Origin of the sequence: Streptomyces sp. CB02058 (genome assembly GCF_001905505.1) — a bacterium.
Lineage (GTDB): Bacteria > Actinomycetota > Actinomycetes > Streptomycetales > Streptomycetaceae > Streptomyces.
This window is the reverse complement of the sequence record NZ_LIPG01000002.1, coordinates 1-461,373: the sequence shown is the minus strand read 5'-3', so window position 1 is coordinate 461,373 and position 461,373 is coordinate 1. Positions and strand designations below refer to the sequence as shown.

The window sequence follows — 461,373 nt, the reverse complement described above, 5'->3', positions numbered from 1 at the left end:
GGCATCACACCGACTGGAGTGAAGGGCTCGAATGAAGCTCGCAGTAGTTGGTGGCGGGTCCACCTACACACCCGAACTGATCGACGGTTTCGCGCGGTTGAGGGACACCCTGCCCGTCGAGGAGCTGGTGCTCATCGACCCGGCGGCCGACCGGCTCGACCTCGTCGGCGGCCTGGCCAGGCGGATCTTCGCCAAGCAGGGCCACCCGGGGAGGATCGTCACCACCTCCGACCTGGACGCTGGGGTGGAGGGCGCGGACGCGGTGCTGCTCCAGCTCCGCGTCGGCGGGCAGGCCGCGCGCAACCAGGACGAGACCTGGCCGCTGGAGTGCGGCTGCGTCGGCCAGGAGACCACCGGGGCCGGCGGCCTCGCCAAGGCGCTGCGCACCGTGCCCGTCGTCCTGGACATCGCCGAGCGGGTCCGGCGCACCAACCCGGACGCCTGGATCATCGACTTCACCAACCCGGTCGGCATCGTGACCAGGGCCCTCCTGAAAGCCGGGCACAAGGCCGTCGGGCTGTGCAACGTCGCGATCGGGTTCCAGCGGAAGTTCGCCCGGCTCCTGGACGTCGCTCCGGGCGAGGTGCACCTGGACCACGTCGGGCTGAACCATCTGTCGTGGGAGCTCGGGGTGCGCCTCGGCGGCCCGGAGGGCGAGAACGTCCTGCCCGCGCTGCTCGCGGAGCACGGCGACACGATCGCGGGCGACCTGCGCATGCCCCGGCAGATCGTCGACCGGCTCGGCGTCGTCCCCTCCTACTACCTGCGGTACTTCTACGCGCACGACGAGGTCGTCCGGGAGCTCGGCACCAAGCCGTCCCGGGCGGCGGAGGTCGCGGCGATGGAGAAGGAACTGCTGGCGATGTACGGCGATCCCGCGCTGGACGAGAAGCCGGAGCTGCTCTCCAAGCGGGGCGGCGCCTTCTACTCGGAGGCGGCCGTCGACCTGGCCTCGGCCCTGCTCGGCGGGGGCGGTTCCCCGGTGCAGGTGGTCAACACGTACAACGACGGCACCCTGCCCTTCCTGCCGGACGACGCGGTGATCGAAGTGCAGGCCCGGGTGGACGGCACGGGCGCCACCCCGCTCGCGGTGCCGTCGCTGGACCCGATGTACTCGGGGCTGATCTCGCACGTGACGGCGTACGAGGACCTCGCCCTGGACGCGGCGCTGCGCGGCGGCAGGGACCGGGTGTTCAAGGCGCTGCTCGCGCACCCGCTGATCGGTCAGTTCGAGTACGCCGAGTCGCTCACGGACCGGCTCGTCGCACACAACAGGGAGCACCTGCCGTGGGCGTGAACGCTTCGGTCCTCGCCATCGACGCGGGCAACAGCAAGACGGACGTGGCGCTGGTGGGCGAGGACGGCACGGTCCTGTCCACCGCGCGCGGCGGGGGCTTCCAGCCGCCGTCGGTCGGGGTGGAGGCGGCCGTGGACGTCCTGGCCTCCGCGGTCGGTGAGGCGCTGGCGGGCTGTGCCGAGCCGGTCGGGAGCGTGGCGCACGTGTCGGCCTGTCTGGCCAACGCCGATCTCCCGGTGGAGGAGGCCGAGTTGGCCGAGGCCCTGGCCGCCCGGGGCTGGGGCGGCACGGTGGAGGTGCGCAACGACACCTTCGCGATCCTGCGGGCCGGGGTGGACGAGCCGCGCGGCGTGGCCGTGGTCTGCGGCGCGGGGATCAACTGCGTCGGGATGGTTCCGGACGGCCGGACCGCCCGCTTCCCCGCGATCGGCCGCATCTCCGGTGACTGGGGCGGCGGTTCGGGACTCTCCGAGGAGGCCCTGTGGTTCGCCGCGCGGGCCGAGGACGGCCGCGGGGAGCCGACCGAGCTGATGCGCACGCTGCCGGGGCACTTCGGGCTCGGTTCGATGTACGAGCTCATCGAGGCGCTGCACCGGGGACACATCCCCGACGGGCGGCGGCACGAGCTGACCCCGGTGCTGTTCGCGACGAGCGCGGCCGGGGACCCGGTGGCGGGCGCCCTGGTCGACCGGCTGGCCGACGAGGTGGTCGCCATGGCGTCGGTGGCCCTGGACCGGCTGGGGCTGCTGGCCGAGGAGGTGCCCGTACTGCTGGGCGGCAGCGTGCTGGCCGCGCGCCACGCCCGGCTGGACGGCAGGATCGCCCGGCTCCTGGGCGAACGCGCCCCGAGGGCGGTGATCCAGGTGGTCGCTCAGCCTCCGGTCCTGGGAGCGGCGTTGCTCGGCCTCGACCGTACGGGTGCGGCCCCCGGGGCACACCGTAGGCTGCGTGCCTGTTACAGCTGACAGACTGGCGGCGGACGTGGGGGCGTCGGGCCACGGGAGACGCCCCCCGGCTCCGCGCGGGAACCGATCGGATGCCTCGAACGTGTTCATGAGGGGGAGATCCATCCGACGCGGGATACGGGTATTCCTGGTGAATGCCGTTCTGTCCGGCCATACTTCTGGCCGGGCACCAGTCCTCCCATCGGCCGGGGGGCCGTGCCGCCGTCAGTGACCGAGGGGGAGGTCGAGTGACATACCCGCCGAGCGAGGCCGTGCTGCGGGAGCCCGAGCCGGATCAGTCGGCCGCGCCCGCGACCGTACCCGCGCAGCGCCGTCCCGTCCCGTCCGAGGCCGTCCGGCGGCTGCGCGCCGCCGCGACGACCGAGCCGGGCCGGCTCCAGATCATCGGCGCCGCACTGGCCCTGCTGGTCGTGGTGTTCGGAGCGGTCACCTTCCTGGAGATCTCCGCGCGGGCCTCGGCCGCGCACGACGTGGTGGAGCGCAGCCAGCCGCTGAGCGCGGACGCGGCGGACATCTACCGCTCGCTCGCCGACGCGGACACGATGGCGGCGAGCGGCTTCCTGGCGGGGGCCGAGGAGCCCGAGGACGTGCACGAGCGGTACGAGCGGGACATCAAGGAGGCCTCCCGGCTCCTGGTGCAGGCCGCGGCGAGCACCGACGCCTCGACCTCCTCGCACCGGGAGATCACCACCCTGGGCGAGCTGCTCCCCGAGTACACCGGTCTGATCGAGCGGGCCAGGGCCAACAACCGGCAGGGGCTTCCGCTGGGCGGCGCCTATCTGCGGTACGCCAACCAGAAGATGACGAACGAACTCCTCCCGGCGGCCGAGCGGCTGTACACGGCGGAGACCGGCCGGCTCGGCACCGACTCGGCCGACGCGCGGCGGTGGCCCTTCCTCTCGCTGGGTGCCGGGGTGGTGGCGCTGGCCGCGCTGGTGTGGATGCAACGGCGCAACTACCGCAGGACGAACCGCGTCTTCAACCACGGGCTCCTCGCTGCGACGGCCGCCGCCACGGTGGTCCTGCTCTGGCTGGCCGTGGGGCACACGGTCGCCAGGGCCGAGCTGCGTGCGGCGATGACTCAGGGGCAGGAGTCGCTCGATGTCCTCAACAAGGCCCGGATCAACTCCCTCAAGGCGCGCGCGAACGAGAACCTCACGCTGGTGGCCCGTGGTGCCGTGCTCACCCCGGACGGCACCCGGGACAAGTACGAGACCGACTACAGCACAGGCATGAAGGAGCTCGGCGCGCAGCTGAGGACCGCGGAGAAGCTCGCGGGCGGCGACTCGGCGGGGAGCGAGCCGGTGGGGGACGCCATGGCGGATGTGTCCGAGTGGCAGAAGCGTCACAAGGAGGCCCGGGCGACGGACGACCGGGGTGAGTACGACGCCGCGCTGAAGCAGATCATCGGCCCGAAGGACACCACGGGCGAGTCCTTCGAACAGGTCGACGAGGCGCTGCGGAAGGCGCTCGCCCATGAGCAGGACGAGTTCGACGCGGCGGCACAGGACGGGCGCGGGGCGCTGGGCGGGCTGCCCGTCGGGGCCGCCGTGCTCGCCGTGCTCGGGGCGGTCGCCGCGATCGTCGGGGTCAACCGCAGGCTCTCGGAGTACCGGTGAGGGGACGACCGATGACCAGGGCGAAGCGCCGGACCGTACGCGGCGGACTGCGCGGCTGGGGCGGGGTGACGGGCATGGCGGTCGCCTGCGCCGTCACGGCCTCGCTCACCCTGCTGCCGCTGGCGCACGGTGACGGGACGTTCGGCGGACAGAGCGCGGGCAGCGGTGCGGCGTCGGCGGTGCCCGCCAGGGCCGACGACTGCAAGGACCCTGAGGCGAGCGTCCCCGCGTCGAGCGCCGACGGACCGACCATCAAGAAGATCCAGGAGCGCGGGAAGCTGATCGCGGGCGTCGACCAGAACAGCTTCCAGTGGGGATACCGGAATCCGGAGAGCCGCACCCTCGAAGGCTTCGACATCGACCTGGTGCACGCCATCGCGGAGAACATCCTCGGCGACCGGGACGCGGTGATCTTCCGCGCCATACCCACCAACCAGCGGATCGCCGCCCTGGAGAACGACAAGGTCGACGTCGTCGTGCGCACGATGACGATCAACTGCAAGCGGATCGGCCAGGTCGCCTTCTCCACGGCGTACTTCCAGGCGGGCCAGCAGGTCCTGGCTCCCAAGGCGTCCACGATCGACGGCTACAACGAGTCGCTGAAGGGCAAGCGGGTCTGCACGGCGGAGGGCTCCACGGCCTTCGAGGCGCTGAACGAGAAGTCCTTCGGCGCGGTGTTCGAGGACGAGCACGAGGACACCGAGGAGGACCGGGACCAGCTGACCGTCCCCAACCAGCTGGACTGCCTGGTGCGGCTGCAGCTCGGCGAGGTCGACGCGGTGGTCACGGACAACGCCCTGGCGGCGGGCCAGGCGGCCCAGGACCCGGCGGTGGAGCTGAAGGGCGACGGGCCGTTCACCACGGAGTACTACGGCGTCGCGGCGAAGCTGGGCTCCGACGACCTGGTGGCCCGGATCAACCATGTGCTGGACGAGTACCGCCAGGGCGGCAAGGACAGCCCCTGGATGACGTCCTACCGCACCTGGCTGGCGACGGGGCTGCCCGGGATCACGGGGCCCCCGGCCCCCAAGTACCGGAGCAACTGAGACGGTCCGGGCCCCCCGGGCCCGGCGGCACGAGCGGAGAGGTGATCGATGGGCGTGGCGGGTTCCTTCCCCGGCTTCGCGGGGAGGCCCCCCGGCCCGGTCATGGACCGGGACGAGGCGGACCGTGCGCTGGCCCGGCTCGGTGCGGAGCACGAGGCGATCGAGACCTCGCTCCTCGCCCTGCAGGACCACGCCGGCCGCCGGCTCCTGGAGGGCGCCGACCTGACCGGCGTCACCAAGGAACGCTGGGCCGCGACCGAGCAGTCGATCACCCTGCTGTGGGGGTACTTCGACGCCTACGCGGGCGCGCTCTCCACGGCGCGCGGTATCCGCGCCGGGCGCCGTCATCCCAGCAGGGACGATCTGGCGGCCCTGACGGAGCTGCTGCGCGGCGCCAGCGTGACCGTCGCGAACCCGGGCGCGGTCGTCCCCGCGCCCTCGGCCGGCGGCGGCGGCGGGGCCAGGCTCTCCGAGCGGTTCACGCTGGAGGGGCTCGTCGCCCGGATGAACGACCTGTACGCCCGGTCGCTGGACATGGTCGTCGCCGCGGACTCCGTGTGGTCGGCGATGCCCGCCCGCATAGACCTGCTGGCCGCGGAGCTGCGCCGCACCCGTTCGCTGGCGCACTCGGTCGGGGTGCGGCCGGGGGAGCATCCCGCCGGGGACGACCTGGAGTCGATCACCCAGGAGCTGACCACGCTGCGGGTGCAGGTGATCTCCGATCCGCTGGCGTTCTGGCTGCCGGGCCCCGGCAGCGCCGCACCCGGCGGCGGGCGCCCCGACACCACGCGCTACGACCGTGCGGCCCGCGCCCTGGAGGACGTACGCCGGGAGGTCGAGGCGGTGCTCGCGGTCCGGCAGGACGCCGAACAGCGCCTGGTGCAGCTGCGGGACGTGCTCTCGCGCGCCGACCGCACCCTCGCCGAGGCGCGCTCCGCGCGGGGTGAGGTGCTGGCGAAGATCGCCGCCTCCGAGGTGCCCGCGGTCAGCGGCCCGCCGACCGCGCTCCAGGAGCGGCTGGCCGCCGCGTCGGAGTACCGCAGGCACGCCCAGTGGAACCGGCTGTCGCCGCTGCTGGACTCGCTGGAGCGGGAGGCCGAGGACGAACTGCTGCGCGCCCGGGAGTCGCTGACGTCCGTCACGGCTCCGCTCGCGGTCCGTGCGGAGCTGCGCGGAAGGCTGGACGCCTACAAGGCGAAGGTGGCCCGGCACGGGCTGGCGGAGGACCCGTTCCTGATCGAGCGGTACGACGCGGCCCGCCGGATGCTGTGGAGCGCGCCGTGCGATCTGCGCGTGGCCGAACAGGCGGTGCTGCGCTATCAGCGGGCCGCGACGGACCTGCTGACACCGCGTCGTCGGGGCGAGCACGACGGACAGGGGGAGACATCATGAGTACGCAGTGCCAGCGCCCCACGTGCGAGGGCGACTACGAGGACATGGGCGGCGGCGAGCTGTACTGCGACACCTGCGGCCTCGCGCCGGTCGTGTCGCCGACGGGCATGGTGAGCTCGCCGCCCACCGGCATCGCGGGCGGCGGCAGGGCGTCCGGCGGCCGGGGAAGCAGCAGCACCTCGCAGCGGACCGGTTCACAGGCGTCCTCGCGCTCCTCGTCCCGCTCGTCGACCTCCCGGCGTTCGGTCTCGGGGCGGCTCTCCCGGTCCCTGTCGGGCGGGTCCACGTCCCGCTCGGTGTCGGTGCGTTCCTCCGGATCGTCGACGGGCTCCACGTCCCGGCGCGGCAGGCTGGGCGCGGGCCTGGTGCTCGTGCCCGACGTGCCCCGCCCCGACCCGCACACGGCGGTGATGGAGAACCCCGAGGTTCCCGAGCGGAAGCGATTCTGCTCGCGCTCCGACTGCGGCGCCCCGGTGGGCCGTGCGCGCGGCGAGCGGCCCGGCCGCACCGAGGGCTTCTGCACCAAGTGCGGCCACCCGTACTCCTTCGTGCCCAAGCTGCGTGGCGGCGACATCGTGCACGGGCAGTACGAGGTCGCGGGCTGCCTGGCGCACGGCGGGCTCGGCTGGGTCTATCTCGCGGTGGACCGCGCGGTCTCCGACCGCTGGGTGGTCCTCAAGGGCCTGCTGGACACCGGGGACCAGGACGCCATGGCCGCGGCCATCTCCGAGCGGCGCTTCCTCGCGGAGATCGAGCACTCCAACATCGTCCGCATCTACAACTTCGTGGAGCACCTGGACCAGCGCACCGGTTCGCTCGACGGCTACATCGTGATGGAGTACGTCGGCGGGAAGGCGCTCAAGGAGATCGCCAACGAGCGCCGCACCCCGGCCGGGAAGCGGGACCCGCTGCCGGTCGAGCAGGCCTGCGCGTACGGGATCGAGGCGCTGGAGGCGCTCGGCCATCTGCACAGCCGCAACCTGCTGTACTGCGACTTCAAGGTCGACAACGCGATCCAGACCGAGGACCAGCTCAAGCTCATCGACATGGGCGCGGTGCGCAGGATGGACGACGACGAGTCGGCCATCTACGGCACCGTCGGCTACCAGGCCCCCGAGGTGGCCGAGGCCGGCCCGTCGGTCGCCTCGGACCTCTACACGGTCGCGCGGACGCTCGCGGTGCTCACCTTCGACTTCCAGGGCTACACGAACGTCTTCGTGGACTCACTGCCCGACCCGGACAACATCGAGGTGTTCCGGAGATACGAGTCCTTCTACCGGCTGCTGGTGCGGGCCACGGACCCCGACCCGGCACGCCGGTTCGCCTCGGCCGCGGAGATGGCGGAGCAGCTGACGGGGGTGCTGCGGGAGGTGGTCGCCCTCCAGACGGGACGCCCGCGACCGGCGCTCTCGACGCTGTTCGGCACGGAACTCCGCGTGACGGACACGGAGTTGTTCGCCGTGCTGACGGACGAGGTGTCGCGGCTCGGCGTCCGCACGGACCCGTCCGGCGGCCGGGGGCGTTTCGGCCGCCGTCGCGGTCCGGCCCCCGCCCTGCCCGCCTCCGCCCCCACGGCCGTCATCGCTCCGGCCCCCGCCGGGCCGGCACCGCTCGCCGTGCCGGCGGGCGCCGCCCCGGTGTACGCGCCGGACACCCACGTCCGGGGCGGCGCGGCAGGGGGCCCGGCCGGCTCCCCGCCCGCGTACGCGCAGGCCCAGGTGGCGGTCCCCGCCCCGCGTGCGGCGGTCCCGGAGCCGCTCCGGCTCCCGGTGGCCGGCCCCCGGCTCGCCGTCTTCGACGCGCGGGCGACCTCGCTGGCCCTGCCGGTCCCCCGCGTCGACCCGAACGACCCCAACGCCGGCTTCCTCGCCGGGGTGATGGCGTCGGCGCCCGCCGAGCTGATCTCCGCCCTGCACTCGGTGCCCGCCGCCTCGCTGGAGACCCGGCTGCGGGAGCTGCGCGCCCGGCTGGAGCTGAGCGAACTCGACTCCGCCGTAAGGGCGCTGACCTCGGTGGAGAGCCGGCACCCCGACGACTGGCGGGTCGTCTGGTACCGCGGGATCACCTCGCTGGTGACCGGCGACAAGGAGAACGCCGCGCTGTCCTTCGACGCGGTGTACGACGCCTTCCCCGGCGAACCCGCGCCGAAGCTGGCGCTGGGCATCTGCGCGGAGGTGCTGGGCCAGCTGGACAACGCCGCCGAGTACTACCGGCTGGTGTGGACGACCGACCCGAGCTTCGTCAGCGCCGCGTTCGGCCTGGCCCGCGTGCAGATCGCGGCGGGCGACCGGGCGGCGGCGGTGCGCACCCTGGAGTCCGTACCGGAGTCGTCGATCCACTACACGGCCGCCCGGGTGGCCGCGGTGCGGGCCCGTCTGCGCGGGCGGGCCCCGCAGGAGCCGCTGATCGACGACCTCTCGGCCGCCGCCGACCAGGTGACGGCGCTCAAGGGCTACGGCCTGGACGCGGTCCGACGTGAACAGTTGTCGACCGAGGTGCTGGGTACGGCACTTGACTGGGTACTCTCCGGTAGTCCCACGGCTCCGCCACCCGGTCCGCCCTCCCCCGCAGCCGCGGGCCCGAGGACGGTGCTGGGCAGCGAGCTGGACGAGCGGGGCCTCAGGTTCGGCCTCGAACGCTCGTACAGGATGCTCGCCCGGCTCGCGCAGCGGGGCGACGAGAGGATCGAACTGGTGGAGCGGGCCAACCGTTTCCGCCCCCGGACCTGGGTGTGAAGATGTCACAGAGCCACCAGCAGGCCTCCTTGCCGGGGTGCCCCGGCTGCGAGGAACCGCCGGCGCCGGGCGACCTGTTCTGCGGCGCGTGCGGATACGACCTCTCGGCCGTGCCCACGCCACCGGACCGTCCGACGGTCGCCATCACGGTGCCCCCGCAGAGCGTCGGCGTGCCCGCCGCCGGTGCGGTGGAGTGGCCGCGCGCCTCGGAGACCGACAGCTCCGATCTGCCGGCTCCCACGCACCGGCCCGCCGATCTCCCGGGCGTGGACTCGGGCGGCAGGCCCCTGCCCACGGCGGCCCCCTCCGCGGTCCGCCTCGACGAGCCGGGCGGCGGGGCCGCGACAGGCGGTCCGGCGGACGGCTCGGGCGACTTCGAGCTGGCCGCGCCCGACCCCCGTACGGTGGAACACGCCCCCGCGGGTGCCTCGGCGACGGGCGCCAAGGTGTGCGTCGCCTGCCGCTCGGGCCATGTGGACCCCGACGGCTACTGCGAGAACTGCGGCCACGCCCAGCCCCGCGAGCGCGACCACATGGAGCAGGAGCTCGGCTCCGTGGCGGCGGTCAGCGACCGCGGCCTGCGCCACCACCGCAACGAGGACGCGTTCGCGGTGTCCTCCACCGCCCTGCCCGACGGTTCGCCCGCCGTCGTCGCGATCGTCTGCGACGGCGTCTCCTCCGCGAGCCGCCCCGACGAGGCGTCGGCCGCCGCCGCGAGCGCCGCCAACGAGTCGCTGCTGGAGTCGCTGCCGCGCGGCACGCACCCCCAGCAGGCGATGCACGAGGCGATCCTGGCCGCGTCCGAGGCCGTCAACTCCCTTGCTCTGGAACCCGGTCAGGCGATGGAGCACGATCAGCACCGCCACCAGAACGCCCCTGCCTGCACCCTGGTCGGCGCGATCATGGCGGGCGGTCTGCTGGTCGTGGGCTGGGTGGGCGACAGCCGGGTCTACTGGGTGCCCGAGGACCGCGCCAACCCGCCGGCCCGGCTCACGGAGGACGACTCCTGGGCCGCGCAGATGGTGGCGACGGGCCTGATGAACGAGGCGGAGGCGTACGCCGACGAGCGCGCCCACGCCATCACGGGCTGGCTCGGCGCCGACGCGTACGAACTGGAGCCGCACACCGCGTCCTTCAAGCCGGACCGGCCGGGCCTCGTCGTGGTGTGCACCGACGGACTGTGGAACTACGCGGAGGCGGCGGCGGAGATGGCCGCCGCGGTGCCGCCGGACGCGTACGAACGGCCGTTGCACGGCGCCCAGGTGCTGGTCGGCCACGCGCTCGACGGCGGGGGCCACGACAACGTAACAGTGGCGCTGCTGCCGTTCGCCGTGGCGGCCCGGGGGGCAGGATCGGCCTGAGCCCGGCTCGGCCCCGTCCTTCCCCTCTCCGCTCGTCCGCTCCCGCGTTCCGCTCGTCCACCCTCCTGAACTCTGTCCGCACAGCTGTCTTCACCTGCACCTACGTGGAGCCTCAAGGAGCCGATCAGATGGCCAACTTCTCCAAGTCGAACGTGCCGCAATTCTCCGTCGAGGTGTACCAGAACGCCTATCTGCCCGAGGGCGGACGCGAGGTCAACGCGATCGTCACCGTCACCTCCACCGGCGGGGGGACGACCGGCGGTGTGCCGCTGTCCGACGCGGCCCCGGCGCCCGTGCGCGCCCCGGGGCAGGCGCCGGACGCCGCCGTGGTGCTCATGGTCGACTGCTCGGGTTCGATGGACTACCCGCCGACGAAGATGCGCAACGCCCGCGACGCGACGGCCGCGGCGATCGACACCCTGCGCGACGGCACCCGTTTCGCCGTCGTCGCGGGGACGCACGTGGCCAAGGACGTGTTCCCGGGCAACGGAGGGCTGGCGACCGCGGACCCGGCGTCCAGGGCGCAGGCGAAGGAGGCCCTGCGCCGGCTGAGCGCGGGCGGCGGCACGGCGATCGGGACCTGGCTGCAACTGGCGGACCGGCTGCTCGGGGCCGCCGACGTGGACATCCGGCACGGCATCCTGCTCACCGACGGGCGCAACGAGCACGAGTCCCCGGAGGATCTGCGGGCCGCCCTGGACGCCTGCGCGGGCCGGTTCACCTGTGACGCGCGGGGCGTCGGGACGGACTGGGAGGTGAAAGAGGTCACAGCCATCGCCTCCGCCCTGCTCGGCACGGCGGACATCGTCGCCGATCCGGCGGGCCTCGCCGCGGACTTCACGCAGATGATGGAGAACGCGATGGGCAAGGAGGTCGCGGACGTGGCACTGCGCCTCTGGACCCCCGTGGGCGTGGAGATCGTGTTCGTCAAGCAGGTGGCGCCCACGGTCGCCGACCTGACCGGCCGCCGCACGGAGGCGCCCCCGCGCGCCGGGGACTATCCGACGGGTTCCTGGGGCGACGAGTCCCGGGACTACCACGTGTGCGTCAGGGTTCCGGAGGCCGGGATCGGCCAGGAGATGCTGGCCGCCCGGGTGTCCCTGATCCTGCCCGCGCCCTCGGACGGCACCCCTCCGCAGACGCTCTCACAGGGTCTCGTACGGGCGGTGTGGACGGACGACATGGTGGCTTCCACCTCGATCAACCCCCAGGTCGCGCACTACACGGGACAGGCGGAACTGGCCCAAGTCATCCAGCAGGGGCTCGATGCGCGCAAATCGGGAGACTTCGACGGCGCGACGGCGAAACTCGGCCGTGCGGTGCAGCTCGCGTCGGCTTCCGGAAACGCGGATACTGCGAAACTGCTTTCGAAGGTGGTCGACGTCGTCGACGCGGCGACCGGTACTGTGCGACTCAAAGCGAGGGTGGCGGAAGCGGACGAGATGACACTCGAAACGCGCTCGACCAAGACCGTTCGCGTAAAGAAATAGTCGTACGAAAGACAACGACGCAAGCGTGCGGAAAGCCCTCCCGGCCGACCGGACGGTGCACCGACAAGCATGGCGGCCTCCGGGCCGGACGAGGAGAGGGGGAAGCGCCGACATGCCGACCTGCCCGAACGGACACCAGTCGGGTTCCGAGGACTGGTGCGAGGTCTGCGGACATCGCATGGCCGGGGCGGGCGCGCCCGCGGGCGCGGTCCCGCCGCCGCCTCCCCCGCCGCCCGCGCCCGGTTACGGCTACCCGCAGGGTTCCGGGGAGCCGACCGCACAGGCCGAGCTCTGCCCGCAGTGCCGCACCCCGCGTGAGGCGATGGCGCCGTACTGCGAGGAGTGCCGCTGGAACTTCCTCACGAACACGGCGACGTCCTACACCCCGCTCGCCCCGCAGGGCGGCGTGGGCTCCGGGGTGCCGGGGCTGAATCTTCCCCCGGGCTTCCAGGCCCAGCAGGGTCCGCCGCCGCAGCAGCAGCGGGACCCGTTCGAGTACCAGGGCTCCCGTCCCTCCCAGGTGAACCGGCCGGCCGAGCCGCTCTCGCCGGAGCAGGGCTCCCGGCCGGGTCCGCCGGAGCAGGACGGCCGGCAGGGCCCGCCGCCCCCGCCGGCCTTCCAGCAGGGTGGCCCGCCGCCGTCGTTCAGGCAGGGGCCGCCGCCTCCGCCGGCCTTCCAGCAGCAGTCGCCCTCGCCCTTCGAGCAGCAGGAGCAGGGGCGGCAGACGCCGCCCGGCCCGCCCTCGCCCTTCGCTCCCCAGGGACCCCAGCCGGGCCAGCAGCCGGGCCAGCAGGGACCGCAGGGCGGCCCGCAGGCTCCGCCCTCGCCCTTCGACCCGCAGCGTCAGGGTCCGCCGCCCCCGCCGTCGTTCCAGCAGCAGTCCGCGCCGCCCGCGCCCGCACAGCCGCAGGCGCCGCAGCCCGGCGGGGACGACGACTGGATGCTGCCGCCGCCGTCGCGCCAGCAGCCGCCGCAGCAGCAGGGTTTCCAGCAGGGTCCGCAGACGCCTCAGCAGCAGCCCCCGCAGGCGCCGCAGCAGCAGTTCCCCGGCCAGGGTCCCGCCCAGGGCGGCCAGAACCAGGGGCCTGCGAGCTGGACCGCCGTGATCGCCCCGGACCGTGACTACTTCCTGGCGATGATGCAGCGCAGCGGCCCCGAGGCGACGGGGCTCAACCTGCCCGCGTACTCCCCGGAGCAGCGCCTCGCGCTCACCGGCAACCAGATCACCATCGGCCGCCGCAGGCACAGCACGGGCGAGTCCCCCGACATCGATCTGGCCAGGCCGCCGGAGGACCCGGGCGTCTCGCACCAGCACGCCGTGCTGGTGCAGCAGCCGGACGGCAGTTGGGCCGTCGTCGACCAGAACTCCACCAACGGCACCACGCTCAACGGTGCCGAGGACCCGATCCAGCCCTATGTCCCCGTCCCGCTCCAGGACGGCGACCAGGTGCATGTCGGCGCGTGGACGACCATCACGGTCCGCCGCGACTGATCCGGCGGGAACGGGAAGCGTGCGGCCGGGGGCCGGGGTCCTAGGACCCCGGCCCTCCGCCGTGCGTCTGCGACGATGGACGGGTGACAGAGATTCCGCGCGACACGCTTCAGGAGCAGACCTTCTACGAGCAGGTCGGCGGCGAGGAGACGTTCCGGCGCCTGGTCCACCGCTTCTACCAGGGCGTCGCCGACGACCCGCTGCTGCGCCCCATGTATCCGGAGGCGGATCTGGGCCCGGCCGAGGAGCGGTTCGCGCTGTTCCTCATGCAGTACTGGGGAGGTCCGCGCACCTACAGCGACCAGCGGGGACATCCCCGGCTGCGGATGCGGCACGCCCCCTTCCAGGTGGACAGGGCGGCGCACGACGCCTGGCTCGGCCACATGCGGGTGGCGGTCGACGAGCTCGGCCTTCCCGCCGAGCAGGAGCGGCAGTTGTGGGACTACCTCGTCTATGCCGCCGCATCGATGATCAACACCGCCGGCTGACACGGTGCGCGGATTCCGGTGATCCGCCGCCGCATAACGGTCACGATCCCATCAAGGTGCGCTCACAAGCGGTTTCCAGAAGCCGTGCGCTCTGAAAGCATCCGGAGAGACGTCGGGGGCGTACGGGGCGTACGGGGCTTGAGTTTCGGGGGATCAGGTGACGGGGTTCGTCCTTCTGCGGGTTCGCGCGCACCGGCTCCTGCTGACCGCCGCCCTGCTGGCCGTCCTGCTCACCACCTGTGTCCTCGCCGCGCTCACCGCCTTCTCGGGTGCCATGGGCGACGCCGCCCTGCGGCACACCCTCACCCACCGCTCCGCCGAGGGGGCCTCCCTCCTGGTCTCCGCCGATGTGGACGGCGAGCGGCGGGAGGAGGCCGACGCCACGGTCCGCCGGGCGGCCCGTGACACCTTCGACGGACTGCCGGTGACCGTACGGAAGCTGGAGAGCTCCGGGCCGTACGCCCTGCCCCGCGCTCTCCAGAGCCCCGCCGAGCAGCGTGGCGAGCCGGATCTGACGCATCTGGCCTCCCTCGACCGCAGCCGTGTCCGCCTCGTCGAGGGGCGCATGCCGGACGCCGGGGCCGGCGCCGCCGGGGACCCCGTGCAGGTGGCGCTGCCGCGTCAGGCCGCCGAGGCCCTGAAGCTGCGGCCGGGCGCGCGGATCACGCTCACGGAGCGGCTGGAGGAGACCCCGCTCCGCATCGAGGTCACCGGCCTGTACGAGGCGTCCGACCTGGCCGATCCCTACTGGAAGCTGGACCCGCTCGCAGGGCGCGGTGTCCGCGAGGTCGTCTTCACCACCTACGGCCCGCTGCTCGCCGACCCGGCCGTGCTCGGCTCCGGCAGGCTCACCGCGGGGCCGGTCTCCTGGCTGGCCGCCGCCGACTTCCGTACGGTGACGACGGGCCGGACCGAGGCGCTGCGCCGGACGGCGACGGACGGCCCGAAGGCGCTGGCGGCCTCCCCGGTGTTCGGGGACGGGGCCACGGTGCGGACGTCGCTGCCGACCGTCATCGGCCAGATCGAGCGGGCCCTGCTGGTGTCCCGCTCCACGGTCATGATCGTCGCCGTGCAGCTGGTCCTGCTCGCCGGTTACGCGCTGCTGCTCGTGGCCCGGCTGCTGAGCAGCGAGCGCGGCGGAGAGACCGAACTGCTGCGCGCGCGGGGCGGATCCAGGGGCCGGATCGCCTCGCTCGCCGCCATCGAGGCGCTGCTGCTCGCGGTGCCCGCCGCCGTGGCCGCCCCGCTGCTGGCCGGGCCGCTGACCCGGCTGCTCGCCGACCGGAGCGAGCTCTCCCGGATCGGGCTGCGGCTCGACGGCGGGGTGGACGGCACGGTCTGGCTGGTGGCCGCCGCCATCGCGCTGGCGTGCGCGCTCGCGGTGGTCGCGCCCGCGCTCGCGCAGGGTGTGGGCGAGCGCCGGGGCGCGCGGGCTTCGGCGCTTCCCACTCCGGTGCGCGCGGGCGCCGACCTGGGGCTGCTGCTGATCGCCGGGGTGGCGTACTGGCAGCTGGACCGGCAGACCGGGGCATCGGGCGGCGGCGCCCTGAGCGGCGACCGCGAGGGCGAGCTGGGCATCGACCCGCTGCTGGTGGCCGCCCCCGCGCTGGCCCTGCTCGCCGGCACCGTACTCACCCTGAGGCTGCTGCCGCCCGCGGCCCGGCTGGCGGAGCGCCGTGCGGCGGGCGGCAGGGGGCTGGCCACGGCTCTGGCGGGCTGGCAGTTCAGCAGGCGTCCGCTGCGGGGCGCGGGCCCGGTGCTGCTGCTGGTCCTCTCGGTCGCCATGGGCATGCTGGCCATCGGCCAGAGCGCGTCCTGGGACCGTTCGCAGGGCGACCAGGCGGACTTCAGGTCGGGCGCCTCGGTGCGCATGACGGGCGGGCTCGCCGGGGACCCGGCGAACGCGGCCCCGTACACGGACATCGACGGCGTACGGGACGCGGCTCCCGCGTTCCGTACGACGGCCGACCTCTCCGGAGGGCGGACGGCCGAGGTGCTGGCCCTGGACACCGCGCACGCGGACGAGGGGATGCTGATGCGCCAGGACCTGGCCGGCACGTCCTCGCGGGAGCTGTTCGGCGCGATCGCCCCGCCGAGGACCGCCCGGACCGGGGTGGTGCTGCCCGAGGACGGCACCAGGGTCCTGTTCGAGCTGCGGATACGCGACACCTCGGCGCCGGACGGGAAGTCGCCGTCGGGCTCGGCGCCGCTGGTCGGCGTGCTGCTGGAGGACCGTTACGGCATCGGCTACCGCGTGGGCGCGGGGGCCGTTCCCGTCGACGGCGCGGCGCACACCCTGTCCTTCCCTGTGTCCGCGTCGGGGCGGCTGGCCGTGACCGGCTTCGAGGTGGACGGCGAGACCCCCGTGGGCAGCCCGGAGGAGCGGCTGGTGTCCGTATCGGGGCTGCGGGTGCTCACCCCGGGCGGGAGCGAGCGGCCGGTACCGGCCTCGGAGGCGGTGCGCTGGAAGGCCGCGGCGACGATGACCGAGGCGGGTGAGACACGCCCCGGCGAGCAGGTGCGGGAGGTGACCGGCGCGGGTGCCGCGCCGTCGTTCCGCCACGCCACCGGAGCGGTCCCGCCGGACACCTCGTTCTTCGGGACCGAGCGTGTCAGCACGCTCCGGATCACCGCGGCCCGCCCGGCGGCTCCGGCGCTGAAGGCCGTGGCCACCGACGCGTATCTGACGTATTCGGGGGCGAAGCCCGGCCAGGAGGTCGACCTCACGCTGGCGGGCAGCACGGTCCGGGTGCGACTGGTGAAGGCGGTGCGTCAGCTGCCGACCACGGGCCCCGGGGCGGCCGTCACGGGTTCCCCCGGCGCGGCGGTGCCTGCCGGGGAGTCGTCCGCGAAGCCGGGCGGCGGCCTGCTGCTGGACCTCAGGGCGGTGTCGGAGGTGCTCGCCCACCGGGAGGGCGCCACCCTCGCGCCGACCGAGTGGTGGCTGAGCACCGCGCCCGGCGACGGTCCCGAGGTGGCGGCCCGGCTGCGCGCGCTGCCGGGGACCGATCCCGCGCAGGTGCGGGTCCGGGACGAGGTGGCGCGGGAGCTGGCGGACGACCCCCTGGGGGCGGGGCCGCAGTCCGCGCTGCTGGCGGTCGCCGTTGTCGCCGCCGCGCTGGCCGCGGTCGGGTTCGCCGTGGGCCTCGTGGGGTCGCAGCGCGAACGGGCCTCCGAGTTGGCCGTGTTGAGGGCGCTGGGCGCGCCCCGTCGGCGGCTGGCCCGGATGCTGGCAGCCGAGCAGGGCGTGCTGATCACTCTGGCCCTGCTGATCGGGCTCGCCCTCGGGGCGGTGCTGACCAGGGCCGTGGTGCCTCTCGTCGTGCTCACCGGGCAGGCGGCACGGCCCGTGCCCGATGTGCTGGTGCTGCTCCCGGCCTGGCAGGTCGCCGTGCTGCTGGCCTCCGTCGCCGCGCTGCCGCTGCTGATCGTCGCCGCGATGACACTGCGCCGGGCCGATCCCGCGGTGTCGCTGCGCCACCAGGGGGACAGCTGACATGAACGCCGCCAAGATTCCGGCCGCCTGCGCCCCATGGGTGCGTACGAGGCTGCGTACCGCCCCCGGGATCTCCGCCGCGCTGGCGCTCCTGGTGTTCCTGACCGCCTTCCTCGCGTCCGTGTTCCCGCGTGCGGTGGACGCGTACGAGACGAAGGCGCTGCGCCACGACGTGACGTCCTCGCCGCCGGGCCAGAGCGTGCTGGAGGTGACGACACCGCCGCCCGCCCTGGGGCAGGCGCCCTCGCTCCGTGAGCGGGCGATGCGGGACGAGGCGCTCGCGGACGCCGATGCCGCGCTGGTGGAGGCGCTCGCCGCCCCGCTGCGCGCCGACGCGGCGAACTCCTCGTACGGGGTGCACACGACGCGGCCCCTCGTCGCGACGGAGCCCTGGCTGCCCCGGCCGAACGCCCTTCCCCCGCAGCTCACCTATGCCGCCCCGGCGGCGCTCCCCGAGCACAGCACGCTGAAGGCGGGTCGCTGGCCGCGGGTGCGGGGCGAGGTGACCCTCGCCACCCGTGAGGTGGAGGCGGCCGTCACCCAGGAGACCGCGGCCGAGCTGAGGATGAAGCCGGGCTCGGAGATCGCGGTGCCCACCCAGAACGGGGAGACGCTGACCGTACGGATCACCGGCGTCGTCGCACCGCTGCGTCCCGCCGGGGGCTACTGGGCGGTGGAGCCGCTGTACCGCGCGCCGTCCCTGGTCAGGGACCCGCAGTCGCCGGTGCCCACCTTCTACTGGGCGGCGGCCCTGCTGCTCCCCCCCGACGCCGCTCCCGCGCTGCTGGCCACCAGCGGCGAACCGGAGCTGTACTGGCGTCTCGCGCCGGACGCCACGGATCTCACCGCCTCCGACGCGCCCCGGCTCGGCCGTGCCGTCGCCGCGATGGAGAACGGCCCCGAGCTCCTGACCCTGCGCGACATCGCCGGGCCCAACACCACGCTGACGACGGACCTGGACGCGATCCTCGGCGGGTACGCCTCGATGCGCGCCGCGATCGGCCCCGTCGTGACCGTCGCCGCCGTGGGCATCGGCGCGGTCGCCGCGGTCGTCCTCCTGATGACCGGCGGCCTGATCGGCGCGCGCCGCCACCACGAGCTCGCCCTGCTGCGTTCGCGCGGCGGCTCGCTCCGGGGCATCGGCGGCCGGCTGCTCGCGGAGACGGCGGTCGCCGTGCTGCCCGCCGCCGCGCTCGGGCTGCTGGCGGCCGTGCTGCTCGTCCGCGAGGCACGGCTGCTGCCCGCGGTGGGGGCCGCGGTGGCCGTGGCCGCGCTGGTCTGCGTGGTGCTGCCGCTGCGCACGGCGCTGCTCCACCGCAGGCCGCTGCTGCACGGCGCCCGCGGCGACGTGATGGACGCCAGGCCGAGCCGGCGGCGTACGGTCGCCGAGCTGACCGTGCTCGTCCTGGCGATCGGCGCGGTCGCCGCGCTGCGCCGCCGGGGCACATCGACGGGCTCGGGGGCGGATCTGCTGGTCAGCGCCGCTCCCGTCCTGGTGGGGCTGATCGCGGCGCTCGTCCTCGTACGCCTGTATCCGCTGCCTCTGCGCCTGGCGTCCCGGCCGGTGGCGAGGCTGCGCGGGGCGGTCGGCTTCCTGTCGCTGGCCCGCGCGGGCCGGGCCTCGGCCGGGGGCACGCTGCCGCTGCTGGCCCTGCTGATCGCGCTGACCACGGCGGCGTTCGGCGGCTCGGTGATCGCGGGAGTCGCGGACGCGCGGGACGAGGCGGCGCTGCGGGCGGTCGGCGCGGACGCCCGGATCAGCGGGGAGGGTGCGCTCGACCCGCTCTCCGACGGCGCGGTCCGGCAGGTGCGGGCGGTGGACGGCGTCGAGGACGTCGCTCCCGTACGCATCGAGTACGGGACGCCGCTGGCGGCGTCCCAGGACGTCAGGTCGGACACGGAGCGGGCGACCCTGATGGGGGTCGACCCCGGTTCGTACGCCCGCCTGGCACGCGCCACCGGCCTGCCCGCCTTCCCCGTGGACGCGCTGACGGAGGCGAGCGGGCAGGACGGGGTGCTCGCGGCCGTCGCCTCACCGGCGCTCGCTGAGCGGCTCGGCGAGCGCCCGCTCACCGTCCGGTCGCAGAAGGGGGACATCGAGGTACGGGTCGCCGCCGTCCTGCCGCGCACCTCCGCGGTGGGCGACTCCGACTTCCTGATCGTGGACGCGGAGCGACTCGCCCCGCACGCGCCCACGACCCTGCTGGTCACCGGAGCCTCGCTGGACGCCGGGCAGTTGAAGGCCGCGGCGCGTGAGGCGGGCCCGGACTTCGGGGTGCGGCTGCGGTCGGACGAGCGCGGGAAGCTCGTCGACACCCCGATGCAGTCGGGCGCCGAGCGGATCTACGGGGCGGCTGTCGCGGCGGGCGCGGGATACGCGCTGCTCGCCGTGCTGCTGTCCCTGCTGCAGACCGCGCCCGAGCGCACCACGCTGCTGGCGCGGCTGCGCACCATGGGGCTCACCACCCGCCAGGGCAGGCGGCTGCTCGCCTTCGAGGCGATGCCGCAGGCACTGCTGGCCTCGGCCGGCGGGCTCCTCGTCGGCTGGGCGACCATCGCCCTGCTGGCACCCGGCATCGACCTGGGGGCGCTGGCGCTGGCGGGCGCGGACCCCTCGGCCGCGCACACGGCCGTGCTGCGGAGCGACCCGTGGTCGCTGGCGCTCCCGGCACTCGGCGTCGTCGTGCTGGCCGCCGCCGTGGCGGGTGTCCAGGCGTGGTGGGCGGGCCGCCGCGGATCGATCAAGGAACTCAGGGCAGGAGACACCCGGTGACGTCATCGACAGAGACCACCCTGGCGGAGCTCGAACAGCGGGCCGCCGCGCGTCGCGACCGTCCTTCGTACGGGCACGACGCTCTGATCGCCTGCGACCGTCTGGTGCGCATCTTCTCCGCGGACGGGGTGGAGGTGCAGGCGCTCCAGGGGCTCGATCTGCTGGTCACCGAGGGCGAGTTGATGGCGCTGGTCGGCGCGTCGGGCAGCGGGAAGTCGACGCTGATGAACATCCTGGCGGGTCTGGACGTGCCCACGGCCGGGTCGGCGAAGGTGGCGGGCTGCGACCTCCTGGCAATGGGGCAGAAGGAGCGACTGCGCTACCGCCGCGATGTCGTCGGCTTCGTCTGGCAGCAGACCTCCCGGAATCTACTCTCGTATCTGACCGCCGTCCAGAACGTCACGCTGCCGATGCAGCTGCGCGGTCGTGGCCGCAACCGTGAACGGGCCGCGCGTGCCGAGTCGTTGCTGCGGATGCTGGAGGTCGAGGACTGCCGCGACCGCCGTCCCGCGCAGATGTCGGGCGGCCAGCAGCAGCGGGTGGCGATCGCGGTGGCCCTGGCCAACAACCCCTCGGTGCTGCTCGCCGACGAGCCGACGGGCGAGCTGGACTCCGCGACGGGCGAGCAGGTGTTCGCGGCGTTCCGCCGGGCCAACGAGGAGCTCGGTACGACGATCGTGATCGTCACCCACGACCAGGCGGTGGCGAGCGAGGTACGCCGCACGGTCGCGATCCGCGACGGCCGTACGTCCTCCGAGGTGCTGCGGCGCACCGAGGTGGACGCGGCGACAGGGCAGGAGTCCCAGGTGGCCCGGGAGTACGCGATGCTCGACCGGGCGGGCCGGCTCCAGCTGCCGGCCGACTACACGGAGGCGCTGGGGATGGAGCACCGGGTGCTGCTGGAGCTCGAACAGGACCACATCGGGGTGTGGCCGGACGCGCCCAGGGAGCCGGACGCGCCGAAGGAGTAGAGCGGGCCGCGGAAGGAGGCGCCCGCTCCGCCTCAGACCGACCCGACCGTCACGGCGAGCGTGCCGAGGCCGCCGCCCGCGCCCCGCAGGGCGATCGAGCCGAACGGGGTACGCAGCCGGAGCCAGGCACCGGACGTCAGCAGCGCGACGGGGAAGCCGGGCGCGGGGCGCAGGAAGCCGAGCGACTGGGCCGCGTGCACGGCGCGCAGCGGCAGCTCCGTGTTCCCGACCGTCCGGGACCAGATGTCGCGGCCGATCAGATCGCGTTCCGCCCGGGTGCGCCGCTCCTCGGGCAGCGCCGCGTCACGGGCCCTGAACTCGGCCACGGCACCCGCGAGCGCGCTGCCCAGGTCGAGGGGGCCCGGCAGCCCGGGGCGCTCCTGCCAGCCGCCGCGCGGGGGCAGCATCCCGGCCCAGGGCGGGCCGGTGACAGGCGCGGGCAGTTCGCCCACGCCCGCGGTCTCGTCGGTGCCCTCGGTGTCCAGTGCTTCGAGGAGTTCACCGGCGGAGACGGTGACGTCGAACTCGTGGACACCGGAAAGCCGGACCGTACGGATCGCGAGGACCTCGAAGGACGGCGGGCGGCCGAAGACCGCCAGCGCGCCGCCGCCCGCCTGGAGGCGGACGGCGGCGGCCCGGTCGTAGTGCAGCAGCCGTCCGAGGAAGGCGGCGAGATCCGCCGCCTCCCTCGCGTCGGCGAACCGCAGCGACCGTACGGGCACTGTCATACGACGGCGGGCTCCTGGTCGAGGTACTCCTGGAGGAAGAGCTTCTCCTCGGCGGTGATCCGCCGGGGCCGCTCCTCGGCCAGGTTGTAGGGCACGACGACCGTCGACGCGCGGACGTAGACCTGCTCGGGGTCCTTGACCTCGTAGGCGATCGTCAGCGAGGCGGCGGTTATCTTCGTGACCCACGACTCGATGGTCACCGGCGCGTGCCGGTGGACGAGCGGGCGCACGTAGTCGATCTCGTGACGGGCCACGACGGAGCCGCCCGAGAAGGACGGCGAGCCGTCCCCCGGCGCCAGCCGGAACATGAAGTCGATGCGCGCCTCCTCCAGGTAGCGGAGGAAGACCACGTTGTTCACGTGGCCGAAGGCATCCATGTCCGACCAGCGCAGCGGGCAGCTGTAGATGTGACGGGCCAAGTCGATCAGCCTCGCGTGAGCTTCTTGTACGTGGCACGGTGCGGGCGGGCCGCGTCCGCGCCGAGGCGCTCGACCTTGTTCTTCTCGTACGACTCGAAGTTGCCCTCGAACCAGTACCACTTGGAGTCGCCCTCGTACGCCAGGATGTGCGTGGCGACGCGGTCCAGGAACCAGCGGTCGTGGGAGATGACCACCGCTGCCCCGGGGAACTCCAGCAGCGCGTTCTCGAGCGAGGACAGGGTCTCGACGTCGAGGTCGTTGGTGGGCTCGTCGAGGAGCAGCAGGTTGCCGCCCTCCTTGAGCGTCAGCGCCAGGTTGAGGCGGTTGCGCTCACCACCGGAGAGGACACCGGCCGGCTTCTGCTGGTCCGGGCCCTTGAAGCCGAACGCGGAGACGTACGCCCGCGAGGGCATCTCGACCTGGCCGACGTTGATGTAGTCCAGCTCGTCCGAGACGACGGCCCAGAGGGTCTTCTTCGGGTCGATGTTGGCGCGGGACTGGTCGACGTAGGAGATCTTGACCGTGTCGCCGACCTTGATGGAGCCGGAGTCCGGCGTCTCCAGGCCCTGGATCATCTTGAACAGCGTGGTCTTGCCCGCGCCGTTCGGACCGATGACGCCGACGATGCCGTTGCGCGGCAGCGTGAACGACAGGTCGTCGATGAGGACCTTGTCACCGAAGGCCTTGGAGAGGTTCTCCACCTCGACGACGATGGAACCGAGCCGCGGGCCCGGCGGGATCTGGATCTCCTCGAAGTCCAGCTTCCGCATCTTGTCCGCCTCGGCCGCCATCTCCTCGTACCGGGCGAGACGTGCCTTGGACTTGGTCTGACGGCCCTTGGCGTTGGAGCGGACCCACTCCAGCTCCTCCTTGAGCCGCTTGGCGCGCTTCTCGTCCTTGCGGCCCTCGACCTTGAGGCGGGCGGCCTTCTTGTCGAGGTACGTGGAGTAGTTGCCCTCGTAGGGCAGGGCGCGGCCGCGGTCGAGCTCGAGGATCCACTCGGCGACGTTGTTCAGGAAGTACCGGTCGTGCGTGACGGCGACGACGGCGCCCGCGTACTTCGAGAGGTGCTGCTCCAGCCAGTTCACCGACTCGGCGTCGAGGTGGTTGGTGGGCTCGTCGAGGAGGAGCAGGTCCGGGGCCTCGATGAGCAGCTTGCAGAGCGCCACACGGCGCTTCTCGCCACCGGAGAGGTTGTTGACGGGCCAGTCGCCGGGCGGGCAGCCCAGGGCGTCCATGGCCTGCTCCAGCTGGGCGTCGAGGTCCCACGCGTTGGCGTGGTCCAGGTCCTCCTGGAGCTTGCCCATCTCGTCCATGAGCGCGTCGGAGTAGTCCGTCGCCATGAGCTCGGCGACCTCGTTGAAGCGCTTGAGCTTGCCCATGGTCTCGGCGGCGCCGTCCTGGACGTTCTCGAGGACGGTCTTGTTCTCGTCGAGCTCCGGCTCCTGCATGAGGATACCGACGCTGAATCCGGGCGAGATGAACGCGTCACCGTTGGACGGCTGCTCCAGGCCCGCCATGATCTTCAGCACCGTGGACTTACCGGCGCCGTTGGGGCCCACGACACCGATCTTCGCGCCGGGCAGGAAGTTCAGATTGACGTCATCGAGAATCACCTTGTCGCCGTGCGCTTTGCGCGTCTTGCGCATGGTGTAGATGTACTCAGCCAAGAGAAACCGTCCGGCAGCAATAGAGGTGTGGGCAGATACACCCATCTTGCCTGACGTCCGCACCCGGATGGAAACCCGTCCGTTCCCCGGTCGGGGTCCGCCGCCCGGAGGGAGCGACTCCGGACGGCGCCCCTGGGCCACGGCCACCGCCCGAACGGGTCCCGGGGGCCCGCGCCCGGCCGCGGCCCTGCCCCCGCCCTGCCGCCTCGAAGCACGAGGTCCGGCCGTACGCGGCCCCAGCGGCGCGCAGGGCCCGGAAGCGCGCGGGGGCCGGAAGTGCGCACGGCCCGGAAGCGCACAGGGGCCGGAAGCGCGCGGGGGTCAGAAACGCCGCGCAGGGCCGCCCGAGGGCGCACCGGCCCGGTGGACGACGGAGGGCCCGGTACGGATGTCCGCACCGGGCCCTCCACCGGCGCCCGAGTGCGGCGCCGGTTCTCAGCTGTCGTGATCACTCACCGCTGTTCTGCGGCTTCTTCCGGCGGAGGAGGAAGACCGCGCCGCCGCCGAGGACGACCAGGGCGATGGCGACACCCGCGATGACGGGGGTGGCGCTGGATCCGCCGGTCGCGGCGAGGTCGCCCTCGGCGCCGGTGGAGCTGGTGCCGGTCTGGGCGGGCACGGGCTCGGAGCCACTCTGCGTACCGACGCCGTCACCCGGGTTGGTGGTGCCCGCGGTCTCGCAGTCCAGGACGCCCTTGAAGTTCTTGCTGAAGCCGCCGGGGCCGGTGATCGTGAAGTCGTACGCCTGGTCCTCGGCGACCGGGATCGTCACCGTGCGGGTCTCGCCCGCCGCGATGGTGTGCTCCGTACCGGCCAGCTCGAAGGTGAACGCCTCGTCGCCCTTGTTGCTCGCGGTGATGTCCACGCCGCCCTTGGCGCAGTTCTTCTGCGCGGTGAGCGCGGGGACCGCGCCCTTCTCGGCCCAGGTCGCGGTCGCCGTGGCGGTGACCGTGGACTCGCTGGAGCCCGCGAGGATCATGGTCTGGCTCTTGGTCAGCCCGGCGAAGACCCGGCCCACCGGCACGGAGGTGGTGGCCTGGACGGTCAGCGCGGCGGAGCCGTCCGCCGCGTCCGCGGGGATGTCGAAGTAGAGGCCGGTGCCGTCGCCCGCCTCGGTGACGGGCTTGCCGTCCTTGTCCGTGACCTTGACGCCGCCCGCGGCCGCGTCGGCGGGCGGGGTCACCGAGACCTGGCCCGCGTCGGTGCGCACGGTGACCGGGCCGACCCGCTCACCGGCCTTGCCGGAGACCGCGGCGGGCTCCAGCGCCACGGACGCCTTGGGCTCGGCAAGGCTCTTCGCGTTCTTCTCCAGCCAGTCGGCCAGCTTCTCCGCGTGCGGGTCCTTGGCCTCGACATCGGCCTGGTCCGAGAAGCGCCAGATGGCGACCTGGGTGCCCGCGGCGGCGGTCTTCGCGGTGAGCTGCCCGGTGCCCGCCTCTCCGGCGAGCGCCGCGAGGTCGTCGACCTGCGGGTAGGAGTTCTGCAGGATCCAGCGGATCTTCCCGGCGTCCCCGTTGGCACCCAGCGAGGTCTGGGCCCAGGGGGTCTCCAGATACTTCGCCCGGTCCTGGGTGGGGTTGTGGATGTCGATGCAGTACGTCTTCAGCTGGCCGCCGCCGTCGACGTCCAGTTCGAACAGGCCGGCGGGGAGCTCCTGGGTCCTGGCCTCCTCGCCGTTCTCGCCGCTGGTACGCAGCAGGGCGCTGTCATAGGTCTTGAGCCCGTCCAGCACGGCGGTCGCGCCGCCCTGGTGCTGACCCGTCTCGTCGCCCGGCGCCGCCGTCGCGGCCGTGGCACCGACGAGGGTCCCCGCCGCGACCAGACCGGCCGCCAGAACGGCGGCCGCCGTCCTGAAGAGACCTCGGCCACGGCCGGTCCCGGCCGGCTCCTGGCCGTATCGCCCGCTCCCGCCCCGGCTCCCTATGGAGCCCTCCGTCGCCGCCGTCGACGACGAAGTGGATGCTGAAGACACAGAAAACACAGAATTCCCCTCCGGGCGAGACCTTCACGCTTGAGGCGCGTGTGGGAGGTGTCTCGCCAGCAAACTCAAGTGCCGCATGAGTACTGGGGAATCGTAAGGAGCGAGCGAAGGGCAGTCCCCCGTCATGCCGTCAGATAAGCATTCCGACTCGTAATCGTTATAGCCATCTTCGGCGCGCCCCTCTTGTTCAGGACAGCGATACCATTTCCGTGGCCGGTTTCTGACGATGCGTAGGCGCCGTCAGGGCGGGATCGGCTCTGGCCACCCGCCGGAAGGCAGCCGTCCCCCTGGTCAGGTCGTGTCCCACCGCCAGGGCCTCGACGTCCACGGAGGTCTTCCACGCTCCGTCCCGCTCCTCCTCACGCACCTTCAGACGGCCGTGCACGACGAGCGGCTCCCCCACCGCGACGGAGCCGGAGAGATTGGCGGCCAGCGTCCGCCGCGCCCATACCGTGTAGAAGCTGGTGCGCCCGTCCGACCAGATCTGCTGCTCGCGATCCCATCGCCGGGGCGTCACCGCCAAACGGAATCGCGCCGTCGGCCCGGTCGCCGCCTCCCGGAAGTCCACCGCCGTCGCGGCGTTTCCCACCAGCGTCACCAACGTCTCGTTCATTTCCCGTCCCCCGTCCGTGTCCGTCCGATCCGTTGTCCACCACTCTGGACGGAAAGCGGGATTCCTGCCGGGGCCTGTGGATTACCGGCCGGTTGTGGAAAACTCCGTCACCGCCACATACCGCTCCCGCACCTCCCGATAGCGCGCCAGTTCCGCCGCCACCGGGTCCAGGACCCTGGCCCTGCCGCAGCCGGCCGCCGCCTCACGGAGCCGCCGTTCCGCCTCCTGGCCGTACCTGCGGGCCGGGCCACGGGCCGCCGCCGCGCACGACCACTCGACGAGCGGCCCGCCGATCACACCGGCCAGCATGAGCAGGGCGGGGACGATCAGACCGGGCTCCAGCACACCCACGATCTGGCCGAGCAGCCACAGTCCGCCGAAGATCTGGAGCAGGGTCATCGAGGCCTGCGCCAGCACGGCCGCCGGCCACCACGCGGGACGCGGCGGCCTGGCACCGCGGCCGGCCGGCGCCCCCGCGACAGGAGCAACGGTTCTGCCCGTGGAGCCGGACCCGCGCACCGCGGAACCCACCGGGCCCGCGGCCGAGCCCGTCGAGCCCGAACCCGTGGAGCCCGAGCCCTGCCCGGCCGTGTCCGTCGTGCCCGACCTGCCCGTCCCCCGCCCCTGACCCGCGCCGGTCGGCGCGGCCTCCCGGCCCCGTACGCCCCCGCCCGCCTGCGCGGCGCGCGACAGCTCGTCCAGCGCCTCCGGCAGCCCCTTCGCCCCGTTCACCGCCGTCTCGCGCACGGCCTGCGCCCAGGGTGCGGGCAGCCCGTCCACCGCGTCGTCCGCGAGCTTCCGTACGGCCTGCTCGACCCGCTGCCGGGCGGTGAGCTCCTCCTCGGGCGGAGCCAGGGCCTGCGCCATCAGGTCCAGTCCGCCGAGCTGCCGGGTGGACTCGTACCAGCGCCACAGCCGCAGCCACGGCGTCCCGCAGGCCCGCCCGGCGTTCCTGCGCCACTCGCGCTCCGCCGCCTGACCGGCCGCCGCCGCGCCGACCGCCTCCGCGAGCCGGTCGGTGAACTCCTCGCGGGCCCGCTCCCCCAGCCCCGGCCGCCCCTCGGCGACGTACACCGGCCGGAGCCTGGCCGCGGCGGCGTCCACATCGGCGGAGAGCCTGCGCGCGGCGGCCGTCCGGTCCTGGACGAACGTGCCGAGCATCTCGCGCAGCTCGCCCACCCCCTCGCCCGTCAGGGCGGACAGGGACATGACGGTGGCGCCCGGCTCACCGTGCTCGCCCACCGCCATGCCGTCCTCGTCGAGCAGCCGGCGCAGATCGTCGAGCACCAGGTCGGCGGCCTCGCCGGGAAGCCGGTCGATCTGGTTGAGGACGACGAAGGAGATCTCGGCGTGTCCGGCGAGTGGTCGCAGATAGCGCTCGTGCAGGGCGGCGTCGGCGTACTTCTCGGGGTCGACGACCCAGATCACCGCGTCGACCAGGGCCAGCACCCGGTCCACCTGCTCCCGGTGCCCGGTCGCCGCCGAGTCGTGGTCGGGCAGGTCCACCAGGACGAGCCCCTGCAGGGCCTCGTCGGTGGCCGTACCGCCCTGTACCGGCCTGCGCCGCAGCCGGCCGGGGATGGCCAGCCGGTCGAGCAGCCCCGCGGCACCATCGGTCCAACTGCACGCGATCGGCGCCGATGTGGTCGGCCTGCGCAGCCCGGTGTCCGAGATCTGCACGCCCGCCAGCGCGTTGAAGAGGGTGGACTTCCCGCTGCCGGTGGCTCCCGCGACCGCGACGACCGTGTGCCGGGAAGAGAGCCGCTGACGGGCCGACGCCTCGTCCAGCACCCGCCCCGCCTCGGCGAGGGTGTCCCCGTCGAGCCGGGCGCGGGAGAGTCCGACCAGCTCACGCAGCGCGTCGAGCCTCAGCCGCAGAGGGCTGCCCGGCAGTCCGTACGCCTCGACCTCGGGTCCCGCGTCGTCCTGCGGGGGGCGCTCCGTCTCCGCGGCCTCCGTCACGGCGTCGGCGGCCCGGCGGGCGATGAGTCCGTCGTCCCAGCGGCGGCCGTCCCCCGCCTCCGCGCCCTCCGTGCTCTCGCCCTCCGGTCCCGGTCCGTGGTCCCGGCCCTGGTCAGTGACGGCAGTCATCGCTGCCACCTCTCCTTCTGCAGTACGGACAGCGCGGCAATGAGTTCGGCCTGCGGCTCCGGGGCGACTTCGAGCGCGTCCAGCGGAGCGAGCCGGCGGTCGCGCTCGCCGTGCAGGACCTGGTCGAGGCAGCTGGTGAGCAGCGCCCCGCCCTTGTCACGGAGGCGCAGCGCCCCCTGGGCGCCGATCCGTTCGGCGAGCTGCTCACCCGCGCCCCGCGCGCGGCGCCCGCCGAGCAGCGTGGCGGCCAGCAGCGCGGCCACCGTCTCGGCGTCGGGGGCGGCGTTGCGTTCGAGGAGCCGGGCCTCCTCCTCGGCCAGTTCCTCCAGGACCCGGCGCCAGCGCCGCACGGCCATGCCGATCCGGCCCTGGATGTCCTCGGCGGGCCCCCATCCGCCGGCCTCCCTGCCCGCGTCCTCGAAGCGGAAGATCCCGGCGGCGGGTTCGCGCTGCCAGGTCGCGCGGATCTGCTCGTCGGCTGCGGCCACGGCGCACTGGAGCAGGGCGGCCAGGCTCTCCACGAGCGCGTCCAGCAGCTCCGCCGCCGTGCTGTAGAGCGGATAGCCGCGCCACCGGGTGCGGGCGCCGCCCGCGAGCACCGCGCCGTTCTGGAGCCGCCGGCGCACGCGGGACAGCTCCTTCCCGTACGACTCCTCGACCACACCGGTCAGCCGCACGGCCGCCGCGTACTGGGCGGCCACCGCGGAGGCCAGCTCCGGCATGCGGACGTTCAGCGAGTCGATGACCCCGGACGCCGTGCGGCCCACCGCCTGCTGACGGGCCGCCGGGTCCTGCGCCCGGTGCGTGAGCCAGGCGCGCAGGGGCGCGACGGCGGTCGTGGGCAGCAGTCCGCTGCCGCCTCCCGCGGACTCGGGCAGCTCCGGAATCGTGAAGCGGGGCACATCGCCCAGCCCGGCCCGGGTGAGCAGGGCCGCGTACTGCCGGGACACCTCGGCGATCACCTGGTGCGGCACCCGGTCAAGGACGGTGACCAGCGACGCGTCGTACTCCTTGGCGGTACGCAGCAGATGCCACGGCACCGCGTCGGCGTACCGGGAAGCCGTGGTCACCATGATCCACACGTCGGCGGCGCAGACGAGCTCGGCGGCCAGGACCCGGTTCCCCACGACGAGCGAGTCGATGTCGGGGGCGTCCAGGAGCGCGAGCCCCCGGGGCAGCGTCGCGGCGGTCTCCACCCGCAGCACCGTTTCGTCCCGGTCGCCGTCGGCACCGAGGTGGTCGAGCCCGTCGGGGTCGGGGACCTGACCCGGGGGCAGCCACACCCGGGTCAGCTGGGGCAGCACGCGCACCCCGGCGAACCAGTGGTGGTCGTCCGGGTGGCAGACGAGCACCGGGGTCCTGGTGGTCGGCCGCAGCACCCCGGCCTCACTGACCCGGCACCCCACGAGCGAGTTGACCAGCGTCGACTTGCCCGCGCCGGTGGATCCCCCGATCACCGCGAGCAGCGGCGCCTCGGGATCCTTGAGCCGGGGTACGAGGTAGTCGTCGAGCTGGGCGAGCAGTTCGGTCCGCGTCTGCCGGGCGCGCGGGGCCCCCGGCAGGGGAAGTGGGAGACGCACGGCAGCGACACGGTCGCGCAGGGCGGAAAGTGCGTCGATGAGCTGGGGCCGTACATCCATGGTTACCACATGTGAAGAATGCCCAATTTTGACGCCTTTTTGAAGCGTATAGGCCCCCCTGCGCGGCGGATCTCTCCCGGGGGGACAGAGGGGACGAGTGGGGCGCAGGTATAACGAGTGCACAACACCCGGGGCGCGAGGCGTGAAAAGCGATGCATGAATCGCACCCACCTGCGATTATCGGTTCGCTTCACCGAACCTCCACATCGTGCCACGCAGGTGAAGCAACCGGGACGAGGCGATCTGAGCCCTATCCTTGTCCCGGCACGGTCACGGATGGCTTGAACGAGCGCCTTCCGGGGCACCAGGCCGACACCCGGCCCCCGTAGCTCAGTGGATAGAGCAGGCGCCTTCTAAGCGCTTGGCCGCAGGTTCGAGTCCTGCCGGGGGCGCGCAGTTCGCGCAGCGTGAGGCCCTCCTTCGGGAGGGCCCTTTTTGCGGGTCACCGCACCGTAACGAGGACGGCGTAGCGAGCGCGTAAGCGCCGGGCCGGCCTCGACTGGGTGTGAGGGCGGTCCGGCGCGGTCCTGCTTCCGAGTGCCGGGGGGCGGCTCGCGGTGTGATCCGTTCGCTGCCGGCGCCCCCGGGACCCCGTACTCCCCGGAACGATCAGGGACTCACTTCTGCTTCACGGGCGGGCAGGTGCCCGTGTCCTCACCGATCGAGTTGATCTCGGCGTTCGAGCGGGAGTCGTTCGCGTAGTTGATCTGGTCCGTGCACTTGGTGTCCGGGTCCTTCGGCGTACCCGACGCCTCACCGGCCTTCTGCACCGGCGGGCAGGTGCCCGTGTCCTCACCGATCGAGTTGATCTCGGCGTTCGACCGCGAGTCACCCGCGTAGTCGACCTGATCCGTGCACTTCGTACCGGACGCGGCGGGCGTATCGGGCGACTTGCCCTCCACCGCGTCGGCCTGCGGGGTGTTCGTGGTCGTCACCGACGAACTGCTCGCGGCGGAGGTGGGGGTGTCGCCGCCGTCGTTGCCGCACGCCGTGAGCGCCAGGCCGAGAGCCACCGCGGTCATGGTCAGTGCCGAGATCTTCCGAGTGCGCATGCTGGTCTTCCTCTACGTGGGGGAGCGGGCGAACGGGCTGGGCGATCGTTCGCCCGTGTGGCTTTCTGCCTCCCCAGACGGCCGGCGCGGTTGCCCGAGTTGCTTCTTGATCGTCTTCAAGACACATTCGTGACATGAGGCGCCGGGCACCGATCTGCACAATGACCGGAGCGCACGCGGGCAGTCCCGATACGTGCTGCCCCGGGGCGGCGTCGTGGACCTGCCCCAGGATCGATCCGTGGCGGTGCCGTGGACCGTCACGGCCACCTGGGGCGCAGCAGACGGACTGCGAGATCGATATCGTCGCGTTCGTCGTCGACGAGGACGAACAGGTCTCCTTCGACGAGGACTTCGTGTTCTACGGCGCTCCGGAGAACCCGGCCGGCACGGTGCGCGTACTCGGTGACGGGCCCACCGAGCAGACGGTCGATGTCCGTCTCGGCGCGCTCCCGCCCTCCACGCGTCGCGTCGTCGTCGCGGCGGCCATCGACGGCGCGCTCACCGTCGGCGACATCGGCGCGATCCAGATCACCGCCGCTCCGGGCACCAGCGCGGCGCCCCTCGCACAGTCCACTCTCGACGCCGCGACCACGGAGCGCACCATGCTGCTCGCCGAGTTCTGCCGTCGCGGGCCGCTGTCGCGGCCGCGAGCTGTGGGGCAGGGGTACGACCACGGCCTCGGCACCCTCGCCCATGGGTGCGGAGCTGACGTATCGGACTGACGGACCGCCGCGCGGGCCGCTCGCCTCCGCGGGAGACTCCCTCAGCCCCCGAGCCGCTCCAGCAGCTCCGGCAGGTCCGCGAACGAGTCCAGTACGTGGTCCGGGGTGCCGTCGGCCGACGCGTGGGTCTCCCGGGTGTACTTGCCGGTCCTGACCAGTACCCCGGTGATGCCGTGGCGCTGGGCGCCCAGCACGTCCGACTCGATGTCGTCGCCCACCATCAGCGCCTGCCCCGGGGCTGCCTCCAGACGGACCAGGGCCGCGGCGAAGAAGGCCCCGGACGGCTTGCCCGTGATGACGGCCTCGGTGCCCGCCGCCCGTTCCAGGCCGAGGAGGAACGCCCCGGTGTCGAGGTCGAGTCCGTCGGCCGTGCGCCAGTACAGGTTGCGGTGCATGGCCACCAGGTCCGCTCCCCGCCGGACCAGGCGGAAGGCGCGGTTGAGTGCCTCGTACGTGAAGGCGTCGCCCGCGCCGCCGAGGACGACGACATCGGGCACGGCGCCGTCGTCGTCCTCCCGTTCGACGAGGGTCACGCCCGACAGGTCGGCCTTGACGTCACCGGCGCCGATCAGCAGGCAGCGGGCCTCGGGGTGGTGCTTCCGCAGATGGGCGGCGGTGACGGCGGGAGCGGTGAGGATGTCGTCCGTTTCCACGGGGAAGCCCCGGCCGGCCAGCAGCTCCGCGATCCGGGCGCGTGTCACCGAGGTGGTGTTGGTGACCAGCGCCAGCGGGACGCCGGTGGCACGCAGGCGTTCCATCGCCTCCACCGCTCCGGGCAGCGGCTCCCAGGACACCGTGAGTACGCCGTCGATGTCGATCAGGACCGCGCCGATCCGCTCCATACAACCGACCGTCCCCGACTTGCCGAACCGGCGCAAATGGGATTGTTTCGAAGGTGGGGGTGCGCGTGTGTGTTCCGCTTCCCCCGTCGGATACCTCTCTGGAGGTGAACCACCGTGCTGTTCACCGACCGCACGGATGCCGGACGGCGGCTCGCCGCGGCACTGCGGCACCTGGAGCGGCGCGATCCCGTGGTCCTGGGGCTGCCGCGCGGCGGGGTCCCGGTGGCGTACGAGGTGGCGCAGGCCCTCGGCGCCCCGCTCGACGTGATCGTGGTCCGCAAACTCGGTGTGCCCTACCACCCCGAGCTGGGGTTCGGCGCCATCGGTGAGGGCGGGGTGCGCGTCATCAGCGACGAGATCGTCCGGCACGCCGGGGTCCGGGAGAAGGACCTGGCCGCCGTCGAGCGCACCGAGGAGGCCGAGCTCGTGCGGCGGGCCGGTGCGTACCGGAAGGGCAGGCCCCGGCTGCCGCTGCGGGGGCGCCCGGTGATCGTGGTGGACGACGGGATCGCCACCGGGGCGACCGCCCGGGCGGCCTGCCGGGTGGTGAAGGCGCAGGGCGCCGCCCATGTCGTACTGGCGGTGCCCGTCGCGTCACCGGATGTCGTCGCCAGGCTGCGTGAGGACGTGGACGAGGTCGTGTGCCTCTCCACGCCGAGCCTCTTCTCCGCCGTGGGCGAGTGGTACAGGGACTTCTCCCAGACCTCGGACGAGGAGGTCGTCGGCCTGCTCGCCCGGGTCCCCGGCGGCCGGGCCACGGCCGAGGACGTCGAGGTGGACGCGGGCGGGGTCCCGCTCGCCGGGGATCTCGTGATGCCCGAGGACGCCGGGGCGGTCGTGGTGTTCGCCCATGGCTCGGGCAGCAGCCGGCACAGTCCGCGCAACCGCTCGGTCGCCGCGGCGCTGAACCGGGCGGGGCTCGGCACCCTGCTCTTCGACCTGCTCACCCCCGGGGAGGAGGTCTACCGGGCGAACGTCTTCGACATCGACCTGCTGGCCGGGCGGCTCGCGGACACCACCCGCTGGGTGAGGGACCGGGTGCCGGTCCCGGCCGGCACCTTCGGGGCGAGTACGGGGGCCGCCGCAGCGCTGCGGGCCGCCGCCGCGCCCGACGCGGGTGTCGGCGCCGTGGTCTCCCGGGGCGGGCGCCCCGATCTGGCCGGGGCGGACCTGTCCGGGGTGCGGGCGCCCACCCTCCTGATCGTGGGCGGCGACGACACCACGGTGATCGATCTGAACCGGCAGGCGCAGACGGCGCTCCGGTGCCCGAACCAGCTGGAGATCGTCCCCGGCGCCACGCATCTGTTCGAGGAGCCCGGCGCGCTGGAGCAGGTCGCCGAGCTGGCCACGGCCTGGTTCACGACGCATCTGCTGCCGCCTCGGCCGGAGCCTTCCGGGAACGGCCGGTAAGTACGAACTCTCTTTCCCAAGAAGTGATTTGACAGGCCATTAGGTGTCGTAGGCTCCGGTAGGGCATTTTTGGCAGGGACGAGCAGGGGAGGCTCTCCATCAGCACCGACGGCGACATATTCAGACCCCTCGGGCCCCAGGATCCGCGCGAGACCGCCGGTTACCGGCTCCTCGCGCGGATCGGTGAGGGCGGGATGGGCACCGTGTACCTGTCGCACACGCGGGGCGGGCAGGCCGTGGCGCTGAAGCTGATCCGGCAGGAGTTCGGGGACGACCCCGAGTTCCGCCGCCGGTTCGAACAGGAGGTGCAGGCGGCCCGCCGGGTGCAGGGATACCACCTGGTGCCCGTGGTCGACCACGACACCTCGGGACCGCTCCCCTGGCTGGCCTCCGCCTATGTGCCGGGGGTGGCGCTGCACACCGCGCTGGAGGCGTACGGGCCGCTGCCGCTGCCCGCGGTGTTCCAGCTCGTCGGCTGCACCGCGCAGGCCCTGGCCGCGATCCACGCGGCCGGAGTCGTGCACCGGGATCTCAAGCCCGGCAACATCCTGCTCGGGCCGGCGGGTCCGTGCGTGATCGACTTCGGTATCGCCCGGGCGGCCGACGCGACCCAGCTCACCCGCTCCGGCGGCATCATCGGCACGCCGCAGTTCATGTCGCCGGAGCACGCGCTCGGGGACGCCGTCGGCCCCGCCACCGACGTGTTCTCGCTCGGTCTGATCGCCGCGCTCGCCGCCACCGGGCGGCACCCGTACGGAGCGGGCGGGGCCATCACCATCGCCGCGCAGATAGCCAACACCTCCCAGCGCCCGCCCCGGCTGGACGGCTACCCGGACGCGCTGCGCCCCGTGCTGGAGCGCTGCCTCGCCGCCGATCCGCGGGAGCGCGTCACCCCGGCCGAACTGGCCGAGATGTGCGAGCGGGCCGCGGGCCGTTCCCTGCGCGACTTCGGGGACTGGCTGCCGCCCGCTCTCACCGCGGAGATCGCCCGCCGGGAGACGGCCTCGCAGCAGCCGCCGCCCGCCCCGGCCCAGGGCACCACGGGGTCCGGCTGGGGGGCCACCGTGCCTCCCGGGACCGGCCCGGCGGTCCCGCCTCCCGCGACGGACACCTGGGCACCGGCCCCGCCGGACACCGCGCCCCGTCCGGGAGCCACGGCCCCGCCCGCACCCACGGGGCCCGCCGCCCCCGCCAGGCGTGTGCCGCCCTTCCTGCTCGCGGCCGGTGCGGTGGTCGCCCTCGTGCTGGCCGTCGTCGTGACCTGGACGATCGCGAGCCCCGACGACAAGGACGACGACCCGTCCGCCGGGCCGGGCGCCACGACCCGGTCGAGTGCCGCCGCGAAGGGGGACGGCCCGTCCGAGGACGCCGGGAGCGGGTCCGCCGACCCGCCGGCCGGGCCCACGTACACCGAGGTCTTCGCGGACAAGCCGCTGACGATCCGCGCCCCCGCCTACGGCACCGGCACCCATGTGGACCTCGACGCGCCGAAGCTGTTCCCGAACGGCAGGATCGGCGAGAAGGAGGACCTGGAGATGACGTACCAGGACTGGTCCAACGACGATCTGCAGTTCCTCACCCCCATGGGCAGGAGCGCGGGCACGAGTCCGCAGCAGTGCCGGGACGGCGCCGACACGGACACCCTGCCGTCGAGCATCCCCGTGGAGGACCTGAAGGCCGGAGAGATCATCGCCAAGGGCACGGTCCTCTGCACGGTGACCGCCGAGGGCGCTCTCGCGATGCTGGAGGTCACCGACGTACTCCCGAACTCGGTGAAGGGTGATCTGACCAACGAGCTGCCGGACTTCGTGACGAAGCTGACCCTCTGGAAGATCGACGAGTAGCGTCCACCGCGCGGAGGGGCCGATCCGATGGACAACCACCTGACCACGGACTTCGACGAGGCGTGCTTCCTCGTCGATCTGTCCAACGTGGTGCGCAACCGGCGGCTCGGTGAGCCAGGTGCGCGCTCCCTCAAGCGGCTGCGCCTGCTCGTGGAGGCCGCGAAGTCACTGGCGCGCGACCCGGACGTCAAGCTGTATCTGGTGGCCGACAGGAGCCTGCGGCACGGCGGGCGCCGGGAGTTCGGCGACCTGGGCGACATCCGGCAGCTCGGCAGCTGGGTCCGGCGCGGGCTCGTCGAGGAACTCGCCGACGCCGACGACCGCTTGCTGGAACTCTGCGAGCTGACCGGCATCCCCGTCATCACAGGCGACCGTTTCCGGGGAGCGCGCGGTGAACGCCCCTGGCTCCAGGGCAACACCGACGACTTCCTGGAACCGGTCCCCGGCCCGGCCGGCACGGTGCGGCTCATCCCCGTCGACATGGGCGTCGCGCACGCGTCGGCGATCTCCATGAAGCTGGAGGAGGACGCCCTCAAGAAGCAGGGGCTGCTCGATGCGCGGCGCCGGCCCCGCTTCGATCTGGTGAGCAGGAACTGGCGCTGCGAGGACCGGCGTTGCACGCTCTACGACACCACGAAGGGCTCCGCCGCCCTGCTCCCCCGGGTGCGCCGCTCCTCCCCGACCTGCGAGATGCACGGCGGCGTCCTCGTCGACGACGGGCCGCGCACGGCGACGGTGCAGCTGAAGCTGCTGCTGGACGGGGAGCTGAAGGGCAGGTTCACCCTGGAGAACGGCACGAAGGTGCCGGTCGGCCGGGCGCCGGGACCGGGCGGCATCGCGCTCCACGGGCTGATCCCTGCCGACCGGACCAACGGTCTGAGCCGGGTCCATGTGGACCTCAGGATCAGCGACGGGGTCGTGCACGTCCTGGACCGCAGCAGATACGGCACCACCCGGTGGCGTTCGGCCGCCGGGCGCGGCGGTCCCGGCCGCTGGCGCAGACTGGGCACGGCCGAGGAGCGCTTCGGCGGCGGGGACGAACTCCAGCTCGTGGACGGCGTGGTGCTGGCCAGGAGCGGGCGCCGCTTCCCGACCGAGCTGGCCCAGGAGTGGCAGCGGCGCGGCCCGCTCCCGCCGGACGCGGCGGACGTGACCCGGATGCACTGAGCGGGCGGGACCCGGGCCGCGTACGGGGACACGGACGCACCGGCCGGGCCGCGTACCGCGCCCGGACGTAGGGATCAAGGGCAGGGGGCGCGTCATGCGGGTGCTGCGGCTGGACGGAGCGGGCGTGCTCGCGCACGCCGACGGCATCCGGCGGGTGTACGCCGACGTGTTCTCGGCCCCGCCCTGGAGCGAGGACCCCTCCGAAGCCGCGCGGTACGCCGAACGGCTGGCCGCCGACGCCGGACGGCCGGGGTTCACCGCCGCGGTCGGCCTCGGCACGGGCGCGGTGGGCGAACGCGCGAACGTGGGCTCGGGCTCGGGCTCGGGCTCGGCGGACGATGACGCGGGCGCGGGCGCGGGCTCGGGTGCCGCGGCCGAACTCCCCGGCGCCGTGGCCGGATTCGCCACGGCCTGGATCACGCCGGACGTCTTCCCCGCCGACCGCAGCTACGGGGACGTCGCGCGTGCCCTCGGCCCCGGGCGGGTCGGCGCGTGGCTCTGCGGGGCCCTGGAGGTCGACGAGCTCGCCGTCGCCCCCGCCGCGCGCGGCACCGGCCTGGGCGCGGCCCTGCTCGCCGCGGTCGCCGAGTGCGCGCCCGAGGGGCGTTGCTGGCTGCTGACCTCCCTGCGGGCGGAGGCGACGCTGCGCTTCTACGGGCGCGCGGGCTGGCACCAGGTGCCCGTGGCGGTGCCCGGCAGGGCCGGGCTCGTCGTCCTCCTCGGTCCCCGCCATCCGGCGGCGGCCGGCCTCGCCCGCCGGACCTGAGCGAAACACCCGCTGCGGACTTGTGAGTCGAGCGATGCACGACCGTTATATGAATCGATTCAAGAACGGAGGAAGATAGTGGGCCGCCCGGAGGCTGTCAAGGGCACCCACCCAATCCCCGCATCCAGGTGCCACATCACCCTCCCCGCCGAACTTCCGGGAATCAACCCATTGACTGCGCCCGCAATCCCCGTTTAGCTTCCGAGCAACCTCATTGAAACCTTTCACGGCGAGTGGCGTGACCCAGCCCCACCGCTGAGGAGCTCCCATGAACCAGTCCGCCCCGGTCCTGGCCCTCAAGGGCGTGAGCAAGTCCTTCGGTGCCGTACGGGCCCTGCGGGACGTGTCCTTGCAGCTGTTCCCAGGTGAGGCCCACGCACTCGCGGGTGAGAACGGCGCAGGCAAGTCGACCCTGATCAAAGCCCTCGCCGGAGTGCACCGTCCGGACGACGGCGAGGTGCTCCTCGACGGTGAGCCCGTCGTCTTCCACGGCCCGGCCGACGCGCGTGACGCCGGAATCGCCGTCATCTACCAGGAGCCGACGCTCTTCCCGGATCTGTCCATCGCCGAGAACATCTTCATGGGCCGGCAGCCGCGGCGGTCCCTCGGCCGCATCAACCGCAAGGCCGTGCACGAGACGACCGCCGGACTGATGCGCAGGCTCGGGGTCGATCTGGCACCGGACCGCCCGGCCCGCGGGCTGTCCATCGCCGACCAGCAGATCGTCGAGATCGCCAAGGCGCTCTCCTTCGACGCCCGCGTCCTGATCATGGACGAGCCGACGGCGGCCCTCACCGGCAGCGAGACCGCCCGGCTCTTCTCCGTCGTCCGGGCGCTGCGCTCCGAGGGCGCGGCCGTGCTGTTCATCTCGCACCGCCTGGACGAGATCTTCGAGCTGTGCCAGCGCGTCACGACCCTGCGCGACGGCCGGTGGATCTCCTCAGAGCCGCTGGAGGGCCTCACCGAGGACGACCTGGTGCGCAGGATGGTCGGCCGCGACCTCGACGACCTCTACCCCAAGCAGGACGCCGAGGTCGGCGAAGTCGCCCTGTCGGTGCACCGGCTGACCCGCGAGGGCGTCTTCCGTGACGTGTCCTTCGACGTCCGGCGCGGCGAGATCGTCGCGCTCGCCGGGCTCGTCGGCGCCGGACGCACGGAGGTCGCGCAGGCGGTCTTCGGAGTCGACCGGGCCGACGCCGGTGAGGTGAAGGTGGCGGGCGCGGTACTGCGCCCCGGCTCGCCGACCGCCGCGATGGACGCCGGGCTCGCGCTCGTCCCCGAGGACCGGCGCCAGCGCGGCCTCGTCATGGATATGTCGATCGAGCGCAACATCGGTCTGACCGGGCTGTCCGAGGTCCGCAAGCGCGGGCTCGTCAGCCGGGCCCTGGAGCACGACAGGGCCGCCGACTGGGCGGTGCGGCTCCAGCTCAAGTACAACCGGCTGGCCGACACCGTGGGCGTGCTGTCCGGCGGCAACCAGCAGAAGGTCGTTCTGGCCAAGTGGCTGGCGACCGGCCCCGCCGTGCTGATCGTCGACGAGCCGACGCGCGGGATCGACGTCGGCACCAAGGCGGAGGTCCACCGGCTGCTCTCCTCGCTGGCGGCGGACGGCCTCGCGGTCCTGATGATCTCCTCCGACCTGCCGGAGGTCATCGGCATGGCCGACCGGGTGCTCGTGATGCACGAGGGCCGGCTCGTCGCCGAGATCCCCCGCGAGAGCGCCACCGAGGAGTCGGTCATGGCGGCGGCCACCGGACGCAATGAAAGGGCAGCGGCATGACCACCACCATCGAGAGCCCGCCGGACTCCGTGAAGACGCCGGAGCGCAGTGCCTCCTCGCTCGTGGACGCGGTCTTCCGGGCGCGCGAGATATCCATCGCGGGCGCGCTGGTCCTGCTGATCCTGGGGACCTATCTGGCCAACCCGCGCTTCTTGTCCGACCAGGGCGTCAAGGACCTGCTGCTCAACTCGTCGATCCTGGTGCTGCTGGCGGTCGGCCAGTCCGTCGTCGTGATCACCCGCAACATCGACCTGTCCGTCGGCTCCGTCGTCGGTCTGTCCGCCTTCGCCTGCGGCAGGTTCGTCGCGGGGAGCGACCACGGTGTGCTGACCGTGATGCTGCTCGGCACCGCCATCGGCATCGTCTGCGGCCTGGTCTCCGGCGCCCTCGTGAGCTTCGGCAGGGTCCCTGCCCTGGTGGTGACCCTGGGGATGCTCTACATCATCCAGGGCATCGACTACTGGTGGGCGCAGGGCGAGCAGATCAGCGCCTCCGACGTGCCGGAGGCCGTGCTCGGCCTCGGCAGCGGCAGCCTGCTGGGCGTCCCGTACCTTCCGCTGATCGCACTCGTCCTGCTCGCGGCGACGGCGTACTACCTGCGCGCCTACCGCTCGGGGCGTGAGCTCTACGCCATCGGGTCGAGCCCCGAGGCCGCGCGCCTCGCCGGCATACCGATCCGGCGCCGGGTGCTCGCCGCGTACGCCTTCTCCGGGGCCGTGGCCGGCTTCGCCGGGGCCCTGTGGCTGGCCCGCTTCGGCACCGTCGTCGCGGACAACGCGCACGGCTGGGAGCTGACCGTCGTCAGCGCCGTCGTCGTCGGCGGTGTCGCCATCACCGGCGGCACCGGCACCGTCTGGGGCGCCGCGCTCGGCGCCCTGCTGCTCACCACCATCGGCAGCGTCCTGGTCGTGCTGAAGGTGGACTCCTTCTGGCAGGGCGCGATCACCGGCGCTCTCCTCCTGCTGGCCATCAGCGTCGACCGGATCGTGAACCTGCGGATGACCGCCGCACTGAGGAAGAGGAACGCCCGTCATGACCACGGCGCCTGACACCAAGACGGCTCCCGCGCCGCGGGCCGTATCGAAGCCCTCCCTGGTACGCGGCCTCGCGCTGCGCTGGGACACCGCGGTCGGTGTCCTGCTCGTGGCGGTCATCGTCGTCGGACTCGGGACCACCGAGGGCTTCGGTTCGGGCGAGAACCTCGCCTTCGCCTTCAACGACATCGCCGAAGTCGCCATCATCGCCCTGCCGATGACCCTCCTGGTCGTCGCGGGACAGGTGGACCTCTCGGTCGCCTCCATGCTGGGCCTGGGCAGCGCGCTGACCGGCGCCCTGTGGGAGGCGGGCTGGGCCTTCGAGACGATCGTGCCGGTGGTGCTCCTGGTGGGCGTCGCCGGAGGTCTCCTCAACGGCTGGCTGGTCACCAAGGTGGGCCTGCCCTCCCTCGCCGTCACGATCGGCACCCTGGCGCTCTACCGGGGCCTGGCCTCGGTGGCGCTCGGCAGCGACGCGGTGACCGACTTCCCGCAGGTCTACGCGGACTGGGCGGTCGACACCACGACCGTCCCCGGCACCTTCCTGACCTACCCGGTGCTGCTCTTCATCGTCCTGGCCGCCGTCACCGCCGTGGTGCTGCACGCCACCGGTCCGGGCCGCTCGCTCTTCGCGATCGGCGCCCAGGAGGAGGCCGCCTACTTCGCCGGTATCCGGGTCAAGCGGATCAAGCTGCTGCTCTTCGTGGTGACCGGGCTGTTCTCGGCCTTCGCGGGTGTCGTCTTCACCCTCCGGTACGGAAGTGCCCGCGCGGACAACGGACTCGGCTTCGAGATGCTCGTCATCGCCTCCGTCCTCCTCGGCGGCATCGACTTCGACGGCGGGAAGGGCACGCTCTTCGGGGCGGTCGCCGGTGTCCTGCTGATCGGGGTGCTGAAGAACCTCCTCACGCTCAACGACATCGCCAACGAGGTCCAGGTCATCGTGACCGGGCTGCTGCTCGTGGCCTCCGTCCTCACCCCCCGGATCATCGCCACCGTCGCCGAGCGACGGCACAGGCGAGCCGCGAACACCCCCGCGCCCCAGTCATGACGCCCCTCCCCCGTCCCCCCGTACCTCTTCGAAAGGCACACGCCGCCATGATGCTCCGCAATGCCGCTGGGCGCCGCGCCGTCGCTACCGCAGCAACCGCCGTCTCCCTCGCCCTCGCCCTCACCGCCTGTTCGGGCACCACGAAGGACAGCAAGGACACCGGGAGTTCCGCGAAGACGGGCAGCGCGGCGAAGGCCGACCCGGACGCCCCGCTGAAGAAGGGCCTGAAGATCGCCTTCCTGCCCAAGCAGATCAACAACCCGTACGAGAAGATCGTCGACGAGGCGGGCATCGAGGCGGCGAAGGAGTACGGCGGCACGGGCAAGGAGGTCGGCCCGTCCGACGCCAACGCGTCCTCGCAGGTCTCCTACATCAACACCCTGATCCAGCAGCGCCAGGACGCGATCCTCATCGCGGCGAACGACCCGAACGCGGTGTGCGGCCCGCTCAAGCAGGCAATGAAGAAGGACATCAAGGTCGTCGCCTACGACTCCGACACGGCGAAGGACTGCCGTCAGCTCTTCATCAACCAGGCCAGCTCCGAGGAGATCGGCCGCAGCCTGGTCCAGCACCTCGGCGAGCAGATCGGCTACAAGGGCAAGATCGCGATCCTGTCGGCCACCCAGAACGCCACGAACCAGAACACCTGGATCGAGTTCATGAAGGAGGAGCTGAAGCTCCCCGAGTACAAGGAGATGGAGCTGGTCAAGGTCGCGTACGGCGACGACGCCGACCAGAAGTCCTTCCAGCAGACCCAGGGCCTCATGCAGGCCTACCCCGACCTCAAGGGCATCATCTCGCCCACCACCGTCGGCATCGCCGCCGCGGCGCGCTACCTGAGCGACTCCTCGTACAAGGGCAAGGTCGTGCTCAACGGGCTGGGCACGCCGAACCAGATGCGCAAGTACGTCAAGGACGGCACCGTCGAGCAGTTCTCGCTGTGGAACCCGGAGGAGCTCGGCTACCTCGGCTCCTACGCCGCCGCCGCGCTGGCGTCGGGCCGGATCACCGGCGCCGAGGGCGAGAAGTTCGAGGCGGGCAAGCTCGGTGAGTACACCGTCGGCAAGGACGGCGAGGTCATCCTCGGCGAGCCGACGGTGTTCGACTCCAAGAACATCGACACGTTCAACTTCTGATCGGGGGAGCCGGTTCCATGCAGCGCGTCTGCTTTCTGCTGAAGGTCCGTGAGGACCGCAAGGACGAGTACCGGGAGCGCCATGCCGCGGTGTGGCCGGACATGCTGGCCGCGCTGTCGGAGGCGGGCTGGCACAACTACTCGCTGTTCCTGCGCGAGGACGGCCTGCTGGTCGGCTATCTGGAGACGGAGGACTTCGACGCCGCCAGGGAGGCGATGGCGGCGACCGAGGTCAACGCCCGGTGGCAGCGGGACATGGCGGAGTTCTTCGAGCAGTCGGAGGCCGCCGACGAGGCGATGGTCCCGCTGACCGAGGTCTTCCACCTGGCCTGATCGCACAGGCCCGCCGCCCCGGCCGTCCACGACGACGGCCGGGGCGGGATGCGTTCAGCTGTCCTCAGACCGCCAGAGAGCCCCGCACGTCCGGGTACTCCACCTCGTCGGGGAGGTCGTACCCCAGGGCGGTCAGCCGTGCGGCGACGTCGGCGGGGCTCCGGCCGGTCAGGCCGGCGCTGCGCAGGACGTGCTCCAGGTGGACGCCGTCCCGGTACGACCGGTCGACGGTCTCCAGCAGCCGGATGTCCGCCTCGTCGGCCGTCTCCGGCAGCTCGGCCTTCTCGTGCAGTGGGTGCCCCAGTTCGGTGAGCCTTTCGGCGACCGAGGCGGGGCTCCGCCCGGTGACGAGGGAGGCACGCAGGACGTGCCGCATCGGCAGACTGGCGACGTGGCTCCCCTCCAGCCAGGGTCCCCGGCCGTCGAGTCCCTTGCTGAGCGCGACGAGGTCGTCGTCGTCCAGCGGGCCGGGCACCGCTCCGCCCGGCTTCCCGCCTCGCAGCACCGCCAGCCGGGCGACGACGTCCGCCGCGCTGCGTCCCGTCTCCCGTGCGACGGTGAGGACGTGCCCGAAAGGCGACCCCGACCAACGGCCCATGTAGTGGGGGCGGTAGGTGACATGGAGGGTGAGGAGCCGCTCGTCGCCGGGTTCCGGGGTGTAGGGCAGCCGGAGGCCGAGAGCGGTCAGCCGCACGGCGGCGGCGTGCGGGCTGCAGGCCAGGTACTCGGCCACTTCGAGGACGTGACCGGCGGACACCTCGTCGCCCCAGCCGAAGTACGTGCCGTACCCCTTGCGGTCGGCGCAGATCAGCATCACGTCGCGGGGGCCCGGAGTCTCCGGCAGCGACCCGCCGCCGCCGATCCGGAATCCGAGTGCGGTGAGCCGTCGTGCGACATCGGCAGGCGCACGCCCGGCGTGCTGGGCCGCCTGGAGAAGGTCGTACAGGGACACCGGCTCACCGGCACCGAGCCACTGCTGACGGTGGGCGTCGTGCCCCTCCCTCTTCACCAGCGAGGCGTCCTCCGCACCGATCGAGTCGGGCCAGGGTGTTTCCGGGTGCTCGACATCGGCGTACCCCAGCTCGGCCATCCGGGACGCGACGGCGGCTGGGGCCCGCCCCTGGATGGACGCGGCGTACAGCACGTGTCCGTAGGGCACCTGCTGGGCCGGGTCCAGCCAGGGGTAGTGGCCGTTGAGGTTGCAGCTGGCGAGCAGGAGGTCGTCGGGGTCCTGGGACGCGACGGGGGCGTGGGACACGCTGCGGTCCTTTCGTGTGCGCCGGCCTGGGGGCGGCGTGGATGCTTCAAGGGGATGACCGGGCTGTTCGCTCATTCGGAGACCGAGATGAACCGTTGCGGCCCGTCGTCGTCGGCGTACGTGTCGTCCGCCTCCTGCCGGGCGGTGAGGTTCACCCGCACCCCCTGCGGCTCCAGCTCCGTCCAGATCCGCAGCATCATGTCCTGGCTGAGGAAGTGGTGCGAGAGGTCCAGCTCACGCAGGTGGGCGAGCGACTGCCCGTCCAGCAGGGCCTGCGCGCCCTCATCGCCGAGGGTGCCCATGGACAGGCTCAGTGAGGTCAGCCGGCGCACGACCGGCGCGGTGGCCAGCGCTGCCGCCAACTCGTCCTGTTCCGGGCTGTTCTGCAGTCCCAGGTGGCGCAGTGCGGGTTTCCCGACACCGGCGAACAGCGGGGCGAGGTCCCCGACCGTGGTGCCGCCGCCGTACCACTCGTCGCCCAGCCACAGCTCCAGGCGCTCCAGGGACGGCAGGGAAGCGGCGGCTATCTGGGCGGCCGCCCCGGGAGGCAGCCCGCCGGACTCCACGCGCAGCACCCGCAGGTTCGCGTGTCCCGTGGTGGGGAATGCCAGGCCGTCCCCGCCCCGCACGCCCAGTTCCCGGAGCCCGGGGAACGCCTTCAGGAGTTCGGTGAGGTCGTCCAGGCCGATCGTGGAGATCATCGCCTCCTCGTCCTCCAGATCGCCGAGGAAGACCGCCTCCAGCCCGGTGAACCGGGATCGCAGGGCGATGAGTTCGTCCAGATCGCCCCCGCCGTCGCTGTCGTACCAGGGACTGCCGAGGATCAGGGCCCGTACTTCTCCGAGGTCGACCGACTCGGTGAACGTCTTCCAGTACGGTCCGGACCTCTGATCGGTCGGGTACGGCCCGCAGTGGAGCCGCCAGGCCACGGTGCCCGGCGCGGGCAGGTCCGTGGGGTCCGCGTACGGCGGAAAGGTGAAGACCGGCAGTCCGTGGAACTGCTCGACATGGTGGACGTACGACAACTCGGTTCTCCTGACGGTCCGTTCGACGGCTGTGCAAGGGTTTCTACCAGCCGCCACCGACAGGACCGGCCGCCCGGCGGGGCCCCCGCCGGGCCCGGACGGGCGTCTCAGCCGACTTCGCCCTCACCCTCGTCGCCGGGTGATCCGTCCCCGCCGCCGTTCCTGATCCGCTCGGCCTGTTCGATCATGGTGGCGAGTTTCTCCACGGCGCCGTCCTCGGTGGCGGAGGCCAGCTCCCTCGCCCGGCCGGCGAGCTCGCCGAGCGCGGGCGTCCCGGGGAGGTCGCCGCCCCTCAGGATGTCGGCGAAGTAGGCGGCCACTGCCGCCACCTGGAGCCTGGTGCCCTCACCGCCCCAGAGCCTCCCGTCGATCGAGCCGGTCTCCACGGAGCCCGTCCGCTCGTGCGCCTTGCGCGTCTTCGGGTCCTGCCAGCGCACCGTCGCCGTCGCCACGTGACCGGAGGCGCCCTCGCGGAGGCGGACGGCGTAGAGCGCGGTCACCGTGTGGCCGGGGCCGACCTCGCCACCGTCGACGCTGTCGTCGCGGAAGTCCTCGTCGGCGACCTTGCGGTTCTCGTAGCCGATGAGCCGGAACTGCTGGACCGTCTCGCGGTCGAAGGCCACCTGGGCCTTGGCGTCACGGGCACGGAGTTCCACATGGGCGGGCAGCTGGTCGACGAAGACCTTCCGAGCCTGGGTCTCGTCGGCGATGTAGGTCGTGTTGCCGTCGCCCTTGTTGGTGAGCCGCTCCATCAGCGCGTCGCCGTAGTCGCTGCCCACGCCGACGCCGAACAGCGTGATGCCGTACTCCTCGCGTGCGTCGTCGATGCGCTCCAGGATGGCGTCGGCGTCGGTCTCGCCGGTGTTGGCCAGGGCGTCGGAGAGCAGGACGACCCGGTTGGTGGCGCCCTTGCGGTGGCCCTCGACCGCCTCGTCGTAGCCCTGCTGGATGCCGGCCGCCACATTGGTGGAGTCGGTGGGCTCCATCCCTTCGATGGCGTCCCGGATCCTGGTGCGGTTGCCCTGGAGCCGGGTCATCGGCAGCCGGGTCTCGGCCTCGTCGCTGAAGGTGACCAGGGATACGGAGTCGTCGTCGCGCAGTTCGTCGGCGAGGATGCCCAGCGAGGTCTTCGCCAGGTCGAGGCGGCCGGGTTCGGCCATCGATCCGGAGATGTCGACGACGAAGGCCAGTGCGGCGGGCGGGCGTTCGCCCGTCTCCGAGGCGGGCCTGGTGGCCAGCCCGACCCGCAGGAGCGACCAGTCGGAGGCCCCGGCACCGGGCGCGGCGCCGTCCACGGACACCGAGAAGCCGTTGCCCTCGGGCGGTCGGTAGCCCTGACGGAAGCTGTTGACGAACTCCTCGGGCCGCACGGTGTCGGGCGACGGCAGCTGCCCGTCTCCGAGCGTGCGCCGCGCGTATCCGTAGCTCGCGGTGTCCACGTCGAGCGCGAAGGTCGACAGGTAGTCGGGCGCCACGCTCTCCCGCTCCGCGCCGTCCTCGGCCGCCGCCCCGTCCTCCCGCTGCCCGGGTGCGGCGGACGGAGCGCCGGGGGCGGGCTGCTTGCCCCCGGCGGGTCCGCGGCTGCCGCTGCCGCGGTCGGCCAGGGCGGACTCGTCGCCCGAGTCCGACCCTCCGCAGCCGGTGATCAGGATGCCGCCCGCCAGGAGCAGCGCCAGCGCCCCTCGATACGTCCTTGCCCTGCGTTCCATCGTTACCCCCCACGTCGTGGACATCTGTGAATGTGACGTGCGGGGCGCCCGTGCGGAGTCGTCAGAAGCGTTGCGGAACCGTCTCGAAGCGGCAACGGCGGCGGGTGGGACTGCGGAACATCAGCTTCAGGACACGATGTCCTTACGACTGAACCCCCGGAAGGCGAGGGCGAACAGGATCAGGGCATAGGTCACCGATACCGCCGCGCCCTTGGCCATCCCGCCCCATTCGAGATCGGGCTGCAGTGCGTCGGCCCAGGCGAACTGCCAGTGCGCGGGGAGGAATTCGCGCCATGATCCGAGCGCGGTCACCGCGTCCAGGACATTGCCGACGATCGTCAGGCCTACCGCGCCGCCCACCGCGCCGAGCGGGGCGTCCGTCTTGGTGGACAGCCAGAACGCCAGTCCCGCGGTGACGAGCTGGGAGACGAAGACGAAGGCGACCACGAGCGCGAGGCGCGGCACGGTGTCCGAGGTGGAGAGCGCGCCGCCGGTGGGCAGCTTCAGCGGCCCCCAGCCGTACGCCGCGGCTCCCGCGGCCAGCGCGACGACCGGAAGCAGCACCATCGCGGCCAGGCTGAAGCCGAGCGCCACGACGAGCTTGCTCCACAGCAGCCTGGCCCGGGGCACCGGCGCCGCCAGCAGATAACGCAGCGACGACCAGCTGGCCTCGGAGGCGACGGTGTCCCCGCAGAACAGGGCGACCGGCACCACGAGCAGGAAGCCGGCGGAGACGAAGAGGCAGGTCGCGGCGAAGTTCGCCGCCGACTCCGTCGCCACGTCCATGAGGTTGATCCGCGAGCCGCCCCCGCCGCCGCCCTCGCCGCCCGGCGTGCCGCCGATCGCGAAGGCGATGATCAGGATGAACGGCAGCGCCGCCAGCACCCCGCCCATGAGCAGGGTGCGGCGCCTGCGCAGCTGCCTCATGGCCTCCACGCGCAGCGGCAGGGTGCGGCGGGCGTGGTAGCCGGGGGCTTCGGCCAGTGCCTGGATCTCTGGTGCGGAGCTCATGCGGATCCTTGGGAGATGAGGGTGAGGAAGGCGTCCTCCAGGCGGCGGTGCGGCCCGACGCCCGTCACCGGCACGTCGAGGCGCACCAGTTCGGCGACGAGCTGCGCCGCGGTGGCACCGTCGAGACGGACCAGCAGCCCGCGGCCGTCGTCGGTGCGGACGGCGGAGCCGATGCCCGGGAGCGCGGCCACCTTGTCCAGGAGCGCCTCGGGGACCTCGGCGTCCGTGGTGACGAGCAGCATGTCCCCGGAGCCGGTGATCTCGGCGACCGGCCCGGCCTGGACGAGCTGTCCGCGGTCCATGACCACCAGGTGCGTGCAGGACTGTTCGACCTCGGAGAGGAGGTGGCTGGAGACGATCACGGTCCGGCCCCCGGCCGCGTACCGGATCATCACGTCCCGCATCTCGCGGATCTGGGGCGGGTCCAGCCCGTTGGTCGGTTCGTCGAGGATGAGGAGGTCCGGCATGCCGAGCATGGCCTGCGCGATCGCGAGGCGCTGCCGCATGCCCTGGGAGTAGGTGCGCACGGCGCGGGCGAGTGCGTCGCCGAGTCCGGCGATCTCCAGGGCCTCGTCGATGTGGGCGTCCTCGGCGGGCCGCCCGGTGGCCTGCCAGTACAGCTCCAGGTTGGAGCGGCCGGAGAGGTGCGGGAGGAATCCGGCGCCCTCGACGAAGGACCCGACGCGGGACAGCACGGGCGCGCCCGGCCGGATCGCGTGCCCGAAGACGCGGATCTCTCCGGCGTCGGGGGTGATCAGGCCCATCAGCATGCGCAGGGTGGTGGTCTTGCCCGCGCCGTTCGGTCCGAGGAGGCCGAGGACCTGCCCCTTCTCGACCCGGAAGCCGAGGTCGCGCACCGCGTACCGGTCGGCGGACTTGGCGTACTTCTTGGACAGGTCCGTGATCTGGAGCGGTACGCCGGTCAGCGCCGGGTCCGGGGCGGGCGTCGCCGTGCGCCGGCGCGCGGTGAGCAGGAGCGCCGCGGCGATCACGGCGGCGGCGGCCGGGAGCCCCCAGATCCACCAGGGCAGGGACGCGGCCGCGGTCTTCACGGCGGGTGCGGTGGGCACCGCCAGCGGTCCGTCGAGGGTGACGGTGTACGTCGCGGGCTCCGCGGGTGAGGCGTAGCCGAGGTCGGTCGCGGAGAGGACGAGGCGGAGCCGGTGTCCCGCGTCGACCTCGTGGTCGATGGCGGGCAGGGTGAGCTCGACCGGCTTGCCCTGCTCCTCGGGGGTGATCCGGTAGGGGGAGACGAGCTGGGAGGGCAGCACCTGCTGCGTCCCGTCCGGCGATACGTCGTACACCTTGCCGAACAGGACGGCGTCGCCCTCGTCCGCCTTCACGTTCACACGGACGGTGGGCGATCCGGTGACGTGCACGGCGCTGTCCAGCGGGGCGGACTCGAAGCGCGCGTACTGCCCGGGGAAGTCGAGCGAGAGGCCGACGCCGAGGGAGGACAGCTGGGAGAGCCCGCCGCCGATGCCGGGGACGGCTGAGATGGAGGGCGGGTTGGCTCCGGCGGGGTTGCTGAAGGTCTGCGTGAGGCCGCCGGAGGGCGCGTCCCGGCCGCCGGCCGTGAGCTCCTCGCGTCCGCCACCGGTGTCCCCGGTGTCCTGTCCGCCGGTCCCGCCGCTTCCCTGTTCGCCACCACCGGCCGCGGCACCGTCCCGGCCGTCGGCGGGCCGGTCCTGGCCGCCGCCCGCCGGGGCGTCCTGTCCCCCGCCCGTCGCGGGCGGCTGTCCGGCACCGGTCAGGGTGATCTTCCGGCTGCCGCTGGAGAGTCCGGGGTAGGTGTCGCTGCTAGCGCCGCGCTTCAGGGCCGCGCCGTCGGTGGAGTCGACCCCGCCGGTCCTGGTCACCCGGAAGCCGGGGCCGGTGTCGGCGCCCTTCTCCTCCTTCAGATACCGGTCGAACCAGTCACCGATCCGGCCCTCGACGCGGTCGCCCTCGTCGTCCCCTCCGTCGTGGCCGCCCGCGATCCAGTCGACGGAGACGGGCGCGCCGTTGGCCTCGACCGCCTTGGCCATGGCATCGGCCTGGCCGAGCGGGAAGAGCGAGTCGCTCTGGCCCTGGACGATGAGCGCGGGTACGTCGATGCGGTCGGCGACGGCGGCGGGGGAACGTTCCGTCAGGAGCGCACGCGCCGCCGCGTCGGGCTTGCCGGTGACGGCGACCCGCTCGTACATCTCGCACAGCTGCTTCTGGAACTTCTCGCAGCCGCCGCCGGAACTGACGAAGATCCCGGCCCAGAGCTTCTTGAACACCCCGTCCGGGAAGAGCGCGTCGGCGAGGTTCCAGTAACTGATCACCGGGGCGATGGCGTCGACCCGGTCGTCATGACCGGCGGCCAGCAGCGACACCGCGCCGCCGTAGGAGGCACCGGTGACACCCACGCGCGGGTCGCCCTTCGCGTCGAGCTGCACCTCGGGCCGGCCGGCCAGCCAGTCGATGAGCCCCGACACGTCCTCGACCTCGCCGTCGGGGGCGTTGAGCGTGATCTCCCCGGTGGTCCTCCCGAAGCCACGGGCCGACCAGGTCATGACGGCGTACCCGTCGGCGGCCAGTTTCTCGGCCTGGTCGCGCACATCGTCCTTGCTGCCGCCGAAGCCGTGCCCGATGAGGACGGCGGGCCTGCGCTGAGCACCCCCGGAGGTGAAGTACGAGGTGTCGACCGACACCCCGTTCATCTTCATCATCCGGTCGTGCCGCTGCACGGAAGGGACACTGTCGTCGGCGACGGCGGTCCAGGTACCCGCACCCGCGAGCACGGCGAGGGCGGCGACGACCGCGGCCCACCGGCCTCGGGTACGGGGCAGCCGGTGCCGCCACCGGGAAGTCGGTTTCTCCATGACTCGACCCTAAAGGGCTCGCACCCGGGGTCCCGGCGCCGTCAGGGTGAGGTACGCCGCCTCCCCAAGAGGTACACGATCCCCGCCCCGTACTGCGGACGCGGTACACCCACCCGGCGAAAGGCCCTTCATGGACATCCGCGCCGCGACCACGACGGCCGAGCTCCTCGGCGCCGCGCACCTCTACGACGCCCTGCCACGCCCGGAGTGGGCGGCCCGTTTCCTCGCGGCGGGGGGCCATCTGATGCTGATCGCGTACGTGGACGACGCCCCGGCCGGGTTCGTCTCGGGCATCGAGATGCTCCACCCCGACAAGGGCACGGAGATGTGCCTGTACGAACTCTCCGTCGACGAGCCGTACCGCCGCCGGGGCATCGGGCGTGCGCTGACCGGGGCCCTGGCCGCCGAGGCCCGGGAGCGCGGTTGCTACGGCATGTGGGTGGGCGTGGACCGCGACAACGAGGCGGCGCTCGCCACCTATCGCTCCGCGGGGGCGGCGGACGAGGGCGACTTCACCATGCTGGCCTGGGAGTTCACCGCCGACAGCGAGTCGGCCGGGGGTGCGCCGTGACCGGGGGCCGGTTCACGGTCCGGCCGGTGGTGGGTCCGGCCGGCACGGGCCGGGGTTCACGGCCCGGGGCTCACGATCCGGCCGGCACGGGCCGGGGCGCGTCCAGGTCCGTGAGCGGGGCCTCCACCGGGAGCAGCCGGGACGCGCCGTCCAGGTCGCCGGCCCTGACGAGCCCGTGGATCTCGTGCGCGAGCGGGGTGACATCGCGTACGGAGACGAGCCACTCGTCCGCGTACCTCCGGGCCGCCTCGCCGCTCAGCCCCAGCTGGAGGGAGCGGTGCGGGAGCGGGTTCAGCCGGAGGTCGCGTTCCGGGTCCCACTGGACGCGGGCCGGGCTGTGGCGCAGCCCGCGCTGCCAGGCGGCGCGGTCGGGGTGCACTCCCCTCACGTAGTGGGAGAGTTCGGCGTTCTCCAGGGCCCAGGCGAAGCCCTCGCGGGTGATCTCGACGGCGAGCACGGTCTCCTGGCCCTCCTTCCCGCCCCAGCCGCAGCGGTACATCATCCAGAGGAAGCTCGGCTTGATCCACGTCATGCGGTCGCGCTTCCAGGCGGACGGGAAGCGGCCGTCGCGGGCGGCCGGGAGGCCGATGGCGGGCCGGTAGGCCTGGTAGACGGTGACCGTGGTGGCCGTGTGGTGGGCGCGGATCTCGTAACGGGGCGGCTGGAGCTGGTCGTTCATACGCCCAGGGTGCGGGACCCGGGCGCAGCGCGGCACCTGGTTTTTCTGCGCGCTGCCGCGGCCGCACGCACGGGCCGGCGGCCCCTTCCCCCTGCGTGGGGGGAAGGAACCGCCGGCCGGGTGCCGGACCGCTCGCGTCAGCGGCTGCCGAGCAGGGAGCGCCAGGTCTGCGGGCCGACGACGCCGTCGACCTGGAGCTTGTGGTTCTTCTGGAAGGCCACCACTGCGGCCTTCGTCTTCGTGCCGAAGCTGCCGTCGACCACGAGGCCGTAGCCGTAGACGTTCAGCTGTGTCTGCGCGGCCTTCACCGCCTGGCCGGACGAGCCCGACTTCACCACCTTGGTCAGCTTGGACCAGGTGTTCGGGCCGATGACTCCGTCGGCGGCCAGGGACCGGGACTTCTGGAACTTGATCACGGCGGAGCGGGTGTTCGGGCCGAAGACGCCGTCGGCGGAGACCGTGTAGCCGTGCGCGGTCAGCAGTTGCTGGGCGGACCGCACGTCCGCGCCCTTGGAGCCGTTCTGGAGGACCGGCCAGGAGACGCCCGGGGACGGGACCTGCCCGCCGCCACCACTGCCGCCACCCAGCTTGACCGGGCGGAAGGGGTCGTAGTTGTCGTTGCCGATCCCGTACGTGAGCTTGCGGTGGGTCGTGCCGTACGTACCGCGCTGCTCGTACGCCCAGTAGGAGCTGTGCGCCGTGTTGGCCCACTTCTCGAAGATCACCACATGGCGGAAGTCGCCGTCCGCGGTGCTGTAGTCGATCAGCAGGTCACCCTTCTTCAGCTGACTCGTGCCGCTGAGCCGCTTGGTGACGCCGTTCCGCGAGTCGGCCAGCCCGACGGTGTTCAGGCCGGGCTTGCCCAGCCCGAGCGTCATGGAGACGAAGCCGGAGCAGTCCTGGCGGTAACCGTCCTTCCAGTTGCGCTCCATGCTGTACGGCACCGGGCCGCCGTTGTTCGCCGTGAGCCAGACGCGGGCCCGGTTGATCATCGTGTCGGGCGAGAGCGTGGCCGTGGCCATGGTCGACAGCCCGCCGGTCTGCGTGACGAGCGGGCTGTCCGCCTCGGGCTCGGGCCCGTAGTCCGCCTGCCGGGCGGCGGCCGTCGCCTGCTCCGAGGTGTCGCTGTCGGCGAGTGCCGGTACGACGATGATTGCTGCCGCGAAGCTTCCGGCGGTGACACCGAGGAGCGTGATCCGTGCGCGGCGCGAGAGTCGACTGCGAAGTGACATGGTTCCCCCGTTTGTTGTGGCACATCGGTGTGGCACGACGACCCGAGTGGGCCGACCAGGCTCAGAATGCTTGCCGTGCATCGGGGGTTGCCTGCACCCCCTGACGGGACATCACGATGGCAAACTTTGCTGCCGGAGCCCAGGGGTGTACGGAAGCCGCATCACTCAGTGACGTGACCTCGACAATGTCCGGGGTGTGTGACCGACGCCGCCGGAGCCGGTCGCACGTCCGCCGCCCCGGGGGAGGGCGGCGGACGTGTGGGGGGGCTGCTGGAGGTCAGTGGTTGCGGGGGAAGCCGAGGTCCACGCCCGCCGGGGCGTCGGCCGGGTCGGGCCAGCGGGTGGTGACGACCTTGCCCCGGGTGTAGAAGTGCACGCCGTCGTTGCCGTAGATGTGGTGGTCGCCGAAGAGGGAGTCCTTCCAGCCACCGAAGGAGTGGTAGCCGACCGGCACGGGGATCGGGACGTTGACGCCGACCATGCCGGCCTCGATCTCCAGCTGGAAGCGGCGGGCCGCGCCGCCGTCGCGGGTGAAGATCGCGGTGCCGTTGCCGAACGGCGAGGCGTTCATCAGGGCGACGCCGTCCTCGTACGTGTCGACGCGCAGGACGCAGAGGACCGGGCCGAAGATCTCGTCCCGGTAGGCGTCGGAGTCCGTGGAGACGTTGTCCAGGAGGGACAGGCCGATCCAGTGGCCGTCCTCGAAGCCCTCGACCGTGTGGCCGGTGCCGTCGAGCACGACGTCGGCGCCCTGGGCGGCGGCACCGGTGACGTAGGAGGCGACCTTGTCGCGGTGGGCCGCGGTGATCAGCGGGCCCATCTCGGAGGCGGGGTCGGTGCCGGGGCCGATCTTGATCTTCTCGGCGCGCTCCCGGATCTTCGCCACCAGTTCGTCCCCGACGGAACCCACGGCGACGACCGCCGAGATGGCCATGCAGCGCTCGCCGGCGGAGCCGTACGCGGCGGAGACGGCGGCGTCGGCCGCGGCGTCCAGGTCGGCGTCCGGGAGGACCAGCATGTGGTTCTTCGCGCCGCCCAGTGCCTGGACGCGCTTGCCGTTGGCGGAGGCCGTGGCGTGGATGTAGCGGGCGATCGGGGTGGAGCCGACGAAGGAGACGGCGGCCACGTCGGGGTGGGCGAGGAGCCCGTCCACCGCGACCTTGTCACCGTGCAGGACGTTCAGCACGCCGTCGGGCAGCCCGGCCTCCGCGGCCAGCTCGGCGAGCAGGTTGGCGGCCGACGGGTCCTTCTCGCTGGGCTTGAGGACGAAGGTGTTCCCGCACGCGACGGCCAGCGGGAACATCCACATCGGCACCATGGCCGGGAAGTTGAACGGCGTGATCCCCGCGACGACGCCGAGCGGCTGGCGGATCGAGGAGACGTCGACCCGGCTGGACACCTCGGTCGACAGCTCGCCCTTGAGCTGCGTGGTGATGCCGCAGGCCAGCTCGACGATCTCCAGGCCGCGGGCGACCTCGCCCAGCGCGTCGGAGTGCACCTTGCCGTGCTCGGCGGTGATGAGGGCGGCGATCTCGTCGCGGTGGGCGTCCAGCAGGGCACGGTAGCGGAAGAGGACGGCGGTGCGGGCGGAGAGCGAGGAGGTGCCCCAGGTCGCGTAGGCCGTCCTCGCGGCGGCCACGGCGGCGTCGACCTCCTCGGTGGAGGCGAGCGCGACCTGGGTCGTGACGGCACCGGTCGCCGGGTCGGTGACCGGACCGTAATTGCCCGACGTGCCCTCGACGGTCTTGCCACCGATCCAGTGGTTGACGGTCTTCATGACAGTGCTCCTTCACAGGTGGCGGCGTCGGGCTGCGATCTGCCGGTCGTACTCTTTCCTGGCCTCGACCGCCGACGGACGGGTCGCGGTTTCGGCTACGGGAACATCCCACCACGCCTGTGCCGGAGGAGGCCCCGACACTGTGTCTGCCGTTTCGGTCTCGACGTAGACACAAGTGGGACGGTCGGCGGCGCGCGCCTCGGCGAGGGCCCGGCGCAGCTCCCCCACCGACCCGGCGCGCAGCACCCTCATGCCGAGCGAGGCGGCGTTGGCCGCGAGGTCGACGGGCAGCGGGGCGCCGGTGAACGCCCCGTCCGGGGTGCGGTGGCGGTAGGCGGTGCCGAGGCGCTCGGCGCCGACGGACTCGGAGAGGCCGCCGATGGACGCGTAACCGTGGTTCTGCAGGATGACGAGCTTGACGGGCAGGCCCTCCTGCACGGCGGTGACGATCTCGGTCGGGTTCATCAGATACGTGCCGTCGCCCACCAGTGCCCACACGGGCCGGCCGGGCGCGGCGAGCTGCACGCCGAGGGCCGCGGGGATCTCGTATCCCATGCAGGAGTAGCCGTATTCGACGTGGTACTGACGCGGGGAGCGGGCCCGCCAGAGCTTGTGGAGGTCGCCGGGGAGGGAACCCGCCGCGTTGATCAGGATGTCGTCCTCGGTGACCAGCCCGTCCAGCAGCCCGAGGACCTGGGCCTGGGTCGGGCGGGCATCCGGGTCCTCGGTGGCGTAGGCGGCGTCGACGCGCCGCTCCCAGCGGTCCTTGGCGTCGGTGTACTCGCTCTCGTAGGCGGGGTCGACACGGTGTCCCCGGGCGTCGAGGGCCGCGCCGAGCGCTTCGAGTGCCGTGCGGGCGTCGGCGACGAGGGGCAGCGCGGCGAGCTTGTGGGCGTCGAACCCGGTGATGTTGAGGTTGAGGAAGCGGACCGCCGGGTCGGCGAAGAGGGTGCCGGACGCCGTGGTGAAGTCGGTGTAGCGGGTACCGATCCCGATCACGAGGTCCGCCTCGCGGGCGAGCGCGTCGGCGGTGGCGGTGCCGGTGTGGCCGATGCCTCCGACGTCGGCGGGGTGGTCGTGGCGCAGGGAGCCCTTGCCGGCCTGGGTGGAGGCGACGGGAATCCGGGTCGAGGCGGCGAACGCGGCGAGGGTCTCCTCGGCCGCGCTGTGGTGGACGCCGCCGCCCGCGACGATCAGCGGGCGCCGCGCGGTGCGCACGGCCCGTACGGCCTCCTCCAGTTCGTACGGATCGGGCGCCGGCCTGCGCACGTGCCAGACGCGGGGCGCGAAGAACTCGGCCGGCCAGTCGTACGCCTCGGCCTGCACGTCCTGCGGCAGGGCGAGCGTGACGGCACCCGTGGCGGCCGGGTCGGCGAGGGTGCGCGCGGCCTGAAGGGCGGCCGGGATCAGGGCCTCGGGGCGGGTGATCCGGTCGAAGTAGCGGGAGACGGGGCGCAGGCAGTCGTTGACCGACACGTCGCCCGTGTGCGGCACTTCGAGCTGCTGGAGCACCGGGTCGGCGGGGCGCGCGGCGAAGGTGTCGCCGGGCAGGAGCAGCACCGGGATGTGGTTGACGGTGGCGAGGGCGGCGCCGGTGACGAGGTTGGTGGCGCCGGGGCCGATGGACGTGGTGACGGCGTGCGCGGAGAGCCTTCCGGACTGGCGGGCGTATCCGACGGCGGCGTGCACCATGGCCTGTTCGCTGCGCCCCTGGAAGTAGGGCATGGCGGGCCCGGCCTCGACGAGCGCCTGGCCGATGCCCGCGACGTTGCCGTGGCCGAAGATGCCCCAGGTGGCACCGATGAGGCGCTGCCGCCTGCCGTCGCGCTCGGTGTACTGGCGGGCGAGGAAGGCGATCAGGGCCTGGGCGGTGGTCAGCTTGCGGGTGGTCCCCGGTGTGACGGTCACCTGGCGTCCTCCGTGTCGTGGAGCGGGAGCCGGGGGTCCACGGGCTGGTCGGGCCAGGTGTCGCGGATCCAGGTGTGGTCGGGATGGTCGCGGATCAGCCACTCGCGCTGCTCGCCCGGTCCGGCCATCACGTTCAGGTAGTACAGGGTGCGGCCGGGCGGGGCGATGGAGGGGCCGTGCCAGCCGTCGGGGATCAGGACGGCGTCGCCGGTGGCGACTTCGGCGAGGACGTCCGTCCCGCCGGGGCGGGACGGGGACACCCGGTGGTAGCCGAGGCCGTCGCCCTCGACCTCGAAGTAGTAGATCTCCTCCAGCACGGACTCCTCGCCGGGGTGGTGCTCGTCGTGCTTGTGCGGCGGATAGGAGGACCAGTTCCCGCCGGGGGTGAGGACCTCGACCGCGATGAGCCGGTCGCAGTCGAAGGTGTCGGCCGCGGCGAAGTTGTTCACCTGGCGCGAGCAGGTGCCCGCGCCGCGGAACTCGACCGGTACCTCCGGCGCGGGGCCGTAGCGAGCGGGGAGTCGTCGCTCGCACTTCGCTCCTGCCAGGGCGAAGCGGCCTCCTGCGCCGGAGGCGATCTGGGCGCGGGCGTCGCGTGGGACGTAGGCGAAGTCGGTCGCTGCGCTGAACACGTTCTTCCTGCCCAGCAGTTCAAAGATCTCACCTGCTGTCCGCACCGTACAGCCGCCGGACAACGGGAGGACGATCCATTCGCTCTCCCCGGTGACGAGGGTGTGAACACCACCGGGCCCGAGCTCCAGCACGCGCAGGCTCGAACGCTCCCAGCCGGCCCGCTCCGGGTCGATGTCGAGGGCGTAGGGGCCGCGCGCCGCGTGACCTGCACGCAGGTGGTGGCTCCGCTGCTCGTCGGTCGTCGTCATGACTCCATCCCTACCCGTCGTCCGGCTCGTTCACAGAAGTCCTACGGCCGTGTCGACCGCGCCCGCCACGTCCCCGTCGGCGGGGTAGAGCAGCGAACGCCCGACCACCAGCCCCTGCACGGTCGGCAGGCCCAGCGCGCCGCGCCATCGCTCGTACGCCTCGTCCGGATCGCCCGTCACCTCACCGCCGAGCAGGACGGCGGGGAGGGTCGAGGTCCGCATCACCCGGTCCATGTCGCGGGGGTTCTCCGTGACGGGGACCTTGAGCCAGGTGTACGCGGAGGTGCCGCCCAGCCCCGACGCGATGGCGATGGAGGTGGTGACGGCGGCGGCGCCGAGGTCGGTGCGGAGTCCCTCGGGGGTGCGGTGGCAGAGGAACGGCTCGATGAAGACGGGCAGCCGGTGGGCCGCCATCTCGTCCACGGCGCGGGCAGCGGTGTGCAGGGTGTCCAGGGAGCCGGGGTCGTCGTGGTCGATCCTCAGCAGGAGCTTGCCCGCGTCGAAGCCGTGGCGCGCGAGGTCGGCGGGGCGGTGGCCGGTGAAGCGGTCGTCCAGCTCGAAGGCGGCCCCCGCGAGCCCGCCCCGGTTCATGGAGCCGAGGACGACCCGGTCGTCGAGGGCGCCGAGGAGCAGCAGGTCCTCCAGGACGTCGGCGCCCGCGAGCACACCGTCGACACCGGGACGGGAGAGGGCGAGGCAGAGGCGCTCCAGCAGGTCGAAGCGGTCGGCCATGGCCAGGTCGTCGTCGCCCACGGCAAGGGCGCCACGCGCCGGATGGTCCGCGGCAATGATCATCAGGCGTCCGGTCGGGCCGACGAGGGGGCGTCTGCGGCGGGCCGCGGCGGCCTCGGCGACAGCCTCGGGATGCTGTGCGCGGAGCCGGACGAGATCACCGACGCCTCCCGCGGCGGGCGAGGTCACGGGGCGGCTCCCGGAGTCCTGGTGGTGGCTCGCGAGTTCGGGCCGGACGCCGGGGTCCCGCCCACACCCGGGGTCCCGGTGCCTCCTGCGGACCCGCCGGCGCCGCCCGGGGTCCCGGTGCCTCCTGCGGACCCGCCGGCGCCGCCCGGGGTCCCGCCCACGCCCGGGGTCCCGTCGGCCGCCGTGGCGGTGGCCGCGGGGGTGCCGGTGGCTCGCGGGCCGGTGGTTCCGGGGGGACCGGCCGTCCCTCCCGGAAGCTCGCCCCCGGCCTCACCGTCCGCCTCTCCCACCACGCCTTCCGAGAGGGCCCGTTCGACCTCGTGGGGGAACGGCATCGCGGACGAGCAGGCCAGCCGGGAGGCGACGATGGCCCCCGCCGCGTTGGCGTAGCGCATGACGCGTTCCGTGTCCCAGCCCGCGAGGAGCCCGTGGCAGAGGGCGCCTCCGAAGGCGTCGCCCGCGCCGAGCCCGTTGACGACGTCGACGGGCAGGGGCGGGATCTCGGCGGTGGTGCCGTCGCGGTGAGCGGCCAGGACGCCCGCCGGTCCCTGTTTGACGACGGCGAGTTCGACTCCGGCCGCGAGCAGGGCGCGGGCGGCGGCCCGCGGTTCGCGTTCCCCGGTGGCGATCTCGCACTCGTCGAGATTGCCTACGGCGACCGTGGCATGGGCGAGCGCCTCGCGGTAACGGGCGGGGGCGGCTGAACTGTGGTCCCCGCCCTCCCAGAACATGGGGCGCCAGTCGAGGTCGAAGACGGTGACGCGCGGGGGGCCTCCGGCCACGCCGGAAGCCGCCGCCTCGCTGCGGGCCCGAAGCGCGGTGAGGGTCGCGGAGAGGCTGGGTTCGGCGCAGAGGCCGGTGCCCGTCATCCAGAAGACACGGGCGTCCCGCACCGCGTCCAGGTCGAGTTCCTCCCCGTGGATCTCCAGATCGGGCGCCTTGGGCTGCCGGTAGAAATAGAGCGGGAAGTGGTCGGGCGGGAAGATCTCGCAGAAGGTGACCGGGGTGGGGTACTCCGCCACGGCGCTCACCCACCGGTCGTCCACCCCGAACTCCCCGAGCGCCTGGTGGAGGTAGTCGCCGAAAGCGTCCCGGCCCGTCCGGGTGACCACAGCCGTCCGCCGTCCCAGCCGGGCGGCGGCCACCGCGACGTTGGACGGCGAGCCGCCGAGGAACTTCCCGAAGGTCTCGACCCGGGCCAGCGGTACACCGGTCTGCAGCGGGTAGATGTCCACCCCGATCCGCCCCATGGTGATCACGTCGTACGGCTCAGGCATACGCATCCCTTCGACCCGTTGCTCCGGCACGGCGGTTCACCCCGGGAGCAGGCCACGGCCGGACGGCCGCTCCCAGGTCTAGCCCTCGCACGAAACCCTGTCAACACTTTGTCCGGACATTCGGACGAACCCTTGACACCCCTTCCGGAGGACTGGAGGGTGGGCGATATGACCTCCTCCGTACCCTCTCCGGCCCGCATCCGCATCGGTTCGGCACCCGATTCGTGGGGAGTGTGGTTCCCCGACGATCCGCAGCAGGTGCCCTGGGAGCGATTCCTCGACGAGGTCTCCGAGGCGGGCTACGAGTGGATCGAGCTCGGCCCCTACGGCTATCTGCCGACCGACCCCGCCCGGCTCGCGGAGGAGACCGCCCGCCGCGGCCTCGGCGTCTCCGCCGGCACCGTCTTCACCGGATTGCACCACGGCCCGGAGGTCTGGGACCGGACCTGGGAGCATGTCGCGGACATCGCGGCACTCACCCGGGCGATGGGCGCCGGGCATCTGGTGGTCATCCCGGCGTTCTGGCGCGACGACAAGACGGGTGAGGTGCTGGAGGACCGCACGCTCACCGCCGCGCAGTGGCGCGACCTCACCACCCAGACGGAACGGCTGGCCCGCGAGGTACGGGACCGCTACGGACTGCGGATCGTGGTGCACCCGCACGCCGACACGCACATCGACGGCGAGGAGAACGTCAACCGGTTCCTCGACGCCACGGACCCCGGCCTCGTCTCCCTCTGCCTCGACACCGGCCATTACGCGTACAGCGGCGGGGACAGCGTGAAGCTCATCAGGACCTATGGAGAACGGATCGGCTATCTGCACCTCAAGCAGGTCGACCCGGTGATCCTCGCCGATGTCGTCGCCGACGAGGTGCCGTTCGGCCCGGCCGTCGCACGCGGCGTGATGTGCGAGCCGCCGGGCGGGGTGCCCGCGCTGGAGCCCGTGCTCGACGCGGCGCGCGCCCTGGGAACCGATCTGTTCGCCATCGTCGAGCAGGACATGTATCCCTGCCCGCCCGAGAAGCCGCTCCCCATCGCCCGGCGCACCCGCGAGTTCCTCCGGATCTGCGGACCCGCCCGGCCGTCCTCCTGAGTCCCTGAGACCTCTCTCGCCACAGCAGTCACTCTCCTGTCACGTATGTCCGCGTTCCGCAGGGCTTGTGTCACGGGCTCGCGACGCACCCTGCCCGGCTCCGGGACGGCTCGTTCACCGGAACAGAGGTGCACCGAGGTACAGAGAGGTGGCATTCATGACGGACCGAACGCTCTGGTCGTACAAGGACATTGCCGCGCACATCCGGGTCCAGCCGGACACCGTCCGTTCGTACCGCAAGCACGGACTCCTTCCACCTCCCGACGATGTCCGGAACGGAAAGCCCTACTGGTACGTGGACACCGTCGTCGCCTGGGTGGCGTCCCGCCCCAGCAACCGCGACCGCTGAGGCCCCGGCTGCCGAGCCGGACGGGCCGGCAGGCGGCGGGCTGCCGGGGGCCGGCCGGTTCTCAGGCCTCCTTCGTGGGTTCGATGATCGTCACACCCGCCCCGAGCGCGGAGCCCATCGCCGCGAGCGCCGCCGGGGCGGCCTCCAGCGGGATGGTGGAGGTCACCAGCAGATCGGGCCGCAGGGTTCCGGCCAGGACCATGTCCATCATCGGCGGGTAGTCGTGGGCGGCCATGCCGTGGCTGCCGAGGATCTCCAGCTCCAGCCCGATCACCCGTGCCATGGGCACGACCGGGTCCCCGGCCGCCGGGGGCAGCAGGCCGACCTGGACATGGCGGCCCTGCCGACGCAGGCTCCGCACCGACGCGGCACAGGTGAGGGGGGAGCCCAGCGCGTCCAGCGACAGATGCGCGCCGCCACCGGTCAGTTGGCGTACGGCCTCGTCCGCACCGGAGGGATACGCAGAGGCGTCCACGCACTCCGCCGCCCCGAACGCCCGCGCCAGCTCGAGGGCGTGGGGCGAGACGTCCACCGCCACGACCCTGGCCCCGCATGCCACCGCGATCATCACGGCCGAGAGACCGACCCCGCCGCAGCCGTGCACGGCGACCCACTCCCCCGCCGCCACCCGGCCCTGGCCGACCACGGCCCGGAACGCGGTGGCGAACCTGCATCCGAGTCCGGCCGCCGTGGCGAACGACAGCCCTTCGGGCACCGCGACCAGATTCACGTCGGCCTGCTCCAGGGCCACGTACTCGGCGAAGGAACCCCAGTGGGTGAAGCCGGGCTGGGTCTGCCGCTCACAGACCTGCTGGGCACCCGACGCACAGGCGGCGCACCGGCCGCAGGCGCAGACGAAGGGCACGGTGACCCGGTCACCGGGGCGCCAGTTGTGGACGCCGGGGCCCACCTCCTCGATCACCCCGGCGAGTTCATGCCCGGGTACGTGCGGGAGGACGATGTCCGGGTCGTGCCCCATCCAGCCGTGCCAGTCGCTCCGGCACAGCCCCGTGGCCCCGACCCGCACGATCACTCCCCCGGCCGGAGGTGCGGGGTCCGGAAGGTCCCGCACCCGGGCCTCCCGCCCGAACTCCTCGAAGACCACTGCCCGCATCGGCCCCGCCTCCCTTGGTCCGGCTCTCGCCGCCCCGTCTCCAGTTCGGCGAATCTACGCTCCCGCCGTGATCTTGTCCCGGCCCCGGTCCTCCGCCCCGGGCCTCTCCTCCCCGTCCCGGTCACCCGCCGGGTCCGACTCCCCCTCGCTCAGTCCGAACCGCTGGTGGAAGGCGCGCAGCGGTGCGGGCGCCCACCATGTGACCCGGCCCATCAGCTTCATCACGGCCGGCACCAGGAGGCTGCGCACCACCATGGCGTCCATCAGCACGGCCAGCGCGATCCCGAGCCCGAGCATCTTGGTGTTGGTCACCCGGGACGTGCCGATGGCGACCATCACCACGGCCAGGATGACCGCGGCGGCCGTGATCAGCCCGCCGGTGTGCCGCAGCCCGAACGTCACCGAGTGCTCGTGGTCGCCCGTGCGGTCGTACTCCTCCTTGATCCTGGAGAGCAGGAAGACCCCGTAGTCCATGGAGAGGCCGAAGGCCACGCAGAACATCAGCACGGGCAGGGTCGTCTCTATGTCTCCCGTGCTGGTGAAGGAGAGGAGCCCGGAGAGATTCCCGTCCTGGAAGACCCAGACCACGGCTCCGAACATCGCGGTCAGGCTGAGGGCGTTGAGGACGACCGCCTGGAGCGGGATCAGGACACTGCCGGTCAGCAGGAAGACCAGCAGCAGCGTCACGACCACGATGATTGCCACCGCCCAGGGCAGCCGGTCCGCTATGGCGTCCTTGGAGTCGACCAGGACGGCCGCGGTGCCGGTCACCGAGGTGTCGAAGGGGGCGCTCTCCGCCCGGAGATCGCGGACCAGGTCCTGGGCGCCCTGGCCGACGGACTCCCCCTCGGGCAGCACGTCGTAGTACGCGAACCCGTCTCCCGTGACGGGTCCGTCGACCCGCTCGACTCCGGGCAGCTCGGCGATCCTGTCGCGGAAGTCGGCGTACTGCGCCGGGCTCGCCTTCCCTTCGGCGAGCACTTCGAGTCCGCCGCCCGGGCTCCCGGGGAAGCCGTCCCGTATGTGGTCCTGGACGATGCGGGACTGCGCCGTGGCGGGCAGCTGGCGGTCGTCCGCGGTGCCGAACTGGACCCCGAGGAACGGGAGCCCCAGGAGCACGAGCCCGACCGTGGTGAGCACGGCGAAGACGGGTGCCCTGCGCATCACGAGCACCGAGAAGCGTGCCCACCCCCGGCCCGAGCCCTCGGCCGCGCCGGACGCCTTCCCCCGGAGGGGCAGCAGTCTGCGCAGGTCCAGGGAGTTGACCCGCGGCCCGAGCAGCATCAGCGCGGCCGGCAGCAGGATCAGGGCCGCCGCCGCGGCCAGGAGCACCACGGCGATACCGGCATAGGCGAAGGAGCGCAGGAAGTACTGCGGGAAGACCAGCATCGCGGCCAGCGACACCGCCACAGTCAGCGCGGAGAAGAGCACCGTGCGCCCCGCCGTGCGCAGCGTGGTGCCGATCGCCACCCTGGTCTCCGCCCCGGCGGCCAGCTCCTCACGGAACCGGCGCACGATGAACAGGGCGTAGTCGATGGCGAGTCCGAGCCCCAGCGCCGTGGTGAGGTTCTGGGCGAAGACCGACACGTCGGTGAACTCGGTGAGGCCGCGCAGCACGGCGTTGGTACCGAGGATCGCGACGATCCCGACGCCGAGCGGCAGCAGGGCGGCGACCGCGCTGCCGAAGACGACGACCAGCAGCACCAGCGTCACCGGAAGAGCGATGAGCTCGGCCCGCAGCAGGTCTTCCTGGATGGTGGTCTGCATCTCGTGCCGCACGGCGAGGGGCCCGCCGACGGAGACCTCCACCGGGCCCTGCCGGCCCTTGTAGGCCGGGGCCATCCGGTCGAGGATCTCCCCCGCGGCCTTCTCGTCGCCCGCTATCCGGGCGGCCACGATCGCCTCGTGTCCGTCCTCGGAGCGCAGCGCGGGGGACTTCGTCCGCCAGTACGAGCCGACGCCCGCGACCCCCGGCTCGGCCGAGAGCCGCTCGGTGAGCCGGGCGGCCTCGGCGGCCACCGCCGGATCGTCCACGGAGGCGCTGCCGCTGTCGACGAGCAGGAGCAGGTTGGGCTGCGAACCGGGGAACTCACGCTCCAGCACCTGGGTCGTGTAGGTCGACTCGGCGTCGGGGGCCTCCCAGCCGCCGCTGCTCATGCGGTCGGCCACTCCACTGCCCGCGAACACGGCGAGTGCCGTGATCACCAGTGCTGCCAGCAGGGCGAGCCGTGGGCGGGCGGTGACGAAGCGGGTCCAGCCCCCTGCCTTCTCCGGGCTGTTGACTTCGGACATGGTGCGGTGTCCCCTTCACCGGGACCCGGGCAGCGCAAGGCAGCATGGGTCGGTCATTGCCACGTACACTGACAAACACGAGTCCTCGCTCGTGTTTGTTCAGAATGCGAGTGACCACTCGCGTTTGTCAACCGTGTCCTGAGAGCTGGGGAGAACCGTGTCGGAGGCCAGAGCCAGAAAAGCCGCGGACGCCGGGCCGGACCGCCCGCGCCGCCGTCAGGCACGCGGCGAAGCCCGTATCGCCCAGCTGCTCGACGCCGCCGCCAGCGTCTTCTGCACCAGCGGCTACTACGGCGCGAGCACCAACGCCATCGCCCGCGAGGCCGGCGTGTCGCCGGGCACGCTCTATCAGTTCTTCCCGAACAAGGAGGCCATCGCCGTCGAGCTCGGCGACCAGCTCCTGCACCGCTGGCGGGACACCTACGGTGCCGCGTTCGTCGTCAGCCACCTGGAGCTGCCGCTCGACGGGCTGCTGGACGCGGTCCTCGACCCGCTGATCGCCTTCAACTGCGAGAACCCGGCCTTCGCCGTCCTCACCCACGGCTCCGAGATCCCCGGTGTGATCACCCAGGAGCACGACATCCTGCACGCCACGATGCTCAGCAGGACCGAAGAGCTCCTCGGCGCCTACCTGCCCGAGGTCCCGGCCGGCCAGATCACCCGCATCGCGGAGATGTCTTTCGTCCTCTTCAAGGCCGGGCTCGACCTGATCATGTCCCACGAGGGGGCGGAACGGGACGCGTACATCGCGGAGCTGAAGACCGTGATGTACCGCTACCTCCACCCGCTCGTGTGCGACACACCCGAGGGCGTCACCCCGGAGTCACTTGATACCCCCTAGGGGTATAGTGGCCGATGCGGGCAGGCGCACCGGTCCCATCCGGGCGCGCTCCCGTGCCACATCCGCCACATACATGTGTGCCTGCGAAGAGGAGAACGACATGACCGCCGAGACGGACACGCCCCGGACCGCCGGATCCTGCTGCTCGTCCACCGGTTCCTGCCACGACGGGGCGGCCGACGTGCAGGTGGGCGCCGTCACCGAGGTGTACGAGGTGAAGGGCATGACCTGCGGCCACTGCGAAGGGGCCGTCTCCGAGGAGATCTCGGCCCTCGCGGGCGTCACCTCGGTGAAAGCGGAGGCCGCCGCCGGCCGGGTGACCGTCACCTCCTCCGCGCCGCTGACCGACGAAGCCGTACGCGCCGCCGTGGACGAGGCGGGCTACGAGCTCGTGGGCCGCGCCTGAAACCGGCCGCACCACCCACGCGGCGCCCCGGTCCGCTCCACGCGCGCACCCCGGGCCGCCCAGCACCTCCGTCGGGCCGTTCCGTCACCAGGGGAAGCAGATACTGGTGGGGAAACGGCCCGACTGCTCGACCCAGGAGTCCGCACATATGGCCAGCACCACGGCAGCCGAGGTCCCGGCGGCGGAGACCTCCGAGGCCGAGCTCACGATCGGCGGGATGACCTGCGCCTCGTGCGCGGCCCGCGTCGAGAAGAAGCTCAACCGGATGGACGGGGTCACCGCCACCGTCAACTACGCGACCGAGAAGGCCCGGGTCGTCTACGGGCCCGGTACCGCGCTCGACGACCTCGTCGCCACCGTCGTGAAGACGGGCTACACGGCCAGGCCGGTCCCCCGCCCCGCCGCGGCACCGCACCCCGCGGCGCCCACGGTCGACGCACCGCCCCCCGGCCCGGAGGAGAAGGACAGCCGAGGTCCGGATACCGGCACCGGCACTGGCACTGGCACTGGCACTGGCACACAAGCAGGAGCCGACCGCACCGCGACCACCCAGGCCACGACCGCCGGCCCCGGCACAGGCGGAAGCACGGACGCCGACGCCGAGGCGGACTCCCAGGACACCGCGGCCGACGCCGGCATCGCCGCGCTCCGGCAGCGCCTGCTGGTCACGGCGGCACTCGCCGTCCCCGTCGTCCTGATGGCCATGGTCCCCGCCCTGCAGTTCGACAACTGGCAGTGGCTCTCCCTCACCCTCGCCGCCCCCGTCGTCGTCTGGGGCGGCCTGCCCTTCCACCGCGCCGCCTGGACCAATCTGCGGCACGGCGCCGCGACGATGGACACCCTGGTGTCGATCGGCACGCTGGCGGCGTTCGGCTGGTCCTTGTGGGCCCTGTTCCTCGGCGACGCGGGCATGCCGGACATGCGGCACGGCTTCGACGTCCAGGCGTCCCGGTCCGCCCCCTCCTCCGCCATCTACCTGGAGGTCGCCGCCGGAGTCACCGGATTCATCCTGCTGGGCCGCTATCTGGAGGCGCGGTCCAAGCGGAAGGCGGGCGCCGCGCTGCGCGCGCTGCTGCGGCTGGGCGCGAAGGACGTCACGGTCCTGCGCCCGGCAGCACCACCGGAGCACGGGACCACCGAAGTACGCATTCCGGTCGGCCGGCTCCTCGTCGGCGACCGCTTCGTCGTACGGCCCGGCGAGAAGATCGCCACGGACGGCACCGTCGTCGAGGGCGCATCGGCCGTCGACACCTCCATGCTCACCGGGGAGTCCCTGCCCGTGGACACCGCCCCCGGCGACAGCGTCACCGGCGCCACCCTCAACGTGTCGGGGCGGCTGGTCGTCGAGGCCACCCGCGTCGGGGCCGACACCCGGCTGGCCCGGATCTCCCGGCTCGTGGAGGACGCCCAGAACGGCAAAGCCGCCGCCCAGCGCCTCGCCGACCGGATCTCGGCGGTCTTCGTCCCCGTGGTCCTGCTGATCGCGCTGGTGACGCTGGTCGCCCAGCTGCTGGCCACTGACGACGTCACGGGCTCGTTCACCGCCGCCGTGGCCGTCCTGATCATCGCCTGCCCCTGCGCCCTGGGCCTCGCCACACCCACCGCCCTCATGGCGGGCACCGGGCGCGGCGCCCAGCTCGGCATCCTCATCAAGGGCCCCGAGGTCCTGGAGACCGCCCGCAGGATCGACACGATCGTCCTCGACAAGACCGGGACGGTCACCACGGGCCTCATGACCCTCGGACGCGTCCGCACCGCGCCCGGCACGGCCGAGGCCGACGTACTCCGTCTCGCGGGCGCGCTGGAGAACGCCTCCGCCCACCCCGTCGCCCGGGCGGTCGCCGCCGGCGCCGCCCTGCGCACGGGGGCGGCGCTCCCCACCCCGGTGGACTTCACGGACGTCCCCGGCCTCGGGGTGCGCGGCACCGTCGAGGGCCACCGCGTGCTGGTGGGCAGGGAGCGGCTCCTCGCCGATGCGGGGATCACCCTGCCCCAGCCCCTGGCCGACGCGCTGGCGGACGCGGCGGGGCAGGGGCGCACGGCGGTCGCCGTCGCCTGGGACGGGGCCGCCAGGGCCGTCCTGGAGGTCGCCGACGCGGTGAAGGAAGGCAGCGCGGAGGCCGTCGCCGAGCTGCGCGCACTGGGCCTCAGGCCGATTCTGCTGACCGGCGACAACCGGGCTGTGGCGGACGCCGTGGCCCGCGCGGTCGGGATCGACGAGGTGTACGCGGAGGTCCTGCCGGAGGAGAAGGTGGAGGCCGTACGGCGCCTCCAGGCCGAGGGCAGGTCCGTCGCCATGGCCGGTGACGGGGTCAACGACGCGGCGGCCCTGGCCGTCGCGGATCTGGGTCTGTCGATGGGCACCGGGACGGACGCGGCGATCGAAGCGGGCGACCTCACGCTGGTTCGTGGAGATCTCAAGGTGGCCGCTGACGCCATCCGTCTGTCGAGGCGTACTCTGTCGACCATCAGAAGCAACCTCTTCTGGGCCTTCGGCTACAACGTGGCCGCACTGCCTCTGGCTGCGTTCGGGCTGCTCAGCCCCATGATCGCGGGTGCGGCGATGGCGTTCTCGTCGGTCTTCGTGGTGAGCAACAGCCTGAGGTTGCGCTCCTTCACATAATTTCTACAAAGAGACTTAGATCACACCGATTTGAGGGTAACCATCTGATGAGTTGGTGAGTCTAAGAGTGCGATGCCAAGGATGTCTTGGGGGACGTCCGATGGAGTGTCTTGGGGGACGCTCCTGGCAAGCGTTGGCCGGGGCACGTGCACCGGGGAGCTTTGAGCGGCCCTCCCGTACGTACCCCGGCAGTCGCACAGCAGGACCGAACTGAATAGGCACCACCGAAAAACAACGGGAGTTCAGGCTCCCTTCAGACGCCCGGCCGGATCCCGTGGGGGGAATCCGCTCCGGGATATGGGAAGCGCCCTGTCCGTCGACCCGTGGGGGGATCGGCGGCGGGGCGTTTCTCGCACCTGCCGAGGCGTCACGCCCCGAACCCGGCCTCAGGGCACGGCACGGCGGCTCCGCCGAAGAAGCCCCCGAGCGAGGCCCCGGGACCGCGCCACCGAACGGCCACCCGGCGAAGCCCCCGGACCGCTCCACCGAGCACAGCCCCCGAACGCCGAATCGCCCCGGACACCGCGCTCTGACAGTACGAGCGCGGTACGCGGGGCGAAGGATGCCGGCCGGAGCGGCCGGGGTGGAGCAGCGGTACTACAGGCTTCAGCGGCCCTCGACCGGGACGAAGTCGCGCAGGACCTCGCCGGTGTAGATCTGGCGCGGGCGGCCGATGCGGGATCCCGGCTCCTTGATCATCTCGTGCCACTGGGCGATCCAGCCGGGAAGGCGGCCGAGCGCGAAGAGCACGGTGAACATCTCGGTCGGGAAGCCCATGGCGCGGTAGATCAGGCCCGTGTAGAAGTCCACGTTGGGGTAGAGGTTGCGCGAGACGAAGTACTCGTCGGAGAGCGCGTGCTCCTCCAGCTTGAGCGCGATGTCCAGCAGCTCGTCGGACTTGCCGAGCGACGACAGCACGTCGTGGGCGGCGGCCTTGATGATCTTGGCGCGCGGGTCGAAGGACTTGTACACCCGGTGGCCGAAGCCCATCAGGCGGACGCCGTCCTCCTTGTTCTTGACCTTCTGGATGAAGGAGTCGACGTCGCCGCCGTTGGCCTGGATGCCTTCCAGCATCTCCAGCACCGACTGGTTGGCGCCGCCGTGCAGCGGGCCCCAGAGCGCCGAGATGCCGGCGGAGATCGAGGCGAACATGTTCGCCTGCGAGGAGCCGACCAGACGCACGGTGGAGGTCGAACAGTTCTGCTCGTGGTCCGCGTGCAGGATGAGCAGCTTCTCGAGCGCGGAGACGACGACCGGGTCCGGCACGTACTCCTGGGCCGGGACGGAGAAGGTCATGCGCAGGAAGTTCTCGACGTAGCCGAGGTCGTTGCGCGGGTAGACGAACGGGTGACCGATCGACTTCTTGTACGCGTACGCCGCGATCGTCGGGAGCTTGGCCAGCAGCCGGATCGTCGAGAGGTGGCGCTGCTCCTCGTCGAACGGGTTGTGGCTGTCCTGGTAGAACGTGGACAGGGCACTGACGACCGAGGACAGCATGGCCATCGGGTGGGCGTCGCGCGGGAAGCCGTCGAAGAAGCGCTTGACGTCCTCGTGCAGCAGCGTGTGCTGGGTGATCTCGTTCTTGAAGGCCGACAGCTCGTCGACCTTGGGAAGGTCACCGTTGATCAGCGTGTAGGCGACCTCGAGGAACGTCGAGCTCTCGGCGAGCTGCTCGATCGGGTAGCCGCGGTAGCGCAGGATGCCCTGCTCGCCGTCGAGGTAGGTGATGGCGGATTTATAGGCGGCTGTGTTGCCGTATCCGCTGTCCAGCGTGACCAGGCCCGTGTTGGCCCGGAGCTTCCCGATGTCGAAGCCCTTGTCGCCGACGGTGCTGTCGATCACCGGGTAGGTGTACTCGTCATCGCCGTACCGCAGTACTACAGCGTTGTTCGTGTGCTCGCTCACGTCATCCCTCACCGACGTAGTGCCTCTTCTTCGAGGTGCCCTGACTGTCTCCACCCTCCCCCATTTGGCGCAGGAGAGTGCACTCGGGGTCGTCCATTGGACCTACCGGCGGCACTGAGTGCCGCTAACTTGCACATCCTGCCCCCTCCCCAGCGGTTCCGGAAGAGCACAGTGATGTTTCCCACCGTTTTGATCGATCATTTTTCCGTGAAGCTTTCCGGGGGCCCGCCGCGGAGTCTGAAATCCAGTCCCGTACAGCGTCTGCCTGCGGAAACGGTACGCACCGCCTGGCCGATCGCCTTGCGCGAACCGACCAGTACGACGAGCTTCTTCGCGCGGGTCACGGCGGTGTACAGGAGGTTGCGCTGCAGCATCATCCAGGCGCTGGTCGTGACGGGGATGACGACCGCCGGATACTCGCTGCCCTGGGAGCGGTGGATGGTCATCGCGTACGCGTGGGCGAGCTCGTCCAGCTCGTCGAAGTCGTACACGATCTCCTCGTCCTCGTCGGTGAGGACCGTCAGCTTCTGCTCGTCCGTGTCGAGCGCGGTGACGACGCCGACCGTGCCGTTGAAGACGCCGTTCTCCCCCTTCTCGTAGTTGTTCCGGATCTGGGTGACCTTGTCGCCGACGCGGAAGACACGACCGCCGAAACGCTTCTCGGGCAGGTCGGGGCGGCCCGGGGTGATCGCCTGCTGGAGCAGTCCGTTGAGGTGGCCGGCGCCCGCCGGCCCCCGGTGCATCGGGGCGAGAACCTGCACGTCACGGCGGGGGTTCAGCCCGAACTTGGCCGGGATGCGCCGGGCCGCGACATCCACGGCGAGCACTCCGGCGTCCTCCGTCTCGTCCTCCACGAACAGGAAGAAGTCGCTGAGCCCCTGGGTGAGCGGCGGCACCCCGGAGTTGATGCGGTGGGCGTTGGTGACGACACCCGACTTCTGCGCCTGGCGGAAGATCGTCGTCAGCCGCACCGCCGGGACCGGGCCGCCCTCGGCGAGGAGATCCCGCAGCACCTCCCCCGCGCCGACCGAGGGCAGCTGGTCCACATCCCCGACCAGAAGGAGGTGGGCACCGGGTGCCACCGCCTTGATCAGCTTGTTGGCGAGCAGCAGATCGAGCATCGACGCCTCGTCCACGACGACGAGGTCGGCGTCCAGCGGACGGTCGCGGTCGTACGCGGCATCCCCGCCGGGCTTCAGCTCCAGCAGCCGGTGCACGGTGGAGGCCTCGGCGCCGGTCAGCTCCGAGAGCCGCTTCGCGGCACGCCCCGTGGGCGCGGCCAGCACGACCTTGGCACTCCGTGCACGGGCCAGCTCGACCACGGAACGGACCGTGAACGACTTCCCGCAGCCGGGGCCGCCGGTCAGCACGGCGACTTTCCGGGTGAGCGCGAGACGCACGGCCGCCTCCTGCTCCGGGGCGAGCGTCGCCCCCGTACGCCGCACGAGCCAGGCCAGCGCCTTGTCCCAGTCGACGTCCTGGAAGGCCGGCATCCGGTCCTCCGGTGTCCGCAGCAGACGCTGCACCTGGGAGGCCAGGGAGATCTCCGCGCGGTGGAAGGGGACGAGATACACGGCGGTGACCGGCTGCCCGTCCTCGGGCCCCGGCACCTTCTCCCGTACGACGCCCTCCGGGTCCTCGGCGAGCTCGGCCAGGCAGTCGATGACGAGCCCGGTGTCGACCTGGAGCAGCTTCACCCCGTCGGCGATCAGCCGCTCCTCCGGGAGGAAGCAGTGCCCCTGGTCGGTGGACTGCGACAGGGCGTACTGGAGACCGGCCTTGACCCGCTCGGGGCTGTCGTGCGGGATGCCGACGGCCTGGGCGATGCGGTCGGCGGTGAGGAAGCCGATGCCCCAGACGTCCGCGGCCAGCCGGTAGGGCTGGTTCTTCACGACGGAGATCGAGGCGTCCTCGTACTTCTTGTAGATGCGGACGGCGATGGAGGTGGAGACGCCCACGGTCTGGAGGAAGACCATGACCTCCTTGATCGCCTTCTGCTCCTCCCAGGCGGCGGCGATCATCTTCGTCCGCTTCGGACCGAGCCCCGGGACCTCGACCAGACGCTTCGGGTGCTGCTCGATGATGTCGAGGGTGTCGACACCGAAGTGGGTGGTGATGCGGTCGGCCATGACGGGCCCGATGCCCTTGATCAGGCCGGAGCCGAGATAGCGCCGGATGCCCTGGATCGTGGCCGGGAGGATCGTCGTGTAGTTGTCGACATGGAACTGCTTCCCGAACTGCGGGTGCGAGCCCCAGCGCCCCTCCATCCGCAGCGACTCGCCCGGCTGAGCACCGAGCAGCGACCCGACGACGGTGAGCAGATCGCCGGCTCCCCGCCCGGTGTCGACGCGGGCGACGGTGTAGCCGTTCTCCTCGTTGGCGTAGGTGATCCGCTCCAGGACGCCTTCGAGCACGGCGGAGTTGGACATGGCCCGACGGTATCGGGTGGGTACGACAGAGAGGGCCGCGCCCTCGGACGGACGCCGCACCGTGCCACCACGCCCGGGGGCTTCCGTCCGGATCAGGAGGGGTCGGTGAGCGGGGTCCGGGGCCCGCGGCTCCACTTGATCCGGACGAGAGGCCCTGGGGTGTTACGACAGCCTGTGGCCCAGGCCGCGAAGCGCGGAGGCCACCTCGCCGATGAGCAGCGCGTTCTCCCGGTCCGCGCTGTCCCCCAGTGCGAACCGGCTCCTGATGTGTGCGAAGGCCAGTCCCCGGGAAGGGCTCGCGAAGGCCATCGCGCCTGCCGCGCCCCCGTGGCCGAAGGCGTCCGGGCCGGCCTCCGCGAAACGGGCGTCGAGGACCTGAAATCCCAGGGCGAAGCGGCTCTCGACCTCGCCGACCAGGTCGGTGCCCTCCGAGTGGATCCGGGTGAACGTCTCGATCGTGTCCGGGTCGAGCAGCGCGGGGCTGTCGTCCAGGCACCCGATCACCGCCGCGTAGGCGGCGGCCACGCCCCGGGCGGAGGCCACGCCGCCCGCCGACCCCTGGCCGAGGGCCCTCGTGCGCCGGAAGTTCGGGAAGACCGACAGGTCCGGCAGGTGGGCCGTGCTGAAGGCTATGTCCAGCAGCGACGGCGGCTCCTGCCCGGGCTCCGCGGCCCCCGGCCCGGGCACCTCGGGTGCCTCGGGCACGGCGGGGGTCACCGGCAGGTAGCGGGGCTCCAGTTCCTCGGGGAGCCCCAGGTAGAAGTCGACGCCCCGCGGCCGGCGGACACGCAGCTCCCACCAGTCCTGAAGGCTCCGTCCGGTCGCCCTGCGGACGACTTCTCCCGTGAGGGCGGCGATGACGAGCCCGTGGTAGCCGAACCCCTCACCGGGCGTCCAGTAGGGGGCCTGCGCCGCGAGGCGGCCTGCCATGAGCGCGTCGTCGGCCAGCTCCTCGATCGTGAAGACCTCGTCGACACCGACCACACCCGCCTGGTGGGCCAGTAGTTGGCGCAGCGTCACCCGGTCCTTCCCGGCCTGGCCGAACTCGGGCCAGTAGGCGGCGACCGCGCGGTCCAGGTCGAGCACGCCGTCCTGGACGAGCAGGGCCACCACGACATGCGCGGCACCCTTGCTCACCGAGAAGACGCCGGTCAGCGTGTCGCCGTCCACACCGGGTCCGGCCCAGAGGTCCACGACCCGCTTCCCGCCGTGGTGGACCGCCAACTGCTGTCCGGTGGGCAGCGGCTGGTCCCGCACCACCTGCTGGAAAGCCTCGCGTACGCCTTCGAATCCGGCTAGCACATCCCCCTGCACCGTGGCCTCGCCCGTTCTGCCGGTCTCGCGGTCGCTCGTCAGCATGCCTCTCCCTGTGCTTCCCGTGCGGTCACGGCCGCGCGGTCCTCTCCCGGCGGCCACGGAGACGTACCACCGCCCCCGCCTGCGCATTCTCGGCCTCGCCGAGCGGGGACGCCAGCGGGTAACCCGCCCGAGCGGCTTCGGAGTTCGGCCCCGGACGTCCGGACCGCACGGTTCGGAGAGCCGGGCGGGCCTCTCCTCTCAGTCGACGACTGCTGTGGCCTCGACCTCGACCATGTGCTCGGGGATGTCCAGCGCGGCGACGCCCAGCAGGGTGGCCGGCGGCTTCGGGGTGATCCCCAGCCGGGCCGCCGCCCGGGAGATCCCCTCCAGGAGCAGGGGCATCTTGTCCGGGGTCCAGTCGACGACGTGCACGTTCAGCTTCGCCACGTCGTCGAAGGAGGCGCCGACGCCCGCCAGCGCGGTGGCGACGTTGAGGTAGCACTGCTCGACCTGGGCCGCCAGGTCGCCCTCGCCGACCGTGACGCCGTCGCCGTCCCAGGCGACCTGCCCGGCGACGAAGACCAGCTTCGAACCGGTCGCGACCGACACCTGCCCGTAGACACCGGTCTCCGGCAGCCCCGCGGGGTTCGTCAGGGTGATGGCCATGCTGTCCGCCTCCTCGCCGTACGGTCCCGGCAGGGACCGCACGTGCTCTCTTGTGGTTACTGGGAAACCGTAGGAGAGTCAGTGCTGACGTGGAAGAACGCACTTTTCGGTGACAGGGGAACCAGAAGGTGACCAAGCAGTTCAGCGGCTCGCCGGACGAGCAGGCCGACCTGAGGCGCGCGGACTCGCTGGCGCGGGAGATCTTCTCGGACGTCGCCAACAAGTGGGCGCTCCTGATCATCGAGGCCCTGGGCGACGGCACCCTGCGCTTCAGCGAGCTGCGGGGCGCGGTCGAGGGGATCAGCCACAAGATGCTCACCCAGAACCTGCGCATGCTGGAGCGCAACGGCCTCGTCGGGCGGACCGTGTACCCGACGGTCCCTCCGAAGGTCGAGTACACCCTGACGGAGCCGGGCCAGGGGCTGCGGAAGACGGTCGACGTGATGTGCGAGTGGACCCACCGGAACCTCGGTCACATCGAGGCGGCCCGGCGGGGCTTCGACGGTGACTGACGTCACGGTCCGGGAGCCGGCCGTCCCCGGGCACGGCCCGAGGCCCCGGTCAGCCGCGGCGGCCTATGTCGAAGCGCATGTGGAAGTTGCCGTTGTCATCCTTGGTCAACTCGCCACCGGAGATGAATTGTTCACGCTCCGGGGGAAGGCCCTTCACCGCGTTGTGCGTTTTCACCTGGTTGAGGGTCATCTTTCCGTTCACGGTGGCCATCACGCTGCGGTAGTCGTCGCTGTTCTCGGTGAAGGTCATCCTGGACCGGTCACCGAGGATGCCGCCCAGGACCTTCTTGGCCTCTGCTCCTGAGATGTTCTGCCGGTAGATCTGGTCCGGCAGCTTGTCGGGGGTCCCGGTCGCGGCGTCCTTCGGGGCCGTCAAGGACTGCTTGACCGCCTTGTTCAGCTTGTTGCCCTTGAGGCCGTCATCGTCGAGCACCGAACTCGCCGCGGTCCACTGGTTGAGGAAGACGTCGCTCGCGGTGTAGGCGGGGGCCTTGGCCTCGTCCCCGGTGTCCGGGTCCACCGTGTCCTTGCTCTGGCGGTAGTTCTCCATCATCACCGCGAAGGAGCCGGCGTCGTCCTTCCCGAAGAGGTTCTTGAACGCCCCTCCCACGAGCGGCGGCTTCCCCGAGGAGTCCGTCGGGTCGGGCTTGTAGTCCGTGGACTGTTCGCTGATCTCGATCATCCGCTCCGGGACCTTCCGCCCGAGGGCACTCAGCGCGGACGATCTCTTGGCGACTCCCGCCGAGTCGGTGCCCTTCTCCCGCGCGTCCGTCTTGCCGACCCATGCGTCGAGCCTCTTCTGCGGGTCCTTCTCGAAGGCACGTTGCACCGGGACACCGGCGCCGGCCCCGAGACTCTTCCGGAAGGCTGCATTTCCCACGGAGCTCTGCACGGCGGCGACCTGTGACGCGGTGAGCAGCTCCGGGGAGGCCGGAGACACCCCGGCGTGCGGCCGGAGGAGGCCCGGCCGCCCGGAGTTACGGGCCCTGGCGCCACGCGCGGCCCCCACGCCACGGTCGAGTCGCTCGTGTTCGGGCATGGTTCGGCTCTTCTCTCCGTCGCGGCACAGGGGTCGGTTCACCGTCACCCGCCCCCGAGCGGATTTCAAGGGCCGTCGGGGCACTCTCCGGGAACCATCGCCTGCCCTCCCGGCCTATCCCGCCCCCGCGTACGTCCGGGACGGGCACAGGAGAAATCAGAGGCCCCGGCGGTCCTGGAATCGCCCCCGCGGCGGCCCTCGGGCGGTGCGTGGACCGGCGAACGCCGCCGCGCCGGAGGGCGGGGAACCGGCCCCCGGCCGGGGCCCGCCCGCGTCCGTGGAGGCGCCCGTCGCGTCGTGCCGGGCCTGGGGCCACGAGGCGCACAGGGCTAGATTCGGGCCTGGTGAGGCGTCCGGAAGGACGGCCCTCCACTTTTCGGCGGCGATGCGCGGGGCCCCGTTCCCGGCGGGCCGCCGGTGCGGCGATCACCTGGCAGGGCGGAGATTCTCCCGTGGACACTTCAAGAACTTCCTGGCGCAACACGACCCACGACTGGGCCGGCACCGTGGACCTCGACCACCTGTCGGGCATTCGCCGGGACCCCGCAGCCTTCGCTCCCGGAGGGACGTGGCACCTGGTGCTCGAAGTCCTCGCCTACGCGGCCGACGAGGCGGAGTGCGGAGGCGGAGGGAGCTGCCTCGTCACCCTCCACGCCGACGGCTCCGTGTCCGTGGCGGACGACGGCCGGGGAACCGACACCCGGTTCGACGAGCACGGCCAGGTCGTCAGGAAGCCGGTCATGGCCACGCAGGACCTGCGGTTCTTCGACTCCCCCGGGGCGCAGACGCTGCCCGACGGTCATCCGCGCCGGGGCATGTCCGTCGTCGCCGCGCTCAGCGAGTGGCTCGTCCACACCAACCGCCGCCACAACGGCTCCTGGACCCAGCGCTACGAGCACGGCGTCCCGGTGACCGGTCTGGAGCCGATCGCCGACGACGGCACGACGGGAACGGTCGTCCACTTCCGCCCCTGCGAAGACGTACGTGGAACGGACCGGCTGCCGGGCGACGTCACCGCGGCGGCCGCGGCCTGGCCGCATCTCTCCGTGGACGTGAGGCGCTGACCCCCTGAAAAGCGGAATGGGGCCCGGCCCACAGGCCGGACCCCCCTCGCTTTCCCCCTCCGTCGGGCTTCCCGAATCCCCCCGGACCCCTCCCCGGAAGTCCCGACGCAGAGTACGACCGGGGAGGGTACGCAAAGGTTGCACGGCTTTGCGATCTCTTTACCCCGGGCCGTGAGTCCCGTTCTCAGCAGGCGTGTTCCAGGTACCGGGCGGCGACCTCGGCCACCACCTCGGCGCCGTCACGGGCCCACAGCTCCTCGTTGAAGATCTCGACCTCGATCGGCCCGTCGAAGCCGGTCGCCTCGACCTGCGCGCGCATCGCGCGGAAGTCCACGCATCCGTCGCCCAGTTGGCCACGTCCCACCAGAACTCCCGCCGGGAGCGGGGTGATCCAGTCGGCCAGCTGGAAGGAGTGGATCCGCCCGCCCGCGCCCGCCCGCGCGATCTGCGCGGGCACCTGGTCGTCCCACCAGATGTGATACGTGTCGACGACCACCCCGACCTGCTCGGCGGGGAAGCGCTCCGCGAGGTCAAGTGCCTGCGAGAGGGTCGACACGACGCAGCGGTCCGAGGCGAACATCGGGTGCAGCGGCTCGATCGCGAGGCGCACTCCGCGCTCCGCCGCGTACGGCGCCAGCTCGCCCAGGGCGTCGGCGATGCGCTCGCGGGCGCCGAACAGGTCCTTGTCGCCGTCCGGGAGCCCGCCGGAGACCAGGACCAGGGTGTCCGTGTTCACGCCCGCGGCCTCGTCGACCGCGGCCCGGTTGTCCTCCAGCGCGCGGGCCCGCTCCGCCGGGTCGGTCGCGGTGAGGAAGCCGCCGCGGCAGAGGCTGGTGACGGTGAGACCCGCGTCCCTCATCAGCTGCCCGGCGCGCTCGACGCCGTACTCCTGCACCGGGGCCCGCCAGAGGCCGACCTGTCCGATGCCCGCCTTGGCGCAGCCCTCGACGAGCTCCGGGAGGGAGAGCTGACGGACCGTCTCCTGGTTGATGGACAGGCGGGAGAGCTCGGTGCTCATCGGCTTCCTCCGTGGACGGTCAGCAGCGCGCGCATGCGGGACTCGGCCAGCTCGGGGTCGGGGAACAGGCCGAGCCGGTCGGCCAGTTCGTACGCCTTCGCCAGGTGCGGCAGCGAGCGCGCGGACTGGAGGCCGCCGACCATCGTGAAGTGGTCCTGGTGGCCCGCCAGCCAGGCGAGGAACACGACGCCCGTCTTGTAGAAGCGGGTGGGGGCCTCGAAGAGGTGGCGCGACAGCTCGACCGTGGGGTCGAGGAGGTCGCGGAACCCCTGGACGTCCCCGGTGTCCAGGACCCGCACGGCGTGGGCGGCCAGCGGACCCAGCGGGTCGAAGATGCCGAGCAGCGCGTGGCTGAAGCCCCGGTCGTCGCCCGCGATCAGCTCGGGGTAGTTGAAGTCGTCGCCGGTGTAGCAGCGCACCCCGCCGGGAAGACGGCGCCGTACGTCGATCTCGCGCTCGGCGTCCAGGAGCGAGATCTTGATGCCGTCGACCTTGTCCGGGTGTTCGGCGATGACCTTCAGGAAGGTGTCCGTGGCGGCGTCGAGGTCGGCGCTGCCCCAGTAGCCCTCCAGCGCCGGGTCGAACATGGGGCCGAGCCAGTGCAGGACGACGGGCTCCGTGGCCTGGCGCAGGAGATGGGCGTACGTCTCCAGGTAGTCCTCGGGGCCGTTCGCCGCGGCGGCCAGCGCGCGGGAGGCCATCAGGATGGCCTGCGCGCCGCTCTCCTCGACCAGGGCGAGCTGCTCCTCGTACGCGGCGCGCACCTCGGGCAGGCTCGCGGGTCCGGTGAGCTGGTCGGTGCCGACGCCGCAGGCGATCCTGCCGCCCACGGACTTCGCCTCGGCGGCGGAGCGGCGGATGAGCTCGGAGGCGCCCGCCCAGTCCAGGCCCATGCCGCGCTGCGCGGTGTCCATGGCCTCGGCGACGCCCAGGCCGTGCGACCAGAGGTGGCGGCGGAAGGCGAGGGTGGCGTCCCAGTCGACGGCGACCGGGTCGTCGGGGCTGATGTCGGCGTACGGGTCGGCGACGACGTGGGCCGCGGAGAAGACCGTGCGGGAGGCGAGCGGCGCCCCGTCCGGCGCCAGGTCGAGCGGGGTGGTCCGGGGTTCGTACGGACCCTGCGGGAGATGGATGGTCACAGGCTCAGCTCCGGTACGTCGAAGCGGCGGCCCTCGGCCGAGGACCTGAGGCCGAGCTCGGCGAGCTGGACGCCCCGGGCGCCGGCCATCAGGTCCCAGGTGTAGGGCTCGTCGAGGACGATGTGGCGCAGGAAGAGCTCCCACTGGGCCTTGAAGCCGTTGTCGAACTCGGCGTTGTCCGGGACTTCCTGCCACTGGTCGCGGAACGACTCGGTGACCGGGAGGTCGGGGTTCCAGACCGGCTTGGGGGTGGCCGAGCGGTGCTGGACGCGGCAGTTGCGCAGGCCCGCGACGGCGGAGCCGTGGGTGCCGTCGACCTGGAACTCGACGAGCTCGTCGCGGTTGACGCGGACCGCCCAGGAGGAGTTGATCTGGGCGACGGCGCCGCCGGCCAGCTGGAAGGTGCCGTACGCGGCGTCGTCGGCGGTGGCGGCATAGGGCTTGCCCTGCTCGTCCCAGCGCTGCGGGATGTGCGTCTGGACGTGCGCGGAGACGCTCGTGACCTGGCCGAACAGCTCGTGCAGGACGTACTCCCAGTGCGGGAACATGTCGACGACGATGCCGCCGCCGTCCTCCGCGCGGTAGTTCCAGGAGGGGCGCTGGGCGTCCTGCCAGTCGCCTTCGAAGACCCAGTAGCCGAACTCGCCGCGCACGGAGAGGATCTCGCCGAAGAAGCCGCCGTCGATGAGGCGCTTCAGCTTCAGCAGACCCGGCAGGAAGATCTTGTCCTGGACGACGCCGTGCTTGATGCCGGCGTCACGGGCGAGGCGGGCCAGGTCGAGTGCGCCCTCGACGTCGGTGGCGGTGGGCTTCTCGGTGTAGATGTGCTTGCCCGCGGCGATCGCCTTCTTGATCGCCTCGACGCGGGCCGAGGTCACCTGGGCGTCGAAGTAGATGTCGACCGACTCGTCGGCGAGCACCGCGTCCAGGTCGGTGGACCACTCGGTCAGGCCGTGCTGCTCGGCGAGCGCCTCCAGGGCGTGGGCGCGGCGGCCGACGAGCACGGGCTCCGGCCACAGCACGTCGCCGTCACCGAGGTCGAGGCCGCCCTGCTCGCGGATCGCGAGGATCGAGCGCACCAGGTGCTGCCGGTATCCCATGCGTCCCGTGACGCCGTTCATGGCGATGCGCACTGTCCTGCGTGTCACGAAAGTTCCTCCATACAGCCGTAGCAAGCGCTTTCTATGCGGTATGACGCTAGCCTGCCGACAGCGGCCCGGACAAGAGGGGCCGCTCCACAACTCCTCGGAGGAGAGCGATGACAGTCACCCTGGCGGACGTTGCGGCCCGCGCCCGGGTGTCCCCGGCCACCGTGTCCCGCGTGCTGAACGGCAACTACCCGGTGGCCTCGTCCACCCGGGAACGGGTCCTGCGCGCGGTGGACGAACTGGACTACGTGCTCAACGGCCCGGCCAGCTCGCTCGCCGCCGCCACGTCCGACCTCGTGGGCATCCTGGTCAACGACATCGCCGACCCGTTCTTCGGGATCATGGCCGGTGCCGCGCAGAGCGAGATCGGCGGTCCGGGCGACGGATCGGGCCGCGCGGGGGGCGAGAAGCTCGCCGTCGTCTGCAACACCGGAGGCTCCCCCGAGCGCGAGCTCACCTATCTCACCCTGCTCCAGCGCCAGCGCGCCGCGGCCGTCGTCCTCACCGGCGGTGCGCTGGAGGACCCGTCCCACCAGGCCGCGATGGCCGTGAAACTGGCGAAGCTCGCGGACGCCGGCACCCGGATCGTCTTCTGCGGACGCCCTCCGCTGCCGGACACCGACGCGGTCGCCGCCTCGCTGGCCTTCGACAACCGGGGCGGAGCCAGGCGGCTCACCGAGCATCTGATCGGTCTGGGACACCGGCGGATCGGCTACGTCGCCGGCCCGCTGGAACGCACGACGACCCGTCACCGGCTGGAGGGCCACCGCGAGGCCATGCGGGCGGCGGGGCTCCAGGGCGACGAGGAGAAGCTCACCGAGCACGGCCCGTACGACCGGAGTTCGGGCTACGACGCCACGCGCGAACTCCTGCGCCGCGCACCGGATGTGACGGCCGTCGTCGCCGCCAACGACACCGTGGCCCTGGGGGCCTGCGCGGCGGTGCGGGACCTCGGCCTCCGTATCCCCGAGGACGTCTCGGTCGCCGGATTCGACGACCTGCCGTTCTCCGTGGACTCCGTGCCCGCGCTGACGACCGTACGGCTGCCGCTGTTCGAGGCGGGCGCGCGGGCCGGGCGGCTGGCGATGGGCAAGGAGACCCCGCCGCAGGGGGGCGTGGCGACCATCGCCGCGGAGCTCATGGACCGGGGATCGACCGCCGCCCCGGCCCGCTGAACCGCGGCACCCCCACGGCCCGGGACCCCACGGGCGGAAAGATGGGGGCGACTCCCCCATGTGCCGGACCCGGCCGCCCTCCAGGATGGGCGCGGGAGGACCACTGAGGCCTCCTTCGACCGGGGAGGTGAACGCGGTGGTGGAGAAGGAAGCGATCGGGAACACGGAACGGGCGCCCGCCCCGCACGTCCCTGACGGCGCACCGCACGCCCCCGCTGCCGCACCGCGCGTCCCGGCGGACGCCGAGGGCGCCGGGCATGCCCCGGTGCCGGACACGGCTCCTCTCCTCAGCGCCCGGGACCACGGTGATCCGTGGTGGGTGCCCGGCACCGTCGGGCCCCGCGCGGACGCGGAGCCCGGCTGGGCCGGATTCGTCCGGGAGGCCGTCGCCCGGGCGCCGCGTGAGGCACGGATCGCGGACCGGGCGTACCCGGACCTGACCGGCTTCCACCTGGTCGTCGCGCCGTTCGCGGCCCTGGCCGCGGACCGGCTGGCGGGCTCGGTGCCCGGGGACGCCGCACGGCCGGGGCAGGCCGCCTGCCCCGCCGGCGTGCTGGACGGCTTCCGGCACGACGTGGCCCGGCGCCTGGCCGTGCTGGCCGCCAGGACCCTCGTCTCGGAACTGCACGAGGCGCGGACCGGCGGCAGACTGAGCGGCGAGGGACCCCGTGAGCGCTTCCGGGACTTCCTGCGGCTGACGGCGGGCCGGGCCGGTCTCTCCTCCCTCGTCACCCGCTACCCGGTCCTCGCCAGGGTCCTGGCACAGGCGGCCATGAACGCGGCCGACGCCTTCGCCGAGATGCTCGGCCGGCTCGCGGCTGACCGGGAGGTCCTGAGGTCCTCCGCGGTGCTCGGGGACCGGGGCGCGGGAGGGTCCGCCGGCTACGGGCCGCACACCCTGACCGGGGTCGAGTCCGGCTCGGGCGACAGCCATCGCGGGGGCAGGTCGGTGATGCTGCTGCGGTTCGCGGACGGCGCACGGCTGGTCTACAAGCCGCGCCCTCTCGCCGCCCACCGGCACTTCGAGGCCGTGGTGGAGTGGCTCAACTCCCATGCGGACTCCCCTGAGGACTCCTCCGCCGGCTCCGTCGCGGGTTCCGCGGGCTCTCCTGCCGGAACGCCGACCCTGCGGGCGCCGCGGGTCCTCGACCGGGGCGCGTACGGCTGGGCGGAGTTCGTCACGAGCGCCCCCTGTCTCTCGACGGCCGAGACCACGCTCTTCTACCGGCGGCTGGGCGCCCTGCTCGCGCTGCTGCACGTCCTGGACGGCACGGACCTGCACCACGAGAACCTCATCGCCTGCGGGCCGCACCCCGTCCTGGTCGACGTGGAGACGCTCTTCCACCCTCCGCTGACGCAGACCCCGCCCGCCGATCCGGCCGCGCGGGCCCTGCACGCCTCGGTCCACCGCGTCGGGCTGCTCCCGCAGTTGCTCGTCGGGGACAGCTCCGCGCTCGACATGTCCGCCGTCGGCGGCGGCCGGGCGGCCTCCTCGCCACTGGAGACGGCCTCCTGGGCCGCGGCCGGCACCGACACCATGCGTCTGGTGCGCGCCTCGGGGCGGTTCACCGCATCGGCCAACCGCCCCGAGCTCGACGGGTCCCCCGCGGATCCGTTCCGGTTCACCGACGCGCTCTGCGACGGATTCCGCTCGGCGTACACGGCCGTCAGCGAATCACGCGACGAACTGCTGGGCCCGAACGGGCTGTTGAGCCCCTTCGCGGACGACGAGATCCGCTTCGTGCCCAGGCCGACCTGGACGTACGCCACGCTGCTGCACGAGTCGACCCACCCCGACCTGATGCGGGACGCCACCGAGCGCCAGCAGGTGTTCGCGCTGCTGCGCACCGGGGCCCTGGGCACGCCCGCGCTGCCCGGCCTGGAGGACGAGGAGATCGCGGAGCTGTGGCAGGGCGACGTCCCGGTCTTCACCACGCGCCCGGCCGGCACACGGGTGCACAGCGGCAGCGGACGTGAGGTGCGGGAGCTTCCCGGACCCACCGGGCTGGCACGGGTGGAGGCCAAGATCCGCGCCCTGGACACGGTGGACCGCCAGGACCAGGAGCGGATCATCCGCACGGCCATGGTGAGCACCTCCACCCAGCCCCCGCACACTGCCGCCGGCGGCGGCAGGCCGCGGACCGAGGCGACCGCGCCGGAGCCGGAACGCCTGCTCTCCGCCGCGCGCTCGGTCGGCGACCAGCTCGTCTCGCTCGCGTACCACAGCGGCAGCCGGACCAACTGGATCGGACTGGAGCTGCTGGGCGAACGCTACTGGCGCCTCACCCCGCTGGCCGCCGATCTCGCGGGCGGCTGGACCGGGCCCGCGCTGTTCCTCGCGCAGCTGGCGTCCCTGACCGGGGCGGCCCGCTACGCCGACGCGGCCCGGGCGGCACTGGCGCCGGTACCGGGGCTCCTGGACACGCTGCACCAGCACGGCGAGGACCTCGGGCTGCTCGGGTCCGGCGCCTTCTCCGGCCTCGGTGGCATCGCGTACGCCCTGGCCGAGGTCGGAACCCTGCTGGACGACGACCGGGTACGGGACTGGGCGGGACCGGCCACACGCCTGGCCGCCGCCGCGGCCGCGGCCGAGGAGGGGCTCGGAGTGCGCGGCGGGGCGGCCGGCGGCCTGGTGTCGCTGCTCGCCGTGCACCGCGCCACCGGCCGGGCCGAGGCCTGGCGTGGCGCCGAGCTCTGCGCCGAACGGCTCCTGACGGCCGCGCCGCCCGCGTCCGGCGGTTTCGCCGAGGGGGCGGCGGGCACCGGGTGGGCGCTGCTGCGGTTCGCCGGTGCGGGCGGAGGGCCGCGCCACCGGAGCGCCGGGCTGGACGCCCTGCGGGATGCGGCGCGTGGCGCGGAACCCGGCGGGGCCTGGTGCGAGGGGGCGGCGGGGGTCGCGCTCGCGGTGGCCGACAGCCCCGACGCCCTGACCGACCCCGAGCTGTGCGCCTGGCTGGAGGAGCGGGCCGGTGACGTGGCGCGGTCCGCGCCGCCCGGGAACGACAGCCTCTGCCATGGCGAGCTGGGCGTGCTGGAACTGCTCGGCCATGCCGCGCTGCCGGAGCTGCGCCCCCACTGGCTGCGCAGGACCGGCACCCTGCTGGCGGCGGCCGACCGGGCGCAGCCGCACTGCGGGACGCCCGGACACACACCTCACCCGGGACTGCTCACCGGTCTGTCGGGCATCGGACACGGGCTGCTGCGGGCGGGTTTCCCCGACCGGATCGGCCCCGCACTGCTCATGCGCCACTCCGCGGGGGCCGACCGGTCTCCCGCACCCATGACGTTGTCGACCAACGACCAGTAGATGAGGCAGAGATGACGCAGATCAGCGAATCGGCCGGATACGCGGACACCGCCACGGCGCACGAGGGCGCGTGCGAGCACCCCGCGGGCCGGATATCGCTCGGGAACAGGGGCGGCCTCGGTCTGCGCAGCAGGCTCCTCAGCGCGTCGGACGGGGACACGACCGGCCCCGACCTGCCGTGGACCACCTTCACGGTCCCGATGTGACCCTTTCCCGCCAAGGCGCACCGTCATGAGCCGGAATGTGCCTACTGCCGCACTCTGTACGGCTCCAGTAGCCTGCGGCCATGCGTGCGAATTCGCCGGTCGTCGTCGGACGTGACGAGGAGATCGGCCTGCTGAGCAGCGCCCTGGACGCCGCGCGACGGCGTTCGGGGCGCGCGCTGTTCCTCGTCGGTGAAGCGGGGATCGGCAAGTCCCGGCTGGTGGGTGAGTGCGCCTACCGGGCGTACGGACTGGGGATGCCGGTGCTGCGCGGCCGGGCGGGCTCCACCGGCCTGGTCGTCCCCTTCCGCCCCCTGATGGAGGCCCTCTCGTCCCACTTCCGGTCGGCGGGCACCCCGTCCGATCCGGAACTGGCCCCGTACCACCCGGCGTTGGCCCGGCTGGTGCCGGAGTGGCGGACCGGGGCGTCCGCCGGCTACACGGAGACCGTCGTCGAGCTGGCCGAGGCCCTGCTGCGGCTGCTGTCGGTCCTGGGCCGGGACACCGGCTGCGTGGTACTGCTGGAGGATCTGCACGACTGCGACACGGAGACCGTGGCGGTCGTCGAGTACGTCGTCGACAACCTGGCGGACCTCCCGGTCCTGCTGCTGGGCACCCTGCGCCCCGAGCCGGGGGCCGCGCAGGACCTCGTACGCTCCGCCGAACAGCGGCACACCGCGACGGTGGTGGAGTTACGGGGGCTCGGCGACGCGGAGGTGCGGACGCTGACCGGGGCCTGTCTGGAGACACCGCCCGAGCGGATACCCGAGGCGGTCCACCAGCGGCTGATCGAGCGCGCGACGGGCAACCCGTACCTCGTCGAGGTGCTGCTCGACGACCTGCTCGACACGGGCAGACTGCGGCGCGCGGGGGACGGCTGGGAAGCGGCGGACCAGCCGGACGGCATCCTTCCGTCGCGCATCCTGCGGAGCTGGGCCCAGCGGCTCGACCGGATGGACGAGCCCGTGCGGGACCTGCTGCTGACGGCGGCGACCCTGGGCAGCCAGTTCTCCGTGACGGTGCTCCAGACCGTCACCGGGCTGGAGGACCGGGCCCTGTTCACCCACCTGAGATCCGCGGTCGAGACGGGTGCCATCGCCCCCGACGGGGCGGCCCCCGACCGTTACACCTTCCGTCACACCCTCACCGCCGAGGCCCTGGTCTCCTCCCTCGCACCGGCCGAGCGCGCCGCTCTCGCCCGCCGTGCGGCCTCGGCCGTCGAGCACTCGGGGGAGCCGCTCGACGAGGACCGGCGGCAGCTCCTGGCGTCGCTGGAGCTCGCGGCGGGCAACCGTGCCGGTGCGGCCCTCCAGCTCGCCGAGGCGGGGCGGCGGATGCTCGCCGCGGGTTCGCACGGCTCGGCCGTGGTCCTGCTGGAACGTTCCCTCTCCCTGGCGGCCGAGACCGACCTCGCCGGTGTCACCGAGTCCCTGGCGGTGGCCAGGGCCGAGGGCGGCGATCTGGACGGCGCCCTCGCGCTGGCCGACTCCCTGCCCCCGGTCCCCGCGCACTCCGAGGCGGCCGCCCGGCGGGGGGACGTCCACATCAAGATCGCCTGGGTGGCCGTCATGGCGGAGCGGGCCGCCGACACGGCCCGTCAGATCAAGGCGGCCAACGACCTGTTCGGACCGTCCCCGTCCCCGGCGCGCGCGGCGTCGCTCGCGGTCGTCGACGGTCACCTCTCGCTGCTCCCCGGTGAGGACCGGCGCGAGCCGGAGGCGGCCGAACGGGCCGCCCTCGCGGCCGCGGAGACCGCCGAGGCGGAAGGGCTTCCGGTGGTGGCCTGCCAGGCCTGGCAGTTGCTGGCGCTGCTGTCCAGGGAGCGGGGGTTCGACGCCGCCGACGCGTGCCTGGAGCGGATGCTCGCCCTGTCCACCGAGCACTCCCTGCCCCTGTGGCGGGTGGAGGCGCTCGTACGGCTGGGGGTGAACAGCTTCATGCGGACCGGCGACGCGGCGCGTCTGCACTCGGCGCGTACCGCGGCGGCGGAGCTGGGTTCGCTGCTGCTGGCGCAGACCGTCGACGGGCTGCTCGCGATGAACGCGGTGATGTCGGCCCGGTGGGACGAGGCGGAGGAGATCACCGGCCGGTCGGTGGAGGCGAGCGCCCGGATCGGCAACCACGGCGCCCACCGGTATCTGCTGCTGGCCGGGGCGGCGATGGCGGCGCACCGCGGCCGGAGACGGGAGGCGGACCGGGCCCTGGCCTCCTTCCGCCGGGCGGGGGGCGACCGGTCCGCCCTGGTGCCCCTGCGGCTGGGCTTCTGCGGGGCGATCGGGGCACTGCTCGACGAGGACCGCCCCCGCGCCCTGGCGGCGCTGGACGCCGTCCTCGCCTGGGAGCGCGACCATCCCAGCTACTACTACCTGAGCGGCCGTTACGGACTCCGCCCGCTGCTGCGGGTGCTGGCCGGCGACGCGTCGCGCGGGGAGTACGAGGACGTGGCCGGCGCGCCCGGTGCCGCCCTGGCCTGGAACCGGCAGTTCCTCGAACTGGCGGATGCGGTGCTGCTGGGCCGGGAGGGCGACCACACGGGTGCCGCACAGCGGATGGCCGCCTTCCACGCCCGGTCCGCGGCGTTCCCCGTCGCCCGCCACCTCGGACTGCGGCTGGTCGCGGACGCGGCGCTGGCCGACGGGTGGGGCGAGCCGGTCGTGTGGCTGCGTACGGCGGAGGAGTTCTTCCACGGAGCCGGGGTGCAGCCCCCGGCGGCGGCGTGCCGGGCGGCTCTGCGGCAGGCCGGGGTGAGCGTGACCCAGCACCGGGGCGGCCGGGACCGGATCCCCCCGCCGCTGCGCACCAACGGGGTGACTCCGCGCGAGTACGAGGTGTTCGTGCTGCTGGCGGAGCGGCCGGGCAACCAGCAGATCGCCCAGCGGCTGTCCATCTCGCCCCGCACGGTGGAGAAGCACCTGGCCAGCCTGCTCAGCAAGACGGGCCGGGCCAACCGCACGGCGCTGTGCGAGTTCGCCGCGGAGTGCGCGGTCGACCAGCCCTGAGGCCGCGTCGTTCCGCGCCGAGGCCGCGACGACCGGCCCGGGCTGGCCGCGACACCCGCCCGGCAGGCAGCGTCGACGGGGTGGCAGGCCGGTCCCCGCACGGCAGGCAGCGTCCCCCGGCCCGTGCGGCTGCGGGCCGGGGGCCCGGAGGGTGGGGGAACGCCCCCGCAACATGGGGGTCCCGGGCGGCAGGGGTCGGGGATGCGCCCCGGAAGATGCGGGCCGCGTACCGATGTGCGCCGTTCCGCGCCGCGGAAGGATCGGCGGCGTACGGCAGCTCGTCGCCCCTCCCCCGGCCAGGAGGCCCGCTGATGCCCCCATCCCCCGCCCGCCCCGGCTCCGCCGGCACGGTGTACTTCTCGCTGCTCGGGCCGCTCACGGCGGTGATCGACGGCAGGCCGCTGCCGCTCGGACCACGGAAGCAGCGGCTGGTCCTGGCCACCCTGCTGTCCCGCCCCAACACCCCCGTACCGGTCGATGTGCTGACCGACGTGGTGTGGCCCGAGGGGCCGCCGCGGACCGCGCGCAAGAACCTCCAGGTCTATGTCAGTGCCGCCCGCGCGCTGTTCGGGAGCGCCGACGGCGACGACCGGGACCGGGTGGTGCACGACTGCGGCGGCTACCGGCTGCGGGTGGAGGAGGGCGAGCTCGACACCCTGCGCTTCCGGACGCTGGCCCGTGCGGGCCGGGCGGCCGGGGAGCGGGGGGATCTGCGCACGGCCGCCCGGCTGCTGCGGGAGGCGCTGGACCTCTGGGGGGAGCGCCTCCCGCTGCACGACCTCCGCGACAGTGCCGGTGTGGCGGAGGAGGCCGAGCGGCTGGAGGCCCGCTGCCTCACGGTCTACGAGGACTGGGCCGAGGCCGAGATCGAGACGGGCCGGGCGGGCTCGGCCCTGGACGGCCTGCGGGACCTGGTGGAGCGTCACCCGTTCCGGGAGCGGCTCCGGGCGGCGTGGATGAACTCCCTGCACCAGACCGGGCGACAGGCTGAGGCGCTGGCGGTGTACGACGACTACCGCCAGCTGCTCGCGAGGGAGCTGGGTCTGGAGCCCAGCCCGGCCATGGCGGCCCTCTACCGGGCGATGCTCGGCGGTGGCCGGGCGGCCCGGCCCGCCGCCTCCCGCAGCGCCCTCCGCGGTGCGTCGCTGCCCGCGGACAGCAGGCACTTCACCGGCCGGGACGACGAACTGGCCCGGCTGCTCCAGGTGTCGGGCGGTACGGACGGCTCCGTGCTGGTCGTCTCCGGCCCGGCCGGGGTGGGGAAGTCGGCGCTGGCCGTCCGGGCGGCCCATCTGCTCGCGGACGGCTTCCCCGACGGGCGCGTCCATGTCCGGGCCCGGCGGGAGGACGGCTCACCGCGCGACCGGAACGACATGCTGGACGAGCTGGGGCGGCTGTGCGACGTGGGCGGACCGGGCCGGCCGGATCCGGTGCGGGCCGAGAACGCCTGGCAGGACTGGCTGTCGCGGCACCGGGCGCTGATCGTGCTGGACGACGTCGCGGACGAGGCCTCCGTGCGCGGCCTGCTGCCCCGGTCCGGGCGCTGCTCGGCCGTGCTCACCGCCCGCGGTCAGCTGGCCGGGCTGGAGTCCGTGCACCGTACGGCCCTGGCCGCCCCGGACGACGACGAGGCCCTGGAGCTGCTGGGGACCCTGATCGGCGAGGACCGGCTGCGGACGGACCGCCCGGCGGCGCTGCGCATCGTGCGGGCCTGCGGGGGCCTGCCGTTGGCGGTGGCGGTCAGCGGGATGCGGCTGGCGGTGCTGCGTCACCTCCCGCTGGCGGAGTACGCGGACCGGCTCGACGACCCGACGGCGGCCCTGGACGAGCTGGTGGCCGGAGACGTGTCCGTCCGCGCCCGCCTCGCCGCGGGCTGGCGGGACCTGAGCGCGGACAACCGCGGGGCGCTGGTCCGGCTCGCGGGGGACGCGGGGGACGGCGCCTTCACGCTGGAGCGGGCGATGGCGGCCCTGGGCCGCGACGAGCGGGGCACGATACGCGCGGTCGAGGCGCTCATCGACACGGGTGCGGTGACCTCCCCCGTGGGTGAGGTCACCGCACACGCCGCGCTGTACGAGGTGCCGCGCCTGCTCTGTCTGTACGCCCGCGAGGAGGCGGCGGGCCCGGGTGCGGCCGGAGTGCGGGGAGCGCCGCTCTCCTTCGGGAGCGGTGCTCCCCGCCTCCTCAGCCGAGGGTGAGCAGGTCCAGCAGGCCCGGGGGACGCTCCCCGTCGGCCGTGTCCCGGGTACCGGACAGGAAGTGCAGGGCGAGCAGAAGCCCCGCCGCCCCCGTGCCGAGGTCGGCGGAGAAGCGCCGCAGCGTCGCGCCCGGGACGAGCAGCCTGTCCTCGTCGGCGACGAGGTGCCAGGCGAGGTTGCGGACCGAGGCCATGACCCGGGGCCCGGTCCGGGTCACGGGGTCGAGCTGGCCCGCCGCCGCGGCGAGGCCCGCACGCCCGGTGAACAGCCCTGGTTCACGGACGAATTCCATGGCGCAGCCCTTGGCCACGGCCGGGATCAGGGCACTCAGGGCCTCGTCCTCGTACCGGGCCGTGTACGCCTGCGCGACCAGCGCGACCCCCGAGCTGCCCTGGTCGAGATAGAGCAGATGGCGCCGGCCGTCCTTCACCTGGAGCGAGCCGTCATCCATGGTGACCAGGTGTCCGGCCTCCCGCAGCAGGGCGGTGCGGGCGGCCCGGCGCAGCCAGTCCTCGCCGGTCAGCCCGTGCAGTTCCAGGAGGAGGAGAGCGGCTCCGCTCAGTCCGCGCAGCAGCCCGGCCGACTCCGGCGCCTTCATGCCGTCCACGTGTTCGCCCCGCACCAGCCGGTCCAGGTCCCGGGCGGTGCGCAGCGCGCTGTCGACGAGCAGGGGGTCGGGGGCGGCTCCGTGCACGCGGGCCATGCGGAGCGCGGCGAGCGCGGTGCCCGCGCGGCCGGTGAGCAGATCCGCCGATGGAGTCGCCTGCGCGACGGACGTCGCGCGCTCCCACACCTCCCGTCCCTGCTCGGTCCGGCCCAGGAGGGAGAGCACCAACGCGGCGCCGGGCAGCCCGTCGTAGAGTCCGCCGGCCTCGGCGGGGTCCCTGTGCAGCGCGGTCGCCGCGAGCCAGTCGGTCCATTCCCCGGGGACGGGGGCGCCCGTCCGGTGCAGGGCGTACAGGACACCGGCCGCGCCGTTCACGAGATCGGTCCCGCCGGTCCTGAAGAGGTCCGGGCCGCCCGGGAAGAGGCGGTCCGCCCGTGCGGGGGTGGCTCCGGCGTGGATGCCGGCGAGGAGCCGGGTGCGTATCCCCGCCCAGTCGACCTCCGCTCCCTCGAACAGGGCGGCCACCCCGGCCTCCCGCCGCCGTGAGGCGTCGAGGCCGCTGAGCAGTCCGGGCCTGCGGGGGCCCGCCCCGGCCGGAAGGGCGTACCGCTCGCGGGCCCAGCGCTCCAGAGTGAGGGCCTTCGCCGTTTCGAGTCCCGCCATCTCCATGACCGGCATCAGCATGGAGAGCCAGGTCGCCCAGAGCGCGTAGCCGTCGGCCTCCGCCCCGGGGGTGCCCTGGGGAGCCTGGAGGCCCTGGCCGCCGGCCAGCGGGGTGTCCTGGTCGTCGAGGGCGGTGGCGTACTCGAAGTCGACGAGGGCGATCCGGCCGTCGGGCCGGACGATGATGTTGGAGGGGTGCAGATCGCCGAAGCGCAGACCGCGCGCGTGGATCGCCTCCAGCGCGCGGGTGAGTTCACCGGTCACCGCCTCGGTCCACGCGACGTAGGGGGCGAGTTCGTCCGCCGAGTCCGCCCCGCGCACGAGGGCGAAGCGGGCGACGATCTCCTCCAGCAGGGTGTTCCCCTCGATGTGCTCCTCGATGAGGAAGTGGTGCTCCCACACGGTCCGTACCCCGTACACCTCGGGTACGCAGTCCAGTCCGGCCAGCGCGGTCAGCGCCCGGTGCTCGCGGCGCAGGCGGGTGACGGCGTCGTCGCCGACGCCGTCGAGGCCGCAGTGCGGGCGCGCCTCGCGCAGGACCACGCGCCGCCCGGTCCCCCGGTCCTCGGCGAGGTAGATCCCTCCGGCGTTGGAGAACTGCAGGGCCCCGGTGACCGTGTACGGGAAGGAGTCGTCGCGGGCGGCGGCGCGCGCCGCGAGGTGCGGGCGCAGGGCCTCGGGGACCTCGACCCACGGGGGCACCCGGAACACCACGCCGCGCTCGTCGGGGACGAGCGTCCCGGACGGGTCCCGCAGGGCGAGGACCCGGCGGCCCTCCGCGTCGTCGCACCAGCGGGGGACGTAGGCGCCGTAGCGCGTGTAGACCGGTGCGTCGCCGATCCGCAGGTCGCTGAGGATGTAGGGGCCGCTGCGTCCCGCCAGGGTCCGGGACAGTTCGTCGGCAAGGGCGAGGAACACGGTCTCGTCGGGCGGGTAGACCGCGATGAACTTGCCCGCGCCGCTGCGGTTGATGTGCTTGCCCGCCATCAGCAGCAACGCCCGCTCGCTGCGCAGGAATTTGAAGGGCACACCGTGGCGGACGCAGATCCGGGCGGTGTCCCGCAGGGTGTCCTCGGCCTCACCGGGGACGGTGGACACATGGATCTTCCAGCCCTGTTCGGCGAGCTCGGCGTGCTCGGGCACCAGCGAGGTCCACAGGCCCACGGACTCACGGCGCCAGCCCGCCGGGGGCGGATCGGTGTCGAGCCGGTACCGCGACTCCTCGTCGGGCAGCCGGGCGGGGGTGTCGAAGTACGTACGGTCGGCGAGGCAGTAGAGCTGGGTTTCCTGGATGCCTGGCACGCTCGGCTCTCTCTTCTCGAAGCCCGCGGGGGCGGCGGACGGTGGGTGTGGGCGGCTGCCCCGGCTCGCGTGTCAGTCCCCGGTGACGGCGGGTTTCGCGCCGGCCGGTGCGCGGGGGTCCGTCACGACCGCCGGTGCGCGGTCCGTAGCGGCGGCCGGTGCGCGGTCCGGGCCCGCCCCGGACCCGGCGCCGGGCCCCGGCGTGTCGGCGGGCTCCTCCGCCCGGGGCGGGGCCGGCTCCGTCCGCGCCGAGCGGGCGAAGGTGACCACGAGGGCGGAGACGGCCAGCACGCAGCCGGTGAGGGCGAAGGCCCAGCGGGCGCCGAAGGCGGTCAGCAGGGCGCCTCCGGCCAGCGGCCCGAAAGGCTGGACCATGGAGGACAGGAAGCCCGCCGCGCTCTGCACCCGGCCCACGCGTTCCTCCGGGGTCACGACCAGGAGCTTCGAGAGGAATCCGATGCTGGCGATCGTCGACAGGCACATGGTGAGCGCGCACACGAGCCCGGCCACCACCGGCCGGCTGACCAGGGCCATCACCCCGGCGGCCGCCACACACGTCCAGCAGGTGGCGACGATCAGGACCCGGGTGTGCCGGGCGGGGCTCAGCTTCGGTGCGAGCAGCGCCCCTGACAGTGCCCCGGCGGAGACACAGGTGAGGACGAAGCCGCCGCCCACGCCGGACGTGCCCCCGTCGGAGAACGCGGTCAGGGCGGTGAAGGTGAGTGCCCCGAACGCGAAGTTCATGCCCAGGCCGAACACGAGGAGGACCGTACGGAGATAGGGCAGGCCCCACAGGAAGGTCAGGCCCGCCAGGAGCTCGCGCCGGCTGAACACCGCGCCCGCCTTCGTCCTGGCCCGCGAGCGCGTGCGTACGAGGGCCACGCAGACGGTCGACAGGAGCAGGCCCAGCGCCTCGGCCGCGAACGGCAGCGCCGGGTGGATGCCGAACAGCGCTCCCCCGACCAGGGGTCCGACGAGCCGGGCGGTCTGGGTGCGTGCCTGGAGCCGCGCGGTGGCGGTGCCCATCTGGTCGGCCGGGACGACCGCGCGTATGAGGCCGAAGACAGCGGGCCCGTAGACGCTGCCGATCACCGCGCCCGCCGTGGCGGTGAGCAGGACGAGTGCCATGGGGACGTGCCCGGCCCAGACGGCCGCGGTGAGGGCGGTGACGACGATCAGGCTGCCGACGTCGCAGATCCGCATCAGCCGGCGGCGTTCGACACGGTCGGCCATCACCCCGCCGGGCAGCATCGTGAGCAGCACGGCTCCCACGGACACCGTCCCGACGGCTCCGGCCTGCACCGCCGATCCGGTCTCCTTGAGCACCAGCAGCGGAAGGGCGAGGGAACTCATCTGCCCGCCCAGGACCGCGAAGAGGCCGCTCAGCCAGAGCAGCCGGAAATCCCTGTTGCCGCGCAGCGACGTGGTCATCGTGAACTCCCGGGGACGGTCTGGGTCGTGACGAGGGGTGCGGCCCCGTCCGGGCCGCGGAAGCGACGGCGGGGCGGCTCCGTCACGACGGAACCGCCCCACATCACCGGCGGGCCGGGCGCCACGGCGGGAGAGGTCCTCCCCCGTCCCTCCGCGGCGCCGCCCCGGTGTGCCCGGTCAGTCGGCGAGGACGACGCTGATCACGCTGACGCAGCTGCCGCCCGGGGCCTCGATCTCCTTGTTGGCCGTCTCCTGGAGGTCCAGCACGGAGTGCGCCTCGACCTCGGGGGTCTCGTCGTTGTTGTCGTCGGCGACGGGCTGGGTGTTCTCGGACATGGTGGTCTCCGTCCACTCGTGACTGCACTGGCCCGGGGCCGGCGGGAATTCCCGCCATCCGGTGCGGCGGGCTGTTGCCTGCCGTTGCCGAGAAAGTTAGGAGGCCCGGCCTGGGAGACGCTTCGGCAGCGGTATGGCAGTGGTATCCGGCCAGTTCGGAGCGTGTGGGCGGCCGCGGCAGGGGTGTCCGGCAGGGTCCGGCGGGGCCGGTGAGCTGGGCCCATACCGCTCCTGAACCGGCCGTGGACCGCCTTCGAACCGGTGCGCCGGAATCTGGGTACGCGCCTGACGCGCCCCGGCCCTCTGAAGGAGGCGGCCCCGCATGGAACTCGGCGAACTCGTCGGACGGCGGCCCTTCCCGGCCGCCGGTCTGCTGCTCGGCCTCACCCGGCGCTGCCCCCTGAGCTGCGCCCACTGCTCGACGGGATCGTCCCTGAGCGTGCGGGAGGAGCCCGACGCCCGCCGGCTGGTGCGCTTCGTGAGCTCGTTCACCACCGCCGACCGACCCGACGTGGTGATGCTGACCGGCGGTGAACCGCTGCTGCTGCCCGCGCTCGTCGAGGAGCTGAGCTCCCTGGCCCGCGCAGCCGGTTCGCGCACGGCGCTGCTCAGCGGCATGTTCTTCGCCCGCTCCCGGGACGTTCCCCCGCCGGTCCTTCGCGCCATCGCGGGGGTGGACCACTTCTCCGCCAGCCTCGACGCCCACCACGAGCGGGAGATCCCCCGCGCCGACGTGTTCCGCGCCGTGCACCGGGTGCGGGAGACGGGTGTGGCGGTGAGTTTCCACCTGACGGGGACGGGGGCGGACGACCCCTACCTCGCGGACGTCACCCGCGCCGTGGACGAGGAGTTCGGCGGTCAGGTCCCCTCACTGGTCAACGAGGTGCGGCCGTTCGGCCGGGCGGCCTCCTGGGCGGCGTCCGCCCGCACCGTCCCGGAGGGGGGCGCGGTCTCCCCGTGCGCCATGGCCGCCTGGCCGGTGGTCGCCTTCGACGGGACGGTGCTCGCCTGCTGCAACCAGGACACCGTGGACCGGCGCCCGGCCCCCGCCCACCTGAGCCTCGGGCACATCGCCACCGACGACTGGGCGGCCGTACGCCGGCGGGCCCTGGAGTCTCCCGTGCTGCGCATGATCCGCACGGTCGGCCCCGCCCATCTGGCCGCGCGCTCCGGTGTCCCCTCCCGGGGCGCCTCCTACTGCGACGGCTGCCGGGCCCTGGGTTCCGACGACAGGGTCGCCGCCGAGGCCGACGCCGTGGCGGCGGGGGCCGCGGGCGCGCTGCTGGACCTGACCGCGGCCCGCCGCGGGGCGGCTCAGGGGCCGGTGGGTGTCGTACGGCATCACGGCTGCGCCGCGTACGCGCCGCTGGTCATGGCCGGTTCGACCGCCCCGGGCGGGTCCCGGTGAGCGCCGCCCGGCCGAGCTCCTCGGCACGGCTGCGGGTCACCCTGGGGCTGCTGGACGCGGAACTGCTCGACGCGATGGCGTACATGTGGCGCGAGGAGGAGCTGCTGCCGCGCTACCGGCGCTATCTGTGCGCCATGCACGCCGTGGTGCGGGCCTCCGTTCCGCTGATGGAACGCGCCCTGGAGCGGGCCGTGCTGCTGGACGTCTGCGGCGATCCGCTGGCGGGTCCCCTGGCGGCGTACCTCCGTGAGCACATCCGGGAGGAGGAGGGCCACGACGTCTGGCTGCTGGAGGACATCCGCGCAGCGGGTGCACTGCCCGCGGACGCCCTCGCCCCGATGCCCGCGCCGGTCGTCGCCGCGCTCGCCGGCTCCCAGTACTACTGGATCGAGCACCACCACCCGGTGGCCCTGCTCGGCTACATCGCGGTGCTGGAGGGGTACGCGCCCGCCGCCGGCCTGACCTCCCGCATCGCGCGCACGACCGGCCTGCCGGAGGCCGCCCTGCGGACGGTGCGGGAGCACGCGGCGCTGGACACGGGCCATCTGGACGATCTCCACGCACTGCTGGACCGGCTGCCGCTGACCCGCGGCCAGGAGTCCGACGTGACGGTCAGTGCCCTGCACTCCCTCGACGCGCTCACCAGGCTGTTCGTCCGGCTCGCGCGCCCCGCGGCGGCGCCGCTGCCGCGGGGGGCCGGACCTCTCTCACCGACGGGAGTCACCCCATGACAGGACCACCCGACAGCAGCGGTCTCCCCGGGACGCCCGGGGGCGGTGGACCGCCCGCGCTGCCCGACGCGTTGTACGAGGCCGGACTGCCGGTGGACATGCTCACCGACGAGCAGCGCCTCGTGCTCAGCCAGCTCACCGAGGAGGAACTCGCGGTGCTGCTGGACATCAAGAGCCGGCTGGACGCGGTCGAACCCGAGGTCCGGGCACACGGCGAGATCGCCGGCGGCGCCCTGTTCTGAGCCGCGTCCGCGCGGCCGGCCGGTCCCGGGGGCCGGCCCCCGTGGGGGCAGGGCCGGTACGCACCGGCCCTGCCCGCCGGGCAGCGCAGCCCCGCCCCCCGCAGAGAAGGGATCGTCATGAACTGCCCCACGTGCCGCCAGGACCTGCCGGAGGACGCCAGGTTCTGCTCGTCCTGCGGGACGCCGTGCGCCGTCGCCACCACTCCCGGGGAGGACGAACGCAAGCCGGTCACGGTGCTCTTCTGCGACCTCGTCGGCTCCACCGCCCTGTCGGGCGTACTGGACCCGGAGACCCTGCGCACGGTGACGCTGCGGTACTTCGAGGCGATGAGCGCCCAGATCGTGGCGCGGGGCGGCACCCCGGAGAAGTTCATCGGCGACGCGGTGATGGCGGTCTTCGGTGTGCCGGTGGTCCGGGAGGACGACGCCCGGCGCGCGCTGGCCGCGGCGCTCGGCATGCGGGACGCGCTGGCCGCGCTCAACGAGGAACTGGAGGCCACGCTCGGCATCACGCTGGCGACCCGGATCGGCGTCAACACCGGGCAGGTGGTGGCCGGTGGTGACGCGACGGCCCGTCAGGCCCTGGTCTCGGGAGAGACCGTCAACATCGCCGCACGCCTGGAGCAGCACGCCGGCGCCGGTGAGATCCTCATCGGCCCGGACACCCTGCTCGCCGCCGGGCCCACGGTCTCCGCCGAGCCCACCGGCCCGCTCCGGCTGAAGGGCAAGCAGGACAGCGTGGAGGCCTACCGGCTGCTGGCCCTGGGCGCGGACGATCCGGCGCTGCTGCGCCGCTTCGACGTGCCCTTCGTCGGACGCGGCGCCGAGCAGGGGGCGCTGGACGCCGCCCTGTCGGGCACCGTGCACGAGGGGCGGGCCGCCCTGCTGCGCGTCACCGGGGAGCCCGGCATCGGCAAGACCCGGCTGATCCGGGAGTGGCTGGCACGGCGCTCGGCCTCGGGACTCCTCACCTACGGTGCGGGCCGGTGCCGCGCGCACGGCGACCAGGGCACGCTCACCCCCCTCGCCGACGCCCTGCGCGGCCTGCCGGACCTCGCCGGTGCCCCGGACCCGTCGGAGGCCCGCGTTCCCCGGTCCGGCACGGCGGCCGACGACGCGACGGCCCTGCTCCGCGCGGGCGTGCTGCGCGACGGGACGCCGAACGCCCCGTTCGAGGACCTGTGCGCCGCCCTGGCCACGACGCTGGGCCGGGCCGCCCGGAGACGGCCCTTCGTGCTGGTGCTCGACGACACGCACGAGGCGGCGCCCCTGCTGATGCGCACGCTGGAACGGCTGGCGGACGGCTCGGGGCCCGCCGGTGTGCTGATGGTCTGTGTGGGCCGCCCGGACGGGACGGCCGACGCCGAGGGCTGCCTCCAGCTGACGGGGCTGCCCCGCGAGGAGAGTGTCCGGCTCGCCGGGCTCCTGGCGGGGCTGGACGGCGGCGCCGGTCCGGTGGACGAGCGGCTCCTGTCGCGTGCGGAGGGCAACCCCCTCCATCTGGAGCAGCTGCTGGTGGGCGACGGGGCGGACAGGGTCGCCGCGGGCGGAGGGGACGCCGGGCTGCCTCCCACGCTCCAGGCCCTGCTCGGCGCCCGGATCGGGGCACTGGCCCGGACGGAGCGGACCGTGGTCGATCTCGCCGCCGTGGTCGGCCGCGAGTTCACCTCGGTGGAGCTCCTCCTGCTGGAGACGTCCGCGCGGCTGGCGGAGCGGCGGGGCCCCGCGGTGGTGGAGGTCTCCCCCGCCGAACGGGCGCACCAGCTGGGGCGCATCGAGGACGTCCTGGTGGCACTGACCGGGCGGCGCCTGGTGGAGCCGGCACCGGGGACGGGTCCGTCGGGCTACCGGTTCAGCAGCGGGCTGGTGCACGAGGTGACGTACGCGTCGCTGTCCAAGCGCGCCAAGGCGGACCGCCACGCCTGGGCGGCCGAACTGCCCAGGGTGCTGCGGGCCGGGGACGGCGCCGTCGGCGGCCATCTCGAACGCGCCTGCCGCTACCGGGCCGAGCTCGGGCTGCTCGACGACCGGACCGGGCAGCTGCGCGGCCGAGCGGCAGCCGCGCTGGGCCGCGCCGGGGCCCAGGCCGCCTCCCGGTCCGACCTCACCTGGGCGGACGACCTGCTGGAGCGGGCGGTCGAGCTGGACCCGCAGGACGCGGGCTCGGTCCGCAGGCTCGGGGAGGTCCGGGTGGCTCTGGGGCGGACCGCGAGCGGGGCCGGGCTGCTGCGCCGGGTGAGCGGCATGGACGCGGTGCCGGTGGAGTCCGCGCACGCCAGGCTCGCGCTCGCGGTGCTGGATCCCTCGGGCCCCGGCCCCGGGCTCACGGCCACGGCGCGGGAGGTGCTGCCGGTCTTCGAGGCGGCCGGTGACGCGGTCGGCCGGGCCCGGTCCCATCTGAGGCTCGCCCAGCACCTCCAGCAGGCCGGCCGGCACGAGGAGGCGGAACGCGACCAGGCGTGCGCCCTGGAACAGGCGGTCCTGGCGGGGGCCGAGCCGGAACGGGCCGGCGCTCTCGGGGCCATCGGCATCTCCCTGTGGCGCGGTCCGGTGCCGGCCCCGGAGGCGGTGGCCCGCTGCCGCGCGCTGCTGGCGGCGCACGGCGAGGGCCGCCCGACGGTCAGGCTCACCCTCAACTGCCCTCTGGCGGTGCTGTACGCGCTCCAGGACCGGCCCCGCGAGGCGCGGGCCTGCCTCGCCGAGGCCCGGGATCTCGCCGGGAAGCTGCGGTTCGCCGAGGCCGAGGTGTTCCTGCCGGTGTTCGGGGCCGCGGTGGAGGCGCTGCTCGGGCGCGGCGGCACGGCGCTGGAGCTGCTGGCCGGCGCCGACGAGGCGGCCCGGCGCGCCGACGCGGCGGGACTGCGGACCGCCGTGGCGCTGGACGCGGCCCGGATCGAGCTGGACGAGGGCCGGACCGGGCGGGCGGCGGCCTGGATCGCGGGCATGGGTGAGGCGTCGGAGCTGAGCCCCGCGGACGCCGTCGACCTGGACGGGCTCCGGGGCCGGCTGGCCGCCGCGGACGGGCGTCCGGCGGAGGCGTCCGGCCACGCGGACCGGGCCGTGCGGGCGTCGCTGCTCACCGACTCCCCGCTGGTCCGGGCGACGGCCGAACTGGACCGGGCCCGGACGTTGTTCGCGCTGGGGCGGCAGGCCTCCGCGCTGGTCTCGGCACGGGCGGCGCGGGAGCACTTCGTGAGCAAGGGGCATCTGCCTGGGGCCCGCAGGGCCGCCGGCTGTGTGCCGGACGAGGCCATGGTCACCACGACGGAGAGGAGCTGACCGATGGGAACCGTCGGAACAGGCACGGTGCCGGGGCGAGGGCTCACCTGGAGCCTGCGCGGGCGCGGCCCCGATGACGTACCGGTGCCCGCGGACGAGGGGCCGCCGGGCGGTCTGCCCGCGGAGCAGGCGACGGGGCACGGCGTGCGGGTGTGCGTGGTGGATTCGGGCGTGGAGCTCGACCACCCGCTGGTGGGCCCGGTGGAGAGTTCGTGGGTGGTGGTCAAGGACCCGGAGAGCGGGACGATCACGGTCGAGCCGACGGACACCGGCGACACCTGCGGGCACGGGACGGCCTGCGCGGGGATCATCCGCCGCACCGCCCCCGACTGCGAGATCCACAGCGTCCGGGTGCTCGGCGAGCGCTTCTCCGGCACCGGTGACGTCCTGATGGCGGGACTCCGGTGGGCCGTGGAGCAGCGCTTCGACGTGGTGAACCTGAGCCTGTCGACCACCCGGTCCCGCTTCGCCCCCGAGCTGCACGGGCTGGCCGACCAGGCCTACTTCGGCCGTACGGTGATCGTCGCGTCGGCGCACAACACCCCGGTGGAGAGCTTCCCCTGGCGGTTCGCGTCGGTGATCTCCGTGGGCAGCCACCAGGAGGACGACGAGCTGCACCTGTACAACCCGGAGCCGCCGGTGGAGTTCTTCGGGCCGGGGCAGAACGTGTCCGTGCCGTGGCTGGGCGGCACGACGATCCGCACCACCGGGAACAGCTTCGCCACCCCGTACGTCGCGGGGCTCTGTGCCCGTGTCCTGTCCGGGCACCCCAGGATGACGGCCTTTCAGCTCAAGAACGCCCTTTACCTGTCCGCGGCCAACGTGCACGCGGACCCGCGTCCCTCCACTGCGGCAGGAGATACCCGTGACGACTCCGAGAACTGACGCCATGCTCCCTCCGGCGTCCTTCCCCGTACCCGGCCCGGGTGACGCAGCCCGGCACGAGCTGCTCCAGTCGGTCGTCGACGTGGCGCGCGCCATCTTCGGGGCGGCGGCGAGCTCCGTCTGCCTGCTGGACGAGGAGGCGGACGAGCTGGTCTTCCAGGCGGTCTCCGGGGAGGGCGAGGAGTTCCTGGTGGGGCGCCGGTTCCCCGCGGGACGCGGCATCGCCGGCTGGGTGGCGACCTCGGGCGAGCCGATGATCGTCGACGACCTGAGCCGGAACACGTCCTTCGACCGCTCGCTGGCGGAGTCCACGGAGTACGTTCCGGACGCCTTGATGGCCGCCCCGCTGATCAGCGACGCGCGCGTCCTCGGGGTGCTGGAGGTGCTGGACCCCTCCCCGCAGGCCCGGTCGGACGTCCGCGAGCTGGACCTGCTGGCGATGTTCGCCCGGCAGGCGGCGGCCGCGCTGCGGGTGCTCGCCCCGCAGCGGGCGGACGCGCGGGTGCTGGAGGGCGAACGGCGCGAGGACGCGTTGCAGCTGCTCGGCAGCCTGGAGCGGCTCCTGCGGGGCACGGGCTGAGGGCCCGTACGCTGGGCGTCGCGCGGGAGTGACGGCCGGGTCCGTAGGGCAGGAGCCGGAGAGTGCCGGGCGGTTCCGCGCGCCGGCCCCCTGTGGAAGGACACACGACGTGAAGCTCGCTTTCTCGACCCTCGGAGTGCCGGGGCTGCCCATGGCGGACGTGGTGCGGCTCGCGGCCGGGAACGGGTACCAGGGGGTGGAGCTGCGCGCCCACCCCGAGGAGCCGGTCCACCCCGGCCTGAGCCCGCTCGAACGGGCCGCCGTGGCGGAGGAGTTCAAGCGCGGCGGGGTCGAGATCCTGACCGTCGCCGGGTATGTGAGGGTCGCTGCCCCGGGGGATGACGAGCCGGTGCTCGCCGGGCTGGCGGAGCTGGTGGAGCTGGCCCGCGATCTCGGCGCGTCCTACGTCCGGGTGTTCCCCGGCGCCGGGGACCAGGACCCCGCCGAGGCCGACGCGGCCGCCGCCCGGCGGCTGGGGGCGGCGGCCCCGCACGCCGCCGACCTGGGCGTGCGCATCCTGCTGGAGACCCATGACTCGCACCGGGCGGGGGCCGACGTGGCGCGGGTCGTCGGGACCGTCGGGCACGCGCAGATCGGCGCGATCTGGGACGTCATGCACACCTGGCTGGCGGGCGAGGACCCGGCGGCCACCCATGCGGTGCTGGCCCCGCACCTCGGATACGTACAGGTCAAGGACATCGCCTCGGCCGAGGAGACCACGCCGCTGGCCCTCGGCGCCGGGGTGCTGCCGCTGAAGGCGTGCCTGGACACCCCGGCCTCCGACGGCTGGGTCTGCTGGGAGTACGAGAAGCGCTGGCACCCCGGTGCGGCCGAGCTGCCGGAGCTGCTGGCCGCGGGGCGGGAGCACCTGCTGCGGCTCGGCGCGCCGAAGCAGTAGGTCAGGAGCAGTAGGTCAGACCAGCGCCTCCTCGGCCTCGGGCCGCTGCTGGACGGGGGCGCGGCGGGGCCTCGCGAGCGAGGTCAACGCCACCCCGCCGACCAGCAGCGCCGCCGCGCACCAGCGCAGGGGGCTGATGGACTCGCCCAGGAAGAGGGCCGCGGAGGACATCCCGAACACGGGCACGAGCAGGGTGAACGGGGCCACGGACGACGCCGGGTGATGGCGCAGGAGGAAGCCCCATGCCCCGAAGCCGAAAACGGTGGTGATCCAGGCGACGTAGACGATGATGCCGACGCCGCTCCAGTCGAGCGACGACAGGGCCTCGGCGTCCCGGTCCCAGCCCTCGAGGAGCAGGGAGAGGCCGAGGAGCGGCAGCACGGGCACGGTCGACACCCAGACCATGAAGTTGAGGGAGTCGGGCGGGGCGGCCTTGCGGGTCAGGACGTTCGACACCCCCCAGCAGGCCGCCGCCGCGACGACCAGGACGAAGGCGAGGACGGGCCCGCCCGCCCCTTCGTCCACGGCGGCCACGCCGATGCCCGCGAGGGCCACCGCCATCCCCAGCACCCTGGTCCTGCCCGGTCGTTCACCGAGCGCGAGCGCCGCGAACAGGGCGGTGAAGACGGCCTGGACCTGGAGGACGAGGGAGGAGAGCCCGGCGGGCATCCCCCGGTCCATCCCGATGAAGAGCAGCCCGAACTTGGCGACCCCGAGGACCAGCCCCACGGCGATGATCCACTTCCAGGCGACGGTGGGCCGCCCCACGAGGAGGACGGCGGGGAGCGCGGCGACGAGGAAGCGCAGGGCGGAGAAGAGCAGGGGCGGGAAGTGGGCGAGACCCAGCTCGATGACGACGAAGTTCACACCCCAGACGGCGGCGACCAGGGCCGCCAGGGCGATGTGGAGGGGACGCATGGACCGAGCATCGGATGCCGGGACCATGTAGCACCAGCGCGGATTTCTTCATGGTTGGATTGAGCACTGCTAACGCTTCCCCTGCTCGCCCGGAGGTCCCGGTGCTCGACCTGTCCCGGCTGCGCGCCCTGCACGCCGTCTCCGTCCACGGTTCCGTCGCGGGCGCGGCGGCCGCTCTCGGCTACACGGCGTCTGCGGTCTCCCAGCAGATCACCAAGCTGGAGCGGGAGACCCGCACGACGCTGCTGGAGCGGCGGGGACGCGGAGTGGCGCTCACCGAGGAGGCCCTGCACCTCGCGGAGACCGCGCAGCAGCTGCTGGCGATCGTCGAGCGGGCCGAGACGACGCTCGAGGAACGCAGGGGCCTCCCGGCCGGCCGGCTGTCCATCGGCGCGTTCGCCTCGGCGGCGCGCGGTCTGCTGCCCGGGGTACTGGCGGAGCTGCGGCGCGAGCACCCGTCGCTGGACGCCAGGCTGACCGAGGTCGATCCGCACCTCTCGGTCGATCTGGTGGCGAAGGGCGTGATCGATCTCGCGGTGGCCCACGACTGGGACATCTCGCCGCTTCCCGCTCCGGAGGGTGTGGCGCAGGCGGTGATCGGTGACGACCGGTGCGATCTGCTGGTCGCGGAGGGGCACCCGCTCGCCGGCCGGGACGCGGTGCGCAGGGAGGAGCTGGCCGGGGAGCGCTGGATCTGCCAGCCGCCCGGCACGGTGTGCCACGACTGGCTCGTAAGGACGCTGCGGACGGCGGGGTACGAGCCCGACATCCGCCACCAGGCGGAGGAGAACCACACCCAGCTGGCCCTGGTCGCGGCCGGGCTCGGGGTGGCGATGATCCCCCGGCTGGGCCGGGGCCCGCTGCCGGCCGGGGTGGTCGCGGTGCGGCTGGACCCCGTCCCGGTGCGGAGGCTGTACGCCCTGTGGCGCACGGAGGCGGCGCGGCGGCCCGCGATCATCGCGGCGGTGTCGGTGCTGCGCGGCCGGGGTGCGGGGGCCGGACTGTCCTGAGCCGGGCGAACCCGCCCATGCCCCCGCGTGTCACACCCCTTCCCGGGCCGCCCCCCTTGACTGGTAGTTACTTTCCATATATCCGTACCTTCTTGGAAGTTTCTTTCAGCACCGGAAGGGGCTCACGTGCACAACCGCACCTCCAGACGCACCCTCCTCACCGCCACCGCAGCAACCGCCGCAGCCGCGGCGACCGGCGCCGTCGCCCTTCCCGGGACGGCACGGGCAGCCGCGTCCGGCGTCTCACCGGACAGTGGCCTCAAGCGGCTCATCGCCCGGATGAGCCTGGAGGAGAAGGTCGGCCAGCTCTTCGTGATGCGGGTGTACGGCCACTCCGCCACCGAGCCCGACCAGGCGGACATCGATGCCAACCTCGCCGAGATCGGGGTACGCGACGCCGCCGAGCTGATCTCCACGTACCACGTCGGCGGCATCATCTACTTCGCCTGGGCGCACAACACCCGCGACCCGCACCAGATCGCCGATCTCTCCAACGGCATCCAGCGGGCCGGACTCGCGGGGCCGACCCCGCTGCCGCTCCTCGTCTCCACGGACCAGGAGCACGGCATCGTGTGCCGCGTCGGCGAACCCGCGACGCTGCTGCCGGGCGCGATGGCCCTGGGCGCGGGCGGCTCCCGCTCCGACGCGCGCACGGCGGGCCGGATCGCCGGGACCGAGCTGGCGGCGCTGGGCATCAACCAGAACTACGCGCCGGACGCGGACGTCAACGTCAACCCGGCCAACCCCGTCATCGGCGTACGCTCCTTCGGTTCCGACCCCGACTCCGTGGCCGGTCTGGTCGCCGCGCAGGTGAAGGGTTATCAGAGCGCGGGGATCGCCGCCACGGCCAAGCACTTCCCCGGCCACGGCGACACCAGCACCGACAGCCACACCGGCCTGCCGGTGATCCACCACACCCGCGAGCAGTGGTCCGAGCTGGACGCCCCGCCGTTCCGGGCCGCCGTCGCCGCCGGCATCGACTCGATCATGACGGCGCACATCGTGGTGCCCGCCCTGGACCCGTCCGAGGACCCGGCCACCCTGTCCCGCCCGATCCTCACCGGCATCCTGCGCGAGGAGCTCGGCTACGACGGCGTGGTGGTCACCGACGCGCTGGGGATGGAGGGCGTCCGCACGAAGTACGGCGACGAGCGCGTCCCCGTCCTCGCGCTGCTCGCCGGGGTCGACCAGCTGCTGAACCCGCCGGACCTCAAGGTCGCCTGGACCGCCGTCCTGAACGCCGTGAAGAGCGGCGAGATCAGCGAGGCCCGCATCGAGGAATCGATCCTGCGCATCCTGCGGCTGAAGGCGAAGCTCGGGCTGTTCCGCGATCCCTACGTCACCCACCGGGGCGTCGACCGCACCGTCGGCATCCCCTCCCATCTCGCCGCCGCCGACCGGATCGCCGAGCGGACGACCACGCTGCTCGCCAACACCGGCGCGCTGCTGCCCCTCTCGCGCCGCTCCCACAAGAACCTCCTGGTGGTGGGCGCCGATCCCGCGTCCCCCTCCGGCACGACCGGCCCCCCGACGACCACCCTCGCCGGGGCCTTCGTGGAGCTGGGCTTCGCGGCGACCGCGCTGTCCACCGGCACGGCTCCGACCCAGGCGAAGATCGCCGAGGCGGTGGCCGCGGCGCAGGGCAAGGACGCCGTGGTCGTGGGCACGTACAACGTCTCGGCGACCAGCTCCCAGCGCACCCTGGTCAGCGCGCTGGCGGCGACCGGGGTCCCGGTGATCACCGTGGCGATCCGCAATCCGTACGACATCGCCCAGCTGGCGGGGACCGGCTTCACCGCCGCCCTCGCCACGTACTCCTGGACGGATGTCGAACTCCGGGCCGCCGCCCGGGTGATCGCGGGGCGGGCCGAGCCCGAGGGCAGGCTGCCGGTACCGGTGCAGCGCGCGGACGCTCCCGCGCAGGCGCTGTACCCGGTCGGCTACGGACTGTCGTACAGGAGGTACGCCACACCCACGGCCTGACCACCCCGAAGAGCTAAAAACACCCCGTGCACCTGGCGTGTGCCCGCCCCGGCGGGTCACGCTGGGTGCACGTCCTCAGGGGCGTGTACGGGGGGCAGCCATGGAGAAGCGCCGTGTCGGGGCAGTGCTGCGCGTCCTGCTGCCCGTCGCCGCCGCGCTGACCCTGACGGCCTGCCGGCACCCCGTGGGCACCCCGAGCACACCCGCGACCGGGTCGGGGGACGGCTCGGCGCCTTCGGGCTACGGGGTGGAGTTCCTGGGGCCGGCCGACTGCAGCTCGCGCGGCGAGGCGTTCCGCGAGGTGTCGTGCGGCAGCGAGAAGGCGGCGGCGCGGGTGCTCGCCCGTCACACGGGCGCCCCTTCGGCCGGACCGCCCTGCCCGCCGACGACCGACTTCGTCCTGCACATCTCGCGGGGCGGCCCCTCCCCCGGCGACCCCGGCGGGCAGCCGCGCGGATACGCCTGCATGCGCAATCTGGAGTCCCCGCATCCGGGCGATCCCGGGCAGGGCGGGGGTCCGCTGACGGTCGTCGGGGACTGTGTCCACGGCTTCCGCGAGGGCGAGGTCAGGGAGACCGCCTGCGACGGATCGGGCCGGCGGCCACCGGAGTTCGAGATCACCTCGGCGGTGGCCCGGCGCGCGCTCTGCCCGGACACGACGGACCTGTATGTGCGGCTGGGCGGGGACAGACCGGTGGGCTGCGCCCGCCGGATGTGAACAACACCCCACGCGCACAGCCCACTTCGGTCCGTCCGGAGCCGGCCCGGCCCGGACGCAGGCTCCCTAGGGACGCAGGGTGCCCTGCTCGCGCCGGAGTTCGGCGTCCCTCACGTCGAGGCGCTTGTCGAACTTCGCGAGCGGCTTCGCCTGCGTGGGATCGGCCTGGACGGCCGCGGGCGCGACCCCGGCCCAGCGCAGGATGGCCGCGGTGGCCCGGGCCTTCTCGTCGGCGACGAGACCGGCGACCTTGGAGCCGTGGTTGCCGCCCGGCACGGTGTAGACGTAGCTGTCACGTGCGCCCCTGCCGAGGCGGAAGGGCTCCGCGCCCCACGGGTCGTTCTCGCCGTAGACGTACAGCATGCGGGTGGCGTTGTGCCGGACCCAGCTGTCGACGTCGCGCATCGCGGAGGGCTGGAACTTCATCGGGATGGAGCGCGGCACGAAGTTACGCGGCGGCTGGTAGCCGTAGCGGCTGAGGCCGCCGAGCCAGGGCTGCTCGATGTCGGGCGATCCCAGCTGGGTGCCCGCCTGGTAGTAGTACGGCGTGTAGGTGTTCAGGCCCTGGTCGGCGTAGGCGGAGAAGCCCGAGATGCCGTCGACGGAGTCCCAGATCTCCTGGTCGGTGGCGTTCGGGGCGTCGGCCGGGACGGAGTCGCAGTCGGCGAGGAGGCTGTACTGCCAGTACGCCCAGACGTAGTCCATGACGACGGCCTCGTAGGCCTTGTCGAGCGTGCCGACGGTGTTGAAGGTGAGGCCGTTCTCGGCGGCGTACGCCTCGTACTTCTTCTCCAGCGGCTCCCGGCGGACGAGGGCCTCGCGCTGGACGCCGTTCAGCCGGTCGCGGCACTCCTTCGTCCCGACGTTCTCGAAGAACCGGTCGTACGCCGAGTCCTCCGTGTTGTTCACGTCGTTGGGCGCGACGTAGGCGACGACGCCGTCCATGTCCTTCGGGTAGAAGCGCTCGAAGTAGGTGGCCGTCATGCCGCCCTTCGAGCCGCCGGTGGAGAGCCAGTTCTGGGAGTAGATCTTCCTCAGCGCGGTGAAGACGCGGTGCTGGTCGCTGGCGGCCTGCCAGATGTCGAGCTTCGACCAGTCGGCGGGCGCCGGGCGGGACGGAGTGAAGAAACGGTACTCCAGGGAGACCTGGTTGCCGTCGACGATCTGCGTCGGCTCACTGCGGCTGGGGTTGGTGGAGACGTTGTAGCCGCTGGTGAAGAAGACCGTCGGCCGGCTCGTGTCCTTGTGCAGCAGGGTGACGCGCTGCTGGAACGTGCCCTTGGACGGGTGCTTGTGATCCACCGGCTGGGTGTAGTTGAGGACGAAGTAGCGGTAGCCGGGATACGGCTTCTCCTCGATCAGGCTCATTCCCGGGATGGCCAGGATGCGGTCCTTGATGTCCTCGGTGCCGCTCTCGTTGCTGCTGCTGGTCGAGCCGCTGTTCTGCTTCGCGGCCGGTTCCGCGGCGGTGGCCGCACCGGCCGAGGCCCCGGTCGCACTCACTGTGCCGATGAGCACCGCGAGCGACAGAACGCCTCTGAGCGCCTTGCGCATGCACCCTCCCCTTGATTCACGACAGTCGCCGTGAACCTAGCGGGGGCAACACCTGCCACGCCAGACCCAGTTGCACCTCAGCACAGGATCCATCCGGTGGAGGCGGAGGAGCCGCCGACGGAACCGGACGCGCGGACGCACCGGTTGAGGGCGTGCACCTTGACCGGCCCGGCCAGCTGGGTGAACCTGCCGCTGTCGACGACCGCGCTTCCCCCGCGCGGCTGGAGCGACACCCGCATCGGCCGGCGCTGGCCCGGCTTTCCGGCGACGGCGACGGCGCACGCGTAGGCGCGGGTCTCGTAGACGCGCAGCGAGCCGGTGGAGAAGGCCACCGTCTTGGCCAGCCGCCCGGAGCAGCCCGAGGCGGCCTGCGCGGAGGGCGTTCCGGCGGGCCCCAGGACCAGGCCGAGGGCTCCGAGCAGCGGGAGGACGACGAGCGCCGCTCCCGCGCGCCGTCCGCCGGCCCACAGCCGCCCCGTCCGTCTCCTGGACCTCACCGGTCCCGTCGCGCCGTCCATACCGCCCACTCCGCCCGCCTCATCGAACACACTGGCCCACTTCAGACACACGTACGCATGGGTGTACGACGCGAGAAGGGGCCCCTGAGGTTGCGGACGGGCTCAGACTCCTGCCGGGGCGCCTTCCCCTATGCCCTCGTCGAGGCCCTCCCCTATGAAGGTCCGCCACAGTCGCGCGTAGGCGCCCTCCCTGGCCAGCAGCTCGTCGTGCGTGCCGTCCTCGGCGACCCTGCCCCGGTCCATCACCACGACCCGGTCCGCGCGGGCGGCCGTCGTCAGCCGGTGGGCCACCACCAGCGTGGTGCGCCGCCCCACCAGCCGGTCGGTGGCCTGGTTGACCTGGGCCTCACTGGCGAGGTCGAGGGAGGCGGTCGCCTCGTCGAGCAGCAGGATGTCCGGGTCGACCAGCTCGGCGCGGGCGAGCGCGATCAGCTGGCGCTGGCCCGCCGAGAGGTTGCGCCCGCGCTCGGCGACCTCGTGGAGGTAGCCGTCCTCCAGCGTCGCGATCATGTCGTGCGCGCCGACCGCCCTGGCCGCCGCCTCCACCTGGGCGTCCGTGGCCTCCGGCTGTCCGTAGGCGATGGCGTCGCGGACCGTCCCCTCGAAGAGGTACGCCTCCTGGGGCACGACTCCGAGCCGGTGCCGGTACGCCGTCCTGTCGAGGCGGCGCAGGTCCGTGCCGTCCGCCGTGACCCGTCCGCTCGTCGGGTCGTAGAACCGGGCGACGAGCTTGACCAGCGTGGACTTGCCCGCCCCCGTCTCGCCGACGAAGGCGACCGTCTGACCGGCCGGAATGCGCAGATCGATGCCGGTGAGGGCCTCCTCCTCGCCCGCGTACGCGAACGACACGTCCTCGAAGGCGATCTCGCCGCGCAGCGAGGTCACGTCCAGCGGCTCGTCGTGATCGGCCGTGGAGGTCGGCTCCCGCAGGAGCTCCTGGATGCGGCCGAGGGAGACGCTGGCCTGCTGGTAGCCGTCGAAGACCTGGGAGAGCTGCTGCACGGGCGCGAAGAACAGGTCGATGTAGAGGAGGTAGGCGACCAGTGCGCCCGTGGTCAGCGTGCCGTCGTCGACGCGCCCCGCGCCGACGATCAGCACGGCGGCGGCCGCGACCGAGGCGAGCAGCTGCACGAAGGGGAAGTAGACGGAGATCAGCCACTGCCCGCGCACCCTGGCCTGGCGGTAGTGGTCGCTGCGCTCACCGAAGCGCTCGGCGCCGTCGTGCTCGCGGCGGAAGGCCTGCACGATCCGCAGTCCGGCGACGGACTCCTGGAGGTCGGCGTTGACGACGCTGATGCGCTCACGGGCGAGCTCGTACGCCTTGACGCTCTTGCGGCGGAAGAAGAACGTGCCGACGATCAGCAGCGGCAGCGTGGCGAAGACGACCAGGGCCAGCTGGACGTCGAGGACGAGCAGCACGACCGTGATGCCGAAGAAGGTGACGACGGAGACGAAGGCCGTGACCAGGCCGGTCTGGAGGAACGTCGAGAGCGCGTCGACGTCCGTCGTCATCCTGGTCATGATGCGGCCGGTCAGCTCGCGTTCGTAGTAGTCGAGGCCGAGCCGCTGGAGCTGCGCGAAGATCTTCAGGCGCAGGGAGTACAGCACGCGCTCACCGGTGCGGCCCGTCATCCGGGTCTCGCCGATCTGGGCCGCCCACTGCACGAGGACGGCGAGCAGGCCGAGGCCGGCCGCCGCCCAGACCGCGCCGAGCGCCATCTTCGTGACGCCGTCGTCGATGCCGTGCCGGATCAGCACGGGCAGCAGCAGGCCCATGCCCGCGTCGACGGCGACCAGCCCGAGGCTCACCAGCAGCGCGGCCCCGAAGCCGTGCAGCAGCCTGCGCAGCCCGTAGGACTGCTCCGGGCGCACCGCGCTCGCCTCGTCGATGGCCGGGACGTCCGTGGCGGGCGGCAGCGCGTCGACCTGGGCGAGGAGCTCGGGCGTGGCGGGCATGCCCGCGGCGGCCCTGTCGCGCGGCTGCTCCTTGCGGATCCACAGCTCGGGGGTGACACCGCGCTCGGCGTCGAACTCGGCGTCCAGCTCCTCCTGGAGCGCGCGGTCGTCCTCGGGCGCCGGGGCCGCCGCCGGCCGGTGGCCCGGGGAGGTGCCGCCCATCTCGTCCGGGTCGGTCAGCAGCCTGCGGTACAGCGCGGAGCGGCGCTCCAGCTCCGCGTGCGTGCCGATGTCGGCGAGCCGCCCCTGGTCGAGGACCGCGATGCGGTCGGCGAGGCCGAGGGTGGAGCGGCGGTGGGCTATCAGCAGGGTGGTGCGGCCCTCCATGACCTGGGCCAGGACCTCGTGGATCTCGTGCTCGACCCGGGCGTCGACGGCCGAGGTCGCGTCGTCCAGGAGCAGCAGGCGCGGGTCGGTGAGGATGGCGCGGGCCAGGGCGACGCGCTGGCGCTGGCCGCCGGAGAGGGTGAGGCCGTGTTCCCCGACCTTGGTGTCGTACCCCTCGGGCAGCTCGGAGATGAAGCCGTGCGCCTGGGCGGCGCGGGCGGCCCGCTCGATCTGCTCCTGGCCGGCGCCGGGGCATCCGTACGCGATGTTGGCGCCGACCGACTCGGAGAAGAGGAAGCTGTCCTCCGGTACGAGCCCGATGGCGGCCCGCAGCGAATCCTGGGTCAGCTCCCGGACGTCGTGGCCGCCGACCAGGACCGCACCGTGCGACACGTCGTAGAAGCGGGGGAGCAGGAGCGAGACGGTGGACTTGCCGCTGCCGGAGGCGCCGACGACGGCCACGGTCTCGCCGGGCTCGATGGTGAGGGAGAAGCCGTCCAGGACGGGGCGGTCGTCGGCGTAGCCGAAGCGGACGTCGTCGAACTCGACGCTCGCGGGGGCGTCGGCGGGCAGCTCCTTGGTGCCGTCCTTCATGGACGGCTCGGTGTCGATGAGCTCCAGGACGCGCTCCACACCGGCCCTGGCCTGCTGGCCGACGGTGAGGACCATGGCGAGCATCCGGACCGGGCCGACGAGCTGGGCGAGGTAGGTGGAGAAGGCGACGAACGTGCCGAGGGTGATCTCGCCCCGGGTGGCGAGCCAGCCGCCGAGGGCGAGCATGGCGACCTGGCCGAGCGCGGGGACGGCCTGGAGCGCCGGGGTGTAGCGGGAGTTCAGCCGGATGGTGCGCAGCCGGCCCGCGAAGAGCCTGCGGCTGACCTCGCGGAGCTTGCCCGTCTCCTGCTCCTCCTGGCCGAAGCCCTTGACGACGCGGACGCCGGAGACGGCCCCGTCGACGACTCCGGCGACGGCCGCGGCCTGGCTCTGGGCGTACCAGGTGGCGGGGAAGAGCCGGGCCTTGGAGCGGCGGGCGATGAACCAGAGGGCGGGGGCGACGGCGAGGGCGATGAGGGTCAGGGGCAGCGAGAGCCACGCCATGATCACCAGGGAGATGAGGAAGAGCAGGATGTTCCCGATGGTCATCGGGAGCATGAAGAGGAGGCCCTGGATCAGCTGGAGGTCGCTGGTGGCACGGCCGACGACCTGACCGGTGGAGAGCTCGTCCTGCCGCTTCCCGTCGAGCCGGGTGAGGGTGCCGTACATCTCGGTCCGCAGATCGTGCTGTACGTCGAGTGCGAGCCGGCCGCCGTAGTAGCGGCGGATGAAGGTGGCGGCGTAGACGAGGACGGCCGCGCCGATCAGCAGACCGGTCCAGACGCCGAGGGAGCGGGTGTGGCTCCCCACGACGTCGTCGATGATCACCTTGGTGATGAGCGGGACGAGGGCCATCACGGCCATGCCGGCGAGCGAGGAACCCAGGGCGAGCACGACATTGCGGCGGTAGCGCCACGCGTATCCGCTCAGCCGCCGGCCCCAGCCCTGTTTCTCCCCGCTCCGCTTCTCCGCGCCCGCCACCCGTGCCTCCTGGTCTCGCCCCGTTGCCCCGCCTGACCTACCGCATGTCCCCAACGCCGTCAGCTGCGGATTTCATCCTTCCGCAACAATTCTCGGCCGATGGGCGGAGAAGCGGGCGGGTGGTCCTAGGACCACCGGGGTACGAATGACCACGCATATCGGGAGCGAAGGAACGGAGCAGGAGAAATGACGAACGACCTCGGAGCTGAGGCCCACCTCTGCGGCCGGCTGTACGCGGCGCTGGCCGAGCTGCAGCGGCTGGGCGAGGGCGAGCACCATTCGCTCGGCAGGCCCGGGGTGCTGAAGAAGCTCGCCCTGGAGCCGTCGAAGCACCTCACCGAGCACCTCCACCTGGCCGGGAAGTACCTGCTGACGGCCAGGAACAGGGGGCAGGGCGCTCCAGCCGCCGTGGTGTTCCGGTCGCTCCCGGATCTGCTGCCCTCCGGAAGGGGCCTGCCGGGCTCGCTGCGCGACGACGCGTTGCAGGAGCGCTTCCACGAGGGCCGCACGGCGCAGGAGGCCGCGATCGGCAGGGCCGGGTGAGCGGGGGCGGCCGGGCTCGGGCCCGGCCGCCCCCGCTGTCCGGCTACAGGTGCGTCGGCTCGAACATCTTCAGCAGCGCGGGGAGCACCACCACCGACGGGCCCGGGGCCGCGAGTGCCTTGGCCAGGTCGGCGGAGAGGGACTCGGGGCTCGTGAGGACCCCGGGGACGCCGAAGGACTCGGCCAGCGCGACGAAGTCCGGGCGGGAGAGCTCGGTGGCCGTGGCCTCGCCGAAGGCTCCCGTCATGTACTCCCGCAGGATGCCGTAGCCCCCGTCGTCGACGATCAGCCAGGTGACGGGCAGGTCGTACTGCCGGGCGGTGGCCAGCTCGGCGATCGAGTACATCGCGCCGCCGTCGCCCGAGACCGCGAGCACCGGCTTCGTCGGATCGGCCGCGGCGGCACCGAGCGCGGCCGGGAAGCCGTAGCCGAGACCGCCCGCGCCCTGCGCCGAGTGCATCGTGTTCGGGTGGCGGGCGTCGAAGGCGGACCAGGCCCAGTAGGCGAGGATCGTCATGTCCCAGAAGCTGGGCGAGCTGTCGGGCAGCGCCTCGCGCACGGAGGCGAGCACCTGCTGCTCCAGCGTGAGGTCCTGCGACGCGATCCGCTCGTGGACCTTCTCCAGCAGCGCGCGGACGCGCTCGGCCGCGGTGTCGTCCTCGCGCGGCTCCACCGCCTCCAGGAGGTCGGACAGGGCCTCGCGTGCGTCGGAGTGGATGCCGAGCGCGGGGTGGTTGGACTCCAGCTTCCCGGCGTCGGCCTCGATCTGGATGACCCGGCCGCGCGGGGCGAAGGTGTGGTAGTTCGAGGAGAGCTCCCCGAGCCCCGAGCCGACGACCAGCAGGACGTCCGCGGACTCCAGGAAGTCCGTGGTGTACCGGTCCTCCAGCCAGGACCTGAGCGAGAGCGGGTGCTCCCAGGGGAAGGCTCCCTTGCCGCCGAAGGTGCTGACGACCGGGGCGTCGATCTTCTCCGCGAGCGCGCGCAGCTTGCCCGTCGCGTCGGACCGTACGACTCCGCCGCCCGCGATGATCACCGGACGCTCGGCGTTCGAGAGCAGCTGGGCCGCCGCGAGGGTCAGCTCCGGCCGGGGGTACAGCTCGCGCGGGGTGGCGTCCAGCGCGCTGACCACGGGCAGGACGGTCTCGGCGAGCAGCACGTCCTGCGGGATCTCGACCCAGACCGGGCCGTGCGGGGCCGTCAGCGCGGACTCCCAGGCGGCGGCGATCGCGGAGGGGATCTGCGAGGCCGTGCGCACGGTGTGCACGGACTTCACGATGTCGCGGAAGGACGCCTTCTGGTCGCGGAGCTCGTGCAGGTAGCCGTGGCGTCCGCCGCCGAGTCCCGCGGTGGGGATCTGGCTGGAGATCGCCAGCACGGGCGCCGAGGCCGCAGCCGCCTCCTGGAGCGCGGCCAGGGAGGTCAGCGCGCCGGGGCCGGTGGAGAGCAGCAGGGGCGCCACCTCGCCGGTGATCCGGCCGTAGGCGTCGGCGGCGAAGCCCGCGTTGTTCTCGACGCGCAGTCCGATGTACGCGAGCGAGGAGCGGCGCAGCGCGTCGAACATGCCGAGCGCGTGCTGGCCGGGCAGCCCGAAGACGGTGGTGGCGCCGAGTCCCTGGAGGGTCTCGACGACCAGGTCGCCGCCGTTGCGTCCGGGCGGCGGGTTCAGTGCCGCTTCCGCCTGGGCGGCGGTGAGCTGCGGCCGGTCGTCGTGGTCGTGACTCACTGGGTGCGGCCCTCCGCGATCTGGCGGGACATGATCGTCGTCAGCTCGTAGGCGGTGTGCGAGGCGGCGACGGAGGTGATCTCCGCGTGATCGTACGCCGGGGCCACCTCGACCAGGTCGGCCGAGACGAGGTGGCAGGAGGAGAGCCCGCGCACGATCTCCAGGAGCTCGCGCGAGGTGAGGCCGCCGGCCTCGGGGGTGCCGGTGCCGGGGGCGTGCGCCGGGTCGAGCACGTCGATGTCGATGGAGATGTAGAGCGGCCGGTCGCCGATGCGCTGCCGCAGCTGGTCGGCGATCTCGTCGACGCCGCGCCGCATGACGTCGGCGGAGGTGACGATGCCGAAGCCCATCTTGGCGTCGTCGGTGAGGTCCTGCTTGCCGTACAGCGGGCCGCGGGTGCCGACGTGGGACAGCGCCTCCGTGTCGAGGATGCCCTCCTCGACGGCCCGGCGGAACGGGGTTCCGTGGGTGTACTCGGCGCCGAAGTAGGTGTCCCAGGTGTCCAGGTGCGCGTCGAAGTGGAGCAGGGCGACGGGGCCGTGCTTCTTGGCGACGGAACGCAGCAGGGGCAGCGCGATGGTGTGGTCGCCGCCGAGGGTCATCAGGCGGGCGCCGGTGGAGAGCAGGTCGTCGGCGGCGGCCTCGATGGTCTCGACGGCCTCGTTGATGTTGAACGGGTTCGCGGCGATGTCACCCGCGTCGGCGACCTGGGCGAGCGCGAAGGGGGAGGCGTCCTGCGCCGGGTTGTAGGGACGCAGGAGCCGCGAGGCCTCGCGGATGGCGTTGCCGCCGAAGCGGGCGCCGGGCCGGTAGGAGACACCGGTGTCGAAGGGCACGCCGACGACGGCGACATCGGCGGTGCCGACCTCGTCGAGCCGCGGCAGCCGGGCGAACGTCGCGGGTCCGGCGTACCGCGGGACGCGGGAGGAGTCGACGGGGCCGCGCGGCGTTTCGTTGCTGCTCATGGGTGCGGGTGCCTTTCGTTGAACCATGCACGCCTTGTGGGCGTTCATCCGTATGCAGTCTGCCAGGGGCCCGCGTGGGGCCCCTGGCCGTGTGCCGGGAGCCCGTGTGGGGCCCCTGGCGGTCAGACCGTGGCCGGGTCCGGGGTCGTCGCCGGCTCCTCGGTGCCCCGCCCGGCCAGCCGCTCGCGCCAGGCGGCGAGGACGGCGGCGTCGGTCGGCTTCGTCGCCAGCGAGACGACGACGTACACGACGAGCGAGGAGAGCAGCCCGTAGTAGACCGGCTCGTTCGCGAGGATGCCGTACGTGGTCATCAGCCCGATCACCGCGACGCCTCCGACGACCACGGCGGACAGCGCGCCCGCCGCCGTGCCCCGGCGCCAGAGCAGGCCGCCGAGGATCGGCACGAGCAGCCCGCCGACGAGCAGGTTGTAGGCCACGGTCAGGGCCTCGACGACGTCGTTGAGCGCGATGGCGATCACGATGACGGCGACGCCCATGATGAGGATGAACGCCCGGTTGCCCTTGACCTCGTCGCGTTCCTCGCCGCCCTCCTTGGCGACCACGCCCCGCAGCCGCGACCAGATGTCGTTGTTGGCGACGGTGGCGCAGGCGATCAGGGCGCCGGACGACGTGGACATCACCGCGGCGAGCGCGGCGGCCAGCACCAGCCCGCGCACACCGACCGGCAGTTCGTCCTTCACGATCGTCGCGAACGCCGCGTCGGCGCTCGGCAGCGTCGGGTACATGACCTTGGCGGCCGTCCCGATGACGGCACCGGCTATCGCGTACACCAGGCAGTAGGTGCCCGCGACGGTGCCGCCCCAGCGGGCCGTGCTGTCGCTGCGGGCGGTGAACACGCGCTGCCAGATGTCCTGGCCGATCAGCATGCCGAAGGTGTAGATCAGGACGTACGTGAAGATCGTCTCGCCGCCGATGCCCAGCGGGTCGAAGTACTCCGTGGGCAGCTGCGCCTTCATCTCGCTGAAGCCGCCGGCCTTGATCACCGCGATCGGCAGGAGGAGGAGCAGGACGCCGATCGTCTTGACGACGAACTGCACCATGTCGGTGATCGTGATCGACCACATGCCGCCGAGCGTCGAGTACGCGACGACGATGGTGCCGCCGAGGATGATCGCGACGGTCCGGTTCACGTCGAAGAGGACGTCGAAGATGGTGGCGTACGCGATGGTCGAGGTGACCGCGAGCATCAGGGTGTACGCCCACATGACGACACCCGAGATGACCCCGGCCCTGCCGCCGTAGCGCAGGTCGAGCATCTCGGAGACGGTGTAGACCTTCAGCCGTGCGATGCGCGCGGAGAAGAAGACGGACAGGGCGAGCAGCCCGAGGCCGATCGTGAAGACCATCCACGCGCCGGAGAGCCCGTACTGGTAGCCGAGGCCCACGCCGCCGATCGTCGAGGCACCGCCGAGGACGATCGCGGCCATCGTGCCCGAGTACATCCAGGGGCCGAGGCGCCGTCCCGCGACCAGGAACTCGCTCTTGGACTTGGCGCGGCGCATGCCCCACCAGCCCATGGCGAGCATGCCGGCCAGATAGACCACGATCACCGCGTAGTCGACAGCCATGGGCTTTCCTCCGTCTCGTTCTCAGGGGTCGGGTGTGGTGATGAAGACGGTAGGTGGCCGGAAGCCGACGCTGAAGTGTACGTTTTCTCCATCCTCACCCCCATGAATGGATGGATCGTCCATGCCCGACTCGCCCGCCGGGCCTCCCACCCCGCCGATCGCCCTGACCGAACTCCTCGGCAGGGAGGAGCTCGGGCTGCGGCTGCTGGCCGGCCCGGAGCAGGCGGATCTCCTCTGGGTCCACACCTCGGAGATGGCCGACCCGTACCCCTATCTGCTGGGCGGGGAGCTGCTGCTGACCGCCGGGGTCCAGCTCAGCGACGCGGACACCTATGTGGCCCGGCTGGTCGAGGCGGGGGCCTCGGCGCTGGGTTTCGGGGTGACCCCGGTCTACGACACCGTGCCGGACGCCCTGGTGGCGGCGTGCGCGAGACACGGACTGCCGCTGGTGGAGGTGCCGCCGGAGACGCGGTTCACCACGATCGCCCGGGCGGTGTGGCGGCTGATGGCGGAGGCCCGCCACCGCGAGCTGCGCCGGGTGACCCGGGCGCAGCAGGCGCTGGCGACGGCCGCCGCCCGTCCGGACCCGGTGCCGGCGGTGCTGCGGCAGCTGGCCGTGCAACTGGAGGGGCGGGTCGCGCTCCTCACCGCGGACGGCGGGGTGCTCCACGCGGCGGGCGGGCGCACCGCCCCGGACGTGCAGACCGCCCTGGCCAGGCTCGCGCGGGTGGTGGCGCCGGCGCACACCACCTCGGCGCCCGGGACACCCGGCCGCACGCCGAGCCCGTCCTCGGCCGCCGAGTCCCGGGACGGCGTCCACCTCTTCGCGTACGCCCTGGGCGGCGGGCAGGGACTGGCGCTCGCCCTGGCGACGCCCCGGCGCGACGCGGGCGACCACACGATCGCCGGGATCGCCGTGGTGCTGCTCTCCCTGCTCACCGCTCCGCACCAGGGCGCGGACGCGGCCGGCCGTTCGGCGGCGCTGGTCCGCCTGCTGCTCGGCGCGTCACCCCGGGAGGTGGCTCCGCTGCTGGGCGACGGGGACTCCTGGACGGTGGTGCACGCCCGCCGCACCGACGGCGCCCCGGCCGATCCGCTGAACGCCGGGGCACTGGCGGCGGCCCTGGGCTCCGCACTGTCCGACACGGACCGGGAGACCGTGCGGGTCCTGCTCCACGGCCCCCGCACGGTGCCCCCGCAGCCCGGCTGGACCCTCGGCGTCTCGGAACCCTCCCCGGTCACCGCTCTGCGCGACGCCGACACCCAGGCGGCCCGCGCCCTGGGCCACGCGGAGGCCACCCGCACCGCGCTGACCAGGCACCGCCCCGGCGTCGAGGGCCTGGCCGCCCTCATCCCCCCGGACCGCGCCGAGGCCCACGCCCGAGCCCTGCTGGCCCCCCTCACCGAGCCGCTGGCCGAGACGCTGCGCTGCTGGCTGAGCCTCCACGGCAGCTGGGACCGCACGGCGGTGGCGCTCAAGGTGCACCGCAACACGGTGCGCCAGCGCGTCGCACGGTGCGCGGCGCTGCTGGACATGGACCTGGACGACATGGACGTACGGACGGAGCTGTGGTTCGCGCTGCGGAGCCGTGCGTAGGTCGGTAGCGGTCACCAGCGGCGGACGTCCCGCGCCTCTCCTGCGATCGAGCGGGACACCGTGCCGACCGGTGAACTACGTAGGCGATTACGTGGTTCCACCGACGCCCCGGGAAGGCGGCGTTGGGAAGCTCACCCCACGAGCTTCCTGACGGAGCCGTGGTGTCACGCCGGGGGTCTGCCGACTCCCTGCTGGGCATCCGTCGCCAGGTGTACATCGCGCAGCGAACCGTGTGTAGCCGATGGAGCCTGCCTGATCACTGGAGAGCCGTCCCTTGGTTTCCAAGATTCGTGTCCTTCTGGGCATGCTCGTGCTCCTGGCGCTGGCCATCGGCGCCATATCCCTGCTCGCGGCCATGGAGGCGGACGCCACCTGGTTCACGGTCGTCCCTCTCGGCATCCTCGTCATCGGCGCGTCCGTCGCCCAGTCGCTCGGATGGTTCAACCGCAAGGACGGCTGAACCGGCCCGGCGACCGGAGGAGCACACGGCCGGCCCCACCACGGACGGCCCGGGCCGTCCGGAGCCGGAGCGAGCGGGGCAGCCCGTACGGCCCTTCGCGGCCTCAGGAACGGAAGCCGATGAGGCCGAAACCCGGCCGCGCTTGTGCGCGTCGCATCCAGTCGAGGCACTGCATGACGGCCTCCACGACCTCGGGCTCCAGGGTCGGGGCGTGCCCCGACGCGTCGACCGCGCGCTGGGCGGCCTCGAACTGCTGGAGCGCCCCGGCGATCGCGTCGGGCCCCCACTGCCCGCATCCCGGCGTGAAGGCGTAGGGCAGGGGAGCAGGTGGGGCACCGTGGCTGAACGCGTCCACGGACACAGCGGTGACCCCCATGGCCAGCAGGCCCTCATCGACGACCGACAGCCAGTCGCCCCTGTGCGGAGTGAAGCAGTCGTTGGGCAGGAACGAACCGTTGAGCTCGCACAGCCGCCGGTAGGCGTAGCCGTATTGGAAGGCGTGGTTCCGGTCCTCGCTGAAGGGACCGCCGAAAACGACCGCGCGCAGGGCCTCGTCCGCCGTGGGGGCGCCCCTCTCTATCTCGTGGCGGTGGTAGTCGTCGTCGCGAACCAGGTCATCCTCGAATCCGCCACGTACCGCTGTCAGGAAGTCGTCATCGCGACAGCCGATCAGGGCGTGCGTGGCGGCCACATCGAGCAGATAGACACTCAAGGAAGAACTCATGGGGCCAAGTTAGGCGACGCACCGGCAGCTCCCCGCGCGAGCTCTCCGTCCCCGAAGCGCATGGGCGTTCGCGGTGCTCGGAGAAAACAGGGAGGACGCCCCGGCGGGAGTCTGCTACACATACGAAGCTCCGCCCATACGCCAGGACTTGGATGCCATGCCCAGCGCCGTCACGCTCATCCGCTCCACCACCCTCTCCGACGTGGCCGAGTACGCCTACGCCGCCACCGCCCCAGCCGCCGCCCGGCTGATCTTCCTCGCCGGTTCGTGTCCGTTGAACGAGGACGGTTCGACAGCGGCGGTGGGCGACTACGCGGGCCAGGCGGCGAAGGCGTTCGAGAACATGCGCACGGCCCTCGCCGACGCGGGCGCGTCGCTGGAGGACGTCATCAGTACGCGGGTGCTCGTCGCGTCCTCGCGGCAGGAGGACCTGGTGACCGCCTGGGGCGTGGTCCGGGAGGGCTTCGGCGATCACGACGCCCCGAGCACACTGCTGGGCGTCACGGTCCTCGGATACCACGACCAGCTCGTGGAGATCGAAGCAGTCGCGGCGGTGCTCGACGCCTGAGAGCGGTCGCCCGCTCAGCCCTCGGGACCGGTACTCGGAGCCGTGAGGCGTTCACCCCGGCTCCGTCCGGGCGATCCGGCAGGTCACCCGCCCGGTGACTCGCCACACGCGCCACCACGTGAGGCAGGTGCGCCACGGTGACACAGCACGCCGGCCGGTCGCGGCGGTGACCCGCCCGAGGTCACGGGCGTGCTCACCACTCCCGGGGCGCGATCAGCTCCTCCACGTCCGCCCCGGCGAAGCCGTAGGCCATGGCGATCGCCCAGAAGTCCTCGGCTATCTCCTCGCGGGCGACCGTCTCGATCTCGCTCCCCGCGGCCTCGAACTCGGCTTCCAGAGCGTTGAACTCCTCGGTCGCCGCGTGCGTCAGCGCGTAGAGACCGGCCAGATCCGCCGGGCGTTCCGCCTCGATGCGTTCGCAGAGCCGGACCAGGACGGCCCTGCCCCGGTCGACGACACGGTCCGGGAAATAGGGGTCCCGGTAGAGCCCGCCCAGAAACGCGTACTCCGCCATGCCCGGTTCGCTGATCGCCATGCCCTGTCCCCGCCCTGCCGTCGGCCCGTGGGACCACCCCGTTCCTCCGGTGATCCACAGGACCGATGGTGCACCACGCCACTGACAGTGGGGGTGCTCAGGCGGCGGGCACGGGGACGGTCACTGCACGCGCGCGGAGGACCGGCCGCTGTCCTCCTCGTCCTCGTCGTCACCCGGGATGTGGACGTCGAAGACGTTGATGTTGATCTCCACGACCTCCAGGCCCGTCATCGTCTCCACCGCGTCGGTCACATGGGTCCTGACCTTGTCGGCGAGTTCATGGATCGGGATGCCGTACTCGACCTCGATGTCGACGTCCACCGCGGTCTGCTTCTCCCCCACCTCCACCTTCACGCCGCGTCCTCCGCCGGAGGAACCGCCCACGCGGCCCGCCACCGCGCCTATCGCCTTGGACGCCCCCCGGCCCACCGAGTGCACGCCCTCGGTCTCACGGATGGCGATTCCGGCGATGGTGGCCACCACTCCGTCGGCGATGGTCGTCCTGCCACGCGTCTTCTCCCCCGAACCGCCGCCCGAGGTCTCGAATTCAGCCATGACTGCCTCACAGAGAGTTGATGCGGCGAGGCTGCTCATGTCCTCACCGGCCCTCATTTCACTGTGCGCCTGCCCGCCCTCCCTCGCCATCGAGGCATACACAACGCTCCGTCCGGCCACGCTCCGCCACCGGCGGGCCCGGCATCGCACCGTGGGGCCGCGCGTGCTCAGCATCACCCTGGACAGCTGCCGTGACCGCCGGGTAACTTTTGACCAGGACTGAGCAAGCGCTTAGCCACCTCGACCGACGCTGAAGCTGACACCAGGAGGCACCCCGTGCGCCGTACGGTTTACAACGAGGACCACGAGGCGTTCAGGGAGACCATCCGCGCCTTCATCGAGGCCGAGGTCGTTCCCGTCTACGACGAGTGGTTCGCCGCGGGCCAGGCGCCTCGCGACTTCTACTACAAGCTCGCCGAGCTGGGCATCTTCGGCATCGAGGTGCCGGAGGAGTACGGCGGCGCGGGCGAGGAGTCCTTCAAGTTCGAGGCCGTCCTCTACGAGGAGACCGCCCGCGCGGGCATCTCCTTCGGCGGCTCCGGCGTGCACGTCCTGCTCTGCCTGCCGTACCTCAAGGCGTACGCCACCGAGGAGCAGAAGAAGCGCTGGCTCCCGGACTTCGTCTCCGGCAAGTCCATGTACGCGATAGCCATGACCGAGCCGGGCACCGGTTCGGACCTGGCCGGCATGAAGACCACCGCCAAGCTCTCCGAGGACGGCACGCACTACGTCCTCAACGGCGCCAAGACCTTCATCACCGGTGGTGTGCACGCCGACAAGGTCATCGTCTGTGCCCGCACGGAGGCCCCCAAGGCCGACGACCGCCGCCACGGCATCTCGCTCCTCGTCGTCGACACCAAGTCCGAGGGCTACTCGGTCGGCCGCAAGCTCGACAAGCTGGGCCTGAAGGTCTCCGACACCGCCGAGCTGGCCTTCGTCGACGTCAAGGTGCCCGTCGAGGACCTGCTGGGCGAGGAGAACAAGGGCTTCTCCTACCTCGGCCAGAACCTCCCGCAGGAGCGCCTGGGCATCGCCGTCGGCGCGTACGCGCAGGCGAAGGCCGCCGTGCGGTTCGCCCAGCAGTACACGCAGGACCGCACCGTCTTCGGCAAGACCGTCGCGTCCTTCCAGAACACCAAGTTCGAGCTGGCCGCCTGCAAGGCCGAGGTCGACGCCGCCGAGGCCGTCTGCGACCGCGCGATCGAGGCCCTGGACGCCGGCGAGCTCACCCCCGCCGAGGCCGCGTCCGCGAAGCTGTTCTGCACCGAGGTCGCACACCGTGTGATCGACCGCTGCCTCCAGCTGCACGGCGGCTATGGCTTCATGAACGAGTACCCGATCGCCCGTCTCTACACGGACAACCGGGTCAACCGCATCTACGGCGGCACCAGCGAGGTCATGAAGTCGATCATCGCCAAGTCCATGGGTCTCTGAGAGCGGCTACGTTTCTCCTCCATGAGCGCAGCACTTGAATCCCTGCTCGATCTGCTCGACCTGGAGCAGATCGAGCAGGACATCTTCCGGGGCATGAGCCGTTCGGCGGTCGTGCCCCGCGTCTTCGGCGGCCAGGTCGCGGCCCAGGCCCTGGTCGCCGCCGGGCGCACGGTCCCCGACGACCGTGGCGCCCACTCCCTGCACGCGTACTTCCTGCGCCCCGGGGACCCGGGCGCGCCGATCGTCTACAGCGTGGACCGGATCCGCGACGGACGGTCGTTCACCACCCGCCGGGTCGTCGCCGTGCAGCACGGCAAGCCGATCTTCCATCTCTCGGCGTCCTTCCAGGTGCACGAGGAAGGCATGGACCACCAGGCCGTCATGCCCTCCGCCCCGGACCCGGAGTCCCTGCCGACGGCCGGGCAGATGCTGCCCCGGTACGCGGACCGCTTCACGGACCCGAGCATGATCGACCGGCTGCTGGAGGCCCGCGCCGCCGTCGATCTGCGCTATGTGGACGCCCCGCCCTTCGCCACCGCCGGTGAGCCGCGCGAGCCGCGCTCCCAGGTCTGGTTCCGGACGCACGGCAAGCTGGCCGACGATCCGCTGCTGCACGTCTGCCTGGCGACGTACGTCTCCGACATGACGCTGCTGGACTCGGTGCTGCTCGCCCACGGGCGCGGCGGCTGGTCGGTCGGTGACGTGGTGGGCGCCAGCCTGGACCACGCGATGTGGTTCCACCGCCCCTTCCGCGCCGACGAATGGCTGCTGTACGACCAGGAGTCGCCCTCGGCGTCCGGCGGGCGGGGCCTCGGCCAGGCCAGGATCTGGACGGCCGACGGCAAGCTGGCCATCACGGTCATCCAGGAGGGCCTGGTCCGCGTCCCGAGGGACTGAGATCCACGTCCCCAGGGACCGAGGTCCGCGTCCCGGGGGACCGAGGTGTCCGCGTCCCGAGGGACTGAGGTGTCCGCGTCCCGAGGGACTGAGATCACCGATTCGGACATACTGCCCACCATGAGTGACGAGCAGACCGGCGGCAGCGAGTCCACGTTCACCGTCGTCGTCGCGGCGATGGCCAATCTCGGCATCGCCGTGGCGAAGCTGGTGGCAGGGCTGATCAGCGGTTCGAGCGCGATGCTCTCGGAGGCGGCGCACTCGGTCGCCGACACCGTCACCGAGGTCATGCTGCTCACCGCGCTGAAGCGCAGCGAGAGGCCCGCCGACGAGGACCACCCGCTGGGCTACGGCCCCGAGCGCTACATCTGGGCGATGCTCGCCGCCGTGGCGACGTTCGTCGGCGGCGCGGTGTTCTCCCTGTACGACGGCATCCACACCCTGCTGCGGGGTGAGGAGCTCGGCGATCCGCTCGTCTCGTACATCGTGCTCGCGGTCGCGTTCCTGCTGGAGGGCTTCTCGCTGCGCACGGGCGTCCGCCAGGTGCGTGGTGAGGCCGCCCGGCTGCGGATGCCCGCGCCGCGTTACCTCCGCCGGACCCCCGACACCGCGGTCAAGGCGGTGGTGATGGAGGACTCGGCGGCCCTGGCCGGTCTGCTGCTCGCGGCCGGCGGCCTGCTCGGCGGGCAGCTCTCCGGATCGGGGGTCTGGGACGGCATCGCCTCGATCCTCATCGGCGTACTGCTGGTGTACGTGGCCTGGGTGCTCTGCCGGGCCAACGCCCAGCTGCTGATCGGCCGCCCGCTCCCCCCGGAGATGCGCGCCGGGGTGCGGGAGGAGCTGATGTCCGTGCCGCACATCGTCGAGGTGGTGGAGCTGACCACGCTGATCCAGGGGCCGTCGGAGCTGCTGATCGCGGCGAAGATCGACTTCCGGGACGCGTCGACCGCCGCGCAGATCGAGTGGGCCTGCGAGGAGGCGGAGCAGCAGCTCCGTGAGCGCTACGCGTCCATCCAGCGGGTGTACCTCGACCCGACACCGGGGCGCGCGCAGCGCCCGGCCGCGCGCGCCGGGGGCGGCTGAAACAAGCCCGATCGATCATTCGTGCGCCGGGCGCGCGCCGGAATGCGGGAGTGCTGCGGGATGCGGGGTCCGCGCCGCCCGCCAGGGGTAGAACCGTGGCGACCACTCCCCCGACCGAGGAGCACTCGCCGTGCCTCTGCACCCCGCCCCCATCGTCCTCGACCCCGCCGCCCGCGACGCGGACGCCGAACACGAGCTCTTACGGGCCCAGGGTCCCGCGACGCGTATCGACATCCTCGGTGTCGAGGCCTGGTCCGTGACCGACCCTGCCCTGCTGAAGGAGCTGCTGACCAGCCCGGACGTGTCCAAGGACGCGCGCCGGCACTGGCCCGGCTTCGAGGAGGCCGTCCAGACGTGGCCGCTGGCCCTGTGGGTCGCCGCGACGAACATGTTCACCGCCTACGGAGGCGACCACCGCCGCCTGCGCCGCATCGTCGCCCCGGCGTTCAGCGCCCGGCGCATCGCCGCGCTGAGGCCCACCGTCGAGGGTCTCGTGGATGGTCTCCTGGACGCTCTGGACACCACTCCCCCGGGCGAGGTGGCCGACCTGAGGGACCTGTTCGCCTATCCGCTGCCCATAGCGGTGATCGGACGGCTCCTCGGTGTCCCCGACGACCGCGCGGGCGACTTCCGCACCCTCGTCAACGACGTCTTCTCCACCACGCTGACCCCCGAGGAGGCCGCGGCCAACACCGCCCGGCTGTACGCCATGCTCGACGCCCTCATCGCCGCCAAGCGGGCCGAGCCGGGCGAGGACATGGCGTCCGTACTGATCGCCCTGGGCGAGGAGGGCGTCGACGGGCAGGGGCTGTCCGAGGAGGAGCTGCGCGACACGATCCTCCTGATGATCAACGCCGGCTACGAGACCACCGTCAACCTGATCGACCAGGCCGTCACGACCCTGCTGGCCCACCCCGACCAGCTCGGCCACGTCCGTGAGGGCCGCGCGTCGTGGTCCGACGTCGTGGAGGAGACCCTGCGGCACTCCCCGCCGGTCAAACACCTGCCCCTGCGCTACGCCGTCGCCGACATCCCGCTCCCCGACGGGCGGACCATCGCCAAGGGCGAGGCGATCCTCGCCTCCTACGCCGCCGCCAACCGTCATCCCGGCTGGCACCGGGACCCGCACGCCTTCGACGTCACCAGGATCACCAAGGAGCACCTCGCCTTCGGCCACGGCATCCACTTCTGCCTGGGCGCCGCGCTGGCCAGGATGGAGGGGGAGGTCGCGCTCAGCGCCTTCTTCGACCGCTTCCCGGACGCCGGACTCGCGCCCGAGGAGGGGGACATGGGGCCGGTGGCGTCACTGATCAGCAACGGCCACCGGTCCCTTCCCGTACGCCTGCGCCCGCGACAGGACTGACCACCGCACATGCACAGGAGGCGCGCGACGCGGCTGCGCTCCACACCCCCGTGACCGGTGGAGCGGAGCCGCATCGTGGGCCGCACCCCGCCCCCGGCGAGGTCGGCCACGACCGCCGCGGGCCGTACCGTCTCCGGTCCGGCCGCGGCCTGCTGGACAGACCATAGGGCGGAGGGGGGTGCGCCACTGTGTCGGTCGTGCACGAATCTTTGTCAGGAGCGCGCGTATCGCGGCGATCGCTCCCCGGGCAGCGTCGGCGCGTCCCCGGCCGAGGGCGGCTCACCGGCACCGGAGCTCCCTCGACGGCGTTGCGCGGGGTGGCGGAACCCTGCCATCCTGTTGGCCGGATCGCGCATGTCCAGGGGGGATCGTGAAGGACCGGGCCAGGACTTCTCCTGACGGACCGTTCGGACCTCACGGCCCTCGCGGCCCGCGCAGGCGAAAGCCCTTCCGATGAGCTCTGTCCTGGACACCACGGACATACCGGCGCGGGACCGTGAAGAGATGATCCGGCACGCGGTGTGGGAATCGCTCGTGCGGATCGACATCGATCATCACCTGCCGCCCGAGGAGCTCACGGCTCACATCGGGCTGGACACCGCGGGACCCCTGGGGATCTGCTCGGCGCGCGCGACCTCGATGACCATACGGCGGACCCCGCGCCTGGCACGGGAGGACGAGGAGCCGGCCGTCTTCCTGGGCCTGCAGGTGACGGGCACCAGCCTCGTGGCACAGAACGGCCGCCAGGCTCTGCTGAGGCCCGGAGACTTCGCCCTCTACGACACGGTCACCCCCTACACCCTCCTCTTCGGTGAGGGAGTGGACCATCACTTCCTCCGGTTTCCCCGCGCGGCGCTCGCGCTGCCCGAGCGAGCGCTCCGGGACATCACCGCGGTCGCCCTCGGCCCCGGCAATCCGCTGGCGGGTCTCGCCTCCACGTACTTCTCCCAGCTGGTCGTCAGCGAAGAGCTGCACAGCGGTCCGTACGCGGAGGCGGTCGCGGAGCCCAGCATCGAGCTCGTCCGTGCCGTCGTGGCGTCCCAGCTCGGAAGCCAGGACCTGGCCAGGGCGCCTCTGGAGGCCACGCTGAGCCTGCGGATCACGCGGTACATGCGCGCGCACCTGGCGGAGAGGGACCTGTCCGCCGCTCGGATCGCCGCCGCGCACGACATCTCGGTACGTCACCTCTACACGGTGCTGGCCCGGTCGGGTATCGCCCTCGGAGACTGGATCCGCTCGCACCGTCTCGCGGAGTGCAAGCGGGAGCTGGCCGGTCCCGAAGGGCGGGCCCGGACCATAGCCGCGGTCGGACGGAGCTGGGGCTTCGTGGACGCGACCCATTTCAGCAAGGTGTTCAAACAGGCCTACGGCATCTCGCCCCGGGCCTGGCGCGACGCGAACCACCCCGCTCCTCGCCGTGAACGGCGGGGGTGACGACCGCGGCGGAGCCCCGCCGGACCTGGCGGAACCTCACCGGGGCCGCTCACGGGCCCGGCCGGGTCCCGCGTGTCACGCCCGCTCCGCGGACGGCAGCAGCCCGGCCGCGTCGAGCAGATAGTCGGTCATCGGGTCGTAGTGGCGCGGGTCGGTCACGTGGTCGTCGAGCGGCACGGTGACCTGGAGGGTGCCCTCCGCCTCGCCGAGGAAGAGCGCGGGGTCGTTGCAGTCCGCGTAGCCGATGGAGTCGATCCCGCGCTGCCCGGCGCACCCGGCCCAGCCGTGGTCGGCGACGACCAGGTCGGGCTGCGGCCGGCCCTCGCGCTCCAGGCCGTCCAGGATGGCGGCCATCGGGACCGGGGAGTGCGTGTGCCAGAGGGTCGCCCCGCGCTCCAGGACGGCGACGTCGGCGAACTGGAAGACCATGCCCTCGTCCGCCATCAGGCCGCCGGGGATCCGTACGATCTCGCATCCCGCGGCCCGCAGGGCGTTCGCCGTCTGCCGGTGCACGTCGAGCAGCCCGCCCGGGTGCCCGGTCGCGAACAGCACCCGTTCGCCGTCCGCGGCGGCCTTGCGGAGCCGGGCCGCCATCCGGTCCAGGGCGTCGACCGTCAGCTCGGGGTCGATGGTGTCCTGGCCCTGCCGGTGCTCCGGGTCGTCGCTGACCCCGCATCTCTCGGCCATCACGGCCAGGACGTCCTGTTCGTCGGTCCACCGGTCACCGAGCTCCAGCCCCAGCCAGAAGTGGCGGTTGCCGTTGGCGAGCTGGCGGTAGTGGGAGAGGTTGTTGTCGCGGGGCGTGGCGACGTCGCCCGCGATACGCGTACGGACGAGGTGCTCGACGAGGGCGGCGCGGCTGGGTATCGGCATGCACCCATTGTGCCGTCGGGGCCGCGCTGTGTGCCCGATGTCTCGTACGGCGGGATCAGCGGGCGGCCCGGGGACCCCCCGCGCCCCGGACCACCGGGGCCGCATGGCCCACCGCCTGGACCGGGGCCCGGTGCGGGGCGGACCTGCCGTCCCCGACACCCCGGCCGGCCATCCGGCAGCCGAGGCATCCTGGGTGGCCCTGCCGCGCGGCGGAGTCGCGGGTCCGCCAGTGCCGCTCGGCCGCAGGACGCGGCCCGGAGCCCTTGCCCCAGCCCGCCAGGTGCAGCACCCAGCAGGTCAGTACGGCCACGGCGACGACGACCGCGCCGGCCAGGAGCACCGCGGCGGAGCCGATGACCAGACCTGCTCCCAGCACCGCGCTCCCGAGGGCGCCGAGGGCGGTACCGGTCCAGCCGGCGAGCGTGTGTCCCAGATCGGCGTCACCATGTGCGCTCACTTCGGCTCCCTCGGGGTGTGATAGTTCAGCGACCGGAACCACACACGGCCGCAGTTAACTCACGAGCTAAGCTACTTAGACACTAAGGGGAATTTCGGTGGACGGCAAGGAGCGCCCCGAGGTGGCCTACGACGAGATGCTCCGGGCGATGGACCGGCTGATCGCGCTCGCGCAGACCGGGCAGCACGACATCGCAGAGCGGCTCGGCCTGAACACCACCGACCTGACCTGCGTGGGATTCCTCATGGAGGCGTCGCTCGCCGGGAAGACCCTGGCCGCCGGCGACCTGGCCGAGCAGGCACGACTGACCACAGGGGCGGTGACGGGGGTGCTCAACCGCCTGGAGAAGGCGGGTTACGTCCGCCGCGCGCCCGATCCCGGGGACCGGAGGCGGGTGCGCGTGGTGATGGACGAGGAGGCCCGGGAGCGGGTCCTCGCCGTCTACGGCCCGTTCTACGCGCGCCTGTGCACCCTGGCGGCCGACTACGGGCCGCAGGAGATGGCCGTGCTCGCGGACTGGTTCACCCGTGCGCGGGAGGTCATGCGGGATTCACTGGAGGAGATCCGGGACGGCGGGGCCGGCGACGCCTGATCCCGCCGTTCGCCCCGACGGGCGTCAGGACGCCGCCGCCGCGAACGCCCCCCGCGCCAGCCGGTGCAGCAGCGCCGCCGTGGCCGTGCGGTCGGGGAGGGCTTCGGGGCGGGTCAGGTGGGGGGTGGAGTTCAGCAGGCCGAACACCGCGTGGACGGTGACCCGGGCCTCGTTCTCCGCGAGGGCGGGGTAGAGCGCGCGCACGGCCTCGACCCAGACCTCGACGTACTGCCGCTGGAGCTGGCGCACCCGCTTGCGGTCGGTGTCGCGCAGCCGGTCCAGCTCGCGGTCGTGGAGGGTGATCAGCGGCCGGTCGTCCAGGGCGAAGTCGATGTGGCCCTCGATGAGGGCGTCGAGGAGCTCCTCGGGGGAACCGCCGCGGGAGTCGCCGCCCTCGGTGACGCGCAGCCTGCCGCCGGCCAGCAGACGCTCACTGATGCCGACGAGCAGCTCGGCGAGCATGGCGTCCTTGCCGGGGAAGTGGCGGTAGAGGCCGGGGCCGCTGATGCCGACCGCCGCCCCTATCTCGTCGACCCCGACACCGTGGAAGCCGCGCTCGGCGAAGAGGCGGGCGGCCTCTCTCAGGATCTGCTCGCGGCGGGTGGGAGCCGCGACACGGGCGGCGGCATGGGTGCTCATGAGGATTCATTCTAGACAGGGGGGTTAGCGCTCGTTAACCTGAACGCAATGCGTTAACGCTCATTAACTCTCATCCGACTACTGCGGTACGGGCAAGGGGGCTCGACAGGATGCAGCAGGCACCGGTCCTGGTGAGCGCGGCCGATCCCGCCTCGGAGGCCTGGCAGGCCAATGAGGCGGCGCATCACGCGCTCGCCGACGAGCTGCGCACGCGGCTCGCCACGGCACGGCTCGGCGGGGGTGAGAAGGCCCGCGCCCGGCATGTGGCACGCGGCAAGCTGCTGCCCCGGGAGCGGGTGGACACCCTGCTCGACCCGGGCTCGCCCTTCCTGGAGCTGGCTCCGCTCGCGGCCGAGGGGCTGTACGGGGGCGCGGCACCGGCGGCCGGGGTGATCGCCGGGATCGGACGGGTCAGCGGCCGGGAGTGCGTGATCGTCGCCAACGACGCGACGGTCAAGGGCGGCACGTACTACCCGATGACGGTGAAGAAGCACCTCCGCGCCCAGGAGGTGGCCCTGGAGAACAGGCTGCCGTGCCTGTATCTCGTGGACTCGGGGGGTGCCTTCCTCCCGATGCAGGACGAGGTCTTCCCCGACCGGGAGCACTTCGGGCGGATCTTCTACAACCAGGCCCGGATGTCGGGCGCCGGCATCCCGCAGATCGCGGCGGTGCTGGGCTCGTGCACGGCGGGCGGGGCGTACGTCCCGGCGATGAGCGACGAAGCGGTCATCGTGCGGAACCAGGGCACGATCTTCCTGGGCGGCCCGCCGCTCGTGAAGGCGGCCACCGGTGAGGTCGTGACGGCGGAGGAGCTCGGCGGCGGCGAGGTGCACGCGCGTACGTCCGGGGTCACCGACCATCTCGCCGAGGACGACGCCCACGCGCTGCGGATCGTGCGGAACATCGTCGCGACACTCCCGGACCGGGCACCGCTCCCCTGGTCGGTGGAGCCCGCCGAGGAGCCGAAGGCGGACCCCGCCGGGCTGTACGGCGCGGTCCCCGTCGACTCGCGTACGCCCTACGACGTGCGGGAGGTCATCGCCCGGGTGGTGGACGGCTCGCGCTTCCAGGAGTTCAAGGCGGAGTACGGCCAGACGCTGATCACCGGCTTCGCGCGGATCCACGGCCACCCCGTCGGCATCGTCGCGAACAACGGCATCCTGTTCTCGGAGTCCGCCCAGAAGGGCGCCCACTTCATCGAGCTGTGCGACCAGCGCGGCATCCCGCTGGTCTTCCTCCAGAACATCTCCGGCTTCATGGTCGGCAGGGACTACGAGGCCGGGGGCATCGCCAAGCACGGCGCCAAGATGGTGACGGCCGTGGCCTGCACACGCGTACCGAAGCTGACGGTCGTCGTCGGCGGGTCGTACGGCGCGGGGAACTACTCCATGTGCGGCCGGGCGTACGGGCCGCGCTTCCTGTGGATGTGGCCCAACGCCAAGATCTCCGTCATGGGCGGCGAGCAGGCCGCCTCCGTGCTGGCCACCGTGAAGCGGGACCAGATCGAGGGGCGCGGCGAGGAGTGGCCCGCCGAGGACGAGGAGGCCTTCAAGGATCCGGTCCGCGCGCAGTACGAGGAGCAGGGCAACGCCTACTACGCCACCGCCCGGCTCTGGGACGACGGTGTGATCGACCCGACGGAGACCCGGCAGGTGCTGGGGCTCGCCCTGACCGCGTGTGCCAACGCCCCGCTGGGCGAGCCCAGTTTCGGCGTCTTCCGGATGTGATGTGAGGACTTCCATGTTCAGCACTGTTCTGGTCGCCAACCGTGGCGAGATCGCGGTCCGGGTCATCCGGACCCTGCGCGAGCTCGGCGTGCGGTCGGTCGCCGTCTTCAGCGACGCCGACGCGGACGCCCGGCACGTCCGGGAGGCCGACACGGCGGTACGGATCGGGCCCGCGCCCGCCGCCGAGAGCTATCTCTCGGTGGACCGGCTGCTCGACGCCGCCCGCCGCACGGGCGCCGAGGCCGTCCACCCGGGATACGGCTTCCTCGCGGAGAACGCGGTCTTCGCGCAGGCATGCGCGGACGCGGGGCTGGTCTTCATCGGCCCGCCCGCCTCGGCGATCTCGCTGATGGGCGACAAGATCCGCGCCAAGGAGACCGTCGCGGCGGCCGGGGTGCCCGTGGTGCCCGGCTCCTTGGGGAGCGGCCTCACCGACGGACAACTGGAGGCGGCGGCCCGGGAGATCGGGATGCCCGTCCTGCTGAAGCCCTCGGCGGGCGGCGGCGGCAAGGGCATGCGGCTGGTGCGGGAGGAGACGCTGCTGGCCGACGAGATCGCGGCGGCCCGGCGCGAGGCGCGTGCCTCCTTCGGCGACGACACGCTCCTCGTGGAGCGGTGGATCGACCGGCCGCGCCACATCGAGATCCAGGTCCTGGCCGACGGGCACGGCGGCGTCGTGCACCTCGGCGAGCGCGAGTGCTCGCTCCAGCGCCGCCACCAGAAGATCATCGAGGAGGCGCCCTCGGTCCTGCTCGACGAGGAGACCCGGGCCTCGATGGGCGAGGCGGCCGTGCAGGCCGCCCGGTCCTGCGGGTATGTCGGCGCCGGGACGGTCGAGTTCATCGTCCCGGGCAACGACCCCTCCTCGTACTACTTCATGGAGATGAACACCCGTCTCCAGGTGGAGCACCCCGTCACCGAGCTGGTCACCGGGCTCGACCTGGTGGAGTGGCAGCTCCGGGTGGCCTCCGGCGACCGGCTGCCGTGCGCACAGGCCGGCATCGCCCTCACCGGACACGCCGTCGAGGCGCGGGTCTGCGCGGAGGACCCGGCACGCGGCTTCCTGCCGTCCGGCGGCACCGTGCTGGCGCTCCACGAGCCGCAGGGCGGCGGGGTCCGGACGGACTCGGGCCTCAGCGAGGGCGTGCCCGTCGGCAGCACGTACGACCCGATGCTCTCGAAGGTCATCGCGTACGGCCCGGACCGGGCCACGGCGCTGCGCAGGCTGCGCGCGGCGCTCGCGGACACGGTGGTGCTCGGCGTCCCGACGAACGCGGGCTTCCTGCGCAGGCTGCTGGCCCATCCTGCGGTGGCCGCGGGCGAGCTGGACACCGGGCTCGTGGAGCGGGAGGCGGACGGCCTGGTGCCGGACGGCGTCCCGGAGGAGGTGTACGCGGCGGCGGCCCTGCTGCGGCAGCCGCCGCCCCGGCCGTCCGCCGCCGGCTGGGTCGATCCGTTCTCCGTGCCCAGCGGCTGGCGGCTCGGCGGCACCCCTGCCGAAACCTTCCACCACTTCCGTGTCCCGGGCCGCGACCCGGTGCGCGTGGGCCTGCGCACGGCCGTCGACGGCACGGCCGCGCTGACGTTCGGCCACGCCGGGGACCGTGAGGAGCCCGCCGACGCGTGCGGGCCGCTGCCCTCGCTGCCCGGTGCCGAGCGGGCCCGGCTCGTCGAGGTCTCCGGGCCGCGCGTCGTCGTCGAACTCGACGGTGTGACGCACACGTTCAGCCGGGCGCTCTCCCCCGACGGGATCTGGCTCGGCCGTGACGGGGACACCTGGCACGTCCAGGACCACGACCCGGTTCAGGCCTCGCTCAGCGGCGCCTCCCGGTCGGGCGCGGACACGCTCGCCGCGCCCATGCCCGGCACCGTCACGGTGGTGAAGGTGGCCGTCGGGGACGAGGTCGTGGCCGGGCAGAGCCTGCTGGTGGTCGAGGCGATGAAGATGGAGCACGTCATCTCCGCCCCGCACGCGGGCACCGTCACCGAGCTGGACGTCACCGCCGGTGCCACGGTCGCCATGGACCAGATCCTGGCCGTGGTGGCCCCGAGGGAGGAAGCGTGACCGAGACCGGACTGCCCATGACGGTGCCCGCGCCGGGACTGCCCGCCCGGGTCCGCATCCATGAGGTCGGCGCGCGCGACGGCCTGCAGAACGAGAAGACCGTCGTACCGACCGAGGTGAAGGCGGAGTTCATCCGCAGGCTCGCGGAGGCCGGGCTCTCCACGATCGAGGCGACCAGCTTCGTACACCCGAAGTGGGTGCCCCAGCTCGCGGACGCCGAGCGGCTCTTCCCGCTGGTCGGGGACATCGCGGACGTCGGGGACGTGGCCCTGCCCGTCCTCGTGCCGAACGAGCGCGGCCTGGACCGGGCGCTCGCGCTCGGTGCCGACCGGATCGCCGTGTTCGGATCGGCGACCGAGACGTTCGCCGCGCGCAACCTCAACCGCACGGTGGACGAGTCGCTCGCCATGTTCGAGCCGGTGGTGGCACGGGCGAAGGACGCCGACGTCCATGTGCGCGGCTATCTGTCGATGTGCTTCGGCGACCCGTGGGAGGGCGCCGTGCCCGTCGCCCAGGTCGTCCGGGTCGCGAAGGCTCTGATGGACCTCGGCTGCGACGAGCTGTCCCTCGGAGACACGATCGGCGTGGCCACCCCCGGCCATGTGCAGGAGCTGCTCTCCGAGCTGAACGAGGCGGGCGTGCACACCGACACCATCGGGGTGCACTTCCACGACACGTACGGCCAGGCGCTCTCCAACACCCTGGCCGCGCTCCAGCACGGGGTGACGACGGTGGACGCCTCCGCGGGCGGCCTCGGCGGCTGCCCCTACGCGAAGAGCGCGACCGGAAACCTCGCCACCGAGGACCTCGTGTGGATGCTCGACGGCCTCGGTGTCCACACCGGGGTCGATCTCGGCGCACTCACCGCCACGAGCGTGTGGATGGCCGAACAACTGGGCCGCCCGAGCCCGTCCCGTACCGTCCGTGCGCTGTCCCACAAGGAGTGAAGCACCCATGTCCCTTGATCACCGGCTGACCGCCGAGCACGAGGAACTGCGCCGTACCGTCGAGGAGTTCGCTCACGATGTGATCGCCCCGAAGATCGGCGACTTCTACGAGCGGCACGAGTTCCCGTACGAGATCGTGCGGGAGATGGGCCGCATGGGCCTGTTCGGCCTGCCCTTCCCCGAGGAGTACGGCGGCATGGGCGGCGACTACCTCGCCCTCGGGATCGCCCTGGAGGAGCTGGCCCGGGTCGACTCCTCGGTGGCGATCACCCTGGAGGCCGGTGTCTCGCTCGGCGCCATGCCGGTCCACCGCTTCGGCACCGAGGAGCAGAAGCAGCGGTGGCTGCCGAGGCTCTGCTCGGGCGAGGCGCTCGGCGCGTTCGGGCTGACGGAGCCGGACGGCGGCTCGGACGCGGGCGGCACCCGCACGACGGCCGTGCTGGACGAGGCGACGGACGAGTGGGTGATCAACGGCTCCAAGTGCTTCATCACCAACTCCGGTACGGACATCACGGAGCTGGTGACGGTGACGGCGGTGACCGGCCGCAAGGAGAACGGCGCCCCGCGCATCTCCGCGATCATCGTCCCGTCCGGCACCCCGGGCTTCACGGTGGCCGCCCCGTACTCCAAGGTCGGCTGGAACGCCTCGGACACCCGGGAGCTGTCCTTCTCCGACGTCCGTGTCCCGGCGGCGAACCTGCTGGGCGAGGAGGGCCGGGGCTACGCGCAGTTCCTGCGCATCCTGGACGAGGGCCGGATCGCCATCTCGGCGCTCTCGACGGGCCTGGCGCAGGGCTGCGTGGACGAGTCCCTGAAGTACGCGAAGGAGCGGCACGCCTTCGGGAAGCCGATCGGCGCCAACCAGGCCATCCAGTTCAAGATCGCGGACATGGAGATGCGGGCGCACATGGCCCGCATCGGCTGGCGTGACGCGGCGTCGCGGCTGGTGGCGGGCGAGCCCTTCAAGAAGGAGGCGGCGATCGCGAAGCTGTACTCCTCGACGGTGGCGGTGGACAACGCCCGTGAGGCGACGCAGATCCACGGCGGCTACGGCTTCATGAACGAGTACCCGGTGGCCAGGATGTGGCGCGACTCCAAGATCCTGGAGATCGGCGAGGGCACGAGCGAGGTCCAGCGGATGCTGATCGCCCGGGAGCTGGGCATGGACGCCTGACGGACGGGGCGACCGATCGATGGCGGCGGCTATCGAAGGTGTGTCCGGACATCGACATGACGCGCCTTCAGCCCCACGCCGGCTGAGCGCCCACCCGAGGGCCTCCCTCCCCGAGCGAGCGGGGGGGAGGCCTCTTCCGTACGCGGATAACGGAACGGTCGCTTCCCTTGCCCTCTCCGGTAGCCATGTGTGAGGTTAGGCTAGCCTTCCTTGAAACCACCGACGGGCGCCCTGCGGCGCGTACGAAAGCAGATCCACTGATGTCCAACCTCCGGACCAGCCCACTCTCCCGCCGCGGCCTGCTGGCCGCCGGTGGCGCCGTCGGTCTCGGTGCCGTCCTCGCAGCCTGCGGTGACAGCGACGAGAAGAACTCCGACTCGGGTACGGGTGCGGAGAAAACCGGCCCCTGGTCGTTCAAGGACGACCGCGGCCAGACGGCGAAGGCCGACTCCGTCCCGAAGAACATCGTGGCGTTCGTCGGTGTCGCCGCCGCGCTCCACGACTACGGCGTCGAGGTCAAGGGCGTCTTCGGCCCGACGAAGACCGCGGACGGCAAGGCCGACGTGCAGGCCGGCGACCTGGACATCGACAAGGTCGAGGTGCTCGGCAACGTCTGGGGCGAGTTCAACGTCGAGAAGTACACCGGCCTCGCGCCGGAGCTCCTCGTCACCGCCATGTGGGAGAAGGACGCCCTCTGGTACGTGCCGGACCAGTCCAAGGACAAGATCCTGAAGCTGGCCCCGAGCGTCGCCCTGTGGGCCGCGCAGACCACCGTCCCCAAGGCGATCCAGCGCCACGAGGACCTCGCGGCCTCCCTCGGCGCCGACGTGAAGGCCAAGAAGGTCACCGACGCCAAGGCCGCCTTCGAGAAGGCCGCCGCCCGGCTGCGCGCCGCCGCGAAGTCCCAGCCGAACATCAAGGTCCTGATCGGCTCGGCCAGCCAGGACCTGTTCTACGTCTCGCTCGCGAAGATGTCGGCCGACACCCTGTACTTCCAGGAGCTCGGCGTGCAGTTCGTGGAGCCGAAGATCAAGGAAGGCGCCTTCTTCGAGGAGCTGAGCTGGGAGAACGTCGGCAAGCACGACGCCGACATCATCATGATGGACAACCGCTCCTCGGCCCTCCAGCCGGACGCCCTGACCTCCAAGCCCACCTGGGCCCAGCTGCCCGCCGTCAAGGCCGGCCAGGTCATCCCGCGCACGACGGAGCCGATCTACTCCTACGACAAGTGCGCGCCGATCCTCGACGCCCTCGCCGAGGCGATAGAGAACGCCAAGAAGGTCGGCTGACCTCGGGCCCGGCCGGGAGCGACTCCCGGCCGGGCCGTTCCGGTTGGGGAGCGACTCCCGGCCGGACCGTTCCGGTTCCTGGGAGGAGCCCCGCATGACCACCGCCGCCGCACCCGCCGTCGCCCCCTTCCGGTTCTTCGGCCTGACGGTCCTGCGGGTCCGCCGGCTGAGCCCCTCCATGCAGCGGGTCACCTTCACAGGGCCCGGACTGGACGGCTTCGCCGCGGGCGGCCGGGACCAGAGCCTCTCGCTGTTCCTGCCGCAGCCGGGCGAGCGGGAGCCCTTCGTCCCCGTGGACGAGGACGGCAACTGGTTCGACGCCTGGCGGGCCACGCCCGAGGACGTACGGGCCGTCATGCGGGCCTACACGGTGCGCTCCCAGCGCCGTGCCGACGACGGCACCACCGAGATCGACATCGACTTCGCCCTGCACGGCGACGGCGGACCCGCGTGCCGCTGGGCGGCGGACGCCGCCCCCGGACAACTACTCAAGGCCCTGGGCCCGGCCGTCGAGGACAACGCGTCCGTACGGTTCCGCCCGCCGCGGGACACCGACTGGGTGCTGATCTGGGCCGACGAGACGGCCCTGCCCGCCGCGTCGGCCGCGCTGGAGTGGCTCCCCGCCGGGACACGGGCCAGGGTCTTCCTGGAGGTCCCGCACACCGGGGACCGCCAGGACCTCCGCACCGGCGCCGACGCCCGCGTCACCTGGCTGGTGCGCGAGGAGGGTGCCCCCTCGGCCGTGGAAGCCGTGCGCGCCGCCGAACTGCCCGACGGCACCCCGTACGTCTGGATCGCCGGCGAGTCCTCCCAGGTACGGGCGCTGCGCCGGCATGTCGTCCAGGAGCGGAAGTTCGACCGCCGGCGGGTCACCTTCATCGGCTACTGGCGGCGCGGGATGAGCGAGGAGCAGCTGCGGGAGGAGGCGTCGCGGGCGTCCGAGTGACGCACCTGCGGGTCTTGTGAGGTTCCTGTGACGGACCCTCCGGGGGGCGAGGGGCGCCGATTTAGTCAGGTTAGGCTTACCTAACCTAATGATCGCGGCCCCTCGTCCCCCCATTTTTCCGCCCGGAGGGCCGCGACCGACGTCCCTCACCCGGGAGGCCCCCCACCATGCGTTCCCACCTGCTCAACCACCTGACGGCGGAGGACTACCGTCGCTCCGTCACCGAGGGAGTCGCGCGGGTCGCAGCCACACTCGCCTCCGTCGAGCAGCCGTTCAGCGGCGTCGGCGTCGACCGGCTCGCGCCCGTCGTCGACGCCGTCGACCTGGACCGGCCGCTCGGCGACACGGCCGCCGCCCTGGACGAACTCTCGGAGGTCTACCTCCGCGACGCCGTCTACTTCCACCACCCCCGCTATCTCGCCCACCTCAACTGCCCCGTGGTCATCCCCGCGGTGGTGGGCGAGGCCGTGCTCTCGGCCGTCAACTCCTCCCTGGACACCTGGGACCAGAGCGCGGGCGGCACGCTCATCGAGCGCAGACTGATCGACTGGACGGCCGGCCGCATCGGACTGGGACCCGCGGCGGACGGTGTCTTCACCAGCGGCGGTACGCAGTCCAACCTCCAGGCCCTCCTGCTCGCCCGGGAGGAGGCCAAGGTCCGCCCCGAGGACTTCTCCCGGCTGCGTGTCTTCGCCTCGGAGTGCAGCCACTTCAGCGTCCAGAAGTCGGCGAAACTCCTCGGCCTCGGCGCCGATGCCGTCGTCGCGGTCCCCGTCGACCGCGAGAAGCGCATGCAGACCGTCGCGCTGGCCGCCGCCCTGGAACGCTGCGTCGCCGAGGGCTCCGTGCCGATGGCGGTCGTCGCCACCGCGGGCACCACCGACTTCGGCTCCATCGACCCGCTGCCCGGGATCGCCGCGCTCTGCGAGCAGTACGCGGCCTGGATGCACGTCGACGCCGCCTACGGCTGCGGACTGCTCGCCTCCCCCACCCGCCGGTCCCTGCTCGACGGCATCGAGCGCGCCGACTCGGTCACCGTGGACTACCACAAGTCCTTCTTCCAGCCCGTGAGTTCGTCCGCCGTACTGGTCCGCGACCGAGCCACCCTGCGCCATGCGACGTACCACGCGGAGTACCTCAATCCGCGGCGGACGGTCCGGGAGCGCATCCCCAACCAGGTGGACAAGTCCCTCCAGACCACGCGGAGGTTCGACGCGCTCAAGCTGTGGATGACGCTGCGCGTCATGGGCGCGGACGGCGTCGGCGAGCTCTTCGACGAGGTCTGCGAACTGGCCGCCGAGGGGTGGCGGCTGCTGGCCGCCGACCCACGCTACGACGTCGTCGTGGAGCCCCGGCTCTCCACCCTGGTGTTCCGCTACGTCCCGGCGCACGTGACCTCGCCCGAGGACATCGACCGCGCCAACCTCCACGCCCGCAAGGCCCTCTTCGCCTCGGGCGAGGCCGTGGTCGCGGGCACCGAGGTCGGCAGCCGCCAGTACCTGAAGTTCACCCTGCTCAACCCCGAGACGACCGCGGCCGACATCGCCGCCGTCCTCGATCTGATCGCCGGCCACGCCGAGCAGTACCTGGGAGAGTCCCTTGAACGCGCTTCCTGAGCCCCCCACCGCCCCGTACGACTTCATCGGGATCGGGCTCGGTCCGTTCAACCTCGGACTCGCCTGCCTGACCGAGCCCGTCGAGGAGCTGAACGGGGTGTTCCTGGAGTCCAAGCCGGACTTCGAGTGGCACTCGGGGATGTTCCTCGAAGGGGCCCATCTCCAGACGCCGTTCATGTCGGACCTGGTGACGATGGCCGACCCGACCTCGCCGTACTCCTTCCTCAACTACCTGAAGGAGCGGGGCAGGCTCTACTCGTTCTACATCCGGGAGAACTTCTATCCGCTGCGGACCGAGTACAACGACTACTGCCGGTGGGCGGCGGCCGGACTAACCAGTATCCGTTTCAACCAAACCGTACAGTCGGTTACCTACGACGAGGGCGACGGCCTGTACACGGCGCACACCGCCGACGGCACCTTCCGCGCCCGCCATCTCGTCCTGGGCACCGGCACCCCGCCGTACATCCCGGAGGCCTGCGAGGGCCTGGGCGGCGACTACCTGCACAACTCCCGCTATCTCCAGGAGAAGGCGGCGCTCCAGGCCAAGAAGTCCATCACCCTGGTGGGCAGCGGACAGAGCGCGGCGGAGATCTACCACGACCTGCTCTCCGAGATCGACGTCCACGGCTACCGGCTGAACTGGGTGACGCGCTCGCCCCGCTTCTTCCCGCTGGAGTACACCAAGCTCACGCTGGAGATGACCTCGCCGGAGTACGTGGACTACTTCCACGCCCTGCCCGAGGACACCCGCTACCGGCTGGAGTCCGGCCAGAAGGGCCTGTTCAAGGGCATCGACGGCGAGCTGATCGACGCCATCTTCGACCTGCTCTACCAGAAGAACCTGCCGGGCCCCGTGCCCACCCGCCTGCTCACCAACTCGGCGCTGCGCAGCGTGCGGTACGAGGAGTCGTCGGGGACGTACACGCTGGGCCTGCGCCAGGAGGAGCAGGAGCGGGACTACGAGCTCGACAGCGAGGGCCTGATCCTGGCCACCGGCTACCGCTACACCGCTCCGGCCTTCCTGGAGCCGGTCACCGACCGCATCCGGTACGACGGCCGGGGCCGCTTCGACGTGGCCCGCAACTACAGCATCGACACCACCGGCCGCGGGATCTTCCTCCAGAACGCCGGGGTGCACACCCACTCGATCACCTCGCCCGACCTGGGCATGGGTGCCTACCGCAACGCTTACATCATCGGCGAACTGCTCGGCCGTGAGTACTACCCGGTCGAGAAGTCCGTCGCCTTCCAGGAGTTCGCAGTATGACCGGCACGACCCCCCTCGGGACGTTCTCCGTCCGCCCCCTGGACCTCTCCCCCGGCACACCGGGCCGCAGGTCCGACACCGAGCTGGTGCACCGCTGGGTCACCCACCCCAGGTCGGCCTTCTGGATGATGGGCGACGCACGGCCGGAGGACGTCGAGCGGGAGTACAGGGCGATAGCCGCCCACCCGCACCACGACGCCTTCATCGGGCTGCACGACGGTGAGCCCGCCTTCCTGATGGAGCGCTACGACCCCACCGAGGTCGAGCTCAAGGGACTGTACGAGGCGGAGCCCGGCGACGTCGGGATGCACTTCCTGGTCGCGCCGCCCCGGACCCCGGTGCACGGCTTCACCCTGGCGGTGATCACCGCCGTGATGGAGACGCTGTTCGCCGATCCCTCGGTGCGCAGAGTCGTCGTCGAACCCGACGTCACCAACACCGCGGTGCAGACGCTGAACAAGGCCGTCGGCTTCGAGGCGATCCGCGAGATCGCCAAGCCGGAGAAGAACGCCCTGCTCAGCACCTGCACCCGCGAGCAGTTCGAGGCCGCGACCACTGGAGCCCGCCGATGACCACCCACCCCGCACCCGACAGCGTCGGCCACCTCACCCCGGAGCGCTGGGCCGTCGCCAACCGGCTGCTGATCCGCAAGGCGCTGGCGGAGTTCTCCCACGAGCGCCTGCTGACGCCGGAGCCGCTGGAGGAGGGCCGCTACCGCGTGCGCGGCGACGACGGGGCGGTCGAGTACCGCTTCGCCGCGCGCCGCTTCGCGCTGGACCACTGGCAGGTCGGCGCCGCGTCGATCACCCGGCACCGGCACGGCTCGGAGCTGCCCCTGGACGCCCTGGAGTTCTTCATCGAGCTCCGGGCCACCCTGGGTCTCTCGGCGGAGATCCTTCCGGTGTATCTGGAGGAGATCTCCTCCACCCTGGCCGGAACCGCGTACAAGCGGACCAAGGAACCGACCACCGCCGCCGAACTCGCCGTGGCCGGTTTCCAGGCCATCGAGACGGGCATGACCGAGGGTCACCCCTGCTTTGTCGCCAACAACGGGCGGCTCGGCTTCGGGGTCGACGAGTATCGCGCCTACGCCCCCGAGGCGGCGGCCGGAATCAGGCTGGTCTGGCTGGCCGCCCGGCGCGATCGCGCCACCTTCACGGCGGGCGCCGGACTGGACTACCCCTCGCTGATCGCCGGTGAGCTCGGCGAGCAGGCCCTCGCCGTGTTCGCCGGGCGGATGCGTGACCTCGGGCTGGACCTCGACGACTACCTGCTGATCCCGGTCCATCCCTGGCAGTGGTGGAACAAGCTCGCCGTCACCTTCGCCGGCGAGCTGGCGCAGCGGCACCTGGTCTGCCTGGGCGAGGGCGAGGACGCCTATCTGGCCCAGCAGTCGATCCGGACGTTCTTCAACGCCGACCACCCGGAGAAGCACTACGTCAAGACGGCGCTGTCCGTGCTGAACATGGGCTTCATGCGAGGGCTCTCGGCGGCGTACATGGAGGCCACGCCCGCGATCAACGACTGGCTGGCCGGTCTGATCGAGCGCGACGAGCTGCTGCGCGCCGCCGGTTTCTCGATCATCCGGGAGCGGGCGGCGATCGGCTACCGCCACCAGGCCTACGAGGCGGCGACGGCCAAGGGGTCCCCCTATCTGAAGATGCTCGCCGCGCTCTGGCGTGAGAGCCCGGTCCCCTCCCTGGCCGAGGGCGAGCGGCTCGCCACGATGGCCTCGCTGCTCCACACCGACGACGGGGGCCGCTCACTGGCGGGCGCCCTGATCGCCGAGTCGGGGCTGGAACCGGCGGACTGGCTACGGCGCTATCTGGACGCCTATCTCGTGCCGGTGCTGCACAGCTTCTACGCGTACGACCTGGTGTTCATGCCGCACGGCGAGAACGTGATCCTGGTGATCGAGGACGGGGTCGTGCGGCGCACGGTCTTCAAGGACATCGCCGAGGAGATCGCGGTCATGGACCCGGACGCGGTGCTGCCGCCCCAGGTCGAGCGGATCCGCGCCGAGGTGCCCGAGGACATGAAGCTGCTGTCGGTCCTCACCGACGTCTTCGACTGCTTCCTCCGCTTCCTGGGGGCGGATCTCGCCACGGAAGGGGTTCTGGAGGAGGACGTCTTCTGGCGGACGGTCGCCGAGTGCGTCAGGGGCTATCAGGACTCCGTGCCGTACCTCTCGGACAAGTTCGAGCAGTACGACATGTTCACGGAGGAGTTCGCGCTGTCCTGCCTGAACCGGCTCCAGCTGCGGAACAACCAGCAGATGGTCGACCTGGAGGACCCCGCGGGCGCCCTCCAGCTGACCGGCACGCTGCGGAACCCGATCGCGGACCACTGAGCCCGGCCGTCCGGCCCCGCGCCCTTCCCGGCGGGGCCGGACGCGGGAGCCCGTCCGGCGGGCTCCGGACAGGGCCGGATTCCGGGTCCGGATGAGAATCTAACGGGTAAATCCGGCATACGACCCCCTCCGGATGAGATTTCTGCCCGATTTCGGGCAGATTTCTTGCGAAGCGGGCCCGCTCCACGCAATATCGACGAGTGCTCGAACACCGCCCCACGCATGACGACCTCATCGACCACCTCGTTCGCTCCACCGCGCTCCAGCGCGGCGAGGCCGCCAGGGTGATCCTCGACGTGCTGGCGTACTTCGACGAGACGACCGAGGACTTCGTCCGGCGCCGCCACCGCGAACTGCAGTCGGGCGGCCTGGTGAACACGGAGATCTTCGAGCGGATCGCGGCCGAGCTGCCGCACCGCGCGGTGGCGCCGCAGGAGCTCTCGCTCCGCCAGCTGCGCCGCATCGTCTACGGCTGAGCTCCACGGGCAGGGCACCGAACACTTTTGTACGTCGACGGAGGGGCAGAAAATCCATGTGCGGGATCGTCGGTTACATCGGCAGGCGTGACGTCGCTCCGCTGCTGCTGGAGGGCCTGCAGCGGCTGGAGTACCGGGGCTACGACTCCGCGGGCATCGTCATCACGGGCAAGGCCGCCGCGGGCAGGCCGGGCGTGCTGAAGACGGTCAAGGCCAAGGGCCGCGTCCGCGACCTGGAGGCCCGGGTACCCAAGCGCTTCGCCGGCACCACCGGGATCGCCCACACCCGCTGGGCCACCCACGGCGCCCCGAGCGACGAGAACGCCCACCCGCACCTGGACGCGGAGAACAAGGTCGCCGTCGTCCACAACGGCATCATCGACAACGCCTCCGAGCTGCGCGCCAAGCTGGTCGCCGACGGCATCGAGTTCCTCTCGGAGACCGACACCGAGGTGCTCGTCCACCTGATCGCCCGTGCGCAGGCCGGCACGCTGGAGGAGAAGGTCCGCGAGGCGCTGAAGCTGGTCGAGGGCACGTACGGCATCGCCGTCCTGCACGCCGACTTCAACGACCGCATCGTCGTCGCCCGCAACGGCTCCCCCGTCGTGCTCGGCATCGGCGAGAAGGAGATGTTCGTCGCCTCCGACGTGGCCGCCCTGGTCGCGCACACCCGCCAGATCGTCACGCTGGACGACGGCGAGATGGCCACCCTGAAGGCCGACGACTTCCGTACGTACACCACGGAGGGCTCGACCACGACGGCCACGCCGACCACCGTGGAGTGGGAGGCCGAGTCGTACGACATGGGCGGCCACGACACGTACATGCACAAGGAGATCTCCGAGCAGGCCGACGCCGTGGACCGCGTGCTGCGCGGCCGCATCGACGACCGCTTCTCCACCGTGCACCTGGGCGGCCTGAACCTGGACGCCCGCGAGGCCCGCGGGGTCCGCCGGATCAAGATCCTGGGCTGCGGCACCTCGTACCACGCGGGTCTGATCGGCGCCGGCCTCATCGAGGAGCTGGCCCGCATCCCCGCGGACGCCGAACCCGCGTCCGAGTTCCGCTACCGCAACCCGGTCGTGGACCCCGACACCCTGTACGTCGCCGTGTCGCAGTCCGGCGAGACCTACGACGTGCTGGCCGCGGTGCAGGAGCTCAAGCGCAAGGGCGCGCGCGTCCTGGGCGTCGTCAACGTCGTCGGCTCGGCGATCGCCCGCGAGGCGGACGGCGGCATGTACGTCCACGCCGGCCCCGAGGTCTGCGTCGTGTCCACCAAGTGCTTCACCAACACCGTGGTGGCCTTCGCGCTGCTCGCCCTGCACCTGGGCCGCATCCGCGACCTCTCGGTCTCCGACGGCAAGCGGATCATCGAGGGCCTGCGCAAGCTGCCCGAGCAGATCGGCCGGATCCTCGAGTCCGAGGACGAGATCAAGAAGCTGGCCGAGGAGTACGCGGGCGCGCAGTCGATGATGTTCATCGGCCGTGTGCGGGGCTACCCCGTCGCGCTGGAGGCCTCCCTGAAGCTCAAGGAGATCTCCTACATCCACGCCGAGGCCTACCCCGCCTCCGAGCTCAAGCACGGTCCGCTCGCGCTCATCGAGCCGGCGCTCCCCACGGTCGCGATCGTCCCCGACGACGACCTGCTGGAGAAGAACCGCGCGGCGCTGGAGGAGATCAAGGCGCGCAGCGGCCGCATCCTCGCCGTCGCGCACCGCGAGCAGGAGAAGGCCGACCACACGATCGTGGTCCCGAAGAACGAGAACGAGCTGGACCCGATCCTGATGGGCATCCCGCTCCAGCTCCTCGCCTACCACACGGCGCTGGCCATGGGCCGTGACATCGACAAGCCGCGGAACCTCGCGAAGTCGGTCACCGTCGAGTAGCCGGCACCCCCGCCCGGCCCCGGGCGGGCGCACCAAAGGCCCCTGACGGCTCGTCAGGGGCCTTTCGGGGTCTCAGGGGATGACGATGACGGGACGCTGCGCCCGTCGCGCGAGACGGCCGGCCACGGACCCGAAGATGCGGCCCACGATGCCGTGCGTCGAGCCGACGACGATCGCGTCGGCCGAATACTCCCGGCCGACCTCCTCCAGCTCGTGGCAGATGTCCCCGCCGCGCTCCACCAGCACCCAGGGGACCTCGGCGAGATAGTCCGCGCACGCCAGCTCCAGGCCGAGGACCTCGGTGCGGTGATCGGGGACGTCGACGAAGACGGGGGGCTCACAGCCCGCCCAGACCGTGGTCGGCAGCCGGTTGGCCACGTGGACGATGATCAGCCCGGAGCTGTGCCGACTCGCCATCCCGATGGCATAGGCGAGGGCCCGTTCACTGGACATGGAGCCGTCGAAGCCGACCACGACTCCGTGCCGGAAGGCCGGATCGCAGGAAGGGCGCGATTCTGCGACCGCCTGCGGTTCCGACCCGGGGTCGGCTACCTGCTTGCGGTCTGCGGGTTCAGGGATTTCGTGACCGGCCATCGGTGTCTCGGCGAAGAGAGTCCTCGTGAGGAGGGAGCGATTTGGAGGTGTGCCTTCGAGCGGTGGAGCTGTGTCCGGGAAACATCTTCCCAACCCCCTACCCCCAAGGGTACGGCGCCACTCCTCCACTGCCCAGCCCTCGCACAGCGCATGCGGCGATGGAGGGAGCATGCCGGAGACCGCCCCATATGGCAATGCCGGTTGCGTCGTACATCCAGCTGGTGGACCCTCTGACGGGTACCGGTCACACCCCCGCCCGATCCTCACGGCGGCGCGCCCGGGACGGCTGAATGCGCCACCCGCCCCTCCCCCGCATCCTGGAACCGGGGGCGTCACACCCCGCCATCGCACGATCGCGCTTCGTTCATCTCCGGTGGCCGGGCCGTCTCCCGAGACCCGAGGGGCGCATGGAAGCTCCTGGGAAATGGGGTCGTGCGCCGGTGGCATGACCGGATTACACGCACGCAACCATCGGTTTTGAGCCAACTTCTGCCCCACCCCCCTGTCTTGGCCAAACAGGCACTCAACCCACGTGCCACCAGGCAGGAATAGACCGCGCGGTACGCTTTGACCCTATGGGGACGGGCCATGATCACGAGGCGCACTTCCCTGCGGGCCCCGCGGGTGGAACGCTTCGTGATCGAACGCTTCGCGCCACGTTGCCTTGTCGACATAGCGCCGGTGGGGGAACGTGTCACGGCGGCACCACGGAACGCAGTAGATTCGATCTTGAGTCGAGGACTGGGGACGTGTGCGAGACCAAGGGGAAACGTGCAGGAGCGACAGGCCCGTAGGGACCAGGAAGACGCGAACACCGAGGGGGGCTTAGCGTCATGAGCCAGGACTCCGCCACCGCAACGGAGGCCGCACGGAAACTGACCGGGCGGCGACGCCGGGAAGTCGTAGCCGTACTGCTGTTCAGTGGCGGCCCTATCTTCGAGAGCTCCATTCCGCTCTCAGTTTTCGGAATCGACCGGCAGGACGCGGGAGTTCCGCGCTACCGCCTGCTGGTCTGCGGAGGCGAGGAAGGACCGCTGCGCACCACGGGCGGCCTCGAACTCAGCGCGCCGTACGGCCTGGAGGCGATCAGCAGGGCCGGCACCGTCGTGGTGCCCGCCTGGCGGTCCATCACCTCCCCGCCGCCCGCCGAGGCCCTGGACGCGCTGCGCCGGGCCCACGAGGAGGGCGCCCGCATCGTAGGACTGTGCACGGGGGCCTTCGTCCTCGCGGCCGCGGGGCTGCTGGACGGCCGCCCGGCCACCACGCACTGGATGTACGCACCGACGCTGGCCAAGCGCTATCCGTCGGTGCACGTCGATCCGCGTGAGCTCTTCGTCGACGACGGCGACGTGCTCACCTCGGCCGGCACGGCGGCAGGAATCGATCTCTGCCTCCACATAGTCCGTACCGACCACGGCACCGAGGCGGCCGGGGCGCTGGCCCGCCGGCTCGTCGTACCGCCGCGGCGCAGTGGCGGTCAGGAGCGCTACCTCGACAGGTCTTTACCCGAAGAGATCGGCTCCGACCCGCTCGCCGAGGTCGTGGCCTGGGCGCTGGAGCATCTCCACGAGCAGTTCGACGTGGAGACGCTGGCCGCGCGCGCCTACATGAGCAGGCGGACCTTCGACCGCAGGTTCCGCTCGCTCACGGGCAGCGCACCGCTCCAGTGGCTCATCACCCAGCGCGTGCTCCAGGCGCAGCGGCTCCTGGAGACCTCCGACTACTCGGTGGACGAGGTCGCGGGCCGCTGCGGCTTCCGCTCGCCGGTGGCGCTGCGCGGGCACTTCCGCCGCCAGCTGGGGTCCTCCCCCGCCGCGTACCGGGCCGCGTACCGGGCCCGCCGTCCGCAGGGCGGGGCGCTGGAGAGCGTCGGCGCGGTGCTGGAGACGTCCGTCCCGATCCAGGGCACGGCGACGAGCAGGCGGGCCGCCGCGGCGGCCTCCCCCGGCCCGTCCCCGGTCACGGCGGCGGCGCCTCCCGGAGGCCCGGCGGAGCGTCTCGGACCGGGTCCCGAGGCGTACGTCCCGGGGCGCCCGGCCCTGCCGGGACAGCGGAGCGCCCCGTAGGGTGGGGCGCATGAACGACCGCATGGTGTGGATCGACTGCGAGATGACCGGGCTCTCGCTGACGGACGACGCACTCATCGAGGTGGCCGCGCTGGTCACCGACTCGGAACTGAACGTGCTCGGTGAAGGGGTGGACATCGTGATCCGCCCGCCGGACGCGGCCCTGGAGACCATGCCCGAGGTGGTGCGGCAGATGCACACCGCCTCGGGCCTCCTCGACGAGCTGGCCGGGGGCACGACCCTGGCCGAGGCGGAGGAGCGTGTCCTGGACTACATCCGCGAGCACGTGAAGGAGCCGGGCAAGGCCCCGCTGTGCGGGAACTCGGTCGGCACCGACCGGGGCTTCCTCGCGCGGGACATGCCGTCGCTGGAGGGCTACCTCCACTACCGGATCGTCGATGTGTCCTCGGTCAAGGAGCTGGCCCGCCGCTGGTACCCGAGGGCGTACTTCAACAGTCCGGACAAGAACGGCAACCACCGGGCACTGGCCGACATCCGTGACTCCATCACGGAGCTGCGCTACTACCGGGACGCGGTCTTCGTGCCGCAGCCCGGCCCGGACTCGGCCCGCGCCAAGGAGATCGCGGCGCGCCACACGCCGGCCGCCGGACAGTAGTCGGAAGACGCGCTGGTCACGGGCCCTCCGGGGCCCGTGAACGGCTCCGGGAGAAGTGGGGCGCGAGCACCCTCCCGGACCCTGTACACTTTTTCTCGGCCGGTCAGTGAAACGACCGGACGACATGGTGGGTATAGCTCAGCTGGCAGAGCACCTGGTTGTGGTCCAGGATGTCGCGGGTTCAAGTCCCGTTACTCACCCTGAACGATCAAGGGCCGGTCCGTGAAAACGGATCGGCCCTTCTTCGTGCACCCGGTGACGGCCGCCTCGCGAGCGTGTCGGCCGTCACAGTGATCCGGGCCGCATGGACCGGCGGTCGCCGGGCAAGGGACCGTACAGGCCCTGCCGCGCTATCCCCCGACGCGGCAGGGCCCCCTGGCTCCGGCGAGGCCGGCGAGGGCCCTCCTCGGAGGCCGGGAGGGTCCCGTACGCCGTCAGCGGCCGTCCTCCGCGCCTCCTGCGGCCCGGCGGGCTCCCCGGGTCTCCAGCTGGGCGATCACCTGGCTGTGGAAGCGGTCCACCGCCTCGTCGACGCTGCGGATGAAGCCCGTCTCGGCGTTGCCCCGGCCGTTGCCCATGCCCTTGAACAGCGAGAGCCGGAAGCCGGTGATCTCCGCTCCGTCCTTCGGGAGGAGGTCCGCGGGTTCGGGGCGCAGCCGCTCCAGTGTTCCCCGGGGGCCCGCCCCCTCGGCCTCGACGAGCGTCTCGATGTGCAAGTCGGCCGGTGCGGAGGCGAGTTGGCGGATCAGCCGCTTGGCCCGGCTGAGCGGGTAGCCCTGGTCGGACGCCGGTACCTCGATCGACGTACGCAGCTTGCCCGTCCGGAGATCGGCGGCGATCGCCAGGACGCCGGGGGTTCCCTCGATGCGGAGCTCGGCGTCGAGCCGCCCCTGGGCGCAGAGCCGGTCGGCGAGATCGGCCCGGCGGGCGCGGGGGTCGGAGCCCCGCTTGGTGCGCTGGACGGGGAGCACCTTCTGTCCGAGCTCACCGCCGAGCCGCAGGCAGACCTGGCGGACGAGCCTCTCCCAGCTCTCGATGACCTCGGTGGCCCGGGGGTCACCCTGGCAGAGGGTCTCGTCGTCGATCCCCCTGCGGACGGGCACCCAGGCGGAGCCCATGTTCTGGAAGCCGTGACAGCCCGAGTGCTCGTGCTGGAGGTAGTGCAGAAGCTCCTGGAGCAGCCAGGCGTGCGCGGCGTTGCCCACTCCCTCGTGGCGGATCAGCATCTGGGCCTGGTGGGCCACTTCGGCCCAGGAGAGGTGCCAGAGGGCCACCTTGTGCTTGCGCCGGCCGTCGATCCTGACGTCCACCAGGGGGCTGCCTTCGAGCGCCACGTCGTTGGACAGGGTGATCACGGCCTCGTAGCCGCGCCGGGCGGCGATGTCCATGTACGCCTGCACCTGGTCCGGCTTGAGGGCGTTGCCGTTCGTCTTCGTCTCGACGAGCGCGGTCCACAGCTTGCCCGCCCGCTCGACCCGGACGACCCCGTCCGGCCGCCGGGGGGTGTCGCCGTGCGGCAGCGAGACCTCGGTGAACGTCTCCATCCGCCCCGCGGGCGCGCCGAAGCCGGCGGTGAGCCGACGGCCGAACTCCGGGACCTGGGTCATCACCGACAGCAGGACCGAGGTGGCGCGCGTCTCCCGCTCGCGGTCGTATCTGAGCGCGGAGACGGGGAAGAGCCTGGCCGTACGCCAGGTGTCGTTGTCGGCCAGCGACTTCTTCGCGGCCCTGGGGAGCGTGACCTTCTTCTTCGCGGTACGCGGCCGGGCGCTCGCCTTCGGCTCGGACCGGGTCGCCGGCGCGAGGGTCTTCGGCTGGGAGACGGGCGTGCGCGGGGAGGGGATGGTCGCCTCCCGTGCCGCGTCCTGTCGGGCGGGCGTCCGGCCGTCGGCCGCACCGGAGGCCGTCCGTGCGGCAGGCTCGGCGCCCTCCTCCTCGGCGTCGTCGTCGATGTCGACGCCGAAGTCCGTCGCCAGGCCGGCCAGCCCGGACGCGTAGCCCTGGCCGACGGCCCTGAACTTCCACTCGCCGCCGCGCCGGTAGAGCTCCCCGAAGATGAAGGCGCTCACGGCGCCCGCGTCCTCGATCGAGAACTGGACCAGGCTGTCGCCCGAGCTGTCCGCGAGTCTGAGATGGAGGTCGTTGAGGTCTCCGAAGCGGCTGCCGCCGTAACGGCTCGCCGCCACCACGATCTGCTCGACCTCCGGCGGTACGGCGTCGAGATCGAAGCTGATGCGGTCCTCGTTGCCGTCGGCCGTGGGGGTCTTACCGAGCAGCTGGACACTGCCGTTGCCCGCGACGGGGTTGTTGTAGAAGCAGAAGTCGGCGTCGCTGCGCACCTTGCCGTCGGCGTCCAGCAGCAGCACCGAGACGTCCGCGTCGCCCTCGCCCGTCGGGCTGCTCCAGCCCAGGCTGATCATCACGGACCCGACGTCGTCGCTCAGCGAGGCGAGAGAGATGTTCGCGCCCTTGACCATCTTCTGCATGCGGCCCCCCAGATGCACTGCCGGGCCAAAACGCACACGCGCGGCAGATCATTGCGTGACGTTGTGTGGTGCGTCACACATTCGCCGGACCTCGCGAACTGTATCGGCCGGGTAGGGGCGTCATGGAGGAAATGTGAAATCTTCGCTCACTGTGCGTATGGCCTCGGGGCCTCTCCGTGCGCACCCCCGGAGGGCCTGCCCGTGAGCCCCTCCGGAGCCTTCGTACGCCTTTCCGGGGCCACTCCCCGCACGCCCGTCAGGACGACTCCCGCACCACCAGTTCCGTCGGCAGCACGATCCTCGGGCGCTCCTGGGTGCCGTCGCCCGAGGAGCGGTTCGCGATCTCCTGGAGGAGGACGCGGGTCATCGTGCGGCCCATCTCCTCGATCGGCTGGCGCACGCTCGTCAGGGGCGGGTCCATGTGGCGGGCCACGGCCGAGTCGTCGAAGCCGATCAGGGCCACGTCGTCCGGGATGCGGCGGCCGGACTCGCGCAGGACCTGGCGGGCGCCCGCCGCCATCACGTCGGACGCGGCGAAGACCGCGTCCACGTCGGGGCGGCGCTCCAGCAGCTCCCGCATCGCGCGGGCGCCGCCCTCCTCGCTGAAGTCCGCGGGGGCGATCAGCCGCTCGTCGGGGTCGAGACCGGCCGCGGCGACGGCCTTGCGGTAGCCGTCGAGACGGCGCTGCGCGCCGTAGACGTCGAGGCGGCCGGTGATCGTGGCGATCGAGCGGCGGCCTCGCGATATGAAGTGGTCGACGGCCGCGCGGGCGCCCTCGAAGTTGTCCGAGTCGACCGAGGGAAGGGTCTCCGCCGCGTGCCTGCGACCGCTGATCACCGAGGGCATGCCGAGCTGTTCGAGGAGATCGGGCAGCGGGTCGTCCGCGTGGACGGAGACCAGGAGCACCCCGTCGACGCGGTGCGCGGTCAGATACTGCGCGAGCCGACGGCGCTCGCGGTCGTTGCCCGCGAGGGTCAGCAGCAGCTGCATCTCGGTGTCGGCGAGAGCCGCCCCGACGCCCCGGACGATGTCGGAGAAGTACGGTTCGGCGAAGAACCTGGTCTCGGACTCGGGCACGACGAGCGCGATGGCGTCCGTCCGGTTACCGGCGAGCGCACGTGCCGCGCGGTTCGGCACGTATCCCAGCTCGGCGACGGCCGCCTCGACGGCCTCCCTCGTCTGTGCGCTCACGCGGGGCGAGCCGTTGATGACGCGGGAAGCCGTGCCCCGCCCCACTCCGGCCCGGGCCGCTACCTCTTCGAGCGTGGGCCGCCCGCCACTCCGTACTCGCGCTGCCGCCATGGCTGCCTCCCGTTCGCGGTCAATTTCTCACAGCGGGTTGACCAAACCAAGTCCCGCTGTCCGATCCCTTGACACTTGTCCGGACCGAGCGGTCCCTCCGCAGCGCCACAACTCTTGGGAGCGCTCCCAAGCCTACGGGTCAAGTATGACGATTGAGTGAGAGGGCATGAAAAAAGCGGGACCCGGCGGTGAGCCGGGTCCCGCTGTTCGTGCTGGTAGGGGTCAGACCGTGCCGACCGGGGGCAGCGCGTGGCGGCGGATCACGTCGGAGTACCAGTGCGCGCTCGCCTTGGGGATGCGGCGCTGGGAGGCGTAGTCGACGTACACCGTGCCGAACCGCTTCGAATAGCCGTACGCCCACTCGAAGTTGTCCATCAGCGACCAGAGGAAGTAGCCGCGGACGTCCGCGCCGTCGGCGATGGCCCGCCGCACCGCGTCGATGTGGCCGTGCAGATACGCGATCCGCTCGGGGTCCTCGACCTTGCCCTCGGGCGAGACGTAGTCGTCGAAGGCGGCACCGTTCTCGGTGACCATCAGCGGCAGGCCGGGGTGGTCGCGGCTGACGTCCATGAGCAGGCTGTGGAGCCCGTTGGGGTCGATCGACCAGTCCATCGCGGTGCGCTCCTTCCCCTCGGCGAGGTGGAAGGCGACGTGCTCGGAGCCGGGCCACGGGGAGTGGGCGCTGCTGCCGTGCGCGTCGCTCCGCGCGTACTCGGCGCCTTCCACCGGGTCGGAGACCAGGGTCGGCGTGTAGTAGTTGATGCCGAGCGCGTCGACGGGGCGGGAGATGGTGGCGAGGTCGCCGTCCCTGACCAGCTTCGACCAGTCCACCAGGTGCGAGGTGTCGGCGATCAGGTCCGCGGGGTACTCCCCGCGCAGCATCGGCCCCGTGAAGACGCGGTTGCCGACGGCGTCGATGCGCCGCGCGGCGTCCACGTCGGCCGGGCTGTCGGTGAGCGGGCGGACCTGGTGGAGATTGAGGGTGACCGAGGTCTGCGCAGCAGCGGGGAGTTGGGCGCGCAGAACCTCGATCGCCCGGCCATGGGCGAGGTTGAGGTGATGGGCCGCCTGCAGCGCCGCTGCGGGCTCGGTACGACCGGGGGCGTGCACACCCGAGCCGTAACCGAGATAGGCCGAGCACCACGGCTCGTTGAGGGTGGTCCACATGCCGACGCGGTCACCGAGTGCGCCGGACACGATGGCGGCGTAGTCGGCGAAACGGTCGGCGGTCACGCGCTCGGGCCAGCCGCCCGCGTCCTCCAGCTCCTGGGGAAGGTCCCAGTGGTAGAGGGTGGCGACGGGCATGATGCCGGCGTCGAGCAGCTCGTCGACGAGCTTGCGGTAGAAGTCCAGGCCGCGCTCGACGGCCGGGCCGCGGCCGGTGGGCTGGACCCGGGACCAGGAGACGGAGAAGCGGTAGGCCTTGAGGCCGAGCTGCTTCATGAGCGCGACGTCGTCGCGGTAACGGTGGTAGTGGTCGGCGGCGATGTCGCCGGTGTCACCGTTGCGGACCTTGCCGGGGGTCCGGCTGAAGGTGTCCCAGATGGACGGCGTGCGGCCGTCCTCGGCGGCGGCGCCCTCGACCTGGTAGGAGGCGGTGGCCGCGCCCCAGAGGAAGCCCGTGGGGAACTGTGCCTCGGGCGCCTGCTTCGGGGTGGTGTCGGGTCGTACGGCAGTCATGCGGGAGCGCTCCCATGGGTGGAGGGACAAGGACAGGAAGTGCGAAGGCCCCGGCCCCGTACGGCCTGCGGTCAGGTACAGGCCGTACGGAACGGCCGAGGGCCGGACCAGGGCGGAACGGCATGCCCGGGTTGGGACCGGGGAAGAACGGCGCACCGGGATCGGACCGGGCGTGACACCGTGGGGCGGGGTCAGCCCTTGACGGCGCCGGACATGATGCCTCCGACGATCTGCTTGCCGAAGATCACGAAGACGACGAGCAGCGGCAGGGTGCTGATCAGCGCACCCGCCATGACGATGCTCTGGTCGGGCACGTAGGACGCGCTCAGCTGGCCGAGGGCCACCTGGAGCGTGGGGTTCTGCTGGTTCAGCGCGAGGTAGGGCCAGAAGAAGTCGTTCCATGCCTGGACGAAGGTGAGCATACCGAGCACCATCATGGCCGGGCGGGCCACGGGGAGCACGATGCTCCACACGATGCGGAGGTTGTTCGCCCCGTCCATCCTGCCCGCCTCGATGAGCTCGTACGGCAGCGCCTCCAGGAGGTACTGGCGCATGAAGAACACACCGAACGCGCTCACCAGGGTCGGGAAGATCACCGACTCCAGCTGACCGCCCCAGCCGATGTCCGACATCATCATGAACAGCGGGACGACGCTGAGCTGCGGCGGGATCGTCAGCGTCGCGATGACCATGGTCATCAGCACGCCGCGGCCCTTGAAGCGCATCTTCGCGAAGGCGTAGCCGGCCAGGGTGCAGAAGAACAGGGTCGCCACGGTGATGCTGGCGGACACGACCAGCGTGTTGACGATGGCCTTGCCGAGGTTGGCCTGTTCCCAGGCCGCCTCCAGGTTGTTGAACAGGTTGCCGCCCGGGATGAGCGGCGGCGAGGTGTCGAGCACCTCGTCCTGGGTGCGGGACGCCGCGACGAGCGTCCAGTACAGCGGGAACAGCGAGCCGAGGCCGACGACGGCGAGCGCGAAGTAGGCGAAGGGGCCGGCGTGGTGCTGGCGTCCGGCTCCGGGCTTGAAACGCCGGCGGCGCGGGGGCTCGTTGCCGATGGCCGACTTCTGGACGCGGCGGTGGTCCGGAGCGGTGATGGGGCTGGTGGTGGTCATGGATATCGCTCCCCGTCAGGCCGCGGTCTTGCGCCCGAGGCGCCCGACGAGCCAGTTGATCGCGGCAATGAGCAGCAGCAGGACGAGCATGGCCCAGGCGACTGCGGCGGCCGGACCGAGGTGTCCGAGGTTCCAGCCGTAGTTGTAGAGGTAGACGCTGAGCGTCTCGTACTGGTGCTCGTTGCCGCCCCGTGCTCCGACCTGGCCGCCTTCGAGCAGCAGGGGCTCACCGAACAGCTGCATGGAGCCGATGGTCGAGATGACGATCGTGAAGAGGATCGTCGGCCGCAGCGCGGGAATCGTCACGTTGCGGAACTGCTGCCAGCGTGAGGCCCCGTCGAGCGACGCCGCCTCGTAGAGGTCGGACGGGACGGCCTGCATCGCGGCGAGGTAGATCAGCGTGTTGTAGCCGGTCCAGCGCCAGATCACGATGACGGCGATGGCGATCTTGGACGTCCAGTGGCCGTTCGCCCAGTTCGTCTCACCGACGCCGAAGAATTCGAGGAACCAGTTCAGCAGGCCGCCGTCCGCCCGGAACACCAGGGCGAAGACCAGGGCCGCGGAGGCCACGGACGTGGCGTACGGCGTGAGGATGACGGTGCGCCAGAAGGTGCTGGCCCGCAGCTTGTAGTTCAGCAGGTGCGCCAGGCCGAGCGCCATCATCAGCTGCGGCACGGTCGAGATGACGCCGATGATGAAGGTGTTGGAGACCGAGGTCCAGAACTCGTCGTCCTGGAGGATGGTGCTGAAGTTCTCCCAGCCGACCCATTCCATCTGGTCGAGGCCGGTCATCTCCACACGGTGCAGGGCGATCCAGCCCGTGTAGATCAGCGGGTAGAGCCCGAAGGCTCCGAAGACGAGGAAGAAGGGCGCGATGTAGGCGTACGGCGACGCCTTGTCGTCGAAGCGCCACAGCCGGCTGCGCCAGGCCTGGCGGCCGGGGGACATGGCCTTCGGAGCGCGGCGGTCGGGCCGGGAGCCTTGCGCGCCCCTGGTGGGGGTGGTCGTTGCCACAGGTGGGAGTCCTTCCCTGGGGTGTGCCGACACCGCAGGGGCAGGCCGGTCCTCTGTCAGGTCCGGCGGGGGTGTCGGAAAAGGTGCGCGGTGCCGATCGGGAAACCGGCACCGGCGCGGGCGGTCCGGGACGTGTGGAAGACGTCCCGGCCGCCCGCGCCGGCGAGTGTCAGCCGATCACCTTGTCGATGGCCTCGGTGGCGTCGTCCCAGGCCTTGTCCGGGTCGGTGCCACGCTGCTCCATGTTGTTGATCTGGGTGCCGATGGTGTCCTTGATGACACCGTCCTTCGGGCCGAGCACGGCCGCCGGGATGATCTGGGCCTCCTCGGCGTAGATCTCACCGATCGGGGCGTTGTTGAAGTACGGGAGCTTGGCGTTCTTCACGTCGGGGAGCTCGTAGGCGCCCTTGTTGGACGGGAAGACACCGACCGCCTTGAAGACGGCTGCCTGCTGCTCGGGGGCGGTCAGCCACTTGACGAGCTCACCGGCCTCCTTGACGTGCTTGCCCTTGGCGGGCACGGCGAGGAACGAACCGCCCCAGTTGGCGGCGGTCTCACCCGGGGTGCGGGCGATGTCCCACTTGCCCTTGAACTCGTCACCGGAGTAGGTGGAGATCTGGGCGGCCATCCATGCGGGGCAGGCCACGGTGGCCATGGTGCCCTTGCGCAGGGCCGCCTGCCACGGCGGGCTGAACTGGGCGAGGCCCTGGGTCAGCTTCTTGTCGACGGCCTCGGCGGCGAGCTTCCAGCCCGTCTGGACGCCGGAGCTCTCCTTGTAGATCGCCTTGCCGTCCTTGGAGTAGTACTGCTCCGAGTCGGAGCTGACCACGCCGTTGTACATGGCGCTGGCGGAGTCCATGAAGAAGGTGCCCTTGGGCGCCTTCGCCTTGTACGCCTCACCGAGCTTGAGGTAGTCCTCCCAGCCGCCGGCGTACTTCGCGGCGACTTCCTCGCGGTCGGTCGGCAGACCGGCCTGCTCGAACAGGTCGCGGCGGTAGCAGATCGACATCGGGCCGATGTCGGTGCCGGCGCCGATGACCTTGCCCTCGTCGGTCGTCGCCTGCAGCGCCTTCCAGTTCACCCACTGGTCGGTGTCGATCACCTTGGAGAGGTCGACGAAGGCGTCCGCCTTGGTGTCGACGAGCTCCTTGGCACGGCCGACCTCGATGCCCTGCACGTCGGCCAGGCCGCTGCCCGTGTTGAGCTGCTGGAGGAACTTGGGGTAGTAGACCTGCTCGTCGGCCGTGACGTTTTCCTTGACCGTGATGTTCGGGTGGAGCTCGTGGTACTTCTCGAAGAGCCCCGCCTCCTTGTAGCCGAACTGCCCGAAGTCGGCCACGGTCAGGGTGATGTTCCCGTTCGCGTCGGACCCCTCGGAGTCCGAGTCCGAGTCGCTGCAGCCGGTCAGCAGCAGGGCGGCGGCCGTGAGGCCCGTGGTGGCTATGACGGCGGTTCTGCGGCTTCGACCTGCGACGGTGCGGGTGATGCGCATTCCACTACTCCTTGTTCCAGGGTGCGACTGGCGTCGATCTGCTCGGCATTCGCGCTGGTGGTGCGGGTGCCAGTGGTACGGAGAGGACATGGGCTGTGTCGTCCCCGTACGAGCGAAAAACCTCGTTCGATATGGGAGCGCTCCCATGCGCTGTTGCCGGAACATTGCTGCCTCAAGGGGGTGGGTGTCAAGAGTTGAAGACGCTTCCGTTGCCCGAGCGTGTCCTGCAAGTCACGCGACCGTGTCCGGCAGAGGTCTTGCGTTAACGCGGGTGTCCTGCATGCGTCATCCGCGACGAGTCGAATCTCCCCAGGTCAGGGGCTGTTGAGCGGCCTTTCGGCCCTTCCGGACGCCGAAACGGCCGGGATGGGGCGGCGATATCCACGCCAGGATCGGGCGGGTGCCGACGGTTACGACCTCACGGACGGGCCCGCCGGAAAATGAACGGGGCGAGGCCCTGCGAGGGCGCACAGAGGGGTCACAAGGTGTGTGCGTGTTCTTTCCCCGAACTCCGCCGTCACGCAACGCGGTTCCGCTTGTGTCACGGCCGGGGCTCCGGGCGCCCTCGTGCGGGGCGGCCCCCGGGCCGGCGGAGCGGACCGCGCACAGGGGCGCGCGCCCCGGCCGGTTGTGGGGGGTGTGGGGCCGGCCGGGACGCGCGGGTCGGGATGTGGTCCAAGGGGTCCGGAAGGGCTCCGGACGAGCCGGACTGCCGTACGGGGAGGGCCCGGCAGGGTCCGGGAGAGACGGCCTAACCGAAGGCGCCGAACGCCTTGGTGAAGGCCAGCGGCTCCTGGAGGATCGAGCTGCAGGTCGCGTCGGCGGTCGGCTTCGCGCCGCCCGGGCACTGCGCGTCCCGCGTCCCCGACCACATCGCCAGTCGTCCGATTCCCTTCTCCCGGGCAAAGCCGACCAGTTGCGTGGCGTCCTCGACGGTGAAGATCTCGGTGGCGACGTCGTTGACGCCGATCATCGGGGTGACCGCGACAGCCTTCCAGGCCGCCGCGTCCGAGAGCCCGAGCAGGCTCTTGACCTGGGCCTGTGTGGCGGTCGCCGCCTGGGTTGCGTAGTCGCCCATGTCGCCGCTGTACGACGCCCCGTAGTCCATCGCCATGATGTTGACCGCGTCGATCGCGACGCCGTTCTTCTTCGCGTCTGCGATCAGGTCCACGCCCGGCTGGGTCAGGCCCTCGGGCATCACGGGCAGCGTGAAGGAGACGTCGAGCCCGGGGTGCGACTCCTGGAGCCGGGCGATGGCCTGCGCGCGCCGGGAGTTGGCCGCGGTGTCCGGGAGCGCGCCGCCCTCGATGTCGAAGTCGACCTTGGTCAGCCCGTACGCCTCGACGACCTTCCCGTACGCCGTGGCCAGCTCGGCCGCCGAGGAGCAGTGCAGCGCCAGCTCCGCGCCCGCCGCCCCGCCGAAGGAGACCCGCACGTCGCCGCCCCGGTCCCGCAGGGCGGTGATCTGGGAGGCCACCTTGTCGTCGCCGAGCCCGGTCACCCCGCCCCACAGCGGGGCGCAGCTGCCGCCCGAGGTGATGAACGCGAGGGTGAACTCCTTGACGCCCGTCCTGGACGCGGTGTCCAGCAGGTCGTAGGCGGGGTACAGGGAGGTGTCGACGTACGGGGCGAACCCGGCTCCGGCGGCCGCGGGGCCCTCGTCGCCCCCGGAGGGCCCGGACGGCTCGGCGGTCGGGGCGGGAGCCGTCGCGCTCCCCGTGGGGCCGGGCGCCTCGGTGGGGGCCTCGGTCGGCGCCTGTGTGGGTGCCGGCGTCCCGGTGGGGCGTCCGCCGGGCTCCGGCACCGTGCCGTCCCCGGCGGAGCACGCCGCGTCGTTGATGCGGCAGCCCTCCGGATCGGCGGCGGTCCCGTTGGAGGAGGCGACGAAGCCGACGGTCACGGAGGCCCCGGGGGCGAGCTCCTTGTTCCAGCTCGCGGGCTTCACGGTGACGTGGTTGCCGCTGACGGTGTGCTCACCGTTCCAGAGCGAGTCGATCCTCGTGCCGGCGGGCAGGTCGAATTCGAGCGTCCAGCCCGACCGGGCGGTCCCGGTGGCGTTGGAGACCACGTACTGCCCGGTGTAGCCGCCGGTCCAGCCGCTGGCCCTCGTGTACGCGGCGCCGACCGCCGCCGCCTGGGCGGTGCCGGTGAGTGCGAAGACCGTGCCGCCGACGACCGCGGCGGCGACGAGTGCGCCGACCGCCTTCGTGCGGGTGCTCGTCGTGCGGCGGTGCGTGCTGGTGACCATCGCGTTCCTGCCTCTGTGCTGCGGGGGGTGTCTGCGTCTGCACGCTAGCCGCCGCGGAACGGGCAAAAGGCACTGATGGGAACGGTGTTGATGTTCTTAGGGTGGGCTTAAGGAGGGCATCGGAACGGGTTAAAGGTTCGGGCCCGGGCCCGGGGCCCGCCGGAACTCCGTGTTCCCGCCCTTCACTCCCCGTGGCCTCCGCTTGTCGCTCCGCCGTCCCACCCGGTGCCCCCTGCGGGCGCGCTCGGCCGGGCCGCCGTCGAGCCCTATCCAGATGCGTACCTCCGTGCCGCCGAGCACCGAACGCCCGATCCTCAGGTCGCCTCCGGTGGATTCGGCGACCCTGCGGACGATGTCCAGGCCGAGGCCGGTGGACCCCACGGCGCTCTCGGCGCCGCCGCGTCCGCTGGCGCCCCGTGCCAGGGCCGATTCCGGATCGGGTATGCCGGGTCCCGCGTCCGAGACGAGGACGAGCACGGCGTCGCCGCTGTGGTGCACGTCGACGGCGAAGGCGGTGCCCTCCGGGGTGTGCCGGAAGACGTTGCCGAGCAACGCGTCGAGCGCTGCTGCCAGTTCGGGCCTGGCGACCGGGATGCGTACGGTGCGGTCCACGCCCGCCAGGCGCACGGTGCGGCCCTCGTCCTCGGCCAGTGCCGACCAGAAACCCATGCGTTCCCTGATGACCTCGGACGCGTCGCACCCGGCCCCGGCGCCACCGGGCCCGCCCTGGGTCTGGGGGCGCTGCTCCCTGGCCGTACGGATGATCGTGTCGACCTCGTGCTCCAGCTGCTCCACCGCGGCCCTGGTCTGGTCGGCGGCAGGGCCCTCGCCCAGCGACGCGGCGTTGAGACGGAGCACGGTGAGCGGGGTGCGGAGCCGGTGCGAGAGGTCGGCGGCCAGCTCGCGCTCGTTGGCCAGGAGCTGGACGACCTGGTCGGCCATGGAGTTGAACGCGACGGCGGCGGAGCGGAGCTCGGTCGGCCCCTCCTCGGGGACCCGCGTCCCGAGCCTCCCCTCCCCCAGGTCCTGGGCCGCGCCCGCGAGCCGCTGGGCGGGCTCCACCATGCGTACGCCGAGCCGGTCGGCGACGGCCACCGAGCCCACGATCAGCGCGATCCCGACGCCCGCGAGCACCAGCCAGGCCGTGCCGACGCCGTTGGAGACCTCGTCCTCGGGGACGAACACCTCGACGACGGCGGTGCCCCCGGAGCCGAGCGCGGTGGGCTGGAGCAGCGCGAAGCCGCCGGACACCTCGGCGATGGCGGCGCGACCCGACGTCCGTACGGTCTCCAGGTCGTCCAGGGTGGCGCGCCGGGTGCCGATCTCCAGCCGCGAACCGTCGTGTTCGGCGGCCGGGACATGGACGGCGAGCCGTCCCCTGCCGCCGGGCTCGGTGGAGAGGACCGCCCGGGTCAGCTCCTGGCTGTCGGTGGTGACGGTGAGGGTGGGGCCGATGGTCGCGGCCTGCCGCTCGGCGTCGGAGAAGGCCCTGTCGCGGGCCATCTCCTTGATGACCAGCCCGAGGGGCACGGCGAACGCGATCACGACCATGGCGGTGACGGCCAGGCAGACCTTGACCAGGGCCCATCTCATGCGGGCCGGTCCGGGGCCGGGGGTTCGAGTTTGACGCCCACTCCGCGCAGGGTGTGCAGATAGCGCGGCCGGGCGGCCGTCTCGCCCAGCTTGCGGCGCAGCCAGGAGAGGTGGACGTCGATGGTCTGGTCGTCGCCGTAGGACTGCTGCCAGACCTCGGCGAGCAGTTCCCGGCGCGGGACGACGACGCCCGGACGGCCGGCGAGGAAGGCCAGCAGGTCGAACTCGCGGCGGGTCAGGTCCAGGGCCGTGCCGTCCAGTTCGGCCTGGCGGCGCAGCGGGTCGATGGAGAGCCCGCCGACCTGGAGGACGCGCGGCGGCGGTGCCTGCGCGCCGGGTCCCCGGGTGCGGCGCAGGACGGCCGCCATGCGGGCGGAGAGGTGCTCCACCGAGAACGGCTTGGTCAGGTAGTCGTCCGCCCCGTCGTTGAGCAGCCTGACTATCTCGGCCTCGTCGTCCCGCGCGGTCGCGATGATCACGGGTACGTCGGTGATGGAGCGCAGCATCTTCAGCGCCTCGCCGCCGTCGAGGTCGGGCAGTCCGAGGTCGAGGATGACGACGTCGAAGCGGAAGTGCGCGACCTCGCGCAGCGCTTCGAGCGCGGTCCCGACGCTCCGTACCGTGTGGGAGGCCTCGGTCAGGTGCCGGATGAGGGCGGAACGCACGAACTGGTCGTCCTCGACCACGAGCACACTAGGCATGCGCCGCACCGTAGCCCATACGGAGGAACTCGGTCCCCTCCAGGACAGCAGGTGGGCGGGTGGTGCAGGATGTGCCGGATGCGCAGAGGACTCGTACACGTGATCGCGTGGTCGCTCGCCACCGGCGCGGCGGTCACCCTGTCGTGGTGGGGCGTGCACACCGTCATGTCCGGGACGGCGTACGACCCTCCGCTCGCCGTGCCCATCTCGGTGGGCGCGCGGGGGCAGGCCACGAACGAGCCGGTGTCCTCCTCCACGCACCGCGCGCTGCCGTCGCCGACCCGCTCGCCCTCGGCCTCGCCGTCCCCGAGCAGTGCCGCCCCGTCCCGCGCGCCGGCCTCCCCGCGGCCCTCCGCCTCGCCGTCGGGCGGCCGGAGCCCCGCGGAGTCCCGGCCGCCCTCGGCGGACTCGGGCACGGTGAAGAGCTACCCGACACGGGGCGGCCGGGTCGTCCTGGAGCTGGCGGACGACTCGGCGGAGCTCGTGTCGGCCACGCCGGAGACGGGCTGGTCGATGCAGGTGTGGACGAACCCGGAGTGGATCCGGGTGGACTTCGGCGACGGGGCGGGCGCGACGGTCTCCGTCTTCTGCACCTGGAACGGACATCCGCCGATCGTCGAGGTCGTCGACCAGTAGCCACGTGCGGGGCACGGTGCCGCCCGTTTCCTCTCCGGCTCGCGCCACCGACGCGAATCGGCCGATCCACGCGAGAGTATCGGCCACGCGCGACCGTACCGACGCGCCTGCGACAAGCCCTGCTCCTCCGGCTTTCCGTCACGGACGGTGTTTCCCGGAATCTCCTTCGAACACTGGCAGGTGTTTCATCCCTTTCCGGCCGTGACTCCCGGTCACCCGCCCCGCGTACCGACCGGTAGTCACCGGGGCGCGGAATCGCCGCCTCTTTTTGGATACTTGCTTCCTGGGGAAGTCGGCCTGCGGATAGCATCGCGCTGCCCGACCGGAGGTACGGAATTCCCACAGATCCCGTCACCGAGCCCTATGGCTTTCCGGCCGCGCCGTTCGGCATTTCGTACGGATACGGCCCGACAGGGCGAGGAAACGGAGACGCACGGTCGTGCCGCCAAAAGGTAATCTCGGGGTCTTCTCCCTGAGCTGGCCCATCTTCCTGCAGCTGCTGTCGACGTATTCCATGGGTCTCGTGGACGTCTGGGCGCTGGGCCGCGTCTCGGACGACGCCGCGGGCGCGGTGGGTTCGGTCAACACGGTCGCGACGTTCGTGCTCATGATGTTCTCCTTCATGGGGCAGGGCGGCAGCCTCGTGTACGCACGCGCGCTGGGCCGGGGGGAACCGGGGCAGGTCCGGGAGTACTACTTCGTCGCCCTGCTGCTGCACGTGATCCTGGGCGCCGCGGTGAGCATCGCGCTGTTCGTCCTCGCCGACGACGTGGCCGGCCTGATGGGACTGCGCGGGCAGCACCTCGCCTACGGCACGACCTTCCTGCAGATCGTCGGGGGAAGTGCGGTGCTCCACTCCCTGGTGGCGATGCTCGGCGGAGTGCTGGCCGCGAATGGATTCACCCGGCACGCGATGTTCGCCGCCGTCTTCACCAACGTCGTCAACGTCGTGCTGATCATCGTCCTGGTGCTGTCCACGTCGGGCCCGCGCTGGGGCGTCAGGGGTGTCGCCCTGTCGACGGCGCTCGCCACCTGCGCCGGTCTGCTCTACAGCCTGTGGCTGGTGTTCTTCAGGATCCGGATCAGGTTCCGCCGCCCCGGGACCATGGGGCAGTGGAAGGCGCACGCCGCCCTGCTCGTCTCCTTCTCCCTGCCCACGATGCTGGAGCCGGCGTTCTGGCAGCTCGCACAGATCGTCACCACGCGCATCATCTCGGCCGTGGGGACCGACGAGCTCGCCGCGCGCATGTACACGCTCAGCATCACCAACATGATCGGCATGTTCTCCTCGGCGCTGTCCCAAGGGCTCCAGATCGCACTCGGGCACCTCGCCGGAGCCGGGGAGACCCAGCGCATCCGGCGGCTCGCGCGCAACACCCGCGCCGTCGGGGCGGTGGCCGCGGTGGCTCTCGCCCTGGTGACGGGGGTGTGCGGCGGATGGATCATGCGGGGGTTCACCGCCGATCCGGAGGTCGCCGACGCCGGGAAGCTGCTGCTCTGGTGCGGCCTGCTCTATCTCCCCGGTTCCTCGCTGATCATGACGACGGCGAGTTCCCTGCGGGCCGTCGGTCACGTCGTGTTCCCCGCCGTGGTGGGGATCGTCGTCCTGTGGGCGGTCTTCCTCCCCCTCGCCTACGCCCTCTCGCTTCCGCTGGGGCTCGGAATACTCGGAGTGATGATCGCCATGGCGGTCGACGAAAACCTCCGGGCCCTGCTGATGGATATCCGCTGGCGCCGTCTTCCCGGTAAACGCCAGGAGCATCTCGCACTTCCCGAGCAGACGAAAAGGGCGTCCGTCTCCGACATCTGATCCGACGCGCCCCGCACTGCCGATGACCGATTCCTTAGGAGATCCGTGAAGGTCAGCCTTGTCATTCCCACGTACAACTCGAAAGAACTGCTCGCACCCTGCCTGGTGTCCCTCAACCACCAAATCGTGGCGGAACCCGATGCATTCGAGGTCGTACTCGTCGACGACGGCTCGACGGACGGAACGGGTGAGATGGTGGACGCCCTGTCGCTCACGTATCCGCTCCGCAGGCTGTACCTCCCCCGCACCGAGCACTCCTGCCGCTCCGCCGCCCGCAACGCTGGGATCCGGGCGGCCGACGGCGAGGTGATCGCCTTCGCGGACGGCGACCAGATCATCGACCCCCTGTTCCTCCAGGAGCACATCCGCTGTCACCGGGACCGCGACGACGTCGTCGCGATCGGCTTCCGCGACTACCTGGCGCCGGGCCCGGTCGATCTCGGCCTCCTCGCGAAGGAGTTCGCCACCGAGGCGTTCCCCGCCGTGGCCGAGGCGGACGAGCGCGCCGAGGTGACCCGGACCCTTTCGGAGAACCTGGCCGGCCTGGCGACCGGCTGGCACTTCCTGTACGGCTGCAACGTCTCCGTGCGCAAGGAGCGGCTGCTGGCCGTGGGGAGCTTCGACGAGAACATCAAGAGGTGGAGCTTCGAGGACGTCGAGCTGGGATACCGCCTGCACCGCGCGGGTCTCACCCTCGTCCACACCCCCTACGCCCGTGTCTACCACCAGGCCCACCCCGAGTCGGACCGGGAGCGCTACGCGGACTGGCGTGAGAACTTCGCCTACTTCGTCGACCGTCACCCCGGGACGGAGGTGCGGTTGCAGTGGATCCTCGACGACTACTTCGACCCCGACCGCGAGAACCGGCTGAGCTGGTTCGACGCGTACCTCCGGTTCGAGTTCGCGTGCCGGGCCCTGGAGGGGAGACTGCCCCTGGGGCGGCGGTACGAGGTGCTGGTCGTGGACGGCGCCGGTCTGCCCGGCGCCGGGGCGGAGGTGGCCCGGCTCGGCGCCCTGACGGACCTGGTCGTCATCGACACCACCGACGACCGGGATCTGCCCCTCACCGTCCAGGGGCTGCGAACGGGACGGGAACTCCTCTACTTCAAACGCCCGGACCCCGAGGTGCTCCGGAAGGCGGCCGACGCCTTCGGCTTCACCCTCGCGGAGAGCCCGGCGGCGTACGAGGAGGCCGCGGCGTGACCACCATGGCGCAGGACCTCCCTGACACCGGGATGCCCCGGGCCGGTGTCCTCACCGGGGACAGCCACGGTATTCACCGGCTGGTGCTGGACGTACTCGGCGGGACCGTCCCCGCGTACGCGTCCTCCGGCTGCGTCGCCCACAGTGAGCTGGCCGGCCTGCTCGCCGGACGTACGGAACGCCTCGACCCGTCCGCCCCGGACTCCGTCTTCCACCGGGAGGAGCACGCACCGCTGCCGGGCGAGCGGCATCCGGTCCCGTTCCTGCCGAAGGCCCGGCTGCTGACCCCGGCGGAGCAGCGGGTCGCGGCCGAGTGCTTCGCGCGCGCCCTGGCGACGGGTGAGCTGACCAGCGGGCCGGCGGTGGCCACGTTCGAGGCGGCGCTCGCCGACTTCACCGGTCTCCACACGACCGCCACCAGCAGCGGCACGGACGGCCTGATCATCGCGCTGCGTGCGGTGGGGGTGGAGCCCGGCGACGAGGTGATCATCCCGGCCAACAGCTTCGCGGCGACCGAGAACGCGGTCCTGGCCTGCGGGGCCGTCCCCGTCCTCGCCGACGTCGAGCCCGGGCGTCACACCCTGGACCCCGTGTCGGCCGGGGCCGCCGTGACCTCCCGCACCAAGGCCGTCCTGCCGGTCCATCTGTACGGGCGGCTGGCGGACATGGCGGCGCTCCGCAGGACCGCCGACGCCCACGGACTGCGGGTCGTGGAGGACGCCTGCCAGGCGATCGGCGTCACGGGTGTCGGACGGCACTCGGACGCGGCCGTCCTGAGCTTCAACCCGTACAAGAACTTCGGACTGACCGGCAAGGCGGGGGCCGTCCTCACCGGGGAGGGTGAACTCGCCGAGCGGGTGAGGGCGATCGCCTACCACGGCTTCCACCCGGACAGGAAGAACGTCAAGACGGAGCCCTGGGGGCTCAACGCGAAGATCGACAACCCGGTCGCCTCGGTCGCCATGGGGCTGCTGCCCGGACTGACCCTCAAGAACTACCGGAGGGCCTTCCTGGCCGAGCGCTACATCACGGGCCTGGCGGAGCTGCACGCGGCGGGGCTGCTGACGCTGCCGTCCTTCACCCCCGACCACGCCTGGCACCTCTTCACCGTGCGGGTTCCGGGCGGGCCCGCGGAGCGGGAGAGGATCCGCACCCGGGTCCTGGAGGACGGCGGAGTGGAGACGGACATCTACTACCCCGTACTCACCCACCGTCAGCGGACCCCGTTGCACGGGAGTCTCTTCTCCCGCAGCCGGCTGCCGCACACCGAGGAGCTCCACACGACGGCGTTCCAGATCCCCCTGCACAACCAGCTGTCCCTCACCGAACAGGACCGAGTGATCGAGGCGTTGCATGCTGCCTTCCGTGCGACCGCACGTTGAACCCCTCGCGCTCCCGATGCCGCAGCGGGTGGGGGCGGTGGCCTTCTGCGACTTCGACGAGACCTATCTGGCTCACGCACCGACCGCCGCCGAGGTCGCCGACCGGGAGACGCTGGAGGACTACCTCGTGGAGGCGGCCGAGCGTCAGGGGCTGCTCTTCGGCTGGGTGACCGGCAGTTCGCTGCCGTCCGTCATGGACAAGGTCAGGGCCCACCGGCTGCGGAGGCTGCCGCACTTCATCGCCTGCTCCCTCGGGACCGAGCTCCTGTACCTCCGTGACGGCGTCGCGCACCCGGACCCGTCCTGGCAGGAACGGCTACCCGAGCCCGGACGGCTCGCCTCGCTCGCCGAGGCGGTGACCGGGGAGCTGGCGGACCGGGGGGTGCCGCTCGTCCCGCAGGCGAACCGGCCGCCCGGCAGCCTGGTGCAGAGCCACTACTACTACGCGCGTACGCCCGAGAACGACGAGCGGAGCCTGGCCCTGGTCAGGAGCACGGCCGAGAAGTACTCGCTGGGCGTCGGGGTGAGCCGCTGCAACCCCGCGGCGGGCGATCCGGAGGACTGCTACGACGTGGACTTCCTCCCGGAGGGCTGCGGGAAGCGAGCCGTCGTCCGCCACGTACGCCGGACATACGGTGTGCCGCCCTCGGACACCTTCGCCTTCGGGGACAGCGGCAACGACCTGGAGATGCTCCGGGAGGCCGGCCGCGGGGTCCTGGTCGCCAACTGCACGGCCGAGGCCCGCGGCTGCCATCCGGACGTGTCGGACCTCCCGTACGCGGCCGCGGTCCTCGCGGTCCTGCGTGACGAACTGCGCGACCGTCCACGAGAAGAAGAACCACGGAAGGAGTCCCGCTGATGCGCGTGGGGATCATCGGCGCGGGGAACATCGGCCGGGTGCACGCCCGGGCGGTCCTGGCGTCGGCCGACGACGGCGTCTCGCTCGCCGGCCTCTTCGACGTCGACCAGGGGCGGGCGGGTGCGCTCGCCGCGGAGCTGGGGACGCGGGCCTTCGCCTCGCTCGGCGAACTGCACGGGGCGACGGACGGGATCGTCGTCGCCTCACCCAACCGCACCCATGCCGCGTACGCGGGCGAGGCCCTCGCGCACGGCAGGCACGTGCTGTGCGAGAAGCCGATGGCCACCTCCCTCGCGGAGACGGCCGAGATGCTGCGGCTCTCCTCGGGCGCCACGGGGGTGTCCTGTGTCGGCTTCAACTACCGCTATCTGCCCGCCGTACGGGAGATCCGCCGGCGGATCGAGGAGGAGGAGATCGGCCGCGTGCTCCATGTGGCCGTCGCCCTCCGGCGTTCCAGCGCGGTGACCCGGGCCCGGTTCACCTGGCGGGACGGCCCGGCCGAGCGGTCGACCAGCGGCGCGCTCGGTGACCTCGGGGTGCACCTCGTCGACATGCTGCACTTCCTCTTCCGGAGTCCGGTCGACACCGGCAGCTGCCGGGTCGGGCTCCAGACGAGGGTGGCGACGAAGGAGGGTCACGAGGTGATGGTCGACGACCACGCCTTCGTGAGCGGTGGTCTGACGGACGGCCCGCACTTCACCCTCACGGCTTCGAAGTCCTCGGCTCCCGACGAGCTCGGACTCGCCGTGACCGTCACCGGGAGCCGTGGGGACCTCTCGTACCACTCACGTGACGGCCAGATACTCCTGGTGCGTACGGGGGTGGACGTCGAGCCGGTCAAACTCCTCGGCCCCGCCCGGCTGCCGGACCCGCCGGGCGAGGTGACGGGGTGGGGCGACTCCTTCCTGGAACAGCTCCAGGAGTGGGCGGGCGCCGCTTCCGGGACCCGGCCGGAGGTACTGGCCGGCTTCGGGGACGGGCATCTCGCCCAGCGGGTCCTGGAGGATCTGCTGCGCCGGGGAGAGCGCCTTGGGTAGGCGTTCCGGGGGCCGGAGGCCCACGCTGGACGCCGTGGCCCGGCGGGCCGGGGTGTCCCGGTCCGCGGTGTCACGCGTGGTCAACGGCGAGCCGGGGGTGCGCGCCGCGGTCGCCGAACGCATCCGGGTGGCGGTCGCCGAGCTCGGTTACGTCCCGAACCAGGCGGCCAGGAGCCTGGTGACCCGCCGCAACAACGTGGTGGCCGTGGTGGTGACGGAGCCCCAGAACCGCCTGTTCGTCGATCCCTTCTTCGCGGAGCACCTGCGCGGGATCAGGGAGGAGCTCGCCGTCCGGAAGGCCCAGCCCGTACTGGTCTTCATCGAGTCCCCGGAGGACTACGCGCGGGTCGGCCACTTCCTGGGCGGCGGGCACGTGGACGGCGCGCTGCTGTTCTCGCTGCGTGCGGACGACCCGCTGCCCGCGATGACGGAGCAGCTGGGGATCCCCGTCGTCCTCGGCGGACGGCCCGTGGTGAGGGGTGGCGACCGGACCCGCACCCACCTGTACGTGGACGCCGACAACCGTGGCGGCGCCCGGGAGGCCGTGCGCCATCTCGTGTCGCTCGGCCGGAAGCGTGTCTCGACCGTGACGGGCCCGCTCGACCAGGCCGCCTCGGTGGACCGGCTCGACGGCTACCGGGACGTGCTCCTGGACGGGGCACCCGAGCTGATCGTCGAGGGCGACTTCACCCGGCAGGGCGGCGCGGAGGCGATGGCTGCCCTGCTGCGACGGTGCCCGGACCTGGACGGGGTCTTCGTCGCCTCCGACCTGATGGCCGCGGGGGCGCTGGACCTGCTGCGGGAGCGCGGGTTGCGGGTGCCCGAGGACGTGGCGGTCGTCGGGTTCGACGACCTCCCGTCGCTTGCCGGCTCGATGGACCCGCCGTTGACCACGGTGCACCAGGACATCGTGGGCATGGGCAGGACGATGGCCCGCCTGCTGTTCCGCGAGGCGTCCGGCAAGGCCGGCGGGAGCCACCCCCTGTCCTCCGTGATCACCCCGACCCGGCTGGTCGTACGGGAGTCCGCCTGACCGGCCGGATCCGGGCGGGTGCCACGGAGGGCCGTTACCGGCCGTCGCCGGGAAGCGGGGCTCCGGCGAGGGACCCGTGCGAGGGGCCGAGCGGGGCCAGCGCGTCGAGCTCGTCCCGGATCTCCTGTTCCAGCTCCAGCTCCAGGCCGTCCATGGCCTCGTCGAGCTGGGCCACGCTGCTCACGCCGAGCACCGGCATGACGGGCACCGGGCCCCCGGCCATCCAGGCCAGGGACAGCTGGTTGGCGGTCACTCCGAGCCGTCCGGCCAGTTCGCGCAGGCTGCTCAGCCGCCGCTCGTTCACGGGGCTGCGGTACTCGGGCGAGAGCGGCCGGTCGGCCCGGGTGAGGGCTCCCTGGAGCAGCGGCGAGTACCCCTGAAGCAGCGCGCCGTGCTCGCGGGCGTGGGCGAACAGGTCGTGGTCCAGCGGAAGCTGCGGCCGGATGTCGGCCGCCGGGTCGGGCCAGAGGTAGGAGTGGCGTGCCTGGATCACCCGCGGGGCCACCGTCGTCGGGTCGTCCGCGGCGAGGCGGGCCGCCTCGGCCAGCCGGGCCGCGTCCGGGTTGCTCGCGCCGACGACACCGACCCGCCCCGAGCGCACGAGCTCCGACAGGGCGCCCAGGGTGTCGGCGAGCGGTGTCCTCGGGTCGTCGGCGTGGCTGAAGTACACGTCGACGGAGGGGCGGCCCAGGCGCTCGGTGCTCCGCTCGAACTGCTTGAACACCACCTCGGGGGCGAGCCCTTCGGCGGATTCGGGGAACGGCCCGTCGAGCGGGTCGGGCAGGCAGCCGACCTTGGTGGCGATCAGCACCTCGTCCCGCACGCCTGCCGCGGCCAGCCAGCGGCCGATGACCAGTTCCGACTCCTCGCCCGTGCCGCCGGGCGACCAGAAGGCGTAGCAGTTCGCGGTGTCCAGCAGCCGGCCGCCGCGCTCGGTGTAGCGGTCGAGGATCTCCCGTGACGTCCTCTCGTCGACGGTGGTGCCGAAGTACATGGTGCCGAGGGCGACTCGGGTGCCTCGGAGCCGGTCCATGACCGACTCTCCGTAGACCGTCGTCAGCATGCGTCGTCCTTTCGTCGGTGGTGCGGTGAGGAGGAGGGAACGTGGGAGGCCGGGGCGTGGGCGGCGGGGCGGGGCGCCCGCGCGGCCAACGAACCGTAGCCGAAGGCGAGTACGTCGGCAGCCGCCAGAACCAGCCGACTGGCGGCGGCGGCCGCGGCGGCCTCCGGGGCGGGCAGGACGGAGGCGAGGGACACCGCGAGCAGCGCCTCCCGCACCCCGAGCCCGTCGGGGACGACCACCACCAGGCTGCTGAGCGAGGTCGCCACGGCGAACCCGGCGACACAGGGCAGTACGGCCGCGAGCGGGTCGGCGCCCAGCGCGACCGCGAGCAGCCAGAGGTGGACACCGGTCACGACCCAGGACACCGCGCACAGCCACACGGAGCGGCGCAGCACGGGGAGCGGGACCGGCGCCAGCCTGCGGGCCAGTGACGGCACCGTCTTCACCAGCCGCACGGAGAGCGCCAGCACTCGGGGCAGGACGAGCAGCAGGACCGGGACGAGGGCGGCGGCCACGAGCGCCGCCCCCGTCCCGTAGGCGTGCCGCGCCAGGGCGGCCAGCCCCAGCACCCCGCCGGTGCCCAGGGACACGGCGGCGTACAGCCCGAAGGCGGCGGTGAAGTGGAAGACGGTGATCCCCGAGGCCGCCGCGAGGCGGGACTGGAGCACGATCGACCACATCACCCCCGGTACGTACTTGCCCAGTTGGCCCGCGGCGAAGATGCGTACGGCCGAGGGGCGGGACAGCGGTACCGACAGGGCCTGGAGCGGTTCGCGCCAGGAGAGCGCCGTCAGCCACAGCCCCGCCAGCGCCGGGACCAGTGCCAGGGGCAGCACGGGTCCCAGCAGTCCGACGGCCGTGCGGGTGGCCGCCCCGTCCCGGGCGAAGGAGTGCACCAGGAACCCGGCACAGAGCGCGAGCACCACGGCGGTCGTCGTCCTCCGGACCCAGGGGCGCCGCGCGAAGGCCCGCACCGCTGCCCAGCGCCCCCGGCGCTCCGGGGGCGCCGCGTCCCCGGAGGCGGCCGGTCCGGGCGCGGTGTCCCCGGGCGCCGTCCTAGACATCGGCGACCGCGCCGCCCGTGGCCGGCGGGTTGGAGTAGCGGCGTCTGAAGGACGGTGAGCCCGTCCAGCGGACCGCCCCCACCAGGGCGGCCACCCCGGTGGTCGCGGTCATCAGGGTGTGCAGCCCGGCCATCAGCGGCAGGGCACGTCCGCCCGCCGTGGTGTGCAGGAACTTCAGCAGTCCCCACTCCTCGGCGACGAACACCGCCGCCCCCGCCGTGGCCGCGACCGCGCCCGCCACCGGCCACAGGGGCGCCGCGGCGAGCCCCGCCAGCGCCAGACCGGTACCGGCGACCGCCTTCGGGCGGTAGGCGGTGTCCGAGAGCTGCGGTCTGCCCGCACGGTCGCGGTCGCCGAACAGCGCGACCAGGGGGACCGAGCGGCGGTACTGCTTGCGCAGCAGGATCCCGATCCGGTCGTCGTCGTCGTGCCGGCCCACGATCCGGGGGTCGAGCAGCACGGTCGAGACGGCCGAGAGACGGGCCCCGTACTCCACGTCCTCGGTGTCGCGCAGGCTCTCGTCCAGGGGCCCCGCGCGGTCGTAGGCGGCGCGGGGCATCGCCCCGAGCGAGAAGTACGCGGCCTTGACCTCGCCCGCCGTACGGCGCCGCCAGTAGTGCCCGTGCAGCACCTTGTAGCGCTCCACGGCGCCGTCGTCGATCAGCGGCACCGAGTCGTAGATGCCGCAGACGAAGCCGATCCGAGGGTCCGATTCCAGTACGTCCACCGCGAGCTGGACGGCGTCGGGGCGCAGCGCGATGTCGGAGTCGAGGAAGAAGAGGACGTCACCGGTGCTGTGCCGCACCCCGGTGTTGCGGGCGGCGGACACCCCGGTGTTGGCCGTGCGGATCAGCCGTACGGGGAACTCCTCGGCGATCCGGGGGGATGCGTCGGTGCTGCCGTCGTCGACGACGACGATCTCGATGTGCGGATAGCTCTGGGCGGCCACGGCCGTGAGGCACTGGCGGATGGTCCGCGCGTAGTTGTAGTTGGGAATGATGACGGAGACAAGGGTCGGTCGCACGAGCACACCTCACAGGAGTCGGCCGGCGGCCAGGCAGGCCAGCCACAGCACGGCGTTGATCACGAGCGGCACATCCGTGAGCACGTCCCGGCCCGGCTCCCCGCCGCTGCTCCTGACCGCCACCATCTGGACGTAGCGGCAGACGGCGAAGACGGCGAAGGGCACGGTGGCGACGGCCAGTACCTCCGCGTGCGGATGCGGCCCGGACAGGACGAACAGTTCGTAGCTGATCAGCGTGGCGGCCAGCAGCAGGGTCATGAGCTGGTCGAGCAGCGGCACGGAGTACCCGGCGAGGGCCGGGCGCTGGGCGGACGCCTGCCCGAGCAGGTCGGCGGCGGCCAGTTCGTGCCGGCGCTTGCCCAGCGAGAGCAGCAGGCAGGTGCAGTAGACACAGATGATCAGCGCGGGGTTGAAGGGCGCCGCCACCGCCGCGCAGCCCGCCACGGCGCGCAGGACGAATCCGGAGGCGACCAGGCTGACGTCGACGAGCGAGTGGTGCTTCAGCCACAGGCAGTAGGCCAGGTTGATCACGCCGTACCCGGCGATCGCCGCCTGGGCGGCGCCGGGGAGGACCGCCGCGCAGGCGACCGTGGTCGCCAGGCACGTCGCGCCCAGCAGCGCGGCCCCGACCGGGCCTATCCTCCCCCCGGCCAGGGGCCGGTGGCGTTTGACCGGGTGCAGCCGGTCGCGTTCGCGGTCCAGCCAGTCGTTGAGCACGTAGACGGCCGCCGAGGCCGCCGTGAACGCCACGACCGCGGCGATGCCGCGTCCCGGGTGCCGCACCAGGGCGGCGGGGTCCAGGGCCAGGGGGACGAGCAGGACGAAGATGTTCTTGATCCACTGCCTGGGCCGCAGCAGCACCAGCGGCGCGGGCATCCTCCTGCGGCGCCTGGGCGGTGTGCGGCCCTCGCCGGCCCCCGGAGGGGAGGCGGACCGCGGGCTCCCGCGCCATTCGCGCAACGGCGCCTCGGCGGTCACGACGGCGGTGGCCGCCCCGCCCGACGGGGTCGCCGGGACCGTCCGGCTCTCCGCGCCCCCGGTCCTGACGGCGTCCCCGCCGCCGGCCCGGTTCACAGCCGCCCGCCGGGGAGCAGCCGCCGGAACGCCTCTTCGTGGGCGTCGAGGAACGCGTCCCCGCCGAACAGCTTGGTCGCCGTCTCCGCTCCGGCCCTGCGGTCCTCGTCCGGCAGGTGCGCCATCTCCAGCAGTGCCTCGCGCAGCGCCTCGGGGTCCCGGGGCGGGACCAGCCGCCCGAAGCCGGTGGACGCCACCGGGTAGCGGGAGCCGGACAGGTCGGTGCTCACCGGGGGGACCCCGGCCATCATGGCCTCGACCTGCACGATGCCGAAGGACTCGGAGATCGACGGGAGCGCGAAGACGTCGATCGAGGCGTAGAAGTCGCGTACCGCCTCGCCGCGCAGCAGGCCGGTGAAGCGGATGCGCGGGTCGTCGCCGGCCTCCGCGCGCAGCTCGGCGATGTTGCTGCCGCCCGCGACGGTGGTGTAGTCCCCCGCGATCAGCAGCCTGGCCTTCGGGTCGGACATCGAGCGGAAGGCCCGGATGAGGTACTCGATGCCCTTGTCGACGGTGATCCGCCCCATGAAGCCGATGTGCAGCCCGTCGCCGTCGCGCAGCCGCGGCGAACCGCCGTTGCGGTCGACGCAGGGCGAGGAGATGGGGACGAGCCTGCGGCGGCGGATCGTCGGCCAGATCCGCGAACCCCGCGCCTGGTCCTCGCTGTTGGTGATGACGATGTCCGCCTTGCGGACCGCCACCTTGCAGACCTCGTCGACGGCGCGCATCCCGAAGCGGTTCACCGGGCTGTCGGGCAGGAACACGTCAATGTGGTACGTCACGACGAGCCGGGCGCTGCCCTTCAGCGCGGCGACGAAGGCCGCCTCGGGGTTGGGCAGGTGCATGTGGAGGATGTCGGAGCGGGCGGCGAGACGCCGGGCCAGCAGCGGCAGCGCGGGGGAGACGAACCCTCGGCTGATGTTGGCGAGGACGGGCGCCCGGAAGACGTGGACGCCGTTGATGACCTCGTAACGGGGCAGCTTGGGGTCGTGCTGGGCGCACACGACCGCGATGTTCCAGCCCCGGGCGGCCAGTCCCTCGGCGGTCAGTCGCGCGGCCTCGGTCAGGCCGCTGACGTAGGGGGCGTAGTAGTCGAGCATCACCGTCACGTGGAACCGGCTGGGGCGCATGGTGGATCCCTCGCTCAGGGGGTTGTCCTGCGGGCTCATCGGGTCTCCTTCGGGTGTCCGGAGGCGGTGGGGTCGGGTACGACGAGTCGGATCTCCTGGGCCGCGTGGTCCGAGAAGTCCCCGCCGCCGCCGAAGCGGTAGCCGGGCACGGCCAGGTCATCGGTGGTGAACAGCCAGTCCAGCCGCCACAGCCGGGGCAGCGGGTAGTCGGAGACGGGCCAGGACCGGGCGGGCAGGACGCCGTTCCCGGGGCTGTGCACCTGGGTGCCCGGGGCGGGGTCGAGAAGGCTGCCCGTCCAGGGTGAGTTGAAGTCCCCGGTCAGAAGGGCCGGGTGGGGGTTGTCCGCGAGATCGGAGCGCAGGGCGTCCAGCTCGCGGTCGCGCCATGCGTACTGGTCCCGCAGGAAGCGGTAGAAGCGGCCGGAGAGCGGGTTGTCGCCGACCTGGAAGGGGACCGGCATGTGCACGTTGTAGAAGGAGACCGTGCGGTCCCCGACCTGGATGTCGGTGCGCTGCGCCTTGCTTCCCTCGTGGTACCAGGCCGTGCCGCTGTCCGGGACGCGGCGGTGGTGCTCGGCGACCACGGGCAGCCGGGAGAGGGTCAGCAACTCCCCCTCGACGGAGATGTGGTAGCCGGGGAACTCCTTGTGCAGCCGGGCCGTGTCATCGATCCTGACCGGCTCGTCCCCCTCCCAGTAGAGGTACTCCTGGAGGAGGTACACATCGGCGTCCTGGCCCCGCAGGAAGGCGTAGAAGTCCTGCTTGTCGTCGTCCATCTGCCAGTAGTCCGTGCTCCAGGCGAACACCTTGACCTCGGTGCCGCCGGCGGTGGTGCCCGTGGCGCCACCCGACCAGCCGGGTCCGAAGCCGGACAGGTGGGCGCCGGCCAGGAGCAGGAGCACCAGGACGGGGGCCAGCCACCGGCGTACCGGCCGGGCCAGCGGTGTCACCGCGAGGAGCAGCAGCGGCACGGCCACCAGCGTCAGCGGGGGTACCGCCTCGACGAGCAGCCACAGCCACCAGTTCCCCGCGAGCAGCACGTGCAGGCCGAGGAGCAGGGTCCAGGCGGCGGTGGCCCCCACCAGCAGGCGGGTGCCCCGGCACCAGCGGCGGGCCCGGGGGGCCTCCCCGGTCCCCTCGGCCGCGGACCCGCCCGGCGAGGGCGCGGACGCGGTGTCCCCTTCCACGCCGGTGGGTTCGTGCGCGGCGGGGACCTCGTCCGTGCCGGGGACACCGGAAACGGGCATGGGTGTCCCCGGCACTCGGGTTCCGGCCATGTCAGAAGAAGACCTTCGCGAGACCGAGGGCTCCCTGACGCCAGGGGTCCGTGCTGGTCCGGCCGCCGTCCTTGCTCGCGGCCTGCGGGGCGGCCGGGCGCTGCCCGCGCCACCAGTCGTACGTACGCAGGATGGCTTCCCGGTTGGACTGCTGGGGCCGGAAGCCGAGCCGTTCCTGTGCCTTGTCGACGCTGACGTAGGAGTCGTCGAGCAGCTTGTAGAGCAGCCGTCCGTACACCGGGGAGATCCCCGTACGCTCCAGCAGCCGCAGCACGGCCACGGCAGGGCGGCCCGGTATCGACACGACCCGCTTGCCGTGCCCTGCCGCGTCCAGCACGGACTGGAAGTCCTCGCGGAGGGTGGCGAACTCGACGGCGCCGATGTTGTACGTGTCGTGCGCGACCTCGTCCGGAGCGCGCAGCACGGTGACCACCGCGTCCACGAGGTCGTCCAGGGCGAGCATCTGGGTGCGTACGTCGCCCTTACCGAGCACCGGGAAGTTGCGGCCTTCCTCGGCCCACTGGAAGAGCATGTCGAACAGGCCCATGCGGCCCGGCCCCACGAAGGTCTTGGGCCGCAGCACCGGCAGGCACATGCCCTTGGCGCGGTACCGCTCGGCGACCTTCTCGGCCTCCGCCTTGGCCCTGCTGTAGGTGTCCACCGGCTCGTGCGGATGGTCCTCCGGCGTCGGCACCAGCTTGGGCAGCCCGTACACGGCGGTCGAGGAGATGTGCACGACCCTGGGGGTCCGTACGGTCCTGGCCGCCTCCAGCACGGTGGTGGTGCCCTCGACGACGATCGACCGGATGTCGGCGGCGGGGTAGCTGGGCAGCGCCGACGCGCAGTGCACGAGGGCCTCGGCCCCGTCGAGCGCCCTGCGCACGGCGCCCGCGTCCCGGATGTCTCCGGTGGAGGAGGTCAGGCCGGAAGCGGCCGGCACGGGCCGGAGGTCGAAGGCGTGGACCTCCCGCCCCTCCTTCAGCAGCCGCTCCACCAGGTGCGCGCCGAGCACACCGGCGGCGCCGGTGACCGTGACGCGGCCGGGCAGTGCGGACAGGGCGTCCTTCTCGTTCCCGGGGTTCACCACAGCGAGCTCACCCGCTCCTTCATGAAGCGGGCCAGCAGGCGGCTCATGCCCTCGGAGAGGGTGGCGTCCAGGGCGTCGAGGAAACGTTCCACCTCGTCCGGCCCCGCCACCAGGGGCGGGCTCACGACCAGCGGGCTGCGGCCGTTGAGCGTGTAGTAGGAGTAGACGTCGTGCTTGCGGTACAGGGTGTCGATCACCGCCGCCGTGATGATCTTCGTACGGATCAGCGGGTCCTTGGCGAGACCGCCGGCCGGCAGCTTGCCGACCAGGTCGAGGATCTTCGGGCCTCCGGAGAGGAAGACCCCGAACAGCGCCCCCGATCCGCGTACGTCGGCGATCAGGTCCGGGTAGGTCTTCTGGATGCGTTCCAGCCCCGGCCGCAGGACGTCCTCGATGGCGCGGGCCCGCGCCGGGTAGTCGTCCTCCACCGCCACCGAGATCGCCTCGATCGCGGTCGCGGTCTCCTCGCCGAAGCCGTAGTACGTCGTACTCGTGCTCTGCATCATGGCGTCCGTCATGTTGTCGTACACCTTGCGGAAGACGGGTTCGCGCGCCACGAAGGCGGAGATGGAGGACTTGCCGCCGCCGAACGACTTCGAGGTCGTCACGACGTCCGGCACCAGGCCCTCGTAGCGGGTGAAGTGGAACATGCTGCCGGTCTTGCCCCAGCCGGTGTAGATCTCGTCGAAGATCAGGATGATGTCCTCGGCCGTGCAGAGTTCGCGCAGTCCGCGCAGGAACTCCTCGGAGCACCAGCGCATCGTGGACGCGCTGAACGGCTCGATGAGCAGGGCGTACACATCGCTGCGGCCGTTCGCGTCGCGGGCCTCGGCCAGCGCCCGGCGGACCGATTCGAGGTCGTCGTAGGCGAAGGTGCCGATACCGGGGATGGTCGGGAACTCGAAGTGGTTCTGGGTGCTCCCGGTGAGCCCTCCGGAGCCGAGCAGCTTCCCGTGGAAGCTGATGTCGGCCCGCAGGATCCGCTTGCGCTTGCCGCCGTGGTACTTGTACGCCATCTTGACCGCCCCCTCCACCGCCTCCGCACCGGAGTTCGGCAGGAAGGAGCGGTTGAGGTCGCCCGGCAGCACGGCCGCCAGGTTGTGGCCGAGAGCGGCCAGATAGGGCGAGAAGTAGGTCTTGTGCACCTCCATCCGCCGCTGTTCCTGGAAGCGCTTGCGGGCCGCCACGATCCTCGGGTGGTTGTGCCCGTGGTTCAGTACGCCCACGCCACCGGTGAAGTCGAGGATCCTGCGTCCGTCGCGGGTGTGGACGTAAGCGCCCTCCGCGTGGTCGACGAGCTCCTGGCCGAAGCCGAAGGAGGTCATCAGCTTGACCTGGCTCTTGTTGATGTAAGTGCGGTAGAGATCGTGCACCTCGTCGACGTCGAGCTTCTCCGCCTCGTCGAGAGTGATGAGCTGTGCCATTGGGCCTCTCCCATGCAACGTCATCGTGCGACATCGTTGTCTGCCGGCACGAACAAACGTCGCACGGGAGAGGACCCTGGCACGAGGTGTCACCGGCGTCCTGTGGCGGTACGGCTACTTGTGGACAGCGATCCCCTCGTCGGCCGCAACGCCGGCCGACGCCTCGGTCCGGTCATCGGCCTCATCGCCCTGGTCATCGGCCCGAACGCCGCTCAGGACGCCGTCCGCGCCGCCCTCCGCGGCCTGCCGGCCGATGAGGACACCGGCCTGGAACCTGCTGGTGGCACCGAGTTCCGTCATCAGCGCGGAGATGTAGCGACGGCAGGTACGGGCCGCCATGCCCAGCCGTCGCGCGATGACCTCGTCCTTGAGCCCCATGGCCATCAACCGCAGGATGGAGGACCGCAGTTCCGCGCTCACCTGCTGCTGGTCGGCGGGCTCCGCGCTGTTGAAGGGCCGGCCCACCTGCCAGGCCGCCTCGAAGGACCGGCAGAGATAGGCCACCAGGGTCGGATCGGTGACGACGGCCGCGCCGGGCGGCTCGGCACCCCTCCTCTCCTTGGGCACGAAGGCGGTGTGGCGGTCGTAGACGATGAGTCGTTCGGAGAGTTCCGCCGAGGTCCGCACCTCGGCACCCTCATCGCAGATCTGGGCGACATAGCTGCGGGTGGTGAGGCTCGAACGCGCGGTGTGCTGATAGAGCGTGCGGACCCGGACACCGCGCCGCAGTAATTCCTGTGTCTGCACGAGATCCTGCTGAAGAAGTGACGCCGACCTGCCGCCCCCGGGCTGAAGACTCAGGCGTTCTTTGACGCAGCGATGCCGGGCGAGATCGATCTCACGGCGCACCTCGGCCGCATTATCGAGAACGCGTATCGACACATCTGTGCCATGACGGTGCTCGACTGAGCGATATAATGCCGACAGCGCGTTCAACTGACGGTGAATTCCGGCTATCTGTCTTCGCTGACGGGCGACCGACATCTCCAGCGGCGCAATCAGCTCGACCTCGACGACCTCCGGGTCGAGCGGGATCGCAGGGCCGACGCCCGGGCTCAACAGGCGCAAGTCCTGGAGTGCGGTGCGTGCTTCGGCGATCCGTGACCGCTCCACACCGAGCTCGGACGCGATCTCCTCCTCGATGAAGACACCGGCTCGCAGCGCCGATCTGTAGGCGTCAACCGCGAGTTCGTCCAACAGTGACTGGCTCTCCACGAGCACCCCTTCGCTCGACGTCCGACGCTATCCACTTGTGGCCGCGCCATCATAGGACACCCAATGGGTCGGGATCGGGACGACTTTGGCTGGCAAGCTCTTCACGTCCCGAAGAACGGGTACCGCGAGTTGTCGAACGAATCGAATCGAGGGAGAAAGAAAATGGCGAACAATCGCCGGTTTGAGATCCGTTCCCTGGTCGCCCCCCTCCTGATGGCCGGAATTGCCGGTTCCATCGGTCTCGCTGTTATCGGCGGTTCCGTCGTCCCGGCAGGTCCGGAATCCGCCGTCGTCACGACCGCCGACGACAAATGGGACTCCGTGCCCAACACCCCCGGCGAGGGGACGACCTCGGCCGCTGCCGCCCAGTACTAGCGCGGCCGCGTCCGGGGCGGGCGGAGGTCCGCCTCAGCAGGGGCTGCTTTTCAGCCGCTCATCGGACGCGCGGGAGGCGAGCGCGATCCTCGCGATCCGCAGAAGGGTCGACGCGCCTCCCGCGCGCAGGTTGTCGAAGACCAGCCACAGCAGGAACCCCCGGGACGTGTGCGGGCTCACCCGCACCCTGCCCACGTGGAAGCGGTCCGGGTCGCCGGCCGTCAGCGGAGTGGGGACCGATCCCGGCGCCTTCCCGTCGCGCAGCACGATCGCGGCGCGCGCCGCGGGGCCGTCGTACGCCACACGGTCGTCCACCGCACGGTCGTCGTACGCCACACGGTCGTCGTGCGTCACGAGGTCGTCGTGCGTCACGAGGTCGCGCATCACCTGACCGTCGCGCACCACACGGCCGTCGCGCACCACCTGGCCGTCCTGCGACACGACGTCGCCGTGCATCACCCGGCCGTCCTGGGCCACGAGGTCGTCGTGCACCACGAAGTCCGGGAGCGAGGCCAGGAGTTCCACGAGCCCCTGCCGGTCCACCGGGTCGCCGGTCTCCACGAAGAGCGTCGCCCCGTGCCCGCTGACCACCGGAACCCGCACACAGGTCACCGCCACCTCCGCGTCCGGCAGCCCCAGGACCCGCTGCGTCTCCTCGACGAGGCGCCGTTCCTGACGGCTGGCCCCGTCCTCCAGGAGCCGGTCCACGGCCGGTACGACATTGAACGCCAGGGCGGGGCGGAAGCGGTCGGCCGGCAGCTCCGCCCCCGGGTCGCTCAGCGTCAGTTCGCTGCCCTCCAGCAGTTCGTCGACCCCCTGGTGACCCAGCCCGGAGGCGGACTCGTACGTGCTCATCACCACCTGGCGCACCCCCCGCCACCGCTCGACCGCGTGCAGCAGGAGCGTCAGCGGCACCGTCATCCCGCTGGGCACCGCGACGGCCTCCGGACAGTCGGCCAGCAGGCAGTCGTTGATCGAGGGGACGACCAGCGGGACCTCCGGGTGCGCGCTGAAGGCACCGGAGGCGTCGACGACCAGTGCGCCCGCCGCCATCGCCACGGGCACCCACCGGCGGCTCACCGACTCGCTCGCGCAGAAGAGCACGAGGTCGGCGCCCGCGAAGTCGAAGTCCTCCAGGTCGTGCACCGTCTTCGTACGTCCGCCGACGGGAATCTCCCGGCCCGCCGACTGCGCCGAGGCCACGAGCCGTATCTCCCGGTGCCGCATGCGGTGTTCCCCGATGAGTTCGAGGACGGCGGCTCCGAGCGCACCGGTCGCGCCGACCAGGACGATGCAAGGATCCACGGAGCGTTGGGCACGTACCATCAGGTACTCCGATCTGACGAGGGCCGAGCTCGGGCACGCGTTCCGTGGACGGTCCGGCCGGTGGCACATCGTCTCCGTACCGGAAGGCGCGGAGAGCTCGCGCGGCAGGAACGGCTCAGCCGGTTCCGCGTCGTCGCGACCCCCATGAAAACGCCGAACCCGCCGCTCCGGCACAGGGCGGTGCTGTCAGGAACCGGACAGGCCGGAGCATGCCATCGCACGTCCGGTCGATCCGGTCACCGCGGGCGGCTCAGCCGAAGGTGCCGGGCGGCGGCGCCGGGGACGCCTTGGCCCCCGCGTCGGTGACGACGGCGGCGCCGCCCGTGAAGTCGGAGAGCGCGCGCCCGTGTTCGACGCGGCCGGGATGCGGATCGCCCGCGACCCGGCGGGTCAGCTCCGCGGTGGCGATCGGCAGGTCGGAGGCGACCAGCACCGCGTTGCCGAAGCGGCGGCCCCGCCAGACCGTCGGATCGGCGGCCAGGGCCAGCTCGGGGAAGAGGGAGGCGGCGGTGGCGATCTGGCCGCGCAGATGGGAGAGCGGCGGCCCGTCGGCGAGGTTGGCGGCGTACTGCCCGCCGGGCTTCAGCACCCTGCGCACCTCGGCGAGGAATTCGGCGGAGGTCAGATGCGCGGGGGTGCGGGCACCGCTGAAGACGTCGGCGACGACGAGGTCCGCCCAGCCGTCCTGGACCCTGCCGAGTCCGGCGCGGGCGTCCACCGAGCGGACTCGTATCCGGGCCCCGGGGTCCAGCGGCAGTTCCCGCCGCACGAACTGCACGAGGGCCGCGTCGATCTCGACGATCTGCTGGGTGGAGCGGGGGCGGCTCGCCGCGACGTAGCGGGCGAGCGTGAAGGCGCCGCCGCCGAGGTGGACCACCTGGAGGGGCCGGCCGGGCGGCGCGGCGAGGTCGATGACATGGCCGAGCCTGCGCTGGTATTCGAACGAGAGGTACGAGGGGTCGTCCAGGTCCACGTGGGACTGCGGGGCGCCGTCCAGCAGCAGGGTCCAGGCGCGCGGGCGCTCGCGGTCGGGCACCAGCTCGGCGAGGCCGCCGTCGACCGTCGCGGAGACGGGCTCCTGCCGGCGCTCGGAGCGCTTGCCCTCGCTCGCTCCTCGAGCCGCTCCTCGACGTGCCACGCGCGCTCGTCCTCGCTCACCGGTTCGGGCCGGCTGCCTGGGAGAACCGACGAGGGCGGGAGATCCGCCCACCCCGCCATTATGGCCTCAGCGGCAGTTGTCGGCCGCCTCGATGAGCCGTGCGGCCTGGTCGAGGGCGGCCCTGAGGACGGCCGGGTCGGTGACGGGGGCCTCGGCGGCGGGCGGCAGGAGCCAGCCTCCGCCGATGACGGGCGGATCGGCGGGGACGCGGAAGCCCCGGCCGTCCGTCTCCGTACAGGCGCTGCCGGGCACGTCCCATGCCGCGGCCGTGCCGGACGGTACGACGAAACCGAGGACGGCACAGGCCCCGTCGTGCAGGACCGGGCCGACGGCCTCGCTGTCCGCCCCCCTGCGCAGGATGTCCACGGCCTCCAGGCCCTGACGTGCCGGGACGGTCACCAGGTCGCACGGTGTGGCTTCCGGGCCCATGTGAGGCAAGGGAACCCCTCCTCTCGTCTTGAGGCGGGACCACGCCCCCGCCTCCTCATGGACCAACGCGCCGACGGCGTCAAGGGCTACGGCGGCACGCCGCCGCAAAGGGTGGCAGTTCATGGCGGATCACGGGTGAGATGTCTGATTTATAGCCAAACGCTGTCTGTGTGCCGTGTCACAGCCGGTACGTTCTTGCTCCGCCGGGACACCGGAAGCAGGAGCCCGGCTGCACCAGAGAGGGCCCCGCCATGGTGTCGACACGGGCAGTTCCCAACCTCGTCTTCCGGCGGCTGCGCGGACAGCGCTCCGCCGGGGAGTTCGCGGCCGCGGTCCGCAGGGCCGCACGCGAGATCGGTGAACAGGTCGCGTGCGACGCCCGGTACATCGGGCGCGTGGAGTCCGGCGAGATCCGCTGCCCCAACTACGCGTACGAACGGGTGTTCCTGCACATGTTTCCGGGCGCGAGCCTGGAGGACCTGGGCTTCTCCTCCCGCGAGAGCGTGCGCGGCCGGGGGGCCCGCACGGCACCCCTGTCCCTTTCCACCACACCCCCCACGCTCGACCGTGACATCGACGAGGAGAGCGACGTGCTGCGTCGCGTGTTCATGACCAGCGGTACCGCCACGGTGGCGTCCGCGTCCCTGGGCCTGGGCGGCGGTTCCGCCGTCGCGGGCCCCCTCACCCTGCCCGCGCAGCGCCGGGTCGGCGAGGCCGAGGTGAGCGCGGTCGAGAAGGCCGTGCGCCAGATCCGGCTGCTGGACGACCGGCACGGCGCGGACGGCCTCTACCGGCAGGCGTCCCAGCCGCTCCGGGCGGCGTACGCCCTGCTCGACGGCGGAACCACGACGCGCCGCGGCACCACCGAGCGGCTGCACGCGGGCGCCGGGGAGCTGGCGATCTCGGTGGGCTGGCTGGCCCACGACTCGGGGCGCACGGAGGACGCGCGCTCCCATTACGCGGAGGCGCTCGCGACGGCGCGACTCGCCGGGGACGCCGCACTGGAGGCGCACGCGTTCTGCAACGCGTCCTTCCTGGCCCGCGACACCGGCCGGGCCCGGGAGTCCGTACGCGCGGCCGAGGCGGGGCAGCGGGTGGCCGGGCCGCTCGGCTCGCCGCGGCTGCTGGCCCTGCTGGCGCTGCGGGAGGCGGGCGGCCGGGCGTGGCTCGGGGACCGCACGGGCTGCGAGCGGGCGATCGGGCGGGCGCGTACGGCGTTCGAGCGCGGGGAGCGCGACGCGGACCCGGAGTGGATGACCTTCTTCCGGGAGGCGGAGCTGGAACTGCTGGAGGCGCAGTGCTGGTCGGCCCTGGGCGACTGGCCCCGGGCCGCGCGGCACGCGCGCAGGGCTACCCGGCTCCAGGACCCGCACTTCACGCGGAACCTCGCGCTGTACCGGGCACAGCTGGCGGGCGATCTGGCGAGGTCGGGCTCGGCCGACGAGGCGGCGACGGCGGGCCACCAGGTGCTGGACCTGCTGGACCGGGTCCAGTCCTCCCGCATCCGGGGCATGCTCGCGAGTGCGGTACGGGTGCTGAGGCCCCGGGGCGGCCCGGAGGTGACGGCCCTGCTGGACCGCTACGACGAGCTCCCGCCCCTGACCTGAGGGATGCGGGCGGGGCGTGCGCGAGGCACCGCCCGGGCCGGGGCGGGCGCGAGGCACCGCGCCCCGGGTCCCGCCCGGCCCAGGCCGCCCCGGGGTCCTCCGCGCGGACCGCACCGGGATCGCGAGCCGGTCCCGGTCCGGCCGCCCCGGGTCCTCACCGCGGACCGGACAAGGGCCGTGAGCCGGTCCCGGACCGGCCGGGGACCCTAGCGGTCCAGGTGGCCGGTGTCGTTCCAGCGTTCCAGGGCCGGGAGTCCGTACGCCCAGCCCAGCACCGAGAGGGACGTCGGCTCGAGGCGGATGCGCGCGGCGAAGGACACGTCCTCGCCCAGCCAGCGCGCGCCCAGGGCCCGCAGGATGTGCCCGTGCGCGAAGACCAGCACGTCGCGGTCGGCCGAGCGCGCCCACGCGACGACCTCGTCCGCCCTGGCCGAGAGCTCGGCCAGGGTCTCTCCCCCGGGAACCCCGTCGCGCCAGATGAGCCAGTCCGGCCGGTCCGCCTTGATCTGCGCCGGGGTGAGCCCCTCGTAGTCCCCGTAGTCGAACTCCATCAACGCGTCCCACGGCTCGGCGCGGTCGCCGAAGCCCGCGATGGCGCAGGTCTCGGAGGCCCGCACGAGCGGACTGGTCCGCACCTCCACCCCGGGCAGCCCGCCCCAGGGCTCCCGGTGCAGCCGCTCGCCGAGCAGCTTGGCTCCCTCGCGGCCTGCGTCGAGAAGGGGGATGTCGGTCCTGCCGGTGTGATTGCCCTGGACGGACCACTGTGTCTGGCCATGCCGGGCGAGCAGGATTCGCGGTGCCATGACGGCTCTCCCTGAAAATACTGAGATCCGATGATCGGGGGACCCTAGGATCTGATGGGTCCGGGACAGCGGTGTCCGGGACAGCTGCGGGGTGGCGAACGCGGGCAGCCGGCTGGGGACCGGTGCAGGCGGAAGACCCTGCTCCATCATCGCGCACCCACCCCCCGGGCAACCTGCGGGGCGGCGTCCGCGTCCCTCTCAGCGCATGACCAGGCACGTCCGCGGGGAAGGCGGCCCCAGAAGGATTCCGGGCATACGACCACCGTACGGTTGAACGCCCGCCGTCGACCGCATGAACATGGGGAGAGCTACCGGATGCCGCACGCCACCGCCGCGACACCGTCCTCCGGTCACCGGCCCCGCTGGTGGACGGAGCTTCCACTGATCGCGGTGGTGTACGGGCTGTACTCGATGGGCCGGCTGCTCGTCCGGGAGGACATACCCGGGGCCGTGGAGCACGGGCTCGCGATACTCCGCCTGGAGAAGGCGCTGCACATCAACGCCGAGCACCCCCTCAACCGGCTCCTGACGGCCCACCCCTCGCTGGGGATACCGGCGGACTTCGCGTACGCCTCCCTGCACTACCTGGTCACCCCCGCCGTCCTGGTCTGGATCTTCCGGCGGCGCACCGCCGCCTACCGGGCGGCCCGCACCTGGCTGATGACCTCCACCCTGCTCGGCCTGGTCGGCTTCACGCTGATGCCGACCTGCCCGCCCCGGCTGCTGGACGCCCACCACGGTTTCGTCGACACGATGGCCCAGTACAGCGACTACGGCTGGTGGGGTGCCGGCGCGAGCGCCCCGCGCGGACTCAGCGGGATGACCAACCAGTACGCGGCGATGCCGAGCCTGCACGTCGGCTGGGCGGTGTGGTGCGGTGTCCTGCTGTGGCGCCACGGCCGCCACCCGCTCGTGCGCGCGGTGGGCGTCGCCTATCCGCTGGTCACCGTGCTCGTGGTCATGGGCACGGCCAACCACTATTTCCTCGACGCCGTGGCGGGCGCCGCGGTGATGGCCGTGGGTGCCCTGCTGACCAGGCCGTTCATGCGGATCGCGGACCGGGTGAAGGACCGGGCGAGGGCGGTGTTCACACGGGTTCCCGCGTCCGCCGTTCCCATGAGGTCCACGATTGTCAGTGACGGATGCAAGACTTCCACGGGTGAGCGAATCCCCGGCCAGCGGACCCCCTCCGCAGATTCCAGCGACGCGAGCACCGGCTCGGCTGCCGAAGCCAGCGACGACGCTCCGGCAGCGGCTCGCTGAGCTGCGCGGTCCGTCCGTCGCGCCGCATCCGCTCGACGCACGCGCGCTGGCCGCGCTCGCCGCCAACCCGGGATGCAGGCGCCGCGCCCTGCTCGACGGCGCGGGCGTCGACAAGGCCGTGCTGGCCACCGCGCTCGGCTCCCCCGCCGCGTTCGGCCAGTCGCAGTTCGCGTTCGTCCGGGGCAACGCCTTCGAGGCGAAGGTCAAGGCCGACGGCGGCACGGAGCTGCTGCGGCTGCTGGCCGAGCGGCTCGGCGGCGGCGCCGACGCCCCCACCGGGGCCTCGGTGCCCGATCTGACGGCGGCGGGTCCCGAGGGCCGCGCCGCCCGCACGGCCCTCGCGCTGCGCGAGGCCACGGCGGCGGGCGGCTGGGCGCTGCTGGACCACCCGATGCTGGCCCTGGAGGTGGCGGGCTCGCCCGCCTACCTGGAGCCGGACGCCGTGGTGGTGCACCCCGACGGCACCTGGACGGTCGTCGAGATCAAGTCCTTCCCGATGATCGACGGCTCGGCGGACGCGGCGAAGGTCGGTGCGGCGGCCCGTCAGTCCGCGGTCTACGTCCTCGCCCTCGAGCGGATCGCCGCGGTGACCGAGGGCGCGGAGGTCGGCCACAAGGTCCTGCTGGTCTGCCCGAAGGACTTCTCCAACCTCCCGACCGCCTCCGTCGTGGACGTGCGCAAGCAGCGCGCCGTCACCCGCAGGCAGCTGACGAGGCTGACCCGCGTCGAGGACATCGCGGCGGCGCTGCCCGAGGGCACCACCTTCGACCCCGGCTGCTCCCCCGAGGACCTCGGCACCGCCGTCGACGCGGTCCCCGCGGCGTACGCCCCCGAGTGCCTGGCCGCGTGCGAGCTGGCCTTCCACTGCCGGGCGAAGGCCCGTTCGGAAGGCGCGGTGGAGTCGCTGGGCCGCAGTGTGCGGGGCGAGCTCGGCGGGCTGACGACGGTGGAGGGGGTGCTGGCCGCGGCTGCGGGCAAGGAGGGCGACCCCTCGGACCCGACGGTGGCGGCGCTGCGCAGGGCCGCCGCCCTGCGGGCGGAGGCCCTGGACGGCGTGAGCGGGGAGCGGGCGTGTCTCTGATCAGCACCCTGGCCCGGCTGGAGGCGGTGGACAGCGGGCGGGCCCAGCCGCTGGCGACCGTGCGCCACCGGCATCTGACGGACCGGCCGCTCGTGCTGGTGCCGCTGACCACCGCCGGTGAGGCGGGCGCGCCGCTCGGCGCGCTCGTGGGGACGGACCGCGAGTCACCCCGGCTGCTGGCGGTGTCCCAGCCGCGCGACCGCGATCTGCGTTTCGCGTTCCTCGCGGAACTGGCCGAGGCGGTGCTGCCGCACATCGAGTCCTACGCCGATGTCGTCGAGCCCGCCGAGCGCAACGAGGTCGATCCCGGGACCGGCAAGAAGACCAAGGTCGAGGTCGAGCTGTGCACGGACGCGGCCCAGCTGATCGTGCCCAGCAGGGCCGGCATCGACTTCGTACGGCTGCTCGGGCGGTCCATGCGGTTCCGGCGGACCGCGGAGGACGACCCGGACACGCCGTATCCGGCGCCCGCCCGGGTCCCGCTGCTCGGCCGCTGGCTGACGCACTACGGGGAGCGGGCCCGGGTGCCCGGCTCCTCGCTGCTGCTCTCCGCGACCGATCTGCTGAACCGCCACTGGGCGACGGGGCAGAGCAGCCTGGAGGACCAGCATCTCGGCGCGCTGCTCGCGTGGGTGGACCCGCCGGACGGCGAGTCCGGCGCCGAGGCCGCGCGCCGGGCCGAGCTGGAGCGGGACGGTGCCGGCCAGCTGATCTGCCCGCCGGCCGGGCCCGCGACGGACCCGGCGTTCGACAACAGGCTGCTGGCGCCGGCGATCGAGCGGTTCGACCGGGCGCGCACGGCGCTGGCCGCCGCGGAGGACGGCCTCGGCTTCGACACCCGGCTCGGAGAACAGACCATCGCCGAGCGGGAGATCGGAAGGCTGCTCGCGGGGGTGCTCCGGCCCACCTGGGACGCGGTGTGGCGGGGACTGGACCTGATGAGGGAGCTGCCGGAGGGGGCCAGGGCGCAGGACCGCTGGACCAGGGACCGCTGGTCCTTCACCGGCCACCGGGACCGGGTGAGGGCGGGCGAGCCCCCGCAGCCGCGCCGGGACGACGCGGTGACGGCGGCGCAGAAGCTCGCCTCGCGGGAGACGGCCCAGGCGCAGCTGGAGGCGCAGGAGGCGCTCGACGATCCGCTGGTGCTGGCGGGGCGCAGGCTGGCGGGCGAGGCGTTCATCGGCGAGGTGTCCGGGGTGGAGATGGCGTACAGCGAGTCGAAGCGGCCCTCGCCGCGCCCGCTGGTCACGGTGCTCACCGCCGAGCGCCCGCATCTCGGTGAGCGGACCAAGGTCTACCGCTCGCTGGACGGCAAGCCGCAGACGGCGGAGTTCGTGGCGTACGCCGACGAGGACCCGGAGGCCGGCGCGGTCGGCCTCGTGCTGCGGATCACGGACCGGATGGGGCGGGGCAAGGAGCCCGCGCCCGGTTCGGTGCCCGAGCCGGGCGACCGGATCGCCTGGACGCTGTTCGAGCACGACCAGCGGGGCGGCCCGAAGCTGCCGGACCCGGAGAACACCCCGTGGACCCATGGTGGCCCGCCGGGCGCCGGCGGACTTCCCGAGCAGCCCGACGCAGTGACCGCGGAGGACCTTCTGTGACAGCCGTTCTCGACCCGGGTGCCGCGGCGACGCGGGCGACCGACGCGATCCTCGGCGACACCCTGCGCGGTACGGCGCGCGGCATCGTGGTGGACTCGCCGCCGGGCGCGGGGAAGTCGACGCTGGTGGTGCGCGCCGCGCTGGAACTGGCCGCCGCTGGACGCCCGCTGATGGTGGTCGCGCAGACCAACGCCCAGGTGGACGACCTGGTGGTGCGCCTCGCGGAGAAGGCGCCCGAGCTGCCGGTCGGCCGGCTCCACAGCAGCGACTCCGATCCGTACGACAAGGTCCTGGACGGCCTGGACAACGTACGGAAATCGGCGAAGGCGGCGGATCTGGCGGGGCTGGACATCGTCATCTCCACGGCGGCGAAGTGGGCGCACGTGAAGAACGTGGAGCCGTGGGGACACGCGATCGTCGACGAGGCGTACCAGATGCGTTCGGACGCCCTGCTGGCCGTGGCCGGGCTGTTCGAGCGGGCGCTGTTCGTGGGGGACCCGGGGCAGCTGGACCCGTTCTCGATCGTGGGCGCCGACCAGTGGGCGGGCCTGTCGTACGACCCGTCGGCGAGCGCCGTCTCCACGCTGCTGGCCCACAACCCGGAGCTTCCGCAGCACCGGCTGCCGGTGTCGTGGCGGCTGCCCGCCTCGGCCGCGCCGCTGGTCTCGGACGCGTTCTACCCGTACACCCCGTTCCGCAGCGGCACGGACCACGGCGACCGGCGGCTGTCCTTCGGGGTGCCGTCGGACGGTTCGGGGCCCGACCGGGTGCTGGACGAGGCCGCGGAGTCCGGCTGGGGGCTGCTGGAGCTCCCGGCCCGGCACACCCCGCGCACGGATCCCGAGGCGGTCCGGGCGGTGGCCCTGGTGGTCCGCAGGCTTCTGGACCGGGGCGGGGCCGCGACGAGCGAGCGCTCCGACGGCCCGGTCCCGGTGACGGCGGACCGGGTGGCGGTCGGCACGGCCCACCGCGACCAGGCCGCGGCGGTGCGCGCGGCGCTGGCGGAGCTGGGTGTGACGGGCGTGGCGGTGGACACGGCGAACCGCCTCCAGGGCCGCGAGTTCGATGTGACCGTGGTCCTTCATCCGCTATCGGGGCGCCCGGACGCCACGGCCTTCCATCTGGAGACGGGCCGGCTGTGCGTCCTGGCCTCGCGGCACCGGCACGCGTGCGTCGTGGTGTGCCGCGCGGGGGTGGCCGACCTGCTGGACGAGCATCCGTCGACGGAGCCGGTCCAGCTGGGTGTGACGGTCAAGTTCCCCGACGGCTGGGAGGCGAACCACGCGGTTCTGGCCCATCTCTCCGAGCACCGCGTGCATTGGGCGCCCTGATCCTGGGCAGCGCTCTTGCGACCGCACCCGCGATCGGCAGCGGAAGAAGGAGCGGTGTCCGGGGTCTTCGAATCCAAGGCGGAGGAGGGAGTGATGGCGGAGCCATCACGACTGACCACAACGCCGGAGGCGGAGGTCCCGGGCGCCGTGACGCCGCTGCGGATCGTGGGCGCGGTCGCCACGCCGGGCTGGACAATGGAAGGTGGCCGTCCGGCCGTAAGACGGAGGAAGGAACACCACATGGCACAACCCGAGCGGAACGAGCGGCAGAGGCTGCGTCCCGCACCGCTGCTCTTCGAGCCGTCGGAGGCGGCGGCCGATCCGGATCACTTCTTCGACCTGGAGTCGATGGACGACCCGAAGGAGCTGCTGGCCCGCGCGACGGAGCTGACGCTCGCCTTCCGGGCGGCGACCGACCGGGCCGTGGAGTTCCAGGCCGTGGCCGCGGCGCAGCTCGCCGATCCGCGCCGGTTCGACCGGCTCACGCCCGCGGACATAGCGGCGCGTGCGGAGTGGACCGAGGACTACGCCAAGAAGATGATCGAGTTCGGCCGGTCCCTGCTGAGCGACCCCGCCCCCTGAGCTCCCGGCCCCGACAGGGTGGTGCCCCGTCCCGAGCCCGTCCCCGACCGGATCGCGCCCCGTCCCGAGCCCGTCCCGAGCCCGTCCCCGGCCCGGAGGCGACGCCTGCCCCCGGTGCCCACCGCCCGGCCCCGGCGCAGGGGTCGGCCGCTCCCTCGCGCCGGGCTCTCGTCACTACAGGTACACCTCTGGCATATGCCGCCGGGCAAGATACTCTTTCACATGCCGCCCTGTCAGGCTTTCGGCAACTCTGGGGAACAGGAGCGTCACGCTTGGTAGACATGACGCCATGACCGCCTGGCTGAATGACGAAACGACCCTGCGAACCGGTGCCGCCCCGCGCCACGGTGTCGACATCTTCACTCTGCTGAGGGACCGCGCCGACAACCGGGCGGTCGACGACAGGGCCGCGCAGGTCACCGCACCGGGGGCCGCCTGGCTGGCCGGCGCCTCGCCCTGCCCCCGCAGCACGCTCTCGCAGTGGGAGACCCGCCCCGGCTCCCCCGGCGTGCTGCCGTGCGGCTCCTCGTTCGACATCGTGAACGTCCCCGCCCTGTTCGGCCGGCGCATGCTGGAGCAGCTCTGGGCGGAGGGTCCCGGCTCGGGCCCGGTCGCCACGCACCGGGGCCGGATGCTGCTGTTCGCCTCCCCCGGCACCGCCCAGCGACTGCCGTCCCTGCTGGCCTGGGAGGAGTGGGGCACGGGCTCCGACGGCTCCCGGGCGACCCTGGGCGCCCTGCCGCCCGTGCTCTGCCACGGGGCGGGGGACGCGGTCACCGTCCCGCCGCTGACCGGCGGCGCGGGCTCCGGCGGGCCCCGCTGGGTGGTCGCCCCCGACACCCGCAACCCCTGGCTGCCGGGCCCCGACGTACTGCTCTGGGCCTGTGTGCGGGTGGGCAGGTCGGCGGCCCCGGCGACCACCGGGAGTTCGATTTTTCCTCCCGCCGATCCGGGTGCTAATGTCTACGACGTCAGCAGGCGCCGTTAGCTCAGTTGGTTAGAGCAGCTGACTCTTAATCAGCGGGTCCGGGGTTCGAGTCCCTGACGGCGCACCGACGCAAGAAGCCCCCTCGCGGAAGCGAGGGGGCTTCTTGCGTCGGCCCGGAGCCACTCGGTCCGGTCAGGTGCCGGTGGTGATCCTGACCGTCCAGGCCCCCGACCGCGTCCGGTCGGCGACGTCGATGCGGACGCGCTCCCCCGGCACGGTGTAGCGCTCGCCCTCGCGGAGCGGGGCGTCCGCGAGGGGCGGATAGACGGACCGGTCCCAGCAGGCGTCGGACTCGGGGTGGGTGTCCAGGACCTCGACCGGGCCGCCGCCGGACGGCGTGGTGTTGCGGATGCGGTAGATCAGCACGCCCTCGGTGCAGGTCGTCCGGTCGTTGCCGACGGCACTGCGGGCCTCGACGGCCAGCGCGCTGTCGGTCCCGGTCCTGATGACCGCGAGCCGGGTCCCGATGGAGGCTCCCGGCACGGGCACCTCGGCCATGGGTTCCAGGGTGAGGTCGGCCGCGCCCTGCACGCACACGACCTCCTGGCCCCCCAGCCAGCCGAGCTTCCACTTGTGCCAGCCGAAGAGGTCGGGGGACAGTCCGAACTGGCTGCCCATCACGTCCCAGTCGCCGACGTAGGTGTCCCAGTCGCCCTTGCCGTCCGCCGGGCGGTGGTAGAGGTCGGCCAGGTCGAAGACGTGTCCGGTCTCGTGGGCGAGGACGTTCCGGTCCGGCGGGTGCTCCTCGAAGACGGTGACGACGCGCCTGATGTCCGTACCGTCGGCGCGCAGGGGGCGGTCGAAGTTGACGACCTTGGTGGCGTCGGAGTCGACGCCGGGCGCGTCGGGGTCGGCCACGAGGTAGACGATGTCGTACTCCGAGAAGTCGACCTGGTCGTCGGCGGCGTCGATCGCGTCGCGCAGATAGGCGCTGCGGCGCTCGGAACCCCAGTCGCGCTGTATGCCGTACCAGGTGGACGGGCGCGGCATGCGGGTCCAGTGCCGCTGGGGGTGGGGGCGCAGGGTGAAGGCGCCGTACGAGGCGCGCTCGAAGAAACGGGCGGTCGAGGGGAAGTAGTCGGCGGCGAGCACCTCGGGGGACACGACGGGATCGGAGTCGGGGAACGACAGGAAGACCATGACGGCGTCGAGGTCACGGTCGGGGCGCGGGTAGGCGTCGTTCCAGCTGTCGAGGCCGAGGGAGTGGTGTGCCCCGGTCCGGGGCAGGGCGCACGGTCCCGCGTCGCGCGAGGCCGCCACGGCGGGGCCGGCCACGAGTCCGGTGGCGGCGAGCGCCAGGAGGGAGGTGAGAGCGGCCGCCGCACTGCGCAGACTCGGCCTTCCGACTCCCCCGGGTCCGTGCTGACGCGGCACATCTACCTCCGGCTGGAGAACGCGGGACATCTCATTCACCCTGTGCCGATTCGGGGGCGCACGCCCTGTTGTGCTGCCCCACACGGGTCAGCGGGCGCACGACTCCCACCCGTCCCGCTCACAGGTAGTCACAACCGATCACCTGAACATCCGAATTAACCAGACCAACACAGAAGCGATCATGTCTGGGCAAAGGGCATAACGATGTCAGGCGGTGGAAAGGCGTGGGCCATGCGCGTGCCACAGGTCCGAAACGATGGACGCGCTGGAACGCCCGGTGCGCCACCCTCTATGCTTCACCTCGCTTTCCTGCGTGGTTCCCGCCCCTGGCACGGCGCTTCGCTCCACGCCCCTGCCCGGCCACATCTGTTCACGACAATCTGCACAGCGGGAGCGAGCGGTGAGCGGAACCTTCGAAGGGCCGACGCACTCGGCGGGCACGGCCCCCGACGCGGGGCCGCCAGAGGTCACCGAAAGTGATCATCAGCGGTCGGTCCTGGCCGAGCTGCGCGACTACCGCGCCGCGTTCCAGGCATCCGCGCTCGCGATGGCCGTCGTCGACCACCACGGCAGGATCGTCAGGGCCAACGACGCGCTGGGCGGGATGCTCGGCACCGAGCCCGCCTCCCTGGCCGGGCGGCCCGCCGCCGATCTCGTCGGCCTCACCTCGGACCGGGCCACCTTGCGTGCGTACAGCGAGGTCCTGGACGGCGGCCGCTCCGGGCTGCGGTGCACCCGGAGGCTCAAGCACGCCGACGGCCGGCCCCTGTGGGCCGAGGTCACCGCGGCCCCGGTGGCGGTCCCCTCCACCGGTCCCGGCAGGGTGCTGCTGTCCGTCGCCGACGTCAGTGACCGGCGTGAACTGCGGGAGCGGCTGCGCCACCTGCGGATACACGACCCGGTGACCCGGCTGCCCAACCGCACGCTGTTCTTCGAGCGGCTCGCGACCGCCCTGGAGAGCCCGCCCGAGCAGGACGGCGCGCCGGGCAGGATCGGGCTCTGCTATCTGGACATCGACGGCTTCAAGGCGGTCAACGACACCCTGGGGCACCACACAGGCGACCGGCTGCTCGCCGCAGTCGCCGGGCGGCTCACCGACTGCGCCGAGGCCGACGGCCGTCGCACGGGCGGGCATCTGGTGGCGCGCCTCGGGGGCGACGAGTTCGCGATCCTGGTCGAGGACTCCTCGGGCACGCATCAGCTCACCGATCTCGCCCGCTCGGTGCTCACGGCCCTCCAGCGGCCGTTCGACGTCGCCGGGCACCGACTGTCGGTCTCCGCCTCGATCGGGGTGGTGGAGCGGTCGTCGACGGGGACGTCGGCCACCGCCCTGATGCAGGCCGCCGACACCACGCTGTACTGGGCGAAGGCCGACGGCAGGGCCCGCTGGACCCTCTTCGACGCCGAGCGCAACGCGCACCGGATGACCCGGCAGGCGCTCTCCTCCATGCTCCGCCCGGCCGTCGAACGCGGTGAGTTCACGCTGGAGTACCAGCCGCTGGTCGGCATGGCCGACGAGGTCGTACGGGGTGTGGAGGCCCTGGTCCGGTGGAATCACCCCCGGTTCGGGCTGCTGGCGCCGAGCCGGTTCGTCCCGATCGCCGAGGAGGACGGCACCATCGTCCAGCTCGGGCGGTGGGTGCTGCGCACGGCCTGCCGCCAGGCCCGCCGCTGGCAGCTGGAACACCCGGACGAGCCCGCGCTGTTCATCAGCGTCAATGTCGCCGTGCGCCAGGTCTGGGACTCCGACCTGGTCGCCGATGTGGCGGACATCCTCGCCGAGACCGGCCTGGAACCGGGGCTGCTGCAACTGGAGCTGACCGAGTCCGCGGTCATGGGATCGGCGGGCCGCCCGCTGCGGGTGCTCCAGGCGCTCAGCGACATGGGCGTCCGGATCGCCATCGACGACTTCGGCACCGGCTATTCCAACCTCGCCTACCTCAGCCGTCTGCCCGTCTCGGTGCTGAAGCTGGACGGCTCCTTCGTCCGGGGCTTCCGTTACGAGGACGGCACGCACCCCAGCCCGGCCGACGAGACGATCGTCGAGGCCATGGTGCAGCTGGCGCACCGCCTGGGCCTCACGGTCACCGCGGAGTGCGTGGAGACCTCGGGCCAGGCGGAGCGGCTGCGCCGGATCGGCTGTGACACCGGGCAGGGGTGGCTGTACTCACGCGCGGTGGCACCGGAGCGGATCGCCGAACTGATCAGCACCAGGCCCCCGGAGGGCTGAGACGCCCCTCGGAGCAGCGGGTGGTCAGCCGGCGTCGGGCAGCCCGTAGGCGTCCGCGATGAGTTCGTACGACCGCAGGCGCGCCTCGCCGCCGTGCGCGTTGGCCGTGATCATCAGCTCGTCGGCGCCGGTGCGCTTGGCCAGGTCGTCCAGACCGGCGCGGACCTCGTCCGCCGTGCCGTGGACGATGTCCTTCAGCCAGCCGTCGACGAATTCGCGCTCCATGGGGCTGAAGGTGTGCGCCTCGGCCTCCTCGGGGCTCGGCACCAGGCCAGGGCGTCCGGTGCGCAGCCGCACCATCGACAGGGCGCCGGTCAGCACCTGGCGCCGGGCCTCGCGCTCGTCGTCGGCGGCCAGCGCCGCGACCCCGATCAGGGCGTAGGGCGCGTCCAGCACCGCGGAGGGCTGGAAGGACTCGCGGTAGAGGTCCAGGGCCGGCACGGTGTTGCGGGCCGAGAAGTGGTGGGCGAAGGCGAAGGGCAGGCCGAGCACGCCCGCGAGCCGGGCGCTGAAGCCGGAGGAGCCCAGCAGCCAGATCGGCGGGCGGGACGGCGACTGGACGCCGCCGGGCGAGGTGGCCTGCACGGGTCCGGGGACCGCGTGGATACGGGCGTAGGGGTGCCCGTCGGGGAAGTCGTCGTCCAGGAAGCGGGTCAGCTCCGCCAGCTGCTGGGGGAAGTCGTCGGCCCCCTCGTTCAGCCGGTCGGTGCGGCGCAGGGCCGCCGCGGTGGCGCCGTCCGTGCCGGGGGCGCGGCCGAGGCCGAGGTCGACGCGGCCGGGGGCCATGGCCTCCAGGGTGCCGAACTGCTCGGCGATCACCAGCGGCGCGTGGTTCGGCAGCATCACGCCGCCCGAGCCCAGCCTGATCCGCTCGGTGTGGGCGGCCAGGTTCGCCAGGATGACGGCGGGCGAGGAGGAGGCCACCCCGGGCATGGAGTGGTGCTCTGCGACCCAGTAGCGGTGGAAGCCGCGCCGCTCCGCGAGCGTGGCGATGTCCACGGCGGTGCGCAGGGCCTGGCTCGACGTGCGCCCCTGGCCCACGGTCACCAGGTCGAGCACGGAGAGGGGCACGGGGGCCGTTCCGCCTGCGGTGCCGCGAATCTCGTCGCCTCGGTTCTCGTCCACGTGTTCGGCCCTCTCCGGTGCTGCGTCTGCGTATCGGAGGGTGCAAACAGGAGGATGGCTCCGCTTATTCCCCGGGTGGCCGTCCGCTCCGTACGGATGACGGGACGGGCCTCACTCCCTGACCTCGATGCCCCGGGGCTCCGCGGCGCCCAGCGGGGGCTCGCGGGTGGCGAACAGGGTGCCGAGGGTGGGGGCCCAGATGCGGCGGTCGGCCAGCCGGAGGCCCTCCCAGACCGCCACCTGGTTCGCGGTGAGCACGGGCTTCCCGAGGAGCTCCTCCAGTTCGGGGACGTGTGCCGCGGTGTGCAGGGCGTTGTCGGGGAGCACCACCACCTCGGCGTCGGGGTGGTCGCCCGCCACGGCCAGCTCCTTCACGAGCTCCAGGTCCGCCGCGGCCGCGTCTGAGGCGTTGATCAGCCCGCCGCCCCGGGTGGCCGTCACCTCGATGCCGCCGGACTCCAGGAACCCGGCGAAGAGCGCGGCGAGATCCTCGGGGTAGCTCGCGGCGACGGCGACCCGGGACGCGCCCAGTTCGCGTACCGCGTGCACGAAGGCGAAGGAGGCGCTGGAGGCGGGGAGCCCGGCGGCCCTGGCCAGGGACGCGATCTGCTCGTGCCCGCCGTCCCAGCCGAAGGCGAAGCTGCCGCCCGTGGAGGCCCAGACCAGCGACTCGGCGCCGGCCATGCGCAGTTCCTCGACACCGGCGGCCAGCCGTTCGGGGGCGCCCGCCGCGCGGAGGGCCTCGACGGTGCGCGAGTCCTCGTCGGCCTCGGTGTGGAACAGCGGCACTCGGATGTCACTGTCGAGCATGACCTCGATCCGCGGAAAGTCGTCCTCCGCGGCCTGGCCAGGGTAGAGAAGTCCTACGGTCGTCATGTCCATCCTTCCCGTACGTCCGGATGTCCTGCTGCCGCTCGTGTCACCGCTGCCCCTGCCTGGGACAAGTATTCCCCTTTTGGCCGCACACCGTCTTCCGCAACAGCTCCGACCTGCGGTTTCTCCTCCACGGCAGCACGGTCCTGTTGACGCCCGCGTACCCCGGTGCGAGCGTGGTGTCCCCTGATGACCACTCCCCTGATCCTCGTCCTGGACGCCGTCCCCCGGCCGCGCCTGGGCCGGCTCACCGGGCGGGCCCGGGTCCGGTACACCGACGAGCGGAGCCTGGCCGGAGCTCTGCCCGAGGCGGATGTGCTGCTCGTCTGGGACTTCACCTCCGACGCCGTCCGCGACGCCTGGCCGGGCGACGGGCCCCGGCCCCGCTGGGTGCACACGGCGAGCGCGGGGGTGGACCGGCTGCTCTGCCCGGAACTGGCCGCGTCCCCCACCGTCGTGACCAACGCCCGGGGCGTCTTCGAGCTGCCGATCGCCGAATACGTCGCCGGGCTGGTGCTCGCCTTCGCGAAGGACCTCCCCCGCACCCTGGACCTCCAGCGGCAGCACCGCTGGCACCACCGGGAGTCACGGGGGCTCGCGGGCAGCCGCGCCGTGGTGGTCGGCGCGGGCCCCATCGGCAGGGAGATCATGCGACTGCTGCACGGCCTCGGCGTCCGGGTGGCGCTCGTGGGACGTACGGCACGGCGCACCATCCACGGCATCGAGGACCTGGACCGACTGGCCTCCCGTGCGGACTGGGTGGTCGCCGCGGCCCCGCTGACCGACGCGACGCGCGGGATGTTCGACGCGCGCTTCTTCGGACTGCTCCAGCCCTCCGCCCACTTCATCAACGTGGGCCGGGGGCAGCTGACCGTCGAGGACGACCTGGCCGAGGCGCTGCGCAGGCGGTGGATCGCGGGCGCGGCGCTCGACGTGTTCCAGGAGGAGCCACTGGGCCCGTCCAGCCCTCTGTGGGAGGTGCCCGGCCTGCTGATCTCCCCTCACATGAGCGGGGACACGGCCGGCTGGCGGGACCGGCTGGGCGAGCAGTTCGTCTCGATGTTCGAACGCTGGGCGGCCGGCGAGGCGTTGCCCAACGTGGTGGACATACGGCGGGGTTACGCACCTTCTCCGGACATCTCCCTCTGAGGTCGCGCACGACGGCCGGCCAGGAACCCGTCCGCCTCGGGGAACACGCCCCGCACACCGGTCGTCGCCCTGCGCCCGCATTGAGACACGGAAAGGTCACCCTCCGGCCACTGTTGGGTTACATGGCGGGACGACCTGCATAAGAGTCCTGGATCGGGCAGGTGCTCACCCTGTCCGGACTGTTCGACACCCCGATTTCTCCAGGAGATTGCGAACCATGGCTGACTTCCCTCACCTGTCCCGTCGGGGCTTCCTCAATCGATCGGCGGCTGTGGGAGGTCTTCTGGTCGTCCCGGGGCTGCTCTCCGCGTGCAGCAAGACCGACGCCGGCGCCGCGGACGGTGAGGGCGCTCTGGAGAAGCTCCGCAAGCAGGGCTTCGTCCGGGTCGCGTACGCCAACGAGGCGCCGTACGGCTACATGGAGGGCAAGGAGCTCAAGGGCGAGGCGCCCACGCTGCACCGGGAGATATTCAAGGCGCTCGGTGTGAAGGAGCTGAAGCCCACCCTCTCGGAGTGGGACGGGCTGATCCCCGGTCTCCAGGCGGGCAAGTACGACGTGGTGAGCGCGGGCATGGCCATCACCCCCGAGCGCTGCGGCAACGCCATCTTCTCCGAGCCGGAGTTCATCTCCCCGACGGCGCTGATGGTGAAGAAGGGCAACCCGAAGAAGCTCACCGACCTGGCGTCGGCCAAGGCGGCCGGGATCACCGTCGGCGTGATGTCGGGTGCGGTCGAGGGCTCGTACGCCAAGGGCGCGGGCATCCCCGAGGGGAAGATCAAGACGCTCCAGAAGCCTCAGGACGGGGCGGACGCCGTCAAGGGCGGCAGGATCGACGCCTTCCTGCTCACCGGCATCTCGCTGCGCTGGCTCGCCAGGACCAACCCGGACACCGAGGTCACCGAGGCCTTCGTGCCCGAGCTGGACGGCGTGCAGCAGTTCTCCCCGGGCGGCGCGGTCTTCCGCCAGGGCAACGAGGACCTGCGGGACTCCTTCAACCGCGAGCTCAAGAAGATCGTCTCGGACAAGTCGCGCTACGTGGGCCTGCTCCAGGAGTACGGCTTCGGCGCCACGGAGATTCCGCCGGCCACGCTCAAGACGGCCGACCTGTGCAAGGGCTGACGAGAGCGGACCACACCGTATGAGTGACTTCTTCTCCACCCTCCTCGATGAGTTCCCCCAGGTCAGAGCAGGCCTGTGGGTGACGATCGAGGCCACCGTCCTCGGGGCGCTGTTCGCGCTCCTCCTCTCGTTCGTCCTCGGCCTGGCCGCCGGCAGCAGGCTGCTGCTGGTGCGCGGGGTCTCCAGGACCGTCGTGGAGTTCTTCCGCGGCACCTCGCTCTACATCCAGCTGTTCTGGCTCTACTACGCGATGCCGCAGCTGACGGGGTACGAACTGTCGCCGCTGCTCTGCGGCGTGGTGGCCTTCGGCCTCAACTACGGGGCGTACGGCTCCGAGATCGTGCGCGGTGCGATCAACTCCGTGCCCCGCGCGCAGTACGAGGCGGCCGTGGCGCTGAACATGACGCCCCTGCACCGGATGCGGAAGGTGATCCTGCCGCAGGCCTGGGTGCAGATGATCCCGTCCTTCACCAACCTGCTGATCCAGCTGTTGAAGTGCACCCCGCTGCTGTGGCTGATCTCGGTGGCCGACCTGATGACCGTGATCCAGCAGATCCGCGACCGCACCGGTGAGACGCTCGTGGCGTATCTGTCCCTGCTGGCCGTGTACTTCGTGCTCGCCTACGCGCTGACCCTGCTGATGAATCTGCTGGAGCGGTCCGCCAAGCGGCGGCTCGGCCTGCACACGGGCGCGGGGACCCTCCTGAAGTCCCGCAGCGCCGAACCCGCGACGACGGCCGGAGGTGCCCGGTGAACCAGGGATTCGACTGGGATGCCGCCGGGGACGTCCTGCCCCTGCTGCTCGAAGGCTTCCGGGTCACACTGCTCGCGACCGTGCTCGGCACGCTCGTCGCGGCGGTGCTCGGCCTGGCGATCGCCGTGGCCGGGCGGGCACCGTCCCGCTGGGTGACGATGCCCGTGAAGGCGGTGATGGAGTTCGTCCGTGCCACCCCGCTGCTGGTCCAGCTGGTCGGCGCGGCGGCGCTGTTCACCTCCGTGGAGCCGCTGACCATCGGCGTCGTGGTGCTGGGCATCCACTACGCCACGTACACCTCGGAGGTCTACCGGGCCGGGATCGACGGCGTGCCCAAGGGCCAGTGGGAGGCCTGCCGGGCGCTCTCGCTGTCGCCCCGGCGGACCTGGCAGGCCGTGATCCTGCCGCAGGCGGTGCGCAACGTGCTGCCGGCCCTCGGCAACTACGCGATCTCGATGTTCAAGGAGACCCCCTTCCTCGCCGTGATCATGGTGCAGGAAATGGTCTTCGAGGCCCGGAAGTACGGGGCCGACCACTTCGCGTACACCGAGGCGTTCACGCTCGCCGGCCTGGTCTTCCTGGTCGCGAGCTACCCCACCTCGCTGCTGATGAGAAAGCTGGAGAAGCGCCTTGGCCACTGAACCCGCCCCCCTCAAGGAACCCGCGGACGCGGCCCCGGAGACCCTGGCCACAGGTGTCGAGCCGCTCGTCCGCTTCGACAAGGTCGTCAAGCGCTACGGGGACCATGTGGTCCTGGACGAGCTGGACTTCACCGTGCGGCGCGGCGAGCACGTCACGCTGATCGGGCCCAGCGGCTCGGGAAAGACCACCATCCTGCGGCTGCTGATGACGCTGGAGAAGGTCAGCGACGGCGTGATCTGGGTCGACGGCTCGCCGCTCACGCATGTGCGGACGCCGTCGGGCTCGCTGAAGCCCGCCGGCGACAAGGAGCTGCGCGAGTCCCGGAAGAAGATCGGGATGGTGTTCCAGCAGTTCAATCTCTTCCCGAACATGAAGGTCCTCCAGAACATCACGGAGGCGCCCGTCCACGTGCTCGGCATGGACCGGGACGAGGCGGAGGCCAGGGCCAGGGAGCTGCTCGACATGGTCGGGCTCTCCGGGAAGGTCGACGCCCATCCCTCCCAGCTCTCCGGCGGTCAGCAGCAGCGTGTCGCCATCGCCCGCGCGCTGGCGATGCGGCCGGAGATCCTGCTGCTCGACGAGGTGACGTCGGCGCTCGACCCGGAGCTGGTGGCCGGTGTGCTGGAGCTGCTGAGCGACATCGCGAGGAACACCGACATCACGATGCTCTGTGTGACCCACGAGATGAACTTCGCCCGCGACGTGTCCGAGAAGGTACTGATGTTCGACGCGGGACGGGTCGTGGAGTCCGGTACGCCGGAAAAGATCTTCTCCGATCCCGAGCACGAACGTACGCGCGAGTTCCTGAGCGCGGTGCTGTGACCTCACCCTTGATCCAGAGCTCTTGACCTTGGCATATGCCGGACGGGTGCGCCCGGGTCAGGACGTCCGGGGCGCACCAAGAAGTCGTCAACACCCTCTCCGAAGCGCCCTTTTGGCCACTATCGTTGTGCGTGAGCTTGCGGTCACAACCTGGTAGAGGCCCTGAAGGGGGAACCGTGGCGTTGAAGCCCGAGCCGAAGGCGCCGTTCCATTCGGTGCAGTACGCCCTGCGTGTGCTCGAATCCGTGTCCACGCACGGCGACGGGGTGACGGACGCCCAGATCTCCCGCGAGACGGGACTGCCGCGCGGGCACCTGACCCCCCTCCTGCTGACGCTGCGCCGCGAGGGCTACGTCGAGCAGGTCACCGACGGCGCCTACATCATCGGCTCCTCCCTCCTGGAGCTCGGCTCCGGGGCGGCCCGCCGCCGCGCCCTGGAGGCGAAGCTCCAGCAGACGCTGGTGCAGCTGCGGGACTCCGTCGGCGCGGCGGTCTACGTCAGCCGGTACGTCGACGGGGAGATCCGCGTCACACAGGTGGCCGACGGTCCGCGCACGCCCGCCGTCAACGAGTGGGTGGACTTCCGCTCGGCCGCGCACGCCAGCGCGATCGGCAAGTGCCTGCTGACCCAGCTCGACCAGAACGGCCGGCGCGACCATCTGTCGCGGCACCGGATCGCACGGCTGACCTCGCGGACGATCACGAGCGAGAAGGTGCTCTTCTCGAAGCTGGACAGCCAGCCCGCGACGGTGCCCGTCCTCGATCTCCAGGAGTACGCCGTGGGCACGGTGTGCGCGGCGGTTCCGCTGACGGCCGGGTCGTCGGCGGGGTGCCTGGCGCTGTCCCTGCCGATCGAGCACGCGCACCGGCTGCGGGCCGCGGCGGCCACGCTCAACCGGCGCGCGGCCCCGGTCCTGCTGTCCCTGACGCTCTGAGCCCCGCCGGGCGGGCCGGTCCCCGCCCGGGTCCGCGGCGTGCCGCGACCGGCGGGTGGCCTCCGGCGCTCCTTGCTCTGTATATATAGCGAGGTGGTGCGGGCCCGCAGGTCAGGGGCGGGCCCGCACCTTCCCGCTGCCCGCGCGCGGGTGTGGGCAGCACCACTCCCCGGGGGTGCGGACGCGTGTCAACAGCACCCCCGAGGACCAGGTATTATTTTCGAGTCAGCAGGCGCCGTTAGCTCAGTTGGTTAGAGCAGCTGACTCTTAATCAGCGGGTCCGGGGTTCGAGTCCCTGACGGCGCACAGACACCACAGTGGGCGGTCTCCTTCCGGGGAGACCGCCCACTGTGCTGTGTGCGTTTCGCTGCGGGTGACGTCAGAACTGCACGTCGGAGCAGGAGTAGAACGCGTTGGTCGTGTCGGCGACGTTCCAGACGGCCAGGATGATGTGCTTGCCGGTCTTCTGGGTGGGGATGGTCCCCTGGTGGGTCAGCGTGGCGGGGGGCTGCTGGTTCCCGTACGGCACCGTCATGAACGGCTGTGATTCAAGGGCCGCCCTGGTCAGCGGCTTGCTGGAGTCCCAGCCGTTCTTGGTGATGTAGTAGCGGAAGTCGGTCGTGGAGTGCCGGGCGGTGAACTGCCAGCGGAAGCTGTAGCCCTGCCCCGCGGTGACCTTGGTGGCGGGCCAGGCGCCGCCGCGCGGGTCGTCGAGCTGGGCGAACTGACTGTTTCCGCCGGCGCAGATCTTGCCGTCCGCCGGTCCCGCCGCCGGGAAGCCCTTGGGGCCTTCGACGCTCTGCGGCTCCCACTGGATGTTGCCGCAGTTGGTGACGGTGCCGTTGGCGCAGAGTTTCTGCCGGCTGATGGGGGAATCGGTGTAGCCGTGGCTGCTGGCACTGCCGGTCGCGAACATCGAGACGCCCGCTATCGCCAGGCCGATGACGGCCGCGCTTGCCCTTTTCCGCATGCTGTGTCGCTCCTCGAGAACGTGGGGGAGGTTCTGGGGCTCTGCTGCGCGCAGGTCTTGTGCGGTCTAGACCAAGTCCAGATTATTGACGCGGCATGAACATGTCCAGACCAATGTGGGTCGGGTTTCAGTGCGCGTCCCCCTGTCACCGGGAGCGGTCAGGCCCCTTCTCCACCGTTACGTCCGGTGTAGAAGGCCACCGTCAAGTCCCTGACCAGCGCCTTGTGTTCGTAGGCGTCGAGCTCGACGATGCCGCGTGCGGTCAGCCGGCCCACGGTGTCGTCGACGGCGTCGACCACCGAGGTCAGGACGCCGTCCCGGTGCTTGGCGTCGAGGGCCGCCACCCTGCACCTCTGCATCGCCGCCGCGACCTCGGGGGCGTACTCGATCCCGGTCGGCTGCGCCGAGTACACCTCGATGCCCACGGGTGCGCAGTCCGCCTTGAGCATCCTGGTCAGCGCGTTGCCCACCGCCTCCGCGTCGCGCAGGGTGCGGGTGTCCTCGTGGAAGGCGTCGGCGGGCAGCTGCGAGAGCACCCGGGCCAGCGCCGCTTCGACCTGGTCGCTCAGATACCGCTCGTGGTCCGCGACCCCGAGGGCCGCCCGGGCGGTGTCCTTCACCCGCCACACGACGAGGACGACGGCCCTGAGCGCGGTGCCGTTCGCGTCCATCGCGGGCAGCGACTCGCTGCGCCAGTGCCGCAGCCGTACGTCGATGCTGCGGCGCAGCAGGAGCGGCGAGATCCAGAGCAGACCGGTGCGCCGGACACTGCCCCGGTAGTCACCGAAGAGCGTCAGCACCGAGGTGTGGCCGACCCGGCCCCGGCCGAGGCCGCAGAGCGCGAGGAGCACCACGGTCATCAGCAGCGCGAGCAGCGCCCAGACTCCGAGGCCCACACCGTCGTACGCGCGCTCCCCGAGCCCGATCCTGCTGGTCACGGCGGTGGGCAGCGCGCCCTGCCACCCCAGCACGGCGAGCCCGGCGGCGGTCCCGGCGGCAGCGGTGAGCAGCGCGGCCCATCCCGGCAGGACCGGTCCGGGCCGCTCGGCGAGCCTGGGGTCCGCGAGGGGCGCGGGCCGTGCGGACACCTGAGCCTGGGGCGAGCGCGGCAGGGGCGGGCGCCGCGCACCCGGCCGCCGGGTGAGGACCGCGGCACCCGCCGCGGGATCGGCGGGCGCGCCGCCGGTCCCGTCGTCCCGGAAGAGCAGGTGCACGGGGATGGGCGCGGTGGTCTCGGTCGTGATGACGGGCTGCCTTCGCCCGGCACCCCACCAGGCGACGGGGTCGGCGGCGCCCACACCGATGCTGACCTGGGCGCGCTCATCGGCGCGGATCGGCTTGCGGAGATCAGCCGGGGCGCCCGGTCCGGCACCCGGACCCTCCGGGAGAACCATCGTGTCCAGGACCGGGTCCGGGTCCGGGTCCGGGCCCGGGTCCGGGTCCGGGTCCGGGTCCGGGTCCGGGTCCATCTGCGGGAAGACGCCGATGTGCGGGCCGGGGCGGCCCACCTCGGCCACGGCGTCCAGGGCGGGGCCGAGGTCCGCCGGAATGTCCTCGGCATCGGCCGCGAGGGGTTCCGCCGGGAAGGGTTCCGCCTGGAGAGGCTCCGGCCGGAAGGGTTCTGCGGGGAGCGGCTCCGCCGGGAGAGGCTCCGGCCGGAAGGGCTCGTCCAGGAGAGAACCCGCGGCGAGGGGTTCCGGCCGGATCGGCTCCACCCGGTCCGGCCCCGCCTCGGAGGATCCGGCCGCGGTCACCGCCGTCTCAGGGGAGTCGAACGCCGGGGCCTGAGCCGCGGGAACCCCGGCCGTGAGCGGCTCCGCCGCGAAGGGCCTGGCCGCGGGGGACACCTCGTCGCCCGGAGCCCCGGACCCACCGGGCTCCCGCCCCGGCCCCGGCACGAGGCCCGGGTCCGGCACGAAGTCCGGCCCCGGCACGAAGTCCGGGTCACGCTCCCCCGCCGGCACGGCCCCCGGCCCCGGCGCGAGGTCGGACGCCCGCTCCGGGCCCGGCCGGGGTACCAGGCCCGGATCGCGTACGAGGTCCGGATCACGCGCCGCGTCCGGCGCCCCGCTCTCGGCCCGCTCCGTCACGGGCATCGGACCCGGCGCCTCCCCCGGTCCGGAGCCCGGTCCGGAGCCCATCTCCGGACCCGGTCCCACGCCCGGTCCCGGACCGGGCACGACCACTCGCGTGTCCCGCTCGCCCAGCTCGTCCCACTCGCCCCGTACGTTCTCCGTGGATCGCATTCCCGCCTCCGTCAGTCCGTTCCGTAGCCGCTCATGTCCGTCCGTCGCTCCGGCCGTCATGCGAAGAGCCGTCGCCATGTCTCCGGCCCCGGGTATCCGTCGGCCGCGCTCCCGCTCCAGCCCTGGGCCTTCTGGAAGGCCTCGACGTTGCGGCGGTCGGCCTCCGTCCAGCGCGGGCCGGGGCCGGTCGTGTAGTGCTTGCCGTATCCCTTCTTCACCAGCTGGGTGCCGAGCTTCTTGACGTGGCTGTTGGACTGCCCAGGGGCGAACCAGCGCTTCCCCGGGTAGGGCACGGCCGTGCCGCTGCCCGTCCCGGCGGCGGGAATCCTGTGGCCGGTGCCCTTGACCAGCAGGCTCCAGGTGCCGGGGCCGGGGATTCCGTCCGCCTCCTTGCCCTTCCACCCCTGCGCCAGCTGGAAGGCCTGCGTCGCCCGCTTGTCCGCGTCGCCCCAGCGCGGTCCCGCGCCGTCCTTGTAGAAGCGCTTGCCGCCCTGGGCGATGAGCATCTGCCCGAGCTTGGTCACATGCGCGTTGTTCGCCCCGGGGCCGAACTTCCCGGCCCCGGGGAACGCCGTGCCCGTGCCGCTCTCGCTCGCCCCGCTGACGACACCCTTGTAGCGATAGGCCACGTACTTGGAGGAGTTGCTCCAGTACGCCATCGGCGTCGTCGCCTTGCGCGCGTGCGGGCGGGTCTGCTCGTAGGCGAGATAGTGCGTGTGCGTGTGGTCGGTCCAGCCGCCGAAGACCGTGACGTGCGAGCCCACCGCGGGGTCGGCCAGGTTGTGGAAGAGGAGGATGTCGCCGGGCTGGAGGTCGGCCCGGGCGATCTTCGTCCCGTAGGTGGCGAGGCTGCCGGTCCACTCGTTGGCCGCGAGGTTCCAGGCCATCGACACGAAGCCCGAGCAGTCCTGCCGGTAGCCGTCCGACCAGTACGCCGCCATGTCGTACGGGACCTTCGCGGTCACCCACTTCTTGGCGCGGTTGATGATGTCGGCCCGGGTCGTCGTGCGCAGCGCCGAACCCGCGTCGGACGGCGGCCCCGAGGCTCCGCCGCTGTTCAGGGGGCCCACATCGCCCTGCGGGGTGGCCGGCTGGGGATCGGCCGTGGTGTCCGCGCGGCCCTTGGGGCCCGCGGCGAGAGCCGCCGCCTGTCCCGCGCCGCAGGACAGGACGAGTCCGGCCGCGGTGACCAGCACCAGCGCACGCCGTGTGCCGTGCGCGGCCGGATGGCCGCCGTAGCGCACCGGCAGCGCGGCGGCCCCGCGCCTGTGCTGGGCGCAGCCCGGACAGCCGCAGTCGGCAGCGGGCTCGTACTCCTCGAAGACCGGCACAGTCATGCGACTCCTCTTCCCCTCGGCAGTCGTCCAGATCGTCCGTGCGTCAACGTTCCCGGCATACCTCATGTTTACTGACTAAAGGGAAAAAACGACCATCCGACAGGCCGAGCCGGAGAGGAATTGGTTCGGAGCACACTCAGCCATCGGGTAAAGTTCTCCAGGTCAGCAGGCGCCGTTAGCTCAGTTGGTTAGAGCAGCTGACTCTTAATCAGCGGGTCCGGGGTTCGAGTCCCTGACGGCGCACGCACACGAAAGGCCCCTTCACCCAGCGTGAAGGGGCCTTTCGCATACCCTCCCCCGGCGCGCAAGCGCCCCCGGGGCGCCCTTTCGTCACTCCTGTGCGCCTCCTTCACGGTTCTCCCAAATCGCACGTATGGCTGGTAAACAGCCCGTTTCACCCTTGCGTTCATGCCACGAACCGGACAACCTGACCAGGTGTCGTCCGGGGCTCCACCGGCCTCCGGGCGGGGGGAAAGAGAACCGGAACGCACGCGGGGTGGGGACCCCGCCGAGAGACGCACAGGTGAAAGTCACGCAGCGTCGCTGCGTGCGGGGGGATGACCATGACGTCGACGCCGTCGGGCGACCGGCAGCACAACGACCCTTCCCGGACGGTCCAGCTGCGAATACCTCCGCAGCCGCGCGCCGGGAGACCGAAGCGGCAGACGAAGGCGCCGCCTCGCTACGACTACGAGCACCACAGCCGGCTCGCCGGGCCACTGACCCAGCCCGACCCCGGCCGTCCGTATACGGTGCGCTATCGCTCGCTCCTCTCGCAGGAGACGCACCGCGTCCGCGCCGCCCTGCTGCTCGGCGCCGCGCCGCTCGTCTCGCTGGGCCTCTTCGCGTGGCTGATGCAGCCCGAGCACTGGACCGAGCGCGACCCGAACCTCGACAACGACACCCTGCTGGTCCTCGACATCGTCATGCTGGTCTCGATCGGCCTGATCGAGCTCTTCCGCACGATGAACGTCCTGTCGAACGCGCACGCGACGCTGGTGGCCCGCGATCCGGTCCCCGTCGTACCCGAGAGCGATACGCGCGTCGCCTTCCTCACCTCCTTCGTCCCGGGCAAGGAGCCCCTGGAGATGGTGACGAAGACGCTGGAGGCCGCCGTGCGCATCCGGCACCGGGGCCTGATGCACGTCTGGCTGCTGGACGAGGGTGACGACCCCGCGGTGAAGGAGGTCTGCGCCCGCCTCGGGGTGCACCACTTCTCCCGCAAGGGCGTGGCCCGCTGGAACACGCCAAAGGGCCCGCACCGCGCCAGGACCAAGCACGGCAACTACAACGCCTGGCTCGACGCGCACGGCGACGCGTACGACTACTTCGCCTCGGTCGACACCGACCACGTCCCGCTGCCCAACTACCTGGAGCGGATGCTCGGCTACTTCCGCGACCCGGACGTCGGCTTCGTCATCGGCCCGCAGGTCTACGGCAACTACGACACCTTCGTCACGAAGGCCGCCGAGTCCCAGCAGTTCCTCTTCCACGCGCTGATCCAGCGCGCGGGCAACCGCTACGGCGCCCCGATGTTCGTCGGCACGAGCAACGCCGTGCGGATCTCCGCCCTCAAGCAGATCGGCGGCCTGTACGACTCGATCACCGAGGACATGGCCACCGGGTTCGAGATGCACCGCCACCGCAATCCGCTCACCGGCAGGAAGTGGCGCTCGGTCTACACCCCGGACGTCCTGGCGGTCGGAGAGGGCCCGAGCGCGTGGACCGACTTCTTCACCCAGCAGCTGCGCTGGTCCCGGGGGACGTACGAGACGATCCTCACGCAGTACTGGAAGGGCTGGTTCTCGCTCCCGGCGGGCAAGCTCTTCAACTACACGATGATGATCATCTTCTATCCGATGTCGGCCCTGAACTGGATCCTGGCCGCCCTCAGCTGCGCCCTCTTCCTCGGCATGGGCGCATCCGGTGTCCAGATCGACCCGGTGATCTGGATGATGCTGTACGGCAACGCGTCGGCGCTCCAGATCGGCCTCTACGTCTGGAACCGCCGCCACAACGTCTCGCCGCACGAGCCCGAGGGCTCGGGCGGCCTGGCCGGCATGGTCATGTCCGCGCTCTCCGCGCCCGTCTACGCCCGCTCGCTGATGGACGCGGTGCTGCGCCGCAAGAGCTCGTTCGTGGTGACGCCCAAGGGCGACTCGTCCAGCCCGGACACGCTCTTCGGCACCTTCCGTATCCACCTCTTCTTCGTCCTGGTCTTCGGCGGTTCGATCGCCGCCTCCCTCGTCCTCGGGCACAGCCACCCGGCGATGCTCACCTGGGCCTCGCTGGCGCTGCTGATCACCGCGGCGCCGATCGCCGGCTGGCGGTACACGGTCCGCGCCGAGCGCGGGAAGCGCCGCGCCGGACCGGCCGCGCGGCCTCCGGGACCGGTCCCGGACGAGCCCGCGCCGGTCCCGGTGCCCGTGCCGGAGGAACCGGCCCGGGCGGGGAACGAGGAGACCATGCAGACCGCTCCGGGGAGACGTGACCGATGAAGTACCGTCCGAGCCGCCGTACCCGCCGCATGGCGATCGGTACGGCGGTGATTCTGGCGCTCGCCGGGACGAACGGGCCGTGGCTGTACCGCTTCGGCACCGAGCGCTATCACGCGTACGCCATCAACCAGCAGGGCTACAAGGCGGAGAACGGCCACTGGGACTTCCTGGACGTCCCGTCCGATTTCCGGATCAACACGATCCACGCGGCGCTGCTGCACACCGGCAAGGTGCTGCTCGTCGCCGGGTCGGGCAATGACCAGAAGAACTTCGACGCGAAGAGCTTCCGTTCGGTGCTGTGGGACCCGGAGAGGAACACCTTCAAGAACATCCCGACGCCGAAGGACATGTTCTGCGCCGGGCACACCCAGCTGCCCGACGGGAAGCTGCTCATCGCCGGCGGTACCAAGCGCTACGAGAAGCTGGAGGGCGATGTCACCAAGGCGGGCGGCCTGATGATCGTCCACAACGAGGACCCGGACAAGCCGGTCACCGTGCCCGCGGGGACCCGCTTCACCGGCCGCGACAATGGCAGGACGTTCGTCTCCAAGGACCCGGTGCTCGTGGAGAAGGCCACGAAGGTCTTCGACGAGGAGACCGGGGCGTTCCTGCGCAACGAGCCCGGCCTGGGCCGGATCTACGTCGAGGCGAAGAAGTCCGGCGCGGCGTACGAGACGGGCACCGAGGACAACTACCGGATCTCGGGTCTCACCGGCTCCGACGCCCGCAACGTGTACGGGATCGCGCAGAAGCTGGCCCTCGACAAGAAGGACTTCCAGGGCATCAAGGAGGCCTACGAGTTCGACCCGGTCGCCGAGCGGTACATCAGCGTCGACCCGATGAACGAGGCGCGCTGGTATCCCACGCTCACCACCCTGGAGGACGGCAAGGTCCTCGCCCTCTCCGGCCTGGACGAGATAGGCCAGATCGTCCCGGGCAAGGACGAGATCTACGACCCGGAGACGAAGAAGTGGGACTACACCGGCATCGTCCGGAAGTTCCCGACCTATCCGGCCGTCTTCCTGATGAACGACGGCAAGCTCTTCTACTCGGGCTCCAACGCGGGTTACGGACCCGCCGACGTGGGCCGCGACCCGGGCGTCTGGGACCTGGAGTCCAACCGCTTCACCAAGGTCCCCGGGATCGGCGACCCGGACAAGCTGGAGACCTCCGCTGCCGTGCGGCTGGCTCCCGCGCAGGACGAGAAGTACATGGTGATCGGCGGGGGCGGCGTCGGCGAGTCCGAGAAGTCCAGCGAGAAGTCACGGCTGGTCGACCTGACCGGGGAGAAGCCTCGCTTCACGGACGGCGCCACGCTGGAGGAGGGCACCCGCTACCCGAGCGCGTCGCTCCTGCCCGACGACTCCGTGCTGGTCACGGGCGGCTCCAGCGACTACCGGGGGCGCGGCGGTTCGGACCTCCTCCAGGCCAGGCTGTACGACGCCGCGTCGGACACGTACACACGGGTCGCCGACCCGGCGGTGGGCCGCAACTACCACTCCGGGTCCGTGCTGCTGCCCGACGGCCGGGTCATGATCTTCGGCTCCGACCCGCTGTACGCGGACGAGGCGAACACCCGGCCCGGCACGTTCGAGCAGCGCATCGAGATCTACTCGCCGCCGTACCTCTACCGCGAGGGGCGTCCGGAGCTGACGGCCGGACCCGAGCGCGTCTCCCGGGGCGGCACAGGCCTGTTCACCACCCGGCACGCCTCGTCCATCACCTCGGCGAAGCTGATGCGCCCCGGCGCGGTCACGCATGTCACGGACACGGACCAGCGGTCGATCGAGCTGGGCCTGGAGAAGTCCGCCGACGGCATCACCGTGACGGTCCCGGAGAACCGGGCCCTGGTGCCCTCGGGCTGGTACATGCTCTTCGTCACCGACGCCGACGGCACGCCGTCGGAGGGAATGTGGGTGGAGATCCCCTGAGGGGCCCTCCCCCGGTGGTCCCCGCCCCCGAACGCCCCGGACGTTCCCGGGGCGTTCGGCCTACTTCGTGGCGCGGGCCAGCCCCAGGGCGTACTCGGGCCACCAGTCGCCCGCCTTCGGCCCGCCCTTGCAGTCGCCGTCGGACTCGCCGGGGCGCTTGACCCACAGATAGGCGTCGACCAGCTCGTCGCCCGTCTTCGTCGTCGGGGGCTCGCCGAGCGCCCTGCCCGGGGGGTTGCACCAGGTCTCCGCGGGATCGCCGCCCTCGTACGGGCCGTTGCCGTTGCGGCTGGTGTCGATCACGAACGGCTTGCCGCCCACCTTCGCCGACAGCCGCTTGCCGAAGTCCCTGCTGGCCTCGGTGGTCTCGAAGTTGGACACGTTCACCGCGAAGCCGTCCGCCGCCGCGATGCCCGCGCGCCGCAGGGGCTCGTCCAGCGCGTCGGGGGTCTGCCACCCCGCATTGCCCGCGTCGATGTAGACCGTGACAGCCGGCTGCTGCTTGAGGCGCTCGACCGCGCCCTTCAGCAGGCCGTACCGCTCCTCGTGCGACTCCTGCGGGGTGCACCCGTCCACGAGGTGCAGCAGCGCGTCGGGCTCCAGGACGACCGTGGCCGGGCGGTCGCCGATGCCCTGGGCGACGTCCTCCAGCCATGTCCGGTACGCGTCGCCGTCGGCGGCACCGCCCTTGGAGAACTGGCCGCAGTCCCGGTGCGGAATGTTGTAGAGGACGAGCAGCGCCTCCCGGTCGGCCTGTTCGGCCGCCTCCGTGAAGCCCTTCGTCGTCTCCCGGGCGTTCTCCGGGCCGATCCACTCCCCCACCGGCTGCTCGGCGATCCTCCGGATCAGCTCGGCGTTCTTCTTCTCGCCGGCCTCCGCGTACGCGGCCACCTGCCGCGCGGCGTTCCCGTCGGGATTGACCCAGTACGGACCGTCGCCCTGGGGCTGCCGGCCGACCGCGGCCGGCGCGTCCTTGCCCCCGTCGCCGGACTTTCCCCCGCCGTCGGACGAGGAGCACCCGGACAGCAGCAGAACCGCCCCCATCCCGGCCACCGCGCTCGCCCTCAGTCCGGTGCGACTGCCGTACATCCGCTCCCCCTCGTGCCGGTGCGCCACCGGCTCGTCACGATGCGCCACCGGTCGAATCCATCCTGGCACAGCGGATCGGGCCCCGGACGCTCCCGTACGGATCCGGACATCCTGCTGGAAACTCTCCGGCCACTGCCCGCGAGCGCCCTACAGTGGCCAGTCAGTCAGGCACGAACCGACCTCCCGTGCCGTGCCCCGTCCACTCCCGCGGGCGGGGCGCCGCGGTCGAGGACCGGCCCGGCCGGCGACTCCGAGGGGGAGCGGGTGCCGGCCGGGCCAGGCCGATCCGTGGCGGGGCTCGTCAGGCGCGGCTCTTGGCACCGTCCGACTCACCCGTGAGGTACGCCGAGACGACGACATTGGCCGTGTACGCGTGGGACGCGTGGTCGTACGTACCGCCGCAGGTGATCAGCCGGAGCTCCGCCCGGCCGTCCTCGCGCTGTCCGTAGGCCTTCTGCGCGTCGAAGCGGGCACGGGTGAAGACCTGGACGTCGTCGATGGTGAATTCGGCGATCTTCCCGTCGGAGCGGCTCACCCGGACCTTCTCGCCCGGCCTGGCCGCGCTGAGTCCGTAGAAGACGGCCGGCTTCGTCTCGGTGTCGACGTGGCCGACGAAGAGCGCGGCGCCCTCGGTGCCGGGCTCGGTGCCGGCGCCGTACCAGCCGACGGCTCCGGGTGTCGCGAACGGCGGGGGCTCGATCGCCCCTTCGCCGTCCAGCCCGCGCCGCACGATGTCCGCGTCGATCCCGATGGACGGGATCTCCACCCGCTGGGGCGCGGCCCCGTCGAGCGGGTCGTGGGCGGGCGGCAGCGGTACGCCCAGGGGGCGCCCGACCGCGGCGACGTCACCGGTCGTGGGGGCCGAGTTGCCGGCGGTGGCCGCGCGGCCCCACAGCCACAGTCCCAGCAGGAGGACGGCCCACGCGACACCGGTGAGCAGCCGTCCCGTTCCTGCCGGACGGTCAGGGGCGGACATGTCAGTCCAGCGCCGAGCGACGGCGCCGGACGCTGCGGAACGCGATCGCGACGGCGGCGACGGCACCGAGGCCGAGGCCGATCACCGCGTGCGGGGTCCCGGGGCCCTCGTCGGCCGAGGCCTTCTCGGCGAGCACCGCGGTGCCGCCGCCGCCGGCCCGCACGGGGGCGACGGGCGAGGGCCTGCTGTGGTGGACCACGGTGACGGTGCCGGTGGCACGGCCGTGGCCGTCCTTGCAGGTCACCCAGACCTCGTAGTCGTCGGGCGCGGCGTCCGAGCGGATCCGGGCGTCGGCGACGAGCTCCTTGCCGTCCGGCTCGAAGCGCGCCTCGGACTCGAACGCCTCGGAGTTGCCCCGGGCCGACCTGCTCTTGCCGCAGATGTCGACCCGCAGCTCGACCTCCCCGCCGGGGGAGACGCGGGACGGGCTGACCGAGACCGTCCCGGAGCTCTTCTCTTCCCTGGAGTCGCTCTTCGCTTCGGCCAGGGCGGCGGACGCGGGCAGGGATATCGCCGCGGCCGCCACTGCGGCACAGAATGTGATGGGCAGTGAACGCATCGTAAACCTCCTAGAGGAAGGTTCACGCGCGGGGAGGCATCCCGCATCCGCTGTAGCCCGCTCGGGTTACGCCTCCGGCAGGTCGATCAGCTCGACCAGGTCGGCGATCGAGTCGACGACGGTGGAGGGGCGGAAGGGGTAGCGGTCCATGTCGTCCGTGGTGGTGAGCCCGGTGAGCACCAGGAAGGTCTGCATTCCGGCCTCCAGGCCGGCCAGGACGTCGGTGTCCATCCGGTCGCCGATCATGGCGGAGGTCTCGGAGTGGGCGCCGATGGCGTTGAGCCCGGTCCGCATCATCAGCGGGTTGGGCTTGCCGGCGAAATACGGCGACTTGCCGGTGGCCTTGGTGATCAGCGCGGCGACCGAACCGGTCGCGGGCAGCGGGCCCTCGGCGGACGGGCCGGTCTCGTCGGGGTTGGTGCAGATGAAGCGGGCACCCCCGTTGATCAGCCGGATCGCCTTGGTGAGCGCCTCGAAGCTGTAGGTCCGGGTCTCCCCGAGCACCACGTAGTCCGGCTCGTGGTCGGTGAGGACATAGCCGATGTCGTGCAGCGCGGTGGTGAGTCCGGCCTCCCCGATGACGTACGCCGTGCCGCGCGGACGCTGGTCGTCCAGGAACTGGGCGGTGGCCAGGGCCGAGGTCCAGATGTTCTCCACGGGCACGTCCAGACCCATGCGCTTGAGGCGCGCGTGCAGGTCACGGGCGGTGTAGATGGAGTTGTTGGTGAGGACGAGGAACGGCAGACCGGAGTCCCGCAGCCGCTTGATGAAGGCATCGGCTCCCGGGATCGGCGTGCCCTCGTGGATGAGGACGCCGTCCATGTCGGTCAGCCAGGACTCGATCGGCTTGCGCTCTGCCATGTGACGGACTCCTGCCGTACGCACTGTGCACGCGAGGTGCTGGACGCCGGCGGCACCGCGCTGTGCAGCGCCGACGTCCCGATCTTAGGCAGCCGCTTCCGCCGTACGGAACCGTTCGATCACCGGGAACCCTCCCGGCCGGTCAGCGGTGGCCCGCGCGCAGGCGCCGGGCGTATGCCAGGGCGGCGGCCCCGGCGACCACGAACGCCCCGGCGGCGAGTCCGGTGACGAGGGTGCGGTCCCGGCCGGTGCGGGCCAGTTCCGGGACGGCGTTCCCCGTCCCGTCGCGCGTGTCCTGGGTGTCCTCGGGTGCCTCGATGCCGCCCTCGACAATGACGAAGGGGTACGCGACCGACTCCCCCACCCAGTCCCCGTCGGCGTTCCCGGCCTGCTCGGCGGTGTCCCGCGCGGTGCGACGCTGGACGATGGCCGCGTGCGCCGTGACCTTGCCCGGCCGGGTGTCGGAGGTGAACGCCATCCGGACCTCGACCGTGACGGTCTTCCTCGCGGGGACGGTGAAGCCGGGGAAGCCGTCGTCCTGCTCCCCGCTGCCGAAGACGCCGATCTGTTCGTCCCGGTCCGTGGACTCCCAGCTGACGCGGTGCTCCTCGTCGGGGTGGGCCCGCTCGGTGAACTCCAGCTGGATCTGCTCGGCCGTGAGCGTCCTGTCCTCGTCGGTGAGGACCAGGACGGGGTGGATCGCGTGGCACGCCTCGGACGTGGTGTTCGTGAGGTCGAGGTACCAGGTGCCGTAGCCACCGCCGGAGGCGTAGGTGTCCGGACCGCCGTGGATGCGGGTCTCGATGGGGAAGTCCGCGCCGTCCGGATCACCGCAGACCGGCTGGTCCGGGGCCGTGGGAGCCCCGGCGGCCTCCTCGGTGACGGAGACGGCGGGGGCCGTCACGGGGATGGCGATGGCGGCCGGTACGCCGAGGAGCCCGGCCGGGACGACGAGTCCCGCGGCCAGCCCGAGACGGGTGAGGGCGCGTCCGTCGCGCAGTCGTGCGGGGGGTCTGGTGGGCATAGGGGGTCACCCTTTGCTGCTCGCGAACGGTCGCGGCGGACGGCCGCCCGCAGTGGGCGGCGACGCTGCCACGCGCGGCCGGACGTACGGCCATGGCAAGACGTTTCTCCGTTCGCGACGCTGCCACCCGCGCGCGTGGGGCCGCCACCTCCCGGAGGCGTACTCCGCCCGTTCGGGCGCCGTAATCCGCTCGATCGGCTCTGCCCGGTGGCGCCGCGTGCCGCCCGAACGGCGGCGTCCGGCACCCATGGCCCGGGAGACGCCCCGGCCGGTGAGGCACCCTGGCCCGCCGGACCCCGTGGGTGCCCTCAGACCGCCGGGGTGCCGCCGCCGTCCTCGCCCGCGCGGCCGAAGAGCGGGGCCAGGACCAGCTGGGCGGCGCCCTCGGCGACGGGGCGGTCGCCACCGCCCGCCACGGTGACGGGGACCGCGGCCGGGGCGCCCTCCCGCCGGGCCCGCTCCTCGATGACCTCGCGGACCCCGCGCAGGTAGGCGTCCTCGTGCGCCGCGACGGTACGGCCGCCGAGGACGACCCGGTCGATGTCCAGCAGCCCCACGAGGTTGGCGGCGCCCGCGCCGAGGACCCTGGCCGCCTCGGAGATGTCGCCCCGGGCGGCGGCGCCCAGGCAGAGCGCCTCGATGCACCCGCGCCCGCCGCAGCCGCACGGCTCCCCGTCCAGCTGGAGGGTCTGGTGGCCGAACTCCCCCGCGCCGGTACGGGCCCCGCGGTGCAGGGCGCCGCCGAGGACGAGCCCCGCGCCGAGGCCGGTGCCCAGGTGGAGGTAGGCGAAGTCGGCCTCGGCGGGTTCGCGCAGCGCGAGGCCGAGGGCGGCGGCGTTGGTGTCCTTGTCCAGGACGACGGGCAGCCCGGTCCGCTCGGCGAGCGCGTCGCGCAGCGGGAAGCCGTCCCACTGCGGGAAGCCCGTGACGCGGTGCAGGACGCCGGCGCGGTGGTCCAGGGGGCCGGGCAGCGCGGCGCCCACGCCGAAGACGTGGCGGTCCTCGGTACGGGGGGCGGTGGCCCGTACCGTCTGCACCGCGTGGGCCGCTGTCGCGAGGACATCGGCGGCCGGGGCTCCGAGATCGAGCGGGAAGGCGCGGGTCGCGACCGTGGTTCCGGCGAGGTCGGCGAGGACGGCGGTGAGCTCGTCGCGGTCCAGGTGGAGCCCGACGGCGTATCCGGCATCGGGGACCAGCCGCAGGACGGTGCGGGGCTTGCCGCCGGTGGAGGCGAGGCGGCCGGCCTCGGCGGCGAGGCCCTCCGCGCGGAGTCTCCCGGTGATCTTGCTGACGGCCTGCGGGGTGAGGCCGGTGCGCTCGGCGAGCTCCAGCCGGCTGATGCCCTGCTCACCGGCCACGCGCAGCAGGTCGAGGACGAGCGACGCGTTGTGGTGGCGCAGGGACGGCAGGTTCGCCCCGCCGCTCCTGCTGCTGCTCCTGTTCACGGCACCATTGTCTCCATCGCTTGCACTTTGGCAACAGCGTTGCTTAAGTGGTTTGCATGACTGCCAACGCTCCTCTCCGCGTCGGGCTCGTCGGCTACGGCCTCGCGGGCTCCGTCTTCCACGCCCCGCTGATCTCCTCGACCGAGGGCCTCGTGCTCGACACGGTCGTCACGTCGAACGAGGAGCGGCAGGCGCAGGCCCGCGCCGAGTTCCCCGGCGTCCGCTGTGTGGCGTCGTCCGACGAGCTGTGGCCGCGCGCGGACGAGCTGGACCTGATCGTGATCGCCTCGCCGAACAAGACCCATGTGCGGCTCGCGAAGGCCGCCCTGGAGGCGGGGCTGCCGGTCGTCGTGGACAAGCCGCTCGCCGGCACGGCCGCCGAGGCCAGGGATCTCGCCGCGCTGGCCGCGGAGCGCGGACTGCTGCTCTCGGTCTTCCAGAACCGCCGCTGGGACAACGACTTCCTCACCCTGGCCGGTCTGATCGAGGACGGTGAGCTCGGTGAGGTGCAGCGCTTCGAGTCCCGCTTCGAGCGGTGGCGTCCGCAGCTGAAGGGCGGCTGGCGCGAGTCGGGCGACCCGGACGAGATCGGCGGGCTGCTGTTCGACCTGGGCAGCCACATCGTCGACCAGGCGCTCACGCTGTTCGGCCCCGCGGTCCAGGTCTACGCGGAGTCCGACGTACGCCGTCCGGGCGCTGCCGCCGACGACGACACGTTCATCGCGATCACGCACGCGAACGGCGTCCGTTCCCACCTCCATGCCAGCGCCACCACCGCGCAGCTCGGCCCGCGCTTCCGGGTGCTCGGCTCCAAGGCGGGCTATGTGAAGTACGGCCTGGACCCGCAGGAGGCCGCCCTGCGCGAGGGTGCCCGTCCGGTGGCCGGGGTGCCGTGGGGCGAGGAGCCGGAGGAGCTGTGGGGCCGGATCGGTTCCGGCGAGTCGCCGCTGACCGGCGGCGGCGACCCCGTGCGCACCCTGCCCGGCGACTATCCGGCGTACTACGCGGCTGTGGCGTCGGCCCTGCGCGGCGAGGGCCGGAACCCGGTGACGGCTCTGCAGGCCGCCGCCGCGCTGGACGTCCTGGAGGCTGCCCGGCGCTCGGCCCGCGAGGGCGTGTCGGTCACCCTCCTTCCCCACCACGACGAGGAGAAGCACGCATGAGCCCCAGCGCTCCGACCATCTCCGAGCTGATCGCGCAGGAGCGGCGGCTGACGCTGCCGCACTTCGGTTACGACGACGCGTACGCGCTGGGCGGGCTGCTGGTCACCCTGGCCCGGGAGCGGCACGCCCCGGTCGCGATCGACATCCGGCGCGGCAGCCAGCAGCTGTTCCATGCCGCGCTGCCGGGTTCGAGCGCGGACAACGACGCCTGGATCGACCGCAAGCGGCGGGTGGTGGAGCGCTACGGCGAGAGCTCCTACCTGGTCGGTACGCGGTTCCGGGCGAAGGGCACCACGTTCGAGGAGTCCTCGCGGCTGGACCTGGACACCTACGCGGCGCACGGGGGCTCGTTCCCGATCGCCGTGGAGGGCGCCGGGGTGATCGGCTCCGTCACGGTCTCGGGCCTGCCGCAGGCCGAGGACCACGCACTGGTCGTGGAGGCCCTGGAGCAGTTCACGACGCGTACCGGGGCGTGACGCCGGAGCGGCTGCCGGGAGCTCCCGGCAGCCGCTCCGCGCCCGCCTTCACGCGTCTTTGAACTCCTTCACGCGTCCTTGAACTCCTGGCGCTGGCGCCCCAGCCCCTCGACCTCCAGCTCCACGACGTCCCCGGCGCGGAGGTACGGCTTGGGCTCGGGCCGGCCCATGGCCACGCCCGCCGGGGTGCCGGTGTTGATGACGTCGCCCGGGTAGAGCGTCATGAAGTGGCTCAGATAGCGCACGACCTCGCCCACCGGGAAGATCTGCTGCGCGGTCGTGCCGTCCTGCTTCAGCTCGCCGTTGACCCAGAGCCTCAGCGGCAGGGCCTGCGGGTCGGGCACCTCGTCCGCGGTGACGAGCCAGGGACCGAGCGGGTTGAAGGTCTCGCAGTTCTTGCCCTTGTCCCAGGTGCCGCCGCGCTCGATCTGGAACTCCCGCTCGGAGACGTCGTGCGCCGTCGCGTATCCCGCGACATGCCCGAGCGCCTCCTCGGCGGAGTCCAGATAGCGGGCGGTGCGGCCGATCACGACGGCGAGCTCGACCTCCCAGTCCGTCTTCCGGCTGCCGCGCGGGACGAGCACCGTGTCCTCGGGCCCCACGACGGTGTCGGCGGCCTTGAAGAACAGGATCGGCTCCTGAGGGATCGCGGCCCCGGTCTCCTCGGCGTGGTCGTGGTAGTTCAGCCCGATGCACACGATCTTGCCGATCCGGCCGAGAGGCGGTCCGATCCGCAGGCCCTCCGCGTCGAGCGGGGGCAGAACGTCGGGCGTCTGGGCGGCCTCCCGCACCCGGGCCAGCGCCGAGGCGTCGGCGAGGAGTTCGCCGTCGATGTCGGCGACGAGGCCCGAGAGGTCCCGCAAGGTCCCGTTACGGTCCAGCAGCGCGGGGCGTTCCGCGCCCGCCGTACCCACTCGAAGAAGCTTCAACGGTCCATCTCCCCTTGGTCTCGATCGAGCCCGTCGGTGGGTTGCGGCCAGCGAAAGGCTTGGCTGATCCTCCAAGACATCCGATCACTCCGCAAGACCCTGTTCACGCACTGGACCGGTGCCGCTACGCGGCGGGGGCGAGGGCGGCGTCGGTCGCCGGGGTGTCCCGGTAGAGGTACGCGCGCTCGACGGCGGTCCAGGTGGTGCTGGTGACGATGTACAGCGCCGCCGCGAGCGGCACGAAGGCCACGGAGAAGAGGGTCAGGAAGGACATCAGCGGCATGACCTTCGTCATCGCCCCCATGCCGGGCACGGGCTGTCCGTCGGGGCCGGTGGCCGGGGTCATCGGGTTCGCGGCCATCTGCCGCTTGGTGCGGCCGTAGTTGAAGGTGGCGACGGCGACGACGATCGCGAACAGCGCGAGATAGACGAGCCCCTGCTCCCCGAAGGGTCCGCCGTCGGCCAGCGCGTTGTGCCAGCGTTCGCCGAGAGGTGCGGCGAAGAGCTCGTGACCGAGCAGGGAGTTGGGTTCGCCGCCGATCCTCTGGCTGGAGAAGAGGTGGTACAGCAGGAAGAAGGCGGGCATCTGGAGCAGGCTCGGCAGGCAGCCGGAGAGCGGGGAGACCTTCTCCTTCGCGTGGAGCTCCATGAGCGCCTTCTGCATCCGGTCGGGGTTCTTGGCGTGCTTCTTGCGGAGCTCGGCGATCTGCGGCTGGAGCTTGGTGCGGGCCTTCTGCCCGCGCGCCGCCGCCCGTGACAGCGGGTGGACCGCGAGCCGCACGAGTGCCGTGAACAGGACGATCGCGGCGGCGGTGGAGGCGTGCTGGAAGAGGGGCTCGAGCAGGTCGGCGAGGGCGCCGACCAGGCTCGCGAAAGCGGACATGAAAGCGGACATGGGTGAGCCCTCCGGGGGTCTCGTCGTGCCGGGGAGTCGGGAAAGAACTCGGCAGGACGACCCGCGTGGAGAGTCGGGGAAAGCGTGCCCTCTACGCGGCCGTCAGGAGGGCGGAGCCGGGCGCTCGGGGCCTGGTGCGGCCCCTGGCGTCGGGGTCCCGTTGCGGGAGGAACGCGGTGCGCTTCTCGCGGTCGCGCATGGCGGTGCGCACTCTCGTACGAGGTACGGGGCAGGCGCAGCGGGCGCTGATGACGGAGCAGACGAGGAGCGCCGAGCCGGCGGCCGCGGTGGCGGCGAGCGCGACGGCGGCGGAGAGGCTGCCGCCCTCGGCGAGCAGGACCTCGGTGAGGAACAGGACCAGGAAGGCGGCGGGGCGGAACAGGCGGCCGACCGCCCGGCGCACGCGGTTGGGTGCGTCGCTCATCGGTCCTCCCCCTTCACGTTTCGCCCGATTGTGTCCTTCAGCCGTTATACACGATCGGCGTCCAGCGGCTGAAGGAGTCGCCGGGGGACGAGCAGCGCCCGGCTGACGGGGTCCTCGGGATCGGGGTCGAGTCCGGGGCCCGGCCGCATCTCCACGTCCTCCAGCGGTACGCCCACGTTGCCGCAGGCCGTGCACTGGCCGTACGCCCCGAGCTCGGCGCCGCACGCGGCGTGGAAGAAGAAGCGCAGGGGGGCCGAGCCCTCGATGTGCTCGCGGCCCCAGAGTCCGAGGGAGCGCACGGTGGGCCAGAGGGCCTTGCCGCTGTCGGTGAGGACGTACTCGTCACGCGGGGGCGACTCCTGGTAGCGCTGCCTGGCCAGGACCCCGGCGTCGGTGAGCGCCTGGAGGCGGGAGGCCAGGACGGCGCGCGGGATGCCGAGGTGGACGAGGAAGTCGTTGTACCGGCGTACGCCGTAGAGGGCGTCCCGCACGACGAGCAGGGTCCAGCGCTCGCCGACCACTTCGAGCGCGCGGGCGATGGAGCACTGCTGTGCCGCGTAGTCCTTGCCGAGAGCCATGGACCCCACCCTACTCCTACGGTTCAGTGAAAGAACCTACCCGTGGTAGCGTGAGCGACCCTAGGTTCATTCACCGAACCTTGCATGGGCCCCGGCTGCCGCCGGGCCCCTCCCGGAGGGACGTCATGACCCAGCAGCCCCTGCAGACCGGACCGGCACCCGTGCGACGGCGGCTCGCCCGCCCCCGCCCCGACCACCGGCCCGGCGCGACCCTCGCCGTGACGAGCGCGGCCACCACCGTCGCGCTGATGAACTACACCGCGCCCATGCCGGCGCTGCCCGCCCTGTCCGCCGCCTTCGGCACCCCGCCCGCCGCCCAGGCCTGGCTGCTCAACGGGCTGCCGCTGGGGCTCGCGGCCATGCTGCTCGTCGCGGGCAGCCTCGCCGACGACTACGGACGCCGCAGGCTCTTCCTCCTCGGCACCCTCGGCCTCGGGGTCACCGCCGGGCTCGCCGCCCTCGCCACGGGGACGCTCGGTTTCACCCTGGCCCGCGCGGGCCAGGGGGCCGCCAGTGCCGCGATCCTGGCCACCAGCCTCGGCCTGCTGGTGGACGCGTACCCGGTGGGTCACGCGCGGATCAGGGCGATGGGGGTGTGGGGGGCCTTCGTGAGCGCGGGGATAGCGCTCGGCCCGCTCCTGTCGAGCTCGCTCGGAACCCTCGACTGGCGCCTGACCTATCTCGCCCTGGCCCTCGGCGCGCTCGTCTCGGCCGCATTCGCCCTGCGCACGCTCAGGGAGTCCCGCGCACCCCGCCCCGGGCGCCCCGACCTGGCGGGCGCCGCCCTGCTCGGACTGGCGATGACCGCGCTGCTGACGGCCCTGACGATCGGCCGGGACGGCTGGCTGCGCGCCCCGGTCGGACTGCTGCTGCTCGCGGCGCTCGCCCTGACCGCCGTGTTCGCGGCGGTGGAGCGCCGGGCGGCTGCCCCGCTGATCGCCCTGCCGCTGCTGCGCAGCCGCGCCTTCCTGACGGCGTCGGCGGGCGGCCTGTTCACCGGGCTCTCGGTGATCGGCCTGTTCAGCTACCTGCCGACCCTGTTCCAGCAGTCCCTCTCGCTCTCGGCACCCGAATCCGCCTGGCTCTTCCTGCTCTGGTCCGGCACCGCGGTCGTGTCGGCGCTCCAGTCGAGGCGGCTGGCCGGCCGGGTGGCCGCCCGGCACCAGCTGGCGGCCGGCCTCGCGCTGCACGCGGTGGCGCTGCTGCCGATGCTCGGGACCCTGACAGGCACCGGGGGCGCTGGAGCGTCGGTGTGGGCGCGGCTCGTCCCCGCCCTCGTCGTGGCGGGCGCGGGCAGCGGCCTGCTCAACGCGGCACTGCCGCGTCTCGCGGTGGAGTCCGTGCCCCCGGAGCGTGCGGCCATGGGATCGGGGGCCAACAACACGGCGCGTTACCTCGGCTCCTCGGCGGGTGTCGCCCTGATCATCGCGGTGGCGACGACCCCGGCGGGCGCGGACGGGGCGATCCTGCTGTCCGTCGGGCTGGCCGTGGCCGCCGCGGTGGGCGCCCTCGTCCTGCGGGACCGCTGAGGACACGGGTGCCGCGGTGAGAACCCCCGGCCACGAAAGCCCCCCACCGCGAAGGCCGCCCGCCGGGGCAGCTCTCCTCGGGGGGGACGAGCCGGGCTCCCGCAAGGAGAGGGAGCGGCCGTCCCGGCGGGGCGTGAAGGCCTCCCGCCGGCCGCGCCCGGCAGGTACCCCAGGACTCCGGCCCGCGCCCTCTCGCCTCGCCACCGTCCCGCAGTACCGTGTGGTCCATGCGCCCCGACACGCCTGCCGACCACATCACCGAAGCCGAGCGCCTGCTGCGCACCGCGGCGCAGTACCCCGAGGACCACGAACCGCTGTTCCTCCAGGCCGCGGCCCATCTGGAGCTCGCCGGTGAGCGCCCCCGCGCCACCACCCTCTACGACGAACTGCTCGGCTCCGCCGAAAGCACCCTCGACAATCCGCATCTGGTCAAGGCGCTCAAGGCGTCCAACCTGTGGGAGTACGGCCATGAGGCCGAGGCCCGCGCGATCATCGACGGCATCCGCATCGCGGGCCCGCTCGAAGCCGCTCCCTGGGAGATCGCCGCGGAGACCCTCGAAGCGCACGACGAGCTGGAGTCCGCCCATGACTTCTTCTCGACCGCGCTGACGCTGCTGCTCTCCCCCGGCGAGGAAGTCCCCTACGCCACCGAGTCGTTGCTGATCGGCCGACACCGGGTGCGCAGGCTGATGGGCGTCGCCCACGACGCGTGGGACGAGCTGGCCGACACCCTGCACACGGCCGCCGTGCCCCTGGACGAACTGCACGACCCGAAGCGCCTGTGGTCGCTGGGCTCCTCGGACCCGGGCGAGCTCCAGGCCGAGATCACCCGGCTCCGCGCCGAACTGGGCACCTACCGCACGGCGCTGTCCCGCCCCTTCCCCGTCGCGGTGCTGCACTGGCCCGAGGACGAGCTGCGCGAACTCCTCGTCGCCTATCCGGAGTTGCGTCAGGAGTACCTCTCGCACGAGGACCATCTGGCGCGCCTGGAGGCCGCGTTGCGGGATCTGCATGCCACGGGCACGCCGAATCTCGGCATCGTGACGGGCACGGTCCCCTCGTACGAGGCGTTCGCCGCGTCCGAGGCCGCCTCCCCGTCCGACCCTGACCTCCTCCCCCAGTACGCCACGACCCTGGCGGCCCGGGGGCGGGCCGTCCCGTGGCCTCCGGCGCGCAGCGCGGCGTGCTGGTGCGGCTCGGAACGCTCGTACAGGGAGTGCCACGGCGCCGCCTGAGACGGCGGGGCGGTGCACCGGCCGGCGGGCCCGTCCCGCAGGCCGGGCCGGCGCACCGGGCCGTGAGCACGGCACGTTCACGGCCGGTCACCGCCCGGCCGTGAACGCGGCGCGCGACCCGGTAGCTGGTCACCGCCCCGCGAACACGTCCCGCAGCTCGTCGTCGAGCCGGGCGGCGGCCTTGGCGGTGTCGGGTCTCCCCTCGGCCAGCAGCTCGTACACCCGGGACTGCAACAGCTGGGTGAACGCGCCGTAGTACGGGGTGCGCGGGCGCTGCACGGCGTCGTCCAGCACCGCGCGGAGCGTCCGGACGTACGCCTTGCGCTCGTCCTCGCCCTGTTCCTCCGGCGCGCCCTCCCCCCGGGCGCCAGTGCCCGCCGCCTTCGGCGCGTCACCGCCCGGGCGGAGCGCGGCGGCGACCTCGGGCCAGCAGGGCGCGGGGGCGCTTCCGTACGACGAGGCGCGGGTAGCGGCGAAGCCCGCGTCGAAGAGGCAGCTCTCGCTCCTCCTCGACGTCAGGAAGGTGATGAGTTCGCGGGCGTCCGCAGCGCGGGGCGAGTCCGCGGTGACGGCGAGGTTCTGCCCGCCGAGCACGGACCTGCCCGGCAGCCGGTTCACGGAGTACTGGTCCGGTTTCATCAGGTGGCCCAGCGCCTTGTAGACGTACGGCCAGTGGCGCAGGAAGGCGGCGCGCCCCTCGGCGAAGTCGGTCAGGGAGGCTGTCTCGTCGGAGGTGGTCGCGGCGGGCTGCACGAGCCCCTTGTCGACGCGGTCGAGGAGCTCGTCGAGCCCCGCCTTCAACCGGGTGGCGTCGGAGACGTAGTGCCCCTCACCGTCGGTGAGCTCGACTCCCACGCTCGCGAACGCCTCGACGGTGTTGACGGTCAGCCCTTCGTAATCCTTCAGCTGGGTGGTCCAGCCGGCCCGGTCGCCGGGGCCGGCCGGGTTCAGTCCGAGGGTCCTGACGGAGGAGTAGAGCTGCTCCCAGGTCCACGTGGCGGTGGGCTGCTTGTCCGCCTTCATGTCGGCCTTCGCCATGAGGTCGGGCCGGTAGTAGAGCAGCCCCACGTCGGTGTTGAAGGGCCGGGCGTAGGAGCGGCCCTTCCAGACGGTGGTGGCGTGGACCTCCCGGATGAAGTCGAGGTCGTCGTCGGAGGCGGTGCCCGTGCCGGTGCCGGTGCCGGTGCCTGTGCCGTCGACGGGCATCGGGCTGATCAGCCCCGCTTCGGCGAACTCGGGTATCCAGGTGATGTCGAGGTTCACCACGTCGTAGCGGGCACTGCCCGACTGGAGGGCGCCGAGGAGCTGGCTGCGCTGCTGGTCGGCGCCTCCCGGCAGTTCGACGAGCTTGGCCTGCTTGGCCGGGGAGCCCGCGTGCTGCCTGTTCCACTCCTCGACGAGCTGCTGGCGCACGCTGCCCGAGCCGGTGACGTCGAGCCCGCTGGCGACGACGATGGGCCCCTCGGCCGCCCGGTCCCCGTCGGCCGGCGGAGGCGTGCCGTCAGGCCCCGTACAGGCGGCGGAAGCGAGCGCGAGCAGGCAGCCGAGGGCGACGGCCGCTCTCGTCCGGCGGCGGCGTGGTCGGTCCCGCCCGGTCATTCCGCGTCCCCCGTACCGGTCTTGGCGACCTCCGCCGCCAGTTCGGCCGCGATGTCGTCGGCCGGGTCCAGGCAGCGCCCGCCGCTCGCCCTCGCGAGCCGGTCACCGAACCGGCCCTGCGCGCAGGCGCCGTTCCGCAGCGAGACGGTCACGATCCGCACGAGCGGCTCCCCCCGTGCCTCCGCGACCAGCGCGGTCTGCTGGGCCTCACCGACGCCCTCGAAGTCCTCGCCGTCGGTGACCACGACGAGGAGCCGCGGTTGTTCCTCCTCGTCGCGCCCGCTCCGCAGGGTGCCCAGCGCCTCTTTCAGGCTCTTCGCCACGCGGGCGTCGTGGGCGACGGCCTCGGCACCGGCGACGGACCTCTGTGCGGTGGCCCGGGTGTGCGGGCCGAAGGCCACGGCGTCCGTGGCCGCCTCGCCCTCGGGGACGGCCATCAGCCATACGCCGTACGCGTCCCCGGCACCCAGCGAACTCATCGAGCGTGCCACGAGGTCCTTGGCACGTCCCGGGCCCTCCCAGAGCCGCTCGGCCGCCATCGAGGTCGAGTTGTCCAGGAGATACAGCACCTTGCCGGGGCCGAGCGCCTCCCGGTAGTCCTTCAGGGTGTCGCTCAGCGACGCGGCCAGGTCCGTGCCCGCCCCTGTCGCCGGGACCTGTTCGCGAACGGCCGACGTGTTGTCCTCGGACCCCAGGACCGAGTCGTCGCCGGGCTCGACGGGGCCGCCCTTGCCGACGCCCCGGAAACCGTCGTCGGTGAAGCATCTCTGCGCGTCCGGGTCCGTGACGAGCCAGTCGTGGAAGTCGCGGACGGCCGCCTCGCGGGCCCGGGCGTCACGCTCCGCTCCGTCCCACGTGACACGGACGAAGGGCAGGTCGAGCATCGGTACGTCGGAGGGGTAGTGCGCGACGCGGTGCGCCAGGGCCTCCGTCGCGCAGGCGGGCCGCCCGGGCCGGCCCGCCGACAGGTGTCTGCTCCGGTACGAGCACCGCGGCCTGGTCCTCCAGGGTGTTGTGGGCGCCGTCGGCCAGGGCGCACATCAGCTCCCTCGCGGTGGAGGGCATGGGGCGCATCGCCTGTGCCATGCCCCGTTCGAGCGTCGACGCCGGCTGGGTGCCGGAGGCGGCGTAGAGGGCGTCGGTGGCGAGCAGGGCGCCCTCCGTGGCCTCGGGATCGGGGCGCAGGATCTCGACCGCGCCCGGCTGGGCGGCCTCCAGCCCGGAAATGATCGCGCCAAGCGGGTCGTTCGTCTGGAGGGACTGCGCCAGCGTCATGGTGTCGGGCACCCCGAGGACCATCGGCGTGTACGCGACGGAGCCCAGCCGTTCGAGGTCCACGACGCTCTTGCCCGCGTCCGCCGCGGTGTCCGCCGTGCCCGCACCGGCCGCACCCGTGCCGCCGTCGCCCGGTCCCCCGGCCGTCGCCCGCTGCCAGGCGGTCCCGGCGGCCGGTATCCAGATGTCGGGCTGCGCGCCGACGTCCCGCTGGGGTTGCGGGCAGTCGCCGGAGACAGGGCAGGCTTCGGGCTCCTGCCAGAGCGAGGAGGAGCGGAAGGCCGCCACGGCGTCGGCCGCCTTCGCGTCGTACACGTCGATGCCGACCGTCCGGCATCCGTCGCTGTCCCGCTTCGGATAGGCGTCGGCCGCCTTCTGGACGGTGGGCCGCAGATCCGGGTCGGTGAGCACGCGCAGTTGCAGGGGCGACGCGCAGGCGACGTCGTCCGCGGAGCGCAGGAAGTGCCAGAGCCCCGCGCCCGCCAGCACGAGGACACCCGCCAGCACGAGGACGCCCACACGGTTCAGGAAGCGGCCGGGTGCGGGCAGCAGACGGCGCGCGAAGGCGGGGAGCGCCGGCCTCGTCCACCCCCTCGACCGCCGCCCCGAAGGCCGGTGCGCGGGCCCCTTGGGGAGCCCCGGCTGGAGTCGCGGCCCCGGGGCCTTCGGCGGGGGCGTGACCGGGACTGCCGGGGGACGCGGCTCCGCGTCCGTGGCGAGCGCGAGCACCACGTCGTCGCCGTGGCGCAGTTCGTCCGGAATCCAGGGGTGGCCGTCGATGGCCTTCAGCGCCGCCATCTCGTCGCGTATGCCGGCGACGAGCCGGGTGAAGGTGACGGGTCCGCTCTCGCCCGTGGTCAGCAGGCGGTGGAGGGCGGCCGTGAACTCCGTACCGGTGCGGGGATCGCCGGGCGGGATCTCCACCCCCGGCTCCGCCGCGGTGAGCAGGGCGAAATTCTGTCCGGCGGCAGGGCTGAAGGCACCCAGGGCGTTCCCCGCGAAGCAGCAGTCGAGGATGACGACGACCCAGTCGGCCCGCGCGTTGCGCAGGTCCGGCATGACGTCGTCCCGCCACGAGAGCGTGTCGACGAACGGGTGGCGCCGGTCCCTGGTGACCCGCGAGTCGGTGAACATCAGGTTGAGGTCACTGCCGTCGGGACGCACGATGCCGTGCCCGGCGAAGTACACGATCAGCAGCCCGGTCACCTCGTCCCGGGCGGCGTTCAGCGCGGCGCGCACCTGGAGCGGGCCGACCCGTCGCCCACCGCTCCCCCCGACGCCCGGCTCCGGGACCCCCTCGCCCTCCGTCACCGGGCCCTCGGTCACGGGGCCGTCCGGGATGACGACGAGGTCCTCCGGGCGGAGCACCCCGGTGCGTTCCGCGGTCAGTGCCTCGCGCATGAGGCGGAGGTCGGTGGCGACGGCCGGGAGGTCGTTACGGGTCCCCGTGTAGCGCTCGACGCCGATGAGCACGGCTCTGTGCCGCTTGGCTCCGTTCTCCCGGCCGCGCGCGTTGTACGGCGGCACGGCCGCTAGTCCTGTCCGGGCTCGTCGCCACCGCGCCTCCGGTTACCTCCGCCCGGTCCGGGCCCCGTGTCCGGGCCCTGGGGGGTCTCCCCACCGGTGTCGCGGTCGGTGTCACGGCTCAGGCCGGAGCCCGGCCCGTCGGGCGGCCCGTCGAGGGTGACGCGCGGCGTCTCCTCCGGATCGGCGAACCGGCGCCGGTTGCGGATCCAGGTCTCCACCGACCGCCAGGCGTTCTCGGCCACGGTGCGGGCCAGCTCGACGGAGACGACGAGGATGATGTCCTGGATCAGCTCCCCGGCCATGGCGTCGTTCTGGGTGAGCGAGTCCTTGCGTTCCAGACCGACGTCGCCCCGCTCCAGGGCGTCCTCCAGGACGGGAGCGTTCCGCAGCCAGGTGCGCAGGGCTTCGAGGTCGTCGCGCCGCGTGTGTGTCCCGCTGAGGACGATCCGTAACTCGACTCTCTGCCGCTCCGGTTCGAGCGCGCCGGCCCCCGCCGCGTCCGCCATGTCCTGCCCCCATCGGCCCCGTTGCCGTCGCCCCGATCGGGACGCCCCATTGAACTCAGCATTATTTCACGACAGTTGACAGGGGGCACCCCTTTGTCACGGAACATGTGAATCTCATCGAGCACTGTGGACAGCGAAGTCACGGGTCACATCAGAACGCGCACCTATGACGTTCTGTCGCCCACATACGCACCGCACCGATTACTTCGTCGCCCCCCAGCGGTCATCCATACCGACAACCTCACGATCACCACCACCACGACGGCGAACGGACAGGACACGGACATGACCGCAGCTGTGAAGGGCCCCGCGAGCTACTTCCCCTCGATCGAGCAGAAGTACGGCCGCCCGATCGCGGAGTGGAAGGGCCTCATCCGCACCTCACCCCTGACCAAGCACATGGAGCTCGTCGCCTGGCTGAAGACCGAGCACGGCCTGGGCCACGGCCACGCCAACGCCCTGGTCGCGCACACGCTCGCCGAGGGCGAGTAGGACGCTCCCGCCGCCGGGGCTCACTCGTCCTCGGGGAGGCTCTCGTCGCCGGACGGGGCCTCCTCGGGGATCGCCTGCTCCGACCAGACGGTCTTGCCCTCGGCGGCGTACCGGGTGCCCCAGAGCGAGGCGAGCTGGGAGATGATGAACAGCCCCCGCCCGCTCTCGTCGACCGCCCCGGCGTACTTCATGTACGGGGCGGTGGTGCTGCCGTCCCGGATCTCGCAGGTCAGCCCCCGGTCGAGGATGAGGCGCAGCTCGACCGGCGGGCTGCCGTAGCGCACGGCGTTGGTGACGAGTTCGCTGACGATCAGCTCGGTCGCGTCACCGGTGTCACCGTCGAGGTGCCAGTCGGCCAGCGTCTTGGACGTGAGGCGGCGCGCGGTCGCCGGGGCGGTCTTGTCCCAGGGCAGTTCCCACGCGGCGTACCGGTCCCGGGGCATCGCGCGCGTCCGGGCCAGCAGCAGGGTGGCTCCCCACAGGCCGGCGTGGTCGGGCAGCTCGTAGGCCACCGCGTCGCACAGGTCCTGCAGCGGCCTGCCCGGCGAGGAGAGCGCCTTGCTCAGAGCGCCCGCCGCCGGCTCCGCGTAGCTGCGCAGCGCGTTGCTGTGGAGCACGATCAGGCTGCCCTCCCGGAGCGGGAAGGTGGCCGCGGCGACGGGCTCCCGGTCCACCGTGCCCAGGGGTGGCCCCTGGGGCACATCGGCCACGGACGCGGTGCCGTCCGGGGCGACGACGAGCGGTGGGGGGTGTCCCGCGGAGGCCACGGTGCAGGACTTGGTGAACGGATCGTAGACGGCGTACGCGCAGGTCGCGGCCAGTTTCTCCTGGTGCAGCGGGTCGCTCGCGGGCAGCTCGGCGCGCTCCTGCGCCAGCTGCGCCGCGGTGTCGTAGAGGCGGGCGAGCAGCTCGTCGGGTTCCAGGTCCAGCGCGGCCAGGGCGTGGACGACCGTACGCAACTGGCCCATGGTGGTGGCCGCGTGGATTCCGCGTTCACCGACCTCCCCGATGACGAGGGCCGTGCGCGCCCCGGAGAGGGCGATCGTGTCGAGCCAGCTGCCCGAGTCGCCGGGGAGCAGCAGGTGGTCCGTCTCGACCGCGGGCTGGACCGCCGGGTGCTGGGGCAGCAGCCTGCGCTGGAGGGTGCTGGCGATCGTGTACTCGTGGATGTAGCGGCGGGCGTTGTCGATGCCGAGGGCGGCCCTGGACGCGATCGCGGCGGCCACCGGGACGTCCTCCTCGGTGAAGGGTTCGGAGTCCCCGCACCGGTAGAGGCTGATCAGGCCGAGGGCCGCTCCGCGCAGTGTCACCGGGGCCAGCAGGAGCGTGTGGGCGCGGTCGCCCCGCATGGCGCGCGCCCGCAGGGGGTCGGCCTCCGCCCAGGTGACGTCCTCGACCGGGACGACACGCACCCGCAGGTCGGAGAGGGCCCGCTGGAACGGTGTCCCGGGCGGCACCGCCCGTACGTCCGCGAGCGGGTAGGCCGGCTCGTCGGGGCCCGCGTACGCGGCACGCCGCAGCGGCACGTCCCGGCCGACCGGCCCGGGCTCCGGGGGCTCCCCGCGCAGGACGGAGTCCACGACCTCGACGACGCCGATGTCCGCGTACTTCGGGACCAGCGCGTCCACGAGGTCCCGGCAGGTGGCCTCGACGTCCATGGTCCGGCCCACACTGTCGCGTACGGCGGCGAGCGCGTGGTCCCGGATCTGGCGCCGCATGCGCTCGGTGACGTCCGCGACGGTCACGGAGACGCCCAGGACCCTGCCGCGGGCGCTCTGCCGTGCTCCGTGGCCCTCCTGGAGCCGGAACGCCGTCACGGAGAGCGTGCGCCGCCCGCCGGGCGCGCCTTCGGCACCGGCCAGGAACGTACGCCCGACGCCGGGCACACCGGTGCGCAGGACCTCATGGATGTAGGCCTCCACCCGCTCCGGCTCCTCGAAGAGACACACCTCGCGGAAGCGTCGCCCGCGCAGCCGCTTCGTCTCGTCCGAGTCCGGGTCGGCGGAGGGTTCGCTGATCCGCAGGAGACGGAGCTCCGGGTCGAGCACGTGGACGCGTACGTGTCCCTGCGTGAACATCACGTCCAGCAGCGCCTTCCCGACGACGTCAACGCCTCCGCCGGTCCCGTCGCCGTCGTCGGCCGCCCAGACGCCCCAGCCCTCGCCGTCGACCGGCTCCAGCCGGAACCCCTCGGCCGTTCCACCGCCCTCACGGCCCGCGCGGTCCCTGCCGCCCTCGCCGCTCCCGCCGTCGCGCAGGCTGTCGCGTGCCAGTACGTCCATGACGTGCAGGCCCAGGGCGTCGGCGGTGGCGGCCCCGAAGCGCTTCTCGGCCGCCCGGCTCCACCCGGTGACCACGCCGACGACGTCCACCACCATCAGGGGCACATCACCCATGAACCCAGCTCCTTCGGCCCCCCTCACGGGGGCCCGGGACCGAGCCTCCGTACACGTCGACACGTACCCGATCAGCATCGGCCCCCCGCCCTGTGCCCGCTACCGGAGCGGGGGGCGGGAGCCGGGTGTCCGGGTGCGCGTTCCGTGTCGCGCCGGACACCCGCGCGGCATTTCAGGTCGCGCTGCCGGGCACACGCCCGGGCACGCGGTCAGTCCTGGCCGGCGGCTCCCTCGTGCCCGCCCAGCAGGGAACGCAGGTCGTGGATGCGGCCGGCGGCCAGCAGGAGACCCTTCAACTGCTGGTAGGGACCGTCCGGCAGCAACCCGCCCGCGGTGTCCAGCAGCCAGTCCGCCCGCTGGTCCTGGTCGGTGTCCCGCAGGGCCACCACCAGGTCGGCGATCTCCTGGGGCGGACGCCGCAGGGCCTGGCCCAGGTAGCCGAGGGCATGCTGCTGCAAGCTGTCGGCGTCGCACGCCATCCCCTCGACCGTGCTCACCGCCGCACGCCCGGCCATCAGCCCTTCCGCGAGCGCTGCGGCCTCATGGGTGTGCAGCACGTGGACGACTCCGGCGAAGGCGGCGTAGCCCAGGGACCCCACGACGGCCGAGCGCAGCTCGGACGCGGTGCTCCGCCGGTACGCGGCGGAGAGCAGGGCGCGCATACCGGGGCCGTCGGAGCCGGCCCCCTCGCCCGCCGCATCCGCGCCGGCCCGTTCGTCCAGCACCATGAGGAACTCGGCGACACGCGCCACCGGCCGGCCCCGGACGACACTGTCGAGCACCGCCTCGGCGTCGTCGTCATGGCCACGGGCCCGCAGATGGCCGATGAACTCCTCGGCTCCGTCCCGGGGGCCGAGCTCCGACACCGCGTCCAGGGCCCGTTCCCTCCGCTCGGCCGGATCAGCGATACGAGCCACCTCGTCGGCCGCGTACCGCGCCCCTTCGAGCACCGAGGAGGAGTCTCCGGACCCGGCCGCCCTGCGCTCCAGCGCCGCCAGCTGCCTCTTCAGCAGGCCAATCTGCCGCTGCGCCTCGCGCAGCTCGTCCTCCAGCTCGCTGATGCGCTGCCGCAGCACGGCCGGGTCGTCGTCGGCGTCAGCGTCCGCGCCGCCGGCGGACTGGCGGAGCAGGAGATCGTCGCGCTCCTGGCGCAGGTCCTCCACCAGCGTCACGTACCGCTGGATCTCGGCCCGCAGACGGCCGGTCTCATGGACGGTCGGGGTGATCATCCGCTCGGCAGCGGAGAATTCCACCTCCAGCCGCCCCAGAAGCTCGTCGTCCACGCTCCCGCGCAGGTCCACGACGACGGCGACCAGCTCGTCGAAGCTCTTCCGCGGCCACCACTTGGCGGACGTGACGTAGTGGCTGAGGCTGGTCGGACTGCACCTCAGCCGGCCGGCGACCTCGGCGCGGTTCAGATCCCCCAGGAGCTCGAAGACACGGCACTTGAGCTGATAGACCCGTTCCTTCCCCTTACCGAACTTCACCTTCTCCGGCCTGGCGAGAGGCCTCCCTAGCCGACGCCCGCCGTCCGGAACGTCGGGGCTGTCGGGGCTGTCGGGACCGTCGGGACCCTCCGGCCCGCTCGGGCCGCCGGGCCCCTTCGGAGTGCCCGGCACCTCGGGTCCCTTCGAACCGCCCAGTCCACCGGGCCCCTGCGGACCGCCCGGCACCCCGGGTCCCACGGGTCCCCCTGATCCCTCCGGCCCTGGTGGCTCAGGGGGACCTACCGGCTCCTCCGGCGGCACCGGATACGGCTCGAAGTCGACCAGGAGGCCGTCCAACGGGTCGAGCTCCGGGGGCTCGTACGACACCGAGGGCCGCTCCGGCGGAGGCAGATCCGGCGGCCCGCCTCCCGGACCGCCCATCGACATCCCCATGCCCGTCCTCCCCCTCTGTCTTTGTTGCTATTCGGGGAGCAACAACTCCCATTCCCCGTTGCTCCATTGGGCATCAAATACGGGGCTGGTGTCATCAAGGGGTCAGGGCACGACACACCCCGCCCCACACTCCTCGGAGGCACCGATGGCTACCCCGAAGACAACACGGCTACGCTCCAGACTGGCCCGAACCGCACTGTTCGCGCTGGTCAGGGGTTCGGCGTACGCGGCAGGCAGCGCGCTGGTCGGCGCGGGACTGTGGTGGCTGCAGCAACTGTTCTGACGCCTCGCGAACCGTCGGCGCTGTCGGCGGTTCCGCATAGCCTGCGCCCATGAACACGACAGCCGACGCCGACCGCACCTTCCCCGCCGCACTGACGGACGTGGCGAAGGTGGACTTCTACTACGGTCACGACGAGACGGGCGAGGACGCGGACGAGGGGAACTACCGCGTCGACTTCGAGCCGTACACGGACTTCACGTCACGCAAGTCGACCGCAGCCCTGTTCCGCAGCTGGACGGGCAACAAGGAGGCGGACGGCGCCGCCTACCTCCCCTTCGGCCAGGACGGCACGGGCGGCCAGGCCATGATCTGGCACACCCGCCCCGACCGCCCCCTCGCCGACCAGCCGATCGTCTTCCTCGGCTCGGAAGGCGAGTGCGGCGTGGTGGCGGGCAACCTCTCCGACTTCCTCTGGGTCCTGGCCGACGGCTTCGGCCCGATGGAGGCGGCACTGGACGACGAGGACCTCACCTCCGCCCCCGACGAGGCCCTGACCCGCCTCGCGGAACGCCACGCGACGACACCGCGCCGGACGGCAAGGGAGATCGTCATGGAGACCCGGGCGGAGTTCCCCACGTTCAAGGAGGACATCTACGCGCTGTGCCGGTGACTCACCGAATCACGCCTGGGTAGCCGCCGAGGCACCACCGGGGCTGCCCTGCTGGAGCCCAGGTGCGTGTGAGAGCTCCATGGCGACGGAAGAGCGGGAGGGCAGCAATCGAGCCACGGGGGCACACGATCCGGACGACCACGGCCTGACACTGTCGGCCGCGCTCCTCGACAAGGGCGGCTCGGACTTGGAGCCGCTCGCTCCTTTGGCGTTCGGGCCCACCCATGTGCTGGACGGGGTGGATGTGCTGGTGAAAGGAGGTACAGGAAGCGAGCGGCGATCACAGGACCGGCCGATACACCATCCGCGTCGGGGCGCGATGCCCTCCCAGACGAACGTTCAGTTACGTCCTGATGACCCTTGGTCGCCGAGAGCAGCGAGCAATGGGTTCCCCTATGTCGCACCTTTGCAATACGATCACATTCCAGTAGACGCACCGGGCACCAGGTACGCGCCCCCCTTCGAAGCTTCCAGTCACTGGATCGCGCGCGGCCGACGCAGGAGACTGGCACAGATGAGCACGATCGAACCGTCGTCCCCCGAGGTCTCCGCTCGGATGAAACGCCAACCGAGCCGTGACACCACGCCCGAGCTGGCGATCCGGAAGCTGCTGCATGCCGCCGGCTTCCGCTACCGGCTCAACGAGAGCGTGCCGGGCATGCCTCGACGCACGATCGACATCGCCTTCACGAGAGCGAAAGTTGCCGTACTCATCGACGGGTGTTTCTGGCATGGCTGCCCCGTGCATGCCACGCAGCCGAAGGCCAACGCTCAGTGGTGGCGAGACAAATTGGATCGGAACATGGAGCGCGACAGGGAGACCACACAGCACTTGACCGCCGCAGGATGGACGGTGCTGCGTTTCTGGGAACACGAGTCGACCGAGGACGTCGCAAGACAGATCGAAGCTGCGGTGACGGCCCGCTCCGCCGGCACCCCCTAGCGCAGCCCGCGCACCACGCGTCCGACTGGACACCACGCCCTACTCGAGCCGACACAGGTGCGACAAGGCTTTGATTTCGCACACCCACGAACACACCGACAGAATTCCGAGTGACAGGAACGGGGACGATCGGCTCTCATGAGCGACGAATTCGATGGCATGTATGAAACGTTCAAAGCTCTACTGGAGTCCTTCACTCCCGTGGAAGCAGTCAAGCGCCTGGAACAATTCAACATCAGCCGCGAGATCGTCGAGCAGATTCGCGAACGCCACGAACAACAGGCGCTCCGCATCAAGGAACTCGAGGAACCACGTGCTGTGGTGTTGGACAATCGGGTCACTTGGTACACGGGACCACAGCCCAAGGACAAATGCTGGCCCGCCATCACCACCCTCCTGCGGAAGGACGGCTGGCCGGAGGAGCCGGCGATCAGGAGTCTGGACGACTCCTCCAGTCGCGTCGTCTCGCTGCTGAACCACCCAAAGGAAAAGTCGTTCGCCACACGGGGCCTCGTGGTGGGCTACGTGCAATCGGGGAAGACGACCAACTTCACGTCGGTCATGGCCAAAGCAGCGGACCGCGGCTACAAGCTCTTCATCGTGCTGGCCGGGGTCCACAACGGACTTCGCCGCCAGACGCAGGCCCGCCTGGTTCAGCAGCTCATCGAGCCGAACCCCTCACTCTGGTCACAACTGACCGGACTGGAACACGACTTCATGCCGCAGGAGAATCCAGCCTCGTACTTCGGCAAAAACAACAAAACACACGTGTTGTGCGTCGTGAAAAAGAACGCGACAGTACTACGCAAACTCGCAAAATGGCTCGACAAGGCATCCGACCAACTGGCCGACTGCCCTGCTCTGATCATCGACGACGAGGCGGACCAGGCCACCGTCGCCACCAAATCGATCAATCCGTTGATCCTCAGCATCATGGGCAGCCTGCCACGTTCCGCCTATGTCGGGTACACCGCGTCGCCATTTGCCAACCTGTTGATCGACCCCAGTGCGGAGAATCTCTATCCCAAGGACTTCGTCGTCAACTTGCCCAAGCCCGAAGGGCACTTCGGAACCGAGGTGCTCTTCGGACGCTATGCCCTCGACGGTGAGGACCCGGAGGATCTGGACGACGGACACGACATGATCCGGACCGTGCCGAACGAGGACGTGAGCGCCGTACGTCCCACCACACGAGCCGAGATCGACGGTTTCGAACCGGTCGTCACAGAGACTCTTCGCCACGCCGTGGAGTACTTCTGGATGGTCACCGCCGCTCGCCGGGTGCGCGGCGTCACCAATCCGCACAACACGATGTTGATCCATACGAGCGTCAACACAACCGTGCACAACAGTTTCAAACACCCACTCCAGCGTCTGCGCGACCGAGCCGCCCGCTCTCTGGAGGACCCGCGTTTCCTTTCTCGGCTGCGCGAGCTCTGGGACGAGGAGACAGCTCGGGTGATCGCCGAGGACTTCGGCGAGACCAAGGTGCCCTTCGATCAGGTGATCCCCCAGCTGCCCGGGGTCCTGCGCGATTGTCGAATCATCATGGACAACTCGAGCAGCGAGGATCGCCTCGACTACGAGAACGGCCCCGTCGTAGCCATAGCCGTAGGCGGCAACACCCTCTCGCGAGGGCTGACGCTCGAAGGTCTCTCCGTCAGCTACTTCGTGCGCGCAGTCTCTGCCTACGACACTCTTCTGCAGATGGGACGTTGGTTCGGCTTCCGCAACGGGTACGCCGACCTGCCCCGTATCTGGATGACCGACGAGCTTGCCGCGTGGTTCCGACACCTGGCCACTGTGGAGACCGAGATGCGCCGCGACATCGACGTCTACATGACCGAAGACGAAAGCCCTCTCACCTTCGCAGTGCGCCTGCGTACACACCCCGCACTGCGCGTCACTGCTGCGGCCAAGATGCGTGAGGCTGTCACTGCGGCATCCTCGTACGGCGGCAAGCGCGTTCAGACCCACTTCTTCCACACGAACGCCGGCTGGCTGCGCAGGAACATCGATGCCTCCCGCGCTCTGGTCGCCGACTCGACGGTGAAGGCACGCCAGGTGGACGAGCGACCGGCGGCAGGCCGATACGTGTTCCGAGACGTACCGCACGACATCGTGACGGACTTCCTCTCCGCCTACCAGTTCCACGAGAAGTCCACCGAGAGCGACGCGGGACTGATTACCAGTTACATTCGCAAGCGAGTGGCGGCTGGTTCACTGCGCAGGTGGAACATCGCCGTGGTCGGAAATCCCAGGGGAGGCGACGAGGACTTCGACTTCACCCCCCAAGTGACCCTCGGGCGAGTCAATCGGGCCCGTCTCGACCTTCACGGGTCCACCGACGACTACGCGGACATCAAGACGCTCATGAGCCGTCGGGACGCCGCAGTCGATCTGGGTGGTGACTGCTCGAAGTTGACGGAGAAGGAGATCATGGCCGAACGTCGGCAGCAATTGCCCGACACCGGTCTCCTCGTCCTCTATCCCATCGACAAGGTGTCGAATCCCAGCCCTTCGAAAAGACTGCGCGCACCATTGAACGCTGAGGACCACGTGATTGGTGTGGGCCTGGTGTTCCCCAAACCGAAGGACAGCGACAGCGAGGTGGAGGGGTATGTCTCCGCCGATCTGTCCAAGGTCCGTATCGAGGAGGAGGACTACAGCTTCCTCGACGGTGAGGACGTATGACCGACGAGACACTCCGAAGGACGCTGGCTACTGCCTGGGCGACGCTCGAGTCCGAGCCGACGTCCGGAGAGCGTCGTCTGCGGATCTCCCCGCTACCCGTGGACACTGCCCAGGGCCCGTTCGTAGCGGCCGTCGACCATGACGGACACCGCCATATCCTGATACCGATAGACGCAAATCGAAAGATCCGTCCCGGCATCGACGGCCCGGTGCTACACCTCGTCAAGCGCCCACTCGAGGATGAGCTGAGCTACCAGACCTACGCCGACCTCGGTTGCCTGCGTCACGACCTACGAGACCTGTTCTCGGATCTCTGCCTGGATATTCTGACCACGGCTGAGCAGATGCCCCAGAACCCGATCAAAGCACTCTACGGAGTCCTCGACAGGTGGAAGGCTCTCTTCCAAACACGGAACACGCCTCTGAACCCGTCACAGATCGCAGGGCTGTTCGGCGAATTGTTGGTTCTCACCCGCCTGCTCGAACGCGATCCGAGCGCGCATCGACTGTGGTCCGGCCCGGGGGGACACCGTCACGACTTCTCCGGAGAGACGTCCTCCGTAGAGGTCAAGGCGAGTACCTCCATTGATGGGCGGAGGCCACGGATCCACGGCTTGGACCAACTGACCGCTCCGGCGCAGGGTGATCTCTGGCTGACCTGGTTCCGGCTCGGCAGGGCCACGAAGTCCGAAGGAGGGACGGGTCTCGTGGAAGTGATCGGACATGCACTCAGCTTGTGCGACGACGAGAGCGCCCTGCTCGGCTTGCTGGCCCAGGCCGGATATCACCCGATCGACGCCGACCGCTACCAGGGCGTCGGTTTCGTCGTGCGCGAGGAACGGTGGTACCTGGTGGGAGCCGGCTTCCCCGGCATCACGAGAGAGATGCTCGTCGGTGCGGGCATCACCGTTTCGGCCGAGGACGTCGAATACACGATCGACCTGTCCGGTGACTCCCCACGCCCCGTGGGGAACGATCAGGTGCTCCTGGCTCTGGACGCCTTGACTCGGGGGAACACATGAAGACGCCTCGTTGGTTCTCCCAGCCCTATCCGCCCGAGGGGGCCAGTGCCGCCGAAGGCATTCGCAACCAGTTGGGCCGGCCTGAGTTGGATCTTCTCACCATCCTGGTCCGCGAATCGGCACAGAACAGTTGGGATGCACGGCTTCCGTCGTCGCCCACCCCTGTCGACTACCGCATCGACATGTGGACGGTCGGGCCGGCCCACGCCGGCGCTTGGCGCGGACTCCTGCTCGACGGAGCACCGGCCGCAGGGGACAATTTCCCGCTGAACGACACCCTCAGGCGCAACTCCATCCGTCTCCTGGCCGTGTCGGACCGAGGAACGCGTGGTCTGGGCGGCCCCACCCGAGCCGACACCTTCGATTCGGAACGCGACTTCGTATCCTTCATCCGCAACATCGGGGAACCTCGGGACACCGCCCTCGGGGGTGGGACGTACGGGTTCGGCAAAGGCATCTTCTACCTGCTTTCCAACGCGGGGACGATCCTGGTTCATTCGCGCTGCCGCACAGAGGATGGCGGATTCGAGACCAGGCTGATCGGCTGCTCGCTCTGGAAGAGCTATGTCGCGAACGAACCTGACGGGAAACGCCGCTACACCGGACGCCACTGGTGGGGCGATACCTCCGGGAGCGTCGTCGAACCCCTCGTCGACCAGGACGCCGACGCGGTCGTCAGAAGTCTCGGGCTGCGCCCCTTCGGGGGCGAGGAAACAGGGACGACAATCGTCGTGGTCGATCCGATTCTGGACGATCAGACACCCGTCGAAGCAGCCGACTACCTTGCGGAAACCATCACCTGGCACCTGTGGCCCAAGATGATCGACTCGCCGGACAAACCGGCCGGCATGCGTTTCGCCGTGAGCTGCGACGGTGTCGCTCGAACGGTGCCGGACCCAAGGCAGACCCGTCCGCTCAACCTGTTCGTCGCAGCCTACGAGAAGATGTCCGGTCGGGACGCCGGCAAGTTGTACTGCCACCGACCCAAACAGTTCTTGGGCCGACTGGGCCTGGAGAAGCGCATCATGCCTCCGTTCGAGCCGAGTCGCGCCTCTCGAATGGTCGGGATGGAGAACCTCGTCCATCACGTGTGCCTCATGCGGCCGGCCGAGCTCGTGGTCACCTACAGGCCGGGGCCGAAGCCGCCCAGCGTCAATCAGGGTTACGCCGGAGTCTTCCGGACCGACGAAGGCATGGACGACGTGTACGCAAAGGCCGAGCCTCCCACGCACGACGCTTGGAACCCGCAGTCCCTCGAAAGGCCCGACAGCACTTTCGTGCACACGACGTTCCGCCGTATCGGCGAGGAACTGGACGGTCTGCTCTCTCTGGGCGGCACTGCTCGCACAGGTTCGAGCAACGTCGCCCTGGGCGCGGCAAGTTCCCTGTTCTCCGGATTGGTGGGGGGAACCTGGGGCATCGGTGGTGCGACGGCCTACGCCAAGGTCGGCAGCCCGGCCACACGTCCGAGGTCGAAGCCTCACGGGGGAGGATCGAGCAGCAGCCCAGCATCCGACATGGACGATGCCCTTCCGCACTCGCCACTCGCGGCAGCATGGGGGGAACCTACCGAGGGCGATACGGAGTCGCAGGCGTCTTCGGACGACTCCCGGTCCGCACCGGCACGGAGACGGCCGAGGGTGCAGTACGTCGGTGACCCGTACTACGAGGACCACGGAACGGCCACTCTGCTCGTTCAGGAATTCTGTCTGCCCGTACCCGGGCGACAGCGGGTCAGAGCGGATCTGGCCGTATCCCTGCCCGGAACCGGCGGACGCGAGACCGACCCTCCGATCGGGGCCGCAGGCCCTGAACTGGTGGGTTGGGCTGGGAATGACACCCGGATCCACCGTGCGCAGATCTTCGAGACCGAGGGCGGTGAACATCTCTGGCGGGTGCTCGTACTACCGGCCCCCGACACCGTGACGGAGATCAGCATCAAGGTCGAGGCGGTGACCTCGTGACGCGCCGAGTCCTCCCATACCGCACGCCCCCGGAAGACGTGGTCACTGCGGAAGTCTGGCGCCTGGTCACCCCTGACGGTGAGATCGGGATTCCCGAAGCCCTGCCGGACTGGGACTACCAGATGGACATGCATCTGCGTAGGCGGGTGGTGATCGACCTGCAACGCGCACGAGGTGAGTCCGGCCTCCCGGCAGACACCGCGCTGATGCTGGCCGTGGTGTGGACCGCTACAGGCTCCAGTCTGAGTGGTCCGGGCCAACACCTGCGCCTGTCCCAGGCCGGGACTGCTTCGGTGGAACTGGATGTGGAACTGCGCGGTGCCGATCTCGGCGGTCTGCTTCTTCTCGACACCGCTCTCGTGCTGGCCGAGCGCCGAACCGATGGCCGGCCCTCCTCTCCGCGCAGAGCTGGTTCCGTCCTGTGGAATGACCGGAAGACTCTGCGGCTCCAGGGCGACGCACCCCAGTTCCCCATGGCGGTGATTGATTTCGCGCACACGTCCTTTCCTGACGACGCAGCCTGGCACCTGCAGATCACCGGCGGAATGGAGAGTGCCACCATGGGCGCACTTCTTCTGCTGGTGAACGCTCGGAACACCGTGACGTCGGGGGCGTTCGAGAACGCGGGACACCCTCGTCCGATCGACCGGGTCGTACTGTCCGCGGTGTACGCGGACACTGCTCGCATCCTGGTAGAGCACGCCCTGGGCCACGAGGACTTCACCGACGACAGTGACTACTCGGACGATTCCCTGGGATCGACTCTGCTGAGGTTGTTCGATCAGCTGTTCCCGGATCAGTCGATCGTCGACATCCGTCTGCGCCAGCGCCAGTCCCCATCCTTGTTCGCCTCGGATCTGCAGGCGGCGGTCAAGATTTTCGAGGTGTCATGATCAGCTTCCTCTACCCTCGGTTGCTCGCCGGTCAGGCCACACCCATTTACGCTGATTACTACCGGCTGTCGATACGCGAACTGACCGACCTCACCGCGTTCACTCACGAATCGGCGGTGTACGTGGCCACGGGTGGCGACCGTGTCTCTGTCGAGCGTCTGCGGGAACTACGCGCGGGTGTTGTCGACCTCGCGACCAGAGCCGGTTTCCCGGACGATTCGGACCGCGCGCGCAATGCCGAATTCGACCTCGATCTAGCCGCCTTCCTGCACGGCGAAATGGGAATGGTGCCCGCCGAGGCTGCAGCACGTGACGTCTGGGCCTTTCTCGCCCTGGTCGTCCTGCCTGACGTATCCTTCTGGCGCTACCCCCGGCCTCCCAAGGACCGTGTCCTCGGCACGGACCTCACACGACATGTCTTCGGCAGACTCTGGTGGCGAGCTCAGCTCGTGCACTCCCACGAGGCGCCTGAGCCCTACGGAGCGCTGAAGATCCTCGGTGAGGCAGCCTTTGATCAGATCTACGCACGCCGTGCCGCCCTCGGCGGCAGTCCACACATGGTGCGATCCATCCTTCGGGTCTGGAACGATCTAGACCTGCAGGGCTTGAACGAGCGCGAGACTCTCCGTGATTTCCTCAAGCGGCTGCTCAGGCTCGCTCCATTCGTCCTTTTCGACGGCGTCGGCGAAGCGGCCTTGGACGACGAACTTCGAGCCGTCGCCGAGGAGTCCCTCGTTGCTCAACAACGACTGGTGGATCTCGCCAGAGCCGAGAAGCAATCCGTTCCTGCTCCTCGGCGAACGCCCCCAGCCGAGTTCGATGATCGAACCGTTCCGGACAGCCCGGAATCGGCATCCGAACCAGTTCCGATGGAGACCGCGCGAATCGTCGAGCCCAGGCTCCGGTCCATCGAGGTATGCGCAGGGTGCGGCGCGCAGGCGCTCGGGCTCGAGAAAGCCGGCTTTGATCCAGTACTCCTCATCGACAGCAAGCAGGACGCCTGCTCCACGATCCGAGCGAACCGTCCCCATTGGGATGTGGCCTGCATGGACATTGCCGAATTCCGGGTTTTCAGGCGCCAGGACGTCATCGGGGTCGACCTTCTGAGTGGCGGCCTCCCTCGCGTGAAATCCTCCGCCACGGGCGGACGGGACGAGGACACGGACGAACGCAAAGTGCTCCGGACCACGGTTGACCTGGCCCGGGTCATCAGGCCCAAGGCCGTGCTGCTGGAAAATGTTCCCGACCTCGTGGAGAGTCCGAACTTCGAAGCGGACCGTCTCTGGATCACGGAGACCCTGGCAACAGCCGGTTACGAGTGCAATTGGGCAGTACTCAACGCGGCCGACTTCGGTGTGCCGCAGAACCGTCGCAGCGGGTTCCTCGTCGCGTTGCAGGAGCCGTACCGATCCCGATTCTCCTGGCCTCGGCCCATCGAAGGGCAAGCACCGACCGTCGGCCAGGTGCTCAGGCCATCCATGTCCGCACGCGGATGGCCAGGAGCGGAGAGCTGGACCAGGCGGGCCCTTCGCGTGGCACCCGCGCTCGTAGGAGGGTCCGACCGGAGAGGTGGAGCCGATCTCGGCCCGACCGGTAGCAAGAAAGCGTGGGAAGCGCTCGGCGTAGACGGCATCAGCCTGGGCAACGAGCCGCCGGGACCCGACTTCCCGGTCGAAGGCTTGCCGAAGCTGACCGTCGAACAGGCTGCCCTGATCCAATCCATTCCGGAAGAATGGGAGTTCCACGGAGGGAAAACGTCCAGATATCGTCAGATCGGTCACGCCATGCCGCCACCGTTGGCAACCGCGGTCGGCCAGGCCGTGGCAACGGCTCTCCGAGGCTAAGATCGCTCCATGCGTACGCCCCGCCCCCGCCGTCCCGAGCCCGTGTCCGTGCTTGACCTCTTCAGCGGGTGCGGCGGGTTCACCCAGGGGTTTCACGAGTTCCGACCGCCGGCGAGGCCCGACGGCGGTCCGGTCTTTCACAGCATCGCTGCCGTAGAGCACGACCCGGCGGCAGCTGCGACCTACGCGATGAACTTCGGCAGCGGCCGACGAAACGCGGATGTCCCACCGGCACGCACTCATCTAGGGGGGATCGAGGACTGGAGTCCGACATCCGACGACCTGAAGGCAGACGTCATTGTCGGCGGCCCCCCGTGCCAAGGTTTTTCCGCTCTGAACAGGGAGAAGAAGGGCACCGAGCGCAATCGCCTGTGGGAAGAATACGTAAGGGCCGTCGAGGAAGTCAGGCCAAAAGTCTTCGTCATCGAGAACGTCGATCGATTTCTCAAGTCGGATGAGTTCATGAATCTCCTCGGAGAGGTCGGGGAAGGTGGGAGATTGAGCGACTATCGACTCGTGGACCCTCCGGGCGCCGACCCCATGGACACGGAGGAGCGCAGGATCAAGCGTTATCTCCTCAACTCCGCTGATTACGGTGCTGTGCAAGCTCGCCGTCGCGCCATCGTCATAGGCGTACGCAAGGACGTCGAGAACGGTCGCACCATGGCCTACCCTACGGCGACCCACACTCGTCGACCCCGCAACGGGAAGGTGGGATCGGCGCAGGAAATTGACGGCCTCCGGGTGGGTCTTCCCTACTGGCGCAGCACGGACAGCGTATTCGCGGAGTCCGGTCGATTGGAACTGAAGGGTACCGAACTCCCAAGTTTCGAGAAGCGCGAAATCCCTGACGTGGGCATCAAGGTCCCCGGAGCATTCACCACGATGGACCTTCACTTCGGGCGTAACCCCGAAACACTGTCCTTGGCTCGCTACGAGGCCATCCCCGCCGGGGGGAACCGTAAGGACCTGCGCGGCAAGTACTTCGCTGTCGATGAGCGTGGGCGCATTCAAATCTTCGATGCCACGAATGTACAGGATGCGAAATCAAGCGTGACCTACCTCTCGACCGACAGTTGGGACAAGCACAACTCGGGCACCGGCGATGTCATGGGGCGCCTTCGCCAGGGTGAACCCTCGGTCACCATCCGGACCGAGTTCTTCAAGCCCGAGAAGGGGCGCTACCTCCACCCCAGTGAGAATCGCCCCATCACTCATTACGAAGCGGCGCGGATCCAGGGATTCCCACGGGACTTTCGTTGGTGCGGCTCCAAGACAGAAATTGCGCGACAGATCGGCAACGCCGTTCCCATCCCACTGGGAAAAGCCATAGCGTCCGCAATTCATGATTTTCTGCGCGGCCAGGATCCCGCAAACCGCTCCTAACCGTTCGAGGTCGACCTGAACTCCATCGCCCGGCTCCACTGGGGTAGTAGGCCGACGAGGTAAAGGCCGGTTTGCCGCGCTCGGCAACAAGCGGACCCCGTCGGCTCCGTCCTCCAAGTCAGGGCAGGTCGAGGTTCTGGTACCGGGTGTTCGGCTCTCCGTTGGCGTACACACGCGGCGAGGTGAACACACCGGTCAGATCAGTGTTGGTGGTCGTTCCGCGGGGAAGGCGTAGCCCGTAGTGCTCGCCCATCAGCCGGTACACGTCGCGGATGACCGGGATGTGCAGCCCCCACTCGTCCGGGTCGTCGGGGAAGTCGGGGTCCGGGTCCACGGTGCCGAGCCCTATCTCGGCGATCATCCGCTGAGTGAGCGGGTGATTCGCAGGGATCGTCTCGTGCACCTCACCGTCGTAGTAACTCCAGTCCGGTATCCCACCCACGACGACATGCGCGGTCGGCGGGTCCATGGTGGTGTCCTGGACAATCAGCCACGTGCGGCCGTCCCACAGATGCCGCAGACGTTCGGGGCGCTGCGCGAAGAAGCCGTCGCCGCCCCCACGCAAGGCGTAGGCCCAACCCGCGTGCTCGCCCAGTCTCGCCCAGTCCGGGATGTCGTAGGACCTGCCCACTGCGGTGTTGAACGCGTCGGGCGACATGATTCCGAGGGCAGGATCAGCCCCCACCATCGCCGCCAGTTCGGCCACGCTCACGCCCTTGACCATCTCCAGGTAGAAACCCCGGTCGGCGTGGTCCTGGAGGCATTCGAATGCGTCATCGCTCATGGTGCGGAGTGTGCCAGCCGCCTCTGACGCTTCGTCCCTGCCTGCGTCAGCTGGGCAGACCGTTCGCAGCGAGCACCGTGAAGGCGGACCAGGCGTTACGGGAGACCGTCAGCGCCTGCCGCTGCGTGTCCTTCGAGTCCCGTACCAGCACGGCCCCGGCGCGTACCGCGATCTCGATGCAGTTGCCGCCGCCGCCACCGCTGTAGCTGCTCTTGAACCAAGCAAGTTCGGTGGTGCTCATAGCGCTCCTCGCATCTGCTCCAGCAGACTCGTGGTGGCTTGATGGCTCAGAGCCTGCGAGCGCATCTTGCCATAGCGCTGAAGCATCGCGCTTGCGGCTTTTGGGTCGGTGATCAGCATGCTGCTGTCGTGAGCTTCGACGTACCCCACCCACTGGTTCTGCGTGGTCTCGGCGAGGGAGAGCGGGCCCTCGAAGCCTGAGTGGTCCTCCTGGATCAGCGGCATCGCCTGGATCTCCACGTTCCGGAGGCGGCCTGTCATGAGCAGGTGGTCGATGAGCGTGCGCGTGACGTCGTTGCCGCCCATGCGCCGTTCCACGAGTGCCTGCTCGATGACGAAGCTGAACGTGGTGTTCGGTCGCTCCACCAGAAGACGCTGTCGCTCCAGCCGGGCGGTGACCTGATGCTCGAATTGCTCCTCCGCGAGGGGCGGCAGGCGACGGTCGAACAGTGCGCGGATGTACGGCTCGGGTTGCAGCAGGCCTGGGATCACGCTGGACTCGTACGAGAAGAGGGAGACCGCGTCCTCCTCGATCGCCGCCCACTGCAGGAACCACGACGCCAGCCCCACCTTCCGCGTCAGGCTCCTCGCCGCCGCGGTCAGCACCCGCGCCGCCGTCGCCCCCAGTACCTCCTCCGAGCGGTCCAGCAGGTCCCTGGGCGGGAAGCGTTTGCCCTGCTCGATCTTGGCGATGTACGCCGCCGAGTACTGCACGCGGGGCGCGAACTGCTCCTGCGTCAGGCAGGCTTCGTCTCGCAGTGCCTTGAGCACGGCTCCGAACGTCTTGAGGCTGTCGGACAGCTCCGGCTCGCCGCAGCCTCCCCCGCCCCTGGCACCGCCGTTGTCCGTCACCATGCGCGCCCGTCTCTCCCTGTGCCGGGCCCGCTCGTGGGGCCGCACTCATAGTTACGCAAAGTGACGCGCCCAGTCCAGTGCGTGCACCCGTACAAGTCGATCTGTATGGGTGCCGTGCCTGCCGCCCGCCCCTCGCGTCCCCGCAGGCTGGGGCCATGCCAGCCCCTCACACCCAAGCGCCCTCCTCCCCCCGCGTGTTCGCCCAGCGCCTCTCCGCCACTCGGCGCGGAGCACGGCTCGCGCGTCTGCTCGCCGGGCTCCAGCTCGCCGAATGGGGGTGCCCTGCCGGAACCGACGACCACGACGCGGTCGCGGTCGTCGTCGCCGAGCTCGCCGCCAACGCCGTGCTGCACGGGCGCGTCGCCGGGCGGGACTTCGCCCTGCTCCTCACGTACGACGACGACCGCCGCGTCGTCCGCGTCGAGGTGTCGGACACCCACCCGGCCCGGCCGGCCCGCATCGCACGGGAGGCGGACGACGACCACGGCCGCGGGCTGGTCCTGGTCGACGCCCTCGCCACCCGGTGGGGGGTGCGCGACCGGGTCGGCCCGGGAAAGACCGTCTGGGCGGAGTGCGCACTGAGCGTTTCCCGGTCTCACCCTGATGCGAGATGAAGGACAAGGGCGGCCTTCACCATGTCGGTGATCCGGTCGGTGCCGCAGCAGAGCTTCCGGAGGAGGCGCCGGCCCTCCAGGGTGGCCACCGGCCTGCTCAACCGTGGGCGCCTCGCCCTGCGGACTTCACCACTCCGTACTCTTCGAGTTCCCGGTTCACCGGGACCGGCCACCGCCTCGGGCAGGCATCACGTGTTGTGGAGTACGTACGACCAGGCGGGCTGCTCTCCGCCCGTCTCGTTGGCCCCGGCCAGTGCGCCCACCACCCAATAGGTGGCCTGCTGTCGCTCTGCGCTGGTCGGGGGCGCGAGGTCGCGGGAGCGGAGGCCGGTGACGAACACCGCGACCAGCGTGAGGAACTCCTCGAGGCTCTCCGTGATGGGGAGGCAACCGAGATAGTCCTCTTCCGGCTTGGTGGGAACACGCAGGACGTGTCCGGTCGGGCCGTCGACGACGAGCTTGCCGCCCACCCACTTGCCGATCTGGAAGAAGGGGCCGTTCTCGGTGACGGGCTCGATCCCCTCGGGCCAGGCGGGGAGTTCGTCGAGTACGCCCATCTCCCAGTTGCCGAACGGGAAGAGCCCCATGGCCCCTTCCTTCATGTACGGCAGGCCGAATTCCAAGAGGAGTTGGCGCGTCGCCGGGTCGGTGAGCCGGTCGGGGAGGTCCTCGGGCTGGATGGGGTAGACGAGGTCCTCGCCGAACACGGTGATGAGGTCCTCGTGACTCGGGGCCGATGCGTCGACAGGGCTGCACGGACCCGCGTCCGTGTATTCACCGCTGAGGGGAAGCAGACGCGCGCCGAAGCCGGAGATGTCCGCGTCGACCGTCGTTTCGACGGCGATCATTCCCGACTCGCCCGCGAAAAAGATGACTTCGCCGATCGTCAGCGGTGCGCAGGGCAGCATGAAAGTGCGCCCGTCCCGCCCCGGGGACGACGCGGCGAACAACTCGCCGGTCCGTTCAGGTGCGGCGGAGTCGTGCCCTGACGTCGCCGGCCAGGTGAGATCCGTGCGGTACTCGTCCGGGATGTCTTCGCCCTCCCACGGTTCCGCGAGCAGCTCTCCCGTCTCCGCGTCCCGGACCGAGACGTACAGCAACTCCTCCTCGTTCACCGTCCGCCGCTGGAGACCGGCGATGGCCGGCAGCCCCGCCCAGCGCACCTCGGCCAGGGCGGCCAGGCGCCCCGCCTCCAGGAAGTCGGGGTGAAGGCCGCCCGGTGGCCGCCACTTCGCCCACTTGGCCCGCCAGGGCAGGGCCGCACCGGAAGAGGCGACGGCGGACGCGAACCGGTGGTCGTTGCGCGTCAGCGCCATCAGGTGCACCCACGACGCCCACTCCGCCTGGCTCGGCGGGACGATTCCCCAGCCCCACAGATGAAGGGCGTCGGCAGCAGCCGTGTTCCCGGGTACGTAGAAGGTGACGCTGCGCGCCGCGTCCATGAGTGCCGTCTGCGGCAGATGGGCGACGACACCTCCGTCCTGGAGCAGTTCGTCGTACGTTCCCGCCTGTACGGCGTGCATGGCGAGTCCCGTGGCCGCGTACAGGCCCATGGCACCGTGCCGGGCCCAACCCTCGGGATGACGGCGGTCCGGAGCGGTGCGCGTCAGCCAATCCACCATGTGCTGGTGGGTGCGGCGGAGACCGGTGGACTCGATGTGCGATCCGGCGTCCCGCCGCAGCGCCTCGGCCAGTCCCTCGTCGACGAAGGAGACCCCGAGCGGCCCGATCCGCAGAACACCGGGCTCTTCCCGTGCGAGCGCGGAGAGTTCGTCCTCGGACGTCGGTTCACCGGTCAGCGCGGTGACCAGTTGAGCCCACGCAGGCAGTGGTACGAGACGGGGCTCGGCCAGGGCCAAGGCCCGCAGGGCCGTCGAGTCCGGCGCCGCCGTCGGTTCGGTGGCCGGTGCCGAGACCCGGAACACCGTCGAGGGGTCGGCGTCCGTGGGCAGCAGCCGCGGAACGACGTGGATCATCACGGACAGCCTGCCGCGCGCCAGTCGCGGGAGCGTCCGGGTGACCAGCCGCTCGGCCTCGAACGAGCGGCGGGTCACACCGGCACGGTGGGTGTTGACGATCAGCAGCAGCCGTTCCTCGGGCCACCCGCCGAGCGCGTAACGCCAGGCATGAGGCCCTCCCGCCACCGGACCGACTCCGAGCGCCGTGAGGGCCCGCCTCATGACCTGGTCGGCGGTGAGTCCGGTGGCGTCGATGACGACGCTGCCCGGCACGTGCTCGTGCGTCCGGCGCACGACCGCCGAGGCGTCGTGGCTGTCCGCGAGGGCGAGGAAGGTGACTCCACCGCCGTGCCCGCCCTCACGCCACCACGCGCCGACGCGGCCCGCGGCCTCCTCCTCGGGGATTCCGGGGGCTCCGGGGGTCCCGGAGATTCCGGGAGTTCCGGAGGCGTTGGTGGTCGGCTCGGGCACTGTGCCCCTCCTCGGCTCGCGTCGGATTGCTGGTCTCAGGAGGAACGGGACGGCCCGATCCGCAGGATCACTCGGTCGATGAACGCCGCCGCTTCGATCTCCGGGATCTCCACGTGGTCGGTGTCATTGTGTCCTCGCGCGTACAGGCCGAAGTAGTCGGTGGGTTCCCAGCGGAGGTTCCGGCCGAAGGACTCGTCGCGGGTGACGGGCTCCCGCCCGACCACTCGACGACGCATCAGCCCCAGAGGCCTCTCCCTCGGGAACCCCTCGTCGACCAGAGCGAAGTACGTGACCCTCCCCTTCGCCCCGGAATCGAGGGCGTCGAGCGTCGCCGTGGCCGTCGTGAGGAACGGCGGTGCGGCAATGGCCGTGCCGAGGTCCCAGCGGGGCAGGCTCACGCCGTTGAGGTCGATGGCCTGATCGACGTGGAAACCGCCTCCACGCTCGTACAGGGCGAGCAGGGGCTCGTACGGATCCGGGAGGTCCGGCAGATCCGTACGCTCCTGACAGCGCAGCTCCGCCCAGCGGACAGCCCCCGCCACGGTCCGCTCGACCGGGTACGGACCGATCCCGCCGCGCAGGAACGCGTCCAGTTCGCTCGCGACGTCCGGCGACAAGCACACGGAATCGTCGACGTGTTCCGCGATGTCGAAGAAGGGCCAGACACTCTCGGCGCCGTAGTGCCGGGCCCACTGGGCGGAACGGCGCAGATATTCGCGCATCAGCAGAGCGCGCGACCGCGCGTGCTCGAACGCCGCTGTCCAGTCGCCCCAGTCGACGGCTCGCAAGCGGCTGAGCACTCCGCCGGCCGACCGCTCTGCGGTCACCGGAGGTTCACCGCTTTGGTGCGTGCGCACGACGAGCCTCTGGCACTCAGGATGTCACGCGGCCGCCCCACTGCCCGCTCACCCCGGCTGTCCGCCGAGGTGCGGGATCGAGGTGTCGCCTCCGGCGCGCTCTGGATCACGGGCCCTGGAGCTTCGCTCTGGTGCGGAGGATGAACCGGTTGGCTTCTTCCTCGGTGATCTCGACGTGGTCGTCGTCGTTGTGGCCCAGCTCGTAGAGGCGCAGGTACTCCGTCGGCTCCCAGCGGAGGTTTCGGGAGTAGACCTCGTCGCTGAGCGAGTTCCCGGCTCGGCGTCGGCGGACGATACCGGCGGGTCGCTCGCGGGGGAATTCGTCGTCCACGCGGGCATGGTAGGTGACGGTGCCGGGAGGGGAGTTGAGCACGCTGACGGACGCCCCGCGACTGTTCAGCCACATCTCCAGCTCCAGTCCTGCAAGTTCGCGTTCCACATCACCTTCGACGAGGCGTGCCGGACCCCGGATCTCCCCGGTGAGCCCGGTGCTCTCGTCAAGTGCGACGTTGAGGGTCGCGCGGTGCGCCGACGCCCCGGCGAGGTCTGCGCCGTGCAGGGACACGTGCTGGAAGGCAGCGCCGCCGAGCACCGCATGGCGGAAGGATGCCGCTCGCGCATCCACCCTCCAGAGCTCCGCACTGCCGAGATCGGCACGCGTGAGGTCGGCGCCCCGCATGCTCGTGTCGCGGAAGCCGACCTTGACCAGTGATGCCCCGGTGAGGTTGGCGCGGTCGAGCACGGTGTCGGCGCACTGCGCGCGGTAGAGATCCGTTTCGACGAGCTGTACACCCGTGAGGTCGGTGTCGAAGAGTGTCGCCAACGCGAGGTCCGCTCCGGACAAGTCGCCTCCGGAGAGGTCGAGTTGAGAAGCGTACAGAGTCGTATCGTCCTCGGCCGCCTCGCACCGGGCCAGCAAAGCGGCCGCGCCTGCCGGGTCGGTCGGCAGGGACCGGACCGTTCTTCTCATGTCACGAGTGCCGGATCATGCCGGGGGCGGTCCCGACGCGGCGCAGGACCACGACCCAGTCGTCCTCGCTCGGCCAGCCCGTCAATTCGGCGAACTGCCACTTCTCCTCGCCCACGGGGAAGGTGTCGCCCACGCGGAGCGTGTGGAAGTGCTCCTCGGTGGCGGAGACCCCGAGCCGGACCAGGACCGAAGCGTCGGAATGCTGGAAGATGTCCATCACCGCGAGACTCGCGTTCCCCGTATTGCGCTGAATCCCGTGCCACAGGCCGATCGTGTCGGGGCCGCTCATCGGGCATCCTCCAAAGACGAGTGCCGAGTGTTTCATGAACTCCTGCACGGGCTCCGGCCGGCCGGCCCGATGGCCCGGCAGGAGTCCGGGCACCTGCCCGGAGTACCATCCCCGCGAGGTACTCCGGTCGGCGCCCCAACGTGGTTTTCTTCACACGTACTTCGGGCCTGCGGCGCCCGGAGTCGACGCTTCGAGCGGCAACCCCCGCAGTGGCACGGTCACAGAGGGCGTCCGCGTGGACAAGGCAGCGAGGGCAGTGGGGAATGAGCGTGGTGGAGAGCTGGTCCCGCGTGATGAATCTGCTGGAGCAGCATGCCCCAGCCGATCATGCGGATCTGCCAGGGCCGGCGACGGAACAGATGCTCACGGCCGCCGAGGAACGGATGGGTATCGCCCTTCCGCAGGATCTCCGGGCATGGCTGCTGCGGAACAATCTGGATCTGCCCGAAGAAGAGGTGGACGACGATGTGCAGTGCTGCGGCTACGCCGGTTTCCCCGACGAGGGCAGCTTCTTCCTGGGAATCCGGGCGATGGAGCGCCTCTACGCGAACCGCTCCAGGCCCGGTGGATTCGACCCGCCGGACCGGCCGGACAATCCGTTCTGGCGTAATGAGTGGATCCCCTTCCTGTCGGACCAGGACGGCTGGATGGGAAAGTTCGTCGACGTGCGGGACGGACGTGTCGGAAGGTGGTTCGTGGGTGACATCACGATCACGGGCGAGTACGAATCACTGGCCCACTATTTCGACTCCGTGGCCGAGAAGCTGACGAAGATCGCCGACGGCGACTATCCGGTCTGCAGGATCGACGAAGGGCGACTCCTCTGGTTGTGACAGCTCGCCCGCACTGTCTGGCAGTGCTCGCCCGACCGGGCCCGGTCCTGCTGGAGTCGTTGCGCGAGCACGGCCCGATGCGCATCGGTCCCAACCGGATGACCGTCATCTCCACAGCCGTCCGCGCCGTGGGGAGAGAGCGCTGAAACGCTCGGTCATCCACAGGTCTTGAGTATGCGGCTGACCGTCGCGGACACTGTCGGGATGTGGCGGCGCGCGCAGGCGATCGGGGACCGGGATGTCGCACGGCAGATGCGAAAGATCTTCAAGGACTTCCCTGCCGGCTGCCGCCAGGATCCGGCGGCAGCCGCCGAGGCGTACGCACGGCTCATGTTCACGACCAGCAAGTTGGGGCGTCCCGGAGTCAGGGTCGAGAAACAGTTCAAGCGCAAATGTTTCGACGTGGGACTCTTGGGCTCGACGAGCGAATTCGACCGTCTCACGAAGCATGCCATTCTGATTTCGGAGAGCTGCTTACTCTTCCACGGAACAGAAGCGCCGTACCATCATCTCGGTAAAAGGGTAGACAGCATCGTCTACACCAACCACGACACGCTGCAGCCCGAAGGGAGTGACGACTACACCGTCCACTACGGGATTCACTGCCCGAATCCGTCCGTGCTCGGAACCTGGATCATCGAAGCCGAACCGCTGATCAAGGAGGGGCTCTCCTGGTACCTTCCCAGCTACTCCATCCGTAGAGAATCCAGTTCGCGGTACGGGTGGCACTCAGACGCATCCACCCAGGACGAACACGAGCCGATGTCCCAGGTCTCCCCGGCCGACTACCTCATGCGAGGGGGACAGCTGATCGATCCATCGGCGTCCAGCCCCTCGGAAAGCCCACTGGTCCGGCCCGTGCTCCAGATCGATCTGCCCGTCGTCGAAGGCGTCTCTCTGCGGAACTTCAGCAGGATCACCGTCGATGAATTCGATGCGCACAAGAGATTCCACGAATTCTTGAGCACCCACTTCCTCTCCATGAGCGAGGCGCTCAACGCAGAGCGGTCCCAGATCGAGCTGGCACGATTGCGCCAGGAGATCGAGGAGCAAGTGAGCGCCGTCCGCGCCGAGTTCGTCGCCGCCGCGAGGCGAAGGCCTCTCGGAGCCGTCGGCGCGAAGGTCGCGTCCACCTCCGCTCGCCTTGTCGCCGTGGACGGATCGCTGATGAGACGAGTTCTCGCGACTCCGGGACCGATCACGGCCGAAGCCTTCTGGGCCACGGTCGACGAGATCGTCGAGAACCATCCTCGGGCGACCCCGAACGGGGAATGGCGTTACGTCTGGGTCCTCTCCCGGAAGAGTCGGCCCCTGTAGGTGGCACCCCCGCGACGACGGGCGGTCAGTCCGTCGGCAGGATCTCGACGCCCCGCGCCCCCAGCTGCGTGACCACCGGGTCCTGCGGGTCCGCGTCGGTGATGAGCCCGCTGATCTCCTCCCAGGGCAGTACGCGGAACCGTGAAGCGGTGCCGATCTTCTCGGAGGAGGCGAGGACGTACGTGTCCGCGGCCCGTGCGGCCAGGGCGCGTTTCATCGCCGCCTCTTCGGCGTCGCCCGTGGTCAGTCCCGCCTCGGGGTGCACGCCGGTGACACCGAGGAAGCAGAGATCGGCGGAGACGTTCTGGGCCGCTTCGACCGCTGCCGCGCCGCAGGCGACCGCCGAGTGCTTGAAGATCCGGCCGCCGATCAGGAAGACCTCCGCCCGCAGGTGCTCGATCAGGGCCGCGGCGATCGTCGGGCTGTGCGTGATCACGGTGCACTCCAGGTCGCGCGGGAGCGCGTGGGCGACGGCGAGCGCCGTGGTGCCGCCGTCGAGGATCAGCGCGCCACCCGGCCGTACGAGCCCGGCGGCCACCGCGGCGACCTTGCGCTTGCCGTCCGGGGCCACGGTCTGACGGGCCCGGTAGTCCACGACGGCCGGGGACACGGGCAGGGCGCCTCCGTAGACGCGTTGGCACAGCCCCTCGCTCGCGAGTTCGCGCAGGTCGCGCCGCACGCTGTCCTCGGAGATCCCCAGCTCGGCGGCGACGTCCTTGGCCACGATCTTGCCCTCGCGGGAGAGCAGATCGAGCAGGTGGTCACGTCGTTCAGCTGCCAGCATTCCGCACTCTTTCTCGTTCCTGCACGTTTCTGCATGTATCGTAGCGCACCATGAACGACAAGCCCATGCTCATCCTCATCGCCGGCCCCTACCGCTCCGGCACCGGCGGCGACCCCCAGGCGATGGCCGCCAACCTCGCCCGCCTCGAAGCCGCCGCCTGGCCGGTGTTCGCCGCGGGCCACCTCCCCGTGATCGGGGAGTGGATCGCCCTGCCCGTCCTGCACTCGGCGGGTGCGGGCCCCACGGACCCCCTCGCGGACCAGGTGCTCTACCCGACCGCCGAGCGTCTGCTCGCGCGCTGCGACGCCGTGCTGCGTCTGCCCGGGGAGTCGGCCGGCGCCGACCAGGACGTCGCCACGGCCCGGCGCCGCGGTCTGCCCGTCTACGACGACGTCGCGCAGATCCCGCACCGCACGGCGCCGCGTGAGGAGCTCCGTACGGAACCGCAGGCGGAACTCCGCACGGCGCCGCAGGAGACCGTGTGAGTCCCCGCCCCGGCGTCGACGCCCCCGACCACCGCGGCCGTACCGGCCTGGACCGCGCCGGACGCGGGCTCGACCGCAACCCCGATGTCGTGATCCGCGATGTCGAGCTCACCTCGCAGGGCTGGCACGTGCTGCGGCGCACCACCTTCGACTACCGCCGCAGCGACGGACGCATGGTCACCCAGCAGCGCGAGACCTACGACCGGGGCAACGGCGCGGTGGTCCTGCCGTACGACGTGGAGCGCCGCCGCGTCCTGCTCACCCGTCAGTTCCGCTATCCCGCGTACGTCAACGGCCACCCCGACGGCATGCTCGTCGAGGCGGCGGCGGGGCTGCTCGACGCGGACGACCCGGAGAGCGCGATCCGGCGCGAGAGCGTGGAGGAACTCGGTGTCTCGCTGGGCCCGCTCACGCATGTGTTCGACGCGTTCATGAGCCCCGGCTCCGTCACCGAGTGCCTCCACTTCTTCGCCGCCCCCTACACCCCGGCCGACAGGACCGGGAAGGGCGGCGGGCTCGAAGAGGACGGCGAGGACATCGAGGTCCTGGAAATGCCCTTCGCCGAGGCCGTCGCCATGACCCGCGACGGCCGCATCGCCGACGGCAAGACCGTCATGCTGCTGCAATGGGCGGCGCTGGACGGGCCGTTCGCGCCCGGCGCCGTCGGCCGCTGACGGTGCGTCGCGCCCACGCGTAGGCTCCTCGTTCCATGAAGGTACTGATCTCCGTGGACATGGAGGGCATCTCAGGGGTCGTGCACGCCTCCGAGACGCATCCCGAGCGCTACGACTACGAGCGCGGCCGGGCGTTGATGACGGCTGAGGCCAACGCCGTCATCGCCGGTGTCCTGGACGCCGAGCCCGCCGCGGACGTGTGGGTCGCCGACGCACACGGGCCGTTCCGCAACCTGCTGCCGGAGGAACTGGACCGGCGGGCACTCCTCGTACGGGGCAAGCCGCGTCCCCTGGGCATGCTCGGCGGGCTGGACGAACGCACCGATGCGGTCATGTTCGTGGGCTACCACGCCCGTGCCGGAGCAGGTCCCGGCGTGATCGCGCACACCATGAGCGGCGATGTCCTGGACGTGCGGGTGGGTGGGCGTTCGCTCGGGGAGATCGGTCTCAACGCCGCCCTCGCGGGACACATGGGCGTACCGGTCGTGCTGCTCAGCGGTGACGACGTGGCCTGCGCGGAGTTCGAGGAGGTGGTTCCCTCCGCGGTGACCGTCGCGGTCAAGGAGTCCCTCGCGGGGGCCGCCGCCGTCACCCTCCATCCCGAGGTGGCCCGAGAGCGTCTGCGCGAGGCCGCGGCCGAGGCGGTCGGGCGGCGGACCCGGGTGGCTCCGCTCGTCCTGGAGCCGCCCCTCGTCGTGGAGGTCGACCTCTACAGCCCCGCCTCGGTCGACCTGGCGACCCTCGTGCCGGGCGTCTCACGCGCCGAGGGCGGCCGCACGGTCACGTTCACCGCCGCCGACTTCGCCGAGGCCCACCGACTGGTGCTGCTGCTCGTCCAGCTCGCCTCGATCAGGCCCACGTGACCTTCCGCGGCCCCCGGCCGCCCCGGAAGGCGTACGGAGGGCCGCGGGAAGGCTCCGACAGCGCGGCGTCACAGCCACCCGTGTTCGCGGACGATCCGGGCCGGGCCGGGGCGCCGCCCCTGGGTGCTCAGGGCGTGTACAGCGACTGCAGTCGGGTGATGCGGCCCTCGCCGTCGAAGCTCACGTCGTATCCGAGGAGCGTGGGGGCCTCGTCGGACGACCGGGCCTTCAGCCGGCTGACGAAGTCGGCCTGGGAGTACGACGCGGGGTGCTTCGCGTCGCCGAGCGGGACCGAGAGCAGCACCGTGGCGTCCTCGGTCATGGGCACCTCGGTGTAGGGCCCCTTGCCCGGGACGATCACCCACGCCTCGAACTGCGGGTGGGCCTTCTTCTGGGCGGGCCGCACCGACAGGTACGTCCGGCCGCCGGCGATCCGGGCGTCGTCGATCTGCACGAACTGCTTGGTTCCGGCCCACGGAGCGGCGTCGGGCGACGACGACGCGGGGACCGGGGCCTCGTCACCGCCCGACGCCGGAACCGAGGCCGACGCCGACGCCGACGCCGACGGTGTCGCGGGAGCCGAGGCCGACGCCGAGGCCGACGCGGAGGGCGTTGCCGATGCCGTCCCGCCGTCCGACGCGGCGGGCGTCGCCGAGGTCACGGGCGCGGCGCTGACCGACTGCCCGTCGCTCTCACCGCCGCACGCGGTCAGGGCCACGAGGCTGAAGGCGAGAGCGGTGAGGCTGCGTACGGTGGCGCTGCGGTGCGAGACGCGCATGGTCAAGTCCCCCCAAGGACGGCTGTGTTCTGGTGACGTGCTCTCTACGCACCGGCCCGCCCCGCAGGTTGCACCTGTCCGCGTTCTTTTTCGGCGAGCTTCCACGGCCCGCCGGTGACCTGCCCTGTCGGGCTCACCCGGAGAGCCAGTAAGCCTCCCGCAGCGACTGCACCCGGCCCTCGGTGTCGTAGTCGATCGCGAAGACCCACTGCGGCTGGTCGCCCAGTCGGTCGACCAGAGCGTCCAGTTGTGTGTCGCCGGGCTTTCCGTCGGCAAGCTCCCGCACCTCGGCCAGCGTCCCTCGCGGCAGGGTCAGCGTGTGCACCACGTCGGTGGGTTCCGCGGCGCCCCGCACGGTGCGGACCTGCCGGACAGTGACCCGAACCGTGTCGCCCTCGGCCGCCGCGCCGTACACATAGCCCAGTTCGGTGGCGTACTCGGCGCCCGGACCTGGTGTCGGCGGTACGAACGACGACGCGGTAGGCGCCGGTCCTGTGGCGGGCGGTTCGGATCCTCCGGGGGCCCGGAGCAGCGACATTCCGCCCACCGCCAGCACCACGGCCAGCAGTGCGCCGCCGGATGCCAGTGCGGCCCGCCTGCGGTGCAGGCGCTGCTCACCGCGTGCCCGGATACCCTCCGCGGCGAGCGGCACCACACGGCGTCCGCCCGACTCGGCGAGGTCGGCCAGCTGGTCCCTCAGCCCGGTTTCGTCAGCCATGACGCACCTCCGACAGGCGGGGCGTCGTCGCCCGTGGATCCAGCTCGGTATCCGCCAGCAGCCGTGCCAGCGCCGCCCTGCCCCGGCTGAGGTGTGCCTTGACCGTACCGACGGGGCAGTCGGCTTCGACAGCCACCTGCTCGACCGTCAGGTCGCACAGGTGGTGGAGCACCACCGCCCGCCGCTGGGCCTCGGGGATCTGCCGCAGCGCCTGGACCAGCAGCACGTGGTGAGGTTCCGGCGGTGGTACGGCGGCTGGTGGGCCCTGCCGGCGGGCGAAGGCGAGCGCGGTGCGCACCTTCCGCCACCGGCTGACCGCCAACCGCCAGGCGACCGTACGCACCCACGCCTCGGGGGCGCCGTCCAGGTCCAGCTCGGACCGGCGTTCCCAGGCGCGGACGAATGCCTCCTGCACCACGTCCTGCGCCTCGGAGAGGTCGCCTGTCATGGCGTACAGCTGGCCGATGATCCGGCCGACGCTCGCGGCGTAGAAGGCGTCGAACTCCTGCTCGTCCGCACCTTTCCCGCCCCGTCGCCCCTCCGGTGGTGACATCCCGCTCCCCCTCACGCCGCGCGCTGCCCCATGGCCGGGGCGCCACCGAGGAATCCGGCAACTCCCTTGCTCCACCGGTGATTCCGGGGGGACCTTATCCGGCCGAGGGGTGTCCGCATCCGGTCGTGCGAGGCGGTTGCCCTGCTGTGACAATGTCCGGGCCGCTGCGTATCCGACCGCGTCGGCTGCCGGTTCCTGACGAGGGGCGGCGCGGGTCGTCGACCGTGCGAGGTGCCGGAGTGGCCGGGTGATCGACCGTGCGAGGTGCCGGAGTGACCGGGTGATCGCGAGCGCCGGTGTACGGGTCAGGCCTCCGGCGGGCCCTCCGGGATCGGGTGCACCTCGACCGGGTCGTTGCTCGGCTTCCCGCCCGCGCCGGGACACGCCGACGCCCGTGCGGCGATCTCCAGCGCCCTTTCCTCGCTCTTGACGTCGACCACCCAGTACCCGGCGAGGACGTTCTGGTCCGGCCGAGCCGGTCCATCGGTCACGTGCGGGCGCCCGTCGCTTCCGGCCCTCACCGTCTTGGCCAGGGACGGGCCGCCGAGGCCCTGCCCGTCGACCCATTCACCGGCGGAGTTGAGGTCGTCGTTCAGGGCGTTCATGTGGGCGAACATGGCCTCCATGTCGGTCTGGGAGTACGACGACATGACGGCGTCCCACTGGGCGGCGGGCACGTTCATCTGGATCATGTACTTCATGGTTCTCGCCTTCCGGGCCGGCTGTGGATTGCTCGTACCTACGAACAGATAGACAGCCGGACGGCCCGGAACTCATCGGTGCACCCTTCCGGGCGGAGGAGACGGGCGGGGCTCACGGGCGTGAGGACGGTCCGATCCTGCCGGGTGCGACGGCGGACGGACTCACAACCACCCGTGTTCGCGGGCGATCCGGGCCGCGACATGGCGGTTCTCCGCGCCGAGTTTCATGGCCGCCGACGAGAGGTGGTTGCGGACCGTGCCGGTGGACAGCGAGGCCCGGGTGGCGATGTCCGCGACGGGTGCGCCGTCCTGGGCGTACGACAGGAGTTCCGCCTCCCGGGGTGTCAGGGGGGATTCGCCCGCGGCGATGGCGTCGGCCGCGAGTTCCTGGTCGACGTAGCGCCCGCCGGTGTGGACGGTGCGGATGATCTCCGCCAGCTGCTGCGCGGAGACCGTCTTGGGCACGAAGCCGCGCAACCCGACGCTCAGCGCGCGCTTCAGGGCGCCGGCGCGGGCGTGGCTGGTGACGATCATCGAGGCACACCCGGGCACGGTGTCGCGCAGCCGGCCGGCGACGGCCACGCCGTCGAGGCCGGGCATCTGGAGGTCGAGGACGGCGACGTCGGGGTGGTGTGCCCTGGCCATGGCCAGCGCTTCGTCGCCCGTTCCGGCCTGCGCGACGACGGTGATGTCGTCCTCCAGGGTGAGGAGCGAGGCGAGGGCGCCCCGGATGAGGTGCTCGTCGTCCGCCAGCAGGACCGTGATCATGCGCCTTCCTCCCAGGGGATGCGTGCGGTGAGGCGGAAGATCCCGCCGGGGTGCCGTTCGGTGGTCAGTGTGCCGTTCAGTCCCGCGAGGCGTTCCCTCAGCCCGCTCAGACCGGTGCCGGTGCCGGGGTCCGAGTCGGACGCGCCGTCGTTCTCCATCACCAGGACGGCCGCGGTGAGGCCCTCGGCGCGCAGGGACATCGTGGAGCGGGACGCGCCCTGCGCGTGGCGGAGTACGTTCGTCGTCGCTTCACGGACCACCCAGCCGAAGGCCGACTGGACCTCGGTGGGCAGGCGGTCGGCGGGGCCGTACTCGATGCGGCAGTCGATGCCCGCGGCGTCCAGGACCGAGCGGGCTCCGACGAGTTCGGTGTGGAGGTCGGCCGTGCGGTAGCCGCGGACCACCGAGCGGATCTCCCGCTGCGACTCCCGGGCGATGCGCTGCACCTCCTCCATGTGCTCGACCGCCTCGGGCCTGCCCCGCCTGGCCAGTTGTGCGGCGAGTTCGCCCTTGAGCGCGACGACCGCGAGGTTGCGGCCCAGCACGTCGTGGAGGTCGCGACCGAAGCGCAGGCGTTCCTCGGCGACGGCCAGGGCCGCCTGTGTCCGGCGCGCGGCGCCCAGTTCCTCGACCAGCCGCACGCTCCAGCCGGAGGCCCGGGACGCGACGGCCATGAACGGCACCATGATCACGGTGGCGCCGATGACGAGGGCCAGGCTCGAACCCGACAGCCCGGCCAGGACAGCCCCGGTCAGGGAGCCTGCGACGACGGCCGCCATGAGGGCCGATCCCGCGCGGAGCGGCAGTGCCAGCACGGGTGGTCCGGCGGTGAACATCAGCAGCCAGAGCAGATACGCCGTCAGGTCGTTGGCGTCGATACGGTCGTACGCCAGCAGCAGGCATCCCAACGTGGCCATGCCCACGGTGACGGCCATGTAGCCGGCCACGAGTGCGTCGGGGCGTGGGCCGATGCCGAGGTAGTGGCTCAGGGCCGCGCGCCACAGCAGGAACTGGCCCGCGGCGTGCACGGCGCCCGACACGGCCACGGTCACCAGCACGGGTGCGCCCGCGTTCGCCTGGAGCAGCCAGATGATCCACATGCACGCCTCGGAGAAGGCGAGGAAGCCGACGCTGCCCAGCGCGTACCGGCGGTAGCGGTCGGGGCCGTCCTCGCCGCCCAGCCGCTCCACCCAGTCCTCGATGCTCATCGTCGTCCCCAACGTCCTCTGCCTTCTCGTTCCGAGGCCACACCGGTCAGTTGCGCGGGCTCCACCGGAACCACTGCCGCACTCCGAGCGCCGCCACACCCGTCCACGCGCAGACGGCGAGCAGCGCGCGGAGCTGGTCCATGCCGCCGAGGTCGCCGCTCCAGCCGCCCTGGAGGAGGTCCATCACCGGTGAGAACGGCAGCCAGGCGCTGATGTCCTCCGCCACTCCGGGAAAGACCTGACGCGGTACGAACATCCCCGATCCGACCATGCTCACCAGCCAGAACGGCAGGAACGTCAGCTGCGCGCTCTCCGCCGTCCGGGTGACCGCGGCCGTCAGCGCGCCGGCGGCCACCAGCAGGGCCCCACCGGTCAGCAGCCCGAGGACCACCAGGTGCGGTGCGGCCGGTGCGGGGGCGTCCAGGACGACCGTCAGGCCGCCGATCAGCAGCACGCTCTGCACCAGTGCCAGCAGCAGGGCCGGGAGCGCCCCGCCCACGAGGATCTCCCAGTCGCGCAGCTCGCCCGAGCGCAGCCGCTTGAGCACCAGGCTCTCACGGCGGGTGACATAGACGCCGACGAGATTGGAGTAGATGGAGAAGATCAGCGCCAGCCCCAGCGAACCGGGCAGCAGGACCGTGGCGATCGACAGTCCGGTGCCGCCCAGGTCCAGGTTCTTGACCATGCTCCGCATGGAGAAGGCCGTCACGGCGGGCACCAGGAGGGCGGTGAACAGCGCGGCCCTGCTGCGCATCAGCAGCGTCAGCTCCGCGCGGCCGAGCGCGACCATCCGGTTCACGGCGCGGGTCCTCGGGGGCGCGGTGGTGGTCAGGGGCCGGGCGGGAGCGGTGGTCGTCATCGGGTCTCCTCGTTGTCCAGGCCCTTGGCGATCTCCATGAAGGCCTCTTCCAGTGATGCGGACCGGGCGTCCAGGGCGCGCAGCGTGACCCCGGTCCGCTGGGCCCAGACGAGCAGTTCGGTGGCCGTGCGCTGGAGGTCCCGGGTCTCCAGACGGACCGTCCTTCCCTCGGTCTCGTGCCGGGTCACTCCCATCGGCGGGAGTGGCGGCAGCTCGCCGAGGAAGCGGTCCTCCGGCAGCTCGAAGGTGATCCGGGAGGGCCGTTCGGCCACGACGTCCGCCACCCTTCCTGTGGTGGCGATCAGCCCCTGGTGCATGATCGCCAGCCGGTCGGCGAGCTGTTCGGCCTCCTCCAGGTAGTGCGTGGTGAGCAGCACGGTCGTGCCCTGGAGCTTCAGTTCGCGGATCAGGTCCCAGGTGTCCCGGCGGGACTGGGCGTCCAGGCCGGTCGTGGGTTCGTCGAGGAAGAGCACCTCCGGCCGCCCGAGCAGGGCCAGCGCCAGATCGAGGCGGCGGCGCTCGCCGCCGGAGAGCTGCTTGACCCTCACGTCGCGGCGGCCGGTCAGGCTCGTCAGCGCGAGGGCCTCGTCCGCGGGCCGGGCGCCGGTCGTGCAGCCCGCCCACATGCGTACGGTCTCCAGCACCGTCAGCTCCGTCGGGAAGCCGCCCTCCTGGAGCATCACCCCGATGCGGTGCCGTACGGACGCCCGCTCGCGGAACGGGTCGTGGCCGAGGACCCGGACGCTCCCGCCGGTGGGGGTCGCCTGACCCTCCAGGATCTCCAGCGTGGAGGTCTTGCCCGCGCCGTTGGTCCCCAGCAGGGCGAAGAGCTCGCCGCGGGCGACCGTGAAGTCGATGCCGCGCACGGCGTCGAAGCCCTGGTAGCTGCGTTTGAGTCCGGCCGTTTCGATGACTGCGTCCATGTACTCCACACTCCCCGCGGGCGGCGGCCGGGGGCAGTGCGGTCTGTCACGAGCTGTACATGACGTCTGTAACGGGTGGGGGCGTCCTGGCGGGCGGCGTCCGGAGCGGGGAATTCCCGGGCCGTAATTGCGGACCGGTGATTCGGGCGCGTATATTGGATGGTTCTGTGCGCCCATAGAAAAAGGCCCCTCACTGGGGGCCAACAAGCAACACCATATCCGGCAGGGAGCGGTTTTGTCAACTCGCGAAAACGTTGAATTGCAGAAGGAGCAGCAATTCATCGACCGGCTGTACGACCGTGTCGACGCGCTGCGCGGCGAGGCCGCTCAGCACGTCGAGGACGCGTTGACCCCGGTCGGGAACGGCTTGCAGGCCCGTCATGAACGCGATGTACTCGTCGCCGAGCGGTCCGGTCTGCTGGCCGCACTGAATGCGGTGGACGGTTCGCTCTGTTTCGGCCGTATCGATCCGGCCGACGGCGCCGCGCACCATATCGGCCGTATAGGAATTCGTGAGGACGACCCCGATCACACGCCTCTGCTGATCGACTGGCGGGCGCCGGTCGCGCGGCCGTTCTATCTCGCCACCGGACATATGCCCATGGGGCTGCGCCGGCGCAGACACATCACCACCGAGGGCCGGGCGGTCACCGAGCTGCACGACGAGATCCTCGATCTGGGGGACCGTGAGCGCAGCGGGTTCGAGGACCCGAGCGGGGACGCCGTGCTGCTCGCCGCGCTCGGTTCGGCCCGTACCGGTCGCATGGGCGACATCGTGCGGACCATCCAGGCGGAGCAGGACCGCATCATCCGTGCCCCGCACCGCGGCGTCCTCGTCGTCGAGGGCGGTCCCGGCACGGGAAAGACCGCGGTCGCGCTGCACCGGGCGGCCTTCCTGCTGTACGAGCACCGGGAGCTGCTGGCCAAGCGCGCGGTCCTGGTGGTGGGCCCCAACCCGGCCTTCCTGCGCTACATCGGTGAGGTCCTGCCCGCCCTCGGCGAGACCGGCGTCATGCTCGCCACCCAGGCCGAGCTGTTCCCCGGTGTCCACGCCCGGGGCACCGACACCCCCCGCGCGGCGGCCGTCAAGGGCGGTGCGGGGATGGCCGAGGCACTGGCCCTCGCCGTACGCGACCGGCAGGGGCTGCCCGAGCCAGGAGCCCCGATGGTCGTCCCGCACGACGACGGCGATCTCGTCCTGGACTGGGAGATCGCCTACGAGGCCCGGCAGGCGGCCCGCGAGACCCGTCTTCCGCACAACCTGGCCCGTCCGTACTTCGCGTTCCAGGTGATCGACGCACTCACCGCGCAGCTCACCGAGCGCATCGGCGCCGACCCCTACGGCGGCCCGAACTTCCTCGGCGCGGACGACATCGCCCAGCTCGGCAAGGGCGTCGCCGCGAGCGAGGAGGTGCACGCCGCCGTGGCGGAGCTGTGGCCGCTGCTCACGCCCGAGGGCTTCCTCGCCGACTATCTGGCCGAGCCGGTGTATCTGTCCGACGAGGACGCCGAGGCCGTCCGCCGCGCCCCCGGCGCGGAGTGGACCCCGGCCGATGTGCCGCTCCTGGACGAGGCGGCCGAGCTCCTCGGGTCCGACGACAGTGCCGCGCTGGCCGCCGCCGAGGCCGAGCGGCAGGAGCGGGTGGCCTACGCGCAGGGTGTCCTGGAGCTGTCGCGGGGTTCGGAGTCGTACGAGTTCGAGGACGAGGAGTCCGAGGTACTGGCGGCCCACGACATCATCGACGCCGAGCGGATGGCCGAGCGGCAGGAGGAGGCCGACCACCGGAGCGCGGCCGAGCGGGCCGCGGCCGACCGGACCTGGGCGTTCGGGCACATCATCGTCGACGAGGCGCAGGAGCTGTCGCCGATGGCGTGGCGGCTGCTGATGCGCAGGTCGCCCACGCGCTCGCTGACCCTGGTCGGTGACCCGGCGCAGACCTCGGAGGAGGCGGGCGTCGGCTCGTGGCAGAAGATCCTCGAACCGTACGTCGGCGACCGCTTCGAGCATGTGCGGCTGGGGGTCAACTACCGTACGCCCGCCGAGATCATGGAGCTGGCGGCCAGGGTCGTACGGGCCGAGGACCCGTCCTTCGAGCCGCCCGGGTCGGTTCGCTCCACGGGTGAGGAGCCGTGGACGCGCGACTCCGGCGCGGATCTGGCGGGTGCGGTGGCGCGGGCCGTCGCGGAGCTGACACCCGAGGAGGGCCGCCTCGCGGTGATCGCGCCGCGTGAGCTGCACGAGGAGATCGCGGCACCGCTCGACGGGATCACCCCGGGCGCCGAACCGGACCTGACCCGCACCGTGGTGCTGCTCGGCCCGCGCGAGGCCAAGGGCCTGGAGTTCGACCATGTGCTGGTCGTGGAACCGGGGCGGTTCGGGACGAGCGATCTGTACGTGGCACTGACCCGCGCGACGCAGCGCCTGGGCATCGTGCACCGGGAGGAGCTGCCGGAGACGCTGCGCTGAGCGGTGCGTGAGGCCCCGGGGAACGCGTCCGCCCCGCACCGGTCGACTCGGTGCGGGGCGGACGCGGGCGGCGGATCAGTTGCAGGCGTGGGCCCAGCCCATGTTGGGACGCCAGGTCGTCTCGCCGGAGCCCGAGCCCTTGTAGCTGAACGTCGCCACGACGCCGAAGCTGTTCGTCGGCCACTTGCACGGGTCGACCTTGGCGGTGGCCGCCGAGTCCTCGGTCGCGAACCAGCCGTCGTAGTCCTGCTTGGACTTCACGGTCACCCAGCCGCTGCCATTGAAGCGCTGCAGCTTCACATTGGTGACCTTGACCGAGTAGTTGTTGCCACCGGCGGCGTCGGTGATCTTCGCCCGCGCCTGGTAGGTGTCGGTGGCCCGATCCCACCAGACGGTGGCGCAGCGCTTGACCTGGGTGCCGTAGCACTCCCAGGCGCTCTCCGCGGATGCCGGCGCCGGGGCGAGGACGATCGACGCGCCGAGCGACGCGGCGACCAGCGCTCCGACAGAACCGGCCCGACCCACACGCTTGAGCCTCATGAAACCTCCTGATGTGCCAGTGATTTCGGGAACCGTATCCAGGGATCAGGGCCAAAAGCGGAAGCGTGCCGGGTGGTTGCCCCGCTGTGACAAAGTCAGAGTTCGGTCCCTTTTTGACCGGGTGCGAGCATTCCCGGCGCTCGATGTTCGGGGCCCGGTTCCCGAAGCTCGGGCCTCGACCCTCGACCCTCGACTCCCGAATCTCGACGCTCGTATCTCGGAGCTCGCATCTCGGGATTCGAGCTCCGGGATCGCCGGTTCACTCTTTCGAGGGCCGGAATGAGGTATTCCGACCGAAGCCCGAGCTTCGGGATTCGAGGGCCGGGACACGAGATCCGGGATTCGAGCGATTCCTTTGACCGGTAGGGAAAGAAGGGTGGTTGGGAAAACCTCCCCGACCTCCCTGACCCGTCACGGCCAGCAAGTATGACTAATCGTGACCAACTTGCGGCGGAGCGTGGCGCGTGCCTACGGTGCGAGAAACAAGCGACCCCGACATGGTGTTGGAGCACCGGGCCGGGGTCTGACCGCAAGATCCAGAGGCGATCCCGTGGCTATCCAGCACCCTAGCTCCGCCGTGAGCACCCCCGCACTCTCGCGCCCGTACACGATGGCCAAGCCCGGTTACGGCAAGCGCTCCATGCCCGGCGAACTCCCCCGCAGAGCAGACGACTTCGCGCTGCTGCCCGCTCGCGAGCGGTATATCGCCGGATTCATCGACCATCTGCCCGACGGCGCGTCGATGGACGTCAAGAGCCTCGCCAAGCAACTCCCGCTGTACGGCCAGCAGGCCGTCGGCTCCGCGCTGAAGGCCCTGGCCACCGCAGGGCATCTGCGCCGGGTACGGTGCCTCGTCGGCGAGCTGGGACAGGTCCGCTGGGTCTCGCGGACGTTCTGGTCGCGCACCGCCCGTGACAACGAGTGGTGGGCCGCCACGGAGGTCGCCCCGGCTGCGGCACCCACGGCCCCGGCGGATGAGCCCGCCGTACCGGCGACGGCTGTACCGGCACCCGCAGCGCCGACGAGCGACGTACCGGCGCCCGCAGTTCACACCCCCGCCACCGAGCCCACGACGCCGCCCGCCGTGCCGCAGCAGCGGACCACCCCCACGCCCGCCGAGCACTCCCCCGCCTACCTCGCGCTGGCGCGGCTCGGCCGTATCGACTCCCGGCTGACGCTGTCCGCCGCCGACTGCGCGGTCCTGGAGCCCCAGGCCGCCGCGTGGCTCGCGCGCGGTGTGGACACGGACTACCTCACGCAGGCGCTCGTCGCCGGGCTGCCCACCCGGGTCGAGTCCCCCGTCGGGCTCGTCCGCCGCCGCCTCACCGACAAGATCCCTCCGCATGTGCCCACCGCCCCGGCACCGCCCGCGCCCGGCGCACCCGTGCACCGGGTGATGCTGGAGTGCACCGGGTGCGGGGCGCCCGGCCGCGCGGAAGCCCTCGTCGACGGCCTCTGCCGCTCGTGCCGGCCGCCCGCCCAGGGCGACGCCGTCGCGCCCGGGCTCCCCGTCGGCCGGCCCAGCGAGCAGGAGGTGCGGACGCTCGCGGCGGGGCTGCGTGACCTGCTCAAGTCCCCCTGATCCGCGAGCGGTTCCGCAGGTCAGCCCACCAGGAGATCCCGCTTCAGGTCGCGGATGTCCTTGGCGTCCAGGCCGAGCGCCTTCTTCTCGTACGCGCCGAACGAGCCGAACTTCTCCGAGACCTCCTGGAAGCCGGAGTTGAGGTACTCGGCGCGCACGTCCAGCAGCGGCTTGTACACCGCGGCCTGCGCGGCGGGCATCGAGGCGAGCGCGGCCGCGTTGGCCTCGGCACGGTAGTCGTTGGAGGCGAGGTAGTCCTCCATGACCGTGGAGCGCGGCACGCCGAGCGCCGTGAGCAGAGCGGCGTTCGCCCAGCCCGTACGGTCCTTGCCCGCCGTGCAGTGGAAGACGACGGCGCGCGAGGAGTCGTCGGTGGCCCCGGCGAAGACCGTGCGGTAGGCGGCCTTGGCGGAGTCGCCGCTGACCATGAACTTCTCGCCCTCGACCATCATCGCGACGCCCTCCTCGGGGGTCGTCGGCATCGCGGTGAAGGTGGGCGAACCCGCCAGGACGTCGGCGACGACGTGCGTGGCACCGGCCGGGACGCGGTCGGGCGCGGCCGTGCGCTCGGACTCCATGCGCAGGTCGAAGACCGTGCGGACGGACAGCCGCTTCAGCTTCGCCAGGTCGGCGGCGGTGAGCTTGTCGAGCGCGTCGGAGCGGTAGATCTCGCCCATCTTCACCCAGTGGCCGTCGGCGGTGCGATAGCCGCCCGCGTCACGGAAGTTGACGGTCCCCTCCAGCTTGATCAGCCGGTCGGCGAGGTGCAGGGAGCCGCCCCGCTCGGGCACCAGGTCGAACCACTGGCGGTCGGCGGCGGCCAGCCCCCGCACCGTGACCTTGCCCGTCGCCCCACCGGAGGCCACGGTGCGGCCACCGGCCTTGACGGCGACGCGGTGCGTGCCGGGAGCCTTCCACTCCACCGTGTACGAGCCGTCGTCCTGCGCGGTGACCTTCGCCTGGGTGAACGGAATGCGCGCGTGGGAGTCGCGGGCCGTGGATGCGGGGGCGCCGTGTGCCGATACGGCGGGTGCGGCGATTCCGACGAGGAGCGCGGCGGCCAGGGCGCAGGAGGAGGCCTTAACACGAGTTATGTGCGTCATGCATGGATCTTCTGGGGGCTGGACGATTCCCGTCGTAATGGCTGGTGAACACAGCGGGAACCCGGGCCGAACACCCTGCCCCGCAGCTCGTGGACGGCCGGGTCAGCGGTCGTACGGGCGGGGCGCGACCAGGCCGCTCTGGTACGCGATGACGACGAGCTGGCGCGGTCGCGGCAGTGGAGTTTCGTCATGGCGCGCTGGACGTGGCTGCGGACGGTCAGGGGGCTGACCACGAGCTCTTCGGCGATCTCGGTGTTGGACCTGCCGTGCGCGGCCAGGGCCATGACCTCCCGTTCGCGGTCGGTGAGGGCGGTGAGGCCCTCGGGCGGGGTGAGCGGCTTCTCGTCGGGCGTGGACAGGAAGCGGGTGATCAGGGCCCGGGTGGCCGTGGGGGAGAGCAGGGATTCACCCGCGGCCACGGTGCGGATGCCGGTCAGGAGGACGTCCGGCCCGACGTCCTTGCCGAGGAAGCCGCTGGCTCCGGCGCGCAGGGCCTCGGCGACGTTCTGGTCGTTCTCGAAGGTGGTGAGGATCAGGACGCGGGTGGCCGCCAGTTCGGGCCGGGAGCAGATGTCCGTGGTGGCGGCCAGGCCGTCGGTGCCGGGCATGCGGATGTCCATGAGGACCACGTCGGGCCGGTGTTCGCGGGAGAGGTCGATGGCCTCCTGCCCGTCGGCGGCCTCGGCGACGACGGTCATGCCGGGGTCCGACTCGATGAGGATGCGGAAGGTGGCCCGGAGAAGGGCCTGGTCGTCGGCGAGCAGGACACGGATGGTCATGGGGCGGCGCTTTCGTCGTGGCTGTCCAGGGGCAGGGTGCAGCTGACCTCGAATCCGCCGTCCGCGCGGGCCCCGGCGTGGAAGGTCCCCCCGGCGGCGAGCGCGCGCTCGCTCATGCCGAGGAGCCCGAAGCCCCGGCCGGGTGCCGGTCTGTCCGCGGGGACGGTGGAAGCCGTGTCGTTGGTGACCGTGACGGCCAGGGAGCGCGGGGTGTAGGACAGCACGACCGACGCGGTGCGGGTGACCGCGTGCTTGGTGACGTTGGTCAGGGCTTCCTGGACGATCCGGTACGCCGTCAGGCCCAGCCCCGGCGTGAGCGGGCGCGGCTCCCCCTCCACGGTGACGGTGACGTCCAGTCCGGCCGCGGCGCAGGCGGCGACCAGGTCGGGCAGCTGCTCCAGACCGGGTGCGGGGGCCAGGCCGTCGTCGGCGTCGGAGTCCTGGCGCAACAGGCCGACGGTGGCCTTGAGCTCGCGCAGGGCGCCGGCGGTGGTCTCCGACAGCTTGCCGAGGATCTCGTACGCCTGGTCGGGGGCGGTCCGTGCGAGGTGGGCGGCGGTTCCCGCCTGGGCGTTGGCCAGGGCGAGGTGGTGGGCGACGACGTCGTGGAGCTCACGGGCGATCCGCATGCGTTCCTGGACGACACGGTGCCTGGCCTCCTCCTCGCGTTCACGGGCGGCGTGCTCGATGCGTGAGGCGGCGTACTCGCGGCGGATGCGTACGTAACTTCCGAGGGCCGCCGACAGCAGGACCCAGGCCGCCGGGTTGACGACGCCGATCACCCAGCCGCTGTGGAGTTCGGTGTGCCAGGCGCCGGGAACCACCGTCACCGCCGCGGCCACGACCGCGCAGCTCCAGGCCGTCACACGGTTGGTCCGCAGGCTGGTGGTGTACTGCGCGGCCAGCAACGGGCTGAACAGCAGGGGCGTCATGAGGTACCCCACCGCGCCCTCGGCGACGGCGCACAGCGTGGTCACCGCCAAGACGGGCAGGGGGTGGCTGTGACGCCGGGTCAGTGCCGCGCAGGCGAGCGCCGACAGCAGGACGGCGGGCCACAGGAGGCGAGGACCTGGCATGGTCCAGTGGCTGAGGAGACCGCCGCACACGGCGACGGCGAACAGCAGCGTGAGCGTGATGACCTCGGTGGTGCGGGGGCGGCTCATGGCCCGGCGCTGCCAGGTGGTGCTCATCACGGCTCTCCGAGGTCAGGACGTATGCGGTCATCGTGACAGAACCGGGCCGCGGAGCCGTCGCACGCGGCTCCGCGACCCGTGGCGGGTGTGCTCGCTCAGGTGCGGGCCGGTTCCTGCGGGCGTGCGCCGGCGCCCGCGGCATCGTGGCCCGCGACCGGTCCCCGGGTGAGTCCCGTGCCCTCGATGTCGACGCGGGGAAGCAGCCTGTCCAGCCACCGGGGCAGCCACCACGCCTTGTGCCCGAGCAGGGCGAGGACCGCCGGCACGAAGGCCATGCGCACGACGAAGGCGTCGAAGAGCACGGCCACGGCGAGACCGAAGCCGATGGTCTTGATCATGGACTCGTCGGCCCCGACGAAGCCGGAGAAGACCGCGATCATGATCACCGCCGCGGCGGCGACCACCCTGGCGCTGTGCCGGAAGCCGGTGACGACCGCCTGCGCGGGCCGGTCCCCGTGGACGTACGCCTCCCGCATCCGGGCGACGAGGAACACCTCGTAGTCCATGGCCAGACCGAAGACGATGCCCACCAGGAAGATCGGCATCAGGCTCATGATCGGCCCGGCCTGCTCCACCCCCAGCAGCTCGGCGCCCCAGCCCCACTGGAAGACGGCCACGACGGCACCGAGCGACGCCAGCACCGACAACAGGAATCCCGCCGCGGCCTTGACCGGCACCAGCACGGAGCGGAAGACCACCATCAGGAGCACGAGGGACAGCAGCACGATCACGACCAGATAGGGCACGAGGGCGTCCTGGAGCGCCTGCGCGATGTCGATGTTCATCGCGGTGGAGCCGGTGACCTCGAAGGTCGCCCCGGTCGTGTCCTCCAGTCCGGGCCGCTCGGCCCGGATGGTCTGCACGAGGTCCTTGGTGGGTTCGGCACTCGGCCCGGTCGACGGGACGGCGGAGAAGAGCGCGGTGTCACCCTGCGCGTTGAACTGCGGCGGGGACACGGACACGACCCCGCCCGTCCCCTCGATCCGCTCGGCGATCGTCGCCGCGGCAGCCTTCGGGTCGGCCGCGCCCCTGACGTCGGTGACGATCGTCAGCGGGCCGTTGAAGCCCGCGCCGAAGCCGTCGGCGAGGGCGTCGTAGGCGCGCCGCTCCGTCGAGGAGACCGGCTTGGCCTCGGCGCCCGGCATGCCCAGCTGCAGGTCGACGGCAGGCAGGGCGAGCACACCCAGTCCGGCGACGCACGTCAGCAGCACGGCGACGGGGTGGCGCAGGACGAAACGGGCCCAGCGGGAGCCGCCGTTGTCCTTCCGCCCGACGTGCTGCGCGGCCGGTGCGCCGCGCCGCCGCGCCGCGCGGGACAGGACGGCGTCCGGCCACATCCCGAGCAGGGCCGGGACGAGCGTCAGCGCGACCAGGACACCGACGACGACGGCCCCGGCGGCGCAGAGGCCCATCTTCGTCAGCATCGGCACGCCGATCACGGACAGTCCGGCCAGCGCGATGACGACGGTGAGCCCGGCGAAGACCACGGCGGAACCGGCTGTGCCGACGGCGAGCCCGGCGGCCTCCCGGGGCTCGTGGCCGTGTCCGCGCTCCTCCCTGTATCGGGACACCACGAGGAGGGCGTAGTCGATGCCGACGGCGAGGCCGAGCATCGAGGCGAGCGTGCCGGTGGTCATGGAGAGCCCGAGGGCGCTGCCGAGGGCGAGGATCGCGCACATGCTGACCCCGACCCCGATGACGGCGGTGAGCAGGGGGAGCCCGGCCGCCGCGAGGGAGCCGAACGTGATCAGCAGGACGACGGCGGCGAGTCCGATGCCGATGACCTCGCCCGCCCCGCCGGCGGCCGGCTGCGTGGCGAGCGCGGTACCGCCCACCTCCACGGTCAGGCCCATCTCGCGGGCCTGATCGACGATGTCCTCCATGGCCGCCTTGTCGGCGTCCGAGAGGTCGCCGGCGGAGACCTTGTAGCTGACGGTGGCGTACGCCGTCGAGGCGTCCTCACTCACCGCACCGGCCCGGAACGGGCTCACGGCACCGGCGACCTGGGGCGCCCCGGCGGCCTCCTCGACCAGGGTGTCGATCGCGGCGCGGTTCCCGGCCGCCGTCACCTTCTCCCCGTCGGGGGCGATGAACACGATCCGTGCCTCGGCTCCGTCGGCGTCCGCGCCCGGAAAGCGGTCACCGATGAGGTCGAAGGCCTTCTGCGCCTCGATACCGGGCATGAAGGACGTGCCGTCGTCACCGGCGGTGGGCGCCTTGGCGGCCCCGGCTCCGGCGGCACCGAGGACCACCGCCCACAGGAGGACCACGAGCCAGCGCCGCCGGAAGGCAGCGCGGCCCATGCGATACAAGAAGGTAGCCACGAGTCTGAGATCTCCGCATCGGGTCTGGGGTACGTCCCAAGACTCGCCGGAGGGGCCCTCGGTGGCGTCGTGCGCCTACCGGCACTTCGGCCTCGTGCTCCCGCACGACACGGGTCGCGCACTCGTCCCCAGGGAGGAGCGGAACCCGGGTCCCCTGCTCCGCTTGACCTTGTCACCGTGACAACGTCTTCACTGGGGCCGAGGAGGTGGTCCCGATGACCACGGCACGGCAGGACACGGACGCGGGGAAGGCCCTGCGGGCTCTGGAGGACGGCGACGCGTCCGTACGGCTGCGAGCGGCGATGGCGGTCGGAACGGCGCCGGACGCGCGGTACGTCGGCACGCTCATCGAGCGGTGCGCCGTCGAGCCGGACTTCCAGGTGCGCGAACTGCTCACCTGGGCGCTCACCCGCCACGAGCCGTCGGTGACGGTCCCCGGGCTCGTCTCCGAGCTCGGCTCGGAGACCGCGCAGGCGCGGAGCCAGGCCCTGCACACCCTGTCGAAGATCGGGGACCGGCGGGCGTGGCCGTCGATCACCCGGGCCCTGCTGACCGACGCCGACGACGAGGTGGCGCGGAGCGCCTGGCGCGCGGCCGTCGTGCTCGTGCCCGAGGGGGGCGAGCACGGCCTGGCCACCGTGCTGGCGACACAGCTCGGGCGCGGCGGGCGCCGGACGCAGCTCAGCCTGAGCCGGGCGCTGGTCGCCCTCGGTGAGGTGATCGTGGAGACGCTCCGGGCCGCGAGGACGGCTCCCGGCCCCCGGGTGCGGCAGCATGCGATCGCGACGGAGAGGCTGTTGCGCGACCCGGATGCCGGATTCGAGTTCGCGATCGAGGAGGCGAAGCGCATCGTGGCCCTGGGCGGGAACGACCAGGAGGGATGACGGGTGTGTTGATCGGCGAGGTGGCACGGCGGTCCGGGGTCAGCGCCCGCATGCTCAGGCACTACGAGTCGCTCGGCCTGGTGCGCCCCGAGGGACGCACCGGCGGCGGCTACCGTTCGTACTCCGGCGAGGACATCCGGCGCGTCTTCCACATCGAGAGCCTGCGGTCGCTGGGGCTGTCGTTGCGCGAGGTGGGACAGGCGCTGGACGATCCCGGCTTCGCACCCTCGAAGCTCGTCGACGACCTGATCCGGCGGACCCGGGAACGCATCGCGGCCGAGGAGGCCCTGCTCACCCGGCTCGGCCGGATCGGCGCCGCCGGACCCGCCGGCTGGGAGGACGTGCTCCAGACCGTCGCGCTCCTGCAAGGGCTGGGGTCGAAGAGCGCGGGGAAGCGCCAGCGCGCGGCCCTGGAGGCGGCCGAGGAGGCTCCGGTGCCGGTGGAAGCCCTGGCCGAGGCGGCCCTGGGCGAGAGCGACCCGAACGTCGCAGGAGCCCTCCGGTGGGCCCTGGCGCAGTCGGGCGACGAGGGACCGGCGCTGCTGGCGGAGGGCCTCGGCTCACCGTCCGCCGCCGTGCGCGAACGCGCCGCCCGGTCCCTCGCCGCGATCCCGGGTGGGGCAGCGGCCGGGCTGCTGCGGGGCGCCCTCGGCCACTCCGACGTCGTGGTCCGCCGGTGCGCGGCTCTGGCGCTCGGGGCGCGGGGGGACGCCGACGCGGTCCCCACGCTCGTCGGCATGGTCGTGGACGGGGTGAACGACGTGGACGCGGCCGATGTGCTGGGCACCTTGGCGAACCGCCCGCCGCCCGCGACTCCGGACGACGGCACCCCCGCCGCACCGTCGGACGGGACCGCGCCGGCGCTGTCCGACGAGATCGCCGCCGCGCTGGTCCGGCGTCTCACGCACGGCGCCGCCCCTCCGTCCGTACGCCGCAGGGTCGCCCAGGCGCTCGCGGACATCCCGGGCCCGACGGCGTCCCGCGCGCTGGAGGAGCTGTCGCACGACGGGGACCGTGCCGTGGCCCTCACCGCGGCCTACGTCCTGACCCTGCGCGACACCCCCTGAACCGCGCCCGTACCCGACCGCATCGGGCACAGGATGTCGGGTCGGGCAAGGTGGGTCCTCCCTAGCGTGAGCTGGTGTGAAGGAAGGAGTCCGGGATGCTGGACCGGCTGAACCAGGCCATGGAGCACATCGAGTCCCACCTCGACCAGCCGGTCGACGTGGCGGGCCTTGCCCGCATCGCGATGACGTCGGAGTACCACTTCCGGCGGATGTTCTCCGCGCTGGCCGGTCTCCCGCTGTCGGAGTACATCCGGCGCAGGAGGCTGACCGTGGCGGGCGCCGAGGTGCTCGCCGGTGGGCGGACGCTGCTGGACATCGCGACGCGCTACGGCTACGGCTCGGGCGAGGCCTTCGCCCGGGCGTTCCGCACCATGCACGGTGTGGGACCGGGCGAGGCCCGGCGGACCGGTGCGGCACTCAACTCCCAGCCCCGGATGTCCTTCCGCCTCGTCATCGAAGGGAGCAGCAGCATGCGATACAGGATCGTGGACAAGGACGCGTTCCGGGTCATCGGGAAGAAGGTGCGCGTACCGCTCGTCCACGAAGGGGCGAATCCGGCGATCGCCGAGTTCATCCGGTCCATCGCCCCCGAGACGCTGGAACGCGTCGCCGCGCTGGCCGACCAGGAGCCCGCCGGGATCGTCGGGGTCAGCGACCAGCTCGACCCGAGCCGCGCGGAGGGGACCGAACTCGACTACTACCACGGGGTGGTGTCGGACGCCGAGGTGCCCGACGACCTGGACTCCCTCGACGTCCCGGCGGGCCTGTGGGCCGTCTTCGAGGACTCCGGGCCGTTCCCCCAGTCGCTCCAGTACATGTGGAGGGACGTGTTCACGCAGTGGTTCCCGTCGAATCCGTACGGGAGCAGGCCAGGGCCCGAGATCCTGAGCGTGCGGCTCTCCGAGGGCGGGGCGCGGGGGGACGCGCAGCTGTGGATTCCGGTGGAGCGGTCCGCCGGCTGAGCGGGTCCGTCAGCGGGCGCCGCCCAGCTTCTCGTGAATCCAGGTGAGGCCGAACTCCAGGACCTCACCGGCTTCGAAGAGGTGGCTGTCGGCCGCTCCCACGCTGCCCCGGCGTCCGATTCCGGCGGCCAGCATGTCCCGGACGATCGTCTCGAACGGGTCCTGGCCCCCGGGCGTCACAGCGGAGTAGTCGAAGGCCCCGCCCGAGGAGTCGATGTCGCGGAAGCGGCGCCAGACGCGGCGGCCGTCGGCCAGGACCGGCTGCTCGTACTCCACGAACCGCTTGCCCGGCGCGTCGGCGAGCGCCTCGGCGTGGTGCAGGAGGGTGAGGGTCTCCAGCGGGGCCCCCAGCATCAGCACCCTGCCGCCCAGCTCGACCAGCCGGGCCAGCGGGCTGCCGGGCCCGTGCGGGTCGTCCCACGGGTGGCCGGCCGTCAGCGCGGTGGCCGCCGGCCCGAGCGCGGCCAGGCTCACATCGGGGTGCCTGCTGCGGACGGCCCCCGGGCAACGGCGCAGCGCCTCGGGGAGGCGGCCGTTGTCGTGGTCCGCCTCGCTCGACTCCGGTTCGTACGGCGGGTGTTCGGCGCGCACGGCGTCCTGCCAGGGCCCCGGCCACTCACTGAAGCCGTACGGCAGGGCGTCGTTCCAGCCGCAGGTCACCATCAGGGTCCCCCGCTCCCCCACGACGTCCCGCAGGGCGCCGATGAGGGTCGGGGGGCCGCCCGCCACATAACCGATGGCGGACATCCGCGTGTGGAACATGACGACATCGCCCGCGCCGAGACCGAGCGCCGTCAGATCATCGACGAGCCGGCTCCTGGTGACGGGGCCGTCGGCGCGGGCGAGCAGGGCGGACAGATCCATGGCGCGACGCTATCGCTCCCCCCGCCTTCACCAACCGATTTCGGCCGCAACCGGCCGGTGGTCGCTGCCGGTCGACGGCAGCACCCAGGAACTCTCCGCCTTCACTCCCCTGACGAGGATCTGGTCGATCCGCACCACGGGAAACCGCGCGGGCCAGGTGAATCCGAAGCCGTCCCCCGCCTCTTCCTGGGCGGAGCGCATCTGCGAGGTGATGCCGTCCAGCGCGCGGTCGTCCGTGGTGCCGTTCATGTCGCCGAGCAGCACCACCCGCTCGCTCTTCTCGGCGGCGAGCACCTCGGCGAGCGCCTGCGCGTTCCTGTCCCGGGAGGCCGTCCAGAAGCCCGCCCGGGGATTCACGCGTACGGACCCCAGGTGCGCCACGTACACCGCCAGCGGCCCGTGTTCCGTGGCCACCGTGGTGCGCAGGCCCCGGTTGTAGGCCAGTTTGACGTCGGCCGGCTTGCTGTCGCCCAGCGGTCCGGCGTCCATCGCGGTGTCGACCGCACGGGTGTCCGACAGCGGCAGCCTGCTCCACAGCCCGACCGTGCCCAGCACCGTGTGGTGCGGATACGCCTTTGCCAGCTCCCTCTCGTACGTGCCGACGTCCCTCCGGTCCAGCTCCATCAGGCCCAGCACGTCCGCGCCCGAGGAGACCAGGTCGCGGGCGGTGCCCGCAGGGTCGGTGTTGTCCGCGCCGACGTTGTGGCCGGCCACGACGAGGTCGCCGCCCGGGTGGGACCTGTCGCCGAGCAGACCGCCGAAGAGGGACGTCCACACGACGACCGGCAGCAGCAGCGCGGCCACCGCGGAGGCGGAGCGGCGCCACAGCGCCAGGGCCAGCAGCACCGGCACGAACAGGCCGAGCCACGGCAGAGCGGTCTCCACCAGGCTGCCGAGGTTCCAGATCCGGTTCGGGATCCACGCGTGGAGCAGCATGGCCAGGCCCAGCAGCAGCGCGAGCGCCACGAGCACCGGGCCGCGCTTCCAGGGGTCCGGCCGCGCTGCGGCACGTATCAGCCGACGGACCGTCCTGCTGATCATCCGGCGGAGACCCGGGCGTTCACCGGCCGGGACCTGCTGCCGCGTGCCGTTGCGTTCCTGCGTCGCTTCGCTCACTGTTCGGGTGCCCCTGACGATGGAGTGCTGGAGGAGTCGTGGTGCGGAAGCCGGACGGCGACACGGAGCCCGCCCTCGGGGCGCGGGGTGAGGGTGAGGGACCCGCCGTGCGCCTCGGCGGTCCTCCTGACGATCGCGAGGCCCAGGCCGACACCCGCGCGGTGCGCGTCGGGCACGCGCCCGGCGCCCCGCTGGAACGGTTCGGTGAGGGTCGCGACCAGCTGCGGCGAGAGCTTCTCGCCGCTGTTCTCGACGGTGAGCGTCGCGCTCCCGGGTGCGACGCCGGTCCTGACCCGCACGAAGCCCCCGGCGGGCAGGTTGTGCACGACGGCGTTGTGGACCAGGTTCGTCGTCAGCTGGAGCAGGAGCGCCTGCGACCCGGAGGCGGGGGCGGCGTCACCGGCCGTGTCGACGGTGACACCGCGCTCCTCGGCGAGCGGGAGCAGCGTCTCGGTGGCCTCTTCCGCGAGCAGGGACAGATCGACGGCCTCCCTGGTGAAGGCCCCCTGGTCGGCGCGGCTGAGCACGAGCAGTGCCTCGGTGAGGTCGATCGCCCGGGCGTTGACGGTGCGGAGGCGGTCGAAGAGCTTCGCGGGGTCCTGTGCCGGATCGTTGCGGGCCACGTCGAGGAGCGCCTGTGAGACGGCCAGCGGGGTGCGCAGTTCGTGCGAGGCGTTGGCCGCGAATCTCCGCTGCTCGGCGACGTGCGCTTCGAGCCGGGCGAGCATGTCGTCGAAGGCGTCGGCGAGTTCGCGGAACTCGTCCTGGCGGCCCTCCAGCCGGATGCGGTGGGAGAGCGACCCGTCGCCGGCCGCGCGCGTGGCGTCCGTGATGCGGGTCAGCGGGGCGAGCATGCGCCCGGCGAGCACCCATCCGCCCAGGAGGCCGAAGACCAGCAGGAAGACCATGCCCGCGCCCGCGATCGGCCCGAAGATGCGCAGGAAGTCGGAGCGGTTCAGCGGCCCGTCGGGGCTGCTCCCCACCTCGGGCATGAAGCGCAGCAGCGACACCCACACCGCCGCGAGCAGCAGGGCACCGGCCAGCATCAGGAATCCGGCGTAGCTGACGGTCAGTCGCAGGCGGACGCTCGGCCCGCGTTCCCTGTCCACGGCCACCGCCTTCACCCCTCCCCCTCGCACCCGGTGTCGATGCGGTACCCGGCGCCCGGCACGGTGGCGATGATCCAGGGTTCGCCGAGCCGCTTGCGCAGCGCCGAGACCGTGATGCGCACGGCGTTGGTGAACGGGTCGGTGTGCTCGTCCCAGGCCCGCTCCAGGAGCTCCTCGGCGCTGACGACACCGCCCTCGGCGGCGGTGAGGACGTCGAGCACCGCGAACTGCTTCCTGGTCAGCGCGACGGGGCGGCCGTCGCGGTGGACCTCCCGGCGGAACGGGTCCAGCCGCAGGCCCGCGATCTCCCGCACGGGTGGCCTGCTGTGCCCACGCCTGCGGTCGAGCGCTCTGAGCCTGAGCACGAGTTCCTGGAGTGCGAAGGGCTTCGTGAGGTAGTCGTCGGCGCCGAGTTCGAACCCGGTGGCCTTGTCGTCGAGACGGTCGGCGGCGGTGAGCATGAGGATCGGCATGCCGCTGCCCGACGCGACGATGCGCGCGGCGATCTCGTCGCCGGTGGGCCCGGGGACGTCCCGGTCGAGGACGGCGATGTCGTACGTGTTGACGCCCAGCAGCTCCAGGGCGGTGTCGCCGTCACCCGCGATGTCCGCCGCGATCGCGGCGAGGCGCAGGCCGTCGCGAATGGCCTCCGCCATGTAGAGCTCGTCCTCGACGATCAGTACACGCATGCACCGAGGTTACGATCCGGCACATATCGTCGGCGTATCGAGAACCGCCCGAGCGCGCGGGACGCTCCGGCGGAACGTTCCGACTGCCGGGGCCGGCGCTCTCGGCCACCTCCGGTCGCGTGCTTCGCCTGCTCCGGCCGCGCGTTTCGGCCACCTCCGCCGCGCGCTCCGGCCGCGTGCCTCGCATGCCTCGACCGCGCGTTTCGGCCATCTCCGCCCCGGGCTTCGGCCGTGCCCGCCGCGCTCTTCGGCAGTGTCCCGCCGCTCGCTCCGACCACACCCGCGCGGCGACGGAAAACGTTCCCTGAAGGCCGTTCCGTATCGGCTCCGTGCCGATCTCGACCGCTTGGCGCGACTCGGGAACCGCACCGCGCGATTCGGCCGTCCTCAGGCCCGAACTGCCGCGCGGTCACAGTGGGTGCCGCGCGGAACACGCCACGCGTCCAAGGAGCAGCATGACCGTCCACGGCAGCACCAGAACCCGGAACAGCCTCGTCCCCCCGTCACCGCGCGGCGGCCGTACGGCCCTCCGGAACTGTGCGAAGGGGGCCCTGGTCGTCGCCCTCGTGCTCGGGGCGACCACGGCGTGCGGCCCGTTTTCGGACAGCGGCAGCGGGTCCTCGAAGAAGAACAACGGGTCGGCGGGCGGCGGCAGCCACGCGGCCAAGGACTGGAAGGTCGGCGACTGCGCCGGACCGGACACGAGTCAGTCCAAGGACGGCTTCCAGCCCCTCGACTGCGACGACCCCAAGGCGACGATCAAGGCGCTCGAGGTCAAGGACGGCGAGATATTCGCCGGTGCCGTCGAGTGTCCCGCCGGCACCGACGAGATCATCTCGGTGAAGGTGTCCTTCGGCGGGGACGCGAGCGCCGGCCTGCCCAGCAAGACCATCTGCGGCCGCAACCTCTCGGACGACCACCCCGGAGACGCGGGCGCTGGCGGCGGGCAGCTCGTCGTGGGTGACTGCGTGGACGACCAGGCGAAGGAAGTGGCCTGCGCGAGCGGCGGGAACAAGGTGCTCGCCCTGACCAAGACCGCCGAGGAGTGCCCGGCCGAGGCCGACAACCCCATCGAGCTCTTCCCGAGCCCCGGCCGCCCGTACGACGCCATCTGCACCAGCAAGGCCTGACGGCCGGCGGCCGGGCCCGCGCCCGCGCGGCGCGGAGCCCGGCGAACGGCAGGGGACGGCGCACGGTCCGAACGCCGGACTGTGCGCGATGTCTTGACGTGCCCCTGCCTAGCTGGCTTTATGGGAGCGCTCCCACGTCTTATCGATGTGCGATCCGTCCGATGTGTTCGATGTTCGGTTCATCCGGCGCTCACCCCTTTCTGGAGTCGCAGTGAGAACAGCAACGAGTACGGCACGAAAGAGCCCCTTGAGGGTGGTGATGAGGAGCCTCGCCGCTCTTCTCGGCATCACCCTCCTCGGCGCTCTCGGCCCGGCCGCCGCCCAGGCCGCCGAGACCGAGCAGGTGAAGGCCGCCGCCACCGGCCTGCACATCAGCAACGGCCGCCTGCTGGAGGGCAACGGCAACGACTTCGTCATGCGCGGCGTCAACCACGCGCACACCTGGTACCCGGGCGAGACGCAGTCACTGGCCGACATCAAGGCCTTCGGCGCCAACACCGTCCGCGTCGTCCTCTCCGACGGCCACCGCTGGACGAGGAACGGCCCGGACGAGGTCGCGGGCATCGTCGACGACTGCAAGACCAATCGGCTGATCTGCGTCCTGGAGGTGCACGACACCACCGGTTACGGCGAGGACGCCGCGGCGGGCACGCTGGACCACGCCGCCGACTACTGGATCAGCCTCAAGGACGTACTCGCGGGCGAAGAGGACTACGTCATCGTCAACATCGGCAACGAGCCGTGGGGCAACACCGACCCCGCCGGCTGGACCGCGCCGACGACCGCCGCCGTCCAGAAGCTCCGCGCCGCCGGGTTCCAGCACACGATCATGGTGGACGCGCCCAACTGGGGCCAGGACTGGCAGGGCGTCATGCGCGCAAACGCCCAGGCCGTGTACGACGCCGACACCACGGGCAACCTGATCTTCTCGATCCACATGTACAGCGTCTACAACACGGCACAGGCGGTCACCGACTACCTCAACGCCTTCGTCAATGCCGGACTGCCCATCCTGATCGGTGAGTTCGGCGGACCCGCCGACCAGTGGGGCGACCCGGACGAGGACACCATGATGGCCACGGCCGAGCAGCTCGACCTCGGCTATCTGGCGTGGTCCTGGAGCGGCAACACCGACCCGATCCTCGACCTGGCGATCGACTTCGACCCGAGCCGGCTGAGCTCCTGGGGCGAGCGGATCTTCCACGGCGCCAACGGCATCGCGCAGACGTCCAAGGAGGCCACCGTCTTCGGCGGCGCCCAGCCGGGCGACACGCAGGCCCCGACCGCCCCGGGCACCCCGACCGCCTCCGCGGTGACGGCGACCTCGGCCACCCTGGCATGGCCTGCGGCAACCGACAACGTTGCCATCGCGGGCTACGACGTCGTGCGCGTCAGCGGCGGCACCGAGACCGCCGCCGCCTCGTCGACCACCAACAGCGTCACGGTGACCGGCCTCACCGCGCAGACGGCGTACAGCTTCGCCGTCTACGCCAGGGATGCGGCGGGCAACCGCTCGACCCGCTCGGCCACCGTCAACGTCACCACCGACGCGACCGGCCCCACGCCGGGCGTCGGCTGCTCCGTCGGCTACAAGGTGGTCGGCCAGTGGCCCAACGGTTTCCAGGGTGAGATCACCATCCGCAACACCGGTACGACCGCCATCAACGGCTGGAACCTCGGCTTCTCCTTCGCCAACGGGCAGACCGTCTCCAACATGTGGGGCGGGACGCCCACGCAGACCGGCTCCGCGGTGAGCGTGGCCCCCGCCGGATACACCGCGGTGATCCCGGCGAACGGCACCGTCACGCTCGGCTTCACCGGCACCACGGGCACCACCAACACCGCCCCGACCGCCTTCAAGCTCAGCGGCAACGCCTGCACGACGGCCTGATCCGGGACCGGCTCTCCGGCCGGCAGGGGCACCCTCCCCTGCCGGCCTCGCGCGTTCCCCGGGCGGGGGGCCACCGGGCTGAGGGCCCGAAAGTTTTCGAAGCTTTCGGAGCATTGACCGAAATTAATTCGAGCGGCTAGCGTGCCGCTCGAATCCTCGGACGCAAGTGAAGACGCCGTCCACATCCTTGGATTCACCCTGCTTCCCCCACCCAGCCAGAGGGAGCACCACCGTGATCCGAAGACCGTCGATCCTCAGCCTGTTCGCCGCCGCGGTGCTGACCGCCGCCGTCGTCTCCCCCGCACTCGGCGCCGGGGACGGCAAAGGCCCTGGCAGCTCGGCCGCGCCCGACGAGCGCAACGCCCGCTGGGTGAGCACCTGGACGTCGATGCCGCAGCTGACGGAACCGGGCAACATGCCCCCGGCACCGTTCACCCAGGAGGGCTCGGTGCTCCGGGACGCGACCCTGCGTCAGACGGTGTATGTCTCGGCGGGCGGTGAGCACATCCGGCTGCGCTTCTCGAATGCTTTCGGTGGCGCGGCACTGCCGATCACCAAGGTGTCCGTGGCCCTGCCGCTCGAAGGCAGGGCGGGCACCAGCGCGGTCGAGGCGGGGTCCACACGGTCCGTGACCTTCCAGGGCCGGTCGTCGGTGTCGGTGCCGGTCGGCGCCCAGGCGGTCTCCGACCCACTGGACTTCGCGCTCGCGCCGGGGTCCAACCTCACGGCGACGGTGTATCTGGCGACCGGTCAGGCCTCCACGTCCATCACCTCGCACCCCGGCTCGCGTACGACGTCCTATCTGCGCGCCGGGAACCATGTCACCGAGGCCGACCTGCCGGGGGCGACGCCCACCGACCACTGGTACTTCCTCAGCGGCGTCGAGGTCTGGTCCAGGAGCACCACATCGGCGGCCGTCGTGCTCGGCGACTCGCTGACCGACGGTCGGGGCTCCACGACGAACGGGAACGACCGCTGGCCCGACCTGCTGCTGAAGCGGCTGGCGTCCGGCGCGGCCACGTCGAAGACGGCCCTGGTCAACCAGGCTGCGGGCGGCAACCGGCTGCTCAACGACGGCCTCGGCCCCAACGGCCTGGCCCGCCTCGACCGTGACGTCCTGTCCCAGAGCGGGGTGGACTGGCTGCTCGTCTTCGAGGGCATCAACGACATCGGCACGGCCGAGGCTAGTCCGGCCGCCCAGAAGCAGGTCGCGGCCGATGTGATCGCGGCGTACGAGCAGATCATCACCCGGGCCCACACCCACGGCATCCGGGTGTACGGGGCGACGCTGACGCCGCTGGGCGGCAACACCGGCTACGACGATCCAAACGGCTACCGCGAGGAGGCCCGGCAGACGGTCAACACCTGGATCCGTACGAGCGGACGCTTCGACAGCGTGATCGACTTCGACCGGACCGTGCGCGACCCGGAGGCGCCCCGGCAGCTGCTGGCCGCCCTGGACACCGGCGACCACCTCCACCTCAACCCGGCGGGCTACCAGGCACTGGCCGACGCCGTGCCGACCCGGCTGTTCCGGCAGGCCCCGCTCCCCCGGGGCTTCGGCTACAACTGACGGCCCGGAACCGTCGCGACCGGCCCGTGGACAGGTGGTGTCCGCGGGCCGGTCGGCGTTTGCCCTGAGAAGGTGCTGCCATGGCCTCCCTGCCCCTCGTCGCCCCCATGCTCGCCACCGCCGGCCGGCTGCCGCCCGGGGCGACCGCCGATCAGTGGGCGTACGAGGTGAAGCAGGACGGCCAGCGCGCCATGGTCTATCTGCCGGGGGACGGGTCGGTCCGGCTGCTGGCCAGGTCCGGGGCGGACATCACTCCGGCCTATCCGGACCTCGCCGCGCTGGGGGCCGCGCTCGGCGGCGTCCCGGCGGTGCTGGACGGCGAGATCGTCGCGCTGGACAGCGAGGGGCGCAGCGACTTCGAGCGGCTCCAGTCGCGGATGGGGCTGTCCGGATCACCGGCCAGGGCCGCCCGCATGGCGCAGCGGGTCCCCGCCCACCTGGTGCTGTTCGACGCGGTGTTCCTGGGCGAGCGGAGCCTCGTACCGCTGCCGTACACGGAGCGGCGGGCGGAGCTGGAGGGGCTCGGGCTGCACGGGCCGCGCTGGTCGACGCCCGCGGTGGTCGTCGGGCACGGCGAGGAGGCCCTGGCCATGACGCGGGAAGCCGGTCTGGAGGGCGTGGTCGCCAAGCGGCTGAGCTCGGTGTACGAGCCGGGCGTCCGCGCCCGTACGTGGATCAAGATCCGCCATGCCCGCACGGTGGACGTCGTCGTCGGCGGCTGGGTGCCCGGCCGCGGCAGGCTGGGCGGTCTGCCCGGGGCGCTGCTGGTCGGGGAGCGGCACCCGGGCGGCCTGCGGTACGCGGGCAGCGTCGGCACGGGGTGGAGCGACGCCGAGCGGAGCAGGCTCGCCGAGCTGCTGCGGGTCGCGGCCGTCGACACCTGCCCCTTCGACGAGACACCGCCGGTCGCCGGGGCGCGGTGGGTGCTGCCACGGCTCGTCGGCGAGGTGCGCTACTCGACCAGGACGAGGGCGGGGCGGTTGCGCCAGCCCTCATGGCACCGGCTGCGGCCGGACCTGGCCCCGGACGACATCGGTCAGGACGGCCCGTCCTGACCGGGCGGGCCGCAGTCAGGAGGCGGTCCGCTTCTTCGCGGCGGTCCTCCTGGCCGGCTGCTTCTTCGCCGTCGTCTTCTTCGCCGCCGTCTTCCCGGCGGCCGTCCGCTTCTTCGCCGCGGGGGCCGCCTTCTTCCGGGCGCGGGGCTTGCCGGGCGTCATCTCGTGGACGGTCGCGTCCTCGCCCCGGGTCTCCTTGGCCGCCTTCACCGACGCGTTCAGCGCCGCCATCAGGTCCATGACCTTTCCGGGCTCCTCCTCCTCGCCCCCGGCCGCCGCCGGGAGTGCCTTGCCCTCGGACTTGGCCGCGAGGAGCTCCTCCAGGGCCTCCCGGTAGTGGTCGCGGAAGCCGGAGATGCCGTCCAGGGCCATGCTGTCGGTGAGCTGCACGGCCCGTTCGATCTCGCCCTCGTCGAGCTCCGTCTCCCGGGGGGCCAGGGACTCGGGGCTGCGGATCTCGTCCGGCCAGCGCATCGCGTGCAGCACGATCGCGTCCTCCCGCACCCGCAGCAGGCCGAGCCGCTCTCGGTTGTGCCAGGCGAACTTCGCGACGGCGACCTTGTCGCTGCGTTCCAGCGCCTGCCGCAGCAGGGTGTACGGCTTGGCCGCGACCTGGCCGTCGACCGCGAGGTAGTAGCTGTCGCTGATGCGGACGGGGTCGATGCTGTCCGCCTCGACGAACGCGACGATCTCGATGGCCTTCGCCGTCGGCAGCGGCATCCGGTCGAGCTCCTCGTCGGTGACGGGCACGGTCCGGTCCTTGGCGACCTCGTACCCCTTGCCGATCTCGTCCTGGGAGAGCACCTTGCCGTCGATCTCGCACACCTTGCGGGTGCGGATACGGCCCATGTCCTCGCGGTGGTACTGGTGGAAGGAGATCGAGTGGTTCTCGGTGGCCGACACGACCTTGATCGGGATCGTCACCAGTCCGAAGCTGATCGCTCCGGTCCACAGGGGCCGCGGCATCCGTACCTCCAGCTGCCCCCCTGGTGGTCTGGCCGGGAGGCGGACCGGCGCGTCCGGAAGGGAGAACCGGCCCGAGAGGGCCGAGACGCGGCCCGGGCCACCGCCCGTACACCGATCCTCGCGCCCCGGCTCCCGGTCCGCATGTGGATCACCGGGGTCCGGGGCGGGCGCGCGGCAGTTCCAGCTCGCCGACGACCTGGTCCTCGCTCATCTCGCCGGTCTTCCGGAAGCCGAGCCGGAGATAGAACTCCTCGGGGCCGTGCTCCCCCTCCCCCCAGGTCACGGTCACCCTGCTCTGCCCGCGCCGCAGGATCTCCTCGCAGACCGCCTCCACCGCGAAGCGCCCGTACCCCTTGCCCTGCTCCCCGGCGGCGACGGCCAGCCGCCAGAGTCCGGAGCGTGGGCGGTCGTCGGGGTTCGCGGGGTCGAACCGTACGTCGAAGAAGGCCATCACGAAGCCGACGAGCCGGTCACCGTCGAAGACCAGCCTGGGCCAGGCCGTGTCCGGGTCGGCGTAGGCCTCGGCCAGGGACCGGGCGACCGGGGAGACGAACCGTTCCTGCTCGGGTGCCACCTCCAGGCGGCAGGCGTCGAGGACGTTGGCCGGGGTCACCTTCTCCAGGCGGAGCTGCGCAGTCATACGCGCACGGTACGGCGTCGGCACCGGCGGCGGACCATCGAATTGGCGCAGTCCAGGGTTCCGCCCCACCTGGGGTGTCACCAGGCGGCGACGCCCTCGGCGTCGAAGAATCCGCCGGTCGGGCCGTCGGCGCCGATGAGTGCCATACGGACGATGATGTCCGCGCCCTCCTCCACGGTCTTGGGACCCGAGTGACCGTTGAGGTCGGTGGCGGTGTAACCGGGGTCGACGGCGTTGAACCGGATGCCGGGGTAGGCCTTCGCGTACTGCGAATTCACCATGACCAGCGCGGTCTTGGAGGAGGTGTAGTCGAGCGCGGCCACGGTGAACTCGACCCGGCCCGGGTCGTTCGTGGCCGCCAGCGAGCCGAGCCCACTGGCCACGTTGACGACGACGGAAGCGTCACCGGCCTCCAGCAGCGGCAGGAACGCCCTGGTCATGCGCACGGCACCGAAGACATTGGTCTCGTACGTGAGCCGCATGTCCGCGCCCGACGTCTCGCCGACCGGCTTGTGAACGCCGGCGATCCCGGCGTTGTTGACCAGGACGTCCAGCCGCCCCGCGTCCTTGCGTACGAACTCGGCGGCGGCGTCGACCGACTCCTGGTCCGTGATGTCGATCCGGACGAAGCGCGCCCCGAGGCGCTTCGCGGCCTCCTCGCCGCGCCGGGCGTCGCGGGCCCCGGCGTAGACGGTGTGCCCGGCCTCGATGAGGCGGCGGGCGGTCTCGTAGCCGAGGCCCTTGTTGGCACCGGTGATGAGGGTGGTGGTCATGTCTGTACTCCCGTGTACGGCGGGCTGATGGGTGATGTCCTCACCCTGCTCGCGCCGCCGGGACACAGGCAGTACCCGCCTCAGCGGGTGGACTGCCAGTACCAGGCTGTGCCGGGGGCGGGCGCGGATACTGGTGGGGTGAGCAGACCGAAGGACGTACCGGCCGAGGGCCCGCCCGGAGCACCTGCCGCGGGGCCGGGAGCGAACGGCCCGGGCCCTAAGCCGAACGACCTGGGCAGGAGTGCGAACGACCTGGGCAGGGCCCTGCACGGCTGGCGGGACCGGATCTCTCCCGCGACGGTCGGGCTGCCCTCGGGCGGGGTGCGGCGGGCGGCGGGGCTCCGGCGTGAGGAGCTGGCCCATCTCGCCGCCCTCTCCGTCGACTACATCACCCGCCTCGAACAGGGCCGCGCCACCTCCCCCTCGCCGCAGGTCCTCGGCTCGCTGGCCCGCGCGCTCCGTCTCTCGGACGCCGAGCGCTCGTACCTGTACCTCCTCGCGGGACAGCCCGAGCCCGGTCCCGGCCACATCTCCTCGCACGTCCCGCCCGGACTCCGCCGACTGCTCGACCAGTTGAGCGGTGCCCCGCTGAGCGTCCACGACGCCGCCTGGAACCTGATCGAGTGGAACGCGTCCTGGGCCGCCCTGCTCGGCGACCCGTCCGCCCTGCGCGGACGCGAACGCAACGTCGTCTGGCGGCACTTCACCGGCCGGCGGGGCCGGGTCACCCAGACCCCGGAGCAGCGGGCCGACTTCGAGGCGTCCACGGTCGCCGACCTCAGGGCCGCCACCGCCCGCTACCCCGCCGACCAGGGGCTCCGCGCCCTGGTCAAGGACCTCCGGGAGACCAGCGAAACCTTCGCCGGCCTGTGGGACTCGGGCATCGTGGGCACCCACGAATCCGGCTCCAAGACCATCACCCACCCCGAGGTCGGCCTGCTCACGCTGTCCTGCGACGTACTCGTCGCCCAGGGCAGCGACCTACGGGTCGTCGCCTACACGGCGGCCCCCGGAAGCGAGTCCGCCGCCGCGCTCGGACTGCTCGACGTCATCGGGATACAGGCGATGACCTGACCGGTCCGGCCCTCCTTCCCGCCCCACCACACAGCCGCCCCCGGCCCGCGCCGGGGGCGGCTGCTCTTTTCTAATCTGCTTCAAACGCGCTATAAATGAGCAACTTCGAGCACCAATCGCCTGGGTTCACGCAGCCCGCATCCGCGAAGGACGCCCATGCCGCTCATATCCACCGGTGACATCACGCACGGCGCACGCAGGGACTCGACGGGCGTCGGGGCCTTCAACGTCGTGCAGATCGAGCACGCCCAGGCCATCGCGAGCGGGGCGGAGGCCGCCCGGCTGCCGGTGATCCTCCAGGTCAGCGAGAACACCGCCCGCTACCACGGCTCCCTCGAACCGATCGGGCTCGCCTCGCTCGCCGTCGCGCGGGCGGCGGGTGTTCCGGTGGCCGTGCACCTCGACCACGCCGAGTCGGCGGAGCTGGTCCGGGAGGCCGTCCGGCTCGGCTTCACCTCCGTCATGTTCGACGCGTCGAAGCTCCCGTACGACGAGAACGTCGCCGCGACGCGTGAGATCACCGCCTACTGCCACGGCCACGGGGTCTGGGTGGAGGCCGAACTCGGGGAGATCGGCGGCAAGGACGGCGCGCACGCCCCGGGTGTGCGCACCGATCCGGCCGAGGCGCGGGCGTTCACCGAGGCGACGGGCGTGGACGCGCTCGCGGTGGCCGTGGGGAGCTCGCACGCGATGCTGACCCGCGACGCGGTCCTCGACTTCGCGCTGATCTCCCGGCTGCGCGACGCGGTGGGCGTGCCGCTCGTCCTGCACGGCTCGTCGGGCGTCGGGGACGCGGGCCTCGCGGCGGCGATCGGCGCCGGCATGACCAAGGTCAACGTCTCCACGCACCTCAACAAACTGTTCACCGGGGCGGTCCGCACCTATCTGGACGCCCACGCCGAGGCCGCCGATCCGCGGAAGTACCTCGGCCCGGCCCGCGACGCGGTCGCCGCCGAGGTGACACGCCTGCTGGGCGTCCTGGCCCGGCCCGGGAGATAGGGTTTCGCTCCGGACAAGGAGGACCAGGTGGCGGCACACACCCGATGGACCCGGCTGCTGGAGATCCTCAGCGACCAGGGGCATCTCGACGTACTCGACGCGGCCGAGCAGCTCGGCTGTTCCGCCGCCACGGTCCGGCGCGACCTGGACGAGCTCGCCCGGCAGAATCTGCTGACCCGCACCCGGGGCGGCGCCGTGGTGAGCACCGTCGCCTACGACCTGCCGCTGCGCTACAAGGCGGCCCGCAGGGCCGACGAGAAGCAGCGCATCGCCAAGGCCGCGGCCGAGCTGATCCCGACGGGCTCCACGGTCGGCCTCAACGGCGGTACGACGACCTCCGAGGTGGCCAGGGAACTGGCGCTGCGCCCCGAGCCATCGGGCGGGGGCACGGCGCTGACGGTGGTGACCAACGCGATCAACATCGCCAACGAGCTGGCCGTGCGCCCCCAGGTGAAGATCGTCGTCACCGGCGGGGTGGCCAGGCCGAACTCGTACGAACTCGTCGGCCCGCTGGTCGACTCCGTGCTGCGCACCCTCGCCCTCGACTACACGATCCTCGGCGTGGACGCCGTGCACCCCCGCTTCGGAGCGGCCACGCACGACGAGTCCGAGGCCGGGGCCAACCGCGCCCTCGCCGAGTGCGCGGGCACGGTGATCGTGGCCGCCGACTCCTCCAAGCTCGGCCGCCGGGCCTTCGCCCAGGTCTGCGAGACCACAGCGGTGTCCGTCCTGGTCACGGACGAGGACGCGCCGGAGGACGTCGTCGCGGAGTTCACCGACCTGGGGATCGACGTCCTGCGGGTGTGACCCGGCATGGGCGCGCGGCTCACGGCGACACCCGTGGGGCCTGCCTCGGGGACGCGGCCCCTCAGGAGCGACCCATGTCGATGACGTGCTTCCCCCGGACGCCACCGGCTTCGAGCCGGTGGTGGGCTGCCGCGATGCCTTCCATCGGGAAGACCGTGTCGATGACGGGCCGGACCGTCCCCTCCTCCGCCGCCCGGGCGAGTTCGGCGATCCGGTCGGCGGACGGGTTGTTGCTGAACATCTTGACGCGCCGGGGTGCGGCGGCGGCCCGCAGGCCCGTGCCGAGCATCGAGGTGAGGACCCGATCCGGGTCGAAGGCGAGCGCGACCATGCGTCCCCCGCGGCCCAGTCGCGCCTGGTAGGCGCCCAGTTCGGTGCCGACCACATCGACGATCACATCGAACTCGGCGAGGTCACCGGGCCGGGCCGTGCGGTAGTCCAGAGCCTCGTCCGCGCCGAGCCGCGCGACCCAGTCGAGGTTGCGGGCACCGGCGAGGGCGGTGACATGGGCGCCGAGCGCCTTGCCCAGCTGCACGGCGACACTGCCCACTCCTCCGGTGGCGCCGCGGACCAGAAGCCGCTCCCCGGGCCGGAGCCGCGCCTTGTCGGTCAGTGCGGTCATCGCGGTGGTACCCGAGACCGGAAGCGCGGCGGCTTCGACCGGGCTCAGGTTCTCCGGCGCCCGGGCGAGCCGTCGCTCCGGCACGGCGACGAAATCGGCGATGGCGCCGAACGCGAAGTGCGGCATGAGTCCCCACACCGCGTCCCCGGGACTCCAGGCGCGCACACCGCCGCCGACGGCTGCGACGCGGCCGGCGAAGTCGCCGCCCAGGCGACGGGGGAAGCGGGCGCGGGAGACCCGGCGCAGCTTGCCCGCCCGGAAGGCCGTCTCGCCGGCGTCCACGCTCGCGGCGTGCACCTCCACGAGCACCTCGCCGGGCCCCGGCCGGGGCGTGGGTACGTCGACGATGCGCAGCACCTCGGGCGGGCCAAAACGGTCGAACTGCACGGCACGCATGTGTGTCTCCTGCTCCTACGCGTCCTGACAGAAGTGGGGCACCGGAAGTGGGGCACCCCTCCACTTAAAGTGGGGGAACCCCCCACTTTCTGTCAAGCCGGGAAGGCACGACGCCGGTGCGAGAATGGGGCGCCACCCCGTTTCCGGCGGCGAGGAAGGAGACCACGAGGTGACCAGGGCAATTCCCGGACCGCCCAAGCGCGCGGACGCCCGGCGCAACTACGACCGGATCCTCGACGCGGCCGCGGCGGAGGTCTCCCGGCGTGGAGCCGACGCCTCACTGGAGGAGATCGCACGGCAGGCCGGCGTCGGCTCGGCGACCCTGCACCGCCACTTCCCGTCCCGGTGGGTGCTGCTCCAGGCCGTCTTCCAGGAGCGCGTGGCGCACCTGTGCGGCGAGGCCGAATCGCTGACGAGCGAGTACCCGGCGGCGACCGCACTGGTGAAATGGCTGACGTCCCTGGCGGTGTTCGGCGCCACCACACGCGGCGCCGCCCGCTCCTTCCTGCAAGGAACCGGCACGGCCGCACCGCCCTCACCGGACTCCGGCTGCGAGCAGATGCTGAGGGAGGCCGGCGCAGGCCTCCTGGCCCGGGCCCAGGGCGACGGGACCGTCCGCGACGACGTGACCATCCTCGAACTGCTCACCCTGGCCAACGCGGTGGCCCTCGCCACCGAGGACGCCCCCGGCGCCGCGGAGCACGCCGGCCGGCTCATGGGCATCGCGGTCGAGGGCCTCGGCCCACCCGGCCGCACCACCTGACCGGGCGGATCGTCCGGATGCCACGGCCCGTCGCCCCGGATGACACGTACCGCGTACCGGCCAGGGCGGACGAGCCGTGCCCGCACCTCGGCCGGCAGGCACCCATGCACCGTCGGCAGGATCAGCGGTAGTCCTCCGGGTGGCCCTGCATCCAGGTGTTGACGCGGCCCCGGGTGCCGAGGAGGTCGGAGCGGTGCTTCTCCAGGTTGGGCGTGGAGGTGTCGCCGTCCAGCGTCGTGCGCAGGGCGCCGATCCAGGCGATGGGTTCCTCGAAGTGCCCGGGGCCCTTCTTGTCCGCCTTCATCGCCTCGTCCAGACCGTTCAGTTCCTCGTTGACCCGGCCCAGGAAGTAGGCGCAGTTCCCGTCCCCGGGGGTGCAGTTGTCGTACAGCGTCGCCTGGAGACCGGCGAAGGCGTCGCGGACGAGCTCCGGCTGGTTCGGGTCCGCCTGGATGACGAGCGTCGGTGTGGGCGACGGCGTGGCCATCAGGGACGCCTCCGCCTCGGCGGCCGCCGCCTCGGCCACGGACGGGTCCACGTACGGGACGTCACCGCCCGGTCCGTCGGTGGTGGTCGCGGCGCTGCACCCCGTCAGCAGCGCTCCCAGGATCACGGCCGGTATCGCGGCACGCAGGCCGGTACGGATCAGCATGAGGCCCCCCTCGTCGGTTGGACCAGACCTTATCCCCGCCGGCCGCTCAGCCCTCGACCAGACTCTGCAGCGCGGGGGCGTAGAGGTCCGCGAGGCGCTCGGGCGTCGCGCGGGAGCTCGCCCCCTCGCGGTGCAGGCTCAAGGTGGCGCCCAGGCCGAGGAGATGACCCGCGATCAGCTCGGCGCGCAGGGCGCGTTCGCGGCCGGGCAGGCGGCCCGTCAGGCGGTCGGTGACCTGTTCGTGGAAGCGGTCACGGAGCAGTGAGCGCTCGTCGTGGTTGCCGAGGGAGAAGACGACCCGCAGCAGGGGGTCGCCCTTCTGCTCCCTGCGCCGGCGTACGAGCGTCAGCACCATGTGGCGGCCGAGCCCGTCGAGCGGGGCGTCGAAGAGCTCCTCGGCGGCGGGCCCGAAGTCCGCGACGGTGTTGAAGAGTTCCTCCTTGCGGCCGAAGTGCTTCACCACGAGGGAGGCGCTCACCCCGGCGTCGGCGGCGATGCCCCGGATCGTCACCTCGGCGTACGGGCGCTGGGTGAAGGCACGGCGCGCGGCGAGCAGGATCGCGTCCTTGCCGGTGGCGGCGGTTTCCGGTGTCGCCGCGGTGACTCGGGCGGTCATGCGCCCTCCTGGATCGGCATCGCCCGCGTACGGCCGCTGCGCCTGCGTTTCCCCTCGACCGTACCCGCATCCGCGCGGTTGCCGGGAAGGCACAGTGTCACCGCGAGGGCCAGCAGCGCGGCGCCCCCGGCGATCAGGAAGACCAGCTGGTAGGCCCCGAGGGTCGGGGCCGGGCGGCCGGCCGCCACGAACGTCATGTTGGCGAGTACGGCGGCCACGGCGGCGCTGCAGAACGCCTGGCCGATCGAACGCATCAGGGTGTTCAGCCCGTTGGCCGCGCCCGTCTCGCCGACCGGGACCGCGCGCATCACCAGCGCGGGGAGCGCCGAGTAGGCGATGGCCGTACCGGCGGCGACGACCGTGGCACCCGCGATGATCGTCCAGAGGCTGTGGCTGGTGAAGTACCGCACGACATAGCCCACGGCGATGATCCCCGCGGCCAGCGCGAGGCTCGTCCGCGGGCCGCGCGCGGCCGAGATCCGGGCCGAGAGGGGCGAGAGCAGCACCATGGCCACACCGCCCGGCAGCAGGCACAGCCCGCTGACGACGAGCGAGGCGCCGAGTCCGTAGCCGGTGGCCTTCGGCTCCTGCACCATCTGGGCGGTGACCAGGGAGTTGGCGTAGAACGCGAAGCCGATCAGCAGGGCCGCGACATTGGTGAGGAGCACGGCGGGCCGGGCCGAGACGCGCAGGTCGACCATGGGCGTGCGCACCCGCAGCTCGTACGCCCCCCAGACCAGGGCGATGACGACCGAGGCGGCCAGCAGTCCGAGGGTGCGGGCCGAGGTCCAGCCCCAGCCTCCGCCCTGGGTGACGGAGAGCAGCAGGCAGACCAGCGCGGCGGTCAGTCCGAGGGTGCCGAGCACGTCGAAGCGGCCGCGGGAGCGGAGTGGGGACTCGGGCACGCAGCGGAGCACCAGGACGATGTCGAGGAGGCCGATGGCGCCCGAGACCCAGAACATGGTGTGCCACTCGAAGTTCTCGATGACCACCGCCGCGAGCGGCAGGCCGACGGCCGCCCCGATGCCCATCGTGCTGCTCATGAGCGCGACGGCGGACAGCACCCGCTCGGGCGGCAGCTCGTCGCGCAGGATGCTGATGCCCAGGGGGATGACGGCGATGGCCGCGCCCTGGAGAGCCCGGCCGGCGATCAGCACGCCGATGTGCGAGCTGACGGCGCACAGGACGGAGCCCACGACGAGCACGCCCAGGGCGGCCACCAGGACGCGCCGCTTGCCGTACATGTCGCCGACCCTGCCGAGCACGGGGGTGAACACCGCGCCGGTGAGCAGCGTGACCGTGACCAGCCAGCTCGCGGCGGCCGGTGTGGCTCCGGTGAGCTCCGGTATGTGCGGGAGCAGCGGGACGACGATCGTCTGCATGATCGCGACCACGACGCCGCAGAAGGCCAGGACGCCGACGGCGAGGCGGGGGTGGTGCGGGGCGTCGGCGGGTGCGGGTGCGGTCATCGGGGCTCCGTACGCAGAGAGGGGGTGCACACGTGTTCACCCCGAGGGTAAACGCATGTACACCCCACCGACACCCCACCCCCGGACCGGGCCCACCGACCCCCACCCGCAGCATTTGCATATACATGCGAGCGAGTGCATACTCTTCCTATGTCTAAGGTTCTCACCTCCCTGCCCACCGGCGAGCGCGTCGGCATCGCTTTCTCGGGCGGCCTCGACACCTCGGTCGCGGTCGCGTGGATGCGCGACAAGGGTGCCGTCCCGTGCACCTACACCGCCGACATCGGCCAGTACGACGAGCCCGATATCGCCTCGGTGCCCGGCCGCGCGAAGGCCTACGGCGCCGAGATCGCGCGCCTGGTCGACTGCCGTGCGGCACTGGTCGAGGAGGGCCTGGCCGCACTCGCGTGCGGCGCGTTCCACATCCGCTCCGGCGGCCGTGCCTACTTCAACACGACGCCGCTCGGCCGCGCCGTGACCGGCACCCTGCTGGTCCGGGCGATGCTCGAGGACAACGTACAGATCTGGGGCGACGGATCGACGTTCAAGGGCAACGACATCGAGCGGTTCTACCGCTACGGCCTCCTCGCCAACCCGCACCTGCGCATCTACAAGCCCTGGCTCGACGCCGACTTCGTCACCGAGCTGGGCGGCCGCAAGGAGATGTCGGAGTGGCTGGTCGCCCACGGGCTGCCCTACCGCGACAGCACCGAGAAGGCCTACTCCACCGACGCCAACATCTGGGGCGCCACCCACGAGGCCAAGACGCTGGAGCACCTCGACACCGGCGTGGAGACCGTCGACCCGATCATGGGCGTCCGCTTCTGGGACCCCTCGGTCGAGATCGCCACCGAGGACGTCACGATCGGCTTCGAGCAGGGCCGCCCCGTGACGGTGAACGGCAAGACGTTCGCCACCCCGGTCGACCTGGTCATGGAGGCGAACGCGATCGGCGGACGCCACGGCCTGGGCATGTCGGACCAGATCGAGAACCGGATCATCGAGGCGAAGAGCCGCGGCATCTACGAGGCTCCGGGCATGGCGCTCCTGCACGCCGCCTACGAGCGCCTCGTCAACGCGATCCACAACGAGGACACCCTCGCGCACTACCACAACGAGGGCCGGCGCCTCGGCCGTCTGATGTACGAGGGCCGCTGGCTGGACCCGCAGGCCCTGATGGTCCGCGAGTCGCTCCAGCGCTGGGTCGGCTCGGCCGTCACCGGCGAGGTCACGCTGCGGCTGCGGCGCGGTGAGGACTACTCGATCCTCGACACCACCGGCCCGGCGTTCAGCTACCACCCGGACAAGCTCTCCATGGAGCGCACCGAGGACTCGGCGTTCGGCCCGGTCGACCGGATCGGTCAGCTGACCATGCGCAACCTCGACATCGCCGACTCGCGCGCCCGGCTGGAGCAGTTCGCGAGCCTCGGCCTCGTCGGCACGCCCCAGGCCTCCCTGATCGGCGCCGCCCAGGCGGCGGCGACCGGCCTGATCGGCACCATGCCCGAGGGCGGCGCCCAGGCCATCGCCTCCCGCGGCGAGGTCTCCGGCGACGACGAGCTGCTGGACCGCGCCGCCATGGAGTTCGGCACCGACTGACCGGCCACCGGGCGGGCCGGGCTCCGGCCCGTCCTGCCCGCGGCCTATCCTCGAATCCTCGGACCAGGGATGAGCGGAAGAGCGAAGGTGGCGGCAATGGCGAAGGTTCCGGCAGCGGCGGTGGCGGCGAGCGGACTCGTCGGCGGGTACGCGATCGCCCGCTGGACCCGCAAGCGTCCACTGGGCGGCGTCGCCCTGGCGGCGGCCGGGTCGGTGGCGGCGTACGAGTGGAACCGGCAGGCCGGGGCCAAGGCCGCCACCGGGCTCACCCTCGCCTATGTCGCCGCGTTCGCCGGCTCGCACCCGCTCGCCAAGAAGGTCGGCGCCTGGCCCTCGGTGTTCGCCGTCGCGGGTGGTGTCGCCGCCGCCTCGTGGGCCGTCACCCGGCGGGCCGCCTGAGAAATTCCGTGCCCGGGGATTGAACACGGGCGCCGCGGGGTGCGTACTGAAGAGCAACTCCCCGCGTGACCCGGGGGCGTGCCCGCCACGACAGGACGGGCGCGCCTCCGGTCTGCTCCGGGGCCCCTGCCGTCAGCCCCCGAACGCCTGCGACACCGAGTAGATCGCCAGCCCGGCCAGCGCGCCCACCACCGTGCCGTTGATCCGGATGAACTGCAGGTCGCGCCCGATGTGCGCCTCGATCTTCCTCGACGTCTGGTCCGCGTCCCACCCGGCGACCGTGTCGCTGATCAGCGAGGTGATCTCCGCGCGGTACGTCGTGACGACATACGCCGCGGCGTCCTCCAGCCAGCCCTCCAGCTTCGCCTGGAGCCGCACGTCCGTGGCCAGCCGCGCGCCCAGCGAGATCAGCGAGGCCCTGGCCCGCAGCCGCAGCTCGCTGCGCTCGTCCTCGGCCGCCGCCATGATCATCGCGCGTACGGAGGACCATGCGGACGCGATGACGTCCTGGACCTCGCGGCGCCCCAGGATCTCCGACTTCAGCCGCTCCACCCTGGCCCGGGTGTCCGAGTCCGTCTGGAGGTCGGCGGCGAAGTCCGTCAGGAACGTGTCGATCGAGCCGCGCGCCGGGTGTCCCGGCATGTCGCGCATCTCCGTGACGAAGCGCAGCAGCTCCTTGTAGACCCGCTCCCCCACCCGCTTGTCCACGAACCTGGGCGTCCAGCCCGGCGCCCCGCCCTGCACCGCGTCCATGACGGAGTCGCCGTGCAGGACCAGCCAGTCGTGCGCGCGCACGCAGACGAGGTCGACGACCCTGCGGTGGCCGCCGTCCGCGACGATCTTCTCCAGCATCTTGCCCATGCCCGGGCCGACTTCCGCCGCGTCCGCCCTCCGGGTGATCGCCTCTCCCACGACGGCCTGCACATCGGAGTCCCGCAGCACCGTCAGCGCGCCGCGCAGCGCGGTGGCCAGCTCGGCGGTGACCCGGTCCGCGTGCGCGGGCTCCGCCAGCCAGCTCCCGAGCCTCGCACCGACGCCCAGGGCGTGAATTCGGTCACGAACGACGTCCCCGGAGAGAAAATTCTCGCCCACGAAGGAACCGAGTGACTCCCCCAACTGGTCCTTCTTGGTGGGAATGATGGCGGTGTGCGGGATGGGCAGGCCGAGCGGACGCCGGAAGAGCGCCGTGACGGCGAACCAGTCCGCCAGCGCACCCACCATTCCAGCCTCGGCAGCCGCAGCGACGAAGCCCGGCCAGCCGCCCACACCCGCGTTCTCCGCCCAGGTGGCGAGGACGTACACGAGCGCGACGAGCAGGAGCAGGCCTGTGGCGGTGGTCTTCATGCGGCGCACCCCGCGCCGCTTCTCCTCATCGGCGGCGGTGTACGCGAATCCGCCGGACGACGGCCTCGGCCGCCCCCCGTCCGGAGCCCCGGCCTTCCCGGCCGTTCCCTGTCCCGCGTCCTGTTCCATCCGCTCCACCCGTCCGCGTACGCGCCACGCCGTGCCGTACGCATTGTCCCTACCTCACCTACTCCTGGGCCGCACGTCGAGTTCCCCAGGGCCTGTCGCATCATGAGAGCAACCCGAACACCGGGTCGAACATCGCAGGGAGAATCACCGCAGATGCCCAGGCGCCAGGGGTATGCCCTGCTCATCGCCCTCGTGGCAGGCACCGCCGCGCTCGCCGCCGCCGTCGCGTTCGGTACGTCGCTGATCGCGGCCGAGCGGGAGACGCCGCTCGCCGGAACCGGGGCCCACGCGGCGGCACGCAACCCGGCCGCACCGGCCAACTCCACCGGCACCTGGGTCGTCACCTGGACCGGAGCCCCCGTCAGCGCCGAGCCGAACGCCGCCCAGGGCTACCCCGGCCGCACCATCCGCAACATCGTGCACACCAGCGTCGGCGGTGACGCCGCCCGCATCACCCTGTCCAACCTCTTCGGCTCCACCCCGCTCGTCGTCGACCAGGCCACCGTCAACACCCGGCCGGTGACCTTCCAGGGCCTGGCCGCCGTCACGATCGCCGCGGGCCGGCAGGTCGTCAGCGACCCCGTCGTCGTCCCCGTCGCCCCCGACGCCGACCTCGAAGTCACCCTGCGCACGCCGTACGCCGCCGGGCCCGTCACCCAGCACCCCAACACCCACCAGACGTCCTACCTGGCCGACTCCCAGGGCACCTGGAGCACCACCCGCTGGCGCTATCTGACGGCCGTCGACGTCCGCAACGACGCGTCCCCCGGCGCGATCGTCGCGATAGGCGACTCCCTGACCGCGGGCAGCGGCTCCACCACCGACGCCAACTCCCGCTGGACGGACGTCCTCTCCGACCGGCTGCGGCACCGCTACGGGGTCGCCAACCAGGGCATCGCGGGCAACCGCCTCCTGCGCGACAGCCCGCTGACCGTGAGCGGTGTGCGGAACCTGGGCGGACGGAGCGCGGCCGGCCGCTTCGACCGCGACGTGCTCTCCGTCGCCGGGGCGAGGACCGTGATCATCGCCCTCGGCATCAACGATGTGCAGCAGTTCCCCCAGGAGACCGACGCCCGGCGCATCACGGCCGGACTCCGCGCCCTCACCGAGCGCGCGCACGCCCGGGGACTGCGGGTCGTCGGGGCGACCCTGACGCCCTTCCAGGGCTACTCCACCTGGACGCCGGAGCGCAACGGCGTGCGTCTGGCGGTCAACGAGGAGATCCGCTCGGGCCGGGTCTTCGACGCCTTCGTCGACTTCGACCGCGCCGTGCGCGACCCCTACGCGCCCAACCGGATCCTTCCCGAGTACGACTCGGGCGACCGGCTGCACTTCAACGACGCCGGCTACCGCGCCCTGGGCCGGGCCATCGACCTCGGCACGGCGGACGGGACGCCGAAGTCGGACGCGTTCTGACGAGCCGGGCGGGGCGCCCCGCCCGGCTCAGCCGAGCTCCTTGCGCCCGTCCCCCGTGTCCGGCTTCCGCAGCTGCTCCTGCTCCTTGCGGCGGCGCTTCTGGGCCCTGCTCCACTTGCGCTCCACACCGACGCCGCCCATGAGCGCGAAGCCCGTGACCCGCACCCGGGGCGAGCCCGGCGCGGGCTCCGGCTCCTCGTCGAGTTTGGAGTGCTCCCCGAAACCGCCCATGACACCGAAACCTCTCACCTGGACGTCGAGGTCCGGCGGCACGGTGACCTGGATACCGCCCATGATCGTGAAGCAGCGGATCACGACGTCCCGCTCGGCGAACCGGGCCTCGCGCAGATCGATCTCGCCACCACCCCACATCGCGAACGAGGTGAAGAGGGAGCCGACCGTCCAGTGGCCCTTGCGGCTGAACCCGCCCCAGAAGGCGAACGCTCCCGACGAGGTGGCGGTGCCGCCGATCCGCGAGGGCCAGTCGGCCGACGAGCCGGCGCGCTCGGACACCGCCCCGGTCACCGGCCCGGCAAGCGTGCCCGGCACCGGGAGATCACGTACGAGCGGCTCCAACTCCCCGTGCGTACGCGCCTTGTACGTCGCGTCGAGCCGCTGCTCGAACTCGTCCATCTCCAGCCGGCCCTCGGCCACGGCCTCCCGCAGGGTCTCGGCGACCCGCTCCCGCTCCGCGTCGGAGGCTCGCATGTCCGGGTTTTCACTTGTCATACCGGGCACCCTATAGAGCGATCGCGGGACGGGCCTAGAGCGCTGGATCCGACACGTACATCTTCGCGATCACGGACTCGATGTCCGGCTCGCGCACCGACAGATCGACCAGTGGATACTCCGCCGCGATGCGCGCCACCAGCGGCGCGGCCGACCCTGCCGCCGGGAACGCCAGCCACTGCCGGGGCCCTTCCACCTTCACGACCCGCACCGAGGGCTCCGACGCGAGCTCGATCGGGGGCAGCTCCCGCTCCAGGTCCACGACGAGCGTGCGCTCGCTCTCCCCCACCTCGTGCAGCCCGGCGAGCGCCCCGTCGTACACCAGACGGCCGTGGTCGATCACCATCACCCGCTTGCACAGCTGCTCGATGTCGGTCAGGTCGTGCGTGGTCAGCAGCACCGTCGTGGACCGCTCCGCGTTCAAGTCCCGCAGGAATCCCCGCACCTTGGCCTTGGAGACGACGTCGAGCCCGATCGTCGGCTCGTCCAGGTACAGCACCTCCGGATCGTGCAGCAGGGCCGCCGCGATGTCGCCCCGCATCCGCTGCCCCAGCGACAGCTGCCGCACCGGGACCTCCAACAGGGCTCCCAGGTCCAGGAGTTCGACACACCGGTCCAGGTTCTCCCGGAAGCGGCTGTCGGGGATGCGGTACATCCGGTGCATCAGCCGGTACGAGTCGCGCAGCGGCAGGTCCCACCAGAGCGTCGTGCGCTGCCCGAACACCACACCGATGCGGTGCGCCAGCCTCGTGCGCTCCCGGGAGGGGTCGATCCCCGCGACCCGCAGCCGGCCGCCGCTCGGCGTGAGGATGCCCGTCAGCATCTTGATCGTCGTCGACTTGCCCGCCCCGTTCGGGCCGATGTAGCCGACCATCTCACCGCGGGGCACCCGGAAGCTGATCCCGTCCACCGCCCGCACCTCACGCCGTTCACGGCGCATGAAGCCGGTCTTCCGGCGCACGTCGAAGACCTTCTCGACGCCGTCGAGCTCGATGAAGTCCATGTCGTCCACGCCCACTCCTCAGCTTCCCGTGCTGCGGTACGCCCGCAGCCCCACCCGCCAGGCCAGCCCCGCGAGCACCCAGCACACCGCGGCCACCACCGGCGGCAGGAACGCCACCCAGCGGGGCAGGTCCAGCGGATAGTCCCGGCCCAGCACGTACAGCGCGGGCAGCCAGCTCACGAAGGCCAGCGGCACCACGAACGTCACCCCGCGCACCAGGTCCTTCGCGAAGACCGACGGCGGATACTGCAGCAGCGTCGTCCCCCCGTACGTGAACGCGTTCTGCACCTCCGACGCGTCCTGGGCCCAGAACTGGAACGCCGCACCCACCACGAACACCGCCCCGAAGACGGCCGCCCCGCTCAGCACCATCATCGGCAGCATCGCCACCTTCAGCGGGGTCCACGCGATGTCCAGCGTCCCCAGCGCGTAGCCCAGCACCAGCAGCCCCTGCGTGATCCGCCCCAGCCTGCGCAGCGCGAACCGGTCCGCCGCCACCTGCGCCAGCACCGGCACCGGCCGCACCAGCAGCGTGTCCAGCGTGCCGTCCCGCACCCGCCGGCCCAGCCGGTCCATCGACCCCAGCAGCAGGTCGGACAGGCCGAACGCCGTCGCCGACGCCCCGTACAGCAACGCGACCTCCGGCAGCGTGAAGCCGCCCAGCACGTCGACGTGCGTGAACATCAGCAGGATCGCGACGAAGTCGAAGCCCGTCGCCACGAAGTTCCCGAGGGCCGTCATCACGAACGACGCGCGGTACGCCATCGTCGAGCGCAGCCACATCGCCACGATCAGCCCGTAGGCCCGCACCCCCTCGACCAGCCGCGACCGCTCGTCGAACGCCGTCCCCGGCTCCTGGGCCACGATCCGCTCGACCCTTACGTCAGCCACCCTGGACCACCACCCTCCTGGTCGCCACCGACTGGAGCAGACGGCCCGCCAGCAGCAGCGCCACGGCCCAGCCGGCCTGGAAGGCGTACGCCCCCAGCAGATCAAGGCCCTCGTACGTACCGAGGAACACATCGGCGGGCACCTGGAGCAGCGACGACCAGGGCAGCGCCCGCGCCACCTCCCCCAGCGCCCCGGGGAACAGATTCAGCGGCAGCAGCATCCCGGAGAAGAACAGCCCGGCCAGCCAGGCGATCTGCGTGGCCCCCGCGCCGTCCAGGAGCCAGAACGCGGACAGCGCCACCAGGAAGCGCACCGCGAAGCTCACCACCACCCCGAGCACCACGGACACCAGGAAGGCCAGCCACGTCCAGGGCGAGGCGGGCAGCACCAGATCGAAGGCCAGGGCCCCCAGGGCCATCGGCACGATCCCGCGCCCCAGCAGATGGAACGCCGCCCGGCCCAGGTCCCCCGCCAGCCACCACAGCTGGAGGTCGGCAGGCCGGTACAGGTCGACCGCGATGTCGCCCGTGCGGATGCGCTCCATCAGCTCGTCCTCGAAGCCGCTGCCCAGCATCGCGCAGGTCATCAGCAGGGCCTGACCCAGCCACACATAGGTGACCGCCTGCGCCATGTCGTACCCGCCGAGCTGCGGACGCTCGTCCCAGAGGGCGATGTAGGTGTACGCCATGATGAAACCGAAGACGGTGTTGGTGAACAACCCCGCGAGCGTCGCCACCCGATAGGTGGCATGCCGCCGGAACCCTCCGGCCGCCACCACGGCATAGAGCCGCACCTCGCCCCCCTCTTTCCGCCAAAGCGCACGACGTTAGTGCACACCGTTCGGCCGCCGCGACCCCATTTCCGTGGAGGGTTCCGAGGGTTATCCGTCCGAAAAGTGCACTATAGGAAAATCATCCGCAGTCGAGGAGCCTCCACAGTCATGAGCGACGAGCCACCGCAGCACGACGGAGACCCTGGTCAGCAGGGCTCCGGGGGCTGGGCCCCCCGAGACCCCTCGGCCGCGTCCCCCGCCGCCGACACCCCTCACCCGAACGGCGCACAAGCCACCAAGGGGCGCACAAAACGCCCCAAGCGGCCCAAGCGCACCGGCTGGCGCCGGGCCGTCCCCACCTGGCGGATGGTCCTCGGCGGCGTCCTGTTGCTCGCCCTTCTCCTCGTCGGCGGATTCATCGCCGGCTACCAGCTCATCGGCATCCCCGCGGCGAACGCCGCCGCGACCGCGGAGGCCAACGTCTACGTGTACGCGGACGGGAAGACCGTCATCGCCCGGGACGGCGAGATCAACCGCGAGAAGATCCCGCTGGACCGCATCCCGCGGAACATCCAGCACGCCGTACTCGCCGCCGAGGACCGGGACTTCTACTCCGAGGACGCCATCGACATCAAGGCCACCCTCCGGGCCGGCTGGAACACCGTCACCGGCAAGGGCAGACAGGGCGGTTCCACGATCACCCAGCAGTACGTCAAGAACTACTACCTCGGCCAGGAACAGACCGTCATCCGCAAGGCCAAGGAATTCTTCATCTCCATCAAGCTCGACCGCGAGAAGAGCAAGGACGAGATCCTCGAGGGCTACCTCAACACCAGCTACTTCGGACGCAACGCCTACGGCCTCCAGGCCGCCTCCCACGCCTACTACGGCAAGGACGTCGAGGACCTCGACACCGGCGAAGGCGCCTACCTCGCCTCCCTGCTCAACGCCCCCAGCTCGTACGACGTCGTCACCCACCCCGAGAACAGGAAGGCCGTCCTCGCCCGCTGGGACTACGTGCTCGACGGCATGGTCGAGCACGACTGGCTCAGCGCCGCCGACCGCGACGCGATGACCTTCCCCGTCCCCGACAAGGCCAAGCCCGCCACCGCACTCTCCGGCCAGCGCGGCTACATCGTCCACGCCGTCGAGGACTACCTCACCAAGAACAAGATCATCGACGAGTCCACCCTGGCCACCGGCGGCTACCGCATCACCACCACACTCCAGAAGAAGAAACAGGACGCCCTCGTCGAAGCCGTCCAGGACAACGTCCTGTCCAAGACCAGCAAGGAACGCGAAGCCGACCGCAACGTCCGCGCGGGCGGCGCATCCATCACCCCCGCCGACGGCCACGTCGTCGCCCTCTACGGCGGCATCGACTACACCAGGCAGTTCGTCAACAACGCGACCCGCCGCGACTACCAGGTCGGGTCCACCTTCAAGCCCTTCGTCCTCGCCGCCGCTCTGTCCAACGGGTCCACCACCCAGAAGGAGCGCGCCATCACGCCCAACACCCGCTACGACGGCGACAACAAACGCACCGTCCAGAGCGCAACCGGTTCCACCGGCTACGCCCCCGCCAACGAGGACGACGTCGACTACGGGTCCATCACCGTCCGCGAGGCCACCGACAAGTCCGTCAACGCCGTCTACGCCCAGATGGCCCAGGACGTCGGCCCCCAGGAGGTCAAGGACACCGCGATCGCCCTCGGCATCCCCCAGGACACCCCCGACCTCACGGCCTCCCCCTCCATCGCACTCGGCCCCGCCACCGCCAGCGCCGTCGACATGGCCTCCGCCTACGCCACCCTCGCCGACCACGGCAGACAGCGCCCGTACACGCTCGTCGTCAAGATCAGCAAGGGCGGCACCGAACTGGACCTCCCCGCCAGGACCACCCGGCGGGCCATCAGCCGCGAGGCCGCCGACACCACCACCTCCGTCCTGCGCAGCGTCGTCGACGGCGGCACCGGAACCGCCGCCCTCGGCGCGGGCCGCCCCGCCGCCGGCAAGACCGGCACCGCCGAGGAGGACAGGGCGGCCTGGTTCGCCGGCTACACCCCCGACCTGGCCACCGTCATCGCCGTCATGGGCCAGGACCCCGAGACCGGGGTGCAGAAGCCGCTGTACGGAGCCCTCGGCCTCGCCCGCATGAACGGCGGCGGCGCACCCGCCCAGACCTGGGCCGCCTACACCCGGGCCGCCCTGAAGGGCAGCGAGGTGCGGGGCTTCGAGCTGGAGGCCGAGGAAGGCCCCGTGGAGCCCGACCCGGACGAGAGCGAGGGAGAGGAAGAGGAGGACACGGAGGAGGCCGAGGGAGGCGACACCCAGGACACCGGGGAGAGCGACGACCCGCCCGGACCGGGGGAATCCCGCGACTCCAGGGAGGACTCGCGCGAGGACTCCGGCGAGGAGTCCCGTGAGGAGGACGGCACCGGCTCACGCACACCGGACGGCCCGTCCGGGGTCACCCACGAGCAGCGGGCGCCCGGCGCGGCCACCCCGGCCGTGGCACCCTCACGGGCCGCCTCCGGCCGGGAGACGGACGCGGCCCCCGCGGGCGGGGAGCCCGCGGGGGCCGGCGAGGAACGCGTCCCCGCGAGCGACCGGACCAGGGACGACGCGACGCTCCACGCCGTCCGCCCCTGACCCTCAGTGGCCGGAGGTCGCCTTCAGCCCGACCACCGCCACCAGCAGCAGACAGACGAAGAAGATGCGGGCGGCGGTCACCGGCTCGTTGAGCACGACCATGCCGAGCACGGCCGCGCCGGCGGCGCCGATGCCGACCCACACCCCGTACGCCGTGCCGATCGGCAGCGTCTTCGCCGCCTGCGACAGCAGCATCATGCTGGCCACGATCCCCAGGCCGGTGAACACGCTCGGCCACAGCCGGGTGAACCCCTCGGTGTACTTCATCCCGATCGACCAGCCCACTTCCAGCAGACCGGCGATGATCAGCAGAACCCACGCCACGACGGCACCTCCACGAAACACGCGAACAGAACGGGTGCGTCGTCTTTGCGGAAACCCGGTACGGCGCGTCTCGTCGGGGGTGTCTCCACCGTAGCAACAAAAGCCGGAGGGCCCGGTGACCTCGGTCACCGGGCCCTCCGGCCACATCTGCGCGGGTCCGCCTACAGATACAGTCCGGTCGAATCCACCGATCCCTCGAAGCGGTCCGCCGCCACCGCGTGCAGGTCCCGCTCGCGCATCAGCACGTACGCCACGCCCCGCACCTCGACCTCGGCCCGGTCCTCGGGGTCGTACAGCACCCGGTCACCCGGCTCCACGGTCCGCACGTTCTGGCCGACGGCGACCACCACGGCCCACGCCAGGCGGCGGCCGACCGCCGCCGTCGCCGGAATCAGGATGCCGCCGCCCGACCGCCGCTCGCCCTCGGGCGAATCGGACCGGACCAGCACTCGGTCGTGCAGCATCCGGATCGGCAGCTTGTCGTCGGTGTTGCTCATGCCGTTGTCGCTCACGTCCCGAAACCTACCTGCCCCGCGGCGCCCCGCATGCCCCAGGGCCCGTACGGCACGGGCGCGCTCAGCGCCTCTTGCGCCGCGAGGACCGCGAGGAGGAAGGCCGCGAGGAGACCGTCAGCAGAGCCACCGCACCGGCCACCAGCAGCGCCGCCGGAATGACCCGCTCCAGCCGGGGCGAACCGTCCTCGGTCACGAACTGCGCCTTCACGTCCGACACCGACCGGTTCACCGCGACGAACGCGCGCCCGGCCGTGCGGTCCACCGTCGACGCGACCTTGGCCTTCGCGTCACCGATCATCGTCTTCGGGTGCACCCGCACCCCGATCTCGTCCAGCACCACGGCAAGCTGCGCGCGCCTGCTGATGATGTCCGCCTCGATCTGCGCAGGGGTCCTGGTATCCGACACTGCGCCGCCTCCGTGGTCGTCGTCGGGTAAACCTTCATCGACAGTCTGTCAGCTCGGCCGCTCCTCCACCCGGCGGCACCCCCTATTACGCTCGGTCCCACACACCCCGTGAGCCACTCGAGGAGAGACATGAGCGAGCGACTGCAGACCGGCGACACCGCCCCCGCCTTCACCCTTCCGGACGCGGACGGCAACGAGATCTCGCTCGCGGACCACAAGGGCCGCAAGGTCATCGTCTACTTCTACCCCGCCGCTCTTACCCCCGGTTGCACCAAGCAGGCGTGCGACTTCACCGACAACCTCGACGTCCTGGCGACCGCCGGCTACGACGTCATCGGCGTGTCGCCCGACAAGCCGGAGAAGCTCGCGAAGTTCCGCGAGAAGGAGAACCTCAGGGTCACGCTGGTCGGCGACCCCTCCAAGGAGACCCTGGAGGCGTACGGCGCCTACGGCGAGAAGAAGCTCTACGGCAAAGTGGTGACGGGCGTCATCCGCTCCACGATCGTGGTCGACGAAGAGGGCAAGGTGGAGCGCGCGCTCTACAACGTCAAGGCGACCGGCCATGTCGCGAAGATCATCAAGGATCTCGGGATCTGAGGCCGGTTCGTGGGGGTCCTGGCCGAAACGTGATGTGAGCGAGATCGCATCGGCCTGCCGATTCGGTTTGCAAACGCCATGACCGCGCAGAAGCCTTTCCTGGAACACCGTTCGACGAAAGGACCCGGCCATGGCGGCCTCCGACCCCCACCAGGCGGCCGACCCTGAAGCGGTCAAACGCCACCCCGCGCTCTTCCGTGCGATCAGAAAGCGCCAGAACCCCAGGCTCCGCCGGACCGACATCACGGTCACCGACGACCAGGCGGTCAAGCGCGCGGTGAAGGCGGCGTCGCTCGGTAACGCCATGGAGTGGTTCGACTTCGGTATCTACTCCTACCTCGCCGTCACCATCGGACATGTGTTCTTCCCGTCGGGGAACGACACCACCCAGCTCCTGTCGTCGTTCGCGACCTTCGCCGTGGCCTTCCTCGTGCGGCCTCTGGGCGGCATGTTCTTCGGCCCCATGGGCGACAAGATCGGCCGCAAGAAGGTCCTCGCCCTCACGATGATCCTGATGGCGATCGGCACCTTCGCGATCGGCCTCATCCCGTCCCACGACACCATCGGTGTCTGGGCCGCGGTCCTGCTCATCTTCTTCCGGATGCTCCAGGGCTTCTCCACGGGCGGCGAGTACGGCGGCGCGTCCACCTTCATCGCCGAGTACGCCCCCGACAAGCGCCGCGGCTTCTTCGGCAGCTTCCTCGAATTCGGCACCCTCGCCGGATACGTCGGCGCGGCCGGACTGGTCACGCTGCTCTACGCCCTCCTGGACGACCCCCAGATGGAGTCCTGGGGCTGGCGCATCCCGTTCCTGGTCGCCGGTCCGCTGGGCCTCGTCGGCCTCTATCTGCGGCTGCGCCTGGACGAGACCCCGGCCTTCCAGAAGCTGGAGGGCGGCACCGCCCACGCCACCGAGGCCGCCGACCACGTCGAGTCCACGGCCAAGGGCGACCTGGCCAAGATCTTCCGGCAGTACTGGCCGACGCTGATCCTCTGCATCGCGCTGGTCGGCGCGTACAACATCGCGGACTACATGCTGCTGTCGTACATGCCGACGTACCTCTCCGACGAGCTCGGCTACAGCGAGACCCACGGGCTGCTCATCCTGCTCGGCGTCATGGTCTTCCTGATGCTGATCATCAGCCAGTTCGGCAAGCTCTCGGACCGCTTCGGCCGCAAGCCCCTGCTGATGACCGGCATGCTCGGCTTCCTGTTCCTGTCCCTGCCCGCCTTCCTGCTGATCCGCCAGGGCAGCATCCCGGCGATCATCATCGGCATGCTCATGCTGGGCCTCTCGCTGGTCTGCATGCTGGGCACGATGTCCGCCGCGCTCCCGGCCCTGTTCCCGACCAACGTCCGCTACGGCTCCCTGTCGGTCGGCTACAACCTCTCGGCCTCGATCTTCGGTGGCACGACCCCGCTGGTGATCACCGCCCTGATCAGCTGGAGCGGCTCCAACCTCATGCCCGCGTACTACGCGATGGCGGCAGCGCTGATCGGTGTCATCGCCGTGGCCTGCATGAAGGAGACCGCCAACCAGCCGCTGGCCGGCTCCCCGCCCTCGGTCGAGTCGGAGGAGGAAGCCGCCGAGCTGGTCCACGCCCAGAGCCCGGACCCGAAGTTCTGACGCGTATCCCGCACAGGAGGGGCCCGTACCGCAGCACGCGGTACGGGCCCCTCCTCGTCGTCTCCCCCGGTCAGCTCTCCGAGGGCGGCTCGGCCCCCGTGTGCAGGACCGCACGGGCCTGCTCGGCGGCGCGGGTGATGCTCTCGCTGATGAAGTCGAGGAAACGGGCGACGTTCTCCAGGCGCACGGCGGCGGGGCTGTCGGGGCCGAGGACGGCGACACCCTTGCGTGCCGTCTCGACGAGCAGGTCGTTGGCCCGGGCGCTGGCGATCGTCGCCTGGTAGAAGAGCTCACCGTCGACGACATAGCGGTCGCGGCGGCGTTCGTCGCGCTCCCTGCGGACGAGGCTCTGACTCTCCAGATAGGCGATGGCCTTGGAGACGGACGCCGGGCTGACCTGGAGGCTCGAGGCGAGTTCCGACGCGGTGAGGCTGCCCGCGTCGGTGGTGAACAGGCAGGTCAGCACCCGGGCCGCCATCTTGTTCAGGCCCGAGGCCATGAGGACGGTCGTGAACGCCTCCTCGTACTCGGCCAGGGCCGCGGCGTCACGTCCGTGCGGGTCGGGGGCCGACCGGGCCCCCCGCGCGGAGGCGGGCCTGCGCCGGTGCGTGCGCTGTTCGGTGGCGCGGTGGGCGAGGTCGGCGCGATAGCCGGCGGGGCCGCCGTTGCGCATCACCTCGCGCGTGACCGTCGAGGTCGGACGGTCCAGACTCCGCGCGATCTCCGCATAGGCGAGGCCGTCGGCCAGGCCCATCGCGATCTGCTGGCGTTCCTGCTGGGTGAGCCTGCCTCCCGGCATCGCGGCCTCCTCTGTTCGTGGTGCCTGCACCATAGCGTTCACTTCCCACCCATTGCAACAAGCAGGCACGTGACGTTGCGTTAGATTCAGAACCATTGCAATGAAATACCTACTCTGAACTGCGGTTATTGAGATGCAGTGCAACAAGTGCGTTGCCAGATACTCGAACGCAACGTAGCTTTTCCCTCATCGGAAACAGCGGGCCAACGGAGCGCACGCTGCGAATCAGGGAGAACACCATGCAGAAGTTCGACACCCCCGCCCCCGTCTCCGCCGTCCTCGGCATCTCCGCGGGACACATCCGGTTCATCGCCGCCGACCGTGCCGACACCACGGTCGAGGTCCGTCCCGCGGACGCCTCCAGCAGCCGCGACGTGAAGGCGGCGGAGCGGATCGAGGTCACCTACGGCGACGGAGTCCTGCGGGTCCAGGCCCCGCCGGCGAAGAACTCGCTCCTCGGCAGCACCGGGTCCGTCGAGGTGACGGTCCAGCTGCCGGCCGGCTCCCACGTCGAGGCGAAGGCGGCAGCCGCCGACTTCCGCGGCGTCGGACGGCTCGGCGACGTCTCCTTCGACGGCGGCCACGGCGCGGTCAAGCTCGACGAGGCCGCGAGCGCCCACCTCACCGGTCTCGACGCCCACATCACGATCGGCCTGCTGAACGGCCCGGGCGAGATCAGCACCCAGCGCGGCGACCTGAAGATCACCGAGGCCGTGCGCGGACATCTCAGGCTCAGCACCCAGCAGGGCGACATCACCGTCGGCGCCGCTCGCGGTGTCTCCGCCTCCCTGGACGCGGGCACCGGCTACGGCCGCATCGACAACGCGCTGAAGAACAGCGACGGCACCCCCGCGCTGAGCATCAGGGCGACCGTCTCCCAGGGCGACATCACCGCCCGCAGCCTCTGACCCCCACCCCTCGAAGGAGCACCGGCATGACGAATCCGGCCATCGCAGCGAACGGTCTGCGGAAGTCCTACGGCGAGAAGACCGTCCTCGACGGCCTGGACCTGACGGTCCCGGAAGGAACGGTCTTCTCCCTGCTCGGCCCGAACGGGGCGGGCAAGACCACCGCCGTCAAGATCCTCTCCACCCTCATCGGCGCCGACCCCGCCTCCGGCGAGATCCGCGTCGGAGGGCACGACATCGCCACCGATCCACAGGCCGTACGGGCCTCGATCGGGGTCACCGGACAGTTCTCCGCCGTGGACGGCCTGATCACCGGCGAGGAGAACATGCTCCTCATGGCCGACCTGCACCACCTCTCCAAGGCGGAGGGGCGGCGGGTCACCGCCGAACTCCTCGAACGCTTCGACCTGGTGGACGCCGCGAAGAAGCCCGCGTCCACCTACTCCGGCGGCATGAAGCGCCGCCTCGACATCGCCATGACCCTGGTCGGCAGCCCGCGGATCATCTTCCTCGACGAACCCACCACCGGCCTCGACCCCCGCGCCCGCCACAACATGTGGGGCATCATCCGCGAGCTCGTCGCCGACGGCGTCACCGTCTTCCTCACCACCCAGTACCTCGAGGAGGCCGACGAACTCGCCGACCACATCGCCGTACTGAACGACGGAAGGATCGCCGCCGAAGGCACGGCCGAACAGCTCAAGCGGCTCATCCCCGGCGGACACGTACGGCTCCGCTTCACCGACCCGGACGCCTACCGCACCGCCGCCGGCGCCCTGAACGACGTCACCGTCCCCCACGCTCTCGGCTCCGCTCGAGCAGGGGGTACCCCCACCGACGAGGCACTCGCCCTCCAGATCCTCAGCGACGGCAGCCAGCGCGAGCTGCGCACCATCCTCGACCGGCTCGACGCCGCCGGCATCGAGGCCGACGAACTCACCGTGCACACCCCCGACCTCGACGACGTCTTCTTCGCCCTCACCGGCACCGGCGTCCCCGCCCAGAGCACCAACCAGTCCAAGGAGACCGTCCGATGAGCTCTCTCTCCCTCGCCGTCCGCGACTCGCGCACGATGCTTCGCCGCAACCTCCTGCACGCCCGGCGCTACCCCTCGCTCACCCTGAACCTGCTGCTCACCCCGGTGATGCTGCTGCTGCTCTTCGTCTACATCTTCGGCGACACCATGGGGGCGGGCATCGGTGGCGGCGCCGGCCGCTCCGAGTACGTCGCCTACGTCCTGCCGGGCATCCTGCTGATGACCATCGGCTCCACCGTGATCGGCGCCGCGGTCTCCGTCGCGACCGACATGTCGGAGGGGATCATCGCCCGCTTCCGCACCATGGCGATCCACCGGGGCTCCGTGCTCGTCGGGCATGTCGTCGGCAGCGTCCTGCAGTCGACGGCCAGCGTGGTCCTCGTCGCCGCCGTCGGTGTGGCGATCGGTTTCCGGTCCGTCGACGCCACCGCCCTGGAGTGGCTGGCGGCCTTCGGACTGATCGCCCTGTTCGCCCTGGCGCTCACCTGGATCGCGGTCGGCATGGGCATGGCCAGCCCGAACGCCGAGGCGGCGAGCAACAGCGCGATGCCGCTGATCCTCCTGCCGCTCATCTCCAGCGCGTTCACCCCGATCGACGCGATGCCGGGCTGGTTCCAGCCGATCGCCGAGTACCAGCCCTTCACCCCGGCCATCGAGACCCTCCGCGGCCTGCTCCTCGGCACCGAGATCGGCCACAACGGATGGCTGGCCGTCGCCTGGTCGGTCGGTCTGGCGGCGCTCGGCTACCGCTGGTCGACCTCGAAGTTCAGCGACGACCCGAAGTAACGGCCATGGCCGGGCGGGGCACCTCCCGCGACCGCGTACCACCCGAGGGCGGCGTACACCGGCAGCAGACCGGCGTACGCCGCCCTCGTTCGTCGTGCGTACGGGTGCCCCGGGCGCGTACCGCGCGGGACGTCCTCCCGCTAGCATGGCTGGGGCATGCGGCCGTGTCGTAACTGGCAGCCGAGCTGGGTTTAGGTCCCAGTGGGAGAAATCCCGTGTGGGTTCGAGTCCCACCGGCCGCACCGACCCGAGTGGCCCGCCCTTTTTCAGGGCGGGCCACTCGGCGTCCCGCTCAGACCACCAGTTCCCGCACCACCGGCACCAGCGCCCGGAACGCCTTGCCCCGGTGGCTGATCGCGTTCTTCTCCGCGGGCGTGAGCTCGGCGCAGGTCCGCGTCTCGCCGTCCGGCTGGAGGACGGGGTCGTAGCCGAAGCCGTGCTCGCCGGCCGGGGTGTGGCGCAGGATGCCCGTGAGGCGGCCCTCGACCACGCGTTCCGTACCGTCGGGGAGGGCCAGGGCGGCGGCGCACGCGAAGTACGCGCCGCGGTGCGGGGTGTCGATGTCGGAGAGCTGGGCGAGAAGCAGGTCCAGGTTGGCCTTGTCGTCGCCGTGCACGCCGGACCAGCGGGCCGAGAAGATGCCGGGGGCTCCGCCTAGCACGTCGACGCAGAGGCCGCTGTCGTCCGCGACTGCGGGGTGGCCGGTGGCCTGGGCCAGGGCGTGGGCCTTGAGGAGGGCGTTCTCGGCGAAGGTGACGCCGGTTTCCTTGACGTCGGGGATGTCGGGGTACGCGTCCGCGCCGACGAGGTCGTGTGTGAGACCGGCGTCGGCGAGGATCGCGTGGAGTTCGGTGATTTTCCCGGCGTTGCGGGTGGCGAGGATCAGACGCGTCATGCGTCGATTATCGCTGCCGGTTACGGGGTGCAGACCTTGCCGATCTCGGTGGCGGCGTCCGTGACCGGGGTGATGTCGGGGGTGGCGTCGCCCTTCTCGATGGAGTCGCGGACGTTGGTGACACCTGTCTGGAGGTCGTCGACGGCCTTGCTCAGGTCCGCGTTGTCCGTGGTGTCACCGAGCTCCTTGAGCTCCTTGTCGATCTGGTCCAGGGCTTCCGACGCCTGCGTGGGGTCGTCGGAGGCGTTGGATATCGCCTGCTGGAGGTTGTCGACACTGGTGGCGATCGCGTCGGCGGTGCGGACGCAGTCCAGGGCCTTGTCGACGGCGCCGCAGCCCACCGCGGCGGTGAGCGTCAGCAGGGTGGCGGTGACGGCGAGTGCGGTGCGGTGGTGACGGCGGCGCGAGGCCATGGTGCGGTCCCTCCCGGGGGCGGATACATGGACGGACGCACGGTTCGACCCGTGCGCCCGTATCCGTTACGACGCTGTGCGCTGCGTATTTGGTTGCTTCTTTACTCGCCGAGTGTGCGGGCGAGCGCCTCTTCCTGGAGCTTGGCCAGATCGGCGCAGCCGGCGGTGGCGAGGTCGAGGAGGGCGTTGAGCTCGGCGCGGTCGAAGGGCTCGGCCTCGGCGGTGCCCTGGACCTCGACGAAACGGCCGTCGCCGGTGCAGACGACGTTCATGTCGGTCTCGGCGCGGACGTCCTCCTCGTAGCAGAGGTCGAGGAGGGGGGTGCCGTCGACGATGCCGACGCTGATCGCCGCGACGGTTCCGGTGAGGGGCTTGCGGCCGTGCTTGATGATCTTCTTGCCCTGGGCCCAGGCGATGGCGTCGGCCAGGGCGACGTAGGCGCCGGTGATGGCCGCGGTGCGGGTGCCGCCGTCGGCCTGGAGGACGTCGCAGTCCAGGACGATGGTGTTCTCGCCGAGGGCCTTGTAGTCGATGACGGCGCGCAGCGAGCGGCCGATGAGACGGCTGATCTCGTGGGTGCGGCCGCCGATCTTGCCGCGTACGGACTCACGGTCGCCGCGGGTGTTGGTGGAGCGGGGCAGCATGGAGTACTCGGCCGTGACCCAGCCTTCGCCGCTGCCCTTGCGCCAGCGCGGGACGCCTTCGGTGACGGAGGCGGTGCAGAAGACCTTGGTGTCGCCGAAGGAGATGAGTACGGAGCCTTCGGCGTGCTTGCTCCATCCGCGTTCGATGGTGACGGGTCGGAGCTGTTCGGGTGTGCGGCCGTCGATACGAGACATGGCGCCGAGCCTATCGGCTGGGGCGGCCGGGTCCGTTCGGGTGCACGGCAGGCCCCGCTCCGGGCCGGTCGGGGACGGAGCGGGGCCTGCGCGTGGGACCTGGGTGGGCCGGCCTGTCAGCCGGTCACATCATGTCTTCGATGTCGGCGGCGATGGGGTCGGCGTCGGTGCCGATGACGACCTGGATCGCGGTGCCCATCTTGACGACGCCGTGGGCTCCGGCGGCCTTGAGCGCGGCTTCGTCGACCTTGCTCGGGTCGTGGACCTCGGTGCGGAGGCGGGTGATGCAGCCTTCGATCTCGTCGATGTTCTCGATACCGCCGAGCCCGGCGACGATCTTCTCAGCCTTGCTGGCCATGTCCTTCTCCCTGGTCTTCACGTGCGTGGGGCGGCCCACCATGGGTCCGTTTCGTCACGGTAACGCACGGTTGGCCCAACTTCGCGGGCGGGTAACCGCACTGTCCTCAATGATGACGATCACCGGCGCCCTGCCTTTCGGCAGGGCTCCGCACCGTACCGCAACTGGTCTACACCAGTTTGCAACGACCGCCAAACCTGGCGTGTTCCGGGAGGATGCCGATGAGTTCGAACGCGGCGGCAGCACCGCAGCGCAAGTGGTGGAACGGGCCGGTCCAGGGCTTGCAGAAGGTCGGCCGCAGCCTCCAGCTGCCGGTGGCCGTGCTGCCCGCGGCGGGACTCCTCGTCAGCCTCGGCAATCTCTTCGACTCCTCGCTGCACGGCGCCTTCTGGGACAAGTTCGCGAAGGTCCTCCTCAACGGCGGCACGGCGATCCTCGACGGCGAGGTGGGCCTGCCGCTGCTCTTCTGCATCGGTGTGGCGATCGGCTTCGCGAAGAAGGCCGACGGCTCCACGGCGCTCGCCGCCGTCGTCGGCTTCCTCGTCTACCGGGGCGTGCTGGCCGCGTTCCCCGTCGACGACACGGTGACCGAGGCGACCCCGGACGGGGTGCCGCAGAACCCGGGTGTTCTCGGCGGGATCATCATCGGGCTGCTGACCGCGGTGATCTGGCAGCGCTACCACCGCACGAAGCTGGTCGACTGGCTCGGCTTCTTCAACGGCCGCCGCCTCGTCCCGATCCTGATGGCGTTCCTCTGCGTGATCCTGGGCACGCTCTTCGGCCTGCTGTGGCAGCCGGTGGGCGACGCGCTGACCTGGTTCGCGAAGCAGCTGATCGATCTGGGCGCGTGGGGTGCCGCGATCTTCGGATTCGCGAACCGCCTGCTGATCCCGATCGGCATGCACCAGTTCCTGAACACCTTCTTCTGGTTCCAGGCGGGCGAGTTCACGGGCGACGACGGTGGCACGGTCCAGGGCGACATCTCGCGGTTCTTCGCCGGGGACCCGTCGGCTGGCCAGTTCACCTCGGGCTTCTTCCCGATCATGATGTTCGGCCTGCCGGCCGCGGCGCTGGCCATCGCCCACTGCGCCCGCCCGGAACGGCGCAAGGAAGTGTCCGGCCTGATGCTGTCCGTGGCGCTGACCTCGTTCGTGACGGGCGTGACGGAGCCGCTGGAGTTCTCGTTCCTCTTCGTCGCCCCGCTGCTGTACGGGGTGCACGCGATCCTCACCGGCGTCTCGATGGGCGTCACCTGGGCGTTCGGGGTGCACGCGGGGTTCAGCTTCTCGGCCGGACTGATCGACTACGTCGTCAACTGGCACCTGGACACGAAACCCTGGCTGATCATCCCGATCGGGCTGTGTTTCGCGGTGATCTACTACGTGATCTTCCGTTTCGCGATCACGAAGTTCAACCTCCAGACCCCGGGGCGCGAGCCCGTGGAGGAGGAGCGGAGGACGGAGGAGGACCTCACGAAGTAGAGGTCGTCCGCCCTCTCGACAGGGCCCCCGGACCACTGGTCCGGGGGCTTTCGTGCGTCACCCAGGGTGGCGTCGGGGCTACGCCCCAGAGTGTGAGGAATTGCAGGTTCCTTATCTAACCCTCACCGTGCTAAAACTGGTCTACACCACTGAGTGGTCCAGACCACGCGGCCGTTTCTGCCGCCGCGTTCCTCGAGTCGTCGCCCCCGAAAAAATCCCTGTCCCTGGCGGCGCCTTGCCTACTGGAGGAAGTTGATGAGTACGGACACCGCTCCGGCCGCCCCCGCGAAGAAGCGGGGCGCCGGCGTGATGGCTGTCATGCAGCGCATCGGCCGCAGCCTCATGCTGCCGGTCGCGGTTCTGCCCGCGGCCGCGCTGCTGGTCCGGCTCGGCAATGCCGACATGCTCGGCCGCGAGTCGTTCCCCACCGTGATCACGAAGCTCGCCGGTTACATGGCGGCCGGCGGTGGCGCCATCCTCGACAACATGGCCCTGCTGTTCGCGGTCGGTATCGCCATCGGCTTCGCCAAGAAGTCCGACGGCTCGACGGCCCTGGCCGCCGTGACCGGCTACCTGGTCTTCCAGAAGGTGCTGGCCACCTTCACCGACAGCAACCTGCCGCAGGTCGCGAGCGTCGTCGACGGCAAGATCGTCATGAACGACGCGCCGGTCAACGCCGGTGTGCTCGGCGGTGTCGTGATGGGCATAGTCGTGGCCCTGATCTACCAGCGCTTCTACCGGACGAAGCTGCCCGACTGGGCGGGCTTCTTCAGCGGCCGCCGTCTGGTCCCGATCCTCTCCGCCTTCGCGGGTCTGGTCATCGGCATCGTCTTCGGTCTCATCTGGCCGGTCCTCGGCACGGGTCTGCACAACTTCGGTGAGTGGCTGGTCGGTTCCGGCGCGGTCGGCGCGGGCATCTTCGGTGTCGCCAACCGTGCGCTGATCCCCGTCGGCATGCACCACCTGCTGAACTCCTTCCCGTGGTTCCAGGCCGGCGAGTACAACGGCGCCCACGGCGACATCGCCCGCTTCCTCGCGGGTGACCCGCAGGCCGGGCAGTTCATGACCGGCTTCTTCCCGATCATGATGTTCGCCCTCCCGGCGGCCTGCCTCGCGATCGTTCACTGCGCCCGCCCGGAACGCCGCAAGGTCGTCGGCGGCATGATGTTCTCGCTCGCGCTGACCTCGTTCGTCACCGGTGTGACAGAGCCCATCGAGTTCACGTTCATGTTCATCGCTCCGGTGCTGTACGCGATCCACGCGGTCCTGACCGGTGTATCGATGGCGCTGACCTGGGCGCTCGGCATGAAGGACGGCTTCGGCTTCTCCGCCGGGCTGGTCGACTTCGGCCTGAACCTGGGCATCGCGTCGAAGCCCTGGCTGCTGGTCCTGGTCGGCCTCTGCTTCGCGGTGGTCTACTACGTGGTCTTCCGCTTCGCGATCACGAAGTTCAACCTTCCGACGCCGGGCCGTGAGTCCGACGAGGAGCTCGCCGAGCTCCAGAAGGCCGAGGCGAAGTAACACCTCCCCGCCGCAACGACGAAGCCTCCTCCTCCCGCACGGCGGGAGGAGGAGGCTTCGTCGTACCTGGAGGCAGTCCCGGCTCAGACCTCGTACACCGCGCCCGGAACCGCCAGCTCGACCGGCCCCTCGTACACCTCGCGTGCGTCGGAGAGGTTGCGCTCGGCGTCCGTCCACGGCGGGATGTGGGTGAGGACGAGCCGGCCCGCTCCGGCGTTCGCCGCGTACTCGCCCGCTTCGCGGCCGTTGAGGTGGAGGTCCGGGATGTCCTCCTTGCCATGGATGAACGATGCTTCGCAGAGGAACAGATCGGTTCCCTCCGCGAGTTCGGCCAGCGCGTCGCAGGTCCCGGTGTCGCCGGAGTACGTGAGCGAGCGCCCGTTGTGCTCGACCCGGATGCCGAAGGTGTCGACGGGGTGGAGGAGCTTCTCCGTACGGACCGAGAAGGGGCCGATCTCGAACGATCCGGACTTCAGCGTGTGGAAGTCGAAGACCTCGCCCATCGCGTGGTCGGACGGGGTGTCGGCGTGGGCGGTGGTCAGCCGCTGCTCGGTGCCCTCGGGTCCGTACACGGGGATCGCGGCGGGGCGTCCGCCGTCGAAGCGGTAGTAGCGCACGACGAAGTACGCGCACATGTCGATGCAGTGGTCGGCGTGCAGATGGCTGAGGAAGATGGCGTCGAGGTCGTAGAGACCCACATGGCGCTGCAGCTCGCCGAGGGCGCCGTTGCCCATGTCGAGGAGCAGCCGGAAGCCGTCGGCCTCTACGAGGTAGCTCGAGCATGCCGAACCCGCGGACGGGAACGAGCCGGAGCAGCCGACGACGGTGAGCTTCATGGAGCGTGAACCTCCGAGGCCTGGGAACGGGGAGGGTTCGTGCGGTCCGTCGAGCGTAAGGCGCTCGGCCACCGGTCGCTCCTCCAGGGCCTGCCGTTGTGGGGGAACTCACCTGTGCTGTCACCGGTTCGATGGAAGGCCGGGCGGCGCCGGTCGCCGGTACGGTCGAGGCATGAACACGTGGTGGTGGGTGGCCCTGGCCGCCGTGGTCCTGCTGGCTCTGGTGGCGACGGTCTCCGATGCGCGCGGGCGGGGCGGTCGCGGTCCGCGGCGTCCGGCCGGGCGGACGCGTCCTCCGGGGCGCGCACCGGAGCGGGCTCCGGCGCGGAAGAAGGGGCGTCCGCACGGGGACCCCCGGCCCGGGGAGATCTGGTGGGCGGACGTGCCGTACGAGGACGGGCCGGGCTCCAAGGACCGGCCGTGCCTCGTCCTGTCCGTGCGGAACGGCACGGCGGTCGTCGCCAAGATCACCAGCAAGCACCACGAGGAGCGGCCGGGAGTGATCGCGCTGCCGCCCGGTGCGGTGGGGGACGCCCGTGGCCGGCAGAGCTTCCTGGAGACGGACGAGCTGCGCGACGTGGCGGTGTCGGGCTTCCGCCGGAAGGCCGGCGACCTCGACCCGGCCGTGTGGGGGCAGGTGCGCGGGCTGGGGTGAACGGACGGAAGGCGCGGCACGGGATCTCCTCCCGCGCCGCGCCTTCCGTGGCGGACGAACCTATGGCCTCTCGTTCGGATCTCGGCGGGCTCGCGTGCCCCGATCCGAACGAAAGGCCCTAGGCCCAGAGCTGGCCGTGCAGGGTCTCGATCGCCGCTTCCGTCGTGGGCGCGGTGTAGACGCCGGTCGACAGGTACTTCCAGCCGCCGTCGGCGACGACGAAGACGATGTCCGCGGACTCCCCCGCCTTGACGGCCTTGCGGCCGACGCCGATGGCGGCGTGGAGTGCGGCGCCCGTCGAGACACCCGCGAAGATGCCCTCCTGCTGGAGGAGCTCACGGGTGCGGGTGACCGCGTCGGCGGAGCCCACGGAGAAGCGGGTGGTCAGCACGGACGCGTCGTAGAGCTCGGGGACGAAGCCCTCGTCGAGGTTGCGCAGCCCGTAGACGAGGTCGTCGTAGCGCGGCTCGGCGGCGACGATGCTCACGTCCGGCTTGTGCTCACGGAGGTAGCGGCCGACACCCATGAGCGTGCCCGTGGTACCGAGGCCCGCCACGAAGTGGGTGATGGACGGGAGGTCGGTGAGGATCTCCGGGCCGGTGGTGGCGTAGTGGGCGCCCGCGTTGTCCGCGTTGCCGTACTGGTAGAGCATCACCCAGTCCGGGTGCTCGGCGGAGAGCTCCTTGGCCACGCGCACGGCGGTGTTGGAGCCGCCCGCCGCGGGGGACGAGATGATCTCGGCGCCCCACATGGTGAGCAGGTCGCGCCGCTCCTGCGAGGTGTTCTCCGGCATGACGCACACGATGCGGTAGCCCTTGAGCCTGGCCGCCATGGCGAGCGAGATGCCGGTGTTGCCGCTGGTCGGCTCCAGGATCGTGCAGCCGGGTGTCAGCCGGCCGTCCTTCTCCGCCTGTTCGACCATGTGGAGCGCGGGGCGGTCCTTGATCGAGCCGGTGGGGTTGCGGTCCTCGAGCTTGGCCCAGATCCGGACGTCCTCGGACGGGGACAGCCGCGGCAGGCGGACCAGGGGCGTGTTGCCCACGGCCGCCAGCGGGGAGTCGTACCGCATCAGCGCATGCCGCCGGCGACGGCCGGAAGGATCGTGATGCTGTCGCCGTCGGCGAGCTTGGTGGAGATGCCGTCGAGGAAGCGGACGTCCTCGTCGTTGAGGTAGACGTTCACGAAGCGGCGCAGCTGGGCGCCGTCGACGATGCGCTCACGGATGCCGCTGTGGCGGGTGTCCAGGTCGGCGAGGAGGTCGGCGAGGGTCTCACCGCTGCCTTCGACCGCCTTGGCGCCGTCGGTGTAGGTGCGGAGGATGGTCGGGATGCGGACCTCGATGGCCATGGCGTGGGCTCCTGTCGAAAGCGGGGAGGTGGCGTGGGGCGCGCGTTTGTGTGCCCCCGCGCGGGGGTGGTGCGTACGTGGTCGCGCTCGGACCGCGGCTCAGGCCGGGCGGTTCACGGGCAGGCGGAAGCCGGACACATGGCACTCGACAGCCTGCACAGGTCGACGTGCAGCCGCGCGACGAGCATCGCGCCCGGCGTCTTTTCGCTCACGTCATGGAGAACCATGGGCTCATCGTATCGATTCCCCACCCCTGCGACGGAGTGTGATCCCACATCGTGGATGGTGAGCGTTCGCCAGGTGGACACGCGGCGCCGGGCGGTGCTCTCCGGCGCCGCGCCGGGGGTCAGGCCGCGGAGGGATAGGCCTCGACGATCTCGACCTCTTCCTCGGTGATCTCGCCGTCCACGATGCGGTACGAGCGGAACTGGAAGGGGCCCGCTTCGTCGGTGTCCGCGGTGGAGACCAGCACGTAGTGGGCGCCGGGCTCGTTGGCGTACGTGACGTCGGTGCGCGAGGGGTAGGCCTCGGTCGCCGTGTGGGAGTGGTAGATGATCACCGGCTCCTCGTCGCGGTCGTCCATCTCGCGGTAGAGCTTCAGCAGGTCCGTGGAGTCGAACTCGTAGAACGTGGGTGAGCGCGCGGCGTTGAGCATCGGGACGAAGCGCTCGGCGCGGCCCGTCCCGGCCGGGCCCGCGACCACTCCGCATGCCTCGTCGGGGTGGTCCGCGCGGGAGTGCGCGACGATCTGGTCGTGGAGCACCTGGGTAAGGGTCAGCATGGCCCCCAGGATAAGCAGACGGGCCCTCGCGTACCGGGGAGTGGTACGCGAGGGCCCGGATGCCGGACAGGGGCCGTTGGGGCGGCCGGTGTCCCGGGGCGGCCGTCGCGCGGGTCAGCGCTTGGCGAAGGCGGAGTTCTCGGGGTTGCGCGCCTTGAGCACCAGGTACGAGACGCCCAGGATCAGGCCCCACAGGGGTGCGCAGTACAGCGAGATCCTGGCGTCCTTGTCGACGGCCATCATGACGATGACCAGGCCGATGAAGGCGAGGGCGAACCAGCTGCTGAACGGCGCGCCGGGCGCCTTGAAGGAGGACTGGGGCAGCTCGCCCCGGTCGGCCTTGGCGCGGAAGCGGATCTGGCAGACGAGGATCATGATCCAGGCCCACATGCCGGAGATGGTCGCGAAGGAGACGACGTAGTTGAACGCATCGCCCGGCCACTGGTAGTTGATCCAGACGCCGACGAGCATCAGCGCGGCGGAGAAGGTGGTGCCGACCAGCGGCAGGCCGTTCTTCGTCAGCCTGGTGAAGGCCTTGGGGCCCTGCCCGTTGAGCGCCAGGTCACGCAGCATCCGGCCGGTGGAGTACATGCCGGAGTTGCAGGAGGAGAGCGCGGCGGTGAGCACGACGAAGTTGACGATCGCGGCGCCGATGCCGAGACCCATCTCCTGGAACGCGGCGACGAACGGCGAGACGCCGGGCTTGAAGGTGGACCACGGGACCACCGACAGGATCATGATCAGCGCGCCGACGTAGAAGACGGCGATGCGCCACGGCACGGTGTTGATGGCCTTGGGCAGGACGGTCTTCGGGTCCTTGGACTCGCCCGCGGTGACGCCGACCAGCTCGACGGCGAGGAAGGCGAACATCACGATCTGGAGGGTCATCAGCGTGCCGCCGATGCCTTCGGGGAAGAACCCGCCGTCGTTCCACAGGTTGGCGACCGTGGCGGTGTCACCGGCGTCGGAGAAGCCGATCGTCAGCACACCGGCGCAGATGAGGATCATGCCGAGGATCGCGGTGACCTTGACCATCGAGAACCAGAACTCGAGCTCACCGAAGAGCTTCACCGAGATCAGGTTGGCGCCGTACAGAATGACCGTGAACACCAGGGCGGACAGCCATTGCGGGATATCCCACCAGTACGTCATATAGGTGGCCGCTGCGGTGACTTCGGTGATTCCGGTGACGACCCAGAAGAGCCAGTACGTCCATCCGGTCACGAACCCGAAGAAGGGGCCCAGGAATTCACGCGCGTACTCCGAGAAGGAGCCGGAGACCGGGCGGTACATGAGGAGTTCGCCCAGGGCCCGCATGATGAAGAAGATGACGAGGCCCGCGACGGCGTACGCCAGGATGAGACTGGGTCCCGCTCTGTCGATGGCCTTGCCCGCGCCGAGGAAGAGTCCCGTGCCGATGGCTCCGCCGATGGCGATCATCTGGATCTGACGGGCGCCGAGGCCACGCTGGTAGCCCTCGCCCGCCGGGGCGTCGACGGCCTCGGGGCCGTCCGCCTGTCCCTTGTCGACCTGCGCCGATGTCATGGTGGTGCGCCTTTCTCCACGCCGATCCGCGCCGTTGTCGGCGTCGGATCAGGTCCTGATCCCCCCGGATATGGATGGAGTGCCGCCGGCGTTCGGCCGGCTCGTAGCGCCCCGGGGACAGGGGTGGCGTCCCCGGGCGGTCGTGAAGATTTATCACGGCCGGCAGGAGACGCCGATGGACATTATGTGGCGCACACCACAGGAAAAAGCGGACAAGCGTTTCCAGGCACAGCAAAGAACGCCATTCAGGTGACGGGATCGTTATTCGGATTTGAGCGTCCGTTGAGCGAACCCGGGCGGCCTCAGCCGGGCATCAGCGTTTCGACGAGAGTTTCCTGGAGCGCGCCGAGCCAGAGATAAGCCATCACCATCGGCTTGCGCGGATCACTGTCGGGCAGCCGGTACAGCGAACCGTCCTGGCCCTCGTCCTCGTCGGACACCTCCAGGCGGGTGCCGATGGTGAGCCGGAGGTCGTTCAGCGACCCCAGCCAGTTGTGGCACTCCTCGGCGGAGAGGGCGAGCACCGCGCCGTCGTCCGCCACGGGCGCGAGCGCGTCCAGCGTCCGCACGACGACGAGGGCGTCCTCGCGCTTGCGGGTGCGCAGGTCGTTCTCCGTGAAGCGGCGGAATTCGGCGGAGGCCTCGCGCAGCTCCTTGTCCTCGTCGCCGTACGCCTCGGGGAAGAGCCGGGCGAGCGCCGGGTCCGAGGGCGGCTCGCTGGGCCCCTCGGCGAACAGGGCGGCGAGCGGGTCCTCGCCCTCGGCCGGCTCGTCGCCGGGGCCGATCAGTTCCAGCAGCTGGACGGCGAGGGAGCGCAGGATGGCGACCTCGACCTCGTCGAGCGCGACGGACGCGCCGCCGCCGGGGGTGGCCTCGAAGTGGCCGGCCATGAATTCTCCGATGAGTGGGTCGGACGGAGGGGCAGCGGTCGAGTCAGTTCCGGTCCTGGGTCAGGGTGGCCCAGAGCCCGTAGCCGTGCATGGCCTGGACGTCGCGTTCCATCTCCTCGCGGCTGCCGCTGGAGACGACCGCGCGGCCCTTCTGATGCACGTCGAGCATCAGCTTGTGGGCCTTGTCCTTGGAGTAGCCGAAGTAGGCCTGGAAGACATACGTCACATAGCTCATGAGGTTGACCGGGTCGTTGTGCACCAGCGTCACCCAGGGGACATCGGGCTCGGGGACGGCGAAGGTCTCCTCGGCCGATTCGGGACGTTCGATCTCTACGGGGGCAGCAACGCTCACCTACCCCATGCTGCCACCAGGGAGGGGTCCCCGCACAAACGGCGCCCCCATCTCGTCACTTTGACGAATAGGGAGTAGCATCCCCGGTATGAACTCAGCGGACCTTGGGCGACGGGTCGGTGTGCCGTCGACCGCGCTCTTCACCGACCAGTACGAGCTCACGATGGTGCAGGCCGCACTGAGGGCGGGCACGGCCGACCGGCGCTCCGTCTTCGAGGCCTTCACCCGCAGGCTGCCCGAGGGGCGGCGCTACGGCGTCGTCGCGGGCACCGGCCGGGTGCTGGACGCGGTGGAGAACTTCCACTTCGACGACGAGATGCTCGGCTTCCTGCGCGACCAGCGGATCGTGGACGCGGCGACCGTCGACTGGCTGGCCGACTACCGCTTCAGCGGCGACATCTGGGGCTACCCGGAGGGCGAGGTGTACTTCCCGGGCTCACCGCTCCTGCGGGTCGAGGGCACCTTCGCCGAGTGCGTGCTGCTGGAGACCGTGATCCTCTCGATCCTCAACCACGACTCGGCGATCGCCGCCGCCGCGTCCCGCATGTCGGCCGCCGCCGGGGGCCGCAGGCTCATCGAGATGGGCGCCCGGCGCACCCACGAGCTGTCGGCGGTGGCCTCGGCCCGCGCCGCCTACATCGGCGGCTTCCACACCACCTCCGACCTCGCGGCCGGTTTCCGCTACAACATCCCGACCGTCGGGACGAGCGCGCACGCGTTCACGCTCCTGCACGACAGCGAGCGGGACGCCTTCCAGGCCCAGGTGGACTCGCTGGGCCGCGGGACCTCGCTGCTGGTCGACACCTACGACGTGACCGAGGCGGTCCGTACGGCGGTGGAGGTCGCGGGACCGGAGCTCGGCGCCGTACGCATCGACTCCGGCGACCTGCTGCTCGTCGCGCACCGGGTGCGGCAGCAGCTGGACGAACTGGGCGCCACCGGGACGAAGATCGTGGTGACCTCCGACCTGGACGAGTACGCCATCGCCTCGCTGGCCGCCGCGCCCGTCGACTCGTACGGGGTGGGCACCCAGCTGGTCACCGGGAGCGGGCACCCGACGTGCTCCATGGTCTACAAACTGGTGGCGCGCGCCCGGTCGGCCGACCCGGCCGATCCGCTGCTGCCGGTGGTGAAGAAGTCGCTGGGCGCGAAGTCCTCGCGCGGCGGCCGCAAGTGGGCGGCGCGCAGACTGGACGCGTACGGGGTCGCCGAGGCCGAGGTGATCGGCAGCGGGGAGGTCCCCGCGGAGCTCGCGGACCGGCAGGTGCAGGTGCAGCTGGTCAAGGGCGGCGAGGTCGTCGGCCGGGAGCCGCTGGAGGCGGCGCGCGAGCGCCACATCGCGGCGCGCGCGGGGCTGCCGATGTCGGCGATGCAGCTGTCCCGGGGCGAGCCGGTGCTGCCCACCGAGTACGTCTGAGGCGCGCCGGTGGAAGAGGGAATGTGTGCACCCCCTCCCGCCGGGTACGCCGAGTCTCTAGGCTCGATGGCATCCCCACCGTCCGCCTCCGCACGACCCGCCGACTCCCCACCGAAGGACAACCGTCATGCATCGCGCCTTGATCGTCGTAGACGTTCAGAACGACTTCTGCGAGGGCGGCAGCCTCGCGGTGGCGGGCGGCGCAGATGTCGCCGCCGCCATCACCGACCTGATCGGTGAGGCACAGCCCGGATACCGCCATGTCGTGGCCACCAGGGACCACCACATCGACCCGGGGGACCACTTCTCCTCGGCGCCCGACTTCGAGCACTCCTGGCCGCCGCACTGCGTCGCCGGCACGGAGGGCGTGGGCTTCCACCCCAACTTCGCCCCGGCCGTGGCCTCCGGCGCGATCGACACCGTCTTCGACAAGGGGGCGTACGCCGCGGCGTACAGCGGCTTCGAGGGGGTCGACGAGAACGGCACCGGGCTCGCCCGGTGGCTGCGCGACCGGTCCGTCACCGCCGTCGACGTCGTCGGGATCGCCACCGACCACTGCGTGCGGGCCACCGCGCTGGACGCCGCCCGCGAGGGCTTCACCACGCACGTCCTGCTGGACCTGACCGCCGGTGTCGCCGAGGGGACCACCGAGCGGGCCCTGGAGGAGCTGCGGGCCGCCGGGGTGGAGCTCACCGGCAAGCCGGTCGTCTGACCCCTCCCGGCGCGCCCGGGCCGGCCGAGCAACCTCTCAGGCCGCCGGGCGGGCCGGTCCCGCATAGCCGGAGGAGCCCAGCAGGGCCCGTATCGGGTGCCAGAGCTCCTGGCCGGTCTGGGGCGCCCTGCGCCACAGCAGCCCGTCCGGGTGGTGCAGGACCGCCGTGATCTCGTCCGGCGTGGGCGGCTGGGCGTTGCCCCTGAGGTAGACGGCCCGCAGCCCGAGGTTGCGCAGCCTGGTCAGGGCGCGCGCCCGGTTCGCCGCGTGCACCAGCACCCGGACCGGCGCTCCGGGGCCGGAGCCCCCGGCCGGACCGTTCAGGGTCAGAGCCACCACCACCGTGCCGTTCGGCAACCTGCAGAAACCTCCGCCTGCCATGCTTCGCGCTCCCCCGTTGGACTTCGTGTCAATAAGGATTCGGTAGGAGGCACCTAAACACGATCGGCCGCCGCCCGCTAGAGGGCGACGGCCGATCATGTTGTGACCTGCTGCTTTACCGATTACTTGGTCGAGGGACCGACCTTCACCGTGATCGTCGAACCGCTGAGCGGCTCGTTGACGATGGAGATCCGGGTGTTGGTGTCAGAAACCTTGACACTTCCTGTCGGGTTTTCCTCGTACCAGTAGGTGCCCTTGCGGTCGTCGAAGACGGGGACGCCGAGCGAGGGCTTGATCTTGAGCGCCACATCCGCGTTGTGCAGCGTGAAGCCCTTGTTCGGGTACCAGCTGAACGGCGCGTCGAAGGGCTGGATCTTGTTGCGCAGGAGCGAGCCGTTCGTCCACTTCAGCGGCTTGGCGTGGGAGTCCACCGGAAGGATCAGACCCTGGCCCGGGTGGACCGAGGTGTTGTTGTCCTTCTGGGAGGTGTCCCAGAGCCACACCATCAGACCGTTCTGGTACGCGTAGTGCTCGACCCAGTCCGGACGGGTCGTGGAGAAGCCGAAGTTGTACGGGCCGACCTCGAGGGTCTTGTCGTACGAGACGTACTGGCGGTTCTCCGCGATGTAGTACTGCGGGTAGTCGTTGGTGAACGACTCACCGATCCGCGAGAAGCCCTTGGCGGTCCAGCCGTTGTCGTCGCCCTCGGCGTTGTCCGTGAAGAGCGCGGCGCCGTCGGCGGTGACCGTGATGGCGTCGGCCGCGAAGCCCTTGCCGCCCGCGCCGCCGTCCGTCTGGTAGCGGAAGCGCAGGTCGATCTTCTTGCCCGCGTAGGCGTCCAGCGGGAAGACGAGCTTCCTGTACGCGCCGGAGACGTCGGTCAGGGCCGGCTTGTCACTGGCGTCGCGCGGGATGGCCTTGCCGTCGGCCGTGCCGTCGAGCGCGGTCCAGCTGCTGCCGCCGTTCTCGGACACCTCGGTGTAGAGGTAGTCGTAGTCGGCCTCGATGTCGTACCAGCCGGACAGGTCCAGCGAGGCGGACGTCTTCCCGGTGAGGTCGAGCGAACGGGTCAGGGTGTTCGACAGGTCGTCACCCATGTCGCTCCACCACTGCTTCGAGCCCTCCGCGGGCTTCGTGACCGTGGTGGTGACGGCCTTCTCGGGCAGCTCGACGACCAGCGCCTGCTTGTCCTTGGTGTTGTACTCCGCGACGCCCAGCTTGTGCGTGGAGGCCGTGGCCGCCTTCGCCGAGGCGTAGTCGAGCCAGCCGAGCTGGAGCTTGTCCCAGGCGGTCATGTCGCCCGGGAGGTTGCCTATCTGGCCGTCGCCGGTGCCGAGCCAGGAGCCCGCCGACATCAGGGACCAGAAGCCGACGGAGTTCTCGCCGCCGCCGGAGGTGTCGTACAGGTCCGGGAGGCCGAGGTCGTGGGCGTACTCGTGGGCGAAGACGCCCAGGCCGCCGTTCTCGGGCTGCGCGGTGTAGTCGCCGACCCAGATGCCCGTGTCACCGATCTGGGCGCCACCGGCCTTGTTGCCCTCGGGGCCCGTCGCACCGGCGTTGGTGCCGTAGGCGTACCAGCGGTGCGCCCAGATGGCGTCGGTGCCCTGGGCGCCGCCGCCCGCGGACTCGTCCTCGCCGGCGTGGACCAGCTGGAAGTGGTCGATGTAGCCGTCCGGCTCGTTGAAGTCGCCGTCGCCGTCGAAGTCGTAGCGGTCCCACTCGTCGTACTGCGCGAGGTCCGCCTTGATCTCGTCCAGGGTGCGGCCCTTGGCCTTCTGGTCGGCGACCCAGGCGTTGACGCCGTCGCGGACGGTGTCCCAGACGTTGGCGCAGTTGGTCGAGCCGCAGTAGTTGGACCCGTAACGGGCCTCGTTGTACGGGACCTTGACCCAGTCGGAGACCTCACCGTCGACCGAGTAGCGCCCGGAGGACGTCTTCTCGTAGTACGTCTTCAGCGAGTCCTTGCCCTTGCCCTCGCCGAAGTACAGCTCCTGGAAGTGGGCCTGGTTGTAATCGGCCTGCCAGGCGGTGCTGTTGTCCTTCGCCGGGTCCGGCTCGGCTATCTCGTTGTGCAGCGGGCCGGGCGTGCCGCCGAACTTCTTGACCGGGGGCTTCGGGCCGTCGCCGTCCGGGTCGAACATCGTCGTGTCGTCGACCTGGTCGCCGAACTCCACGAGGATGGTGAAGATCTTGTCGGTCTTCTCGCGGCCCAGCTCGACGTACTTGCTCTTGCCGAGCTTGACGACCTTGGAGCCGCCCTTGGTGGTCACCTTCTTGTCGCCGGCCAGGACCTGCTCCAGCGCCGCCTGGCGCTGTGCGTCCTGCTCCTTGCTGAAGGGCCCTTCGAGGTCGTGCTCGTGCGCCTTGACCGGCGCGGGATCCCGCCGGTCCACGACCTCGGCGCCCGATCCCGACGTCCTGTCAACTGCCTGGGCTGTGGCGAAGGCCGATGCCGTCGCCGCGGTGGCGGCCAGGCACACGGCTACGGCGGTGGCCCGTAGCGCCCGTCTCTGAGTGGTCACTTGATGCAGTCCTCCCCGGCGTTCGCGTCCGCGGCCAGGGGGTGTCCTACGGGCCGCGCGCAGATTAACGCGTCACAAGTGACGACATTCGATCGGAGTTATGAGAGAAAAGACAGATCTTGACTTGCACAGGCCAAGTGCACTATGCGGGCGTCCACTTCCGCTATCCGGACGGACATCCCTGCCGGTCGTACGCCCAACCGGCGCGCCGATACTCATCCTTGGCCTCTGCGTGACTCCGTGCGCCCCCCGTGCACCGGTACCGTGGGTTAGGTCACGCTTACTACCCGTTCCTCACGGGCATCCACCGTCGTAGAGTCGATTGACCGTGCGAACGTGTTGAGAGACTCCCCCATCCGACACCCCGAGGACGGATACCGCCATGCCGCGTCCGACTGCCGCACAGTTCTCCTTCGGTTCGGCCACCGTCGTCTTCTCCGCCCTCGCCATGCTGCTGCTGTTCCGTACGGAATCGGGCCTCGGCATCGCCGCCGTGTGCACCGCGGCACTGGTCCTGGGCCTGCTGGTGGCCACGACCGTGCCCCTGCCCTCCCGCACCAGGGCGACCGGAACACCCACGGCGCCGCCCGCCGGGCTCCGTGCGCACCGCACGATCGAGGACATCGAGATCGCCGCCGCCCAGCGGCAGCGCATGGGCGAGCACTCCCTGCACCGCTGACCACCCGCCGGGTCAGGGGACGGTGACGACCACGGTCTTGCCCGCCTTGTCCTGGAGCCCCTGCCTGTACGGCTTGTCCGTGAACATCAGCACGATGTTGATGAGCCACCACAGACAGGGGCAGCACAGCAGCGCCGGGAGCCAGAGCACGACGGCCCGCATCAGCGAGGAGCTCGTGTCGGGGACCGAGCCGTCGTTGAGCATCGCGACGCGCATCTTCAGCAGCCGCTTGCCGAGGGTCCGGCCGTCCTTGTGGGTGAAGTACGTGTCGTACGCGACGTAGATCACCAGCCCGATCAGCGACCAGACCAGCTGATGCCCGCTGTAGGTGTTGCCCACGGCGTTGCCGAAGTCGTCGTTGCCGTCGTCCGACGTGACGTCGACCGCTCCGCCGAAGGGCAGCGAGATCAGGTACAGCGGGATCGAGATGATGAGGAAGTCGATCAGCCGCGCCAGGATCCGCTTGCCCGGCTGGGCGAGCGGCGGCATGCCGGCCAGCGGGTCGGCACCGCCGTAGGGCCCGCCGCCGTACGGATCGCGACCGGGCGGCGGGGGCGGAGGCGGCGCGCTGTCGTAGGGCGAGCCGCCGCCCGGCGGGGGTCCCTGCGGCGGACGCTTGGAGAAGGGGTCGTCCTCGGGCGGCTGGCCGGGCGGCGGGGGCGGCGGTTCGTTGCTCATGGGGGCAGTGCACCCCGGCCCGTAAAGGCCCGCAACGGCTGAGGTCCCTTCGGGGGACGGGGCGTCAGCACACGGGCGTACGGGCTGCTTCCGGGCCACCGCCGACGAGGGGGCCGCCGCTGAGGGGCCGCCACCCCCACGAAGGGGCCGACGACATCCAAGGGCGCGCCCCGGAAGAGACGGCCTAGTTGTTCAGCGCGTAGAAGGCCATCGGGGAGTTCGGTACGAAGCCGATGCGCGGGTACACGGGCGCACCGGCGGCGGTCGCGTGCAGGGTCGCACGGGTCAGACCGGTGGCCCGGCCGCCCTCGTACAGGGCCTTGCGCGTCACCGCCTCGCCATAGCCCCTGCGCTCCCACCCGGGAACCGTGGCGACGAGCACGACGAAGAGACGGCCGGCCGCCTCCACCGTCGCCGCGCACGTCACCGGCACGCCGTCCCGCAGGCCGAGGTAGGCGTGCACCCCGTCCTTCCACAGCGCGGAGCCGACGAGGCCGTCGCGGCCGTCCTCCAGCGGGAATCCGTACGCCTGGGAGTTGAGGTCGGCGTACGCCCGCAGGTGTTCGTCGGTGCTCACGCGGACGAACGTCAGGTCGGGGTGGGCCGGTGCCGGGAGGGGCAGCAGGTCCCCGGCCATGCCGGTGCCGGGAAAGGCGTGCACGAGGCCCGCCTGCCCGGCCGCCTCGCCGAGTACCGCGCGCGCCTCGGTGGTCAGGAGGTCCTCGAAGACCCACAGGAACCCCGGCCGCTCCTTGGCGCGCATGATCTCCGCGACGTGTCCCAGACGCCGGCGCACGAGTGCCGGGTCCGCGCCGACGTCGGTCAGGGTGACGCAGTTCCAGAAGGCGAAGCGCGAATCGGCCCACCGTACGGCGATGCCTGGCAGGTCGCGCACGTCCGCCGCCGCGTCCCGGTCGAGCACCATCGCCCGCCAGCCCACGACCAGTTGCTCCATCGACTCGATCGCATCCGCGAGATCCTGCACCGGGACTCCTGAGAGAGGTGGGACGGAGGGGTGTGCCGTCACGGGCGCGGGGCGCGCTCAGCCCGCCACGAAGGTGCGGGCCGCCTTGTCGTGCCAGCACTGGCGCCACGGACGGTCGATCAGACACCAGAGCACGTTGACCACGCCGACCACGACCAGGCCCAGCACCCCGTACACGAGCCAGCGGCGCAGCGCCGCTCCCAGGCTCGGGGCGTCGTGGGACTCGATGTCCCGCACCTGGAGACCGCACAGCTTCTTCCCGAGCGTGCGACCCCACTTGGCGGTCGGCAGCGCCTCCAGGAGGAAGCCGAGCACCAGGAACGCGACGAGCACCCCGCCCAGCAGCACGGCCGTGGTGGAGTCCAGCAGCCAGACGGTGACCGTTTCGCCGGACTGCTCGGCCGCCTCGATCTTCTGGTCGATGTGGTCCATCGCCCGGGTGGCCAGCGGGAAGCCGATCGCGCCCACGAGCGCGCCGAGCACGACCGTGTCGACGATCCGGGCGGCCAGCCGCTTGCCGAGTCCGGCAGGCCTGGCGGAGGCCTGGGCGCGGGCAAGCTGCTGGAAAGGGTCCTCGACCGGAGGCTTCCAGGGCACGACAGGCTGCTGCTGCTCCGGCCGGGCGCCCTGCTGCTGCGCGGGCATCGGGCTCTGCCGCTGCGGCGCGTGCTGCTGCGGCCGGGCGCCCTGCTCGGGCCGGGCGAGCTGGTGGGCCTGTTGCGCCCAGGACGCCGACCCGCCACCGGGGCCGGGAGTCAGGGGCGTGCTCAGCCCGGGCGCCTGCGCCTGCGGCGGGGTGGGCGCCGGGGCGGGAGCGGGGGCCGGGGGCTGCGGCTGGGCCGCGGAAGTCCTGGCGCGGATCGACATGGTGCCGTCGGCGGGGGCCGCTCCGGCATCGCGCGGACGCGGGGTGCGGGCGGGACCGCCGGGGCCCACCGCGCGGATGGTGACCGTGCCGTCGGTCGGCGGACGGCCCCCGTCACCGGCGCCGGGCCGGTCGACGCGGATGGCCACGGTGCCGTCGGACACGGCACCGCTGCCGTCCCGCATCCCGGGAAGCGCGCCGCGCGTCGGGTCCGGGGCCTCCGGCGTGCGGGGATCCGCGGGCGCGCGCTCGGCCGGGGCACCGTCCGCAGGAGCGGGGACAGAAGCCTGGGCGGGAGTCGAGGCCTGGGCGGGGGCCGAAGGCGTGTCGGTACGGGGCGCGGGCGCTTCGGGCGTACGAGGATCCTGGCCGCCCCAGGAGACACGGCGGTCGCGCTCGCCGCCGAAGCCGGTCTGCCGGGAGGTGTCGGCCTGCCAGGCGGACGCCGGCCTGGGCCTGCCGGGAGCCACGTCGGGCTCGGCGCCGCCGGTGCCGCCGCTGTCCCGGCCCTCCGCCCCCTCGACCTCGTCGAGGTACATCGGTCCGGTCTCCTCCACCGGGGCCGGCCGCCGCGGGGCCGTGTCCGCCACCGGGGCGGACGGCGGAGCGGGAGTCGTCTCGCCCTGCTGGGGCGCGGGCCGGCTGGTGCCGGGAACCCACGAAGTGCCGTTCCAGTACCGGACATATCCGGGAATGGAAGGGTCGGGGTAGTACCCCTCGCGGGGGCTTTCGTCACCGGGTGCCGGGGTTGGGGCGCTCATCACCGTGGTCCCGTATCTCTTCGAGGCCTCAATACAAGAGTCCACATCTATCAGACAGCCGAGCGCCCCCGGGCCTGTCCTGGCGTTTGGACCACTTTCCGGGTCTCCGGAAGTTTTTCTTGGAAGTCGCGTCATAGTCGTCCGTGAGGGCGCTCTCTCCTTGTGCGGACCGGTCACGGGACCGGCCCCTACGAGTACCGGAAGGTCGTGCACCCTCATGCAGAACGCCGTGGAACGCGAGCTGGAAGTGAAGCTGGTCCTGTCGCCGGAGCGGTCGCTCCCCGTGCCCGCGCGGCTGTCGTACTTCACCGACGACCCCTACGCCGTGCACGTGACCTTCCACATCGGCTCCGAGTCCCCCGTGCACTGGACGTTCGCCCGGGAGTTGCTCGTCGAAGGGGTGTTCCGGCCGTGCGGGCACGGGGACGTACGGATCTGGCCGACCAAGGTCGACGACCGGGGCGTCATCTGCGTCGCCCTCACCTCCCCCGACGGCAACGCCCTCCTGGAGCTGCCGTCGACGGCCGTCGCCGCCTGGGTCGAGCGCACCCTGCGGGTCGTGCCGCCGGGCACCGAGAGCGGGCTGCTCGGACTGGACGCGGCCCTCGCCGAGCTGCTGACACCCCTTCCGGCCGACGACCTGTGGCTGAGCGACCCCTGGTCCCAGGACGAGCAGCAGGACGGCGAGGCCTGAGCGGTGCCTCCCGTCGGTCAGAACAGCTTGCCGGGGTTGAGCAGGCCGAGCGGGTCGAAGGCCGCCTTGATGCCCCGCTGCAGCTCGACCCCGACCTCGCCCAGTTCGCGGGCGAGCCACTCCTTCTTCAGTACGCCGACGCCGTGTTCGCCGGTGATGGTGCCGCCCAGTGCGAGGCCGAGCGCCATGATCTCGTCGAAGGACTCACGGGCCCTGCGGGACTCGTCGGCGTCGGTGTGGTCGAAGCAGACGACGGGGTGGGTGTTGCCGTCACCGGCGTGGGCGCAGACGCCGATGGTGAGACCGAACCTCTCGGCGATGGCGGCGGTCCCTTCGAGCATCGCGCCCAGCGCGGAGCGCGGCACGCAGACGTCGTCGATCATCGTGGCGGACTTGACGGTCTCCAGTGCGGGGAGTGACATCCGTCGGGCCTGCAGCAGGAGTTCGGACTCCGCGGCGTCGTCGGCGGGCACGACCTCGGTGGCGCCCGCCTCGGCACACAGCTTCCCGACGGCGTCGAGGTCGGCCGAGGGGTCGGGCGTGTCGAAGGCGCAGAGCAGCAGCGCCTCGGTGGTTTCGGGAAGGCCCATGGAGGCCATCGCGTTGACGGCACGCACGGTCGTACGGTCCATCAGTTCGAGGAGTGACGGGGTGTGCCCCCGCTCCATGATCCGGCACACGGCGTCACAGGCGGACGCCGCCGAAGGGAACTCGGCGGCCAGCACGAGCTGCTGCGGTGGCTGCGGGCGCAGTGCGAGGACGGCCTTGACGACGATACCGAGGCTGCCCTCCGATCCGACGAAGAGCCGGGTGAGGTCGTATCCCGCGACCCCCTTGGCGGTGCGCCGCCCGGTCTTCAGCAGCCGGCCGTCGGCCAGGACGACCTCCAGGCCCAGGACGTACTCGGCGGTGACGCCGTACTTCACGCAGCACAGCCCGCCGGACGCGGTGCCGATGTTGCCGCCGATGGTGCACATCTCCCAGCTCGACGGGTCCGGGGGGTAGTACAGCCCGTGCTCGTTGACGGCCCGGGACAGCGTGGCGTTGACGACCCCCGGCTCGACGACCGCGATCCGGTCGACCGGGCTGATCTCCAGGATCCGGTCCATCTTCACCAGGGACAGCACGATGCAGCCGTCGGAGGCGTTGGCCGCGCCCGAGAGGCCCGTCCTGGCGCCCTGGGGCACCACGGGGACGCGCAGCTCTGTGGCGGTCCGCATGACGTGCTGCACCTCCTCGACCGTGCGCGGGAGCACCACGACGGCGGGGGCGCCCGCGTCGCAGAAGCTCGCCATGTCGTGGGCGTACGAGGCGGTGACGGACGGGTCCGTGATCAGCGCCTCGGCCGGCAGGCCCGTGCTCAGTCGTTCCAGGAGAGCGTCCATGATCCAAGCGTGACACCCGGGGCCAATGGTGTGAACCCGTCTGCGGCACCCTTCGCGGAGCGCGATGCGATCTTCGTACTGACGCAGAGTGATGGCCATGGATGCCAAGCCGCAGCAGAACCCGGAGCCCTCCCCCTCCACCCTGCCGCCCCAGGGTGCGACGTCCGTTCCACCGCCCCCGGCGCCGATGCGCACCACGCTGCGCAGGGCGGCGTTCGGCGCGGTGGCCGGTGCCGTGCTCGTGGCGGGTGCCGTGATCGCCGTGCCGGACGGCGCCGACGAGGCCGCCCCGCCTGTTCCGGGGCCCGTGGCACGGGCCGAGGCCGCGGCGGCAGCAGGCTCCCCCGCCTCCCTGTCCGATCTGACGGCGCTGATCGGCGACCGGCAGAAGTGGGTGGAGACGCATCCGGCCGACGCGCCGTCCTGGGCGGTGCTCGGTACGGCGTACGTGGAATGGGGGCGACGGTCGGCGGACGCGGCGTACTACACCCGTGCGGAGCAGGCTCTCCAGCGCTCGCTGGCGGCGCAGCCGGGCGAACGGGGCAACACGGAGGCATGGGTGGGCCTGGGGGCGCTCGCCGTCGCCCGGAACGACTTCCTCGCGGCGAAGAAGTGGGGCGAGACGGTCCGCGCGCGGCAGCCGAAGAGCTGGACGGCGTACCCGGTGCTGATCGAGGCCTACAACGGCCTGGGGGACTACGCGGCGGCGGCGAAGGCGACGGAGAAGTTCGGGACCCTGCGCAAGGGCGCCCCCGCGCTGGCCAGGACGTCGCAGATGTACCGCAACCAGGGCTGGCGCGAGGACGCCCTGGCCACCGCGCAGGAGGCGGCCGACCTCGCGGCCACGCCCGCCGAGAAGGCGGCGGCCCTGCACGCCCTCGGCGACCTCGCGGCGGAGCGCGGCGAGCCCGCGGAGGCCCTCGCCCAGTACGAGGCGGCCCTGCGCACCGACCGGGGACACCTCGCCTCCCGCGCGGGCCGGGCCCGCGCCCTCGTGGCCCTGGACCGCACGGATGAGGCACTGGCGGACTACCGCACGGTGACGGCGAAGCTGCCCCGCCCCGAGTACGTCCTCGAACTGGGCGAGCTGTACGAGTCGCTGGGCCTGGACGGCGACGCCCGCACCCAGTACACCGCGCTCCGCGAGCTCCTCGCCGAGGCGCGGACCGCCGGGGTCGACGAGTCGCTCACCGAGGCCCGCTTCGAGGCCGACCACGGCGACCCGGAGGCCGCGGTGGAGCTGATGCGCGCGGAGTGGGCGGCGCAGCGCCGGAGTTCGGCGGTGGCGGACGCGCTGGCCTGGTCCCTGCACCGGGCGGGCCGGTCGGAGGAGGCGCTCCAGTACGCCGAGAAGGCGGTGGAGACCGGGGTGCGGAACGCCTCGTTCGCGTACCACCTGGGCGTCATCGAGAGCTCCCTCGGCCAGGACGGTCCGGCGCGCGGCCATCTCGAGGAGGCGCTCCGCACCGACCCGGACTTCTCACCGCTGGCCGCCCCGCTGGCGCGGGAGGCGCTGGACGAGCTCGGTGAGCCGGCGGACGGCGGCCCCGCCGACATGCAGCCGCCCGCCCCGGAGCCCGAGCCCGCCCCGGAGCCCACGCCCACGCCCACCCCGAAGCCGGAGCCCACGCGGGAGCCCGCGAAGGAGACGGTGCGGGAGCCCTCACCGTCGGCCGCCCCGTCCCCGGGCACGGCGAGGAGCGGCGCCGCGGCAACCCCGTAGCGAGCGGCACCAGGGCCCCTCCTCCCCGGCCGGGGAGGAGGGGCCCTGGTGTGTGCCGTCCTACAGGTTGCCGCGCTTCTCCTGCTCGCGCTCGATCGCCTCGAACAGGGCCTTGAAGTTGCCCTTGCCGAAGCCCATCGAGCCGTGCCGCTCGATCATCTCGAAGAAGACGGTCGGGCGGTCCTGGACCGGCTTGGTGAAGATCTGCAGCAGATAGCCGTCCTCGTCCCGGTCGACCAGGATCTTCAGCTCGCGCAGTGTCTCCACGGGCACCCGGGTCTCACCCGCCCACTCCCCCAGGGTGTCGTAGTACGAGTCGGGGGTGTCCAGGAACTGCACTCCGGCCGCCCGCATGGCCTTCACGGACGCGACGATGTCGTTCGTGGCGAGCGCGATGTGCTGGACGCCGGCGCCGCCGTAGAACTCCAGGTACTCGTCGATCTGCGACTTCTTCTTCGCGATCGCCGGCTCGTTGATGGGGAACTTCACCTTGAGCGTGCCGTCGGCGACGACCTTCGACATCAGGGCGGAGTACTCGGTGGCGATGTCGTCGCCCACGAACTCCTTCATGTTGGTGAAGCCCATGACCTTGTTGTAGAAGGTCACCCACTCGTTCATCCGGCCGAGCTCGACGTTGCCGACGCAGTGGTCGATGGCCTGGAAGGTCCGCTTGGCGGCCGGCTCCACGATCGGGTCCGCCGCCGTGTAGCCGGGGAGGTAGGGGCCGTCGTAGCCGGAGCGGTCGACCAGCGTGTGACGGGTCTTCCCGTACGTGGCGATGGCCGCCATGACGACGGTGCCGTGCTCGTCCTTGACCTCGTACGGCTCGGCGAGGCCCGTGGCGCCGTGCTCGACGGCGTAGGCGTACGCGGCGCGGGCGTCGGGGACCTCGATGGCGAGGTCGACCACGCCGTCGCCGTGGGCGTGCACGTGGTCGGCGAGGAAGGTGCCCCATTCGGTGGACGCCTTGATGACCGAGGTGAGGACGAAGCGGGCCGAGCCGTTGGTCAGGACGTAACTCGCGGTCTCGCGGCTGCCGTTCTCCGGTCCGGAGTAGGCGACCAGCTTCATGCCGAACGCGGTCGAGTAGTAGTGCGCCGCCTGCTTGGCGTTGCCGACGGCGAAGACCACCGCGTCCATTCCCTTGACCGGGAAGGGATCGGCCTGCCGGGCGGTGTCGGGGGTGGTGTGCACAGTCTCAGTCATGTCCGCAGGTTCCCGCCGCTTCGCAAGGTGCGCAACAGTTCGCCTTCCCACTGGTCAATCTGCCCAGCGAGACATGAGGATGGGCGGGCTATCTGTACAGGCTGACCATCGGGAGACGGATCATGGCGATCGATCATCTGGACGGCCGGCTCATCGTGCTGCTGGCCCGCGAGCCCCGCATCGGCGTACTCGAAGCATCGCGCCGTCTCGGTGTGGCGCGCGGGACCGTGCAGGCGCGGCTGGACCGGCTTCAGTCAAATGGCGTCATCCGGGGGTTCGGCCCCGACGTCGACCCCTCGGCACTCGGCTACCCCGTCACCGCGTTCGCCACGCTGGAGATCAAGCAGGGCCAAGGCGCCGACGTACGTGCCCATTTGAGCGGGGTGCCCGAGGTGCTCGAACTGCACACGACCACCGGGCACGGGGACATGCTCTGCCGGCTCGTGGCCCGGTCGAACGCCGATCTCCAACGGGTGATCGACCGCGTCGTGGGCTTTGATGGCATCGTCCGGGCCTCCACGGCGATCGTCATGGAAAACCCGGTGCCCCTGCGTATTATCCCGCTGGTTGAGCAGGCTGCAGAGGACAACGACTGAGCCTACGGAGCACCATGTGAACTTCTGGGAGTATCTGGGCACCCGCCATCAGCAACTGCTCACCGACACCTATCAGCACGCCAGCGCCGTCTTCCAGTGCATGGTCATCGCCACGCTCCTCGGCGTCCTGATCGGTGTCGTCAGCTACCGGAGCGGCTGGGGCGGCTCGCTGGCGATCACGTCCACCTCGGCGATCCTCACCATCCCGTCGCTCGCCGCGATCGGTCTGCTGATCCCGGTCGTCGGTCTCGGGGTCCCGCCCACCGTGATCATCCTGACGCTGTACGGGCTGCTGCCCATCGTCCGCAACTGCATCGTCGGGCTGCGCGGGGTGGACCCGGCCCTCGTCGACGCGGCGAAGGGCATCGGGATGTCCCGGATGCGACGGCTCCTCAAGGTGGAACTTCCCCTCGCGTGGCCGCCCATCCTCACCGGCATCCGGGTCTCCACCCAGATGCTGATGGGCATCGCCGCCATCGCCGCCTACGCGTCGGGCCCCGGCCTCGGCAACGAGATCTTCCGCGGACTCGCCTCGCTGGGAAGCGCCAACGCCATCAACCAGGTACTCGCCGGAACGATCGGCATCGTCATCCTCGCCCTGCTCTTCGACGCCGCGTACGTCCTGCTCGGGCGGCTCACCATTCCTAGGGGGATCCGTGTCTGAGACCGCAGAGACCGGGCCGGCCGAGACCGCCCCGTCCCGCCCGCCCACCACATCGGGCGCCACGATCCAGCTGGAGAACCTCACCAAGTCCTATCCGGGCAGCGCCGCTCCCGCCGTGGACGAGGTCTCCATGGACATCAAGGCCGGCGAGACCGTGATCCTCGTGGGGCCGTCGGGCTGCGGGAAGTCCACCACCCTGAAGATGATCAACCGCCTGATCGAGCCGACGTCCGGGCGGATCAGGATCAACGACGAGGACGTCACCGACATGGACCCGGTGAAGCTGCGCCGCAAGATCGGCTACGCCATCCAGTCCTCCGGCCTCTTCCCGCACATGACGGTCGCGGAGAACATCGCCCTCGTACCGAAGATGACGGGCTGGTCGAAGTCCGGGGTGAAGGACAGGGTCGAGGAGATGCTCGACCTGGTCGGGCTCGATCCGCGCGAGTTCCACGGGCGCTATCCGCGCCAGCTCTCCGGCGGCCAGCAGCAGCGCGTGGGGGTGGCCAGGGCACTCGCCGCCGATCCGCCGGTGCTGCTCATGGACGAGCCCTTCGGCGCGGTCGACCCGATCACCCGCGACCACCTCCAGGACGAGCTGATCCGGCTCCAGCACGAGCTGCACAAGACGATCGTCTTCGTCACGCACGACTTCGACGAGGCGATCAAGCTGGGCGACCGGATCGCCGTGCTGCGGGAGCGTTCGCACATCGCGCAGTTCGACACCCCGGAGGCCATCCTCACCAACCCGACGGACGACTTCGTCTCCGGATTCGTGGGCGCGGGCGCCGCGCTGAAGCGGCTCAACCTCACCCGCGTACGCGACGTGGGGATCGCCGACTTCCCGACGGTGACCGTCGAGGACCCGCTCCAGTCGATCTTCAACAAGCTGCGGGACGGCCAGCACAACGAGCTGCTGATGCTGGACCGCCGCAACCGTCCGTACAAGTGGCTGCGGCGCGGCGACCTGATGCGGGCCAAGGGCTCACTGGCCAGGGCCGGGCAGCTGGTGCACGACACGGTCACCCGGGACGCGACCCTGCACGACGCGCTGGAGGCGGTCCTCACCGACAGCGGTGGGCGGGTGGCCGTCACGGGCCGGCGCGGTGAGTTCATCGGTGTCGTCGACATGCACACCCTGATGAACTCCGTGCAGGAGCTCCTGGAGGACGACCGGCTCACGGCGATGGAGCACCAGCACGATCTGGAGGAGCTGCGTGTCCATCGGACGGAGCACGAGCTGGAGGGCGGTGGCACCGGGCTATGACCCCCAGTCATCAGGCTCCGCCCAAGGGGTCCCGTCCTCCGGGCGAGCACGACGTGGGAGGCCACGCCTTCCGTGACGAGGAGGCGGAGCCCACACCGCCGCCGTCCGGGCCGCGGCGCCGCATCACCTGGCAGAAGCTCGTGGTGGTGCCGGCCGTCTGCGCGGTCGTCCTGGTCGTGACCTACCTGTGGATCTCCAACGTCGACCTCGACTCCATCGCGGAGAACTCGCTGGCCGGCGACAACGTGGAGGTGCGCTGGTGGCAGCACGTCAGGCTGACCGCCATCTCCACCTTCTGGGTGCTGATCATCGCCATCCCGCTCGGCATCGCGCTGACCCGGCGCGGACTGAGGAAGGCGGCCCCCGGGGTCACCGCCCTCGCCAACATCGGCCAGGCGACCCCCGCGATCGGGCTGCTGGCGCTGCTCGTGATCTGGCTGGGCATCGGCCCCTCGACGGCGATCATCGGCATGGTGATCTACGCCGTCCTGCCGGTGCTCTCCAACACGGTGGCGGGTCTCAACTCGATCGAGCCGACGCTCGTGGAGGCGTCCAAGGGCATCGGCATGTCCGCGATGGGCACGCTCACCCGGGTCGAACTGCCGCTCGCCGTCCCGCTGATCCTCGCGGGCGTCCGCACCGCGCTGGTCCTCAACGTGGGCACCGCGACCCTCGCCACCTTCGGCGGCGGCGGAGGGCTCGGCGACCTCATCACCTCGGGGATCCAGACCCAGCGCATGCCCGTGCTGATTCTCGGTTCCGTGCTGACGGTGGTGCTGGCACTGCTGGTGGACTGGCTGGCCTCGCTGGTCGAACTGTGGCTGACGCCGCGCGGACTGGAGGAAGCGTGAGGGTACGTACGGGCCTGGCGTCGACGGCCGCGCTCGCCCTCCTGCTCACGGGGTGCGGGCTGAAGAGCGGGTCGCCGCTGGTGGACGAGGTGGAGCCTGGATCGGTCGGGCAGGGGCAGCCGCTCAAGGGCGCCTCCCTGACGGTGACCTCGAAGAACTTCAGCGAGAACATCATCCTGGGCCAGATCATGGGCCTCGTCTTCAAGGCGGCCGGCGCCGAGGTCCTGGACCGGACGAACCTGCCGGGGTCGATCAGCGCGCGCGAGGCGGTCGTCAAGGGCGAGGCGGACGCCCTGTACGACTACACGGGCACGGCGTGGATCACCTATCTGGGTCACGCGAAGCCGGTCGTCGACCCGCAGAAGCAGTACGAGGTGGTACGCGACGAGGACAAGGGCAACGGGGTGACCTGGCTCCCGCCGTCCACGCTCGACAACACCTACGCCCTGGCCATCAGCAAGAAGAACAACGCCAAGTACCACCTGAAGACCCTGTCCGACGTGGCCGCGCTCGCCAAGAAGGCCCCGGGCGCCGTGACGGTCTGCGTGGAGAACGAGTTCGCCTCGCGCGACGACGGGCTGCCGGGCATGCAGAAGCACTACGGGATGAAGCTGCCGGCCGAGAACATCAAGAAGATGGACGCGGGGATCATCTACACCCAGGTGAACTCCGGCGGCTGCCTGCTGGGCGAGGTGTACACCACGGACGGCCGGATCAAGGCGATGGACCTGGACGTGCTGGAGGACGACAAGCAGTTCTTCCCCAACTACAACGCCGCCCCCGCCATCCACACGGCGACCCTCGACAAGTACCCCGAGATCGCCGAACTGCTGGCGCCCATCACCGAGAAGCTCACGACGCCGCTGGCGCAGGAGCTCAACTCCAAGGTGGACGTGGACGGCCAGGACCCGCACGAGGTGGCGAAGGACTGGCTGGTGGACGAGGGGTTCATCCAGGAGGGCTGAGCAGGACGGGAGTTACAAAGAAGTCCTTGCAAAAAAGGTGTTGCAAAGCAGTCTTTGCAACTCTATGGTCGTCCCATGCCACCGAACGAGCCCGAGGACCGGCCGGTCCCGTACGCCGACGACCCCAAGATCCACCATGTCGACACCCGCACCCTGCGGGGTCTCGCCCACCCCCTGCGCATCCGGCTGCTGAACGCCCTGAGGGAGTTCGGCTCCGCCACCGCCTCCGGGCTCGCCGACCGGCTCGGCGAGTCCAGCGGCGCCACCAGCTACCACCTGCGCCAGCTCGCTGCGTACGGCTTCGTCGAGGACGACCCGGAGCGGGGCAAGGGCCGGGAGCGGTGGTGGAAGGCCGTCCACGCGGGCAACACCTTCAACACCAGCACGTTCACGGAACACCCGGACGCCGAGGTGCGGGGGGCCGTCGGGGTCGTTCTCCACGAGGTGGCGACCACGCACGCCCAGGAGCTGAACACCTGGCTGGGGACGATGCGCGAATGGCCCGAGGAGTGGCGCAAGGCCTTCGACCTCAGCGACTTCAAGCTTCGCCTCACCCCCGAACTCTCCGTGGAGCTGGCGGAGAAGATCCAGGAACTGGTGAACAGCTACCGGGACCGCGTCCCGGAGGGCACCGAGGGATCGGCCGTCGTCCGCACCCATCTGCACATGTTCCCGCGCCCCACCGACTGAGGGGATCACCGTCATGCACAGCGACATCCACCTCCTGCTGCACACCTACCGAGCCGCCGAACTCCAGCACGAGGCAGCCGAGTTGAATCCGCCCAGGCGCCCGCTGCGTCAGCGGATGGGCTGGACGATGGTCGAGCTGGGCCTCCGGCTGGCCCAGGCACCGCCGCGCAGGGCCGCACGGGCGGCCTGACGGTGGACGGGGGGAAAGGGGGGCGGCACCGCACGCCGCTGGCCGCTGCCCTCGCGGCCAACTCCATATCCACGGCGGGGACTTCGCTGACCCTCATCGGCGTACCGTGGTTCGTCCTGGAGACCACGGGGAGCGCCGGGCGGGCCGGGGTCGTCGCGTTCTGCGCGACCCTGCCGATCGTCGTCGCGGCCCTGGTGGGCGGGCCCGTCATCGACCGGCTGGGCCGGCGCCGGGTGGCCGTCGGGTCCGACGCGGTCTGCGGCGCGGCCGTGGCCGCCGTCCCGCTGCTCCACTCCACGGGCGTACTCGAATTCTGGATGCTGTGCGCCCTGATGGCGCTGAACGGGCTGGCCCACACCCCTGGCAACACCGCGCGCTACGTCCTCGTGCCCGACCTGGCCGAGCACGCGGGCACCACGCTCCCCCGCGCCGCGAGCCTCTTCGACGCGGTGTCGCGGGGTGCCCGCATGGTGGGTGCCGCGCTGGCGGGCATCCTGATCGCCGCCGTCGGGGCCGAGACCGTGCTCCTGCTGGACGCCGCCACGTTCGCACTGTCCGCCCTGCTGGTGGCGGCCGGTGTGCGCGGGGTCCGCGCGGCCGAGCCCCGCAAGGGCGCGGCCCCGGTCTCGCTGCGCGCGTACGGCGCCGAGCTGCGCGAGGGCTACGCCTACGCGCTGGGCGACCGGCTGCTGCTGGCCGCCGTCGTCATGGTGATGTTCATGAACGGCGCCGACCAGGGCTGGAACGCCGTCCTGCTGCCCGTGCACGCCGAGAGCGAGCTGGGCGGGGCCACCCATCTGGGGCTGCTCAGCGCGCTGTACGGCGCGGGCGGGCTGACCGGCGCGCTGCTGTACGGGGCGGTGGGGCACCGCTTCTCGCGGCGGACCGTGTTCACCGTGTGCGTGCTGCTGTGCGGCGCCCCGCGCTACGCGGTCGCCGCGCTGACCGGGACGACGCTGCCGCTCGCGGTGACGATGGCGCTGGGTGGAGTCGCCGGCGGCATGCTCAACCCGATCCTGACGACGCTGACCTATGAACGCGTCCCCGAGCAGCTGCGGAGCCGGGTGTCCGGCGCGCTCACGGCGGGCTGCGAGCTCGCCATGCCCGTCGGCGGGCTCGCGGCGGGCCTGCTGGTCGAGGGTACGGGCGCGACGGGAGCGCTGATGGCGATGGGCGGGGTGTACTTCCTGGCGACGCTGAGCCCGCTGGTCTTCCCCGCGTGGCGGGGCATGGAGGACCCTGCGCCCCAGGTCAGCAGCTCGGGACCTTGCCACCCTGATCCAGGGCCCGCAGCGAGGACACCGCGCCCTTCAGCGTCGTGACGGGGATCAGCCGCAGACCGTCGGGCCGCTCGGCCTCCGCCTGCTTGCACTCGGCCTTCGGGACCAGGAAGACGGTCGCGCCGTCGCGCCGGGCGGCCTGCGTCTTCAGGGAGACCCCGCCGACCGCGCCGACCGCGCCGTCGGCCTCGATCGTGCCCGTACCGGCGACGGTGCGCCCACCGGTCAGATCGCCGCCGGAGCCGTCGCCGTCCAGCTTGTCGATGATGCCGAGCGAGAAGAACAGGCCCGCGCTGGGGCCGCCGACATCGGCGAGGCGCAGCGTGATGTCCACCGAACCCGGCTTCTTGTCGAGGTAGTTCAGGGCCGCGTCGACGGCGACGTTCTGCGACTCCTTCATGTCCTGGAGATTGTGCTGCTCGATCTCCTTCTCGGACTCGCCCGACGGGTAGACGGAGTCGCGCGGCATGACGGCCCGGTCCGTCCTGAACCAGCTGTCGACCACGTCCGCGATCCCGATGTCGGCCGTGGGCGCGGTCGCGAGGATCGTCGTCATGCGCAGTTCACCCTCGGGGGTACGGGTGGGCGCGCCCTTGATCGTGATGACCGGCGTCCCCTTGCTGTCCCCGAGCACATCGGCGGTGGTACCGGGCTGCGCCACGGTGAACGGAAGCGGCGCGAAGGCGGCCGTGCCGAACAGCGCGAGGACGGGCAGCGCGCAGAGGGCGAGGGTGCGGGGGCGAGAGAGACGAAGAGCCACCCGCCCAATCTATCCGCCGCGCGCCCCGGACTCCGAACGCCCCGGGGCGGCCGGAGTCCTCGGGACCTCACGGCAGGGCCCGGACGGCGCCGGGGCCCCGCGGCCTCGGCGCGGGGCGCAGGGCGTCGAGCCTCGCCGCCGGATCTCGGGGCAGGGCGCCCCGCCCCGGATCTCGGCGCAGGGCGCCCGGGTCCCCGGTTGTCAGCGCAGGGCGCCCGGCCCCCGGTTCCCAGCGCAGGGCGGCGCCCCCGGCCCCGCCGCCGGATCTCAGCGCAGGGCGTCCGCGACCTCGCGGGCCGCGTCGAGGACGCGCGGACCGACTCGTTCCGGTACGGCGTCGGCGAGCATGACCACGCCCACGCTGCCCTCCACCCCGGAGACCCCGACCAGCGGTGCGGCGGCCCCGCAGGCACCGGCTTCGAGCTCGCCCTGGGTGAGGGTGTAGCCCGGGTGGTCGACCGACTTCTGCCGGGCGGTGAGGATCGCCCGTCCCGCGGCGCCCCGGTCCAGGGAGTGGCGGAACCCGGCCCGGTACGCCACGTGGTAGTCGGTCCAGGTCGGCTCGACGACGGCGACCGCCAGCGCGTCCGCCCCGTCGACGAGGGTGAGGTGGGCGGTGGCCCCTATGTCCTCGGCCAGGGAGCGCAGCGCGGGCAGCGCGGCCTCCCTGACGAGGGGGTGCACCTGCCGGCCCAGGCGCAGCACGCCGAGGCCCACCCTGGCCCGGCCGCCCAGGTCACGCCGGACGAGGGCGTGCTGCTCCAGGGTGGCGAGCAGTCGGTAGACCACGGTGCGGTTGACCCCGAGTTTGTTCGACAACTCGGTGACGGTGAGGCCGTGATCGGTATCGGCGAGCAGTTTGAGGACACGCAGTCCCCGGTCGAGCGTCTGAGAAGTCTCCGCGGTCACGACGCCCTCTCCCTCTTGGTGAGCGGGGCGGTTTCTCTGGGGATGCCGACGCCGGTCCCACGGCGACGCACCGAGAGGCCGCCGACTGGCCATGGCACCGGCTGCGCTCCGAGGCCACATTGCCACGGGGCGTTCATGTTTCGGGGACATTAGCGAGCGGGTCCGCTCAGCGGAAGACCTCGTCCAGAATCCGGTCTCCCACCGGAACGCGGCCACATAACCGCCGGTCAGCGCGGAACCGTCCGGAACGCGAACATCTACGCGCGTTCAAGTCGGGTGACGTCCTCGCGACGCTCCGTACATCACCCGTGAACGATTGTTAACCCACCGTGAAATATGTGCCACAAAATTTTCCCGCGCGCGTGCGCGTACCGGCGCCCGCCCGCGCGCGCACGCCCTCTCCCCGCTCCGGCCCACGCCGGAGACACCGCCGTCCGCAGGAGCGAAAACGGGTCCGGCAAGGGGCTCACGCCCCGTCCGCAGGAAGGAGAACGGGTCCGGCACGAGGGCTCACCCCCGTACCGGACCCGTGACTTCCCCGGCGTCCGCCGTCGCTCACCGCATCCGGGTGGCCCACTCCTGGACCTTCTTGATCCGGTCCTGGATCTGCCCGGCCGTGGCCTCCGCGCTGGGCGGCCCGCCGCACACCCGCCGCAGCTCGGTGTGGATCACCCCGTGCGGCTTGCCGCTCTGGTGGGTGTAGGCAGACACCATCGTGTTGAGCTGCTTGCGGAGCTCCAGCAGCTTCTTGTGGGTGACCACGGGCCGGTTCTCGGCGGCCTTCTCCAGGAGGTCGGCCTCCGCGGCCGGCTTCTGGCGGCTGTGCGCGATCTGCCGGGTCTGCCGCTTCTGGAGCAGCAGCTGCACCTGGTCGGGTTCGAGGAGCCCCGGGATGCCGAGGTAGTCCTGCTCCTCCTCGCTGCCCGGGTGCGCCTGCATGCCGAACTCGGCACCGTCGTACAGCACCCGGTCGAAGACCGCGTCGGACTCCAGCGCCTCGAACGGCAGCTGCTCCTCGGTCTCCTCGTCCTCCAGCTTCTCGGCGTCCGCGAGGAGCTGGTCCTCCTCGGCGAACGGGTTCTCCTCGTCGCTGCCCTTCTTCGGCTTGTCGAGCACGTGGTCGCGCTCGACCTCCATCTCGTTCGCGAAGTCGAGGAGCATCGGAATGGTCGGCAGGAACACCGAGGCGGTCTCGCCGCGCCTGCGCGACCGCACGAAACGCCCGACTGCCTGGGCGAAGAAGAGCGGCGTCGAGATCGTGGTGGCGTACACGCCGACCGCGAGACGCGGCACGTCGACGCCCTCCGACACCATGCGCACCGCGACCATCCAGCGCGAGTCGTCATGGCTGAACTTGTCGATGTTCTTCGACGCGGCCTTCTCGTCGGAGAGGACCACGGTCGGCTTCTCACCGGTGACCGACTTGAGGATCTTGGCGTACGCGCGCGCCGACTCCTGGTCCGTCGCGATGACCAGCCCGCCCGCGTCCGGAATGCCCTTGCGCACCTCGGTCAGCCGCTTGTCGGCGGCGGCCAGCACATTGGGGATCCAGTCGCCGGTGGGCGCGAGGGCGGTGCGCCAGGCCTGACCGATGGCGTCCTTGGTCATCGGCTCGCCGAGCCGCGCGGCGATCTCGTCGCCCGCCTTCGTGCGCCAGCGCATGTTGCCGCTGTAGCTGAGGAAGATCACGGGCCGGACGACGCCGTCGGCGAGCGCGTTGCCGTAGCCGTAGGTGTAGTCGGCCGAGGAACGGCGGATGCCGTCGTTGCCCTCCTCGTACGCGACGAAGGGGATCGGGTTGGTGTCCGAGCGGAAGGGCGTACCGGTGAGGGCCAGCCGGCGGGTCGCCGGGTCGAAGGCCTCCTGGCACGCCTCGCCCCAGGACTTCGAGTCACCGGCGTGGTGGATCTCGTCGAGGATCACGAGCGTCTTGCGCTGCTCGCACCGGTTGCGGTGGAGCATGGGGCGCACGCCGACACCGGCGTACGTGATCGCGACGCCGTGGTACTCCTTGCTCACCGGCCCGGCGCTGTAGTCGGGGTCGAGCTTGATCCCTATGCGGGCCGCCGCCTCCGCCCACTGCTTCTTGAGGTGCTCGGTGGGCGCCACGACGGTGATCTGCTGCACCACGTGATGGTGCAGCAGCCATGAGGCGAGGGTCAGCGCGAAGGTGGTCTTCCCGGCGCCGGGCGTCGCGACCGCGAGGAAGTCCCGCGGCTGGTCCTGGATGTACTTCTCCATGGCACCCTGCTGCCAGGCACGCAGCTTCCCGGCGGTCCCCCAGGGGGCGCGTCCGGGAAAGGCGGGTGAGAGATGGTGGGAGGCGGTAGTAGTCACGGTCTCCGGTTCGGCACTCGGGTACGTGGGGCGCTGTCCGTACGAGCCGGAGCCGGCCCGCACGCGATACGACAACCGGGCCACCCTACCGGCGGGCGAGACCGAACCCCGTATGAACGAGCCGTCGTCGGGGGCTGCTGAGACCCTCTTCACAAGAGGCAGTCACCTGGCGAACCCGGGCAGCTGCTCCGCGATCTTGGACATCTCCAGCGCTCCCTGGCACACGTCCAGCACGAACCGCTCGGCCTCATCCACGTCGAAGTCGGCATCGAGCGGGTGACCGTTCATGTGCAGGAAAACCCAGGTCGCGTACCACGCGATGCGTTTGTTGCCGTCGACGAGCCCATGGTTGCGCGCCAGCGACTCCATGAGCGCTGCGGCCTTCTGCCACACGTCCGGATAGGCGTCCTGACCGAAAACGCTCGCCCGCGGGCGAGCCAGTGCCGAGTCGAGCAGACCGTAGTCACGAACCTCGGCCGCCCCAAGCCGTCCCGCGAGGTTCAGCAGCTCGGGCAGTGTCAGGTACTGCATCAGGCCAGCCTCCGGTTCAGCTCCTCACTGACCTTCAGCACGTGATCCGCTGCCTCGTTGAAGAGGCGCGAGTGTTCGTTTATGGCCGTGATCACCGCATCGTGGGCGAAGGACTGCATGCTTCGCCCCTCCGCCTCGGCGCGCGCACGCAGGGCGTCCAGCTCTTCCTCGGTAAACCGCAGATTCAGACCAGCCATGGACGAATGGTACCGCGTGGTACCACTCGGTGCTAAGCGTCTGTCCGCACACGTGTGGCCACCCACACCCCCACCAGCGCCACCGCCGCCATCGGCAGGAACACCACCATGAACGCCCCCGGGTGCGCCGCGGCCGTACCGCTTCCCACAGCCCCGTGCGACGCCGCGCCCACGGCCCCGCCGCCGAGCGCGGCGAACGCCGCACCGCCCGCGGCGAGCAGCAGCGCGTTGGAGAGACCGTCCGAGATCTGGAGGGCGGCCGAGTTGGCACCCGCCTCCTGCGGGGCCGACAGCTTGAGCAGCAGCACGCTCGTCGACGCGATTACCATGCCCATGCCGAAGCACCCGAAGCCCCAGACCACTGCGAGGGTCCACACCGGCACCGCCTCGATCAGCACGCTCGGCGCGCCGACTATCGCGAACGTCACCAGCACCATGCCCACGACCATGAGCACGCCCCGGTGCGGCTCCAGCCGGGGCCTGGCCAGGACGTACGAGCCGAGCGCCCAGGTCAGGCCGCCCGCGGCCAGGGAGAGGCCGGCCAGGGTCGGGGAAAGCCCGCGCTGGGTCACGAGCATCAGCGGCACGAAGGACTCCGCGACGATGAACGAGCCGGCCGACATCCCCCGCAGCAGGATCACCGCGGGCAGCCCCCGCGCGGCCCGCACGGTCCCCGCGGGCAGCAGCCCGCGCACGGCGGGCACGAGCAGCGCGGCACCCGCCACGGCGGGCACCAGCGAGAGCCACCGCAGCTCCTGGCCCGCGTACTGGAGCAGCCCGGCACCCGCCGAGATGCCGAGCGCGAGCCGGATGCGCCTCCGGTCGAACGGCTCAGCCGCCGCCTCGGCGTCCGTGGGACCGCCCGCCATCCGCCGTATCGCGGGCAGCGCGAGGCCGAGCGGCAGGAGGATGAGGACCGGGATGCCGACGAAGACCCAGCGCCACCCGAGGTGCTCGGTCACGGTCCCCGAGGCGAGCGGCCCGACCACGGACGGCACGATCCAGGCCGCCGAGAACGCCGCCATGATGCTCGGCCTGATCCGCTCCGGGTAGGCACGCCCGATGACCACGTACAGCGCGACGATCACGAGCCCGCCGCCGACTCCCTGGACGGCCCGCCCCAGGATGAAGATCCACATGCCGGCCGCCGTACCGGAGAGCAGCAGCCCGGCCCCGAACGCCCCGATCCCGGTGGCGAGCGGCGCGAGCGGCCCGCGCCGGTCGGCCCACTGCCCGGAGAGCACCATCGCGAAGAGGCTGGTCGTGAAGTACGCGGAGAAGGCGAAGGCGTAGAGCGGGATGCCGTGCAGCTCACGCGCGGCCACCGGCATCGCCGTACCGACGGCGGTCGCCTCGAAGGCGATGAGCAGCACGACGGAGACGATGCCGATGCTCAGCGCCCGGTACGTACGCCCCAGCACGCCTTCGATCGGGGCGGGTGCGGTGGTCTCCACCAGGGCAGCGGTGACCTCGGCGTCACGGGGTTCCAGGGCGGTCATGAGGCTCAGGGTAAGGGCCGCACCAGCAGGTGACCCCTGTCGGGGGACGGGTATCGGTCTCGTCCCTTGGTCGTACGACCGTGGGTGCCGCCCGGCCGCGAACGTGAACGCGGCATGGCAGTCGCGTTGCAGCGCCCCCGCCACCCTTGAGACCGGCCCCACCCCGCCCGTACGGTCGACAGCAGATCAAGAAACGCACGGCCGTGTGCCCGAGTGGTTCAGGGGCTCGACTGCAACTCGAGTTACACCGGTTCGAATCCGGTCACGGCCTCCAGCGGAAGACCCGTAAGGGAACGGCCGCCCCCATGGTGCGGGGGCGGCCTTTTCTGCGTACGAGGCGAACACCGGCAGATCGCTCAGGACTTTGTCCGCGCCTTCTGCCGGGCTCGCTCCTCGGACTCCTGGATCTCCAGGATCCGAAAGACATGGGAACTCGCCCGCTTGCGTGCGCTCCCGCTCGTGAACAGCGCCGCACCCGCGACGGCGGGGGGCACGGCAAGGAATCCGATTCCGAGGAGTTCCGGCCAGTCCCGCTCGGCGCTGCACAGCTTTCCCGCGCCTTGGCTGTACGACGTGCTCTCGCTGTCGTAGAACACCGGGGCATCGCAAGCGATTTCATCCTGAAAGTCATGCACACTAAACGGGATCAGCAGCAAGTACCCCAACCAGAGGAACAGGGCTGCGGACACCGCCATCAGACCGGCGCCCCAGCGCTGCTGCCGTCCGGCCCAACGGTCGAATTCCTGTCGGGCTGGCCATTGCATGAGAAGTCCCCCATCGGTTGTCCAACGTGCTTGTCCGGGCACAGAATCCCGCGAATCACGGGAGCATCCACCGGGCCGGTGCTGCGACGGGCCGTGGATGCGGTAAGCCCCTGGCCGCACCACTCCCTCGGCTGTGCATCGCGACCCTGCCGGTCACGCCGCACAGCCATCACGGTGCCCATGGTCACGACGAACGAGTGGCGGAGCCACACGCGACGCTCGAACCCCAGGCCTCAGGGCCCGAGCGCAGGGTCACGATCCGACCTCGCGAAGCATCTACTTCGGCGTGAGATCGGGGGACTCGGGCAGCCCCGCGTTGTTCTCGCAGCCGAGTTCCTTCACCACGGAGAGAGCCCCGGTGTGAAGGATCTCCAGATTGGCGTCACGGGTCTCGGGCGTGTCCGGGGCGTCGCTCTCCCCCACCGTGAAGCTCCCGTAGATGCGCAGCGGCTGCGCCTCCGAGCCCTTGAGCTGCGGGCTGACGCACTCGAGGTAGAGCGAGGCTCCGGTGGCCCTCGCCTCGGACCTCTTGCCCATCGTGTAGAACACCGTGCCGGCGTCGGCCCTCGGGTCCTTCACGTCCTGCGGGGCGTACATCGAAAACTTGATCTTCGCTCCGTCGCCGGCTCCGCCGCCCTTGGGGCTGAGCTCGCACAGGGCCGCCCCCGTGGCCCAGCTACGCCCGGACTCGTATCCGTCCGTCAGCGCCTCGACGACCTTGTCCCGGCCGCTGGTGCCACTGGCGAAGAACTCCGAATCCGCCGTGACCGCCTCGACCTTCTTCGCCAGGGACGCACCGAACAGGCCGCCGCAGACCTTGCCGGCCCCCACGAAGGTTTCCTCGGCGCCCTTGTCCGCCTCCGCGTCCGAGCCGCACGCCGCCAGGCCCGCCCCCGCGGCCATGACCAGGCCGACGGCGGCTGCCAGGCGCCCTGCCCGTGCCAGACCCACGATCTTCATCCCTCCGTCGATACCCATGTTCTCGTCAGCCCGTTTCCGGATCCTGGCCCTGCTGGTTCTCCCGCTGGTTACCGGTCGAGTAACCGTTCCTCATGGACTCCTTCATGTCCTGTCGGAACTCCCGGTCCTCCTTCGAGTCCCCGGTGTTGCGGCCGAGGAAGTCCTCCATGGGCGCTTCGGCCGTGGACTCGCCGGCCCGGTAGATCTTGTTCCATTCCTCCCTGGTCAGCTCCTCGGCCTTCTCCTTGCTCGCGTCGACCGAGTTGTCCGAGATGTCACCGATGAACTGTCCCGCGAGCTGCTCCAGCCCACCGCTGGCCGTGTCGGTGGCCAGGGGGATGAGCACGGCCGCCGTCCCGACCGCCGCGGTGGCAGGCAGGAAGGCGACGCCCGCGGCGATACCCGCCGCAGCACCGAACTCCACCCATCCGGAGCGCTTGGCGACGGCCTTCTCGTAGTCCTCGTGGCTCTTCATGTTGTCGGCCTGGACCTGGTCGGCCCTGGACTGGTCGAGCATGCCCTGGACCTCCGCACCGACGTGCACGGCCGATCGGGCCCCGCCCTTGTCGATCACCCCGTCGGCGTCGACCTGGTTGCCCAGCACACTCCGCGTGTACACCTCTTCCGCGGCCGAGACCGTCGCATAGGCGTCCGGGTGCTGACCGAGGGCGCTGAGGAAGCCGCGAGTGATGCTCCTGCCCTCCTCGTCGTCCGGGAACTGGATGTGGCCGTCGGAGTCCTTGGGGGCGAACACGCTGTACGGGTCGCCCTTGTCCAGCGCCCAGTTGATGTCGTCGATGTAGCCGGCGCCCATGGTGCCCAGGCTGTCGGACATCGCCTCCTGCTGCTTGAGCAGCCCGGCGTCCGCCCCGTACTTCTCCATGACCTGCTGCATGACCGCGGCGTTGTCGTCGTCCCGCACCACAGTGGCGTCCGGGTGCCCGGCCGGGTAGCCGAGCGTGGCCGACTCCAGCGCGTGGCCCAGCGCGTCGGGCATGTGGTTGAGGGAGGCTTTGAGCTCATCCTCGTCGAGCGAGTTGACGTCTCCGAACGACTCCCACTTCTCGTTGCCGAAGAAGTCGAGGTAGTTCTTTATCTCCAGCCCGTCCTTGTCCTTGCCCAGATCAGCCGTAGCACTCCGGTTGACGGTGCCGTCCTCGTTGTACGCGGTCGGGTCGTCGTTGAAGAAGTGCTTGGCCGCGTCCGGGCTGTTGCCGAGCGCCTCCAGCATGGCGGTAGTCGGGTCGTATCCCGCACCGTTGACGCCCGAGGGGTTGAACGGGTTCTTGAACGGGCTGTTCACCACCTTGTTGTCGGCGAACATGTACGGGTCCTTCTGGTGCAGCTGCGCCACGTGCTCGGCGATCGGGTTGAGGAACGACTTGTCATAGTTCCCGTACCGCATGATCCCGCCGAGCAGCTGGTATCCGTACGGCCCGTTGTAGTCGTGCTTGGCGAGCGGGATACGTTCCGTACCCATCTTGCGGAGCTCGGGGCCCCACTTCTCGCTGAATTCCTTGTCGTGGGACGCGGTGGCCAGATTGAGGCCCAGGTTCTTCTGGAGATCCTGGACGTCCTTGAGGCGCTCCTTGTCGACCTTGCCGTAGTTGTACGTGTCCGTGGAGAGCTGCCCGAAGAACGCGAGCGACTTCTCCGGGCCGAGCTTCTCGTAGAAGTTCTTGGAGAACTCGACCGACTTGCTGTTGTCGTGCAGCAGTTCGTTGAGCGCCTGGAGCTCGGTGTGCGTGATGTCGCGGCCCTTGGCGGCCAGAGCGGCGGCCCGGGCGGCCTCCTCCTGGTCCATCTTCGTGTACTTCGGGGCGCTGAAGTCCTTGCCCTCGGTGACGTTGGCCTCAAGGGTGAGCTTGAAGGTCTCGTCCGTGTCGTTGCAGGTCTCGACAATGCTGTCGATCTTCTTCTGCCAGGACGCGATGTTCGCCTTCTGCTGGCGTGCGAGCTCCGGATAGTCGGGGTCGTGAGCGCGCTGCGAGGGCGGAATGTCCTCCACGGGGTGGCGCGCGGTGACCTTGCCCTTGGCGTCGATGTGCATACCGGCCGCCGGTCCCTCGTGGTCCCGGATGTTCACGAGGTCGTCCTTGGCCTTCTTGATGGCCGTATGGGCTTCCTCGAGAATCGCCTGGACGCCCTTCGCCTCGGCCGCGGCGTCCTTGAACTCCTTGGCCGTCTTGGCTATGAACCCCTTGGTGACCCCGGCGTTCGCGCCTTCCCACTCGGCCTTGTCCGCCTTGACCTTCATGCCGTCGTTGGCGTCGTCGGCCAGCCGGTCGAGCTTGGTGACCATCTCCGACCAGTCGTCGGCGGCCGTCTTCAGTTTGGCGACGGGAGCATCGACTATGTCTTCGAACTTCAGCATTCCGCTTCCCCCGGGCCTTACTTCAGATAGTCGTTGAGCTTGGATACGGAGATGAGATCGCCACCGATCTGCACGTCGTCCTTGGAGTGGGCGGATTTCGTGTAATTGAGGTGGTTGGAAATCTGCGCACAGGCGTCGAGCAGCGTCTTCATGTGCGTCTGCCAGCGGTCGTGCACCTTCATCAGCGCGGACCCGCTGGTGAAGTTCCCGTTGGTGAGCGCGATCGCGGCGTCGAAGGTCGTCGGACGGGCGTGGTCACCGTCCTTCGACAATCGGGTGCGCACCTCGTAGGCATCGTGCCCGATGGCCCCCAGGTTGTCCTGGTTGACCGCCAGATCGGCGTTCGCGGGCCCGCTGCCGCCCTCGGCGGGGAGGCTGTTGAGCCGCATATCGACCCGCTGCGACGATTCCGCCCGAAGAGCCGCCCATTCAGCGTCGAACGACATGATTTCCCCCGTGGTCGTTTCCGGTGGCCGTCTGAAGCCACCGCTACGGCTTCAGCGACGCACACGCTAGCTGTTCGAAATCCAGTCACACACACCGGGCGCCGGGTGGTCCGGAACGGTCGGACCCGCGTGGCCTCAGGCGCCGGGGCCCTGAGGCGGGCCGCCGTAGGGCCCGTTGGGGCCCTGAGGCGGACCGTAGGCGGGGTGGTGAGGCGGCTGGGGCTGCTGGTACGCGTACGGGGCGGCCGTGGGGGCTGCCGGGGGCGCCGTGCGACGGCGGGAGCGGATGATCGCCGCCACCACGCCGAGGACGACCACCGCGCCGATGCCCAGGCCGATCCAGAGCGCGGCGTTGCCGCCCTCGTCGTCAGCGGCCGGGGCTGCGGCGGCCGGCTCGTCGCCCTTCTCCGCGCCGGCCGCCGCCTTGGAGGGCTCGGCGGAGGGAGCGGGCGAGGCGGCTGCGGCAAGGTCGGGGAGCGGGTATTCGTCGGCGGGGCCGGGGTCGCCGGGGGTCGTCAGGGCGATGCGCGGCCGGACGATGCCGTAACCGATGTCGTCCGCCCGCTCCTCCCCGGTCGTCGGCCCGCCCGCCGTGTTCAGGAGAACGCGGAGGACCTGGTTGTTGGTCCAGTCCGGGTGCTTGGACCAGATGAGGGCGGCGGAGGCGGAGGCGAGGGCGGACGCATCGCTGGATCCGTGCCCCTCGCACAGACCAGTTTCGCCGGCGCACGCATAAACCAAGTCCTCACCTGGGGCAGTGAGGTCCACCTGCGGCCCGTACTGCGACTCGCCCGTCTTCCGCAGGTCCTCGCCGATCGCTCCGACGCCCACCACTCCCGGCGTTCCAGCTGGATATTCAACGAGGTTCGCGCCATCCCCGGTATTCCCGACAGCAGCGAAGATCAGAGCATCCTTGTCGAGCGCGTACCTAACAGCTTCAGCAAGACCGGCCGATTCGGTCGCATGGCCCAAGGAGATGTTGATGACGCTGGCCCCCGCATCAACCGCGTATCTGATGGCGGCGGGAATCTCCTCGTTGAACTTCTTGTCGGCCGCCGCCTGGTTCGCGGCTTTGGTCGAGTCGGACAGTCGAACCGGAAGAATCTTCACACCAGGGGCCAGGCCGAACGCTCCGTCCCCACCGCCACTCTTCCCAGTTCCCGCGATGAGTCCAGCCATCGCAGTTCCGTGCCCGTTGTAATCCGAGTGTTCGTCGCCAGGCGACCCTGCCGCCAGATTCTTGCCGTCCAGCACCTGGCCTACGAGATCTTGGTTGGTTGCCTCGACGCCGGAATCGATGACAGCGACCGTCACCCCGCTTCCGGTGCTCGTTTTCCACATCTCTTCAGCCTTCATGGCATCGAGGTGCCACTGCTTGGACCGCACCGAGTCCGCTACTGCCGAGGCGACCGGGGTGCCCACCAGCAGCAGCCCCAACAGCACGGAGAGCGCTAGGCCTCGGCGTCCATTTACCGCTGAGTTGCTGCCGATACTGCTGGTATGCATGGGATTCCTTAGCCGAATTCCTACGGGTTAGTCGACAACCGGGGGTACAACCCGTCGGTTGTTCTGCTGCCAGGTCTCCTCGTCCTCGACGAGGTAGTCCGGCCGCTCCCCACCTTCGTCACGCCGTGAGTCCCGCGATTGAGGGTCCCGCCTCGTCGGTACTCCCCCTCGGCCAGCCATACCCCGCGCACCCTCGGCTGGGCCATTTGCCCTGACCAAACCTGCGCCACCAGGCGTGAAGGGCCGCCCGGCCACTCGTCCACCCTGCTGGGCTCGACCGACAACTCCACCTGGCTCACTCGCCAATCGACGACCACCAGTGATGCCGTTCGATCCCCCGGGAGCCCCGCCCATACCGGGGCCATGACTCATGGCTCCGCGCCCCATGGCCCCGGCACGGCCCTGAGCGTTCTCTGAACCGATCACCGTGCCCCTGGGAATGCTGCCAGTGGGGCGGCCGAGGTTTTGCGCAACCGGACGGCCTCCGGTAATTCCGTTATTCGCGGGAGGTCGAGTCGCGGGCCCCGAGCCAAGCGGTCCCGTTGTCCCTGGGACTGACGGCCGGCCCAATGGGCCCGGGCGCCCGCCGCCCGTCGTCTGTGGACCGGTAGTCCCCTGCAGAGTTGGTGGGACCAGGCCAGTTGTCGGAAGCGTGACCTGTTCCGCCTTGGAGCCGAGCACAGGACTGGGGGGCGTGACGCCTGGCGCCGGCTGAGTATTCGGCTGCGTGGCAACCGCATCAATCCCCATATCGACAGGCGCACCCACGGGAGCTGCGCCCGAGAGGCCAGCTGTCACCGGACTCACCGAGTGAGCGACCGAGCCCCGTGGAGCCTCCGTCTGCGGGCCGACCACAGAGCTGTAGCCATCGCTGGACGCACTGGCCCTCGCACCGGGAAATCCGCCGGGCTCCCTGCTGATGCTGCCTTCCTGGCTGCGTCGATCCGATTCAGGCGGAACGATGTCCCCCGGCGGCGGCGGAAACACCGGCTTCTCCAGGCCGTCCATCTGCGACGCCGAGAACGAGTACGACTGCGCCAGCCTCCGCATCTGCGCCGCCGCCTCCTGGCGGTTCGACTCCTTCGCGGCGAGCAGCGTCTCCAGGGACTTCTTCTGCACCGCCGACGCGTCCGGGTCGTTCCGCGCGGCCTGGGCCGCCTCCAGGTTCGCCTCGGCGCTCGCGTCCGTGCGCGGGATGGCGACCTGGGCGGAGGCCAGTGCGTCCGAGGCCTGGGCCAGCCACTTCGAGGCGCCCTCGCTGTAGTCGCCCAGGCGCAGCGTCGCGTTGGCCAGGTCGGCGCTCCAGGTGCGGAAGGCGTCGGCGCCCTCGCCCTTCCACTCGACCATCTGGGGGCGGACCTTCAGGTCCTCCGCGATCTTGCGGATCTCCGTTGCCGCGCTCACCAGGCGGTCCGACGCGCCCTGGATCGCCCCGCTGTTGGCCTTGTCCAGCCACGCCAGCATCGTCTCGTGGGACATGCTGTCGAAGGGCGTCCCCTGCCCTGAATCCTTGTGGTCCATCCCAGCCCCCGTCTATCCCCGCGCCGTGCCAGTGATCGTCGTCGCCATCAGATCGTCCCGGTGCTCGGCTCCGGCGAAGGCGTGGGCGGCGTCGTGTCCCCGTGCTGCTTCGCCGGCTGCGTCGGGTCGTACTCACCGCCGTAGTGCTTCTTCGCCTCGTCCGAGATCGCGAGCATGCGGCGGCGGATGTCGATGTCCAGGTTCTCGTAGCCGTTGTGCGACGCGAGGACCGCGATGCTCATGCCCTCTATGGAGTCCGACAGCAACTTGGAGAGCGACTCCAGCTCCGTGATCACGGACTGGTAGGACGTGAACAGGCTGGCGGCTTCGGCCCATTGGCTGTCGCCGCCACCGAACTGGGTGCGGACCATAGGGTCTTCGCCCAGCTTCTTGGGGCCCGCCGCCGACGTCTTGAGGTCGTCCAGTATCTCGTCGATCCGGTTGCGGAACTTGGTGAACGACGTCAGTTCGGTGGCCAGTTCGACGGCGGCACCCGCCGTGGCGACTCCCAGGACCGGGATCGCTCCCAGCGCCGCTCCGACCCCATCACTCGGCAGCACAGCACCCTCCCCGTATCCGGCTGGCCACGACTTCAGGGATCACTGTAGTCAGCACTGGTGACAGCCCGCACCCCCGGGTTGCAGGTGCAACGTGAATCACACGTCATGACTTCGCGACGGCCACCGCTGCCTGCGGGCGGATCGGGAGCCGGTTGACCGGGCGGCCGGTCGCCGCGCGGACCGCCGAGGCCACCGCCGCCGGTGAGGTCACCACCGGTACCGCCGAGGCGGCCTTGGCGCCGAAGGGGGCGACGACGTCCCGTTCCTCGATCAGTTTGACGATGCGAATGTCCGGAGCGTCCAGGGAGGTCGGAAGTGCGTACCCCGTGAGGTCCGGGTGCCGGATCAGGCCGCGGGCCGTGCGGAGGTTCTCCGTGAGGGCCGCGCCGATGCCCTGCGTGACGCCCGCCTCGATACGGGTGGCCAGCTGGGACGGGTTCAGGACCCGGCCGACGTCCTGGGCGACGGCCATCTCGACGACCCGGACCGAGCCGAGCTCGATGTCGACGTCCACCACCGCGCGGACCGCGCAGAAGGCGAGGCCGACGAAGGCGTCGCCCTGACCGGACTCGTCCAGGGGCTCCGTGGGGTGCGGGCGGCACTGGGCGGTGGCCCAGAGTTCCTTGCCGTCCATCGCCTCCGTGACCGTCGTGGACAGCACACCGTCGTACGAGGTGATCTTGCCGTCCGCGATCTGGAGGAGCTCCGTGGACATGCCGAACTTGTGCGCCAGGGGCTGGAGGAGCTGCGTGCGGACCATCTTGGCCGCGCGTTCGATCGCTCCGCCCGAGACCCAGGTGTGGCGGCCGTGCGTCGCCGGGCCCGCCGGGGGCTGGTCGGTGTCCACCGCCGCGACGTGGACCTCTTCGACCCCCAGGGTCTCCTGGACGATCTGCCGGGCGAGCGTGGTGAAGCCCTGGCCGGTCTCGACGGCCGCGCAGATGACGGTGGCGACGCCGTCGTGGACCCGGACCGTGGCCGTGGAGACCTCGTCCGCGCCCTCGGCGCCGAGCATGTGGACCATGCCGACGGCGTAGCCGACACCACGGCGTACGGCGCCGGGCTCGCCCGCGCCCTCCGGGCCGCCCGGGAGCAGCCAGCCGTCCTCGGGGGCGTCCTTGGGGAGCGCGGGCAGCGGGAAGTCGCTGAGTTCGCGGAGGAGTTCGGCGACCGGGGCCGGGCAGGTCACGGTCTGGCTGGTGGGCAGGATGTCGCCGGTGGAGAGGGCGTTGCGGAGCCGGAGCTCGACCGGGTCGATGCCCAGCTTCGCCGCCAGCTTGTCCATCTGGCCCTCGTACGCCGCGCAGACCTGCATCGCGCCCTCGCCGCGCACATGGCCGGAGGGCGGGTTGTTCGTACGGACCGCCCAGCCCTCGATGAAGGCGTGCGGGACGACGTACGGGCCGCAGGCGAAGGCCACGGCGGCGGCCAGCGATTCGGACGAGGAGTCGGCGTACGCACCCGCGTCCAGGAGGATCTGGGCCTCGACCTTGACCAGCCGTCCCTCGGCGTCCGCGTGGTGGCGGTAGCGCAGCAGGGTCGGGTGGCGGTGGGCGTGGCCGAGGAAGGACTCCTCGCGGGTGGCGGTGAGCTTCACGGGGCAGCCGGTCCGCAGGGCGAGCAGGCCCAGCGGGATCTGGAACCCGGGGTCCTCCCGGTCGCCGGTCGCCCCGGGGACGCCGGTCACGACGACCTTGACCCGCTCGGGGTCCAGGCCGAAGCAGGCGGCGGCCAGATCACGGTCGGTGTGCGGGTCGGTGGAGGCCGTGTAGAGCTCGACGCCGCCGTCGGGGCGGGGCACGGCGAGACCGGCCTCGGCGCCGATCGGCGCAGGGTCCTGGCGGCCGATGCGGTACAGCCCCTCGACGATGACCTCGCCCACGGTGTCCGGGTCGCCGTAGCGCAGCGGGATGTGGCGGATGAGGTTGCCGTCGGGGTGCAGGGGCTCCGCGGCGAAGGCCTTCTCGGGGTCGGTGACCGGTTCGAGGACCTCGTACTCGACGGTGATCGCCGCGGCGGCCAGCCGGGCGGTGTCGGGGTGGTCCGCGGCGACGGCGGCGATCGCCTCGCCGTGGTGGCGCACGAGGTCGGACGCGAACACCGGGCGGTCGACGACCCTGCGGCCGTACGCGCCGTCGCCGGGGATGTCCTCGTGCGTGACGACCGCGCGCACGCCCGGCATACCGCTCGCACCCGAGGTGTCGATCGACAGGATGCGCGCGTGCGGGTGCGGGGAACGCAGCACCGCGGCCCACAGCAGTCCCTCGGCCCACAGGTCGGCCGCGTAGGGGAACGTGCCCTCGGTCTTGGCGCGGGCGTCGGCGGGCGGCAGCGAGGTGCCCAGGCCGAGTGCGGGCGCCTCCTGGTCCGGCTCGGTGCCCTCGGGCTGCGGGTTGGTGCGCGGGGTGCTGGTCGCGGTGGCTGCGTCGCTGGTCACGCCGCCTCCTTGTCGTTCGCTCCGCTGCGGCGGCGGCTGTTGGCGGGGGTGACCGGTCGTGCGGGAGACGGCGCGGTGCTCACCGGACGTCTCCCTCGTGTGCCTGGACGCCGCCCGCTCCGGGCGCGGCCTGGTGCGGGATGCGCGGTTCGGGCTCCTCCGACGCGGTGGCCGCGGTCTCCGCCGCCGCCTCGGCGGTCGCCTCCCGGCCGGCGACGACCTCGCGTACGGCGTCGAGCACGCCCCTGTAGCCGGAACACCGGCAGAGGTTCCCGCAGAGGGCCTGGCGCGTCTCCAGCTCGCTGGGGGCGTGGTTGCCCTCCAGGAGGTCGTGGACGGTCATGGCCATCCCCGGGATGCAGAAGCCGCACTGGACGGCCCCGCACTCGGCCAGCGCCCGCTGGACGTCGGAGGGTTCGCCGTCCACCGCGAGGCCCTCGACGGTACGGACCTCGCTGCCCGCCGTCGTGGCCGCGGGGACCAGGCAGGACGCCACGAGACGGCCGTCGACCTGGACGTTGCAGGCGCCGCACTCACCCTGGGAGCAGCCGTCCTTGGCGCCGGCGAGGCCGAGGCGCTCGCGGAGCACGTACAGCAGGGACTCGCCGATCCAGGCGTCGCTGACGGGGCGGTCGGCGCCGTTCACATGGAGGACGTACGAGGCCGAGGGGTGCTGGCTGGGTACGTCCAGGGGGGCGACGGCCTCGGCCTCGCCGGGGGACGCGGGAGCCGGCTCGGCCTCGGGAGCGGCCTCGGGGTCCTGCTCGGCGGCGGGTCCGGGTCCGGCCGTCCCGGCGGCGGGTGCGTCCTCGGATGCGGGGGCTTCGGCGGACGGTGCCTCCGTCGGCTCGGCGGCCTCCGGCTCACCGGCGGCCTCCGGGGCGTCCTGGACGTCCAGGGGCTCATGGGCCTGCGGCGCATCAGCGGCAGCGGGGGCCTCGGGCGCCCCGGGGGACTCCACCGCCTCCACGGCCTCCGGGGTCTCCGGGTGTCCGGGCAGGGAGTCGTCCGCAGGGGCCTCGAAGCCGGAGGACTCCGGGGACTCGAAGCCGACGGGCTCCGGGGACTCGAAGCCGGAGGACTCCGGGGTCTCGATGCCGACGGGCTCCGGGGCGGGCTCCGGGGCCTGCGTCGCCCACGGCGCGGGCGCGCCGCCCGGCAGGGTGGCGGGGGCGGAGTCGGCGTACCAGGGGGAGGCGAGCGCCGAGGCGGCGAACTCGCCCGATTCGTCCGGGAGGTCGCCGTCCGCCACCGGGATCGTCCACTGACCGGTGTGCCCGGCGGGCTCGGGGACCGGCTCGGGCTCGGGCTCGGCCTGGGGCAGCGCCTCGGTGAAGTTCCACTGGGCCGTGGCCGAGGAGGTCGGGCCGTACTGGGAGGTGTCCGGATACGGCTGCTGGTACGGCTCGGGCTGCTGGTTCGGGTCGGGCCAGTGCACCGCGTCCGGCGCGGGCTCCGCGCTCGTGGAGTGGCCGGCCGCGCGCTCCTGCTGGCTCTGGGTCTGCAAGACCCAGCTGCCCGTCGCCGCGGGGTCGAGGCCCGCCGCCGGGGTCAGCGGCAGGATCATCGGCGGTACGTAGCCCTGGCCGGGCGCGGCCAGCGGGTCGTTCCCCAGGTTGGCGAGGTCCTCCGGGGGCAGGTGGACGAAGGCGGTCGCCTCGGCGTCGTACTCACCGCCCTGCGGGGTCGGCTGCCAGCCCGCGTACGGGTCGGGCTGCCCGTGCTGCTGCTCGGGGTTCTCTTCATTACTCACGACAGTGCCCTCCCCAGTGCGCGTCGGGCGAGCGCGGCGACCGTGCGCCGCAGGTGCAGGACTGCGGGCGACAGCGGAGGTGCCTCTCCCCCGTCGTCCGGTGGTGCCTGGTCCGGGATGCAGGCAGCCGCGACGTACTCGCCGAAGGCCGCCAGCGCGTCGGGGGCCAGGCCCCGTTCGCCGTCCCAGTAGATCAGGGAGGCGATCCAGCGTTCGGCCTCCAGGGGCCGCAGGGGCATCGGTGCGATCGCGCCGACCGCGCAGCGCACCCCGCGCCGGGCCGGGTCCAGGACGATCGCGACGGAGGCGGTGGCGCGGCCGGGGCCGGTGCGCCCGGTCGCCTTCAGGAAGACCTGGGGGGCGTGCAGCAGCGGCACCCGGACGAAGCCGATCAGCTCGGCGGGTTCGAGCATCTCGCGCCCGGCCAGCAGGTGCGAGACGGGCATCTCGCGACGTGCGCCCCCGGGGCCCGCGATGACGAGCTCGGCCTCCAGGGCCGCCAGCACCGGCAGGGCGTCGCCGGTCGGCGCGGCGGAGGCGATGTTGCCGCCGAGCGTCCCGGCGTTACGGATCTGGGGCGGTCCCGCGGCGCGCGCGGACGCGGCGAGCGCGGGGATGAGGGCGGCGAAGTCGGGCCGTCCCATGCGCGCGTGGGTGAGACCGGCGCCGAGCAGGGCGTGGCCGTCCTGGTAGTGCCAGCCGCGCAGCTCGCTGATCCGGCTCAGGCCGACCAGCCCCGAGGGCCGCAGGAGGCCCTTGTTGACGGCCGCCATGAGGTCCGTGCCGCCGGCCACGGGAACGGCGGCGGGCATGGCGCCGAGAGCCGCCACGGCCTCGTCGAGCGAGGCCGGCAGCGTTACCGACCGCATCGCCTGCGGTGCGTGCGTGGTCAACCCAGCTGCCCCTTCCCGGTGTCCCGGCAGTCCCGCCTGTCCGCCGTACGGTACGTGCTCACGGCCGGGACGTGGCAACTCTGGCACATCTTCCGGGCGCTGCGACGCGAGGGTCCGCGAAGGGTGTTTCCGTCCCCGACCAGGGGAAAAGTCAGCTTTGCCAGAGCTTCGGCCCGGCGCACGAAATGCCACTCTTCAGCGAGTTCGTACGACTTATTCTCTTCCCCCGGTCCGGGCGTGGGACGGAAGTCACACGGCCGGGGGCGGTCCCTCGATCGGGCGACCCTGGACGCCCGGCCGCCGTTGCCACGGACGCGGTCCCGTCGGCGGACGGTAGTCCACCCCGAGGGCGTCGAGCCGGGCGTAGTGCGTGTTCATCCGCCGTTCGAAGTCGGCGAAGTCCCGCTCGCCGGAGGCCGGGAGGCAGGACCACGCGACCTCGGCGAAGGCGGCGAGCCTCGGGAAGACCTGGTAGTCGACGCGGGCCCTGTTCTGCATGACCTCGGTCCAGACGTTGGCCTGGGTGCCCATGACGTGCCGGGCCGCCTCCTCCGAGAGGCCCGGGGGCAGGGGCTCGAAGCGGTAGACGTCCTCCAGGGTGCGGACGTAGCCGATGGGCATCGGCTCGTCGGGGCCGCCGTCCTGACGGTAGTCCAGGTACACCTGCTGCAGGGGGCACATCACGACGTCGTGACCGGCCTCGGCGGCGGCGATCCCGCCCGCGTACCCGCGCCAGGACGTCACGGCCGCTCCCTCGGCGAGGCCGCCCTCCAGGATCTCGTCCCAGCCGATGAGGCGGCGTCCCCGGCCGGTGAGCCAGCGGTCGAAGTGCCGGATGAACCAGGACTGGAGTTCGTCCTCGTCGGCCAGGCCGAGTTCGGTCATGCGGGCCTGTGCCGTCGGCGACGCCTTCCACTGGTCCTTCGGGCATTCGTCGCCCCCGATATGGATGAACGGCGACACGTCGGCGGGGAACAGGTCGAGCAGTTCCTCGAAGACCCCTTCGAAGAAGCGCAGGGTGTTGTCAGTGGGGGCGAGTACGTTCGGGTTGACCCCCCAGGTGTCCCACACGGAAAGCGCGGAGGTGTCGATGACATCGGTGTTGCCCAGCTCCGGATACGCGCTGATGGCTGCCTGCGAGTGGCCCGGGATGTCGATTTCGGGGACGACGCGGATATGCCGCTCGGCGGCGTACGCCACGATTTCGCGGATGTCGTCCTGGGTGTAGAAGCCGCCGTGCGGTGTCTCGTCCCACAGTTCCGAGGCGCGGTGGCCGTATTTGGTGCGTGCGCGCCAGGCTCCCGTCTCCGTGAGCCGGGGGTGGCGCTTGATCTCGACGCGCCACCCCTGGTCGTCGGTGAGGTGGAAGTGGAAGACGTTCAGTTTGTGGGCCGCCAGCAGATCGAGCATGCGCAGCACGTCGTCCTTGGGCATGAAGTGCCGTGCCACGTCGAGCATCAGCCCGCGCCAGCCGAAGCGGGGGCCGTCCTCGATCTCCGTGTACGGGATGCCCCGCTGCGTGCCGGGGCTGACGGGCGCACGGCGGAAGGCCTCGGGCCCCAGGAGCTGACGCAGGGTCTGCGCGCCCCAGAACACCCCGGCCGCGCTCCCTCCGGTGATGCGCACGCCCCAGGTGGGCGACACGCCCAGCCGGTATCCCTCCGGCTCCAGGGAGGGATCGATACGCAGCTCGACGGTGTTCCCGCCCTCGCCCGTCCCGGGGGCGAGCGGCAGCCCGAGGGCGGCCTGGAGGGTGGTGCGCAGCCAGCGCTCCGTGCCCTCGGTGCCGGGGCCTGCGGTGAGCGTGGTGGCGGCGTCCAGGACGAACCCGCACCGTCCGGGGTCACCGGTGTGCAGGGGGGCCGGAATCAGTTCGTGCATGTCAGTCCTTTACCGCTCCGCCGAGTCCGGAGACCAGGCGCCGCTGTACGAGGACGAAGAAGACCAGTACGGGAATGGTCATCACCGTCGAGGCCGCCATGATCCCTCCCCAGTCGTTCTCGTCGGGTTTGAAGAAGACCAGCAGCGCCATGGGAAGCGTCGACTGGGAGGTGTCGCTGATGATGAACGATTTCGCGAACAGGAAGTCGTTCCAGGTCGAGATGAAGGAGAAGACACTCGTCGCCACGAGGCCGGGGAAGACCAGCGGGAAGAGGATCTGCCAGAGGAAGCGGGTGCGGCTCGCCCCGTCGATGTAGGCGGCCTCCTCCAGTGCGTCCGGAACGGCCTTCACGAAGCCGCGCAGCATCCAGATCGCGAAAGGCAGCGAGAAGGCGAGGTGCGGCAGGATCAGCGATCCCAGGGTGTTCAGCTGGCCGAAGTCCCGCATCAGGAAGAACAGCGGGATGGTCAGCGCCTCGACCGGCACCATCTGCGCCACGAGAAACATGATGAGCAGGGTCGTGCGGAACTTGAAGCGGAATCGGGTGACGGCCGTCGCGGCGAGGAAGGCGATCAGCGCGGAGGCGATGACGACGGTCCCGGCGACGATCAGGCTGTTGAGGAAGTAGCGGCCGAATTCCTGCTGTTCGAAGACCCTGCGGAACGAGTCGAGGGAAGGGGCGAGGGTCCAGGGGCGCGCCTCGGTGGACTGGATCTCCCCCGCCGGCTTGAAGGCGGAGAGCACCATCCAGTACAGCGGGAAGGCGACGACGACGGCGATGAGCAGGGCCGCGGCCTCCGCCGCCAGCCTCCCCGGCCGGCGGACGCGCAGAAGCGTGCGTGCGCTCACAGTTCCTCCCCCTGGCGCCGTACGAGGCGCAGATAGACCAGCGTGACGGCGAGCAGGATCACCAGCATCACGACGCCGATCGCCGACCCGAGGCTGTACTGCGAGGACGCGAACGCCTTCTGGTACGCGTACACGTTGAGCACGAGGTTCTGGCCGGCGATGCCGCCGCCGTTGGTCATGACGTAGATCTGGGTGAAGACCTTGAAGTCCCAGATGACCGACTGGATGGTGACGACGACCAGGATCGGCCGCAGCATCGGGGCCATGACCGAGCGCCAGATCCGCCACTGCGAGGCTCCGTCCAGCGACGCCGCCTCCAGCACCTCGGCGGGGATGGCCCGGATGCCCGCGTAGACGGTCACCATCACGAACGGGAACGAGCACCAGAGCACTTCGAGGAGCACCAGGGCGAAGGCGCTGTAGCGCCCGTAGGTCCAGGAGAAGTCGCCGAGCCCCAGCACCTTGTTGACCGGGCCGAAGTCCGGGTCGAAGAGGAAGACCCAGACGGTGGAGCCGGTGATCGCCGGGGTCGCCCAGGCTCCCAGCGCGGCCAGCATGAGCGCGAGCCGGGGCAGGGCACGGATCCTGGTCAGCAGGACGGCCAGGGCGCAGCCGGTGAACAGGGTGGTGACCACGCAGGCCGCGGCGAAGAGCACGGTGGCCAGCAGCACCTGCCAGAACTGGCCGTCGCCGAAGAGCGTGGCGTAGTTGCCGAAGCCCTGGAAGGTGGTCGGTTCCCCACCGCTGACCTGCGCCTGGGTGTACTCCAGGAAGGAGATCAGGCCCAGCTGGTAGATCGGGTAGACGAGGAGTCCGCCGAGCAGGGCGAGCGCGGGCAGCAGATAGAGCCAGGGGGTCCAGCCGGAGCGCCGCGCGGGTGATGCCGGGCGGCGCCGGGGCGCGCGGGCGGTCGTCCCGCTCGCCCCGGGCCTTTCGGGGGCCTTGTGGAGTGTGGTGTCCGTGGTCATCCTCAGCCCGCTTCGGCGAACGCCGCGTCCATCTTCTTCGCCGCGTCGTCCGAGGCGGCGTCCACGTCCTTACGGCCGCTGACGATCTCCTGGAACATGGTCGGCAGGACCAGGGAGGCGTCGATCTGGCCCCAGGCGGGGGAGGCGGGGACGAACTTGGCTCCCGCGCCGAGCGATTCGACGAAGGGGCCGACGAAGGGCTCCTTCTCCGCCGCGGTGTCCAGCACGTCCGTGTAGGTCGGCAGGAAGCCCATCGCGTCGAACATCTTCGCCTGCGTCTTCTTGCCGGCGAGCGACTTCATCAGGTCGACGGCGAGGGTGCGGTGCGAACTGCTCTTGAGGACACCGATGTTGTTGCCGCCCGCGAACGCCGGGGCGATCGAGTCCTTCTCCACACCGGGCAGCGGCACGACGGCGTACTTGCCCTTCACGGCGCCCGCCTCGACGGCGGCGTGGCTGAAGTCGCCGCCGATCGCCATGGCCGCCTTGCCGGACGCGAAGGCGGTGACGGTCGCGTTGCCGCCCATGGCCGCGCACTTGGCGGCCGGGCAGTTGTCGTCCCCGAAGAGCGAGGTGTAGGCCTCGATGCCCTCCCGGGCCTTCCCGCTGTTGATGGCGGACCTGTAGGTCACCCCGGTCTCCTCGGCCAGTTCGCCGCCGCGCGCCCAGATGAAGGGCATCGCGCCGTAGGTGTAGGCGCCGCCGACCGCGAGGCCGTAGAGGTCCGGCTTCTTCTTGTGGATCTTCCTGGCGGTGGAGATCAGTTCGTCCTGGGTCTTCGGGGGCTCGATGCCGAGCTCGTCGAAGACGTCGGTCCGGTAGTAGAGCGCCCGTACGCCGACGAAGAACGGCGCCCCGTACACCTGGCCGCCGACCGTCACGGACTGCTTCGCGGTCGGGTCGGTGTCCTTGGCCTCGCCCCAGGCGGAGAACTCCTTGCTGACGTCGGCGAGTCCGCCGTCCTTCACATAGCCGGCGGTGTCGGTGTTGCCGTACTCGATCAGGTCGGGGGCGCTCTTCGGGTCGTTGAAGGCGGCCTTGATGCGCTGGGCGCGGGTGTCGACGGGTATGTACTCGACCTCCACCTCGGCGCCCTCGTGGGCCTTCTCGAAGTCGGCGACCGCGGCGTCGACGACCTTCTCCTTGGGCTTGTTGCCGACCTCCTGGAAGAGCCAGACGCGGAGGGTGCCTTTCTTCTCGTCCCCCTCCGCACCGGTGTCGGAGGTCCCCGGCGCGCAGGCGGTGGCGGTGAGGCCCGCCAGCACAAGAGCCGCGGCCGGGGCGGCGATTCGGGCAGAAAGCTTCATCCGGGACCCCTACCGGTCATTCGTTGCATTCCTTGCAACGGTCGTTTCGTTCTGCACAACTGGCAGGAGACTAGGGGGGTGTCAGGGCGCTGACAAGTGGTCTCTACCACTCTGTGACCACGTGGTGCGGTCCGTGCAACGCACCCTTCCCGCCCGCCGCGCACCGGGACGCCCCCGGGCATGCGAACGGCCCCCGGGGTACGCGTCGCCGCGCACCCCGGGGGCCGGGGTCAGGTCCTGAAAAGAGAGGAAGAAATAAGAGGCCCGCGGGCTACTTCTTGCCGCCGTCCTTGCCGCCCTTGCCCTTGTCGCCACCGGCGCCCATGGACTCGTAGATCTCCTTGCACATGGGACAGACCGGGTACTTCTTGGGGTCGCGCCCCGGGACCCAGACCTTGCCGCACAGTGCCACCACGGGAGTGCCCTCCAGGGCGCTCGCCATGATCTTGTCCTTCTGGACGTAATGGGCGTAGCGCTCGTGGTCACCGTCGCCGTTCGACACCTGCGGCGTCGGCTCTACGAGGGTCCCCGTACCTGCCCCGCGCTCGGGCTCAAGAGTGCTCATAACTGCCAAGCGTACTGAAAGCTCCGGGCATCAGTTCAGCGAAGGGTCGTCCGGATACGTCGCGATCATCGCCAGTTCGCTGCGCTGGCGGCGCAGAACCGCCCGCCAGAGGTGCTCGGGGCGCGGCGAGGAGACATCGCCGGGCTCCGACTCGACGACGTACCAGGCGCCGTCCGTGAGCTCCGTCTCCAGCTGGCCGGGTCCCCAGCCCGCGTAACCGGCGAAGATCCGCAGCGAGCCGAGTGCCGCGGCGAGCAGCTCCGGAGGCGCCTCCAGGTCCACCAGACCGATCGCCCCGTGCACCCTGCGCCACCCCAGGGGACCCTCGTCGCCGGGGATCACGGCCACGCCCAGCGCGGAGTCGAGCGAGACGGGGCCGCCCTGGAAGACGACATCGGGCTCACCGGTCAGGCCGGCCCAGGACGCCAGGATGTCGCCGACACCGACCGGGGTCGGGCGGTTGAGGACCACACCGAGAGAGCCCTCCTCGTCGTGGTCGAGGAGCAGCACCACCGCGCGGTCGAAATTCGGGTCCGCGAGGGCGGGCGCGGCCACGAGCAGCCGCCCTGTGAGCGAGGACACCTCCGTCATGGCACAGATGATCCCGCATCTTCGCCCTCCGCGGGGACCAAGTGACGCGCCCGGTCCCGCCCGGCGCCTCGCCGCAGCTCAGGGCGCACGAATCCCGCACGGACGCACAGGGAGCGCACGGCCGGCGGTCGGCGGGAGGTGCCGTACGGACGGTGACCCTCCGCAAGGCACGGGAAGCAGAACGTGTTGTGGCGAATTCATGACGTTCGTACGGACCCCCGCTCCTTACGGAAGGGGGGTGGAAGCCCATTACCCTTTTGATGGCCCCCTGCCCGACCACTCCGGAACGCGAGATACATGACCGGCACAGACGATGTCCTGCTTGTCCACGGCGGCACCCCGCTGGAGGGCGAGATCCGCGTCCGAGGCGCCAAGAACCTGGTGCCGAAGGCAATGGTCGCCGCACTGCTCGGCAGCGGGCCCAGCCGGCTCCGCAACGTGCCCGACATCCGCGATGTGCGGGTGGTCCGGGGGCTGCTGCAGCTGCACGGCGTGACCGTCCGCCCCGGTGACGAGCCGGGCGAACTCATCCTCGACCCCTCGCACGTCGAGAGCGCGAACGTCGCCGACATCGATGCCCACGCGGGCTCGTCGCGCATCCCGATCCTCTTCTGCGGCCCGCTGCTGCACCGCCTCGGCCACGCCTTCATCCCGGGCCTCGGCGGCTGCGACATCGGCGGACGGCCGATCGACTTCCACTTCGAGGTGCTCCGCCAGTTCGGCGCGACCATCGAGAAGCGGGCCGACGGCCAGTACCTGGAGGCCCCGCAGCGGCTGCGGGGCACGAAGATCCGGCTGCCGTACCCGTCGGTGGGCTCCACCGAGCAGGTGCTGCTGACCGCCGTCCTCGCCGAGGGCGTCACCGAGCTGTCCAACGCGGCCGTCGAGCCGGAGATCGAGGACCTCATCTGCGTACTGCAGAAGATGGGCGCGATCATCTCCATGGACACCGACCGGACCATCCGGATCACCGGTGTCGACAAGCTGGACGGTTACACCCACCGGGCGATCCCGGACCGCCTGGAGGCGGCCTCCTGGGCGTCGGCGGCGCTGGCGACCGAGGGCAACATCTACGTCCGCGGCGCCCAGCAGCGCTCGATGATGACCTTCCTCAACACCTTCCGCCGGGTCGGCGGTGCCTTCGAGATCGACGACGAGGGCATCCGCTTCTGGCACCCGGGCGGCGCGCTGAACGCCATCGCCCTGGAGACCGACGTGCACCCCGGTTTCCAGACCGACTGGCAGCAGCCCCTGGTGGTGGCGCTGACGCAGGCCGCGGGCCTCTCGATCGTCCACGAGACGGTCTACGAGTCCCGGCTCGGCTTCACCTCGGCGCTCAACCAGATGGGTGCGCACATCCAGCTCTACCGCGAGTGCCTCGGGGGCTCCGACTGCCGGTTCGGGCAGCGGAACTTCCTGCACTCCGCGGTCGTGTCCGGCCCCACGAAGCTCCAGGGCGCGGATCTGGTCATCCCCGACCTGCGCGGCGGGTTCTCGTACCTGATCGCCGCACTGGCGGCCCAGGGCACGTCCCGGGTGCACGGCATCGACCTGATCAACCGCGGCTACGAGAACTTCATGGACAAGCTGGAGAAGCTCGGCGCCAAGGTCGAGCTGCCGGGCGGCTCACTCGTCTGACGCACCGCCCGACGCGCTCCGGCGCGCGCACAGTGCTGCCGCACACAGCATTGCGCGACCCCGCACCACAGTCCGCCGCCCCGGTCCCCCGCGAGGGACCGGGGCGGCGGACTTCTGCCGTTCCGGGCTCCCCACGAGCGCGCGCCCGTCCTCCTGAGGCGCCGCCCGGTATCCGTGCCGCGCCGACCGGTATCCGCTCAGGCGCCGCAGAACGCCCGTACAGCGCCGAACGCGCCCGGCTGCCCACTCCGAGTCCGCCCCGGGGTGCCGGGACGCCGCAGCCCGCCTCACAGCGCCCGCACGGGCCGTGTGTGGGGGCGCCGTGACGCCGGGCGGGGCTCCGGGTACGCCGAAGGGCGGCCGCCCCGGTCAGGACGGCCGCCCTTCTTGATGCCTTGGGGGCCTTACTTGCCCTTGGCGGCTTCCTTGAGCTTGGAGCCCGCGGAGACCTTCACGCTGTAGCCGGCCGGGATGTTGATCGGGTCGCCGGTCTGCGGGTTACGAGCGGTGCGAGCGGCACGGTGGGTGCGCTCGAAGGTCAGGAAGCCGGGGATGGTGACCTTCTCGTCGCCCTTGGCGACGATCTCGCCGACGGTCTCGGCGAGGGCGGCCAGAACGGCGTCGGCGTCCTTGCGGGTCACCTCGGCACGGTCGGCCAGGGCGGCCACCAGCTCACTGCGGTTCATGTTTGTACTCCCGTGTTCTTCTTGCCTGTGAGGCGTGAGATCGAAGCCGATGCTGCCAGGGCCCTCTGACAGTCCCCGGACCCGGGTCTGATGTCAGACCCTCGCGCCCGAATACGCATCCTGCCCCCACCTGCGGCGCTAACGCCAATCCGGAACCCCTCGGCGTCGTACGAAAAGCACCACCGCGTGGCCGTGATGACGTTCCGTCGACTTGTTGGAGCGGTCCGCAGCGGATGCCGGGCCTGTGGGGCTCGCTGCCCGCCCACCCTAAAGGGGCGTTTGGGACGCCGCGACCCGCGACGCGCCGTACAGCGCGCCGGGACGTGAGGTACGGCACCGTCCGCGGGGGCCGCGATCGGCCCCCGCGGACAGCCCCGGACAGGGCCGTCCGGATGAAAACCCCTTACGCGGGGTCGGCCGCCGCCTCGGCGACACCGGCCGCCTTGGCGGCCTCGCGGACCGCGCCGGCGACGGCGCCCGCGACCTTGTCGTTGAAGACGGACGGGATGATGTAGTTCGCGTTCACCTCGTCCTCGGCGACCACGCCGGCGAGGGCGCGCGCCGCGGCGAGCATCATCTCCGTGTTGACGGTGCGGGACTGAGCGTCCAGCAGACCGCGGAAGACGCCCGGGAAGACCAGGACGTTGTTGATCTGGTTCGGGAAGTCGGAGCGGCCGGTGGCGACAACTGCCGCCGTCTCGCGGGCGATTGCCGGGTCCACCTCGGGGTCCGGGTTCGCGAGCGCGAACACGATGGCGCCCTCGGCCATGGCCGCGACGTCGGAGCCGTCCAGCACGTTGGGGGCCGAGACGCCGATGAAGACGTCGGCGCCGACGACGGCCTCCTTGAGGGTGCCGGTGACGCCCTCGGGGTTGGTGTTGTCGGCGATCCAGCGCAGCGGCGAATCCGGGGTGGCGTCCACCAGGTCCTCGCGGCCCGCGTGCACCACACCGTGGATGTCGGCGACGACCGTGTGCTTGACGCCCGCGGCGATGAGCAGCTTCAGGATGGCCGTGCCGGCCGCGCCCGCGCCGGACATGACGACCCGCACGTCGCCGATCGCCTTGCCGACCACGCGCAGCGCGTTGGTCAGCGCGGCCAGGACGACGATGGCGGTGCCGTGCTGGTCGTCGTGGAAGACGGGGATGTCCAGAGCCTCGCGCAGCCGCGCCTCGATCTCGAAGCAGCGGGGGGCGGAGATGTCCTCCAGGTTGATGCCCGCGAAGCCGGGGGCGATCGCCTTGACGATCTCGACGATCGCGTCGGTGTCCTGCGTGTCCAGGCAGATCGGCCAGGCGTCGATGCCCGCGAAGCGCTTGAAGAGGGCCGCCTTGCCCTCCATCACGGGGAGCGAGGCCATCGGGCCGATGTTGCCGAGGCCGAGCACCGCGGAGCCGTCCGTGACCACCGCGACGGAGTTCCGCTTGATGGTCAGACGGCGGGCGTCCTCGGGGTTCTCGGCGATCGCCATGCAGACCCGGGCCACACCCGGGGTGTAGATCATCGAGAGGTCGTCACGGTTCCGGATGGGGTGCTTGGACGCCATCTCGATCTTGCCGCCGAGGTGCATCAGGAACGTACGGTCGGAGACCTTGCCGAGGACGACGCCCTCGATGCCGCGCAGGCCTTCGACGATCTCGTCCGCGTGCGAGGTGGAGGATGCCGCGATGGTGACGTCGATCCGCAGCTTCTCGTGGCCGGAAGCGGTCACGTCGAGGCCGGTGACCGAACCTCCGGAGGACTCCACGGCCGTGGTGAGCTGGGAGACCGCTGTGCCGCTCGCGGGCACCTCCAGCCTGACCGTCATCGAGTACGAGACGCTGGGCGCCGTTGCCATGGCCGAGTCCTTCGCTTTCCTGAGCTTCGTTGCCGCACGCGAACGGAGCTGAGCCCCGCACGTGCGTTCCGATCGTCGCACCTACCGACCAGTAGCAGTTAATGACTGCCACCTTTCGGAAACTTTTTTCCACCATACGAGAAGTGGACGTCCTGCGTAACCCCGGACGGTCCCCCGATCCGCCGGGACGGTCGGCCGATCGGGAGGGCGGGCGGGACGGCGCGGCACGTAAACAGAAACAGACCCGCGCCACCATCAGGTGACGCGGGTCTGTCTTCTTACGGTCAGGTGACACCGGCCCGCCATGCTCGCCTCGCGGCAAGTGGTCGCTCGTAGCGACGAAGGTTGGGCCCGGGGGCTTGGATCGAGCCGGTGCCGACACCAGGCTAACAAACACCCCGGAGAAGTGATTCCTGTGCGACGTGTTGACTCGGCAAAGAACCGGGGACGCCCGCCGTCACCCGCGCCTCTCAGTCCCTCAGCAGGTCCGGTACTCCCTGCTCGTCCGGCATGTCACGCTCCCCCGAGACCACGGTCAGCTGCTGCGTCGCACGGGTGAGTGCCACATAGAGCACCCGCAGTCCGGCCGGGGACTCGTCGGCGATCTCCGCGGGCGAGACGACCACCGTTGCGTCGTACTCCAGGCCCTTCGCCTCCAGGCTTCCCAGCGCCACCACGCGCTCGCCGAGCTCCTCCAGCCAGCCCCGGGCCTCCGTGCGGCGGTTCATCGCGACGACGACGCCGACGGTGCCGTCCACCTCGGCCAGCAGCCTGCGCGCCTCCTCGCGGACCGTCGAGGCGAGGTCCCCGTCACCGACCGTCTCGAAGCGCGGCTCCACGCCCGTCGAGCGGACCGCGCGCGGGGACTCCATCCCCGGCATGGCCAGCGCCAGCACCTTCGACGCCAGCTCGGCGATCTCCGCGGGGTTGCGGTAGTTCACCGTGAGCGTGAAGCGGCGCCTCGGCCGGTTGCCGAGCGCCTCGTCACGGGCCGCCGCCGCCTCGTCCGGATCGGACCAGGAGGACTGCGCGGCGTCGCCCACGACCGTCCAGGTGGCGTGGCGCCCCCGGCGGCCGACCATCCGCCACTGCATCGGCGTCAGGTCCTGCGCCTCGTCGACGATGACGTGGGCGTACTCGGTACGCTCCGCCGCCAGCCGTTCGGCCCGCTCGCGCTGGGTCTCCTCGCGCTGCGGCATCAGCTCCTCGAGACCCGTGAGCTGGTCCAGCGGATCGAGCTCACGCTTCCGCTTGGGCCGCGCCGGGGTGCCCAGCAGGGTCTGCAGCTCGTCCAGGAGCGCCACGTCGTGGACGGAGAGCGGCCCCTTGCCGTCCTCCCCCAGCCGCTTCAGCGCACGCGCCAGGCGGCGCACCTCGCCCTGGTTGAGGATGCGGCGCGCCCACCGGCTCAGCCGCCGCTCGTCGGCCATCGCGGCCAGCACCCCACGAGGGGTGAGTTCCGGCCACCAGGCGTCCAGGAACGTCAGGAACGGGGTCTCCGTGGAGACGTCGTCGTCGAACGAGGAGCGCAGCTCCGCGATCAGCTCGGGGTCGGTGTAGCGGCCCCGGCCCGACGACTTGCTCCACAGGGCGTCCAGAAGCAGCTTCCGGGCGCGCGGGCGCAGCAGGTTGACCGGGGCGGTGCCGCCCAGGACGTTGTGCCGGATGCGGCGCAGTTCGTCCGCGTCGAGCTCGACGCGGGCGCCGAAGGCCACCACCCGGAGCAGGGTGGGGGTGCCGGCCGCCTGGGCGGGCTCCTCCCCGAACTCCAGCTGCCCCTGCCGGGCGGCGGGCCGGGGCGCGGACTGCTCCAGCGCCCCGCGGGCCGCCTTGCGCAGCACGTGGAGCATCCGGGACGAGCCCTTGATCCGGGCGACGGCCGGATCGTCGTAGGTGGTCGCCCCCTCCACGCCCGCGGCCTCGTCGGACAGGGAGCCGACCGCGCGGATCGCGACCTGCCCCTCCTCGCCGAGCGAGGGCAGCACGCCCTCGGTGTACGCGACGAGCAGCGGGGTCGGCGAGACGACGAGGATGCCTCCGGCGTACCTGCGCCGGTCCTGGTACAGCAGATACGCGGCCCGGTGCAGGGCCACCGCGGTCTTGCCCGTCCCCGGTCCGCCCGCCACCTCGGTGACGGACGCGGCGGGGGCCCGGATCACGAGGTCCTGCTCGGCCTGGATCGAGGAGACGATGTCCCGCATCGTGTGGCTGCGGGCCTGGCCCAGCGCGGCCATCAGGGCGCCGTCACCGATGACGGGCAGCGTGTCGCCGTCCAGGTACGCGGTCAGCTCGGGGCGCATCAGGTCGTCCTCGACCCCGAGGACCTTGCGGCCCTTGGAGCGGATGACCCGGCGGCGCACGACCCTGCCCGGGTCCTTCGGCGTCGAGCGGTAGAAGGGCGCGGCGGCGGGCGCCCTCCAGTCGATCACCAGCGGCGCGTAGTCGGAGTCGAGCACTCCTATGCGGCCGATGTGCAGCGTCTCGGCGATCTCGGCGGTGCTGTCCTCCCGTACGGCGTCGTCGGCGGCCTCGACGGAGGTGAAGGCGCCGTCCGGGCCGCGTTCGCCGTCCTTGCCCCGCAGCAGGTCGATCCGGCCGAAGAGGAAGTCCTCGAACTCACTGTTCAGCCTGTTGAGATGGACCCCGGCCCGGAAGACCTGGGCATCGCGTTCCGCGAGTGCCCCCGGTGTCCCGACCTGGCCCCGTTTGCTGGCGTCCTGCATGAGAAATTCCGCCTCGTCGATCTTCTCCTCGAGACGGCGGTAGACCTGGTCGAGATGGTCTTGTTCGACACCGATCTCCCGGTCCCGCAACGAATCGACAGCGGCATCCTGCGCGGCCACCGAGGCCCCCTTCTGACGTGCACTGGGCAGCCGTCAACCGTACGCGAAAGGGGGGCCGCAGCGCACCTGTGGCCGTGGTTGCGTTTACGCGTCGATCTCCACGAGCCGCTCGCCGTCGAAGGTGCGCACCTCGAAGTGGTCGATGTCCGCGCGCGCCATCGCGGCGCCCCCGTGCACGTACAGCGGGTTCCGCGCGCTCGCGTGGGCGGAGTCCTCGATGCCGTACCCCCATTTCGGCACGGACCAGGAGGTGACGACCTCCTCCTCACCGGTCCGGGACACGGCGACGAGGCTGCACTTCTGCGGGCCCTTGACGTTCTTCAGCTCCAGGACCGTGTGGGTGCCCCAGGCCTTCGGCTCCATGCCGACCGTGGCGTCGACCCGGGTGACGGGATCGCTCGCCCGGAGCTTCTCCGGCATGTGGTGGAAGAAGGCGTCCTCGGCGGGGCTCGTGGGGTGCGGATCGGCCGCCTCCACCTGTCCGCGGGAGTCCTCCCCCGCGGTGGCGGTGACCGCCACCACCGGGCCGCCGATCACGAGGACGGCCGCCGCCGCGATCAGCCAGCGGGCGCGCCTGAGGCGCTGCGAACGCTTCCGCGCGACCTCGTCGACCAGCCCGTCCAGCAGCCGGGGCGCGGGGCGCTCGGGAACGTGCGGTACGGGGCGTGCGCCCGGGACGGCGGCCGGCGCCTCGGCGAGCATGGCCAGCATGGGCTCCATCCCGGCGAACGCGTCGAGGTCGGCGGCGCACTTGGCGCAGCCGGCCAGATGCGCTTCGAAGGCGCTCGCGTCGGCGTCGTCGAGGATGCCCAGCGCGTAGGCGCCCGCGGCGTCGTGCCCCGCGTCCTCGCCGGAGGGCGCGAAGGGGTCGTCCGGAGGGCCGGAGGGTCCCCGGTGGCCGGGCCCCGGAGGGCCGGAGGGTCCCCGGTGGCCGGTCGGCCTGGGCCCGAAGGGCTGCCATTCCTGGTCGCTCATGCCGTGATCCCCCTCTCCTCCAGTGCGAGCTTCATCGAGCGCAGTGCGTAGAAGACCCGGGACCGCACGGTCCCGCTGGGTACGCCGAGGATCTCGGCGGCCTCGTTGACCGTACGGCCCTTGAAGTAGGTCTCGACCAATGCTTCCCGGTGGGCCGGGGTCAAATCGTCGAGTGCGTCCGAGAGCGTCATCAGCCACAACGCCTTGTCGATCTCGTCCTCCGCGGGAATGACCTCCAGCGGCGACGGATCGACCTCGCGGGGCCGGGCCTGCCGGCTGCGGTGGCCGTCGATGACGATGCGCCGGGCGACCGTCACCAGCCAGGGGCGGACGGAGCCGGTGGCCCGGTTGAGCGAACCGGCGTTCTTCCAGGCACGGATGAGCGTCTCCTGCACCACGTCCTCAGCCCGCTGGCGGTCGCCCGCGACGAGCCGGAGCACGTAGCCGAGCAGCGGCCCGGCATGCTCGCGGTAGAGCGCCCGCATCAGCTCCTCGTCGGGGACGTCCGAGGGCGGGCGGCGCGGTGCACTGCGATGTCGAGCCCTGTGCGGACGGTCATCGGCCACGGCCGCATCCTTGCGCACCCGAACCTCCCGGTCGAGACCCTGTCGAGCTCTGTGCCCATCGGTACGGGAACGGGGACCGGTTCATTCAGCCGGCGCGCAACTTTCTTTCGGGACAGGGGGTTTCGGCCGGAAAGCGGCGCCACGACGTGCGCCGCCACTGCCCGGCCGAGGGGCGCCACGACGTGTCTCCTGCCGGCCGAGAGGTGCTACGACATGGCCCGTGCCCGGCGCCGGTGCCTCGCCACCCGCTCCCGGTTGCCGCAGACCTCGCTGGAGCACCAGCGCCGCCGCCGGCCCCGGGACGTGTCCAGATAGAGCCGCCCGCAGGCGTCGCCCTCGCACCGGCGCAGCCCCGCCCGCGCCACCGGGTCCGTCAGCAGGTCCACCGCGTCCCGGGCCACCACCGCGAGCAGCGCCCCGCACCCCGGGTCGGCGCTCAGCACCCGTACGAGCACACCGCCCTGGTCCCGCACGGCGCGCAGCCCCGGAGTCGGTCCCGCCGCAAGGGCGTTGATCCGGTCCAGGGCGCTGTCGGCGCTGCCACCGGACAGCTGAGCCGTCATCAGCCGGTCGATGCACGTACGCAGCTGCCGGAAGCGCGCCGGCCAGGTCTCGTCCACGGCGGCCAGCGGGGTCCCGCGCGGGACGAGCCGGGAGGCCACCAGCCACTCGGCGAGGCGCGCGGGGCGGTCCAATTGCTCGCACCCGCCCGGGGGCCCCGCCCCTGTCGCCACCAGGTCCAGGCAGATCCGACCGGAGTCGAACCGCCGGCCGTACGCGCCCGTGCCCGCCGCCATGAGCCTGTCACCGCCTCGGGGTTCGGCTGTGGGGAGTCACCCCCGTCACTCCCAGAGTGCCCGCATCCGACCCCGCCCGGAACCCCTCCCGCCCACCCGGCCGACGGCGCTCCCGGCGGGCGCCGGTCAGCGCTGCGGAAGGCCGTCGTGCAGGATGCGCTGGAACATCCGGTGGTCCTGCCAGGCGCCGTCGATGTGGAGATAGCGCGGCGCCGTGCCGTACAGCTCGAATCCGGCCTTGGCCAGCACCCGCTGGGAGGCCGCGTTGTCCAGCACCGTCCCGGCCTCGACGCGGTGCAGCCCGAGCCCGTCGCGCGCCAGCTCGCAGACCCGGACGACCGCGGCCGTGGCCAGGCCCCGGCCCGCGTGGCCGACGTCGATCCAGTAGCCGAGCCGGGCGTTGCGGAACGGTCCCCGCTCGATGGAGGCGAGGGTCATCGCCCCCACGACCCGGTCCTCGTCGTCGGCCAGCGCCCAGGGCATCGCACGCCCCGCGTCCCGGTCGGCCAGCAGCCCGGTCAGCCGCTGGACCTGGCCGTCCGGGGTGTAGAAGGCCTCGGGGCGCACGGGCTCCCAGGGGCGCATGTACGCGCGGCTGCGGGTCAGGGCCTCGGCGAAGGACGCGGCGTCGTCGAGGGTGACGGGCCGCAGCCGGACGCCGTCGCTCAGGGAATGGCTCTCGGAGATCATCCCCGCACGCTATCGGCCCCTCAGGAACCGTCGTACTTGGTGTCCGCCGCGGGGTCGAGCGCCAGCCGGTAGCCGCGCTTGACGACCGTCTGGATCAGCCTGGGCACCCCCAGCGCCGTACGCAGCCGGGCCATCGCCGTCTCCACGGCGTGCTCGTCGGTCCCGCTGCCGGGCAGCGCCCTCAGCAGGTCGGCGCGGGAGACCACCCAGCCCGGCCTGCGGGCCAGGGTGTGCAGGAGTGCCATGCCCGCCGGGGGCACCGGGCGCAGGGCGCCGTCGACCAGCACCGCGTGGCCGCGGATCTCGACCACGTGTCCGGCGACGGGGAGCGTGCGCGCCCGTGCGGGCAGCTGGGCGCAGAGCACCTGGACGAGCGGGCCGAGCCGGAAGCGCTCCGGCTGGACGGTGTCGATGCCCCTGGCCTGGAGCGGCAGCGCGGTGACCGGTCCGACGCACGCGGTCAGGACGTCGTGGCCGAGCGCGGAGAGCACCTCGGGGAGCATGCCGCGGGCCTCGGCCCGGTTCAGGTAGGAGGCGGCGGCGGGCGCGCTGGTGAAGGTGACCGCGTCCAGGCTCCGGGAAGCCGTGGCGTCGAGCATGCGGTCCAGCGGCGCGATGTCCTCGGGGGGCATCCACCGGTAGACGGGTACGCCGACGACCTCGGCACCCGCGGCGCGGAGCGACTCGACGAAGCCCGGCAGCGGTTCGCCGTGCAGCTGGAGGGCGATCCTGCGGCCCGCCACCCCCTCGCCGAGCAGCCGGTCCAGGACCTCGGCCATCGACTCGGACTGCGGCGACCACGCCTCGGTGAGCCCGGCCGCCCGGATGGCGCCCTTGACCTTGGGTCCCCTGGCCAGCAGCTCGATGCCGCGCAGCCGGTCCAGGAGCCCGTCACCGATGCCCCAGCCGTCGGCCGCCTCCACCCATCCCCGGAAGCCGATGGCGGTGGTGGCGATCACGACGTCGGGGGCGTTGTCGATCAGCTCCTTGGTGGCGGCCAGGAGCTCGCTGTCGTCCGCGAGAGGCACGATCCGCAGCGCGGGCGCATGCAGAACCGCGGCCCCCCGGCGCGTGAGGAGCGTCCCCAGCTCCTCCGCGCGACGGGCCGCGGTCACCCCGACCGTGAAGCCCGCGAGGGGTCCGTGCTGTGCGTCGTCGACGTGCATGGCGATACCCGGCTCTCGTCCCGCTGTTGCTCGATGATGCGAAGGACCGAGACTGTCAACCCTGCGTGACAGTCTCGGTTCTCCTGTATTTCCCACCCGTTACGTCGTGCGACGCGCTACGGCCATCCTCACACCTCGGCGTAGCTGAGCTGGGGCTTCGCGGCCACCGCTTCGGAGCGGCGAAGGTATACCGCCCAGGTCAGGGTGAAGCAGACGGCGTAGAAGCCGAGGAAGCACCAGAAGGCGGCGGTCCCGGCGCCCGAGGTCGCGAAGGACTGGCGGAAGGCCAGGTTGATCGCGAGACCGCCCAGGGCTCCGATCGCCCCGATGAGCCCCATGGCCGCGCCGGAGAGCCGCCGGCCGTACGCCGCCGCCTCCTCGCCGCTCATTCCCCTGCTGAGGCCCTGGGCGTGGAAGATGCCCGGGATCATCTTGAACGTCGAGCCGTTGCCCAGCCCTGTGAGCACGAACAGCGCGATGAAGCCGACGAGGAAGACCGGCAGCGACTCGATGCCGGAGGCGTAGACGACCACACCGGTCGCCGCCGCCATGGCCGCGAAGGTCCCGAGGGTGATCCGGGCGCCGCCGTAGCGGTCGGCGAGCCAGCCGCCCGCGGGCCGGATCAGGGAGCCGAGCAGCGGGCCGATGAAGGTGAGCGACGCCGCCTGCAGCGGGGTCCGGCCGAACTGGGTCTGCAGGACGAGCCCGAAGGCGAAGCTGTAGCCGATGAACGAGCCGAAGGTGCCGATGTAGAGCACCGCCATGATCCAGGTGTGCGGCTCGCGCACGGCCTGGAGCGCCGCCCCCGTGTCGTTCTGGATGGGCCGGAGGTTGTCCATCTTCAGCGCGGCGCCCAGCGCGGCGACGATGATCAGGGGCAGGTACACACCGAGCACGATCCTCGGGTGCGCGGCGCCGGCCGTGCCGATCACCAGCAGGCCGATGAGCTGGACGACCGGGACACCGATGTTGCCGCCGCCCGCGTTGAGCCCGAGGGCCCAGCCCTTCTTGCGCAGCGGGAAGAAGGCGTTGATGTTCGTCATCGAGGAGGCGAAGTTGCCGCCCCCGATACCGGTGAGCGCGGCGACGACGACGAAGGTGGTGTAGGAGGTACCGGGCTCCATCACCCAGAAGGCCGCGACGGTCGGCACCAGGAGCGACAGCGCGCTGAAGATGGTCCAGTTGCGTCCTCCGAAGATGGCGACCGCGAAGGTGTAGGGCACCCGCACGATCGCGCCGACCAGGGTGGCCGTGGAGATCAGGAAGAACTTCCCCGCCGGGTCGACCCCGTACTCAGGCCCCATGAACAGCACCATGACGGACCACAGGGACCAGATCGAGAACCCGATGTGCTCCGAGAGCACGGAGAACCACAGGTTCCTCCGGGCGACCTTCTCGCCCTTCTCTCGCCAGAAGGTCTCGTCCTCCGGCTCCCACTGCTCGATCCAACGACCGGCCATCACGCGCCTCCACAGGGGTCGGGGTGTTGTGATCCCGACGCTAGGGAGTCCGCGTTTCGGTGCGGTGCCGTGAGGTGACCGGTGCGCAACCTTGCTCTCACTCGGTGCCCGGGGGTGCGGTGAGCCGGGCCCACCGCACCCCTGGCCCGTGTCAGGCGCGGCGCCGCCGGTCCGCGCCGTTCGGCCACAGCCGTGGACGGCGCTTGGCGGCGACGTCCTCGACCCAGCCGAACGCCAGGATCGCGAGCCCGAGCAGCGGCCAGATCGCGATCAGGACGAGCCCCTCGTACGACTTCTCGATGTACGTGTCGAAGGTGTCGCCGAACCAGGGGATGGACCAGAGGCCCTCGACGAGGTGCGCGGCGGCCATCAGCAGCAGGTTGTGCCACAGATAGATCGTCACGGCCCTGTTGTTGGCCAGGGTGACCAGGCTGTCCCAGGCGGCGAACCGGCCCGGCAGCTTCTGCCAGGAGGGTGCGTACACGAGGAGGATCGCGCAGAAGCCGAGGGACCAGGTGGCCTGGGCGAGCGGGATCTCGTCGAGGTTCCAGCCCTCCTCGGTGAGGTGCCCGGACGCCCACCACAGGCCGAATCCCATGACGATCGCGGCGGACGAGACCGCCAGATAGCGCGGGATCTCCTTCAGGAGGCCGTCGTTGTGGGCGAAGCCCAGGATCCAGCAGGACCCGAACACGGCGAAGTCCACGAGCCCCTCGCCGAGGGTGCCGGGGACCGTCACCAGGCCGGTGCCGATCACGGCGGTCAGACCGATCGGAGCGAGCAGCGTGACCCACGGGAGCCTGCGGAACGCCTTGAGGAGCAGGGGTGACGCGAGCACGAACCAGAGGTAGGCCCGGAGGTACCAGAGCGGCCCCGCCGCCTGGTCGGCCCAGGTCAGCTCCAGCCACCCGCCCGGCGAGCCGATCTCCTCCGGGTACGGCGGGGAGCCGAGCGGGAGGACATAACTGCCGAGCTTGATGAACCACCACAGCCCCTCCTCACGGACGGGCTTCCAGCTCAGCGCGAACATCATCGGCAGGACGACCAGCGCGAACGCCCACATCGGCGGGAGCAGCCTGCGCAGCCTGCCGCGGATGACGCTTCCCGCCGGCCGCGACAGCGAGCGGGCCATCAGCGACCCCGCCAGGGCGAACATGACACCCATGGAGGGGAAGAGGATGGTCAGCCAGCCCCACCCGAAGAGGTGGAAGAAGACGACTCGGACCAGGGCCACGGCCCTGAGCAGGTCGAGGTAGCGGTCCCGGCCGGCCTTGGCACGGGGCGCGGGGGCCTCGGCGGGCTCCTTGTCGGCCGCACCGGGGGCCGTCGGCGCCTGCCCCGGGTACGGCGCCTGGGGCGGGACGGAGTGACCGGCCGGGGCGGAACGACCGGTCGTGAAGGCGTCCGCGGTGAACGGGTCCGCCGTCAGGGGGCCCGCCGTGAACGGGTCCGCCGCGGAGGGTTCCGAGGTGAAGGGGCCGGGCCGTGCGGACAGGGGCGCGCCGTAGGGCACGCCGTCGTCGTAGCCGTCCTGCCGGGGGCCGGGGCCGCTCGGGGGATAGGTCACGCCACCGGCCTCCGGTCCGTGTCCTTGCGGCGGGTCTGCGTGCCGCCGGGCGCTTCCACCACGCCCGTACGCCGGAGCTTCTGCCAGCGCAGCCGGCCGCCGGTGAGAGCGGTGATCCACGACTGGAGCAGCACGACGTACATCAGCTGCCGGTAGAGGATCTGCTGGAGCGGCAGCGAGATCAGATGCGTCATGCGCTCCCGGTCGAGCCGGAAGGCGTACGCGGCGCAGACGGCCTGCACCAGCAGGACGCCGAACCAGGCCGCGACCGTCTTCCCCGTCGGGCCGAAGACCAGTCCGTACAGCAGGAAGACGTCGATGAGGGGCGCCAGCAGCGGCGCGACCACCATGAACAGGGAGACGAACGGCAGTCCCACCCGTCCGAAGCGGCCCGAGGGCCCGCGCTCGACGACCGCGCGGCGGTGCTTCCAGATGGCCTGCATCGTGCCGTACGACCACCGGTAGCGCTGCGACCAGAGCTGCTGCACCGACTCGGGTGCCTCGGTCCACGCCCGGGCGTTCTCGGCGTAGACGACGCGCCAGCCGTCGCGGTGGAGCGCCATGGTGACGTCGGTGTCCTCGGCGAGGGTGTCCTCGCTCATGCCGCCGATCCGGTCCAGCGCGTCCCGGCGGAAGGCGCCGACCGCACCGGGGATGGTGGGCATGCAGCCGAGGAGGTCGTACATCCTGCGGTCCAGGTTGAAGCCCATCACGTACTCGATGTGCTGCCAGGCGCCGATCAGCGAGTCGCGGTTGCCGACCTTGGCGTTGCCCGCGACCGCCCCGACCCGGGGGTCGGCGAAGGGCTGCACGAGCTCGCGCACGGTCGAGGGTTCGAAGACCGTGTCGCCGTCCATCATCACGACGATGTCGTAACGGGCGTTCGCGATGCCGTTGTTGAGCGCCGCGGGCTTGCCCGCGTTGCGCTGGCGCACGACGCGGACGTTCGGGATCCACATCGCCTCGACGAGGTCGGCCGTGCCGTCCGTCGAACCGTCGTCGATGACGATGACCTCGATCGGATAGTCGCTGGCCACCAGCGACCGCACGGTGGCCTCGATGCACTCGCGCTCGTTGTACGCGGGCACGAGGACCGACACCGGGCGGGTGAACGGCTCGCCCCAGCTGAAGCCCCTGCGGCGCACCTTCCTGGCGTGCAGGAAGGAGAGGAGCAGCATCAGCCCGAAGCGGACCATCACCAGGACACCGATGACCGCCAGGCCGACGACCAGGACTCCGGTGACGTGCTCGGAGATCTTCACCGCACCGATGAAGGCCTTGCCCTTCCAGAGCGCGAATCCGGTGACCGGGGTGTGCGCGCTGGGGGCGCCGAGCGCCGCGGTGAGATTGGTGAACTCGTAGCCCTCGTCCTGCATCTGCGGCAGGAACTTGCCCAGGGCGGCCACGGTCTGGGAGCGGTCGCCGCCGGAGTCGTGCATCAGGATGATCGCGCCGTCGCCGTGCCGGGGCGTGGCGCGCTCGATGATCGCGTCGACGCCGGGGCGCTTCCAGTCCTCGCTGTCGGTGTTGTTCACGACGGTGAGGTAGCCGCGGCTGCCGATGTACTGCGTGACCGGCCAGGACTTGTTGTCCATGGCGTCGGAGAAGGAGGAGTACGGGGGCCGGAACAGCGAGGTGCGGATGCCGGCCGCGCCCGCGAGCACCAGCTGGTTCTGGGACAGCTCCCAGTCGATGCGGCTGGTGGACTGGAAGGAGAGATCAGGGTGGTTGAAGGTGTGCAACCCGATCTCGTGCCCCTCGTCGACCATGCGCTGGACGAGGTCCGGGTAGCGCGAGGCCATGGTGCCGGTGACGAAGAAGACGCCGTGCGCATGGTGCTTCTTGAGCTCGTCCAGGACCCGGGGGGTCCAGACCGGGTCGGGGCCGTCGTCGAAGGTGAGGACGATCTTGCGGTCCGGTATCCGGAGCGTCTTGGCCGCCTCGCCCGCCGTACGGGCGTCTATGACCGGACCGCCTTCGAGGACGTCGTCAGGCACCTGGGTGGTGGGGGCGGGAGCCTGGATCCGGTGGTCGGCGAGGATCTCGCTGTGGACGTAGCCGCGCAGCATGAGCATGGCGAGCAGGGCGACCAGAAGGAGCGACGGAAGCAGGTAGCGCATGGGGAGTCTGCGCCGGACGGTCCGCTTCTTCTTCCGGTTGTGCCTGCCCCGCATAACGGGGGTGGTCATTTACTGAGTGCCTTCTTGTGGTTGCACCGGGGATTCCGAGGGATCCGGGGAGGCCGGAGGGCTCTCCTCGGTGGGCGAGTCGGGACTCGGCGTCGGCGACGGGTCGACCGCGGGCGGCGTGGTGACCGGGCTGCCCCCGGCGGGCGCCGAGGAGCTGGTGCCCCTGGGGGTCGTGGCGGACGCGGAAGCCGATGCCTCGCCCGCGCCGGAAGCGGCCGAACCCGCCGCCGACCCGTCCGACGACGGGATCGAGGAGGCGGAGGCCGAGGCCGACGCGGAGGAGGAGGGAGTGGCCTGCGGGCTCTGCGATACGACGTCGCCGCTCGGGGCCGGCCGTACCTCGACCTCGTCCGAGTGCTTCTCCTCCTGGCCCGAGAGAGGCAGCCAGGGAGCACTGGAGTTGCCGCCGAGCAGGGCGACCACGAGCGTCACCGCGTATACGGCGCAGATCGCGGCGAGCACCCAGCCCACCCGCCGGTACGTCTTGCTGCGACGGCCGCTCTCGTCGACGAAGACCGGACCGTCCGAAGGATCCGGAAGGTTCGGCTCCACCGGCAGTTCGGAAAGCTGACGGCCGAGCCCGTCCAACTGCACGGTGACGTCGTTCGGCTCATGCGTGTGCCAGGTACGGGTACCTTCGCGCCAATTGTCCACAGGTGTTCGCACATCCCCCACTCAATGAAACAGGTGCGCGGAAAAATGACGTGATTCCTGCCAACGGACGGGCCCCCACCCTGTCCGGGGCGGCACTTGTCCCGTGCACCCGAAAGCCTGAATGTAGCGCACGAAGTGGACCGGCAAGGTCCTGTATCACCTGATGTTCATCATCGGTGACGCATCAGTGACGAATCGGTTTCGGGCAGCCAAGAATCCGTTGGCCGTACCATCCACCCTTCTGTCCCAGCGAGTTCGGCACTTGCGGCACACAGAGCGGTCAACCCGGGGTGGTCGAGGCCCTTGCGCCAGACCATCAGCAGCGGGGACAGCGGCACCGGTCGCACCAGCGGGCGCAGCACCGTCCCCGGCAACGGCGGAAAGCCCGCGACGGCCAGCACGGGGTGCCCCACCTTTGCCATGACCCGTTGAAATTCAGCCACTCCCACGGCGAGCGGGGCAGGCGGCGCCAGAGAAATGCCCCATTTGTCGAACAACAGGGTGGCGAGGTGTGTCCACTCCCGGGTGCGCTCGTTACCCGCTCCCGCGTAGACGGTTTCACCGGCCAGATCGCTCATGGCGACCGCCTCGCGCCCCGCCAGAGGGTGATCGCACGGCAGGAGAACAGCCATGGGCTCGTACCGCACCGGCTGTACGGAGAGCCGGGCGAGCACCGCGGGATCGAGTCCCGCGGCCCTCCCGAAGGTGACGTCGAGCCGCCCTGCCAGCACTTCGCCGGCAGCCCAGGTGAGTCCGCTCTCGAAGCGCGCCATCAGCTCGCACTCCGGCGCGAGCTCCCGCGCGCGGGCCAGAACCCTTGCGGCGGTCATGCCGTCGGTGTTCAGATCGACGAGCAGGGGACGGTCCGCGGGGTCGGTGAAGGCGGCGGCCAGAGCGGCGTGCGCGTCGAGCACCCGCCGGGCGTGCGGCAGGAGGCGTTCCCCGTCCCCGGTGAGTGACACCTGCCGGGTCGTACGGAGGAAGAGCTCCCGGCCGAGCTCGCGCTCCAGCCGGCGGATGTCCCGGCTCAGCGCCTGCTGCGCGACGTAGAGCCGGGCGGCGGCACGGGTGAAGTGCAGCTCCTCGGCCACGGCGACGAAGGCGCGGAGCAGGCGGGGATCGATGTCGGGTGCGGGCACGCGAACAATTTACAACGTACGTGCGTGAATGCGCTCCGAACAGGTGTTGGACGGAACGGACCCGCACCCCGAGGGTTGACGGGTGCCCCATGAACCCGCCGCCGCTCCGGCACCGACGACCCTCCAGGACCGCTCCACCCGGGACCGCACCATCCCCGGCCCCACGGCCGCCCCCGAGCACCCCACCACCCCGGACACCTCCCCCGCCCCGGCCTCCGCCGCACGGAGCAATCCGTATCTCCGGCTGCTCGCCACCCCCGGCGCACGCGCGTTCACCGCGGGCAATCTTCTGGCCCGGCTGCCCATGGGGATGTTCAGCGTCAGCGCCGTCATCATGATCGCCGACGCCCACGGCTCGTACGCCCTGGCCGGGGCCGTCACCGCGACGGGGCTGCTCGCGACCGCCGTGGTGGCCCCCTGGACGGCGCGCCTCGTCGACCGCCACGGCCAGGCCAGGATCGCCGTGCCCGCCACCGCCGTCGCCGTGCTCGGCTCGCTCGCCCTGCTGCTCTGCGTGCACTACGACGCACCGGTCTGGACGCTCTTCGCCGCGTACGCCGCCACCGCTACGACCCCCAACACGGGCGGCATGTCACGGGCCCGCTGGGCCCATCTGCACCGGGGCGACGCCTCCGCCCTGCACACCGCGAACTCGTTCGAACAGGCCGCCGACGAGCTGTGCTTCATGCTCGGCCCGGTGCTCGCCGCGACCTTGTGCGGGGCGCTCTTCCCCGAGGCCGGCACGCTCACCGGGGCCGTGCTCCTGATGACCGGCGTCCTGATCTTCGCCGCCCAGCGCGCGACGGAACCCCCGGTGGCCCCCCGCACCCCGGCCGCCTCACCCCTGCGCACCCGGGGCATACCCGCCCTGCTCGCCGTCTTCCTCGCGACGGGGGCCGTCTTCGGGGCCCTGGAGGTCGTCTCCATCGCCCGCGCCGGGGGTGCGATCCTCGCGCTCCAGGCGGGCGGCTCCTGCGTGGCCGGACTGCTGTACGGGGCACTGCGCCCCGCCCCGGACGTCCGGCGCAGGCTGCTGCTCTGTCTGACGGGGATGACCGCCCTGATGTCCCTCCCGCTGATCGCCACGGCCACGACCGGCTCGCTGTTCGCCCTGGCCTGCTGCCTGCTGCTGGCCGGTGCGGCCACCGCACCCACCATGGTCACCGGCATGACGCTGATCCAGCGGCTCACCCCGCCGGCCCAGCTCAACGAGGGCATGACGCTCGCCGTCACCGCACTGCTCGGCGGCGTGGCGGCGGGTTCCGCGCTGGGCGGCTGGACGGTGGAGCACGCGGGGACGGCGACCGGATACACGGTGCCGGTGTGCGCGGCGGCCCTGGCGCTGACCGTCGCGGCGGCCGGAACCCGCAGGACCGGCTGATCCACGAACTCACACGGGCACACGGGCACACGGGCACACGGGCACACAAAAACGAGGACCCCGCTGCCAGGGGCAACGGGGTCCTCGTTCACATGGGAATTGTGGAGATGGCGGGAATCGAACCCGCGTCCAACGGTGCAGAACCAGGGCTTCTCCGAGTGCAGTTCGCTGCGCTTTTCTCGGCCCCGGAGATCTCGCGAACAAGTCTCCGACGGGCCCAGTCACTGTTTGATTTCCCACCGAGCCCCGTGACCGGACTCAGTGGTTTAGTCCCCTAGATTATGCCAGGGTCCGGGTCGGGAACACCCCCGGGCTGACACCCATTAAGGGTCCCTCACTCACTGCTTATTAGGCAGCGAGGGCGAAGGACTGGGAATCGCGCTTGGAATTGGCGATTATTGGTTGCGACATATGGTTTACGAGATCATTGCCGCTTCCTCGACTCGCTTCCCCTGCTTCGACATCCGCTGTCGAAACCGATCATCCCCATGTTGATTTTTCAATCCGCGCACCTTCTGTGAGGTGCACGGCCCATCGTACGTGACCAACGCACGCGGATGCCACCGTATTCCGGCGGCTCCGGGGCGCCGGCCCCGGGCCGGGTGGCGGCTACGCGCTGCGCTGGCGCCGGCGGGCCGCCGAGATCGCGCGGTTCGTCTCCCGCGTGTCCTGCTTCTCCCGCAGCGTCTGGCGCTTGTCGTACTCCTTCTTGCCCTTCGCGAGCGCGATCTCGACCTTGACGCGGCTGTCCTTGAAGTACAGGGCGAGCGGCACGATCGTGTGGCCCGTCTCCTGCGACTTGGACTGGAGCTTGTCGATCTCGGCCCGGTGCAGCAGCAGCTTGCGCTTCCGCTTGGCCGCGTGGTTGGTCCAGGTGCCCTGCACGTACTCGGGGACGTGGATGTTGTGCAGCCACGCCTCGCCGTTGTCGATCTGGACGAAGCCGTCGACGAGCGACGCCCTGCCCATCCGCAGCGACTTGACCTCCGTGCCCATGAGCACGAGACCGCACTCGTAGGTGTCGAGGACGTGGTAGTCGTGCCGCGCCTTCTTGTTCTGCGCAATCATCTTGCGCCCGGTGTCTTTTTCCTTGGCCATAGTGCGGTCATTTTCGCACTACGACCCACCCCCGAGGCCACTCAATACCGTCTCGCCCCTCTGCTGGGCCTCCTGACCCGCCCCGACGTCCGGAGTGATGCCGCTCCCCTCGACGGTGCGGCCCGCCGGAGTGCGGTAGTGCCCGACGGTCAGCTCGGCGACGGAGCCGTCCGGCAGCTCGCTGGGCATCTGCACGGAACCCTTGCCGAAGGTGCGCGATCCGACGGTCACGGCCCTGCCCCGGTCCTGGAGCGCACCGGTCAGCAGCTCCGCCGCGCTCATCGTGCCGCCGTCGACCAGGACGACCACGGGCCGCTCGGTGTCCCCGCCCGGCTCGGCGTAGAGGGCCCGCTGCTCGCCGTGCACGTCGTACGTGGCGACGAGCCCGCCGTCCAGGAAGGCGGACGAGGCGGTGACGGCCTCGGTGACCAGACCGCCCGAGTTGGCCCGGAGGTCCAGCAGGATGCCGGCGTCCCCGGGCGCCTCGTCCACGGCCTCGCGGACCGCGGTGCCCGCGCCCTTGGTGAATGCCGCGACCTTGATCAGCACCGCGGACTCGGTGTCCCCGCCCAGCCGCCGCACGCTGACCGGCTGCGTGGTCAGCCGGGCCCTGCGGAGCGTCGTGGTCCAGGAATGCCCGCCGCGGCTCAGCCCCAGCACCACGGAGGTGCCCTCGGCCGCTCCCTCGCGGTCCCCGCGCAGCAGCGCGACGACCTCGGCGACCGGGCGCTTCTCCACGCGACGGCCGTCCACGGTGCGCAGCAGGTCGCCCTTGCGCACCCCGGCCGCGCGCGCGGGACTGCCGGGCTGGACCCCTGTCACGGTGACGTCGCCGCCGGCCGAGCGCCGGGCCGAGATGCCCACACCGGTGTACGAGCCGTCGAGGGCCCGCTCGAAGTCCTCGTACTCCCGCTCGTCGTAGACCGCGCTCCAGCGGTCCCCGCTGCGGCTGACGACCTCCTCGGCGGCGTCCGTGCCGGACTTCCCGTCGGCCTCGGCGTCGGCGGCGGCCTCCGCGATCTCCTCCCGGTCCACGGAACCGACCGTGGAGGACACCGAGCGCGTCTTTATCTCCGTGCCCGCACCGTCCTCGTGGGGCAGGGACCCGGTGGCCGCGGCGGTGGCCAGCACGCTCGCGAACACCAACGTCAGGGCCGCCCCGCGGTGGAGACCGCGGGGTTTCAAATGGTACGTATGGCCCGGCATGTGGCCGAGTGTAGGACAACGCCCCGTCCGCACACGGCTCGTTGGCCGCATGCGGGACGGGGCGCACGTCACACCTTGAGGTACTTGCGCAACGCGAAGAGAGCGGCAACGGCGGGCATCAGCAACCCGATCGCGATGACCAGGGGAAGCTTGGTGAGCACCGCTTCCCAGCCGATGAAGTCGATGAGGTTCAGCTTCTCCTGGAGCGCGAGACCGCCGTCGATCAGGAAGTACCGGGCGGCCAGCAGGATCACGCAGGCGAGCAGTCCGCCGATCAGTCCGGCGAAGGCGGCCTCCATGATGAACGGCATCTGGATGTAGAAGCCCGACGCCCCCACCAGCCGCATGATGCCCGTCTCCCGTCTCCGGCTGAACGCCGAGACGCGGACGGTGTTGACGATGAGCATCAGCGCGATGACCAGCATCAGCGCCATCAGGAAGATCGCGGCCACGTTCATGCCGTTCATCAGCCCGAAGAGGTTGTCCAGGATGCTGCGCTGGTCCTGGACGGACTGCACCCCGTCACGGCCGGCGAAGGCCGTCGCGACCACCTTGTACTTCTGCGGGTCCTTCAGCTTGACCCGGAACGACTCCTGCATCTGGTCCGGCGTGATGTTGCCGGCCATCGGCGAGTCGCCGAACTGCTCCTGGTAGTGCTTGTACGCCTGGTCGACCGTCTCGAAGAGGACCGGCTTCTCGACGGCCTCCATCTTCTCGAGGTCCGCCTTGATCTCCTTCTTCTGCTCCGCCGTGACGGCACCCTTGGCGCACTTGGGCACGTCCTTGGCGTCGTTCTTGTTGCAGAGGAAGATCGAGACGTTGACCTTGTCGTACCAGTAGGTCTTCATCGAGCTGACCTGCTCGCGCATCAACAGCGCACCGCCGAACAGGGCGAGCGAGAGGGCGACGGAGACCACGACCGCGAAGGTCATCGTGAGGTTGCGACGAAGACCGACGCCGATCTCCGACAGGACGAACTGGGCGCGCATGGCGTCCTTTCAGTACTCGATGCTCGTGCAGATGCTCAGTGCTGGTAGCCGTAGACGCCACGCGCCTGGTCACGCACGAGACGGCCCTGCTCGAGCTCGATGACGCGCTTGCGCATCTGGTCGACGATGTTCTGGTCGTGGGTCGCCATGATCACGGTGGTGCCGGTCCGGTTGATCCGGTCCAGCAGCTTCATGATGCCCACGGAGGTCTGCGGGTCGAGGTTGCCGGTCGGCTCGTCCGCGATCAGCAGCATGGGGCGGTTGACGAACGCCCGCGCGATGGCGACGCGTTGCTGCTCACCACCGGAGAGCTCACCGGGCATCCGGTCCTCCTTGCCCCCCAGACCGACGAGGTCGAGCACCTGCGGCACGGCCTTGCGGATCTCGCCGCGCGGCTTGCCGATGACCTCCTGCGCGAAGGCCACGTTCTCGGCGACGGTCTTGTTGGGCAGAAGGCGGAAGTCCTGGAAGACCGTTCCCAGCTGGCGGCGCATCTGCGGCACCTTCCAGTTGGACAGCCGCGCGAGGTCCTTGCCGAGCACATGGACCATGCCCTGGCTGGCGCGCTCCTCGCGGAGGATGAGCCGCATGAAGGTGGACTTGCCGGAGCCGGATGAGCCCACCAGGAAGACGAACTCACCCTTCTCGATGTCGAGTGAGACGTCCCGGAGAGCTGGACGGCTCTGCTTCGGGTAGGTCTTGGAGACGTTGTCGAATCGGATCACGGATGCACCACGGTCGGCCGGGGGTAGGTGTGCGTGACCATACGCGAAGCGGGTGTACGCGTGCAGTCGGCGTCCTGCAATGAGGGATTTGTGACGGAAAGCGGCAGGGAACGAAACGGGGCGTGCCGGACCTTGCACGGCGGGCCGCGCCGAAATCGCCGCGAGCTGGCACAGTGGTAGGGGGAACGGTTGCGTTTCCCTGAGCGTTGTGCGGAGAGAACGTGAATGCGGCTCCGCCGCGCGGGAGGAGGACTGCGCATGACCTACGACCGACTGGTGTGCGCGAACTGCGCGGCGCCCGTGAGCGAGGGCCGCTGCCGTGTCTGCCGTGCGAGCCGCGAGCGGATGCAGGAGCAGGGGCTCTTCGCGGGGCTGAATCCGGCGATGCTGATCGCCCTGATGGTGATCCTGGTGGCCGCCCTGGCGCTGCTGGCGCACCAGGCCGTCTGAGCGGGAGACACCGACCCCGCCGCCGCCCGGCGGGGCTGAGACGCGCCCGTACGGCCGCAGGAGCGGTTCCGGTACGCGAAGGGGCCCGGGAGGCCGTGACGGCTCTCCCGGGCCCTTACTCGTGCGCGTACGGACGTCAGGCGGCCGTACGACCGCCGCCCGCCAGACGCGGCAGGATGCGGAAGCCGATGCCACCGGCGATCATCGTCGCGGCGCCGACCAGCAGGAACGTGGTCTCGGCCGCACCGGTCTCGGCGAGCTCGTCCTTGCCCTTGCCCTGCTCGACCGGCGTGTTGCCGACACTGTCGGTGTCGGTGTTGTCGGCGCAGGCGGCACCGTCGAGGTCGACGGTGCAGGTGCCGGCGTCGTCATCCGGGTCCGACGGGTCGGTCGGGGCCTCGGTCGGGTCCGTCGGGTTGGACGGCTCCGTCGGCTCCTCGGTGGGCTCCTCCGTCGGCTCCTCCGTGGGCTCCTCCGTCGGCTCCTCCGTGGGCTCCTCGGTGGGCTCCTCCGTCGGCTCCTCGGTGGGCTCCTCCGTCGGCTCCTCCGTGGGCTCCTCCGTCGGGGTACCCGGGTTGTTCGGGTCCTCCGTCGGCGTCGGGTCCTCGGTCGGGTCCTCGTTCTCGTTGCCCACGGTCAGGCTGACCTGCGTGGAGTCCTCGCCGTCGAGGCCCAGCCCGAGGCCGATGCCCGCGGCCTGGGCGGCGCCCGCCGCGGTGAGCGAGGCACCTGCGGCGATAACCGCGCAGGCGGCTATGCGCGCGACGCGGATCCGCGTCTTCTTCGTCATCTGTTGCTACCCCCAGTAGCTGATCTCGTCGATGGAGCAGCCCTATGCGGTCCACGGCCCTGCGGGGTCAACGCTCTGCAGGGCCACGCCGTACCGTGGTCATCCCGCCCGCCCCCGATCACACCTGTCCCAGACATACGCGTGCTGCCCTAGCACCCTGTCCAGAGTTAAGGACTACGTCAAGGCCGTTCCGGGGGTGTACAGGGCGATATGAGGGTTCTTGACGGCTATTCGGAATCACGACTGTGACTCATTCAGCACATCTTCCCCCCAACTGCCCCGGGCCACGGGCCGGATGGAACGCACCGGGGCCCGGGCAGGAAACCTGCCCGGGCCCCGACTGCCGTACGGGTACGGCTACTTCTCGCTCTGCTTGCGCCAGCGGATACCGGCCTCGACGAAGCCGTCGATCTCGCCGTTGAACACCGCTTCCGGGTTGCCCATCTCGAACTCCGTACGCAGGTCCTTGACCATCTGGTACGGGTGCAGGACGTACGAACGCATCTGGTTGCCCCAGGAGTTGCCGCCGTCGCCCTTGAGCGCGTTCATCTTCGCCTGCTCCTCCTGGCGGCGGCGCTCGAGGAGCTTCGCCTGGAGGACGTTCATCGCGGACGCCTTGTTCTGGATCTGCGAGCGCTCGTTCTGGCAGGAGACGACGATGCCGGTCGGCAGGTGGGTCAGGCGCACCGCGGAGTCCGTGGTGTTGACGCCCTGGCCGCCGGGGCCCGAGGAGCGGTAGACGTCCACGCGCAGCTCGGACTCGTCGATCTCGACGTGGTCGGTCTGCTCGACGACCGGCAGCACCTCGACACCCGCGAAGGACGTCTGGCGGCGGCCCTGGTTGTCGAAGGGCGAGATCCGGACGAGCCGGTGGGTGCCCTGCTCGACGGAGAGCGTGCCGTAGGCGTACGGCACCTCGACGGCGAAGGTGGTCGACTTGATGCCGGCCTCTTCGGCGTACGCCGTCTCGTAGACCTCGGTCTTGTAGTTGTGCCGCTCGGCCCAGCGGAGGTACATGCGCTGGAGCTTCTCGGCGAAGTCCGCCGCGTCGACGCCGCCCGCCTCGGCCCGGATGGTGACCAGGGCCTCACGCGCGTCGTACTCGCCGGAGAGGAGGGTACGGACCTCCATCTCGTCGAGCGCCTTGCGGACCGACTCGAGCTCCGCCTCGGCCTCGGCGAGCGTGTCGGCGTCGCCCTCGTCCTCGGCGAGCTCGAAGAGGACTCCGAGATCGTCGATACGGCCGCGCAGGGCCTCGGCCTTGCGGACCTCGGCCTGGAGGTGCGAAAGCTTGCTGGTGATCTTCTGTGCCGCCTCCGGGTCGTCCCAGAGGGACGGCGCCGCCGCCTGCTCCTCGAGCGCGGCGATGTCGGCCCTCAGCGCATCCAGGTCCAGGACGGCCTCGATCGACCCCATGGTGGAGGAGAGGGACTTCAGCTCTTCGGAAATATCGACGACTGCCACGGGTCCAGCGTAACGGCTGGACGAGTGAACCTGTCCCTCCCCCGGATCCGGGGGCCTCCCGGGCCGCCCTCAGGGGGCCGCGGGCGCCGAATTCCGCGTGTCGTCGGGGGTCGGGTCCGCGTCGTCACCGCTCGTGGCGAGCCAGCCGCCCACCCCTATGGCCACACACAGGGCGACGGCCGCCGCACCGAGGGTGATCCTGCGCTTGCGGACGGCCGCGGCCTTGTTCCTGGCCGAGCCCGGACGGGGGCGGCCGGGGGCGCGCGGGGCGCGGGCGGTGCCCAGGGGGCCGCCCGCCAGCTCGTCGGGGGCCGGGACGCGCATGCTCGTGTGGGTGTCCCGGTTGGAGTCCGGGGAGGAGCCCGGCACCAGCGGGACCGCGCCGCGGCGGCGGGGCTCCTCGGGGGCCGGGGTGTACTGCTGCTCGTCGTACGCCTGGGGTTCGGCCTCGGCGTCGGGCTCGTCGACGTCGAGCGGGGGTATCCCGGACAGCAGCGGGAGGATCTCCCGCAGCCGGGTGGCCAGCTCCGAGGCGCGCAGCCTGGAGGCCGGGGCCTTGGCCAGGCACTGCACCAGGAGCTGCCAGAGCTCCTCGGGGATGCCGGGCAGCGGGACGACCGTCTCGGTCACGTGCCGGCGCAGTACGGCGCCGGGGTGGCCGCCGCCGAAGGGTGTGAAGCCGGCGAGGAGCTCGTAGAGCACGGTGGCGAGGGCGTAGATGTCCACGGCGGCGCGCGGCGGGAGGCCCTCGACGATCTCGGGGGCCAGGTAGTCCGGCGTACCGATGATCTTGGTGGCCTTGGTGCGGCGCGGGGTGTCGATCAGCTTGGCGACGCCGAAGTCGGTGAGCAGCGCGGGGTGCGAACCGCCGGGGCCGAGCGGGCCCTCCATGTCGAGCAGGATGTTCTCCGGCTTGACGTCACGGTGGACCACTCCGGCGCGGTGCGCTGCGGCGAGGCCGTCGGCGACGTCCGCGATGATCGCGGCGGCGGCCTCGGGCGCGAGACGGCGCTCGCGGTCGAGCCGGGTGCGCAGATCGGTGCCCCGCACGAGGTCCATCACCAGCGCCAGGTCGGTGCCGTCCACCACGAGGTCGCGCACGGCGACGACGTGCGGATGCCCGAGCCCGAGCAGCGCGGTGCGTTCCTGTACGAAGCGGCCCACGAGCTCCTGGTCGGACGCGAGGTCCTCGCGGAGCAGCTTGATGGCGACGGGACCCTCCGGCCCCTCGCCGAGCCACACCGTGCCTGCGCTGCCGCGCCCCAGAATCTGGTGGGCGGTGTACCGGCTGCCGATATTCCGTGCCAAGACTGCTCCCTCAGCGGCTGGCGTTGACCCCCGGTCGACAAAGTTACGCGGCGAACGGGGCGTTGCGTGCCCTGGATGGCGCCAACCTTCACTTCTGCGGGCGAATTGGGCCCGCAGAAGTCGACAAAGACACAGAGTTGGTGTTCTTACTGTCCGGTCAGGTCGTTGGAACTGCTGCCGAGGCTCTCGAACCAGCCGGTGACCTCGGAGATGCCGTCACCGATCGCCTCCCAGTAGCCCTTGCCCTGGGCGATCCAGTCCTGGAGCGGCGTCAGCTCCCAGATGAGCCAGCTCGCGACGATCAGCAGCACCACCGTGAACAGGCACCCCTTGAGGCAGCCGAGACCCGGGATGCGCATCGGATTGGCGCTGCGCTGCCTGGGCTGGCGCGGGGCCGGCTGCTGCGGCGGGGGCTGCTGCGGGGGCGCGTACTGCTGACGCTGCGGCTGCTGGGGCTGGCGCTGCTGCGGCTGGTAGCGCTGGGGCTGCTGCTGCGGCTGGTACTGCTGCGCGCGCTGCGGCTGGGGGCGCTGCTGCTGGGCCGCCGGCGGCTGCTGGCGCTGAGGGCGGCGGCGCAGCGGGTCCTGGCTCGGGTCGAGGTACTGGACCTGCGTCTGCTCGTTGCGGTCCCTGGCCGCCCGGAGCTGGGACTGCCACGGGTGCGGCTCGTCGGGGCGCGGGGGGCCGTCGGGGCGCGGAGGCACGGGCGGCATCATCGCGGTCGGGTCGGCCCCGCCGCCCGGAGTCTGCCGCATCACGCTGGTCGGGGCCGCCGGGTCGTACGAGCCCGCGTTGCTCGGCAGGACCTGCGTCGGGTCGGCCGCGCCCGGGGTGTCCGGGACGGCGGCGGGTGCCGGGTCGGGGGCGAGCAGGGCGCCCACGCCCTCGGCGGCGGCGATCTGCGCCGAGTTGGCGTGCACCCCGATGCCCGCGCCGACGGTACGCAGGGCGCGGGCGAGGTTCACGGCGCTGGGCCGCTGGTCCGGGTCCTTGCGCAGGCAGCGCTCGATGACCGTCCACAGCGGTTCCGGGACGGTGCTGGGGCGGCGGGGCTCCTCGCTGAGGTGCCGGTGCAGGACCTCCAGCGCGGTACCCCCGGCGAACGGCGGGCGGCCCGTGACCAGTTCGTACAGCAGGATGCCCGCGCCGTAGATGTCCACGGCGGAGGTCTGCGGCCGGCCCTCGGCGGACTCGGGCGCCACATAGGCGGGCGTGCCCACGAACTCGTGGGTGCGGGTGAGGCCCGGGGAGTCCGCGAGGCGCGCGATGCCGAAGTCGGTGAGCATCGGGTGCATCCCGCCGTCGCGCTCGTCGAGGAGCACGTTGGCGGGCTTCAGGTCGCGGTGCACGACGCCGTCGGCGTGGCTCGCGGCGAGCGCGTCCGCGATCTGGGCGGTCAGCAGCGAGGCGGCGACCGGGGTGAGCGGGCCGTTCTCGCGGAGGTAGCGATGCAGGTCGGGACCGTCGATCAGGTCCATCACGAGGGCGAGCAGATCGCCCTCGACGACGAGGTCCCTGGTGCGCACGATGTTCGCGTGGGTGAGCCGCAGGAGCACGGAGCGCTCGCGCAGGAACCGCATCACGACATCCGCGTCGTTGGCGAGCTCCTCCTTGAGCACCTTGATCGCGACGGTCTCGCCGGGCTGCCCGGCGACGGCCGCCTCGGCGCCCGCGGTCTCCCGCTGGCGGGCTCGCCAGACGGTGCCCGTGGCGCCGCGTCCGAGCGGCTCCTCGAGCAGGTACTTGCTGCCGACTGGCCGCACGTCACGCGCTCCCTGCTGATCGTTGTGCTTCGCGGTCCCCCGGGCCCGCCCGGATGTTCCGGCCCACTCTAGTGCCGCCGTACGGGGCACAGGCCGGTCGTACTCCGGTCGTGTTCCTGCTGTGTTCAGGGGAAGACGCTTACACGAAAGAGATGGTTGCCGAACGAGTGTGCAGGACCTTTCCGGCAGGACCAAGCAGGCACTTTTACGCCCACACTCGGCCATTCATGATCACTAAGCGGCCACCCCCGGGCGTGTTGTCAGTGGCAGGTGCGAGGATGCCTCCAGCACGGAACTGTGGGGTCGGGAGCCTCACCCTCCGTGACGACCTGTACCGGACGACGCGTCCGTGCCGGGTGGGGGGAATCACAGGGCATCTCCCCCTGCCGGGCACCCCGCGCAGAAGGGACCGCTGACGGCGATGCAGATCCGGCTGACCGTCCTCGCGCCGCGCAGCGGCCAGACCCCGGCGCGCGCCTGCGACGTGCTCGTCACCGCCCCTGCGGGGACCGCTCTCGCGGCCGTCGCCTCCGGCCTGGCCACGGCGGTCGCGGGCCCCGAGGGCTCCCTGGGCGGCGGCGCCACCGTGCTCCACGCCGGACGGGACCGGCTGGACCCGCAGCGCTGTGCCCTCGGCGAGCCGCCGCTGGTGGACGGCGCGGTGCTCTCCCTCCAGGTGCCCGGCGAGGGCGAGGCCGTGGACGACGCGGTTCCGGCCAGGCTGCACGTGATCGCCGGACCGGACGCCGGAGGGGTCCATCTGCTGCACGGCGGGCAGATCCGGATCGGCCGTTCCGCCGAGGCCGACGTCCCGCTCGACGACCCCGACGTCTCGCGACTGCACTGCGCGGTGACGGTCTCCGAGGACGGCCGGGTCTCCGTCGCCGACCTCGGCTCCACCAACGGCACCTCGCTGGACGGCACCGAGGTCCGCGACCGCCCGGTCCGGCTCGTGCCGGGCGCCCTGCTGCGGCTCGGCGAGTCCACGCTCCGTCTCACGCCCGGCACCCGCACCCCCACGCTGACGACCACGCCCGACGGCGAGGGCCATCTGAGGGTGGCCAGGGCCGAGGCGGGCGGCGGCCGGGCACCGGACGACGGGGGCCACGCGGACACGGGCGGCGAAGGACACGGCCATGCCTACAGCCCCGCCCCGCCGGACCACGGCACGCACGATCCGTACGAGGACGGCCCGGCGGGCCACGACGCCCACCGGGACGCGGACCTGCCGCAGGTCACCCACGGCCGGGGCTTCGACGCCGCGCGGGGCGAGGCACCCCGGCGCGGCGGCATAGGCGCGTGGGCCCGGCGCCTCACCGGCGGCAAGGGCGAGCCGGCTCCCGGAACCGCCGTCGGCACCGCCCCGTCCACCGGCCCCGGACCCGCCACGCACGCCCCCTCCGAGCCCCTCCGCTCCCCCTCGGCCCCGGCCGGGACCTGGCCGGACCCCGCCACCGTGCTGCTCACCGCGCTCGGTCCCGGCCCCAGGCTGTGGGAGCGCGGCCCCGCGCACCCCGAGGCCCTGGTCGTGCGGCTCGGGACGACGGAGCGCGCCGACCTGCCCGCCGTGCCGGTCACCGTGGGACTGCGGGAGGCCGGTTCGCTCGGCCTCGCGGGCCCCAGGGCCAGGTTGTCCGGGCTCGCCCGCTCGACGGTCGCGCAGCTCGCCGCGCTGCACTCCCCCTTCGACCTGGAGATCGTGCTGATCAGCACGGACCGGGCCCGCGGCCCCGAGGAGCGCCGCCGCGAGTGGTCCTGGCTCGGCTGGCTGCCCCATCTGCGCCCCATGCACGGCCAGGACTGCCGTCTGCTCCTCGCGTACGACCGGGAGCAGGCGGGCGCCCGCGCGGCCGAGCTGGTGCGCCGCCTGGAGGAGGGCCCGCTCGGCCCCGGCTGGGCCAGCGCCGACCGGAACACCGTCGCCGAGGCCGCCCGCCACCACACCGGGCCGTACACGGTGGTGATCGTGGACGGCGACCCTGGGTCCGCCGCGCTGCGCGAGACCACGGCCGCGCTGGCCGGGGCCGGAGCCGCCGCCGGAATCCATCTGATCTGTCTGGCCGAGACCCCGGCCGCCTCCCCGACGTCCCCGGTCACCGCGACCTACGACAGCGCGTGCCGGGCCTCGATCGCCTTCCGCGAGTGCGGAGCGGTCGCCATGCTCAGCGGCGATGTGGCGACCGCGCTGCGGGTGCTGCGCACCGCCGGCGGCCGGGCGGCGGGCCACGGCACCGTCGCCTCGGTGGACGCCGTGTCGGCGGCCTGGGCCGAGCGGTTCGGGCGCGCCCTCGCCCCGCTGCGCGACGAGGGCGCCGCCGCCCTGCCGGGCCGGTCCATGGCGGCTGCCCTGCCCCCGTCCGCCCGGCTGCTGGACGAGCTGGGCCTCGCGCGGGCCACCCCGGCCTCCCTGATGGCGCGCTGGGCCTCCACCGCCGAGGACCAGCCGGGCGCGACGGTGCGCGCGGTCCCCCAGCCCGGCGCCGACCTGAACACGACGAGCTCGGGCCGCACCCTGAGCACGGGCCCCCGGGTGGGCGCGCAGCGCGAGTCCCCGGACTCCGAGCGCACCCCGTTCCTGGGCACCGGGCCGACCAGTTCGGGTTCGGGCCGCTCCGTCTATCCTCCGGCGGCCGCGGGCGGCTCCCCCCGGATCGGCGCGCAGAGACGCGACAGCGGGGCCCCCGCCCCCTCGGCCCCCTCCACCGGTTACGCGGGCAGGCCCGTGGTCGTGCTCGGCGCGGGGCCCCGCGGCCCGCTCTCCGTCGACCTGGCCGACGAGGGACCGCACCTGCTGATCGAGGGGCCTCCCGGAAGCGGGCGCACGGAGCTGCTGCGCGCCGTCGCCGCGTCCCTGGCCTCGGCCGCACGCCCCGACCGGCTCGGCATCCTGCTCATCGACGGAGCGGGCGGCGAGCACGGGGAGCGTGGCGAGGGCCTCGGCCCCTGTCTGGAGCTGCCGCACGTCTTCACGCGTCTGGTGGCCTCCGACCCCGTACGGATGCGGGAGTTCGCCCAGGCGCTGGGCGGCGAGCTGAAGCGCAGGGCAGAGCTGCTCGGCGGCCTGGACTTCGCCGAATGGCACGCGCGGTACGAGGAGTCGCAGACGCTCGGCGGCCGGCGCGCCCCGGGCGCCGCCGAGCAGCGCGGGGACATCGAATCGCCCGCCAGCGGCACCCTGCGGCTGCGGCCCGCCGCGGCCCGTCCCGTGGACCCGGGCCCCTCGCCCCTGCCCCGGCTCGTCGTCCTGGCCGACGACTTCGACGCCCTGGTCGCCCCGGCGCTCGGCAGCCCCGGCCGCCCGTCCGCGGGTTCGGTCGTGCGGGTGCTGGAGGCCGTGGCCAGGGACGGCGGGCGCCTCGGCGTCCATCTCGTCGCCGCCTCGGGCCGCCCGGACCGCACCGAGGACACGGAGCTGGCCAGGGGCGCCGGGCTGCGCATCGTGCTCGATCCGCCGGTCGTCCCCCCGTCCCCCGACGAGGCCGCTCCCGGCCGGGGACGGCTGGGGCATCCGGACGGCCGGGTGACGCCGTTCCAGGGCGGCCGGGTGACCGGACGCATCCCGCGCACGGCGACCCTGCGCCCGACCGTCGTACCGCTGGAGTGGGAGCGGATGGGTGATCCGCCGACCCGCAGACCCGTCCGCGAGCTGGGCAACGGACCCACCGACCTGGCCCTGCTCGCCAGCGCCCTGGAGCGTGCGGCCCGCTCGGTCAACGCCGAGCGGCTCCCCCCGCTGGTCCCGTACCCCCTGCCCTCCTGAGAGCCTGCCGGACCTCCGGGAAGCTCTCCACGGCCCGATCCGGCGCGACGTCACGAGCCCATCACGATCAACGAGTTGGGGTCGGGGGCGGTATTGCGGCCCCGGGACGCCGGGCATAGGACTGAGCGCACGGACGATGTGAACAGCGCGATGTGTGACGTGAGCGGCACCGCAGAGTCCCACCGTGGGTGCCGGCCCGCGCACATGCGCGCGCGGGAGAAACGGGGCAAGGGATGCGCAGAACCCTTCGAATGCGTAGGGCCGCACTGGTGTTCACCGCGATCGGAGCGCTGGCCCTCACCGGCTGCAGTGGTGACGGCGACGGCGGCGGCAAGGACAAGGCGAGCAAGGGAACGGACAAGAGCTCGGACAGTCCGTCGAGCGTGAACCTGCCGAAGCTCGACGGCCAGAAATTGTCGGTGGCGGCGGTCTGGACGGGACCCGAGCAGGCCAACTTCACCAAGGTGCTGGACGAGTTCGAGAAGCGCACGGGGGCCACGGTCACCTTCGTCCCGGCGCAGGACCCGATCGTCAACTTCCTCGGTACGAAGATAGCGGGCGGCCAGCCCCCGGACGTCGCGATGATCCCGCAGGTGGGCGCCATCCAGCAGGCGGTGGCCAAGAAGTGGGCCAAGCCGGTCGGCAACGAGGCGCGGGCCCAGCTGGGCCAGAACTACTCCAAGGTCTGGCAGGACCTCGGCGCGGTCGACGGCACCCAGTACGGCGTCTACTTCAAGGCCGCCAACAAGTCCCTGATCTGGTACAACACCAAGGCGTTCGAGAACGCGGGCGCGAGCGAGCCGAAGACCTGGAAGGACTTCATCGCCACGGCGGAGACGGTCTCCGCCTCCGGTGTCACGCCGGTCTCCGTCGGCGGCGCGGACGGCTGGACCCTCACCGACTGGTTCGAGAACATCTATCTCTCCCAGGCCGGTCCGGAGAAGTACGACCAGCTCGCCAAGCACGAGATCAAGTGGACGGACCCGTCCGTCAAGGACGCGCTGACCACCCTGGCCGAGCTCTTCGGCAAGCCGAGCCTGATCTCCGGCGGAGCCGACGGCGCGCTCCAGACGGAGTTCCCCGTGTCCGTCACCCAGACGTTCACCGGCGGTGACCAGCCCAAGGGCGCGATGGTCTTCGAGGGCGACTTCGTCTCCATCAACATCGCGCAGACCAAGGCGAAGATCGGCACGGACGCCAAGGTGTTCCCCTTCCCGGCGGTCGGCTCGGAGTCCCCCGTGGTGACGGGTGGGGACGCGGCGGTGGCGCTCAAGGACGGCGAGGGCGCCCAGGCACTGCTGACCTGGCTCGCCTCGACCGACGCGGCGAAGATCTGGGCCGAGGCCGGCGGGTTCATCTCGCCCAACAAGTCGCTGGACGCGGCGGCCTACCCCAACGACGTGCAGCGCAAGATCGCCGAGGCGCTGATCGCGGCCGGTGACGACGTCCGGTTCGACATGTCGGACCAGGCCCCGCAGTCGTTCGGCGGGACGCCCGGCAAGGGCGAGTGGAAGACGCTCCAGGACTTCCTGAAGAACCCGAAGGACATCGCGGGGACCCAGGCGAAACTGGAGTCCGACGCGGCCAAGGCATACACGAGCTGACGGGATGACCACAGCGACAGCGGGGGGCGCTGGAAGCGCGCCCCCCGCCGACAAACGTCCAGGGACGAAGGCGGGCGCGCGCACGCGCCGCAGTGTGACCGGCACCCGGAGGGCCGTCGCGGCGGCGTTCCTGCTGCCCGCGCTGGTGCTGCTCGGCGCCCTCGTCGTCTATCCGATCGTGTACTCCGTCTACCGCTCGTTCCTCGACCAGGCGGGCACGGGTTTCGCGGGCCTCGACAACTACAAGGCGCTGTTCACGGACGACACGATCCGTACGGCGGTGAAGAACAACGCGATCTGGGTGGTGTTCGCGCCGACGGTCGCCACCGTGCTCGGCCTGATCTTCGCGGTGCTGACCGAACGCATCCGGTGGGGTACGGCGTTCAAGCTGATCGTCTTCATGCCGATGGCGATCTCGATGCTGGCCGCCGGCATCATCTTCCGGCTGGTGTACGAGCAGGCGCCGGAGCGCGGCGTCGCCAACGCCGTGGCGGTGGGCGTGCACGACACGTTCGCCCGGTCGTCCGGCTTCCCCAAGGCTCATCCGCTGCCGGTCCATCCGCTGAAGGCGGGCGGCGGCGGCTCCTTCGTCACGAAGGACGCCGTGCGGGCCGGTGAAGCGGTGAGCCTGCCGCTGGTCGGCGTGGTCCCGGCGAAGATGCCGAAGGACGCGGAACCCGCGAAGGCGCCCGCCGCCTCCGGTGACGGGATCACCGGGACGGCCTGGCTCGACTTCACCAAGGGCGGCGGCGGCAGACCGAACGTCGTCGATCCGAAGGAGCTCGGCCTCAAGGGCATCACCGTCGAGGCGGTCAAGGACGGCAAGGTCGTCGCCTCGGCGACGGCGGGCGCGAACGGGGTGTTCACCCTGCCCGCCTCCGCGGACGGTGCCCAGCTGCGGCTTCCGGCGGACAACTTCCGGGAGCCGTACAACGGGGTCGACTGGCTCGGCCCGTCCCTCGTGACGCCCGGGATCATCGGCAGCTACGTCTGGATGTGGGCCGGCTTCGCGATGGTGCTGATCGCCGCCGGTCTCGCGGGCCTGCCGCGCGAACTGCTCGAAGCGGCCAGGGTCGACGGCGCGAACGAGTGGCAGGTCTTCCGCCGGATCACGGTGCCGATGCTGGCACCGGTGCTCGCGGTGGTGCTGGTCACGCTGATGATCAACGTACTGAAGATCTTCGACCTGGTCTTCATCATCGCGCCGGGCTCCTCCCAGGACGACGCCAACGTGCTGGCGCTCCAGCTCTACCGGTCCTCGTTCGGCACGGACGCGGATCTCGGGGTCGGCAGCGCCATCGCCGTGCTCCTCCTCCTGCTGGTGATCCCGGTGATGCTGTTCAACATCCGCCGGATGCGGAAGGAGGGGCGGCGATGAGGTTCCGGGACGCCCCCGCACCAGCCTCCTGCCGGGGGTCCGGGGGTCGCCCCCCGGAAGGACACAGCAACATCCGCCGGATGCGGAAGGAGGGGCGGCGATGACGACGACGACCGGAGTCCCCGGGGCCGGGCAGGCTCCGCGGACCGAGCCCGCCGCCAAGGCCGGGCCGTCCCTGGGGGCGCGGCTGGCCGCACGGGCCGGTGGCGGGGCCATGCGGGTCTTCCTCGTCCTGGTGGGCCTGTTCTGGCTGATGCCGACCATCGGCCTGCTGCTCTCCTCGCTGCGCGGGGCGGAGGACATCGCGGCGACCGGCTGGTGGAAGGTCTTCACCGCGCCGTCCGAGCTGACCTTCGACAACTACCAGCGGCTGCTGGAGAATTCGACGATCACGGATTCCCTCCTCAGCACGGTCGTGATCACCGTCCCGGCCACCTTCCTGGTGGTCGTGATCGGCTCGCTCGCCGGATACGCCTTCGCCTGGATGGAGTTCCCCGGCCGCGACTGGTGGTTCCTGGTCGTGGTGGGGCTGCTGGTGGTGCCCGTGCAGGTCGCCCTGATCCCGGTCTCCGAGCTCTTCGGGACCATCGGGATCTTCGAGACGACCTTCGGCGTGATCATGTTCCACACGGCGTTCGGCCTGCCGTTCGCCATCTTCCTGCTGCGGAACTTCTTCGCCGAGATCCCGCGCGAGCTGCTGGAAGCCGCACGGCTGGACGGCGCGGGTGAGATACGGCTGTTCACCCGGGTCGTGATGCCGCTCGGCGGCCCCGCGATCGCCTCGCTCGGGATCTTCCAGTTCCTCTGGGTGTGGAACGACATGCTGGTCGCCCTGATCTTCGCGGACTCGGAGTCCCCGCCGATCACGGTGGCGCTCCAGCAGCAGGTCCGCCAGTTCGGCAACAACATCGACGTACTGGCGCCGGGCGCCTTCGTGTCCATGGTGATTCCGCTGGCCGTCTTCTTCGCCTTCCAGCGGCAGTTCGTCTCCGGGGTGATGGCGGGCGCCGTCAAGTAGGCGACACGGCACAGCACATATATTCGTCAACACCAGGGCGGCCCGTTCACTCGTGATCGGGCCGCCCTACCTCGTATTTCCCCCGAATGCCACATCCGGCGTAACCAAGTCACTCCATCGGCCGTTTGCGGGCCACCTGCCCGCCCGCGAGCGACCCCTGGATGTGTTGTGCCCCGGTTCAGTGTCATCGTGCCCGCGTACCGGGTCCAGGCGTATCTGCACGCGTGTCTCGACTCCGTGCTGAACCAGTCGTACAAGGACTACGAGATCATCGTGGTCGACGACTGCTCACCGGACGCCTGCGGCCCGATCGCCGACGAGTACGCCGTCCGCGACCCCCGGGTCCGGGTCGTCCACCTGCCTGCCAACTCCGGCCTGGGACCCGCGAGGAACGCCGGTGTGGCCGGGGCCACCGGAGACTATCTGCTCTTCCTCGACGGCGACGACACCTTCGCCCCCGAGGCGCTCCAGGCGGTCGCCGACCGGCTGGAGGCCACCGGCGGTCCCGACGTCCTGGTCTACGACTACGCCCGTACGTACTGGTCGGGCGAGAGCGTCCGCAACATCTTCGCCGAGCACCTCTCCGAGACCGGGCCCGCCTCCTTCCGGCTGGCCGAGCGCCCCGAGCTGCTCAAGGTCCTGATGGTCGTCTGGAACAAGGCCTACCGCCGCGAGTTCGTCGAGTCCGAGGGCTTCACCTTCCCGCCCGGCTACTACGAGGACACCCCCTGGACCTATCCGGTGCTGATGGCCGCCGGATCGATCGCGGTCCTGGACAGGGTCTGCGTCGGCTACCGCCAGCGGCGCAGGGGCAACATCCTCTCCACCACCACCCACCGCCACTTCGACGTCTTCGACCAGTACGACCGGGTCTTCGCCTTCATCGACTCGCGTCCCGAACTCGCCGTCTGGCGCCCGGTGATGTTCCGCCGGATGCTCGACCACTTCTCGACCCTCTTCACCTCGCGGGGACGGCTGCCGCGCGGCACCCGCGCCGCGTTCTTCCGCCGGGCCCGCGCCCACTGCCGGCTCTACCGCACCCCCGGCGCCCCCGTGCCCCGCCGCACCCGCCTGCGCCACGCCCTGTTCCGGCTCGGCGCCCACCGGACCTACCGCGCCCTGTGGGGGGCGCAGCGGCTGCGCGGCCGGCTCGGGCGCGCGGTGTCGGCCACGCGCCGGGTGGTGCGCGGGGCGGCCCTCCAGCTGCACTACCGCGTCCAGCTGAGGCTTCCCGTGAGGCCCGGGGACGCGGTCTTCGCCGCCTACTGGCACCGGGGCTACACCTGTAGCCCCGCGGCCCTGGAGGAGGCCGCCAGGCGCCTCGTGCCGGGGCTGCGCACCTCCTGGATCTGCCGCCCCGAGGACGCCCGCACGGTGCCGGCCGCGACCCGGGTGCTGCACCCCGGGACCGCCGCGTACTGGACGGCGCTGGCGCGCTCCAAATACCTCGTGAACAACGTCAACTTCGACCGCAGACTCGTGAAGAGACGCGGGCAGGTGCTGCTCCAGACGCACCACGGGACGCCCCTGAAGACGATGGGCACCGACCTCGTGCACCGCCCGGCCGCGGCCGGCTCGATGGACTTCGAACAGCTGCTGGACAACGTCGACAAGTGGGACTTCTCCCTCTCCGCCAACCAGCACTCGACCCTCGTGTGGGAACGCACCTACCCCTCCGGCTACACCACGCTGGAGTACGGCAGCCCGCGCAACGACGTCTTCCACCGCACCGGCCCCGAGGAGACCGCCCGGCTCCGCGCGCTGCTGGGCGTCCCGGCCGGCAGCACGGCCGTGCTGTACGCCCCGACCCACCGCGACTACCGGCGCGCCCAGCGGCACTCCCTGGACCTGGACCAACTGGTCCGCGTGCTGGGTCCGCGCTTCGTGATCCTGGCCCGCTCCCACTACCTGGACGCGACGGCCGGCACGGCCGCGGGGCGCACCTCGCATCCGCGCATCATCGACGTCAGCGCGCACCCCTCCGTCGAGGAGCTCTGCCTCGCGTCGGACGGCCTGATCACGGACTACTCCTCGCTGATGTTCGACTACGTCAACCTGGACCGGCCGGTCGTCCTGCACCTGGAGGACGCCCAGGCGTACGAGGCGGCGCGCGGCACGTACTTCGACCCGGCGGCGTTCCCGCCCGGCGCGGTGGCCCGTGACCAGGATGAGCTGCACGAGATCTTCGCCACCGACCACTGGCGCGGGCCGCGCTCCGCGCAGCGCAGGGCGGCTTTCAGGGCGCGCTTCTGCCCGTACGACGACGGGCACGCGGCGGAGCGGGTGGTGCGCCGGGTCTTCCTGGGCGACACCTCGGGACTGCCGCTGCCGGCGCCGTTGACGGGCCGGGGGCCCACGGGGGTGCCCCGGCAGGTGCCGGTGCGGGAGTACACCAACGGATGAGGCGGGCGCCGGGGTGCCGGGCGCCCCGGGCCGGCGTGCCCGAGGTGCCCGGTGCCCTTCCCGGCAGGCAGCTCTCGCCCCAGCGGCCCGGAGACCCGTCCAGCGGCCCCCGAAGCCCCGGTCCCGGCGTCCCCGGAGCCCTTCTCAGCGCTCCAGGAGCGCGAACAGCTCCTCCCAGCGGCGCATGATCTCCGCCTCGTCGAACCGCTGGACGTTGGTCCGCGCCCGGTCCCCCATCGCGTCCCGCATCCGGGGGTTGCCGGTCAGCCGGAGCAGCCGGTCGGCGAGCGCGCCGATGTCGCCCGCCGGGGCCAGGAGCCCGTCCTCGCCGTCGCGCACGATCTCGCGTACGCCCGGCGCGCAGTCGAACGCCGCGCACGGCACCCCGCTCGCCATCGCCTCCAGCAGCGCCAGCGGGAAGCCCTCGCCCCGTGAGGACTGGACGAAGACGGACGAGGCCGCCAGCGCTCCCGGCACGTCGTCGGTGCGCCCCCGCCAGGCGACCGATCCGTCCAGCCCGAGCGCGGTGCACCGCGCCCTGAGCTCCGCCTCGTCCTCTCCCGTCCCGTACACGTCCAGCCGCCAGTCGGGGCGCTGCGGGGCCACCAGCGCCCACGTGTCCAGGAGCATGTCGATGCCCTTCTGGTCGGTGAGCCTGCCGATGCTGGCGACCGACTTCTCGCTGCGCGGGGAGGGCAGTTCCGGCAGCGAGGCCAGCGCGTTGGGCATGAAGCCGACGTTGTTCATCCCGTCGCCCGCCCAGATGTCGGCGTCCTCCTCCGTCAGGACGAGCCAGCGGTCCAGCGGCGGGTAGTGGGTCTTGATCCAGCGGTAGCGGTGGCTCGCCCGGGAGTAGTCGTAGGACTCGTGGCTCATCCCGATCATCCGCAGCCCGGTGGTGTCCGCCTCGCCGACCCACTCCATCGCCCAGACCTGGCTGACGATCACCACCCCGCCGGGCCGGGCGGTCCGGAAGATCTCCGAGAGCCGCTCGACGGCCCGCCGCTTCGCCGCCGCGCGGGCCGCTTCCCTCCGCCGCTCGGCGATCCGGAAGCGGTCCCGCAGACCCTTGGGAGCCCAGGGGGTCACGGGATGCGCCGGGTGGAGCGCGGTGATGGGGCAGACCGGCGGGTCGGGCAGGGCCATCTTCCGCTCGGCGGCGTAGACGCCGATGGTGTGCACCCGGTGGCCCGCCTCCGTGAACAGCTGGGCGGTCCGGTGCGTCCAGCCGGTCACACCGCCGAGTTCGTCGGTGCTGTTGGCGACGAGGAAGACATCACGGCTGCGGCTCATCGGCGGGCCTCCCCGGTGCGGGCGGTACGGGACGGGACGAGGTGCCGGGTGAACACGGCGTCGACCACCGCGCGTGCGGCGTCCCCCCGGTCGAAGGCGCCGAACTCCTCGGCGAAGGCGGCGCGTTCCTCGTGGAAGCCGGTGTCCGCGGTCTTCAGCCGGGCCAGCACCCCGAACAGCTCCTCCTCGGTCGCCGTCACCGGCCCCGGCGCCTTCTCCCTGAGGTCGAAGTAGCTGCCGCGCTCGGCGGCGTACGCGTCGAGGTCGGGGGCGAACAGGACGATCGGGCGGTCCAGGAGCGCGTAGTCGAACATGATCGACGAGTAGTCGGTCACCAGCACGTCGGCGAGCGCCAGCAGTTCGCTGACGTCATGGTGCCCCGACACGTCCACCACCGTCCCCGGCGGGCAGACGGGCAGGCTCGCCGCCTCCAGGTAGTGCGCCCGCACCAGCAGCGTGTACGTGTCGCCGAAGCGTTCCGCGAAGCGCGCGGCGTCCAGCAGGAGCCGCTGCCGCCTGCGCCTGCCGGGACCGCCCCGGAAGGTCGGCGCGTACAGCACGACCTTGCGGTGGTCGGGCAGACCGAGCTCGGCCGCGAGCGGCGGACGGGGGAGCCGCCCCTCGGCCTCGTCCCGGACACGCGCCGCGACGAGGGCGTCGTTGCGCGGGTATCCGGTGCGCAGCAGCGTCTCGTCGGGCAGCCGGTAGGCGCGGGCCAGGGTGCTCACATCGTGCTCCGAGCGCACCAGGAAGTGGTCGAAGCGGTGCACGGCCCGCTGGAGGCGCTCGCGCTGCGGGGCGTTCTGCATCCGCACCCGGGTCTCGTCGAAGCCCATGCGCTTGTACGCCGAACCGTGCCAGGTCTGGAGGTACGTCGTACCGGACGGCTTGTCGAGGTTCTGCGGGAAGCCCTGGTTGTCGACCCAGTACTCCGCCCTGGCCAGGGCCCACAGATAGCGCCAGGACCAGCGGCGCACGAGCCTGGCACCGGACGGGAAGCCCTCCGGGGACTCGGCGTACGACCAGATCGCGCGCAGCGGCAGGCCCCGGGCGCGCACCTCCTCGTGGACGGCCCGGGGGCTGTCGCCGTAGCAGGTGCCCATGTGGCTCTCGAAGACCACGGAGCCCTTGCGCACGGGCAGCCGGAGCAGCCAGGAACGGTAGACGGAAGCCTTGAGGCCCCGGGCGTGCAGCCGGTCCCGGCGCTTGCCCAGGGACCGCAGCAGCAGCCTGGCCCTGCGCGCCGGGCGGAAGTGGGTGGCGTAGTGGACCAGGCGCCGTGCGATCCGGGCGGGCCGGCGCCGGGCCTCCAGCCGGAGCGCCAGATGGTCCCGGAGGGTGATGTAGGGCTGCCAGGTGTCCCCGGTCAGCCTCCCCAGCCTGGGCCGGGCCGGGGAGCGGTCCGCCGGGCCGACGAGGTCATGGGCGGCGAAGAGGTCGCTGACCGAGCGGGTCCGGCCGTCCTCCACCACCATCCGGGCGTCCCACACGGTGTCGCGGGGCCCGAAGGCGCGCAGCAGCCGGGTGAGATCGACGCGCGCGGACCAGCTGATCCCGGTGGCGTCGGGGCGCAGCGTCTCCACCGGGGCGCGGAAGGCGCGGGAGCCGTCCCGGACCCGGAACTCCAGCTGGGCCGTGAGGGTGCCCGCCGGATCGGGGCCGGTGTGCGAGGGCAGGACGATCCGGCCCCCGAGCAGGACCCGGCCCCCCTCGGCCTCGTAGCGGGTGAGCCTGTTCATCAGCTTCAGCTCGCCGAACCCGCGGTACTGGTGGCCGAGTTCGGTGACGTCCAGCAGCGGGTCGGGGCCTCCCGGCCAGTACACCCGCCCGTCGTCGCCCACGGTCAGCGGCGCGGTCACGGTGCCCCGCCTGCGCAGGGCGTACGCCGCCGCCAGCACCCCGTCCGCGTCGCCCCCCGCCAGCAGCCGGACGCCGACACGCTCGACGGGCGGCAGGCCGGGCAGGGCCCCCTCGTCCACGCAGTCGGGCAGCACCCGGGCGGCGGTCGCGGCGGTCCGGCCGCGCTCGGCGGCGGGCAGCTGCGGCCAGCCGCGCACCAGCGGCACGAGGCGGTCCACCAGGAACGCGCGGTCCCTCTCCTCCCGCAGCGCGGCCAGCCCCTGCGCCACCAGCACATGGCAGACCCTCCGGTGCGCCTCCACGAGCCCGGCCAGGTCCCGGCCCGCGTCGGGCGCGGCACGGCCGTTGACGATCCGGCGGCGTACGAGCGCGATCCGGCCGACGACGGCCGCCGCCAGCGGACCGAAGAGGACCGCGCTGTGCGTGAGGTCCTCCTCGTAACGCAGCCCGTGCCGCTCCAGTGCCCGGCGCCGCAGGCAGAAGCCGGTCACCAAGGCGTCGTGCACCGCCAGTTCGGGGGCGTCGGTGAAGCGGGCGACGGTCCGGGAGCGGTGGAAAAGCGTGTGCTGCCAGGAGGGTTCCCGCTCCTTCGCACCGTCCCCGGTGAGGCGGCTCCAGCGCCCGGCGACCAGGTCGGCACCGGTGCGCGTCCCGGCCTCCCAGAGGTTGCGGGCCGCGTGCGGATGGAGGCGCTCGCCGACGCCGAGCACCAGGACGTAGGTGCCCCGCGCCGCGTCCAGACCGGCGTTGCGCAGGGCGGCGACGGACGTGGCGCCGCCGTCGAGGACACGCACCCGGTCCGGGGCCCGTCCGGCCAGCGACTCCGCGGCCCTCCGCAGCTCCGCCGGTACGCCGGAGGGCAGCACGACCAGGGCCTCGACGGCGCGCATGCTCTGGTCGAGGACGGACTCCACGGACGCCCGCAGCTCCTCCTGGCCGCCCTCCGCGGCGGTGATCACACAGCTGAGACCGGGGGCGCTCATGCCTGGGCCCCCTTCAGCATCCGGTCCACGACCCGGGCCGCCGCCGTCCCGTCGTCGAGGTCGCAGAAGGTCTCACGGAAGCGCGCGTACGCCTCGCGGTGCCCGGCCGTCGCGGCGTCCGGATCGCGCAGCGCCTCGACGATCCCGGCCGATTCGGTGATCAGGGGGCCGGGCGCCTGGTTCTCGAAGTCGAAGCAGAAGCCGCGCAGGGTGTCGCGGTAGTGCTCCAGGTCGTACGTGTGGAAGAGCATCGGCCGGCCCGTCTGCGCGAAGTCGAACATCAGGGACGAGTAGTCCGTGACGAGCACGTCGCTGATCAGCATCAGCTCGGAGACGTCGGGCCAGCGCGACACGTCTCGGACGAAGTCGCTCGAAGGGACGCTCCCGCCGACCAGGTAGTGGCGGCGCACCAGCAGGACATGGCCGTCGCCGAGCGCCTCCCGGGCGTGCTCCAGGTCCAGTTGGAGGTCAAGGCCGTACAGCCCGCTCCGCTTGGGCAGGTCCTCGCGCCAGGTGGGGGCGTACAGCACGACCCGCCTGCCGTCGGGCACGCCGAGCGACTGCCGGACGGCGGAGGCGACCTTCGCCCGGTCGGGGGCGTACAGCAGGTCGTTGCGCGGGTAGCCGCACTCCAGCACCTCGCCGGTGTACCCGAAGGCGCGGCGCAGGACGGGCGTGGAGAAGCTGTTCGGCGAGACGAGCACGCTCCACTGGGCGGCGCGCCGGGGCATCGACTCCATGTACGCGGTGTCGGCGAAGGCGGTGCCCGCCAGGTCCCGTCCGATGCGCTTGAGCGGGGTGCCGTGCCAGGTCTGGACGACGAACTGGTCCTCCGCCCGCTCGAACCACTCCGGCAGCTGGGTGTTGGTGACGATCCACCGGCTGCGGGCCAGCGCCTCGTGCCACTCGGCGCTGTGCAGGGCCACGGCGCGCACCCCGGCGGGCACGGCCGCCTGCTGGTCACGCACTACCCAGAGGTGCTCGACTCCGCTCTCCCGGCGGGCCAGTTCCTCCTGGACGGCGCGGGGCGAGTCCGAGAACTGCCGCCCGTCGAAGCTGGAGTACAGCACGGTGTCGCGCAGCTCCCGGCCGCGCGCGCCCGCGTACACGGCGCGCAGCCGGCGCTGTCCGTACGCTCCCCGGTCGGGCAGCGGCAGGGCGCTGCCCGACTCCAGGCACAGCCGGTCGTGGAAGCGCCGTTCCAGGGTGAAGCGGCGCCCGTCCGACGCACGGTGCAGCGGCAGCCCGGCGTGCAGCTGGGGCACCAGCCGCAGCGGCAGATAGCGCTCCGGGTCGGTCTCGCCCGGCTCCCGCAGGAAGGGGTACCAGCGGCCCTCGGCCAGCGGCAGCGTGCCGCCGGGACCCTCGACGGCACCCGGGGAGAGCTCCGCGCGGAAGGTGTCCCCCGAGCGCTCCACCGCGAAGGCGGTCTCCTCCCGGTGTCCGCTGTGGCGCAGGACCAGCTCGGCGGGGCGGTCCCTCCACGCGGGGAAGGTCCCCTCCAGGAGCAGGCCCGCCCCGTCCGTCCAGGCCACGCGCGCGAGGACGGGGCACACGGACCGGTCGGTGAGCACCAGGTCGCCCGAGGGGTTGGCGGCGGCGTACACCTCGCGGCCGTCCGCCAGCGGATAGCGTCCCGCCTCGGTCTCCGGGCGGGCGGCGACCGTCAGCCTGCGCGCCCCGCCGACGAGCTGGACGCCCCAGTCGGCGTCGGCGCCCCCGAACACCCCCAGCGGGACGTCGGCGTGGACGCTGCGCCCGTCCATGCTCCCGTCCGGGACCAGGGGGAACTCCCGGGTCTCCTTCGTACGCCACTCCTGGAGCCGCAGCGCCTTCGGCGTCTCGGCGCCCAGCAGCCGGACCGCGATCCTGATCCCGTCCCCGGCCTCCGTCGGGCCGTGCCCGGCCAGCACCGCGTCGATCCGCTCGGCGCGCAGCTCCAGCTTGTTCCCGGAGAGCAGGGGGACGACCCGGGTGCGCGCGTCGACGTAACGCACGGCGGGCGCGGCCGGATTGCCGAGCAGCCGCATGGGTCCCCGGCGCGGGCGGCCCGCCCCGAACACGACGGATTCGAGCTTCCAGAGGGTCCTGGCTCCGGGCGCGGCGTTCCGGGCGGCGAGCCGGCGCGGGTCGACGACGGTCTCGAAGCCGGACCGCTCGTAGCGGTGCAGCGAGCGGCCGGAGCGGGCCGCCGCCTCGTCCGTCACGGTCCGCCGCAGCCTGAGCGGGACCAGCCGGCGGCCCGACCTCAGCCAGCCCGTCCCGGCCGACCGGCCCGGGGCGTTGCGGACGTAGGCGTACCCCTTGAGGTGCAGCAGCCCGTCCCGCCACACCGCCTCGGTGAGGTGCGCGTGCACGGGGAGGTCACCGGCGGACAGCGCGGTGGCCGCGGGCGGGAGCGGGGCCTCGATGCCCGGGTACTGCGCCCGCGGCCGCAGCGTCCCGCGGACGTGGAAGGTGTCGCGGTCGGTGGACTCGTGGGCCAGGAGGGCGAGCAGCTCCGCCGTCCTGCGCTCCCTGATGAGGTGCCACTTGACCCGCAGATGCAGGGGCAGCCCGTCGAGGACGGCCGGGTCGACCGTGTCGGCGAAGGCGTTGGCATGGGTGAGGAAGGCCTCGTGGAAGCTCTCGTCGCCGTCCGGGAGCGCCTCGATGAACAGCCACAGATCACCGGAGAGGGCGTGCTCGTCGTACCGCCGCTTCGCCTCATCCATGCCGCGGTCCGTGAGGAAGCGGCTGACGGTGGAGACCGCCGTGACCCGGTCGCGGATGCCCTTGGCCACCGCGCGCCTGGTCGTGATCGAGCCGTCGCGGTCCCGCCAGTGGTAGACCGGCGCCTCGACGACGTCGACGCTCCTGGCCAGGAAGTGGGCGGGCAGGACGACGGCGATGTCCTCGTACAGCACGCCCGTCGGGAAGGCGAAGGCGTGCTCGTCCCAGAAGGACCTGCGGAACACCTTGTTGCACGCGATGCGGTCGCCGAGAAGGATCCAGTCCCGGGTGATGTGCGTGGCCCTGCGCGGCTTCTCCATCGGTCTGCGGAACATCGGGGACTGTTCGAGCACACCGTTGGCACGGAGCCTGAGCACGTTGCCGGTCGCGAAGTCCGATCCGGAGCCGTCGAGTTCGCCCAGCATCCTGGCGAAGGCCGCCTGCGGCACGACGTCGTCGCTGTCGACGAACGCCAGGAACTCCGCGTCCGGGTGGGCCTGCGAGACGCCCGCGTTGCGCGCGGCGCCGAGTCCCGCGTTCTCCTGCCGGACCAGGCGGAAGCGCGGATCGCTCCGGGAGAACTCCAGGGCCACGTCGGCACTGCCGTCCGTCGATCCGTCGTCGACCATGACGACTTCCAGGTCGGCCATGGTCTGCCCGGCGAGCGAGTCCAGGCAGGCTCCTAGGTACTCCTCGACGTTGTAGAGCGGGACGACGACGGTGAGACGGGGTGCCATGGCTCTGCGCACGATCCTTCCGGACGGACTGACGGACTTCCTCTGTATGGAACGAGCCCCGTGCCGGGGAGGCACGGGGCTCATCAACGGGGGCCGTCCGCTCAGGGCTTGACGGCGATACGGCCCTCGTCCATGCGCAGCAGCAGGAGCCGCTCGCCGGTCTCCTCCAGGAACTCGTCCACGGCCTGGCGGGACCCCTGCCAGTAACCGTAGTCGTCGATCAGCAGGACCCCGCCGCTCACCAGCCGGCTGTAGAGGTGCTGGAGCTCGTGCTTCGTCGAGGCGTACCAGTCGGTGTCCAGCCTCAGGATGGAGATCTGCTCCGGCGCCTGCCCGGGGACGGTGTCCTCGACCTTGCCCTGCACGTAGTGCACGCGGTCCTTCGGGTACGGCACCTGCTCGAACCCGGCCTGTACGTCCTCCAGCGAGGCCACGGCCCAGATCGGCCGGTCCTTGGCCTGGGCGTCCAGCAGCTCCTGGGCCGGCCTGCCGTCACGCCTCAGGTCCTCGGCGGTGGGCGGGGTCATGCCCTCGTACGTGTCGAAGAGGTAGAGGTCGCGGCCGGTCTCGCCGAGCGACAGCAGGGTCCTGGCGCAGGCCTGCATGGAACCGCCGCGCCAGACACCGCACTCGACGATGTCCCCGGGGATGCCGTGCCGGACGACGTGCCGGGTCGCGAGGACGAAGGCGTTGAGCCGCTCCGGGGAGGTCATCGTGTACGGCTTGACCGCACGGATGATGTCCTTCGCCTCGTCGTCGTAGTCCGCGGGGAACTGCGGCGGCTTCTTCGCCACGGCCTTCTGGGCGGGCGGCTTCCGCACCGCCGCCGGGGCGGCGGCGGGGGCGGGGCGGGGAGCGGGCAGGGTCGCGCGCCTGAGCTGGTATCCGGTGAGTTGCTGAAGGACGCCGTTGACGGCGTTGCGCCAAGCCATGGGGCGGGACAGTACGCGCGCTATGCGGCTCATGTCATCTTTCGTCAACCTGTCGTTGATGGGACCGCACGGGTGTCCGGCCGCCCGCACCGCTCCCTGCCGTCCAGCGGGCGCGGCAGCGGAACCCGGTCCACTCCCCCGACCCGGTTGGCCCACCACACGGCCGCCTCCCGCACCGCGAACATGGTGAGGCGGGGATAGTTCGCCGGCCTGCGGAAGACGCCGACGGAGTCGCCCCAGTAGGCGGCCTTGGTGTCGATGGACCGGTAGTCGTGCCAGATGCCCTTCGTGGGCGGGAAGTCCGTGTACGCCTCGCGGAGTTCGAGGCCCGAGTGCGCGGCCATCGCCCGGAACCCGTCGGGGTAGTAGCGCCAGCAGTCCTGCGCGTCGTGGACATGGCCGCGCGAGGGCGCGGTGATGAAGGCGTGGCCGCCGGGCTTGAGCACCCGGGCGATCTCCATCATCGACACCCAGAAGAAGGGGATGTGCTCGAACGCCTGCCCGGACAGCACCACATCGGCGCTCCGGGACTTCGCGGGGATGCGGTAGGGGCGCTTCATGACCGCGTCGACGTTGGGGCCGTCCTGGACGTCCACCCCGAAGTAGTCGATGTCGTGGCCGGCCAGGAGGCCCCGGTGGGTGCGGGTCTGCTTGCCGGAGATCCGCGAACCGAGGTCCACGACACGGTACCTGCGGGACGTGGGCAGATACTCCTCGATGCAGAATCGCATCTGCTCGTAGGCGGACCGGTGCATGACGTCTCCCAACGTTGCCTTGTGCGCGCGCTGTTGAGCACAACGACGACGGGATGCGGAGGGAGCGCCCCGTACGGGTGACCCCGGTGTTCAGTTCGAACGCACGGGGAAGACCCGCCGCACCACGCGCTCCGCCGCGTGCCCGTCGTCGTACGGGCAGAAGCGGGCACGGAACGCGGCGCGCAGCGAGTCCGCCTCCGGCGCCCTCCACGCACCGCTCGTCAGCACCTCGCGCAGCTCGTCCTCCGTGGTCGCGACCGCCCCCGGGGTGTCGCCCGGGGTGCCGGACAGCAGGTCGAAGTAGGTGCCGCGGGCCGCGCGGTAGGCGTCCCAGTCGGGTGCGTAGGTGATCACCGGGCGGTCCAGACAGGCGTAGTCGAACATCAGGGAGGAGTAGTCGGTGATCAACGCGTCCGAGGCCAGGCAGAGTTCCTCGGTGCTCGGGTGTCCGGTGACGTCGAGGACCCGGTCCCCCGCCGCCGTCCCGGACGTACGCCCGTAGAAGTAGTGCGCCCGCACCAGCAGCACCCAGCCGGGGCCCAGCGCGTCGGCGAGGGCCTCCAGGTCGAGCCGGGGGAGGAAGCCCCTGCGGTAGTCGCGGTGGGTCGGGGCGTACAGCAGGACGGTGCTGCCGGGCGCGATGCCGAGCTCCGCCCTGATCTTTCCCGACCGCTCCGGGGCCGCGTCGCACAGGACGTCGTTGCGCGGGTAGCCGTAGGGCAGTTGCTCGTACGAGGACGGGTAGACCCGGTCCCAGATCTCGGTGCTGTGCGGGTTGGAGGAGAGGCTGAAGTCCCACTGGTCGGTGTGGGCCACGATCCGCTCGAAGCTGACGCCGTTGGTGAGCGCGGGATAGGGGCGCTGATCCAGGCCCATGGTCTTCAGCGGGGTCCCGTGGTGGGTCTGGAGGTAGATCTGGCCGGGCCGCTTCGTGAAGCCCCCGGGGAAGCTGGAGTTGTTGACGAGATACGTCGCCGTGGCCATGGTCCGCCAGTAGGCACGGGAGCCCTCGATGACGTACGGCACACCCGGTGGCATGCGGTCGCGGTGGCGGGAGGACACGACCCAGACCCCGCGGATGTGCGGGACGAGTTCACGGGCCTTGGCGTAGACGGCGGCGGGGTTGCAGGCGACACCGCGGTTCCAGTAGGCGCCGTAGACCGCGAGGCAGGGGTCCAGCGGGCGGTGCAGATCCGTGCGGTAGACCGCCTTCATCACGCGGGCGCGCAGCGACTTCCGGCCCGCGCGCACGGCGCTCCGCGCCCGGGTGCGCCCGGCGCGGACGGCCTCGCGGACGCGGTGGGCACAGTAGCGGCCGGGCAGGCCCGCGGCGCGGAAGAAGGCGGCGCGGTCCCCCGGGGCGATCCGCCCGGGGTCGTCGAGGACGGCCGTCAGATGCTCGGTCCGGGCAGCGGCGACGCGCGGGTCCCCGCCGGTCTCGTCGGCCAGCCGTTCGTACGCGCCGATGACGGCGAAGTGCGCGCGGCCCGGAGCGGGGGCGGACGGGCCGGTGCGGCGCAGCCGGTGGCGTACGCAGATCCGGTCGAGGGAATCGAGCGTGCCCGCGTCCGCCGCGAGGAACAGGGCGCGGTGGACGGGCACGACGTCGTCGTACGGGCCCTCGGTGAAGCGGAGGGCGTGGGCCTCCAGGAAGGTCCTGCGCAGGACCTGGTTGCGGGCGTCGGGGAGCGCGTCGCCCGGGCGGGTGCCGCCCCGGTGGTCGATGCGGTCGTGGCCCAGGCGCAGCACGTCGGGGCGGTCGGTCCTCAGCCGCGCGGCGATCTCCCCGGCCGCACCCGGCAGGAGCAGGTCGTCCCCGTCGAGGAAGAGCAGATACGCCCCCCGCGCCACCGCCGCTCCGGCGTCCCGGGCGGCGCCCCTGTCCCAGGGGCGGTCGAGGAGCAGCACCCGCACCCGGGGGTCGCGCGCCGCGAACTCCCGCGCGATGCCGAGGTCCACGCCGCCGTCGGGCGGGGCGACGGCGATCACCTCGAAGTCCCGCGCCGCCGGCTGCCCGGTCACCGACTCCAGGGCCGCCCGCAGATACCCCTGAACGCGGTGGACGGTCATGACGACACTGAGGAGCATGGCAGCCGAGCGTAGTGCGCGGTGCGCGGACCGCCCTAGGATCCTTCACCCGTTCGGGTCAACGGCGTGACCCGGGGCGCTTCCCCGGGTTGAGCCGTACATGAAGCCACGCCTCAGCGTCGTCGTCCCCGTGCACAACGTCGAGGACTACCTCCAGGAGTGCCTCGACTCACTGGCCGGCCAGTCCCTGAGGGACATCGAGGTGGTGCTCGTCGACGACGGGTCGACGGATCGGAGCGGGGCGATCGCGGCGGACTTCGCCGCCCGTGACGAGCGCTTCCGCTGCGTCCGCCGGCCCAACGCGGGCCTCAGCGCGGCCCGCAACACGGGGGTCGCCCACACCACCCCGGGCGTTCCCTATCTGGCGTTCGCCGACAGCGACGACCTGGTCGTCCCCGACGCGTACGAACGGATGCTGGCCTCGCTGGAGTCGACCGGCTCGGACCTGGTCACCGGCAACGTGTGGCGGCTGAACGACCGGGGGAGGCAGCAGGCCTGGCAGTACCGCTGGCTGACGGCCGACCGCCCGCGCACCCACATCACCAGGGACGCCGGGCTGCTGGCCGACCGCGTCGCCTGGAACAAGGTGTTCCGGCGCTCGTTCTGGGACCGGCACGCCTTCACCTTCCCGGTGGGCAGGCTCTACGAGGACACCCCCGTGATGATCCCGGCGCACTACCTCGCCGGATCGGTCGACGTGCTGCACCGGCACGTCTACTACTGGCGGGTCCGGGAGGGCTCGATCACCCGCCGGCGCACGGACGTCCGGGGCGTTCGGGACCGGATCGCGGCCTGCGAGCAGGTCAGCGCGTTCCTCGCGGACCGCGACCCCGTGCAGCGGCTGCGCTACGACGCCTCGTGCCTGCGCGACGACTTCGTGTACTTCCTGGAAGGGCTGCCGATGGGCGGCCCCGCCTACCGCTCGGCGTTCATGGAGGACGCGGGTGCCTTCCTCGACCGGGCGGGCGACGCCGCCGTGGCCGGGCTGCCCGCCGAGGCGCGCGTCCGGTGGCGGCTGGTGCGGGAGCGCAGGCTCGACGATCTGCTGGCCGTCCTGGACTTCGAACGGGCCAACGGCACGGGGACGTTCGCCGTCGAGGGCGTGCCGGGGCGGCGGCGCGCGGCGCACCCCGGGGTCCTCGCGGGCCGGGGCGTCCCGGAGCGGCTCGGCCGGGGCGATCTCCCGGCGGTGGCGCGGCTGGTGGAGTCGTCCTGGGGCGAGGACGGCCGGCTGCGGCTGCGCGGGTACGCGTACATCCGCAACCTCCCGGCGTCCACGGCCCGGCAGTCGCTGAAGGCGGGCCTCGTGCGGGAGGCGACGAGCGGACGGACGCGGGCCGTGCGGGTCCGCTCGGTCCGGACCGACCGCGCCACCGCCGACTCCGGCCAGGAGCTGCACCGTTACGACCACGCGGGCTTCGAGGCGGTCCTCGATCCCCGCCGCCTGGGGCCGGGCGACTGGCTGGTGGGCGTCGTGGTGGCCGGGCACGGCGTCGTACGCCGGGCGGCCCTGCGGGCGGTGGAGGCGGCGGTGGCACACCCGCTGGTCCACGACCTGGGCGGCGGGCTGCGCGCGGTGCTCGGCTACCGGGACGGGCGGCTCGAACTGGCGGTGACGCGGCTGCCCGCGCTCGCCGTCGCCCACGACGGCGGGTGCGGCGAGCTGGAGCTGACCGGCGAGCTGTACGGGACCACGCGGCCCACGGATCTGGTGCTGACCCGCGAGGGGGCCGAGGAGCGCGTCTGCCCGGTGCGGGAAGCGGACGGGGGCGGCTTCACCGCGCTGATTCCGCTGTCGGCCCTGGAGTCCGAGGGGCCGGCGGCGGAGCCCGGGGTGCCGCCCGTGGAGCCCGGTGACGCGGCCGGCCCCGCCCGGGGACGCTGGCGGGCCGCGCTCCGGACGGCCGACGGCACCCGCGTGCCGCTCGCCGCGGGCCCGGACCTGCGACCGCCGGTGTTCGCGGACCCGGCGGGCCTCCTGGTGGTGGACGTGACCGGCGACCCGCTCCTGACGGACGCCGGGCCCGCACCGGACGGCGGGCTCCGCATCGAGGTCCGGGGTGGCGGCGTGCGCGGGGCCACGGCCCGGGCGGGAGCCGCGCCCGGGACGGAGGACGGGCCGGGGCCCGGAGGCGCCCCCGGGGCGGGCGCGTTCGTCCTGCGGCACAGCGCCCTGGGCGGGACGGTGACCGTCCCCGTCGCACACGAGGGGCGGGACCGCCTCTCCGCCCTGCTCGCCCGGCCGCCGCGTGAGGGCGACTGGGAGGTGCTCCTCGACGGCAGGCCCGTGCGCGTGGGTGCCGCGCTCGCCGCACGGCTGCCGGTGGGCGCCGCCGGAGCACTCTTCCGGCTGGACCGCCGCCACGGCGACCGGCTGACCGTGCAGTGCGCTCCGGCGCTCGGGGATGCCGAGCGGAGCGCGTACCGGCAGGGCCGGCTGCGGGCGGCGCACTATCCGGCGCAGCGCGCGCTCCCCCTGCGGAACACCGTGCTCTACACCGGAGAAGGACCCTCGCGCGCCGTGCACGCCGAGCTCGTGCGCCGGAGCACCGACGTCGAGCACCTCTGGGCCACCGACGGATCGGCGGGGTCCGCGGCCCGGGTCCCGTCGACGGCCGTACCGGTCGTGGAGCGCAGCGCAGCCTGGTACGAGGCGCTGGCGCGGTCCCGCCGGATCGTCGCGGGCGACCCGCTGCCCGCCTGGTTCGAGCGCCGCCAGGACCAGACGGTGGTGCGGATCCGGCCCGGTGTCCCGCTCGGCCGCTTCGGCCTGGACCTCTCGGGCGGCCTGTACGCCGACCACCAGCGCCTCGCCGGCCTCGCGCACCGATCCGCCCAGTGGTCGGTCCTGGTCTCCCCCAGCGGCTTCGCCACCCCGCATCTCCGCCGCGCCCTGGGCTACGGCGGCGAGGTGCTGGAGGCGGGCTCCCCCGCCGTCGACCTGCTGTGCGCACCGGGCGGGGAGAAGACGGCCGAGCGGGTCCGCCGGGTGCTGGGCGTCCCCGAGGGGCACCGCGTGGTGCTGTACGCGCCGACGTACCGCGACCATCTCGCGCACCCGCCGGGCAGCGTGCCCACCGGTTCGGCACCGCTGTACCGCTGGGATCCCGCGCTCGATCCGACCGCGCTGGCGCACGCCCTCGACGGGCGCACCACGGTGCTGGTCCGCAGGCATCCCCGGGTGACGGGCAGCGTGCCGGCGCACCCCGCCCTGCGCGATGTGTCCGGACACCCGGACGCGGCCGAACTGCTGCTGATCGCGGACGTACTGCTCACCGACTACTCGGGGCTGGCGTTCGACTTCGCGCACACGGGCCGCCCGATGCTCTTCCACACCTACGACCTGGAGCACTACAGGGACACCGTGCGCGGCTTCTGCCTGGACTTCGAGACCCGCGCCCCCGGTCCCCTGCTCGTCACCACCGAGGAGGTGGCCGAGGCGCTGCGGACCCTGCCCGCGTCGGCGGCGGCGCACGCGGAGGCGTACGAGAGCTTCCGCCGCGACCACTGCGGCCCGGCCGACGGCATGGCGGCCCGCCGTGTCGCGGACCGGCTGCTCGACGAGGCCCGGGGCTTGGGCGCGGCCGGACCCCTCAGGCCTTGAGCGCCCGGACCGCCGAGGCCGCGAGGTCGTCCAGGTACCCCTTCGGCAGATCGCCCCGGACCACGACCAGGCGCCAGTACAGCGGCCCGACGATCAGATCCAGCGCCCGGTCGGGGTCGCTGCCCTCGGGCAGCTCGCCCCGCTCCACCGCCGCCCGGACGACCACGGCGGCCACTCCCTGCTGCTGGTCGAGCAGCGCGGCCTTGATGGCGTCGGAGATCTCCGGGTTGCGGGCCGCCTCGACGAGCAGGTCCGGGATCACCTGCGAGGCCACGGGGTGCCGCAGGGCGTACGCAGCCAGTTCGAGCACGGCGCGCACATCCCCGTACAGCGAACCCGTCGCGGGCGCGGGCATGCCCTGGGCCGCCACCGCGGCGACCAGGTCCAGGACGAGATGGAGCTTGGACTTCCAGCGGCGGTAGACGGCGGTCTTGCCCACCCCCGCCCGCCGGGCGATGCCCTCGATCGACATCCGCGCGAATCCCACGGCGGCCAGCTCCTCGAAGACGGCGCCGCGGATCGCGTCGGTCACGTCCTCGCGCAGCACCGCGGCACCTGCCGGGGTGCGGCGCCCGGTTCGCCGTTCGGTGGTCATGGCCCGAATGATAGACCGTAACGACGAAACGGTTGCGTTGCGACGTACAAACGTCCTAGTCTCAGCGTTGCGACGATACGGTGCCGTCCCATCGGGCCCTGGTGCGTCCGCCCTGTTCCCCCCGCCCCCGTCGAAAGCGATCGTGGTGAGCCAGACAGCAGCCCCGCCGGCCCCGGTGGACACCGCTCCCTCCGCCCTCCTCCCCGTGTACGAACCCGGCGAGCTGGCCGCGCTCGCGGCGAAGCACGGGCTGACCGTCAGCGGGGCCCGGCCGACCCTCGGGGCGTACGTCCGGCAGCTCTGGGGGCGCAGGCACTTCATCACCGCCTTCGCCACGGCCAAGCTGACCGCCCAGTACAGCCAGGCGAAGCTGGGCCAGATCTGGCAGATCATGACCCCGCTGCTCAACGCGACGGTCTACTACTTCATCTTCGGCGTCCTGATGAACACGAAGCACGGAGTCCCCGACTACGTGCCCTTCCTCGTCACCGGGGTCTTCATCTGGACCTTCACCGCCAGCTCGATCACCGCCGGGACCCGGGCCATCAGCGGCAACACCGGACTCGTCCGGGCCCTGCACTTCCCCCGCGCGTCCCTGCCGATCGCCCTGGCGCTCCAGCAGCTCCAGCAGCTGCTGTTCTCGCTGGGCGCGCTCTTCATGATCCTGCTGGTGTTCGGCCAGTACCCGCGGCCGTCCTGGCTGCTGGCGATCCCGGCGCTCGCCCTGCAGGCGCTGTTCAACACGGGCGTCTCCATGGTCATGGCCCGGCTGGCCGCCAAGACCCCCGACATCGCCCAGCTGACGCCCTTCATCCTGCGCACCTGGATGTACGCCTCGGGCGTCATGTGGAGCCTGGACACCCTGCTCACCGCCGACCGGGTACCGCGCCTCGTCCTGCTGGCGCTGGAGTGCAACCCGGCCGCCGTCTACATCGACCTGATGCGCTACGCCCTGATCGACAGCTTCACCGGCGCGCAGCTGCCCCCGCACGTGTGGGCCGTCGCGGCGGGCTGGGCGCTGCTCTGCGGCATCGGCGGCTTCGTCTACTTCTGGAAGGCCGAGGAGAGGTACGGACGTGGCTGACACCCTCGACGCACGTGTGCCCACCGTCGTCGTCGACGACGTCCACATCACCTACACGGTCAACGGCGCCCGCACCGGACGGGGGAGCGCCACCTCCGCCCTGAACCGGATCGTCTCGCGCCGGGAGCCGCGGGGCGCACGCCAGGTGCACGCCGTGAAGGGCGTCAGCTTCGCCGCGTACAAGGGCGAGGCCATCGGCCTGATCGGCTCCAACGGTTCCGGGAAGTCCACGCTCCTCAAGGCGATCGCCGGGCTGCTCCCCCCGTCGAAGGGCCGGGTCCACACCCAGGGCCAGCCCTCGCTCCTCGGCGTGAACGCGGCCCTGATGAGCGACCTGACCGGTGAGCGCAACGTCGTGCTCGGCGGCCTGGCCATGGGCATGACCCGCGAGCAGATCCGCGAGCGCTACCAGGACATCGTCGACTTCTCCGGCATCAACGAGAAGGGCGACTTCATCACGCTGCCGATGCGCACCTACTCCTCGGGCATGGGGGCCAGGCTGCGTTTCTCCATCGCGGCGGCCAAGAGCCACGACGTCCTGCTGATCGACGAGGCCCTGTCCACCGGCGACGCGAAGTTCCAGCGGCGCAGCAAGGACCGGATCATGGAGCTCCGACAGGAGGCCGGCACGGTCTTCCTGGTCAGCCACAGCAACAGGTCGATCACCGAGACCTGCGACCGGGCGATCTGGCTCGAAGCGGGCACGCTGCGGATGGACGGGCCCGCCAAGGAGGTCGTGGCGGCGTACGAGGAGTTCACCGGGCCCGTGAAGCCCAGGAAGCCCAGGAAGTGAACCAGCGACGGGCGTGAAAGCCGTGAAAGCCGTCCGCCGGACGGGCCCCATCGGCCCGTCCGGCGGACGGCTTTCGTCGCGGCCCGCTCGGCCGCTCCGGGTCAGGCGTGCGTGCGCAGCAGCGTCCGCATGGTCCTCATGGCCACCGAGAGGTTCGCCAGGTCGAAGGCCTCCGAGCTCCGGATCTCCTCCAGCGTGGAGCGCGAGCGCGCCAGGATCGCCGCGTTCTTCTCCTCCCAGGCCGTGAACCGCTGCTCGGGCGTCGCCGCCCCGTCGCCGACGGTGAGCACGTCCGAGGTGAGCGCGGCGTGCGCGGCGTACAGGTCCTCGCGGATGGAGGCGCGGGCCATCGACTGCCAGCGGTCGGCCCGCGGCAGCTCGATGATCCGGTCCATCAGCTGGGTGATCCCCAGCCGGTCGGCGAGGTCGTAGTACACATCGGCGACGGCCAGCGGGTCCTTGTCCGTACGGTCCGCGATCGCCACGATGTCCAGCGCCGGGAAGGCCGAGGAGAATCCGGCCACCCGCACCGCAAGCTCCTCGGGGACCCCCACCGAGGTGAGCTCCTCCAGGATCGAGCGGTACCACTCGGTGTCGGCGCCCCTGAGCAGCTTGGGCAGCTCGTTCCAGACGCGTTCCACACCGTCGCGGAAGAACTCGACGGTCTCCGAGATCTCGACCGGCTGCGGCCGGTTGCCGAGCAGCCAGCGCGAACCGCGCTCGACGAGCCGGCGCGAGTGCAGCCTGATGCGGGTCAGCACATCGGCGGCGACCTTGTTGTCGAGCGCCTCCACGGCGTCCCACACCGCGGACAGGCCGAAGATCTCACGGGCGGCGAACTGGGCCCGCACGATCTCCTCCAGCGACGCCCCCGTCTCCTCGCGCAGCCGGTGCAGGAACGTCGAACCACCGGTGTTCACCGTGTCGTTGACCAGCACCGTCGTGATGATCTCGCGGCGCAGCGCGTGCCCGTCGACGGCCTCGGGGAACCGCTCGCTCAGCTGCTTGGGGAAGTAGGCGTGCACCAGCTTCTGCAGGTGCGCGTCGTCCGGCAGGCTGGTGGAGATCAGCTCGTCGGCCGCCGTGATCTTGGTGTAGGCCAGCAGCACGGCCAGTTCGGGCTGGCTGAGGCCCTTGCCGTGGTTCAGCAGTTCACGGATCTGACGGTCGTTCGGCAGGAACTCGAGTGCCCGGTCCAGGTGCCCCTCACGGCCGAGCCTGCGCATGAAGCGCTGGTGGGCGTGGAGAAGCGACGGCGCCTGGGCGCAGGCGTTGGCGAGCGCGACGTTCTGCGCGTAGTTGTTGCGCAGGACGAGCTGTCCGACCTCGTCGGTCATCTCCGCGAGCACCTTGTTGCGCTGCTTCACGGTCAGGTCGCCGTCCCTGACGAGACCGTTGAGCAGGATCTTGATGTTCACCTCGTGGTCGGAGGTGTCCACACCGGCGCTGTTGTCGATCGCGTCGGTGTTGATCCGGCCGCCGGCCCGGGCGAACTCGATACGGCCCAGCTGGGTCGCCCCGAGGTTGCCGCCCTCGCCGACGACACGGGCCCGCAGGTCCGCGCCGTCGACCCGGATCGCGTCGTTGCCCTTGTCGCCGACATCGGCGTTCGACTCGGCCGACGACTTGATGTAGGTGCCGATGCCGCCGTTCCACACGAGGTCGACCGACGCCTTGAGGATGTTCTGCATCAGCTCGGCGGGCGTCATCTTGGTGACCTTGGAGTCGATGCCGAGCGCCGCGCGGATGTGCGCGTTGACCGGGATCGACTTGGCGGAACGCGGATGGACGCCGCCGCCCGCGGACAGCAGATCCTTGTTGTAGTCCGCCCAGGAGCTGCGCGGCAGTTCGAACAGCCGGCGCCGCTCGGCGTACGAGGTGGCGGCGTCCGGCTCCGGGTCGATGAAGATGTGCCGGTGGTCGAAGGCCGCTACCAGCCGGATGTGCTCGGAGAGAAGCATCCCGTTGCCGAACACGTCACCCGACATGTCGCCGACGCCGACGACCGTGAAGTCCTCGGTCTGCGTGTCGTGGCCCAGCTCCCGGAAGTGCCGCTGCACGGACTCCCAGGCGCCGCGGGCGGTGATGCCCATGCCCTTGTGGTCGTAGCCCGCCGAGCCGCCGGACGCGAAGGCGTCGCCGAGCCAGAAGCCGTACGCGACGGCGACGTCGTTGGCGATGTCGGAGAAGCTCGCGGTCCCCTTGTCGGCGGCGACGACGAGATACGTGTCGTCCTCGTCGTGGCGCACGACCTCCGCGGGGTGCACGACCTCGCCCGTCACCATGTTGTCGGTGATGTCGAGCAGGGCCGAGATGAAGATCTTGTAGCAGGCGATGCCCTCGGCGAGCCAGGCGTCGCGGTCCACGGCCGGGTCCGGCAGCTGCTTGGCGACGAAGCCGCCCTTGGCACCCACCGGCACGATCACGGTGTTCTTGACCATCTGCGCCTTGACCAGGCCGAGGATCTCCGTACGGAAGTCCTCCCGCCGGTCCGACCAGCGCAGCCCGCCACGGGCGACCTTGCCGAAGCGCAGGTGGACGCCCTCGACACGCGGCGAGTACACCCAGATCTCGTACGCCGGGCGCGGCGCGGGGAGGTCCGGGATGGCCTGCGGGTCGAACTTCATCGAGACGTAGTTGTGCGGCTCGTGGTCGTCGGCCAGCTGGAAGTAGTTGGTCCGCAGCGTGGCCTTGATGACCGTGAGGAAGGACCGCAGGATCCGGTCCTCGTCCAGCGAGGCCACCTGGTCCAGGGCCCCGTCCAGCTCCTCCAGCAGCCCGTCGATGAGCTCCGTGCCCGCCTTCTGGCGGACCGGGGACATCCGGGCCTCGAAGAGGGAGACCAGCAGCCGGGTGGTGTGGACGTTGTTGCGGAGGGTGTCCTCCATGTAGTCCTGGCTGAAGGTCGAACCCGCCTGGCGGAGGTACTTCGCGTAGGCGCGCAGCACCATGGCCTGGCGCCAGTCGAGCCCGGCGCCCAGGACCAGTGAGTTGAAGCCGTCGTTCTCCGCCTCACCGGTCCAGATGGCCGCGAAGGCCTCCTGGAAGCGGGCCCGCGCGTCGTCGGCGAGGTAGTCGCCGTTGCCCGTGGCCTTCTTGGGCAGACGCAGCCCGAAGTCGTAGATCCAGGCGTGGGTGCGGTCGGAGCAGCGCAGCTCGTACGGACGCTCGTCGACGACCTCGACACCGAGCCGCTGGAGCGCGGGGAGGACGGCGGAGAGCGAGACCTGCTCACCGGTCCGGTAGATCTTGAAGCGGCGCTCGGCGGGGCCCGCGCCGACCGGTTCGTACAGGCTGAGCGCGAAGTCCTCGCGCGCGCTCTTGAGCTGTTCGAGATGGACCAGGTCGGCCACGGCCGCACGCGGCGAGTGGTCGGCCTTGTAGCCCTCGGGGAAGGACTGCCCGTAGCGGCGCAGCAGTTCGGCGGCGCGCTCCTCGCCGCACTCCGCGTTCAGCGCCTCCTGGAAGCCGTCGGCCCAGGAGCGGGCGGCCTCGACCAGGCGCGCCTCGATGCGGTCGGCGTCCGCGTCGGTGAGGTGCGGGAGCTCGGTGCCCGGCGGGACCCGGACGACGAAGTGCAGCCGGGAGAGGATCGACTCCGTGTTCCAGGCGGTGAAGTCGACGCTGGTGCCGCCCAGTTCCTCCTTGAGGATGTCGATCAGCCGGAGCCGCACACCGGTGGTGTAGCGGTCGCGCGGGAGGTAGACGAGGGCGGAGTAGTAGCGCCCGTACTCGTCCTGGCGCAGGTAGAGCCGCAGCCGGCGGCGCTCCTGGAGGTACAGCACGGAGGTGACGATGGAGCGCAGCTGGTCGACGGGCGTCTGGAAGAGCTCGTCGCGCGGGTACGTCTCCAGGATCTGGAGCAGGTCGCGGCCGTCGTGGCTGTTGGGCGTGAAGCCCGCGCCCTCCAGCACCTCGGCGACCTTGCGGCGCACCACCGGCACCCGGCGCACCGACTCGGTGTACGCGGCGGACGAGAACAGCCCGAGGAAGCGCCGCTCCCCGACGACATTGCCCTTGGCGTCGAACTTCTTCACGCCGACGTAGTCGAGGTAGCTGGGGCGGTGCACGGTCGCCCTGCTGTTCGCCTTCGTCAGGACGAGGAGCTTGTGCTCCCTCGCCTTCGCCCGGGCGTCGGCGGGCAGCCGGTCGAAGGAGGGGCTGACCGGGTGGGCCTCGTCCTCGCTGTGCTTGGGGTCGGAGCGCAGGATGCCGAGTCCGGTACCGGGGACGGCGGTCAGCGCGTCGGAGTCGCGGAGCTCGTACTCGCGGTACCCGAGGAAGGTGAAGTGGTCGGCGGCGAGCCAGCGCAGCAGCTCGCGGGCCTCCTCGACCTCCTCGTCGGCGAGCTCGTCGAGCGGCTCCCCCGGAAGGTCGTCGGCGATCCGCAGGGCGGCGTCGCGCATCTTGTCCCAGTCCTCGACGGTCTCCCGTACGTCGGACAGGACGCGGAGCAGATCGGCGGTGATCTGCTTCAGGTCGGCGCGGTCCGTCTCCCGGTCGATCTCGACGTGGATCCACGACTCGACGAGCGCGTCGTGCGGCAGCTCGGCACGGGCGTCCTTGCGGCCTCCGGCCCCCTTGGCGGCCTCGCGCCGGGGACGGTCCTCGGGGAGCACCTCGATCAGCTTGCCGGTGACATCGCGGCGGACGACGACCTGCGGGTGGATCACGAGGTGGATGCCGCGGCCCTGCCGGGACAGCTCGTTGGTGACCGAGTCGACCAGGAACGGCATGTCGTCCGTGACGACCTCGACGACGGAGTGGCTGCTCGTCCAGCCGTTCTCCTCGACGGTCGGGGTGTGCACCCGGACGTTCGCGGTGCCCTGGGGACGGCTCTCGGCGAGCCGGTAGTGCGAGGAAGCGGCACCGAAGATGTCGACCGGATCGCGGTCGGTGACGTCCTCCGGAGCGGTGTGCAGGTAGTAGCGCTGGAGATAGGCGAGCAGCATGTCCCGGGCCGAGGGCTCACCCCGGCCGGCCTCGGCGGTCTCCGCTCCGGTACCGGTCTCCGCTTCGGCAAGGTGCACCCGGAGGCCACCTCCCGGGGCACCGGCACCACCGCCCGGACTGTTGTCAGCTACCCGGGCCGCCCGTGCGAGCAGCTCGGCCTTGGCTTCGTCCAGCTTGGTCTGCATGTCCTCTGGCTCCTGTCGCGCGCCGTTGCGTGACGTAGGTGTAAAAGGCGACGTACCGCCACGACGCGGGGTTTCCGGTCTGGATCGACGCTATGCCGCCTGGGGAGATGCCCGGGACCGTATCGGCCGTTTTCGGCAGACCGCCCGGGACACGGAGATCACGGATGGCCCGGGTGCTGTGGCACTCCGGGCGCAGGCCGGGGGCTTCGCTGCCCCCGAGGCGTATCGCGCTGATCACGGCCCCAGGCTATCCCTCTCTCACCCACAAACGTCATGAGCCGCATATGTACAAAAGAAGGACCCGAACTTTGACACTCTGGACATCGCAGAGGACCTTCGCGACACGTAACGGACACATACCGGGGGTGAAAACGGACTCGGCGCTCGACGGATGGGCCCGTTCCGGCGTCGCGCACCCGGCTACGGTTCGGTCGGCCCCGGCGTCGCGACCGGCATCGCGCACCCGGCTGCGGTCCGGTCCGCCCCGATGTCGCGACCGGCGTCCCGGAGGTCCGCTCAGTCCGCCATCAGTCCGGCCAGCGCGACGGCCTCGGCCAGGGTGTCCACCACGGGCACACCCGCCGCCTCCAGGCTGCCGCGGCTGTGGGAACCGCCGGTGTAGAGCACGGCACGCGCCCCGACGTGCGCCGCCGCGACGGCGTCGTCGACCGCGTCACCGATGACGACGGCGCGCTCGGGAGCGATGCCGCCGAGCACCTCGAAGTGCCGCTCCATGTGCTGCGCCTTGCTGCCGCCCGAGGGACCCGTACGGCCGTCGACGCGCACGAAGTGACGCTCGATGCCGTACGCCCGCACCACGGGCACCAGGTGCTCATGGCCGTACATGCTCAGCAGCGACTGGCTGCCGCCCGTCCGCCGCCACCCGGCGAGCAGCTCCTCGACACCGGCGGTCAGCCCGCAGGCGGCCCGCTGCTCGGTGTAGTGGCGGTGGAAGAGACCGTCCATCCGCTCCCACTCGGCGGGGGTGGGCAGCCTGCCCATGAGCCGCTCGTAGAACTTGGGTATCGGCACGCAGTACGTCTCGCGGTACTGCTCCAGCGTGAGCGGAGCGAGATCGACCTCGGCGAACGCGGCGTTCGTCGCCCCGAGGACCGCTTCGATGTCGTCGAGCAGAGTGCCGTTCCAGTCCCAGACCAGGTGGGTGCGGTGCTTCCCGGATGTCGCCATGGACGGAAAAATACCCGCCGGGTCCGACAGCCGGGTTCGACAGACGGTCCGGGTGCTTCGGGGGCTGGGTGCCTCGAGCGCTCCAGGCCCCGGGTGCTTCGGGCCCCGGGTACTTCGGCTCCGGATGCTGCGAGCTCCGGATGCTTCAGGCGATGAGACCGGGGATCTCCTGGATACCGAACCACAGCAGCTCGTGGTCCTCCGCGCCGTCCACGGTGAACCGGGCGTCGTCGTCCCCGAGATCGGCGGCGCCCAGGGCCTCGGCCGCGGCGGCGACGTCCTTCTCGGCGTCGTCCGCGTCCACGTGCACGGCGGCGGCCCTGGACAGCGCCACGGCGTCCGCGATCCGCACCTCGCCGAGCGACGACGCGTCCAGGACGTGGTCCGGATCGGCGACCGCGGCCCCGTCCGGCACGTCGAGGGCCACGACGACCCGGCGCCGCGTCTCGTCCGGCTTGCCCGCGATCAGCCGCAGCGAGGCAGCCGCGGCCCGGTTGAGCGCCGCGTACTCCAGCTCCTCGATGTCGTCGGATACGTACCACTCACGCAGTCCGGGAGTCACGGCGTAGGCGGTCAGCGGCCCCGGACCGACCTCGCCCGCCCCGTGCACCGCGGCGAGACCGGAGAGTGTCAGGGGGACGTACACACGCATGGCTGACCGCTTTCGTAGTCGATGACGCCCTCAGGATACGTGCGGCGTCCCCCTTCGGGGTTGCCGATCCACCCCCCGCCGTCCACCGCGCGACGGCCGTCACCCCCGCCGATCCCTTGCGGCGCCGGGCCCATCACCTGGATAGGTGATCCCGCCGGGCGCCCCGCCGCGCCGCCACGGCGCTTGCGGGGCCGCCGACGAGCCCCGTAGAAGATCCCCAGCAGAAGTTACCGCCCGGTACTCGCACGGGCGCCGGACAGCAGCCACGGGGGCTACGCGCATGATCAAGGACAGGACCAGGCCGGCCGGACGACACGACCGCAGCAGGCCGGGCACCGTGCCGGTGCAACGGCCTCGGCGGCCCCTGCGCCCGCACCAGTGGTTCGCGGAACGCCTGCTCGCCGTCCTGAGCGGCCAGCGGCCGGTGCACTGGATGCTCGGCCACACCATCGGCGAGGCGTACGACCAGCTCGCCGAGCTCGCTCCGAACGCCCCGCTGGGGGTGGGTTGCAGGCGCCCGGTCGTCCGCACCTGCTACGGCAGCCAGCCGGCCGACGGCGTGGTCGAGGCCTTCGCCAGCATCGCCACGGGCGAGCAGGTCCGCGCCATGGCCTTCCGGCTGGAACAGGGCCGCGACCTCCGCTGGCGCTGCGCCGCCATCGACCTGGGCGGCGAGCGCCTCCCGGCGGTCAGATAGCGGACCGGGCCGCCGGAGGCGGGACGTGCGAGGCCGCGGCCCCGGCTCACGGGCGGCCCCGGCCCACCCCGACGGCCCACGGGCGGACCCGGCGGCGGACGGCGGAGACTCGGCCACCCCGCGGCCGAGGTCCGCCCGAGTCCTCGTCTGCCGGTCCGCCCGGCCCACCCCGGCAGCCGGACGGCGGACCGAGCCGCCCCAGGACCGGGGCCGAACCCCAGGACCACGGTCGGATCCCAGGACCGGGGCCGAACCCCAGGACCGGATACAACTCCAGCCCGCCCCGGGACCCAGGACACGACCCCGCCGACGCCACAGAACGGCCCCAGCGGGCCGCGGACGCCCCTTCCGCCCCGATGTGCCCCTACCCCCGCACCGAGCCGGGAGAAGCCCGGGAAAGCCCACGGAAACGGCCCGGCCCGGACACCACGTGGTGTCCGGGCCGGGCCGTCGTCATCGGACGAGCCGCGCGCTACTTCTTGCGGCGGCGTCCGCCCGAGCTCTTCTGCGCCTTACGGCGCTCCGCACGCGTCAGCCCGTCGCTCTCGGACCGGGCGGCGTCGCCGTTGGAGAAGTCGCCCTCGACGACCCCGCCCTCGCCGTCCACCGTGGGAGCGGAGAAGTGCAGCCGGTCCGGACGCTGCGGCGCGTCCAGGCCCTTGGCCCGGATCTCCGGACGCCCGGCCGCGGCCGCCACCGGAGCACCCTGCTTCTCCAGCGAGGTGCGTTCCGCCGCGTCCTGCACCGGGACCTCCTCGACCTGCTGCTCGACCTGGACCTCCAGGTTGAACAGATAGCCGACGGACTCCTCCTTGATGCCCTCCATCATGGCGTTGAACATGTCGAAGCCCTCGCGCTGGTACTCGACCAGCGGGTCCTTCTGCGCCATGGCCCGCAGGCCGATGCCCTCCTGGAGGTAGTCCATCTCGTAGAGGTGCTCGCGCCACTTGCGGTCCAGGACGGACAGCACCACGCGCCGCTCCAGCTCACGCATGATGTCCGAGCCGAGCGTCTTCTCACGCTCCGCGTACTGCTCGTGGATGTCGTCCTTCACCGACTCGGCGATGAAGTCGGCGGTCACCCCGGCCAGGTCGCCCGCGGCCTCCTCGAGCTCCTCGACGGTGACCTTCACCGGGTAGAGCTGCTTGAAGGCGCCCCACAGCCGGTCCAGGTCCCACTCCTCGGCGAAGCCCTCCGCCGTCTCCTGGCGGATGTAGTCGTCGATCGTGTCGTCCATGAAGTGACGGATCTGGTCCTGGAGGTCCTCACCCTCCAGGACGCGCCGGCGCTCGCCGTAGATGACCTCACGCTGCCGGTTGAGCACCTCGTCGTACTTCAGGACGTTCTTACGCGTCTCGAAGTTCTGCTGCTCCACCTGCGACTGCGCGGAGGCGATCGCCCGGGTCACCATCTTGTTCTCGATCGGGACGTCGTCGGGCACGTTGGCCATCGACATCACACGCTCGACCATCTGCGCCTTGAACAGCCGCATCAGGTCGTCGCCCAGCGAGAGGTAGAAACGGGACTCGCCCGGGTCGCCCTGACGGCCGGAACGACCGCGCAGCTGGTTGTCGATACGCCGCGACTCGTGCCGCTCGGTGCCCAGCACGTACAGGCCGCCGAGCTCCTTGACCTCTTCGAACTCGGCCTTCACGGCCTGCTCGGCCTTCTCCAGCGCTGCGGGCAGCGCGGCGGCCCACTGCTCGACGTGGTCCACCGGGTCGAGACCGCGCTGGCGCAGCTCCGCCTCGGCGAGGTCGTCCGGGTTGCCGCCGAGCTTGATGTCGGTGCCTCGGCCGGCCATGTTCGTGGCGACCGTGACCGCGCCCTTGCGGCCGGCCTGGGCGACGATCGTCGCCTCACGGTCGTGCTGCTTGGCGTTGAGGACCTCGTGCTGGACACCGCGCTTGGAGAGCTGCTGCGAGAGGTACTCGGACTTCTCGACCGAGGTGGTGCCGACCAGGATCGGCTGCCCCTTCTCGTGCTTCTCCGCGATGTCGTCGACGACCGCGGCGAACTTCGCGACCTCGGTCCGGTAGATCAGGTCCGACTGGTCGGCGCGCTGCATCGGCCGGTTCGTCGGGATCGGCACCACACCCAGCTTGTAGATCTGGTGGAACTCGGCGGCCTCGGTCATGGCCGTACCAGTCATGCCGGAGAGCTTGCCGTACAGGCGGAAGAAGTTCTGGAGGGTGATCGTGGCGAGCGTCTGGTTCTCGTCCTTGATGTCCACCCCTTCCTTCGCCTCGATGGCCTGGTGCATGCCCTCGTTGTAACGGCGGCCGGCGAGGATACGGCCGGTGTGCTCGTCGACGATCATGACTTCGCCGTCGATGACGACGTAGTCCTTGTCCTTCTTGAAGAGTTCCTTGGCCTTGATCGCGTTGTTGAGGTAACCGACGAGCGGGGTGTTCACCGACTCGTAGAGGTTGTCGATCCCGAGCCAGTCCTCGACCTTGGAGACGCCGGGCTCGTGGATGGCCACGGTCCGCTTCTTCTCGTCGACCTCGTAGTCGCCGGTCTCCTCGATGCCCTTGAGCGGGTTGCCCGCCTCACCCCTCGTGAGCCGGGTGACCAGCTTGGCGAAGTCGCCGTACCACTTGGTGGCCTGGTCGGCGGGGCCGGAGATGATCAGCGGCGTACGGGCCTCGTCCACGAGGATCGAGTCGACCTCGTCGACGATGGCGAAGTTGTGGCCGCGCTGGACGAGCTCGTCCTTGGACCACGCCATGTTGTCGCGGAGGTAGTCGAAGCCGAACTCGTTGTTCGTGCCGTAGGTGATGTCGCAGGCGTACTGCTCACGGCGCTGGGCCGGAGTCATGTTCGCGATGATGCAGCCGACCTCGAGGCCGAGGAACTTGTGTACCCGGCCCATCATCTCGGAGTCACGCGAGGCGAGGTAGTCGTTCACCGTGATCAGGTGGACGCCCTCACCGGAGAGCGCGTTGAGGTAGGCGGGCAGCGTACCGACGAGGGTCTTGCCCTCACCGGTCTTCATCTCGGCGACGTACCCGAGGTGCAGCGCCGCACCGCCCATGATCTGGACGTCGTAGTGGCGCTGCCCCAGGACGCGCTTGGCGGCCTCACGGACCGTCGCGAACGCCTCGGGAAGCAGGTCGTCCAGGCTCTCGCCGTCCGCGTACCGTTCCTTGTACTCGTCGGTGAGCGCCCGCAGCTCGGCGTCGGAGAGGTTGACGAAGTCCTCTTCGATGGAGCTGACCTGGTCCGCGATGCGGTGCAGTTTGCGCAGGATCTTGCCTTCGCCTGCACGCATGAGCTTGTTGAAGACGGACACTGAGGCTGGTCTCCTTGCCGGTCGGGCCTGGCACTGGGTCGTGTGATGGACTCTGGCGCGGGCACGGCAGGTAGGCCCCACCGCAACGGCCATCGTAAGCGAGGACCCCACCACGCCGGGAGGGCTGCTGCCGCGTTGTCCCCGCCGCACCCTCCCAGGACAACGGACAGAGGGGACGGAAGGTGCCGGGCAGCCCGAAAAGAGCTCGCATCCCGCCCCCTCCCTCACCAGAATCCCTTCATGGAACCCACCACCGTCACCACCGAGCGTCTGCTCCTTCGGCCCTTCGAGCCCGGCGACGCGGAAGCGGTGCTCACGGAGTGCCAGGATCCGGCGATCCAGCGCTGGACGGTTGTCCCCTCCCCGTACACCCGTGCCGACGCGGAGCTCTGGACGCGACAGCTGTCGCCCGCGGGCTGGCAGGACGACTCGATGTACAACTTCGCGGTGCTGTCGCGCGACGGCGGGCCTCTCGTCGGGGCGCTCGGTCTCACCCGCCGCGACCCGGGAACGTACGAGGTGGGCTTCTGGACGGCCAGGGAGCACCGGGGCTCCGGCTTCACGACGGAAGCGGTGATCGGCGCGGCACGCTGGGCCTTCACCGCCCTGGGCGCGGACCGGCTGGAGTGGCGGGCGGAGATCGGCAACACCCCGTCACGGGCGGTCGCCCTGCGTGCGGGCTTCCACATGGAGGGCGCGCAACGGGCGGCCCTGCTCAACAAGGGCGTACGCCGCGACACCTGGACCGGCTCACTGCTCCCGGCCGATCTGGGACTGCCCGGAACGCTTCCCCATCTGCCGGCCCGCGATGTCAGTGGCGCGCTCTAGGGTTCGACGCATGACGTCTGTGCCGCAGCCCGTTCTGGAACTCTCCGCCGACCAGGCACGCCGGATCGCCCTGCGCGCCCAGGGCCTCCTGGGCGCCCCCGACCGCAGGGGCGGGGTCCGGGGGGTGCTGCGCCACCTCGGGGCCGTCCAGCTCGACACGATCTCGGTCCTCGCCCGGTCCCACGAGCTCGTGCCGTACGCCCGCCTCGGCGCGCTCGGCCGCCGCACGGTCGAGGAGGCGTACTGGTCGGGCGGCCGCTCGTTCGAGTACTGGTCGCACGCCGCGTGCATCCTGCCGGTCGAGGAGTGGCCGCACTTCGCGTTCCGCCGCCGCTCCTACCGCTCCCGGCCGCACTGGCACCACGACCTGCCCGACGGGGCGTACGAGACGGTGATCGAGCAGCTGCGTGCCGAGGGCCCGCTGACGGCAACCGAGCTCGGCGGCGCGAAGAACGGCGGGGAGTGGTGGGACTGGTCCGCGTCCAAGGTCGCTGTCGAACGCGCCCTGATGTACGGCGAGGTGGTGTGCACCGAGCGGCGCGGCTGGAAGCGGGTCTACGACCTGGCCGAGCGGGCCATCCCGGACACCCTGCTCCACGACGACCTGGACGACGCCGAGTGCGCGCGGCGCCTGGTGGCCCTGGCCGGGCGTTCCCTGGGCGTCGGGACCCGCACGGACATCGCCGACTACCACCGGCTCAAGGGCGAACAGTTCGACGCCGTCGTGGCGGACTCCGGGCTCGTCCCGGTGTCGGTCCGGGGCTGGGCGAAGCCCGCCTGGGCGCACCCGGAGGCGCTGGCCACCGAGCCCCGGGGCCGGCACCGCACGACACTGCTGTCGCCCTTCGACTCCCTCATCTGGGAGCGGGCGCGCACGGAGCGGATCTTCGGCTTCAGCCACCGCCTGGAGGCGTACGTCCCCCGGCCCAAGCGGATCCACGGCTACTTCGCGATGCCCCTGCTGGCAGGCGGACGACTGCGCGGCCGGGTCGACCCGGCCAGGGAGGGGACGACACTCGTCGCCCGCCAGGTGTCGCTGGACGGCGTGAAGTCCGTGGCGCCGATGGCCGAGGCGCTCGTCGAAGCGGCATCCTGGGTCGGCTGCACGGATGTGCGGCTGGAGCGCGTCGACGCACCGGAACTCCGCGAGCCCCTCCAGGCAGAGATCAAGCGTGCCCTCGCCTGACCTTTCGGCCCACGGGCGACCGCGCTATCTGATCTCGAGGATCTTCTCCCGCATGGCATAGACCACCGCTTCCATGCGGGAGTGGAGCTGGAGCTTCTCCAGGATATTGCGGACGTGGTTCTTCACGGTGTTCTCGGAGATGAACAATTCCTTGGCGATATCACGGTTGTTCATGCCCGTGGCCACGAGTTTGAGCACTTCCAGCTCACGCTCGGTCAGACGCGGCGCGGGAACGAGCCTGCGCTCGTCGGTGCGCTGGATCATCGACTTGAACTCGGTGAGCAGTTTGGACGCCATCGACGGGCTGATCTGGGACTGCCCGTCGGCCACGGCGCGAATGGCCGTGGCGACCTCGTCGGTGGAGATCTCCTTGAGGAGATAACCGGTGGCACCCGCCTTGATCGCCTCGTAGAGGTCGGCCTCCTCGTCGCTGATCGTCAGCATGATGATCTTGGCGCTGGGCGCCACCTCCTTGATGGAGGTGCATGCCTCGATCCCGCCGCGCTTGGGCATCCGCACATCCATCAGCACGATGTCGGGCAGCAGGTCCGCGGCCTTGTCGACCGCCTCAGCTCCGTCCCCGGCCTCCCCGACGACCTGGATGTCCTCCTCCTGCGCGAGGACGATCTCCAGCCCCCTGCGGAAGAGCGCGTGGTCGTCGACGACCAGCACCCTGATGGGTTCCTTGCGGGAACTCCCGTCGTCCGCCACGGCTTCCGCACCGGCAGCGCTGTCGGCATCTTTCGCCCCGCGTACGGGCCCGAAGGTGTCCGCCATCGTTCCTCCCCCTGAAGGCCACTGCCCGAGGTCACAAGCTGTCCGCCAACGCCAGTGCACAGAGCACCGATTGGCCTGGGACACCATGCTTTCATGCCCGGCCGCCGAAGCGGTCCCCCGCGTGGTCGCGCGCGGTGCCCCTGGGGGAGCGCAGACGCTTCCAGGGGCACCGTGTACCAGCTGTGAATGGTGGCGTGTCAGCCGCCGAGCGCACCGCCCGCGCCGCCCGCCCCGTCGGAGGCGAGCGGGTCGGTCCTCAGGTGGATGACACCGTAGTCATAGGCATGCCGCCGGTAGACGACACTGGGCTCCTTGGTCTCGGAGTCGACGAACAGGTAGAAGTCGTGTCCGACCAGCTCCATCTCGTAGAGCGCCTGGTCGAGCGTCATCGGTGCTGCGACGTGCGTCTTCTCGCGCACCACGAGCGGGCCTTCGCCCTGGACCTCGAGCGAACCCATCCTGGTGGTGGGCACGGACGACGCCGGCTCCTCGGGGATCAGCTCACCGTCCCCGTTGAACGAGGCGGCGCCGGGTACGACCTCCGGCACCTCGGACGCGGAGATCCGGCCGTTGCCGCGTCGGCTGTAACGCTTGCCGTGCTCCTTGCGCAGCTGTGCGTCCAGCTTGTCGGTGGCCAGGTCCAACGCTGCGTACGGGTCGCCTGCCGCCGCTTCCGCCCGGATGACCGGCCCACGCGAGCGGAGCGTGATCTCCACCCTTGCCGCACGGTCGGCCTGACGGGGATTCGGCTCCTTGGACACCTCGACGTCGAGGCTGATCACCTTGCCGTCGAACTTCTGGATCTTGTCCAGCTTCAGCTTCTCGGCCACGTGCTTGCGGAACCGCTCGGGCACCTCGGTCTTGCGGCCCTTGACGACGATGTCCACGCAGAACTCCGTTCCCGGATCGCTCCGCTTCGGCGGCGGAGCATCTCCCTTTTGCACCAGACTCCGGTGATCGCCGGAGTCTCGGACTCGGTGACGTTCACCTCCTCCTCCCCCATCGGCAGGGAATCCACCCCACCGATTTCCATGCTTCTGGCGTACCGGTGAGTTACCTGCCCGAAACCTGGTGGTGCATTCGTCGAGGTGCGGCATTCACCGTGCCTCACCACCGAACATAGCCTGCCCACCACCGTGTCGGCACCCGCTACTCACGCGTACCTCCGATCAGGGCCCATTACCTACTCACCACCTGCAACGATGGAAGTAATCTGTCAGTTCCGGTTTATTTCGAAAGCGGACGGAGAAGCCGCTACCACCGCAGCTCGAAGCCCTGCCGCGGTCCCATCCGCGGCCGGCCCCGCGGCGCGGACCGCGCGTGCCGCCTCGGCCAGCGAGGAACCCGTCGTCAACAGGTCGTCCACCAGAACCACCCGACCGCCGCCGAGCAGTCTCCGGCCGCCTTCCGCCACCACCAGCGCGCCCGCCAGATTCGCCTGCCGCTCTCGCGCGCCCAGCCCCGACTGGTCGGCCACCGCACGCCGCTGCCGCAGGACCGGGAGCACCCGTGCCCCGGTCCCCGCGCGCCTCAGCTCTGCCGTCGCCACGACCGCGATCCTGCGGGCGGGATCGTGCCCCCGCGCGGCCGTGGCGCGTTTCGCCGAAGGCACGGGCACCAGCAGCAGAGGACCCACACCGTCCGCTTGCCCCGCTCCGGCCCGTACAGCGGCCGCCAGCGCCCTCCCGAGCGCCCCGGCAAGGCTGAGCACCCCTCGCTCCTTGTGGGCCAGCAGCACGGCGCGTACCGCGTTCTCGTACGGCGCCGCCGCGTGGACCACGGGGAGACCCGTCGGCTCGGGCGCCGGTCTCACCCTGCGCGGTGCTTTCGCCAGGTCCTCCGCGCACTCCTCGCACAGCAGCGCCCGTGGCCTGCCGCAGCCACCGCAGGCCACGGGCAGGACCAGGCCCACGATCTCCCGCCGCCATCCCCGCACCATCCCACTGTGCCCGGGCCCCGTAGGCCCTGCCACCCCTGTGGAAAACCGCTGTGGACAACCGGAATCGGCAGCACGGCAGGGCCGCTGAGGCGCCCTGCGAGAGCTCCAGGACAGCCGAGGACGACGGCCCGGTGCCGTCGTCACGTGGCCATCGCCCGGCGGTCGCCGCCCGGTGACCGCCGGGCGGTGACAGCCGCCTGGTGACAGCCGTCTGACGGCTACCACCCGACCGCCCGTGCGCCCGGCCGCCGCGCTGCCCGCCTCAGCCCGGGTAGACCAGCGAGGAGCCTTCCTTGAGGACCGTCTGCCAGTTGTCGCCCGGCGACAGCTTCACGATTCCGTCGCTCTCCGTGTCCGCCATGAGCGGCAGCTGCTCGTCGTCCGCCGCCGCGACCGCGGTCACCTGGTTCACACCGGGCAGGACCCCCGAGGAAGAGGTGGAGCCGTCGGCCTGCACATAACGCACCTGCTGCACACCGCCCTCCTCCTTGCCGACCACCACGAGACGGCTGCGACCGGACCAGGAAACCGCCGACACGTCCGCCAGCTGGGGTGCCGCCCGCCGCAGGTCCTCCACGGAGACCTGCTCCGACTTCCCCGAACCGTGGCGCTCGACCCGGCCGATGTGCAGCGTCGTGTGCCCGCCCTTCGACACCCTCAGGGCGATCCGGACGCCGTCGGCCGACATCCTCAGCGCCTCGATCCGCCCGCCGTTCAGGCCGGGCACCGCGACCTCCTGCGGTTCGCCCGCGCCGTCGGCCAGGCGCAGCAGGCGGGGATCCGCCGGATCGCGGTCGGCGACCCACAGATCGCCGTTGCCGTCCCAGCTCGGCGCCGACAGCCGGTCCTCGGGGTCCTTTGCCTTGCTCGTCACCACCGGGGCCGCCGGCTCGCTCTCGACGACGACGGAGGAGACGTAGAGGTTCTGCTGGTTCTCGGAGACCCCGGCGGCCAGCTGTTCGTCCCTGGCCACACCGACGGCGCTCATGGCCACCGCCCCGTCGCCGAGCGGGCCGGTCACCGGCTCCGGGTCACCGGCGCCCTTGCTGCTGCCCGGGATGCGCTGCACATGGCCCTTGTCGTCGACGAAGTACTGGCTGTCGGGAGCGTCGGACCCGTGGTTGGAGGAGAAGTCCTCGGCCTCGTCGGCCCCGAGGGAGCACAGCGGACCGCGCGCACCCTGCAGCTCGACCTGTCCCACCCTGGCGGACGTCAGGTCCCTCAGGGTGAAGAGCACCTGGGCGGCCATCATCCGGCAGGCGCCCTGCCCGACCTTGTCGGCCTTCTTGTTGAGCGGCACCTTCAGGACGTTCTGGTCGTCGGGGGCCAGCGAGGTGACACCGCTCTTCAGCGCCGTACCGGCGGGAAAGCGCGAGTCGACCACCGGACGCAACCAGTTCGACGGCCCCGCGAGCAGCGTCCGCACCGTCTGTGTGGCCGTGTCCATCCGCGTCACGGGGTCCGTACGGTTGCGCACGTAGACGGGGTCGGCGACGAGCGCCGGCCTCTCGTCCGTACGCCCCGCCGCGAAGTAGTACTTGTTCACGGAACGGTAGAGGCGCTTGAAGTCGGACTGCCCGAGCACCAGGCCGTCCGGCACGATGTCGATGCGCCACTCCTGCTTGCCGTCCGTCCCCTTCTCCCGGACCAGATGCAACGTCTGGGCGTACTCCGACGGGGCCAGCGGCCGGTACGAACTCTGCGCGTCGACCGACGCCACCTGGTCGCCGTTCAGCGTGTACGTGGTCTCGGTGGTCCTGCGCGCCTTGTCGTGGATGGTCGGCCCGTTGCGGTTGGGGGCCTTCGCCAGCACCGTGATGCCCTCGCTCGGCTGCCAGGTACGGGCCGCTTCCACGGTCAGATACTTCCGCGTCGTACGGAAATCGGGGTCGTCGCTCGTCATCGACTCCAGGAAGCCGTCGACGACCTCGATGGGCGCCGCACCCTCCCTGGGCGGCACGGCGTAGACCTGCACCTGGGAATCGCCCGGCTGCGAGGCGTCGACCGCCTTCACATCACCGGTGACCGGCATCGCTCCGCATCCGGCGAGCACCACGACTCCGCAGCCGAGCAGCGCGGACAGCCGCACCGCCCGGCCGTGGCCGCCCCGACGACGGTCAGTGTCCACGTGCCGTGTCCCCCCGCTCCGGGTCCTGCGTCTCTGGGTACTGCGTCTCCGGGGCGCCGCCCGCTCCCGGCCGTTCCCCGGCCGGACGCGACACCACACGCGCCCCGTTGCCTGGCAGCGCGGCAGGATCGACCGACGCCTGCGTACGCGACGCCACCGCGCCGTGCGCCGGCGCGGGCAGCTGCGACCGGGCCGCGGAACCGGCCTGGCTCGGCACGGACATCAGCCGGTGATCGGCCGCGGCCGGCACCGCCTCCGCACGCTCGCGCTCCTCCCGGTTACGCCGGGAGTCCTCGGGCTCCAGCGGTATCGGCGACCCGCGCAGGGGCTCGTCCGCCGTACGCGGCAGCGTCAGCCGGAACTGCGAACCGCCACCGGGCTCGCCCCATGCCTGGAGCCACCCTCCGTGCAGCCGGGCGTCCTCGACGGCGATCGACAGCCCGAGGCCGGTACCGCCCGTCGTGCGGGCGCGTGCCGGGTCCGCACGCCAGAAGCGGTTGAAGACCCGGGTCGCCTCGCCGGGCTTGAGCCCGACACCGTAGTCCCGGACCGCCACGGCCACGGCGCCCTGGGCGACGCCCATCCGCACGACGACGTCCCGGCCCTCGCCGTGCTCGACGGCGTTGACGACGAGGTTGCGCAGGACACGCTCGACACGGCGCGCATCGGCTTCCGCGACGACGGGCTGCTCGTCACCGACCACCCTGATCCGGGTTCCCTTGCGCTCCGCCAGCGGCTCGGCTCCGCCGATCACCCGCCGGACGACCGTGCGCAGATCTATCGGTTCGGCTTCGAGGGCCGCGGCTCCGGCGTCGAACCTGCTGATCTCCAGCAGGTCGGACAGGAGCGACTCGAAACGGTCGAGCTGGTCCCCCAGCAGCTCCGCCGAACGGGCGGTCACCGGGTCGAAGTCGACGCGCGCCTCGTGGATGACGTCGGCGGCCATCCGCACCGTCGTCAGTGGGGTCCTCAGCTCATGGCTGACGTCGGAGACGAAGCGCCGCTGCATGCGGGAGAGCTCCTCCAACTGCTGGATCTTCAGCTGGAGATTCTGCGCCATCTTGTTGAAGGCCTCACCGAGGCGCGCGATGTCGTCCTCGCCGGTGACCTTCATCCGCTCCTGGAGCCGGCCCGCCGAGAGCCGCTCGGCGATCCCCGCCGCCATCCGTACGGGTGTGACAACCTGCCGCACCACGAACCAGGCGATGGCCCCGAGCAGCACGACCACGAACAGCCCGGCCGTGGCCAGCGTCGTGGTGACCAGCGTCAGCGACTTCTCCTCCTGCGTGAGCGGGAAGAGGTAGTACAGCTCGTACGGATTGTGGTCGACGTCGTAGAGCCTCTTGCCCACGACGAGGCCGGGCTCCGGGTCCTTCCCGTACGAGTACCGGATCAGCGAGTACGTCTGGTACGCCCCCTGGCCCTTGCCCACGTCGTCCCGCAGCCTCTGCGGGACGCTGGACGCCTCCACGCTGCCGGAACCCCGGGGAGCGCGGCTGGTGACACCGCTGTCGGCGGAGTCCACGCTGAGCGCCACCACGTTGAACGCGTTCGTGCCACCGCTGGCGAGCTGGTCGACGAGCTCCGTACGCCAGGAGGTGTTGGCCGTCATGCCGTCCGCGCCCTCCTGGCTCTGGTCTCCCGGAACCAGGGGCGCGTTCGCGTTCGTCTGGGCGGCGGCGAAGCCTCCGGCCGCCTGGGTCTGTGCGGCCTTGCCCTTCGCTTCGAGCAGGCCGTTGCGGACCTGCCCGATCACGACGAAGCCCAGGAGCAGCACCACGGCGATCGACATCAGCAGCGTGCCCGCGACGACGCGGAGCTGCAGATTTCGCCGCCAGAGCCGGACGGCGGGCAGGAGCGGCCCGCGGATCCAGCGCATCAGCAGCCGGGGCACGGGGCCGCCGGGCGTCCGGTCGCGGAACAACCGGCCGCCCCGCAGGACCCGGCCGAAACGGGGAGTGCTCCGCACCGGCCCGGCAGCCCGCTCCGTACGGGCCCCGGGACCCCCGGGAGGCGGAGCAGCGCTGCCCAGGGTCATGTCAGCTCGGTCCGGCCTTGTAGCCGACACCGCGGACGGTCACGACGATCTCCGGCCGCTCGGGGTCCTTCTCGACCTTCGAGCGGAGTCGCTGGACGTGCACGTTCACCAGACGGGTGTCGGCGGCGTGGCGATAGCCCCACACCTGCTCGAGCAGCACCTCACGGGTGAAGACCTGCCACGGCTTGCGGGCGAGGGCGACCAGCAGGTCGAACTCCAGCGGGGTGAGGGCGATGGACTGCCCCTCCCGCTTCACCGAGTGGCCGGCGACATCGATGACCAGGTCACCGATCGTCAGCTGCTCCGGCGCGGGCTCCTCGGACCTCCGCAGACGTGCCCTGATCCGGGCAACCAACTCCTTCGGTTTGAACGGCTTGACGATGTAGTCGTCGGCCCCGGATTCCAGGCCCACCACCACATCCACCGTGTCGCTCTTGGCAGTGAGCATGACGATCGGCACACCCGACTCGGCCCTGATCAGCCGGCAGACCTCGATGCCGTCCCTTCCGGGCAGCATGAGGTCCAGCAGCACCAGGTCCGGCTTGGCCTCGCGAAATGCGGCCAATGCCTTGTCGCCGTCCGCTACGAACGACGGCTCGAAACCTTCTCCCCGCAGCACGATGCCGAGCATCTCGGCCAGTGCGGTGTCGTCGTCGACGACAAGGACGCGTCCCTTCATAAACGACATCATCCCATTAGCTAATCGTTACCTGCGATGACCTGGCACACAGCCCTGCCAGTCCGACCCCCGTGACCGGGGAAATGACGCCCTCCTCCGTGACGATCGCCGTGACCAGTTCGGGCGGCGTGATGTCGAATGCGGGGTTGTACGCCTTGGCTCCCGGGGGTGCGACGGCCGTCCCGCCCCCTTCGCCACCGGCTGCCGCACCGAGTGCCGCTGTGACCTCCGTCACCTCGGCCGCGGAGCGCTGCTCGATCACGATCGATGTACCGTCCACCGTTTCGGGATCGACCGTGGTCGTCGGGGCCACGACGATGAACGGCACATGGTGGTACTTGGCGAGCACCGCCAACGGATAGCTCCCCACCTTGTTGGCCACCGAGCCGTCCGCGGCGATGCGGTCCGCCCCGATGAGTACGGCATCCACCTCCCCTGCAGCAAACAGCGAACCCGCCGCGCTGTCCGTGAGCAAGCTGTACGGCATCCCGTTCCTCGCCGCCTCGTACGCCGTCAGCCGGGCGCCCTGGAGCAGAGGGCGCGTCTCGTCCACCCACAGCTGCCGCAGCCTGCCCTCCCTGTGCGCCTGCAGAGCCACCGCGAAGGCCGTGCCCGCACCGCCCGACACGAGCGCGCCGGTGTTGCAGTGGGTGAGCAGCCGGTGCCCGGACCCCGGCAGGAGCTCCGCCAGCAGTGCAAGACCGTACTGCGCCATCCGCCCGCTGGCCGCCGCGTCCTCCCGGTGCAGAGCGCGTGCCTCGGCCAGCGCCGCGGCGGCAGCCGCCTCAGGAGCGGCCCCGCTCCCGACGGCGGACCGGTGCACCCGCTCGACCCGCCGCGCCCCGTACCCGAGGTTCACCGCGGTGGGCCGCGCCTCCTCCAGCAGCCTCGCGGCCACGGCCGGGTCCTCGCCCCGGGCGGCGGCCAGCGCCACCCCGTACCCCCCGGCGATGCCCAGCAGCGGCGCACCCCGGACTGCCAGCGTCCGGATCGCCCGCACCAGTGCGGGCACATCGGCGCACACGAGCTCCACCTCCTCCGAGGGCAGCCGCGTCTGGTCGAGAAGCACCACCACAGGGCCTTCCGGAGGCTCGTCCCAGCGGAGCACGGAGAGAGCCGGGGGCTCGATGCCCACCGTTGTTTGCGCTTCCTGATCAGCCATCCGCCCAGTCTGCCCGCTGAACCGCCCTCGCACGAAGGCAAGAAGGAGATACGGGGCCTGGCCCGCACCGGACCGGCGCGTGGCACGATGGCTGGCAACCTGCCGCCCCGATGAGCGGGCAGGACTGTGAAGGAGCGACGATGAACGACTCTCCGGGCTGGGCTTCGCCCGGATCCGCCCCCTCCGACGGCCAGGAGACGGGCATCCCCCGCCCCTCCTCGCCCGTTGACGGAAGCGGCCCCGCCGGTCAGTGGTCTCCTGCACAGCCCCCACCAGGGCAGTGGTCCCCCCCGAGCGCCCCCGGCAAGGGCCCGGGCGCGCCGCCGCCCGCGCCGGGCTGGGGAGGCGCACCGCAGCAAGGCCCCGGATGGGGCGGCGCACCCCTGGCAGCGAAGCCCGGCGTGATCCCGCTCCGCCCACTGGGCGTCGGTGAGATCCTCGACGGCGCGGTGTCCACCATGCGCACCCACTGGCGCACGGTCCTCGGAATCAGCCTCACCGTCTCCGTGGTCGCCGAGATCGTGATCATCCTGGTGCAGCGCTATCTGCTGCCCCAGCCCGAGTCGGTCGACCCGAACGCCGTCGGTGCCGAGGCCCTCCGCCAGGCCACCGACTCGGCGCAGTCGCAGCTGATCACCAGCGCCCCCAGCACACTCGTCGCGATGATCGCCACGCTCATCACCACCTCGGTCCTCACCGTGGTGATCAGCCGCTCCGTGCTCGGCCGCGGCGTGACCCTCTCCGAAGCCTGGTCCGAGGCCCGCCCCCGGATCCTTCCGCTGCTCGGGCTGACACTCCTGATCAGCCTGATGAGCGTCGGAATCATGGCCGTGGGCATTCTCCCCGGGCTCCTGCTGGGCAGCGGCCCCGCCGGCCTCGCGCTGACCCTCCTCGGCTTCATCGCCGCCTTCGTCGTGGTCATCTGGCTGATGGTCCGCTTCACGCTCGCGGCACCCGCCCTGATGCTGGAACGACAGCCGGTCATCACCTCGCTGCGCCGGTCCGCGAAGCTGGTCAGGGGCAGCTGGTGGAGGACCTTCGGCATCCTCGCGCTCACCTACGTGCTGGTCATCGTCCTGACCTTGATCATCACCATCCCGTTCGGCATCATCGCCATGACCGTGGACAGCGACGGACTGACCGAATTCCTCAACAGCAGCTCGACCGACTTCGGCTGGCCCTTCCTCATCGTCACCGGCATCGGCGAGGTGATCATCTCGACGCTCGCCTACCCCTTCACCGCGGGAGTGATGGCCCTGCTCTACGTCGACCAGCGCATCCGTCGCGAGGCGCTCGACCTCGACCTCGCCCGGGCTGCCGGGGTACCCGGCTACGACACCCCCACGAGCTGATGCGGTGACGGGGGCGGGGGGCACCACCTTGGCGGCACGGCTCATCGGGGCGGGCGAGGACATACCCGTGGACGTCCCGCGCGTCCCCGCTCGTGAAGCGGCGGAGGACGAACTGTCCGACCCGATGTACCACGAGCACGATCCGAACCTCCTCGAACGCGGCCTCGAACGCTTCTGGGACTGGGTCGGCGACCTCATGAACGGCGCCGCCGGAGCCGCCCCCGGCGGCCCGCTCGGCCTCGTCGTCATCATCCTGGCGGTCATCAGCCTCGGCGCCGCCCTCTGGTGGAGGCTCGGCACACCGCAGCGCACCGTCCGCCCGGCGGAAACCCTGTTCGGTGGCACGGCCCTCAGCGCGGCCGGGCACCGGGACGCCGCCGCCGCGCACGCCGAGGCCCACCGCTGGACCGAAGCCGTCCAGGAGCGGATGCGCGCCCTCGTACGCTCGCTGGAGGACCGAGCCGTCCTCGACCCGCGGCCCGGCCGGACCGCCGACGAGGCAGCAGCCGAAGCGGGCCGGCTGCTCCCCGCACACGCCGACAGGCTGCGAGCTGCCGCCCGGGTCTTCGACGACGTCACGTACGGCGGCCGGACCGCCGACGAGAACGCGTATCTGAGCCTGTGCACACTCGACCAGGATCTCGAAGCCACCAGGCCTCTGATGACCACCGGAACAGCACAGGGGGCCGCCGGATGACCACCACCGCTGTCCCGGCCACGTCGACGTCCCGCACCCCGCACCAGATCTGGCAACGCACCCGGGGACTGCTGCTCGCCGTGCTCATCCTCGTCATCGCGGGGCTGGCGCTCGCGGCGCTCCGCTCCGGCGGACAGCACGGCCGGCTCGACCCCCGCTCCCCGGACCCCCACGGCAGCCGCGCCGTGGCCGAACTCCTCAAAGCGCGCGGCGTGTCCGTCGACGTCGCCACGACCCTCGACGAGGCTGCCGGTGCTGCGGGCCCCGACACCACCCTGCTCGTGGCCGGCCCCAACGTGCTCACTCCTCACCAGCAGCAACGCCTCCGCACAACGACCGCCGACTCTCTCGGCCGCACCGTCCTCATCGCTCCGGGCGGGGCATCCGTCCCACGGCTCGCCCCCGGCGCACACAGTGATGCGTCCGGCCCCGTGACCGCACGCCCACCGCGCTGCGACCTCCCCGCCGCCCGCGCCGCGGGCACCGCCGACATGGGCGGCATCCGCTACACGACGGACGCACGCCGGGTCACCGCCTGCTACCCGGACAGCGGACTCGCCACCCTCCTCGTCATGCCTGAACAGGAAGCCGGCGACACCGTGTTGCTCGGCTCCCCCGACATCCTTTACAACGACCGTCTCGACCAGCAGGGCAACGCGTCGCTGGCCCTGCAGCTCCTCGGATCCCGCCCACATCTCGTCTGGTACCTCCCCTCTCTCGACGATCCCTCGGCCGCCGAAGGCGGCACTGGCAGCGGCAGCGGAAACGACAGCGGTGACGAAGAAGCTTCCGGAGAGAGCGGCTTCATCGGTCTCATCCCTTCCGGCTGGCTCTGGGGCACCCTCCAACTCGCCCTCGCCGCCGCCCTCGCAGCCATCTGGCGCGCACGCCGTCTCGGCCCCCTTGTCACCGAGCGCCTGCCGGTGGCCATCCGGGCCTCCGAATCCACCGAGGGACGAGCCCGCCTCTACCGCAGGGCCGACGCCCGCGACCGCGCAGCCGCGACGCTGCGCTCCGCCACCCGCGCCCGCATCTCACCCCTCGTCGGTGTCTCCCCCCGTGACGCCGATTCCCCCGAGGTCCTCCTGCCCGCCGTCGCCGCGCGTCTCCGCACGCCGGACGGCGATCTCGGTGCCCTTCTCTTCGGCCAGGCTCCGGCCGACGACGCCGCGCTAGTCCTTCTGACCGATCAACTCGACGCCCTCGAAAGAGAGGTACGCACTTCATGAGCGCCCCGACCCCGGAGCACCCCGGGCCCGCAGTCACCACAGGGACCCTCGCGGCCCCGGTCGACGACGACCGTGCCCGCGCATCCCTGGAAGCTCTGCGTTCCGAGATCGCGAAGGCCGTGGTCGGCCAGGACTCGGCGGTCACAGGACTGGTCGTCGCTCTCCTCTGCCGGGGCCATGTCCTTCTCGAAGGCGTCCCCGGAGTCGCGAAGACGCTACTTGTCCGCGCGCTGGCCGCCTCCCTCGAACTCGATACCAAGCGCGTCCAGTTCACTCCCGACCTCATGCCCAGCGACGTCACGGGCTCGCTCGTCTACGACGCCCGCACGGCAGAGTTCTCCTTCCAGCCCGGCCCGGTGTTCACCAATCTCCTTCTCGCGGACGAGATCAACCGAACCCCGCCGAAGACACAGTCCTCCCTCCTGGAGGCCATGGAGGAACGTCAGGTCACCATCGACGGCTCCCCCCGTCCGCTGCCCGACCCCTTCCTCGTCGCAGCAACCCAGAACCCGGTCGAATATGAGGGCACCTATCCCCTGCCCGAGGCCCAACTGGACCGCTTCCTGCTCAAGCTGACCGTGCCCCTGCCCACGCGCGAGGACGAGATCAATGTCCTCACCCGCCACGCGGACGGGTTCAACCCGCGCGATCTCGAAGCAGCGGGCATAAAGCCCGTGGCCGGCTCGGCCGACCTGGAAGCGGCACGCGCCGCCGTTGCCAAGACCTCGGTCTCTCCCGAGATCGCCGCCTATGTGGTGGATATCTGCCGTGCCACGCGTGATTCCCCCTCACTCACCCTCGGCGCCTCCCCCCGAGGAGCCACCGCACTGCTCTCCACCGCACGCGCCTGGGCCTGGCTCACCGGCCGGGACTACGTCATCCCGGATGATGTGAAAGCCCTCGCCCTGCCCACGCTCCGTCATCGCATCCAGCTGAGGCCGGAAGCCGAGATGGAGGGAGTCACCGCAGACTCCGTCATCACCGCTGTCCTCGCTCACGTCCCCGTCCCCCGGTGAGGCGGTGACCATGGCCCTCACCGGAAGAACTGCGCTCCTGGCAGCTCTAGGGTCACTCCCTGTAGGCATCCTGGCCCCGAGCTGGACGGGCATGCTCGCGGTCAATGCCCCGCTCTCACTGGCAATTCTGTGCGACTACGCACTGGCAGCGCCAGTGCGTACGCTGCAGTTCACTCGAAGCGGTGATACATCCGTTCGACTCGGCGACGCGGCGACAGTGCAACTTACAGTGACCAATCCTTCCCGGCGGCGCCTCCGCGCGCATCTCCGTGATGCCTGGCCCCCGAGCAGTTGGTCGTCAGAGACCGAGCAGACCTCGTCCCGGCACCAGTTCGCCGTGCCTGCCGGCGAGCGCCGTCGGCTCACCACTTTTCTCCGTCCGTCACGGCGTGGAGACCGCCAGGCCGACCGCGTCACCGTCCGGTCCTTCGGACCTCTGGGGCTCGCGGCCCGCCAGGGATATCACCGTGTGCCCTGGACGGTCCGGGTCCTGCCTCCCTTCACGAGCCGCAAGCACCTGCCTTCGCGACTCGCCAGGCTCCGCGAACTCGACGGCCGGACCAGCGTTCTCACCCGTGGAGAAGGCACCGAGTTCGACAGCCTGCGCGCCTACGTACCGGGCGATGACACTCGTTCCATCGACTGGCGGGCCACCGCACGCCAGTCGGCGGTCGCCGTCCGCACCTGGCGCCCCGAGCGGGACCGGCACATCCTCATCGTTCTCGACACCGGCCGCACATCGGCGGGCCGAGTGGGCGACGTACCGCGGCTCGACGCCGCCATGGACGCGACCTTGCTCCTGACCGCCCTTGCCACGCGCGCGGGCGACCGCGTGAACCTGCTCGCCTACGACCGGCGTGTCCGGGCCCAGGTGCAGGGCAGGGCCGCAGGCGGGGATGTCCTTTCAACAGTCGTCGGTGCCCTTGCCACGCTGGAACCACAGCTCGTGGAGACGGACGCCCGCGGTCTCAGCACTGCCGCACTGGCAAGCGCCCCCCGGCGGTCCCTCATCGTCCTGCTGACCAGCCTGGACGCCGCTCCCATCGAGGAGGGCCTCCTCCCGGTCCTCCCTCAGCTCACTCAGCGACACACGGTCCTCGTCGCCTCGGTGTCAGACCCGCAGGTCGAAGCGATGACGGGTGCACGGGGAACAGTGGAAGCCACCTACGAGGCCGCAGCCGGCGAACAGACCCAGGCCCAGCGCCGCCGCACCGCGGACCAGCTCAGGCGTCATGGCGTCACGGTCGTCGATGCCGGCCCGGATGACCTGGCTCCCGCGCTGGCTGATGCCTACCTCGCCCTGAAGGCCGCCGGCCGGCTGTAGACGCCCGCCCAGCACCAGCCGTTCCGACGACCGCCCGAGAAGAACATGCCCCGACCGGGGCCCCTGGCAGGGGCGCCGCGCACACCCCTGGAAACGCAGAAAAGCCCCGTGCCACAAGGGCACGGGGCTTTCCCGGAATAATTGTTCGGCGGCGTCCTACTCTCCCACAGGGTCCCCCCTGCAGTACCATCGGCGCTGA

General features: G+C 71.7%; 382 protein-coding genes, 7 tRNA genes, 1 other RNA gene, 2 pseudogenes and 1 riboswitch. Of the genes and pseudogenes, 180 read left to right on the top strand and 212 right to left on the bottom strand.

Features of this window, described 5'->3' with window-relative positions; genetic code table 11:
* Nucleotides 1-31 precede the first annotated feature (31 nt).
* The 13 genes from AMK10_RS09255 to AMK10_RS09195 all read left to right on the top strand — a co-directional run bounded on the left by AMK10_RS09255 (nucleotide 32) and on the right by AMK10_RS09195 (nucleotide 21,125).
* Entirely contained in the window at nucleotides 32-1,297 is a 1,266-nt protein-coding gene (locus AMK10_RS09255; RefSeq protein WP_073746829.1) for a 6-phospho-beta-glucosidase, read from the top strand.
* The gene (locus AMK10_RS09250; protein WP_073746827.1) at nucleotides 1,288-2,262 is read left to right on the top strand and encodes an N-acetylglucosamine kinase; all 975 of its coding nucleotides are present in this window, start codon (nucleotides 1,288-1,290) and stop codon (nucleotides 2,260-2,262) included. The genes AMK10_RS09255 and AMK10_RS09250 overlap by 10 nt, the downstream gene beginning before the upstream one ends.
* Before the next feature lie 227 nt (nucleotides 2,263-2,489).
* Complete coding sequence (locus tag AMK10_RS09245; protein ID WP_073746825.1) at nucleotides 2,490-3,881, top strand: hypothetical protein; 1,392 nt, start codon at nucleotides 2,490-2,492, stop codon at nucleotides 3,879-3,881.
* Between the two features lie 11 nt (nucleotides 3,882-3,892).
* Nucleotides 3,893-4,927, top strand: a complete 1,035-nt coding sequence (locus tag AMK10_RS09240; protein WP_073746823.1) for a glutamate ABC transporter substrate-binding protein — start codon at nucleotides 3,893-3,895, stop codon at nucleotides 4,925-4,927.
* 48 nt (nucleotides 4,928-4,975) lie between these two features.
* On the top strand, nucleotides 4,976-6,319 hold the full coding sequence (locus AMK10_RS09235; RefSeq protein ID WP_073746822.1) for a hypothetical protein: 1,344 nt from the start codon (nucleotides 4,976-4,978) through the stop codon (nucleotides 6,317-6,319).
* Complete coding sequence (locus tag AMK10_RS09230; protein WP_073746821.1) at nucleotides 6,316-9,054, top strand: serine/threonine-protein kinase; 2,739 nt, start codon at nucleotides 6,316-6,318, stop codon at nucleotides 9,052-9,054. The genes AMK10_RS09235 and AMK10_RS09230 overlap by 4 nt, the downstream gene beginning before the upstream one ends.
* A 2-nt stretch (nucleotides 9,055-9,056) precedes the next feature.
* On the top strand, nucleotides 9,057-10,415 hold the full coding sequence (locus tag AMK10_RS09225; RefSeq protein ID WP_198959662.1) for a PP2C family protein-serine/threonine phosphatase: 1,359 nt from the start codon (nucleotides 9,057-9,059) through the stop codon (nucleotides 10,413-10,415).
* A 128-nt stretch (nucleotides 10,416-10,543) separates the two neighbouring features.
* A complete protein-coding gene (locus AMK10_RS09220; RefSeq protein ID WP_073746819.1) occupies nucleotides 10,544-11,905 on the top strand; it encodes a vWA domain-containing protein in 1,362 nt (453 codons plus the stop codon).
* A 112-nt stretch (nucleotides 11,906-12,017) separates the two neighbouring features.
* Complete coding sequence (locus AMK10_RS09215) at nucleotides 12,018-13,397, top strand: FHA domain-containing protein (protein WP_073746818.1); 1,380 nt, start codon at nucleotides 12,018-12,020, stop codon at nucleotides 13,395-13,397.
* An 83-nt stretch (nucleotides 13,398-13,480) separates the two neighbouring features.
* A complete protein-coding gene (locus tag AMK10_RS09210; RefSeq protein WP_073746817.1) occupies nucleotides 13,481-13,885 on the top strand; it encodes a globin in 405 nt (134 codons plus the stop codon).
* Between the two features lie 157 nt (nucleotides 13,886-14,042).
* Nucleotides 14,043-17,381, top strand: a complete 3,339-nt coding sequence (locus AMK10_RS09205) for an FtsX-like permease family protein (protein ID WP_073746816.1) — start codon at nucleotides 14,043-14,045, stop codon at nucleotides 17,379-17,381.
* 1 nt (nucleotide 17,382) lies between these two features.
* Nucleotides 17,383-20,154 (top strand): FtsX-like permease family protein, encoded by a 2,772-nt coding sequence (locus AMK10_RS09200; RefSeq protein WP_073746815.1) that lies wholly within the window; start codon nucleotides 17,383-17,385, stop codon nucleotides 20,152-20,154.
* Nucleotides 20,151-21,125, top strand: a complete 975-nt coding sequence (locus AMK10_RS09195) for an ABC transporter ATP-binding protein (protein WP_073746814.1) — start codon at nucleotides 20,151-20,153, stop codon at nucleotides 21,123-21,125. The genes AMK10_RS09200 and AMK10_RS09195 overlap by 4 nt, the downstream gene beginning before the upstream one ends.
* A 32-nt stretch (nucleotides 21,126-21,157) precedes the next feature.
* Here the strand turns inward: AMK10_RS09195 and AMK10_RS09190 are convergent, their stop codons facing one another.
* The 7 genes from AMK10_RS09190 to AMK10_RS09160 all read right to left on the bottom strand — a co-directional run bounded on the left by AMK10_RS09190 (nucleotide 21,158) and on the right by AMK10_RS09160 (nucleotide 30,267).
* Nucleotides 21,158-21,853: a hypothetical protein gene (locus AMK10_RS09190; RefSeq protein WP_073746813.1), complete on the bottom strand. Its 696-nt coding sequence runs from the start codon at nucleotides 21,851-21,853 to the stop codon at nucleotides 21,158-21,160.
* Nucleotides 21,850-22,272 (bottom strand): acyl-CoA thioesterase, encoded by a 423-nt coding sequence (locus tag AMK10_RS09185; RefSeq protein ID WP_073746812.1) that lies wholly within the window; start codon nucleotides 22,270-22,272, stop codon nucleotides 21,850-21,852. Before AMK10_RS09185 ends, AMK10_RS09190 begins: the two co-directional genes overlap by 4 nt.
* A gap of 5 nt (nucleotides 22,273-22,277) precedes the next feature.
* Nucleotides 22,278-23,942 carry an energy-dependent translational throttle protein EttA gene (gene ettA, locus AMK10_RS09180; RefSeq protein WP_073746811.1) on the bottom strand — a complete coding sequence of 555 codons (1,665 nt, stop codon included), beginning with the start codon at nucleotides 23,940-23,942 and terminating at the stop codon, nucleotides 22,278-22,280.
* A gap of 448 nt (nucleotides 23,943-24,390) precedes the next feature.
* Nucleotides 24,391-25,923, bottom strand: coding sequence for a Cys-Gln thioester bond-forming surface protein (locus AMK10_RS09175; RefSeq protein WP_198959661.1), 1,533 nt, complete (start codon nucleotides 25,921-25,923; stop codon nucleotides 24,391-24,393).
* Between the two features lie 187 nt (nucleotides 25,924-26,110).
* The gene (locus AMK10_RS09170) at nucleotides 26,111-26,536 is read right to left on the bottom strand and encodes a single-stranded DNA-binding protein (RefSeq protein ID WP_073746810.1); all 426 of its coding nucleotides are present in this window, start codon (nucleotides 26,534-26,536) and stop codon (nucleotides 26,111-26,113) included.
* Between the two features lie 81 nt (nucleotides 26,537-26,617).
* The gene (locus AMK10_RS09165) at nucleotides 26,618-28,627 is read right to left on the bottom strand and encodes a YfjP family GTPase (protein WP_073746809.1); all 2,010 of its coding nucleotides are present in this window, start codon (nucleotides 28,625-28,627) and stop codon (nucleotides 26,618-26,620) included.
* Entirely contained in the window at nucleotides 28,624-30,267 is a 1,644-nt protein-coding gene (locus AMK10_RS09160) for a GTPase domain-containing protein (RefSeq protein ID WP_073746808.1), read from the bottom strand. The genes AMK10_RS09165 and AMK10_RS09160 overlap by 4 nt, the downstream gene beginning before the upstream one ends.
* Before the next feature lie 319 nt (nucleotides 30,268-30,586).
* On the opposite strand from AMK10_RS09160, the gene AMK10_RS09155 reads away from it, so the two are divergent.
* Nucleotides 30,587-30,659: transfer RNA gene (locus tag AMK10_RS09155), tRNA-Arg, on the top strand.
* A gap of 225 nt (nucleotides 30,660-30,884) precedes the next feature.
* On the opposite strand, the gene AMK10_RS09150 is transcribed toward AMK10_RS09155, so the two are convergent.
* On the bottom strand, nucleotides 30,885-31,319 hold the full coding sequence (locus tag AMK10_RS09150; RefSeq protein WP_073746807.1) for a hypothetical protein: 435 nt from the start codon (nucleotides 31,317-31,319) through the stop codon (nucleotides 30,885-30,887).
* A 175-nt stretch (nucleotides 31,320-31,494) separates the two neighbouring features.
* Here AMK10_RS09150 and AMK10_RS09145 point away from each other — a divergent pair.
* A pseudogene (locus AMK10_RS09145) lies at nucleotides 31,495-32,041 on the top strand (TerD family protein); the annotation flags it as partial.
* A 41-nt stretch (nucleotides 32,042-32,082) separates the two neighbouring features.
* Here AMK10_RS09145 and AMK10_RS09140 read toward each other — a convergent pair.
* Nucleotides 32,083-32,883, bottom strand: coding sequence for an HAD-IIA family hydrolase (locus tag AMK10_RS09140; RefSeq protein WP_073746806.1), 801 nt, complete (start codon nucleotides 32,881-32,883; stop codon nucleotides 32,083-32,085).
* A 114-nt stretch (nucleotides 32,884-32,997) separates the two neighbouring features.
* Between AMK10_RS09140 and AMK10_RS09135 the strand changes: the two genes are divergently transcribed.
* The 9 genes from AMK10_RS09135 (at nucleotide 32,998) to AMK10_RS09095 (ending at nucleotide 43,403) form a co-directional block, all read left to right on the top strand.
* Nucleotides 32,998-34,293 (top strand): phosphoribosyltransferase family protein, encoded by a 1,296-nt coding sequence (locus AMK10_RS09135; protein ID WP_073746805.1) that lies wholly within the window; start codon nucleotides 32,998-33,000, stop codon nucleotides 34,291-34,293.
* Nucleotides 34,294-34,358: 65 nt separating this feature from the next.
* Nucleotides 34,359-36,137: a protein kinase domain-containing protein gene (locus tag AMK10_RS09130; RefSeq protein WP_073746804.1), complete on the top strand. Its 1,779-nt coding sequence runs from the start codon at nucleotides 34,359-34,361 to the stop codon at nucleotides 36,135-36,137.
* Between the two features lie 27 nt (nucleotides 36,138-36,164).
* A complete protein-coding gene (locus tag AMK10_RS09125; RefSeq protein ID WP_073746803.1) occupies nucleotides 36,165-37,304 on the top strand; it encodes a hypothetical protein in 1,140 nt (379 codons plus the stop codon).
* A gap of 94 nt (nucleotides 37,305-37,398) precedes the next feature.
* Nucleotides 37,399-38,070, top strand: coding sequence for a GNAT family N-acetyltransferase (locus tag AMK10_RS36540; protein WP_079180654.1), 672 nt, complete (start codon nucleotides 37,399-37,401; stop codon nucleotides 38,068-38,070).
* 268 nt (nucleotides 38,071-38,338) lie between these two features.
* A complete protein-coding gene (locus AMK10_RS09115) occupies nucleotides 38,339-39,850 on the top strand; it encodes a sugar ABC transporter ATP-binding protein (protein WP_073746802.1) in 1,512 nt (503 codons plus the stop codon).
* Nucleotides 39,847-40,899 carry an ABC transporter permease gene (locus tag AMK10_RS09110; RefSeq protein WP_073746801.1) on the top strand — a complete coding sequence of 351 codons (1,053 nt, stop codon included), beginning with the start codon at nucleotides 39,847-39,849 and terminating at the stop codon, nucleotides 40,897-40,899. The genes AMK10_RS09115 and AMK10_RS09110 overlap by 4 nt, the downstream gene beginning before the upstream one ends.
* A complete protein-coding gene (locus AMK10_RS09105; protein WP_073746800.1) occupies nucleotides 40,883-41,935 on the top strand; it encodes an ABC transporter permease in 1,053 nt (350 codons plus the stop codon). Before AMK10_RS09110 ends, AMK10_RS09105 begins: the two co-directional genes overlap by 17 nt.
* Before the next feature lie 47 nt (nucleotides 41,936-41,982).
* Complete coding sequence (gene rhaS, locus AMK10_RS09100) at nucleotides 41,983-43,071, top strand: rhamnose ABC transporter substrate-binding protein (protein ID WP_073746799.1); 1,089 nt, start codon at nucleotides 41,983-41,985, stop codon at nucleotides 43,069-43,071.
* 17 nt (nucleotides 43,072-43,088) lie between these two features.
* Nucleotides 43,089-43,403: an L-rhamnose mutarotase gene (locus tag AMK10_RS09095; protein WP_073746798.1), complete on the top strand. Its 315-nt coding sequence runs from the start codon at nucleotides 43,089-43,091 to the stop codon at nucleotides 43,401-43,403.
* Between the two features lie 64 nt (nucleotides 43,404-43,467).
* On the opposite strand, the gene AMK10_RS09090 is transcribed toward AMK10_RS09095, so the two are convergent.
* The 5 genes from AMK10_RS09090 to AMK10_RS09070 all read right to left on the bottom strand — a co-directional run bounded on the left by AMK10_RS09090 (nucleotide 43,468) and on the right by AMK10_RS09070 (nucleotide 51,255).
* On the bottom strand, nucleotides 43,468-44,661 hold the full coding sequence (locus AMK10_RS09090) for a wHTH domain-containing protein (protein WP_073746797.1): 1,194 nt from the start codon (nucleotides 44,659-44,661) through the stop codon (nucleotides 43,468-43,470).
* A gap of 71 nt (nucleotides 44,662-44,732) precedes the next feature.
* Nucleotides 44,733-45,686, bottom strand: coding sequence for an STM4015 family protein (locus AMK10_RS09085; RefSeq protein ID WP_073746796.1), 954 nt, complete (start codon nucleotides 45,684-45,686; stop codon nucleotides 44,733-44,735).
* 107 nt (nucleotides 45,687-45,793) lie between these two features.
* Nucleotides 45,794-47,395: a vWA domain-containing protein gene (locus tag AMK10_RS09080; protein ID WP_073746795.1), complete on the bottom strand. Its 1,602-nt coding sequence runs from the start codon at nucleotides 47,393-47,395 to the stop codon at nucleotides 45,794-45,796.
* Nucleotides 47,396-47,521: 126 nt separating this feature from the next.
* Nucleotides 47,522-48,406: an ABC transporter permease gene (locus tag AMK10_RS09075; protein ID WP_073746794.1), complete on the bottom strand. Its 885-nt coding sequence runs from the start codon at nucleotides 48,404-48,406 to the stop codon at nucleotides 47,522-47,524.
* The gene (locus AMK10_RS09070) at nucleotides 48,403-51,255 is read right to left on the bottom strand and encodes an alpha/beta fold hydrolase (RefSeq protein ID WP_073746792.1); all 2,853 of its coding nucleotides are present in this window, start codon (nucleotides 51,253-51,255) and stop codon (nucleotides 48,403-48,405) included. The genes AMK10_RS09075 and AMK10_RS09070 overlap by 4 nt, the downstream gene beginning before the upstream one ends.
* A 130-nt stretch (nucleotides 51,256-51,385) precedes the next feature.
* Here AMK10_RS09070 and AMK10_RS09065 point away from each other — a divergent pair, with 130 nt between their 5' ends.
* Nucleotides 51,386-51,826, top strand: a complete 441-nt coding sequence (locus tag AMK10_RS09065; RefSeq protein ID WP_073746791.1) for a GNAT family N-acetyltransferase — start codon at nucleotides 51,386-51,388, stop codon at nucleotides 51,824-51,826.
* Nucleotides 51,827-51,896: 70 nt separating this feature from the next.
* On the opposite strand, the gene AMK10_RS09060 is transcribed toward AMK10_RS09065, so the two are convergent.
* From AMK10_RS09060 to iolC, 7 genes are all read right to left on the bottom strand, one after another.
* Entirely contained in the window at nucleotides 51,897-52,505 is a 609-nt protein-coding gene (locus AMK10_RS09060; RefSeq protein ID WP_073746790.1) for a DUF4291 domain-containing protein, read from the bottom strand.
* Between the two features lie 137 nt (nucleotides 52,506-52,642).
* Complete coding sequence (locus AMK10_RS09055; RefSeq protein WP_073746789.1) at nucleotides 52,643-53,737, bottom strand: peptidoglycan-binding domain-containing protein; 1,095 nt, start codon at nucleotides 53,735-53,737, stop codon at nucleotides 52,643-52,645.
* Nucleotides 53,738-54,014: 277 nt separating this feature from the next.
* Nucleotides 54,015-55,514, bottom strand: a complete 1,500-nt coding sequence (gene mmsA, locus AMK10_RS09050; RefSeq protein ID WP_073746788.1) for a CoA-acylating methylmalonate-semialdehyde dehydrogenase — start codon at nucleotides 55,512-55,514, stop codon at nucleotides 54,015-54,017.
* Nucleotides 55,515-55,526: 12 nt separating this feature from the next.
* Nucleotides 55,527-57,422, bottom strand: a complete 1,896-nt coding sequence (gene iolD / locus AMK10_RS09045; RefSeq protein WP_073746787.1) for a 3D-(3,5/4)-trihydroxycyclohexane-1,2-dione acylhydrolase (decyclizing) — start codon at nucleotides 57,420-57,422, stop codon at nucleotides 55,527-55,529.
* On the bottom strand, nucleotides 57,419-58,303 hold the full coding sequence (gene iolB, locus AMK10_RS09040) for a 5-deoxy-glucuronate isomerase (RefSeq protein ID WP_073746786.1): 885 nt from the start codon (nucleotides 58,301-58,303) through the stop codon (nucleotides 57,419-57,421). Before iolB ends, iolD begins: the two co-directional genes overlap by 4 nt.
* A 30-nt stretch (nucleotides 58,304-58,333) precedes the next feature.
* Nucleotides 58,334-59,224, bottom strand: coding sequence for a Cgl0159 family (beta/alpha)8-fold protein (locus tag AMK10_RS09035; RefSeq protein ID WP_073746785.1), 891 nt, complete (start codon nucleotides 59,222-59,224; stop codon nucleotides 58,334-58,336).
* Nucleotides 59,221-60,501 (bottom strand): 5-dehydro-2-deoxygluconokinase, encoded by a 1,281-nt coding sequence (gene iolC, locus AMK10_RS09030; RefSeq protein ID WP_241839509.1) that lies wholly within the window; start codon nucleotides 60,499-60,501, stop codon nucleotides 59,221-59,223. Before iolC ends, AMK10_RS09035 begins: the two co-directional genes overlap by 4 nt.
* Before the next feature lie 168 nt (nucleotides 60,502-60,669).
* Here iolC and AMK10_RS09025 point away from each other — a divergent pair, with 168 nt between their 5' ends.
* Together AMK10_RS09025 and AMK10_RS09020 are read left to right on the top strand one after the other, a co-directional pair.
* Nucleotides 60,670-61,596: a sugar phosphate isomerase/epimerase family protein gene (locus AMK10_RS09025; RefSeq protein ID WP_073746784.1), complete on the top strand. Its 927-nt coding sequence runs from the start codon at nucleotides 60,670-60,672 to the stop codon at nucleotides 61,594-61,596.
* Nucleotides 61,597-61,753: 157 nt separating this feature from the next.
* On the top strand, nucleotides 61,754-61,945 hold the full coding sequence (locus AMK10_RS09020; protein WP_073746783.1) for a helix-turn-helix transcriptional regulator: 192 nt from the start codon (nucleotides 61,754-61,756) through the stop codon (nucleotides 61,943-61,945).
* Nucleotides 61,946-62,006: 61 nt separating this feature from the next.
* Here the strand turns inward: AMK10_RS09020 and AMK10_RS09015 are convergent, their stop codons facing one another.
* Together AMK10_RS09015 and AMK10_RS09010 are read right to left on the bottom strand one after the other, a co-directional pair.
* Nucleotides 62,007-63,059 (bottom strand): zinc-dependent alcohol dehydrogenase family protein, encoded by a 1,053-nt coding sequence (locus AMK10_RS09015; RefSeq protein ID WP_073746782.1) that lies wholly within the window; start codon nucleotides 63,057-63,059, stop codon nucleotides 62,007-62,009.
* A gap of 54 nt (nucleotides 63,060-63,113) precedes the next feature.
* Complete coding sequence (locus AMK10_RS09010) at nucleotides 63,114-65,351, bottom strand: MMPL family transporter (RefSeq protein WP_073746781.1); 2,238 nt, start codon at nucleotides 65,349-65,351, stop codon at nucleotides 63,114-63,116.
* A 157-nt stretch (nucleotides 65,352-65,508) separates the two neighbouring features.
* Here AMK10_RS09010 and AMK10_RS09005 point away from each other — a divergent pair, with 157 nt between their 5' ends.
* The 3 genes from AMK10_RS09005 to AMK10_RS08995 all read left to right on the top strand — a co-directional run bounded on the left by AMK10_RS09005 (nucleotide 65,509) and on the right by AMK10_RS08995 (nucleotide 69,221).
* Entirely contained in the window at nucleotides 65,509-66,192 is a 684-nt protein-coding gene (locus AMK10_RS09005; RefSeq protein ID WP_241839508.1) for a TetR/AcrR family transcriptional regulator, read from the top strand.
* Nucleotides 66,193-66,292: 100 nt separating this feature from the next.
* The gene (locus tag AMK10_RS09000) at nucleotides 66,293-66,598 is read left to right on the top strand and encodes a heavy-metal-associated domain-containing protein (RefSeq protein ID WP_073746779.1); all 306 of its coding nucleotides are present in this window, start codon (nucleotides 66,293-66,295) and stop codon (nucleotides 66,596-66,598) included.
* A gap of 148 nt (nucleotides 66,599-66,746) precedes the next feature.
* Entirely contained in the window at nucleotides 66,747-69,221 is a 2,475-nt protein-coding gene (locus AMK10_RS08995) for a heavy metal translocating P-type ATPase (protein ID WP_073746778.1), read from the top strand.
* A 606-nt stretch (nucleotides 69,222-69,827) separates the two neighbouring features.
* On the opposite strand, the gene AMK10_RS08990 is transcribed toward AMK10_RS08995, so the two are convergent.
* The 4 genes from AMK10_RS08990 to AMK10_RS08975 form a co-directional block, all read right to left on the bottom strand.
* Nucleotides 69,828-71,126, bottom strand: coding sequence for a citrate synthase (locus AMK10_RS08990; protein ID WP_073746777.1), 1,299 nt, complete (start codon nucleotides 71,124-71,126; stop codon nucleotides 69,828-69,830).
* Between the two features lie 197 nt (nucleotides 71,127-71,323).
* A complete protein-coding gene (recD2, locus tag AMK10_RS08985) occupies nucleotides 71,324-73,555 on the bottom strand; it encodes an SF1B family DNA helicase RecD2 (protein WP_073746776.1) in 2,232 nt (743 codons plus the stop codon).
* A 162-nt stretch (nucleotides 73,556-73,717) separates the two neighbouring features.
* Entirely contained in the window at nucleotides 73,718-74,914 is a 1,197-nt protein-coding gene (locus AMK10_RS08980) for a serine hydrolase domain-containing protein (protein ID WP_073746775.1), read from the bottom strand.
* A 198-nt stretch (nucleotides 74,915-75,112) separates the two neighbouring features.
* On the bottom strand, nucleotides 75,113-75,520 hold the full coding sequence (locus AMK10_RS08975) for a RidA family protein (protein ID WP_073748002.1): 408 nt from the start codon (nucleotides 75,518-75,520) through the stop codon (nucleotides 75,113-75,115).
* Between the two features lie 128 nt (nucleotides 75,521-75,648).
* Here AMK10_RS08975 and AMK10_RS08970 point away from each other — a divergent pair, with 128 nt between their 5' ends.
* On the top strand, nucleotides 75,649-76,032 hold the full coding sequence (locus AMK10_RS08970; RefSeq protein ID WP_073746774.1) for a winged helix-turn-helix transcriptional regulator: 384 nt from the start codon (nucleotides 75,649-75,651) through the stop codon (nucleotides 76,030-76,032).
* A 49-nt stretch (nucleotides 76,033-76,081) separates the two neighbouring features.
* Here AMK10_RS08970 and AMK10_RS08965 read toward each other — a convergent pair whose 3' ends face one another.
* On the bottom strand, nucleotides 76,082-76,861 hold the full coding sequence (locus AMK10_RS08965; RefSeq protein WP_143194946.1) for a hypothetical protein: 780 nt from the start codon (nucleotides 76,859-76,861) through the stop codon (nucleotides 76,082-76,084).
* A 662-nt stretch (nucleotides 76,862-77,523) separates the two neighbouring features.
* Here AMK10_RS08965 and AMK10_RS08960 point away from each other — a divergent pair.
* Nucleotides 77,524-78,135 (top strand): ATP-binding protein, encoded by a 612-nt coding sequence (locus tag AMK10_RS08960; RefSeq protein WP_073746772.1) that lies wholly within the window; start codon nucleotides 77,524-77,526, stop codon nucleotides 78,133-78,135.
* Between the two features lie 184 nt (nucleotides 78,136-78,319).
* On the opposite strand, the gene AMK10_RS08955 is transcribed toward AMK10_RS08960, so the two are convergent.
* From AMK10_RS08955 to AMK10_RS08945, 3 genes are read right to left on the bottom strand one after another with little or no spacing between them, the layout of a single operon-like run.
* The gene (locus tag AMK10_RS08955) at nucleotides 78,320-79,153 is read right to left on the bottom strand and encodes a sugar phosphate isomerase/epimerase family protein (protein ID WP_073746771.1); all 834 of its coding nucleotides are present in this window, start codon (nucleotides 79,151-79,153) and stop codon (nucleotides 78,320-78,322) included.
* Complete coding sequence (locus AMK10_RS08950; protein ID WP_073746770.1) at nucleotides 79,150-80,292, bottom strand: dihydrodipicolinate synthase family protein; 1,143 nt, start codon at nucleotides 80,290-80,292, stop codon at nucleotides 79,150-79,152. The genes AMK10_RS08955 and AMK10_RS08950 overlap by 4 nt, the downstream gene beginning before the upstream one ends.
* Complete coding sequence (locus AMK10_RS08945; protein WP_073746769.1) at nucleotides 80,289-81,440, bottom strand: Gfo/Idh/MocA family protein; 1,152 nt, start codon at nucleotides 81,438-81,440, stop codon at nucleotides 80,289-80,291. The genes AMK10_RS08950 and AMK10_RS08945 overlap by 4 nt, the downstream gene beginning before the upstream one ends.
* Nucleotides 81,441-81,550: 110 nt before the next feature.
* Between AMK10_RS08945 and AMK10_RS08940 the strand changes: the two genes are divergently transcribed.
* The 5 genes from AMK10_RS08940 (at nucleotide 81,551) to AMK10_RS08920 (ending at nucleotide 91,322) form a co-directional block, all read left to right on the top strand.
* Complete coding sequence (locus AMK10_RS08940; RefSeq protein ID WP_073746768.1) at nucleotides 81,551-82,615, top strand: LacI family DNA-binding transcriptional regulator; 1,065 nt, start codon at nucleotides 81,551-81,553, stop codon at nucleotides 82,613-82,615.
* 85 nt (nucleotides 82,616-82,700) lie between these two features.
* Nucleotides 82,701-85,922, top strand: coding sequence for a type 2 lanthipeptide synthetase LanM family protein (locus AMK10_RS08935; RefSeq protein ID WP_107428397.1), 3,222 nt, complete (start codon nucleotides 82,701-82,703; stop codon nucleotides 85,920-85,922).
* An 11-nt stretch (nucleotides 85,923-85,933) separates the two neighbouring features.
* The gene (locus AMK10_RS08930; RefSeq protein ID WP_073746767.1) at nucleotides 85,934-86,128 is read left to right on the top strand and encodes a hypothetical protein; all 195 of its coding nucleotides are present in this window, start codon (nucleotides 85,934-85,936) and stop codon (nucleotides 86,126-86,128) included.
* Nucleotides 86,129-86,208: 80 nt separating this feature from the next.
* Entirely contained in the window at nucleotides 86,209-89,124 is a 2,916-nt protein-coding gene (locus AMK10_RS08925) for a helix-turn-helix transcriptional regulator (protein ID WP_073746766.1), read from the top strand.
* A gap of 311 nt (nucleotides 89,125-89,435) precedes the next feature.
* Nucleotides 89,436-91,322, top strand: a complete 1,887-nt coding sequence (locus AMK10_RS08920; RefSeq protein WP_073746765.1) for an AfsR/SARP family transcriptional regulator — start codon at nucleotides 89,436-89,438, stop codon at nucleotides 91,320-91,322.
* On the opposite strand, the gene lanKC is transcribed toward AMK10_RS08920, so the two are convergent.
* The 3 genes from lanKC to AMK10_RS37645 all read right to left on the bottom strand — a co-directional run bounded on the left by lanKC (nucleotide 91,309) and on the right by AMK10_RS37645 (nucleotide 95,661).
* Nucleotides 91,309-93,894: a class III lanthionine synthetase LanKC gene (gene lanKC, locus AMK10_RS08915; protein WP_073746763.1), complete on the bottom strand. Its 2,586-nt coding sequence runs from the start codon at nucleotides 93,892-93,894 to the stop codon at nucleotides 91,309-91,311. The two genes, AMK10_RS08920 and lanKC, sit on opposite strands and share 14 nt — an antisense overlap.
* 72 nt (nucleotides 93,895-93,966) lie before the next feature.
* Complete coding sequence (locus AMK10_RS08910; protein ID WP_073746761.1) at nucleotides 93,967-95,325, bottom strand: MFS transporter; 1,359 nt, start codon at nucleotides 95,323-95,325, stop codon at nucleotides 93,967-93,969.
* 177 nt (nucleotides 95,326-95,502) lie between these two features.
* A complete protein-coding gene (locus tag AMK10_RS37645; protein WP_198959660.1) occupies nucleotides 95,503-95,661 on the bottom strand; it encodes a hypothetical protein in 159 nt (52 codons plus the stop codon).
* A gap of 322 nt (nucleotides 95,662-95,983) precedes the next feature.
* On the opposite strand from AMK10_RS37645, the gene AMK10_RS08905 reads away from it, so the two are divergent.
* From AMK10_RS08905 to AMK10_RS08875, 7 genes are all read left to right on the top strand, one after another.
* The gene (locus AMK10_RS08905) at nucleotides 95,984-97,069 is read left to right on the top strand and encodes a radical SAM protein (protein ID WP_073746759.1); all 1,086 of its coding nucleotides are present in this window, start codon (nucleotides 95,984-95,986) and stop codon (nucleotides 97,067-97,069) included.
* Entirely contained in the window at nucleotides 97,066-97,800 is a 735-nt protein-coding gene (locus tag AMK10_RS08900) for an iron-containing redox enzyme family protein (RefSeq protein WP_073746757.1), read from the top strand. Before AMK10_RS08905 ends, AMK10_RS08900 begins: the two co-directional genes overlap by 4 nt.
* A complete protein-coding gene (locus AMK10_RS08895; protein ID WP_073746755.1) occupies nucleotides 97,797-98,042 on the top strand; it encodes an aroma-sacti cluster domain-containing protein in 246 nt (81 codons plus the stop codon). Before AMK10_RS08900 ends, AMK10_RS08895 begins: the two co-directional genes overlap by 4 nt.
* A gap of 117 nt (nucleotides 98,043-98,159) precedes the next feature.
* A complete protein-coding gene (locus AMK10_RS08890; RefSeq protein ID WP_073746753.1) occupies nucleotides 98,160-101,321 on the top strand; it encodes an adenylate/guanylate cyclase domain-containing protein in 3,162 nt (1,053 codons plus the stop codon).
* A 3-nt stretch (nucleotides 101,322-101,324) separates the two neighbouring features.
* A complete protein-coding gene (locus tag AMK10_RS08885) occupies nucleotides 101,325-102,206 on the top strand; it encodes a S8 family peptidase (RefSeq protein ID WP_073746751.1) in 882 nt (293 codons plus the stop codon).
* A gap of 4 nt (nucleotides 102,207-102,210) precedes the next feature.
* A complete protein-coding gene (locus AMK10_RS08880) occupies nucleotides 102,211-102,786 on the top strand; it encodes a GAF domain-containing protein (RefSeq protein ID WP_073746749.1) in 576 nt (191 codons plus the stop codon).
* Between the two features lie 109 nt (nucleotides 102,787-102,895).
* Nucleotides 102,896-103,684 carry a sugar phosphate isomerase/epimerase family protein gene (locus AMK10_RS08875; RefSeq protein ID WP_073746747.1) on the top strand — a complete coding sequence of 263 codons (789 nt, stop codon included), beginning with the start codon at nucleotides 102,896-102,898 and terminating at the stop codon, nucleotides 103,682-103,684.
* A 15-nt stretch (nucleotides 103,685-103,699) separates the two neighbouring features.
* On the opposite strand, the gene AMK10_RS08870 is transcribed toward AMK10_RS08875, so the two are convergent.
* Nucleotides 103,700-104,602, bottom strand: coding sequence for an EamA family transporter (locus AMK10_RS08870; protein ID WP_073746745.1), 903 nt, complete (start codon nucleotides 104,600-104,602; stop codon nucleotides 103,700-103,702).
* Nucleotides 104,603-104,703: 101 nt separating this feature from the next.
* Between AMK10_RS08870 and AMK10_RS08865 the strand changes: the two genes are divergently transcribed.
* From AMK10_RS08865 to AMK10_RS08855, 3 genes are all read left to right on the top strand, one after another.
* Nucleotides 104,704-105,612, top strand: a complete 909-nt coding sequence (locus AMK10_RS08865) for a LysR family transcriptional regulator (RefSeq protein WP_073746743.1) — start codon at nucleotides 104,704-104,706, stop codon at nucleotides 105,610-105,612.
* A gap of 126 nt (nucleotides 105,613-105,738) precedes the next feature.
* The gene (locus AMK10_RS08860; protein ID WP_073746741.1) at nucleotides 105,739-107,595 is read left to right on the top strand and encodes a glycoside hydrolase family 3 protein; all 1,857 of its coding nucleotides are present in this window, start codon (nucleotides 105,739-105,741) and stop codon (nucleotides 107,593-107,595) included.
* 100 nt (nucleotides 107,596-107,695) lie between these two features.
* Nucleotides 107,696-108,313 (top strand): hypothetical protein, encoded by a 618-nt coding sequence (locus tag AMK10_RS08855; RefSeq protein WP_073746739.1) that lies wholly within the window; start codon nucleotides 107,696-107,698, stop codon nucleotides 108,311-108,313.
* Nucleotides 108,314-108,379: 66 nt separating this feature from the next.
* On the opposite strand, the gene AMK10_RS08850 is transcribed toward AMK10_RS08855, so the two are convergent.
* The 3 genes from AMK10_RS08850 to AMK10_RS08840 form a co-directional block, all read right to left on the bottom strand.
* Nucleotides 108,380-109,867 carry a S28 family serine protease gene (locus AMK10_RS08850; protein WP_073746737.1) on the bottom strand — a complete coding sequence of 496 codons (1,488 nt, stop codon included), beginning with the start codon at nucleotides 109,865-109,867 and terminating at the stop codon, nucleotides 108,380-108,382.
* Between the two features lie 77 nt (nucleotides 109,868-109,944).
* Nucleotides 109,945-110,385, bottom strand: coding sequence for a hypothetical protein (locus tag AMK10_RS08845; protein WP_073746734.1), 441 nt, complete (start codon nucleotides 110,383-110,385; stop codon nucleotides 109,945-109,947).
* 102 nt (nucleotides 110,386-110,487) lie between these two features.
* Entirely contained in the window at nucleotides 110,488-114,243 is a 3,756-nt protein-coding gene (locus AMK10_RS08840) for an ABC transporter ATP-binding protein (protein ID WP_073746732.1), read from the bottom strand.
* A 186-nt stretch (nucleotides 114,244-114,429) separates the two neighbouring features.
* Between AMK10_RS08840 and AMK10_RS08835 the strand changes: the two genes are divergently transcribed.
* Entirely contained in the window at nucleotides 114,430-114,786 is a 357-nt protein-coding gene (locus AMK10_RS08835; protein WP_073746730.1) for a hypothetical protein, read from the top strand.
* A 43-nt stretch (nucleotides 114,787-114,829) separates the two neighbouring features.
* Here AMK10_RS08835 and AMK10_RS08830 read toward each other — a convergent pair whose 3' ends face one another.
* The 3 genes from AMK10_RS08830 to AMK10_RS08820 all read right to left on the bottom strand — a co-directional run bounded on the left by AMK10_RS08830 (nucleotide 114,830) and on the right by AMK10_RS08820 (nucleotide 119,066).
* Nucleotides 114,830-116,512 (bottom strand): thiamine pyrophosphate-binding protein, encoded by a 1,683-nt coding sequence (locus AMK10_RS08830; RefSeq protein ID WP_073746728.1) that lies wholly within the window; start codon nucleotides 116,510-116,512, stop codon nucleotides 114,830-114,832.
* Nucleotides 116,509-117,477 carry an agmatinase gene (speB, locus tag AMK10_RS08825; RefSeq protein ID WP_073746726.1) on the bottom strand — a complete coding sequence of 323 codons (969 nt, stop codon included), beginning with the start codon at nucleotides 117,475-117,477 and terminating at the stop codon, nucleotides 116,509-116,511. Before speB ends, AMK10_RS08830 begins: the two co-directional genes overlap by 4 nt.
* A 122-nt stretch (nucleotides 117,478-117,599) precedes the next feature.
* The gene (locus AMK10_RS08820; protein WP_073746724.1) at nucleotides 117,600-119,066 is read right to left on the bottom strand and encodes a sodium:solute symporter; all 1,467 of its coding nucleotides are present in this window, start codon (nucleotides 119,064-119,066) and stop codon (nucleotides 117,600-117,602) included.
* A 121-nt stretch (nucleotides 119,067-119,187) separates the two neighbouring features.
* Here AMK10_RS08820 and AMK10_RS08815 point away from each other — a divergent pair, with 121 nt between their 5' ends.
* Both AMK10_RS08815 and AMK10_RS08810 read left to right on the top strand, forming a co-directional pair.
* Nucleotides 119,188-120,663, top strand: coding sequence for a PucR family transcriptional regulator (locus AMK10_RS08815; RefSeq protein ID WP_073746722.1), 1,476 nt, complete (start codon nucleotides 119,188-119,190; stop codon nucleotides 120,661-120,663).
* Between the two features lie 274 nt (nucleotides 120,664-120,937).
* On the top strand, nucleotides 120,938-121,123 hold the full coding sequence (locus tag AMK10_RS08810) for a hypothetical protein (protein ID WP_073746720.1): 186 nt from the start codon (nucleotides 120,938-120,940) through the stop codon (nucleotides 121,121-121,123).
* A 103-nt stretch (nucleotides 121,124-121,226) separates the two neighbouring features.
* On the opposite strand, the gene AMK10_RS08805 is transcribed toward AMK10_RS08810, so the two are convergent.
* Entirely contained in the window at nucleotides 121,227-121,847 is a 621-nt protein-coding gene (locus AMK10_RS08805) for a DUF7691 family protein (protein WP_073746718.1), read from the bottom strand.
* A gap of 157 nt (nucleotides 121,848-122,004) precedes the next feature.
* Between AMK10_RS08805 and AMK10_RS08800 the strand changes: the two genes are divergently transcribed.
* Nucleotides 122,005-122,415 carry a RidA family protein gene (locus AMK10_RS08800; RefSeq protein ID WP_073746716.1) on the top strand — a complete coding sequence of 137 codons (411 nt, stop codon included), beginning with the start codon at nucleotides 122,005-122,007 and terminating at the stop codon, nucleotides 122,413-122,415.
* 193 nt (nucleotides 122,416-122,608) lie between these two features.
* On the opposite strand, the gene AMK10_RS08795 is transcribed toward AMK10_RS08800, so the two are convergent.
* Both AMK10_RS08795 and AMK10_RS08790 read right to left on the bottom strand, forming a co-directional pair.
* Nucleotides 122,609-122,950, bottom strand: coding sequence for a DUF5713 family protein (locus AMK10_RS08795; protein WP_073746714.1), 342 nt, complete (start codon nucleotides 122,948-122,950; stop codon nucleotides 122,609-122,611).
* A 120-nt stretch (nucleotides 122,951-123,070) separates the two neighbouring features.
* Nucleotides 123,071-123,505 carry an Asp23/Gls24 family envelope stress response protein gene (locus AMK10_RS08790; protein WP_073746712.1) on the bottom strand — a complete coding sequence of 145 codons (435 nt, stop codon included), beginning with the start codon at nucleotides 123,503-123,505 and terminating at the stop codon, nucleotides 123,071-123,073.
* A 276-nt stretch (nucleotides 123,506-123,781) separates the two neighbouring features.
* Here AMK10_RS08790 and AMK10_RS08785 point away from each other — a divergent pair, with 276 nt between their 5' ends.
* The 5 genes from AMK10_RS08785 (at nucleotide 123,782) to AMK10_RS08765 (ending at nucleotide 129,716) form a co-directional block, all read left to right on the top strand.
* A complete protein-coding gene (locus tag AMK10_RS08785; RefSeq protein ID WP_073746710.1) occupies nucleotides 123,782-124,939 on the top strand; it encodes an acyl-CoA dehydrogenase family protein in 1,158 nt (385 codons plus the stop codon).
* Between the two features lie 21 nt (nucleotides 124,940-124,960).
* Complete coding sequence (tesB, locus tag AMK10_RS08780; RefSeq protein WP_073746709.1) at nucleotides 124,961-125,836, top strand: acyl-CoA thioesterase II; 876 nt, start codon at nucleotides 124,961-124,963, stop codon at nucleotides 125,834-125,836.
* Between the two features lie 120 nt (nucleotides 125,837-125,956).
* Nucleotides 125,957-126,919, top strand: coding sequence for a cation diffusion facilitator family transporter (locus AMK10_RS08775; RefSeq protein WP_073746706.1), 963 nt, complete (start codon nucleotides 125,957-125,959; stop codon nucleotides 126,917-126,919).
* Nucleotides 126,920-127,049: 130 nt separating this feature from the next.
* Nucleotides 127,050-128,282, top strand: coding sequence for a cytochrome P450 family protein (locus AMK10_RS08770; RefSeq protein ID WP_073746704.1), 1,233 nt, complete (start codon nucleotides 127,050-127,052; stop codon nucleotides 128,280-128,282).
* Nucleotides 128,283-128,735: 453 nt separating this feature from the next.
* Nucleotides 128,736-129,716: a helix-turn-helix domain-containing protein gene (locus AMK10_RS08765; RefSeq protein WP_073746702.1), complete on the top strand. Its 981-nt coding sequence runs from the start codon at nucleotides 128,736-128,738 to the stop codon at nucleotides 129,714-129,716.
* A gap of 75 nt (nucleotides 129,717-129,791) precedes the next feature.
* On the opposite strand, the gene AMK10_RS08760 is transcribed toward AMK10_RS08765, so the two are convergent.
* Nucleotides 129,792-130,589 carry a phosphatase gene (locus AMK10_RS08760; RefSeq protein ID WP_073746700.1) on the bottom strand — a complete coding sequence of 266 codons (798 nt, stop codon included), beginning with the start codon at nucleotides 130,587-130,589 and terminating at the stop codon, nucleotides 129,792-129,794.
* A gap of 55 nt (nucleotides 130,590-130,644) precedes the next feature.
* Nucleotides 130,645-131,046, bottom strand: coding sequence for an HGxxPAAW family protein (locus AMK10_RS08755; protein WP_073746698.1), 402 nt, complete (start codon nucleotides 131,044-131,046; stop codon nucleotides 130,645-130,647).
* A gap of 97 nt (nucleotides 131,047-131,143) precedes the next feature.
* Between AMK10_RS08755 and AMK10_RS08750 the strand changes: the two genes are divergently transcribed.
* Nucleotides 131,144-131,638 carry a MarR family winged helix-turn-helix transcriptional regulator gene (locus AMK10_RS08750; protein ID WP_073746696.1) on the top strand — a complete coding sequence of 165 codons (495 nt, stop codon included), beginning with the start codon at nucleotides 131,144-131,146 and terminating at the stop codon, nucleotides 131,636-131,638.
* A 24-nt stretch (nucleotides 131,639-131,662) separates the two neighbouring features.
* Here the strand turns inward: AMK10_RS08750 and AMK10_RS08745 are convergent, their stop codons facing one another.
* Complete coding sequence (locus AMK10_RS08745; RefSeq protein ID WP_073746694.1) at nucleotides 131,663-132,277, bottom strand: SACE_7040 family transcriptional regulator; 615 nt, start codon at nucleotides 132,275-132,277, stop codon at nucleotides 131,663-131,665.
* 110 nt (nucleotides 132,278-132,387) lie between these two features.
* Here AMK10_RS08745 and AMK10_RS08740 point away from each other — a divergent pair, with 110 nt between their 5' ends.
* The 12 genes from AMK10_RS08740 (at nucleotide 132,388) to glmS (ending at nucleotide 148,023) form a co-directional block, all read left to right on the top strand.
* A complete protein-coding gene (locus AMK10_RS08740) occupies nucleotides 132,388-134,004 on the top strand; it encodes a carboxyl transferase domain-containing protein (protein WP_073746692.1) in 1,617 nt (538 codons plus the stop codon).
* 13 nt (nucleotides 134,005-134,017) lie between these two features.
* On the top strand, nucleotides 134,018-136,069 hold the full coding sequence (locus AMK10_RS08735) for an ATP-binding protein (RefSeq protein WP_073746690.1): 2,052 nt from the start codon (nucleotides 134,018-134,020) through the stop codon (nucleotides 136,067-136,069).
* A gap of 17 nt (nucleotides 136,070-136,086) precedes the next feature.
* A complete protein-coding gene (locus tag AMK10_RS08730) occupies nucleotides 136,087-137,016 on the top strand; it encodes a hydroxymethylglutaryl-CoA lyase (RefSeq protein WP_107428414.1) in 930 nt (309 codons plus the stop codon).
* A gap of 7 nt (nucleotides 137,017-137,023) precedes the next feature.
* A complete protein-coding gene (locus AMK10_RS08725) occupies nucleotides 137,024-138,190 on the top strand; it encodes an acyl-CoA dehydrogenase family protein (protein WP_073746659.1) in 1,167 nt (388 codons plus the stop codon).
* Between the two features lie 260 nt (nucleotides 138,191-138,450).
* Nucleotides 138,451-139,479 (top strand): ABC transporter substrate-binding protein, encoded by a 1,029-nt coding sequence (locus AMK10_RS08720; protein ID WP_073746657.1) that lies wholly within the window; start codon nucleotides 138,451-138,453, stop codon nucleotides 139,477-139,479.
* A 94-nt stretch (nucleotides 139,480-139,573) separates the two neighbouring features.
* Nucleotides 139,574-140,425 (top strand): siderophore-interacting protein, encoded by an 852-nt coding sequence (locus AMK10_RS08715; protein WP_073746655.1) that lies wholly within the window; start codon nucleotides 139,574-139,576, stop codon nucleotides 140,423-140,425.
* A 167-nt stretch (nucleotides 140,426-140,592) separates the two neighbouring features.
* Entirely contained in the window at nucleotides 140,593-142,041 is a 1,449-nt protein-coding gene (locus AMK10_RS08710) for a pyridoxal phosphate-dependent decarboxylase family protein (protein ID WP_073746653.1), read from the top strand.
* Nucleotides 142,025-143,311, top strand: coding sequence for a lysine N(6)-hydroxylase/L-ornithine N(5)-oxygenase family protein (locus AMK10_RS08705; protein ID WP_073746651.1), 1,287 nt, complete (start codon nucleotides 142,025-142,027; stop codon nucleotides 143,309-143,311). The genes AMK10_RS08710 and AMK10_RS08705 overlap by 17 nt, the downstream gene beginning before the upstream one ends.
* Nucleotides 143,308-143,883 carry a GNAT family N-acetyltransferase gene (locus AMK10_RS08700; RefSeq protein WP_073746649.1) on the top strand — a complete coding sequence of 192 codons (576 nt, stop codon included), beginning with the start codon at nucleotides 143,308-143,310 and terminating at the stop codon, nucleotides 143,881-143,883. The genes AMK10_RS08705 and AMK10_RS08700 overlap by 4 nt, the downstream gene beginning before the upstream one ends.
* Entirely contained in the window at nucleotides 143,880-145,661 is a 1,782-nt protein-coding gene (locus AMK10_RS08695; protein WP_073746647.1) for an IucA/IucC family protein, read from the top strand. Before AMK10_RS08700 ends, AMK10_RS08695 begins: the two co-directional genes overlap by 4 nt.
* A 200-nt stretch (nucleotides 145,662-145,861) precedes the next feature.
* Complete coding sequence (locus AMK10_RS08690; RefSeq protein ID WP_073746645.1) at nucleotides 145,862-146,137, top strand: hypothetical protein; 276 nt, start codon at nucleotides 145,862-145,864, stop codon at nucleotides 146,135-146,137.
* A 56-nt stretch (nucleotides 146,138-146,193) separates the two neighbouring features.
* Entirely contained in the window at nucleotides 146,194-148,023 is a 1,830-nt protein-coding gene (gene glmS, locus AMK10_RS08685) for a glutamine--fructose-6-phosphate transaminase (isomerizing) (RefSeq protein ID WP_073746643.1), read from the top strand.
* A 72-nt stretch (nucleotides 148,024-148,095) separates the two neighbouring features.
* On the opposite strand, the gene AMK10_RS08680 is transcribed toward glmS, so the two are convergent.
* Nucleotides 148,096-148,617, bottom strand: coding sequence for a universal stress protein (locus tag AMK10_RS08680; protein ID WP_073746641.1), 522 nt, complete (start codon nucleotides 148,615-148,617; stop codon nucleotides 148,096-148,098).
* Nucleotides 148,618-149,450: 833 nt separating this feature from the next.
* On the opposite strand from AMK10_RS08680, the gene AMK10_RS08675 reads away from it, so the two are divergent.
* From AMK10_RS08675 to AMK10_RS08665, 3 genes are all read left to right on the top strand, one after another.
* Nucleotides 149,451-150,683, top strand: coding sequence for a helix-turn-helix domain-containing protein (locus AMK10_RS08675; RefSeq protein WP_073746639.1), 1,233 nt, complete (start codon nucleotides 149,451-149,453; stop codon nucleotides 150,681-150,683).
* A gap of 10 nt (nucleotides 150,684-150,693) precedes the next feature.
* Nucleotides 150,694-151,299: an oligoribonuclease gene (gene orn / locus AMK10_RS08670; protein ID WP_073748000.1), complete on the top strand. Its 606-nt coding sequence runs from the start codon at nucleotides 150,694-150,696 to the stop codon at nucleotides 151,297-151,299.
* 127 nt (nucleotides 151,300-151,426) lie between these two features.
* Nucleotides 151,427-151,499 (top strand) — tRNA-His (locus AMK10_RS08665).
* Nucleotides 151,500-151,733: 234 nt separating this feature from the next.
* Here the strand turns inward: AMK10_RS08665 and AMK10_RS08660 are convergent.
* The 9 genes from AMK10_RS08660 to AMK10_RS08620 all read right to left on the bottom strand — a co-directional run bounded on the left by AMK10_RS08660 (nucleotide 151,734) and on the right by AMK10_RS08620 (nucleotide 164,931).
* Nucleotides 151,734-153,785 carry a TerD family protein gene (locus AMK10_RS08660; protein ID WP_073747999.1) on the bottom strand — a complete coding sequence of 684 codons (2,052 nt, stop codon included), beginning with the start codon at nucleotides 153,783-153,785 and terminating at the stop codon, nucleotides 151,734-151,736.
* Between the two features lie 256 nt (nucleotides 153,786-154,041).
* Nucleotides 154,042-155,088 carry a LacI family DNA-binding transcriptional regulator gene (locus AMK10_RS08655; protein WP_073746637.1) on the bottom strand — a complete coding sequence of 349 codons (1,047 nt, stop codon included), beginning with the start codon at nucleotides 155,086-155,088 and terminating at the stop codon, nucleotides 154,042-154,044.
* 222 nt (nucleotides 155,089-155,310) lie between these two features.
* Nucleotides 155,311-156,768 (bottom strand): GH1 family beta-glucosidase, encoded by a 1,458-nt coding sequence (locus tag AMK10_RS08650; protein WP_073746635.1) that lies wholly within the window; start codon nucleotides 156,766-156,768, stop codon nucleotides 155,311-155,313.
* Between the two features lie 191 nt (nucleotides 156,769-156,959).
* Nucleotides 156,960-157,883, bottom strand: a complete 924-nt coding sequence (locus AMK10_RS08645) for a carbohydrate ABC transporter permease (RefSeq protein ID WP_073746633.1) — start codon at nucleotides 157,881-157,883, stop codon at nucleotides 156,960-156,962.
* 15 nt (nucleotides 157,884-157,898) lie between these two features.
* Nucleotides 157,899-158,897 carry a carbohydrate ABC transporter permease gene (locus tag AMK10_RS08640; RefSeq protein WP_073746631.1) on the bottom strand — a complete coding sequence of 333 codons (999 nt, stop codon included), beginning with the start codon at nucleotides 158,895-158,897 and terminating at the stop codon, nucleotides 157,899-157,901.
* 169 nt (nucleotides 158,898-159,066) lie between these two features.
* Nucleotides 159,067-160,389 (bottom strand): ABC transporter substrate-binding protein, encoded by a 1,323-nt coding sequence (locus tag AMK10_RS08635; RefSeq protein ID WP_073746629.1) that lies wholly within the window; start codon nucleotides 160,387-160,389, stop codon nucleotides 159,067-159,069.
* A gap of 751 nt (nucleotides 160,390-161,140) precedes the next feature.
* Nucleotides 161,141-162,637 (bottom strand): glycoside hydrolase family 18 protein, encoded by a 1,497-nt coding sequence (locus AMK10_RS08630; RefSeq protein ID WP_073746627.1) that lies wholly within the window; start codon nucleotides 162,635-162,637, stop codon nucleotides 161,141-161,143.
* 129 nt (nucleotides 162,638-162,766) lie between these two features.
* Nucleotides 162,767-164,230 (bottom strand): sensor histidine kinase, encoded by a 1,464-nt coding sequence (locus AMK10_RS08625; RefSeq protein ID WP_073746625.1) that lies wholly within the window; start codon nucleotides 164,228-164,230, stop codon nucleotides 162,767-162,769.
* Nucleotides 164,227-164,931 carry a response regulator transcription factor gene (locus AMK10_RS08620; protein ID WP_073746610.1) on the bottom strand — a complete coding sequence of 235 codons (705 nt, stop codon included), beginning with the start codon at nucleotides 164,929-164,931 and terminating at the stop codon, nucleotides 164,227-164,229. The genes AMK10_RS08625 and AMK10_RS08620 overlap by 4 nt, the downstream gene beginning before the upstream one ends.
* Before the next feature lie 78 nt (nucleotides 164,932-165,009).
* Here AMK10_RS08620 and AMK10_RS08615 point away from each other — a divergent pair, with 78 nt between their 5' ends.
* From AMK10_RS08615 to AMK10_RS08585, 7 genes are all read left to right on the top strand, one after another.
* Nucleotides 165,010-165,567: a hypothetical protein gene (locus AMK10_RS08615; protein WP_073746608.1), complete on the top strand. Its 558-nt coding sequence runs from the start codon at nucleotides 165,010-165,012 to the stop codon at nucleotides 165,565-165,567.
* A gap of 439 nt (nucleotides 165,568-166,006) precedes the next feature.
* On the top strand, nucleotides 166,007-167,377 hold the full coding sequence (locus AMK10_RS08610) for an MATE family efflux transporter (RefSeq protein ID WP_241839507.1): 1,371 nt from the start codon (nucleotides 166,007-166,009) through the stop codon (nucleotides 167,375-167,377).
* Between the two features lie 45 nt (nucleotides 167,378-167,422).
* Nucleotides 167,423-168,580: a glycosyltransferase family 2 protein gene (locus tag AMK10_RS08605; protein WP_073746604.1), complete on the top strand. Its 1,158-nt coding sequence runs from the start codon at nucleotides 167,423-167,425 to the stop codon at nucleotides 168,578-168,580.
* Nucleotides 168,581-168,585: 5 nt separating this feature from the next.
* Nucleotides 168,586-169,962, top strand: coding sequence for a DegT/DnrJ/EryC1/StrS family aminotransferase (locus tag AMK10_RS08600; RefSeq protein WP_241839529.1), 1,377 nt, complete (start codon nucleotides 168,586-168,588; stop codon nucleotides 169,960-169,962).
* Nucleotides 169,946-170,821: an HAD-IIB family hydrolase gene (locus AMK10_RS08595; RefSeq protein ID WP_241839506.1), complete on the top strand. Its 876-nt coding sequence runs from the start codon at nucleotides 169,946-169,948 to the stop codon at nucleotides 170,819-170,821. Before AMK10_RS08600 ends, AMK10_RS08595 begins: the two co-directional genes overlap by 17 nt.
* Nucleotides 170,821-171,858 (top strand): Gfo/Idh/MocA family protein, encoded by a 1,038-nt coding sequence (locus tag AMK10_RS08590; protein ID WP_073746600.1) that lies wholly within the window; start codon nucleotides 170,821-170,823, stop codon nucleotides 171,856-171,858. Before AMK10_RS08595 ends, AMK10_RS08590 begins: the two co-directional genes overlap by 1 nt.
* Complete coding sequence (locus AMK10_RS08585) at nucleotides 171,851-172,891, top strand: LacI family DNA-binding transcriptional regulator (protein ID WP_107428395.1); 1,041 nt, start codon at nucleotides 171,851-171,853, stop codon at nucleotides 172,889-172,891. The genes AMK10_RS08590 and AMK10_RS08585 overlap by 8 nt, the downstream gene beginning before the upstream one ends.
* Before the next feature lie 34 nt (nucleotides 172,892-172,925).
* Here AMK10_RS08585 and AMK10_RS08580 read toward each other — a convergent pair whose 3' ends face one another.
* The 9 genes from AMK10_RS08580 to AMK10_RS08540 all read right to left on the bottom strand — a co-directional run bounded on the left by AMK10_RS08580 (nucleotide 172,926) and on the right by AMK10_RS08540 (nucleotide 183,249).
* Nucleotides 172,926-173,954 carry an aldo/keto reductase gene (locus tag AMK10_RS08580; RefSeq protein ID WP_241839505.1) on the bottom strand — a complete coding sequence of 343 codons (1,029 nt, stop codon included), beginning with the start codon at nucleotides 173,952-173,954 and terminating at the stop codon, nucleotides 172,926-172,928.
* On the bottom strand, nucleotides 173,948-175,018 hold the full coding sequence (locus tag AMK10_RS08575; RefSeq protein WP_107428394.1) for a lysylphosphatidylglycerol synthase domain-containing protein: 1,071 nt from the start codon (nucleotides 175,016-175,018) through the stop codon (nucleotides 173,948-173,950). Before AMK10_RS08575 ends, AMK10_RS08580 begins: the two co-directional genes overlap by 7 nt.
* Entirely contained in the window at nucleotides 175,011-176,042 is a 1,032-nt protein-coding gene (locus AMK10_RS08570) for a glycosyltransferase family 2 protein (RefSeq protein WP_073746594.1), read from the bottom strand. The genes AMK10_RS08575 and AMK10_RS08570 overlap by 8 nt, the downstream gene beginning before the upstream one ends.
* Nucleotides 176,043-176,051: 9 nt before the next feature.
* The gene (locus tag AMK10_RS08565) at nucleotides 176,052-176,918 is read right to left on the bottom strand and encodes a UbiA prenyltransferase family protein (RefSeq protein WP_079180651.1); all 867 of its coding nucleotides are present in this window, start codon (nucleotides 176,916-176,918) and stop codon (nucleotides 176,052-176,054) included.
* Between the two features lie 194 nt (nucleotides 176,919-177,112).
* Nucleotides 177,113-178,285, bottom strand: a complete 1,173-nt coding sequence (locus AMK10_RS08560; RefSeq protein WP_241839504.1) for a glycosyltransferase family 4 protein — start codon at nucleotides 178,283-178,285, stop codon at nucleotides 177,113-177,115.
* A complete protein-coding gene (locus AMK10_RS08555) occupies nucleotides 178,282-179,493 on the bottom strand; it encodes an endonuclease/exonuclease/phosphatase family protein (RefSeq protein WP_107428393.1) in 1,212 nt (403 codons plus the stop codon). The genes AMK10_RS08560 and AMK10_RS08555 overlap by 4 nt, the downstream gene beginning before the upstream one ends.
* A 31-nt stretch (nucleotides 179,494-179,524) precedes the next feature.
* Nucleotides 179,525-180,610, bottom strand: a complete 1,086-nt coding sequence (locus tag AMK10_RS08550) for an NAD-dependent epimerase/dehydratase family protein (protein ID WP_241839503.1) — start codon at nucleotides 180,608-180,610, stop codon at nucleotides 179,525-179,527.
* Entirely contained in the window at nucleotides 180,604-182,034 is a 1,431-nt protein-coding gene (locus AMK10_RS08545; protein ID WP_073746592.1) for an aspartate aminotransferase family protein, read from the bottom strand. Before AMK10_RS08545 ends, AMK10_RS08550 begins: the two co-directional genes overlap by 7 nt.
* 114 nt (nucleotides 182,035-182,148) lie before the next feature.
* Nucleotides 182,149-183,249: a helix-turn-helix transcriptional regulator gene (locus AMK10_RS08540; RefSeq protein WP_143194945.1), complete on the bottom strand. Its 1,101-nt coding sequence runs from the start codon at nucleotides 183,247-183,249 to the stop codon at nucleotides 182,149-182,151.
* Nucleotides 183,250-183,411: 162 nt separating this feature from the next.
* Here AMK10_RS08540 and AMK10_RS08535 point away from each other — a divergent pair, with 162 nt between their 5' ends.
* Complete coding sequence (locus tag AMK10_RS08535) at nucleotides 183,412-183,624, top strand: hypothetical protein (RefSeq protein WP_073746587.1); 213 nt, start codon at nucleotides 183,412-183,414, stop codon at nucleotides 183,622-183,624.
* 33 nt (nucleotides 183,625-183,657) lie between these two features.
* On the opposite strand, the gene AMK10_RS08530 is transcribed toward AMK10_RS08535, so the two are convergent.
* From AMK10_RS08530 to AMK10_RS08520, 3 genes are all read right to left on the bottom strand, one after another.
* On the bottom strand, nucleotides 183,658-184,929 hold the full coding sequence (locus AMK10_RS08530; protein ID WP_158070867.1) for an aspartate-semialdehyde dehydrogenase: 1,272 nt from the start codon (nucleotides 184,927-184,929) through the stop codon (nucleotides 183,658-183,660).
* 271 nt (nucleotides 184,930-185,200) lie between these two features.
* Nucleotides 185,201-186,088, bottom strand: coding sequence for a spermidine synthase (locus tag AMK10_RS08525; RefSeq protein ID WP_073746583.1), 888 nt, complete (start codon nucleotides 186,086-186,088; stop codon nucleotides 185,201-185,203).
* Between the two features lie 87 nt (nucleotides 186,089-186,175).
* Complete coding sequence (locus AMK10_RS08520; protein ID WP_241839528.1) at nucleotides 186,176-186,538, bottom strand: hypothetical protein; 363 nt, start codon at nucleotides 186,536-186,538, stop codon at nucleotides 186,176-186,178.
* Nucleotides 186,539-186,789: 251 nt separating this feature from the next.
* On the opposite strand from AMK10_RS08520, the gene AMK10_RS08515 reads away from it, so the two are divergent.
* Complete coding sequence (locus AMK10_RS08515; RefSeq protein WP_073746579.1) at nucleotides 186,790-188,145, top strand: transcriptional regulator; 1,356 nt, start codon at nucleotides 186,790-186,792, stop codon at nucleotides 188,143-188,145.
* 206 nt (nucleotides 188,146-188,351) lie between these two features.
* Here the strand turns inward: AMK10_RS08515 and AMK10_RS08510 are convergent, their stop codons facing one another.
* Nucleotides 188,352-188,948 (bottom strand): histidine phosphatase family protein, encoded by a 597-nt coding sequence (locus AMK10_RS08510; RefSeq protein WP_073746577.1) that lies wholly within the window; start codon nucleotides 188,946-188,948, stop codon nucleotides 188,352-188,354.
* 315 nt (nucleotides 188,949-189,263) lie between these two features.
* Between AMK10_RS08510 and AMK10_RS08505 the strand changes: the two genes are divergently transcribed.
* The 7 genes from AMK10_RS08505 (at nucleotide 189,264) to AMK10_RS08475 (ending at nucleotide 195,858) form a co-directional block, all read left to right on the top strand.
* Nucleotides 189,264-190,211, top strand: a complete 948-nt coding sequence (locus tag AMK10_RS08505; RefSeq protein ID WP_073746575.1) for a phosphatase PAP2 family protein — start codon at nucleotides 189,264-189,266, stop codon at nucleotides 190,209-190,211.
* On the top strand, nucleotides 190,108-191,292 hold the full coding sequence (locus AMK10_RS08500) for a hypothetical protein (protein ID WP_073746573.1): 1,185 nt from the start codon (nucleotides 190,108-190,110) through the stop codon (nucleotides 191,290-191,292). The genes AMK10_RS08505 and AMK10_RS08500 overlap by 104 nt, the downstream gene beginning before the upstream one ends.
* Nucleotides 191,283-192,893, top strand: coding sequence for a hypothetical protein (locus AMK10_RS08495; RefSeq protein WP_073746571.1), 1,611 nt, complete (start codon nucleotides 191,283-191,285; stop codon nucleotides 192,891-192,893). Before AMK10_RS08500 ends, AMK10_RS08495 begins: the two co-directional genes overlap by 10 nt.
* A complete protein-coding gene (locus AMK10_RS08490; protein ID WP_073746568.1) occupies nucleotides 192,890-194,224 on the top strand; it encodes an AAA domain-containing protein in 1,335 nt (444 codons plus the stop codon). The genes AMK10_RS08495 and AMK10_RS08490 overlap by 4 nt, the downstream gene beginning before the upstream one ends.
* 240 nt (nucleotides 194,225-194,464) lie before the next feature.
* Complete coding sequence (locus AMK10_RS08485) at nucleotides 194,465-194,806, top strand: hypothetical protein (protein ID WP_073746566.1); 342 nt, start codon at nucleotides 194,465-194,467, stop codon at nucleotides 194,804-194,806.
* Nucleotides 194,807-195,095: 289 nt separating this feature from the next.
* A complete protein-coding gene (locus AMK10_RS08480) occupies nucleotides 195,096-195,794 on the top strand; it encodes a hypothetical protein (protein ID WP_073746564.1) in 699 nt (232 codons plus the stop codon).
* Nucleotides 195,785-195,858 (top strand) — tRNA-Lys (locus AMK10_RS08475). The genes AMK10_RS08480 and AMK10_RS08475 overlap by 10 nt, the downstream gene beginning before the upstream one ends.
* A gap of 68 nt (nucleotides 195,859-195,926) precedes the next feature.
* On the opposite strand, the gene AMK10_RS08470 is transcribed toward AMK10_RS08475, so the two are convergent.
* The gene (locus AMK10_RS08470) at nucleotides 195,927-197,168 is read right to left on the bottom strand and encodes a M6 family metalloprotease domain-containing protein (protein ID WP_073746562.1); all 1,242 of its coding nucleotides are present in this window, start codon (nucleotides 197,166-197,168) and stop codon (nucleotides 195,927-195,929) included.
* Between the two features lie 400 nt (nucleotides 197,169-197,568).
* Between AMK10_RS08470 and AMK10_RS08465 the strand changes: the two genes are divergently transcribed.
* Nucleotides 197,569-199,398 (top strand): putative bifunctional diguanylate cyclase/phosphodiesterase, encoded by a 1,830-nt coding sequence (locus AMK10_RS08465; RefSeq protein WP_073746560.1) that lies wholly within the window; start codon nucleotides 197,569-197,571, stop codon nucleotides 199,396-199,398.
* Nucleotides 199,399-199,422: 24 nt separating this feature from the next.
* Here the strand turns inward: AMK10_RS08465 and AMK10_RS08460 are convergent, their stop codons facing one another.
* On the bottom strand, nucleotides 199,423-200,523 hold the full coding sequence (locus tag AMK10_RS08460; protein WP_073746558.1) for an LLM class flavin-dependent oxidoreductase: 1,101 nt from the start codon (nucleotides 200,521-200,523) through the stop codon (nucleotides 199,423-199,425).
* Between the two features lie 111 nt (nucleotides 200,524-200,634).
* Nucleotides 200,635-201,399, bottom strand: coding sequence for a maleate cis-trans isomerase family protein (locus tag AMK10_RS08455; RefSeq protein WP_073746556.1), 765 nt, complete (start codon nucleotides 201,397-201,399; stop codon nucleotides 200,635-200,637).
* Nucleotides 201,400-201,585: 186 nt separating this feature from the next.
* Here AMK10_RS08455 and AMK10_RS08450 point away from each other — a divergent pair, with 186 nt between their 5' ends.
* The 7 genes from AMK10_RS08450 (at nucleotide 201,586) to AMK10_RS08420 (ending at nucleotide 207,124) form a co-directional block, all read left to right on the top strand.
* Nucleotides 201,586-202,545, top strand: coding sequence for a D-2-hydroxyacid dehydrogenase (locus AMK10_RS08450; protein WP_073746554.1), 960 nt, complete (start codon nucleotides 201,586-201,588; stop codon nucleotides 202,543-202,545).
* A gap of 217 nt (nucleotides 202,546-202,762) precedes the next feature.
* Nucleotides 202,763-203,665 (top strand): ectoine/hydroxyectoine ABC transporter substrate-binding protein EhuB, encoded by a 903-nt coding sequence (gene ehuB, locus AMK10_RS08445; protein WP_073746552.1) that lies wholly within the window; start codon nucleotides 202,763-202,765, stop codon nucleotides 203,663-203,665.
* 19 nt (nucleotides 203,666-203,684) lie between these two features.
* Nucleotides 203,685-204,419: an ectoine/hydroxyectoine ABC transporter permease subunit EhuC gene (gene ehuC / locus AMK10_RS08440; protein ID WP_073746550.1), complete on the top strand. Its 735-nt coding sequence runs from the start codon at nucleotides 203,685-203,687 to the stop codon at nucleotides 204,417-204,419.
* Nucleotides 204,416-205,060: an ectoine/hydroxyectoine ABC transporter permease subunit EhuD gene (ehuD, locus tag AMK10_RS08435; RefSeq protein WP_073746548.1), complete on the top strand. Its 645-nt coding sequence runs from the start codon at nucleotides 204,416-204,418 to the stop codon at nucleotides 205,058-205,060. Before ehuC ends, ehuD begins: the two co-directional genes overlap by 4 nt.
* Nucleotides 205,050-205,883, top strand: coding sequence for an ectoine/hydroxyectoine ABC transporter ATP-binding protein EhuA (ehuA, locus tag AMK10_RS08430; RefSeq protein ID WP_073746546.1), 834 nt, complete (start codon nucleotides 205,050-205,052; stop codon nucleotides 205,881-205,883). The genes ehuD and ehuA overlap by 11 nt, the downstream gene beginning before the upstream one ends.
* A 176-nt stretch (nucleotides 205,884-206,059) precedes the next feature.
* Complete coding sequence (locus AMK10_RS08425; RefSeq protein WP_073746544.1) at nucleotides 206,060-206,818, top strand: IclR family transcriptional regulator; 759 nt, start codon at nucleotides 206,060-206,062, stop codon at nucleotides 206,816-206,818.
* A gap of 232 nt (nucleotides 206,819-207,050) precedes the next feature.
* Nucleotides 207,051-207,124 (top strand) — tRNA-Lys (locus tag AMK10_RS08420).
* 73 nt (nucleotides 207,125-207,197) lie between these two features.
* On the opposite strand, the gene AMK10_RS08415 is transcribed toward AMK10_RS08420, so the two are convergent.
* The 3 genes from AMK10_RS08415 to AMK10_RS08405 all read right to left on the bottom strand — a co-directional run bounded on the left by AMK10_RS08415 (nucleotide 207,198) and on the right by AMK10_RS08405 (nucleotide 211,371).
* Nucleotides 207,198-207,788: a lytic polysaccharide monooxygenase auxiliary activity family 9 protein gene (locus tag AMK10_RS08415; RefSeq protein ID WP_073746542.1), complete on the bottom strand. Its 591-nt coding sequence runs from the start codon at nucleotides 207,786-207,788 to the stop codon at nucleotides 207,198-207,200.
* Nucleotides 207,789-207,946: 158 nt separating this feature from the next.
* Nucleotides 207,947-210,034, bottom strand: coding sequence for an SPFH domain-containing protein (locus AMK10_RS08410; protein WP_241839502.1), 2,088 nt, complete (start codon nucleotides 210,032-210,034; stop codon nucleotides 207,947-207,949).
* Between the two features lie 56 nt (nucleotides 210,035-210,090).
* On the bottom strand, nucleotides 210,091-211,371 hold the full coding sequence (locus AMK10_RS08405) for a peptidoglycan-binding protein (protein ID WP_073746540.1): 1,281 nt from the start codon (nucleotides 211,369-211,371) through the stop codon (nucleotides 210,091-210,093).
* Between the two features lie 169 nt (nucleotides 211,372-211,540).
* On the opposite strand from AMK10_RS08405, the gene AMK10_RS08400 reads away from it, so the two are divergent.
* The 3 genes from AMK10_RS08400 to AMK10_RS08390 all read left to right on the top strand — a co-directional run bounded on the left by AMK10_RS08400 (nucleotide 211,541) and on the right by AMK10_RS08390 (nucleotide 215,800).
* Nucleotides 211,541-211,614: transfer RNA gene (locus AMK10_RS08400), tRNA-Lys, on the top strand.
* A gap of 320 nt (nucleotides 211,615-211,934) precedes the next feature.
* The gene (locus tag AMK10_RS08395) at nucleotides 211,935-213,869 is read left to right on the top strand and encodes a glycosyltransferase family 2 protein (protein ID WP_073747992.1); all 1,935 of its coding nucleotides are present in this window, start codon (nucleotides 211,935-211,937) and stop codon (nucleotides 213,867-213,869) included.
* Nucleotides 213,866-215,800 carry a kelch motif-containing protein gene (locus AMK10_RS08390; RefSeq protein ID WP_073746538.1) on the top strand — a complete coding sequence of 645 codons (1,935 nt, stop codon included), beginning with the start codon at nucleotides 213,866-213,868 and terminating at the stop codon, nucleotides 215,798-215,800. The genes AMK10_RS08395 and AMK10_RS08390 overlap by 4 nt, the downstream gene beginning before the upstream one ends.
* 60 nt (nucleotides 215,801-215,860) lie before the next feature.
* Here the strand turns inward: AMK10_RS08390 and AMK10_RS08385 are convergent, their stop codons facing one another.
* The 6 genes from AMK10_RS08385 to AMK10_RS08360 form a co-directional block, all read right to left on the bottom strand.
* A complete protein-coding gene (locus AMK10_RS08385) occupies nucleotides 215,861-216,889 on the bottom strand; it encodes a glycoside hydrolase family 6 protein (RefSeq protein ID WP_073747991.1) in 1,029 nt (342 codons plus the stop codon).
* 301 nt (nucleotides 216,890-217,190) lie between these two features.
* Nucleotides 217,191-217,865, bottom strand: a complete 675-nt coding sequence (locus tag AMK10_RS08380; protein ID WP_073746536.1) for a class F sortase — start codon at nucleotides 217,863-217,865, stop codon at nucleotides 217,191-217,193.
* 1 nt (nucleotide 217,866) lies between these two features.
* Nucleotides 217,867-218,424, bottom strand: a complete 558-nt coding sequence (locus tag AMK10_RS08375) for a hypothetical protein (protein ID WP_073746534.1) — start codon at nucleotides 218,422-218,424, stop codon at nucleotides 217,867-217,869.
* A gap of 66 nt (nucleotides 218,425-218,490) precedes the next feature.
* Nucleotides 218,491-219,285, bottom strand: a complete 795-nt coding sequence (locus AMK10_RS08370; RefSeq protein ID WP_073746532.1) for an HAD-IIA family hydrolase — start codon at nucleotides 219,283-219,285, stop codon at nucleotides 218,491-218,493.
* Between the two features lie 142 nt (nucleotides 219,286-219,427).
* Entirely contained in the window at nucleotides 219,428-220,309 is an 882-nt protein-coding gene (locus AMK10_RS08365) for a hypothetical protein (protein ID WP_073746530.1), read from the bottom strand.
* A 308-nt stretch (nucleotides 220,310-220,617) separates the two neighbouring features.
* Entirely contained in the window at nucleotides 220,618-221,754 is a 1,137-nt protein-coding gene (locus AMK10_RS08360; RefSeq protein ID WP_073746528.1) for an ROK family transcriptional regulator, read from the bottom strand.
* A 56-nt stretch (nucleotides 221,755-221,810) separates the two neighbouring features.
* Between AMK10_RS08360 and AMK10_RS08355 the strand changes: the two genes are divergently transcribed.
* Together AMK10_RS08355 and AMK10_RS08350 are read left to right on the top strand one after the other, a co-directional pair.
* The gene (locus AMK10_RS08355) at nucleotides 221,811-222,917 is read left to right on the top strand and encodes a Gfo/Idh/MocA family oxidoreductase (protein ID WP_073746526.1); all 1,107 of its coding nucleotides are present in this window, start codon (nucleotides 221,811-221,813) and stop codon (nucleotides 222,915-222,917) included.
* A complete protein-coding gene (locus AMK10_RS08350; RefSeq protein ID WP_073746524.1) occupies nucleotides 222,914-223,393 on the top strand; it encodes a heme-degrading domain-containing protein in 480 nt (159 codons plus the stop codon). Before AMK10_RS08355 ends, AMK10_RS08350 begins: the two co-directional genes overlap by 4 nt.
* 68 nt (nucleotides 223,394-223,461) lie before the next feature.
* Here the strand turns inward: AMK10_RS08350 and AMK10_RS08345 are convergent, their stop codons facing one another.
* From AMK10_RS08345 to AMK10_RS08330, 4 genes are all read right to left on the bottom strand, one after another.
* Nucleotides 223,462-224,322 (bottom strand): fumarylacetoacetate hydrolase family protein, encoded by an 861-nt coding sequence (locus AMK10_RS08345; RefSeq protein ID WP_073746522.1) that lies wholly within the window; start codon nucleotides 224,320-224,322, stop codon nucleotides 223,462-223,464.
* 124 nt (nucleotides 224,323-224,446) lie between these two features.
* A complete protein-coding gene (locus AMK10_RS08340) occupies nucleotides 224,447-225,217 on the bottom strand; it encodes a YidC/Oxa1 family membrane protein insertase (protein ID WP_073746520.1) in 771 nt (256 codons plus the stop codon).
* Between the two features lie 91 nt (nucleotides 225,218-225,308).
* A complete protein-coding gene (locus AMK10_RS08335; RefSeq protein ID WP_073746518.1) occupies nucleotides 225,309-225,641 on the bottom strand; it encodes a DUF6412 domain-containing protein in 333 nt (110 codons plus the stop codon).
* Nucleotides 225,642-225,685: 44 nt separating this feature from the next.
* Complete coding sequence (locus tag AMK10_RS08330; RefSeq protein ID WP_073746516.1) at nucleotides 225,686-226,219, bottom strand: winged helix-turn-helix transcriptional regulator; 534 nt, start codon at nucleotides 226,217-226,219, stop codon at nucleotides 225,686-225,688.
* Nucleotides 226,220-226,344: 125 nt separating this feature from the next.
* On the opposite strand from AMK10_RS08330, the gene AMK10_RS08325 reads away from it, so the two are divergent.
* The gene (locus AMK10_RS08325; protein ID WP_073746514.1) at nucleotides 226,345-227,748 is read left to right on the top strand and encodes an MFS transporter; all 1,404 of its coding nucleotides are present in this window, start codon (nucleotides 226,345-226,347) and stop codon (nucleotides 227,746-227,748) included.
* 227 nt (nucleotides 227,749-227,975) lie between these two features.
* The gene (locus AMK10_RS08320) at nucleotides 227,976-228,983 is read left to right on the top strand and encodes an SEC-C domain-containing protein (RefSeq protein WP_073746512.1); all 1,008 of its coding nucleotides are present in this window, start codon (nucleotides 227,976-227,978) and stop codon (nucleotides 228,981-228,983) included.
* A gap of 129 nt (nucleotides 228,984-229,112) precedes the next feature.
* On the opposite strand, the gene AMK10_RS08315 is transcribed toward AMK10_RS08320, so the two are convergent.
* Genes AMK10_RS08315 through AMK10_RS08305 form a run of 4 tightly spaced genes read right to left on the bottom strand, consistent with a single transcriptional unit; the run spans nucleotide 229,113 to nucleotide 233,890 of the window.
* Nucleotides 229,113-230,582: an extracellular solute-binding protein gene (locus tag AMK10_RS08315; RefSeq protein WP_073746510.1), complete on the bottom strand. Its 1,470-nt coding sequence runs from the start codon at nucleotides 230,580-230,582 to the stop codon at nucleotides 229,113-229,115.
* A complete protein-coding gene (locus tag AMK10_RS37955) occupies nucleotides 230,579-231,466 on the bottom strand; it encodes a VWA domain-containing protein (RefSeq protein ID WP_241839501.1) in 888 nt (295 codons plus the stop codon). The genes AMK10_RS08315 and AMK10_RS37955 overlap by 4 nt, the downstream gene beginning before the upstream one ends.
* The gene (locus AMK10_RS08310; protein WP_241839500.1) at nucleotides 231,417-233,384 is read right to left on the bottom strand and encodes a caspase family protein; all 1,968 of its coding nucleotides are present in this window, start codon (nucleotides 233,382-233,384) and stop codon (nucleotides 231,417-231,419) included. Before AMK10_RS08310 ends, AMK10_RS37955 begins: the two co-directional genes overlap by 50 nt.
* 5 nt (nucleotides 233,385-233,389) lie before the next feature.
* Nucleotides 233,390-233,890, bottom strand: coding sequence for a hypothetical protein (locus tag AMK10_RS08305; protein ID WP_073746508.1), 501 nt, complete (start codon nucleotides 233,888-233,890; stop codon nucleotides 233,390-233,392).
* A 285-nt stretch (nucleotides 233,891-234,175) separates the two neighbouring features.
* Between AMK10_RS08305 and AMK10_RS08300 the strand changes: the two genes are divergently transcribed.
* Nucleotides 234,176-234,382 (top strand): DUF4287 domain-containing protein, encoded by a 207-nt coding sequence (locus AMK10_RS08300; RefSeq protein ID WP_073746506.1) that lies wholly within the window; start codon nucleotides 234,176-234,178, stop codon nucleotides 234,380-234,382.
* Nucleotides 234,383-234,402: 20 nt separating this feature from the next.
* On the opposite strand, the gene AMK10_RS08295 is transcribed toward AMK10_RS08300, so the two are convergent.
* The gene (locus AMK10_RS08295) at nucleotides 234,403-236,778 is read right to left on the bottom strand and encodes a SpoIIE family protein phosphatase (RefSeq protein WP_079180647.1); all 2,376 of its coding nucleotides are present in this window, start codon (nucleotides 236,776-236,778) and stop codon (nucleotides 234,403-234,405) included.
* A gap of 209 nt (nucleotides 236,779-236,987) precedes the next feature.
* Nucleotides 236,988-238,265 (bottom strand): PspA/IM30 family protein, encoded by a 1,278-nt coding sequence (locus AMK10_RS38480; RefSeq protein WP_073746504.1) that lies wholly within the window; start codon nucleotides 238,263-238,265, stop codon nucleotides 236,988-236,990.
* A gap of 725 nt (nucleotides 238,266-238,990) precedes the next feature.
* Here AMK10_RS38480 and AMK10_RS08285 point away from each other — a divergent pair.
* The 8 genes from AMK10_RS08285 (at nucleotide 238,991) to AMK10_RS08240 (ending at nucleotide 250,297) form a co-directional block, all read left to right on the top strand.
* Nucleotides 238,991-239,551, top strand: a complete 561-nt coding sequence (locus AMK10_RS08285) for an SMI1/KNR4 family protein (RefSeq protein ID WP_073746502.1) — start codon at nucleotides 238,991-238,993, stop codon at nucleotides 239,549-239,551.
* Nucleotides 239,552-240,065: 514 nt separating this feature from the next.
* Nucleotides 240,066-240,494 carry a very short patch repair endonuclease gene (locus AMK10_RS08280; protein ID WP_073746500.1) on the top strand — a complete coding sequence of 143 codons (429 nt, stop codon included), beginning with the start codon at nucleotides 240,066-240,068 and terminating at the stop codon, nucleotides 240,492-240,494.
* 138 nt (nucleotides 240,495-240,632) lie between these two features.
* The gene (locus AMK10_RS08275; protein WP_073746499.1) at nucleotides 240,633-243,188 is read left to right on the top strand and encodes a Z1 domain-containing protein; all 2,556 of its coding nucleotides are present in this window, start codon (nucleotides 240,633-240,635) and stop codon (nucleotides 243,186-243,188) included.
* On the top strand, nucleotides 243,185-244,210 hold the full coding sequence (locus AMK10_RS08270; RefSeq protein ID WP_073746497.1) for a PD-(D/E)XK motif protein: 1,026 nt from the start codon (nucleotides 243,185-243,187) through the stop codon (nucleotides 244,208-244,210). Before AMK10_RS08275 ends, AMK10_RS08270 begins: the two co-directional genes overlap by 4 nt.
* Nucleotides 244,207-246,174, top strand: a complete 1,968-nt coding sequence (locus AMK10_RS08265; RefSeq protein WP_143194944.1) for a hypothetical protein — start codon at nucleotides 244,207-244,209, stop codon at nucleotides 246,172-246,174. Before AMK10_RS08270 ends, AMK10_RS08265 begins: the two co-directional genes overlap by 4 nt.
* Complete coding sequence (locus AMK10_RS37640; protein WP_198959659.1) at nucleotides 246,171-247,067, top strand: hypothetical protein; 897 nt, start codon at nucleotides 246,171-246,173, stop codon at nucleotides 247,065-247,067. The genes AMK10_RS08265 and AMK10_RS37640 overlap by 4 nt, the downstream gene beginning before the upstream one ends.
* On the top strand, nucleotides 247,064-248,911 hold the full coding sequence (locus tag AMK10_RS38600) for a DNA cytosine methyltransferase (RefSeq protein WP_338014631.1): 1,848 nt from the start codon (nucleotides 247,064-247,066) through the stop codon (nucleotides 248,909-248,911). Before AMK10_RS37640 ends, AMK10_RS38600 begins: the two co-directional genes overlap by 4 nt.
* 9 nt (nucleotides 248,912-248,920) lie before the next feature.
* Nucleotides 248,921-250,297, top strand: a complete 1,377-nt coding sequence (locus AMK10_RS08240; protein WP_073746487.1) for a DNA cytosine methyltransferase — start codon at nucleotides 248,921-248,923, stop codon at nucleotides 250,295-250,297.
* A gap of 118 nt (nucleotides 250,298-250,415) precedes the next feature.
* On the opposite strand, the gene AMK10_RS08235 is transcribed toward AMK10_RS08240, so the two are convergent.
* From AMK10_RS08235 to AMK10_RS08225, 3 genes are read right to left on the bottom strand one after another with little or no spacing between them, the layout of a single operon-like run.
* On the bottom strand, nucleotides 250,416-251,081 hold the full coding sequence (locus AMK10_RS08235; RefSeq protein WP_073746485.1) for a hypothetical protein: 666 nt from the start codon (nucleotides 251,079-251,081) through the stop codon (nucleotides 250,416-250,418).
* A gap of 46 nt (nucleotides 251,082-251,127) precedes the next feature.
* A complete protein-coding gene (locus AMK10_RS08230) occupies nucleotides 251,128-251,322 on the bottom strand; it encodes a DUF397 domain-containing protein (RefSeq protein ID WP_073746483.1) in 195 nt (64 codons plus the stop codon).
* A complete protein-coding gene (locus AMK10_RS08225; protein WP_073746481.1) occupies nucleotides 251,319-252,176 on the bottom strand; it encodes a helix-turn-helix domain-containing protein in 858 nt (285 codons plus the stop codon). Before AMK10_RS08225 ends, AMK10_RS08230 begins: the two co-directional genes overlap by 4 nt.
* Nucleotides 252,177-252,331: 155 nt before the next feature.
* On the opposite strand from AMK10_RS08225, the gene AMK10_RS08220 reads away from it, so the two are divergent.
* Entirely contained in the window at nucleotides 252,332-252,790 is a 459-nt protein-coding gene (locus AMK10_RS08220) for an ATP-binding protein (RefSeq protein WP_198959658.1), read from the top strand.
* A gap of 188 nt (nucleotides 252,791-252,978) precedes the next feature.
* On the opposite strand, the gene AMK10_RS08215 is transcribed toward AMK10_RS08220, so the two are convergent.
* From AMK10_RS08215 to AMK10_RS08190, 4 genes are all read right to left on the bottom strand, one after another.
* A complete protein-coding gene (locus AMK10_RS08215; RefSeq protein WP_073746477.1) occupies nucleotides 252,979-255,219 on the bottom strand; it encodes an SUKH-4 family immunity protein in 2,241 nt (746 codons plus the stop codon).
* Between the two features lie 35 nt (nucleotides 255,220-255,254).
* A complete protein-coding gene (locus AMK10_RS08210) occupies nucleotides 255,255-256,046 on the bottom strand; it encodes a hypothetical protein (RefSeq protein ID WP_073746475.1) in 792 nt (263 codons plus the stop codon).
* Between the two features lie 136 nt (nucleotides 256,047-256,182).
* Nucleotides 256,183-257,046 carry a pentapeptide repeat-containing protein gene (locus AMK10_RS36530; RefSeq protein WP_079180646.1) on the bottom strand — a complete coding sequence of 288 codons (864 nt, stop codon included), beginning with the start codon at nucleotides 257,044-257,046 and terminating at the stop codon, nucleotides 256,183-256,185.
* A 1-nt stretch (nucleotide 257,047) separates the two neighbouring features.
* Complete coding sequence (locus AMK10_RS08190; protein WP_073746473.1) at nucleotides 257,048-257,335, bottom strand: DUF6406 domain-containing protein; 288 nt, start codon at nucleotides 257,333-257,335, stop codon at nucleotides 257,048-257,050.
* 263 nt (nucleotides 257,336-257,598) lie between these two features.
* Between AMK10_RS08190 and AMK10_RS08185 the strand changes: the two genes are divergently transcribed.
* The 3 genes from AMK10_RS08185 to AMK10_RS08180 are packed head-to-tail and all read left to right on the top strand — an operon-like array spanning nucleotide 257,599 to nucleotide 259,485.
* Nucleotides 257,599-258,168, top strand: a complete 570-nt coding sequence (locus AMK10_RS08185) for an SMI1/KNR4 family protein (protein ID WP_073746471.1) — start codon at nucleotides 257,599-257,601, stop codon at nucleotides 258,166-258,168.
* Between the two features lie 23 nt (nucleotides 258,169-258,191).
* Nucleotides 258,192-258,314, top strand: a complete 123-nt coding sequence (locus AMK10_RS38470; protein WP_274535328.1) for a hypothetical protein — start codon at nucleotides 258,192-258,194, stop codon at nucleotides 258,312-258,314.
* Nucleotides 258,315-258,342: 28 nt separating this feature from the next.
* Nucleotides 258,343-259,485, top strand: coding sequence for a hypothetical protein (locus AMK10_RS08180; protein ID WP_073746469.1), 1,143 nt, complete (start codon nucleotides 258,343-258,345; stop codon nucleotides 259,483-259,485).
* A 25-nt stretch (nucleotides 259,486-259,510) separates the two neighbouring features.
* On the opposite strand, the gene AMK10_RS08175 is transcribed toward AMK10_RS08180, so the two are convergent.
* The gene (locus tag AMK10_RS08175; protein WP_073746467.1) at nucleotides 259,511-260,269 is read right to left on the bottom strand and encodes a DeoR/GlpR family DNA-binding transcription regulator; all 759 of its coding nucleotides are present in this window, start codon (nucleotides 260,267-260,269) and stop codon (nucleotides 259,511-259,513) included.
* 50 nt (nucleotides 260,270-260,319) lie between these two features.
* Between AMK10_RS08175 and AMK10_RS08170 the strand changes: the two genes are divergently transcribed.
* From AMK10_RS08170 to AMK10_RS08160, 3 genes are read left to right on the top strand one after another with little or no spacing between them, the layout of a single operon-like run.
* On the top strand, nucleotides 260,320-260,754 hold the full coding sequence (locus AMK10_RS08170; protein ID WP_073746465.1) for a DUF4406 domain-containing protein: 435 nt from the start codon (nucleotides 260,320-260,322) through the stop codon (nucleotides 260,752-260,754).
* Nucleotides 260,751-261,428: an NUDIX domain-containing protein gene (locus AMK10_RS08165; RefSeq protein WP_073746463.1), complete on the top strand. Its 678-nt coding sequence runs from the start codon at nucleotides 260,751-260,753 to the stop codon at nucleotides 261,426-261,428. Before AMK10_RS08170 ends, AMK10_RS08165 begins: the two co-directional genes overlap by 4 nt.
* Nucleotides 261,429-261,463: 35 nt before the next feature.
* A complete protein-coding gene (locus AMK10_RS08160) occupies nucleotides 261,464-262,291 on the top strand; it encodes a M55 family metallopeptidase (RefSeq protein ID WP_073746461.1) in 828 nt (275 codons plus the stop codon).
* Between the two features lie 127 nt (nucleotides 262,292-262,418).
* On the opposite strand, the gene AMK10_RS08155 is transcribed toward AMK10_RS08160, so the two are convergent.
* From AMK10_RS08155 to AMK10_RS08120, 8 genes are all read right to left on the bottom strand, one after another.
* A complete protein-coding gene (locus AMK10_RS08155) occupies nucleotides 262,419-263,069 on the bottom strand; it encodes a hypothetical protein (RefSeq protein WP_073746459.1) in 651 nt (216 codons plus the stop codon).
* Between the two features lie 133 nt (nucleotides 263,070-263,202).
* Entirely contained in the window at nucleotides 263,203-263,787 is a 585-nt protein-coding gene (locus tag AMK10_RS08150; RefSeq protein ID WP_073746457.1) for a hypothetical protein, read from the bottom strand.
* A complete protein-coding gene (locus AMK10_RS08145; RefSeq protein WP_073746455.1) occupies nucleotides 263,780-264,340 on the bottom strand; it encodes a SigE family RNA polymerase sigma factor in 561 nt (186 codons plus the stop codon). Before AMK10_RS08145 ends, AMK10_RS08150 begins: the two co-directional genes overlap by 8 nt.
* A 305-nt stretch (nucleotides 264,341-264,645) precedes the next feature.
* Entirely contained in the window at nucleotides 264,646-265,041 is a 396-nt protein-coding gene (locus AMK10_RS08140) for a YciI family protein (protein WP_073746453.1), read from the bottom strand.
* Nucleotides 265,042-265,203: 162 nt separating this feature from the next.
* Complete coding sequence (locus AMK10_RS08135; RefSeq protein ID WP_073746451.1) at nucleotides 265,204-265,809, bottom strand: response regulator transcription factor; 606 nt, start codon at nucleotides 265,807-265,809, stop codon at nucleotides 265,204-265,206.
* The gene (locus AMK10_RS08130) at nucleotides 265,806-267,017 is read right to left on the bottom strand and encodes a sensor histidine kinase (RefSeq protein ID WP_073746449.1); all 1,212 of its coding nucleotides are present in this window, start codon (nucleotides 267,015-267,017) and stop codon (nucleotides 265,806-265,808) included. The genes AMK10_RS08135 and AMK10_RS08130 overlap by 4 nt, the downstream gene beginning before the upstream one ends.
* A 46-nt stretch (nucleotides 267,018-267,063) precedes the next feature.
* Nucleotides 267,064-267,876, bottom strand: coding sequence for an ABC transporter permease (locus AMK10_RS08125; RefSeq protein WP_073746447.1), 813 nt, complete (start codon nucleotides 267,874-267,876; stop codon nucleotides 267,064-267,066).
* On the bottom strand, nucleotides 267,873-268,799 hold the full coding sequence (locus tag AMK10_RS08120) for an ABC transporter ATP-binding protein (protein ID WP_073746445.1): 927 nt from the start codon (nucleotides 268,797-268,799) through the stop codon (nucleotides 267,873-267,875). Before AMK10_RS08120 ends, AMK10_RS08125 begins: the two co-directional genes overlap by 4 nt.
* A gap of 259 nt (nucleotides 268,800-269,058) precedes the next feature.
* Between AMK10_RS08120 and AMK10_RS08115 the strand changes: the two genes are divergently transcribed.
* Nucleotides 269,059-271,266: a HelD family protein gene (locus AMK10_RS08115; protein WP_073746443.1), complete on the top strand. Its 2,208-nt coding sequence runs from the start codon at nucleotides 269,059-269,061 to the stop codon at nucleotides 271,264-271,266.
* A 75-nt stretch (nucleotides 271,267-271,341) separates the two neighbouring features.
* Here the strand turns inward: AMK10_RS08115 and AMK10_RS08110 are convergent, their stop codons facing one another.
* On the bottom strand, nucleotides 271,342-271,806 hold the full coding sequence (locus AMK10_RS08110; protein WP_073746441.1) for a hypothetical protein: 465 nt from the start codon (nucleotides 271,804-271,806) through the stop codon (nucleotides 271,342-271,344).
* 550 nt (nucleotides 271,807-272,356) lie between these two features.
* Here AMK10_RS08110 and AMK10_RS08105 point away from each other — a divergent pair.
* Nucleotides 272,357-273,388, top strand: coding sequence for a MarR family transcriptional regulator (locus AMK10_RS08105; RefSeq protein ID WP_198959657.1), 1,032 nt, complete (start codon nucleotides 272,357-272,359; stop codon nucleotides 273,386-273,388).
* A gap of 20 nt (nucleotides 273,389-273,408) precedes the next feature.
* Here AMK10_RS08105 and AMK10_RS08100 read toward each other — a convergent pair whose 3' ends face one another.
* The 4 genes and pseudogenes from AMK10_RS08100 to AMK10_RS08085 all read right to left on the bottom strand — a co-directional run bounded on the left by AMK10_RS08100 (nucleotide 273,409) and on the right by AMK10_RS08085 (nucleotide 278,787).
* Complete coding sequence (locus AMK10_RS08100) at nucleotides 273,409-274,491, bottom strand: tyrosine-protein phosphatase (RefSeq protein ID WP_073746437.1); 1,083 nt, start codon at nucleotides 274,489-274,491, stop codon at nucleotides 273,409-273,411.
* Between the two features lie 102 nt (nucleotides 274,492-274,593).
* Nucleotides 274,594-275,270 (bottom strand): annotated as a pseudogene (locus AMK10_RS08095) (response regulator transcription factor).
* A complete protein-coding gene (locus AMK10_RS08090; protein ID WP_073746434.1) occupies nucleotides 275,267-276,460 on the bottom strand; it encodes a sensor histidine kinase in 1,194 nt (397 codons plus the stop codon). Before AMK10_RS08090 ends, AMK10_RS08095 begins: the two are co-directional and overlap by 4 nt.
* A gap of 98 nt (nucleotides 276,461-276,558) precedes the next feature.
* The gene (locus tag AMK10_RS08085) at nucleotides 276,559-278,787 is read right to left on the bottom strand and encodes an MMPL family transporter (RefSeq protein ID WP_073746432.1); all 2,229 of its coding nucleotides are present in this window, start codon (nucleotides 278,785-278,787) and stop codon (nucleotides 276,559-276,561) included.
* A 215-nt stretch (nucleotides 278,788-279,002) separates the two neighbouring features.
* Between AMK10_RS08085 and AMK10_RS08080 the strand changes: the two genes are divergently transcribed.
* From AMK10_RS08080 to AMK10_RS08070, 3 genes are all read left to right on the top strand, one after another.
* The gene (locus tag AMK10_RS08080; protein WP_073746430.1) at nucleotides 279,003-279,671 is read left to right on the top strand and encodes a HEAT repeat domain-containing protein; all 669 of its coding nucleotides are present in this window, start codon (nucleotides 279,003-279,005) and stop codon (nucleotides 279,669-279,671) included.
* Nucleotides 279,672-279,676: 5 nt separating this feature from the next.
* Entirely contained in the window at nucleotides 279,677-280,738 is a 1,062-nt protein-coding gene (locus AMK10_RS08075) for a HEAT repeat domain-containing protein (protein ID WP_073747987.1), read from the top strand.
* A 95-nt stretch (nucleotides 280,739-280,833) separates the two neighbouring features.
* Nucleotides 280,834-281,700 (top strand): AraC family transcriptional regulator, encoded by an 867-nt coding sequence (locus tag AMK10_RS08070; protein WP_073746428.1) that lies wholly within the window; start codon nucleotides 280,834-280,836, stop codon nucleotides 281,698-281,700.
* Between the two features lie 9 nt (nucleotides 281,701-281,709).
* On the opposite strand, the gene aac(3) is transcribed toward AMK10_RS08070, so the two are convergent.
* The 4 genes from aac(3) to AMK10_RS08050 all read right to left on the bottom strand — a co-directional run bounded on the left by aac(3) (nucleotide 281,710) and on the right by AMK10_RS08050 (nucleotide 285,478).
* On the bottom strand, nucleotides 281,710-282,564 hold the full coding sequence (gene aac(3), locus AMK10_RS08065) for an aminoglycoside 3-N-acetyltransferase (protein WP_073746426.1): 855 nt from the start codon (nucleotides 282,562-282,564) through the stop codon (nucleotides 281,710-281,712).
* A gap of 27 nt (nucleotides 282,565-282,591) precedes the next feature.
* Nucleotides 282,592-283,605, bottom strand: coding sequence for an endonuclease/exonuclease/phosphatase family protein (locus tag AMK10_RS08060; protein ID WP_073747986.1), 1,014 nt, complete (start codon nucleotides 283,603-283,605; stop codon nucleotides 282,592-282,594).
* 71 nt (nucleotides 283,606-283,676) lie between these two features.
* Complete coding sequence (locus tag AMK10_RS08055) at nucleotides 283,677-284,789, bottom strand: sensor histidine kinase (RefSeq protein ID WP_073747985.1); 1,113 nt, start codon at nucleotides 284,787-284,789, stop codon at nucleotides 283,677-283,679.
* An 11-nt stretch (nucleotides 284,790-284,800) separates the two neighbouring features.
* Nucleotides 284,801-285,478, bottom strand: a complete 678-nt coding sequence (locus AMK10_RS08050) for a response regulator transcription factor (protein ID WP_073746424.1) — start codon at nucleotides 285,476-285,478, stop codon at nucleotides 284,801-284,803.
* A gap of 455 nt (nucleotides 285,479-285,933) precedes the next feature.
* Here AMK10_RS08050 and AMK10_RS08045 point away from each other — a divergent pair, with 455 nt between their 5' ends.
* The 4 genes from AMK10_RS08045 (at nucleotide 285,934) to ligD (ending at nucleotide 291,127) form a co-directional block, all read left to right on the top strand.
* A complete protein-coding gene (locus tag AMK10_RS08045; protein ID WP_073746422.1) occupies nucleotides 285,934-286,608 on the top strand; it encodes a hypothetical protein in 675 nt (224 codons plus the stop codon).
* 211 nt (nucleotides 286,609-286,819) lie between these two features.
* Nucleotides 286,820-288,499, top strand: coding sequence for a cellulase family glycosylhydrolase (locus AMK10_RS08040; protein ID WP_073746420.1), 1,680 nt, complete (start codon nucleotides 286,820-286,822; stop codon nucleotides 288,497-288,499).
* Between the two features lie 232 nt (nucleotides 288,500-288,731).
* Nucleotides 288,732-290,072: an SGNH/GDSL hydrolase family protein gene (locus tag AMK10_RS08035; protein WP_073746418.1), complete on the top strand. Its 1,341-nt coding sequence runs from the start codon at nucleotides 288,732-288,734 to the stop codon at nucleotides 290,070-290,072.
* An 80-nt stretch (nucleotides 290,073-290,152) separates the two neighbouring features.
* Nucleotides 290,153-291,127 carry a non-homologous end-joining DNA ligase gene (gene ligD, locus AMK10_RS08030; protein WP_073746416.1) on the top strand — a complete coding sequence of 325 codons (975 nt, stop codon included), beginning with the start codon at nucleotides 290,153-290,155 and terminating at the stop codon, nucleotides 291,125-291,127.
* Nucleotides 291,128-291,142: 15 nt separating this feature from the next.
* Here the strand turns inward: ligD and ku are convergent, their stop codons facing one another.
* From ku to AMK10_RS08015, 3 genes are all read right to left on the bottom strand, one after another.
* The gene (gene ku, locus AMK10_RS08025; protein ID WP_073746414.1) at nucleotides 291,143-292,093 is read right to left on the bottom strand and encodes a non-homologous end joining protein Ku; all 951 of its coding nucleotides are present in this window, start codon (nucleotides 292,091-292,093) and stop codon (nucleotides 291,143-291,145) included.
* Nucleotides 292,094-292,241: 148 nt separating this feature from the next.
* Entirely contained in the window at nucleotides 292,242-292,733 is a 492-nt protein-coding gene (locus tag AMK10_RS08020) for a GNAT family N-acetyltransferase (RefSeq protein WP_073746412.1), read from the bottom strand.
* 77 nt (nucleotides 292,734-292,810) lie between these two features.
* Nucleotides 292,811-293,506 carry an SDR family NAD(P)-dependent oxidoreductase gene (locus AMK10_RS08015; RefSeq protein WP_073746410.1) on the bottom strand — a complete coding sequence of 232 codons (696 nt, stop codon included), beginning with the start codon at nucleotides 293,504-293,506 and terminating at the stop codon, nucleotides 292,811-292,813.
* 231 nt (nucleotides 293,507-293,737) lie between these two features.
* Here AMK10_RS08015 and AMK10_RS08010 point away from each other — a divergent pair, with 231 nt between their 5' ends.
* The 3 genes from AMK10_RS08010 (at nucleotide 293,738) to AMK10_RS08000 (ending at nucleotide 296,386) form a co-directional block, all read left to right on the top strand.
* On the top strand, nucleotides 293,738-294,580 hold the full coding sequence (locus AMK10_RS08010; RefSeq protein WP_107428410.1) for a helix-turn-helix transcriptional regulator: 843 nt from the start codon (nucleotides 293,738-293,740) through the stop codon (nucleotides 294,578-294,580).
* A gap of 156 nt (nucleotides 294,581-294,736) precedes the next feature.
* A complete protein-coding gene (locus tag AMK10_RS08005) occupies nucleotides 294,737-295,579 on the top strand; it encodes a class II fructose-bisphosphate aldolase (RefSeq protein WP_073746406.1) in 843 nt (280 codons plus the stop codon).
* A gap of 27 nt (nucleotides 295,580-295,606) precedes the next feature.
* A complete protein-coding gene (locus AMK10_RS08000) occupies nucleotides 295,607-296,386 on the top strand; it encodes a DeoR/GlpR family DNA-binding transcription regulator (protein ID WP_073746404.1) in 780 nt (259 codons plus the stop codon).
* Nucleotides 296,387-296,447: 61 nt separating this feature from the next.
* On the opposite strand, the gene AMK10_RS07995 is transcribed toward AMK10_RS08000, so the two are convergent.
* Nucleotides 296,448-297,404, bottom strand: a complete 957-nt coding sequence (locus AMK10_RS07995; RefSeq protein WP_073746401.1) for an NAD(P)-dependent alcohol dehydrogenase — start codon at nucleotides 297,402-297,404, stop codon at nucleotides 296,448-296,450.
* 169 nt (nucleotides 297,405-297,573) lie between these two features.
* Here AMK10_RS07995 and AMK10_RS07990 point away from each other — a divergent pair, with 169 nt between their 5' ends.
* A complete protein-coding gene (locus tag AMK10_RS07990) occupies nucleotides 297,574-298,167 on the top strand; it encodes a TetR/AcrR family transcriptional regulator (RefSeq protein ID WP_073746399.1) in 594 nt (197 codons plus the stop codon).
* Between the two features lie 121 nt (nucleotides 298,168-298,288).
* Here the strand turns inward: AMK10_RS07990 and AMK10_RS07985 are convergent, their stop codons facing one another.
* Genes AMK10_RS07985 through AMK10_RS07975 form a run of 3 tightly spaced genes read right to left on the bottom strand, consistent with a single transcriptional unit; the run spans nucleotide 298,289 to nucleotide 300,904 of the window.
* On the bottom strand, nucleotides 298,289-298,819 hold the full coding sequence (locus AMK10_RS07985; RefSeq protein ID WP_073746397.1) for a hypothetical protein: 531 nt from the start codon (nucleotides 298,817-298,819) through the stop codon (nucleotides 298,289-298,291).
* Between the two features lie 46 nt (nucleotides 298,820-298,865).
* Entirely contained in the window at nucleotides 298,866-299,435 is a 570-nt protein-coding gene (locus AMK10_RS07980; protein ID WP_073746395.1) for a TetR/AcrR family transcriptional regulator, read from the bottom strand.
* Nucleotides 299,432-300,904: an MFS transporter gene (locus AMK10_RS07975; RefSeq protein ID WP_073746393.1), complete on the bottom strand. Its 1,473-nt coding sequence runs from the start codon at nucleotides 300,902-300,904 to the stop codon at nucleotides 299,432-299,434. Before AMK10_RS07975 ends, AMK10_RS07980 begins: the two co-directional genes overlap by 4 nt.
* A gap of 150 nt (nucleotides 300,905-301,054) precedes the next feature.
* Here AMK10_RS07975 and argG point away from each other — a divergent pair, with 150 nt between their 5' ends.
* Nucleotides 301,055-302,503, top strand: coding sequence for an argininosuccinate synthase (argG, locus tag AMK10_RS07970; protein WP_073746391.1), 1,449 nt, complete (start codon nucleotides 301,055-301,057; stop codon nucleotides 302,501-302,503).
* Between the two features lie 96 nt (nucleotides 302,504-302,599).
* On the top strand, nucleotides 302,600-302,902 hold the full coding sequence (locus AMK10_RS07965; RefSeq protein WP_073746389.1) for a hypothetical protein: 303 nt from the start codon (nucleotides 302,600-302,602) through the stop codon (nucleotides 302,900-302,902).
* Nucleotides 302,903-303,034: 132 nt separating this feature from the next.
* On the opposite strand, the gene AMK10_RS07960 is transcribed toward AMK10_RS07965, so the two are convergent.
* Nucleotides 303,035-304,375, bottom strand: coding sequence for a DUF445 domain-containing protein (locus AMK10_RS07960; RefSeq protein WP_073746387.1), 1,341 nt, complete (start codon nucleotides 304,373-304,375; stop codon nucleotides 303,035-303,037).
* A 153-nt stretch (nucleotides 304,376-304,528) separates the two neighbouring features.
* On the opposite strand from AMK10_RS07960, the gene AMK10_RS07955 reads away from it, so the two are divergent.
* Entirely contained in the window at nucleotides 304,529-305,791 is a 1,263-nt protein-coding gene (locus AMK10_RS07955) for an SGNH/GDSL hydrolase family protein (protein ID WP_073746385.1), read from the top strand.
* A gap of 27 nt (nucleotides 305,792-305,818) precedes the next feature.
* Here AMK10_RS07955 and AMK10_RS07950 read toward each other — a convergent pair whose 3' ends face one another.
* Genes AMK10_RS07950 through AMK10_RS07935 form a run of 4 tightly spaced genes read right to left on the bottom strand, consistent with a single transcriptional unit; the run spans nucleotide 305,819 to nucleotide 309,207 of the window.
* Entirely contained in the window at nucleotides 305,819-306,499 is a 681-nt protein-coding gene (locus AMK10_RS07950) for a DUF1707 domain-containing protein (RefSeq protein ID WP_198959688.1), read from the bottom strand.
* Between the two features lie 55 nt (nucleotides 306,500-306,554).
* A complete protein-coding gene (locus AMK10_RS07945; RefSeq protein ID WP_073747984.1) occupies nucleotides 306,555-307,523 on the bottom strand; it encodes an ABC transporter ATP-binding protein in 969 nt (322 codons plus the stop codon).
* A gap of 18 nt (nucleotides 307,524-307,541) precedes the next feature.
* Nucleotides 307,542-308,414, bottom strand: coding sequence for an ABC transporter permease (locus tag AMK10_RS07940; RefSeq protein WP_073746381.1), 873 nt, complete (start codon nucleotides 308,412-308,414; stop codon nucleotides 307,542-307,544).
* Nucleotides 308,407-309,207 (bottom strand): ABC transporter permease, encoded by an 801-nt coding sequence (locus AMK10_RS07935; protein ID WP_073746379.1) that lies wholly within the window; start codon nucleotides 309,205-309,207, stop codon nucleotides 308,407-308,409. Before AMK10_RS07935 ends, AMK10_RS07940 begins: the two co-directional genes overlap by 8 nt.
* Nucleotides 309,208-309,354: 147 nt before the next feature.
* On the opposite strand from AMK10_RS07935, the gene AMK10_RS07930 reads away from it, so the two are divergent.
* Nucleotides 309,355-311,838 carry a transglycosylase domain-containing protein gene (locus tag AMK10_RS07930; RefSeq protein WP_107428390.1) on the top strand — a complete coding sequence of 828 codons (2,484 nt, stop codon included), beginning with the start codon at nucleotides 309,355-309,357 and terminating at the stop codon, nucleotides 311,836-311,838.
* 3 nt (nucleotides 311,839-311,841) lie between these two features.
* On the opposite strand, the gene AMK10_RS07925 is transcribed toward AMK10_RS07930, so the two are convergent.
* The 3 genes from AMK10_RS07925 to AMK10_RS07915 form a co-directional block, all read right to left on the bottom strand.
* Nucleotides 311,842-312,162 (bottom strand): DMT family transporter, encoded by a 321-nt coding sequence (locus tag AMK10_RS07925; protein WP_073746377.1) that lies wholly within the window; start codon nucleotides 312,160-312,162, stop codon nucleotides 311,842-311,844.
* Nucleotides 312,163-312,195: 33 nt separating this feature from the next.
* Nucleotides 312,196-312,257: riboswitch (guanidine-III (ykkC-III) riboswitch) on the bottom strand.
* Between the two features lie 66 nt (nucleotides 312,258-312,323).
* Nucleotides 312,324-312,659, bottom strand: a complete 336-nt coding sequence (locus tag AMK10_RS07920; RefSeq protein WP_073747983.1) for a GroES family chaperonin — start codon at nucleotides 312,657-312,659, stop codon at nucleotides 312,324-312,326.
* A 79-nt stretch (nucleotides 312,660-312,738) separates the two neighbouring features.
* Nucleotides 312,739-313,083, bottom strand: a complete 345-nt coding sequence (locus AMK10_RS07915; protein WP_073746375.1) for a DUF3618 domain-containing protein — start codon at nucleotides 313,081-313,083, stop codon at nucleotides 312,739-312,741.
* A 129-nt stretch (nucleotides 313,084-313,212) separates the two neighbouring features.
* On the opposite strand from AMK10_RS07915, the gene bcp reads away from it, so the two are divergent.
* Nucleotides 313,213-313,680, top strand: a complete 468-nt coding sequence (bcp, locus tag AMK10_RS07910) for a thioredoxin-dependent thiol peroxidase (protein ID WP_073746373.1) — start codon at nucleotides 313,213-313,215, stop codon at nucleotides 313,678-313,680.
* 130 nt (nucleotides 313,681-313,810) lie between these two features.
* Entirely contained in the window at nucleotides 313,811-315,307 is a 1,497-nt protein-coding gene (proP, locus tag AMK10_RS07905; RefSeq protein WP_073746371.1) for a glycine betaine/L-proline transporter ProP, read from the top strand.
* 70 nt (nucleotides 315,308-315,377) lie between these two features.
* On the opposite strand, the gene AMK10_RS07900 is transcribed toward proP, so the two are convergent.
* The gene (locus AMK10_RS07900; protein WP_073746369.1) at nucleotides 315,378-316,106 is read right to left on the bottom strand and encodes a helix-turn-helix domain-containing protein; all 729 of its coding nucleotides are present in this window, start codon (nucleotides 316,104-316,106) and stop codon (nucleotides 315,378-315,380) included.
* Nucleotides 316,107-316,345: 239 nt separating this feature from the next.
* On the opposite strand from AMK10_RS07900, the gene AMK10_RS07895 reads away from it, so the two are divergent.
* From AMK10_RS07895 to AMK10_RS07880, 4 genes are all read left to right on the top strand, one after another.
* Nucleotides 316,346-317,014: a DUF4097 family beta strand repeat-containing protein gene (locus tag AMK10_RS07895; protein ID WP_073746367.1), complete on the top strand. Its 669-nt coding sequence runs from the start codon at nucleotides 316,346-316,348 to the stop codon at nucleotides 317,012-317,014.
* A 26-nt stretch (nucleotides 317,015-317,040) separates the two neighbouring features.
* Nucleotides 317,041-318,051, top strand: a complete 1,011-nt coding sequence (locus AMK10_RS07890; RefSeq protein ID WP_073746365.1) for an ATP-binding cassette domain-containing protein — start codon at nucleotides 317,041-317,043, stop codon at nucleotides 318,049-318,051.
* Nucleotides 318,048-318,836: an ABC transporter permease gene (locus tag AMK10_RS07885; RefSeq protein ID WP_073746363.1), complete on the top strand. Its 789-nt coding sequence runs from the start codon at nucleotides 318,048-318,050 to the stop codon at nucleotides 318,834-318,836. The genes AMK10_RS07890 and AMK10_RS07885 overlap by 4 nt, the downstream gene beginning before the upstream one ends.
* Before the next feature lie 158 nt (nucleotides 318,837-318,994).
* Nucleotides 318,995-319,078: transfer RNA gene (locus AMK10_RS07880), tRNA-Leu, on the top strand.
* A gap of 50 nt (nucleotides 319,079-319,128) precedes the next feature.
* Here AMK10_RS07880 and rdgB read toward each other — a convergent pair.
* The 4 genes from rdgB to AMK10_RS07860 all read right to left on the bottom strand — a co-directional run bounded on the left by rdgB (nucleotide 319,129) and on the right by AMK10_RS07860 (nucleotide 321,383).
* Entirely contained in the window at nucleotides 319,129-319,731 is a 603-nt protein-coding gene (gene rdgB / locus AMK10_RS07875) for an RdgB/HAM1 family non-canonical purine NTP pyrophosphatase (protein WP_073746361.1), read from the bottom strand.
* A 20-nt stretch (nucleotides 319,732-319,751) separates the two neighbouring features.
* Entirely contained in the window at nucleotides 319,752-320,144 is a 393-nt protein-coding gene (locus tag AMK10_RS07870) for a hypothetical protein (protein WP_073746359.1), read from the bottom strand.
* A gap of 101 nt (nucleotides 320,145-320,245) precedes the next feature.
* Complete coding sequence (gene rph / locus AMK10_RS07865; protein ID WP_073746357.1) at nucleotides 320,246-320,983, bottom strand: ribonuclease PH; 738 nt, start codon at nucleotides 320,981-320,983, stop codon at nucleotides 320,246-320,248.
* 124 nt (nucleotides 320,984-321,107) lie between these two features.
* Nucleotides 321,108-321,383 (bottom strand): glucose PTS transporter subunit EIIB, encoded by a 276-nt coding sequence (locus AMK10_RS07860; RefSeq protein ID WP_073746355.1) that lies wholly within the window; start codon nucleotides 321,381-321,383, stop codon nucleotides 321,108-321,110.
* Between the two features lie 179 nt (nucleotides 321,384-321,562).
* Between AMK10_RS07860 and AMK10_RS07855 the strand changes: the two genes are divergently transcribed.
* Nucleotides 321,563-322,822: a PTS transporter subunit EIIC gene (locus AMK10_RS07855; RefSeq protein ID WP_073746353.1), complete on the top strand. Its 1,260-nt coding sequence runs from the start codon at nucleotides 321,563-321,565 to the stop codon at nucleotides 322,820-322,822.
* A gap of 255 nt (nucleotides 322,823-323,077) precedes the next feature.
* Complete coding sequence (locus AMK10_RS07850) at nucleotides 323,078-324,343, top strand: PTS transporter subunit EIIC (RefSeq protein WP_073746351.1); 1,266 nt, start codon at nucleotides 323,078-323,080, stop codon at nucleotides 324,341-324,343.
* Nucleotides 324,344-324,426: 83 nt separating this feature from the next.
* Here AMK10_RS07850 and AMK10_RS07845 read toward each other — a convergent pair whose 3' ends face one another.
* A complete protein-coding gene (locus AMK10_RS07845) occupies nucleotides 324,427-325,179 on the bottom strand; it encodes an MBL fold metallo-hydrolase (RefSeq protein WP_073747982.1) in 753 nt (250 codons plus the stop codon).
* Nucleotides 325,180-325,351: 172 nt separating this feature from the next.
* Here AMK10_RS07845 and AMK10_RS07840 point away from each other — a divergent pair, with 172 nt between their 5' ends.
* Nucleotides 325,352-325,834, top strand: coding sequence for a type II toxin-antitoxin system PemK/MazF family toxin (locus AMK10_RS07840; protein ID WP_073746349.1), 483 nt, complete (start codon nucleotides 325,352-325,354; stop codon nucleotides 325,832-325,834).
* Between the two features lie 118 nt (nucleotides 325,835-325,952).
* On the opposite strand, the gene AMK10_RS07835 is transcribed toward AMK10_RS07840, so the two are convergent.
* From AMK10_RS07835 to clpS, 7 genes are all read right to left on the bottom strand, one after another.
* Nucleotides 325,953-326,903, bottom strand: a complete 951-nt coding sequence (locus AMK10_RS07835) for a PLP-dependent cysteine synthase family protein (RefSeq protein WP_073746347.1) — start codon at nucleotides 326,901-326,903, stop codon at nucleotides 325,953-325,955.
* Nucleotides 326,903-327,181 (bottom strand): MoaD/ThiS family protein, encoded by a 279-nt coding sequence (locus AMK10_RS07830; protein ID WP_073746345.1) that lies wholly within the window; start codon nucleotides 327,179-327,181, stop codon nucleotides 326,903-326,905. Before AMK10_RS07830 ends, AMK10_RS07835 begins: the two co-directional genes overlap by 1 nt.
* Nucleotides 327,182-327,294: 113 nt before the next feature.
* Nucleotides 327,295-327,408: a putative leader peptide gene (locus tag AMK10_RS38595; RefSeq protein ID WP_338014630.1), complete on the bottom strand. Its 114-nt coding sequence runs from the start codon at nucleotides 327,406-327,408 to the stop codon at nucleotides 327,295-327,297.
* Between the two features lie 119 nt (nucleotides 327,409-327,527).
* Nucleotides 327,528-327,962 (bottom strand): Mov34/MPN/PAD-1 family protein, encoded by a 435-nt coding sequence (locus AMK10_RS07820; RefSeq protein WP_073746341.1) that lies wholly within the window; start codon nucleotides 327,960-327,962, stop codon nucleotides 327,528-327,530.
* A 114-nt stretch (nucleotides 327,963-328,076) separates the two neighbouring features.
* Nucleotides 328,077-329,507, bottom strand: coding sequence for an amino acid permease (locus tag AMK10_RS07815; protein ID WP_073746339.1), 1,431 nt, complete (start codon nucleotides 329,505-329,507; stop codon nucleotides 328,077-328,079).
* Between the two features lie 302 nt (nucleotides 329,508-329,809).
* A complete protein-coding gene (locus AMK10_RS07810; protein WP_073746337.1) occupies nucleotides 329,810-330,397 on the bottom strand; it encodes a DUF2017 domain-containing protein in 588 nt (195 codons plus the stop codon).
* Between the two features lie 43 nt (nucleotides 330,398-330,440).
* Nucleotides 330,441-330,749 carry an ATP-dependent Clp protease adapter ClpS gene (clpS, locus tag AMK10_RS07805; protein ID WP_031100168.1) on the bottom strand — a complete coding sequence of 103 codons (309 nt, stop codon included), beginning with the start codon at nucleotides 330,747-330,749 and terminating at the stop codon, nucleotides 330,441-330,443.
* Between the two features lie 88 nt (nucleotides 330,750-330,837).
* Here clpS and AMK10_RS07800 point away from each other — a divergent pair, with 88 nt between their 5' ends.
* Nucleotides 330,838-332,166, top strand: coding sequence for a nicotinate phosphoribosyltransferase (locus tag AMK10_RS07800; RefSeq protein WP_073746335.1), 1,329 nt, complete (start codon nucleotides 330,838-330,840; stop codon nucleotides 332,164-332,166).
* 127 nt (nucleotides 332,167-332,293) lie between these two features.
* A complete protein-coding gene (locus AMK10_RS07795) occupies nucleotides 332,294-332,878 on the top strand; it encodes an isochorismatase family protein (protein WP_073746333.1) in 585 nt (194 codons plus the stop codon).
* Between the two features lie 36 nt (nucleotides 332,879-332,914).
* Here AMK10_RS07795 and AMK10_RS07790 read toward each other — a convergent pair whose 3' ends face one another.
* Both AMK10_RS07790 and AMK10_RS07785 read right to left on the bottom strand, forming a co-directional pair.
* Nucleotides 332,915-333,259 carry a hypothetical protein gene (locus AMK10_RS07790; protein ID WP_073746331.1) on the bottom strand — a complete coding sequence of 115 codons (345 nt, stop codon included), beginning with the start codon at nucleotides 333,257-333,259 and terminating at the stop codon, nucleotides 332,915-332,917.
* Nucleotides 333,260-333,381: 122 nt separating this feature from the next.
* Nucleotides 333,382-335,781: an immune inhibitor A domain-containing protein gene (locus AMK10_RS07785; RefSeq protein WP_073746329.1), complete on the bottom strand. Its 2,400-nt coding sequence runs from the start codon at nucleotides 335,779-335,781 to the stop codon at nucleotides 333,382-333,384.
* A 382-nt stretch (nucleotides 335,782-336,163) separates the two neighbouring features.
* Here AMK10_RS07785 and AMK10_RS07780 point away from each other — a divergent pair, with 382 nt between their 5' ends.
* Entirely contained in the window at nucleotides 336,164-336,460 is a 297-nt protein-coding gene (locus AMK10_RS07780) for a hypothetical protein (protein WP_073746327.1), read from the top strand.
* Between the two features lie 12 nt (nucleotides 336,461-336,472).
* On the opposite strand, the gene AMK10_RS07775 is transcribed toward AMK10_RS07780, so the two are convergent.
* From AMK10_RS07775 to AMK10_RS07765, 3 genes are all read right to left on the bottom strand, one after another.
* Nucleotides 336,473-337,138: an RDD family protein gene (locus tag AMK10_RS07775; protein WP_073746325.1), complete on the bottom strand. Its 666-nt coding sequence runs from the start codon at nucleotides 337,136-337,138 to the stop codon at nucleotides 336,473-336,475.
* Between the two features lie 184 nt (nucleotides 337,139-337,322).
* Nucleotides 337,323-338,123 carry a GNAT family N-acetyltransferase gene (locus AMK10_RS07770; protein ID WP_107428389.1) on the bottom strand — a complete coding sequence of 267 codons (801 nt, stop codon included), beginning with the start codon at nucleotides 338,121-338,123 and terminating at the stop codon, nucleotides 337,323-337,325.
* A gap of 57 nt (nucleotides 338,124-338,180) precedes the next feature.
* A complete protein-coding gene (locus AMK10_RS07765) occupies nucleotides 338,181-339,749 on the bottom strand; it encodes an RDD family protein (RefSeq protein WP_073746323.1) in 1,569 nt (522 codons plus the stop codon).
* A gap of 217 nt (nucleotides 339,750-339,966) precedes the next feature.
* Between AMK10_RS07765 and AMK10_RS07760 the strand changes: the two genes are divergently transcribed.
* Nucleotides 339,967-340,443 carry an SsgA family sporulation/cell division regulator gene (locus AMK10_RS07760; protein WP_073746321.1) on the top strand — a complete coding sequence of 159 codons (477 nt, stop codon included), beginning with the start codon at nucleotides 339,967-339,969 and terminating at the stop codon, nucleotides 340,441-340,443.
* A gap of 17 nt (nucleotides 340,444-340,460) precedes the next feature.
* Here AMK10_RS07760 and AMK10_RS07755 read toward each other — a convergent pair whose 3' ends face one another.
* The gene (locus tag AMK10_RS07755; protein WP_073746319.1) at nucleotides 340,461-341,828 is read right to left on the bottom strand and encodes an FAD-binding oxidoreductase; all 1,368 of its coding nucleotides are present in this window, start codon (nucleotides 341,826-341,828) and stop codon (nucleotides 340,461-340,463) included.
* Between the two features lie 97 nt (nucleotides 341,829-341,925).
* On the opposite strand from AMK10_RS07755, the gene AMK10_RS07750 reads away from it, so the two are divergent.
* Nucleotides 341,926-343,551, top strand: coding sequence for a tetratricopeptide repeat protein (locus tag AMK10_RS07750; protein ID WP_073747980.1), 1,626 nt, complete (start codon nucleotides 341,926-341,928; stop codon nucleotides 343,549-343,551).
* A gap of 60 nt (nucleotides 343,552-343,611) precedes the next feature.
* Here the strand turns inward: AMK10_RS07750 and hppD are convergent, their stop codons facing one another.
* Nucleotides 343,612-344,757, bottom strand: coding sequence for a 4-hydroxyphenylpyruvate dioxygenase (gene hppD, locus AMK10_RS07745; RefSeq protein ID WP_073746317.1), 1,146 nt, complete (start codon nucleotides 344,755-344,757; stop codon nucleotides 343,612-343,614).
* Nucleotides 344,758-344,879: 122 nt separating this feature from the next.
* Here hppD and AMK10_RS07740 point away from each other — a divergent pair, with 122 nt between their 5' ends.
* The 8 genes from AMK10_RS07740 (at nucleotide 344,880) to AMK10_RS07710 (ending at nucleotide 351,302) form a co-directional block, all read left to right on the top strand.
* A complete protein-coding gene (locus AMK10_RS07740) occupies nucleotides 344,880-345,353 on the top strand; it encodes an Lrp/AsnC family transcriptional regulator (protein ID WP_073746315.1) in 474 nt (157 codons plus the stop codon).
* A gap of 16 nt (nucleotides 345,354-345,369) precedes the next feature.
* Nucleotides 345,370-346,017 (top strand): ABC transporter permease, encoded by a 648-nt coding sequence (locus tag AMK10_RS07735; protein WP_073746312.1) that lies wholly within the window; start codon nucleotides 345,370-345,372, stop codon nucleotides 346,015-346,017.
* Nucleotides 346,010-347,284, top strand: coding sequence for an ABC transporter ATP-binding protein (locus AMK10_RS07730; protein ID WP_073746310.1), 1,275 nt, complete (start codon nucleotides 346,010-346,012; stop codon nucleotides 347,282-347,284). The genes AMK10_RS07735 and AMK10_RS07730 overlap by 8 nt, the downstream gene beginning before the upstream one ends.
* Nucleotides 347,281-348,135 carry an ABC transporter permease gene (locus AMK10_RS07725; RefSeq protein WP_073746308.1) on the top strand — a complete coding sequence of 285 codons (855 nt, stop codon included), beginning with the start codon at nucleotides 347,281-347,283 and terminating at the stop codon, nucleotides 348,133-348,135. The genes AMK10_RS07730 and AMK10_RS07725 overlap by 4 nt, the downstream gene beginning before the upstream one ends.
* A complete protein-coding gene (locus AMK10_RS07720) occupies nucleotides 348,132-349,100 on the top strand; it encodes a glycine betaine ABC transporter substrate-binding protein (RefSeq protein WP_073746306.1) in 969 nt (322 codons plus the stop codon). The genes AMK10_RS07725 and AMK10_RS07720 overlap by 4 nt, the downstream gene beginning before the upstream one ends.
* A 75-nt stretch (nucleotides 349,101-349,175) precedes the next feature.
* The gene (locus tag AMK10_RS07715) at nucleotides 349,176-349,790 is read left to right on the top strand and encodes a helix-turn-helix domain-containing protein (protein WP_073746304.1); all 615 of its coding nucleotides are present in this window, start codon (nucleotides 349,176-349,178) and stop codon (nucleotides 349,788-349,790) included.
* 13 nt (nucleotides 349,791-349,803) lie between these two features.
* Nucleotides 349,804-349,980 (top strand): hypothetical protein, encoded by a 177-nt coding sequence (locus AMK10_RS37635; RefSeq protein ID WP_198959656.1) that lies wholly within the window; start codon nucleotides 349,804-349,806, stop codon nucleotides 349,978-349,980.
* Nucleotides 349,981-349,982: 2 nt separating this feature from the next.
* Nucleotides 349,983-351,302 (top strand): MFS transporter, encoded by a 1,320-nt coding sequence (locus tag AMK10_RS07710; RefSeq protein ID WP_073746302.1) that lies wholly within the window; start codon nucleotides 349,983-349,985, stop codon nucleotides 351,300-351,302.
* On the opposite strand, the gene AMK10_RS07705 is transcribed toward AMK10_RS07710, so the two are convergent.
* From AMK10_RS07705 to AMK10_RS07680, 6 genes are all read right to left on the bottom strand, one after another.
* Nucleotides 351,232-352,020, bottom strand: coding sequence for a S16 family serine protease (locus tag AMK10_RS07705; protein ID WP_073746300.1), 789 nt, complete (start codon nucleotides 352,018-352,020; stop codon nucleotides 351,232-351,234). The two genes, AMK10_RS07710 and AMK10_RS07705, sit on opposite strands and share 71 nt — an antisense overlap.
* Before the next feature lie 267 nt (nucleotides 352,021-352,287).
* Nucleotides 352,288-352,929: an IclR family transcriptional regulator gene (locus AMK10_RS07700; protein ID WP_073746299.1), complete on the bottom strand. Its 642-nt coding sequence runs from the start codon at nucleotides 352,927-352,929 to the stop codon at nucleotides 352,288-352,290.
* A 555-nt stretch (nucleotides 352,930-353,484) separates the two neighbouring features.
* On the bottom strand, nucleotides 353,485-355,266 hold the full coding sequence (locus AMK10_RS07695; RefSeq protein ID WP_073747979.1) for a DEAD/DEAH box helicase: 1,782 nt from the start codon (nucleotides 355,264-355,266) through the stop codon (nucleotides 353,485-353,487).
* A gap of 162 nt (nucleotides 355,267-355,428) precedes the next feature.
* On the bottom strand, nucleotides 355,429-355,797 hold the full coding sequence (locus AMK10_RS07690) for a type II toxin-antitoxin system death-on-curing family toxin (RefSeq protein ID WP_073746297.1): 369 nt from the start codon (nucleotides 355,795-355,797) through the stop codon (nucleotides 355,429-355,431).
* Nucleotides 355,797-355,994: an Arc family DNA-binding protein gene (locus tag AMK10_RS07685; RefSeq protein ID WP_073746295.1), complete on the bottom strand. Its 198-nt coding sequence runs from the start codon at nucleotides 355,992-355,994 to the stop codon at nucleotides 355,797-355,799. Before AMK10_RS07685 ends, AMK10_RS07690 begins: the two co-directional genes overlap by 1 nt.
* Before the next feature lie 32 nt (nucleotides 355,995-356,026).
* Complete coding sequence (locus AMK10_RS07680) at nucleotides 356,027-357,493, bottom strand: MFS transporter (RefSeq protein ID WP_073746293.1); 1,467 nt, start codon at nucleotides 357,491-357,493, stop codon at nucleotides 356,027-356,029.
* Between the two features lie 199 nt (nucleotides 357,494-357,692).
* Here AMK10_RS07680 and AMK10_RS07675 point away from each other — a divergent pair.
* Nucleotides 357,693-357,767 (top strand) — tRNA-Cys (locus AMK10_RS07675).
* Between the two features lie 82 nt (nucleotides 357,768-357,849).
* On the opposite strand, the gene AMK10_RS07670 is transcribed toward AMK10_RS07675, so the two are convergent.
* The 5 genes from AMK10_RS07670 to mycP form a co-directional block, all read right to left on the bottom strand.
* Nucleotides 357,850-358,257, bottom strand: a complete 408-nt coding sequence (locus AMK10_RS07670) for a hypothetical protein (protein WP_073746291.1) — start codon at nucleotides 358,255-358,257, stop codon at nucleotides 357,850-357,852.
* A gap of 276 nt (nucleotides 358,258-358,533) precedes the next feature.
* Nucleotides 358,534-359,217, bottom strand: coding sequence for a hypothetical protein (locus tag AMK10_RS07665; protein ID WP_241839498.1), 684 nt, complete (start codon nucleotides 359,215-359,217; stop codon nucleotides 358,534-358,536).
* Nucleotides 359,218-359,242: 25 nt separating this feature from the next.
* On the bottom strand, nucleotides 359,243-361,591 hold the full coding sequence (locus AMK10_RS07660) for a hypothetical protein (protein WP_073746289.1): 2,349 nt from the start codon (nucleotides 361,589-361,591) through the stop codon (nucleotides 359,243-359,245).
* A gap of 17 nt (nucleotides 361,592-361,608) precedes the next feature.
* Nucleotides 361,609-362,037 (bottom strand): hypothetical protein, encoded by a 429-nt coding sequence (locus AMK10_RS07655; RefSeq protein WP_073746285.1) that lies wholly within the window; start codon nucleotides 362,035-362,037, stop codon nucleotides 361,609-361,611.
* 135 nt (nucleotides 362,038-362,172) lie between these two features.
* The gene (mycP, locus tag AMK10_RS07650) at nucleotides 362,173-363,543 is read right to left on the bottom strand and encodes a type VII secretion-associated serine protease mycosin (RefSeq protein WP_073746283.1); all 1,371 of its coding nucleotides are present in this window, start codon (nucleotides 363,541-363,543) and stop codon (nucleotides 362,173-362,175) included.
* Between the two features lie 961 nt (nucleotides 363,544-364,504).
* Between mycP and AMK10_RS36525 the strand changes: the two genes are divergently transcribed.
* On the top strand, nucleotides 364,505-364,807 hold the full coding sequence (locus tag AMK10_RS36525) for a hypothetical protein (protein ID WP_079180645.1): 303 nt from the start codon (nucleotides 364,505-364,507) through the stop codon (nucleotides 364,805-364,807).
* A gap of 304 nt (nucleotides 364,808-365,111) precedes the next feature.
* Here AMK10_RS36525 and AMK10_RS07640 read toward each other — a convergent pair whose 3' ends face one another.
* The 10 genes from AMK10_RS07640 to AMK10_RS07595 form a co-directional block, all read right to left on the bottom strand.
* On the bottom strand, nucleotides 365,112-365,624 hold the full coding sequence (locus AMK10_RS07640) for a hypothetical protein (RefSeq protein ID WP_073746279.1): 513 nt from the start codon (nucleotides 365,622-365,624) through the stop codon (nucleotides 365,112-365,114).
* Nucleotides 365,625-365,727: 103 nt separating this feature from the next.
* Complete coding sequence (locus AMK10_RS07635) at nucleotides 365,728-368,061, bottom strand: xanthine dehydrogenase family protein molybdopterin-binding subunit (RefSeq protein WP_073746277.1); 2,334 nt, start codon at nucleotides 368,059-368,061, stop codon at nucleotides 365,728-365,730.
* Between the two features lie 79 nt (nucleotides 368,062-368,140).
* Nucleotides 368,141-369,814: a 2Fe-2S iron-sulfur cluster-binding protein gene (locus AMK10_RS07630; RefSeq protein WP_073746275.1), complete on the bottom strand. Its 1,674-nt coding sequence runs from the start codon at nucleotides 369,812-369,814 to the stop codon at nucleotides 368,141-368,143.
* Nucleotides 369,811-370,707: an FAD binding domain-containing protein gene (locus tag AMK10_RS07625; protein WP_073746273.1), complete on the bottom strand. Its 897-nt coding sequence runs from the start codon at nucleotides 370,705-370,707 to the stop codon at nucleotides 369,811-369,813. Before AMK10_RS07625 ends, AMK10_RS07630 begins: the two co-directional genes overlap by 4 nt.
* 249 nt (nucleotides 370,708-370,956) lie before the next feature.
* Nucleotides 370,957-372,588: a beta-N-acetylhexosaminidase gene (locus tag AMK10_RS07620; protein ID WP_073746271.1), complete on the bottom strand. Its 1,632-nt coding sequence runs from the start codon at nucleotides 372,586-372,588 to the stop codon at nucleotides 370,957-370,959.
* Between the two features lies 1 nt (nucleotide 372,589).
* Entirely contained in the window at nucleotides 372,590-373,438 is an 849-nt protein-coding gene (locus AMK10_RS07615) for a carbohydrate ABC transporter permease (protein WP_073746269.1), read from the bottom strand.
* A complete protein-coding gene (locus AMK10_RS07610) occupies nucleotides 373,435-374,406 on the bottom strand; it encodes a carbohydrate ABC transporter permease (protein WP_073746267.1) in 972 nt (323 codons plus the stop codon). The genes AMK10_RS07615 and AMK10_RS07610 overlap by 4 nt, the downstream gene beginning before the upstream one ends.
* A 2-nt stretch (nucleotides 374,407-374,408) precedes the next feature.
* Nucleotides 374,409-375,713 (bottom strand): extracellular solute-binding protein, encoded by a 1,305-nt coding sequence (locus AMK10_RS07605; protein WP_073746265.1) that lies wholly within the window; start codon nucleotides 375,711-375,713, stop codon nucleotides 374,409-374,411.
* A gap of 271 nt (nucleotides 375,714-375,984) precedes the next feature.
* Entirely contained in the window at nucleotides 375,985-376,278 is a 294-nt protein-coding gene (locus AMK10_RS07600; protein WP_073746263.1) for a DUF3039 domain-containing protein, read from the bottom strand.
* A 30-nt stretch (nucleotides 376,279-376,308) separates the two neighbouring features.
* Nucleotides 376,309-376,869, bottom strand: coding sequence for a YqgE/AlgH family protein (locus AMK10_RS07595; RefSeq protein WP_073746261.1), 561 nt, complete (start codon nucleotides 376,867-376,869; stop codon nucleotides 376,309-376,311).
* 297 nt (nucleotides 376,870-377,166) lie between these two features.
* Here AMK10_RS07595 and murA point away from each other — a divergent pair, with 297 nt between their 5' ends.
* Nucleotides 377,167-378,507: a UDP-N-acetylglucosamine 1-carboxyvinyltransferase gene (gene murA, locus AMK10_RS07590; RefSeq protein WP_015608864.1), complete on the top strand. Its 1,341-nt coding sequence runs from the start codon at nucleotides 377,167-377,169 to the stop codon at nucleotides 378,505-378,507.
* 404 nt (nucleotides 378,508-378,911) lie between these two features.
* Here murA and AMK10_RS07585 read toward each other — a convergent pair whose 3' ends face one another.
* The 11 genes from AMK10_RS07585 to AMK10_RS07535 all read right to left on the bottom strand — a co-directional run bounded on the left by AMK10_RS07585 (nucleotide 378,912) and on the right by AMK10_RS07535 (nucleotide 393,283).
* On the bottom strand, nucleotides 378,912-379,193 hold the full coding sequence (locus AMK10_RS07585) for an HU family DNA-binding protein (RefSeq protein WP_003968811.1): 282 nt from the start codon (nucleotides 379,191-379,193) through the stop codon (nucleotides 378,912-378,914).
* Between the two features lie 403 nt (nucleotides 379,194-379,596).
* Entirely contained in the window at nucleotides 379,597-381,030 is a 1,434-nt protein-coding gene (locus AMK10_RS07580) for an NAD-dependent malic enzyme (protein WP_073746259.1), read from the bottom strand.
* A gap of 470 nt (nucleotides 381,031-381,500) precedes the next feature.
* Nucleotides 381,501-383,873: a HelD family protein gene (locus AMK10_RS07575; protein WP_073746257.1), complete on the bottom strand. Its 2,373-nt coding sequence runs from the start codon at nucleotides 383,871-383,873 to the stop codon at nucleotides 381,501-381,503.
* 84 nt (nucleotides 383,874-383,957) lie between these two features.
* On the bottom strand, nucleotides 383,958-384,848 hold the full coding sequence (locus tag AMK10_RS07570) for a zf-HC2 domain-containing protein (RefSeq protein ID WP_073746255.1): 891 nt from the start codon (nucleotides 384,846-384,848) through the stop codon (nucleotides 383,958-383,960).
* Complete coding sequence (locus AMK10_RS07565) at nucleotides 384,845-385,432, bottom strand: sigma-70 family RNA polymerase sigma factor (protein WP_073746253.1); 588 nt, start codon at nucleotides 385,430-385,432, stop codon at nucleotides 384,845-384,847. Before AMK10_RS07565 ends, AMK10_RS07570 begins: the two co-directional genes overlap by 4 nt.
* Before the next feature lie 188 nt (nucleotides 385,433-385,620).
* A complete protein-coding gene (locus tag AMK10_RS07560; protein ID WP_073746251.1) occupies nucleotides 385,621-386,211 on the bottom strand; it encodes a CGNR zinc finger domain-containing protein in 591 nt (196 codons plus the stop codon).
* 126 nt (nucleotides 386,212-386,337) lie between these two features.
* Nucleotides 386,338-386,901, bottom strand: coding sequence for a GNAT family N-acetyltransferase (locus AMK10_RS07555; protein ID WP_073746249.1), 564 nt, complete (start codon nucleotides 386,899-386,901; stop codon nucleotides 386,338-386,340).
* A gap of 20 nt (nucleotides 386,902-386,921) precedes the next feature.
* Nucleotides 386,922-388,067, bottom strand: coding sequence for a uroporphyrinogen-III synthase (locus AMK10_RS07550; protein ID WP_073746247.1), 1,146 nt, complete (start codon nucleotides 388,065-388,067; stop codon nucleotides 386,922-386,924).
* A gap of 128 nt (nucleotides 388,068-388,195) precedes the next feature.
* Complete coding sequence (locus AMK10_RS07545; RefSeq protein WP_073746245.1) at nucleotides 388,196-389,527, bottom strand: nitrate/nitrite transporter; 1,332 nt, start codon at nucleotides 389,525-389,527, stop codon at nucleotides 388,196-388,198.
* Nucleotides 389,528-389,678: 151 nt separating this feature from the next.
* On the bottom strand, nucleotides 389,679-391,094 hold the full coding sequence (locus tag AMK10_RS07540; RefSeq protein ID WP_241839497.1) for an acyltransferase family protein: 1,416 nt from the start codon (nucleotides 391,092-391,094) through the stop codon (nucleotides 389,679-389,681).
* On the bottom strand, nucleotides 391,091-393,283 hold the full coding sequence (locus AMK10_RS07535; protein WP_079180644.1) for a glycosyltransferase: 2,193 nt from the start codon (nucleotides 393,281-393,283) through the stop codon (nucleotides 391,091-391,093). Before AMK10_RS07535 ends, AMK10_RS07540 begins: the two co-directional genes overlap by 4 nt.
* A gap of 70 nt (nucleotides 393,284-393,353) precedes the next feature.
* Between AMK10_RS07535 and AMK10_RS38590 the strand changes: the two genes are divergently transcribed.
* The gene (locus AMK10_RS38590) at nucleotides 393,354-393,854 is read left to right on the top strand and encodes a hypothetical protein (RefSeq protein WP_158070866.1); all 501 of its coding nucleotides are present in this window, start codon (nucleotides 393,354-393,356) and stop codon (nucleotides 393,852-393,854) included.
* A 253-nt stretch (nucleotides 393,855-394,107) separates the two neighbouring features.
* Here AMK10_RS38590 and AMK10_RS07525 read toward each other — a convergent pair whose 3' ends face one another.
* Nucleotides 394,108-395,076: a LysR family transcriptional regulator gene (locus tag AMK10_RS07525; RefSeq protein ID WP_073746241.1), complete on the bottom strand. Its 969-nt coding sequence runs from the start codon at nucleotides 395,074-395,076 to the stop codon at nucleotides 394,108-394,110.
* Between the two features lie 82 nt (nucleotides 395,077-395,158).
* Here AMK10_RS07525 and AMK10_RS07520 point away from each other — a divergent pair, with 82 nt between their 5' ends.
* Complete coding sequence (locus AMK10_RS07520) at nucleotides 395,159-396,457, top strand: MFS transporter (RefSeq protein ID WP_382564338.1); 1,299 nt, start codon at nucleotides 395,159-395,161, stop codon at nucleotides 396,455-396,457.
* A gap of 99 nt (nucleotides 396,458-396,556) precedes the next feature.
* Here AMK10_RS07520 and ssrA read toward each other — a convergent pair.
* The 5 genes from ssrA to ftsE form a co-directional block, all read right to left on the bottom strand.
* Nucleotides 396,557-396,945: a transfer-messenger RNA gene (gene ssrA, locus AMK10_RS07515) on the bottom strand.
* Nucleotides 396,946-397,066: 121 nt separating this feature from the next.
* On the bottom strand, nucleotides 397,067-397,555 hold the full coding sequence (gene smpB, locus AMK10_RS07510) for an SsrA-binding protein SmpB (RefSeq protein ID WP_073746239.1): 489 nt from the start codon (nucleotides 397,553-397,555) through the stop codon (nucleotides 397,067-397,069).
* A gap of 18 nt (nucleotides 397,556-397,573) precedes the next feature.
* Nucleotides 397,574-398,761, bottom strand: a complete 1,188-nt coding sequence (locus tag AMK10_RS07505; RefSeq protein WP_073746237.1) for a S41 family peptidase — start codon at nucleotides 398,759-398,761, stop codon at nucleotides 397,574-397,576.
* Between the two features lie 68 nt (nucleotides 398,762-398,829).
* Nucleotides 398,830-399,750 carry a permease-like cell division protein FtsX gene (gene ftsX, locus AMK10_RS07500; RefSeq protein WP_073746235.1) on the bottom strand — a complete coding sequence of 307 codons (921 nt, stop codon included), beginning with the start codon at nucleotides 399,748-399,750 and terminating at the stop codon, nucleotides 398,830-398,832.
* Between the two features lie 35 nt (nucleotides 399,751-399,785).
* Nucleotides 399,786-400,475 (bottom strand): cell division ATP-binding protein FtsE, encoded by a 690-nt coding sequence (gene ftsE / locus AMK10_RS07495; RefSeq protein WP_014046319.1) that lies wholly within the window; start codon nucleotides 400,473-400,475, stop codon nucleotides 399,786-399,788.
* Between the two features lie 258 nt (nucleotides 400,476-400,733).
* Here ftsE and AMK10_RS07490 point away from each other — a divergent pair, with 258 nt between their 5' ends.
* A complete protein-coding gene (locus AMK10_RS07490; RefSeq protein ID WP_073746233.1) occupies nucleotides 400,734-400,925 on the top strand; it encodes a hypothetical protein in 192 nt (63 codons plus the stop codon).
* 136 nt (nucleotides 400,926-401,061) lie between these two features.
* On the opposite strand, the gene AMK10_RS07485 is transcribed toward AMK10_RS07490, so the two are convergent.
* From AMK10_RS07485 to AMK10_RS07470, 4 genes are all read right to left on the bottom strand, one after another.
* On the bottom strand, nucleotides 401,062-401,715 hold the full coding sequence (locus AMK10_RS07485; protein WP_073746231.1) for an LPXTG cell wall anchor domain-containing protein: 654 nt from the start codon (nucleotides 401,713-401,715) through the stop codon (nucleotides 401,062-401,064).
* A gap of 357 nt (nucleotides 401,716-402,072) precedes the next feature.
* A complete protein-coding gene (gene prfB, locus AMK10_RS07480) occupies nucleotides 402,073-403,179 on the bottom strand; it encodes a peptide chain release factor 2 (protein WP_073746229.1) in 1,107 nt (368 codons plus the stop codon).
* 69 nt (nucleotides 403,180-403,248) lie between these two features.
* Entirely contained in the window at nucleotides 403,249-404,487 is a 1,239-nt protein-coding gene (locus AMK10_RS07475; protein WP_073746227.1) for a serine/threonine-protein kinase, read from the bottom strand.
* A 146-nt stretch (nucleotides 404,488-404,633) separates the two neighbouring features.
* Nucleotides 404,634-406,250, bottom strand: a complete 1,617-nt coding sequence (locus tag AMK10_RS07470; protein WP_073746225.1) for a serine/threonine-protein kinase — start codon at nucleotides 406,248-406,250, stop codon at nucleotides 404,634-404,636.
* A gap of 421 nt (nucleotides 406,251-406,671) precedes the next feature.
* Here AMK10_RS07470 and AMK10_RS07465 point away from each other — a divergent pair, with 421 nt between their 5' ends.
* The 5 genes from AMK10_RS07465 (at nucleotide 406,672) to AMK10_RS07445 (ending at nucleotide 416,413) form a co-directional block, all read left to right on the top strand.
* The gene (locus AMK10_RS07465; RefSeq protein ID WP_073746223.1) at nucleotides 406,672-410,010 is read left to right on the top strand and encodes an FHA domain-containing protein; all 3,339 of its coding nucleotides are present in this window, start codon (nucleotides 406,672-406,674) and stop codon (nucleotides 410,008-410,010) included.
* Nucleotides 410,011-410,243: 233 nt separating this feature from the next.
* A complete protein-coding gene (locus AMK10_RS07460; protein WP_198959655.1) occupies nucleotides 410,244-411,614 on the top strand; it encodes an ABC transporter substrate-binding protein in 1,371 nt (456 codons plus the stop codon).
* A 4-nt stretch (nucleotides 411,615-411,618) separates the two neighbouring features.
* On the top strand, nucleotides 411,619-412,992 hold the full coding sequence (locus tag AMK10_RS07455; RefSeq protein ID WP_073746220.1) for a carbohydrate ABC transporter permease: 1,374 nt from the start codon (nucleotides 411,619-411,621) through the stop codon (nucleotides 412,990-412,992).
* A 100-nt stretch (nucleotides 412,993-413,092) separates the two neighbouring features.
* Complete coding sequence (locus AMK10_RS07450) at nucleotides 413,093-414,010, top strand: carbohydrate ABC transporter permease (protein WP_073746218.1); 918 nt, start codon at nucleotides 413,093-413,095, stop codon at nucleotides 414,008-414,010.
* Nucleotides 414,011-414,178: 168 nt separating this feature from the next.
* Nucleotides 414,179-416,413, top strand: coding sequence for a bifunctional glycosyltransferase/CDP-glycerol:glycerophosphate glycerophosphotransferase (locus tag AMK10_RS07445; RefSeq protein ID WP_073746216.1), 2,235 nt, complete (start codon nucleotides 414,179-414,181; stop codon nucleotides 416,411-416,413).
* A 144-nt stretch (nucleotides 416,414-416,557) separates the two neighbouring features.
* Here AMK10_RS07445 and AMK10_RS07440 read toward each other — a convergent pair whose 3' ends face one another.
* The 6 genes from AMK10_RS07440 to AMK10_RS07415 form a co-directional block, all read right to left on the bottom strand.
* A complete protein-coding gene (locus AMK10_RS07440) occupies nucleotides 416,558-417,706 on the bottom strand; it encodes a glycosyltransferase (RefSeq protein WP_073746214.1) in 1,149 nt (382 codons plus the stop codon).
* Complete coding sequence (locus tag AMK10_RS07435; RefSeq protein ID WP_073746212.1) at nucleotides 417,703-420,549, bottom strand: bifunctional glycosyltransferase/CDP-glycerol:glycerophosphate glycerophosphotransferase; 2,847 nt, start codon at nucleotides 420,547-420,549, stop codon at nucleotides 417,703-417,705. Before AMK10_RS07435 ends, AMK10_RS07440 begins: the two co-directional genes overlap by 4 nt.
* Nucleotides 420,546-423,998, bottom strand: coding sequence for a bifunctional glycosyltransferase/CDP-glycerol:glycerophosphate glycerophosphotransferase (locus AMK10_RS07430; RefSeq protein WP_073746210.1), 3,453 nt, complete (start codon nucleotides 423,996-423,998; stop codon nucleotides 420,546-420,548). Before AMK10_RS07430 ends, AMK10_RS07435 begins: the two co-directional genes overlap by 4 nt.
* Before the next feature lie 101 nt (nucleotides 423,999-424,099).
* Entirely contained in the window at nucleotides 424,100-424,963 is an 864-nt protein-coding gene (locus tag AMK10_RS07425; protein WP_198959654.1) for a TylF/MycF/NovP-related O-methyltransferase, read from the bottom strand.
* A gap of 11 nt (nucleotides 424,964-424,974) precedes the next feature.
* Nucleotides 424,975-425,685, bottom strand: coding sequence for a methyltransferase domain-containing protein (locus AMK10_RS07420; protein WP_073746206.1), 711 nt, complete (start codon nucleotides 425,683-425,685; stop codon nucleotides 424,975-424,977).
* 90 nt (nucleotides 425,686-425,775) lie between these two features.
* A complete protein-coding gene (locus AMK10_RS07415; protein WP_073746204.1) occupies nucleotides 425,776-427,773 on the bottom strand; it encodes a bifunctional glycosyltransferase/CDP-glycerol:glycerophosphate glycerophosphotransferase in 1,998 nt (665 codons plus the stop codon).
* 100 nt (nucleotides 427,774-427,873) lie between these two features.
* Between AMK10_RS07415 and AMK10_RS07410 the strand changes: the two genes are divergently transcribed.
* Nucleotides 427,874-431,377 (top strand): bifunctional glycosyltransferase/CDP-glycerol:glycerophosphate glycerophosphotransferase, encoded by a 3,504-nt coding sequence (locus AMK10_RS07410; RefSeq protein ID WP_073746202.1) that lies wholly within the window; start codon nucleotides 427,874-427,876, stop codon nucleotides 431,375-431,377.
* Here AMK10_RS07410 and AMK10_RS07405 read toward each other — a convergent pair.
* The gene (locus AMK10_RS07405; RefSeq protein WP_198959653.1) at nucleotides 431,367-431,972 is read right to left on the bottom strand and encodes a TetR/AcrR family transcriptional regulator; all 606 of its coding nucleotides are present in this window, start codon (nucleotides 431,970-431,972) and stop codon (nucleotides 431,367-431,369) included. The two genes, AMK10_RS07410 and AMK10_RS07405, sit on opposite strands and share 11 nt — an antisense overlap.
* 142 nt (nucleotides 431,973-432,114) lie before the next feature.
* On the opposite strand from AMK10_RS07405, the gene AMK10_RS07400 reads away from it, so the two are divergent.
* The gene (locus AMK10_RS07400) at nucleotides 432,115-433,056 is read left to right on the top strand and encodes an ABC transporter permease (RefSeq protein WP_073746200.1); all 942 of its coding nucleotides are present in this window, start codon (nucleotides 432,115-432,117) and stop codon (nucleotides 433,054-433,056) included.
* Nucleotides 433,049-433,849: an ABC transporter ATP-binding protein gene (locus tag AMK10_RS07395; protein WP_073746198.1), complete on the top strand. Its 801-nt coding sequence runs from the start codon at nucleotides 433,049-433,051 to the stop codon at nucleotides 433,847-433,849. Before AMK10_RS07400 ends, AMK10_RS07395 begins: the two co-directional genes overlap by 8 nt.
* Before the next feature lie 101 nt (nucleotides 433,850-433,950).
* Here the strand turns inward: AMK10_RS07395 and AMK10_RS07390 are convergent, their stop codons facing one another.
* The 3 genes from AMK10_RS07390 to AMK10_RS07380 all read right to left on the bottom strand — a co-directional run bounded on the left by AMK10_RS07390 (nucleotide 433,951) and on the right by AMK10_RS07380 (nucleotide 440,827).
* Nucleotides 433,951-438,987: an NAD-glutamate dehydrogenase gene (locus AMK10_RS07390; RefSeq protein WP_073746196.1), complete on the bottom strand. Its 5,037-nt coding sequence runs from the start codon at nucleotides 438,985-438,987 to the stop codon at nucleotides 433,951-433,953.
* Between the two features lie 516 nt (nucleotides 438,988-439,503).
* Nucleotides 439,504-440,175: an HAD family hydrolase gene (locus AMK10_RS07385; protein ID WP_073746194.1), complete on the bottom strand. Its 672-nt coding sequence runs from the start codon at nucleotides 440,173-440,175 to the stop codon at nucleotides 439,504-439,506.
* Nucleotides 440,176-440,320: 145 nt separating this feature from the next.
* Complete coding sequence (locus tag AMK10_RS07380) at nucleotides 440,321-440,827, bottom strand: DUF6912 family protein (RefSeq protein ID WP_073746192.1); 507 nt, start codon at nucleotides 440,825-440,827, stop codon at nucleotides 440,321-440,323.
* 280 nt (nucleotides 440,828-441,107) lie between these two features.
* On the opposite strand from AMK10_RS07380, the gene AMK10_RS07375 reads away from it, so the two are divergent.
* Nucleotides 441,108-441,524: an Rv3235 family protein gene (locus tag AMK10_RS07375; protein WP_073746190.1), complete on the top strand. Its 417-nt coding sequence runs from the start codon at nucleotides 441,108-441,110 to the stop codon at nucleotides 441,522-441,524.
* Between the two features lie 472 nt (nucleotides 441,525-441,996).
* On the opposite strand, the gene secA is transcribed toward AMK10_RS07375, so the two are convergent.
* A complete protein-coding gene (gene secA, locus AMK10_RS07370) occupies nucleotides 441,997-444,819 on the bottom strand; it encodes a preprotein translocase subunit SecA (RefSeq protein ID WP_073746188.1) in 2,823 nt (940 codons plus the stop codon).
* A 240-nt stretch (nucleotides 444,820-445,059) separates the two neighbouring features.
* Here secA and AMK10_RS07365 point away from each other — a divergent pair, with 240 nt between their 5' ends.
* Entirely contained in the window at nucleotides 445,060-445,647 is a 588-nt protein-coding gene (locus AMK10_RS07365; RefSeq protein ID WP_073746186.1) for a GNAT family N-acetyltransferase, read from the top strand.
* Nucleotides 445,648-445,657: 10 nt separating this feature from the next.
* Entirely contained in the window at nucleotides 445,658-446,833 is a 1,176-nt protein-coding gene (locus AMK10_RS07360) for a winged helix-turn-helix domain-containing protein (RefSeq protein ID WP_073746184.1), read from the top strand.
* A 24-nt stretch (nucleotides 446,834-446,857) separates the two neighbouring features.
* Here AMK10_RS07360 and AMK10_RS07355 read toward each other — a convergent pair whose 3' ends face one another.
* The 7 genes from AMK10_RS07355 to mtnA form a co-directional block, all read right to left on the bottom strand.
* On the bottom strand, nucleotides 446,858-447,610 hold the full coding sequence (locus AMK10_RS07355) for a response regulator (protein WP_073746182.1): 753 nt from the start codon (nucleotides 447,608-447,610) through the stop codon (nucleotides 446,858-446,860).
* Between the two features lie 197 nt (nucleotides 447,611-447,807).
* Nucleotides 447,808-448,497: a ribosome hibernation-promoting factor, HPF/YfiA family gene (gene hpf, locus AMK10_RS07350; RefSeq protein WP_073746180.1), complete on the bottom strand. Its 690-nt coding sequence runs from the start codon at nucleotides 448,495-448,497 to the stop codon at nucleotides 447,808-447,810.
* A 329-nt stretch (nucleotides 448,498-448,826) separates the two neighbouring features.
* A complete protein-coding gene (locus tag AMK10_RS07345) occupies nucleotides 448,827-449,546 on the bottom strand; it encodes a ComF family protein (protein WP_073747972.1) in 720 nt (239 codons plus the stop codon).
* Between the two features lie 265 nt (nucleotides 449,547-449,811).
* On the bottom strand, nucleotides 449,812-451,677 hold the full coding sequence (locus AMK10_RS07340) for an LpqB family beta-propeller domain-containing protein (protein WP_241839496.1): 1,866 nt from the start codon (nucleotides 451,675-451,677) through the stop codon (nucleotides 449,812-449,814).
* Nucleotides 451,667-453,715 (bottom strand): MtrAB system histidine kinase MtrB, encoded by a 2,049-nt coding sequence (gene mtrB, locus AMK10_RS07335; RefSeq protein ID WP_073746176.1) that lies wholly within the window; start codon nucleotides 453,713-453,715, stop codon nucleotides 451,667-451,669. The genes AMK10_RS07340 and mtrB overlap by 11 nt, the downstream gene beginning before the upstream one ends.
* A gap of 1 nt (nucleotide 453,716) precedes the next feature.
* On the bottom strand, nucleotides 453,717-454,406 hold the full coding sequence (gene mtrA / locus AMK10_RS07330; protein ID WP_187282414.1) for a two-component system response regulator MtrA: 690 nt from the start codon (nucleotides 454,404-454,406) through the stop codon (nucleotides 453,717-453,719).
* 4 nt (nucleotides 454,407-454,410) lie between these two features.
* On the bottom strand, nucleotides 454,411-455,556 hold the full coding sequence (mtnA, locus tag AMK10_RS07325) for an S-methyl-5-thioribose-1-phosphate isomerase (protein ID WP_079180642.1): 1,146 nt from the start codon (nucleotides 455,554-455,556) through the stop codon (nucleotides 454,411-454,413).
* Between the two features lie 140 nt (nucleotides 455,557-455,696).
* Here mtnA and AMK10_RS07320 point away from each other — a divergent pair, with 140 nt between their 5' ends.
* The 5 genes from AMK10_RS07320 to AMK10_RS07300 are packed head-to-tail and all read left to right on the top strand — an operon-like array spanning nucleotide 455,697 to nucleotide 461,174.
* Complete coding sequence (locus AMK10_RS07320; RefSeq protein WP_073746174.1) at nucleotides 455,697-456,908, top strand: DUF7544 domain-containing protein; 1,212 nt, start codon at nucleotides 455,697-455,699, stop codon at nucleotides 456,906-456,908.
* A 4-nt stretch (nucleotides 456,909-456,912) separates the two neighbouring features.
* Entirely contained in the window at nucleotides 456,913-457,605 is a 693-nt protein-coding gene (locus AMK10_RS07315) for a DUF4129 domain-containing protein (RefSeq protein WP_073746172.1), read from the top strand.
* A complete protein-coding gene (locus AMK10_RS07310; protein WP_073746170.1) occupies nucleotides 457,602-458,834 on the top strand; it encodes a DUF4350 domain-containing protein in 1,233 nt (410 codons plus the stop codon). The genes AMK10_RS07315 and AMK10_RS07310 overlap by 4 nt, the downstream gene beginning before the upstream one ends.
* Complete coding sequence (locus tag AMK10_RS07305; RefSeq protein ID WP_073746168.1) at nucleotides 458,831-459,850, top strand: AAA family ATPase; 1,020 nt, start codon at nucleotides 458,831-458,833, stop codon at nucleotides 459,848-459,850. The genes AMK10_RS07310 and AMK10_RS07305 overlap by 4 nt, the downstream gene beginning before the upstream one ends.
* 10 nt (nucleotides 459,851-459,860) lie before the next feature.
* On the top strand, nucleotides 459,861-461,174 hold the full coding sequence (locus tag AMK10_RS07300) for a DUF58 domain-containing protein (protein WP_073746116.1): 1,314 nt from the start codon (nucleotides 459,861-459,863) through the stop codon (nucleotides 461,172-461,174).
* Nucleotides 461,175-461,373 lie beyond the last annotated feature (199 nt).

Coding starts and splice junctions, on each gene's coding strand:
- AMK10_RS08370 (WP_073746532.1), bottom strand. CDS start 219,285: ATGGCAGAGCGCAAGCCGATCGAGTCCTGGCTGACCGACATGGACGGC.
- AMK10_RS08380 (WP_073746536.1), bottom strand. CDS start 217,865: ATGTCCGCCCCTGACCGTCCGGCAGGAACGGGACGGCTGCTCACCGGT.
- AMK10_RS08450 (WP_073746554.1), top strand. CDS start 201,586: ATGACCACTCCCCTGATCCTCGTCCTGGACGCCGTCCCCCGGCCGCGC.
- AMK10_RS09020 (WP_073746783.1), top strand. CDS start 61,754: ATGACGGACCGAACGCTCTGGTCGTACAAGGACATTGCCGCGCACATC.
- ku (WP_073746414.1), bottom strand. CDS start 292,093: ATGCCGCGGCCCCTGTGGACCGGAGCGATCAGCTTCGGACTGGTGACG.
- iolC (WP_241839509.1), bottom strand. CDS start 60,501: ATGCCTGAGCCGTACGACGTGATCACCATGGGGCGGATCGGGGTGGAC.
- AMK10_RS07945 (WP_073747984.1), bottom strand. CDS start 307,523: ATGGACTTCATCGAGCTCGACGGCGTCGAGAAGGTCTTCGACGTGCGC.
- AMK10_RS08735 (WP_073746690.1), top strand. CDS start 134,018: ATGTTCAGCACTGTTCTGGTCGCCAACCGTGGCGAGATCGCGGTCCGG.
- AMK10_RS07780 (WP_073746327.1), top strand. CDS start 336,164: ATGCCGCGTCCGACTGCCGCACAGTTCTCCTTCGGTTCGGCCACCGTC.
- AMK10_RS08270 (WP_073746497.1), top strand. CDS start 243,185: ATGACCGACGAGACACTCCGAAGGACGCTGGCTACTGCCTGGGCGACG.
- AMK10_RS09190 (WP_073746813.1), bottom strand. CDS start 21,853: ATGACAGTGCCCGTACGGTCGCTGCGGTTCGCCGACGCGAGGGAGGCG.
- AMK10_RS08520 (WP_241839528.1), bottom strand. CDS start 186,538: ATGGGCCCGGAAGCCACACCGTGCGACCTGGTGACCGTCCCGGCACGT.
- AMK10_RS07360 (WP_073746184.1), top strand. CDS start 445,658: ATGACGTCTGTGCCGCAGCCCGTTCTGGAACTCTCCGCCGACCAGGCA.
- AMK10_RS08565 (WP_079180651.1), bottom strand. CDS start 176,918: ATGCCCGCGCCGCTGGTGCTGCTGCGGCCCAGGCAGTGGATCAAGAAC.
- AMK10_RS07850 (WP_073746351.1), top strand. CDS start 323,078: ATGAGTACGGACACCGCTCCGGCCGCCCCCGCGAAGAAGCGGGGCGCC.
- AMK10_RS08385 (WP_073747991.1), bottom strand. CDS start 216,889: ATGTACGGCAGTCGCACCGGACTGAGGGCGAGCGCGGTGGCCGGGATG.
- AMK10_RS08225 (WP_073746481.1), bottom strand. CDS start 252,176: ATGGTGACGGACAACGGCGGTGCCAGGGGCGGGGGAGGCTGCGGCGAG.
- AMK10_RS09200 (WP_073746815.1), top strand. CDS start 17,383: ATGAACGCCGCCAAGATTCCGGCCGCCTGCGCCCCATGGGTGCGTACG.
- bcp (WP_073746373.1), top strand. CDS start 313,213: ATGAGCGAGCGACTGCAGACCGGCGACACCGCCCCCGCCTTCACCCTT.
- AMK10_RS07600 (WP_073746263.1), bottom strand. CDS start 376,278: ATGAGCACTCTTGAGCCCGAGCGCGGGGCAGGTACGGGGACCCTCGTA.
- AMK10_RS07580 (WP_073746259.1), bottom strand. CDS start 381,030: ATGGCAACGGCGCCCAGCGTCTCGTACTCGATGACGGTCAGGCTGGAG.
- AMK10_RS09150 (WP_073746807.1), bottom strand. CDS start 31,319: ATGCGCACTCGGAAGATCTCGGCACTGACCATGACCGCGGTGGCTCTC.
- AMK10_RS09115 (WP_073746802.1), top strand. CDS start 38,339: ATGAACCAGTCCGCCCCGGTCCTGGCCCTCAAGGGCGTGAGCAAGTCC.
- AMK10_RS09215 (WP_073746818.1), top strand. CDS start 12,018: ATGCCGACCTGCCCGAACGGACACCAGTCGGGTTCCGAGGACTGGTGC.
- AMK10_RS07870 (WP_073746359.1), bottom strand. CDS start 320,144: ATGGCCTCGCGCCGCCGTCACCACCGCACCGCACTCGCCGTCACCGCC.
- AMK10_RS07810 (WP_073746337.1), bottom strand. CDS start 330,397: ATGGCCGGCCACTTCGAGGCCACCCCCGGCGGCGGCGCGTCCGTCGCG.
- AMK10_RS08060 (WP_073747986.1), bottom strand. CDS start 283,605: ATGATCAGCAGGACGGTCCGTCGGCTGATACGTGCCGCAGCGCGGCCG.
- AMK10_RS07885 (WP_073746363.1), top strand. CDS start 318,048: ATGAGCTCTCTCTCCCTCGCCGTCCGCGACTCGCGCACGATGCTTCGC.
- AMK10_RS08925 (WP_073746766.1), top strand. CDS start 86,209: ATGCGTGCGAATTCGCCGGTCGTCGTCGGACGTGACGAGGAGATCGGC.
- AMK10_RS36530 (WP_079180646.1), bottom strand. CDS start 257,046: ATGAGAAGAACGGTCCGGTCCCTGCCGACCGACCCGGCAGGCGCGGCC.
- AMK10_RS08515 (WP_073746579.1), top strand. CDS start 186,790: ATGGTGTCGACACGGGCAGTTCCCAACCTCGTCTTCCGGCGGCTGCGC.
- AMK10_RS08940 (WP_073746768.1), top strand. CDS start 81,551: ATGACAGTCACCCTGGCGGACGTTGCGGCCCGCGCCCGGGTGTCCCCG.
- AMK10_RS07895 (WP_073746367.1), top strand. CDS start 316,346: ATGCAGAAGTTCGACACCCCCGCCCCCGTCTCCGCCGTCCTCGGCATC.
- AMK10_RS08775 (WP_073746706.1), top strand. CDS start 125,957: ATGAGTGACGAGCAGACCGGCGGCAGCGAGTCCACGTTCACCGTCGTC.
- AMK10_RS08160 (WP_073746461.1), top strand. CDS start 261,464: ATGAAGGTACTGATCTCCGTGGACATGGAGGGCATCTCAGGGGTCGTG.
- ligD (WP_073746416.1), top strand. CDS start 290,153: ATGGCCTCCCTGCCCCTCGTCGCCCCCATGCTCGCCACCGCCGGCCGG.
- AMK10_RS08800 (WP_073746716.1), top strand. CDS start 122,005: ATGCCCAGCGCCGTCACGCTCATCCGCTCCACCACCCTCTCCGACGTG.
- AMK10_RS09070 (WP_073746792.1), bottom strand. CDS start 51,255: ATGGAGAAACCGACTTCCCGGTGGCGGCACCGGCTGCCCCGTACCCGA.
- AMK10_RS07920 (WP_073747983.1), bottom strand. CDS start 312,659: ATGAGCAACACCGACGACAAGCTGCCGATCCGGATGCTGCACGACCGA.
- AMK10_RS07435 (WP_073746212.1), bottom strand. CDS start 420,549: ATGAGCGCCCCCGGTCTCAGCTGTGTGATCACCGCCGCGGAGGGCGGC.
- AMK10_RS08805 (WP_073746718.1), bottom strand. CDS start 121,847: ATGAGTTCTTCCTTGAGTGTCTATCTGCTCGATGTGGCCGCCACGCAC.
- AMK10_RS07840 (WP_073746349.1), top strand. CDS start 325,352: ATGAACACGTGGTGGTGGGTGGCCCTGGCCGCCGTGGTCCTGCTGGCT.
- AMK10_RS08285 (WP_073746502.1), top strand. CDS start 238,991: ATGAACACGACAGCCGACGCCGACCGCACCTTCCCCGCCGCACTGACG.
- AMK10_RS09075 (WP_073746794.1), bottom strand. CDS start 48,406: ATGAGCTCCGCACCAGAGATCCAGGCACTGGCCGAAGCCCCCGGCTAC.
- AMK10_RS37645 (WP_198959660.1), bottom strand. CDS start 95,661: ATGTCCGAGAACACCCAGCCCGTCGCCGACGACAACAACGACGAGACC.
- AMK10_RS07680 (WP_073746293.1), bottom strand. CDS start 357,493: ATGACCGCCCTGGAACCCCGTGACGCCGAGGTCACCGCTGCCCTGGTG.
- AMK10_RS08710 (WP_073746653.1), top strand. CDS start 140,593: ATGCGTTCCCACCTGCTCAACCACCTGACGGCGGAGGACTACCGTCGC.
- AMK10_RS07490 (WP_073746233.1), top strand. CDS start 400,734: ATGACCTACGACCGACTGGTGTGCGCGAACTGCGCGGCGCCCGTGAGC.
- AMK10_RS08230 (WP_073746483.1), bottom strand. CDS start 251,322: ATGAGCACCACCGAACTTGCTTGGTTCAAGAGCAGCTACAGCGGTGGC.
- AMK10_RS07570 (WP_073746255.1), bottom strand. CDS start 384,848: ATGAGCGACCAGGAATGGCAGCCCTTCGGGCCCAGGCCGACCGGCCAC.
- AMK10_RS08660 (WP_073747999.1), bottom strand. CDS start 153,785: ATGCAGAAGATGGTCAAGGGCGCGAACATCTCTCTCGCCTCGCTGAGC.
- AMK10_RS08650 (WP_073746635.1), bottom strand. CDS start 156,768: ATGACTGCCGTACGACCCGACACCACCCCGAAGCAGGCGCCCGAGGCA.
- AMK10_RS08320 (WP_073746512.1), top strand. CDS start 227,976: ATGCGCCCCGACACGCCTGCCGACCACATCACCGAAGCCGAGCGCCTG.
- AMK10_RS08315 (WP_073746510.1), bottom strand. CDS start 230,582: ATGACCGGGCGGGACCGACCACGCCGCCGCCGGACGAGAGCGGCCGTC.
- AMK10_RS08180 (WP_073746469.1), top strand. CDS start 258,343: ATGCGGCTGACCGTCGCGGACACTGTCGGGATGTGGCGGCGCGCGCAG.
- AMK10_RS07955 (WP_073746385.1), top strand. CDS start 304,529: ATGCCCAGGCGCCAGGGGTATGCCCTGCTCATCGCCCTCGTGGCAGGC.
- AMK10_RS07560 (WP_073746251.1), bottom strand. CDS start 386,211: ATGGCGGCGGGCACGGGCGCGTACGGCCGGCGGTTCGACTCCGGTCGG.
- AMK10_RS07890 (WP_073746365.1), top strand. CDS start 317,041: ATGACGAATCCGGCCATCGCAGCGAACGGTCTGCGGAAGTCCTACGGC.
- AMK10_RS08415 (WP_073746542.1), bottom strand. CDS start 207,788: ATGCGGAAAAGGGCAAGCGCGGCCGTCATCGGCCTGGCGATAGCGGGC.
- AMK10_RS07455 (WP_073746220.1), top strand. CDS start 411,619: ATGACCACAGCGACAGCGGGGGGCGCTGGAAGCGCGCCCCCCGCCGAC.
- AMK10_RS08870 (WP_073746745.1), bottom strand. CDS start 104,602: ATGCGTCCCCTCCACATCGCCCTGGCGGCCCTGGTCGCCGCCGTCTGG.
- AMK10_RS08365 (WP_073746530.1), bottom strand. CDS start 220,309: ATGCCCACCAGACCCCCCGCACGACTGCGCGACGGACGCGCCCTCACC.
- AMK10_RS08045 (WP_073746422.1), top strand. CDS start 285,934: ATGACCGTCCACGGCAGCACCAGAACCCGGAACAGCCTCGTCCCCCCG.
- AMK10_RS08760 (WP_073746700.1), bottom strand. CDS start 130,589: ATGCCGATACCCAGCCGCGCCGCCCTCGTCGAGCACCTCGTCCGTACG.
- AMK10_RS07420 (WP_073746206.1), bottom strand. CDS start 425,685: ATGCACCGGTCCGCCTACGAGCAGATGCGATTCTGCATCGAGGAGTAT.
- AMK10_RS08740 (WP_073746692.1), top strand. CDS start 132,388: ATGCAGCAGGCACCGGTCCTGGTGAGCGCGGCCGATCCCGCCTCGGAG.
- AMK10_RS07740 (WP_073746315.1), top strand. CDS start 344,880: ATGGCGATCGATCATCTGGACGGCCGGCTCATCGTGCTGCTGGCCCGC.
- AMK10_RS08375 (WP_073746534.1), bottom strand. CDS start 218,424: ATGCGTTCACTGCCCATCACATTCTGTGCCGCAGTGGCGGCCGCGGCG.
- AMK10_RS08790 (WP_073746712.1), bottom strand. CDS start 123,505: ATGGCTGAATTCGAGACCTCGGGCGGCGGTTCGGGGGAGAAGACGCGT.
- hppD (WP_073746317.1), bottom strand. CDS start 344,757: ATGACTGAGACTGTGCACACCACCCCCGACACCGCCCGGCAGGCCGAT.
- AMK10_RS07305 (WP_073746168.1), top strand. CDS start 458,831: ATGAGCGCCCCGACCCCGGAGCACCCCGGGCCCGCAGTCACCACAGGG.
- AMK10_RS07845 (WP_073747982.1), bottom strand. CDS start 325,179: ATGAAGCTCACCGTCGTCGGCTGCTCCGGCTCGTTCCCGTCCGCGGGT.
- AMK10_RS08455 (WP_073746556.1), bottom strand. CDS start 201,399: ATGACGACCGTAGGACTTCTCTACCCTGGCCAGGCCGCGGAGGACGAC.
- AMK10_RS37635 (WP_198959656.1), top strand. CDS start 349,804: ATGCACAGCGACATCCACCTCCTGCTGCACACCTACCGAGCCGCCGAA.
- AMK10_RS07300 (WP_073746116.1), top strand. CDS start 459,861: ATGGCCCTCACCGGAAGAACTGCGCTCCTGGCAGCTCTAGGGTCACTC.
- murA (WP_015608864.1), top strand. CDS start 377,167: ATGACCGGCACAGACGATGTCCTGCTTGTCCACGGCGGCACCCCGCTG.
- AMK10_RS08995 (WP_073746778.1), top strand. CDS start 66,747: ATGGCCAGCACCACGGCAGCCGAGGTCCCGGCGGCGGAGACCTCCGAG.
- AMK10_RS08090 (WP_073746434.1), bottom strand. CDS start 276,460: ATGAGCACCACCTGGCAGCGCCGGGCCATGAGCCGCCCCCGCACCACC.
- AMK10_RS08535 (WP_073746587.1), top strand. CDS start 183,412: ATGGCGAACAATCGCCGGTTTGAGATCCGTTCCCTGGTCGCCCCCCTC.
- AMK10_RS07725 (WP_073746308.1), top strand. CDS start 347,281: ATGACCCCCAGTCATCAGGCTCCGCCCAAGGGGTCCCGTCCTCCGGGC.
- ehuC (WP_073746550.1), top strand. CDS start 203,685: ATGAGTGACTTCTTCTCCACCCTCCTCGATGAGTTCCCCCAGGTCAGA.
- AMK10_RS08855 (WP_073746739.1), top strand. CDS start 107,696: ATGGAGAAGCGCCGTGTCGGGGCAGTGCTGCGCGTCCTGCTGCCCGTC.
- AMK10_RS08885 (WP_073746751.1), top strand. CDS start 101,325: ATGGGAACCGTCGGAACAGGCACGGTGCCGGGGCGAGGGCTCACCTGG.
- AMK10_RS09105 (WP_073746800.1), top strand. CDS start 40,883: ATGACCACGGCGCCTGACACCAAGACGGCTCCCGCGCCGCGGGCCGTA.
- AMK10_RS08485 (WP_073746566.1), top strand. CDS start 194,465: ATGGCACAACCCGAGCGGAACGAGCGGCAGAGGCTGCGTCCCGCACCG.
- AMK10_RS08620 (WP_073746610.1), bottom strand. CDS start 164,931: ATGCCTAGTGTGCTCGTGGTCGAGGACGACCAGTTCGTGCGTTCCGCC.
- AMK10_RS09225 (WP_198959662.1), top strand. CDS start 9,057: ATGTCACAGAGCCACCAGCAGGCCTCCTTGCCGGGGTGCCCCGGCTGC.
- AMK10_RS09080 (WP_073746795.1), bottom strand. CDS start 47,395: ATGGAACGCAGGGCAAGGACGTATCGAGGGGCGCTGGCGCTGCTCCTG.
- AMK10_RS08980 (WP_073746775.1), bottom strand. CDS start 74,914: ATGCTGACGAGCGACCGCGAGACCGGCAGAACGGGCGAGGCCACGGTG.
- AMK10_RS08580 (WP_241839505.1), bottom strand. CDS start 173,954: ATGCTGACGACGGTCTACGGAGAGTCGGTCATGGACCGGCTCCGAGGC.
- AMK10_RS07900 (WP_073746369.1), bottom strand. CDS start 316,106: ATGCCGGGAGGCAGGCTCACCCAGCAGGAACGCCAGCAGATCGCGATG.
- AMK10_RS08695 (WP_073746647.1), top strand. CDS start 143,880: ATGACCACCCACCCCGCACCCGACAGCGTCGGCCACCTCACCCCGGAG.
- AMK10_RS07930 (WP_107428390.1), top strand. CDS start 309,355: ATGAGCGACGAGCCACCGCAGCACGACGGAGACCCTGGTCAGCAGGGC.
- AMK10_RS07415 (WP_073746204.1), bottom strand. CDS start 427,773: ATGCTCCTCAGTGTCGTCATGACCGTCCACCGCGTTCAGGGGTATCTG.
- AMK10_RS36540 (WP_079180654.1), top strand. CDS start 37,399: ATGCGGGTGCTGCGGCTGGACGGAGCGGGCGTGCTCGCGCACGCCGAC.
- AMK10_RS07585 (WP_003968811.1), bottom strand. CDS start 379,193: ATGAACCGCAGTGAGCTGGTGGCCGCCCTGGCCGACCGTGCCGAGGTG.
- AMK10_RS08240 (WP_073746487.1), top strand. CDS start 248,921: ATGCGTACGCCCCGCCCCCGCCGTCCCGAGCCCGTGTCCGTGCTTGAC.
- AMK10_RS08275 (WP_073746499.1), top strand. CDS start 240,633: ATGAGCGACGAATTCGATGGCATGTATGAAACGTTCAAAGCTCTACTG.
- AMK10_RS07775 (WP_073746325.1), bottom strand. CDS start 337,138: ATGAGCAACGAACCGCCGCCCCCGCCGCCCGGCCAGCCGCCCGAGGAC.
- AMK10_RS07440 (WP_073746214.1), bottom strand. CDS start 417,706: ATGAGCCGCAGCCGTGATGTCTTCCTCGTCGCCAACAGCACCGACGAA.
- AMK10_RS08745 (WP_073746694.1), bottom strand. CDS start 132,277: ATGAGCACCCATGCCGCCGCCCGTGTCGCGGCTCCCACCCGCCGCGAG.
- AMK10_RS07430 (WP_073746210.1), bottom strand. CDS start 423,998: ATGGCACCCCGTCTCACCGTCGTCGTCCCGCTCTACAACGTCGAGGAG.
- AMK10_RS07685 (WP_073746295.1), bottom strand. CDS start 355,994: ATGGCTGGTCTGAATCTGCGGTTTACCGAGGAAGAGCTGGACGCCCTG.
- AMK10_RS36525 (WP_079180645.1), top strand. CDS start 364,505: ATGTCCCCCGGCGGCGGCGGAAACACCGGCTTCTCCAGGCCGTCCATC.
- AMK10_RS08910 (WP_073746761.1), bottom strand. CDS start 95,325: ATGACCACGTCGCTGCGCGGCAACAGGGATTTCCGGCTGCTCTGGCTG.
- AMK10_RS08715 (WP_073746655.1), top strand. CDS start 139,574: ATGACCACCGCCGCCGCACCCGCCGTCGCCCCCTTCCGGTTCTTCGGC.
- AMK10_RS07690 (WP_073746297.1), bottom strand. CDS start 355,797: ATGCAGTACCTGACACTGCCCGAGCTGCTGAACCTCGCGGGACGGCTT.
- AMK10_RS07545 (WP_073746245.1), bottom strand. CDS start 389,527: ATGGCCGGTCGTTGGATCGAGCAGTGGGAGCCGGAGGACGAGACCTTC.
- AMK10_RS08080 (WP_073746430.1), top strand. CDS start 279,003: ATGACCACGGCACGGCAGGACACGGACGCGGGGAAGGCCCTGCGGGCT.
- mtrA (WP_187282414.1), bottom strand. CDS start 454,406: ATGATGTCGTTTATGAAGGGACGCGTCCTTGTCGTCGACGACGACACC.
- AMK10_RS08150 (WP_073746457.1), bottom strand. CDS start 263,787: ATGGCTGACGAAACCGGGCTGAGGGACCAGCTGGCCGACCTCGCCGAG.
- AMK10_RS07860 (WP_073746355.1), bottom strand. CDS start 321,383: ATGGTGGGCCGCCCCACGCACGTGAAGACCAGGGAGAAGGACATGGCC.
- AMK10_RS07465 (WP_073746223.1), top strand. CDS start 406,672: ATGCAGATCCGGCTGACCGTCCTCGCGCCGCGCAGCGGCCAGACCCCG.
- AMK10_RS09125 (WP_073746803.1), top strand. CDS start 36,165: ATGGACAACCACCTGACCACGGACTTCGACGAGGCGTGCTTCCTCGTC.
- ftsX (WP_073746235.1), bottom strand. CDS start 399,750: ATGCGCGCCCAGTTCGTCCTGTCGGAGATCGGCGTCGGTCTTCGTCGC.
- AMK10_RS09160 (WP_073746808.1), bottom strand. CDS start 30,267: ATGGATGTACGGCCCCAGCTCATCGACGCACTTTCCGCCCTGCGCGAC.
- rhaS (WP_073746799.1), top strand. CDS start 41,983: ATGATGCTCCGCAATGCCGCTGGGCGCCGCGCCGTCGCTACCGCAGCA.
- AMK10_RS07985 (WP_073746397.1), bottom strand. CDS start 298,819: ATGCTGATCCGTACCGGCCTGCGTGCCGCGATACCGGCCGTGATCCTG.
- AMK10_RS08935 (WP_107428397.1), top strand. CDS start 82,701: ATGGGCGCGGGAGGACCACTGAGGCCTCCTTCGACCGGGGAGGTGAAC.
- AMK10_RS08355 (WP_073746526.1), top strand. CDS start 221,811: ATGACTGCCAACGCTCCTCTCCGCGTCGGGCTCGTCGGCTACGGCCTC.
- AMK10_RS08395 (WP_073747992.1), top strand. CDS start 211,935: ATGACGTCGACGCCGTCGGGCGACCGGCAGCACAACGACCCTTCCCGG.
- AMK10_RS08680 (WP_073746641.1), bottom strand. CDS start 148,617: ATGGCCGGTCACGAAATCCCTGAACCCGCAGACCGCAAGCAGGTAGCC.
- AMK10_RS08280 (WP_073746500.1), top strand. CDS start 240,066: ATGAGCACGATCGAACCGTCGTCCCCCGAGGTCTCCGCTCGGATGAAA.
- AMK10_RS08720 (WP_073746657.1), top strand. CDS start 138,451: ATGTCCAACCTCCGGACCAGCCCACTCTCCCGCCGCGGCCTGCTGGCC.
- AMK10_RS08145 (WP_073746455.1), bottom strand. CDS start 264,340: ATGTCACCACCGGAGGGGCGACGGGGCGGGAAAGGTGCGGACGAGCAG.
- AMK10_RS08125 (WP_073746447.1), bottom strand. CDS start 267,876: ATGACGACCACCGCTCCCGCCCGGCCCCTGACCACCACCGCGCCCCCG.
- AMK10_RS07995 (WP_073746401.1), bottom strand. CDS start 297,404: ATGCGTGCCGTGCAGTTCGACCGTTTTGGCCCGCCCGAGGTGCTGCGC.
- AMK10_RS08510 (WP_073746577.1), bottom strand. CDS start 188,948: ATGGCACCGCGAATCCTGCTCGCCCGGCATGGCCAGACACAGTGGTCC.
- glmS (WP_073746643.1), top strand. CDS start 146,194: ATGTGCGGGATCGTCGGTTACATCGGCAGGCGTGACGTCGCTCCGCTG.
- AMK10_RS07830 (WP_073746345.1), bottom strand. CDS start 327,181: ATGGCCATCGAGGTCCGCATCCCGACCATCCTCCGCACCTACACCGAC.
- AMK10_RS08405 (WP_073746540.1), bottom strand. CDS start 211,371: ATGACTGTGCCGGTCTTCGAGGAGTACGAGCCCGCTGCCGACTGCGGC.
- AMK10_RS08410 (WP_241839502.1), bottom strand. CDS start 210,034: ATGCGATCCACGGAGAACGTACGGGGCGAGTGGGACGAGCTGGGCGAG.
- ehuB (WP_073746552.1), top strand. CDS start 202,763: ATGGCTGACTTCCCTCACCTGTCCCGTCGGGGCTTCCTCAATCGATCG.
- AMK10_RS08675 (WP_073746639.1), top strand. CDS start 149,451: ATGAGCCAGGACTCCGCCACCGCAACGGAGGCCGCACGGAAACTGACC.
- AMK10_RS07405 (WP_198959653.1), bottom strand. CDS start 431,972: ATGACCACCGAACGGCGAACCGGGCGCCGCACCCCGGCAGGTGCCGCG.
- AMK10_RS08590 (WP_073746600.1), top strand. CDS start 170,821: ATGCGCGTGGGGATCATCGGCGCGGGGAACATCGGCCGGGTGCACGCC.
- AMK10_RS08930 (WP_073746767.1), top strand. CDS start 85,934: ATGACGCAGATCAGCGAATCGGCCGGATACGCGGACACCGCCACGGCG.
- AMK10_RS08325 (WP_073746514.1), top strand. CDS start 226,345: ATGACCCAGCAGCCCCTGCAGACCGGACCGGCACCCGTGCGACGGCGG.
- AMK10_RS08820 (WP_073746724.1), bottom strand. CDS start 119,066: ATGGCTGTCGACTACGCGGTGATCGTGGTCTATCTGGCCGGCATGCTC.
- AMK10_RS07450 (WP_073746218.1), top strand. CDS start 413,093: ATGACGACGACGACCGGAGTCCCCGGGGCCGGGCAGGCTCCGCGGACC.
- AMK10_RS08265 (WP_143194944.1), top strand. CDS start 244,207: ATGAAGACGCCTCGTTGGTTCTCCCAGCCCTATCCGCCCGAGGGGGCC.
- AMK10_RS07820 (WP_073746341.1), bottom strand. CDS start 327,962: ATGCTGACCCTTACCCAGGTGCTCCACGACCAGATCGTCGCGCACTCC.
- AMK10_RS07460 (WP_198959655.1), top strand. CDS start 410,244: ATGCGCAGAACCCTTCGAATGCGTAGGGCCGCACTGGTGTTCACCGCG.
- AMK10_RS07385 (WP_073746194.1), bottom strand. CDS start 440,175: ATGGCGACATCCGGGAAGCACCGCACCCACCTGGTCTGGGACTGGAAC.
- AMK10_RS08895 (WP_073746755.1), top strand. CDS start 97,797: ATGACAGGACCACCCGACAGCAGCGGTCTCCCCGGGACGCCCGGGGGC.
- tesB (WP_073746709.1), top strand. CDS start 124,961: ATGAGCGCAGCACTTGAATCCCTGCTCGATCTGCTCGACCTGGAGCAG.
- AMK10_RS07715 (WP_073746304.1), top strand. CDS start 349,176: ATGCCACCGAACGAGCCCGAGGACCGGCCGGTCCCGTACGCCGACGAC.
- AMK10_RS08235 (WP_073746485.1), bottom strand. CDS start 251,081: ATGAGCGATGACGCATTCGAATGCCTCCAGGACCACGCCGACCGGGGT.
- AMK10_RS07375 (WP_073746190.1), top strand. CDS start 441,108: ATGATCAAGGACAGGACCAGGCCGGCCGGACGACACGACCGCAGCAGG.
- AMK10_RS07765 (WP_073746323.1), bottom strand. CDS start 339,749: ATGAGCGCCCCAACCCCGGCACCCGGTGACGAAAGCCCCCGCGAGGGG.
- AMK10_RS38600 (WP_338014631.1), top strand. CDS start 247,064: ATGATCAGCTTCCTCTACCCTCGGTTGCTCGCCGGTCAGGCCACACCC.
- AMK10_RS09165 (WP_073746809.1), bottom strand. CDS start 28,627: ATGACTGCCGTCACTGACCAGGGCCGGGACCACGGACCGGGACCGGAG.
- AMK10_RS09230 (WP_073746821.1), top strand. CDS start 6,316: ATGAGTACGCAGTGCCAGCGCCCCACGTGCGAGGGCGACTACGAGGAC.
- AMK10_RS09220 (WP_073746819.1), top strand. CDS start 10,544: ATGGCCAACTTCTCCAAGTCGAACGTGCCGCAATTCTCCGTCGAGGTG.
- AMK10_RS08655 (WP_073746637.1), bottom strand. CDS start 155,088: ATGGCGGCAGCGCGAGTACGGAGTGGCGGGCGGCCCACGCTCGAAGAG.
- orn (WP_073748000.1), top strand. CDS start 150,694: ATGAACGACCGCATGGTGTGGATCGACTGCGAGATGACCGGGCTCTCG.
- AMK10_RS08005 (WP_073746406.1), top strand. CDS start 294,737: ATGCCGCTCATATCCACCGGTGACATCACGCACGGCGCACGCAGGGAC.
- AMK10_RS07750 (WP_073747980.1), top strand. CDS start 341,926: ATGGATGCCAAGCCGCAGCAGAACCCGGAGCCCTCCCCCTCCACCCTG.
- rph (WP_073746357.1), bottom strand. CDS start 320,983: ATGTCTCGTATCGACGGCCGCACACCCGAACAGCTCCGACCCGTCACC.
- AMK10_RS07550 (WP_073746247.1), bottom strand. CDS start 388,067: ATGCACGTCGACGACGCACAGCACGGACCCCTCGCGGGCTTCACGGTC.
- rdgB (WP_073746361.1), bottom strand. CDS start 319,731: ATGACGCGTCTGATCCTCGCCACCCGCAACGCCGGGAAAATCACCGAA.
- AMK10_RS09110 (WP_073746801.1), top strand. CDS start 39,847: ATGACCACCACCATCGAGAGCCCGCCGGACTCCGTGAAGACGCCGGAG.
- AMK10_RS07485 (WP_073746231.1), bottom strand. CDS start 401,715: ATGACGAAGAAGACGCGGATCCGCGTCGCGCGCATAGCCGCCTGCGCG.
- AMK10_RS08300 (WP_073746506.1), top strand. CDS start 234,176: ATGACCGCAGCTGTGAAGGGCCCCGCGAGCTACTTCCCCTCGATCGAG.
- AMK10_RS09025 (WP_073746784.1), top strand. CDS start 60,670: ATGACCTCCTCCGTACCCTCTCCGGCCCGCATCCGCATCGGTTCGGCA.
- AMK10_RS08850 (WP_073746737.1), bottom strand. CDS start 109,867: ATGCGCAAGGCGCTCAGAGGCGTTCTGTCGCTCGCGGTGCTCATCGGC.
- iolB (WP_073746786.1), bottom strand. CDS start 58,303: ATGACGACGACCGACGAGCAGCGGAGCCACCACCTGCGTGCAGGTCAC.
- AMK10_RS08480 (WP_073746564.1), top strand. CDS start 195,096: ATGACCGCCTGGCTGAATGACGAAACGACCCTGCGAACCGGTGCCGCC.
- AMK10_RS07670 (WP_073746291.1), bottom strand. CDS start 358,257: ATGCAATGGCCAGCCCGACAGGAATTCGACCGTTGGGCCGGACGGCAG.
- AMK10_RS08545 (WP_073746592.1), bottom strand. CDS start 182,034: ATGGCACAGCTCATCACTCTCGACGAGGCGGAGAAGCTCGACGTCGAC.
- AMK10_RS07595 (WP_073746261.1), bottom strand. CDS start 376,869: ATGACGGAGGTGTCCTCGCTCACAGGGCGGCTGCTCGTGGCCGCGCCC.
- AMK10_RS09235 (WP_073746822.1), top strand. CDS start 4,976: ATGGGCGTGGCGGGTTCCTTCCCCGGCTTCGCGGGGAGGCCCCCCGGC.
- AMK10_RS09095 (WP_073746798.1), top strand. CDS start 43,089: ATGCAGCGCGTCTGCTTTCTGCTGAAGGTCCGTGAGGACCGCAAGGAC.
- AMK10_RS08100 (WP_073746437.1), bottom strand. CDS start 274,491: ATGACGCACATAACTCGTGTTAAGGCCTCCTCCTGCGCCCTGGCCGCC.
- AMK10_RS07365 (WP_073746186.1), top strand. CDS start 445,060: ATGGAACCCACCACCGTCACCACCGAGCGTCTGCTCCTTCGGCCCTTC.
- AMK10_RS08725 (WP_073746659.1), top strand. CDS start 137,024: ATGTCCCTTGATCACCGGCTGACCGCCGAGCACGAGGAACTGCGCCGT.
- AMK10_RS08050 (WP_073746424.1), bottom strand. CDS start 285,478: ATGCGTGTACTGATCGTCGAGGACGAGCTCTACATGGCGGAGGCCATT.
- AMK10_RS08070 (WP_073746428.1), top strand. CDS start 280,834: ATGCTGGACCGGCTGAACCAGGCCATGGAGCACATCGAGTCCCACCTC.
- AMK10_RS07960 (WP_073746387.1), bottom strand. CDS start 304,375: ATGGAACAGGACGCGGGACAGGGAACGGCCGGGAAGGCCGGGGCTCCG.
- AMK10_RS08835 (WP_073746730.1), top strand. CDS start 114,430: ATGACGAACGACCTCGGAGCTGAGGCCCACCTCTGCGGCCGGCTGTAC.
- AMK10_RS08600 (WP_241839529.1), top strand. CDS start 168,586: ATGGCGCAGGACCTCCCTGACACCGGGATGCCCCGGGCCGGTGTCCTC.
- AMK10_RS09000 (WP_073746779.1), top strand. CDS start 66,293: ATGACCGCCGAGACGGACACGCCCCGGACCGCCGGATCCTGCTGCTCG.
- AMK10_RS07390 (WP_073746196.1), bottom strand. CDS start 438,987: ATGCAGACCAAGCTGGACGAAGCCAAGGCCGAGCTGCTCGCACGGGCG.
- AMK10_RS07380 (WP_073746192.1), bottom strand. CDS start 440,827: ATGCGTGTGTACGTCCCCCTGACACTCTCCGGTCTCGCCGCGGTGCAC.
- AMK10_RS07950 (WP_198959688.1), bottom strand. CDS start 306,499: ATGCGAGCCTCCGACGCGGAGCGGGAGCGGGTCGCCGAGACCCTGCGG.
- AMK10_RS09060 (WP_073746790.1), bottom strand. CDS start 52,505: ATGAACGACCAGCTCCAGCCGCCCCGTTACGAGATCCGCGCCCACCAC.
- AMK10_RS07610 (WP_073746267.1), bottom strand. CDS start 374,406: ATGACCACGGACACCACACTCCACAAGGCCCCCGAAAGGCCCGGGGCG.
- AMK10_RS08575 (WP_107428394.1), bottom strand. CDS start 175,018: ATGTCTAGGACGGCGCCCGGGGACACCGCGCCCGGACCGGCCGCCTCC.
- AMK10_RS07535 (WP_079180644.1), bottom strand. CDS start 393,283: ATGACCACCCCCGTTATGCGGGGCAGGCACAACCGGAAGAAGAAGCGG.
- proP (WP_073746371.1), top strand. CDS start 313,811: ATGGCGGCCTCCGACCCCCACCAGGCGGCCGACCCTGAAGCGGTCAAA.
- AMK10_RS08700 (WP_073746649.1), top strand. CDS start 143,308: ATGACCGGCACGACCCCCCTCGGGACGTTCTCCGTCCGCCCCCTGGAC.
- AMK10_RS09240 (WP_073746823.1), top strand. CDS start 3,893: ATGACCAGGGCGAAGCGCCGGACCGTACGCGGCGGACTGCGCGGCTGG.
- argG (WP_073746391.1), top strand. CDS start 301,055: ATGTCTAAGGTTCTCACCTCCCTGCCCACCGGCGAGCGCGTCGGCATC.
- AMK10_RS07795 (WP_073746333.1), top strand. CDS start 332,294: ATGCATCGCGCCTTGATCGTCGTAGACGTTCAGAACGACTTCTGCGAG.
- AMK10_RS08560 (WP_241839504.1), bottom strand. CDS start 178,285: ATGAGCCCGCAGGACAACCCCCTGAGCGAGGGATCCACCATGCGCCCC.
- AMK10_RS07410 (WP_073746202.1), top strand. CDS start 427,874: ATGAAGCCACGCCTCAGCGTCGTCGTCCCCGTGCACAACGTCGAGGAC.
- AMK10_RS08645 (WP_073746633.1), bottom strand. CDS start 157,883: ATGACCACCACCAGCCCCATCACCGCTCCGGACCACCGCCGCGTCCAG.
- AMK10_RS08185 (WP_073746471.1), top strand. CDS start 257,599: ATGAGCGTGGTGGAGAGCTGGTCCCGCGTGATGAATCTGCTGGAGCAG.
- AMK10_RS08130 (WP_073746449.1), bottom strand. CDS start 267,017: ATGAGCATCGAGGACTGGGTGGAGCGGCTGGGCGGCGAGGACGGCCCC.
- AMK10_RS09065 (WP_073746791.1), top strand. CDS start 51,386: ATGGACATCCGCGCCGCGACCACGACGGCCGAGCTCCTCGGCGCCGCG.
- mtrB (WP_073746176.1), bottom strand. CDS start 453,715: ATGACCCTGGGCAGCGCTGCTCCGCCTCCCGGGGGTCCCGGGGCCCGT.
- AMK10_RS07620 (WP_073746271.1), bottom strand. CDS start 372,588: ATGCACGAACTGATTCCGGCCCCCCTGCACACCGGTGACCCCGGACGG.
- AMK10_RS09010 (WP_073746781.1), bottom strand. CDS start 65,351: ATGTCCGAAGTCAACAGCCCGGAGAAGGCAGGGGGCTGGACCCGCTTC.
- AMK10_RS07320 (WP_073746174.1), top strand. CDS start 455,697: ATGAACGACTCTCCGGGCTGGGCTTCGCCCGGATCCGCCCCCTCCGAC.
- recD2 (WP_073746776.1), bottom strand. CDS start 73,555: ATGTCCAACTCCGCCGTGCTCGAAGGCGTCCTGGAGCGGATCACCTAC.
- AMK10_RS07355 (WP_073746182.1), bottom strand. CDS start 447,610: ATGGCGGACACCTTCGGGCCCGTACGCGGGGCGAAAGATGCCGACAGC.
- AMK10_RS08305 (WP_073746508.1), bottom strand. CDS start 233,890: ATGGCGGACGCGGCGGGGGCCGGCGCGCTCGAACCGGAGCGGCAGAGA.
- AMK10_RS09015 (WP_073746782.1), bottom strand. CDS start 63,059: ATGCGGGCAGTGGTCTTCGAGGAGTTCGGGCGGGAGGCCCGGGTGCGG.
- mtnA (WP_079180642.1), bottom strand. CDS start 455,556: ATGGCTGATCAGGAAGCGCAAACAACGGTGGGCATCGAGCCCCCGGCT.
- AMK10_RS07505 (WP_073746237.1), bottom strand. CDS start 398,761: ATGCCGGGCCATACGTACCATTTGAAACCCCGCGGTCTCCACCGCGGG.
- AMK10_RS08170 (WP_073746465.1), top strand. CDS start 260,320: ATGAACGACAAGCCCATGCTCATCCTCATCGCCGGCCCCTACCGCTCC.
- AMK10_RS08350 (WP_073746524.1), top strand. CDS start 222,914: ATGAGCCCCAGCGCTCCGACCATCTCCGAGCTGATCGCGCAGGAGCGG.
- AMK10_RS08340 (WP_073746520.1), bottom strand. CDS start 225,217: ATGTCCGCTTTCATGTCCGCTTTCGCGAGCCTGGTCGGCGCCCTCGCC.
- AMK10_RS07760 (WP_073746321.1), top strand. CDS start 339,967: ATGCAGAACGCCGTGGAACGCGAGCTGGAAGTGAAGCTGGTCCTGTCG.
- AMK10_RS08135 (WP_073746451.1), bottom strand. CDS start 265,809: ATGATCACGGTCCTGCTGGCGGACGACGAGCACCTCATCCGGGGCGCC.
- AMK10_RS07755 (WP_073746319.1), bottom strand. CDS start 341,828: ATGGACGCTCTCCTGGAACGACTGAGCACGGGCCTGCCGGCCGAGGCG.
- AMK10_RS07800 (WP_073746335.1), top strand. CDS start 330,838: ATGAACTCAGCGGACCTTGGGCGACGGGTCGGTGTGCCGTCGACCGCG.
- AMK10_RS08635 (WP_073746629.1), bottom strand. CDS start 160,389: ATGCGCATCACCCGCACCGTCGCAGGTCGAAGCCGCAGAACCGCCGTC.
- AMK10_RS08975 (WP_073748002.1), bottom strand. CDS start 75,520: ATGGCCATCACCCTGACGAACCCCGCGGGGCTGCCGGAGACCGGTGTC.
- AMK10_RS08730 (WP_107428414.1), top strand. CDS start 136,087: ATGACGGTGCCCGCGCCGGGACTGCCCGCCCGGGTCCGCATCCATGAG.
- AMK10_RS07660 (WP_073746289.1), bottom strand. CDS start 361,591: ATGCTGAAGTTCGAAGACATAGTCGATGCTCCCGTCGCCAAACTGAAG.
- AMK10_RS08020 (WP_073746412.1), bottom strand. CDS start 292,733: ATGACTGCGCAGCTCCGCCTGGAGAAGGTGACCCCGGCCAACGTCCTC.
- AMK10_RS08955 (WP_073746771.1), bottom strand. CDS start 79,153: ATGAGCACCGAGCTCTCCCGCCTGTCCATCAACCAGGAGACGGTCCGT.
- AMK10_RS08615 (WP_073746608.1), top strand. CDS start 165,010: ATGCGCAGAGGACTCGTACACGTGATCGCGTGGTCGCTCGCCACCGGC.
- AMK10_RS07605 (WP_073746265.1), bottom strand. CDS start 375,713: ATGAAGCTTTCTGCCCGAATCGCCGCCCCGGCCGCGGCTCTTGTGCTG.
- AMK10_RS07980 (WP_073746395.1), bottom strand. CDS start 299,435: ATGACCGCCCGAGTCACCGCGGCGACACCGGAAACCGCCGCCACCGGC.
- AMK10_RS08015 (WP_073746410.1), bottom strand. CDS start 293,506: ATGACCACCACCCTCATCACCGGTGCCAACAAGGGCCTCGGCTACGAG.
- AMK10_RS08110 (WP_073746441.1), bottom strand. CDS start 271,806: ATGAGGCTCAAGCGTGTGGGTCGGGCCGGTTCTGTCGGAGCGCTGGTC.
- AMK10_RS07815 (WP_073746339.1), bottom strand. CDS start 329,507: ATGACATCGGCGCAGGTCGACAAGGGACAGGCGGACGGCCCCGAGGCC.
- AMK10_RS07555 (WP_073746249.1), bottom strand. CDS start 386,901: ATGATCTCCGAGAGCCATTCCCTGAGCGACGGCGTCCGGCTGCGGCCC.
- AMK10_RS07855 (WP_073746353.1), top strand. CDS start 321,563: ATGAGTTCGAACGCGGCGGCAGCACCGCAGCGCAAGTGGTGGAACGGG.
- AMK10_RS07965 (WP_073746389.1), top strand. CDS start 302,600: ATGGCGAAGGTTCCGGCAGCGGCGGTGGCGGCGAGCGGACTCGTCGGC.
- AMK10_RS08330 (WP_073746516.1), bottom strand. CDS start 226,219: ATGGCTCTCGGCAAGGACTACGCGGCACAGCAGTGCTCCATCGCCCGC.
- AMK10_RS07665 (WP_241839498.1), bottom strand. CDS start 359,217: ATGAAGATCGTGGGTCTGGCACGGGCAGGGCGCCTGGCAGCCGCCGTC.
- AMK10_RS09140 (WP_073746806.1), bottom strand. CDS start 32,883: ATGGAGCGGATCGGCGCGGTCCTGATCGACATCGACGGCGTACTCACG.
- AMK10_RS08120 (WP_073746445.1), bottom strand. CDS start 268,799: ATGGACGCAGTCATCGAAACGGCCGGACTCAAACGCAGCTACCAGGGC.
- AMK10_RS09055 (WP_073746789.1), bottom strand. CDS start 53,737: ATGTCACTTCGCAGTCGACTCTCGCGCCGCGCACGGATCACGCTCCTC.
- AMK10_RS07310 (WP_073746170.1), top strand. CDS start 457,602: ATGACCACCACCGCTGTCCCGGCCACGTCGACGTCCCGCACCCCGCAC.
- AMK10_RS07835 (WP_073746347.1), bottom strand. CDS start 326,903: ATGCGGTACGACTCCCCGCTGGCGGCCGTGGGCAACACGCCCCTGGTC.
- AMK10_RS37955 (WP_241839501.1), bottom strand. CDS start 231,466: ATGCTCGACCTGCCCTTCGTCCGTGTCACGTGGGACGGAGCGGAGCGT.
- mmsA (WP_073746788.1), bottom strand. CDS start 55,514: ATGAAGACCGTCAACCACTGGATCGGTGGCAAGACCGTCGAGGGCACG.
- AMK10_RS08555 (WP_107428393.1), bottom strand. CDS start 179,493: ATGCCCGTTTCCGGTGTCCCCGGCACGGACGAGGTCCCCGCCGCGCAC.
- AMK10_RS08390 (WP_073746538.1), top strand. CDS start 213,866: ATGAAGTACCGTCCGAGCCGCCGTACCCGCCGCATGGCGATCGGTACG.
- AMK10_RS08815 (WP_073746722.1), top strand. CDS start 119,188: ATGCCCGACTCGCCCGCCGGGCCTCCCACCCCGCCGATCGCCCTGACC.
- AMK10_RS08890 (WP_073746753.1), top strand. CDS start 98,160: ATGAACTGCCCCACGTGCCGCCAGGACCTGCCGGAGGACGCCAGGTTC.
- AMK10_RS08335 (WP_073746518.1), bottom strand. CDS start 225,641: ATGAGCGACGCACCCAACCGCGTGCGCCGGGCGGTCGGCCGCCTGTTC.
- AMK10_RS08795 (WP_073746714.1), bottom strand. CDS start 122,950: ATGGCGATCAGCGAACCGGGCATGGCGGAGTACGCGTTTCTGGGCGGG.
- AMK10_RS07425 (WP_198959654.1), bottom strand. CDS start 424,963: ATGAGCCGCATAGCGCGCGTACTGTCCCGCCCCATGGCTTGGCGCAAC.
- AMK10_RS08140 (WP_073746453.1), bottom strand. CDS start 265,041: ATGAAGTACATGATCCAGATGAACGTGCCCGCCGCCCAGTGGGACGCC.
- AMK10_RS09170 (WP_073746810.1), bottom strand. CDS start 26,536: ATGAACGAGACGTTGGTGACGCTGGTGGGAAACGCCGCGACGGCGGTG.
- AMK10_RS08920 (WP_073746765.1), top strand. CDS start 89,436: ATGCCCCCATCCCCCGCCCGCCCCGGCTCCGCCGGCACGGTGTACTTC.
- mycP (WP_073746283.1), bottom strand. CDS start 363,543: ATGCATACCAGCAGTATCGGCAGCAACTCAGCGGTAAATGGACGCCGA.
- AMK10_RS07655 (WP_073746285.1), bottom strand. CDS start 362,037: ATGTCGTTCGACGCTGAATGGGCGGCTCTTCGGGCGGAATCGTCGCAG.
- AMK10_RS09255 (WP_073746829.1), top strand. CDS start 32: ATGAAGCTCGCAGTAGTTGGTGGCGGGTCCACCTACACACCCGAACTG.
- AMK10_RS07790 (WP_073746331.1), bottom strand. CDS start 333,259: ATGGCAGGCGGAGGTTTCTGCAGGTTGCCGAACGGCACGGTGGTGGTG.
- AMK10_RS08295 (WP_079180647.1), bottom strand. CDS start 236,778: ATGGGTGATGTGCCCCTGATGGTGGTGGACGTCGTCGGCGTGGTCACC.
- speB (WP_073746726.1), bottom strand. CDS start 117,477: ATGAGCAGCAACGAAACGCCGCGCGGCCCCGTCGACTCCTCCCGCGTC.
- AMK10_RS08630 (WP_073746627.1), bottom strand. CDS start 162,637: ATGGTCACCAGCACGCACCGCCGCACGACGAGCACCCGCACGAAGGCG.
- AMK10_RS38595 (WP_338014630.1), bottom strand. CDS start 327,408: ATGGTTCTCCATGACGTGAGCGAAAAGACGCCGGGCGCGATGCTCGTC.
- AMK10_RS08175 (WP_073746467.1), bottom strand. CDS start 260,269: ATGCTGGCAGCTGAACGACGTGACCACCTGCTCGATCTGCTCTCCCGC.
- AMK10_RS08220 (WP_198959658.1), top strand. CDS start 252,332: ATGCCAGCCCCTCACACCCAAGCGCCCTCCTCCCCCCGCGTGTTCGCC.
- AMK10_RS08505 (WP_073746575.1), top strand. CDS start 189,264: ATGCCGCACGCCACCGCCGCGACACCGTCCTCCGGTCACCGGCCCCGC.
- smpB (WP_073746239.1), bottom strand. CDS start 397,555: ATGGCCAAGGAAAAAGACACCGGGCGCAAGATGATTGCGCAGAACAAG.
- AMK10_RS08880 (WP_073746749.1), top strand. CDS start 102,211: ATGCTCCCTCCGGCGTCCTTCCCCGTACCCGGCCCGGGTGACGCAGCC.
- AMK10_RS08190 (WP_073746473.1), bottom strand. CDS start 257,335: ATGAGCGGCCCCGACACGATCGGCCTGTGGCACGGGATTCAGCGCAAT.
- AMK10_RS08625 (WP_073746625.1), bottom strand. CDS start 164,230: ATGAGATGGGCCCTGGTCAAGGTCTGCCTGGCCGTCACCGCCATGGTC.
- AMK10_RS08765 (WP_073746702.1), top strand. CDS start 128,736: ATGAGCTCTGTCCTGGACACCACGGACATACCGGCGCGGGACCGTGAA.
- AMK10_RS07975 (WP_073746393.1), bottom strand. CDS start 300,904: ATGACCGCACCCGCACCCGCCGACGCCCCGCACCACCCCCGCCTCGCC.
- AMK10_RS08905 (WP_073746759.1), top strand. CDS start 95,984: ATGGAACTCGGCGAACTCGTCGGACGGCGGCCCTTCCCGGCCGCCGGT.
- AMK10_RS08845 (WP_073746734.1), bottom strand. CDS start 110,385: ATGGACGGCGCGACGGGACCGGTGAGGTCCAGGAGACGGACGGGGCGG.
- AMK10_RS08155 (WP_073746459.1), bottom strand. CDS start 263,069: ATGCGCGTCTCGCACCGCAGCGCCACCGTACGCAGCCTCACCGCTCTC.